405 protein-coding genes, 6 tRNA genes, 3 rRNA genes, 1 other RNA gene, 15 pseudogenes and 1 riboswitch (2 of these 431 cut by a window edge) are annotated in these 455573 nt (G+C 62.2%); of the genes and pseudogenes, 195 read left to right on the top strand and 235 right to left on the bottom strand.

Annotation, left to right across the window (positions count from 1 at the left end; genetic code table 11):
* Positions 1–912 carry the 5' portion of a methionine gamma-lyase gene (locus tag AB7M33_RS13505; protein ID WP_454242973.1) on the bottom strand. It extends 285 nt beyond the left edge of the window, so only the first 912 of its 1197 coding nucleotides appear in the window; its start codon is at positions 910–912; the stop codon falls past the left edge of the window.
* Between the two features lie 127 nt (positions 913–1039).
* On the opposite strand from AB7M33_RS13505, the gene AB7M33_RS13500 reads away from it, so the two are divergent.
* The 3 genes from AB7M33_RS13500 (at position 1040) to AB7M33_RS13490 (ending at position 3696) form a co-directional block, all read left to right on the top strand.
* Positions 1040–1519 (top strand): Lrp/AsnC family transcriptional regulator, encoded by a 480-nt coding sequence (locus AB7M33_RS13500; RefSeq protein WP_454242972.1) that lies wholly within the window; start codon positions 1040–1042, stop codon positions 1517–1519.
* A 390-nt stretch (positions 1520–1909) separates the two neighbouring features.
* Positions 1910–3436 (top strand): S-type pyocin domain-containing protein, encoded by a 1527-nt coding sequence (locus AB7M33_RS13495; RefSeq protein WP_454242971.1) that lies wholly within the window; start codon positions 1910–1912, stop codon positions 3434–3436.
* On the top strand, positions 3433–3696 hold the full coding sequence (locus AB7M33_RS13490; RefSeq protein WP_265968557.1) for a bacteriocin immunity protein: 264 nt from the start codon (positions 3433–3435) through the stop codon (positions 3694–3696). Before AB7M33_RS13495 ends, AB7M33_RS13490 begins: the two co-directional genes overlap by 4 nt.
* A gap of 128 nt (positions 3697–3824) precedes the next feature.
* On the opposite strand, the gene cysN is transcribed toward AB7M33_RS13490, so the two are convergent.
* The 3 genes from cysN to AB7M33_RS13475 all read right to left on the bottom strand — a co-directional run bounded on the left by cysN (position 3825) and on the right by AB7M33_RS13475 (position 7684).
* On the bottom strand, positions 3825–5726 hold the full coding sequence (gene cysN, locus AB7M33_RS13485; protein ID WP_027595325.1) for a sulfate adenylyltransferase subunit CysN: 1902 nt from the start codon (positions 5724–5726) through the stop codon (positions 3825–3827).
* A 15-nt stretch (positions 5727–5741) separates the two neighbouring features.
* Complete coding sequence (cysD, locus tag AB7M33_RS13480) at positions 5742–6659, bottom strand: sulfate adenylyltransferase subunit CysD (protein WP_003251799.1); 918 nt, start codon at positions 6657–6659, stop codon at positions 5742–5744.
* A 266-nt stretch (positions 6660–6925) separates the two neighbouring features.
* A complete protein-coding gene (locus AB7M33_RS13475) occupies positions 6926–7684 on the bottom strand; it encodes a Nif3-like dinuclear metal center hexameric protein (protein ID WP_027595324.1) in 759 nt (252 codons plus the stop codon).
* 214 nt (positions 7685–7898) lie between these two features.
* On the opposite strand from AB7M33_RS13475, the gene algW reads away from it, so the two are divergent.
* Positions 7899–9059, top strand: coding sequence for a Do family serine endopeptidase AlgW (algW, locus tag AB7M33_RS13470; protein ID WP_027595323.1), 1161 nt, complete (start codon positions 7899–7901; stop codon positions 9057–9059).
* A 116-nt stretch (positions 9060–9175) separates the two neighbouring features.
* Here the strand turns inward: algW and AB7M33_RS13465 are convergent, their stop codons facing one another.
* From AB7M33_RS13465 to AB7M33_RS13450, 4 genes are all read right to left on the bottom strand, one after another.
* Positions 9176–9940 (bottom strand): amino acid ABC transporter ATP-binding protein, encoded by a 765-nt coding sequence (locus AB7M33_RS13465; protein ID WP_003251792.1) that lies wholly within the window; start codon positions 9938–9940, stop codon positions 9176–9178.
* A gap of 10 nt (positions 9941–9950) precedes the next feature.
* Positions 9951–11048: an amino acid ABC transporter permease gene (locus AB7M33_RS13460; protein ID WP_265968556.1), complete on the bottom strand. Its 1098-nt coding sequence runs from the start codon at positions 11046–11048 to the stop codon at positions 9951–9953.
* A 10-nt stretch (positions 11049–11058) separates the two neighbouring features.
* Entirely contained in the window at positions 11059–12237 is a 1179-nt protein-coding gene (locus AB7M33_RS13455) for an amino acid ABC transporter permease (RefSeq protein WP_099430380.1), read from the bottom strand.
* A gap of 67 nt (positions 12238–12304) precedes the next feature.
* Positions 12305–13333, bottom strand: a complete 1029-nt coding sequence (locus AB7M33_RS13450) for an amino acid ABC transporter substrate-binding protein (protein WP_027595320.1) — start codon at positions 13331–13333, stop codon at positions 12305–12307.
* A gap of 331 nt (positions 13334–13664) precedes the next feature.
* Between AB7M33_RS13450 and AB7M33_RS13445 the strand changes: the two genes are divergently transcribed.
* Both AB7M33_RS13445 and rhlB read left to right on the top strand, forming a co-directional pair.
* On the top strand, positions 13665–14321 hold the full coding sequence (locus AB7M33_RS13445; protein ID WP_274888009.1) for an alpha/beta hydrolase: 657 nt from the start codon (positions 13665–13667) through the stop codon (positions 14319–14321).
* 101 nt (positions 14322–14422) lie between these two features.
* Positions 14423–15886 carry an ATP-dependent RNA helicase RhlB gene (rhlB, locus tag AB7M33_RS13440; protein ID WP_027595318.1) on the top strand — a complete coding sequence of 488 codons (1464 nt, stop codon included), beginning with the start codon at positions 14423–14425 and terminating at the stop codon, positions 15884–15886.
* Between the two features lie 160 nt (positions 15887–16046).
* Here rhlB and moaE read toward each other — a convergent pair whose 3' ends face one another.
* The 5 genes from moaE to AB7M33_RS13415 all read right to left on the bottom strand — a co-directional run bounded on the left by moaE (position 16047) and on the right by AB7M33_RS13415 (position 20209).
* Entirely contained in the window at positions 16047–16493 is a 447-nt protein-coding gene (gene moaE / locus AB7M33_RS13435; RefSeq protein WP_027595317.1) for a molybdopterin synthase catalytic subunit MoaE, read from the bottom strand.
* 2 nt (positions 16494–16495) lie between these two features.
* Positions 16496–16741: a molybdopterin converting factor subunit 1 gene (gene moaD / locus AB7M33_RS13430; protein ID WP_099430383.1), complete on the bottom strand. Its 246-nt coding sequence runs from the start codon at positions 16739–16741 to the stop codon at positions 16496–16498.
* Positions 16741–17211 (bottom strand): cyclic pyranopterin monophosphate synthase MoaC, encoded by a 471-nt coding sequence (gene moaC, locus AB7M33_RS13425; RefSeq protein ID WP_027595315.1) that lies wholly within the window; start codon positions 17209–17211, stop codon positions 16741–16743. The genes moaD and moaC overlap by 1 nt, the downstream gene beginning before the upstream one ends.
* Before the next feature lie 200 nt (positions 17212–17411).
* Positions 17412–18806 carry a PhoH family protein gene (locus AB7M33_RS13420; protein WP_027595314.1) on the bottom strand — a complete coding sequence of 465 codons (1395 nt, stop codon included), beginning with the start codon at positions 18804–18806 and terminating at the stop codon, positions 17412–17414.
* Positions 18807–19072: 266 nt separating this feature from the next.
* Positions 19073–20209, bottom strand: a complete 1137-nt coding sequence (locus AB7M33_RS13415; protein ID WP_454242970.1) for a polysaccharide deacetylase family protein — start codon at positions 20207–20209, stop codon at positions 19073–19075.
* A gap of 136 nt (positions 20210–20345) precedes the next feature.
* Between AB7M33_RS13415 and yaaA the strand changes: the two genes are divergently transcribed.
* The 3 genes and pseudogenes from yaaA to AB7M33_RS13400 form a co-directional block, all read left to right on the top strand.
* Positions 20346–21125, top strand: a complete 780-nt coding sequence (yaaA, locus tag AB7M33_RS13410) for a peroxide stress protein YaaA (protein ID WP_099430386.1) — start codon at positions 20346–20348, stop codon at positions 21123–21125.
* A 136-nt stretch (positions 21126–21261) separates the two neighbouring features.
* Positions 21262–21666, top strand: a complete 405-nt coding sequence (locus tag AB7M33_RS13405) for an NUDIX hydrolase (protein ID WP_454242969.1) — start codon at positions 21262–21264, stop codon at positions 21664–21666.
* A gap of 362 nt (positions 21667–22028) precedes the next feature.
* A pseudogene (locus tag AB7M33_RS13400) lies at positions 22029–22313 on the top strand (YaaA family protein); the annotation flags it as partial.
* Between the two features lie 122 nt (positions 22314–22435).
* Here the strand turns inward: AB7M33_RS13400 and AB7M33_RS13395 are convergent.
* Positions 22436–23254, bottom strand: a complete 819-nt coding sequence (locus AB7M33_RS13395) for an RHS repeat-associated core domain-containing protein (RefSeq protein WP_454242968.1) — start codon at positions 23252–23254, stop codon at positions 22436–22438.
* Between the two features lie 1179 nt (positions 23255–24433).
* Between AB7M33_RS13395 and AB7M33_RS13390 the strand changes: the two genes are divergently transcribed.
* From AB7M33_RS13390 to AB7M33_RS13335, 12 genes are all read left to right on the top strand, one after another.
* On the top strand, positions 24434–25750 hold the full coding sequence (locus tag AB7M33_RS13390) for a nucleotide sugar dehydrogenase (protein WP_027595311.1): 1317 nt from the start codon (positions 24434–24436) through the stop codon (positions 25748–25750).
* 81 nt (positions 25751–25831) lie between these two features.
* Positions 25832–27313, top strand: coding sequence for a glycosyltransferase family 2 protein (locus AB7M33_RS13385; protein WP_172960386.1), 1482 nt, complete (start codon positions 25832–25834; stop codon positions 27311–27313).
* A 36-nt stretch (positions 27314–27349) separates the two neighbouring features.
* On the top strand, positions 27350–28516 hold the full coding sequence (locus tag AB7M33_RS13380; protein ID WP_454242967.1) for a PilZ domain-containing protein: 1167 nt from the start codon (positions 27350–27352) through the stop codon (positions 28514–28516).
* Positions 28517–28549: 33 nt separating this feature from the next.
* Positions 28550–30109 carry an alginate biosynthesis TPR repeat lipoprotein AlgK gene (gene algK, locus AB7M33_RS13375; protein ID WP_225876735.1) on the top strand — a complete coding sequence of 520 codons (1560 nt, stop codon included), beginning with the start codon at positions 28550–28552 and terminating at the stop codon, positions 30107–30109.
* On the top strand, positions 30106–31584 hold the full coding sequence (locus AB7M33_RS13370; RefSeq protein ID WP_027595307.1) for an alginate export family protein: 1479 nt from the start codon (positions 30106–30108) through the stop codon (positions 31582–31584). Before algK ends, AB7M33_RS13370 begins: the two co-directional genes overlap by 4 nt.
* Before the next feature lie 22 nt (positions 31585–31606).
* Positions 31607–33166, top strand: coding sequence for a mannuronan 5-epimerase AlgG (algG, locus tag AB7M33_RS13365; protein ID WP_027595306.1), 1560 nt, complete (start codon positions 31607–31609; stop codon positions 33164–33166).
* A 13-nt stretch (positions 33167–33179) separates the two neighbouring features.
* A complete protein-coding gene (locus AB7M33_RS13360; protein WP_085273970.1) occupies positions 33180–34619 on the top strand; it encodes an alginate O-acetyltransferase in 1440 nt (479 codons plus the stop codon).
* A 7-nt stretch (positions 34620–34626) separates the two neighbouring features.
* Positions 34627–35730: a mannuronate-specific alginate lyase gene (locus AB7M33_RS13355; RefSeq protein ID WP_265968547.1), complete on the top strand. Its 1104-nt coding sequence runs from the start codon at positions 34627–34629 to the stop codon at positions 35728–35730.
* Between the two features lie 196 nt (positions 35731–35926).
* A complete protein-coding gene (locus AB7M33_RS13350; protein WP_454242966.1) occupies positions 35927–37384 on the top strand; it encodes an MBOAT family O-acyltransferase in 1458 nt (485 codons plus the stop codon).
* A gap of 11 nt (positions 37385–37395) precedes the next feature.
* On the top strand, positions 37396–38553 hold the full coding sequence (locus AB7M33_RS13345) for an alginate O-acetyltransferase (RefSeq protein ID WP_027595302.1): 1158 nt from the start codon (positions 37396–37398) through the stop codon (positions 38551–38553).
* A gap of 20 nt (positions 38554–38573) precedes the next feature.
* The gene (locus tag AB7M33_RS13340) at positions 38574–39221 is read left to right on the top strand and encodes an alginate O-acetyltransferase AlgF (RefSeq protein ID WP_027595301.1); all 648 of its coding nucleotides are present in this window, start codon (positions 38574–38576) and stop codon (positions 39219–39221) included.
* Between the two features lie 37 nt (positions 39222–39258).
* Positions 39259–40713, top strand: coding sequence for a mannose-1-phosphate guanylyltransferase/mannose-6-phosphate isomerase (locus AB7M33_RS13335; protein ID WP_027595300.1), 1455 nt, complete (start codon positions 39259–39261; stop codon positions 40711–40713).
* A 60-nt stretch (positions 40714–40773) separates the two neighbouring features.
* Here the strand turns inward: AB7M33_RS13335 and AB7M33_RS13330 are convergent, their stop codons facing one another.
* Complete coding sequence (locus AB7M33_RS13330) at positions 40774–41559, bottom strand: hypothetical protein (RefSeq protein WP_454242965.1); 786 nt, start codon at positions 41557–41559, stop codon at positions 40774–40776.
* A gap of 170 nt (positions 41560–41729) precedes the next feature.
* Between AB7M33_RS13330 and AB7M33_RS13325 the strand changes: the two genes are divergently transcribed.
* Positions 41730–42194, top strand: a complete 465-nt coding sequence (locus tag AB7M33_RS13325; protein ID WP_454242964.1) for a multidrug transporter — start codon at positions 41730–41732, stop codon at positions 42192–42194.
* A 185-nt stretch (positions 42195–42379) separates the two neighbouring features.
* On the opposite strand, the gene AB7M33_RS13320 is transcribed toward AB7M33_RS13325, so the two are convergent.
* On the bottom strand, positions 42380–42862 hold the full coding sequence (locus AB7M33_RS13320) for a hypothetical protein (protein WP_454242963.1): 483 nt from the start codon (positions 42860–42862) through the stop codon (positions 42380–42382).
* 343 nt (positions 42863–43205) lie between these two features.
* Between AB7M33_RS13320 and AB7M33_RS13315 the strand changes: the two genes are divergently transcribed.
* Together AB7M33_RS13315 and AB7M33_RS13310 are read left to right on the top strand one after the other, a co-directional pair.
* On the top strand, positions 43206–43676 hold the full coding sequence (locus tag AB7M33_RS13315; RefSeq protein ID WP_454242962.1) for a hypothetical protein: 471 nt from the start codon (positions 43206–43208) through the stop codon (positions 43674–43676).
* A 426-nt stretch (positions 43677–44102) separates the two neighbouring features.
* A complete protein-coding gene (locus AB7M33_RS13310) occupies positions 44103–44927 on the top strand; it encodes an SDR family oxidoreductase (RefSeq protein ID WP_186677809.1) in 825 nt (274 codons plus the stop codon).
* Between the two features lie 131 nt (positions 44928–45058).
* On the opposite strand, the gene AB7M33_RS13305 is transcribed toward AB7M33_RS13310, so the two are convergent.
* From AB7M33_RS13305 to AB7M33_RS13290, 4 genes are all read right to left on the bottom strand, one after another.
* A complete protein-coding gene (locus AB7M33_RS13305) occupies positions 45059–46510 on the bottom strand; it encodes an efflux transporter outer membrane subunit (protein WP_454242961.1) in 1452 nt (483 codons plus the stop codon).
* Complete coding sequence (locus AB7M33_RS13300) at positions 46507–47568, bottom strand: HlyD family secretion protein (RefSeq protein ID WP_099430396.1); 1062 nt, start codon at positions 47566–47568, stop codon at positions 46507–46509. The genes AB7M33_RS13305 and AB7M33_RS13300 overlap by 4 nt, the downstream gene beginning before the upstream one ends.
* A gap of 27 nt (positions 47569–47595) precedes the next feature.
* Positions 47596–49137 carry an MFS transporter gene (locus tag AB7M33_RS13295; protein WP_265968542.1) on the bottom strand — a complete coding sequence of 514 codons (1542 nt, stop codon included), beginning with the start codon at positions 49135–49137 and terminating at the stop codon, positions 47596–47598.
* A gap of 114 nt (positions 49138–49251) precedes the next feature.
* Entirely contained in the window at positions 49252–50157 is a 906-nt protein-coding gene (locus tag AB7M33_RS13290) for a LysR family transcriptional regulator (protein WP_099430398.1), read from the bottom strand.
* Positions 50158–50430: 273 nt separating this feature from the next.
* Between AB7M33_RS13290 and AB7M33_RS13285 the strand changes: the two genes are divergently transcribed.
* From AB7M33_RS13285 to AB7M33_RS13275, 3 genes are all read left to right on the top strand, one after another.
* Positions 50431–50877: a universal stress protein gene (locus AB7M33_RS13285; protein WP_454242960.1), complete on the top strand. Its 447-nt coding sequence runs from the start codon at positions 50431–50433 to the stop codon at positions 50875–50877.
* Positions 50878–50967: 90 nt separating this feature from the next.
* A complete protein-coding gene (locus tag AB7M33_RS13280) occupies positions 50968–51294 on the top strand; it encodes a type II toxin-antitoxin system PrlF family antitoxin (protein ID WP_027595289.1) in 327 nt (108 codons plus the stop codon).
* A complete protein-coding gene (locus AB7M33_RS13275) occupies positions 51291–51785 on the top strand; it encodes a type II toxin-antitoxin system YhaV family toxin (protein ID WP_186702492.1) in 495 nt (164 codons plus the stop codon). Before AB7M33_RS13280 ends, AB7M33_RS13275 begins: the two co-directional genes overlap by 4 nt.
* A gap of 42 nt (positions 51786–51827) precedes the next feature.
* On the opposite strand, the gene AB7M33_RS13270 is transcribed toward AB7M33_RS13275, so the two are convergent.
* The 4 genes from AB7M33_RS13270 to AB7M33_RS13255 are packed head-to-tail and all read right to left on the bottom strand — an operon-like array spanning position 51828 to position 56607.
* Entirely contained in the window at positions 51828–52688 is an 861-nt protein-coding gene (locus tag AB7M33_RS13270; RefSeq protein WP_027595287.1) for an efflux RND transporter periplasmic adaptor subunit, read from the bottom strand.
* 10 nt (positions 52689–52698) lie between these two features.
* Positions 52699–52899 (bottom strand): DUF1656 domain-containing protein, encoded by a 201-nt coding sequence (locus tag AB7M33_RS13265; protein WP_027595286.1) that lies wholly within the window; start codon positions 52897–52899, stop codon positions 52699–52701.
* A gap of 4 nt (positions 52900–52903) precedes the next feature.
* Positions 52904–55081, bottom strand: a complete 2178-nt coding sequence (locus AB7M33_RS13260; RefSeq protein ID WP_027595285.1) for an FUSC family protein — start codon at positions 55079–55081, stop codon at positions 52904–52906.
* Positions 55078–56607 (bottom strand): efflux transporter outer membrane subunit, encoded by a 1530-nt coding sequence (locus AB7M33_RS13255; RefSeq protein ID WP_454242959.1) that lies wholly within the window; start codon positions 56605–56607, stop codon positions 55078–55080. The genes AB7M33_RS13260 and AB7M33_RS13255 overlap by 4 nt, the downstream gene beginning before the upstream one ends.
* Before the next feature lie 191 nt (positions 56608–56798).
* On the opposite strand from AB7M33_RS13255, the gene AB7M33_RS13250 reads away from it, so the two are divergent.
* On the top strand, positions 56799–57746 hold the full coding sequence (locus tag AB7M33_RS13250; protein WP_027595283.1) for a LysR family transcriptional regulator: 948 nt from the start codon (positions 56799–56801) through the stop codon (positions 57744–57746).
* A gap of 202 nt (positions 57747–57948) precedes the next feature.
* Positions 57949–58923 (top strand): 2-hydroxyacid dehydrogenase, encoded by a 975-nt coding sequence (locus tag AB7M33_RS13245; RefSeq protein WP_099455277.1) that lies wholly within the window; start codon positions 57949–57951, stop codon positions 58921–58923.
* Between the two features lie 9 nt (positions 58924–58932).
* Here the strand turns inward: AB7M33_RS13245 and AB7M33_RS13240 are convergent, their stop codons facing one another.
* Complete coding sequence (locus tag AB7M33_RS13240) at positions 58933–59829, bottom strand: DMT family transporter (RefSeq protein ID WP_454242958.1); 897 nt, start codon at positions 59827–59829, stop codon at positions 58933–58935.
* Positions 59830–60086: 257 nt separating this feature from the next.
* On the opposite strand from AB7M33_RS13240, the gene AB7M33_RS13235 reads away from it, so the two are divergent.
* A complete protein-coding gene (locus tag AB7M33_RS13235) occupies positions 60087–60962 on the top strand; it encodes a helix-turn-helix domain-containing protein (protein WP_454242957.1) in 876 nt (291 codons plus the stop codon).
* Here AB7M33_RS13235 and AB7M33_RS13230 read toward each other — a convergent pair.
* The 6 genes from AB7M33_RS13230 to AB7M33_RS13205 form a co-directional block, all read right to left on the bottom strand.
* A complete protein-coding gene (locus AB7M33_RS13230) occupies positions 60959–63349 on the bottom strand; it encodes a TonB-dependent siderophore receptor (protein WP_454242956.1) in 2391 nt (796 codons plus the stop codon). The two genes, AB7M33_RS13235 and AB7M33_RS13230, sit on opposite strands and share 4 nt — an antisense overlap.
* Before the next feature lie 151 nt (positions 63350–63500).
* Positions 63501–64484, bottom strand: a complete 984-nt coding sequence (locus AB7M33_RS13225; RefSeq protein WP_454242955.1) for a FecR family protein — start codon at positions 64482–64484, stop codon at positions 63501–63503.
* Entirely contained in the window at positions 64481–65038 is a 558-nt protein-coding gene (locus AB7M33_RS13220; RefSeq protein WP_085273957.1) for an RNA polymerase sigma factor, read from the bottom strand. Before AB7M33_RS13220 ends, AB7M33_RS13225 begins: the two co-directional genes overlap by 4 nt.
* Before the next feature lie 22 nt (positions 65039–65060).
* On the bottom strand, positions 65061–65387 hold the full coding sequence (locus AB7M33_RS13215) for a DUF3325 domain-containing protein (protein WP_454242954.1): 327 nt from the start codon (positions 65385–65387) through the stop codon (positions 65061–65063).
* On the bottom strand, positions 65381–66964 hold the full coding sequence (locus tag AB7M33_RS13210; RefSeq protein WP_099430409.1) for a PepSY-associated TM helix domain-containing protein: 1584 nt from the start codon (positions 66962–66964) through the stop codon (positions 65381–65383). Before AB7M33_RS13210 ends, AB7M33_RS13215 begins: the two co-directional genes overlap by 7 nt.
* Complete coding sequence (locus AB7M33_RS13205) at positions 66961–67266, bottom strand: DUF3649 domain-containing protein (protein ID WP_027595273.1); 306 nt, start codon at positions 67264–67266, stop codon at positions 66961–66963. The genes AB7M33_RS13210 and AB7M33_RS13205 overlap by 4 nt, the downstream gene beginning before the upstream one ends.
* Before the next feature lie 196 nt (positions 67267–67462).
* Here AB7M33_RS13205 and AB7M33_RS13200 point away from each other — a divergent pair, with 196 nt between their 5' ends.
* The 5 genes from AB7M33_RS13200 (at position 67463) to AB7M33_RS13180 (ending at position 72479) form a co-directional block, all read left to right on the top strand.
* The gene (locus AB7M33_RS13200) at positions 67463–67957 is read left to right on the top strand and encodes a sigma-70 family RNA polymerase sigma factor (RefSeq protein WP_099430410.1); all 495 of its coding nucleotides are present in this window, start codon (positions 67463–67465) and stop codon (positions 67955–67957) included.
* Positions 67954–68880: a FecR domain-containing protein gene (locus AB7M33_RS13195; RefSeq protein ID WP_099430411.1), complete on the top strand. Its 927-nt coding sequence runs from the start codon at positions 67954–67956 to the stop codon at positions 68878–68880. The genes AB7M33_RS13200 and AB7M33_RS13195 overlap by 4 nt, the downstream gene beginning before the upstream one ends.
* Before the next feature lie 333 nt (positions 68881–69213).
* Positions 69214–71538 (top strand): TonB-dependent Fe(3+) dicitrate receptor FecA, encoded by a 2325-nt coding sequence (gene fecA, locus AB7M33_RS13190; RefSeq protein ID WP_454242953.1) that lies wholly within the window; start codon positions 69214–69216, stop codon positions 71536–71538.
* 180 nt (positions 71539–71718) lie between these two features.
* A complete protein-coding gene (locus AB7M33_RS13185) occupies positions 71719–72066 on the top strand; it encodes an HPF/RaiA family ribosome-associated protein (RefSeq protein ID WP_027595269.1) in 348 nt (115 codons plus the stop codon).
* A 122-nt stretch (positions 72067–72188) separates the two neighbouring features.
* The gene (locus AB7M33_RS13180; protein WP_027595268.1) at positions 72189–72479 is read left to right on the top strand and encodes a DUF3509 domain-containing protein; all 291 of its coding nucleotides are present in this window, start codon (positions 72189–72191) and stop codon (positions 72477–72479) included.
* 3 nt (positions 72480–72482) lie between these two features.
* Here the strand turns inward: AB7M33_RS13180 and AB7M33_RS13175 are convergent, their stop codons facing one another.
* Positions 72483–72953 carry a phosphate-starvation-inducible protein PsiE gene (locus AB7M33_RS13175; RefSeq protein WP_027595267.1) on the bottom strand — a complete coding sequence of 157 codons (471 nt, stop codon included), beginning with the start codon at positions 72951–72953 and terminating at the stop codon, positions 72483–72485.
* A 232-nt stretch (positions 72954–73185) separates the two neighbouring features.
* Here AB7M33_RS13175 and AB7M33_RS13170 point away from each other — a divergent pair, with 232 nt between their 5' ends.
* Entirely contained in the window at positions 73186–73446 is a 261-nt protein-coding gene (locus AB7M33_RS13170) for a YebG family protein (RefSeq protein ID WP_027595266.1), read from the top strand.
* 104 nt (positions 73447–73550) lie between these two features.
* On the opposite strand, the gene AB7M33_RS13165 is transcribed toward AB7M33_RS13170, so the two are convergent.
* A complete protein-coding gene (locus AB7M33_RS13165; RefSeq protein ID WP_027595265.1) occupies positions 73551–74570 on the bottom strand; it encodes a Glu/Leu/Phe/Val dehydrogenase family protein in 1020 nt (339 codons plus the stop codon).
* Between the two features lie 124 nt (positions 74571–74694).
* On the opposite strand from AB7M33_RS13165, the gene AB7M33_RS13160 reads away from it, so the two are divergent.
* Positions 74695–75501, top strand: a complete 807-nt coding sequence (locus AB7M33_RS13160; RefSeq protein ID WP_454242952.1) for a SirB1 family protein — start codon at positions 74695–74697, stop codon at positions 75499–75501.
* On the opposite strand, the gene maiA is transcribed toward AB7M33_RS13160, so the two are convergent.
* From maiA to hmgA, 3 genes are read right to left on the bottom strand one after another with little or no spacing between them, the layout of a single operon-like run.
* Positions 75495–76127, bottom strand: coding sequence for a maleylacetoacetate isomerase (maiA, locus tag AB7M33_RS13155; RefSeq protein ID WP_454242951.1), 633 nt, complete (start codon positions 76125–76127; stop codon positions 75495–75497). The genes AB7M33_RS13160 and maiA overlap by 7 nt on opposite strands.
* Positions 76128–76139: 12 nt before the next feature.
* Positions 76140–77432 (bottom strand): fumarylacetoacetase, encoded by a 1293-nt coding sequence (fahA, locus tag AB7M33_RS13150; RefSeq protein ID WP_454242950.1) that lies wholly within the window; start codon positions 77430–77432, stop codon positions 76140–76142.
* Between the two features lie 3 nt (positions 77433–77435).
* Positions 77436–78737 (bottom strand): homogentisate 1,2-dioxygenase, encoded by a 1302-nt coding sequence (gene hmgA / locus AB7M33_RS13145; RefSeq protein WP_454242949.1) that lies wholly within the window; start codon positions 78735–78737, stop codon positions 77436–77438.
* A 164-nt stretch (positions 78738–78901) separates the two neighbouring features.
* Between hmgA and AB7M33_RS13140 the strand changes: the two genes are divergently transcribed.
* Positions 78902–79684 carry an IclR family transcriptional regulator gene (locus tag AB7M33_RS13140; protein ID WP_027595260.1) on the top strand — a complete coding sequence of 261 codons (783 nt, stop codon included), beginning with the start codon at positions 78902–78904 and terminating at the stop codon, positions 79682–79684.
* Between the two features lie 444 nt (positions 79685–80128).
* Here the strand turns inward: AB7M33_RS13140 and AB7M33_RS13135 are convergent, their stop codons facing one another.
* From AB7M33_RS13135 to AB7M33_RS13125, 3 genes are all read right to left on the bottom strand, one after another.
* A complete protein-coding gene (locus tag AB7M33_RS13135) occupies positions 80129–81025 on the bottom strand; it encodes an alpha/beta fold hydrolase (RefSeq protein ID WP_085273947.1) in 897 nt (298 codons plus the stop codon).
* 176 nt (positions 81026–81201) lie between these two features.
* A complete protein-coding gene (locus AB7M33_RS13130; protein WP_027595258.1) occupies positions 81202–81888 on the bottom strand; it encodes an LrgB family protein in 687 nt (228 codons plus the stop codon).
* A complete protein-coding gene (locus AB7M33_RS13125; RefSeq protein ID WP_186702479.1) occupies positions 81878–82264 on the bottom strand; it encodes a CidA/LrgA family protein in 387 nt (128 codons plus the stop codon). Before AB7M33_RS13125 ends, AB7M33_RS13130 begins: the two co-directional genes overlap by 11 nt.
* Before the next feature lie 98 nt (positions 82265–82362).
* On the opposite strand from AB7M33_RS13125, the gene AB7M33_RS13120 reads away from it, so the two are divergent.
* The gene (locus AB7M33_RS13120; protein WP_238209652.1) at positions 82363–83250 is read left to right on the top strand and encodes a LysR family transcriptional regulator; all 888 of its coding nucleotides are present in this window, start codon (positions 82363–82365) and stop codon (positions 83248–83250) included.
* Positions 83251–83286: 36 nt separating this feature from the next.
* On the opposite strand, the gene AB7M33_RS13115 is transcribed toward AB7M33_RS13120, so the two are convergent.
* On the bottom strand, positions 83287–83742 hold the full coding sequence (locus AB7M33_RS13115; protein WP_454242948.1) for a flavodoxin: 456 nt from the start codon (positions 83740–83742) through the stop codon (positions 83287–83289).
* A gap of 115 nt (positions 83743–83857) precedes the next feature.
* On the opposite strand from AB7M33_RS13115, the gene AB7M33_RS13110 reads away from it, so the two are divergent.
* Positions 83858–84286 (top strand): PAS domain S-box protein, encoded by a 429-nt coding sequence (locus AB7M33_RS13110; RefSeq protein ID WP_027595254.1) that lies wholly within the window; start codon positions 83858–83860, stop codon positions 84284–84286.
* Between the two features lie 59 nt (positions 84287–84345).
* Positions 84346–84963 carry a hypothetical protein gene (locus AB7M33_RS13105; RefSeq protein WP_027595253.1) on the top strand — a complete coding sequence of 206 codons (618 nt, stop codon included), beginning with the start codon at positions 84346–84348 and terminating at the stop codon, positions 84961–84963.
* On the opposite strand, the gene AB7M33_RS13100 is transcribed toward AB7M33_RS13105, so the two are convergent.
* Entirely contained in the window at positions 84948–85898 is a 951-nt protein-coding gene (locus AB7M33_RS13100; protein ID WP_454242947.1) for a MerR family transcriptional regulator, read from the bottom strand. The genes AB7M33_RS13105 and AB7M33_RS13100 overlap by 16 nt on opposite strands.
* Positions 85899–86116: 218 nt before the next feature.
* On the opposite strand from AB7M33_RS13100, the gene AB7M33_RS13095 reads away from it, so the two are divergent.
* From AB7M33_RS13095 to AB7M33_RS13080, 4 genes are read left to right on the top strand one after another with little or no spacing between them, the layout of a single operon-like run.
* The gene (locus AB7M33_RS13095; protein ID WP_027595251.1) at positions 86117–86677 is read left to right on the top strand and encodes an antibiotic biosynthesis monooxygenase; all 561 of its coding nucleotides are present in this window, start codon (positions 86117–86119) and stop codon (positions 86675–86677) included.
* 32 nt (positions 86678–86709) lie between these two features.
* Positions 86710–87456, top strand: coding sequence for a dihydromonapterin reductase (gene folM, locus AB7M33_RS13090; protein ID WP_454242946.1), 747 nt, complete (start codon positions 86710–86712; stop codon positions 87454–87456).
* Between the two features lie 9 nt (positions 87457–87465).
* Positions 87466–87762, top strand: a complete 297-nt coding sequence (locus AB7M33_RS13085) for a DUF1244 domain-containing protein (protein WP_027595249.1) — start codon at positions 87466–87468, stop codon at positions 87760–87762.
* Positions 87755–88096, top strand: coding sequence for a HopJ type III effector protein (locus tag AB7M33_RS13080; RefSeq protein WP_027595248.1), 342 nt, complete (start codon positions 87755–87757; stop codon positions 88094–88096). The genes AB7M33_RS13085 and AB7M33_RS13080 overlap by 8 nt, the downstream gene beginning before the upstream one ends.
* Positions 88097–88192: 96 nt before the next feature.
* Here AB7M33_RS13080 and AB7M33_RS13075 read toward each other — a convergent pair whose 3' ends face one another.
* The 3 genes from AB7M33_RS13075 to AB7M33_RS13065 all read right to left on the bottom strand — a co-directional run bounded on the left by AB7M33_RS13075 (position 88193) and on the right by AB7M33_RS13065 (position 91476).
* Positions 88193–89101 carry an alpha/beta hydrolase family protein gene (locus AB7M33_RS13075; protein ID WP_027595247.1) on the bottom strand — a complete coding sequence of 303 codons (909 nt, stop codon included), beginning with the start codon at positions 89099–89101 and terminating at the stop codon, positions 88193–88195.
* 180 nt (positions 89102–89281) lie between these two features.
* Complete coding sequence (gene fabV / locus AB7M33_RS13070; protein ID WP_454242945.1) at positions 89282–90493, bottom strand: enoyl-ACP reductase FabV; 1212 nt, start codon at positions 90491–90493, stop codon at positions 89282–89284.
* A gap of 119 nt (positions 90494–90612) precedes the next feature.
* On the bottom strand, positions 90613–91476 hold the full coding sequence (locus AB7M33_RS13065; RefSeq protein WP_099430426.1) for a LysR family transcriptional regulator: 864 nt from the start codon (positions 91474–91476) through the stop codon (positions 90613–90615).
* Between the two features lie 135 nt (positions 91477–91611).
* On the opposite strand from AB7M33_RS13065, the gene AB7M33_RS13060 reads away from it, so the two are divergent.
* The 4 genes from AB7M33_RS13060 to AB7M33_RS13045 are packed head-to-tail and all read left to right on the top strand — an operon-like array spanning position 91612 to position 95761.
* Positions 91612–92652 (top strand): agmatine deiminase family protein, encoded by a 1041-nt coding sequence (locus AB7M33_RS13060; protein ID WP_099430427.1) that lies wholly within the window; start codon positions 91612–91614, stop codon positions 92650–92652.
* Entirely contained in the window at positions 92649–93545 is an 897-nt protein-coding gene (gene aguB, locus AB7M33_RS13055) for an N-carbamoylputrescine amidase (RefSeq protein ID WP_454242944.1), read from the top strand. Before AB7M33_RS13060 ends, aguB begins: the two co-directional genes overlap by 4 nt.
* 2 nt (positions 93546–93547) lie before the next feature.
* Positions 93548–94633 carry an extracellular solute-binding protein gene (locus tag AB7M33_RS13050; protein ID WP_454242943.1) on the top strand — a complete coding sequence of 362 codons (1086 nt, stop codon included), beginning with the start codon at positions 93548–93550 and terminating at the stop codon, positions 94631–94633.
* Positions 94634–94651: 18 nt separating this feature from the next.
* Complete coding sequence (locus tag AB7M33_RS13045; protein ID WP_454242942.1) at positions 94652–95761, top strand: agmatine deiminase family protein; 1110 nt, start codon at positions 94652–94654, stop codon at positions 95759–95761.
* A 22-nt stretch (positions 95762–95783) separates the two neighbouring features.
* On the opposite strand, the gene AB7M33_RS13040 is transcribed toward AB7M33_RS13045, so the two are convergent.
* Together AB7M33_RS13040 and AB7M33_RS13035 are read right to left on the bottom strand one after the other, a co-directional pair.
* A complete protein-coding gene (locus AB7M33_RS13040) occupies positions 95784–96323 on the bottom strand; it encodes a cytochrome b/b6 domain-containing protein (RefSeq protein ID WP_099430429.1) in 540 nt (179 codons plus the stop codon).
* The gene (locus AB7M33_RS13035) at positions 96320–96586 is read right to left on the bottom strand and encodes a PepSY domain-containing protein (RefSeq protein ID WP_099430430.1); all 267 of its coding nucleotides are present in this window, start codon (positions 96584–96586) and stop codon (positions 96320–96322) included. Before AB7M33_RS13035 ends, AB7M33_RS13040 begins: the two co-directional genes overlap by 4 nt.
* 210 nt (positions 96587–96796) lie before the next feature.
* Here AB7M33_RS13035 and AB7M33_RS13030 point away from each other — a divergent pair, with 210 nt between their 5' ends.
* Positions 96797–97975, top strand: a complete 1179-nt coding sequence (locus tag AB7M33_RS13030) for an acetyl-CoA C-acetyltransferase (RefSeq protein WP_186677912.1) — start codon at positions 96797–96799, stop codon at positions 97973–97975.
* Positions 97976–98154: 179 nt separating this feature from the next.
* On the opposite strand, the gene AB7M33_RS13025 is transcribed toward AB7M33_RS13030, so the two are convergent.
* The gene (locus AB7M33_RS13025) at positions 98155–98874 is read right to left on the bottom strand and encodes an SDR family oxidoreductase (RefSeq protein WP_454242941.1); all 720 of its coding nucleotides are present in this window, start codon (positions 98872–98874) and stop codon (positions 98155–98157) included.
* A 71-nt stretch (positions 98875–98945) separates the two neighbouring features.
* Positions 98946–99998: pseudogene (locus AB7M33_RS13020) on the bottom strand (5-methyltetrahydropteroyltriglutamate--homocysteine S-methyltransferase); the annotation flags it as partial.
* 521 nt (positions 99999–100519) lie between these two features.
* Here AB7M33_RS13020 and AB7M33_RS13015 point away from each other — a divergent pair.
* Positions 100520–102007, top strand: coding sequence for a methylenetetrahydrofolate reductase C-terminal domain-containing protein (locus AB7M33_RS13015; RefSeq protein WP_339551138.1), 1488 nt, complete (start codon positions 100520–100522; stop codon positions 102005–102007).
* On the opposite strand, the gene yjiA is transcribed toward AB7M33_RS13015, so the two are convergent.
* From yjiA to AB7M33_RS13000, 3 genes are all read right to left on the bottom strand, one after another.
* On the bottom strand, positions 101967–102944 hold the full coding sequence (gene yjiA, locus AB7M33_RS13010; protein ID WP_454242940.1) for a GTPase: 978 nt from the start codon (positions 102942–102944) through the stop codon (positions 101967–101969). The genes AB7M33_RS13015 and yjiA overlap by 41 nt on opposite strands.
* Before the next feature lie 78 nt (positions 102945–103022).
* The gene (locus AB7M33_RS13005) at positions 103023–103220 is read right to left on the bottom strand and encodes a YbdD/YjiX family protein (RefSeq protein WP_027595234.1); all 198 of its coding nucleotides are present in this window, start codon (positions 103218–103220) and stop codon (positions 103023–103025) included.
* 17 nt (positions 103221–103237) lie between these two features.
* The gene (locus AB7M33_RS13000) at positions 103238–105304 is read right to left on the bottom strand and encodes a carbon starvation CstA family protein (RefSeq protein WP_012274172.1); all 2067 of its coding nucleotides are present in this window, start codon (positions 105302–105304) and stop codon (positions 103238–103240) included.
* A gap of 164 nt (positions 105305–105468) precedes the next feature.
* On the opposite strand from AB7M33_RS13000, the gene AB7M33_RS12995 reads away from it, so the two are divergent.
* The gene (locus AB7M33_RS12995; RefSeq protein WP_099455305.1) at positions 105469–105831 is read left to right on the top strand and encodes a PilZ domain-containing protein; all 363 of its coding nucleotides are present in this window, start codon (positions 105469–105471) and stop codon (positions 105829–105831) included.
* A 265-nt stretch (positions 105832–106096) separates the two neighbouring features.
* Positions 106097–107614 (top strand): nucleobase:cation symporter-2 family protein, encoded by a 1518-nt coding sequence (locus AB7M33_RS12990; RefSeq protein ID WP_099430435.1) that lies wholly within the window; start codon positions 106097–106099, stop codon positions 107612–107614.
* A gap of 189 nt (positions 107615–107803) precedes the next feature.
* On the opposite strand, the gene radA is transcribed toward AB7M33_RS12990, so the two are convergent.
* Positions 107804–109174 (bottom strand): DNA repair protein RadA, encoded by a 1371-nt coding sequence (gene radA, locus AB7M33_RS12985; RefSeq protein ID WP_027595231.1) that lies wholly within the window; start codon positions 109172–109174, stop codon positions 107804–107806.
* Positions 109175–109350: 176 nt separating this feature from the next.
* Between radA and mscL the strand changes: the two genes are divergently transcribed.
* A complete protein-coding gene (gene mscL, locus AB7M33_RS12980) occupies positions 109351–109770 on the top strand; it encodes a large-conductance mechanosensitive channel protein MscL (protein ID WP_027595230.1) in 420 nt (139 codons plus the stop codon).
* Positions 109771–109802: 32 nt separating this feature from the next.
* On the opposite strand, the gene AB7M33_RS12975 is transcribed toward mscL, so the two are convergent.
* Positions 109803–110579, bottom strand: a complete 777-nt coding sequence (locus AB7M33_RS12975) for a ferredoxin--NADP reductase (protein ID WP_027595229.1) — start codon at positions 110577–110579, stop codon at positions 109803–109805.
* Between the two features lie 213 nt (positions 110580–110792).
* Here AB7M33_RS12975 and AB7M33_RS12970 point away from each other — a divergent pair, with 213 nt between their 5' ends.
* Positions 110793–111500 carry an autoinducer binding domain-containing protein gene (locus AB7M33_RS12970; RefSeq protein WP_454242939.1) on the top strand — a complete coding sequence of 236 codons (708 nt, stop codon included), beginning with the start codon at positions 110793–110795 and terminating at the stop codon, positions 111498–111500.
* 96 nt (positions 111501–111596) lie between these two features.
* Positions 111597–112721: a methyltransferase gene (locus tag AB7M33_RS12965; protein ID WP_454242938.1), complete on the top strand. Its 1125-nt coding sequence runs from the start codon at positions 111597–111599 to the stop codon at positions 112719–112721.
* A gap of 155 nt (positions 112722–112876) precedes the next feature.
* On the opposite strand, the gene AB7M33_RS12960 is transcribed toward AB7M33_RS12965, so the two are convergent.
* Genes AB7M33_RS12960 through AB7M33_RS12950 form a run of 3 tightly spaced genes read right to left on the bottom strand, consistent with a single transcriptional unit; the run spans position 112877 to position 115489 of the window.
* Positions 112877–113032, bottom strand: a complete 156-nt coding sequence (locus AB7M33_RS12960) for a DUF2474 domain-containing protein (protein ID WP_081717522.1) — start codon at positions 113030–113032, stop codon at positions 112877–112879.
* Between the two features lie 9 nt (positions 113033–113041).
* On the bottom strand, positions 113042–114049 hold the full coding sequence (gene cydB, locus AB7M33_RS12955) for a cytochrome d ubiquinol oxidase subunit II (protein WP_027595434.1): 1008 nt from the start codon (positions 114047–114049) through the stop codon (positions 113042–113044).
* A gap of 3 nt (positions 114050–114052) precedes the next feature.
* Positions 114053–115489 carry a cytochrome ubiquinol oxidase subunit I gene (locus AB7M33_RS12950; RefSeq protein ID WP_027595435.1) on the bottom strand — a complete coding sequence of 479 codons (1437 nt, stop codon included), beginning with the start codon at positions 115487–115489 and terminating at the stop codon, positions 114053–114055.
* Between the two features lie 354 nt (positions 115490–115843).
* On the opposite strand from AB7M33_RS12950, the gene AB7M33_RS12945 reads away from it, so the two are divergent.
* The 3 genes from AB7M33_RS12945 to trmA all read left to right on the top strand — a co-directional run bounded on the left by AB7M33_RS12945 (position 115844) and on the right by trmA (position 119763).
* Positions 115844–117064: an MFS transporter gene (locus AB7M33_RS12945; RefSeq protein WP_027595436.1), complete on the top strand. Its 1221-nt coding sequence runs from the start codon at positions 115844–115846 to the stop codon at positions 117062–117064.
* A 321-nt stretch (positions 117065–117385) separates the two neighbouring features.
* Positions 117386–118681, top strand: coding sequence for an NCS2 family permease (locus AB7M33_RS12940; protein ID WP_085273929.1), 1296 nt, complete (start codon positions 117386–117388; stop codon positions 118679–118681).
* A complete protein-coding gene (gene trmA / locus AB7M33_RS12935) occupies positions 118678–119763 on the top strand; it encodes a tRNA (uridine(54)-C5)-methyltransferase TrmA (RefSeq protein ID WP_099430439.1) in 1086 nt (361 codons plus the stop codon). Before AB7M33_RS12940 ends, trmA begins: the two co-directional genes overlap by 4 nt.
* Before the next feature lie 137 nt (positions 119764–119900).
* Here trmA and pcaG read toward each other — a convergent pair whose 3' ends face one another.
* Both pcaG and pcaH read right to left on the bottom strand, forming a co-directional pair.
* Positions 119901–120506 carry a protocatechuate 3,4-dioxygenase subunit alpha gene (gene pcaG, locus AB7M33_RS12930; RefSeq protein ID WP_099430440.1) on the bottom strand — a complete coding sequence of 202 codons (606 nt, stop codon included), beginning with the start codon at positions 120504–120506 and terminating at the stop codon, positions 119901–119903.
* Between the two features lie 10 nt (positions 120507–120516).
* A complete protein-coding gene (pcaH, locus tag AB7M33_RS12925; RefSeq protein ID WP_027595440.1) occupies positions 120517–121236 on the bottom strand; it encodes a protocatechuate 3,4-dioxygenase subunit beta in 720 nt (239 codons plus the stop codon).
* A gap of 199 nt (positions 121237–121435) precedes the next feature.
* Between pcaH and ypfJ the strand changes: the two genes are divergently transcribed.
* The 3 genes and pseudogenes from ypfJ to AB7M33_RS12910 all read left to right on the top strand — a co-directional run bounded on the left by ypfJ (position 121436) and on the right by AB7M33_RS12910 (position 124428).
* Positions 121436–122326, top strand: a complete 891-nt coding sequence (gene ypfJ, locus AB7M33_RS12920) for a KPN_02809 family neutral zinc metallopeptidase (protein WP_099430441.1) — start codon at positions 121436–121438, stop codon at positions 122324–122326.
* A gap of 182 nt (positions 122327–122508) precedes the next feature.
* A pseudogene (locus tag AB7M33_RS12915) lies at positions 122509–123306 on the top strand (methyl-accepting chemotaxis protein); the annotation flags it as partial.
* 84 nt (positions 123307–123390) lie between these two features.
* Positions 123391–124428, top strand: a complete 1038-nt coding sequence (locus AB7M33_RS12910) for a methyl-accepting chemotaxis protein (protein WP_454244220.1) — start codon at positions 123391–123393, stop codon at positions 124426–124428.
* A gap of 147 nt (positions 124429–124575) precedes the next feature.
* Here the strand turns inward: AB7M33_RS12910 and ggt are convergent, their stop codons facing one another.
* The 3 genes from ggt to AB7M33_RS12895 all read right to left on the bottom strand — a co-directional run bounded on the left by ggt (position 124576) and on the right by AB7M33_RS12895 (position 128032).
* Positions 124576–126243 carry a gamma-glutamyltransferase gene (gene ggt / locus AB7M33_RS12905; RefSeq protein WP_339551118.1) on the bottom strand — a complete coding sequence of 556 codons (1668 nt, stop codon included), beginning with the start codon at positions 126241–126243 and terminating at the stop codon, positions 124576–124578.
* 117 nt (positions 126244–126360) lie between these two features.
* The gene (locus AB7M33_RS12900; protein WP_027595444.1) at positions 126361–127257 is read right to left on the bottom strand and encodes a LysR family transcriptional regulator; all 897 of its coding nucleotides are present in this window, start codon (positions 127255–127257) and stop codon (positions 126361–126363) included.
* A gap of 184 nt (positions 127258–127441) precedes the next feature.
* Complete coding sequence (locus tag AB7M33_RS12895) at positions 127442–128032, bottom strand: NAD(P)H-dependent oxidoreductase (RefSeq protein WP_099455311.1); 591 nt, start codon at positions 128030–128032, stop codon at positions 127442–127444.
* Positions 128033–128227: 195 nt separating this feature from the next.
* On the opposite strand from AB7M33_RS12895, the gene AB7M33_RS12890 reads away from it, so the two are divergent.
* The gene (locus tag AB7M33_RS12890; protein WP_274888361.1) at positions 128228–128542 is read left to right on the top strand and encodes a putative quinol monooxygenase; all 315 of its coding nucleotides are present in this window, start codon (positions 128228–128230) and stop codon (positions 128540–128542) included.
* On the opposite strand, the gene AB7M33_RS12885 is transcribed toward AB7M33_RS12890, so the two are convergent.
* Positions 128532–129296, bottom strand: coding sequence for a sulfite exporter TauE/SafE family protein (locus AB7M33_RS12885; protein ID WP_099430446.1), 765 nt, complete (start codon positions 129294–129296; stop codon positions 128532–128534). The genes AB7M33_RS12890 and AB7M33_RS12885 overlap by 11 nt on opposite strands.
* Positions 129297–129373: 77 nt before the next feature.
* Here AB7M33_RS12885 and AB7M33_RS12880 point away from each other — a divergent pair, with 77 nt between their 5' ends.
* From AB7M33_RS12880 to AB7M33_RS12850, 7 genes are all read left to right on the top strand, one after another.
* Positions 129374–130255 (top strand): LysR substrate-binding domain-containing protein, encoded by an 882-nt coding sequence (locus tag AB7M33_RS12880; protein WP_454242937.1) that lies wholly within the window; start codon positions 129374–129376, stop codon positions 130253–130255.
* A gap of 228 nt (positions 130256–130483) precedes the next feature.
* Positions 130484–131089 carry a CDP-alcohol phosphatidyltransferase family protein gene (locus AB7M33_RS12875; RefSeq protein ID WP_027595449.1) on the top strand — a complete coding sequence of 202 codons (606 nt, stop codon included), beginning with the start codon at positions 130484–130486 and terminating at the stop codon, positions 131087–131089.
* A gap of 30 nt (positions 131090–131119) precedes the next feature.
* Positions 131120–132877: a bifunctional alpha/beta hydrolase/class I SAM-dependent methyltransferase gene (locus AB7M33_RS12870; protein ID WP_454242936.1), complete on the top strand. Its 1758-nt coding sequence runs from the start codon at positions 131120–131122 to the stop codon at positions 132875–132877.
* Entirely contained in the window at positions 132874–134196 is a 1323-nt protein-coding gene (locus tag AB7M33_RS12865) for a phosphatase PAP2/dual specificity phosphatase family protein (RefSeq protein WP_454242935.1), read from the top strand. Before AB7M33_RS12870 ends, AB7M33_RS12865 begins: the two co-directional genes overlap by 4 nt.
* Positions 134193–134624, top strand: coding sequence for a hypothetical protein (locus AB7M33_RS12860; RefSeq protein WP_454242934.1), 432 nt, complete (start codon positions 134193–134195; stop codon positions 134622–134624). The genes AB7M33_RS12865 and AB7M33_RS12860 overlap by 4 nt, the downstream gene beginning before the upstream one ends.
* A 10-nt stretch (positions 134625–134634) precedes the next feature.
* Positions 134635–135258: a lysophospholipid acyltransferase family protein gene (locus tag AB7M33_RS12855; RefSeq protein WP_027595452.1), complete on the top strand. Its 624-nt coding sequence runs from the start codon at positions 134635–134637 to the stop codon at positions 135256–135258.
* Between the two features lies 1 nt (position 135259).
* Entirely contained in the window at positions 135260–136192 is a 933-nt protein-coding gene (locus AB7M33_RS12850; RefSeq protein ID WP_027595453.1) for a phosphatidate cytidylyltransferase, read from the top strand.
* 104 nt (positions 136193–136296) lie between these two features.
* On the opposite strand, the gene AB7M33_RS12845 is transcribed toward AB7M33_RS12850, so the two are convergent.
* Positions 136297–136446, bottom strand: coding sequence for a DUF3077 domain-containing protein (locus AB7M33_RS12845; RefSeq protein ID WP_454244219.1), 150 nt, complete (start codon positions 136444–136446; stop codon positions 136297–136299).
* Between the two features lie 87 nt (positions 136447–136533).
* Here AB7M33_RS12845 and AB7M33_RS12840 point away from each other — a divergent pair, with 87 nt between their 5' ends.
* The gene (locus tag AB7M33_RS12840; RefSeq protein ID WP_003251579.1) at positions 136534–136878 is read left to right on the top strand and encodes a cupin domain-containing protein; all 345 of its coding nucleotides are present in this window, start codon (positions 136534–136536) and stop codon (positions 136876–136878) included.
* 234 nt (positions 136879–137112) lie between these two features.
* Here AB7M33_RS12840 and mmsB read toward each other — a convergent pair whose 3' ends face one another.
* The gene (gene mmsB / locus AB7M33_RS12835) at positions 137113–138000 is read right to left on the bottom strand and encodes a 3-hydroxyisobutyrate dehydrogenase (RefSeq protein WP_027595454.1); all 888 of its coding nucleotides are present in this window, start codon (positions 137998–138000) and stop codon (positions 137113–137115) included.
* A 10-nt stretch (positions 138001–138010) separates the two neighbouring features.
* On the bottom strand, positions 138011–139537 hold the full coding sequence (locus AB7M33_RS12830) for a CoA-acylating methylmalonate-semialdehyde dehydrogenase (protein WP_454242933.1): 1527 nt from the start codon (positions 139535–139537) through the stop codon (positions 138011–138013).
* 132 nt (positions 139538–139669) lie between these two features.
* Between AB7M33_RS12830 and AB7M33_RS12825 the strand changes: the two genes are divergently transcribed.
* Positions 139670–140620, top strand: a complete 951-nt coding sequence (locus AB7M33_RS12825; protein ID WP_099430457.1) for a LysR family transcriptional regulator — start codon at positions 139670–139672, stop codon at positions 140618–140620.
* 410 nt (positions 140621–141030) lie between these two features.
* Here the strand turns inward: AB7M33_RS12825 and AB7M33_RS12820 are convergent, their stop codons facing one another.
* From AB7M33_RS12820 to mrcB, 21 genes are all read right to left on the bottom strand, one after another.
* Positions 141031–141519: an OmpA family protein gene (locus AB7M33_RS12820; protein ID WP_027595459.1), complete on the bottom strand. Its 489-nt coding sequence runs from the start codon at positions 141517–141519 to the stop codon at positions 141031–141033.
* Between the two features lie 4 nt (positions 141520–141523).
* On the bottom strand, positions 141524–142792 hold the full coding sequence (locus tag AB7M33_RS12815) for a diguanylate cyclase domain-containing protein (RefSeq protein WP_454242932.1): 1269 nt from the start codon (positions 142790–142792) through the stop codon (positions 141524–141526).
* Entirely contained in the window at positions 142789–143355 is a 567-nt protein-coding gene (locus tag AB7M33_RS12810; protein ID WP_099430460.1) for a YfiR family protein, read from the bottom strand. Before AB7M33_RS12810 ends, AB7M33_RS12815 begins: the two co-directional genes overlap by 4 nt.
* A gap of 78 nt (positions 143356–143433) precedes the next feature.
* A complete protein-coding gene (gene recD / locus AB7M33_RS12805) occupies positions 143434–145509 on the bottom strand; it encodes an exodeoxyribonuclease V subunit alpha (protein ID WP_265970010.1) in 2076 nt (691 codons plus the stop codon).
* On the bottom strand, positions 145506–149183 hold the full coding sequence (gene recB / locus AB7M33_RS12800) for an exodeoxyribonuclease V subunit beta (protein ID WP_454242931.1): 3678 nt from the start codon (positions 149181–149183) through the stop codon (positions 145506–145508). Before recB ends, recD begins: the two co-directional genes overlap by 4 nt.
* Positions 149180–152662: an exodeoxyribonuclease V subunit gamma gene (gene recC / locus AB7M33_RS12795; protein WP_454242930.1), complete on the bottom strand. Its 3483-nt coding sequence runs from the start codon at positions 152660–152662 to the stop codon at positions 149180–149182. Before recC ends, recB begins: the two co-directional genes overlap by 4 nt.
* A 147-nt stretch (positions 152663–152809) precedes the next feature.
* Positions 152810–152925: ribosomal RNA gene (gene rrf, locus AB7M33_RS12790) — 5S ribosomal RNA — on the bottom strand.
* Positions 152926–153054: 129 nt separating this feature from the next.
* Positions 153055–155946 (bottom strand): 23S ribosomal RNA (locus AB7M33_RS12785).
* A gap of 228 nt (positions 155947–156174) precedes the next feature.
* Positions 156175–156250: transfer RNA gene (locus tag AB7M33_RS12780), tRNA-Ala, on the bottom strand.
* Between the two features lie 6 nt (positions 156251–156256).
* Positions 156257–156333: transfer RNA gene (locus AB7M33_RS12775), tRNA-Ile, on the bottom strand.
* A 77-nt stretch (positions 156334–156410) separates the two neighbouring features.
* A 16S ribosomal RNA gene (locus AB7M33_RS12770) occupies positions 156411–157947 on the bottom strand.
* Together the 16S, 23S and 5S rRNA genes with 2 tRNA genes alongside form the textbook arrangement of a ribosomal RNA operon.
* 46 nt (positions 157948–157993) lie before the next feature.
* Positions 157994–158362, bottom strand: a complete 369-nt coding sequence (locus AB7M33_RS12765) for a hypothetical protein (RefSeq protein ID WP_454242929.1) — start codon at positions 158360–158362, stop codon at positions 157994–157996.
* An 85-nt stretch (positions 158363–158447) separates the two neighbouring features.
* Positions 158448–159059 (bottom strand): protein-methionine-sulfoxide reductase heme-binding subunit MsrQ, encoded by a 612-nt coding sequence (gene msrQ, locus AB7M33_RS12760; protein WP_099430464.1) that lies wholly within the window; start codon positions 159057–159059, stop codon positions 158448–158450.
* Positions 159059–160072 carry a protein-methionine-sulfoxide reductase catalytic subunit MsrP gene (gene msrP / locus AB7M33_RS12755; RefSeq protein ID WP_265969256.1) on the bottom strand — a complete coding sequence of 338 codons (1014 nt, stop codon included), beginning with the start codon at positions 160070–160072 and terminating at the stop codon, positions 159059–159061. Before msrP ends, msrQ begins: the two co-directional genes overlap by 1 nt.
* A 79-nt stretch (positions 160073–160151) precedes the next feature.
* Positions 160152–161003, bottom strand: coding sequence for a CDP-diacylglycerol--serine O-phosphatidyltransferase (gene pssA, locus AB7M33_RS12750; protein ID WP_027594991.1), 852 nt, complete (start codon positions 161001–161003; stop codon positions 160152–160154).
* A gap of 149 nt (positions 161004–161152) precedes the next feature.
* Positions 161153–162169 (bottom strand): ketol-acid reductoisomerase, encoded by a 1017-nt coding sequence (gene ilvC / locus AB7M33_RS12745; protein ID WP_027594992.1) that lies wholly within the window; start codon positions 162167–162169, stop codon positions 161153–161155.
* Between the two features lie 55 nt (positions 162170–162224).
* Positions 162225–162716: an acetolactate synthase small subunit gene (ilvN, locus tag AB7M33_RS12740; RefSeq protein ID WP_003250040.1), complete on the bottom strand. Its 492-nt coding sequence runs from the start codon at positions 162714–162716 to the stop codon at positions 162225–162227.
* 1 nt (position 162717) lies between these two features.
* Entirely contained in the window at positions 162718–164442 is a 1725-nt protein-coding gene (locus tag AB7M33_RS12735) for an acetolactate synthase 3 large subunit (protein WP_027594993.1), read from the bottom strand.
* A gap of 408 nt (positions 164443–164850) precedes the next feature.
* On the bottom strand, positions 164851–165183 hold the full coding sequence (locus AB7M33_RS12730) for a YqcC family protein (protein WP_027594994.1): 333 nt from the start codon (positions 165181–165183) through the stop codon (positions 164851–164853).
* Entirely contained in the window at positions 165183–165971 is a 789-nt protein-coding gene (locus AB7M33_RS12725) for a tetratricopeptide repeat protein (protein ID WP_454242928.1), read from the bottom strand. The genes AB7M33_RS12730 and AB7M33_RS12725 overlap by 1 nt, the downstream gene beginning before the upstream one ends.
* A 15-nt stretch (positions 165972–165986) precedes the next feature.
* Positions 165987–168308, bottom strand: a complete 2322-nt coding sequence (gene mrcB / locus AB7M33_RS12720; RefSeq protein ID WP_027594996.1) for a penicillin-binding protein 1B — start codon at positions 168306–168308, stop codon at positions 165987–165989.
* 116 nt (positions 168309–168424) lie between these two features.
* Between mrcB and AB7M33_RS12715 the strand changes: the two genes are divergently transcribed.
* Entirely contained in the window at positions 168425–169987 is a 1563-nt protein-coding gene (locus AB7M33_RS12715) for a bifunctional aminoglycoside phosphotransferase/ATP-binding protein (protein WP_454242927.1), read from the top strand.
* Positions 169988–170228: 241 nt separating this feature from the next.
* Positions 170229–170507, top strand: coding sequence for a TfoX/Sxy family protein (locus AB7M33_RS12710; protein ID WP_099455331.1), 279 nt, complete (start codon positions 170229–170231; stop codon positions 170505–170507).
* Positions 170508–170720: 213 nt separating this feature from the next.
* On the opposite strand, the gene AB7M33_RS12705 is transcribed toward AB7M33_RS12710, so the two are convergent.
* From AB7M33_RS12705 to AB7M33_RS12690, 4 genes and pseudogenes are all read right to left on the bottom strand, one after another.
* Complete coding sequence (locus AB7M33_RS12705) at positions 170721–171608, bottom strand: ChaN family lipoprotein (protein ID WP_454242926.1); 888 nt, start codon at positions 171606–171608, stop codon at positions 170721–170723.
* Between the two features lie 12 nt (positions 171609–171620).
* A complete protein-coding gene (locus AB7M33_RS12700) occupies positions 171621–172388 on the bottom strand; it encodes a heme ABC transporter ATP-binding protein (protein ID WP_099430469.1) in 768 nt (255 codons plus the stop codon).
* A complete protein-coding gene (locus AB7M33_RS12695; RefSeq protein WP_454244218.1) occupies positions 172388–173371 on the bottom strand; it encodes a FecCD family ABC transporter permease in 984 nt (327 codons plus the stop codon). Before AB7M33_RS12695 ends, AB7M33_RS12700 begins: the two co-directional genes overlap by 1 nt.
* A gap of 61 nt (positions 173372–173432) precedes the next feature.
* A pseudogene (locus AB7M33_RS12690) lies at positions 173433–174305 on the bottom strand (heme/hemin ABC transporter substrate-binding protein); the annotation flags it as partial.
* A gap of 149 nt (positions 174306–174454) precedes the next feature.
* Between AB7M33_RS12690 and AB7M33_RS12685 the strand changes: the two are divergent.
* A complete protein-coding gene (locus tag AB7M33_RS12685; protein WP_186683304.1) occupies positions 174455–174772 on the top strand; it encodes a Rieske (2Fe-2S) protein in 318 nt (105 codons plus the stop codon).
* On the opposite strand, the gene sfsA is transcribed toward AB7M33_RS12685, so the two are convergent.
* Positions 174762–175475: a DNA/RNA nuclease SfsA gene (gene sfsA / locus AB7M33_RS12680; protein ID WP_454242925.1), complete on the bottom strand. Its 714-nt coding sequence runs from the start codon at positions 175473–175475 to the stop codon at positions 174762–174764. The two genes, AB7M33_RS12685 and sfsA, sit on opposite strands and share 11 nt — an antisense overlap.
* Complete coding sequence (locus AB7M33_RS12675; RefSeq protein WP_099430473.1) at positions 175475–176647, bottom strand: pyridoxal phosphate-dependent aminotransferase; 1173 nt, start codon at positions 176645–176647, stop codon at positions 175475–175477. Before AB7M33_RS12675 ends, sfsA begins: the two co-directional genes overlap by 1 nt.
* Before the next feature lie 210 nt (positions 176648–176857).
* Between AB7M33_RS12675 and dksA the strand changes: the two genes are divergently transcribed.
* The 13 genes from dksA to AB7M33_RS12610 all read left to right on the top strand — a co-directional run bounded on the left by dksA (position 176858) and on the right by AB7M33_RS12610 (position 195601).
* Positions 176858–177304, top strand: coding sequence for an RNA polymerase-binding protein DksA (gene dksA / locus AB7M33_RS12670; protein WP_027595006.1), 447 nt, complete (start codon positions 176858–176860; stop codon positions 177302–177304).
* A gap of 63 nt (positions 177305–177367) precedes the next feature.
* Positions 177368–178255, top strand: coding sequence for a tRNA glutamyl-Q(34) synthetase GluQRS (gene gluQRS / locus AB7M33_RS12665; RefSeq protein WP_454242924.1), 888 nt, complete (start codon positions 177368–177370; stop codon positions 178253–178255).
* A gap of 224 nt (positions 178256–178479) precedes the next feature.
* Positions 178480–178656, top strand: coding sequence for a hypothetical protein (locus tag AB7M33_RS12660; protein WP_003250005.1), 177 nt, complete (start codon positions 178480–178482; stop codon positions 178654–178656).
* On the top strand, positions 178640–181615 hold the full coding sequence (locus AB7M33_RS12655) for a sensor histidine kinase (RefSeq protein WP_027595008.1): 2976 nt from the start codon (positions 178640–178642) through the stop codon (positions 181613–181615). Before AB7M33_RS12660 ends, AB7M33_RS12655 begins: the two co-directional genes overlap by 17 nt.
* Before the next feature lie 4 nt (positions 181616–181619).
* The gene (locus AB7M33_RS12650; protein ID WP_027595009.1) at positions 181620–183059 is read left to right on the top strand and encodes a sigma-54-dependent transcriptional regulator; all 1440 of its coding nucleotides are present in this window, start codon (positions 181620–181622) and stop codon (positions 183057–183059) included.
* A gap of 846 nt (positions 183060–183905) precedes the next feature.
* Positions 183906–185294 (top strand): polynucleotide adenylyltransferase PcnB, encoded by a 1389-nt coding sequence (locus AB7M33_RS12645; protein ID WP_027595010.1) that lies wholly within the window; start codon positions 183906–183908, stop codon positions 185292–185294.
* Positions 185291–185770: a 2-amino-4-hydroxy-6-hydroxymethyldihydropteridine diphosphokinase gene (folK, locus tag AB7M33_RS12640; RefSeq protein WP_265969263.1), complete on the top strand. Its 480-nt coding sequence runs from the start codon at positions 185291–185293 to the stop codon at positions 185768–185770. The genes AB7M33_RS12645 and folK overlap by 4 nt, the downstream gene beginning before the upstream one ends.
* 250 nt (positions 185771–186020) lie before the next feature.
* Positions 186021–186821: a 3-methyl-2-oxobutanoate hydroxymethyltransferase gene (panB, locus tag AB7M33_RS12635; RefSeq protein WP_085274233.1), complete on the top strand. Its 801-nt coding sequence runs from the start codon at positions 186021–186023 to the stop codon at positions 186819–186821.
* The gene (gene panC, locus AB7M33_RS12630) at positions 186818–187681 is read left to right on the top strand and encodes a pantoate--beta-alanine ligase (protein WP_027595013.1); all 864 of its coding nucleotides are present in this window, start codon (positions 186818–186820) and stop codon (positions 187679–187681) included. Before panB ends, panC begins: the two co-directional genes overlap by 4 nt.
* 143 nt (positions 187682–187824) lie before the next feature.
* Positions 187825–189489 carry a glucose-6-phosphate isomerase gene (gene pgi, locus AB7M33_RS12625; RefSeq protein WP_027595014.1) on the top strand — a complete coding sequence of 555 codons (1665 nt, stop codon included), beginning with the start codon at positions 187825–187827 and terminating at the stop codon, positions 189487–189489.
* 257 nt (positions 189490–189746) lie between these two features.
* On the top strand, positions 189747–191681 hold the full coding sequence (gene acs, locus AB7M33_RS12620) for an acetate--CoA ligase (RefSeq protein ID WP_454242923.1): 1935 nt from the start codon (positions 189747–189749) through the stop codon (positions 191679–191681).
* Positions 191682–191722: 41 nt separating this feature from the next.
* On the top strand, positions 191723–192592 hold the full coding sequence (locus tag AB7M33_RS12615; RefSeq protein WP_099455344.1) for an oxygenase MpaB family protein: 870 nt from the start codon (positions 191723–191725) through the stop codon (positions 192590–192592).
* Between the two features lie 78 nt (positions 192593–192670).
* On the top strand, positions 192671–195601 hold the full coding sequence (locus AB7M33_RS12610; protein WP_454242922.1) for a DUF748 domain-containing protein: 2931 nt from the start codon (positions 192671–192673) through the stop codon (positions 195599–195601).
* Between the two features lie 129 nt (positions 195602–195730).
* Here AB7M33_RS12610 and AB7M33_RS12605 read toward each other — a convergent pair whose 3' ends face one another.
* Complete coding sequence (locus tag AB7M33_RS12605; RefSeq protein WP_186683020.1) at positions 195731–196144, bottom strand: VOC family protein; 414 nt, start codon at positions 196142–196144, stop codon at positions 195731–195733.
* Positions 196145–196204: 60 nt separating this feature from the next.
* Here AB7M33_RS12605 and AB7M33_RS12600 point away from each other — a divergent pair, with 60 nt between their 5' ends.
* Positions 196205–196507, top strand: coding sequence for a putative quinol monooxygenase (locus AB7M33_RS12600; protein WP_027595019.1), 303 nt, complete (start codon positions 196205–196207; stop codon positions 196505–196507).
* 80 nt (positions 196508–196587) lie between these two features.
* Here the strand turns inward: AB7M33_RS12600 and AB7M33_RS12595 are convergent, their stop codons facing one another.
* The 16 genes from AB7M33_RS12595 to rlmE form a co-directional block, all read right to left on the bottom strand.
* Positions 196588–196938 carry a BON domain-containing protein gene (locus AB7M33_RS12595; RefSeq protein WP_086977097.1) on the bottom strand — a complete coding sequence of 117 codons (351 nt, stop codon included), beginning with the start codon at positions 196936–196938 and terminating at the stop codon, positions 196588–196590.
* A gap of 263 nt (positions 196939–197201) precedes the next feature.
* Positions 197202–199307 carry a polyribonucleotide nucleotidyltransferase gene (gene pnp, locus AB7M33_RS12590; RefSeq protein ID WP_027595020.1) on the bottom strand — a complete coding sequence of 702 codons (2106 nt, stop codon included), beginning with the start codon at positions 199305–199307 and terminating at the stop codon, positions 197202–197204.
* 247 nt (positions 199308–199554) lie between these two features.
* A complete protein-coding gene (gene rpsO, locus AB7M33_RS12585) occupies positions 199555–199824 on the bottom strand; it encodes a 30S ribosomal protein S15 (RefSeq protein WP_012274241.1) in 270 nt (89 codons plus the stop codon).
* Between the two features lie 147 nt (positions 199825–199971).
* Positions 199972–200889 (bottom strand): tRNA pseudouridine(55) synthase TruB, encoded by a 918-nt coding sequence (truB, locus tag AB7M33_RS12580; protein WP_027595021.1) that lies wholly within the window; start codon positions 200887–200889, stop codon positions 199972–199974.
* 3 nt (positions 200890–200892) lie between these two features.
* Positions 200893–201291: a 30S ribosome-binding factor RbfA gene (rbfA, locus tag AB7M33_RS12575; RefSeq protein ID WP_027595022.1), complete on the bottom strand. Its 399-nt coding sequence runs from the start codon at positions 201289–201291 to the stop codon at positions 200893–200895.
* Positions 201292–201407: 116 nt separating this feature from the next.
* Positions 201408–203936: a translation initiation factor IF-2 gene (gene infB, locus AB7M33_RS12570; RefSeq protein WP_085274238.1), complete on the bottom strand. Its 2529-nt coding sequence runs from the start codon at positions 203934–203936 to the stop codon at positions 201408–201410.
* Positions 203937–203963: 27 nt separating this feature from the next.
* Complete coding sequence (gene nusA, locus AB7M33_RS12565) at positions 203964–205445, bottom strand: transcription termination factor NusA (protein WP_027595024.1); 1482 nt, start codon at positions 205443–205445, stop codon at positions 203964–203966.
* 59 nt (positions 205446–205504) lie between these two features.
* Positions 205505–205963, bottom strand: coding sequence for a ribosome maturation factor RimP (rimP, locus tag AB7M33_RS12560; RefSeq protein WP_033694237.1), 459 nt, complete (start codon positions 205961–205963; stop codon positions 205505–205507).
* A gap of 130 nt (positions 205964–206093) precedes the next feature.
* A tRNA-Met gene (locus AB7M33_RS12555) sits at positions 206094–206170 on the bottom strand.
* Positions 206171–206269: 99 nt separating this feature from the next.
* Positions 206270–206355: transfer RNA gene (locus AB7M33_RS12550), tRNA-Leu, on the bottom strand.
* A 20-nt stretch (positions 206356–206375) separates the two neighbouring features.
* On the bottom strand, positions 206376–206771 hold the full coding sequence (gene secG, locus AB7M33_RS12545) for a preprotein translocase subunit SecG (protein ID WP_238215306.1): 396 nt from the start codon (positions 206769–206771) through the stop codon (positions 206376–206378).
* 4 nt (positions 206772–206775) lie between these two features.
* A complete protein-coding gene (gene tpiA / locus AB7M33_RS12540; RefSeq protein ID WP_027595027.1) occupies positions 206776–207531 on the bottom strand; it encodes a triose-phosphate isomerase in 756 nt (251 codons plus the stop codon).
* 65 nt (positions 207532–207596) lie between these two features.
* Positions 207597–208937, bottom strand: coding sequence for a phosphoglucosamine mutase (gene glmM / locus AB7M33_RS12535; protein ID WP_027595028.1), 1341 nt, complete (start codon positions 208935–208937; stop codon positions 207597–207599).
* Positions 208938–208953: 16 nt separating this feature from the next.
* Positions 208954–209805 (bottom strand): dihydropteroate synthase, encoded by an 852-nt coding sequence (folP, locus tag AB7M33_RS12530; RefSeq protein ID WP_454242921.1) that lies wholly within the window; start codon positions 209803–209805, stop codon positions 208954–208956.
* Positions 209806–209813: 8 nt separating this feature from the next.
* The gene (ftsH, locus tag AB7M33_RS12525) at positions 209814–211718 is read right to left on the bottom strand and encodes an ATP-dependent zinc metalloprotease FtsH (protein WP_027595030.1); all 1905 of its coding nucleotides are present in this window, start codon (positions 211716–211718) and stop codon (positions 209814–209816) included.
* A gap of 203 nt (positions 211719–211921) precedes the next feature.
* The gene (gene rlmE / locus AB7M33_RS12520) at positions 211922–212548 is read right to left on the bottom strand and encodes a 23S rRNA (uridine(2552)-2'-O)-methyltransferase RlmE (RefSeq protein WP_027595031.1); all 627 of its coding nucleotides are present in this window, start codon (positions 212546–212548) and stop codon (positions 211922–211924) included.
* Between the two features lie 102 nt (positions 212549–212650).
* On the opposite strand from rlmE, the gene AB7M33_RS12515 reads away from it, so the two are divergent.
* A complete protein-coding gene (locus AB7M33_RS12515; protein ID WP_027595032.1) occupies positions 212651–212959 on the top strand; it encodes a YhbY family RNA-binding protein in 309 nt (102 codons plus the stop codon).
* A gap of 12 nt (positions 212960–212971) precedes the next feature.
* On the opposite strand, the gene AB7M33_RS12510 is transcribed toward AB7M33_RS12515, so the two are convergent.
* From AB7M33_RS12510 to grpE, 8 genes are all read right to left on the bottom strand, one after another.
* Positions 212972–213421 carry an MFS transporter gene (locus tag AB7M33_RS12510; RefSeq protein ID WP_081717511.1) on the bottom strand — a complete coding sequence of 150 codons (450 nt, stop codon included), beginning with the start codon at positions 213419–213421 and terminating at the stop codon, positions 212972–212974.
* The gene (gene greA / locus AB7M33_RS12505; RefSeq protein ID WP_008098898.1) at positions 213399–213881 is read right to left on the bottom strand and encodes a transcription elongation factor GreA; all 483 of its coding nucleotides are present in this window, start codon (positions 213879–213881) and stop codon (positions 213399–213401) included. Before greA ends, AB7M33_RS12510 begins: the two co-directional genes overlap by 23 nt.
* Positions 213878–217099, bottom strand: a complete 3222-nt coding sequence (carB, locus tag AB7M33_RS12500; protein ID WP_099430479.1) for a carbamoyl-phosphate synthase large subunit — start codon at positions 217097–217099, stop codon at positions 213878–213880. Before carB ends, greA begins: the two co-directional genes overlap by 4 nt.
* A 106-nt stretch (positions 217100–217205) precedes the next feature.
* On the bottom strand, positions 217206–218342 hold the full coding sequence (gene carA, locus AB7M33_RS12495) for a glutamine-hydrolyzing carbamoyl-phosphate synthase small subunit (protein WP_027595036.1): 1137 nt from the start codon (positions 218340–218342) through the stop codon (positions 217206–217208).
* Positions 218343–218692: 350 nt separating this feature from the next.
* A complete protein-coding gene (gene dapB, locus AB7M33_RS12490; protein WP_099430481.1) occupies positions 218693–219496 on the bottom strand; it encodes a 4-hydroxy-tetrahydrodipicolinate reductase in 804 nt (267 codons plus the stop codon).
* A gap of 13 nt (positions 219497–219509) precedes the next feature.
* Entirely contained in the window at positions 219510–220640 is a 1131-nt protein-coding gene (dnaJ, locus tag AB7M33_RS12485; protein WP_027595038.1) for a molecular chaperone DnaJ, read from the bottom strand.
* Positions 220641–220837: 197 nt separating this feature from the next.
* Positions 220838–222763, bottom strand: coding sequence for a molecular chaperone DnaK (gene dnaK / locus AB7M33_RS12480; protein ID WP_099430482.1), 1926 nt, complete (start codon positions 222761–222763; stop codon positions 220838–220840).
* A 101-nt stretch (positions 222764–222864) separates the two neighbouring features.
* Positions 222865–223419, bottom strand: coding sequence for a nucleotide exchange factor GrpE (gene grpE, locus AB7M33_RS12475; RefSeq protein ID WP_238215314.1), 555 nt, complete (start codon positions 223417–223419; stop codon positions 222865–222867).
* A 193-nt stretch (positions 223420–223612) separates the two neighbouring features.
* Between grpE and recN the strand changes: the two genes are divergently transcribed.
* Positions 223613–225286 (top strand): DNA repair protein RecN, encoded by a 1674-nt coding sequence (gene recN, locus AB7M33_RS12470; RefSeq protein WP_099455350.1) that lies wholly within the window; start codon positions 223613–223615, stop codon positions 225284–225286.
* Positions 225287–225541: 255 nt separating this feature from the next.
* Here the strand turns inward: recN and fur are convergent, their stop codons facing one another.
* Complete coding sequence (gene fur / locus AB7M33_RS12465; protein ID WP_015271870.1) at positions 225542–225946, bottom strand: ferric iron uptake transcriptional regulator; 405 nt, start codon at positions 225944–225946, stop codon at positions 225542–225544.
* 97 nt (positions 225947–226043) lie between these two features.
* Here fur and bamE point away from each other — a divergent pair, with 97 nt between their 5' ends.
* Entirely contained in the window at positions 226044–226577 is a 534-nt protein-coding gene (bamE, locus tag AB7M33_RS12460; protein WP_027595043.1) for an outer membrane protein assembly factor BamE domain-containing protein, read from the top strand.
* A 57-nt stretch (positions 226578–226634) separates the two neighbouring features.
* Here the strand turns inward: bamE and AB7M33_RS12455 are convergent, their stop codons facing one another.
* Entirely contained in the window at positions 226635–227069 is a 435-nt protein-coding gene (locus tag AB7M33_RS12455; RefSeq protein WP_027595044.1) for a type II toxin-antitoxin system RatA family toxin, read from the bottom strand.
* Between the two features lie 163 nt (positions 227070–227232).
* On the opposite strand from AB7M33_RS12455, the gene smpB reads away from it, so the two are divergent.
* Positions 227233–227715: an SsrA-binding protein SmpB gene (gene smpB / locus AB7M33_RS12450; RefSeq protein ID WP_012312633.1), complete on the top strand. Its 483-nt coding sequence runs from the start codon at positions 227233–227235 to the stop codon at positions 227713–227715.
* A gap of 133 nt (positions 227716–227848) precedes the next feature.
* Here smpB and AB7M33_RS12445 read toward each other — a convergent pair whose 3' ends face one another.
* A complete protein-coding gene (locus tag AB7M33_RS12445) occupies positions 227849–228616 on the bottom strand; it encodes an FCD domain-containing protein (protein ID WP_027595045.1) in 768 nt (255 codons plus the stop codon).
* A gap of 254 nt (positions 228617–228870) precedes the next feature.
* Between AB7M33_RS12445 and AB7M33_RS12440 the strand changes: the two genes are divergently transcribed.
* The 3 genes from AB7M33_RS12440 to AB7M33_RS12430 all read left to right on the top strand — a co-directional run bounded on the left by AB7M33_RS12440 (position 228871) and on the right by AB7M33_RS12430 (position 234638).
* On the top strand, positions 228871–230541 hold the full coding sequence (locus AB7M33_RS12440; protein WP_027595046.1) for a lactate permease LctP family transporter: 1671 nt from the start codon (positions 228871–228873) through the stop codon (positions 230539–230541).
* 63 nt (positions 230542–230604) lie between these two features.
* Complete coding sequence (gene lldD / locus AB7M33_RS12435; protein ID WP_027595047.1) at positions 230605–231750, top strand: FMN-dependent L-lactate dehydrogenase LldD; 1146 nt, start codon at positions 230605–230607, stop codon at positions 231748–231750.
* A 77-nt stretch (positions 231751–231827) separates the two neighbouring features.
* Positions 231828–234638, top strand: coding sequence for an FAD-binding and (Fe-S)-binding domain-containing protein (locus tag AB7M33_RS12430; RefSeq protein WP_454242920.1), 2811 nt, complete (start codon positions 231828–231830; stop codon positions 234636–234638).
* Positions 234639–235064: 426 nt separating this feature from the next.
* Here AB7M33_RS12430 and AB7M33_RS12425 read toward each other — a convergent pair whose 3' ends face one another.
* Positions 235065–235313 (bottom strand): hypothetical protein, encoded by a 249-nt coding sequence (locus AB7M33_RS12425; protein WP_099455354.1) that lies wholly within the window; start codon positions 235311–235313, stop codon positions 235065–235067.
* Between the two features lie 420 nt (positions 235314–235733).
* On the opposite strand from AB7M33_RS12425, the gene AB7M33_RS12420 reads away from it, so the two are divergent.
* The 4 genes from AB7M33_RS12420 (at position 235734) to AB7M33_RS12405 (ending at position 238247) form a co-directional block, all read left to right on the top strand.
* Positions 235734–236018: a hypothetical protein gene (locus AB7M33_RS12420; protein WP_099430487.1), complete on the top strand. Its 285-nt coding sequence runs from the start codon at positions 235734–235736 to the stop codon at positions 236016–236018.
* Between the two features lie 97 nt (positions 236019–236115).
* Positions 236116–236507: a transfer-messenger RNA gene (gene ssrA / locus AB7M33_RS12415) on the top strand.
* A 198-nt stretch (positions 236508–236705) separates the two neighbouring features.
* Positions 236706–237629 (top strand): hypothetical protein, encoded by a 924-nt coding sequence (locus AB7M33_RS12410; RefSeq protein WP_454242919.1) that lies wholly within the window; start codon positions 236706–236708, stop codon positions 237627–237629.
* 9 nt (positions 237630–237638) lie between these two features.
* Positions 237639–238247, top strand: coding sequence for a hypothetical protein (locus tag AB7M33_RS12405; RefSeq protein ID WP_454242918.1), 609 nt, complete (start codon positions 237639–237641; stop codon positions 238245–238247).
* A gap of 101 nt (positions 238248–238348) precedes the next feature.
* On the opposite strand, the pseudogene AB7M33_RS12400 reads toward AB7M33_RS12405, so the two are convergent.
* Both AB7M33_RS12400 and AB7M33_RS12395 read right to left on the bottom strand, forming a co-directional pair.
* Positions 238349–238471: pseudogene (locus AB7M33_RS12400) on the bottom strand (hypothetical protein); the annotation flags it as partial.
* A gap of 161 nt (positions 238472–238632) precedes the next feature.
* Positions 238633–239509: pseudogene (locus tag AB7M33_RS12395) on the bottom strand (IS3 family transposase).
* A 333-nt stretch (positions 239510–239842) separates the two neighbouring features.
* On the opposite strand from AB7M33_RS12395, the gene AB7M33_RS12390 reads away from it, so the two are divergent.
* Positions 239843–240799: a HamA C-terminal domain-containing protein gene (locus AB7M33_RS12390; RefSeq protein ID WP_454242917.1), complete on the top strand. Its 957-nt coding sequence runs from the start codon at positions 239843–239845 to the stop codon at positions 240797–240799.
* Positions 240792–243422, top strand: a complete 2631-nt coding sequence (locus AB7M33_RS12385; RefSeq protein WP_454242916.1) for a DEAD/DEAH box helicase — start codon at positions 240792–240794, stop codon at positions 243420–243422. Before AB7M33_RS12390 ends, AB7M33_RS12385 begins: the two co-directional genes overlap by 8 nt.
* 206 nt (positions 243423–243628) lie before the next feature.
* On the opposite strand, the gene AB7M33_RS12380 is transcribed toward AB7M33_RS12385, so the two are convergent.
* Positions 243629–243811 carry a hypothetical protein gene (locus tag AB7M33_RS12380; RefSeq protein ID WP_454242915.1) on the bottom strand — a complete coding sequence of 61 codons (183 nt, stop codon included), beginning with the start codon at positions 243809–243811 and terminating at the stop codon, positions 243629–243631.
* 54 nt (positions 243812–243865) lie between these two features.
* Between AB7M33_RS12380 and AB7M33_RS12375 the strand changes: the two genes are divergently transcribed.
* Positions 243866–244381 carry a hypothetical protein gene (locus AB7M33_RS12375; RefSeq protein WP_454242914.1) on the top strand — a complete coding sequence of 172 codons (516 nt, stop codon included), beginning with the start codon at positions 243866–243868 and terminating at the stop codon, positions 244379–244381.
* A gap of 204 nt (positions 244382–244585) precedes the next feature.
* Here AB7M33_RS12375 and AB7M33_RS12370 read toward each other — a convergent pair whose 3' ends face one another.
* Genes AB7M33_RS12370 through AB7M33_RS12360 form a run of 3 tightly spaced genes read right to left on the bottom strand, consistent with a single transcriptional unit; the run spans position 244586 to position 246365 of the window.
* Positions 244586–245125, bottom strand: coding sequence for a dCTP deaminase (locus tag AB7M33_RS12370; RefSeq protein ID WP_454242913.1), 540 nt, complete (start codon positions 245123–245125; stop codon positions 244586–244588).
* A complete protein-coding gene (locus AB7M33_RS12365; RefSeq protein ID WP_454242912.1) occupies positions 245122–245832 on the bottom strand; it encodes a dCTP deaminase domain-containing protein in 711 nt (236 codons plus the stop codon). Before AB7M33_RS12365 ends, AB7M33_RS12370 begins: the two co-directional genes overlap by 4 nt.
* Positions 245832–246365 carry a dCTP deaminase gene (locus tag AB7M33_RS12360; protein ID WP_454242911.1) on the bottom strand — a complete coding sequence of 178 codons (534 nt, stop codon included), beginning with the start codon at positions 246363–246365 and terminating at the stop codon, positions 245832–245834. The genes AB7M33_RS12365 and AB7M33_RS12360 overlap by 1 nt, the downstream gene beginning before the upstream one ends.
* 579 nt (positions 246366–246944) lie before the next feature.
* On the opposite strand from AB7M33_RS12360, the gene AB7M33_RS12355 reads away from it, so the two are divergent.
* On the top strand, positions 246945–247328 hold the full coding sequence (locus AB7M33_RS12355) for a nucleotide pyrophosphohydrolase (RefSeq protein ID WP_454242910.1): 384 nt from the start codon (positions 246945–246947) through the stop codon (positions 247326–247328).
* Positions 247329–247352: 24 nt separating this feature from the next.
* Positions 247353–249221: a DNA/RNA helicase domain-containing protein gene (locus tag AB7M33_RS12350; protein WP_454242909.1), complete on the top strand. Its 1869-nt coding sequence runs from the start codon at positions 247353–247355 to the stop codon at positions 249219–249221.
* Positions 249222–249569: 348 nt separating this feature from the next.
* On the opposite strand, the gene pdxR is transcribed toward AB7M33_RS12350, so the two are convergent.
* Entirely contained in the window at positions 249570–250976 is a 1407-nt protein-coding gene (gene pdxR / locus AB7M33_RS12345) for a MocR-like pyridoxine biosynthesis transcription factor PdxR (RefSeq protein WP_454242908.1), read from the bottom strand.
* Positions 250977–251063: 87 nt separating this feature from the next.
* Between pdxR and AB7M33_RS12340 the strand changes: the two genes are divergently transcribed.
* Both AB7M33_RS12340 and AB7M33_RS12335 read left to right on the top strand, forming a co-directional pair.
* The gene (locus tag AB7M33_RS12340) at positions 251064–251510 is read left to right on the top strand and encodes a GNAT family N-acetyltransferase (protein WP_454242907.1); all 447 of its coding nucleotides are present in this window, start codon (positions 251064–251066) and stop codon (positions 251508–251510) included.
* Positions 251507–252127, top strand: a complete 621-nt coding sequence (locus AB7M33_RS12335; protein ID WP_454242906.1) for an FMN-dependent NADH-azoreductase — start codon at positions 251507–251509, stop codon at positions 252125–252127. The genes AB7M33_RS12340 and AB7M33_RS12335 overlap by 4 nt, the downstream gene beginning before the upstream one ends.
* Here the strand turns inward: AB7M33_RS12335 and AB7M33_RS12330 are convergent.
* A complete protein-coding gene (locus AB7M33_RS12330; RefSeq protein WP_454242905.1) occupies positions 252105–253133 on the bottom strand; it encodes an alpha/beta hydrolase family protein in 1029 nt (342 codons plus the stop codon). The two genes, AB7M33_RS12335 and AB7M33_RS12330, sit on opposite strands and share 23 nt — an antisense overlap.
* 196 nt (positions 253134–253329) lie before the next feature.
* Here AB7M33_RS12330 and AB7M33_RS12325 point away from each other — a divergent pair, with 196 nt between their 5' ends.
* Together AB7M33_RS12325 and AB7M33_RS12320 are read left to right on the top strand one after the other, a co-directional pair.
* Positions 253330–255129 (top strand): ABC transporter ATP-binding protein, encoded by a 1800-nt coding sequence (locus AB7M33_RS12325; RefSeq protein ID WP_454242904.1) that lies wholly within the window; start codon positions 253330–253332, stop codon positions 255127–255129.
* Positions 255130–255263: 134 nt separating this feature from the next.
* A complete protein-coding gene (locus AB7M33_RS12320) occupies positions 255264–256727 on the top strand; it encodes an MFS transporter (RefSeq protein ID WP_454244217.1) in 1464 nt (487 codons plus the stop codon).
* A gap of 16 nt (positions 256728–256743) precedes the next feature.
* Here AB7M33_RS12320 and AB7M33_RS12315 read toward each other — a convergent pair whose 3' ends face one another.
* The 4 genes from AB7M33_RS12315 to AB7M33_RS12300 form a co-directional block, all read right to left on the bottom strand.
* Positions 256744–257334 carry a TetR/AcrR family transcriptional regulator gene (locus AB7M33_RS12315; RefSeq protein WP_454242903.1) on the bottom strand — a complete coding sequence of 197 codons (591 nt, stop codon included), beginning with the start codon at positions 257332–257334 and terminating at the stop codon, positions 256744–256746.
* Between the two features lie 340 nt (positions 257335–257674).
* Positions 257675–260068: a TonB-dependent siderophore receptor gene (locus AB7M33_RS12310; RefSeq protein ID WP_454242902.1), complete on the bottom strand. Its 2394-nt coding sequence runs from the start codon at positions 260066–260068 to the stop codon at positions 257675–257677.
* Positions 260069–260232: 164 nt separating this feature from the next.
* The gene (locus tag AB7M33_RS12305) at positions 260233–260700 is read right to left on the bottom strand and encodes a hypothetical protein (protein ID WP_454242901.1); all 468 of its coding nucleotides are present in this window, start codon (positions 260698–260700) and stop codon (positions 260233–260235) included.
* Between the two features lie 107 nt (positions 260701–260807).
* Complete coding sequence (locus tag AB7M33_RS12300) at positions 260808–262349, bottom strand: MFS transporter (RefSeq protein WP_454242900.1); 1542 nt, start codon at positions 262347–262349, stop codon at positions 260808–260810.
* 288 nt (positions 262350–262637) lie between these two features.
* Between AB7M33_RS12300 and AB7M33_RS12295 the strand changes: the two genes are divergently transcribed.
* A complete protein-coding gene (locus AB7M33_RS12295; RefSeq protein ID WP_265969640.1) occupies positions 262638–263498 on the top strand; it encodes a LysR family transcriptional regulator in 861 nt (286 codons plus the stop codon).
* 207 nt (positions 263499–263705) lie between these two features.
* Here AB7M33_RS12295 and gabP read toward each other — a convergent pair whose 3' ends face one another.
* From gabP to AB7M33_RS12280, 3 genes are all read right to left on the bottom strand, one after another.
* Complete coding sequence (gene gabP, locus AB7M33_RS12290) at positions 263706–265106, bottom strand: GABA permease (RefSeq protein ID WP_454242899.1); 1401 nt, start codon at positions 265104–265106, stop codon at positions 263706–263708.
* Between the two features lie 493 nt (positions 265107–265599).
* A complete protein-coding gene (gudD, locus tag AB7M33_RS12285; protein ID WP_454242898.1) occupies positions 265600–266955 on the bottom strand; it encodes a glucarate dehydratase in 1356 nt (451 codons plus the stop codon).
* An 18-nt stretch (positions 266956–266973) separates the two neighbouring features.
* Complete coding sequence (locus tag AB7M33_RS12280; RefSeq protein ID WP_454242897.1) at positions 266974–268326, bottom strand: MFS transporter; 1353 nt, start codon at positions 268324–268326, stop codon at positions 266974–266976.
* A 255-nt stretch (positions 268327–268581) separates the two neighbouring features.
* Between AB7M33_RS12280 and AB7M33_RS12275 the strand changes: the two genes are divergently transcribed.
* Entirely contained in the window at positions 268582–269283 is a 702-nt protein-coding gene (locus tag AB7M33_RS12275) for a FadR/GntR family transcriptional regulator (protein WP_027595071.1), read from the top strand.
* Positions 269284–269297: 14 nt separating this feature from the next.
* Here the strand turns inward: AB7M33_RS12275 and AB7M33_RS12270 are convergent, their stop codons facing one another.
* The 5 genes from AB7M33_RS12270 to AB7M33_RS12250 all read right to left on the bottom strand — a co-directional run bounded on the left by AB7M33_RS12270 (position 269298) and on the right by AB7M33_RS12250 (position 272724).
* Positions 269298–270308: a zinc-dependent alcohol dehydrogenase family protein gene (locus AB7M33_RS12270; protein WP_238216621.1), complete on the bottom strand. Its 1011-nt coding sequence runs from the start codon at positions 270306–270308 to the stop codon at positions 269298–269300.
* Between the two features lie 112 nt (positions 270309–270420).
* Positions 270421–271011 carry an HAD family hydrolase gene (locus tag AB7M33_RS12265; RefSeq protein ID WP_027595073.1) on the bottom strand — a complete coding sequence of 197 codons (591 nt, stop codon included), beginning with the start codon at positions 271009–271011 and terminating at the stop codon, positions 270421–270423.
* Positions 271008–271877 (bottom strand): acyl-CoA thioesterase II, encoded by an 870-nt coding sequence (tesB, locus tag AB7M33_RS12260; protein WP_027595074.1) that lies wholly within the window; start codon positions 271875–271877, stop codon positions 271008–271010. The genes AB7M33_RS12265 and tesB overlap by 4 nt, the downstream gene beginning before the upstream one ends.
* A gap of 95 nt (positions 271878–271972) precedes the next feature.
* Complete coding sequence (locus AB7M33_RS12255) at positions 271973–272542, bottom strand: GNAT family N-acetyltransferase (protein WP_085272361.1); 570 nt, start codon at positions 272540–272542, stop codon at positions 271973–271975.
* Positions 272539–272724: a hypothetical protein gene (locus AB7M33_RS12250; protein ID WP_454242896.1), complete on the bottom strand. Its 186-nt coding sequence runs from the start codon at positions 272722–272724 to the stop codon at positions 272539–272541. Before AB7M33_RS12250 ends, AB7M33_RS12255 begins: the two co-directional genes overlap by 4 nt.
* Between AB7M33_RS12250 and pmrG the strand changes: the two genes are divergently transcribed.
* From pmrG to AB7M33_RS12235, 3 genes are all read left to right on the top strand, one after another.
* Positions 272723–273409, top strand: coding sequence for a lipopolysaccharide core heptose(II)-phosphate phosphatase PmrG (gene pmrG / locus AB7M33_RS12245; protein WP_027595077.1), 687 nt, complete (start codon positions 272723–272725; stop codon positions 273407–273409). The genes AB7M33_RS12250 and pmrG overlap by 2 nt on opposite strands.
* A 77-nt stretch (positions 273410–273486) precedes the next feature.
* Positions 273487–274401: a histone deacetylase family protein gene (locus AB7M33_RS12240; protein WP_099455374.1), complete on the top strand. Its 915-nt coding sequence runs from the start codon at positions 273487–273489 to the stop codon at positions 274399–274401.
* A gap of 148 nt (positions 274402–274549) precedes the next feature.
* Positions 274550–275794 (top strand): TIGR03862 family flavoprotein, encoded by a 1245-nt coding sequence (locus AB7M33_RS12235; protein WP_454242895.1) that lies wholly within the window; start codon positions 274550–274552, stop codon positions 275792–275794.
* Positions 275795–275914: 120 nt separating this feature from the next.
* On the opposite strand, the gene AB7M33_RS12230 is transcribed toward AB7M33_RS12235, so the two are convergent.
* From AB7M33_RS12230 to AB7M33_RS12215, 4 genes are all read right to left on the bottom strand, one after another.
* Positions 275915–277246 (bottom strand): DEAD/DEAH box helicase, encoded by a 1332-nt coding sequence (locus AB7M33_RS12230; RefSeq protein WP_085272358.1) that lies wholly within the window; start codon positions 277244–277246, stop codon positions 275915–275917.
* A 55-nt stretch (positions 277247–277301) separates the two neighbouring features.
* Positions 277302–278222 (bottom strand): drug/metabolite exporter YedA, encoded by a 921-nt coding sequence (gene yedA, locus AB7M33_RS12225; RefSeq protein ID WP_085272357.1) that lies wholly within the window; start codon positions 278220–278222, stop codon positions 277302–277304.
* Between the two features lie 467 nt (positions 278223–278689).
* On the bottom strand, positions 278690–279169 hold the full coding sequence (locus AB7M33_RS12220) for a LabA-like NYN domain-containing protein (RefSeq protein WP_027595082.1): 480 nt from the start codon (positions 279167–279169) through the stop codon (positions 278690–278692).
* 70 nt (positions 279170–279239) lie between these two features.
* Complete coding sequence (locus tag AB7M33_RS12215; RefSeq protein WP_265969546.1) at positions 279240–280004, bottom strand: DUF2076 domain-containing protein; 765 nt, start codon at positions 280002–280004, stop codon at positions 279240–279242.
* Between the two features lie 166 nt (positions 280005–280170).
* Between AB7M33_RS12215 and AB7M33_RS12210 the strand changes: the two genes are divergently transcribed.
* From AB7M33_RS12210 to AB7M33_RS12200, 3 genes are all read left to right on the top strand, one after another.
* Positions 280171–280827, top strand: coding sequence for a YciC family protein (locus AB7M33_RS12210; RefSeq protein ID WP_027595084.1), 657 nt, complete (start codon positions 280171–280173; stop codon positions 280825–280827).
* A 107-nt stretch (positions 280828–280934) separates the two neighbouring features.
* Entirely contained in the window at positions 280935–281465 is a 531-nt protein-coding gene (locus tag AB7M33_RS12205; RefSeq protein ID WP_454242894.1) for a hypothetical protein, read from the top strand.
* A 663-nt stretch (positions 281466–282128) separates the two neighbouring features.
* Positions 282129–283760 carry an ATP-binding cassette domain-containing protein gene (locus AB7M33_RS12200; protein WP_454242893.1) on the top strand — a complete coding sequence of 544 codons (1632 nt, stop codon included), beginning with the start codon at positions 282129–282131 and terminating at the stop codon, positions 283758–283760.
* 249 nt (positions 283761–284009) lie between these two features.
* On the opposite strand, the gene AB7M33_RS12195 is transcribed toward AB7M33_RS12200, so the two are convergent.
* Together AB7M33_RS12195 and AB7M33_RS12190 are read right to left on the bottom strand one after the other, a co-directional pair.
* Positions 284010–284357, bottom strand: a complete 348-nt coding sequence (locus AB7M33_RS12195; protein WP_454244216.1) for a helix-turn-helix transcriptional regulator — start codon at positions 284355–284357, stop codon at positions 284010–284012.
* 1089 nt (positions 284358–285446) lie between these two features.
* A pseudogene (locus AB7M33_RS12190) lies at positions 285447–285533 on the bottom strand (ATP-dependent helicase C-terminal domain-containing protein); the annotation flags it as partial.
* On the opposite strand from AB7M33_RS12190, the pseudogene AB7M33_RS12185 reads away from it, so the two are divergent.
* A pseudogene (locus AB7M33_RS12185) lies at positions 285532–285900 on the top strand (hypothetical protein); the annotation flags it as partial. The pseudogenes AB7M33_RS12190 and AB7M33_RS12185 overlap by 2 nt on opposite strands.
* A gap of 88 nt (positions 285901–285988) precedes the next feature.
* Positions 285989–286477: a hypothetical protein gene (locus AB7M33_RS12180; RefSeq protein WP_085272353.1), complete on the top strand. Its 489-nt coding sequence runs from the start codon at positions 285989–285991 to the stop codon at positions 286475–286477.
* A 9-nt stretch (positions 286478–286486) separates the two neighbouring features.
* Here AB7M33_RS12180 and hrpB read toward each other — a convergent pair whose 3' ends face one another.
* The gene (gene hrpB / locus AB7M33_RS12175; RefSeq protein WP_454242892.1) at positions 286487–289015 is read right to left on the bottom strand and encodes an ATP-dependent helicase HrpB; all 2529 of its coding nucleotides are present in this window, start codon (positions 289013–289015) and stop codon (positions 286487–286489) included.
* Between the two features lie 116 nt (positions 289016–289131).
* Here hrpB and AB7M33_RS12170 point away from each other — a divergent pair, with 116 nt between their 5' ends.
* Positions 289132–289551 (top strand): hypothetical protein, encoded by a 420-nt coding sequence (locus tag AB7M33_RS12170; protein ID WP_027592641.1) that lies wholly within the window; start codon positions 289132–289134, stop codon positions 289549–289551.
* 24 nt (positions 289552–289575) lie between these two features.
* Positions 289576–290445, top strand: a complete 870-nt coding sequence (locus tag AB7M33_RS12165; protein WP_454242891.1) for a cation diffusion facilitator family transporter — start codon at positions 289576–289578, stop codon at positions 290443–290445.
* A gap of 215 nt (positions 290446–290660) precedes the next feature.
* On the opposite strand, the gene AB7M33_RS12160 is transcribed toward AB7M33_RS12165, so the two are convergent.
* A complete protein-coding gene (locus AB7M33_RS12160; RefSeq protein WP_454242890.1) occupies positions 290661–291506 on the bottom strand; it encodes a DUF6515 family protein in 846 nt (281 codons plus the stop codon).
* Positions 291507–291903: 397 nt separating this feature from the next.
* Here AB7M33_RS12160 and AB7M33_RS12155 point away from each other — a divergent pair, with 397 nt between their 5' ends.
* Both AB7M33_RS12155 and AB7M33_RS12150 read left to right on the top strand, forming a co-directional pair.
* Positions 291904–292380 (top strand): Lrp/AsnC family transcriptional regulator, encoded by a 477-nt coding sequence (locus AB7M33_RS12155; protein WP_003249795.1) that lies wholly within the window; start codon positions 291904–291906, stop codon positions 292378–292380.
* A 53-nt stretch (positions 292381–292433) separates the two neighbouring features.
* On the top strand, positions 292434–292637 hold the full coding sequence (locus tag AB7M33_RS12150; protein ID WP_027592638.1) for a DUF2788 domain-containing protein: 204 nt from the start codon (positions 292434–292436) through the stop codon (positions 292635–292637).
* Between the two features lie 87 nt (positions 292638–292724).
* Here the strand turns inward: AB7M33_RS12150 and AB7M33_RS12145 are convergent.
* The 3 genes and pseudogenes from AB7M33_RS12145 to AB7M33_RS12135 form a co-directional block, all read right to left on the bottom strand.
* Positions 292725–293361: pseudogene (locus tag AB7M33_RS12145) on the bottom strand (pseudouridine synthase).
* 6 nt (positions 293362–293367) lie between these two features.
* Positions 293368–294831, bottom strand: coding sequence for an AMP nucleosidase (gene amn / locus AB7M33_RS12140; RefSeq protein WP_027592636.1), 1464 nt, complete (start codon positions 294829–294831; stop codon positions 293368–293370).
* A gap of 71 nt (positions 294832–294902) precedes the next feature.
* Positions 294903–296555, bottom strand: a complete 1653-nt coding sequence (locus tag AB7M33_RS12135; protein ID WP_454242889.1) for an acyl-CoA dehydrogenase family protein — start codon at positions 296553–296555, stop codon at positions 294903–294905.
* A 232-nt stretch (positions 296556–296787) separates the two neighbouring features.
* On the opposite strand from AB7M33_RS12135, the gene AB7M33_RS12130 reads away from it, so the two are divergent.
* The 3 genes from AB7M33_RS12130 (at position 296788) to AB7M33_RS12120 (ending at position 299714) form a co-directional block, all read left to right on the top strand.
* On the top strand, positions 296788–298200 hold the full coding sequence (locus AB7M33_RS12130; protein WP_454242888.1) for a PAAR domain-containing protein: 1413 nt from the start codon (positions 296788–296790) through the stop codon (positions 298198–298200).
* 1 nt (position 298201) lies between these two features.
* The gene (locus tag AB7M33_RS12125; RefSeq protein ID WP_099430526.1) at positions 298202–298612 is read left to right on the top strand and encodes a hypothetical protein; all 411 of its coding nucleotides are present in this window, start codon (positions 298202–298204) and stop codon (positions 298610–298612) included.
* Positions 298613–299045: 433 nt separating this feature from the next.
* Entirely contained in the window at positions 299046–299714 is a 669-nt protein-coding gene (locus AB7M33_RS12120) for a hypothetical protein (protein WP_454242887.1), read from the top strand.
* 973 nt (positions 299715–300687) lie between these two features.
* On the opposite strand, the gene AB7M33_RS12115 is transcribed toward AB7M33_RS12120, so the two are convergent.
* Positions 300688–302676: a sensor histidine kinase gene (locus tag AB7M33_RS12115; RefSeq protein WP_454242886.1), complete on the bottom strand. Its 1989-nt coding sequence runs from the start codon at positions 302674–302676 to the stop codon at positions 300688–300690.
* A gap of 265 nt (positions 302677–302941) precedes the next feature.
* Here AB7M33_RS12115 and AB7M33_RS12110 point away from each other — a divergent pair, with 265 nt between their 5' ends.
* The 4 genes from AB7M33_RS12110 to AB7M33_RS12095 all read left to right on the top strand — a co-directional run bounded on the left by AB7M33_RS12110 (position 302942) and on the right by AB7M33_RS12095 (position 306412).
* Positions 302942–303739: a hydroxymethylpyrimidine/phosphomethylpyrimidine kinase gene (locus AB7M33_RS12110; protein WP_085272375.1), complete on the top strand. Its 798-nt coding sequence runs from the start codon at positions 302942–302944 to the stop codon at positions 303737–303739.
* 14 nt (positions 303740–303753) lie between these two features.
* Positions 303754–304377 carry a thiamine phosphate synthase gene (gene thiE / locus AB7M33_RS12105; protein ID WP_027592630.1) on the top strand — a complete coding sequence of 208 codons (624 nt, stop codon included), beginning with the start codon at positions 303754–303756 and terminating at the stop codon, positions 304375–304377.
* Positions 304378–304394: 17 nt separating this feature from the next.
* A complete protein-coding gene (gene hemL / locus AB7M33_RS12100) occupies positions 304395–305678 on the top strand; it encodes a glutamate-1-semialdehyde 2,1-aminomutase (protein ID WP_454242885.1) in 1284 nt (427 codons plus the stop codon).
* Between the two features lie 188 nt (positions 305679–305866).
* On the top strand, positions 305867–306412 hold the full coding sequence (locus AB7M33_RS12095; RefSeq protein WP_027592628.1) for a tetratricopeptide repeat protein: 546 nt from the start codon (positions 305867–305869) through the stop codon (positions 306410–306412).
* A gap of 6 nt (positions 306413–306418) precedes the next feature.
* Here AB7M33_RS12095 and AB7M33_RS12090 read toward each other — a convergent pair whose 3' ends face one another.
* Positions 306419–306745, bottom strand: coding sequence for a DUF1820 family protein (locus AB7M33_RS12090; protein ID WP_027592627.1), 327 nt, complete (start codon positions 306743–306745; stop codon positions 306419–306421).
* A 250-nt stretch (positions 306746–306995) separates the two neighbouring features.
* Between AB7M33_RS12090 and AB7M33_RS12085 the strand changes: the two genes are divergently transcribed.
* The 4 genes from AB7M33_RS12085 to lnt are packed head-to-tail and all read left to right on the top strand — an operon-like array spanning position 306996 to position 310851.
* A complete protein-coding gene (locus AB7M33_RS12085) occupies positions 306996–307994 on the top strand; it encodes a PhoH family protein (protein WP_027592626.1) in 999 nt (332 codons plus the stop codon).
* Positions 307987–308460 carry an rRNA maturation RNase YbeY gene (gene ybeY, locus AB7M33_RS12080; RefSeq protein ID WP_099455387.1) on the top strand — a complete coding sequence of 158 codons (474 nt, stop codon included), beginning with the start codon at positions 307987–307989 and terminating at the stop codon, positions 308458–308460. The genes AB7M33_RS12085 and ybeY overlap by 8 nt, the downstream gene beginning before the upstream one ends.
* Before the next feature lie 25 nt (positions 308461–308485).
* Complete coding sequence (locus tag AB7M33_RS12075; RefSeq protein ID WP_027592624.1) at positions 308486–309325, top strand: HlyC/CorC family transporter; 840 nt, start codon at positions 308486–308488, stop codon at positions 309323–309325.
* 8 nt (positions 309326–309333) lie between these two features.
* Positions 309334–310851 carry an apolipoprotein N-acyltransferase gene (gene lnt, locus AB7M33_RS12070; protein WP_099430532.1) on the top strand — a complete coding sequence of 506 codons (1518 nt, stop codon included), beginning with the start codon at positions 309334–309336 and terminating at the stop codon, positions 310849–310851.
* Positions 310852–310977: 126 nt separating this feature from the next.
* On the opposite strand, the gene AB7M33_RS12065 is transcribed toward lnt, so the two are convergent.
* Entirely contained in the window at positions 310978–311739 is a 762-nt protein-coding gene (locus tag AB7M33_RS12065; RefSeq protein WP_454242884.1) for a YdcF family protein, read from the bottom strand.
* Positions 311740–311871: 132 nt separating this feature from the next.
* Positions 311872–312186, bottom strand: coding sequence for a hypothetical protein (locus AB7M33_RS12060; RefSeq protein WP_027592621.1), 315 nt, complete (start codon positions 312184–312186; stop codon positions 311872–311874).
* Positions 312187–312413: 227 nt separating this feature from the next.
* Here AB7M33_RS12060 and leuS point away from each other — a divergent pair, with 227 nt between their 5' ends.
* From leuS to AB7M33_RS12035, 5 genes are all read left to right on the top strand, one after another.
* On the top strand, positions 312414–315020 hold the full coding sequence (gene leuS / locus AB7M33_RS12055; protein ID WP_454242883.1) for a leucine--tRNA ligase: 2607 nt from the start codon (positions 312414–312416) through the stop codon (positions 315018–315020).
* 60 nt (positions 315021–315080) lie between these two features.
* On the top strand, positions 315081–315686 hold the full coding sequence (locus AB7M33_RS12050) for an LPS-assembly lipoprotein LptE (RefSeq protein WP_186677453.1): 606 nt from the start codon (positions 315081–315083) through the stop codon (positions 315684–315686).
* A gap of 38 nt (positions 315687–315724) precedes the next feature.
* On the top strand, positions 315725–316762 hold the full coding sequence (gene holA, locus AB7M33_RS12045) for a DNA polymerase III subunit delta (RefSeq protein ID WP_027592618.1): 1038 nt from the start codon (positions 315725–315727) through the stop codon (positions 316760–316762).
* A gap of 193 nt (positions 316763–316955) precedes the next feature.
* Positions 316956–317120: an alternative ribosome rescue factor ArfA gene (arfA, locus tag AB7M33_RS12040; RefSeq protein WP_016501800.1), complete on the top strand. Its 165-nt coding sequence runs from the start codon at positions 316956–316958 to the stop codon at positions 317118–317120.
* A 60-nt stretch (positions 317121–317180) separates the two neighbouring features.
* On the top strand, positions 317181–318500 hold the full coding sequence (locus AB7M33_RS12035; RefSeq protein WP_265969533.1) for a lytic murein transglycosylase: 1320 nt from the start codon (positions 317181–317183) through the stop codon (positions 318498–318500).
* Positions 318501–318617: 117 nt separating this feature from the next.
* On the opposite strand, the gene AB7M33_RS12030 is transcribed toward AB7M33_RS12035, so the two are convergent.
* The 13 genes from AB7M33_RS12030 to AB7M33_RS11970 all read right to left on the bottom strand — a co-directional run bounded on the left by AB7M33_RS12030 (position 318618) and on the right by AB7M33_RS11970 (position 330966).
* Positions 318618–319556: a S66 peptidase family protein gene (locus AB7M33_RS12030; protein WP_454242882.1), complete on the bottom strand. Its 939-nt coding sequence runs from the start codon at positions 319554–319556 to the stop codon at positions 318618–318620.
* An 86-nt stretch (positions 319557–319642) separates the two neighbouring features.
* A complete protein-coding gene (gene lipA, locus AB7M33_RS12025; RefSeq protein ID WP_027592615.1) occupies positions 319643–320659 on the bottom strand; it encodes a lipoyl synthase in 1017 nt (338 codons plus the stop codon).
* A gap of 2 nt (positions 320660–320661) precedes the next feature.
* The gene (gene lipB, locus AB7M33_RS12020) at positions 320662–321309 is read right to left on the bottom strand and encodes a lipoyl(octanoyl) transferase LipB (protein ID WP_027592614.1); all 648 of its coding nucleotides are present in this window, start codon (positions 321307–321309) and stop codon (positions 320662–320664) included.
* Positions 321309–321584: a DUF493 domain-containing protein gene (locus AB7M33_RS12015; protein WP_012312556.1), complete on the bottom strand. Its 276-nt coding sequence runs from the start codon at positions 321582–321584 to the stop codon at positions 321309–321311. Before AB7M33_RS12015 ends, lipB begins: the two co-directional genes overlap by 1 nt.
* Positions 321585–321659: 75 nt before the next feature.
* Positions 321660–322820, bottom strand: a complete 1161-nt coding sequence (locus AB7M33_RS12010) for a D-alanyl-D-alanine carboxypeptidase family protein (protein ID WP_027592613.1) — start codon at positions 322818–322820, stop codon at positions 321660–321662.
* Positions 322821–323014: 194 nt separating this feature from the next.
* Positions 323015–324019, bottom strand: coding sequence for a septal ring lytic transglycosylase RlpA family protein (locus AB7M33_RS12005; protein ID WP_027592612.1), 1005 nt, complete (start codon positions 324017–324019; stop codon positions 323015–323017).
* Complete coding sequence (mltB, locus tag AB7M33_RS12000) at positions 324019–325029, bottom strand: lytic murein transglycosylase B (RefSeq protein WP_085272343.1); 1011 nt, start codon at positions 325027–325029, stop codon at positions 324019–324021. Before mltB ends, AB7M33_RS12005 begins: the two co-directional genes overlap by 1 nt.
* 17 nt (positions 325030–325046) lie before the next feature.
* Positions 325047–326150 (bottom strand): rod shape-determining protein RodA, encoded by a 1104-nt coding sequence (gene rodA / locus AB7M33_RS11995; protein WP_050580719.1) that lies wholly within the window; start codon positions 326148–326150, stop codon positions 325047–325049.
* A 38-nt stretch (positions 326151–326188) separates the two neighbouring features.
* A complete protein-coding gene (mrdA, locus tag AB7M33_RS11990) occupies positions 326189–328078 on the bottom strand; it encodes a penicillin-binding protein 2 (protein WP_027592609.1) in 1890 nt (629 codons plus the stop codon).
* 16 nt (positions 328079–328094) lie between these two features.
* The gene (rlmH, locus tag AB7M33_RS11985; protein WP_023382530.1) at positions 328095–328562 is read right to left on the bottom strand and encodes a 23S rRNA (pseudouridine(1915)-N(3))-methyltransferase RlmH; all 468 of its coding nucleotides are present in this window, start codon (positions 328560–328562) and stop codon (positions 328095–328097) included.
* A 9-nt stretch (positions 328563–328571) separates the two neighbouring features.
* Positions 328572–328991: a ribosome silencing factor gene (gene rsfS, locus AB7M33_RS11980; RefSeq protein WP_027592608.1), complete on the bottom strand. Its 420-nt coding sequence runs from the start codon at positions 328989–328991 to the stop codon at positions 328572–328574.
* A gap of 42 nt (positions 328992–329033) precedes the next feature.
* A complete protein-coding gene (gene nadD / locus AB7M33_RS11975; protein ID WP_027592607.1) occupies positions 329034–329693 on the bottom strand; it encodes a nicotinate-nucleotide adenylyltransferase in 660 nt (219 codons plus the stop codon).
* 1 nt (position 329694) lies between these two features.
* Positions 329695–330966, bottom strand: a complete 1272-nt coding sequence (locus tag AB7M33_RS11970; protein WP_454242881.1) for a glutamate-5-semialdehyde dehydrogenase — start codon at positions 330964–330966, stop codon at positions 329695–329697.
* Positions 330967–331367: 401 nt separating this feature from the next.
* Between AB7M33_RS11970 and AB7M33_RS11965 the strand changes: the two genes are divergently transcribed.
* Entirely contained in the window at positions 331368–332036 is a 669-nt protein-coding gene (locus AB7M33_RS11965) for a DNA-3-methyladenine glycosylase (protein ID WP_027592605.1), read from the top strand.
* Between the two features lie 3 nt (positions 332037–332039).
* Complete coding sequence (locus AB7M33_RS11960; RefSeq protein WP_454242880.1) at positions 332040–333356, top strand: bifunctional DedA family/phosphatase PAP2 family protein; 1317 nt, start codon at positions 332040–332042, stop codon at positions 333354–333356.
* A 119-nt stretch (positions 333357–333475) separates the two neighbouring features.
* On the opposite strand, the gene AB7M33_RS11955 is transcribed toward AB7M33_RS11960, so the two are convergent.
* The 3 genes from AB7M33_RS11955 to AB7M33_RS11945 are packed head-to-tail and all read right to left on the bottom strand — an operon-like array spanning position 333476 to position 335151.
* A complete protein-coding gene (locus AB7M33_RS11955; RefSeq protein ID WP_099430541.1) occupies positions 333476–334066 on the bottom strand; it encodes an LON peptidase substrate-binding domain-containing protein in 591 nt (196 codons plus the stop codon).
* Positions 334067–334075: 9 nt separating this feature from the next.
* A complete protein-coding gene (locus tag AB7M33_RS11950) occupies positions 334076–334792 on the bottom strand; it encodes an LrgB family protein (protein WP_027592602.1) in 717 nt (238 codons plus the stop codon).
* Positions 334789–335151 (bottom strand): CidA/LrgA family protein, encoded by a 363-nt coding sequence (locus tag AB7M33_RS11945; protein WP_454242879.1) that lies wholly within the window; start codon positions 335149–335151, stop codon positions 334789–334791. The genes AB7M33_RS11950 and AB7M33_RS11945 overlap by 4 nt, the downstream gene beginning before the upstream one ends.
* Before the next feature lie 143 nt (positions 335152–335294).
* On the opposite strand from AB7M33_RS11945, the gene AB7M33_RS11940 reads away from it, so the two are divergent.
* The 9 genes from AB7M33_RS11940 (at position 335295) to AB7M33_RS11900 (ending at position 346387) form a co-directional block, all read left to right on the top strand.
* On the top strand, positions 335295–335750 hold the full coding sequence (locus AB7M33_RS11940) for a MaoC family dehydratase (protein ID WP_027592600.1): 456 nt from the start codon (positions 335295–335297) through the stop codon (positions 335748–335750).
* 134 nt (positions 335751–335884) lie between these two features.
* Positions 335885–336763, top strand: coding sequence for a 50S ribosomal protein L11 methyltransferase (gene prmA / locus AB7M33_RS11935; protein WP_027592599.1), 879 nt, complete (start codon positions 335885–335887; stop codon positions 336761–336763).
* Between the two features lie 39 nt (positions 336764–336802).
* Entirely contained in the window at positions 336803–338206 is a 1404-nt protein-coding gene (locus tag AB7M33_RS11930; protein WP_265970206.1) for a DUF3426 domain-containing protein, read from the top strand.
* 174 nt (positions 338207–338380) lie between these two features.
* Positions 338381–339394, top strand: coding sequence for a tRNA dihydrouridine synthase DusB (gene dusB / locus AB7M33_RS11925; protein WP_027592597.1), 1014 nt, complete (start codon positions 338381–338383; stop codon positions 339392–339394).
* Positions 339391–339711 (top strand): DNA-binding transcriptional regulator Fis, encoded by a 321-nt coding sequence (gene fis, locus AB7M33_RS11920; RefSeq protein ID WP_012274390.1) that lies wholly within the window; start codon positions 339391–339393, stop codon positions 339709–339711. Before dusB ends, fis begins: the two co-directional genes overlap by 4 nt.
* Positions 339712–339791: 80 nt before the next feature.
* Positions 339792–341399, top strand: coding sequence for a bifunctional phosphoribosylaminoimidazolecarboxamide formyltransferase/IMP cyclohydrolase (purH, locus tag AB7M33_RS11915; RefSeq protein ID WP_085272339.1), 1608 nt, complete (start codon positions 339792–339794; stop codon positions 341397–341399).
* 135 nt (positions 341400–341534) lie between these two features.
* Positions 341535–342830 carry a phosphoribosylamine--glycine ligase gene (gene purD / locus AB7M33_RS11910; RefSeq protein WP_186677431.1) on the top strand — a complete coding sequence of 432 codons (1296 nt, stop codon included), beginning with the start codon at positions 341535–341537 and terminating at the stop codon, positions 342828–342830.
* Positions 342831–342965: 135 nt separating this feature from the next.
* The gene (locus AB7M33_RS11905; protein WP_454242878.1) at positions 342966–345737 is read left to right on the top strand and encodes a response regulator; all 2772 of its coding nucleotides are present in this window, start codon (positions 342966–342968) and stop codon (positions 345735–345737) included.
* A 53-nt stretch (positions 345738–345790) separates the two neighbouring features.
* Positions 345791–346387, top strand: a complete 597-nt coding sequence (locus AB7M33_RS11900) for a MarC family protein (protein WP_099455402.1) — start codon at positions 345791–345793, stop codon at positions 346385–346387.
* Here AB7M33_RS11900 and AB7M33_RS11895 read toward each other — a convergent pair.
* The 7 genes from AB7M33_RS11895 to cobG all read right to left on the bottom strand — a co-directional run bounded on the left by AB7M33_RS11895 (position 346384) and on the right by cobG (position 352884).
* Entirely contained in the window at positions 346384–347007 is a 624-nt protein-coding gene (locus AB7M33_RS11895) for a hypothetical protein (RefSeq protein WP_454242877.1), read from the bottom strand. The genes AB7M33_RS11900 and AB7M33_RS11895 overlap by 4 nt on opposite strands.
* The gene (locus AB7M33_RS11890) at positions 346994–347674 is read right to left on the bottom strand and encodes a hypothetical protein (RefSeq protein ID WP_454242876.1); all 681 of its coding nucleotides are present in this window, start codon (positions 347672–347674) and stop codon (positions 346994–346996) included. The genes AB7M33_RS11895 and AB7M33_RS11890 overlap by 14 nt, the downstream gene beginning before the upstream one ends.
* Before the next feature lie 62 nt (positions 347675–347736).
* Positions 347737–348417 (bottom strand): hypothetical protein, encoded by a 681-nt coding sequence (locus AB7M33_RS11885; RefSeq protein ID WP_265970203.1) that lies wholly within the window; start codon positions 348415–348417, stop codon positions 347737–347739.
* Between the two features lie 100 nt (positions 348418–348517).
* Positions 348518–350200 carry a precorrin-3B C(17)-methyltransferase gene (gene cobJ / locus AB7M33_RS11880; protein ID WP_454242875.1) on the bottom strand — a complete coding sequence of 561 codons (1683 nt, stop codon included), beginning with the start codon at positions 350198–350200 and terminating at the stop codon, positions 348518–348520.
* A gap of 2 nt (positions 350201–350202) precedes the next feature.
* Positions 350203–350937 carry a precorrin-2 C(20)-methyltransferase gene (locus AB7M33_RS11875; RefSeq protein ID WP_454242874.1) on the bottom strand — a complete coding sequence of 245 codons (735 nt, stop codon included), beginning with the start codon at positions 350935–350937 and terminating at the stop codon, positions 350203–350205.
* The gene (locus AB7M33_RS11870) at positions 350934–351560 is read right to left on the bottom strand and encodes a precorrin-8X methylmutase (protein ID WP_027592587.1); all 627 of its coding nucleotides are present in this window, start codon (positions 351558–351560) and stop codon (positions 350934–350936) included. The genes AB7M33_RS11875 and AB7M33_RS11870 overlap by 4 nt, the downstream gene beginning before the upstream one ends.
* Positions 351553–352884, bottom strand: a complete 1332-nt coding sequence (cobG, locus tag AB7M33_RS11865; RefSeq protein ID WP_454242873.1) for a precorrin-3B synthase — start codon at positions 352882–352884, stop codon at positions 351553–351555. Before cobG ends, AB7M33_RS11870 begins: the two co-directional genes overlap by 8 nt.
* Before the next feature lie 213 nt (positions 352885–353097).
* On the opposite strand from cobG, the gene cbiE reads away from it, so the two are divergent.
* The 19 genes from cbiE (at position 353098) to AB7M33_RS11770 (ending at position 371486) form a co-directional block, all read left to right on the top strand.
* Positions 353098–354309 carry a precorrin-6y C5,15-methyltransferase (decarboxylating) subunit CbiE gene (gene cbiE, locus AB7M33_RS11860; protein WP_454242872.1) on the top strand — a complete coding sequence of 404 codons (1212 nt, stop codon included), beginning with the start codon at positions 353098–353100 and terminating at the stop codon, positions 354307–354309.
* Complete coding sequence (locus AB7M33_RS11855) at positions 354302–355396, top strand: cobalt-precorrin-5B (C(1))-methyltransferase (protein ID WP_027592584.1); 1095 nt, start codon at positions 354302–354304, stop codon at positions 355394–355396. The genes cbiE and AB7M33_RS11855 overlap by 8 nt, the downstream gene beginning before the upstream one ends.
* Positions 355393–356112: a cobalt-precorrin-6A reductase gene (locus AB7M33_RS11850; protein ID WP_454242871.1), complete on the top strand. Its 720-nt coding sequence runs from the start codon at positions 355393–355395 to the stop codon at positions 356110–356112. Before AB7M33_RS11855 ends, AB7M33_RS11850 begins: the two co-directional genes overlap by 4 nt.
* Positions 356113–356204: 92 nt before the next feature.
* Positions 356205–356435 carry a type II toxin-antitoxin system VapB family antitoxin gene (gene vapB, locus AB7M33_RS11845; protein WP_085272331.1) on the top strand — a complete coding sequence of 77 codons (231 nt, stop codon included), beginning with the start codon at positions 356205–356207 and terminating at the stop codon, positions 356433–356435.
* Positions 356435–356842: a type II toxin-antitoxin system tRNA(fMet)-specific endonuclease VapC gene (vapC, locus tag AB7M33_RS11840; protein WP_027592581.1), complete on the top strand. Its 408-nt coding sequence runs from the start codon at positions 356435–356437 to the stop codon at positions 356840–356842. Before vapB ends, vapC begins: the two co-directional genes overlap by 1 nt.
* Before the next feature lie 134 nt (positions 356843–356976).
* Positions 356977–357414 carry an NfeD family protein gene (locus AB7M33_RS11835; RefSeq protein WP_454242870.1) on the top strand — a complete coding sequence of 146 codons (438 nt, stop codon included), beginning with the start codon at positions 356977–356979 and terminating at the stop codon, positions 357412–357414.
* A 26-nt stretch (positions 357415–357440) separates the two neighbouring features.
* A complete protein-coding gene (locus tag AB7M33_RS11830; RefSeq protein WP_027592579.1) occupies positions 357441–358295 on the top strand; it encodes an SPFH domain-containing protein in 855 nt (284 codons plus the stop codon).
* Positions 358296–358503: 208 nt separating this feature from the next.
* On the top strand, positions 358504–358893 hold the full coding sequence (locus tag AB7M33_RS11825) for a DUF2946 domain-containing protein (protein ID WP_099430555.1): 390 nt from the start codon (positions 358504–358506) through the stop codon (positions 358891–358893).
* 46 nt (positions 358894–358939) lie between these two features.
* Positions 358940–359425 carry a copper chaperone PCu(A)C gene (locus AB7M33_RS11820; RefSeq protein ID WP_454242869.1) on the top strand — a complete coding sequence of 162 codons (486 nt, stop codon included), beginning with the start codon at positions 358940–358942 and terminating at the stop codon, positions 359423–359425.
* A gap of 23 nt (positions 359426–359448) precedes the next feature.
* Positions 359449–359880 carry a DUF2946 domain-containing protein gene (locus tag AB7M33_RS11815; RefSeq protein WP_454242868.1) on the top strand — a complete coding sequence of 144 codons (432 nt, stop codon included), beginning with the start codon at positions 359449–359451 and terminating at the stop codon, positions 359878–359880.
* Positions 359881–359946: 66 nt separating this feature from the next.
* Positions 359947–362013, top strand: coding sequence for a TonB-dependent copper receptor (locus AB7M33_RS11810; RefSeq protein WP_027592575.1), 2067 nt, complete (start codon positions 359947–359949; stop codon positions 362011–362013).
* Positions 362014–362071: 58 nt separating this feature from the next.
* The gene (locus tag AB7M33_RS11805) at positions 362072–363439 is read left to right on the top strand and encodes a PepSY-associated TM helix domain-containing protein (protein WP_454242867.1); all 1368 of its coding nucleotides are present in this window, start codon (positions 362072–362074) and stop codon (positions 363437–363439) included.
* 232 nt (positions 363440–363671) lie between these two features.
* On the top strand, positions 363672–365078 hold the full coding sequence (gene cycA / locus AB7M33_RS11800) for a D-serine/D-alanine/glycine transporter (RefSeq protein WP_454242866.1): 1407 nt from the start codon (positions 363672–363674) through the stop codon (positions 365076–365078).
* A 188-nt stretch (positions 365079–365266) separates the two neighbouring features.
* Complete coding sequence (gene urtA, locus AB7M33_RS11795) at positions 365267–366532, top strand: urea ABC transporter substrate-binding protein (RefSeq protein ID WP_027592572.1); 1266 nt, start codon at positions 365267–365269, stop codon at positions 366530–366532.
* Positions 366533–366672: 140 nt separating this feature from the next.
* On the top strand, positions 366673–368160 hold the full coding sequence (urtB, locus tag AB7M33_RS11790) for an urea ABC transporter permease subunit UrtB (RefSeq protein WP_454242865.1): 1488 nt from the start codon (positions 366673–366675) through the stop codon (positions 368158–368160).
* Positions 368160–369239: an urea ABC transporter permease subunit UrtC gene (gene urtC / locus AB7M33_RS11785; protein ID WP_027592570.1), complete on the top strand. Its 1080-nt coding sequence runs from the start codon at positions 368160–368162 to the stop codon at positions 369237–369239. Before urtB ends, urtC begins: the two co-directional genes overlap by 1 nt.
* Positions 369236–370093, top strand: a complete 858-nt coding sequence (urtD, locus tag AB7M33_RS11780) for an urea ABC transporter ATP-binding protein UrtD (RefSeq protein ID WP_027592569.1) — start codon at positions 369236–369238, stop codon at positions 370091–370093. The genes urtC and urtD overlap by 4 nt, the downstream gene beginning before the upstream one ends.
* A gap of 147 nt (positions 370094–370240) precedes the next feature.
* Complete coding sequence (gene urtE / locus AB7M33_RS11775; RefSeq protein ID WP_027592568.1) at positions 370241–370939, top strand: urea ABC transporter ATP-binding subunit UrtE; 699 nt, start codon at positions 370241–370243, stop codon at positions 370937–370939.
* Between the two features lie 31 nt (positions 370940–370970).
* On the top strand, positions 370971–371486 hold the full coding sequence (locus tag AB7M33_RS11770; RefSeq protein WP_099430561.1) for a GNAT family N-acetyltransferase: 516 nt from the start codon (positions 370971–370973) through the stop codon (positions 371484–371486).
* A 126-nt stretch (positions 371487–371612) separates the two neighbouring features.
* Here AB7M33_RS11770 and AB7M33_RS11765 read toward each other — a convergent pair whose 3' ends face one another.
* Both AB7M33_RS11765 and cbpA read right to left on the bottom strand, forming a co-directional pair.
* Positions 371613–371918, bottom strand: coding sequence for a chaperone modulator CbpM (locus AB7M33_RS11765; protein ID WP_027592566.1), 306 nt, complete (start codon positions 371916–371918; stop codon positions 371613–371615).
* 2 nt (positions 371919–371920) lie between these two features.
* Positions 371921–372877, bottom strand: a complete 957-nt coding sequence (cbpA, locus tag AB7M33_RS11760) for a curved DNA-binding protein (protein ID WP_099430563.1) — start codon at positions 372875–372877, stop codon at positions 371921–371923.
* Between the two features lie 164 nt (positions 372878–373041).
* Between cbpA and AB7M33_RS11755 the strand changes: the two genes are divergently transcribed.
* Positions 373042–374313 (top strand): Hsp70 family protein, encoded by a 1272-nt coding sequence (locus AB7M33_RS11755; protein WP_085272321.1) that lies wholly within the window; start codon positions 373042–373044, stop codon positions 374311–374313.
* Positions 374314–374440: 127 nt separating this feature from the next.
* Here the strand turns inward: AB7M33_RS11755 and AB7M33_RS11750 are convergent, their stop codons facing one another.
* The 3 genes from AB7M33_RS11750 to AB7M33_RS11740 form a co-directional block, all read right to left on the bottom strand.
* Complete coding sequence (locus tag AB7M33_RS11750; protein WP_027592563.1) at positions 374441–375448, bottom strand: AI-2E family transporter; 1008 nt, start codon at positions 375446–375448, stop codon at positions 374441–374443.
* 71 nt (positions 375449–375519) lie between these two features.
* Positions 375520–375804 carry a PsiF family protein gene (locus AB7M33_RS11745; protein ID WP_027592562.1) on the bottom strand — a complete coding sequence of 95 codons (285 nt, stop codon included), beginning with the start codon at positions 375802–375804 and terminating at the stop codon, positions 375520–375522.
* A 63-nt stretch (positions 375805–375867) separates the two neighbouring features.
* Positions 375868–376656, bottom strand: a complete 789-nt coding sequence (locus tag AB7M33_RS11740; RefSeq protein WP_454242864.1) for an AraC family transcriptional regulator — start codon at positions 376654–376656, stop codon at positions 375868–375870.
* Between the two features lie 189 nt (positions 376657–376845).
* Between AB7M33_RS11740 and AB7M33_RS11735 the strand changes: the two genes are divergently transcribed.
* Positions 376846–377739 (top strand): DMT family transporter, encoded by an 894-nt coding sequence (locus AB7M33_RS11735; RefSeq protein WP_454242863.1) that lies wholly within the window; start codon positions 376846–376848, stop codon positions 377737–377739.
* Here AB7M33_RS11735 and AB7M33_RS11730 read toward each other — a convergent pair.
* On the bottom strand, positions 377720–378610 hold the full coding sequence (locus tag AB7M33_RS11730; protein WP_454242862.1) for an alpha/beta fold hydrolase: 891 nt from the start codon (positions 378608–378610) through the stop codon (positions 377720–377722). The genes AB7M33_RS11735 and AB7M33_RS11730 overlap by 20 nt on opposite strands.
* Positions 378611–378733: 123 nt before the next feature.
* On the opposite strand from AB7M33_RS11730, the gene osmE reads away from it, so the two are divergent.
* Positions 378734–379075, top strand: coding sequence for an osmotically-inducible lipoprotein OsmE (gene osmE / locus AB7M33_RS11725; protein WP_027592558.1), 342 nt, complete (start codon positions 378734–378736; stop codon positions 379073–379075).
* Between the two features lie 48 nt (positions 379076–379123).
* Entirely contained in the window at positions 379124–379654 is a 531-nt protein-coding gene (locus AB7M33_RS11720) for a ferritin-like domain-containing protein (RefSeq protein WP_027592557.1), read from the top strand.
* Positions 379655–379770: 116 nt separating this feature from the next.
* Here AB7M33_RS11720 and AB7M33_RS11715 read toward each other — a convergent pair whose 3' ends face one another.
* Positions 379771–381837, bottom strand: a complete 2067-nt coding sequence (locus tag AB7M33_RS11715; RefSeq protein WP_454242861.1) for an AsmA family protein — start codon at positions 381835–381837, stop codon at positions 379771–379773.
* A 339-nt stretch (positions 381838–382176) separates the two neighbouring features.
* Here AB7M33_RS11715 and AB7M33_RS11710 point away from each other — a divergent pair, with 339 nt between their 5' ends.
* From AB7M33_RS11710 to AB7M33_RS11695, 4 genes are all read left to right on the top strand, one after another.
* On the top strand, positions 382177–382584 hold the full coding sequence (locus AB7M33_RS11710) for a hypothetical protein (RefSeq protein ID WP_027592555.1): 408 nt from the start codon (positions 382177–382179) through the stop codon (positions 382582–382584).
* A 124-nt stretch (positions 382585–382708) separates the two neighbouring features.
* Positions 382709–383341 carry a TetR family transcriptional regulator gene (locus AB7M33_RS11705; RefSeq protein ID WP_027592554.1) on the top strand — a complete coding sequence of 211 codons (633 nt, stop codon included), beginning with the start codon at positions 382709–382711 and terminating at the stop codon, positions 383339–383341.
* Between the two features lie 176 nt (positions 383342–383517).
* Positions 383518–384615 (top strand): AGE family epimerase/isomerase, encoded by a 1098-nt coding sequence (locus tag AB7M33_RS11700; RefSeq protein WP_454242860.1) that lies wholly within the window; start codon positions 383518–383520, stop codon positions 384613–384615.
* 73 nt (positions 384616–384688) lie between these two features.
* Complete coding sequence (locus tag AB7M33_RS11695) at positions 384689–384934, top strand: hypothetical protein (protein ID WP_033693924.1); 246 nt, start codon at positions 384689–384691, stop codon at positions 384932–384934.
* A gap of 48 nt (positions 384935–384982) precedes the next feature.
* Here the strand turns inward: AB7M33_RS11695 and AB7M33_RS11690 are convergent, their stop codons facing one another.
* The 6 genes from AB7M33_RS11690 to AB7M33_RS11665 all read right to left on the bottom strand — a co-directional run bounded on the left by AB7M33_RS11690 (position 384983) and on the right by AB7M33_RS11665 (position 391452).
* Positions 384983–385750 carry an SDR family oxidoreductase gene (locus AB7M33_RS11690; protein ID WP_099430977.1) on the bottom strand — a complete coding sequence of 256 codons (768 nt, stop codon included), beginning with the start codon at positions 385748–385750 and terminating at the stop codon, positions 384983–384985.
* 604 nt (positions 385751–386354) lie between these two features.
* The gene (locus AB7M33_RS11685) at positions 386355–387071 is read right to left on the bottom strand and encodes an ABC transporter ATP-binding protein (protein WP_027592551.1); all 717 of its coding nucleotides are present in this window, start codon (positions 387069–387071) and stop codon (positions 386355–386357) included.
* Positions 387068–387943 carry an ABC transporter ATP-binding protein gene (locus AB7M33_RS11680; protein WP_027592550.1) on the bottom strand — a complete coding sequence of 292 codons (876 nt, stop codon included), beginning with the start codon at positions 387941–387943 and terminating at the stop codon, positions 387068–387070. The genes AB7M33_RS11685 and AB7M33_RS11680 overlap by 4 nt, the downstream gene beginning before the upstream one ends.
* Entirely contained in the window at positions 387940–389241 is a 1302-nt protein-coding gene (gene livM / locus AB7M33_RS11675) for a high-affinity branched-chain amino acid ABC transporter permease LivM (RefSeq protein WP_099430571.1), read from the bottom strand. The genes AB7M33_RS11680 and livM overlap by 4 nt, the downstream gene beginning before the upstream one ends.
* Positions 389242–389243: 2 nt before the next feature.
* Positions 389244–390158 (bottom strand): ABC transporter permease subunit, encoded by a 915-nt coding sequence (locus AB7M33_RS11670; protein ID WP_016489422.1) that lies wholly within the window; start codon positions 390156–390158, stop codon positions 389244–389246.
* A gap of 157 nt (positions 390159–390315) precedes the next feature.
* A complete protein-coding gene (locus AB7M33_RS11665; protein WP_027592548.1) occupies positions 390316–391452 on the bottom strand; it encodes a branched-chain amino acid ABC transporter substrate-binding protein in 1137 nt (378 codons plus the stop codon).
* A 472-nt stretch (positions 391453–391924) separates the two neighbouring features.
* Here AB7M33_RS11665 and pncB point away from each other — a divergent pair, with 472 nt between their 5' ends.
* Both pncB and nadE read left to right on the top strand, forming a co-directional pair.
* Entirely contained in the window at positions 391925–393130 is a 1206-nt protein-coding gene (gene pncB, locus AB7M33_RS11660; RefSeq protein ID WP_085272316.1) for a nicotinate phosphoribosyltransferase, read from the top strand.
* A gap of 3 nt (positions 393131–393133) precedes the next feature.
* Positions 393134–393962, top strand: a pseudogene (gene nadE / locus AB7M33_RS11655) (ammonia-dependent NAD(+) synthetase).
* A 111-nt stretch (positions 393963–394073) separates the two neighbouring features.
* On the opposite strand, the gene azu reads toward nadE, so the two are convergent.
* On the bottom strand, positions 394074–394523 hold the full coding sequence (gene azu / locus AB7M33_RS11650; RefSeq protein ID WP_043198099.1) for an azurin: 450 nt from the start codon (positions 394521–394523) through the stop codon (positions 394074–394076).
* Positions 394524–394872: 349 nt separating this feature from the next.
* Here azu and AB7M33_RS11645 point away from each other — a divergent pair, with 349 nt between their 5' ends.
* Complete coding sequence (locus AB7M33_RS11645) at positions 394873–395460, top strand: LOG family protein (RefSeq protein WP_454242859.1); 588 nt, start codon at positions 394873–394875, stop codon at positions 395458–395460.
* Between the two features lie 139 nt (positions 395461–395599).
* Here the strand turns inward: AB7M33_RS11645 and AB7M33_RS11640 are convergent, their stop codons facing one another.
* The 8 genes from AB7M33_RS11640 to rnr all read right to left on the bottom strand — a co-directional run bounded on the left by AB7M33_RS11640 (position 395600) and on the right by rnr (position 405183).
* Positions 395600–397900, bottom strand: a complete 2301-nt coding sequence (locus AB7M33_RS11640; RefSeq protein WP_099430576.1) for a YgiQ family radical SAM protein — start codon at positions 397898–397900, stop codon at positions 395600–395602.
* 112 nt (positions 397901–398012) lie between these two features.
* Positions 398013–399410, bottom strand: a complete 1398-nt coding sequence (gene dnaB / locus AB7M33_RS11635; RefSeq protein WP_027592542.1) for a replicative DNA helicase — start codon at positions 399408–399410, stop codon at positions 398013–398015.
* A gap of 113 nt (positions 399411–399523) precedes the next feature.
* Positions 399524–399970, bottom strand: coding sequence for a 50S ribosomal protein L9 (rplI, locus tag AB7M33_RS11630; RefSeq protein WP_012316464.1), 447 nt, complete (start codon positions 399968–399970; stop codon positions 399524–399526).
* A gap of 20 nt (positions 399971–399990) precedes the next feature.
* On the bottom strand, positions 399991–400854 hold the full coding sequence (locus AB7M33_RS11625; RefSeq protein ID WP_027592541.1) for a hypothetical protein: 864 nt from the start codon (positions 400852–400854) through the stop codon (positions 399991–399993).
* A gap of 33 nt (positions 400855–400887) precedes the next feature.
* Positions 400888–401118 carry a 30S ribosomal protein S18 gene (gene rpsR, locus AB7M33_RS11620; protein ID WP_003249563.1) on the bottom strand — a complete coding sequence of 77 codons (231 nt, stop codon included), beginning with the start codon at positions 401116–401118 and terminating at the stop codon, positions 400888–400890.
* A 28-nt stretch (positions 401119–401146) separates the two neighbouring features.
* A complete protein-coding gene (rpsF, locus tag AB7M33_RS11615; RefSeq protein ID WP_003249557.1) occupies positions 401147–401572 on the bottom strand; it encodes a 30S ribosomal protein S6 in 426 nt (141 codons plus the stop codon).
* A 288-nt stretch (positions 401573–401860) separates the two neighbouring features.
* Positions 401861–402607: a 23S rRNA (guanosine(2251)-2'-O)-methyltransferase RlmB gene (gene rlmB, locus AB7M33_RS11610; RefSeq protein WP_027592540.1), complete on the bottom strand. Its 747-nt coding sequence runs from the start codon at positions 402605–402607 to the stop codon at positions 401861–401863.
* Positions 402604–405183 carry a ribonuclease R gene (rnr, locus tag AB7M33_RS11605; protein WP_085272311.1) on the bottom strand — a complete coding sequence of 860 codons (2580 nt, stop codon included), beginning with the start codon at positions 405181–405183 and terminating at the stop codon, positions 402604–402606. The genes rlmB and rnr overlap by 4 nt, the downstream gene beginning before the upstream one ends.
* 275 nt (positions 405184–405458) lie before the next feature.
* Here rnr and AB7M33_RS11600 point away from each other — a divergent pair.
* From AB7M33_RS11600 to AB7M33_RS11585, 4 genes are all read left to right on the top strand, one after another.
* Positions 405459–405545, top strand: a tRNA-Leu gene (locus AB7M33_RS11600).
* Positions 405546–405633: 88 nt separating this feature from the next.
* Positions 405634–405720 (top strand) — tRNA-Leu (locus tag AB7M33_RS11595).
* 196 nt (positions 405721–405916) lie between these two features.
* Entirely contained in the window at positions 405917–406930 is a 1014-nt protein-coding gene (locus tag AB7M33_RS11590; protein ID WP_085272310.1) for an extracellular solute-binding protein, read from the top strand.
* Positions 406930–408495 carry an ABC transporter permease gene (locus AB7M33_RS11585; protein WP_027592537.1) on the top strand — a complete coding sequence of 522 codons (1566 nt, stop codon included), beginning with the start codon at positions 406930–406932 and terminating at the stop codon, positions 408493–408495. Before AB7M33_RS11590 ends, AB7M33_RS11585 begins: the two co-directional genes overlap by 1 nt.
* A 32-nt stretch (positions 408496–408527) precedes the next feature.
* On the opposite strand, the gene AB7M33_RS11580 is transcribed toward AB7M33_RS11585, so the two are convergent.
* From AB7M33_RS11580 to AB7M33_RS11520, 13 genes and pseudogenes are all read right to left on the bottom strand, one after another.
* Positions 408528–409232: a methyl-accepting chemotaxis protein gene (locus AB7M33_RS11580; RefSeq protein ID WP_371097102.1), complete on the bottom strand. Its 705-nt coding sequence runs from the start codon at positions 409230–409232 to the stop codon at positions 408528–408530.
* Between the two features lie 201 nt (positions 409233–409433).
* A pseudogene (locus tag AB7M33_RS11575) lies at positions 409434–409646 on the bottom strand (methyl-accepting chemotaxis protein); the annotation flags it as partial.
* Between the two features lie 1106 nt (positions 409647–410752).
* Positions 410753–412045 carry an adenylosuccinate synthase gene (locus tag AB7M33_RS11570; protein WP_027592535.1) on the bottom strand — a complete coding sequence of 431 codons (1293 nt, stop codon included), beginning with the start codon at positions 412043–412045 and terminating at the stop codon, positions 410753–410755.
* 56 nt (positions 412046–412101) lie between these two features.
* On the bottom strand, positions 412102–413289 hold the full coding sequence (locus AB7M33_RS11565) for an ATP phosphoribosyltransferase regulatory subunit (protein ID WP_027592534.1): 1188 nt from the start codon (positions 413287–413289) through the stop codon (positions 412102–412104).
* A gap of 300 nt (positions 413290–413589) precedes the next feature.
* Positions 413590–414459 (bottom strand): protease modulator HflC, encoded by an 870-nt coding sequence (gene hflC, locus AB7M33_RS11560; RefSeq protein WP_454242858.1) that lies wholly within the window; start codon positions 414457–414459, stop codon positions 413590–413592.
* The gene (gene hflK / locus AB7M33_RS11555; protein ID WP_027592532.1) at positions 414459–415640 is read right to left on the bottom strand and encodes an FtsH protease activity modulator HflK; all 1182 of its coding nucleotides are present in this window, start codon (positions 415638–415640) and stop codon (positions 414459–414461) included. The genes hflC and hflK overlap by 1 nt, the downstream gene beginning before the upstream one ends.
* Before the next feature lie 96 nt (positions 415641–415736).
* Entirely contained in the window at positions 415737–417038 is a 1302-nt protein-coding gene (gene hflX, locus AB7M33_RS11550; protein ID WP_454242857.1) for a ribosome rescue GTPase HflX, read from the bottom strand.
* Positions 417039–417050: 12 nt separating this feature from the next.
* Positions 417051–417311, bottom strand: a complete 261-nt coding sequence (gene hfq / locus AB7M33_RS11545) for an RNA chaperone Hfq (RefSeq protein WP_003258160.1) — start codon at positions 417309–417311, stop codon at positions 417051–417053.
* A 94-nt stretch (positions 417312–417405) separates the two neighbouring features.
* Positions 417406–418377, bottom strand: a complete 972-nt coding sequence (gene miaA, locus AB7M33_RS11540) for a tRNA (adenosine(37)-N6)-dimethylallyltransferase MiaA (RefSeq protein WP_238215759.1) — start codon at positions 418375–418377, stop codon at positions 417406–417408.
* Position 418378: 1 nt separating this feature from the next.
* Positions 418379–420277 carry a DNA mismatch repair endonuclease MutL gene (gene mutL / locus AB7M33_RS11535; protein ID WP_027592529.1) on the bottom strand — a complete coding sequence of 633 codons (1899 nt, stop codon included), beginning with the start codon at positions 420275–420277 and terminating at the stop codon, positions 418379–418381.
* On the bottom strand, positions 420274–421707 hold the full coding sequence (locus tag AB7M33_RS11530; protein WP_027592528.1) for an N-acetylmuramoyl-L-alanine amidase: 1434 nt from the start codon (positions 421705–421707) through the stop codon (positions 420274–420276). Before AB7M33_RS11530 ends, mutL begins: the two co-directional genes overlap by 4 nt.
* Positions 421708–421726: 19 nt before the next feature.
* Complete coding sequence (gene tsaE / locus AB7M33_RS11525; RefSeq protein ID WP_099430583.1) at positions 421727–422191, bottom strand: tRNA (adenosine(37)-N6)-threonylcarbamoyltransferase complex ATPase subunit type 1 TsaE; 465 nt, start codon at positions 422189–422191, stop codon at positions 421727–421729.
* Positions 422179–423039 (bottom strand): NAD(P)H-hydrate dehydratase, encoded by an 861-nt coding sequence (locus AB7M33_RS11520; RefSeq protein WP_027592526.1) that lies wholly within the window; start codon positions 423037–423039, stop codon positions 422179–422181. Before AB7M33_RS11520 ends, tsaE begins: the two co-directional genes overlap by 13 nt.
* A 64-nt stretch (positions 423040–423103) precedes the next feature.
* Here AB7M33_RS11520 and queG point away from each other — a divergent pair, with 64 nt between their 5' ends.
* Positions 423104–424168: a tRNA epoxyqueuosine(34) reductase QueG gene (gene queG, locus AB7M33_RS11515; RefSeq protein ID WP_265968231.1), complete on the top strand. Its 1065-nt coding sequence runs from the start codon at positions 423104–423106 to the stop codon at positions 424166–424168.
* Between the two features lie 124 nt (positions 424169–424292).
* Here the strand turns inward: queG and AB7M33_RS11510 are convergent, their stop codons facing one another.
* Together AB7M33_RS11510 and orn are read right to left on the bottom strand one after the other, a co-directional pair.
* The gene (locus AB7M33_RS11510) at positions 424293–424904 is read right to left on the bottom strand and encodes a trimeric intracellular cation channel family protein (RefSeq protein ID WP_027592524.1); all 612 of its coding nucleotides are present in this window, start codon (positions 424902–424904) and stop codon (positions 424293–424295) included.
* Positions 424905–424995: 91 nt separating this feature from the next.
* Positions 424996–425538, bottom strand: coding sequence for an oligoribonuclease (orn, locus tag AB7M33_RS11505; RefSeq protein ID WP_085272301.1), 543 nt, complete (start codon positions 425536–425538; stop codon positions 424996–424998).
* A 148-nt stretch (positions 425539–425686) separates the two neighbouring features.
* On the opposite strand from orn, the gene rsgA reads away from it, so the two are divergent.
* The gene (rsgA, locus tag AB7M33_RS11500) at positions 425687–426718 is read left to right on the top strand and encodes a small ribosomal subunit biogenesis GTPase RsgA (protein ID WP_099430585.1); all 1032 of its coding nucleotides are present in this window, start codon (positions 425687–425689) and stop codon (positions 426716–426718) included.
* Between the two features lie 122 nt (positions 426719–426840).
* Positions 426841–427320 (top strand): molecular chaperone Tir, encoded by a 480-nt coding sequence (locus AB7M33_RS11495; RefSeq protein WP_454242856.1) that lies wholly within the window; start codon positions 426841–426843, stop codon positions 427318–427320.
* 32 nt (positions 427321–427352) lie between these two features.
* On the opposite strand, the gene motB is transcribed toward AB7M33_RS11495, so the two are convergent.
* Both motB and motA read right to left on the bottom strand, forming a co-directional pair.
* On the bottom strand, positions 427353–428381 hold the full coding sequence (gene motB, locus AB7M33_RS11490) for a flagellar motor protein MotB (RefSeq protein ID WP_027592520.1): 1029 nt from the start codon (positions 428379–428381) through the stop codon (positions 427353–427355).
* A gap of 3 nt (positions 428382–428384) precedes the next feature.
* Positions 428385–429236 carry a flagellar motor stator protein MotA gene (motA, locus tag AB7M33_RS11485; RefSeq protein WP_027592519.1) on the bottom strand — a complete coding sequence of 284 codons (852 nt, stop codon included), beginning with the start codon at positions 429234–429236 and terminating at the stop codon, positions 428385–428387.
* Between the two features lie 131 nt (positions 429237–429367).
* Here motA and AB7M33_RS11480 point away from each other — a divergent pair, with 131 nt between their 5' ends.
* Genes AB7M33_RS11480 through asd form a run of 3 tightly spaced genes read left to right on the top strand, consistent with a single transcriptional unit; the run spans position 429368 to position 432630 of the window.
* Positions 429368–430903, top strand: a complete 1536-nt coding sequence (locus tag AB7M33_RS11480; RefSeq protein WP_027592518.1) for an HDOD domain-containing protein — start codon at positions 429368–429370, stop codon at positions 430901–430903.
* Between the two features lie 44 nt (positions 430904–430947).
* Entirely contained in the window at positions 430948–431757 is an 810-nt protein-coding gene (locus tag AB7M33_RS11475) for a rhodanese-like domain-containing protein (protein WP_027592517.1), read from the top strand.
* Positions 431758–431766: 9 nt separating this feature from the next.
* Positions 431767–432630 (top strand): archaetidylserine decarboxylase, encoded by an 864-nt coding sequence (gene asd / locus AB7M33_RS11470; RefSeq protein WP_099430587.1) that lies wholly within the window; start codon positions 431767–431769, stop codon positions 432628–432630.
* 152 nt (positions 432631–432782) lie between these two features.
* Here asd and serB read toward each other — a convergent pair whose 3' ends face one another.
* The gene (serB, locus tag AB7M33_RS11465; RefSeq protein WP_027592515.1) at positions 432783–433997 is read right to left on the bottom strand and encodes a phosphoserine phosphatase SerB; all 1215 of its coding nucleotides are present in this window, start codon (positions 433995–433997) and stop codon (positions 432783–432785) included.
* Positions 433998–434132: 135 nt separating this feature from the next.
* On the opposite strand from serB, the gene AB7M33_RS11460 reads away from it, so the two are divergent.
* Complete coding sequence (locus AB7M33_RS11460) at positions 434133–435602, top strand: AhpA/YtjB family protein (RefSeq protein WP_265968234.1); 1470 nt, start codon at positions 434133–434135, stop codon at positions 435600–435602.
* A gap of 330 nt (positions 435603–435932) precedes the next feature.
* On the opposite strand, the gene AB7M33_RS11455 is transcribed toward AB7M33_RS11460, so the two are convergent.
* The 12 genes and pseudogenes from AB7M33_RS11455 to AB7M33_RS11400 form a co-directional block, all read right to left on the bottom strand.
* The gene (locus tag AB7M33_RS11455; RefSeq protein WP_027592513.1) at positions 435933–436643 is read right to left on the bottom strand and encodes a PqiC family protein; all 711 of its coding nucleotides are present in this window, start codon (positions 436641–436643) and stop codon (positions 435933–435935) included.
* A 173-nt stretch (positions 436644–436816) separates the two neighbouring features.
* Positions 436817–439076: pseudogene (gene parC / locus AB7M33_RS11450) on the bottom strand (DNA topoisomerase IV subunit A).
* A 10-nt stretch (positions 439077–439086) separates the two neighbouring features.
* Positions 439087–439605, bottom strand: coding sequence for a retropepsin-like aspartic protease family protein (locus AB7M33_RS11445; RefSeq protein ID WP_027592511.1), 519 nt, complete (start codon positions 439603–439605; stop codon positions 439087–439089).
* Positions 439602–440588, bottom strand: coding sequence for an esterase-like activity of phytase family protein (locus AB7M33_RS11440; RefSeq protein WP_099430590.1), 987 nt, complete (start codon positions 440586–440588; stop codon positions 439602–439604). The genes AB7M33_RS11445 and AB7M33_RS11440 overlap by 4 nt, the downstream gene beginning before the upstream one ends.
* A complete protein-coding gene (gene parE / locus AB7M33_RS11435) occupies positions 440585–442489 on the bottom strand; it encodes a DNA topoisomerase IV subunit B (RefSeq protein ID WP_027592509.1) in 1905 nt (634 codons plus the stop codon). The genes AB7M33_RS11440 and parE overlap by 4 nt, the downstream gene beginning before the upstream one ends.
* Positions 442490–442537: 48 nt before the next feature.
* Positions 442538–443146: a YqiA/YcfP family alpha/beta fold hydrolase gene (locus AB7M33_RS11430; protein ID WP_027592508.1), complete on the bottom strand. Its 609-nt coding sequence runs from the start codon at positions 443144–443146 to the stop codon at positions 442538–442540.
* Between the two features lie 259 nt (positions 443147–443405).
* A pseudogene (locus AB7M33_RS11425) lies at positions 443406–443855 on the bottom strand (3',5'-cyclic-AMP phosphodiesterase); the annotation flags it as partial.
* Positions 443851–444045, bottom strand: a pseudogene (locus AB7M33_RS11420) (DNA topoisomerase IV subunit B); the annotation flags it as partial. The pseudogenes AB7M33_RS11420 and AB7M33_RS11425, both read right to left, overlap by 5 nt.
* Before the next feature lie 16 nt (positions 444046–444061).
* Positions 444062–444265, bottom strand: a pseudogene (locus AB7M33_RS11415) (YqiA/YcfP family alpha/beta fold hydrolase); the annotation flags it as partial.
* Positions 444266–444489: 224 nt separating this feature from the next.
* Complete coding sequence (cpdA, locus tag AB7M33_RS11410) at positions 444490–445290, bottom strand: 3',5'-cyclic-AMP phosphodiesterase (RefSeq protein WP_265970278.1); 801 nt, start codon at positions 445288–445290, stop codon at positions 444490–444492.
* Positions 445291–445375: 85 nt separating this feature from the next.
* Complete coding sequence (locus AB7M33_RS11405; RefSeq protein WP_027592506.1) at positions 445376–445828, bottom strand: DUF1249 domain-containing protein; 453 nt, start codon at positions 445826–445828, stop codon at positions 445376–445378.
* Positions 445819–446436: an NUDIX domain-containing protein gene (locus tag AB7M33_RS11400; RefSeq protein WP_099455506.1), complete on the bottom strand. Its 618-nt coding sequence runs from the start codon at positions 446434–446436 to the stop codon at positions 445819–445821. Before AB7M33_RS11400 ends, AB7M33_RS11405 begins: the two co-directional genes overlap by 10 nt.
* Positions 446437–446621: 185 nt before the next feature.
* Between AB7M33_RS11400 and AB7M33_RS11395 the strand changes: the two genes are divergently transcribed.
* Complete coding sequence (locus tag AB7M33_RS11395) at positions 446622–447368, top strand: RsiV family protein (RefSeq protein ID WP_099430592.1); 747 nt, start codon at positions 446622–446624, stop codon at positions 447366–447368.
* Here the strand turns inward: AB7M33_RS11395 and cytX are convergent.
* Entirely contained in the window at positions 447337–448620 is a 1284-nt protein-coding gene (gene cytX / locus AB7M33_RS11390) for a putative hydroxymethylpyrimidine transporter CytX (RefSeq protein ID WP_027592503.1), read from the bottom strand. The two genes, AB7M33_RS11395 and cytX, sit on opposite strands and share 32 nt — an antisense overlap.
* 147 nt (positions 448621–448767) lie before the next feature.
* Positions 448768–450648 (bottom strand): phosphomethylpyrimidine synthase ThiC, encoded by a 1881-nt coding sequence (thiC, locus tag AB7M33_RS11385; RefSeq protein WP_027592502.1) that lies wholly within the window; start codon positions 450646–450648, stop codon positions 448768–448770.
* Between the two features lie 160 nt (positions 450649–450808).
* Positions 450809–450915: riboswitch (TPP riboswitch) on the bottom strand.
* Positions 450916–451076: 161 nt separating this feature from the next.
* Here thiC and AB7M33_RS11380 point away from each other — a divergent pair.
* Positions 451077–452513, top strand: coding sequence for a TolC family outer membrane protein (locus AB7M33_RS11380; RefSeq protein WP_027592501.1), 1437 nt, complete (start codon positions 451077–451079; stop codon positions 452511–452513).
* 114 nt (positions 452514–452627) lie between these two features.
* Here AB7M33_RS11380 and waaA read toward each other — a convergent pair whose 3' ends face one another.
* Positions 452628–453899: a lipid IV(A) 3-deoxy-D-manno-octulosonic acid transferase gene (waaA, locus tag AB7M33_RS11375; RefSeq protein ID WP_454242855.1), complete on the bottom strand. Its 1272-nt coding sequence runs from the start codon at positions 453897–453899 to the stop codon at positions 452628–452630.
* An 11-nt stretch (positions 453900–453910) separates the two neighbouring features.
* Complete coding sequence (locus AB7M33_RS11370; RefSeq protein ID WP_085272295.1) at positions 453911–454801, bottom strand: LysR family transcriptional regulator; 891 nt, start codon at positions 454799–454801, stop codon at positions 453911–453913.
* Between the two features lie 85 nt (positions 454802–454886).
* Here AB7M33_RS11370 and AB7M33_RS11365 point away from each other — a divergent pair, with 85 nt between their 5' ends.
* Positions 454887–455219, top strand: a complete 333-nt coding sequence (locus AB7M33_RS11365; RefSeq protein WP_008095055.1) for a DMT family transporter — start codon at positions 454887–454889, stop codon at positions 455217–455219.
* Positions 455220–455265: 46 nt separating this feature from the next.
* Positions 455266–455573 carry the 5' end (the start) of an NAD(P)/FAD-dependent oxidoreductase gene (locus tag AB7M33_RS11360; RefSeq protein WP_027592498.1) on the top strand. It continues 868 nt past the right edge of the window, so the window shows 308 of its 1176 coding nt (coding positions 1–308); it begins with the start codon at positions 455266–455268; its stop codon lies off the right edge, out of view.

Here is a 455573-nt window from a genome sequence, read left to right as displayed (position 1 = left end):
TTGAGCGAGTGCGTACTGGGCAAACGAGGGCAGCCCTGGGTAGTGGATAAACTCGACCTGCGGCTGGCGCGCGATAAACTCCGCCACCTGCTGGGCGTTGGCGCAATGGCGGTCCATGCGCAGGGCCAGAGTCTTGATACCGCGCATCAACAGCGAAGCGTCATGCGGCGACAGCACCGCGCCCGTCATGTCTTTGAGGCCTTCCAGGCGTATCCGGTCGATCAGCGCCTTGCGCCCCACCACCAGCCCTGCGGTGAGATCACCATGGCCGCTCAAGTACTTGGTGGCCGAATGCACCACCAGGTCGGCTCCCATTTCCAGGGGCCGCTGCAAATAAGGCGTGCAGTAGGTGTTGTCGACCACGATATGCAAATCATGCCCACGCGCGGCATCCGCCACGGCCGCGATATCGACCAGTTGCATGTTGGGGTTGGCGGGTGTTTCGAAGTAGATCATCCGTGTTTTGCTGGTGATCGCCGCTTTGAGTGCCTTAGTGTCGTTAAGGTCGACGTGACGGATTTTCACCCCGAACTCGCCAATGCCATGGTGCAGGAAGGCGAAGGTGCAGCCATACAACGTGCGCCCGACAATTAGCTCATCACCCGGCCGTAGTAGGGTCCAGATCGTCGAGGTGATGGCCCCCATCCCAGAAGCCAGCGCCAGCCCGGCCTCGCCCCCTTCCAACGACGCCATGCGCTGTTCCAGCAAGGCCAGCGTCGGGTTGGAAATACGGCTGTAGAAGTGCCCCGCTTCCTCCCCTGCAAAGCAGGCAGCGCCATATTCAACGGTGGGGAAGGCATAGGTCGCTGTTTGATACACCGGCGGCACGAGGGCGCCCCCGTGGGAAAGCGGGTCATAACCATGGTGGATGGCCCGTGTGGAAAAACCGGTGTTGTTATGGGAGTCGCGCATGGCAACAGCCTCTGGTGGTTTGTTATAAGCTTATGCCACCGAGCTGCCTGAGTTTTTCCAAAATAGCCCACGCAATCGAGCACTTTTTGGAACAAAAACAACAATTATTCGATCAGGAGGGCAAAACATGCCTTCGACCCTCGACCGCACCGACCGCGCCCTGCTCGCCGCCCTGCAGGACAACGCCCGCCTTACCGTCTCCGAGCTTGCCGACCAGGTAGCGCTGACCACCTCGCCTTGCTGGCGGCGGGTCAAATTGCTGGAAGATAACGGCTATATCACCGGGTACCAGGCCATTCTTTCCCCTAAATCATTGGGGTTTGGCGTAACCGCTTTTGTCAGCATCATGATGGATTCGCATACCAAAGACATGGCCTTGGCCTTTGAGAAGCGGTTGATGGAAATACCCGAAATCGTTGCCTGCCATAATATTTCCGGGCGCTATGACTTCTTGCTGGAAATACTGGCGCGGGACCTTGAATCGTTTGGGGAATTCACCCGGGAAGTACTGCAGCGGTTGCCAGGAGTTAAAGAAATTTATTCGAGTTTTTCGTACAAGGCAGTGAAAGAGAGGCGCGTGATTCCTGTGTCGGAAAAGCATATCTGATTCAGACCTTTCCGAACGGCAGGAAGGGTCCTACCGATGGATAGGCCGCAACTGACATACTGCACATTCAATACACGAAAAGCTTTGCCATGTAGTGATCAGGAGAACCTACATGGCACAGGACAAAACGTATTATCTCACCGAAGGGCTTTGGATTAGCGCCGCTGCCCCCACGGGTGCTGAACTCAGGTTAATGGGTGGCGGTGGAGGCGGACCAGGCGGAGGGGGCTGGGGGCTGAGTGAAGGCTACCCTCGCGGTACCAGCCCAACCAAAAATGATATTGCGCGGGTCATTTCAACACGGAGAGTGTTGACAGAGGAATATCAGGTCATCGAGAAAGACCACGAAGAAAAATATACTCAAGAGATAAACCAGCTCCCAGAGCTCTGGTGCAGAGCAAACAATCGCAAATACCGCAGTACCCAGATCAAAATCCGCGGATCAGCAGCCCTCTGTCGAAACCCCAACTGGAAGGGCTGTTGCATCTTGTGGATGAGCAAAGATTGCGCCGAGCTGGTCAGCGCTGGAAGGAATATCACCAGGCCCTTGCATTGAGCGAATCGATCAGGTTCCTCGATACCTTCACAAGTGCTACGCAGAATCTTAACCAGCGCGCGGCCGAAGTTGAACACTTACAAGCTCAGTTTGCAGCGCAACAGGCGGCGGCTGAGGAAGCCGCTTGGCTACAGGCTGAGGCTGAGCGCCTGGCTGCCGAGGAAGTGGTGAGGCAGCAAGCCGAAGCTGAGCGATTGGCCGCAGAAGAAGCGGCACGCCAGCAAGCCGAAACTGAGCGTTTAGCTGCCGAGGCGGAACGGCAGCAGCTCGAGACGTTGCTCAAACGTATAAGTTACAACCACGAAGGCCGACTGGCGGCATCGGTCCCTGCAATCATCCCCATCGGTGCTGCAACGTTCGCAATCGCCGAGACCGCCTATACAGCGTTAGGGGCTGCAATATCTGCAGCTTTGACCAGGATTATTGCGGCTTCCACTCCCACCCTAGCGGTGGGCTCCCTGGCTATGGCCTGGCCGTCGACGTTGGCCAACAGCGAACGTCACTACCTCATCAGCACGCCCCTCGCTAACCTTTCACCTCCGAACGGTCCGGATCTAGTCGCCCTTGCCCTCTCATCAACCAGTATCGATTTACCTTACCTTCTTGCAGGGGCCGAAGACCAACATGGGCTGGATCTCTACGTGGTACCTGGCGCTAAGCCAGTACCCGTTCGCGCCGCGACTTTCGACAGCGAGCGCCAGCTTTACAGCCTGGCACTGGAGAACCCTCAGCGAATTCTGACCTGGACCCCAGCCAGCGCACCGGGGGATGAACAGGGAAGCTCTACCAGTCTTCCGCCGGCACCACCTGGGACTGTCGTTTACACCGGCAGCAGCCTTAATCCTGTAAGCACCGAGCAGGACGGTTATCCGGCTCTGGAGCTACTGGATCAAGAACGGCTGATAATCACCTTTCCGCTGGATTCGGGTTTGCCGCCTATTCTGGTGGTGTTCAAGAGCCCGCGATATGAGCCAGGGATTGCTACAGGGTTAGGCTCGCCAATCACTGGTATCTGGCTCGATGAAGCAGCCAGGCAGACCGGGGCAGAAATTCCAACGCAGATTGCGGATGTGCTGAGGGGACGGGAATTTCGAGATTTCGATGCTTTCCGAGCCGCATTCTGGAAGGCTGTAGCCGAACACCCCGAGCTGTCTAGTCAATTTAACACTGCAAATAGAAATCTCATGGCTAGAGGACACGCCCCCAAAGCACGTGACAAAGATCACTACAAGGGGCACGCTACTTTTATACTCCATCACGTGATTCCAATTTCCGAACATGGAGCTGTATACGATGCTGACAACTTGAAGATTGTCACGCCGGCAGCGCATCACAACATACATTACGGGGCATCAGAATGACTCCAAAAAACAGCATATCTGAATTCACAGAACTGGAATTCCTTGAATTTATAACCTCAATTACAAACCCACCCAACAATATAAGCGAACAGGATTTAGATTCACACATCATGAGATTTAAATCGCTAAGCGAACATCCGAATGGCTCGGACTTAATATACTGGCCTGAGGCAGACGGCCTTGATACGCCAGAGGAAATCGTACGCATCATAAAAGAGTGGCGCGCAGCTAACGGCAAGCCAGGATTTAAAGCAGAGTAAATCCAACACCCCGCTCATACGGGGTGTTACTCCTTAAAAAATAGTGCGTTCCAGACCTGTGAGATTTGCACGTCCGGACACAAACAAAAAACCCCGCCGAAGCGGGGTTTTTCATGCAGCCTCAGCGCTTAGATCGCGCCACGCTGGCGCAGCACATCCAGCACCTGCTTCACGCCTTCGTCGACACTGGTGTTCTGGGTATCGATCACCAGGTCAGCGTCCAGCGGCACATCGAACGGGAAGCTTTCACCCGGGATGTTGTCGCCACCGGCAGCATACAGGCCCTGCGGGTCGCGCTCGCGGCAGGCGATTGGCGAGGCCTGGACGTAAACGGTCACCAGACGCTCCTTGCCGATCAGCGCCTTGGCCTGTTCGCGGCCTTCGGCATCCGGGGCGACGAAGGCGGCCAGGGTCAGCATGCCGGCTTCGTTGAACTGGCGCGCCACATGGGCGGCGCGGCGCCAGTTCTCGGTGCGGCCGGCGCGGTCCTGTGGCAGGCCCTTGTTCAGGTCGTGGCGCAGGTTCTGGCCATCGAGCACGTACACCGCACGGCCCATGTCGAACAGCTTGCGCTCCACGGCGTAGGCCAGGGTGCTCTTGCCAGCACCGGACAGGCCGCTGAACAGCACGGTGGCCGGCTGCTGGCCGAAGCGCAGGGCGCGCTCTTCGGTGGACACGTGAGCCTGCTTGCCATGCTGGCCGGTGCTGCCGTGCGGCAGCACTGGCTGCGCGATGATCATGCCGGCGCCAACGGTGCCGTTGGTCAGGCGGTCGATGACGATGAACGCACCGGTGGTGCGGTTGCTGTCATAGCCGTCCAGTGCGATGGCGCTGTCCAGGGACACCTTGACGCGACCGATCTCGTTCAGCTGCAGCGCGCTGGCCGCATCCTTTTCGAGGGTGTTCACATCGACCTTGTGGGTGATGCTGGCGATCGAACCCGGCACATAGCTGGTGGCACGCTTGATGTCGTATTTCTTGCCGGGGAGCATGGGCTCTTCGGCCATCCACACCAGCATCGCGTCGAACTGGTCGGTCACCGGCGGGACGTTGTCGGCATGCACCAGCAGGTCGCCACGGGAGATGTCGATTTCGTCTTCCATGGTCAGGGTCACGGCCTGGCCTGGGCCGGCGTTTTCCAGCTCACCTTCGTAGGTGACGATGGACTTGACCCGGCTGCTCTTGCCCGAAGGCAGCACGACGATTTCGTCGCCCTTGTGCACCACACCACTGGCGAGGGTGCCGGCAAAGCCGCGGAAGTTCAGGTTCGGACGGTTGACGTACTGCACCGGGAAGCGCAGGTCGGTGAAGTTGCGGTCGGCCGCGACTTCCACGGTCTCGAGGATTTCCATCAGCGCAGGGCCGGTGTACCACGGCGAACGCTCGCTGCGGTTGACCACGTTGTCGCCCTTGAGCGCCGACATCGGCACGAAGTGCAGGCTGCTCGGCGTCAGGTTGATGGCATCGGCGAACTTCAGGTAGTCGGCCTTGATTTCTTCGAACACGCCTTCGTCGAACCCTTTGAGGTCCATCTTGTTGACGGCGACGACGATGTGCTTGATGCCCAGCAACGAGGCGATGTAGCTGTGACGACGGGTCTGGGTCTGCACGCCGTAGCGGGCATCGACCAGGATGATCGCCAGGTCACAGGTGGATGCACCGGTGGCCATGTTACGGGTGTACTGCTCGTGGCCCGGGGTGTCGGCAATGATGAACTTGCGCTTGGCGGTGGAGAAGTAGCGGTAGGCGACATCAATGGTGATGCCCTGCTCACGCTCGGCCTGCAGGCCGTCGACCAGCAGCGCCAGGTCGACTTCTTCGCCGGTGGTGCCGGACTTCTTCGAATCACGGGTGATGGCTTCGAGGTGGTCCTCGTAGATCATCTTCGAGTCGTGCAGCAGGCGCCCGATCAGGGTGCTCTTGCCGTCGTCGACGTTGCCGCAGGTCAGGAAACGCAGCAGTTCCTTGCGCTCGTGCTGGGCCAGGTAGGCGAGGATGTCCTCGCTGATCAGATCAGATTGGTGCGACATGGAGTAACCCTGAAATTAGAAGTAGCCTTGGCGTTTCTTGTCTTCCATGGAGCCGGCGCCATCGTGGTCGATGACACGGCCCTGGCGTTCGGACGTACGGGTCAGGAGCATTTCCTGAATGATGTCCGTCAGGGTCTCGGCTTCGGACTCGACAGCACCCGTCAACGGGTAGCAACCGAGGGTACGGAAACGCACCTTCTTCTTGACGATGCGGGCCTTTTCTTCCTCGGAGAGGTGCTCAAGGATGCGCTCGTCGTCGATCATGATCAGGGTGCCGTTCTTCTCGATGACTTCACGCTCGGCGGCGAAGTACAGCGGCACGATCGGGATGCCTTCGAGGTAGATGTACTGCCAGATGTCCAGCTCGGTCCAGTTCGACAGCGGGAAGACGCGGATCGACTCGCCCTTGTTGACCTTGCCGTTGTACACGTTCCACAGCTCGGGGCGCTGGTTCTTCGGGTCCCAACGGTGCTTGCTGTCGCGGAACGAGTAGACGCGTTCCTTGGCGCGCGACTTCTCTTCGTCACGGCGGGCACCACCGAAGGCGGCGTCGAAACCATGCTTGTCCAGCGCCTGCTTGAGGCCCTGAGTCTTCATGATGTCGGTGTGCTTGGAGCTGCCATGGGTGAAGGGGTTGATGCCCTGCGCCACACCCTCAGGGTTGACGTGGGTGATCAGCTCCAGGCCCATTTCCTCGACCATCTTGTCGCGGAAGCTGTACATCTCCTGGAATTTCCACTGGGTGTCGACGTGCATCACCGGGAACGGCAGCTTGCCCGGGAAGAAGGCCTTGCGCGCCAGGTGCAGCATCACGGCGGAATCCTTGCCGATCGAGTACAGCATCACCGGGTTGTCGAACTCGGCGGCCACCTCGCGGATGATGTGGATGCTCTCCGCCTCCAGCTGTTTCAAGTGCGTCAGTTTGTCGACCATGGCTACTCACGAAAAACGATCTTATGGACGGCCTGCGGGCCGTGTTCGAGCGAGCCACTTTATCACAGCGGCTGATTCTATTTAGGAGGCGGGCTAGATCGAAACAATCTAACGATATGACTGGGGGTTTGGGCTCTGGCTACTCACCACCAGCCGTTGTAGGAGCAGCCTTGGGCTGCGAAGAGGCCAGTGGTGGCACTTTACCTGTACCGGCCTCTTCGCAGCGCAAGGCTGCTCCTACAGGGGTTGTGGGAGATCCGGAAGGGTTAGATCGGGTTGGGGCAATCGATGAACAGATGTTCCACGGCGAAGCGCCGGGCCAGGTAGTCGCCCAGGGCCTGCACGCCATAGCGCTCGGTGGCATGGTGCCCGGCGGCGATGAAGCTGACGCCGTTTTCGCGAGCACTGTGGAAGGTCTGTTCCGACGCCTCGCCACTGATGAACAGGTCGACCCCTGCGGCAATCGCGGTATCGATATACCCCTGCCCGCCCCCGGTGCACCAGCCCACACGGCGGATCATCTGCTCGCCTTCAACCAGCAACGGCTCACGCCCCATCACCTCTTGCACCCGCCGGGCAAAATCCCGTGCAGTCATCGGCTCAGCCAGCGACCCGACCAAGCCAACCACTTTCGGGTTTTCCGGGTCCAGCGGCCCCTCGACGGTGATATCCAACTGGCGCGCCAGCTGCACGTTGTTGCCCACCTCCGGGTGTACATCCAGCGGCAGGTGGAACGCCAGCAGGCTGATGTCGTGCTTGAGCAGGGTTTTCAAACGGCGCTGTTTGATCCCCGTGATGCACGGGTTCTCGCCCTTCCAGAAGTAGCCATGGTGCACCAGCACCAGGTCGGCCTCAGCCTCGACCGCGGCATCCAGCAACGCTTGGCTGGCCGTGACACCGCTGACAATGCGGCTGACCTGCGGGCGGCCCTCGACCTGCAGCCCATTGGGGCAATAATCCTGGATCTTCGCACTGCCCAGGTAGCGCTCGGCTTCCTCGACCAAGGTGTTCAGAGCGACGGCCATGAAAATCTCCTCGAAATCTGCGTTTTTGCCGGGTTCAACACCCGTATACTGGCCGCCATTATGAGCCGTCGCCGGCCTTGGGGAAACCGGCGTCAGCCGCCTGGGTGCAGGCCAGACAAGCCTTCGCCGATCAGCGGTTTCAGGTGTATGATCGCGCGCGCTCGCGCCCCGTGGCGCTGCTATCTGGCTCCCGCCCTACTCCCAGGATTCGTTCATGTTCAAGGCTCTGCGTTACTTTGGCTGGCCCCTGCTCACCGGTGTGTTGATCGCCATGCTGATCATCCAGCGCTTCCCGCAATGGGTCGGCCTGCCCAGCCAGGACGTCAACCTGCAGCAGGCCCCGCAAACCACTCGGATCATGCAGGGCCCGGTGTCGTATGCCGACGCCGTGACCCTGGCCGCACCGGCGGTGGTCAACCTGTACACCACCAAGGTGGTCAACAAGAGCGCCCATCCGCTGTTCGAAGACCCGCAGTTCCGCCGCTTCTTTGGCGACAACCTGCCCAAGCAGAAGCGCTGGGAGTCGAGCCTGGGCTCGGCGGTAATCATGAGCCCCGAGGGCTACCTGCTGACCAACAACCACGTCACCAGTGGCGCCGACCAGATCGTGGTAGCGCTCAAGGATGGCCGCGAGACCTTGGCGCGGGTGATCGGCAGCGACCCGGAAACCGACCTGGCGGTGCTGAAGATCGACTTGAAGAGCCTGCCGGCCATCACCATCGGCCGCTCCGACAACATCCACATTGGTGATGTCTCGCTGGCCATCGGCAACCCCTTTGGCGTCGGCCAGACCGTGACCATGGGCATCATCAGTGCCACCGGCCGTAACCAGCTGGGCTTGAACAACTACGAAGACTTCATCCAGACCGACGCGGCGATCAACCCGGGCAACTCCGGCGGTGCACTGGTCGATGCCAACGGCAACCTGATCGGCATCAACACGGCCATTTTCTCCAAGTCCGGCGGCTCTCAGGGCATTGGTTTCGCCATCCCGGTGAAGCTGGCGCTGGAGGTGATGAAGTCGATCGTCGAACATGGCCAGGTGATCCGTGGCTGGCTGGGCATCGAAGTGCAGCCGCTGAGCCAGGAACTGGCTGAGTCGTTCGGTATGCAGAATCGCCCAGGCATCGTCGTGGCGGGGATCTTCCGCGAAGGGCCGGCGCAAAAAGCCGGGCTGCAGCTGGGTGACGTGATCATGAGCATCAACGGCGAGCCGGCGGGTGACGGGCGCAAGTCGATGAACCAGGTGGCGCGGATCAAACCCAACGAGAAGATCACCATCGAGGTGATGCGCAATGGGCAGCAGCTGAAGCTGGTTGCCGAGGTGGGGCTGCGGCCGCCGCCTGCTCCGGCGACGACGCAGGAAGAGAAGTAACACTGGGGCTGCTTTGCAGCCCATTCGCAGCACAAGGCTGCTCCTGCAGGGCAATGCGATCCCCCTGTAGGAGCAGCCTTGCGCTGCGAATGGGCCGCAAAGCGGCCCCAACAGCATCAATGCAGAATCTGGCTCAAGAACAACTTGGTCCGATCACTGCGCGGCCGGTCGAAGAAATCATCCGGCGCCGCCTGCTCCACAATCTCCCCCTTGTCCATGAAGATCACCCGGTTCGCCACGGTGCGGGCAAAGCCCATCTCGTGGGTGACACAGAGCATGGTCATGCCGTCCTCGGCCAGGCCCACCATGGTATCGAGCACTTCCTTGACCATCTCTGGGTCGAGCGCCGACGTCGGCTCGTCGAACAGCATGATCTTCGGTTTCATGCACAGCGCCCGGGCAATCGCCACACGCTGCTGTTGGCCGCCCGACAACTGCCCCGGGTACTTGTGCGCCTGCTCAGGGATACGCACCCGCTCCAGATAATGCATGGCGATTTCCTCGGCCTTGCGCCGCGGCATCTTGCGCACCCACATCGGCGCCAGTGTGCAGTTTTCCAGAATGCTCAGGTGCGGGAACAGGTTGAAGTGCTGGAACACCATGCCCACCTCACGGCGGATCGCCTCGATCTGCTTGAGGTCGTTGGTCAGCTCGACGCCATCGACGACGATGCGCCCCTGCTGGTGCTCTTCAAGCCGGTTAAGGCAGCGGATGGTAGTCGACTTGCCCGACCCGGATGGCCCGCACAGCACGATGCGTTCGCCCTGGCGCACATTCAGGTTGATGTCCTTGAGCACATGGAACTGGCCGTACCATTTGTTCACACCCTGCATCTGGATGATGCCTTCGGGGCCAGCAGGCTGCTTGATCGCTTCACTCATTTCGAAACTCCTAACGCTTGTGGCCAGTGTCCAGCTTGCGCTCCAGGTGCATGGAGTAGCGGGACATACCGAAACAGAAAATCCAGAAAACCAGCGCAGCGAACACGTAGCCCTCGGTGGCCATGCCCAGCCAGGCCGGGTCGGCCGCCGCTTGCTTGACGCTGTTGAGCAGGTCGAACAGGCCGATGATGATGACCAGGCTGGTGTCCTTGAACAGGGCAATGAAGGTGTTGACGATGCCGGGGATCACCAGCTTCAGCGCCTGGGGCAGGATCACCAGGCCCATCGACCGCCAGTAGCCCAGGCCCATGGCCGCAGCCGCTTCGTATTGCCCCTTGGGGATCGCCTGCAGGCCACCGCGCACCACCTCGGCGATGTACGCCGACTGGAACAGGATCACGCCGATCATCGCCCGCAGCAGCTTGTCGAAGCTCATGCCTTCGGGCAGGAACAGCGGCAGCATCACCGAGGACATGAACAGCACGGTGATCAACGGTACGCCGCGCCAGAACTCGATGAAGGTCACGCAGACCACCTTCACCGCCGGCATCCGCGAACGCCGCCCCAATGCCAGCAGGATGCCCAGCGGTAACGCACCGACGATACCCACGGTGGCGATCACCAGGGTCAGCATCAGCCCGCCCCACTGGCTAGTCGGCACGCTTTCCAGGCCCAGGTAGCCGCCATGCAGCAGCGTGTAGGCGAGGACCGGGTACAGCACCAGGAAGCCCAGGCCATACACGGCCTTGCGCGGGAAGCGCTTGATGAACAGCGGCGCGGCGCCGAGCACGGCCAGCCACACGGTCAGGTCCACGCGCCAGCGCAGTTCCGTCGGGTAGTAGCCGTACATGAACTGGCCAAAGCGCTGCTGCACGAACACCCAGCAGGCGCCCTCCTTGGTGCAGTCTGCGCGGGTGGTGCCGACCCAGTTGGCATCGATCAGCGCCCATTGCAGCAAAGGCGGTACGATCAGCCACACCAAATAAAGGGCGAACAGGGTCAGCAGGGTATTGAGCCAGCTGGAGAACAGGTTGGCACGCATCCATGCGAGCACGCCGACGGTCTTCACCGGTGGCGGCATGTCAGGTTTGAAAACGTGAGCATTCACGGGCGTATCCTCACCGCTCGATCAGCGCAATGCGCTTGTTGTACCAGTTCATCAGCAGCGAAATGCTGATGCTGATGGCGAGATAGACACTCATGGTGATGGCAATCACCTCGATGGCCTGGCCGGTCTGGTTGAGCACCGTACCGGCGAACAGCGAGACCATCTCTGGGTAGCCGATACCGGCCGCCAGCGACGAGTTCTTCGCCAGGTTCAGGTACTGGCTGGTCAGCGGCGGAATGATCACCCGCAGTGCCTGGGGGATGATCACCTTGCGCAGGGTCGGGCCCTCGCGCAGGCCCAGCGAACGCGCAGCTTCAGTTTGGCCATGGCTGACCGAACGGATGCCGGAGCGCACGATTTCGGCAATGAACGCCGCGGTATAGATCGTCAGCGCCAGGGTCAATGCCAGCAGTTCCGGGATCAGCACCCAGCCACCGACGAAGTTGAAGCCCTTCAACTGCGGCACTTCCCAGTGCACGGGGCTGCCGAACAGCAGCACGCAGAGGCCAGGGATGGCAATGAACAGCGCCAGCCCCACCCAAAACTTGTGAAACGGCTCACCGGTCTCGTTGAAGCGTTTGTTGGCAACACGCACCATCACCACGATGGCCGCGATCGCCAGCGCCAGGGCAATGACAAACGGCCAGAAGCCATCGGCCATCGAGGCGCCGGGCATGTTCAGGCCCCGGTTGCTGATGAAGAACAGGTCGTTGATGTTGATGCTGCCCCGCGGCCCTGGCAGGGTCAGGAACACCGCGAAATACCAGAACAGAATCTGCAGCAAAGGTGGAATGTTGCGGAAGGTCTCCACATACACGGTCGCCAGTTTGTTGATCATCCAGTTCGGTGACAGCCGTGCCACACCGATGATGAACCCCAAGACGGTCGCCAGGATGACGCCGATGATCGTCACCAGCAGCGTGTTGAGCAGGCCGATGACGAACACCCGCGCGTAGCTGTCGGATTCCACATAAGGGATCAAGTGCTGGGCGATGCCGAAGCCGGCACTGCGGTCGAGGAAGTCGAAGCCCGAGGTGATGCCCCGGTGTTGCAGGTTGGTTTGCGTGTTGTGGAACAGGTACCAGCCCAGGCCCACCACGAAGACGATCGTGAGAACCTGGAACAACCACGCGCGCACACGCGGATCGTTCAGGGATAGCCCCTTTTGTGCGCCGATTCGATTTTGCATGAAGTGCCCCGGACAGTAGGGATTCGAACAGCCTGCGGCGGCGGGATGCCGCCGCAGGGTGCAGCCATCAGCGCACAGGTGGCGCGTACTGGATGCCGCCGTTGTTCCACAGGGCGTTCATGCCACGGTCGATCTTCAAGTCAGTGCTCTGGCCCAGGTTCTTCTCGAACACTTCGCCATAGTTGCCCACTTGCTTGACGATCTGGACTACCCAGTCTTTGGGCAGCTTGAGGTCTTTGCCGTACTCGCCGTCAGCGCCAAGCAGGCGGGCGTTGTCCGGGTTCTTGGTGGATTTGGCCTCAGCCTCGACGTTCTTCGACGTGATGCCGGCCTCTTCGGCGTTGAGCATGGCGAACAGGGTCCACTTGACGATGCTGAACCATTCTTCGTCGCCCTTGCGCACCACGGGGCCCAGGGGTTCCTTGGAGATGGTTTCCGGCAGCACCACGTAGTCGGTCGGCGCGGCCAGCTTGGAACGCTGGGCGAACAGCTGCGACTTGTCCGAGGTCAGCACGTCGCAACGGCCGGATTCCAGCGACTTGGCGCTTTCGTCGGAGGTGTCGAAGGTGATCGGGGTGTACTTCAGGTTATTGGCGCGGAAGTAGTCGGAAACGTTCAGCTCGGTGGTGGTACCGGCCTGGATGCAGATGGTCGCGCCATCGAGCTCTTTGGCACTGGAAACCCCCAGCTTCTTGTTGACCAGGAAGCCGACGCCGTCATAGTAGGTGACACCGGCGAACACCAGGCCCATGCCGGCATCGCGCGAGCTGGTCCAGGTGGTGTTGCGCGACAGCACGTCGACTTCGCCAGACTGCAGCGCAGTGAAGCGTTCCTTGGCGTTGAGCTGGCTGAACTTGACCTTGGTCGCATCGCCGAACACGGCGGCAGCGACGGCGCGGCAGACATCGGCGTCGATACCGACGATCTTGCCTTGCGCATCAGGTACCGAGAAGCCTGGAAGACCGTCGCTCACGCCACACTGGACGAAGCCCTTCTTCTTTACCGCATCAAGCGTGGCGCCGGCCTGGGCGGTTGTCACAGCGCCCAGCGCAGCGGCAGCGGTCAGGACTGCCAGGGTGGTTTTCAACATCTTCATTCACAACCTCCAAATCGCTCTTGTTGTACCGAGCCGGAATTGCACCGCACCCTTTTGAGGCGTATCCGACCCGTGTTGGCTTGTTATTGGGTCAATGGCGCAATGGGCTGTTCTATGACAGCCTTCACGTGCAAAGGGTGTTACCGTCACGGCCTGACCCTTGCATCGAATGATTCATAGCAAAGGGCGTACCACAGTTGACGGCTAAAGCGTTTAAGCGCTCGTCAAGTAGGGAAAGTTGTATCGTTGCGACATTCTTTTTCCGACAATCATTTGCAGCGCCTTCTTTTTACGCACACGAAAACAAGACACGCACACTTTCGGAGCAGTCATGACCAACCCGCTGATTCTCGAACCGCAGAAAACCGCCGACGCCTGTGTGATCTGGTTGCACGGCCTGGGCGCCGACCGTTACGACTTCCTACCGGTTGCCGAATTCATGCAGGAACGACTGCTCAGTACCCGGTTCATCATGCCCCAGGCCCCTACCCGCCCAGTCACCATCAATGGCGGCTATGCCATGCCCAGCTGGTATGACATCAAGGCCATGACCCCGGCGCGCGCCATCGACGAGGCGCAACTGGAGGAATCGGCCGATCAGGTGATCGCCCTGATCAAGGCCGAACAGGCCAAGGGCATCAATCTGTCGCGGATTTTCCTGGCCGGGTTCTCCCAGGGAGGCGCGGTGGTGCTGCACACGGCGTATATAAAGTGGCAAGAAGCCCTGGGCGGGGTGATCGCGCTGTCCACCTACGCGCCAACCTTCAACGATGCCCACGAACTCAGCGCCTGCCAGCAACGCACCCCGGCCCTGTGCCTGCATGGCGTGCACGACCCGGTGGTGATCCCTTCGATGGGGCGCACGGCCTTCGAATACCTGAATACTTGGGGTGTTGCCGCCCAATGGCACGAGTACCCAATGGAGCATGAAGTGGCCATCGAGGAACTGAGCGATATCCACGACTGGTTGAGCCAGCAATTGCAATAAGCCAGGCTCGCCCGTCGTTGTAGGTGTATTCCGCTACGCCGTGTCCAGTTCTTGCTTTACACTGCCCGGCGTACATTCCTTAACCAGTTGATGAGACGATCGTGCTCAAGGCACTCAAAAAAATATTCGGCAAAGGAGACGCCGCGCCTCAGGCCGTCGATCCCGCTGCCAGCGTGAAAACGCCCGCGCCTGCTCCCGCTGCTGTGGCTCAGCCCCAGTCTCAGCCAGCGCCTCAGCCGGCCCCAACACTCGCCGACGCCAGCCCTGAGGCCCAAGCGCCTGCCGCCACCGACAAACCGGCCAAGGACAAACCGCGCCGCGAACGCAAGCCAAAGCCGCAGGCCAGCCTGTGGAAGCTGGAAGATTTCGTGGTAGAGCCGCAGGAAGGTAAAACCCGCTTCCACGACTTCAAGCTGTCCAGTGAAGTGATGCACGCGATCCACGACCTGGGCTTCCCCTACTGCACGCCGATCCAGGCGCAGGTATTGGGTTACACCCTGCGCGGCCAGGACGCGATCGGCCGAGCCCAGACCGGCACCGGCAAGACCGCCGCGTTCCTGATCTCGATCATTTCCCAGCTGCAGCAGACGCCGCCGCCCAAAGAACGCTTCATGGGCGAACCGCGCGCGCTGATCATCGCGCCAACCCGCGAACTGGTGGTGCAGATCGCCAAGGACGCCGCCGCCCTGACCAAGTACACCGGCCTGAACGTCATGAGCTTTGTCGGTGGCATGGACTTCGACAAGCAGCTCAAGGCCCTGGAAGCGCGTCATTGCGACATCCTGGTCGCCACGCCGGGCCGCCTGCTGGACTTCAACCAGCGCGGTGAAGTGCACCTGGACATGGTCGAAGTGATGGTGCTGGACGAAGCCGACCGCATGCTCGACATGGGCTTTATCCCACAGGTACGTCAGATCATTCGCCAGACCCCGCCGAAAAGCGAGCGCCAGACGCTGCTGTTCTCCGCCACCTTCACCGAAGACGTGATGAACCTGGCCAAGCAGTGGACCACCAACCCCGCCATCGTCGAGATCGAGCCAGAAAACGTCGCCAGCGAGACGGTCGAGCAGCACGTCTACGCGGTGGCCGGCAGCGACAAGTACAAGCTGCTGTACAACCTGGTGACCCAGAACAAGTGGGAACGGGTGATGGTGTTCGCCAACCGCAAGGATGAAGTGCGGCGTATCGAAGAGAAGCTGGTGCGCGACGGTATCAACGCCGCCCAACTGTCGGGTGACGTGCCGCAGCACAAGCGCATTCGTACGCTGGAGAGCTTCCGTGAAGGCCGGATTACCGTGCTGGTGGCCACTGACGTGGCGGGCCGCGGTATCCACATCGATGGTATCAGCCACGTGATCAACTTCACCCTGCCCGAAGATGCCGATGACTATGTTCACCGCATCGGCCGTACCGGCCGCGCGGGGACCAGTGGCGTGTCGATCAGCTTTGCCGGCGAGGACGATTCCTACCAGCTGCCGGCGATCGAAGAGCTGCTGGGGCGCAAGATCAAATGCGAGATGCCGCCGGATGAGCTGCTCAAGCCGGTGCCGCGCAAGCATCATTGAGGCACGCAGAGCCCAGGTAATTCGCGATCTCTGTAGGAGCAGCCTTGTGCTGCGAAGAGGCCGGTGACAACACAGTCATCGTTGGTGTTAGCACTGGCCCTTTCGCAGCACAAGGCTGCTCCTACAGAGGCCGTGCTGCTTCCGAAGTACACCGATCGGCTTACCAGCGCCCCGCCGCATCCTGGTCACTCTGCTTCCCTTCCACCCAGCGCGGCCCGTCCTGGGTGTTTTCCTTCTTCCAGAACGGCGCCCGGGTCTTCAGGTAATCCATGATGAAGTTGCAGGCATCGAACGCCGCCTGCCGATGGGCACTGGCCACACCGACGAAAACGATCGGTTCGCCCGGCTCCAACGCGCCAATCCGGTGCAACACCTCGACCTTGAGCAAGGGCCAGCGCTGCTCAGCCTCGACCACGATCTTGGCCAACGCCTTCTCGGTCATCCCCGGGTAGTGCTCAAGGAACATCCCGGCCACCTCGCGGCCATCATTGAAATCACGCACGTAGCCGACAAACCCGACCACCGCGCCCACGCCGACATTCGCGGCATGCATGGCATTGACCTCGACACCCGGGTCAAACGCCCCGTGCTGCACTCGCACCGTCATGCTTAGCCTCCGGTCACCGGCGGGAAGAACGCCACTTCGTCGCCCTCTTGCAGCGGCTCGTCGAGCCGGCAGAGCTCTTCGTTGCGCGCGCACATCAGGTTCTGCTCCGCCAGCAATTCATATTGCCCGCCCTTGGCCACCAGCGCCTTGCGCACATCGTCGATCACCGCGAAGTCACCTTCCACGCGTTCGGCATCGAGCCCGAGCAATTCCCGGTAACGGGCGAAATACATCACCTTGACCTTCATCACGCGTCCACCTTGTAGTGGCCGCTCTTGCCGCCGAGTTTTTCCAGCAGGCGCACCTGCTCGATCACCATGCCCTTGTCCACGGCCTTGCACATGTCGTAGATGGTCAGTGCGGCAACGCTGGCAGCGGTCAGTGCCTCCATCTCGACGCCGGTCTGGCCGGCCAGCTTGCAGCGGGCGACGATGCGCACTGCGTCCTGCCCTTCGGCGCTGAGTTCGACCTTGACGCTGGTCAGCATCAGCGGATGGCACAGCGGGATCAGGTCGCTGGTTTTTTTCGCCGCCTGGATACCGGCAATGCGCGCCACGGCGAACACATCGCCCTTGGGGTGCTCACCGTCGACGATCATCTGCAAGGTCTGCGGCAACATGCGCACCCGCGCCTCGGCAATCGCCTCGCGCTCGGTCACGGCCTTTTCAGTGACGTCGACCATGTTGGCCCGCCCCTGGGAATCAAGATGTGTCAGCACTGCTCTGCTCCTGTGAAGGGAACACAGAGTGTAAACCTGTGGGTCAGGTTTGAGCAGTGGCATGTACTGTCGGTGCTAGCCTCTTCGCGGGGCAAGCCCGCTCCCACAGGATCTCCACTGGCCTTGAATCGAGTGGATCTACTGTGGGAGCGGGCTTGCCCCGCGAAGAGGCCGGGCGGCGTACCGCCCGGCTGGGTGGGTTACAGATGCGACTCGGCGTACTCGGCCAGTACCGACCGTGGCACACCCTGCAGGGTGATGTGCACGCCATGGGGGAAGTCCTTGAAGCGCTCGGTCAGGTAGGTCAGGCCCGAGCTGGTCGCGGACAGGTAAGGGGTATCGATCTGCGCCAGGTTGCCCAGGCAGACCACCTTGGAACCGGAACCGGCACGGGTGATGATGGTTTTCATCTGGTGCGGCGTGAGGTTCTGGCACTCGTCGATCAGGATCAGGCTCTGCTGGAAGCTGCGACCGCGAATGTAGTTCAGCGACTTGAACTGCAGCGGCACCCGCTCAAGGATGTACTCGACGCTGCCGTGGGTGCTCTCGTCATCCATGTGCAAGGCTTCGAGGTTGTCGGTGATGGCACCCAGCCAGGGTTCCATCTTCTCCGCTTCGGTGCCCGGCAGGAAGCCGATCTCCTGGTCCAGCCCCTGCACGCTGCGGGTAGCGATGATGCGCCGGTAACGCTTGCTGACCATGGTCTGCTCGATGGCCGCGGCCAGGGCCAGGATGGTCTTGCCCGAGCCAGCGGCGCCGGTCAGGTTGACCAGGTGGATATCCGGGTCGAGCAAGGCGAACAGGGCCAGGCTCTGATGGATGTCTCGCGGTTTCAGGCCCCAGGCTTCCTGGTGCAACAGGGGTTCCTGGTGAAGGTCGAGCAGCAGCAGTTCATCATCGCGGATGCCCTTGATCCAGCCGACGAAGCCTTGTTCATCGATGATGAACTCGTTGATGTGCACTGCCGGCAAGTTGTCGATCATTTGCACACGATGCCAGGTGCGGCCCCGTTCCTGGCGGGTGTCGACCTTGCTGACCCGGTCCCAGAACGAGCCGGTGACCGAATGGTAGCCCTTGGACAACAGCGACACGTCATCGACCAACTGGTCGGTGCTGTAGTCCTCGGCCGCGATACCGCAAGCACGCGCCTTCAGGCGCATGTTGATGTCTTTGGTGACCAGCACCACGTCAAGGTCGGTGCGCCGGGCCCGTACTTCGAGCAACTGGTTGATGATGATGTTGTCGTTGAGGTTTTCCGGCAGCAGCTTGTTCGGCTCGTTGCGCGGGGTCATCAGGATGGACAGGAAGCCCTTGGGCCCACTCTTGTTGCGCTGGATCGGCACGCCCTGCTCGACATCGCTGGGCGAGGCGTTACCTAAGGTCTGGTCGATCAGGCGAATGGCCTGGCGGCATTCGGCGGCGATGCTTTGTTTACCGGTCTTGAGCTTGTCGAGTTCCTCCAGCACCGTCATCGGAATGGCGACGTGGTGCTCCTCGAAGTTGAGCAATGCGTTGGGGTCGTGAATCAGGACGTTGGTATCGAGCACATACAGGATTGGCTTGCTGGAGGAAGGGTTGCGTCCTTGGTCATCCATACTCGGTCACCTTATGTCGAAGCCACACGGCGCGGTCTGCTGCGCCGCAGAGTGACTGCCGGTCTTCCCGTATCCGCGTTGCTACGGGCGGGAAGCGAACCTGACACGGTGGATGACGCCACCTGTGCTGCAGGGCTCGGCTGTCTGGTTTCTTCATACCGCATAAACGATGACTAAAAAAAGCATTTTTACGCGCAGGTGAAGTTTATTTTTCCGATTGACGAACAGGGGTTGGCGAGGGGGCGAGTGAGGTCTACAGTCAGATATTAGTCCCCCTGCTCACGATGCCCATAAGCCTGGCAGCCCTCCCAGCCAATGCCGCTCTGCGCGGTGTTGCGCAACAACCATTCCACCGCCGGCTGTGCCTTGGGCAGGCTGTCGTGGAATTGGATCACCCCCTTGCGCCACAGCAGCATCAAGGTCAGCACCCGCTGCGCCGAGGCCTCTGCGCTCAACGGGCCCTCATCCTGGGCATCGATATCCCACAACGACACCTGCAACCGCTGGCTGGCCATGAACGCTTCGCCATCGGCCCGACGCTGGCCATAAGGCGGGCGGAACAGCGGCACGTACTGCGCCGGCAGGTCAGCCTGCACCCGCGCCTGGCTGCGCCGCAACGAATCCTGCCAGCCCTGCCACTGGGCATGTGAGCGGTACTCCCAGCCCTGAATACCCACGCATTGCCCGCGATAGACCTGTCGCAGAGCCTCCACGGTGGCAGCGTCACGGCGTTGCTGCAGGCGATTGCCCAGCACGAAGAACGTGCCTTCAAGCTTTTGCCGACGCAGGTAATGGGTGAGGGTATCGGTATAGCCCCCGTCTGGCCCTGGGCCCCCCACGAAGGTCAGCAGGAACATGCGATCGTTGAGCTCATCGCCATTGCGTTCCCGGTTGGAAAGGCGCTCGACCTCGCTGCTGGTGTTCGGCAACAGGGCTGCCTTGCGCAGTTGCTCATCCAGGTAACGGACATGGAACTGATGGCTCGGCTCGACCCAGCCGGTATAAAACGTGCCGACATCTGCAGCGAAAATCGCTGCCTGCGTACGCAATTCCGCCATCGACGTGACCGGGTAGCAGAACGAAGCATCCTGTTCGCAACTGCGCTGGGCCTGTTGATAACCCTGCCACAAACGCTGCCACAGGCGTGCCCGCACCAAGCGGACCTTTTGCAGGTTGATCTGCCGCAACCCTAGCCGGGCCGCCAGTGCGCCATCGTCCAGCAGTTCGCTCTCGTGCAGCACCTGGGCGAACGAGAGGATCTCGGCCCGCGAGGCCACGTCAAACAGTGCCGGGCTGTCCAACTGCTCGGGCCATAGGCTGCGGTCCAGGCTTGCCTGGGGTGATGGGGCGGCCTGCACGGCCAGGCTCAACAACGTGGCCAGCAAGGCCGATGCAATGCGCACGGTGGGAAGCTCCGCAACAGCAAAACGCGCACTATAGCGCCTGGCTTGGCGATGGTCTGTGACTATCGTCGGCATAGTTTGGACTTGCCAGGCCCAGCCCGTAGAATCCCCGGCAACGATTCCAGGAGCCGACCCGATGCTGACGGTGATTTCCCCCGCCAAGACCCTCGACTACGACACCCCGCCGGTGACCGAGCGTTTCACCCTGCCCCAGTACCTGGACGACTCCCAGGCACTGATCGTGCAACTGCGCGAGCTGTCGCCCGCCCAGATCAGTGAACTGATGCACCTGTCCGACAAACTCGCCGGCCTCAACGCCGCCCGTTTCGGCAGCTGGACCCCAGACTTCACCCCGGCCAACGCCAAGCAAGCGTTGCTGGCGTTCAAAGGTGACGTGTACACCGGCCTCGATGCCGAGAGCCTTGGCGAAGACGACTTCAGCTACGCCCAGGACCACCTGCGCATGCTCTCTGGCCTGTACGGCCTGCTGCGCCCGCTCGACCTGATGCAGCCGTACCGCCTGGAAATGGGCACCAAGCTGGCCAATGCCCGCGGCAAGGACCTGTATGCCTTCTGGGGCACGCGCATCAGCGAATGGCTGAACCAGGCCCTGGCCGACCAAGGTGACGACGTGTTGTTGAACCTGGCCAGCAATGAGTACTTCAGCGCGGTAAAACGCAGCGCCTTGAAGGCCCGCGTGATCAACGTCGACTTCAAGGACTTCAAGAACGGCCAGTACAAGATCATCAGCTTCTACGCCAAGAAAGCCCGCGGGATGATGAGCCGCTTCGTGATCGAGCAGCGCATCAGCGACCCAGAGCAGTTGAAGCAGTTCGACGTGCAGGGGTACTACTACAGTGCCGAGCAGTCGAAGGCGGATCATCTGGTTTTCCTGCGCGACCACCCTGGCGAGTGAGTTATTCACGAAGACGGGAGCTGTTCGTAAGAGAACATGCTCCCTTCGTTACAACTTCAAACATTTTCTCATTTGACTATACAGCGGTTATTACTAACCTACTCGCAACCATTTCAAAAAAATTAGAGATCAATGTATGGCATTTGACGATACTTTTCGCCTGAGTTCCCACGCAGTAATACTTAACGAAAAAAATGAAGTACTCCTATTAAAAGCAACCTATGGGAATTTTGCATGGGGTCTCCCCGGCGGGGCCCTAGAGGTTGGAGAAACAATTCATGAAGCACTCATCAGAGAATGCTTTGAAGAACTCAATCAGCCAATCACCGATGCAGCCCTGACTGGCGTTTATTATCATAAACAGTACAACTCACAGGCCTTCATATTCCGCTGCACGCTAAATGACATCTCTAAAATAACATTAAGCAACGAACACTCAGAATACAAATTCGCTCCTGTATCATCTTTAAGCGAAATTCAAGGTATTCGAGTAAGTGACTGCCTGAACTTTTCCGGAATCGTTACCAGTAGAAAATTCTGACCATCACCTCTAATCATTCTCACCTGCAATAATTTTCACGCGGTAAACCCTCCCCACTCAGATCTCCCTTATATCTCACTCGATAGATATCGGGGATAAGCGTTTGCATTTTTGACGCTACTGCCTCTACGACCTAAATTTGCGGGCCTGCCACACACGCCGAAAGTTCTGCTGCTTGACGCACATGGCGTGCAAGGATCCTCTCGCTCTTGTACACGCTTTATCTTCCCGTCTCTAACAAATACGTAAACCTTCCGAAACTACGACTTCTCACATGCCTCCCTGCGAACACGCTAGAAACAAATACCGCGGAAGCAACAACCTATTGATAACACTTCGAAAATACAGCCCATAGGATACTCGTACTGCTGAACCTGGCCAGCAATGAGTACTTCAGCGCGGTAAAACGCAGCGCCTTGAAGGCCCGCGTGATCAACGTCGATTTCAAGGACTTCAAGAACGGCCAGTACAAGATCATCAGCTTCTACGCCAAGAAAGCCCGCGGGATGATGAGCCGCTTCGTGATCGAGCAGCGCATCAGCGACCCAGAGCAGTTGAAGCAGTTCGATGTGCAGGGGTACTACTACAGTGCCGAGCAGTCGAAGGCGGACCATCTGGTGTTTTTGCGGGATCAGCCGGACGTCTAGAGACACATTTGATGCAAGGAGCAGAACCCCTAGCTGCTCCTTTCGTCACAATCTCGGACATTTCTGTTAATACGCCCACTCTGTTCCATTACCACGAAACCTACGCACACTCACCCCAACCTCTAATAACTACGTACCGCTGTAGCTATTCGCTGAAGCTCTGCAGCACCGATATTCCAGCCTCTCTTATCTAGCAGCTTCTTATGCAGTGCTTCTTCAGTGTGATCCGCGTATCGGGCCTTCGCCTTTTTATACCTATAGTGTTTTTCTTGCTCTTGATAGTAGTCCAGCTCTCCCTGAGCCTTATCACGCTTATCTTCTGTTTTCGTTAACCTTTTATGGTTTTCCGTAGTCGACTCTTTGTCGAAACGCTTCAATCGCTTGTCATAAGTTTCATTTTCAACATCCAGCCTCCGCCTTACCATTTTCAGATGACTACGTATACTCGCCAGCTTCTTCCTGTAAAGCAAAAATGCGACCCAATCTCTCATGCGCCCGCTAGGGTCACTATAATTAACAGGGTCGCCTGTACAGTAACCATAGGCATTCAGCCCGCCTGCGCCAAAAGGGCTTATTCGGTCAGGCGAAAGAAATCGCATTAACCGTGAATCGTATTTCCGATAGCCCTGGCCTAACCAATAGCGATGGGTGCTCTGCTCCAGCTGCTCGCCATTGAACCCCAGGGCCAGGTGCGTTCTGGGCAGCGGGGCGTCCCCATATACTGAATAGGCACAATGTTCCCCGTCGCTTCTCTGCATGTGTTGAATTACAGACCCTGCCCTATCAACCGCCAGCAAACCTACGAGGCTACCGCTGGAGCGACGCTCTGCTAACGGCTGGTTCACGACGCGGAAAATTGTACAATCCTGTGCAGCCTTTTTTACACCAACCAACTTATTCCCTTGATAGAAATACCGTGCCGTACGTTTATCACGCTCCATCGTTAACTCCTTTCTTATAGTGCATACCCCCGAATTGCCTGCCAGTGTTTATAAGTTTTACCCGTGAAACTACTAACAGATCTGCTAGCTTGTAAGAGCCTTTAGCAAACGGCCTCAAGCATTTGGTGCTTTGGCGAGCAAGTATCGCCTTCGCGTAAAATTGGGGCAGAGGCAGCCAGTTGCCCGACATGACATCTGCGGCTTCAAGACCGAGCGCCGCTTCGCAGCACAAGGCTGCTCCTACAGTTGTTTCGGACCAATTAACCTTGTGGGAGGCGGTCGCGCGCCGCCTTCACAGGCGTGACTGGCCCGAAACAAACGTAGTAGCGAGCGTTGCTCGCGATGCGCCGCGCGGGCGGCGCTCGATCTCGAAACCCCAGAAAATCCCCCGCCATGCACCAACCCCCACACAATCCATCACGGCAAATAGCCACCAAACGCCCCCACACCGGCCCCGAATCAAACCGCCACCACGCCACAATCCCGACGCCAAAAAACCACCAGCCCACCCTTTATCGCCAAACGCCATAAGACCGTTCGTACCTTTTTTGACGTTTTTTGAAAAATATTTTTCGATACTGGCATTAAAACATCCCCCCTCAATCTCGCCCTTTATATACCGGGACGAAACGCCCCAGTGCTATCAGATTGAAACTATTTATCACTGAAGAATTATTTAGAAATCTTTCATCCGGGCAAAACCCAGCCAGGAACTTCTGTCATACCGGATCGCTCATAGTGCCGTAACGATTTTCCTGCCCCTGGGCTGTGAGAGATGACTTACAGATGACAACGGCAGGTATCCACTGCCTGCCACAGCAACTTCGACAGGTATAACGGGCACCCCCCAAGAGCCCTGTCCACGCAGGAGAGACGCGCCCTTACAAATCGTCCTAGTGGTTGATTTCAAAGGATTTATCCACTTGAAAAAACAAGCACAGCAGCGCGCCACGTAGCGCATTGCAATAAAGACGGCTGCACGCCAAGGCACGTTTTTTAATAATGGCTTTTTACTGCCAAGTTTGAGCGCATAACTTTTCGCGCTCCGGAATAATTTTGCCTGCGCTCGGCGAAGTGTGCATTCGCCATGGACCCGTGCGCCCGAAAACTGTTGTTAATCAACCTGGCCCGGCTCTTTCCGAAGGAGCCGGCGTGATAAACACACATGAGGTGATAGCGATGCGTATCAGCATCTTTGGTTTGGGTTATGTAGGGGCGGTCTGTGCAGGCTGCCTGACGGCGCGAGGCCATGAAGTGATTGGTGTGGACGTGTCCAGCACCAAGATCGACCTGATCAACCAGGGCAAGTCGCCCATCGTCGAACCTGGCCTGGAAGCACTGCTGCAACAGGGCATCGCCAATGGCCGCCTGCGCGGCACCACCGACTTCGCCGAGGCCATCCGCGCCAGCGATGTGTCGATGATCTGCGTCGGTACGCCCAGCAAGAAGAACGGCGACCTGGGCCTTGAGTACATCGAGTCGGTGTGCCGCGAAATCGGCTACGTGCTGCGTGACACCACCCGCCGCCACACCATCGTGGTCCGCAGCACCGTGCTGCCGGGCACCGTGAAGAACGTGGTGATCCCGATCCTCGAAGACTGCTCGGGCAAAAAGGCCGGGGTCGACTTCGGTGTTGCAGTCAACCCTGAGTTCCTGCGCGAAAGCACCGCGATCAAAGACTACGACCAGCCGCCGATGACGGTAATCGGTGAACTGGACAGCGCCAGCGGCGACGTGCTGCAAAGCCTGTACGAAGAACTCGACGCACCGATCATCCGCAAGCCGATCGAAGTGGCCGAGATGATCAAGTACACCTGCAACGTGTGGCACGCCACCAAGGTCACCTTCGCCAACGAGATCGGCAACATCGCCAAGGCAGTGGGTGTCGATGGTCGCGACGTGATGGACGTGGTCTGCCAGGACAAGGTACTGAACCTGTCGCAGTACTACATGCGCCCAGGCTTCGCCTTCGGCGGCTCGTGCCTGCCGAAGGACGTGCGCGCCCTCACCTACCGCGCCGCCAGCCTCGACGTGCGAGCGCCACTGCTCGATTCGCTGATGGCCAGCAACGAGTCGCAGGTGCAGAACGCCTTCGAGCTGATCGAAGCCCACGACAAGCGCAAGGTCGCCCTGCTCGGCCTGAGCTTCAAGGCCGGCACCGACGACCTGCGTGAAAGCCCGCTGGTGGAACTGGCCGAGCGCCTGATCGGCAAGGGCTACCAGCTGGGCATCTACGACGAGAACGTCCAGTACGCCCGTGTTCACGGCGCCAACAAGGACTACATCGAATCGAAGATCCCACACGTTTCCTCGCTGCTCAACGCCGACTTCCAGCAGGTCATCGACAACGCCGACATCATCGTCCTGGGCAACCGTGACGAGCAGTTCCGCGCCCTTGCCCAGCAAGCGCCGGAAGGCAAACAGGTGATCGACCTGGTGGGCTTCATGAGCAAAGCCACCTGCGGCACCAGCCGTACCGAAGGCATCTGCTGGTAACACCCTTGGCCGGGCAGCGCAGGTGCTCCTCAGGGAACACGCGCTGCCCTTCCTTCCCTGATTTCGCGACGGATGCTGAACATGCAAAGGCTCCAGACAGTGCTGTTGCAGTGCGCCGGGTGGCTGCTCTACATGAGCCTGCTCATGTTGATCGCCCTGGCCCTGCCGGCCGATATCTTCGACTCGCAGTCGAAGCACTTCATCTTCCTGGTCGGCGCAGTCGGCATCTGGCGCTACTCGATGGGCGCCACCCATTTCATCCGCGGCATGATCTTCCTGTACGCCGTTTACCCGTACCTGCGCCGCAAGGTGCAGAAGCTGGGCAAGGCTGCGGACCCGTCCCACGTGTACCTGATGGTCACCAGCTTTCGTATCGATGCGCTGACCACCGCGCAGGTGTACAGCTCGGTGATCCGCGAAGCCATCAACTGCGGCTTCCCCACCACCGTGGTCTGCTCGCTGGTGGAGATGTCGGACGAGCTGCTGGTGAAAAGCCTGTGGGCCAAATACAACCCGCCGGCACACGTCAAGCTGGACATCGTGCGCATCGCCGGCACCGGCAAGCGTGACGGCCTGGCCTATGGTTTTCGCGCCATCTCGCGGATGCTGCCAGACGAAAACGCCGTGGTGGCCGTGATCGACGGCGACACCGTGCTGGCCGATGGCGTGGTCTGCAAGACCGTGCCGTGGTTCAAGCTCTACCCCAATGTCGGTGGCCTGACCACCAACGAATTCTGCGAAGTGCGCGGCGGCTACATCATGAGCGAGTGGCACAAGCTGCGCTTCGCCCAGCGCCACATCAACATGTGTTCGATGGCCCTGTCCAAGCGCGTGCTGACCATGACCGGGCGCATGTCGATGTTCCGCGCCAGTGTGGTGACCAACCCCGAGTTCATCGCCGACGTCGAAAGCGACTCGCTGATGCACTGGCGCCTGGGCCGCTTCAAGTTCCTCACCGGTGACGACAAGTCCAGCTGGTTCAGCCTGATGCGCCTGGGCTACGACACCTTCTACGTGCCGGATGCCGCCATCAACACCGTCGAGCACCCGCCCGAAAAAAGCTTCCTCAAGGCCAGCCGCAAACTGATGTACCGCTGGTACGGCAACAACCTGCGGCAGAACTCCCGCGCGCTGGGCCTGGGCCTGCGGCGCCTGGGGCTGTTCACCAGCATCGTCCTGTTCGACCAGCGCGTGTCGATGTGGACCAGCCTGCTGGGCCTGACCGTGGCGGTGATCGCCAGCCTCAAGTTTGGCCTGGGTTTCCTACTGGTGTACCTGCTGTGGATCGGCATCACTCGCCTGATCCTGACCGTGATGCTGCTGTGCTCCGGGCACAAGGTCGGGCCGGCCTATCCGCTGATCCTTTATTACAACCAGATCGTCGGCGCGATGATGAAGATCTACGTGTTCTTCCGCCTCGACAAGCAGTCCTGGACCCGCCAGCCCACTGCCCTCAAACGTGACCTCGCCAGCTTTCAACAATGGTTCAACACCTGGTCCTCGCGGACCATGACCTTCTCGGCGGCCAGCATCTTCGTTGCTGTGCTGTTCATGGTCGTGTGAGCCCAACCGGATCGGATCTAACAGGAACAAACCACCATGAATACCGCCGTGAACGTCAACGTCGTGCATGAGTCCGAAGCCCAGCGCCAACACGCCCGGGTGCGCATTCCAGCCAAGCTGCGCTTTCTGGATAACCAGCGCCAAACCCACGAAGTGAAGGTCGATGACCTGTCCGCCGGTGGCCTGAGCTTCCACACCAAACAGCAACTGTCGGTGGGCGATGTGCTGCGCGGGCGGCTGCAGTTCGTGGTCGACAACCTGGGCCTGTCGATCGACATCGAGTTCCAGATGCGCTCTTTCAACCCCAGCAATGGCCGTACCGGCGCGCAGTTCCAGAACCTGGAGCCGCGCGACATCGCCACCCTGCGGCACATCATCACCAGCCACCTGTCGGGTGAGCTGATCAGCATCGGTGATGTGCTCAGCACGTTGCAGCGCGACAACTTCACCAAGGCGCGCAAGCAGAAGGATGGCGGTGCCGGCCTGACCGCCTTCGGCCGCCTCAAGGCGGTCAGCGTGACCCTCGGCGTGTTCGTGATCGGCGTGGCCGCCTTCGGTTTCGTTGCCAAGTCGCTGTACGGCATGTACTTCGTCAGCCACGCCGAAGCTGGCGTGGTCGCAGTGCCCACCACCAGCGTCACCATGCCCCGCGACGGCACCGTGAACAGCCTGGTCGAAAGCGGCGGCCAAGTGGTCAAGGGCGCGCCCCTGGCGAGTTTCAGCACCAGCATGCTGGACATGCTCAAAGGCCACCTGGACGACTCGCAACTGGAGCCGGCCAAGGTTGAGGAACTGTTCGGCAAGCAGCTTTCCGGCACCCTCACCAGCCCCTGCGATTGCGTGGTCGCCCGCCAGCTGGTGGATGACGGCCAGTATGCCGCCAAGGGCCAACCGATCTTCCAGCTGATCCCACGCACCACCAACCCGATGGTCGAAGCGCGCTTCAGCTACCGCCAGTTCGACGAGGTCACGCCCGGCACCCGAGTCAACTTCCAGGTGGCCGGCGAAGACGAAGTGCGCACCGGCCAGATCGTCAGCAGCGCCAGCCTCAACAGCGAAGACCTGGCCTCCGACATCCGTGTGCAGATCAAGCCTGACAGCGGCCTGCCAGCAGAACTTGCCGGGCGCCCTGCTTCGGTCAGCAGCGACCGCGGGCCGTCGTTCAACTGGCTGATCGACAAAGCCGTGGCCCGTGGGCTGTAAGAGGACAAGCCGATGACTGAGCCCGATCGCGTCATGCCTATTGCATTAATGTTGCCTGTTTTGCGAGCGCTGCGCGCTCGTTCGCGGCACAAGGCCGCTCCTACAGGGCCCGAGTCGCTCCCCCATCTGTCGCCTGGCGCAAAACCTGTAGGAGCGGCCTTGTGCCGCGAACGGGCGCGCAGCGCTCGCCCATTCACATGGGGCACGCTTGCCTTGGCCATCACGCTCGCCGGCTGTGCCGGCCTGCCTGACCAGCGCCTGGCCAACGAAGCCCTCAAGCGCGGCGACACCGCTTTGGCCGAGCGCAACTACAAGGCCCTGGCCGACCTCGGCTACAGCGATGCGCAAGTCGGCCTGGCCGACATCAAGGTCGCCACCCGCGACCCCGCGCAGATCAAGCAAGCCGAAGCCACCTACCGCGCCGCCGCCTCCACGTCGCCACGGGCCCAGGCTCGGCTCGGCCGCCTGCTGGTGGCCAAGCCCGACAGCACCCAGGCTGAACGTGAAGAGGCCGAAACGCTGCTCAAGCGCGCCGCCCAGCAAGGCGAAAGCAACACCTTGATCCCGCTGGCGATGCTCTACCTGCAATACCCGCAGAGCTTCCCCAACGTCAATGCGCAGCAACAGATCGACCAGTGGCGCGCCGCCGGCAACCCGGAGGCGGGCCTGGCCCAGGTGCTGCTGTATCGCACCCAGGGCACCTACGACCAGCACCTGGGCGAGGTCGAGAGCATCTGCAAAGCCGCGCTCAATACCACCGACATCTGCTACGTCGAACTGGCCACCGTGTACCAGAAGCGCGGCGAGCCCGACCAGCAAGCCGCCCTGCTCGGCCAGCTCAAGGCGGCCTATGCCCGCGGCGCCGTACCGGCCACCCGGGTCGACAGCGTCGCCCGTGTGCTGGCTGACCGCAGCCTCGGCCAGACCGACGAAAAAACCGCCAAGGACCTGCTCGAACAGGTGGCGCCGGCCAACCCGGCGTCGTGGGTCAGCCTTGCGCAACTGGTCTACGACTTCCCCGAGCTGGGCGACACCGACCAGCTACTGGCCTACATCGACAAAGGCCGCGCCGCCGAACAGCCACGCGCCGAACTGCTGCTGGGCCGCCTCTACTACGAAGGCAAGACGCTGCCCGCCGATGCGGCAAAAGCCGAACAGCACCTGCAGGCCGCCGCCGACGCTGGCGAGGTCAGCGCCCATTACTACCTGGGCCAGCTGTACCGCCGCGGTTACCTGGGCAACGTCGAGCCACAGAAGGCCGTCGACCACCTGCTCGCTGCCGCCCGTGGCGGCCAGAACAGCGCCGACTATGCCTTGGCCCAGCTGTTCAGCGAAGGCCATGGCATCCGCCCGCAACCTGGCAACGCCTGGGTGTTCGCGCAACTGTCGCAGGCCAACCCGACGCCACAGTCGGCCGAACTGCTGCAGCAACTCGATCAGCAACTCACGCCAGACCAGCGCAGCCAGGCGCAAACCCTGCTGACGCAGGAAAAACAGGCGCGCGGCAGCATGGCCCAAGGCGCCAACAGCACCCTGGCCCTCGAAGCCCTGCAAGACGACGAACAAGAAGTAGACGGTGAGGACTCGCTATGACGCTCAATCCCTTCGTGAAAGCCGGCATCGGCCTGAGCTTCGCCCTGCTGTGGTCCTGCCCGACCCTGGCCGACATGACCGCGCAGAAAAACGTCGGCCTGGACGTGAAAATCACCGGCCAGTCGGAAGACGATCGCGACCTCGGCACCCGGCCCGGCGGTGACGTCAACGGCCTCGGTCTCGACCTGCGCCCCTGGGTGTACGGCGAGCGCGGCAACTGGAGCGCCTACGCCATGGGCCAGGCCGTCGCGGCCACCGACACCATCGAAACCGACACCCTGCGCCAGAACGACGACGGCACCACCACCGACACCGGTGACGACAGCCGCAAGCCGGACAAAAGCTACCTGGCCATGCGCGAGTTCTGGGTCGGCTACAGCGGCCTCACCCAGTACCCTGGCGAGCAACTGCGCTTAGGCCGCCAGCGCCTGCGCAGCGACGACGGCATGTGGCGCGACACCAACATCGAAGCCCTCAACTGGACCTTCGACACCACCCTGCTCAAGGCCGACTTAGGCGTGGCTCAGCGCTTCAGCGAGTACCGCACCGACCTCACCGAACTGGCCCCGGAAGACAAAGACCGCACGCACCTCTATGGTAACGTCGCCACGCAATGGACCCCCGGCCACTGGGTCGGCCTGCGTGCCCACCACACCCATGACAGCGGCAGCCTGAAAAGCCCCGGCGAGACGATCGACGCGCTTGACAAGACCCGCACCGGCGACCTCACCTGGCTGGGCCTGGAAGCCAACAGTGACGCCTACAACTGGCGCAACGACCACACCGTCAACTACTGGGGCAGCCTGACCTGGCTGACCGGTGACCGCGACAAGCTCAGCAGCCAACAGGTGGGCGACGATCAAGTGGCCACCGGCAAGCAGAGCGGCGACGTCAACGCCTGGGCCACCGACCTCGGCATCCGCCTGCGCCTTGACCCCAACTGGCAAGTCGGTGCGGCCTACGCCCGTGGCAGCGGCGGCGGTGGCGATGACGGCTCGAACAACTTCGAGCAGACCGGCCTTGAGAGCAACCGCTCCAACTTCACCGGTACCCGCTCGCGCGTGCACCGCTTCGGCGAGGCCTTCCGTGGCGAGTTGGGCAACCTGCAGGCGGCCACCCTGTTTGCCTCGTGGCAACTGCGCGACGACTACGACGCCAGCCTGATCTACCACAAGTTCTGGCGCGTCGATGGCGAGCAGAACATTGGCTCCAGCGGCATCAACGCTGCGGTCAACGACAACGGCGTGAACCGCCCGCTGATCAATGGCGAAAAAGACCTCGGCCAGGAGATGGACGTGGTCGTCACCAAGTACTTCAAGCAGGGCCTGTTGCCCGCTTCGATGAGCCAGGCAATCGACGAACCGTCCGCGCTGGTGCGCCTGCGCGCCGGTGTGTTCAAGCCAGGTGACGCCTATGGCAAGGAAGCGGACTCGTACATGCACCGTGCCTTTGTCGACGTGATCTGGCGCTTCTGAGGCCGGTAGAGGATTTCTTGTCATGCCCCTTCACCCGCACCTACGTCACAGCCTCCTGGCCAGCGCCTTGCTGCTGGCCTCAGGCCTTGCCGTCGCCGCAGAACCCACGGTGATCGCCAAGGAACTGCAGCAGGCCAAGACCTACACCGTGTCCAGCGCGCCCACCGAGCCGCTGCACATGGACCCACCGAAACTGCCCGACCTCAGCGGCTTCACTGCCGAGGCCGTGCAGAACAAGATCGACCGCCGCCACAAAGGCAAAGTCAGCGTGCGCCGCATGCTGCAGGAAGAGTCGCTGAAGGAGTTCATCGGTGGCGACAACAAGGCCGCCGAATGGGTGCAACGCCAGCACGGCATCCCCCAGGCGATCTTCGTCGATGACGGCCATGTCGACTTGGTCGAGCTGAGCAAAAAGGTACCCAAGCAGTACCTCAGCGAAGTCGAGCCGGGGGTGTACCTGGCGCGCCTGCCAATCGTGGTCGGGCAGAAGGGCATCCTCGAAATCAACGGCAAGGTCAAGCAACTGCGCCTGTCCCAGGAGGGCGGCGCGTTTCTGGTCAACGACGGCAAGCTGTTCGTCAGCGACACCCAGGTCACCGGCTGGCGCGAGAAGGACAACGGCCCGGCGACCTTCCGCTCGCCCAAGGAATTCCGCCCGTTCCTGCTGTCGTGGGGCGGCACCGAGACCTACATCGTCAACACCAAGATGGCCAGCTTCGGCTACGCCAAGTCCAAGTCGTACGGTGTGAGCATCTCGCAGTACACGCCGAACATGGCCAAGCGCATGGGCCGCCCGGAGCCGACCGGCTGGATCATCGGCTCGGAGTTCAGCGACATGTGGTACGGCTTCTACTGCTACGAGACGCAGGACTTCGTGGTCAAGGACAACACTTACCGCGACAACATCGTCTACGGCATCGACCCGCACGACCGCTCGCACCGCCTGATCATCGCCGGCAACACGGTGTACGGCACCAAGAAAAAGCACGGGATCATCGTCTCGCGTGAAGTCAACGACAGCTGGATCATCAACAACAAGAGCTACGACAACAAGCTCTCGGGCGTGGTGATCGACCGTAACAGCGTCAACAACCTGATCGCCTACAACGAGATCTACCGCAACCACACCGACGGCATCACCTTGTATGAAAGCGGCGACAACCTGATCTGGGGCAACAAGCTGATCAACAACCGCCGCCACGGCATCCGCGTGCGCAACAGCGTGAACATCCGCCTGTACGAAAACGTCGCCATGGCCAATGGCCTGGTGGGTGTCTACGGGCACATCAAGGACTTGTCCGACACCGACCGCGACATCGCCCTCGACCCGTTCGACACCAAAGTCTCGCTGATCGTGGTGGGCGGTGAGCTGGCGGCCAACGGCTCCGGGCCGCTGTCGATCGACTCGCCGCTGTCGGTCGAGTTGTACAAGGTGTCGATGCTCGCGCCGCGCAAGGCCAACGGCATCAGCCTCAACGGCATCCTCGGCGAGCGCCAGGACGAAATCCTCGACCTGCTGGTGCGCCAGCAAAAGGCTGTGCTGATCGACCCGGTCGAACGCCAGACCGAAATGATCGATTAAGGAAGCCCAGACCATGACTCCACACCTGATGAAACTGCTGGGCCTGTCCGCCGCCCTTCTGGCGATCAGCCAGGGCGTGCGCGCCGACGAGGTGAAAGCCCCGACGTTCAGCGCCGAACCCTGCTGCCAACTGTGCCCCGAGGCGCACGACGCCAGCCGCTACACCACCCGCTACCAGCAGAACTTCACCACGCTGGTACAGGCCCAGGGCGACTGGCTATTCCGTACCCGCGAGGACCTGCGCACCGAGTTCAACACCACCCCCGCCGGCTACAAGCGCCTGCAGCAGGTGCACGACGCGTTCAAGAAGCGCGGCGTGGAACTGGTCGTGGTCTACCAGCCGACCCGTGGCCTGGTGAACCGCAACATGCTCAAGCCGGAAGAAAAAGCCGCCTTCGACTACCAGAAGGCCCTGGGCAACTACCAGGCCATGCTCCAGCGCTTCAGCAAGATGGGCTACAACGTGCCCGACCTGTCGCCGCTGACCAACGAGCAACTGGCCGCCGCCGACCAGGGCAAAGACTTCTACTTCCGCGGTGACCAGCACTGGACGCCGTATGGCGCCGAGCGCGCCGCCAAGATCGTGGCCGACACCGTGCACCACATGCCGGCCTTCGAAGGCATCCCACGCAAGGAATTCGAAACCAAGAAGTCCGGGCGCATGGGCAAGACCGGCACCCTGCACAACGTCGCCGGCCAGCTCTGCGGCACCAGTTACGCCGTGCAGTACATGGACCAGTTCGCCACCGAGCCAAAAGGCGCGAGCGGCGGCGACGACCTGTTCGGCGATGGCGGCAACGCGCAGATCACCTTGGTCGGTACCAGCCACAGCGGCAAGAACTACAACTTCTCGGGCTTCCTCGAACAGTACATCGGCGCCGACGTGCTCAACGTCGCCTTCCCTGGCGGTGGCCTGGAAGGCTCGATGATCCAGTACCTGGGCAGCGAAGAGTTCCAGAAAAACCCGCCGAAGATTCTGATCTGGGAGTTCTCCCCGCTGTATCGCCTGGACCAGGAAACCATCTGGCGGCAGATCCTCGGCCTGCTCGACGATGGCTGTGACGCACGCCCGGCGCTGATGAGCGCCAGCACCACGCTCAAGCCCGGCAAGAACGAGCTGATGGTCAACGGCAAGGGCGGTGTGATCAAAGACCTGATCAACCGCAACCTGCAGATGGACGTCAAGTTCGAAGACCCTTCGGTGAAGGTGCTGCAGGCCACCCTCTGGTACCTCAACGGCCGCCACGAGGACATCAAGCTGGAGAAACCGGAAACCTCCGACACCGACGGCCGCTTCGTCTTCCAGATGCGCGAAGACGAAGACTGGGCCAGCCAGAACCTGTTGGCCTTCGAGGTCCAGGGGCCGGAGAAAGGCACCCAGAAGGTCGAGGCCAAACTCTGCAAACGCAACAACTTCGCCGTGCCTGCGCAAACCGCGCAAGCCGGCCAGTGAGGCGACCATGACCCCATTCAAGCGACTCATCAGCCCCGCCCTGCTCAGCCTGGCCCTGTTCGGCGGCGCCGCGCACGCCGCGCTGGTACCGCCCCTGGGTTACTACGAGGGGATCGAAAAGCTCAAGACCAGCGATGGCAAGTTCCGCTGCGAACCTGCCCCCAAGCCGTACACCGGCGCGCTGCAGTTTCGCAGCAAGTACGAAGGCTCCGACAAGGCCCGGGCGACCCTCAATGTGGCCTCGGAAAAAGCCTTCCGCGACTCCACGGCCGACATCACCACGCTGGAGAAAGGCGTCAGCAAGATGGTCGGCCAGTACATGCGTGACGGCCGCCCGGCGCAGCTCGACTGCACGCTTGCCTGGCTCGAAACCTGGGCGCGGGCCGACGCCCTGCTGTCCACCGACTACAACCACACCGGCAAGTCGATGCGCAAATGGGCACTGGGCAGCATGAGCGGATCGTGGCTGCGCCTGAAGTTCTCCAACGCGCAGCCCCTGGCCGCGCACCAGGCCGAGGCCGAACAGATCGAGCGTTGGTTTGCCCGCCTGGCCGAGCAGACCGTGCGCGACTGGAGCGACCTGCCGCTGGAGAAGATCAATAACCACAGCTACTGGGCGGCCTGGTCGGTGATGGCCACCGCCGTCGCCACCGACCGTCGCGACCTGTTCGACTGGGCCGTGAAGGAATACAAGGTCGGCGCCAACCAGATCGACGACCAAGGCTTCCTGCCCAACGAAATCAAACGCAAGCAGCGCGCCCTGGCTTACCACAACTATGCCCTGCCACCGCTGGCGATGATCGCCAGCTTCGCCAAGGTCAATGGCGTGGACCTGCGCAGCGAGAACAACTTCGCCCTGCAGCGCCTGGGTGAAGGCGTGCTGGCCGGCGCCCGTGACCCGCGCCATTTCGCTGAACGCGCCGGTACAAAACAGGACATGAAAGACCTCAAGGTCGACAGCAAGTACGCCTGGCTCGAGCCCTGGTGCGCGCTGTACCAGTGCGTCGGCGACACCCTTGATCGCAAGCACGGTATGCAGCCGTTCGACAGCTTCAGGCTCGGCGGCAACCTGACCCGGGTCTATGACCCGAGCGCACAGAGCAAGAAGTAACAGCCCACTGTGGGCTGATCTCTGTGGGAGCGGGCTTGTCCCGCGAATGGGCCCGAAAGGGAAAAAGCGTCGCCTGTGCTGACGCCTTCGCGGGGCAAGCCCGCTCCCACAGGAAATGAATTGCTCTTCAGTCATGGACTGGGGGGTTTGGGGGGCGTTTTGCCCTGGATGCTGTGAACAAATTAGGAGAACCGGGATGGTCTTCTCGTCCAACGTGTTCCTGTTCCTGTTCTTGCCGATCTTTCTCGGCCTGTACTACCTGAGCGGGCAACGCTATCGCAACCTGCTGCTGCTGATCGCCAGCTACATCTTCTATGCCTGGTGGCGGGTGGACTTCCTCGCCCTGTTCGCAGGCGTCACCCTGTGGAACTACTGGATCGGCCTGAAAGTCGGCGCCGCCGGCGTGCGTACCAAACCGGCCCAGCGCTGGCTGCTGCTGGGCGTGGGCGTCGACCTGGCCATCCTTGGCTACTTCAAATATGCCAACTTCGGCGTCGACAGCCTCAATGCGATCATCACCTCGTTCGGCCTGGAGCCGTTCATCCTCACCCACGTGCTGCTGCCGATCGGTATCTCGTTCTACATCTTCGAGTCGATCAGCTACATCATCGACGTGTACCGCGGCGACACCCCGGCCACCCGCAACCTGATCGACTTCGCGGCATTCGTGGCGATCTTCCCGCACCTGATCGCCGGCCCCGTGCTGCGCTTCAAAGACCTGGTCGACCAGTTCAACAACCGCACCCACACCCTGGACAAGTTCTCCGAAGGCTGCACCCGCTTCATGCAGGGCTTCATCAAGAAAGTGTTCATCGCCGACACCCTGGCGGTGGTGGCCGACCACTGTTTCGCCCTGCAGAACCCGACCACCGGCGATGCCTGGCTGGGCGCCCTGGCCTACACCGCGCAGCTGTACTTCGACTTCAGCGGCTACAGCGACATGGCCATCGGCCTGGGCCTGATGATGGGCTTCCGCTTCATGGAGAACTTCAAGCAGCCCTACATCAGCCAGTCGATCACCGAGTTCTGGCGCCGCTGGCACATCAGCCTGTCGACCTGGCTGCGTGACTACCTGTACATCACCCTGGGCGGCAACCGCAAAGGCACCTTCAACACCTACCGCAACCTGTTCCTGACCATGCTGCTGGGCGGGCTGTGGCACGGCGCCAACTTCACCTACATCCTCTGGGGCGCCTGGCACGGCATGTGGCTGGCGATCGAGCGGGCGCTGGGCATCGACACCAACCCGCAGCGTTTCAACCCGGTCAAGTGGGCCTTCACCTTCCTGCTGGTCGTGGTCGGCTGGGTGATTTTCCGCGCCGAGAACCTGCACGTGGCCGGGCGCATGTACGCCGCCATGTTCAGCTTTGGTGAATGGCAGCTGTCGGAGCTCAACCGCGCCCAGCTGACCGGCTTGCAAGTGGCCACCCTGGTCATCGCCTACCTCACCCTGGCGTTCTTCGGCCTGCGCGACTTCTACCGCAATGCCCAGCCGACACCCAAGGCAACCCCGGTGCAGGTCAACGCCGACGGCTCGATCGGCCTGGACTGGACCCGGGTGATGACCCGCGCCCTGGTCCTGCTGCTGTTCGTGGCCTCGATCCTCAAGCTTTCGGCGCAGAGCTATTCGCCGTTCCTTTACTTCCAGTTCTGAGGTTGATGACCATGACCCGGACATTACGCATTACCTATTCGCTGTCGTTCCTCGGCCTGCTGGTCGGCATGGGCGCCTGGTCCACCGGCGGCCTGGAAAGCTTCCAGCGCACCGCGCAGATGACCCTGCTCAACGGCAAGCTGGCCAAGGCTGCCGAGACCCACTACGACGAACAGTTCCCGATCAAGCGCCTGGGCACCAACCTCTGGGCGGCGCTGGACTTCAAGCTGTTCAACGAAGGCCGCCCGGGCGTGGTGCTGGGCCGCGACCAGTGGTTGTTCAGCGACGAAGAGTTCAAACCCACCGCCGGTGCCGAGCAACTGATGCAAGAAAACCTGGCGCTGATCCGTGGCGTCCGCGACACCCTGCAACAACACGGCAGCCAGCTGGTGCTGGCGATCGTGCCGGCCAAGGCGCGGGTCTATTCCGAATACGTCGGCAAGGAGCTGCCCGCCAGCCTGCACGACGACCTGTACAACCGCTTCCATGCCCAAGCCCGCCAGGCCAACGTGTTCGCCCCAGACCTGATGGCGCCCATGGAACAGGCCAAGGCCCGCGGCCAGGTGTTCCTGCGCACCGACACGCACTGGACGCCGATGGGCGCCGAAGTCGCCGCACAAGCCCTGGCCGAAGCGGTCAGCCGCCAGAGCCTGCTCAATGGCGACCCGCAAACCTTCATCACCGAAGCCGGCAACACGGCGCCCTACAAAGGCGACCTGACCAACTTCCTGCCACTGGACCCGCTGTTCAGCAACCTGCTGCCGAGCCCGGACAACCTGCAGCAACGCACCACGCGCCCAGCCCAAGCCGCTGGCGATGCGGGCGACGCGCTGTTCGCCGACAGCCAGATCCCGGTCGCACTGGTCGGCACCAGCTACAGCGCCAACCCGCACTGGAACTTCCTCGGCGCATTGCAGCAAGCCTTGCGCAGCGACGTCGCCAACTACGCCGAAGACGGCCACGGCCCACTGCTGCCGATGCTCAAGTACCTGCAAAGCGATGCCTTCAAAAATGCCGCCCCACAAGTCGTGGTGTGGGAATTCCCCGAACGTTATCTGCCCATGAAAAACGACCTCAGCAGCTTCGATCCGCAGTGGATCGCCCAGCTGAAGAACTCCCGTAAATCCGAAGAAAACCTGGCCCTGTCGTCCACCCGGACGAACCACTGATCGAAAGAGAGGAAATGCACATGACTACCAAGACTTCCATTGCCAAAGCCCTCACCCTCGCAGCAGGCCTGTCCCTTGCCTCGATGCAGGCCTTCGCCGGTGCCGACGCCGCGTTGTACGGCCCGACCGCACCGAAAGGTTCGACCTTCGTGCGCCTGTACAACGCCGCCAGCGCGCCTGCCGCCGCCTCGGTCGGCAACACCCAGATCAAGCAGGTCGGCGCCCAGGCCAGCAGCGATTTCAGCTTCCTCCCAGGCGGTGACTACACCGCCCAGGTGGGCGGCAAGAGCGTGCCGGTCAAGCTGGCCTCGGACAAGTACTACACCCTGGTCAACAGCGGCAGCGGCAACCCGCAACTGATCGAAGAACCGCCGTTCAAGAACAAGCAGAAAGCCCTGGTACGCGTACAGAACCTCAGCGACCAGTCGCTGACCCTGAAGACCGCCGACGGCAAGACCGAAGTGGTAACGCCGGTCGCCGCCAAAGGCCGTGGCGAGCGTGAGATCAACCCGGTCAAGGTCAACCTCGCCTTGTATGCCGGCGACAAGAAAGTCAGCGACGTCAAACCCGTCGCCCTGGAGCGCGGCGAAGCCGCCGTGCTGTACGTCACCGGTTCCGGCAGCAGCCTGTCGCCGGTCTGGGTTACCCGCCCAGTGTCCACTAACTGATCCCCTGCCTCATTAACGACCTTATTGGAGAAACATCATGATCCCGGTAATTCTTTCTGGTGGTAGCGGTTCGCGTCTGTGGCCTCTGTCGCGCAAGCAGTTCCCCAAGCAGTTCCTGGCCCTGACCGGTGAGCACACGCTGTTCCAACAAACTATCCAGCGCCTGGTGTTCGAAGGCATGGACGCGCCGATCGTGGTCTGCAACAAGGACCACACGTTCATCGTTCAGGAACAGCTCTCGGCACTGAAGCTGAAAACCCAGGGCATCCTGATGGAACCGTTCGGCCGCAACACCGCCCCAGCCGTGGCGATGACCGCGATGAAGCTGGTCAGCGAAGGCCGCGACGACCTGATGCTGGTGCTGCCCGCTGACCACGTGATCGACGATCAGAAAGCCCTGCAGCGCGCCCTGGCCCTGGCCACCGTGGCCGCCGAGCGTGGCGAGATGGTGCTGTTCGGCGTGCCGGCGACCAAACCCGAGACCGGCTATGGCTACATCCGCTCCAGCCAGGACGCACTGCTGCCTGAAGGTGTGGCGCGGGTGGCGCAGTTCGTTGAAAAGCCCGACGAGAAACGCGCCGCCGAGTTCGTCAAGGCCGGGGGCTACTTCTGGAACAGCGGCATGTTCCTGTTCCGCGCCAGCCGCTACCTCGAAGAGCTGAAAAAGCACGACGCCGACATCTACGACACCTGCGTACTGGCCCTGGAGCGCAGCCAGGCAGACGGCGATGTGCTGAACATCGACGAAGCCACCTTCGCCTGCTGCCCGGACAACTCCATCGACTACGCGGTGATGGAAAAGACCCAGCGCGCCTGCGTGGTGCCGATGTCGGCCGGCTGGAGCGACGTGGGCTGCTGGTCATCGCTGTGGGATGTGCACGAGAAGGACGACAACGGCAACGTCACCAAGGGCGATGTGGTGGTGCAAGACAGCCGCAACTGCATGATCCACGGCAACGGCAAGCTGGTGTCGGTGATCGGCCTTGAGAACATCGTCGTGGTCGAGACCAAGGACGCCATGATGATTGCCCACAAGGACAAGGTCCAAGGCGTCAAGCAGATGGTCAAGACCCTCGACGAGCAAGGCCGCAGCGAAACCCAGAACCACCTGGAAGTGTACCGCCCATGGGGCTCGTACGATTCGGTGGACATGGGCGGCCGCTTCCAGGTCAAGCACATCACCGTCAAGCCAGGCGCCAGCCTGTCGCTGCAGATGCACCACCACCGCGCCGAGCACTGGATCGTGGTGTCCGGCACCGCCGAGGTGACCTGCGACGAGAACGTGTTCCTGCTCACCGAGAACCAGTCGACCTACATCCCGATCGCTTCGGTGCACCGCCTGCGCAACCCGGGCAAGATCCCGCTGGAGATCATCGAAGTGCAGTCCGGTAGCTACCTGGGTGAAGATGACATCGAGCGCTTCGAAGATGTGTATGGGCGCACGTCGACGCCGGTCGAGCGTGGGGTTTCGGTGAAGACCATCGCGCAGTAATGCGAAGCCCGCCCCGCCTCCTGCAAAGAGGCGGGGCTTTTGGGTGACCGCTTTGCTGACTTACATCTTCAGGTCGACAAGGCCTGCCTGAAATGTGAAAGGCTGAGCGTTGTAGTGGAATGCAAGCGTGAAGGCGAAGGACAAGGCTTTACCTGGCTCCCACGCCAACTGGGTGATGGCGTAATTTTCAGCCGCGATCAAACCGTGATTGACGCTGGCAAAGGCGCGCTTGACCGAAGGTTGGTTGTTTTGATCGTACTCCAGAAGGAACACCGCCCCCAGGGCCAGCAGGCCACCCTCAAGGCCGATGGACTGCTTGACCGCGACAAACGTCGGGCGCTCACGGTCACCGTTATAACCCCGTTCATTAGCGTTGAACTCGGCATTATCTTTCAGTGCTGGAACGATCACCGCAGAGGCAGCACTTGCGGTGTTGCGCTGCAGTGCAGAGGCGGGCTTTTCATAGGCAATATCAAACACACCCTTTGAGACGTGAAAGTCACGCGCATATTCATCTTTGCCCTTGAATTCGAACTTACCCGCGACCCCACACTCCTCCCGGTTCCATACCAGGCTTTGAATTACGCCACTGTGCGCATGGCCTGATACGTCACTCCCCAAGTACGCCGATGTGCCACCCTCACCGAGGGTATGGTCGCCATCCGTGATGCCCAACGGGAAGCCAATGTAGATGAATTCTTCAACGTCCTGCGCGGGGTTGCGGATACCCAGCACACCGCCGAGCGGGTCGAACCAGACGTCTTGAGCAATGAATTGCTCGCCTGTTGGCAGGGTGGCCGTCATCGCACCAGATGCGCCGCCGGTCTTGGTATTAAGTACACTCATGATTGACTCCGAAAGCTGATGATTTTAATGGGTGGCAACAACCGGCCTGTCACACAGATGCCAACTAAAGCAGCCAGTATTAATGCGTTTCCAGATTAGGATGAGGGCGGCTACGGCGGTACTCGCAGAAGTGCTAGGATGGCCAAATCAATGCAATCAAGGCTCTCTCCATGATCATCGGCGCCCTGCTAATTCTCACTTGGCTGGTACTGCTGCTGCGTTACCCAGCGAAGGCGTTGCCGATATCACTGGCCGCCGTGTGTGGCATCGGCCTGGTCGCCCTGTTCGTGGCCTGGCAAGACAACCGCGAAGCCACACAACTGGCACGCCTGGACTTGCGCCTGAGCTATGCCCCGGACCAATGCCCCGCCGACCGCGCGCTGCAGGTTCACATGAAGAACGGCAACAAGGCCCCGCTGACCGAACTGCGTTGGCGGGTGGGTGCGTATGCGCCGGGCGATACCGTCAACCTGGCCGAGAACACCTACAGCGCGCCGCGTTACCGGGGGCCGGGTGAGCTGCAGCCGGGTGCCGAGTGGAAGGATTGCCTGCCTTTGCCGCCACTGCGCTCTGGCTATCGGCCGCAGACACTCGAGTTTCGCGCCGAGCACTTGCAGGGTACATTCGCCAATTGATCGACGTGCAATCCGGGAGCGCTAACTGGACGAGGACTATATCGGGCGCTGCGAGGGTGTGTATGCCTGCGTTTCGGCGCCGATTGAGCGTCAGGAAATCGGTGAAAGCTTCGCGCCGTCTAAGCCGGGGTTCGCTATTGCACGCCGCACATAGCGAACCTTCCATTCCTTATCCGGATATATTTTCAGAGGTCCGACTTGGCGAAATCAACCTCAAATTTATCCACCACCAACTTGTATTCAGTCTGGTTGATTTTAAAGTACACTGCAAAACTACAGGAAAAGCTATCCTTCCCCCCCGGCCCAATAACAGGGGGATCTATGAATCTACTGGGGTAGAACCCACTCCCCTTCAAAGCCAACACACTGAACCCTGCTAATTCTCCGCCTAGGTAATAGGGCAGGACGATAGCGCCCACTGTTCCGACACCCTCGACTCTGGCATCGCCCTTGAGGGAAGTAGGGGGTAGATAATTATTTCGCACCCCGATTTTGGGGCTACGGAACGGCCAAGGCCCTGCCGTGTTTTCATTTTCACCATTCACACTGAGTTCGCCCGCCACTGCGCCCGGATAATATTTATAGTTACTGTGTTCAACGGCACTGTCATCGGAATCTTCGACACCATTCACCAGCGCCCGCTTTTGGTAATCGTAAAAATTTAACATTTATCAGCTCTCATACAGATTTCCTAATAGCCAGGATTATTTAATAGACAAGCGCACGTTTAGCGTGTCGCCTGAAACTACGTTAACGCCACAGGAAGGATTGCGGTACTGGTACATATGCGAGGTATGCTCCGATCAACTTGCCGAGCATGTCGAACCCGACCAGTTTGCAAGCGTTGCATTGGGAAAAGGCGGACCTGACTGAAGATCTGCCCGATACTACGCAGCTCGAACCTACAGTCGCTCAGCATCGGCCAAGGTGCCCACCTAGTACTTATAAGAGTACCTACCTTTCAGCATCACGTTTAAATTGGCCACTCCAAACCCACAAAGAGGATATGTCATGAGCCATCCATCATTCAACCGAGCACTATTGCGCAGCAACCTTGTAGACGGCAAAGTCGAATTAACGATCACCAATACAAACACCCATAAAACCCGCGCCGTTGAAACCTATTCGCAATTCTCTTTGCACAGAGGACTTATTGGTGCAATTCTCATCGAATCGGGACACGTGACGCACGTGTTTTACATTTCGATGATTAATAATTTTAGGCTTGGCAAAACCGACCTTGTAGCGAATACAAGCGAGACTGTTGCTCACTACGACAACTGGACCGACGATTGGACTCCCATACCGACCACCGAGGGCACGGGCTGGCTGGATATAACAGAACTTAAATTCAATCCATTAGACCCTTTGGGAGCGCCGATCTACCTCAAAGGGAAAAGCGAGTTTAATTTCACCTCGAACGACTCACACTTTGAAGCCTCTGTAAATATTACAATGGGAAATCCCTCCCTCATCAAATAAACTTCGCTTTCTTTAGCGCCATTCCACTCAAACTAACTCGCTATTGCACAGCGTTTTGCTGCGCACTCCAGGGATGCTCCGATCAACTTGCCGGGCGGAGGCAGCGAGTTCAAATTTCCCCGTCATGCAGCGCTGTTTGCCGAACTGCGCCCGATGCGTAGTGTCTTCAGGCCTTATTCGCCCAGTTAAGAAATCCTGTTTGAAGACACGGTTGTCGACGTGCCCATCCTCACCTTATAAGCCCTGCTGCTGCGCTTCACGGCCAAGCCCTGCCCACCACCACCACTGCGCTTTGGGCCCAAGTCGCAGACGCTGATGTTTCGTGCAGCGCATCTGCAAGGTACATTCGCCCACTGATCTGCTGTTTTTACCGGCCCCTTCGCGCCGGTAAAGACGACAACTTTCCCCTGACCCAAGGCCTCCCTCATGCCCACCGTCCTGATCACCGGTTGTTCCAGCGGCATCGGCCGCGCCCTGGCCGACGCCTTCCGCGATGCTGGCCATGAAGTCTGGGCCACCGCCCGCAAACCTGAAGACGTCGCGCATTTAGCCGCCGCCGGTTTCACCGCCCGGCAACTGGACGTCAATGATGGCCAAGCCCTGACCCAACTGGCCGAGGAGCTGGAAGCAAGCCACGGCCGCCTCGACATGCTGATCAACAACGCTGGCTACGGTGCCATGGGCCCATTGCTCGACGGGGGTGTGGACGCCATGCGCCAGCAATTCGAAACCAACGTTTTCGCCGTGGTCGGCGTGACCCGCGCGTTGTTCCCGCTGCTGCGCCGCGCGCGTGGGCTGGTGGTGAATATCGGCAGCGTTTCTGGGGTGCTGGTCACGCCGTTCGCTGGGGCCTACTGCGCGTCGAAGGCTGCCGTCAACGCCCTGAGCGATGCCCTGCGCCTGGAGTTGGCGCCGTTTGGCATTCGGCTGATGGAAGTGCAGCCGGGGGCGATCGCTTCGCAGTTCGCCAGCAATGCCCAGCGCCAGGCCGATCAGGTGTTGGCTGCGGACTCGCCGTGGTGGCCACTGCGCGAATATGTACAGGCACGGGCGCGGGCATCGCAGGACCGGCCGACGCCTGCGGCGGTGTTTGCCCAAGGGGTGTTGGCGGCTACGCGCAAAACGGCGGTGCCTGCGGTGGTCAGGCTGGGTAATGGCAGCACGGCGTTGCCGCTGATTGCCAGGCTGTTGCCGCGGCGGTTGCTGGACTGGGTGTTGCGCAAGCGGTTTGGGTTGCTGCGGCCGCTTTGATTGATGCTTGGCAGTACTGGCCTCTTCGCGGGTAAACCCGCTCCTACAGGTACTGCACAGTGCTCAAAATCTGTACGGTACCTGTGGGAGCGGGTTTACCCGCGAAGAGGCCGGTACAGCCACAACACCTATCAAACCTTGTTCGCAGGCTGTGTATCAAACGCCTGCCAACCCCCACCCAGCGCCTTGTACAGCCCCACTAACGCCTGGGAAACCGCCGCCGAGCTGTCGATCCACTGCTCTTCGCTGGCCAGCAACGCCCCTTGCACGGTCAGCACATTGAGAAAGTCCACCGCCCCTTCCACATACTGGCGCTGGGCAGTCTCCAAGGCGATGCGGTTCTGCCGCACCGCCTCGGCCAAATGGTCGCGACGCAATTGGCTGGCGTTATACAGGCGCAGCACATCGTCGATTTCATGCCAGGCACCGAGCACCACCTTGCGGTAGTTGAGCGCGGCTTCCTGCTGCTGCGCCTCACGCAGTTCCAGCGTGCCTTTGAGCCGCCCACCTTCAAAAATCGGCAGTGACAGTTGCGGGCCAAAGGCGAAGCGGCGCGAGTCCCAGCCGCCGAAGTCAGACAGCTGCATGGCCTGGAAGCCCAGGCTGCCCGACAGCCGAATGCTCGGGTAGAAGTCGGCCTTGGCCACGCCGATACTGGCGGTGGCCGCATGCAGGCGCGCCTCGGCCAGGCGAATGTCCGGCCGGCGCTCGGCCAACTCCGACGGCAGGCCAATGGCGAACTGCTGCTGGGGCGCGGGCAGTTCACCCCCTTCGAGCAACTGTGCCTGAAGGCTGCGGGGCGGCTCGGCCGCGAGCAGGCTGAGGGCGTTGATCAGGTCGTCGCGCTTGGCCTCAAGGCTGGGCAGGCGGGCTTCGATGGAGGCAACCTGGGCACTGGCCTGGGCTACGTCGAGGCGGGTGGCGACCCCTTCGGCCTGGCGATTCTCGGACAACTTCAGGCTGTGCTGCGCCACCTTCAGGTTGTCACGGGTGACATCCAGGGTGTGCTGCACCGCACGCAGCTGAATGTAGTTGCCGGCGGTTTCCGACAACAGCGCCAACAACACGCCACGGCGGTCGTTCTCGGCCACTTCGACCGTCGCATCGGCAGCCTCCACTTGCCGGCGTACTCGGCCCCAGAGGTCCAGCTCCCACCCCGCGACCAGGTCACCCTGCCACAGGTTGAATGCCGATTTGCCCGCGTGGCCCGAGGGGTCACTCAGCCCTTCGGCGCTGTTGCGAGCGCGGCTGTAGCCAGCGTTCACATCGACCGACGGCGCTTCATCCGCTGCTACCGTACTGCGCAAGGCACGGCTTTGCAGCAGCCGCGCACTGGCCATCTGCAAGTCCAGGTTGCGTTCGGCGACCCGCTGGATCAGCGCGCTGAGCCGGGCATCGTGGAAGCTCTCCCACCAGCGCAGTTCCAGGGGTTCGGCCTGCGGCTGACTGGCCGCAGCCTCGCCTTGCAAGCCTGCCCACTGTTGTGGGGCCTGGCTGTCCGGGCGTTTGAAATCTGGCCCGAGGGTACAGCCGGCCATCAGCAACGCCAGCAACACCGGGCTCAAGCGAAAGGCCGGTTTCATCGCGCGCTCACCTCTTTGCCTTCGAGTTTGTCGCCGCGGGTATCGATGGTGGCTTCCACCGACATGCCCACGCGCAGCCGTGCAAGCAGCGGCTGGCCGTCATCGAACACGATCTTCACGGGGATGCGCTGCACCACCTTGGTGAAGTTACCGGTGGCATTGTCCGGCTTGACCGCCGCGAACGTCACACCGGTGGCCGGCGCGATGCTCTCGACATGGCCATGCAGTTGCTCGCCCGAGAAGGTATCGACACTGATGCTGACCGGTTGGCCGGGCTGCACATGGGTCAGCTGGGTTTCCTGGAAGTTGCCAACCACATACGCCTGCTGCAACGGCACCACCGACAACAGCCGAGCCCCCGGATTGACATAGGCGCCGACACGCAAGGCGCGCTCGCCGACCATGCCGTCCACCGGTGCGATGATGCGCGTGTAGGACAGGTCGAGCTGGGCTTTCTCCAGACCCGCTTCGGCCCGTTTGAGCTGGCCATCGGCGCTGGCCACCTGGGCGCTGAGGATGTCCACCTGCTTGCGTGCGGCCACCAACGCGGCCTGGGTATTGGCCAGGCGCGCACGGGCCTGGTCGACCCCGCTGCGCGCCTGCTGGGCGTTCTGCACGGTGCCGGCACCTTGCTCGGCCAGCCGGCTGTAGCGGTTGACTTCATGATCGGCAAACGCCGCTTCGGCCTGGGCGGCTTTCACGGCGGCTTCGGCCTGGGCAATCAAGGCGGCCTGTCGCTCCAGCGTGGCGCGGGCATCGGCGCTCTGCGCCTTGGCCACCAGCAATTGCGCCTGGGCTGCGTCGAGCGCGGCTTGGTAGTCGCGGGCATCGAGGGTCGCGAGCAACTGGCCTGCCGTGACTTGCTGGTTGTCCTCGACCAGCACCTCTTTGATAAAGCCTGCGACTTTGGGCGCGACCACGGTGTAATCGGCGATCACATAGGCGTCGTTGGTGCGCTGGCGGTGATCGCTGCCCAGCATCCAAGGCCCGACGATGCCGGCCAGCACGGCCACGGCGAGCACCGAGCCGATGAAAAGTGTTTTGCGGTTGTTGGTCATTTCTAAGTCTCGAATTCAGTCACGGGCTCAAGCCACCGCACGCGGCGGGAAGATCCGGGTAGGCACAAAGGGAATCAGGCAGATCAACGCGACGGCGATGCACGCCATCACCAAGTACTGGTCGGCCGAGGTCAGTACCTGGGCCTGTTCATGAATGCGCCGGGCAAGGCCGGCGGCGCTGTCATCGATCAGCGGCGCATTGCCCAGGCTGTCGACCAGGTGGTTGGAATGGAAATGCCGGCGCACGGTGCCCAAGACATCCAGCAAGCCGCCGGCAATCACCGCCGACAGCCCCTTGACCGTGTTGAACCAGGCCGAGGCGAACGGGCCCTCCTGCGGGGTCATGCCGTTGGTGGAGAGCATCAGCAGCGGCAGCACGGCCATCGGCTGGCCAAACACCTGCAACAGATAAAACGGGTAGAAATCGCCGCGTATCCACTCGGAGGTCAACAGGCTGCTGCCCACGCACGACAGCGCCAGCATGCCGAGCCCCATCGCCAGTACCCAGCGGCAGTCCACCGCGCGGATGTTGCACAGCGCTGCGGTCAGCGGCAGGGCGATGAGTTGCGGCATGGCCACCAGCATCATCAGCGGGCTGGTCTGCGCCGGCCGGTAGCCCTGGATCTGCGCCAAGTACGCCGACGGAATGCTGCTCACCCCGGAGAGCACGATCAGCACACCGGCCAAGGTCACCAGGGCGAAGCTCAGGTTGCGCCGCGAGAGCATGCGCAACTGGAAGAACGGCAGCGGTTCGGACCACTCGTTGTACAGGAACAGCACCAGCAACAGCAGGCCGCCGCCCAGCAGCCAGCAGATCAGCGGCGAGTCGAACCAGCCCCAGCGGTCACCCAGCGACAGGCCGAGGACGATGCAACTGATGGCCGGCAGGCCCAGCAGCACGCCACGCCAGTCGAACTGTTTGAAGCGCTCCAGGCGCAACGGGTCCTGGGGCAGGCCCCAGCCGACACAGAACATCGCAAGCAGCGACGGCAGGATGATCTGCCAGAAGGCCCACTGCCAGCCGACATACTCGGTCCACAGGCCCGCCAGCGGTGTGCCGAGGTTCGGCCCGAAGGTGGCGGTCAGGGCATAGCAGGCCAGGCCATAGACCTTGATGCCCGGTGGCAGAAAACGTAGCGCGACACTCATCAGCATCGGCGGCAAGGCGCCCGAGGCAAAGCCTTGCAGCACCCGCAGCAGCATCAGGCTGTGCAGGTTGGGGGCGAACGGTTGCAGCAGGCCCAGCACGGCGAACACGCCAATGGCAGACAACGTGAAGCGGCGCAGGGAAAAGGTCGTGGCAAGCCAGGGTGCGAAGGCCATCGCCGACACCGAAGCCGCGCTGTACGCAGCCAGCAGCCAGGCGCCTTCGTCGGCACCGATGCCCATGGCGCCGCGGATATCGGCCAGCGAGATCTTGGTCACCGCCTCGTTGAGGCCGGCACAGAGTACGGCCAGCAACACCCCAAACAACCCCACCACCACCTGCAGGCCGAATGCCGTCTGCACGGGGGCGGCCGGCGCGGGGGCGGCAGCCAGCGCAGCAGAAGGCGCGGTCAGGGAACTCATGGGAATACATCTCCAGCAACAATTTCAGGGCTGGAGCAAGTCTAAGAAGGTCGAATGCTTACGAAAACTGACTTGTTGGCAGGTTTATATTGCGCCAAACGCAATCGGCCTCTGTTACGGGTCGAAGCTGCCACACGCCTTCAACGTCTGGCGCAGCCAGCGGTGTGCCGGGTCATTGTCGAACCGCGGGTGCCAGGCCTGCTTGACGTTGACCTTCTCCAACGGCACCGGGATCTCGAACGAGCGCAGGGGCAGTTTCAAGCGCTGCACACTGTTGAGGATGTTGGCCGGGATCGGCAGGATCAGGTCCGAATCCGGCAGCGAAAACATCGCCGAGTGGAAGCTCGTGGTGATCAGCGCCACCCGCCGTTCGACCTTGTGGTTGGCCAATGCCACATCGATCGGCCCATTGGCCCGGCCACGGCGCGACACGCTGATCTGCGGGTAGGCGGCGAACCGCTCAGGGGTAATCTCGGCATCGAAGATTGGGTGGCCCTCGCGCGCCAGCCCTACGAAGTAGGTGTTGAACAGGCTCTGCACCTTGATTTCCGGGCCCAGCTCGACGGCCGAGCTGATGATCAGGTCGATATGCCCGTTGCGCAGCACCGCATCATCGTCGCCACTGCCCTCGGGCACGAAACGCAGCACCGTACGCGGTGCCTGGGCCAGCATCATGCGCAACAGCTGGGCGCCGTACAGGGCGATGAACAGGTCGTTGGTGCGGATATTGAAGGCCCGGTCCAGGTTGACCAGGTCGACATCGTCACGGCTGCGGAACACCTGCCCGGCCTGCTCCACCAGCCCATGCACCTGCTCGCGCAGCGCCAGCGCACGGGGTGTCGGCACCAGGCCACGGCCAGCGCGCACCAGGATCGGGTCGCCCAAGGCATCGCGAATGCGCCCCAGGGTCCGGCTCATGGCGGCCGGGCTCAGGTTCATGCGCTGCGCGGCGCCCACCACACTGCCTTCGTCAAGCAAGGCGTCGAGGGCGACGAGCAGGTTCATGTCCGGGAGTTGCATGGCCGTTTTCCGTGGCGATTGTGGGAAAGGCGATGGTAGCAGGTTGGTGGATTGCGTCAGACGCAATAAGGTCGTGCGTGGTGGGGCATTTATTCTGGGCTTTGGATGGGCCATAAGTGATGCAGTGGCTGTACCGGCCTCTTCGCGGGGCAAGCCCGCTCCCACAGGTACCCCGCAATGCCCGAGGTTTGTGCGGCCAACCTGTGGGAGCGGGCTTGCCCCGCGAAGAGGCCGGTACAGCCAGCACATCATTTAGCTTCGACAAGGATTCCCATGCCCACCCCGGTCCTCATCGCCATCGACGCCTCCCCCGCATCCTTCGCCCTGCTCACCCTCGCCCGCCGCTACTGCCGCCCCGGCGAACACGAGCTGCATGTGCTGCTGGCCATCGACAGCACCTTCGCCGTGCACGAGCAACCCGCGCCCTACACCACCGAAGAACTGGAGGAATACCCCGCCGCCTGCGAGGAGCAGCAGCATGCCGACCACGCCGTAGCCAAGGCCGTGCGCGAGTTGCAGGACGCCGGCTTCACCAGCCAGGGCTGCATGGTGGCCGGGCAGCCGGTCGAGGCCATCGTCAGCAAGGCGCAAGATCTGCGTTGCGGACTGATCATCATGGGTCATCGCCACCTGTCACGATTGGGGCGGTTGCTGGATCCTTCGATCAGCGCGAAGGTGATTGACCGGGTAGACGTGCCGGTATTGGTGGGCGCGGCCTGAACCATTCATCAGCTCCCCAATGCACTGCATTGACCGCGCAATGCAATCGCATTACCTTGCATTCATTGTTGCAATGCAAAGGATATGGCCATGGCCGCCACCTTCGAAGTTGAATCCACCCTGACCGATCGTTACCAGACAACCGTACCCGAAACAGTGCGTCGCGCGCTGGGTTTGAAAAAGCGTGACAAGATCCATTACTCGATTCAACCCGACGGGGAGGTGATACTCACCCGCGCAGAGGCAACCGAAGACGACCCTGTGCTAGGCCAGTTCCTGAATTTTCTGGCCCACGATATCGCCACCCATCCGCAACGTCTGCAAGTTGTCGATGCTGACCTCATCGCTCGCCTCGACAGCCTCGTGGGCGACGCCGAGATCGACCTGGATCAACCTCTATCGGCGGAAGATGAATGAGTGATGCGAGGAAGCCTTTAACTATTCATGGATGGACTGTATTTGCTCACCCGCTGTTCTTAGCCGAACTGGACGCGCTCAGTGAGCAAGTCGCGGCACAGCTGCAGAAAGACCCGATCGGCTACACGAAAAAGAACGCGTACAAGCGGCTGGCCGCGATCAAACGATTGGCGTTTGACGTCATCCCGCAAGACCCGACCAAGCCTGAGTACCGTCAAGGTTCAGCGCTAGGAGGCGACCACAAGCACTGGTTTCGAGCGAAGTTCTTTCAGCAATACCGGCTGTTCTTTCGCTACCACACCCCCAGCAGGATAATCGTCCTGGCATGGGTAAATGACGAGACGAGCAAGCGGGCCTACGAGCGCACTGACGATGCCTACAAAGTCTTCCAGAAGATGCTGCTCACCGGCCACCCTCCTGATGATTGGGACGCGTTACTGCGAGAGGCAGGCGCGGCAACACACAGATTTAAATCTTCACTGAACACCTAGTGCGGCTCTCACTGGCATGTGACTGAAAGCCGCTACCGGGATTCATTCCTCGCTAGGCTTCACCACCACCGTACACGTCGTCCCCGCCGCCAGCAAAAACCCTTCCGGCACTTCATCGATGTGGATCCGCACCGGCACACGCTGCGCCAACCGCACCCAGTTGAAGGTCGGGTTCACATCGGCGATCAGCTCGCGGCTCTGGGGGTTGTCGCGGTCATAAATACCGCGGGCGATGCTCTCTACGTGGCCTTTGATGCGCTCGCCGCTCATCATCTGCAACTCGGCCTGGTCACCCACTTTCACGTGCGGCAGCTTGGTCTCTTCGAAGAAGCCATAAACCCAGAACGAGTTCTCGTCGACCACCGCCATCACCGGCTCACCGGTGCGCGCATAGTCGCCCTTGTGGATGTTCAGGTTGGTCACATAACCGTCCACCGTGGCCACGATATGCGTGCGCTTGAGGTTCAGCTCGGCGGCCGCCAGTTCGGCCAGGGCCTGTTGATAATCCGCCTGGGCCGAGTTGGCGATGTTGCTGGCGTCGTCGCGGTTTTCCTTGGAGATCACCAGGTTGTCCATGTCGGCGCGGCGCTTGGCGTTGACCTTGCGCATTTCCCAGGTGGCCTTGCGCGAGGCAACCAGCGCCTTGGCCTGGTCGACGGCCATTTGGTAGTGCTCAGGGTCGATCTGGATCAACAGGTCGCCCTTCTTCACCCGCTGGTTGTCCTTGACCGGCACGCCCACCACGTAGCCGGGCACGTCGGCAGCGACGTTGATGATGTCGGCACGCACACGCCCGTCGCGGGTCCATGGCGTGGTCATGTAGTGCAGCCACAACTGGCGGCCGATCGCCACGGCGGCCACCAGCACCAGCAGGGTGGCGATCAGGCTGAAGAACTTTTTCATCGAAGGTTTCTCACCAGTAGACAGACAGCGCGAGGGCGCCGAAAAGGCAGACGAACAGGCTCAGGCGCAGCAGCGCCGGGTGCCAGAAAAAGCGGTAGCCGTCATGGCTGGCGATGAAGCGGTCCAGGCCCCAGGCCAGGCCCAGGGCGAACAGGAACATCAAGGTCATGGTGGGCATGTACACGCCATGGAAGGCGATTTCACGGGGCATGATTTCACGGGGCATGGTGCAGTCCTTTCGCCGGTGCCAGCGGCGACTGTGGGTCCAGCAGGGAAGAACGGATGAAGTGCAAGTAGCTTTGCGCGCGGCGCAGCACCGAGGTGTCGAAGTGGCGGGCGAAGGGTTCGTCGGTGGCCTGCACGCGGCTGATGGCATGGTCCACCGCCACCAGTGCGCGCTCGTGGTTGCTGGCGCTGGGCTGCAGGAACAAACGCGCCAGGGCGCGGCCCATGACGCGGATGGCCTGGCGCCATGGCTGCGACTCGGCGTAGGCCGGGTGGATCGGGGCGCGGGCCTGTTCCTTGCGCAGCTCGATGATGGCGTGGCCGATTTCCAGCACAGTGAACATCCAGCCCATCAGCTCGCTCTGCACCTTCGGCTTGCCGGCAGCCAGGCCATAGGCTTGGTGCAACAGGTCGCGGGTGCGGCTCTCGAAGGCTGAACCCAGGCCGCGCAAGCGGCCACTGATGGCGAACAGCACCTGCTCACGCAGTTCCTGCTCCAGCCGGCTCCACAGCCAGCGGCTGTTGGGCGGCAGGATGATCGCCCCGGCCGCCGCGCAGACGAACATACCGATGACCATGCCGATGTAGTCGTTGATGAAGGTGTAAGGGTCGTAGACGGTCAGGTTGTTGGGCACCGAACCGATGGCGAAAAACACCAGCAAACCGATGCCGTAACCGGCGTAAGCCGGCCGCGAAGACAGGAACGCCCCCAGCACGAAGACCGGTGCCAGGACCATGCACAGCAGCGGGAATCCGTCGATCCAGGGGAACACGAAGAAGGTTTCGAAGAACCCGACGAAGGCCCCGATCGCCGTGCCACAGGCCATCTGGAATGACATGCGCTTAGGGTTGGGCGAGGCCGCCGACAGGCCCACGGTGACCGTGGCGATCAGCGTCATCATGGCGCCGCTGGGCCAGTCGCTGAGCAACCAGTAACTGCCCAGCAGCAACAGCACCGCCGAGGCGCGCACGCCAGCAGCCAACGACACCAGCCAGCTGGTCTGCGCCACATAGGGCTCGTCCCACTGCTCGCGCTCGTGCTTGTGCACGGCCAGCGAGGCATGGGTCTCGGCATAGCTGAACATTTCGTCGACAAAGCGATACAGCAGCTCGAAGGCAGTGTGGAAGTCGAGCAGGTCGGACTCGCTGGGGTTGGTTTGCTGGTACTCGGCGCGCAAGCCACGCACCTGGGCTTGCAGGCCCTCCTTGTAGGCGGCCAGCTCAAGCGTCAGGCGCAGCGCGTCGGAGTCGGTCAAGGCGCGGCCCACGTAGGGCTGAAGCAGTTCAACCAAGGTGTCCAGGCCCGGCTCGATGGCGCTGACGATCTGCAGCGGGCCACGGGCGCGCAGGCGTTCGAGCAGCCGGTGCAGGGCATTGAAGCGCGTGGTGATGGCCATGAACTCGCTGTTCATGCGCACCAACCGGCCACTGCGCCTGCGCATGTGCGGGTCTTCGAAGGCGGTGACGTTACGTAGGCTTTCAAGGCCCACAGCCTCGGCGATGAAGCGCACGTTGCTGCTTTCAAAACGGTCGCGCTGGCTATCACCGCGCAGGGCTTCGACCACCACGCCGGCGAACACACCAAAGCGCTGATAGAGGGCGTTACGCATGGCGGCGCTGGCCGACTGCGGCAGGATCGCGGCGCTGACGAACGTTGAAACCAAAATCCCCAGGGCGATTTCCAGCACCCGCCACACGGCCGCCATAAAGGCTTGGTCGGGGTGCTCCAGCACCGGCAAGCCGATCATCGCCGCGGTGTAACCGGCCAGCACGAAGCCATAGGCGCGGAAGGTGCGGTAGCGCATCGCGCCTGCCGAACACAAGCCGACCCACAGGGCCAGGCTGGGCAGGAACAGCTCGGTGTTCTGCGGGAAAATGGCGATCAGCGCGACCATCATCGCCGAGCCTGCCAGGGTGCCGAGCACCCGGTAGAAACTCTTGGCGAACACGTGGCCGCTTTGCGGCTGCATGACGATGAACACGGTGATCATTGCCGTGCGCGGCTGCGGCAGTTCCAGGCGCATGGCCAGCCACAGGGTGATGAAGGCGGCGGCCAGCACCTTGAAGATGTAGACCCAGGTCACGCCATCGGTGCGCGCCCAGGCAAAGAAGCCCCGGCGCCACTCCAGGCTCTGCAGCCAGCGCACGGGCAGGCTTGAGGTACTCATTCGGCGTTATCCGGCTGCTTGTCGAAAATGGCCAGGGTGGCCGGGGTTTTCGGTGCGGCCTGGCGCTCTTGCTCCGGCACGTCCTTGCCCGCTTGCAGGCCACCCCCAAGGGCGGTGACCAGCTCGGCATGGGCGATCAGGCGGGCGGCCTGCACCTGCTGCTGTACCTGCTGCTGACGGAACAGCAAGGTCTGCGCGTTGAGCACGTTGAGGTAGTCGGTCAGGCCACGCTGGAAGGCGACCATGGCGATGTCGTAGGTCTTCTGCGCGGCGGCGACCGATTCGGCGGCAAAGTGCGATTGCTCTTTCATCGACTCGCGGCGGATCAACTGGTCAGAGATGTTCTTCAACGCACCGACCACGGCCTGGTTGTAGCGCGCGACGGCCATGTCATAGCCCGCTGAAGCGACGCCCAGTTGCGAGCGCAGGCGGCCGCCGTCGAAGACCGGCAGGCTGATTGCCGGGCCGACGTTGTAGTTGAACTTGCGCCCGGTGAGAAACTCTAGCGGGCCGCCGCCGGTGGCCATGAAACCGAGGCTGCCGACCAGGTCGACATTGGGGAAGAAGCCGGCATGCGCGACGTCGATGCCACGGGCTTGCGCGGCCACCTGCCAACGGCTGGCAACCACGTCCGGGCGCTGGCCGACCAGCTCGGCGGGCAGCGCCGATGGCAGCGTGAGCGGGGCGCCGAGGGTCAGGGTCGGGCGCTGGATCTGCGCGCCCTCCCCTGGCCCCTTGCCGGCCAGCGCAGCAAGCTGGTTGCGGGTCAGGGCGATCTCTTCGTCAAGGCTGTCGAGCTGGCGATGGGTTTCGGGCAGCGGCGCTTCGGCCTGGCTGACTTCGAAATGGGTGCCGATGCCTGCGTCCAGCCGACGCTTGGCCAGGGCCAGGATCTGCTCCTGTTGCTCCAGTTCAGCCTTGACGATATCGCGCTGGGCGAAGTGCAGGCTTAGCTGGATATAGGCACGCACCACGTTGTTCTGCAGTTCGAGCTGCGCCTGGCGAGCCTCGGCCACACTCATGTGCGCCTGGTCCACGGCCTGCTCGCTGGCATTGCGCTCGCGGCCCCACAGGTCGAGGGCATAGCTGAAACCGATGGCGGCGTTGTTGTCCCAGGTATTGGCGCCCGACAGCGCACCAGGCCCGTAGAACTGATCCTCGGGCCAGTTGTGGCGCTTGAGTGTGGCCTGGCCGTTGGCTTGCAGCTTTTCTGCCGACTCGACCACACCGGCCATGGCCTTGGCCTCACGCACCCGCGCCAGGGCCATGGCCAGGTTCGGGCTGCCCTCGACTGCCAGTGCGATCCAACGGTTCAGCTGGGGGTCGCGATAGGCCTGCCACCACTGCTGGTCGGGCCAGTGCGCGTCGGTGGCCGCTTCGCGTATCGCCGCGTCGGTGGTCAGGGTATTGGCGTGTAATGTCTTGCTTTGCGGGGCAATGCCCCAGGTTCCGATACAGCCGCTCAAGGTGAGGGTAAGGGCACAGGCACTGAACACTTGAAGCGTTCTGATGATGCGACGCGGCACAGCTGCGATTTCCCGAGGAAGAGGTGGAGGGGCCGGGCAATTCTAGGGGGCGGCAGGACTGGCGATAAGCGCATATTCCTGCGAATCTTTGTTACCAAACGCGCGATAATCAGCCTTTGGTCGAAGGCATCTTTTAATAACTTCGTCGTTACTTCGTGACACAATTTTGTCCTCTACCTTGAGAGTGACCCATGGACACCCTGCAAAATATGCGTGCTTTCAGTTGCGTAGCCCAGCTTGGCAGCTTCACGGCTGCCGCGGCGCAACTGGATACGACCACCGCGAACGTGTCGCGGGCGGTCTCCAATCTGGAAGCCCATCTGCAAACTCGGCTGCTCAACCGTACTACCCGCCGCATCGCGCTGACCGAGGCCGGCAAGCGCTACCTGATGCGCTGCGAACAGATTCTTACCTACGTTGAAGAAGCCGAGGCCGAGGCCAGCGACGCCCATGCCCGCCCGGCCGGGCAATTGAAGGTTCACTCCATGACCGGGGTGGGCCAACACTTCGTGGTCGATGCCATTGCCCGCTACCGCGAATCGCACCCGGACGTGACCTTCGACCTGACCATGGCCAACCGCGTGCCGGACCTGCTCGACGAGGGCTACGACGTGTCCATCGTGCTGGCCACCGAGCTGCCGGACTCGGGCTTCGTGTCGCAGCGCTTGGGGATCACCTACAGCATCGTCTGCGCCTCGCCCGACTACATCGTGCGCAACGGCATCGCACACAAGCCTGCCGACCTGCTCAAGCACGCCTGCCTGCGCATGGTCAGCCCGGTGATCCCGCTGGAGAAGTGGCTGTTCGACGGCCCGGAAGGCCAGGAAATGGTCAACATCACCAGCTCGCCGTTCCAGGTGAACACCGCCGACGCCATGAAAACCGCGATCCGCAGTGGCATGGGCGTGGGCGTGCTGCCGATCTATTCGGCCATCGACGGGCTGCGCGACGGCAGCCTGGTGCGGGTGCTGCCCGAGTATCGGCTGCAAGAGCTGAACCTGTACGCCATCTACCCGTCGCGCCAGTACCTGGATGCCAAGATCAAGACCTGGGTCGAGTACCTGCGCAACTCGCTGCCGGAAATTCTGGCAGCGCATGAGGCAGACCTGAAAACCCATCAGGTGCAGATCGCCAACTGAGAAACATGCTGCATTGAGGGGAGGAGCAATGGTAGGTTGCTAACCATTGCTTCCAGCGCCAGGACCATGGGAGGGCGATGCCCTCCATTCGCAGCACAAGGCTGCTCCTACACCGACTTTTGTAGGAGCAGCCTTGTGCTGCGAATGACCGCAACGCGGTCAACTGCCTGGCAGTCCACCCTAGCCTTGCAGAGAGTTGCCGATGAAAAAGACCGTCCTGGCCTTCAGCCGCATCACCCCGGCCATGGCCGAGCGCCTGCAACAAGACTTCAACGTAATCCTGCCGAACCCCAAGCTCGGCGACATCAACGCCCAGTTCAACGAAGCCCTGCCCGAGGCCCACGGCCTGATCGGCGTCGGCCGCAAGCTTGGCCGTGCGCAACTCGAAGGCGCGGCCAAGCTTGAAGTGGTCTCCAGCGTCTCGGTCGGCTACGACAACTATGACGTCGACTACTTCAATGAACGCGGCATCGCCCTGACCAACACCCCTGACGTACTCACCGAAAGCACCGCAGACCTGGGCTTCTCGCTGATCATGGGCTGCGCCCGGCGCACGGCCGAGCTGGATGCCTGGACCAAGGCCGGCCAGTGGCAAGCCACCGTCGGCCCGGCGCACTTCGGCAGCGATGTGCACGGCAAGACTTTGGGCATCGTCGGCATGGGCAACATCGGCGCCGCCGTTGCCCGCCGCGGCCGGTTCGGGTTCAACATGCCGGTCATCTATACCGGTAACAGCCGCAAGGCCGCACTGGAGCAAGAGCTGGGGGCGCAGTTCCGCAGCCTGGAGCAACTGCTGGCCGAAGCCGATTTCGTCTGCATCGTGGTGCCGTTGTCGGACGCCACCCGTAAGCTGATCGGTGCACGGGAGCTGAAGCTGATGAAGCCAAGCGCCTTCCTGATCAACATCGCCCGCGGCCCGGTGGTCGATGAAGCAGCGCTGATCGAAGCCTTGCAGGCCGGCACTATTCGCGGTGCCGGCCTGGATGTGTACGAGAAGGAACCGCTGAGCGATTCTCCACTGTTCAAACTGCCCAACGCCCTGACCCTGCCGCACATCGGCTCGGCCACCGCAGAAACCCGCGAGGCCATGGCCAACCGGGCGATGGACAACCTGCGTGCGGCGCTGCTGGGCGAACGGCCGCAGGATTTGGTGAACCCGCAGGTGTGGAAGGGCTGACCGTTCGCCTTAGCGTGCCAACACCATTGCAGGCTTGACCCTAGGCTTGCGAAACACCAGCACATTCCCCGCCATGACCGCGACGAGCCCTAGCAACGCTGGGGCCGTCCATTGGTACCCCTCGGCAAACGCCGACACATTCAACGCCACCAACGGGAACAGCACCGTGCAATAAGCCGCGCGCTCCGGCCCCATGCGCCCAACCAGGGTCAGGTAGGCGGTGAAGCCAATCACCGAACCCGGGATCACCAGGTACATCAGCGAGCCGATGTAACGCGTGTTCCATTCCATGGCGAAGGGAATGCCGCTGAACAGGCAATAAACCGTCAGCATCGCCGCGCCATAGACCATGCCCCAGGCATTGGTGGTCATGGGCTTGAGCCCTGCTTTCTGCTGCATGCTCGACAGCATGTTGCCGGCCGAGAAGCACAGCGTGCCGAACAAGGCCAAGCCGAGGCCGTACAGGGTTTCGCGGCTGGCGGCATGGTGGGACAGTTCGGGCCAGAACAGCAGGCCCAGGCCCAGCAGCCCCAGTGCTCCGCCACCCAGCACGTTGGCAGCGATCTTCTGGCCAAAGAACACCCGGGCGTTGAGTGCGTTCCACAGGGTCGCGGTGGAGAACACCACGGCGATCAGGCCGCTGGCGATCCACTGGCTGGCGGTGAGGAAGCACATGAAGTTGACGCAGAACAGGCACAGGCCTTGGGCCAGGCAGATCACGTGGCCGCGGCGGTTCATGGGTTGCAGGCGGCGGGTGAGCAACAGGATGGCGAACAGGATCAGGCCGGCCAAAGCGAAGCGGTAGACGATGGACACCGGGATGGCGACCACACCCAGTTGCAGTTTCAGGGCGATCCAGGTGGTGCCCCAGATCAGGACGGTGAGCAGGTACAGGGACAGGTTCACAGGTGGGGCCTCCTCAGGCGTTCGACCATACAACCTGGGGCCGCCTTGCGGCCCATCGCAGGCAAGCCAGCGCCTACAGGAAAACGGCGCCGTACCTGTAGGAGCTGGCTTGCCTGCGAACGAGGGCGCAGCCCTCGCCAGGGCCCCCAGTGTTCCCCCTGGCCACTGCCCTGCGCTTGCACAAACTTGCGCTTTTCCAACCCAGGTAGCTGTCAGCGCAACGCAAGCGCAGTACGATGGCCTCAGAGGAATCGCCCATGACCCCACTCTCCCAGCTGCAAGTCTTCAACGCCATGCACGCCTCGCCCCACGCACGCCTGGAGCTGAGCGCGCACCTGGGCGACGGCTTGGCTGCGGCGCTGTGGCGCAACCGCGACGATGCCCGCGATTACCAGGCGCCCAGCCATCACACGCTGTCGTGCTACATCGCCGATGGCACCGGCACCTTCCGTCGCCAGCGACCGGCCGACAAGGGCGCACCGAACAAGCTGTGCATCATGCCGGCCGGCCATGAGTCGAACTGGGTGGTCAACGGCGCGATTCGCCTGGCGCACCTGTACGTCAGCGAGGCGCAGTTCGCCCTGGGTTGCGTGCGCCTGCTGGACCGTGAGCCGCGGGAATTGCAGCTGCAGGAGGCGACGTTCCTCGATGACCCGCTACAGTCGGCGCGCTTTCGCCAGTTGATCAACCTGGCCTGGGACGAGCCCGGCGAGCGCCTGTTGGCCAGCAGCCTGGCGCATGAAATCGTCGACCACGCAGTGCTCAGCCAGGTTGGGCTACGTCAGGGGCTGCGCCTGAAAGGCGGCTTGGCGCCGAACCTGCGTCGGCAGTTGGTGGAGTACATCGAGGCGCACCTGGACCAGCCCATCACCCTCGGTGAACTGGCCCTGCGCTGCAACCTTTCCGAGTACCACTTCGCGCGCATGTTCCGCACCAGTTTCGGCTTGCCGCCACACCAGTACCTGCTGGCACGACGGCTGCACCGTGCTTGCCAGTTGCTGCGCTTGGGTCACCTGCCGCTGGGAGAGGTGGCGTTGCTGTGCGGGTTTGCCAGTGCCAGCCATTTCAGCAACCGCTTCCGCCAGGCATTCGGAGCGACGCCTGGCGACTATCGCACAGCCTTCAGCCCTTAGAACTCGAAGGTGCTGGACAGGCTCACCTGCCGCGCATCGCCAACTGCGACAAAGTACTGGTTCACTGCCGAGCTGTAGTAAACCTTGTCGAACAGGTTCTTCACGTTCAACTGCAGGCGCACGTTGTGTTCGTCGAGCTGGGTCTCGTACGTGGCAAACGCATCAGCAACGGTATAGCTGGGCAGGTCGAAAGTGTTGGTCGAGTTGCCCGAACGCTCGCCCACATAACGGGCCCCAGCACCAAAGCGCAGCCGGTCGCCACCGAACACACGGCCAAAGTCATACACCGCCGAAAGCGAGCCACTGTGCTTGGCCACGTTCTGCAGGCGGTTGCCTTCAAGGTCCGGGTCTTTGGTGACCTTGGCATCGGTAAAAGCATAACTGCCGATCAGGCTCCAGCGCTCGCTGAGTTGCCCAGTCAGGTCAAGCTCAACACCGCGTGAATTGACCTCGCCAGCATTGCTGTAGACCGTCTCGCCGGTACCCGTGTCGAAGTTGGCGACCAGCACATTGCGCTTGGTGATGTCGAACAGCGCCAAGGTGCCGGTCAGGCTGCCAGGCATGTCGAGTTTGGCCCCCAGCTCCCACGATTTGCCCTCTTCGGGCGCTACCGACGCATCCAGCACCACCCCGCCGGTCAACGGCGCAATGCTGGAGTTGGGCTTGAACGACTCGCTGTAGCTGCCATAGAACGACAGCTGGTCATCGACCTTGTAGACGATGCCGGCATGCGGCACCCAGGCCTGGCCGCTAGTGTCGGTATTGGCTTTGAACGGGCGACCGCGGCCGGCGTATTGGTCGAACTGCTGGAAGCGCGCACCGGCCACCAGGATCCAGTGCTCGTCCAGGTGCAGGGCGTCCTGCACGAACAGCGCGTCGGTGCGCAGTTTGTCGGTCTGGTCGCTGTCGCTGGCGCGCACGCTGCTGCCCTCCACTTCCTGGCCGTAGACCGGGTTTTCATAGCTGAAGGTAGACTGCGCCGTCTGGCGGATCAGGTCGCCACGAAATACCTTGCGGTCTTCGTGATCGAGTCCGAACAACAGGTCATGCTGCAGGCCGCCCAGCTCGACGTTGCCCGCAAGGCTCAGGGTGGCGAACTGGTCGCGGCTCATGGCGTTGTGCGTGCCGTCGATGCTGCGCGTCAGCGTGCCCTTGGCTTCGTTGACGCCCGTCACGCGGACCTGGCTGGCGTCGTAGGTCTCGCGGTTGAAGCTGTAGCCGAAATGCAGCTTCCAATCGTCGGCCAACTGATGGTCGACCTCTAGGCGATACAGGTCAGAGCGCCCTTCCATGTCGTTGAATGGCTCATCCAGGCGACGCGTGGCCGGAATGTCCAAGGGGTGGCCGTTGCTGCCAAAGGCCGTGCCGCGGTCGAACGGGTAAAGAAACTCACGGTGCTCGTACGCCACCACCACCTGGGTGTCCTCGCCCAGCCAGGCCAGCGACGGCGCTACCAGCGATTCGCGGTGCACACCGAAGTTGCGCCAGTAGTCCTCATCTTCGTGGTCGACGATCAGGCGGTAGGCGAAGTTGCTGTCGCCGAGTGCGCCGGTGCTGTCGAAACCACCACCGCTGCCATTTTTGCCGCTGCCGTAGGTCGAGCCACGCACCGTCAGGGCGTTGTACTGCTGCAGTTGTGGGCGCTTGCTGACCACGTTGATGACCCCGCCTGGGTCCTGGATGCCATACAGCAGCGAGGCCGGGCCCTTGAGCACTTCGACCCGCTCGGTGCTGGCATTAAGGCTGCGGCCCTGCACGATGGGCATGCCGTCACGCATGATCGAACCGTCGCGGTTGTCGCCAAAGCCGCGCTTCATCACGGTGTCGGAGGTGCCGCCAAAGTTGTTGCCTTGGGTAATGCCGCTGACGTTGGTCAAGGCATCATCGAGGTTGCGCGGGGCCTGGTCGCGAATGACCTGGGCCGGGACCACGTTGATGGCCTGGGGGATGTCCTGGTTCGGGCCCTGGCCACGCATGATCGAGGCCGTGGCCGGGGGCTGATAGCTGTAGGCGTCCAACTGCGAGGTCACGGTGGTGGCCTGCAGGTTGAGTGCACCGTCGCTGCTCACGGCTTCGAGGGTGAAGGTGCGGGCATCGACGCGGCGCCAGGCCAGGCCGGAAGTGCCCAGCAATTGCTGCAGCGCCTGCTCTGCGCTGAAGGTCCCGTTGAGGGCAGGTGCCTGCAGGCCAGGAAGCTCGAGGGTGTACACCACGCTCTGGCCGGTGGCTCGGCTGAAGGCATTGAGCGCCTGGGCCAAAGGTTGGCTCGGCTGGGCAAACGTGTACGCCTGTACCTGCTCGGCCGCCCCGGCCAGCGGTGCGATGGCGATGACCGGGCACACCGAAAGGCCGAGCCAGAGGGGGACGCAACGCGGGGTGAACTTCATGGACGCTGACCTGTAAGTGGGTGTTGATTGCGAATGAATCGCACTTCCACTCATTACACGGATGCCACGTCCTGTTACCTCATCCGTTAATTGAATTTTTTTCCTGGGCCTGCCTCTTCGCGGGCAAGCCCGCAGGTTCTGGTACAGGTGCCTAACGGATAATCGTCAACCGCCCCAATACGGTCTGCCGGGAAAAGCCCATCACATGGCCAAGTGAATCGAGCGCTGCCAAAGGCGCTTGCACCGGGAAACTGCCACTGACCTTGCGCTGCCCCAACTCACCCTCGAGCAGCAGGATGCGCCCCGGGTAGTAGCGCCCGAGGTCTTCGACCACCTGCGCCAGCGGCACTTGGTAGTAATTCAGCCAGCCCTGTCGCCAAGCCAGGCGGCTCTCGCTGTCTACGCTCACGGTGCTGGCCGCATGGCCGTCAACGTAAGCCAGCTGCTGATTGGCCGTCAGTTCACGGGCGACCGCGCCTTGCCCTGGCGTCACCGCGACCCGCCCACTGCGCACCGTCACCTGCGCGCCATCCCCCTGCTCACGCACCTCGAACTGGGTGCCCAGCACCCGCACCTCACCGCCTGCGGCAGCGACCAGAAACGGCTCGCCGGTGTGGGTGACCTGGAAGAACGCCGCCCCGCGCAGCAGCCGCACACGGCGCTCGCCCTGGGCGAAGTCGACCGTGATTGCGCTGCCTGCATCTAGTGTCACCTGCGATTGATCGGCCAGGGTCACCTGGCGGACGTTGCCGGCGCTGCTGTAGTCGGCCTGCAGGTCCTGCAGCCAGTAGCCAGGGTGCCAACCCCCCACGGTGCCAACCGCCAGCACCAGGCAGGCTGCAACCGCCAAGGCGGCGACGCGTTGGCGCCAACGGCCTCGGGCAGGCGCCTTGGCCATGGCATCCAGGTACTTTTGCAGGCCCTCACGCTCTTCATCGGCCAACCGCGCCGCTGGCGCCGCGCTCATCTGCCACAGCGCCTGAGCCTGTGCGTACGCCTCTCGATGCCCCGGGTCGGCCAGCAACCAACGCTTGAACGCCGCACCTTGAGCTTGCTCAGGCTGTTCGTTGATGCGGCTCAGCCACTGCAGCGCGGCCTGTGACTGCGCGGCAGTGATCGGATTCGGACGGCTCATCGACGGGCGCTCCCTGGCCTGCGTAGGGTGGAAACGGGCTCGGCGACACTCGCCTTGCACGCTTCGAGGGCGCGCATCATATGCTTTTCAACGGCGCTCTGGGACAGTTGCATGGCCGTGGCGATCTCGCTGTACGTGCAGCCGTGGATACGATTGAGCAGGAAGATCTGCCGCGTGCGATCGGGCAAGGCACGCAACGCAGCCTCGATGCGTTGCAGGTCGTGATCGACCTCCAGGGCTTGCTCAGGTTCTGCAGCACTGGACTGCTCATCCACGGCTTGCGTGGCTTCGGCCACACGCTCGCGGCTGCCTTCGCTGCGCAAGTGGTCGATGGCAAGGTTGCCGGCGCAGCGCAAAAGGTAGGTGTCCAGTGCTTCCACCTTGACCTCGGGGCGGCGCCAGAAGCGCAGGAACAACTCCTGGACCAGGTCCGATGCCGTGGCCCGGCAACCGACCCGGCGGCTGACCAATGCCTCCATGCGCGCACGCTGCGCCAGAAACACCTGAACAAAGCGCGCACGCCCGCCGGTGTTGTCAGCGTCTGGCTCGATCATGTCACCCGGCTCGCTCAAGGCGTCACACAGCAAGCACGGCCAACAGCGGGCCGAGCACCACGCTGACGGCGGCCAGGCCCAGCAACAGGCGGGGCTGGTACGGCAGGGCGAACACCCACAGGGTCACCCCCGCCATCAACACCGCTATCCATTCCACCAGGCCATGCGCCCAGCCCCGCATGTGCACGCTGAGTACCAGCGACAGCACCAGCAGCAGCCAGCCACCGACGCGCAGCACACGCAGCTGTTGCGTCTGTGGTTTGCGCCCAAGCAGCTCATTGAAGTGTTTTTCCATGGCCAGGCACAGGGCGACGAAGCCCGCGAAGCCGATCAGCGCACTACCTAGCATCCGCTCACCTCGCCGCCCTCGACCGTCGGTTTTTGGGCCGCGCGTGAGGCGCGCTTGGTAACAGGCTTTGCCGGGCGCAGCATTTTGCTGGCCGTCCAGGCCAGGAACACGCCGGTGGCCAGCGCCGTGAGGTCGAACCCGGCCATGGCCCAGTCGCCAGACCGCAATGACTGATCGAGGCCCTGGCCTGTGGTGAGGCCATTGAGCAGCGGCAGCAAGGCGAAGGCCAGCGCCCCCAGCGCCAGTTGCTCGCCCCAGGCGCGGCGCCCGGAACGCAGCACGGCATGCACCAGCGACAGTGCCCAGACCAGGAAGAACGTGTTGACCTCCCAATCGGCGCGGCCCTCGACAGCCACAGGGATCAGCCGATTGGCCCAGAAGAACCCTGCCACCGCCAGCAGCAGGCCACTCATGCTGGCAATGTTGAGCACCTCGACCAAGCGCAATTCGCCGGGCATGTGCGCGCTCTTGGCATGCTTGAGCTGACGCTTGCCCAGCCACATCACCAACCCTGTGCCGATGACTGCTGTGCCGGCCACGCCGAAGACAAAGTACAACCAACGCAGCCAGGGCCCGGCGAAATTGCCCATGTGCAGGCCGGCAAAACTGAAGGCCGTCATCATCGCCCCGCTCTCCGGTGCACCTTGGGTCAGCAGCGCGCCGCTGGCGCCATCGAAGGTCCAGTGGGTGCTGCGCCGGTAGGCGACGTTATCAGCAGAGGACTGGGTGAAGGTGACCCGGGCATTGCGGTCACCGGGGTTTTGCAGCTGGATGAAACCGATGCGTGCACCCGGCGCCAGTTCCTCGACTTTGGCGTACAGCGTCGGCAACGGCACCAGGGGCGTCGCGACGTTGGCAGCCTTGGGCGCATCGTCGCGGCCGAACAGCTCGTTGAAGTACTCGCCGGTATTGCCGCCATAGCTGGCCAGAATGCCGGCAGGCATCACCATGTACATGAACAGCACCAGGCTGCTGTAGCTGATCATCAGGTGGAACGGCAGCACCAGCACGCCGATTGCGTTGTGCCCGTCCAGCCAGGAGCGCTGGCCTTTGCCAGGGCGGAAGGTGAAAAACTCTTTGAAGATCTTCTTGTGGGTGATGATCCCGGTAACCAAGCCCAGCAGCATGATGAAGGCACAGAACGTCGACAGCCAACGGCCGAACGGGTACGGCATCTCCAGCTGGAAGTGGAAGCGGTAGAAGAATTCGCCGCCACGGCTATCGCGCGCCTCGACTGGCTGGCCAGTCTGCGCATCGAGGCTTTTGCTGACAAAGCCGCGGCGCCCCGCCTCGGGGTCGCGCCAGCCCACGTTCAGCGCCGCCTCGCGCGCGTTGGGCAAGCGGATCATCCAGTTGCTGGCGTGCGCGGCGTTGGCCTCCAGGTAGCGCTGGGCCAAGCCCAAGCTGTTTACCGGGTCGAGCGCATGGCTGCGCACCTCGGGCTGGGTCCAGTGGTTGATCTCGTCCTTGAAGTACGAAAGCGTGCCGGTGAGGAAGATGGCGAACAGCAACCAGCCGAAGATCAGGCCGGTCCAGGTGTGCAACCAGGCCATGGCCTGGCGAAAGCCTTCTTTCATGGGTTTTTCATCCAGTAGGCAAAACCGCTGACCACGCCCAGCAGCACGCTTGGCAACAGCACGCCCCACCAGGCACGCCAGGCGCTACGGCAAGCGAAGCACCAGATGAACGCCAGCACGTAGAAGACGAACGACAACAGCAAGCCTGTGAGGGTCGCGTCGACCCGTGGCAAGGGCGCCAGCAGGGCGATGCTGACACTGGCCATGGATGCCAGCAGATAACCGCCCAGCGTTGCAGCCAGGCAGCGTGAGGCCACGGCCAGGCGGTAGCTGAGCGGGAGACCGGCGGCGTTGCGCTTCATGGCGGAGGTCCGGGCATTTTCGGGGCTGCAATAATAATGATTTCAATTCGCATAAGCAAAATATTGCCGCTGCTTAGCCGCCCATCGCTGACGGGCTGGCGATGCGGCCCTGGAGGATTGCCGAGCACAGGGTCGCCCACTACAATGCGAACAATTATTACTTCCAATCGCGCATCTTGGCGCCGGAGTATCCACGGTGTCCAGCGCCCTTTCCTCCACGGTCGAAGGCCTCTATCACGCCCATCACAACTGGCTGACCGGCTGGTTGCGCCGCCGCCTTGGCTGCCCGCAGAGTGCCGCCGACCTGGCGCAGGACACTTACGTACGCCTGCTTCAAGCACGCGAGACACCGCAATTGATCGAACCCCGGGCGTTCCTGGCCACGGTCGCCAAGCGGGTGCTGTGCAATCACTTTCGGCGCCAGGAACTGGAACGCGCCTACCTCCTAGCCTTGGCCCAAGTGCCGGAAGACGTGGCACCGAGCGAAGAACAGAAAGCGATCATCTTCGAGACGCTGCTGGAGCTAGACCGCCTGCTGGATGGCCTGCCAGCGCTGGTCAAGCGTGCCTTCCTGCTGGCGCAGGTCGACGGCCTGGGCCAAGGCGAAATCGCGCGTGAGCTGAACGTGTCACTGGCCACGGTCAAACGCTACCTGAACAAGGCGGCCATGCGCTGTTACTTCGCCCTGTGAATACCCAGTTTTCTCCGCAGGTAGCCGAGCAGGCCGTGCATTGGTTGATCGAGTCCCAGGGTGATGATTTTGATCGGGCCCAGCAGTTGGCGCTGGAGCACTGGCTACAAGCCGACCACGAACACCAGCGCGCCTGGGCGCATATTCAGCAGGTCAATCAGCGGCTACGTGGGGTGGCTTCGCCCGTGGTGCATGCGACGCTGCAAGCGCCGCCATCGGCCGCTCGACGGCGTGCGCTCAAGGCCCTGTTGTTGCTCGGTGTGGCCAGTGCCACAGGGTTGGGGCTGCAGCAGCACAACCCGTTGCCAGGGCTAATGGCCGACTACCGCAGCCCGGTCGGCCAGCGTCGGCGGCTGAACCTGGAAGACGGCAGCCTGCTGCAACTCAATACCCGTAGCGCCGCCGATGTGCGCTTTGATGGGCACCAGCGGGTGGTGCGCCTGCTCGAAGGCGAACTGGCGCTGGAGGTGGCCAAGGATGCCCGGCCCTTGCTGCTGCGCACCGGCGAAGCTGCGCTGCAGTTGGACAGCGGCCGTTTCAACGTGCGCCAGTACGACGGGTTCAGCCTGGTGTCGGTGTTCAGTGGCGTCGCCACTGTGTCGGGTGAGGCCTTGCTGGCAGGGCAACAGGCCCGATTGGGGGGCAACGGCTGGCGGGCGGTCACAGCGCTGGACCGCAATGCCGGGGCCTGGGTCGACGGCATGCTGGTAGCGTCGCAGATGCGCCTGGGGGATTTCCTGGCCGAGCTCGGCCGCTACCGGCAGGGGCAACTGGGGTGCAGCGAGCGGGTCGCCGACTTGCGGATTTCCGGGTCTTACCCGCTGGATGACAGTGAGCGAATTCTGCAGATGCTGGAGGTGGCATTGCCGGTACGGGTGCGACGGTTTACCCGGTACTGGGTGACGGTCGATAGCCTGACGTGAGGTTGCCGGGCCCCCACCTACAGCGCCACCCTCGCAATAACTACAGCCCCTATGGGAGCAACTGTCTTGCGCAATTTCTAAAAATTGACGCGTGGGAGCGGGCTTGCCCCGCGAACACCGGCGAAGCCGGTGCCATGCACCGCGTATCCCCATTCGCGGGACAAGCCCGCTCCCACAGGGTCCTCACAAGGTCTGAGCCTGCGCAGTTACCTGTGGACGCTGGCTTGCCGGCCATAGGCTGCACAGCAGCCGCAGATTTTTTGCATTCACCTGAGCCATTTCCCAACGTTCGCGTGACAGACAAGGCAAACCCCTTCTCTCAGGACCTCACCCATGCCGTTGCGCCCCAGCCCCCTCGTCCACGCCCTGCTGCTCGCCACCACCCTCGGCCTCGCCACCCCCGCGGCCCACGCCGAAGCGCGCACTTACCACATCGCCGCCGGCTCCCTTGAAGACGCCCTCAACCAGTTCGGTCGCGAGAGCGGCGCATTGATCTCGTTCGGCTCGCAATTGACCCAAGGCATGAACACCCCAGGCCTGGACGGCCAGTACGATGTGCGCCAGGGCCTCGACGCGCTGCTGCGCGGCAGTGGCCTGCAAGCCCGGCAAGAAACCGACAACGCCTTCAGCCTGCAGCCGCTGAGTGCCGCCAGTACCAGCGCCGCCGTCGAGCTGGGCGCCTCAACGGTGGTCGGTGACTGGTTGGCCGAAGCCCAGCAAGACAACGTCTTCGAACACCCCGGCGCCCGCGACGTCGTGCGCCGTGAAGCCTTCGAACGCAGCGGCGCCACCACCGCGCGCGAAGTGCTCAACCGCATCCCTGGGGTGAATGCGCCAGACAACAACGGCACCGGCAGCCATGACCTGGCGCTGAACTTTGGTATCCGTGGCCTCAACCCACGCCTGGCGTCGCGCTCCACCGTGCTGATGGACGGCATCCCGGTGCCGTTCGCGCCGTACGGCCAGCCTCAGTTGTCACTGGCGCCGATCAGCATGGGCAACATGGATGCCGTGGACGTGGTGCGCGGCGGCGGCGCGGTGCGCTATGGCCCGCAGAACGTCGGCGGCATCGTCAACTTCGTGACCCGTGCAATCCCTGAAGAGGCCACCTTCAAGGCCGCCATGCAAAACCAGATCAGCCCGTCCTCGAGCCACGACGGTTTCAAGAACAGCGCCAATCTGCTGGTCGGCGGCACCAATGCCAACGGCCTGGGCGGCGCCCTGCTCTACTCTGGCACCCGTGGCGGCGACTGGCGCGAGCACAGCGACACGCAGATCGATGACCTGATCCTCAAGGGCAAGCTGCAACTGGATGAGGCCAACAGCCTGCACGCCATGGCCCAATACTACGAAGGCGAAGCCGACATGCCCGGCGGCCTGAGCACCGCCGATTTCGATGCCGACCCTTACCAGTCGACGCGCCTGAAGGACAAATTCTGGGGCCGTCGCACGCTGGTCAACGTCGGCTACGACTACAAGCAAGACGACCGCCAGTTCAGCGTCAACAGCTTCTTCACCAAAACCCTGCGCAGTGGCTACCTCGACCAGGGCAGCTTCGTTTCGCTGTCGCCGCGCGAATACTGGGTGCGCGGTATCGAAACCCGGTTCTCCCAAGGCGTTGCGCTGGGTGACAGCTGGCACGAACTGGGCATCGGCTACCGCTATGTCAACGAAGCCGGCCACGAATTGCGCTTCCGCGAACCGGTCAACGGCGACCTGCCGACCACTGCCAGCCGCAACGACCGCGATACCCGCGGCAGCACCGAAGCCCACGCCATCTACCTGGACGACCGTATCGACATCGGCCGCTGGACCATCACCCCGGGCGTACGCTACGAGATGATCGACTCCGAACAGAGCAACACGCTCAATGGCCAGCGTTACCAGGGCAGCTACAACACCGCGTTGCCGGCGTTGAACGTGATGTACCACCTCACCGACCGCTGGAACCTGTATGCCAACACCGAGGGTTCGTTCGGCAGCGTGCAGTACAGCCAGATGCCCAACCGCGTCAGCAGCGGTGAAGTAAAACCCGAAAAAGCACGCACCTGGGAAGTCGGCACCCGCTACGACAATGGCGACGTGCAAGCGGAGATCGGCGCGTTTCTGATCAACTTCGACAACCAGTATGAAAGCAACCAGACCAACGATTCGGTGATTGCACGCGGTGAGACCCGTCACCAAGGCATCGAGACCAGCATCCGCTATGCCCTCGACGGCCTGAGCCCGGCACTGGCCGGCTTCGACGTGCATGCCAGCTACGCGTTCGTCGATGCCACCATTCGCGAAGACGGCCCGAACAAGGGTAATCAGGTGCCGTTCTCTTCACGGCACAAGGGCACCTTGGGCGTCGGCTACACCGAAGGCCCGTGGCAGTTGGACCTGGATAGCAGTTTCCAGAGCAGCCAGTATGCCGACAACGCCAATACCGGCGAGGAAAGTGCCGATGGCAGTACCGGGCGTATCCCCGGCTACATGCTGGTCAGCACCCGCGCCGGGTATGACTTTGGCCCGCAGCTGTCGAACCTGAAGGTGGCGGTAGGCGTGAAGAACCTGTTCAACCGCGAGTACTACACGCGTTCGTTCGACGACAACAACAAGGGTAAGTATGTGGGTGAACCACGGACCCTCTACGTGCAGACCTCGGTAGCCTTCTGACGAAACCCGGGGGTCGCTGCGCGGCCCTCGCCTTGCAGTTGCAACAAGAAATTTATTTTCAAAAAGGGCTTGAAATCATTCCGCCGTTGCCTGACCTTAGAGTCAAGAGGCGCAGAAATTCCAAGGGTCTCAAGGGCCTAGGCACGCCTCCATGCGAGCAAGCTGAATAAGGATTGAATCATGCAAATCCAGGTCAACAGCAGCAACCATATCGAAGGTAACGCCCGGCTCGACGAGTGGGTCCGCAGTACGCTGGAAAGCTCACTGGAACGTTACGAGGACGACCTCACCCGCATCGAGGTGCACCTGCGCGACGAGAACGGCGCCAAACCCGGACCGCATGACAAACGTTGCCAAATGGAGGCTCGCCCGAAAGGCCACCAACCGATTTCCGTGACCCACACCGCCACCTCGCTGGACCAGGCGGTCGATGGCGCCGCCACCAAGCTCAACCACGCGCTTGAACACTTCTACGGCAAGTTGCGCAGCAAGCGCGGCGTGCTGGAGCTAAGTGACCCCGACGCCTGAGGGTGGTAACAAAACGCCCGGCCTATTGCCGGGCGTTTTCGTTTCTGTCGATCAACGGCGCTGAACCAACGCGCGCTCATGCCGGTCAACCCCTGCACTCAATCGCTGCAGAACGCATGACCATGAACAACCCCTTCGCACAGATCAGCGCCGCCTTCGCCCCCGAGTACCGGGTCAACCTGAGCATCGTCGACCTGGATGGCAGCATCATGCTCACCCTTGCCGACGACGCTGGCGTGGTCGCCAAGCGCCTGATCAGCCAGGCTCAGCGTAACGACCCGGTGCGCTTGCAGCGGGTCATCGACAGCATCCGCCTGGGCCTGGCCATCGAACTGAGCCAGAACCCGATGCAAGTGCTCGCCGCGCTCACCCGCGATGCGCAGCATGCACCGCGTCACTTCGTGGCCAACTGAGGGCTACTTGCCCTCGTCCACTTCCTTGCCATTGGCATCCAGCACCTTGGTCGAGGGGTAGCGGTACGACGCGTAGCGCACCACCAGGATCGAGAACGCCAGCAACAGGATGCCACCGCACAGGTACAACAGCCCCTCGTCCGGCGCCTTGTGGTGCGAGACATCGCCGATCAACAGGCGCGTCAACGCGGTGATCGCCACGTACAGCAAAAAGCGGATGGGCATGTGGTTGGTCTTGAAGTAGATCCCAACCATGGCCCCCAGCTCCAGGTAGATGAACAGCAGCAGGATGTCATCGACACTGACCCCGCCCTTGCCGAGCATGTCCAGGAAGGTCATCACCGCCGCGTAGGCGGTGATGGCGCCAATGCCGAATAGCGCCAGATAATGGAATGCCTCGACGCACAGGTTGCCCAGCGAGTCGGCCGAGCCGTGCAGGCCCTTGCGCAGCTTTTCAGCCCATTTGATGTTCACGATTGTCCCATTCCCCGATACGCCATGAAGGATGATGCGTCACCTGTGTGACGCTTGTGCCATGCAGTTAAAGGGCCAGGCCCTCGCCTTGGAAGGCGACCGATTGCCGCAAGGCACCTGTGGGCTACGCTTTTGCGGGAAGATTCTGGTTGCGCAACGATGCCCAATGCCATTACTGTATAAAGATACAGTAAAACGCAACCCAACCAGCAAAAAGGCATAGAGGTGATGAATGGCCGTCGAAGTGGTGTACCGCAGCAGCCGCGACCCGGAGCGCTTGTTCATGGATAAGGCCGAAGCAGATCGTCACGACAAGATGCTCGAACTGGCCGAGCGCCTGGCAGAAGTGCTGCACAAGGCGGTGCCATCGCTGACCGAGCAACAGGTCGAGGAAGCCGGTATCTACATGGCCAAGAACCGCGACGTGTTCGCCCGGGCGTTCAAGAGCCAGCCAGATGCGTTGGCAGAGTTGCTCGAAGGCCAAGCCCAGTAAGAGTAGCCTTGGGCTGCGAAGAGGCCCTTGAAGTCGAACAATTAATGCTAGCTATACCGGCCCTTTCGCAGCACAAGGCTGCTCCTACAGGGGGAGCGTCAGGCTTAGCCGTAGAGCAGCCGCTCTGCCAGCATCTGCGCCACCCGCGCCGGCGAGCGCTTCTCTGCCTGGGCATGGCCAAACACTTCGGTGAGCCGCGTAGGAATGCGCGCCAGGTGCGCGGTGATGGTCCCCAGGTCTTCGCCCCGATGGGTCAACGCTACGTAGATCAGCCCACCGGCATTGATCACATAGTCGGGCGCATACAGTATCCCGCGCGATTCCAACTGGTCGGCAACCTGCAGGGTGGTCAGCTGGTTGTTCGCCGCCCCCGCCACCGCCGCACAGCGCAGCTGCATCACGCTCTGCCCGTTCAGCACAGGCCCTACGCCACACGGGGCGAAGATGTCGCAGGGGGTGCTGATCAAGGCATCGTTGGTCACCGGGTGGGCATTGAACTGCTCGACCGCCAACCGCACCCGCCCGGGGTCCAGGTCGCTCACCAACAGCTCTGCACCCGCCGCGTGCAGTTGCTCGGCCAAGGCATAGCCAACGTTGCCCAGCCCTTGTACGGCCACCCGCAAGCCTTCCAGGTTGTTACTGCCCAGCCGTGCTTTCGACGTGGCGCGGATGCCGGCGAACACGCCCATGGCGGCATGGGGCGAAGGGTCCCCCGAGGCTGTTGTGCTGGTCACATGCGGCGTGCTCTGCGCGATGCAGTCCATATCCACCGTGGAGGTACCGCTGTCCACAGCCGTGATGAAGCGCCCCTGCAAGGTATCGACGAAACGGCCGAATGCCTCGAACAGCGCAGCGCGGTTTTCCACATGGGGGTTGCGCATGATCACTGCCTTGCCGCCGCCCAAGGCCAAACCGGCCAGCGCGGCCTTGTAGCTCATGCCCTGGGCCAAGCGGATCGCGTCGACCATGGCGCTCTCGTCATCGGCGTATGGCAGGTAGCGACAACCGCCCATGGCGGGGCCCAGCTGCTCGCTGTGGATCGCCACCACCGCTTTCAGCCCCGTTGGCGGGTCGATGAACAGGTGCAGCGATTGGGTACGGGTGCTTTGCATTAGCGCGAACATCGACGGGCTCCCCAGCGAGGTGCTCCTATCAGTATAGGCAGGCCCAAGTGCGGGAAGCCTCGGTCAGACCACTGGACGAAACGGCGCGCCACAGCTAATAGTTAAACGTGTGTGGAGAAGCCCCATGAAGCCACGTCAAGCCTGCCTGGCCTGCCTGGAACGCGAGCCTGTCGCCCTGCTGGAAGCCGCATTGTGGATGGCCGCCGAGCACGACCGAAGTGTCGAGCCCGCGAGCAGCCTTGCCCTGCTGCACGACCTGCACCGCGAGATCAGCGCCAACCTGCCGATGCTGCCCCTGTGCGAACTGGCCCAGCCGCTGCTGCGCCAACTCAATGCACTGGGCTTTCAACAAGATGAATACCACCCGTTGCGGCCGCACGCGGCGATGATGGACAAAGTGCTGCAGCGCCGCCGTGGCCAGCCATTGACCCTGGCCATCCTGGCCCTGGAGCTGGCTGGGCGGCTGTCGATCCCGCTGGAAGGCGTTGCATTTCCCGGCCACTTCCTGCTGCGCGTACCCGGTGCCGACCACCTGCTCGACCCTTGCGGCGGCAGGCGCTTGTACCCCAGCGATTGCCGCGACCTGCTCGCCCGCCAGTTCGGCCCACACGTGCCGCTGAGTGCAGAGCACATGCGCACGGCCAGCCCTCGGCAAATGCTGCAACGCCTGTCACGCAACCTGCGCCAATTGCACATCAGCAACGACAACCACCTGGCGGCGTTGATCGACGCCGAACGGGTAATGCAGCTGGGCCCGGTGCAAGTCAGCGACTACACCACCCGCGCATCGCTCTACCAGTTTCTGGATTGCCCGCAGGCCGAACGTTTCGACCTGGAGCATGCCCTGCTACTCACAGAAGACCCGGTCCAGCGCCTGAAGCTTTCCGAGCGGATCGGCAAACTCCCGACGGTGAACCGTTCGATTCACTGAGCCGGGGTATCCGGCTGCTGCGAAGGATGCGCCTGAATGAACGCCGGGTGCTGGGCCGCCAGGGCGGCGACCCGACGAATGCGCGGGTAACCGCCGAGGTCGATGTTGAACCGCTCGGCAGCGTACACCTGCGGCAGCAAGTAGACATCCGCCAAGCCCGGCGTGTCGCCAAAGCAGAAGCCCTGGTCGCCGATCAGTTGCTCGACCGCCGACAGCCCTTGGCCGATCCAGTGCGCGATCCACTGGTTGACCTGAGGCTCGTCCTGCCCTGCCTGGCGCAGCAGGTTGAGCACGCTGACGTTGTGCAACGGGTGGATGTCGCAGCCGATGATCGCCGCCACACCGCGCACCTTGGCCCGCGCCTCGGCCGTGTCCGGCAGCAGCGCAGGGTGTGGATAAACCTCTTCCAGGTACTCGATGATCGCCGGTGACTGCACCAACAGCGCACCGCTGTCGGTGCGCAGGGCCGGTACACGGCCCTGCGGGTTCACAGCGACATAGTCCGCACCGCGCTGCTCGCCCTTGAGCAGGTTGACCGGCAAGGACTGGTAACCCAGCCCCTTCAGCGCCAGCGCGATGCGCACCCGGTAGGACGAGGTGGAACGGTAGTAGGTGTACAGCTCCATACCCCTGCCCCCTCAGTTGGCTGCGATGACTTTGCCGCGGCATTCGCCGAAGCCGATGCTGGCCACACCATCACGCGTGCAACGGGCACGCAGGATGATTTCGTCGCCGTCTTCGAGGAACTTGCGCACCTCACCGCTGGCCAGTTCCACCGGCTGCTTGCCGCCCTCGGTGATCTCTAGCAGGCTGCCAAAAGAGCCCGGCGTTGCCCCCGACAGCGTGCCCGAACCGAACAGGTCGCCCGGTTGCAGCTGGCAACCGTTGACGCTGTGGTGGGCAACCATCTGCGCCACGGTCCAGTACATGCTGCGGGTGTTGCTCAGGGTCAGCCGGTGAGCCGCAATGCCTTGCTCGCGCATGCGCTCGGTCAGCAGCAGCACTTCCAGTTCGATATCGAACGCACCCTTGGCCTGGTCACGTGCATCCATCAGGTAGGACAGCGGCTGCGGATCGCCTTGCGGGCGCGCCGGCTGCGCAGCGCGGAACGGCTCCAGGGCCTCGGCGGTCACCACCCAGGGCGAAATGCTGGTAATGAAACTCTTGGACAAAAACGGCCCCAGTGGCTGGTATTCCCAGGCCTGGATATCACGCGCCGACCAGTCGTTGAGCAGGCAGAAGCCGGCGACGTGCTCGGCGGCATCACCCACCGGGATCGACTCGCCCATGTCGTTGCCCTGGCCAATCCAGATACCCAGCTCCAGCTCGTAGTCCAGGCGCGCGCAGGGCCCGAAGCTTGGCTCGGTGTGCCCGGCCGGCAGGGTTTGGCCTTTGGGGCGGCGCACATCGGTACCGGAGGGGCGAATGGTCGAAGCGCGACCGTGGTAACCGATCGGCACATGCTTGTAGTTGGGCAGCAGCGGGTTGTCCGGGCGGAACAGCTTGCCGACGTTCTTGGCGTGTTCGATGCCGACATAGAAGTCGGTGTAGTCCCCGATCTTCGCCGGCACATGCAGTTGGCAATCACTGGCTGGGTAAAGCGCGGTTTTCAGCGCCGACTGGTGTTCGCTGTGTTCGCCGAGCAGCGCCAGCAGGCGCTCACGCAGGGCGACACGGGCGCTACGGCCGAGGGCGAAGAAGGCGTTCAGCGCACCACCGCGGGTAGCCTCCACCGCAGCCTTGGCCTCGCCGTCGAACAAGCCCGCAGCGAGCACCGCTTCCAGGTCAAGGATGGCATCGCCGATGGCCACGCCGCAGCGCAGCGCTTCACCCGGCCGGCTGAAAATGCCCAACGGCAGGTTTTGCAGCGGGAAATCGCTGTGCCCGTTGGCATGCTCGACCCAGCTACGGGTAATGGCGGTCTGGTTCATGGGTTATCTCCGGTTCGGGTTGAAGGTGCTCGGCAAGGTGGCCCAGCAACTATCGTAGTCGGCCTGCAATTGCGGGCATTCGAGCGCATGGCGGCTCGGGCGCAGCACTTGGCTGGTCTCGAACATGAAGGCCATGGTGTTGTCGATCTTGTGCGGCGCGAGGTCGGCGGCGATGGCCTTGTCGCAAGTTTCGGCGTCCGGGCCATGGGCGCTCATCACCCCGTGCAGCGAAGCGCCGCCCGGCAGGAAACCCTCGGCCTTGGCATCGTAGGCACCCTGGATCAAGCCCATGAACTCGTTCATCAGGTTGCGGTGGAACCATGGCGGACGGAAGGTGTTCTCGGCCACCATCCAGCGCGGCGGGAAGATCACGAAGTCCATGTTGGCCAGCCCATGCACGCTGGTGGGCGACGTCAGCACGGTGAAGATGGACGGGTCTGGGTGGTCGAAGCTGACCGTGCCGATGGTGTTGAAGCGGCGCAGGTCGTATTTGTAGGGCACGTTGCTGCCATGCCAGGCGACCACGTCCAGCGGCGAATGCTGCAACTCGCAGGCCCAGTGTTCGCCGAGGAACTTCTGCACCAGTTGCACCGGGCCCTCGGCTTCTTCGTAATGCGCCACCGGCGTGAGGAAGTCACGCGGGTTGGCCAGGCCGTTGCTGCCGATGGGCCCGAGGTCCGGAATGCGCAGCGGCGCGCCGTGGTTTTCGGCCAGGTAGCCACGCGCCTGGCCATCGAGCAGCTCGACGCGAAACTTCATGCCCCGTGGGATCACTGCGATTTCCAGCGGCTCGACGTCCATGACCCCAAGCTCGGTAGCGATGCGCAGGCGGCCCTGTTCCGGCACCAGCAGCAGTTCACCGTCGGCATTGAAGAACACCCGCTCCATGGAGCGGTTGGCACTGTAGATGTAGATGCTCACGCCCGCCGGTTTATCTGCGGGCGCGTTGGCCACCATCGGCACCCAGCCTTCGATGAAATCGGTGGGCTCGGCAGGGATGGGTTGCGGGCTCCAGCGCAGGCGGTTTGGGGTGACGGCGCCCAGCGGCCCACTCAGCGGCTGACGTGCCAGGCGCTCGAAGCGTGGGTGCAGTGCAGACGGGCGGATGCGGTACAGCCAGGTGCGGCGCAACTCACTGCGGGTCATGGTGAACGCCGTGCCCGAAAGCAGTTCGGCATACAAGCCGTAGGGGGCTTTCTGCGGCGAATTCTGCCCGACCGGCAATGCACCTGGCAGTGCTTCGCTGGCGAACTCGTTGCCGAAGCCGCTCAGGTAGTGAAGGTCGGGGGACGTGTCGCGGTTCATCGATGCCTCCGGGCTCTGGCAGAGCCGTTGCTGGCAGCTGGCTGCTGGGGTGGCAGCACGTCTGCATTGTTTTTATCGTAATCAGATTACGAATAACGTAATTTGCTACGGGCAAGGCGTCAAGCTATAAAGGCGCGACTCGACGAATCCGGATACCTATGCCCATGGCCAAAGCCAGCTCACCCACCGATAACGGCAAGCAGAAGGTCCGCTCGGCGGAAGTCGGCACCGATATCCTCAAGGCACTCGCCGAACTCTCTCCTTCCACGTCCCTGTCACGCCTGGCGGAGCATGTGCAGATGCCGGCCAGCAAGGTGCACCGCTACCTGCAGGCGCTCATTGCCAGCGGCTTTGCCGAACAGGATGCGGCCACCAACCACTATGGCCTGGGGCGTGAGGCGTTGCGCGTGGGGTTGGCGGCATTGGGCAGCATCGATGTGCTGAAGATTGCGGCGCTGCCGTTGTCGCAGCTGCGCGATGAACTGAACGAGAGCTGCTTCATTGCCGTTTGGGGCAATCAGGGCGCGACCGTGGTCAGCATCGAGCCTGCGGTGCGTGCGGTTACGGTGGTGACCCAGATCGGGTCGGTGCTGCCGCTGCTCAGTTCGTCCACCGGCCTGGTGTTCGCCGCCTACCTGCCGGCGCGCGAAACTGACGAGTTGCGCGACCGGGAGCTGGCAGCGCTGCAGCACAGCGCCAGCGATTATGCGGCCGTGCTGGAGGGCATCCGTGAACGTGGCCTGCACCATGTGCATGGCCTGTTGATGCCGGGTGTGGATGCGCTGTCAGCACCGGTATTCAACGCCCTGGGGCAGATCGCTGCGGTGATGACTGTGGTCGGCCCGACGTCGATTTTCCATGCCGACGAGCACGGGCCTGCGGCGCAGCGGTTGCTGGCTGCAGCGCGCGATACAAGCTGGCGGATGGGGTACGCGGCTGAAGGTTGAGCGGGATGGGCACTGTTGCCCGAAACGTAAAGGTGAATGTCGTAAGCGGCTATTTTTCCTACAGGATCAAGCGCTTATTCTTAACTCACTGGCCGGCATGAAGGGCACTACCCCCCCCCGCCCTTCAGGCCTGCGAGGTTCACCGACGTAGATTTTGAAGCTCCTTGATCTAACGTCTCGATTGGCCGCTGCGATTGCAGCGGCCTTTTTTTTTGCCTGGTGTTTGTTAGGTGATAGCGTTAGGGCCGCCGGGGTATGGCGATAGATTTTTAGCGCCGATGAGATCGAGCGCCGCCCGCGCGGCGATTCGCAGCACAAGGCTGCTCCTACATCTGTTTCTGGCCAATTATTCCTGGGGTTTGGGCGCCGCCCATCTCCTGTAGGAGCAGCCTTGTGCTGCGAATCGCCGCGCAGGCGGCGCTCGATCTCACAGGCGCTGAAAACTCATGCCAGGCACTGCAAAAAACTCAGCGGCTGCTCACGAAAGGCCAGGTAATGCCGCAACACCTGCACCGGTGCTTCGGTATGCGGGTAATGGCCAATGCCCTGCAGTTGCACGGTATCGGGCTCCGGCACCAGTTGCCGGTAACGCTCGACCATGCGCGCACCGGAAACCGGGTCGACCACACCGTTGATGAAGCGCAAGGGCACCCCGTCACGTTGCAACGCCCCCACCCAACGCTCGCGGTGCAGGGTGCGCTCCGGCCAGTAGCCGGCCAGCTTGTGCAAAATGCGCGTGCCGCGGTTGGCGGCGATCAGGCTCCAGCAATCGTCCAGTGCGCTTTCACTGGGGTGGGTGCAGGGGCCATAAACCTGGGTCACGTTGCGCACCAGGTCGTCACGCCCGAACGAGCGCCCTACCAACCAGCCCAGGCGGCTGAGCAGCAGCTTCTGGATCAGCAGCATGCGGCAGCTCTCGGGGAACAGCCCACTGTTGAGAAACACGCAGCTGGCGATGTTCGCGCGCTGTTCGTGGTGCCGCGCCAGCAGCTCCTGGGCCACGCTGCCGCCATAGTCATGGGCCATCAGGTGCACAGGCTGGTTGACCTTGAGGTGGGCGAGCAACGCTTGCTGCAGGTCGGCCTGTTCCATCAGGCTGTATGCGTGATTGACCGGTTTGGCGGAGTCGCCAAAGCCCAGCATGTCGCAGGCGATCAGCCGAAAACGCTGGGCCAGCGGCGCCCACAGGTAGTGCCAGTCCCAACTGGCAGTGGGGAAGCCATGTAACAGAAGCAGGGGCTCTCCTTGCCCTGCGGTCCAGTAGCGGATGCTCTGGCCCCGGAAGGTAAAACTCTGTCCCCGGGTACGCCAGACGCACAATGGAATCTCGGCCAAAGGCATCAGATCGGTCCCGGTGGAGTTGTGTTGACGGAATAGGGCAAGGCTGCGCTCATTGCATGTCACCTCGGCACTTACATGTGCTCTCTATGTCGAGGCAGAGTCTAGCCAGCCGCCCATGGGCTGAAACTTGCGTTGCCAGCCAGCTTGATGACCTTGCGAGTCAGTGGCACGAACGGTCAGAGGAGCATGGCCAGCAGCGGTGCGGCGAACAGGTTCAACAGCCCGGTCAGGACCATGACCAAGCCGGCCACGGAGCCTTCTTCGCGGCCCACTTCCTGGGCCCTGCTGACCCCAGCACCATGCGCCCCGACCCCGAACAACGCACCCCGCGCCAAAGGTGTGCGCAAGGGCAACCAACGCAGCAGCACCCCGCCGAACATCGCGCCCAGTACCCCGGTGAACATCACGAATACCGCGGTCAGTTCCGGCACGCCGCCGAGGTCGTGGGCCAGCGGCATGGCGAAGGGCGTGGTGATCGAGCGCGGCACCAGCGACAGGCTGATCGCATTGTCCAGCGCCAACAGGTGAGCCAGCCCCCAGGAGCTGGCGATCGAGGCGGTGCTGCCGGCCAGCATGCCCATCAGCAATGCCGGCCAGTGGCGCGCCAGCATAGCCCGCTGCTGCCAGATGGGCACCGCGAATGCCACGGTCACCGGGCCCAGCACGCCCATCAGCCAATGCGTGTTGCGCGCGTACTCGGCATAAGCGGTGTGCAACGGCACGGCCACCGCCAGCAGCAGCGCAGGGACCAGGATCAGCGGCGACAGCAGGTAGCGCCCGCTGCGCCGGTACAGCCAGCGGCTGCCCAGATAGGCCAGCAGGGTCAGCGCCAACCAGAACAGCGGCATGGGTTCAAGGCTCATGGCGCAGCCTCCAGCGGCACACCAGTTCGACGGTGAGCGCAGTCACCACCATGACCATCAGCGTGCTCACGGCAATCACCAGCAGGATGCGCCAGCCTTCCTCGCGCACCAGGGTGCCGTAATCGAGCAGGCTCATCAGCGCAGGAATGAAGAACAGCAGCATTTCCGCCATCAGCCAGCCGGCGCCCAGCTGCAACGTGGCCGGCTTGACCACACCGCTGGCGAACAGCAGCAGAAGCAGCGCCAGCCCCATCACGCCACCGGGGATGGGCCAGCCGAGCCACACAGCCAGCTGGCCACCGAGCAGGAACAGGGCAAACAGGATCGCCAGCTCGACGAGCAGGCGCAGGGCTTTTTTCACTAACGCGGGTTTCATGGGGGTGCTTCCTCGACAGGCCCTCATTTTAAGATTTGCCTGCCTAGGCCAGAAGCGAATTGTTAGACTGATCAGCATTCCAAAACGGAATTGCGACCATGGAATTCAAACAACTGCGCAGCTTCATCGAAGTGGTGCACCGCGGGGGCTTCACCCAAGCGGCGCAAACCCTGCACATCAGCCAGTCGGCGGTGAGCAAGCAAGTGGCTCAGCTGGAGCAAGATGTAGGCCAGCCGCTGCTTGAGCGGCAGGCCTCGCAGCTGCACCTGACCGCCGCCGGGCGCATCGTGCTAGAGCGCGGCGAAGCGTTGTTGCGCCAGCGCCAGGCATTGCTCAGCGAACTGGATGACCTCGGCCAGATGGCACGCGGCGAATTGCGGCTGGGCTTGCCGATACTGGGCAGTGACGCCTTGTTCGCCGGCCTGTTCGCTGAATACCGGCGACGCTACCCCAACATCTCGATTCAATTGCTCGAAGGCGGCAGCCGCAGCGTCGAGCAGGCGGTGCGCAGCGGCGAGCTGGAGCTCGGTGGCAGCCTGACGCCCAGTGACGAAGCCTTCGCGTTCCAGCCATTTTGCAACGAGCCACTCGATGCCCTGCTGCCGGCCGGGCATGCGCTGGCTGGGGAGGCTGGCGTGCATTTGCGGCAACTGGCCGATACGCCTTTTCTGCTGTATCAGCGCAGCTTCGTGCTTAATGACCGGCTGCTCAAGGCCTGCCAACAGCAGGGTTTTACCCCGAAAGAAGGTGGGCGCAGTGGCCAGGCGGACTTCCTGGTGGCGTTGGTGGCAGCCGGCCAAGGCGTGGTGTTGCTGCCCCGTGTTGTGGCAAAGGCGCTGGAGCGCCCTGGGGTGGTGCGCTTGCCACTGCAGTCGCCGGAGGACCTGCGTTGGGATATCGCATTCATCTGGCGGCGGGGGGCGTACCTGTCACGGGCGGCGCAGGCTTGGCTGGCGTTGTTGCGTGAGCGTGAGGTGCAGCGCTGAAGCGGTAGGAGCGGCCTTGCGCCGCTCCTACAGGCGTCAGGCCTTCAGCGCCTGGGCAAATTCTGCCAACCACGGTTCGGCATCGGCTTCCGGGGTCACCGTTTCGCTGGCATCCAGGCGCAGCATCGGCTGCACTTCACGTACCCCCAACTCAGCGAACAACTCACGGATCTGCTCGCCGCCGCCGCAATAGGTATCGCCATAACTGGCGTCGCCCAACGCAATCACCGCGCCCGGCAGGCCACGCCAGGCGGCGGGCAAGGTATCGCGAAGGGTGCTGTACAGCGGCATGAGGTTGTCCGGCAGCTCGCCCATGCCGGTGGTCGACGTCACCGCCAGAAAAGCCTGCGGTGCAAAACCTTCAAGGTCCTGCAGGGTGGCACGTACAGCATGCCAGGCCTCAAAACCTGCGGCCTTGAGCAACGATTCGGCATGACGGGCGACTTCTTCGGCGGTGCCGTACACCGACCCGGAAATAATGGCGACTTTCATCGGGAAGAGGATTCCGAAACTGAGTGAAAACGTAGGATACTAGCATTCAACGCTGGCAAAAGGCCGCCTCTACCTAAGTACCAGCCCCCCTGCCTCTTCGCCCAATGGCCCGAACATGATCAACGCGCAACTGCTGCAATCCATGGTCGATGCGTCCAACGACGGGATCGTGGTCGCTGAACAGGAAGGCGAAGACACCATCCTGATCTACGTAAACGCTGCCTTCGAACGCCTGACCGGCTACACCCGTGACGACATTCTTTATCAAGATTGCCGCTTCCTGCAGGGCAGCGACCGCGACCAGCTCGGCCGTGCGCGCATTCGCAAAGCCTTGGCCGAAGGCCGGCCATGCCGAGAGGTGCTGCGCAACTACCGCAAAGACGGCAGCGCGTTCTGGAACGAGTTGTCGATCACACCGGTTAAGAGTGACGCCGACCAACGCACCTACTTCATCGGTATCCAGAAGGACGTCAGCCGCCAGGTCGAGCTGGAACGCGAACTGGCCGAAATGTGCGCACGTCCGAAAAACGACCTACGCTCCTGAACCAAACGCGCTACGCACGGTCAATCCCGTTGAAGAAATCGCCACCTCCGAGTTCGATCATGCAAGCAGATGCGCTCCTGACCCAGGACGAGCTGGATTTCATACAGAACATGCAGCATTCGCCACAGCTGAACCTGGCTGACTCGATGTCCAGCCTGCTGGTCAATGGCGACCGTCGGATCCAGACCTTGCTCACCCGGTTGGTGGCCAACGAGCAGGTCACCTTGCAGGCGCAGTTCAACAACCAGCAGATCAGCTTTCCGCTGCAACTGGTGGAAGACGAGTTCCATGCCCTGCACCTGCAGCTGGGCTCACCGGAAATCTACGAAGACGGCCCGATGCTGCGCCCATGGCGCTTGTCCATGGACCAGCCAAGCGCGTTACTGGATACACACGATCAACCGAGCGGCCTGTGGGTTCGCGAAATTTCGTTCAAGGGCGCGCTGGTCGAGATCCGCGACCTGGCGCAAGCACCTGCACGTTTCGAGTTGCATTTCGCACCGGCCGGCATTGCCCCCATCGAGCTGCACGGGGTGCTGCGCCGACGCATTGGCCCTGACCTTGCGGCCTACGATTTAAGCCGCAGCCCGGTCGAAGAAATCGAGCGCCTGCGCGGCTATATCCTGCAAGCCCATCGTCAGGCGCACCCAGAGCTGCACAGTCAGGTATCGAGCTGACCGGCCAGAAACTGCCGCAAACGCTGACGCATCACGCTGCTCTCTGCCCCCAGGCAGGCCACCGGGCTGCCTGCCAGGCTGTCCTGGGCCAGCTCGGCCACTTCACCGGCAAGCAATAACGGGCATTCCAGGCCAACCACCAAGCGCTCGAGGCGTTTGCTCAATTCCACGGTCGGCGCCTGGTTGGAGAACAACACCAAGGCATCAGGCTTGAGTCGCTCGCAGATCAGCGTCAGCTCCTGCAGGGGTTGCCCAGGCGCCAACACGCTCACCCCCACCTCGTCACTGCCCAGCAACAAGGCGGTTACCAGCAGCTCCAGTTCGTGACACGGCCCCGGCAATGGCGCCAGCAACACCATGCGGCTGCGGGCCATGCGCGCCAGTTGAATACGCACGAACACCCGTCCGCGCAAGAACTGGTCGAGAAACAGCCAGGCGCTGGCCTGCCCAAACGCCCGCGGACCGTAACCACCCTGGCCTGCTGCCAGGTCATGCCACACCGGCATGAAGATGTCGCTGAACACTTGATCCAGGGTATGGCCAGCGAACACCTGATCGAACAAACGGTGAAGGCTCGCGCTGTCGAAGCGCTGCACCGCCTCGAGAATCTGCTGCTGCCAGGCCAGGCGCACGTCCATCAGGTCGCTGCTCTGCTGCACCTGCGCCTGGCACCGCACCAGGATGCTGCCCACCTTGCTCACCGCCACGCCGCGCTCCAGCCAGCCCAGGATGCTGCGGATATCGTCGATATCAGCCTGAGAGTACAGACGATGGCCACTGTCGGTGCGGGTTGGCTGAATGAGGCCGTAGCGACGCTCCCAGGCGCGCAAGGTGACCGGGTTCACGCCTGTCAGTCGGGAGACTTCCCGAATCGGGAACAGCTCCTGGTGCTCCAGGCCCGCATCGACTGCCGAGCTACGTCCCTGTTTGTTCATCTGCACTTTGTACCCTGTGTGCCGAAGTTGAAGCTGCATGTTACTACGACAGCATAGGCCGCCGGTTAACAACCGTTTGCCAGCCAACACTTGCCGAACACTGCAATATCGCGATAATTCGCGCCCGATTCTTGCATGCACGCTGGCGTCGCCCACCACCCCGGGCGACGCAGCCAAGGGGCCAGCTACCCGCCAGCCCCGTCGCCAGGAGATACACGATGTCTACCCCACCCGTCACCTTGATGGTGTCGCGCCGCGCCGCCCATGGCCGCTACCAGGACCTGCTGACCTGGCTCCATGAAGGCGAGCAACTGGCCACCGACTTCCCCGGCTACCTCGGCTCCGGCATCCTGGCACCACCCCGTGACAGCGATGAATTCCAGATCATCTTCCGCTTCAGCGACGAACCTACCCTGCACGCCTGGGAGCATTCCGCTTCGCGCAAGGCCTGGCTGCAACGCGGCAACGGGCTGTTCGAGCGCCCCAAAGAGGCGCGTGTCAGTGGTATCGATGACTGGTTTGGCACCCATACAGTGCAAAAACCGCCGCGCTGGAAGCAGGCGGTGGCCATCTGGCTGGCCTTCTTCCCCGTGTCGTTGCTGTTCAACCTGTTGTTCGGCCATTGGCTGGCAGGCCTCGACCTGGTACCCCGCGTGATGCTCAGTACCTTGGCCCTGACGCCAGTGATGGTCTACCTGTTCATCCCCCTCTCCACCCGCTTGCTGGCCGGCTGGCTGAACCCTGCCGCGCCCACCCCTGCAGCGCTGCGCAGCCGCTGAGGGCTGGTCTACAAGAGGGAAACAGTTCGGGTATGCTGGGCGGCAACGAAAGGACAGACAAGTTGACCGCCCCGAACATGAACAGCCCAATTCTCGTTACCGGAGCCAGCCAGCGCGTCGGGCTGGCCCTTGCCTTCGACCTGGCCCAAGCCGGCCATACTGTGATCAGTGCCAGCCGCAGCCTCCAGCCGCAGCCCGCACACCCCAACATCGTGCAGTTCCAGGCTGACCTGTGCCTGGCCGCCGACCGCCAGGCGCTTATCGACTACCTGCAAGGCAACTATGACGGCTTGCGCGCGATCATTCACAACGCATCGCTGTGGCTCGACGATGGCCTGGCCAACCTCGACACCATGTTCCGCCTGCACGTCGAAGCGCCCTACCACCTCAACCTGGCCCTGGGCGAAATGCTCGGCAAGGCCGGCAGCGAGGGCAAAGCCGACATCATCCACATCTGCGACGAAACCTCTTCGCGGGGCAGCAAGAGCCACATCGGCTACGCCGCCACCAAAGCCGCGCTGCAGAACATGGTGCTGTCGTTCGCCGAAAAATATGCGCCCAAGGTTCACGTCAACGGTATCCTGCCTGGGCTGCTGATCCTCAAGGAAGGGGGCGATGAAGCCTACCGCCAGCAGACCTTGAAAAAGGCCCTGCTGGAATTCGAACCCGGCGCCGGCCCGCTGATCGAGACGGTCAAATACCTACTCGAAAGCCAGTACAGTACCGGTAGCCAGGTGGTCATCAACGGTGGCCGCCACCTGAAGAATCGCATGACCTGAGAGAAGCCCATGACCCCGCAACAACAGCTCGAACTCGAAGCCGCCGCGTTCCGGCGCCTGGTCGAACACCTGCAGAAACGCACCGACGTGCAGAACATCGACCTGATGAACCTGTCCGGCTTCTGCCGTAACTGCCTGTCCAAGTGGTACAAGGCCGCGGCCGACGAGCGTCAGGTCGACCTGAGCCTGGATGACGCCCGCGAAGCGGTGTACGGCATGCCCTACGCCGAGTGGAAAGCCCAACACCAGAAAGAAGCCAGCGCCGAACAACAAGCGGCGTTCGAAAAAGGAAAACCTCGTGACTGATCTGAACACCCTGCGCGCCAGCCTGGCCAGCGGCGAACACGTCTTTGCCGACACCTTGGCCTTTATCGCCGCCCACTACAGCTACCAGCCGCAGGCCTTCAACAACGGCGGTGTGGAAAACGCCGCAGGGCAGAACGAAGGCTCGTGCAAGACCCTGGGCCTGGCCCTGCTGGAAGGCTTGAGCGATGAAGAGGCCCTGCTGGCCTTTGGTGAGCATTATCGCGATGTCGTGGCCACGCCAGAGGGCAGTGACCATGGCAATATCCGGGCGCTGATCGAGCATGGTTTGGCGGGTGTGAAATTTACCGCGCAGCCGCTTTCGCGCAAGGCTTGAGATTGCTGGGGCCGCTGTGCGGCCCTTTCGCAGGCAAGCCAGCTCCTACAGGGGCAGCAAGGGCCTCAGGTATTGCGCAGGCCCTGTGAGGGCCAGTCAGCTGATGATCTGCCCCGGCCTGTTCGGCAGCAACTCACCACGCTGCAGCCACGCCAGCGCAATCGGCCACAAGCGCTCGCGGAAGCGGTCATGGAAAAACGCGAAATGGCCTATTTCCTCGACCGAGATATCCACAGGCGCAATGCGCAGGTGCTGACGCTCTGCCCCCTGCAAATACCCTAGCAACCGCTCTGTCGCCGCCACGGTGCCGAATGGGTCATCGGTGAGGCTGATCGCCAGCGTCGCCGCCCGGACGTGCGCAAACGGCACCCTCTCCAAGCTGCGCCCGCTTGGCCGGTGCTCGTAGCGTGGCGTACGGGTAGTCCAGTCGTGCACCACGCCCGCCGGGGTGTCTTCCATCCAGCCCAGGCGCTTGCCGGGGAAGTAGCCGAAGGCGTGGGTCAGCAAGGGCATCACCACATGCCATTTGCCGAACAGCCGCCAACGCTGATCGGCCGCATAATCGCGCCAGTAGGCGAACTGCGCGCCCACCATCACTACCCGCCTGACCCGGCCAGCAGACGGCGCCAACCCCACTGCACAACCGCCAAAGCTGTGCCCCACCACATCGATGGGCTGGCCGGGGAATGCCTGTTCGGCGTGCGTCAGCATGGCTTCGAAGTCCAACTGCCCCCAGTCGCTCCAGGACGCCTGAAAACCACGCAGTGTTGGCGGCCGAGATTCGCCGATGCCGCGGTAATCGTAGGTGAGCACATCGCAGCCCTGGGCGAACAGGTAGTCGGCAAAACGCGCGTAGTAGCGGCAACGCACCGAAGTGGCGGCGTTGATGATCACCAGCGGACGCTGGGGATTGGCCTGGGCGTGGCGCCAGCAGAAGCCGCCAAGGCTGTAGCCGTCGGCGGCGGTGTGGCGAAAGGCGGTGGCGGGTTGGGTGAGGCTGCTCATGGCGCACATCCTGTTGTTGTGCGCCAACGCTAGCAAAAAAATCGGGGGCTGTGCCGGCCTCTTCGCGGGGCAAGCCCGCTCCCACAGGTCTCCACGGCTCTTTGGCTCAGTGGATATCCTGTGGGAGCGGGCTTGCCCCGCGAAGAGGCCGGTACAGCCCCCGACTTTTTTCAGCCTTGCTTACAGCTCGATGCAGTCGAACTGTACGTCGGTCGCCACGTCTTCGTCGTAGTTGACGTCAGCGCGCTCGAAGCCGAACAGGTTGAGGAACTGCTTCTTGTAACCGGCATAGTCGGTCAGCTCGAACAGGTTCTCGGTGGTGACTTGCGGCCACAGCGCCTTGCAGGCGGTCTGTACGTCGTCACGCAGTTCCCAGTCGTCCAGGCGCAGGCGGCCTTTCTCGTCGACCTCAGCCGCAGCGCCATCGGCGCGGTACAGGCGATCACGGTACATGCGGTCCAGTTGGTCCTGGGTACCTTCGTGCACGCCCTTCTCCTGCATGATCTTGAAGACCATCGACAGGTACAGCGGCATCACCGGAATGGCCGAGCTGGCCTGGGTGACCACCGACTTCAGCACGGCCACGTTGGCGCCGCCTTTGACTTCGCCGGCCAGTTTCTGGTCCAGGCGCAGTGCGGTGTCGTCCAGGTCCTGCTTGGCCTGGCCCAGCGCGCCGTGCCAGTAGATCGGCCAGGTGATGTCGCTGCCGATGTAGCTGAAGGCCACGGTGCGGGCGCCTTCGGCCAGCACGTCGGCACCGGCGAGGGCATCGATCCACAGCTGCCAGTCCTGGCCACCCATGACGGTGACGGTGTCAACGATTTCCTGCTCGGTAGCGGGCTCGATGCTGGCCTCGATGATGGTGTCCTTGTTGGTGTCGATGGCGGTCGACTTGTACGGCTGGCCAATTGGCTTGAGCGCCGAACGGATCACTTCACCGGTCTGCGGCAGCTTGCGCACCGGGGACGCCAGGGAGTAGATGACCAGGTCGACCTTGCCGCCCATTTCGTTCTTGATCAGCTCGATGACCTTGGCACGGGCTTCATCGGAGAAGGCGTCACCGTTGATCGACTTGCTGTACAGGCCCTCGGCCTTGGCGAACTTGTCGAACGCGGCAGAGTTGTACCAGCCAGCGGTACCGGCCTTGGTCTCGGTACCTGGTTTTTCGAAGAACACGCCCAGGGTGTCGGCCTTGAAGCCGAACGCTGCGGTAATGCGCGCTGCCAGGCCGTAGCCGCTGGAAGCACCAATCACCAGGACCTTCTTCGGGCCATCCTCGCGCACGCCCAGCTTGCGGGTGGCTTCGATCTGGTCACGGACGTTGAGCTCGCAGCCCTTCGGGTGGGTCGTGGTGCAGATGAAACCGCGGACCTTAGGATGAATGATGGCCAATGTCTGTACCTCGTCAGGTTTATGCCAGGGAAGCGCCGCCACGGGCGATTCCGATTGATCAGAGGGTGAGACTACCCCCGCAGGTTATCGGACACATCTTACGGGGTGTTTGAGGGGATTCAAAACGGCGCTTGCTCCGTCAACTGGCCTTGCAACCACTGCAAAAACCGCTGCGCCAATGGATCATCCTGGCTGTCGCGGTGCACCAGGCAGGCCCACGCTGGCCCCCGCACCTGCTGTGGCGATAGCGCTTGCAAGCGCCCCTGTGCCACCGCCCGCCGGGCCAGCAGCTGGCTGACCAGCGCGATACCCAGCCCTTCACAGGCGGCATCCAACAGCAACCCCGGGTCGGAGAAGTTAAGCCCCTTGCCCTGCTGCCCCACGTCTTCACCGCCCTCCAGTTGCCAATGGCTCCAGTCCATTTCCCGCTCACCGTGCAAGGTAGTGCGTGCCGTCGAAGACACCAGAGAAGGGTGGCAGGCCGGGTACAACGTGTCCTGGTGCAACACGCTGAAACTGCATTCGGCCTGGGCGCTCAGGTCGTCGCGGATGGCAAGGTCGATGGTCTCGGTCGCCATGTCCGGCACCTCGAAACTGGTGAACAGCCACAGGTCGACCTCCGGGCAGCGCTGATGGAAGTCGGCCAGCCGCGGCAGCAGCCAATGCCGGGCAAAGGCCGGGCTGGTGTTGACCACCAACTGATTGGGCTTGCGGTACTGCTCGAGGCGACGGATGCCCACGGCCAGGTGCTGCAGCAGCGACTGGGTGGTACTGAGCAGATCGTGCCCGGCATCAGTCAGGCTCACGCTGCGCCCGCTGCGATGGAACAAGGGTTGTTCCAGGTAGGTTTCCAGGCTACGGATTTGTTGGCTGATCGCCGACTGAGTGAGGTTGAGGGCCTCGGCAGCCTTGTGGAAGCTGCCAAGCCGCGCAGCGGCCTCGAAGCCCCTGAGGGCATTGAGGGGTGGCCAGTGTTTGAGCATGATCGATAAGCCCCGCTAATCAGATGTGCGCTAAATCTATCGTTTGTCGCTGAACGTTCCTAGCCATAGCATGACAACCAACACCCGCGACGGCGGGCTTCGTTGATAAAAATCCTTAATAGATCGGAGTTCTCTATGGACCTGTCTCTCGACAGCGGCTGGCGCATGCCCGCCGAATGGGCCCGCCACGCAGCCACCTGGATGATCTGGCCGCACAACCAAGCGCTGTGGGAAAGCGGCTGGCACGTACGCCTGGCCGATGTGCAGCAGGATTACGCCCGTGTGGCCGCCGCCATCGCCCGCTTCGAACCGGTAAAAATGGTGGTCGACCCGTCTGCCGTTGAAAGCGCCCGTGCCCTGTGCGGCGCCAACATCGAGCTGATCGAGCTGACCGTCGACGACAGCTGGTGCCGTGACAGCGGCCCAAGCTTCATCTGCCATCCGCAGCACGGCCTGGCCGGCCTGAGCTGGCGCTTCAACGCCTGGGGCGGCAAGTCGCAACACGGCCGCGACCGCAGCCTGGGCCGGCGCATGCTCGATCACCTGGGGCTCGATGGCTTCAGCACTGCGCTGTGCAATGAGGGCGGTGCTATTCATGTGGACGGCGAAGGCACCCTGATCACCACCGAATCGGTGCTGCTCAACCCCAACCGCAACCCCGGCATCAGCAAGGCCGAATTCGAAGCCTGCTTTGCCCGCTACCTGGGCATTCGCAAAACCATCTGGCTGCCTGGCGACCCGCAGTACGTCACCGGTGACATGACCGACGGCCATGTCGACGGCGTGTGCGCCTTCGCTCGCCCCGGCGTGCTGCTGGTCGACGCCACCCATGAGCAAAGCTCGGTGTATGCCGAAGTGGCGCGGGAAAACCGCCGCGCCCTGGCGCTTGCCACCGACGCGCAAGGCCGGCCTTTCGAGCTGCTCGACCTTTACGAAGCCAGCGCTGCGGTCGACCAGGACGCTGAAGTGTTCTGCGCGTCCTACACCAATTTCTACATTGCCAACGGCGCAATCATCATGCCGGCCTACGGCATCCCTGCCGACCAGGAGGCTGCCGCGCAACTGGCCGTTGCCTTCCCCGGCCGCGAGATCGTACCGGTACGCATCGACCACATCGCCCACGGCGGCGGCGGCATCCACTGCATCACCCAGCAGCAACCCGAGGTGCGACCATGAGCCTGCTGCGCATCGCCACCACCCAGATGCCATGCACCTGGGACCTGCCCGCCAACCTCGACCGCGCCGAACAGCTGGTGCGCCAGGCCGCTGCCAAAGGCGCCCAGGTGATTCTGCTGCAAGAGCTGTTCGCCACCCCGTACTTCTGCATCGAGCAGGACCACCGGCACCTGGCATTGGCCCAGCCCTACCCCGACAGCCCGATCCTGCAGCGCTTCGCCGCGCTGGCCAGAGAGCTGGGCGTGGTGTTGCCATTGAGTTGGTACGAACGGGCCGGCAATGCCTTTTTCAACGCGCTGACCGTGGCCGATGCCGACGGCCACCTGCTCGGGGTTTACCGCAAGACGCATATTCCCAATGCCATCGGCTATCAGGAGAAAGAGTACTTCAGCCCTGGCGATACCGGTTTCAAGGTCTGGGATACGGCGTTCGGCCGGCTGGGCATCGGTATCTGCTGGGACCAGTGGTTCCCCGAAACGGCCCGCTGCCTGGCCCTGCTGGGCGCCGAAGTGCTGCTGTTCCCCACCGCCATCGGCTCCGAGCCCGGCGCCGCCGAGCTGGACTCGCGCGATCATTGGCAAATCGCCATGCGCGGGCATGCCGCCGCCAACCTGCTGCCGGTGGTCGCGGCCAACCGCGTGGGCCGCGAAGTGGCCGGCAGCGATGACACCCTGGCGATGCAGTTTTATGGCTCATCGTTCATCTGCGACCACAAGGGCGCATTGCTCGCCGAAGCCGACCGCGACAGCAGCGGTATCTGGCTGCACGACCTGGACCTTGGGCGCATGCGCGAAGACCGCCTGACCTGGGGCATCTACCGCGACCGCCGCCCGGACATGTACGCGCCGTTGCTGACCCTGGACGGCCACCACCCCCATGTTACGAGGGCCTGAACATGAAGCTGCTACCGCTGGCTGTACTTGCCCTGGCGCTTTGCGCCAACCACGCCCAGGCTGAACAACCGACCCTGCGCCTGTACAACTGGGCCGATTATTTTGCCGAGGACACCCTCAAGCAATTCACCGCCGAAACGGGCATCCAGGTGATCTACGACGTCATGGACGGCAGCGAGGTGCTCGAAGCCAAGCTGATGTCAGGGCGCAGCGGTTATGATCTGGTGTTCCCCGGCGACACCGTGGCCGAGCGGCTGATGCGCGCCGGCAGCCTGCAGCCGCTCGACCCCAGCCGCCTCGAGGCCCTGGATGACATCGAGCCCGGCCTGCGCACGCTGCATGCCCGCTACCCCAAGGCCAGCCAGGCGACAGTGCCCTACACCTGGGGCACCATCGGCCTGACGGTGAATGCCGACAAGGTCCGCCAACGCCTGCCGAACGCGCCGCTGGACGACCTCGACCTGTTGCTGAAACCGGAGCTGGCGGCCAAGTTCGCCGACTGCGGCATCTCGATCATCGACTCGCCAGACGAAGTGCTTGCCGTGGTCCTCAACTACCTGGGCCGGGAGCCGCGCAGCGCCAAACGCGAAGACCTGGCCGCCGCCAGCGAGCTGCTCAAGGCCATCCGCCCCTATGTGCGCAAGTTCCAGTCGCAACCGGTGACCGAGCTGGTCAACGAAAACCTGTGCCTGTCACTGGGCTACAGCGGCGATGTGATCCAGGCCCAGCGCACGGCCGAGGCTGCGGGCAAGGCGATCGACTTCCAATACCGCGTGCCGCGCCAAGGCACCACGGTGTGGATGGACACCATGGCCATCCCCGCCGATGCCAAACACCCGGAATACGCCTATCGTTTCATCAACTTCGTCATGCGCCCGGCGAACATGGCGGCCATCAGCAACTTCACCGGCTACCCCACGGCCAGTGCCAAGGCGCGCCAGGCCGTCGAGCCACGCATGCGCGACAACCCCGACATCTACCTCGACGAAGCCACCTATGCCCGGCTGATACCCGGCCGGGACATTCCCCAGGCCGACATGCGTGCGCGCATGCGGGTGTGGACACGCTTCAAGACTGCACAGGACTGAACCATGCCACGTGGTGCCATGCCAAACCGTAGAACCTTCCTGCAACTGTCGCTGGCCGCAGGGCTGGGGGCTAGCCTCGGCCTCCCGCTGGGCCTGGCCCGCGGCGAGGCGCCGGAGCGCTGGTTCATGCCTGATGAGGGCGAGCCGCAGCAACGCGCCTTTATCGCCTTCGGTGCCCAGCCGGCGATCTGGGAAGACTTCACCTCCGACGTCCAGGCCGCTCTGGGCCGCATCGCCCAGGCCATTACACGCTACCAGCCGCTGACAGTGTTTTGCCGCCCCAGCGAACTGGCGCTGGCCAAGCAACACTGCGCCAGCCCCCACACCCAATTCGTGACCTGCGAGCTGGATGACATCTGGATGCGCGACATCGGCGCCAACTTCGTTGTCGACGATGACGGTGCTTTGGCCGCGGTCGATTTCAACTTCAACGGCTGGGGCAGCAAGCAGCGCCACCGCAACGATGCCCTGCTGGCCAAACGCGTCGCCACGCTAGCCAAGGCCCACTACCAGCGCAGTGAACTGGTGGGTGAAGGTGGCGCCATCGAGGTCGATGGCCATGGCACCGGGATCATGACCAAAAGCAGCTGGGTAAACGCCAACCGCAACCCCGGCTGGAGCAAAGCCGAGGTGGAAGCCGAGCTCAAGGCGCGCCTGGGGTTGAGCACGATCATCTGGTTGCCAGGTATCGCCGGTGAGGACATCACCGATGGGCATGTGGATTTTTATGCGCGCTTCGTACGGCCAGGCGTGGTGATCGCCAACCTCGACAACGACCCTGAGTCTTACGACCATGTCGTGACCCGCAAGCACCTGGAGATTCTCAAACAGGCCACTGATGCCGAGGGCCGCCGACTGCAAGTCCACGTGGTCTCACCGCCGATGCGCGGCCGGCGCAACAGGTTCAGCAAGGGCAACCCGGACTTTGCGGCAGGCTATATCAACTACTTCGTCATCAACGGCGCGGTCATTGCGCCGCAGTTCGGTGATGCCCAGGCCGACGAGAAAGCGCGGGCGCTGCTGGCGTCGCTCTACCCGGACCGGGACATTGTGCAGTTGGACATCGATGCCATCGCGGCAGGGGGTGGCGGCATCCATTGCGTGACCCACCAGTGCCCGGCGGTGTAAGTGCTCGCGCAGCGCCAAGCACTCACTGGTCGTCCGGCAATCGACGCCTGCCGGTCAGCATCGACAAGGGCAGGTTCTCGCGCAGGCGCAGGCTTTCGACGATCGCCGCCAGCACGTGCACGCAGACTAATGCCAGCACCGCGTCGGCCAGGAAGCTGTGCAGGCTCATCGGCCAGTCGGCGCCCCACAGGGCGTCGACCTCCTGCGACGCCCACCCGGTCAGGCCCAAGCCCGCGATCCCGGTCAGCATCAACAGCATCACCAGGGCGCCAATCGGCGAATGCCCCAGGCGATGGTAAGGCTGCCCACGTACCAGCGCCCGGGTGTGGGCGGCCAGGCGCGCCGGGGTCGGCCAAAAGTCGGCCCAACGCGCGCTTTGCGGCCCGACAAAGCCCCAGACCAGGCGCAACAACACGCACGCCAGCCCGTAGTAGCCCAGCCACTGGTGCCAGTCGTCGCCCTCTTCATTGAAAAAATAATCCGCGAAAAACACCGTGGCCAACGACAGGTGGCACAGCCGCAGGAGGGGGTCCCACAGCTGCACCGTGGCATCAGCCTTCAATCTTCGTACTCGGTCTTGACTGCCTTGCCGCTGACCGGGTCATGGTAGATCTCGACCTTACGGCCATCCTTGTCGAAACCGTAGATTTCGTAGCAGTTGCCTTTGGTGACCTTGAACTTATTGATCTTGTAGCCCTGTTCCTTGAGCTGGGCCTGGAATTTTTCCGGGTCTTGCCACGTGCTTTTATCTGCTGTGGTGCATTGGGTGGCGGCGAATGCTGTGCTGCTGCCGATCAGGAGGGTGAGAGCGATCAGGATGCGCATGGACATGAGCTCCGTTACGTTGAGTGAAACAGCACGACATCCAGCTTAGACCCAGGGCCAGCGGCTTGCATAAGCGCAAGCGTGTCCGCGTCATTCATTTGTTTTCCAGATCAATCCAAAAGAAAAACAAACTTAACAAATCAACCAAACCCGCCGATGCTGACGGCATCCTGCCCTCGCGGCGCTCACCCTTGCACGGAGAACAACAACATGAACGACGTGGTCATCGTCGCCGCCACCCGTACCGCCATCGGCAGCTTCCAGGGCGCCTTGGCAACAGTGCCCGCCGTCGACCTCGGCGCCGCCGTAATCAAGCGCCTGCTGGAACAGACACAACTGGACCCAGCCCAGGTCGACGAGGTCATCCTCGGCCAGGTGCTTACCGCCGGCGCTGGCCAGAACCCGGCCCGCCAGGCCGCGATCAAGGCCGGCCTGCCCTTCAGCGTGCCCGCGCTGACGCTCAACAAGGTTTGCGGCTCGGGCCTCAAGGCCCTGCACTTGGCGGCCCAGGCCATCCGCTGCGGCGACGCCGAGGTGGTGATTGCCGGCGGCCAGGAAAACATGAGCCTGGCCCCCTACGTCATGCCTTCGGCGCGCACGGGCCAGCGGATGGGCCACGGCCAGCTGATCGACAGTATGATTACCGACGGCCTGTGGGATGCCTTCAACGACTACCACATGGGCATTACCGCCGAGAACCTTGTGGATAAGTACGGCCTCAGCCGTGAGCAGCAAGATGCCTTCGCCGCCGAGTCCCAGCGCAAGGCCGTGGCCGCGATTGAGGCGGGCCGTTTCAAGGACGAGATCACCCCCATCGTGATGCCGCAGAAAAAGGGTGAGCCCAAGGTCTTCGAACGCGACGAACAGCCCCGCCCGGACACCACCGCCGAATCGCTGGGCAAGTTGCGCGCAGCCTTCAAAAAGGACGGCAGCGTCACGGCTGGCAATGCTTCCAGCCTCAATGACGGCGCCGCCGCCGTGCTGCTGATGAGCGCCACCAAGGCCAAGGCCCTGGGCCTGCCGGTGCTGGCCAAGATCGCGGCCTATGCCAGTGCTGGCGTAGACCCGGCGATCATGGGCATTGGCCCGGTTTCAGCCACCCAGCGCTGCCTGGACAAAGCCGGCTGGCAGCTGGCGGACCTGGACCTGATCGAAGCCAACGAGGCCTTTGCCGCGCAGGCGCTGGCGGTGGGCAAGGCGCTGGAATGGGATGCGGCACGGGTGAACGTGAATGGTGGGGCGATTGCGCTTGGCCACCCGATTGGGGCATCGGGGTGCCGGGTGCTGGTGACCTTGCTGCACGAGATGATCAAGCGTGATGCGAAGAAAGGGCTGGCCACGTTGTGCATTGGCGGTGGCCAGGGTGTGGCGTTGGCGATCGAGCGCTGATCAGTCATTGATGCCAGCAGGCCCGGCCCCTTCGCGGGGCAAGCCCGCTCCCACAGGTTAAGCACAGCTCTCAAGGTTTGTGCTTTTCCTGTGGCTCCCAAAGGTTAACCACAGCTCTCAAGGTTTGTGCTTTTCCTGTGGGAGCGGGCTTGCCCCGCGAAGAGGCCGGGCCTGCTTACTCAGAACCGCTCATCGGCAATGGCCGGCAAGGTCAACTCGCGCACATAACTTGCCGCCGACAGCTCTAACATCGTCCGCACCATCAGCACCACATCGTGCAGCGGAATCAACCCGCCCTCCCCCCGCGCCGCAGCGTCGGCAACTGGCACATTCAGGCCATCCTCGGTGTTCAGGTAACCCAAGTTCAGGCACGTCACACCCAGGCGCTGTTCGCGATACCCCTCACGCAAAGCCTCGGCAATCCCGCGCAGGGCGAACTTGGACGCAGCAAACGTCACTTCAGGGCGCCCGCTCTGCGGCAGGCCTGAAGTGGAACCGGTAAGGATGATCCGTGGTTTCTCGCTTTCCAGCAGCATCGGCAGCAAGCGCTTGATCAGCAGGACAGTGGCCGTGATGTTGCAGTCGACCATGCGTTGCAGCTCTGGGTCGTGATCGTCCAGGAAGCTGTAGTGTTCTGAAAACGCCTCGGCCTCCCACAGCCCGAGGTTGTAGATGAGGGTATCCACGCCTCCCTCGGCCAGCGCCTGGGCAACGGCCTCGACGGCGGCAGCCGGCTGACCGAGGTCGGCCGCAATCCACTGCACCTTGACCCCCTTGCTGACCACCACCCCTTCGGGGCGCGAGCGGGACACACCTATCAGCGTATCGCCCGGCTTGCCCAGCCCTTCCATGAAGGCCTTGCCCAGCCCCTTGCTGGCGCCGACTACCAGAACTCTCATCGCATCACTCCCTGTCGAGTACGTTTCGAGCCGGCATTATAAGCACCTCATCACACGGCAAGGAGGCGTTAGGCAGCCGCCACGTCAAAAGCCTCTGGCGCTTTGACGGCGTTGGCCAGCACGGCCACTTGCTGGCACTTCTGCACGGCCAGGCCCACCGAGCTGTGCAGCAGCGAGCAAGACGGCGCGACCCACAGGCGGTCACCCAGGCGTTCGGCGGCGTGCTGCAGGACGGTAACGGCTTTTTCCAGGTCGCCGGCCGTGTCGTCATAGCCGTTGACCAAGCCCAGCGACAGGACCTTGTAGGCGGGCAGGCGGTCGAGGATGGTGGGGTATTGGTCTGGGGCACGCACCAGGTCGATGTGCAGGCCATCGACTGGCAGGTTGGCCGCCAGGCCGAGGTTTTCTTCCAGGCCACCGAAGTAGGTGGTGATCAGTTTCTTCAGCGGTGCGCGCTGCAGGATGTTGTAGACGCGCTCGTAGGCGTTTTTCCATTCCTGCGGCAGGTCGAGCACCAGGATCGGCTCGTCGATCTGTACCCACTCGACGCCCTGCGCGGCCAGGCGATTGAAGATTTCGTCGTACAGCGGCAGCAGCCGATCGACCAGTTCCAGCTTGTCGAAGTCGGCGCCTTGGGTGGTGCCCAGCCACAGGTAGGTCAGCGGGCCGATCACCACGGGCTTGACCGCGTGGCCCAGGGCCTTGGCTTCTGCAACCTCTTCGAACAGCTGCTCCCAGCTCAGGGCGAACTGCTGGTCGGCGCTGAACTCAGGTGCCTGATAGTGATAGTGAGTGTCGAAGCACTGGGTCATTTCCTGGCCACGTGCCATGGCGAACAGGGTTTGCAGGGTTGGCTTGGCACCGTCGTGGCTGCGCAAACGCTCGGGCACAACGCCGAAGGTCAACGAGTGGGTGAGCACCTGGTCGCACCAGGCGAAGTCGCCCACGGGCAGCAGGTCGATACCTGCGTCTTTCTGTTCCTGCCAGTGGGTGGCACGCAGATCACGGCCTACCGCGCGCAGCCCGGCTTCGTCGAGCTCACCGTTGCAGAAGGCTTCCTGGGCGTTTTTCAGTTCGCGATCGTGGCCGATGCGCGCCAAACCCAGGTTGTGTGCCAGTGCCATGTCTTGCCCCTCTGAACGCAAAAGTGAATGCGGGAATTTTCGGGGCAACCGAGCCTTGAGACAAACTCATTTAATTTAAGATGAAATCAAGATTTCCTCATGTTTATGTGAGGTCTGTAGGAGCAGCCTTGTGCTGCGAAGAGGCCCTTACGGCTAATACATCTCTACCCGGCACACGGGCCTCTTCGCAGCGCAAGGCTGCTCCTACACAGAAGTGCGCATGACTGGATTTGGCAGTCACTGAGTTTTACGTGCGCGCCTGGAGGATCACGAACTTCGCATTGAACATCGGGCCTTGTAGGAGCAGCCTTGTGCTGCGAAGAGGCACTTATGGCTAATACGTCGCTACCCGGCATACGGGCCTCTTCGCAGCGCAAGGCTGCTCCTACACAGAAGCGCGTGAAAACACCGGTGCAGAGCACGGGGATGTCTTGTTCAGAGCAGCGCCCTACGCATGTGGACATGACCCTCTCGGCCATTTGCCGCACAATGCCACCCTGCCCCAATTCGGTGCCCGATCCATGAGCCTGCTGAAAACGGCGCTGCACGAAAAAACCTTCGTCTGCGTCATGGAGTTCGTCCCCAAGCCGTCGGCGGAACGCTTCGCCGCCATGCAAGCGATCATGGCCCGCGGGCACCTGTGTGGCTGGCCGATGACGGTGGCCATCGGTGATCGCGTCGGCAGCCCGCTGGACATGTCGCCCCTCGACGCCCTGGCCAGCTTCAGCTCGCCGGTGCCGGCCTTGCCGCACTTCTCGGGCAAGGACCGCGAACGCCACCACTTGCTCGCGCAACTGCAACGCATGGACGCCGATGGGCTGGACCAGTTACTGCTGCTCACCGGCGACCGCCTGCCCGGCCACCAACCTGGGCAGCGCCCGGTGCGCTACCTGGAATCGGTGGCCGCCCTGCAGATCGCACGCCAAGCCTGCCCGCACTGGCTGCTGGGTGCCGCGCTCAACCCGTTCAAGTACTGCGAGGAAGAAGGGGGGGCGCAGTACTTCAAAGCCGAGAAAAAACTCGCCGCAGGGGCCGATTTCCTGACCCTGCAACTGGGCTTCGATGCCAGCAAGCATCAGGAAGCCCAGGCGTGGATGAACCGTCAGCCCAACCCGAAACCTTTGCTGGCGTGCCTGATGAGCCTTACCCACGGGCGCGCCGCCATGCTCGATCACGTGGCCGGGGTGACGGTCAGCCCGTCCATGCGCGACATGCTCGAAGCCGAGGCCGCCGTGTCCAAGGCGTACGCACAGGCGCGCAGCGTCGACCGCCTGGCCCTGCAGGTCATCGGTGTGAAGTTGATGGGTTACGCCGGTGTGCACCTGTCGGGCATTCACGAACTCAAGCAGTTGCTGGCCCTGGAAGAACGCCTCGAACATTGGCAAGCGCAGCTCCATTCGCTGGAACAGTGGGCGCCCGCCTGGGCTGCCAGCTGGCAGGTGCACGGCCTGCCCGCCGTGGTCTTCCACCCCCCAGCAGCCAGCTGGCGCCAGGGCGAGTCGAAGGTCAGCGCGTCGAGCACAGAAAAAGCGCGCTACCACCTGCTGCACGCCTTCCATGCCCTGCTGTTCAGCCGCAACAACTGGCTGAGCAAGGCATTCGGCTGGGCCGTTCGCCAACCGCTGTGGGCCTCGGCCCCAGGCGCCCGCGTGCTGCACGGGGTGGAACGTGCGGTGAAACGCCCGTTGCTGGGCTGCGACACCTGCGGCCGCTGCCGCCTCGAAGACACCCTCTACATCTGCCCGGAAACCTGCCCCAAAGGCCTGGCCAACGGCCCCTGCGGCGGTACCTCGCTGAACCGCTGCGAATTCGGCGACCGCGAGTGCATCCACAGTGTCAAATACCGCACCGCCAAGGCCGTGCGGCAGACTGCCGTGCTGACTGAGCGCCTGATCCCGTGCATCGAGGTGCAAACCCGCCACCGCAGTTCATGGCCGGCCTGGTTCGCGGCTCAGGCGCCCCAGCGGCTCAAGGCTTGCTCAAAGCCTCGAACCCAGCCCGAATCGTAGCCTCGGGCAGTTCGTCGGCAATGAACACCATCACGCTTTCGCGTGCCTCGCCTGCTGCCCACTCGGCATCCCAGTCGAAGCCGTACAGTTTCAGCACGCCCTGAAACACCAGGCGACGGTCTTCGCCGGCAATGTTCAGCACGCCCTTGTAACGCAGCAACTGCTTACCATGGGTTTCCAGCAGTTCGTTCATGAAGTCGCTGAGCCGGTCGATGTCCAGCGGCGTGTCGGTACGCAGCACCAGGGTGGAGATGCGGTCCGGGGTGGCCGGTTTGAGCACCGGGCGCAGGGTGGGTTTAAGGCTGGCGCCCAAGTCGATATTGAGGTTGAAACCGCGCACATCGAGCAGCTCGGCCAAATCGATGCGCCCGTGCTCGACCACACGCACAGCGGCACGGCCGTTGATGCGCGACAGCCGCTCACGCAGGGCCTCCACCGCCGCCGGCTCGACCAGGTCAGTCTTGCTCAGCAACAGCCGGTCGGCAAAACCGACCTGGGCCTGGGCGATGGCCTGGGTCAGGTGCAGCTCGGCATGGGCGGCATCGACCAAGGTGATGATGCCGTCGAGGATGTAGCGGTCACGCAGGTCCTCGTCGATGAAAAAGGTCTGCGCCACCGGTGCCGGGTCGGCAAGGCCGGTGCACTCGATCACCAGGCGGTCGAAGGCGATCTCGCCAGCGTCCAGGCGTTCCAGCAGCAGGTACAAGGCACGGGTCAGGTCGCCATGAATGCTGCAACACACGCAGCCGTTGGCCAGGGTCATGACTTGCACCGGCTCGTCACCCAGCAGTTGGCTGTCGATGCCGGCCTCGCTGAACTCGTTTTCGATCACGGCGATCTTCAGGCCGTGCTCGGCCTTGAGCATGTGCTTGAGCAAGGTGGTCTTGCCGGCACCCAGAAAGCCGGTCAGTACAGTGACGGGGATAGGCGTTTGCACGCGAAGTACTCCTGAAGCTGAAAATGACTGTGGGAGCCCGGTTGCCCGGGCTCCCACAGGTTCACAGGTGTTGCAGGCTCAACAGCACTTGGGCCCGGACTTGCCACCGTAGCGCGCTTCCTGGCGTTCGCGGAAGAACGCCTCGTAGCTCATCACCGGTTTGTCCGGGTGCTTGTTCTGCATGTGTTCGACATAGTTGTCGTAGTCGGGCATGCCGACCATCAGGCGGGCTGCCTGCCCCAGGTACTTACCCAGTCGACCCAGGTCGTTGAACATAGCTGCAGTCCTCTCGTTTACGCGTCAGGCAGCGCCTGGAACGGGGTTTCCTTGTCGGTGCGTTCCTTGCGGCCGAGGGCGGCGTAGCCGACCTTGATGGCGAAGAACAGGATGCTGAAGACCACCAGCAGGAACAGAATCGTCAGGCCCGCGTTGGTGTAGGCGTTGAAGATCACGTGCTGCATCTGGCCGATGTCCTTGGCCGGGGCCAGTACTTGGCCAGCGTCCAGGGCGGTGCTGTACTTCTTGGCCAGGGCCAGGAAGCCCACGGCCGGGTTCGGGTCGAACAGCTTGATCAGGCCCGCAGCGGTGGTGCAAATCAGCAGCCACACAGCCGGCAGCAGGGTCACCCAGATGTAGCGCTGGCGCTTCATCTTGATCAGCACCACGGTACCCAGCATCAAGGCGATACCGGCCAGCATCTGGTTGGAGATACCGAACAGCGGCCACAAGGTGTTGATGCCACCCAGCGGGTCGATCACGCCTTGGTACAGCAAGTAGCCCCAGAGTGCCACGCAACCGGCGGTGGCGAGCAGGTTGGCGCCCCACGATTCGGTGCGTTTCAGGGCCGGTACGAAGCTGCCCAGCAGGTCTTGCAGCATGAAGCGGCCGGCACGGGTACCGGCGTCCACGGCGGTCAGGATGAACAACGCTTCGAACAGGATCGCGAAGTGGTACCAGAAGGCCATGGTGTTTTCACCCGGCAGCACCTGGTGAAGGATCTGTGCGATACCCACCGCCAAGGTTGGCGCACCACCGGCACGGGCCAGGATGGTGTGCTCGCCGATGTCGCGGGCGACCGCTTCGAGCTGCTCAGGGGTGATCAGGAAGCCCCAACTGCTGACCGTCTGCGCCACCGACGCCACGTCGGCACCGACCACGGCGGCCGGGCTGTTCATGGCGAAGTACACGCCCGGCTCGATCACCGAGGCGGCAACCATGGCCATGATGGCAACGAACGATTCCATCAGCATGCCGCCGTAGCCGATGTAACGGGCGTTGGTTTCGTTGTCCAGCAGCTTGGGCGTGGTGCCCGAAGAGATCAGCGCATGGAAGCCCGATACCGCACCACACGCAATGGTGATGAACAGGAACGGGAACAGGGTGCCCTTCCAGACCGGGCCGGTACCGTCGGTGAACTGGGTCAGGGCCGGCATTTTCAGCTCAGGCGCGATGATCAGGATACCGATGGCCAGGCCCACGATGGTGCCGATCTTGAGGAAGGTCGACAGGTAGTCACGCGGTGCCAATACCAGCCAGACCGGCAGTACGGCAGCGACGAAGCCATAACCCACCAGCATCCAGGTGATCTGCACGCCGGTGAAGGTGAACGCCGGGCCCCAGACCGGGTCTGCAGCGATCACGCCGCCGAGCCAGATCGATGCCAGCAGCAGCACCACGCCGACCACCGAGATCTCGCCAATGCGGCCCGGGCGGATGTAGCGCATGTAGATGCCCATGAACATCGCGATCGGGATGGTCGCCATCACCGTGAACATGCCCCATGGGCTCTCGGCCAGGGCCTTGACCACGATCAGCGCCAGCACCGCGAGGATGATGATCATGATCAGGAAGCAGCCGAACAAGGCGATGGTGCCGGGGATGCGGCCCATTTCCTCGCGCACCATGTCGCCCAGCGAGCGGCCATTGCGGCGGGTGGACATGAACAGGACCATGAAGTCCTGCACCGCACCGGCCAGCACCACACCGGCGATCAGCCAGAGTGTGCCGGGCAGGTAGCCCATCTGCGCGGCGAGTACCGGGCCGACCAGCGGGCCGGCGCCAGCGATGGCGGCGAAGTGGTGGCCGAACAGGATGTGTTTGTTGGTCGGGACGTAGTCCAGGCCATCGTTGTTGAGCACCGCCGGCGTAGCGCGGCGAGGGTCGAGTTGCATCACCTTGGTGGCGATGAACAGGCTGTAGTAGCGATAGGCGACCAAGTAGATGGCCACTGCCGCGACCACGATCCACAAGGCGTTGATCGCCTCACCGCGACGCAGGGCAACCACACCCAGCGCGCAGGCCCCTATGACTGCCAGCGCCAGCCACGGAATATGGCGTAGCAGGCTATTATTGTTGTTCATGGTTTGCTTCCAGCTGGTGGATTGGAAAGACCGCCTATCGAGTCTAGGGCGAGTCATCGCGCATTGCCACACTTGCTTTGGTCTAGAGCCTCTGCGGCCAGATTGCGGTACCTGATGTACCTACCATACTCACTATAGTCAGGTTGTCACCCGGAGAGTCCCCCATGAGCGATCACGACGAACGCCGCCGTTTTCAACGCATCGAGTTCGATGCAACGACCGAATTGCGCCAAGGCCTGCAGCGCTGGCCGACGAAGTTGCTGGACGTTTCACTCAAAGGCCTGCTGGTGGAACGGCCGGCGAACTGGGAAGCGGACTTGACGCAGGACTTCGAGGCAATTATCCACCTCGACCCTTCCACCCGGGTAGAGATGCAAGTGGAACTGCGCCACGAAGAACCCTCCCGCCTGGGCTTCGTTTGCCTCTACATCGACATCGATTCGATGACCCATTTGCACCGTCTTGTGGAATTGAACGTGGCCGACAGCACCGAAATGATGCGTGAGCTGCGTGAACTCATCGAATAATGGGATCTTTTAGCTAGCTAACATCCTCCCCACCCCGTGTTTCCTGTCTACCCAGACAGCTTTAAGCCTGGGTAGCAGTGCTTTGTACACACCCCTCTAGTACAGCCTCTGTCGACTTGGTACGCGTTCTGCATTGGGCTCTAGCACACCTTGCGAGCCTGCTTGTTCGCGCTCCGATCAAAATATTGTATACAATTGTTGTGGCAATCATTTGTAGGAAGTGTCTACAGTAGCGGCACAACAATAAACGCAGAGAGCCTGCTCCATGACTACGTCCCCTAGCACGTCTCCCGCCAAGCGCCCCGAGGATGAAAACCTCGGCCTTGGGGCCAACTTGGCCTATGGTCTGCAGCATGTGTTGACCATGTATGGAGGGATTGTCGCGGTACCCCTGATTCTGGGGCAGGCCGCAGGCCTGAACGGTGCCGAGATCGGCATGCTGATCGCCGCCTCGTTGTTTGCCGGTGGCCTGGCCACCTTGCTGCAGACGCTGGGCCTGCCGTTCTTCGGTTGTCAGCTGCCGCTGGTGCAGGGCGTGTCGTTCGCTGGCGTGGCAACCATGGGCGCGATCCTCAGCAGCGAGGGCGGCGGTGGCCTGCCAGGTGTGCTGGGCGCGGTCATGGCGGCCTCGTTCATCGGCTTCCTGATTACCCCCGTGTTTTCGCGCATTACCAAGTTCTTCCCGCCGCTGGTGACCGGTATCGTCATCACCACCATCGGCCTGACCCTGATGCCGGTGGCCGCACGCTGGGTGATGGGCGGCAACAGCGCCTCGCCGGAGTTCGGCAGCATGGCCAACATCGGCCTGGCGGCGCTGACCTTCGCCATCGTCCTGCTGCTGAGCAAGCTGGGCAGCGCGACCATCTCTCGTCTGTCGATTCTGCTGGCCATGGTGGTGGGTACCCTGATCGCCTGGGCGCTGGGCATGACCGATTTCAGCAAGGTCACCCAAGGCCCGATGTTCGCCTTCCCCACGCCGTTCCATTTCGGCATGCCGGAATTCCACATCGCCGCGATCCTGTCGATGTGCATCGTGATCATGGTGACCCTGGTGGAAACCTCGGCCGACATCCTTGCGGTGGGCGACATCATTGAAACCAAGGTCGACTCCAAGCGCCTGGGCAATGGCCTGCGTGCCGACATGGCGTCGAGCATCCTGGCGCCGATCTTCGGCTCGTTCACCCAAAGTGCCTTCGCCCAGAACGTCGGCCTGGTGGCCGTGACCGGGGTCAAGAGCCGTTATGTGGTGGCCACTGGTGGCGTGATCCTGGTGGTGCTCGGCCTGCTGCCGATCATGGGCCGGGTGATTGCCGCGGTACCCACCCCGGTACTGGGTGGCGCGGGCATCGTGCTGTTCGGCACCGTGGCGGCCAGCGGCATCCGGACCCTGTCCAAGGTCAGCTACAAGAACAACGTCAACCTGATCATCGTCGCCGCGTCGCTGGGCTTCGGCATGATCCCGATTGCCGCACCGACCTTCTACCACCACTTCCCGAACTGGTTCGAGACCATCTTCCACTCCGGCATCAGCTCGGCGGCGATCATGGCCATCCTGCTGAACCTGATCTTCAACCACTTCACAGCCGGTAATTCGGACCAGCAGTCGGTGTTCGCTGCGGCCTACGAGCGCACCATCCAGTATTCCGACATCTCCGCACTGCGCGATGGCGACTACTTCAAGGATGGCAAGCTGTTCGATGCGGAGGGTAATGAAGTGCCGATGATGGAGCTGGACGAGCATGGCAACGAGGCGCCCAGGCGCAGTGCGGTTGCCGAGCATTGACCGCTGATTGAGCGGTTACGCGGGGGGAGCCGATGCGCATCGTCGGCTCCCTTTTTTGTTTGCCTGTGCCGGCCTCTTCGCGGGTAAACCCGCTCCCACAGAGACCCCGCTGCCTCTGTGGGCTGCGCAAGACCTGTGGGAGCGGCGGTGCGGCGGTCCGACTTGCCCCGCGAAGAGGCCGGTGCAGGGCTACTCGAACAGGGCGTCCAAAGCCTGCTCCAGCCGGGTCACGGCAATCACCTGCAACCCCGCAGGCGGCTCCTTCGGCGCATTGCCCTTGGGCACGATGGCCCGCTTGAAGCCGTGCTTGGCCGCCTCTTTCAACCGCTCCTGGCCGCTGGGCACCGGCCGCACCTCACCCGACAGGCCAATTTCGCCAAACACCAGCAGCCCATGGGCCAACGGCCGGTTGCGCAAGCTGGACATCACCGCAGCCAGCAACGCCAGGTCAGACGCGGTTTCGAGTACCTTCACCCCGCCCACCACGTTAAGGAACACGTCCTGGTCGTGGGTGGGAATGCCGCCGTGGCGGTGCAGCACCGCCAGCAACATGGCCAACCGGTTCTGATCCAGGCCCAGGGTCACCCGGCGCGGGTTGGCCAGGTGGCTGTCATCGACCAGCGCCTGCACCTCAACCAGCATCGGCCGCGTGCCCTCCCAGGTGGCCATCACCACACTGCCCGGCACTTCTTCCTGGGTGCGGTTGAGGAAGATCGCCGACGGGTTCGAGACCTCCTTGAGGCCGCGGTCGGTCATGCCGAACACGCCCAGTTCGTTGACCGCGCCAAAACGGTTCTTAACCGCCCGCAGAAGCCGCAGGCGGCCATCGGACTCACCTTCGAAATACAGCACCGTATCGACCATGTGCTCGAGCACGCGCGGCCCGGCCAGCGAGCCTTCCTTGGTGACGTGGCCGACCAGAAAAATCGCCGTGCCGCTCTGCTTGGCGTAGCGCACCAGCAATGCCGTGCTCTCGCGCACCTGGGCCACGCCGCCGGGCGCCGATTGCAGTTGTTCGGTGAAAATGGTCTGGATCGAGTCGATGACCATGACCCGGGGTTTTTCCACACGGGCCGTGGCGATGATGGTCTCGATGCAGGTTTCGGTCATCACCTTGAGCTGGTCCTGGGGCAGGCCCAGGCGGCGTGAGCGCATGGCCACCTGCTGTTGCGACTCTTCGCCGGTGACGTACAGCGCGGGCATCTGCACCGCGATGTTGCACAACGTCTGCAGCAGGATGGTCGACTTGCCGATGCCTGGGTCACCCCCGATCAGCACCACCGAGCCGTCGACCAAGCCGCCGCCCAGTACGCGGTCCAGTTCGGTGCTGCTGGTGGTAAAACGCGGGATTTCTTCCACACTGACTTCGGCCAGTGTCTTGATCTGCGCCTGCTGCCCGGTCCAGCCGGCGCGGCCGCTGCTGGGCGCGGCCGCGCCGCCGCTTTCGATCATGGTTTCGACCAGGGTGTTCCAGGCCCCGCATTCACCGCACTGGCCGGCCCATTTGGGAAAGGTCGCGCCGCACTCGGTGCAGCCATACAAGCGCTTGGCCTTGGCCATGGGCGGATTCTCCTGGAAAAACCGCCATGATAGCCGAGCGAGACGTGTCTCGAACGCTTCGAGATGCGACAAAACTATTCGTTCTAACCACAGTCATTAGGGCTGTACCTAACGCATGAAGCGTTTAAGTGGCTTACACTGCGTTTACCTCACCATTTGTTACAAAGGAATCGAACATGGGCATGATCAGTGAGTTCAAGGCCTTCGCGGTCAAAGGCAATGTCGTCGACATGGCGGTCGGTATCATCATCGGCGCGGCCTTCGGCAAGATCGTCTCGTCCTTCGTGGGTGACGTGGTCATGCCGCCACTGGGGTTGTTGATCGGTGGCGTGGACTTCAGTGACCTGGCGATTACCTTGAAGGCTGCAGAAGGTGACATTCCGGCGGTGGTGCTGGCCTACGGCAAGTTCATCCAGACCGTGATCGACTTCGTGATCGTTGCGTTTGCCATCTTCATGGGTGTGAAGGCGATCAACCGCCTGAAGCGCGAAGAAGCGGTGGCACCGAGCGCGCCGCCCGTGCCAAGCGCTGAAGAAACGCTGCTGACCGAGATTCGTGACCTGCTCAAGACGCAGAACCAGAACCGCTTGCCCTGAAACGTACTGGGGCCGCATTGCGGCCCCGTGCATTACCAGTAGTTTTCCACCGCCACCTGCCCCGGCCGCTTGCTCAGGCTCAACTGCAGGTCACGCGCCTTGAGCACCTTTCGGGTTTCATCGATCATCTCCGGGTTACCGCAGAGCATGATGCGCGAATGCTCGGGCGACAGTTCCAGCCCCGCCGCCTTCTCCAGCTCACCATTCTCGATCAGCGTGGTAATACGTGCATTCAACGCACCGGGGTGCTGCTCGCGCGTGACCACCGGAATGAACTGCAACTTGCCGGCAAACTCGGCCAGGTAATCACGTTGCTCCAACCCGGCAATGTCGTCCACGTAGGCCAGCTCCTTCGCCTCGCGTACCGAGTACACCAGTTTGATGCTGTCAAACCGCTCCCAGGCCTCGAAGTCCTGCAGGATGGACATGAACGGTGCGATGCCGGTGCCGGTGGCCAGCAGCCACAGGTCGCGGCCGCCGATGAAGCGGTCAAGGGTCAGAAAACCAAAGGCCTGCCGGTCGATCAGCAAGCTGTCACCTTCGCCCAACCGGCTCAGTTCACTTGTGAACTCCCCGCCGGGCACCACGATCGAGAAGAAGTCGAGGTACTCGTCATGGGGAGCGCTGACCATGGAATAGGCGCGCCAGACTACACTGCCATCGGCCTTGGTCACGCCAAGGCGAGCGAACTGGCCGGCACGGAAGCGAAAACCCGAATCGCGCGTGACCCGCAGGCTGAAGAGGTTCGGCGTCAATGGCTGAACATCGAGCAGTGTCTGGCGGGTGAACTTTTCGGCGCTGGCGGTCATATCGGGCTCCAAGGTTGACGTGCGCACAGTGTCGCGCAAAGCGGCCTGGATAAAAACCACCGGTTTGTAAGGCCTCACCACGCCGATGCTGCCGATGACGCAGATAATCCTGATCGCTATAACAAAAAATCCCAACGCTACACTAGGTCTTTTCCTACAATGATGCGGGTATGCAAACGGATTGGATCCTGTTGCCCCTTCGGAGTGTCACAGATGCATCACTGGAAGCCTGAGCATCTTCACCATTTTGTCAGCGAGCGATCCCCACGGAAGTTGTTCGATATCGCTGTGCACCTGGTGCAGGACCTGGGCATGCAACACCTCGGGCTGAACATCCGCATCCAAATCGCCACCCAGACGCCCCGGGTGTACCTCTACAGCAACTACCCCGCCGAGTGGATCGAGCGCTATCAGCGCGATGAGCTCTACATGCAGGACCCTGCCGCACGCGTAAGCCATTGCCAAACCATGCCCGTACTCTGGACCGACGAGCTGTACCGTGAAGCCCCGCACTTTCGCGAAGTAGCCTGCGAACATGGCCTGCGTCATGGCTGGACGCAGTCGCTGCACGACGTGCAACACAACGAGAGCCAGGTGAGCGTCGCCAGGCCGGCGGGCAGAATAGCGATCAACGAACTCTATGAAAAAGGCGGCAGCGTGCAGTGGCTGTGCCACACCCTGCACGCCGTGCTGTGCGAGCACCACCTGAACGCCCTCTGCCCACCCCAGCCGAAAATGAGCGAGCGGGAACTGGAAGTGCTGAAATGGTCGGCCGCCGGCAAGACTGCCGCCGACGTCGCCTGCATCCTGTCGCTGTCGCAAAGCACGGTAAACTTCCACATCCGCAGCGTGATCACCAAGACCAACGCCGCCAACAAGGCCGGCGCCATCGCCATTGCCGCCCTGCGTGGGTGGATCTGACAGCCATTTCTGCGACCATCGGCAAAGCCCTGTAGAATTGCGCGGCAAAGCCCGTGGCGATCCGCAACGGGCAGATTCGTACCCGAGCCAGACGCCATGCCCTTGTTGACCACCCCCTACGCCGAACTCGACCTGATCCGCCAGCCGGACCAGGCCAACGACCCGCTGCAGGCCTTCGATGCCGCCGACGAGTACCTGCTCGCGCAACTGCATGAGCAGGCGCCTGACGCGAACTGCCGGGTACTGGTGCTCAATGACAGCTTTGGCGCCTTGGCTGCCAGCTTGGCTGGGCAACTTGCGGTGGTCAGCAGCGGCGACTCGCACCTGGCGCACCTGGCCCTGGAAAAAAACCTCGCCCGCAACGGCAAGCCGTTCGACAGCGTGCCGTTCGTGCCGGCCAGTGAGCGGTGGCAGGGCCCGTTCGACCGCGTACTGGTGCGTGTGCCCAAGACCCTGGCCTTGCTCGAAGAGCAACTCATCCGCCTGCAGGGCCACCTGGCGCCCGGCGCGCAGGTGATCGCCGGGGCGATGATCAAGCACCTGCCACGCGCGGCGGGTGACCTGATGGAGAAGTACATCGGCCCGGTACAGGCCTCGCTGGCGCAAAAAAAGGCCCGCCTGCTGACGGCCACCGTTGCCGAGCGCCCGACTGCGCGCTCGCCCTACCCTAGCCGCTATCAGCTCGAATCGCCGGCGCTGGAACTGGTCAACCACGCCAATGTGTTCTGCCGCGATGGCCTGGATATCGGCACCCGCGCGTTTCTCCCCCACCTGCCGCGCAACCTGGGCGCCGCCCGTGTCGCGGACCTGGGCTGTGGCAACGGCGTGTTGGCGATCGCCAGTGCCCTGGATAACCCTGAGGCGCATTACACGCTGGTCGACGAGTCGTACATGGCGGTGCAATCGGCGCGCGAAAACTGGCAGGCAGCGCTGGGCGAGCGCCCGGCAGTGATGCTGGCGGCCGATGGCTTGGCAGGGGTGGAAAAACAATCGCTGGACGTGGTGCTGTGCAACCCGCCGTTCCACCAACAGCAAGTGGTCGGCGACTTCTTGGCCTGGCGCATGTTCCAGCAGGCCCGCGAGGCATTGGTGGTGGGGGGTGCGCTGTACATCGTCGGTAACCGCCACCTGGGTTACCACAGCAAACTGGCGCGGCTGTTCCGCGGGGTTGAACAAGTAGCGGCGACGCCGAAGTTCGTGATCCTCAAGGCCCGCAAGTAACAATCTGCGACTGCCAAACTCCAGCCATGCGCAACCCAGGTAGGAGCAGCCTTGCGCTGCGAAGAGGCCGGTGACAGCAGCGAAAATCTACGTGCTGCCACTGGCCTCTTCGCAGCACAAGGCTGCTCCTACAAGGAAGGGCTAAACCCTTTTGATCAATGGGTGGTGAGGCCAGCTGCCCCCATGAACAGGCGCATCACATAGGCCGCCACACCCAGGGCCGCCACACTCATTGCCCAGATCAGCACCAGCCAACCCAGGCGCTGCCACAGTGGCTTCTTCTCTTCCAAGCCATGCTTGCCGGTCATCATGCGCGCCTCCTAGTGATAGCCGTCTTCATGGGTCACCTTGCCGCGGAACACGTAGTAGCTCCAGAAGGTGTACCCCAGGATGAACGGCAGGATGAACAACGTACCCACCAGCATGAACCCTTGGCTCTGCGGCGGCGCCGCGGCATCCCAGATCGAGATCGACGGCGGGATGATGTTCGGCCATACGCTGATGCCCAGGCCGCTGTAACCGAGGAAGATCAGCACCAAGGTCAGCAGGAACGGCGTGTAGTTGGCATTGCGCGCGACCGCCTTGAGCAACCCGTAGAAGGTCACCAGCACCAGGATCGGCACCGGCATGAACCAGATCAGGTTAGGCATGCTGAACCAGCGGTCGGCGATTTGCGGGTAGGCGATCGGCGTCCACAGGCTGACGATACCGATCACCACCAGCAGCACCAGCGCCAGCGGCTTGGCCAGGTCATGCATCTGCAATTGCAGCGGCCCTTCGGTCTTCATGATCAGCCACGTGCAGCCCAGCAGGGTGTAGGCGACAATCAGGCCCAACCCGCTGAACACACTGAACGGGGTCAGCCAGTCGAGGGTGCCACCGGCATAGTGGCGGTCAACCACCTTGAAGCCCTCGATGAACGCGCCCAGCGCAACGCCCTGGAAGAAGGTCGCGATCAACGAACCCCAAATGAACGCCTTGTCCCAGATGTGCCGCTTGTCATCCTTGGCCTTGAAACGGAACTCGAAGGCCACGCCGCGGAAGATCAAGCCGATCAGCATGAGGATCAGCGGCAGGTACAAGGCTTCGAGCACCACCGAATAGGCCATCGGGAAGGCCCCGAACAGCCCGGCGCCGCCCAGCACCAGCCAGGTCTCGTTGCCGTCCCACACGGGGGCGACGGTGTTCATCATCACATCACGGTCACGCTCGCCCTTGACGAAGGGGAAGAGCATGCCGATGCCCAGGTCGAAACCATCCATCACCACGTACATCATGACGCCGAAGATGATGATCACGGCCCAGATCAGCGGAAGGTCGATACCCATGGCTCAGTTCCCCTTGCTCAGGCTGACGGTGTTGGCCTCATGGCCATCATCGGCGGCGGACAGCGGCCGCGCCGGCGTGCGTTTCTGGCCTGGGCCACCTGGGTTGGGTTCATCCCCCTCGCCCGTCTTCGGCCCTTTGCGCACCAGGCGCATCATGTAGCCGAGGCCGGTGCCGAACAGGGCGAAGTACACCACCACGAACGCCACCAGGGTAAAGCCGAGCTGAACGTAGCTGTGGTTGGAGACCCCTTCGGAGGTGCGCATCAGGCCATACACCACCCACGGCTGGCGGCCGATTTCGGTAGTGAACCAGCCGGCCAGGATGGCGATCAGGCCGGAAGGCCCCATCCACAGGGTCAGGTACAGGAACGGCCTGGAGCTGTAGAGCGTGCCGCGCTTGCGCAGCCACAGGCTCCACAGGCCCACGAAGATCATCAGGAAGCCAAGCCCGACCATGACCCGGAACGACCAGAACACGATGGTCGAGTTGGGCCGGTCCGCTGCCGGGAATTCCTTCATCGCGGGCACTTGCTTGTCCAGGCTGTGGGTCAGGATCAGGCTGCCGAGGGCTGGGATCTCGACCTTGAAGCGCGTGGTCTCGGCTTTCATGTCGGGGATGCCGAACAGGATCAACGGGGTCGGTTCGCCCGGCACGTTCTCCCAATGGCCCTCGATGGCGGCAATTTTGACCGGCTGGTGCTTGAGCGTGTTGAGCCCGTGGAAGTCACCGATCACCGCTTGGATCGGCGCAACGATCAGCGCCATCCACATGGCCATCGACAGCATCTTGCGCACGGCCGGGTTGTCACGCCCGCGCAGCAAGTGCCAGGCCGCCGAGGCGCCGACGAAGAAGGCTGTGGCAACGAACGCGGCCGTGGCCATGTGCATCAGCCGGTAGGGGAACGAGGGGTTGAAGATCACCGCCAGCCAGTCCACCGGTACCACGCGGCCATCGATGATCTCGTGGCCTTGCGGGGTCTGCATCCAGCTGTTGGAGGCCAGGATCCAGAAGGTCGAGACCAGCGTGCCGAGCGCCACCATGACTGTGGCGAAGAAGTGCAGGCCGCGGCCGACACGGTTCCAGCCAAACAGCATGACGCCCAGGAAGCCTGCCTCGAGGAAGAACGCCGTCAGCACCTCATAGGTGAGCAAGGGGCCAGTGACGGCGCCGGCGAAATCGGAGAAGCGGCTCCAGTTGGTGCCGAACTGATAGGCCATGACCAGGCCAGAAACCACGCCCATGCCGAAGTTGACGGCGAAGATTTTCGACCAGAAGTGGTAGAGGTCACGGTAGACCTGGTTGTGGGTCCGCAGCCAAAGGCCTTCGAGGACCGCCAGATAGCTCGCCAAGCCAATGGTGATGGCCGGGAACAAGATGTGAAAGGACACGGTAAATGCAAACTGGATTCGGGCGAGATCTAGGGCCTCTAAACCGAACATAGTGCTTCCTCTTCAGATAATCCGGCGTTCGGGCTCGTGGCCCTGGCGCCTACTGCCCCCACGGTATCGAGTGCGGCGAGTTGGAATTGTTCTGTGCAATCGCAGGGATTCCGGCCCAAAGGCCACATCGTCGGCTGATCGTTGCATTTACAACGATTGATCCAGGTCAACGACTGACTGGAAGCATAGTCCTGAATGGCCAGGCGGGCCGTGTGGTTGATTGCCGCGTGACCCGTTGCCCCACCCTCTTACATAAACCGTGAAAAAGTGCCGATTACGGCAAACAGTAACTGCTTGTTACAAACAGATGATAATCTGCCGCCCCCTCTACTGCGCCGAGGCCACAGGTTTCCGATGTCCGATTCCGCACCGCAGTTGTTGCGTCATCATCGCCCCTTCATCGCCTTCTGGCTGGCCCGTGTGTTTACCGCCAGCGGCTTCCAGATGCTCACCGTGGCCATCGGTTGGCACCTCTACCAGCTCACCGGCAATGTGCTCGACCTGGGCCTGGTCGGCCTGGTCGAATTCGCCCCGCGCGTGCTGTTCATGCTGCACACCGGGCATGTTGCCGACCGCTATGACCGGCGCAAGGTCGCCGCCCTGTGCCAGAGCCTGCAGGGGTTGATTGCCCTGGCGCTGGCGGTGGGCAGCGCCACCGACAACGTCAGCCGCGAGCTGATTTTCGCCCTGGCCTTCCTGCTGGGCGCGACACGTTCGTTCGAGATGCCGGCGACCCAGGCCCTGCTGCCCAACGTCGTGCCGCCGGGGTTGTTCCCCCGGGCAGTGGCAGCCTCGGCCTCGGCGACCCAGGCCGCCACCATCGTCGCCCCGGCGGTGGGCGGCTTGCTGTACGCCTTTGGCAGCATCTGGGTGTATGGGCCGACCGTAGGGCTGTACGCCATCGCTTGCGTGCTGACCTTGAGCCTGGACGCGCGCCAGCAAGTGGCCCAACGCGGCCGTGCCAGCCTGGAGTCGCTATTGGCCGGTATTCGCTTTATCCGCAGCCGGCCAGACATTCTCGGGGCCATTTCGCTCGACCTGTTCGCCGTGCTGCTGGGCGGCGCGACCGCGCTGTTGCCGGTGTTCGCCAAGGACATCCTGCTCACCGGCCCCTGGGGCCTGGGCCTGCTGCGCTCGGCACCGGCGGTGGGCGCGTTGCTGATGTCGCTGTGGCTGGCGCGCTTCCCGTTCGAGCGCAAGGTCGGGCGCACCATGTTCACAGCGGTGGGCGTATTTGGCGTGGCGACCATCGCGTTTGGCCTGTCGACGTCGTTCTGGTTCTCGCTGGCGGTGCTGGTGGTGCTAGGTGCGGCGGACATGATCAGCATGGTCATTCGCAGTTCATTCGTGCAGTTGGAGACGCCAGATGAAATGCGCGGGCGGGTGAGCGCCGTCAACGGCTTGTTCATCGGTGCCTCGAACCAGCTCGGCGAGTTCGAATCCGGGGTCACGGCGCACTGGTTTGGCACAGTGCCGGCGGTGGTGCTCGGTGGCGTGGGCACGCTGGTGGTGACCGGGGTGTGGATAAAACTGTTCCCAACGTTGGCCAAACGCGATCGGTTGCACAGCGGCTGATCACCGGCCTCAGGCCCTGCGCGGAGCCTTGTAGGAGCAGCCTTGTGCTGCGAAGAGGCCCTAACTGCCATAACGCATCGTCTGTCAGACCGGCCTCTTCGCAGCACAAGGCTGCTCCTACACGGTTTTCAGCACAGGCGTTGAGGGTGGCGTGGGTTTGCAAAATCCCATTCCCCAATGGCCATAGGCCCCCGCCATGCATGCTGGTATGATGCGCGGCTTTTTTCCGCCCCAGATAAAACCACGGCAACCGGTACGGTCTGTGCTTTGCTGATGGGGTCGATACAAATCACGGCGCCGGGGGCGCCTTGGGGAGCGGGCATGCTGGAAAGGCTGTTTCAACTAAAAGCACACAACACCAATGTGCGCACCGAGATTCTTGCGGGCGTCACCACCTTCCTGGCCATGGCCTACATCCTGTTCGTCAACCCGAGCATCCTCGGCGAGACCGGCATGGACAAAGGTGCGATCTTCGTCGCCACCTGCCTGGCCGCGGCCATCGGCTCGACGACCATGGGCCTGATCGCCAACTACCCGATCGCCCTGGCGCCGGGCATGGGCCTGAACGCCTTCTTCACCTACACCGTGGTCCTGCACATGGGCCACACCTGGCAGGTCGCGCTGGGCGCGGTGTTCCTGTCGGCGGTGATGTTCTTCCTGCTGTCGATCTTCCGCATTCGCGAATGGATCGTGAACAGCATCCCACTGCCGCTGCGCTCGGCCATTGCCGCCGGTATCGGCTTGTTCCTGGCGCTGATCGCCCTGCATAACGCAGGCATCGTCGTCGATAACCCGGCCACCCTGGTTGGCCTGGGCGACCTCAAGCAACCGGCGCCGATCCTCGCCACCCTGGGCTTCTTCCTGATCGTCGGCCTCGAATCGCTGAAGGTTCGCGGCGCGGTGCTGATCGGCATTCTGGCCGTGACCATCGCCGCGATCGCGATGGGCGTGACGCCGTTCGCCGGCGTCGTGTCCATGCCGCCATCGCTGGCACCGACCTTCCTCCAGCTGGACATCGCCGGTGCCTTGGATGTGGGCCTGGTCAGCGTCATCTTCGCCTTCCTGTTCGTCGACCTGTTCGACAACTCCGGCACCCTGATCGGCGTGGCCAAACGCGCCGGCCTGATGGGCAAGGACGGCCACATGCCGAAGATGGGCCGCGCCCTGATCGCCGACAGCACCGCCGCCATGGCCGGCTCGCTGCTGGGCACCTCGACCACCACCAGCTACATCGAATCGGCTGCCGGCGTGAGCGCGGGCGGGCGCACCGGCCTGACCGCCATCGTGGTGGCCGTGCTGTTCCTGCTGGCGCTGTTCTTCGCACCGCTGGCCGGTAGCGTACCGGCCTTCGCCACGGCGCCAGCGCTGCTGTTCGTCGCCGTGCTGATGGCCTCGGGCCTGGCGGAAATAAACTGGGACGACGTCACCGAAGCCGCACCTGTGGTGGTGACCGCCCTGGCCATGCCGCTGACCTACTCGATCGCTAACGGCATCGCCTTCGGCTTCATTTCCTGGACCGCCGTCAAGCTGATCTCCGGTCGCCACCGCGACCTGAACCCGGCCCTGGTGATCCTTTCCATCCTGTTCGTCATCAAGCTGGGCTGGTTCAACGCATGAGTGCTGCTTTCGACCCCTCCTCCTACGCCACCCAGCTGGACGCCAAGGTTGCCCGGCTGCGCGCGCTGCTGGCGCCGTTCGGCGCGCCGGAACCGGCTGTTTTCGATTCGCCGCGCGAGCACTATCGCCTGCGCGCCGAGTTCCGCCTGTGGCGCGAGGACGGCCAGCGCCACTACGCGATGTTCGCCCCGGGCGAGAAGCACAAGGCGATCCTGATTGACGACTTCCCCATCGCCAGCGAGCGCATCAATGACTTGATGCCGCGCCTGAAGGCGGCCTGGCAGGCCAGCGAGGCACTGAGCAATCGCCTGTTCCAGGTGGAGTTCCTCACCACACTGGCCGGCGATGCGATGGTCACGATGTGCTACCACCGCCCGCTGGACGAGGCCTGGGAAGTGGCGGCGCGGCAGTTGGCCGAAGAACTGGGGGTAAGCCTGATAGGCCGCTCCAAGGGCAAGCGCCTGGTGATTGGCCGTGATTACGCGGTAGAGAAACTGGACGTGGCGGGCCGTGTGTTCAGCTATCGCCAGCCGGAAGGCGCGTTCACCCAGCCTAACGGCGCGGTGAACCAGAAGATGCTGAGCTGGGCGTTCGACGCCATGGGCGAGCGCGAGGATGACCTGCTGGAGCTGTATTGCGGCAACGGCAACTTCACCCTGCCACTGGCCACCCGTGCGCGCCAAGTGCTGGCAACCGAGATCAGCAAGACCTCGGTCAATGCTGCGCTGAGCAACCTTGATGAGAACGGTGTGGATAACGTGCGCTTGGTGCGGCTGTCGGCTGAAGAGCTGACCCAGGCGCTGAATGACGTGCGCCCGTTCCGTCGGCTGGAAGGGATCGACCTGAAAAGTTACGCGTTCGGTACCGTGTTCGTCGACCCGCCGCGTGCGGGGATGGACCCGGATACCTGCGAGCTGACCCGGCGCTTCGAGCGGATTTTGTACATCTCGTGCAATCCGGAAACGCTGGCGGCGAACATTGAGCAGTTGCAGGACACACACCGCATCGAGCGTTGTGCGTTGTTTGACCAGTTCCCGTATACCCATCACATGGAAAGTGGGGTTTTGCTGGTTCGGCGTTGATTGGTAGAAATTGGGGCTGCTTTGCAGCCCATCGCAGGCAAGCCAGCTCCTACAGGTACAGCGTCAACCTCTTGACTGGCGCTGTACCTGTAGGAGCTGGCTTGCCTGCGATGGGCCGCGAAGCGGCCCCCAATAACTCAGAAGTCGAAGAACACCGTCTCCCCTTCCCCCTGAATACGGATATCGAAACGGTACGCCGTCTTCCCATCCACTTCGCAACGCTTGGCAATCAACGTCTCACGGCGCTGCGGCTGCTCGATCAGGTTGAGCACCGGGCACTTGGCGTTGGCTTCGGCTTCATCATCAAAATACAAGCGCGTGTGCAGGTGGATGTTGATGCCACGGGCAAACAGGCTGATGTTGATGTGCGGCGCCATCGGCACGCCGGCCGCGTTCTTCACCACACCCGGCTTCACCGTTTGCACGGTCCACTCACCGGCATCGAAAGTGGTAGCGGTGCGGCCGAAGCTGTTGAAGGCGTTTTCCAGGTTGTATGCATCCTGGTACTGGCCGGCGGCATCGGCCTGCCACAGCTCCAGGAACGAATCGCGCACCAGGTGCCCGTTACCGTCATAGACCTGGCCGATCAACAGGATGTGTTCACCCGGCGCCTCTGGCTTGGCCAGGCGGTTCCAGATTTCCTGGTCGCGGGTCGGGTTGCCGGCCGCTTCCAGGGCCAGGCCGATATGCACGTAGGGGCCGGCAGTCTGCGAAGGGGTTTCCGGCAGCAGTTCGATTGGCATGGCGGGGTCCTCAGCAGTTTTCGAAGTGGGTCTTGCGCTGGCCGCGCAGCACGATATCAAAGCGGTATGCCAGGCAGTCCATCGGGTTGGCGTTGCTCATGTCGAGCTTGGCGATCAACTGCTGCACGGCTTCTGGGTTGGCGATCGACTTGACGATCGGGCACATCGGGATCAGCGGGTCACCCTCGAAGTACAGCTGGGTGATCAGCTTGGTCGCAATCGATGGGCCGCTGATGCCGAAGTGGATGTGCGCCGGGCGCCAGTCGTTCGGGCCGTTGCGCCATGGGTATGGGCCCGGCTTGATGGTGCGGAAGCTGTAGTAGCCGTCGCGGTCGGTCAGGCAACGGCCGACGCCACCGAAGTTAGGGTCCAGCGGTGCCAGGTAGCGGTCGTTCTTGTGGCGGTAGCGGCCGCCAGCGTTGGCCTGCCACATTTCCACCAGGGTATTGGGCACAGGCTTGCCGTATTGATCGACCACGCGGCCGGCAACGATGATGCGCTCACCAATCGGCAGGCCACCGTTGTTGAAGTTCAGCAGCAGGTCATGGTCGTGGGCGCCGAAACCCAGGTGGGTGAAGTCCGGGCCGGTGGTTTCGCTGATCGACTGCGGGATGCTGACCAATGCCTGGCGCGGCGAGCGGGCAATGGAGGTCTTGTAGTCGGGGGTCAGGGCTTTAGGGTGCCAATTGCGATCACGGATCACGAAGCGGCTGGTGTCCTGGGCGGGCATGCCGTTTTCCTCTCTTGGAATTATCTGGACGCCTTGCAGGGCAGGCGGACTTACAGTTTCAGATAAGCCGCGCGGGATGAATACTGAAATCAGCCCTCACATACATAACCATATGGTTATGGGTTAACACCTTTGTCTGACACCCTCCCCGTTGGTGAACTAATCTTTGTCTTCTTGTTTCACGCTCCGGAGAGCATTCATGGAATGGCGAAAAGGCCGACGCAGCGACAACGTGGTCGATGCCCGAGGTGAAGGTGGCGGTGGTGGCGGCATGCGCTTCGGCGGCGGCAAGGGCCTCGGGCTGGGGGCCATCCTGCTGATCGTGGGCATTGGCTGGCTGACCGGGCAAGACCCGCTGCAGATACTCGGCCAGCTCACCGGGCAGATGACCCAGCAGCAGCAACAGGCGCCCAGTGGCGCAGGCGGCAAGGCGCCGCCAGCCAATGACCAGCAGGCCGACTTCGTCGCCTCGGTGCTGGGTGACACGGAAGACACCTGGAAAGCGCTGTTCTCCCAGGCGGGCAAGCAGTACCGCGACCCCAAACTGGTGCTGTTCAGCGGCCAGGTCAACTCGGCCTGCGGCTTCGCTTCGGCGGCCGTCGGCCCGTTCTATTGCCCGGCCGACCAGCGGGTGTACCTGGACATGTCGTTCTTCCGCGAGATGGAAACCCGTTTCGCGGCTGCGGGTGACTTTGCCCAGGCCTACGTCATCGCCCACGAGATCGGCCACCACGTGCAGACCCTGCTCGGCGTGTCGGCCAAGGTCGATGCCGCCCGCCGCAATGGCCAGCGCATGGAAGGCGACAACGGCTTGCTGGTGCGCCAGGAGCTGCAGGCCGACTGCCTGGCAGGGGTGTGGGCCTACCAAGCGCAAAAACGCCTGAACTGGCTGGAGCCGGGTGACGTCGAGGAAGCGCTGAACGCGGCCAATGCCATCGGTGATGACCGCCTGCAGCAAAAAGGCCAGGGCCGCGTGGTGCCCGACTCCTTTACCCACGGCACCTCGGCGCAGCGTGTGCGCTGGTTCAAGGCGGGGTTTGCCGAGGGCGAAGTGAACAGCTGCGATACCTTCAGTGCCCGTAACCTCTGACACGCCCGGGGCTGCCTGGCAGCCCCAGCCTCACCCTAACGACAAGTTACAAATCTGCTGAAAAAGCGTTTCAGCTTCCCTGATCATTGCCGATAACCCCTGCACGAATCAGCGGGCATCCAGAACAACAACGCCTTGCGATCGACGATCAAGAGAGCGAAAACAACTTCTGGAGTGCGTGCATGAACAGCTGGTTTGCCAACATCAGCGTCAACCTCAAACTCGGCCTGGGCTTCGGCCTGGTGCTGATCCTCACCGGCCTGCTGGCCCTGACCGGCTGGACCAGCCTGGGCAGCCTGATCGACCGCAGCAACTGGATGAGCGATATCAGCCAGCTCAACAAGGACCTGACTGACCTGCGCATCGCCCGCCTGCAGTACATGATTGCCAACGGCGATGATGCGGCGGCAGCCAACACGCTGAACAAGCTCGATGCCTTCAGCAACCAGCAACAACGCCTGGTCAGCACGTTCAAGAGCCCGGACAACGTCAAGCTGCTGCACGAACTGGGGCAGACCATCAGCCAGTACAAGGTCTCGCTGGCCACCATGCGCACGGGCTACAACGCCACCCGGGCCGCGCGTGATGCCATGAATGCGTCGGGCGCCAAGGCCGACCAGGCCATGGACGCCCTTAGCCAGGAAGTCATGGCACGCCCCGAAACCGACAGCGTGCGCCTGGCCCAGTACCAGCTGATCAGCAAGGCCCGCCAGCAACTGCTGCAGGTACGCATCGACGTGCGCGGCTACATGGCCGATAACAGCGCGACCAATGAACAGGCCGCCCTGCGCCAGCTCGAAGCGGCGCTGGCCGAGGCCGACAACCTCAAGCGCCGGCTGCCGGCCGCCGACGCGCGTCTGCAGCAGTTCGAACAGTCAGTGCTGGCCTACCGTGACGCCGTGCGCCAGTTCCGTGATGCGCTGGCCAGCATTACCAGCGCGCGCGCTGAAATGACTGTCCAAGGCGCCGACATCGTCAAGACCAGCGACGCGCTGTACAAAATCCAGCTGGAGCGCCGCGACATCGAGAGTGCGCAGGCCCGTAGCCTGCAGGCCATCGCGACCTTGCTGGCGTTGCTGGTCGGCGTACTGGCCGCGGTACTCATCACCCGGCAGATCACCCGCCCGCTGCAGGAAACCTTGCAAGCGGTGGAGCGCATCGCGGGCGGCGACCTGACGCACGACCTGCGCGTCACCCGCCGTGATGAACTGGGCGTATTGCAACAGGGCATCGCCCGCATGGGCACCACCCTGCGCGAGCTGATCAGCGGCATCCGCGACGGCGTCACCCAGATCGCCAGCGCTGCCGAAGAGCTGTCGGCGGTCACCGAGCAAACCAGCGCGGGGGCCAACAGCCAGAAAGTCGAGACCGACCAAGTCGCCACTGCAATGCACGAAATGGCGGCCACGGTTCAGGAAGTCGCGCGCAACGCCGAGCAGGCCTCGCATGCCGCCACCGGTGCCGATGACGAAGCCCGCGCGGGTGATCAGGTGGTCGGTGAGGCTATCAGCCAAATCGAACGCCTGGCCGAAGAAATGCACCGCTCCACCGAGGCCATGAACCTGCTGCAACAAGAAAGCCAGAAGATCGGCAGCGTGATGGACGTGATCAAGTCGGTAGCCGACCAGACCAACCTGCTGGCACTCAACGCCGCGATCGAAGCGGCCCGTGCCGGCGAGGCGGGCCGTGGCTTTGCCGTGGTCGCTGACGAGGTGCGTGGGTTGGCCCAGCGCACGCAGAAGTCCACCGAAGAGATCGAAGAGCTGATTGCCAGCCTGCAGCACGGCACCCAGCAAGTGGCGACGGCCATGCAGGGTAGCCGGACCCTGACCGACAGCAGTGTCGAACTGGCGCGCAAGGCCGGCGCCTCGCTGGAAAGCATCACCGGCACGGTGTCGAGCATTCAGTCGATGAACCAGCAGATTGCGGCGGCGGCGGAAGAGCAGAGCGCGGTGGCCGAAGAAATCAGCCGGAGCATTCTGAATGTGCGGGATGTGTCCGAGCAGACGGCAGCGGCCAATAACGAGACGGCGGCGTCCAGCGTTGAGCTGGCGCGGTTGGGCGGGCAGTTGCAGATGCTGGTGAGCCAGTTCCGCGTTTGATTCAACCACGGCGGGCGCACACTCCGTGCGCCAAACCCAGGTAGGAGCAGCCTTGTGCTGCGAAGAGGCCAGTGGCAGCACCGCAGATTTACTGGGCTGCCACTGGCCTCTTCGCAGCACAAGGCTGCTCCTACACAGGTGCGATCGTTATTTGACGATAATCCCCACCCCACGCCCACGCGGATCGGACGCCGTTTCCAGCTTGTCCCCGTTCACCCGGATCGCCTGGATATCGCCCATCTCCCAGCCCTGGTCCTCCAGCACATACCCCATTTTCTTCAAGTCATCCGCCACCGCGCCGGTCAGCGGTGCATAGCTGTCGAAGTAGATAGTGTCTTTAGGCAGCAACTGATGGTGCACACGCTGCGCCGCTACCGCCTTTTCCAGCGGCATGTCGTAGTCGTACAGGTTGTTCATCACCTGGAAGATCGAGGTGAAGATGCGCGAGCCACCTGGCGTACCGATCACCAGCTCAACCTTGCCATCGCGGGTCATCAGGCTCGGGCTCATGGATGACAGCATGCGCTTGCCCGGCTCGATGGCGTTGGCATCCCCGCCCACCACACCAAAGGCATTGGCCGCACCCGGCTTGGCGCTGAAGTCGTCCATCTCGTCGTTGAGCAGGAAGCCGGCGCCCTTGACCACCACGCCACTGCCGTAGTCGAGGTTGAGGGTGTAGGTGTTGCTGACCGCGTTGCCCTGTTTGTCGACGATGGAGAAGTGCGTGGTCTGGTGCGGCTCCAGCCCCGGCTTGACGTCATCGGTGACCGAAATGGCCTTGGGGTTGACCTGCGCGGCGCGCTTGGCCAGGTACTCCTTGGCAATCAACTGATCGACCGGCACCTTGGTGAAGGCCGGGTCGCCCAGGTAGTCGGCACGGTCGGCAAACACGCGCTTCTCGATCTCGGCAAGCAGGTGAATGTACTGCGCCGAGTTGTGCGCCACGCCCTTGAAGTCTGCCGCGCGGTCTTCCTTGATGCCCAGCAACTGGGCCAGGGCGACGCCGCCGGAGCTTGGCGGCGGCGCGGTGTAGACCACGTTACCGCGCCAGCTCAAGGCCATCGGCTCACGCCAGACCGCCTTGTAGTCCTTGAGGTCTTGCTTGGTGATCAGGCCTTTGTCAGCCTGCATCTGCGCCACCAGCAGGTCGGCGGTCTTGCCCTGGTAGAACTCGCTTACGCCCTTGTCGGCAATGCGCTCGAGGGTCTGGGCCATTTCTGGCTGTTTGAACAGTTCGCCGACCTTCATGTTGCCGAAGTAGTCGTTGAAGTTGGTCGCCGTCTTGAACAGGCCTTGGGCATCGTTGCGGTACTGGTACTGCTTTTCGGCAATCTTGAAACCGTTTTTGGCATAGCCGATGGCCGGCGTCAGCAGCTCGCTCCACGGCAACTTGCCGAACTTCTGGTGCGCCTCCCACAGGCCCATCACCGTGCCGGGTACACCTGCTGCCCGCACACCGACCAGGCTGAGGTTCTCGATCACCTCGCCTTTGTCGTCCAGGTACATGTTGCGGCTGGCTGCCTTGGGCGCCACTTCGCGGTAGTCGAGGAAGTAGGGCTTGCCGTCGACGAACAGGGTCATGAAGCCACCGCCGCCGATGTTGCCGGCTTCTGGGTAGGTCACCGCCAGGGTGAATGCCGTTGCCACGGCGGCGTCCACGGCGTTGCCGCCTTTTTTCAGGATATCGGCGGCAACCTGTGCACCATATTGATCGGGCGCAGCCACCGCGCCACCTTCCAGGGCAGCTGCATAGGCCGAGGAACAGGTCAGGATCGCGGCTCCGAGGGCCATGGTCGGGAACAGGACAATACGCATGACACTTCCTTGGTGTTGTTTTTGTTGATCACTCAGTAAGGCCGAAGCGTGTCGACTGTGCAATCCAACGTAGGAAGTTTCGCCGCCTTTGGGCAGGATGTGTCGCGTTCAGGCAACTCAGCAGGCGTACATCGCCAGCTTGCGCTGGATAAAATCGAGGAAGCACTGGATGCGCAGCGCCAACTGAGTGTTGCGGTAGTACACCGCATGGATTGGCTGGCGATAGCCGTTGTTGGCGTCGCCCAGCAGCACCTGCAGGCGGCCGCTGCGGATGTCTTCGTGGGTCATGAAATGCGACAGGCTGACGATGCCCTCCCCGGCCAGCGCCAGCTGGCGCAGGGTTTCGCCGCTGGAGGCGATCAGCGCGGGGCGGATCGCCCAGCGGTCGCCCTGGGCATGGCGCAAGGGCCAGTGGTTGAGCGACTCGGGCTGGCTGAAGCCGAGCAAGCAGTGGTTGGCCAAGTCTTCGACGCGCTGCGGGGTGCCGTGGCGCTCCAGGTAGGCGGGGCTGGCCAGCACCTGAACCGGGCTGCACCCCAGGTTGCGGGCGTGCAGGCTGGAGTCGGCCAGCTCGCCGATACGGATCGCCACATCGGTGCTCTGTTCGAGCAGGTCGATGATCAGGTCGTCGGTGTTGAGCTCCAGCTCGATGCCGGGGTACTGGCGGCGGAACTCGCCGATCCAGGGCAGGATGGCGTGCAGCATGAACGGCGCGGCGGCGTTGATGCGCAGGCGCCCGGTGGCGGTCTGGTGGTTCATCGACAGGCGCTCTTCCATCGCGTCCATCTGTTCCAGGATCAGCCGCGAGCGCTCAAGAAAGAAGCGGCCTTCTTCGGTCAGGTCCATGCGCCGGGTGGTGCGGTTGACCAGGGTGGTGCCAAGCTTGGCCTCCAGGCGCGACAAGGTGCGGCTGACGGCTGACGGGGTCTGGCCCACCTGCTCGGCAGCAGCAGAGATCGAACCGCAGTCGATCACAGCGACGAATACCTGGAGTTCTTCGGATCGGGTTTTCACGCGCTTGGCCTTGGCTGGAGTGTGCCGTGATTCATAGCGGGTCGGTGGGGTCTGTGCAAGGGGGGCCGCTGCGCGGCCCAATCGCTGGCAAGCCAGCTCCCACAGGGTTTGGGTTGTCGTCGAACGCACTGTGGGAGCCGGCTTGCCGGCGATTGGGCTGCGCAGCAGCCCCCGTCACAGGCACTTACACAGCTTTGCCAAATACCTTGTCCAGGTGCGCTTCATACGCTGCCAATGCCGCTGGCACATCCGGGCGCTTCATCACATCCACCGCCAGGAAGGTCGGCAAGCCGGTCATGCCAAGGAACTGGTTGGCCTTGTGGAACGGGAAATACACGGCGTCCACACCCTTGCCCTCGAAGAAATCGCTGGGGTCGTCAAACGCCTGCTGCGGGGCGTTCCAGGTCAGTGACAACATGTACTGCTTGCCTTGAATCAAGCCACCGCTGCCGTACTTCTGCGAGGCATCCGAACGGGTCCGGCCGTCGTTGGCGTACAGGCTGCCATGGCCTTCGGTGAAGACGTCATCGATGTACTTCTTCACCGTCCACGGTGCGCCCATCCACCAACCGGGCATCTGGTAGATCACCACGTCGGCCCAAAGAAATTTCTCGACCTCTTCCCGCACATCGTAACCGCCATCGATGAAGGTCTGGCGCACGTCGAAACCGGCACGGTCCAGGTGAGCGAGGGCCGCTTCGTGCAGGGTCGCGTTAAGGCGGCCATCGGAGTGAGCGAACTGTTTACCACCGTTGAGCAGAAGGATGTTTTTCATGCTGGCCTCGATTTGGCGATGTCGATCCGAGGGCGTGCTGCCTGGATCGAGTCAAATTGGATGACCGGCAGATTAGAGACTCAGCGGCAGGGGAAACAGCGGCCATCAGTCAAAATACAATTGCCTTCAAATCACGAATGGCCAGCTAATTATTGCCTTAGAATCCGTTCATCATTCACCAGCGAGTAGCGATCCATGAGCGAGCAGTACGCATTTATCCTCAAAGCCAAGACCCGCCCGGAAATGGCCGAAGCCTTCGAAACCCTGTTCCGCGCCTATGTCGAACCCAGCCGCCTGGAACCGGGGTGCATCGAGTACCACATGCTGCGCGACAAGGCTGACCCGAGCCTGTTCGTGTTCTACGAAGTGTGGGCGGACAAAGCTGCACTGGATGTGCACTCGGCCCTGCCGCACATGGTCGCGTTCTTCGAAAAGCGCATGGACTACCTGGAGCGCGAGTTCGATATCCAGTTGATCGACATGCTCAGCGCCTCGTCTGCTAACCGTTGATCAGCAGATGGCCGCCGAGCACGGCCAAGCCAATGAAGAAGCAGCGTTTGAACAGCGCGGCACTGATGCGCTGACGCAACCACTGCCCCGCCAGCATGCCCACCAGTGCTGGCGCCAGCATCAGCAATGAAGCACCTAGCGCCTGGCCGCCCAAGGCATCTTGCCCAGCCAGGCCCAAGGCCAGCGCCAGGGTCGAGACCGTAAACGACAGGCCCAAGGCCTGGATCATCTCGTCGCGGTTCAGGCCAAGGCTTTGCAGGTACGGCACTGCCGGCATCACGAATACCCCGGTAGCGGCCGTGACGACGCCCGTCACCAAGCCGCACAGCGGCCCCAGCCACCCTTCCCGCGCTTGCGCCACGCGCAACCCTGGGCCCATCAGCCCATACACCGCATACACCAGCAACGCGGCGCCCAGCGCATGCGCGGCCCACGCGCCACTGTTGATGCCCAGCCATGCACTGCCAACCAGGGTGCCGACAAAGATCATCACCAGCATCGGCCCCAGGCGACGCAGCAGCACCCGCAGATGACCACCGGCAGCCAGCTGCCAGAGGTTGGTGAGTGTCGACGGCACGATGAGTAAAGCGGCAGCCTGCGCAGGCGGCATAGCCAGGCCCAGCAGGCCCATGGCGATGGTCGGCAAGCCGAGGCCGATGACGCCTTTGACGGTGCCGGCCAGCAGAAAGGTGATGACCACCAGCAGTGTCAGTGCCGGGCCAATGTGTTGATAGAACGCGATCAAGGTATTCATAGGGCCATGATGGCGTGCGCCAGGCTGGCTGAAAATCTGCCATATACTCAGCCTGACTATTGCCAGGACAGAGGCACATGCATTTCGACCTGATCGACCTCGCGCTTTTCCGGCACACCCTGGAATGCGGCAATATCACTGCCGGCGCCCGGCGCAGCCATCTGTCGCTGCCGGCTGCCAGTGCGCGCATCCGCGCGATGGAAGCGTCCCTGGGCACGCAATTGCTAGCGCGCAATCGCCGCGGCGTACAAGCGACGCCTGCCGGGCAGGCGCTGTTGCAGCATGCCCGCCTGATCGCGCAGCAAGTGGAGCGCCTGCAATTCGACCTGAGCCAGTACGCCCAGGGGCTGCAGGGCCAGGTGCGGCTGTTGTGCAACACTGCGGCGCTGACCGAGTACCTGCCCGAATTGCTGGCCAGTTATCTGGCACAGAACCCCGGGGTCAGTGTCGATGTCCAAGAGCTGCCAAGCTTGCGCATCGTGCAGTCGATTACCCAAGGCATCGCCGACCTGGGGATCATTTCGACTGCGGCGCCCAGCGAGCATTTGCAGACCCTGCCCTTTCGCGATGACCCACTGGTGTTGGTGACCCCCCTTGCGCATCCGCTGGCGGCACACCCTGCGCCGAGCTTCATCGACAGCCTGGCCCATGGTCATGTCGGGCTGGGAGCAGACAGCGCATTGGCCTTGTACCTGGAGGAACAGGCCCTGCGTGAAGGCTTGCGGATGCGCGTACGGGTACGAGCCGATGGCTTCGATGGGGTGCTGCGCATGGTCGCGGGGGGCGCCGGGGTCGGCGTTGTGCCCTTGGCTTCGGTGCAACGCTGGCAAGGGCTGTTGCCGCTGCACTGGGTGGCGCTTCGCGAGGACTGGGCCAACCGCCAATTGATGGTGTGCGCGCGGGACTTTGCAGCGTTGCCCGGCTATGCGGCGGGCTTGGTCAAGCGCTTGGCAGGCTGAGGCTACCTTCGCCCAATGCACGTTTTTTGTAGGAGCGGCCTTGCGTCGCGAAAGGGCTGCGAAGCGGCCCCAGCAATATCTGCGAGGACCCTGAAATCTGGGGCCGCTGCGCGCCCCGTTCGCGACGCAAGGCCGCTCCTACACGAATAGGCGTAAATCTGCTCCGGCGCTTGCGGCCACTGGGGCTCTTTGCCCACAATCACGCTGCACCACGAAAAGGAGTTCCAAGTGCCCTCGATCTACCAGCTCAAACCCCGCTTCCAGGCCTTGCTCCGGCCCGGCGTCAAGCGCCTCTACGACCGTGGCGTCACCGCCAACCAGGTCACCGTCGCCGCCGCCTTGGTCTCGGTCCTGCTGGGCCTGCTGCTGGCCGGGTTCAGCCACATCACCTGGCTGTTCATCCTCATCCCGCTGTGGATGTTGCTGCGCATGGCGCTCAACGCCGTGGACGGCATGCTCGCGCGGGAATTCGGCCAGCAATCCAGGCTCGGTGCCTACCTCAACGAACTGTGCGACGTGATCGCCGACGCCGCGCTGTACTTGCCATTCGCCCTGCTGGCTGGCGTGTGGCCCAGCCTGGTGGTGCTGGTGGTGCTGAGTGCGACGTTTAGCGAATACGCCGGCGTCATGGGCCCGCTGGCAGGCGCCTCGCGCCGCTACGACGGGCCGATGGGCAAGAGCGACCGGGCATTCGCTTTTGGCGTACTGGGCACCGGCGTTGCGTTCGGCCTGCTCAACGCCACCTGGCTCAACGGCCTCTTGCTGGTCATCTTCGCGCTCTCGCTCTATACCCTCTACAACCGGGTTCGCCAAGGGCTGGTCGAAGCCCGCTGAGCCCATCGCCGCCGGACAAGGATTCTCGCCATGCGCCAAGCGCAATCGCTGCATTTCTCTACCCATGACGGTGTCGAGTTGCACTACCGTCATTGGCCCGCGACACGCAATGAACACCAGCCGCGCCGCGCCGTGGTGATGTTCCACCGTGGCCACGAACACGGCGGGCGCATGGCCCACCTGGCCGACGAACTGGACATGCCGGGCTACGATTTCTTCGCCTGGGATGCCCGCGGCCACGGCCAGTCGCCGGGCGCCCGCGGCGACAGCCCAGGGTTTGCCACCAGCGTGCGCGACGTGCAGACCTTCATCGAGCATCTGCAGACCGTGCACGGCATCGCCGAGCACGACATGGTGGTGCTGGCGCAAAGCGTCGGCGCCGTGCTGATCGCCACCTGGGCCCACGACTACGCGCCCAAGGTACGCTGCCTGGTGCTGGCCTCGCCGGCGTTCAAGGTCAAGCTGTATGTGCCCTTCGCGCGGCCCGGCCTGAAGCTGCTCAAGGCCGTGCGCGGCAACTTCTTCGTCAACAGTTACGTCAAGCCGCGCCTGCTTACCCATGACCCCGAGCGGGTCATGTCGTACGTGGCCGACCCGCTGATCAGCCGGCCGATTTCGGTGACCATGCTGCTGGGCCTGTACGAAGCCGCCGACCGTGTGGTGGCTGACGCCCAGGCTATTCAGGTACCGACGCAGTTGCTGGTCTCTGGCGCGGACCTTGTGGTCGAGCGCAAACCGCAGGAGCGCTTTTTCGAGCGCCTGGGCAGTGCACGTAAAGAAATGCACATCCTCCCGGGCTTTTTCCATGACACCCTCGGTGAACGCGACCGCGCCCATGCGCTGAAGCGCATCGAGCGCTTCGTCGCACATTGCTTCGACAGCCCTGTTACCGCGCCTTCGCTGCTCGATGCCGACAAGGTCGGCGCCAGCTGCGCCGAAGCCGAAAGCCTGGCCGCGCCCTTGCCACGCAACTCGCCCCGCGACCTCTACTGGCGCGCCACCCGTGCAAGCCTGCGCCTGGGCAAAGGGCTGGCCGAAGGCGTGAAGCTTGGGTTCGACACCGGCTTCGACTCTGGCAGCACCCTCGACTACGTCTACCGCAACCAGCCGACGGGCAAAGGCAATCTGGGCCGCGTGGTCGACCAGAACTACCTCAACGCCATCGGCTGGCGCGGCATTCGCCAGCGCAAACTGCACGTCGAAGAACTGCTGCGCGAGGCCATTGCCCGCCTGCGCGCCGAGCAGCGGCCGGTGCATATCGTCGACATCGCCGCCGGCCACGGCCGTTACATCCTCGAAGCCTTGGAGGAACTCGAACAACGGCCCGACTCCATCCTGCTGCGCGACTACAGCGAACTGAACGTGCAACAAGGCAGCGCATTGATCGCGGAAAAAGGCCTGGCCGAGGTTGCTCGCTTCGTCCAGGGCGATGCCTTCGACCGCGCCAGCCTCGCGGCGCTGCAACCTGGGCCTACGCTGGCCGTGGTGTCTGGCCTGTACGAACTCTTCCCTAGCAACGCGTTGGTAAGCAATTCCCTGGCCGGCCTTGCCGATGCCGTCGAAGCAGGCGGTTACCTGGTCTACACAGGCCAACCTTGGCACCCTCAACTGGAGATGATCGCGCGTGCCCTGACCAGCCATCGCGGCGGCGAGGCGTGGGTGATGCGCCGGCGCAGCCAGGCAGAGATGGACCAACTGGTAGAGGCGGCGGGCTTCCGCAAGCTGGCCCAGCGCATCGACGAATGGGGCATCTTCAGCGTCAGCCTGGCGCAACGGGTGCGTGAATGAACCCAACGCGTGAGCCCGGGCTGATTCGGCGTGGCGTGTTCTGGCTGTTGCTGCTGGGGCCGTTTTTCTTCCTCAGCTATGGGCTGGTGAACACCCACACCGCCAGCCGCAGTGATGTCGGCAGCCTGGTGTTCGGCTGGGAGCACGGCATGCCGCTGTGGCCCTGGACGATCATCCCGTACTGGTCGATCGACCTGCTGTACGGGTTGTCCTTCCTGCTGCCACGCACGCGCCAGGAGATGGACCGGCATGCCTTGGCGCTGCTCACGGCGCAGGTGATCAGCGTCAGTTGCTTCCTGCTCTGGCCGCTGCGGTTCACCTTCGAACGGCCAGAAATGGCTGGGCTGTTCGGCTGGCTGTTCGATGTGCTGATGGGCTTCGACAAGCCTTACAACCAGGCGCCTTCGCTGCACATCGCGTTGCTGGTGATCATCTGGACGATGTTCGCCCGGCACGTGCACCGCCAGCCCTGGCGCTGGGTGATGCATGGCTGGATGGCGTTGATCGGCGTGTCGGTGCTGACCACCTGGCAGCATCACTTCATCGACGTGCCCACCGGGGCATTGGCAGGGTTTGTGTGCTTATGGCTATGGCCGTGGCAAGGTCGCCTGCCATGGCAGCAGGCCCGCCTTGCGCACGATGGCAAATGCCAGCGGCTGGCGCTGTGTTATGGCGTTGGGGCCTTGCTGTGCGCGGGGCTGGCGTACGCGGTGGGCGGTGCCGGGTTGTGGCTGTCATGGCCAGCCGTGGCGCTGTTGTGGGTGGCACTGAACTACGGTTTGTTCGGCGCGGGTGGTTTTCAGAAGGGCGCGGATGGGCGCTTGTCCAGCGCCGCGACCTGGCTGCTGCTGCCCTATCTGATCGGGGCGTGGATCAATTCCAGGGTCTGGACACGGCGCCATCCGCAGGCGGATGAGGTGTGTGATGGGGTATTCCTGGGGCGGATTCCTGGCCGTGGTGAGGGCGCGCAGTTCGTTGCCATCGTCGACCTTTGCGCCGAGCTGCCGTGCCGCACTGGGGCCGCTCTCACCGCTCAGAACTACCGCTCGCTTCCCACCCTGGACTTGATCGTGCCAGACAGCAACCTGTTGCACGAAGCTGCAAACGCTATCGAGCAGTTGCGCCAGCAAGGCCCTCTGCTGGTCTGTTGCGCCCTGGGATATTCGCGCAGCGCCAGCGCCGTGGCGGCCTGGCTGGTACTCACGGGGCGCTGCACAAATGCCGACCAAGCTGAACAGCGGATACGCAGCGCACGCGCTGGCGTGGTCTTGCACGCGGCCCATCGACAGGCCCTGCAACAACTTGGCGCACAGCGATGAACCTGCAACTGACTGCCAGCCTACTGGCCCGGGGCCGCCAGCTGGAGCGCCTGTCGGACGGCATCACGCTGCTCGCCCTGGGCGTTGGCCTGGCGCCCTTGTTGGGCGCCTCGCTGCCGCCACTGGGCAGCCTGCTGTGCGCGCTGCTGCTGGCGCTCGGCGTGCTGCACAAGTATTGGGCCATCCGCGTGGCCCTGGACGCCGAACTGTTCGCCCACCTTGGCGCCAGCCAAGACCTGCCGGCAGACACGCAAGCGCTGGACCGTGCCTTGTTCGACCTCAACCTGAAACCGCATGCCAAGGATAGCCGCGACTGGCCCGCTCGCAGCCAAGCCGCACTGGCCCTGCTGCGCCGCCAAGCCATGTGCCTGGGCCTGCAACTGTTGCTGGCCTTGGCTACCCTGCTGACACTGCCCTTTACCGGATGACCACCGCCCCATGCTTGCGACCTTGACCGCCTTCGTCATCACCTCGGCCGCCCGGCTGATCACTGGCGCCCGTGCGTTATGGCTCGGCTGCACACCGCAGCCGGTGCAACGCCTGTACTTCGCCAACCACAGCAGCCACGGCGACTTCGTGCTGCTCTGGGCCTCGCTGCCAGAACCTTTGCGCAGGCGCACCCGCCCGGTGGCCGGGGCCGACTACTGGGCGAAGCCCGGTATTCGCGACTTTCTCATCCGCAAGGTGTTCAACGGCGTCTTGATCGACCGCCAGCGCGCAGAAGGCCAAGGCAGCCCCCTGCAGCCGATTCTTGAGGCCGTGGCCCAGGGCGATTCGTTGATCTTCTTCCCGGAAGGCACCCGCAACCTGGGCGACGAGCCGCTCATGCCATTCAGAAGCGGCCTGTACCATTTGGCTGCGGCCAACCCCGACGTCGAGCTGGTGCCGGTGTGGATCGCCAACCTCAACCGGGTCATGCCCAAGGGCCGCGCCCTGCCATTGCCGCTGCTATGCACGCTGAGCTTTGGCGAACCTCTCCACCTGCTGGCTGATGAAAACAAGCAGGCCTTTCTCGAGCGGGCCAGCCAGGCCCTGCTGAACCTGGCGCCGAAGGATGCCTGACATGGACGACAATACCCTTTCGCTGTTCGCCGGCATCGGCGCCCTGCTGCTGCTCGCCAGCGTGATCGGCCGCCTGCTCAAGTGGCGTGCCGGCCCCGCGCCGCATGCGGTGATCGACAACCTCAACGCCCGCATCAACGCCTGGTGGGTGATGGTGCTGGTGATCGGCATCGCCTTCCTGTTCGGCAAGTACGGCGTGATCGTGCTGTTCTACGGCGTGTCGTTCTATGCGCTGCGCGAGTTCATGACCCTCACCCCGACCCGGCGCAGCGACTACCCGGCGTTGGTGGCGGCGTTCTATGTGGCGCTGCCGGTGCAGTACGTGCTGATCGCCATGGACTGGTATGGCTTGTTCAGTATTTTCATCCCGGTGTATCTGTTTTTGCTGCTGCCGATCCTTGCCAGTTTCGGCGGCGACACCACGCGCTTTCTCGAGCGCGCGTCAAAGGTGCAATGGGGGCTGATGATCGCGGTGTATTGCGTGTCTTCGGTGCCCGCGCTGATGACCCTCGACATCCCCGGGTTCGAGGGCCGCAACCTGCTGCTGATCGCCTGGCTGATCCTCGTGGTGCAAATCAGCGACGTGCTGCAATACGTGTGCGGCAAGCTGTTCGGCAAACGCAAGGTGGCGCCCAACCTGTCGCCCTCGAAAACCCTCGAAGGCCTCGTCGGTGGCGTGGCACTGGCCACACTGATCGGCGCCCTGCTGTGCTGGATCACCCCGTTCAACTTCTGGCAGGCGGCACTGATGGCCCTGACCGTGAACGCCATGGGTTTCTTCGGCGGGCTGGTCATGTCGGCGATCAAGCGTGACCGCGGGGTGAAAGACTGGGGGCACATGATCGAAGGCCACGGCGGCATGCTCGACCGGATGGACTCGGTGTGCTTTGCGGCGCCGGTGTTTTTCCACTTTGTGCGGTATTGGTGGGCTTGAGAAAGATGCGCCTCTTCGCGGGTAAACCTGCCCCCACAGGTGCAACGCCAATCCCTGTAGGAGCGGGTTTACCCGCGAAGAGGCCGGCCCAGCCGACCCATAGCTCAGCCTTCTAACCCCTGCGCCGCATCATCCAGCAATGCTTTGGCCATACCACTCAGGTAGTGCGCCGCCCACATCAAGTTGCCCCCGCCCTGCTCCGCCAGGGCCGACTCCAGTGTCAGAGCTGCCGCTGATCCACATAGCGCAGTCAGGCACCTGGACGTCGAGCCCAGGCAACTGCGGCGCGGCCAATGGCCCTATGGTGTCGAGTCATTCAGCCAGTCACCAGGAGTTGTGCCATGTCCGATTTCATCACCGTCCTGCGCGAAACCTGCCCGACGCCGGTCGTGGACGCCACCAAGTGGAAGCGCATCGGCGGCGATCCGCACACCGTCAACCTGAACGCCTACCTGTCGGCCGACGGCAGCAAGATCATGGGTACCTGGATCTGCACCCCGGGCAAGTTCGAGGTCAACTATGACAAGTGGGAGTTCTGCCACTTCCTCGACGGCTACTGCATCATCACCCCGGAAGGCGAAGAGCCGAAGCACCTGAAAGCCGGTGATGTATTCGTGATCGAACCTGGTATGAAAGGCACCTGGGAAGTGGTCGAAACCGTGCGCAAGTACTTCGTGTTCGCCTGATTCCTTAGGCTGCAAATCCCCCTGTAGGAGCAGCCTTGCGCTGCGAAAGGGCCAAACCAGGCATAGCAATTGTGTTGCCTTGGTTGGCCTCTTCGCAGCACAAGGCTGCTCCTACAAGAGGCATTCAAGCCTGCACGTTCAGGGCAAAAAAAATCGCGGAGCAGGTGCCCCTCCCTCTGGTGCGCAGTTACAGAGGGAAGGCCGCCTGGCCCGCGATGAAATACACCTCGCTCGTCAATCCTGCTTGCGGTATCCCTCGACGATGGCCGAGAAGTCTTTACCACCCTCCCCGCGCAGGCTCATTGCCTGATACAGCTGCTGTGCCACGGCACCCAAAATCACCGGTTGGTGCGCCTGGCGTGCAGCTTCGGTAGCCAGCCCCAAGTCTTTGAGCATCAATTCGGCACCAAAGCCGCCGGTGTAACCGCGTGAAGCCGGTGCGGTCTCGATGATGCCAGGCCACGGGTTGTATGTGTCCGAACTCCAGCAACGCCCGGTCGAGCTGTTGATGATGCCGGCCAGCACCTTGGTGTCGATGCCCAGCGCGTTACCCAGGGCCATGGCCTCTGACACGCCGATCATCGAGATGCCCAGCAGCAGGTTGTTGCAGATCTTGGCGATCTGCCCTGTGCCGACCTCACCACAGTGCACGATGTTGCGGCCCATCTGCTCCAGCACCGGTTTGAGCGTGGCAAACAGCTCGGCACTGGCACCGACCATGAAGGTCAGGGTGCCGGCCGCCGCGCCGCCCGTACCTCCGGACACCGGAGCATCGCCCATGTCGACGCCCTTGGCCGCTGCGGCCTTGGACACCTCGCGGGCGGTCTGCGGGTCGATGGTGCTGCAGTCCACGGTCGGCGTGCCGGGGCGTATGCCCGCCAGCACGCCATCATCGTTCAGGTAGACGCTGCGCACATGGGCTGCGGCCGGCAGCATGGTGATCACCAGCTCACTGTTGGCCGCCGCTTCCTTGGGTGACGGGCTGACCTGCCCGCCCAGTTCGGCGAGCTCGGCCAGCACGGTCTTGTTCAGGTCAAACAGGTTCAGCTGATGCCCGGCCTTGATCAGGTTGCGGGCCATGGGCGCGCCCATGTTGCCCAGGCCGATGAATGCAATACGCATGGCGAACTCCTTAGCGCAGGCTGATGGTGGTGTTCACACCGTCATTGACGCTGTCATCATCGAACCAGCGGGCGGTGACGGTCTTGGTCTGAGTGTAGAACTGCACCACTTGCTTGCCGTAAGGGCCGAGATCACCCAGCTTGGAGCCGCGCGAGCCGGTGAAGCTGAAGAACGGTACCGGTACCGGGATCGGGATGTTGATGCCGACCTGGCCGATGTCGATCTCGCTCTGGAACTTGCGTGCAGCAGCACCGCTCTGGGTGAACAGGCCGGTGCCGTTGCCGAACGGGTTGCTGTTGACCAGGGCGATGGCTTCATCGAGGGTGTCGACTTCCAAGGTCACCAACATCGGGCCGAAGATTTCCTGGGTGTAGACCTGCATGTGGGTTTTCACCCCAGAGAACAGGGTCGGGCCAACGAAGTTGCCTTGCTCATAGCCCGGCACCGTGACGCCGCGGCCATCGAGTTCGAGCTTGGCGCCTTCCTTGATGCCGCTTTCGATCAAGCCCAGTACCCGCTCCTTGGCCCGCTTGGACACCACCGGCCCGACATCGGTGCCCGGCTCGGAGCCGGCATTGACCTTGAGCTTGCTCGCGGCCTCTTTGATGTCCGGCAGCCACTCGCGGGCCTTGCCCACCAGCACCGCCACGGAGGTTGCCATGCAGCGCTGGCCGGCAGCGCCAAAAGCCGCGCCGACCAGGGCGTTGACGGTTTGGGTGCGGTTAGCGTCAGGCAGCACCACGGCGTGGTTCTTCGCGCCCATCATCGACTGCACGCGCTTGCCGTGCTGGCTGCCCAGGTTGTAGACGTGGGTGCCGACTTCGGTAGAGCCGACGAACGAGATCGCCTTGATGTCTTGATGGGTGCAGATCGCATCCACTACCTGCTTGCCGCCGTGCACCACGTTGAGCACACCGGCCGGCACGCCGGCTTCCAGCGCCAGCTCAACCAGCATCATGGTCGACAGTGGGTCCTGCTCGGAAGGCTTGAGCACGAAGGTATTGCCGCAGACGATGGCCATGGGGAACATCCACAGCGGGATCATGGCCGGGAAGTTGAACGGGGTGATGCCCGCGCACACGCCGATCGGCTGGCGCAGGGTGTAGGTGTCGACGCCACCGGCAACGTTCTCGGCGAACTCGCCCATCTGCAGGGTGCCGATCGAAGCGGCGTGCTCGACCACTTCCAGGCCGCGGAAGATGTCGCCTTCGGCATCGGCGAGGGTTTTGCCCTGCTCGGCGCTGAGGGTTTGGGCGATGCGTTTGGTGTGTTCGCGGATCAGCGCCTGCAGCTTGAGCATGATGCGCATGCGCGCGCCGATTGGGGTGTCACGCCAGGTCTTGAAGGCGCGATGGGCAGCGGCCACGGCAGCGTCGACTTCCTCGACGGTGGCGAACGGCACCCGCGCCAACACTTCTTGGGTGGCCGGGTTGACGATGTCGCGCCATTCGGTGGTCTTGGATTCGACCCATTGGCCATCGATCAGCAGCTTGACCTGCGCGACCTTGGTCTGGTCGGGGGATTGAGGTGCGTTCATCTGGGTTCTCCTTGGAATTATTGTCGGGTCGAGATCGCCAGCGCCGTGCAAACGCGAGGTGGCGTCCTGGGGCTTTTTTCGAGTATAGATGTGCAAACATCCAACAAGAACGCACAAAAAAACCGGATCATCATGCAAAAAGACCTCACATCCCTGAGCGCGCTCAACTGGGACGACCTGAAGTTCTTCCTCGAAGTGGCCCGCACCCGCAAAGCCAGTAGCGCCGCCAAGCGCCTGAGCGTCGACTACACCACGGTGTCACGGCGCATCACCTCGCTGGAGGGTGCGCTGGGCACGTTGTTGTTCGAAAAATCCCGGACCAACGGCTTCGTCCTGACCGCCGAAGGTCAGCGCCTGCTGGGTTATGCCGAGTCGATCGAAAGCACTTTGCACATGGCGTGCGAGCAGGTTTCGGGGTCGGGCGTGGCGTTGTCGGGGCATGTGCGCATGGGCTGCACCGAAGGCTTTGGCAGCTTCTTCGTCACGCCGCAACTCAGCCACTTCGTCGATGCGTATCCGGCCATTTCGGTGGACATCTTGCCGTTGCCGCACTTCATCAGCCTGTCCAAGCGCGAGGCGGATATCGTCATCGCCCTGGAACGCCCTGAACACGGCCCCTATGTGTGCTGCAAGCTGTGCGACTACCGGCTGCGGCTGTACGCCACCCAGACATACCTGGATAACCACGCGCCGATTCGGCAGGTCGGGGACTTGGCGAAGCACCCGTTCATTAGTTATGTGGATGACCTGGCGTTCAGTTCGGAGCTGTTGTACCTGGCCAACCTGATTCCCAATGCCAACGCGCATTTGCGCAGTACCAGCGTGATTGCCCAGTACACCGCAGCATTGCAGGGGCGTGGGCTGGCAATCTTGCCGTGTTTTCTGGCGGCGCAGGACCCGCGGCTGGTAACGGTGTTACCGGAGGAGATCGAGGTGACGCGGCAGTTTTGGATGTATTGCCGGGAGGACTTGAGGAAGCTGAAGCGGATAACCCTGTTGTGGGATTACATTCGCGAGGTGACCGAGGCGAATGCGCCGTTGTTGATGGGCGAGACCCGCGAAATGCAGTTTGCTCAAGGGTAGATCGACAAGGAGTCAGGGAGCCCCATCCTAACCAGTATTAGGCTCTGTACGAAAGTTCTTGTGGGAGCGGGCTTGCCCCGCGATGGAGTGCGAAGCGCTCCTATACCCGATATCAAATAGTGCAAAGACGCCGAGAATTCAGGCTTTGCTGCCGCGTTGCGGCAGATCGCGGGGCAAGCCCGCTCCCACAACGACGGATGACCATACTTTTCGTACAAAGCCTAACAGGGGGGGTTGTAACTAAAGCCGATACACAACTTGGAACAATCGCCACCGGGGCCCACATCAAGGCCCCATGGTTTGCGACATTTCTCTCTTTGCCTAGTCGACAGTGGCGAATGCGCCGCGAAATGCGGTTTGCTCAGGGATGACGCCGCCCTCAGCCACAGCCCCGTACAGGGTGGGTCTGTTCAGTAGGACGCCACGATAATCGATACGCGTCGATTTTCGGTGCGTCCGGCGCTGCTGCGGTTGTCCGCCACCGGCTGGGTGCTGCCCAGGCCGCGGGTCTGGATGTTCTGCGCGGGCATGCCGACGCCGATCAGCGTTCTGGCCACGCTCTGTGCGCGGCGCTCGGACAATTGCTGGTTATAGGTGGCCCTGCCCGACGCATCCGCGTGGCCATCCACCCGCACGCGTTGGAGACCTACGCCCAGCAACGCTTTGCCAATTCGCTCGACGATCGCCTGGCTCTGGCCATTGAGGCTGTCCAGGTCACTGCCAAACAGTACCTTGCCGGACAGGTCAAACGCCCAACCTTCATCAGTCGGGGCAAAACCTTCACGCTTGAGCACAGCGATTTGCTCAGCAGTTAGCCCCTTGGGTGTGGTCTGGCAACCGGTAAGTGCCAGCATGGCGAGCAGCAACGCCCAAAGGGGAAAACGCAAACGATGAATCACGGGTTCAACTCCTGTTCTTGATTTCGGTGGCGGACCGTTCCGTCTGCGCCACTTGCCAATGGCCACGGTGCTTACGCTTGGCCTGGTACATTGCCGCATCGGCGGCGTCGAGAAGGCTGGCAGGGTCAGTGCCATCCTGGGGGTAAAAGGCAATTCCGACACTCAGCGAGGTGGCAATGCTGCTGCCACTGTCCAGCTGTACCGGCAGTTTCATGCTGGCGACGATTTTCTCGGCGATGAGTTCGGCGTCTGAGCGCGACTGCAGCGGTGTCAGCAACACCGCGAACTCGTCGCCGCCCAGGCGCGCCACCAGGTCATGCTCACGCAGTTGGGCGCGAATGCGGTCGGCCACGCTGATCAGCACTTCATCACCCACGGCATGGCCGAGGCTGTCGTTGATCTGCTTGAAGTGGTCACTGTCGAGGAACAGCAGCGCCAGATGATCCTGCTGCCGCGCAGCGTTGCGCAGGCTGCGGCTAAGGCGGCCTTCGAAAAAGGCGCGGTTGGGCAGGCCGGTCAGGCTGTCGTGGCTGGCCTGGTGAGCGAGGGTCTGGTTTTCGCTCTGCAGGTGGCTGTGCCACACCTCCAGTTCATCGAGCAAGGCGTTGAAGTCGTTACTCAGCTCGTTAAGCTCGGCAATCGGGGCTTCTGGCACGCGGCGGTCGAAACGACGTTCACGGCGGGCAGCATGGGCAACGCTGGCCAGGGCGCGCAATGGGCGAACGATGTCGCCGAGCAGGCGCCGCGACAAATACAGGGCGATGACGGCGCTGAGTACCATGCACAACAGGATCCCGCCCAACCCGCCGAGCAGGAACAACAACAGGCTACGGCCTTGGCCAATCAGTTCGATATGCCCGACCTTTTGCTGCTGGTGAATGATCGGCAGGTTGACCGGCTCGTCCAGCAGCGCGGTGGCGACCTGGGTTTCCAAGTGCGCGAGCATGCCGCTGTCGTTGCGTTGCCAGTGGGCCAGTTGCTCGCCTTCATTGTTGAAGACCTTGGCGTCGGCCACCTCTTCGGTACTGGCAATCAGTGCCAGCGCCTCACTGGCCGCAACGCTGTCGTCGAACACCACGGCGGCTTCGACGGTGTAGGTGATCGAGCGGGCGATAAGGTGCAGGTTGTGGTTGGCATAGACCTGCAGGGCAAGCACGCCCAGCACGGTCAGCGAAATACCGACCAGGCCCACGGCGAGCAGGGCGACGCTTAGGTGCCCACGGCCGAGCACTGAACGCAGGGTCGGGCGAATACGCCTGTTGGTCGTTTTCATGGCTGCGCACCTCGGCGCCGCGACAATTGCAGCACACTGGGGTGGATGCGTACGCCGGAACGGGCCACGGAATCGAGGTTCACTTCAAAGGCCACCTGCTGATCGCTGACCCGCAGGCAGAACAGGCTGCCGACCGTACACGGGTCGTCGGCCTCACTGATGCTCAGCACCGGGTGGCCGCTGACACGCTGGAACAAGCGGTCGCGCTGGCCCTGATCGAGTTTACCGATGTAGATGGCATCACAGGCCTGGGCAACCTGCGCATCGTCCGCCAGCAGCCGACGCACCTGCAGCGGCCGCCCGGACTCTTGCACATGGCCCTTGATCAAATCGTCTGCGTATTCGGTGGGGCCGATCAGGCACAGGCGCAGGGGCGTAGGCTCGACGGGCCAGCGGGCGTAACTGAAGATCCCCAACACCACCTGGGTGACAGCCTTGGCACGTTGCTGTGCCTGCACAGCGGTTGCTGAGGTTTCCGCCCAGGCAGGGCCTGCCAGTAGTAACAGGACCGCCAGCAACAGCGAAAGCGTACAGCGTGTCACTCGCCTTCCGGCCACGGTCATGTGGGAAATCTCTCGAAGTCCTTTCAGATGTTGGCGCAACGATAGCACATGGCCGCCAATCGTACCTGGCGGCCAGTGTCAGACCTGTTCGAGCATCAGGCCGGAAATGCGCCGCACCTTGCGCGACACCGCCTCCTCGAAGATGCCCTGCCGTGGTTCGATCAGGCTGAAGCAATGCTTGGCGCGGGTGATGCCGGTGTACACAAGCTCCTTGGTCAGCACCGGGTTAAGGGCGTCCGGCAGCACCAGGGCGGTATGGCTGAACTCCGAGCCCTGGGACTTGTGCACCGTCATGGCGAACACGGTTTCCACTTCGTTGAGCCGGCTTGGCAAGACGAAACGTACCCCACCGTTGCCGTCGTTACGCGGGAAGGCAACCCGTAGCAGGGGCTCGCCCCGCTCGTCGGGCAGGCGCAAGGCAATGCCGATGTCGCCGTTCATCAGGCCCAGGCCATAGTCGTTGCGGGTCACCAGCACCGGCCGGCCCTCGTACCAAGGCTGCTGAGCGTCGATCAGCCCGGCGTTGTGCAGCACCCGCGCCACCCGTTCGTTAAGGCCTTCGACACCCCATGCGCCCCTGCGTACCGCGCACAGCAGCTGGAAGTCCTCGAAACTGTGCAGCACCTTGCTTGCCCATTGTTCCCAGAGCGGGTCATCGAACGCGGTGGCCGGAGCCGGCCGATAGCGCCCCAAGGTCCGCAGGTAGCTGCGATAGCCTTGAGGCCCTTCTGCGCCGCGGTTGAGGCCGTCGAGCAGTAGACGGTCGAAGGCCCGATCGTGTTCGTTCTTCAGCGCCAGGCCGTTGACATCCGGCGGTGGCATCGCGAGCAGATTACGCGCGGCATGGGATTCCTGACGGTTGACCAGCCGCGCCAACTGCCCAATCCCGCTGCCTTCGCCGAAGCGCCGGGAGAAACGCAGCATCACTACCTGCTGGGCCAGCGGATTGCGCTGCGCATCACCGGCTTTGAGACCGCTGCCTTCCAGCGACTGGCCACCAATCTGCTCCAGCCACGCCTGGGTCGCGGGTGAGTAACAGCCCTCTTCGGCATCCCGGCACAGGTCGCCCAATACCGCCCCCGCCTCGACCGAGGCCAACTGGTCTTTGTCACCCAGCAGGATCAGCCGTGCGCGGGGTGGCAGGGCATCGAGGAGGTTGGCCATCATCTCCAGGTCGATCATCGAGGCTTCGTCGACCACCAGCACGTCCAATGGCAACGGGTTGCCCGCGTGATGACGGAAATGCCGCGACCCGGGGCGGCTGCCCAGCAGCCGGTGCACGGTGCTGACCTCGGTGGGGATCTGCCCGCGCACGGCTGCGCTGACTTGCAGGCGCTCGACCTGCTGGCCAATGGATTCGGTCAAGCGCGCAGCGGCCTTGCCGGTCGGCGCGGCCAGGCGAATACGCAGAGGCCTGCCCTGCTCCACCGCCGGGGCCTGCAGCAAGGCCAGCAGGCGCACCACCGTGGTGGTCTTGCCGGTGCCAGGGCCGCCGGTGATGATGCTGAAGCCGGCGCGGGTCGCCAGGGCGCACGCAAGCTTTTGCCAATCAACCTGACCGGCCAGGGCACCCGCGTCGAACAGCTGTGCCAGGCGCGCCGGCAAGTCAGCCGGTGCGGCTTCATCCTGGCTCAGGCGCTGGCGCAAGTTCTGGTCGATGCGCCGTTCGTAGTTCCAGTAGCGGCGCAGGTACAGGCGCTCGCCGCTGAGCACCAGCGGCCGTGCCTGCTGGCCTGGCGTGTCGCCAGCGGCCACCAGTGGGCTGGCAGCGATGCGCTGGCGCCAGGCCTGAAGGTCCAGGTCTGCAAGCAGTTGCGAAGGCAGCAGCAAGGGGCCGATCAAGGCGTCGCCTTCTGGCGGCAGCGACAGCGCAAAGTCCGGTTCGGCCAGGGTTTGCTGCAAGTCCAGGCAGACATGGCCGTGGCCCAGCTGATGGCTCGCCAGGGCAGCCGCCAGCAACAGCAAGGGGTCGCTGCCCGGGGCACGCTCTTCGAGAAACGACACGAACGCGCGGTCGAGGGCTCGCAGCCAGCCACGCTCGACCCAACGGTCCAGCAGTTGCAGCAGGTCAGCGCTGACACGCTGCGGCGCCAGGGCCAGCAGGTGTTCGGCGTGCAGCGGCGTGGGCAGCAGGTCGGTGAGGGTTCGGCTCATGGCGCGGCTCCGGCAAACAGGTCCTGCTGCGTGGGTGCATGCTCGCCACGGAACAGCGCATCGAGGGCTTCTATCAGTGCCCGCGGCGGCTTGACGAAGTACACGCCATGACCGCTGCTGTTGGCACCGCGCAGGAAGATGAACAGGGCGCCGCCGACATGGCGGTCGTAATCGTAGTCAGGCAAGCGGGCGCGCAGTTGGCGGTGCAGGGCCAGCAGGTAGAGCACGTACTGCAAGTCGTAACGATGCTCGAGGATGGCCTTTTCCATGGCCTGGCTGTCGTAGGACTGGATGTCCGGGCCCAGCCAGTTGGATTTGTAATCGGCCACGTAATAGCGCCCGTCCAGCTCGAAGGCCAGGTCGATGAAGCCCTTGAACATGCCGTTGAGCAGCGTCGGCTGTGCCGCCGGCCGCGCCTGGCCTGGGTGCGTATAACGCGCCACCAGTTGATCGAGCTGTTCGGCGTCGACCTGATGGCTGGCGAACCAGAATTCCATTTCGATCTGGTAGTGACGCAGGTGCGCCAGGGTGAGGCTTGCGTCGTGGGCCAGGACAGGCAGCGGTTCGTTCAGCAACTGGCGCAGCCACGGCGTCAGCGTCGGGATCCAGCCAGTCCAGTCACGGCGATTGCAGCGCTGCCCGACCGTGCGCTCGATCAGCTCGGGGTTGCCGCTGACTTCGGCGAAACCTTCTCGGCCGGCCCATTCCAGCAGGCCATGCAGGAAGGTGCCGGGGTTTGGCCCGCGTGGGAAGCGGTGGATATCCCCCCCTTCAGCCGGCACCTCGCGCAGCAGTTGCGCATCGAGGACTTCGTCATCCAGAAGTTGCTGGGCCTGTGAGCTGTCGGCACCGAGGGTCTGGTCCCCGACGCGCAAGGCACTATAGGACGCAATCCACCAGTGCTCGGCGGCCGCTCGCCGGGGCTTGCGCGCGGGCAGCAGCTCACGCTCGGCGTGCGGCGTGCGATACAGCTGAACGTCGGCCAGCGGCAGCGGCGGGCACTCAATGTACGGGCAGCTTGATGCCAACGCCTGCAGCCAGTCCGCCAATTGCCCGGACCCGGTCAACGCAAGGCCACCGCCAAGCAGGTAACCGAGGGCTGAGCGGTGCAGTTGCGAGCTCTTCTGGTTGCCGCGCTTGAGGTCGGCGACGCCAAGCCAGCAGGCATGCTGGGCGCGGGTCAGGGCCACGTAGAGCAGACGCAGGTCTTCGGCCAGGCGCTCGTCGTCGGCGCGGGCGATCTGTTCCTGGTCAGGGGTTAACGTCAGGTGCGCGTTGCCTTGGCTGTCATGCCAGGCCAAGGGCAGGCGGGTACCGTCCACGGGCTTGCTGGTGCAGATGAACGGCAAGTAGACCAAGGGGTATTCGAGGCCCTTGGACTTGTGGATGGTCACCACTTTGACCAGTTGCTCATCGCTCTCCAGCCGCAGGATCTGTTCTTCACCGGCCTGACCGGAGCTGGCCAGGTGTTCGGCCAGGTGACGAATCAACGCTTGCTCGCCATCAAGCTCGCCCGCCGCCTGTTGCAGCAGCTCGGCCAGGTGCAGCAGGTTGGTTAGCACACGCTCGCCGTCACTGCGGGCGATGAGCGTGCGCGGCAACTGGAAGTCGTGCAGCAGGTGGCGCAGCATCGGCAACACACCTTGGCGCTGCCAGGTATCGCGATAGCGCCGAAAACGCATGACCCAGTCTTCCCACACCCGTTCGTCCTGGTTCAGCTTGTCCAGCGCCGCCAGTGACAGGTCGAGCGTAAGGCTGGCCAGCGCGGCCTTGAGCAGGCGCTCCGAATCCGGCTCGGCGCAGGCCTTGAGCCAGGCCAGCAGGTCATGCGCCTCTTGGGCGGCGAACACCGAGTCCTTGTCGGACAGGTACACGCTGCGCACCTCACGCGCGGCCAGTTCGGCACGGATCATCTGTGCCTCGTGGCCGTCGCGCACGAGAATGGCGATATCCGAAGGCAGGCAGGGACGCAGTTCACCTTCGCCGTTGCGGAAACCCGCCGTACCCTGCTGCCCGCCGTTGAGCAAGGCGACGATATGGCTGGCGCAGCTGGCAGCCAGGTGCTGGCGGTAAACGCTGCTCGATATCGGCTCTTCGCTCTGCAGGTGCCAGCATTGCAGGGCTGCGCTTGGCTGGCCGTCCACCAGCAGGTGCTCGCTACGGCCTTTGGCGCGGACCTCGATGAAGGGCAACGGGTTGTCTTGCGCTTCACGGAACAGAAACGCCCCTCGCCCCTCGCCTCTGGCCTCGGCCTGGAGAAACACCTGGTTGACCGCCGCGACCATGGCCTGGCTCGAACGGTAGTTGGTGTCCAGGCTGTGCAGACGCCCGGTGGTGGCGCGCCGGGCGGCGAGGTAGGTATAGATGTCGGCACCGCGGAAGGCGTAGATCGCCTGCTTGGGGTCGCCAATCATGAACAGCCCGGTTTCAGAGCGGTTCTCGCTGATCTGGTAGATCCGCTCGAAAATCCCGTACTGGACCGGGTCGGTGTCCTGAAATTCGTCGATCAGCGCTACCGGGAACTGCTCACGAATCAACCCGGCCAGGCGCTCGCCGGCCTCACTGGCCAAGGCATGTTGCAGCCGCAGCAGCATGTCGTCGAAGCCCATCTCGGCGCGCCGGCGCTTTTCCACTTCGAAGCGCGCCGACACCCAGCCAGCAGCGTGTTCAAGCAACTGCGCATCCGGGCTGGCGAGGGCCTGCAACTGTTGCTGCAGCGTTTGCATGGCGTGCAGCCCGGGGTGATCGGGTGGCTCCCCAGACTTCCACGCCTCGGCCATGCCCGCTGGCGTCAGGCGGGTGAAGCCGGTGCCAAGATCGAGCTCGACGGCCTGCTCCTCGCCGGCCCAGGCGCACAGCTTGTCGAACCAAGGTTCAAAATAGCGTGCCTGCATCTTGCGCCCGTCGGCCTGCTTGGCGGCCACGGCATCGCGGCAGATCTGCCGCAGCTCATCGGCCCATTGTGCCCAGGGCGCCTTGAGCGCAACCAACTGCTCGGTGCGTTGCCCAAGCGCGGTTTGAATCAACGCTTCGGGCGCTTGCTCGTCCTGCTGTGCCCGTACCCGGCCGAACAGCGGGCGAATCCGCGGCAACAGCGCGTCGGGGCTGCCCCAATGCCCACGCACCCAAGCCAGGGCCTCACCTTGCATGCCATAGCAGAACCGGCGCCAGTAATCGCGCATGACCTGGCCCAGCAAATCGCTGTGATCGGTCTCGAGTGTTTGAGTGAACAGGCTGCCGCTGTCGAACGCGTGCTCGCGAAGCATGCGCTGGCACCAACCGTGGATGGTCGACACCGCGGCTTCGTCCATCCATTGCACGGCGATTTCCAGGCGGCTGGCACAACGTGGCCAAGCCTCCTGCGGGTAATCGTCGCGCAACTGGTGCAGCAGTGGGTCGGCAGCGTCAAGCTCGCCACGGAAGAACCGCGCCGCCTCGGCCAAGCGGGCGCGGATACGTTCGCGCAGCTCTTTGGTGGCGGCGTCGGTAAAGGTCACCACCAGAATCTGCGGGGGCAGCAGTTCACGGCCGAAGGCCTGTTCGCCCCCGTGCCCGAGGATAAGCCGCAGGTACAGCGCCGAAATGGTAAACGTCTTGCCGGTACCGGCACTTGCTTCAATCAGCTGGCTGCCGTGCAAGGGGAAACTCAGTGCCAGGGGACGGTCCTGGGTCATGCGCCACTCTCCGGGTTGCCCAGGGCCTGCCAGGGTGCGTTGAACAAGGGGCGGTACAGGGTTTCGCACCAACCTTCAAAGGTTTCGTCGGCGGTGAGCGCGGCGAAGTCACGGAACTGCCGCGCCAGGGCGATGCTCTCGCTGCGCTCGCCAAAACTGTTGCGCTCATCGCCTTCATAGGCGCGAGCAGCCGCGGCCAGCGCTTTGTCGGCATCGTCCTGGGCCAGCCAGGCGAAGGCCGTTTTGGCCGCCACCGGCAGCGGCGCATTCATGGCGGCCTGGCGGGCAACCAACAGGTCGCCGAGCAATTGCGCCGCCTGGTCTTGCGGTAAAGGTGCCAGGAGCAAGGTCAGGTCACTGGCCACCAGCGCACTGTTCAGCGGATAACCCGCAGCGCAGGCAGCCAGGTGCATGACCCAGGGTGCGATCAACCGGTGCCATTTATAGTTGTTGCGCCCGGCACTGATGGTGTTCGGGACGGTGGTGATGCTTAGCAGGCTTTGATCATCAGCCTGGTAAACCCGGCCTAGCCAGCCTTCCAGCCGGTGCGTGCCCTGTGCGTAATGCACAGGCAATGCGCCTTCGACCAGGTGTGGCCAACGCTGCAACAACTGACGATGGCGTTGCAGCAGGTCAGGCAGCGGCTGAATCAGATCGGCCTGCAACAGTGCGCCAAAACCGGCAAGCGGCAACACGCCACACGCTTGCAGGCGGCGTGCCTGCACCTGCAAGGCCTGCTCGGCATTCGCCGGGTCGGCCAGCGCGGCATTCAACAGGGTTTCACTGGCGCTGTAGCGTTGCAGCGTATCGAGGACGAACGGCTCTTCATCCGGGGTCGGCGCCTCCAGGGCCTCGAAGAACACCTTCAGGCGCTGGCTGAAGAAGTGCCGCACCGGGTGGCGAAGAAAATCGTTCAGCTGCGTCAGGCTCAGTGCTTCGTCGTCGACATAAGGAGGCAAAGCCGGCTCGACCTGCGTGGCGTCCTGCCCTTGCCGATGCAGCAGCTGCCATTCATGGGCGAAGCTGAACAACGGGCTGCCCTTCTGGAAGTAGCGCGGGCTGAACGGCTGCAGCGGGTGCTCCTGGGTCAAGGCGTGCAGCAAGCGTTCATCCGGCCCTTGGCCTGGCCCGTCCTCTGCACCGGCCAAACGCCAGCCGGCAGCCACATGATCACGCAACTGGCCGATCAGCACCGAGGCGGGGCGCTCGCTGTTGTCGCGGATGCTGCGCCCGACCCAACTGACATAAAGCTGATCCCGTGCCGACAGCAGCGCTTCGAGCAACAGGTAACGGTCATCTTCACGGCGCGAGCGATCACCGGGGCGGTAGTCGCTGGCCATCAGGTCGAAGTCCAGCGGCTGCTGGGCGCGTGGGTAGTCACCATCGTTCATGCCCAGCAGGCAGACCACGCGGAACGGGATGGCGCGCATGGGCATGAGGGTGCAGAAGTTCACCGACCCCGCCAAGAAGCGCTGGGACAGCTTGCCTTGGTCAAGACCCGACAACCACGCTTCGCGGACCACCGTCAGCGGTAGCGCGTCTTGCAGGCCGACGGTTTCGCACACTTCCAGCCAGGCGTCGCGCAGGTCCTGCAACTGCATCAGCAGAAACTCGTCGTGCTCACCTTCGGCCAGGAAAAACACCTGCAGCAAGGCATTCAAGCGCTCGCCCCACTCGGTGACGGTCGCCGGCTGTGCCAGTGCCTGGCAGGCCACCTCAAGGGCGTCCAGCAGGGCTACCAAGGGGCCGATCAGTGCCGCATCGAGGCCGCCGATTTCGTCATAGGGTTCAATGCCATCACACCCCTCACCCACACCTACGGCATAACCCAACAACATGCGCCGCAGGCCGAAACGCCAGCTGTTCTGTTCCAGGCCTTCAGGCAAGCCGAGGCTGGCCCGTTGCTCGGCGTTCAGGCCCCAGCGGATACCGGCACCTTCGATCCAGCGATGAAGCGTGGGCAAATCGCTTTCACGGATACCGAAGCGGGCCCGTACTGCCGGCACGTCCAGCAGGTCGAGCACTTCACTGACCGCAAAGCGGCTGTCTGGCAGCTTGAGCAGGTGCTCCAGGGCAATCAGCAAGGGCTCTCGACCGCGCTGGCCTTGGTCGGTGAGGGTGAACGGGATGTAGCGTGGGTCGTTGCGCTGCAATTGGCCGAACACGGCGCGGATATGGGGTGCATAAGTGTCGATTGCCGGCAGCATCACGATCACATCGCGCGGGCGCAGCGTAGGATCGGCGCTGAAGCGGGCCAGTAACTGGTCGTGGAGAATTTCCACCTCGCGTTGCGGGCTGTGCGCGACATGGAAGCGCATCGAACGGTCCTGCGCGAGGTCGACTTGCGGCCAGCGTTCGCGGGTTTCGGCAAGTGGACGCAGTTCGAGGATGTCATCCTGCAGTTGGTTAAGCAGCGTGGTCGGCGAAGCTTCGCTGAACAGGTCGATGCGCCCTTCGCTGAATACGCCGCGGTAGCTGCCGGGGTCGTCATAGCTGTCGAGCAGGTTGATGTAATCACGGCCCTGCTTGCCCCAGGCGGCCAGCAGCGGATGAGCATGCTGGTGTAGCGATTGGTCATCCAGCAGGAGCGGCATGCCTTGCTTGCGTTGTTGGCGTTTGTACTGATGCCGCAGCAGGTCTTTGTCGGCGACGATATCAGCCCAGTGATGGCGACACGGGTTGTGGACGCAAAGCAGTACCTGGCTGAACCGGGCAAGCCCCGCCAAAGCCTCCAATGCTTGCGCTGGCAGGGAGGAGATACCGAACACGATCACGCGCGATGGCAGGCCGACAGGTGCCTGCTCCAGGCTGTTGATACGCTCGATGAACCGTTGATGCACACCTGCACGGCTTTGCGCCATGCCCTGCTCGCCGACATCGTCCAGCAGCGCCCGCCACAATTCGGCCTGCCAGCGATTGCCAGGGGGCAAGGGTTTACGCTCGCCACGGGCGGTATTGAGGATGTGCTCGCCGGCAGCCCAGTCCTTGAGCCAGTCGGCTCGGTAGACTTGGTACTGGTCGAACAGGTCGGCCAGGCGCTCGGCAAGCTGGTAACGCTTGCGCAGGTCGCTATCGTCGGTGAGAAAACGGCGCAGGGGCTCGAAATGCGGGCGCTCGATCAACGCCGGAAGCAGGCGCATGAGGCGCCAGGTCAGCGGTGCTTTGTCGAGCAGGGAAACTTCGGGGATCTCATCGCGGCCCAGCACTCGTCGGTAAAGCTGCCACATGAAGCTACCGGGCAGTTGCACATCGATCGCGGCGGCAATACCACAGCCGCCTAGGTCACCTTCTTCAGGGTCTTCAGCCAGCGCCAGTTTTAGCCACTGGGCGATGCCGTTGCTCTGCACCAGGGCGATTTCATTTTCCAGTGGCGCTAACGGGTAACGCCGCATCCAGCTCACCACCAAGCTGCGCAAATCGTCGAGGCGGTTGCCATGTACGATCATGAAGCCGGGATGGAGGGCGGTGGTGTTGACCATTGAGCATTCCCTGGAAGCGGTGGGTTCTGATGCGGAACCATATCACGGGGCATGCCCGGGGTTATGGCGGGCATGGCGACAAATCTTTTCCAGCCCAAAAGACAAAACCCCTACCTGCTTGCGCAGATAGGGGTTTTGCGAAATGAATCTTGACGATGACCTACTCTCACATGGGGAAACCCCACACTACCATCGGCGATGCATCGTTTCACTACTGAGTTCGGGATGGGATCAGGTGGTTCCAATGCTCTATGGTCGTCAAGAAATTCTGTAGCCAGAATGTCCAGATGGACAGCCCAGCGAATTCGGATATGCGATATGTGTGGTTACGAACTTTCGGGTCTTTCGTCTTCACCACCGCAATCTGCGTTAGCAAATTGCTTGGGTGTTATATGGTCAAGCCTCACGGGCAATTAGTATTGGTTAGCTCAACGCCTCACAGCGCTTACACACCCAACCTATCAACGTCGTAGTCTTCGACGGCCCTTTAGGGGATTCAAGATCCCAGTGAGATCTCATCTTGAGGCAAGTTTCCCGCTTAGATGCTTTCAGCGGTTATCTCTTCCGAACATAGCTACCCGGCAATGCCACTGGCGTGACAACCGGAACACCAGAGGTTCGTCCACTCCGGTCCTCTCGTACTAGGAGCAGCCCCTCTCAAATCTCAAACGTCCACGGCAGATAGGGACCGAACTGTCTCACGACGTTCTAAACCCAGCTCGCGTACCACTTTAAATGGCGAACAGCCATACCCTTGGGACCGGCTTCAGCCCCAGGATGTGATGAGCCGACATCGAGGTGCCAAACACCGCCGTCGATATGAACTCTTGGGCGGTATCAGCCTGTTATCCCCGGAGTACCTTTTATCCGTTGAGCGATGGCCCTTCCATACAGAACCACCGGATCACTAAGACCTACTTTCGTACCTGCTCGACGTGTTTGTCTCGCAGTCAAGCGCGCTTTTGCCTTTATACTCTACGACCGATTTCCGACCGGTCTGAGCGCACCTTCGTACTCCTCCGTTACTCTTTGGGAGGAGACCGCCCCAGTCAAACTACCCACCATACACTGTCCTCGATCCGGATAACGGACCTGAGTTAGAACCTCAAAGTTGCCAGGGTGGTATTTCAAGGATGGCTCCATGAGAACTGGCGTCCCCACTTCAAAGCCTCCCACCTATCCTACACAAGCAAATTCAAAGTCCAGTGCAAAGCTATAGTAAAGGTTCACGGGGTCTTTCCGTCTAGCCGCGGATACACTGCATCTTCACAGCGATTTCAATTTCACTGAGTCTCGGGTGGAGACAGCGCCGCCATCGTTACGCCATTCGTGCAGGTCGGAACTTACCCGACAAGGAATTTCGCTACCTTAGGACCGTTATAGTTACGGCCGCCGTTTACCGGGGCTTCGATCAAGAGCTTCGCTTGCGCTAACCCCATCAATTAACCTTCCGGCACCGGGCAGGCGTCACACCCTATACGTCCACTTTCGTGTTTGCAGAGTGCTGTGTTTTTAATAAACAGTCGCAGCGGCCTGGTATCTTCGACCGGCATGGGCTTACGGAGCAAGTCCTTAACCCTCGCCGGCGCACCTTCTCCCGAAGTTACGGTGCCATTTTGCCTAGTTCCTTCACCCGAGTTCTCTCAAGCGCCTTGGTATTCTCTACCTAACCACCTGTGTCGGTTTGGGGTACGGTTCCCAGTTATCTGAAGCTTAGGAGCTTTTCTTGGAAGCATGGCATCAACCACTTCGTCGCCTAAAGGCAACTCGTCATCAGCTCTCGGCCTTGAGATCCCGGATTTGCCTAAGATCTCAGCCTACCACCTTAAACTTGGACAACCAACGCCAAGCTGGCCTAGCCTTCTCCGTCCCTCCATCGCAATAACTGGAAGTACAGGAATATTAACCTGTTTTCCATCGACTACGCTTTTCAGCCTCGCCTTAGGGACCGACTAACCCTGCGTCGATTAACGTTGCGCAGGAAACCTTGGTCTTTCGGCGTGGGAGTTTTTCACTCCCATTGTCGTTACTCATGTCAGCATTCGCACTTCTGATACCTCCAGCAAGCTTCTCAACTCACCTTCACAGGCTTACAGAACGCTCCTCTACCGCATCACCAAAAGGTGATACCCGTAGCTTCGGTGCATGGTTTGAGCCCCGTTACATCTTCCGCGCAGGCCGACTCGACTAGTGAGCTATTACGCTTTCTTTAAAGGGTGGCTGCTTCTAAGCCAACCTCCTAGCTGTCTAAGCCTTCCCACATCGTTTCCCACTTAACCATGACTTTGGGACCTTAGCTGACGGTCTGGGTTGTTTCCCTTTTCACGACGGACGTTAGCACCCGCCGTGTGTCTCCCATGCTCGGCACTTGTAGGTATTCGGAGTTTGCATCGGTTTGGTAAGTCGGGATGACCCCCTAGCCGAAACAGTGCTCTACCCCCTACAGTGATACATGAGGCGCTACCTAAATAGCTTTCGAGGAGAACCAGCTATCTCCGAGCTTGATTAGCCTTTCACTCCGATCCACAGGTCATCCGCTAACTTTTCAACGGTAGTCGGTTCGGTCCTCCAGTCAGTGTTACCTAACCTTCAACCTGCCCATGGATAGATCGCCCGGTTTCGGGTCTATACCCAGCGACTAAACGCCCTATTAAGACTCGCTTTCGCTACGCCTCCCCTATTCGGTTAAGCTCGCCACTGAATATAAGTCGCTGACCCATTATACAAAAGGTACGCAGTCACCTAACAAGTAGGCTCCCACTGCTTGTACGCATACGGTTTCAGGATCTATTTCACTCCCCTCTCCGGGGTTCTTTTCGCCTTTCCCTCACGGTACTAGTTCACTATCGGTCAGTCAGTAGTATTTAGCCTTGGAGGATGGTCCCCCCATATTCAGACAAAGTTTCTCGTGCTCCGTCCTACTCGATTTCATTGATAAGAGATTTTCGTGTACGGGGCTATCACCCACTATGGCCGCACTTTCCAGAGCGTTCCACTAATCTCAAACCAACTTAAGGGCTGGTCCCCGTTCGCTCGCCACTACTAAGGGAATCTCGGTTGATTTCTTTTCCTCAGGGTACTTAGATGTTTCAGTTCCCCTGGTTCGCCTCTTGCACCTATGTATTCAGTACAAGATACTCAGCTTATGCTGAGTGGGTTCCCCCATTCAGAGATCTCTGGATCACAGTCTGTTTGCCGACTCCCCAAAGCTTATCGCAGGCTACCACGTCTTTCATCGCCTCTGACTGCCAAGGCATCCACCGTATGCGCTTCTTCACTTGACCATATAACCCCAAGCAATCTGGTTATACTGTGAAGACGACATTCGCCGAAAATTCGTTTTGCTCTTTCGAGCCCACAAATTTTACCTTAGCCTGATCCACTACCAGTGAAAGTAGTGTTCAGTCTATTTCTATCACATATCCGAATTTTTAAAGAACGATCTGACAAAAGCCAGAAATCAACATTCGAAGCGAATGCTCATTTCTGAGTTTGATCAAGTACTGCAAGAGTGGTGGAGCCAAGCGGGATCGAACCGCTGACCTCCTGCGTGCAAGGCAGGCGCTCTCCCAGCTGAGCTATGGCCCCAAATACTGGTAGGTCTGGGCAGATTTGAACTGCCGACCTCACCCTTATCAGGGGTGCGCTCTAACCAACTGAGCTACAGACCTATATAGGGTCTTGATCGTCTTCGACAATGAATCAAGCAATTCGTGTGGGAGCTCATCAGCAGGCTGATGTCGTCGATTAAGGAGGTGATCCAGCCGCAGGTTCCCCTACGGCTACCTTGTTACGACTTCACCCCAGTCATGAATCACACCGTGGTAACCGTCCTCCCGAAGGTTAGACTAGCTACTTCTGGTGCAACCCACTCCCATGGTGTGACGGGCGGTGTGTACAAGGCCCGGGAACGTATTCACCGCGACATTCTGATTCGCGATTACTAGCGATTCCGACTTCACGCAGTCGAGTTGCAGACTGCGATCCGGACTACGATCGGTTTTGTGAGATTAGCTCCACCTCGCGGCTTGGCAACCCTCTGTACCGACCATTGTAGCACGTGTGTAGCCCAGGCCGTAAGGGCCATGATGACTTGACGTCATCCCCACCTTCCTCCGGTTTGTCACCGGCAGTCTCCTTAGAGTGCCCACCATAACGTGCTGGTAACTAAGGACAAGGGTTGCGCTCGTTACGGGACTTAACCCAACATCTCACGACACGAGCTGACGACAGCCATGCAGCACCTGTGTCAGAGTTCCCGAAGGCACCAATCCATCTCTGGAAAGTTCTCTGCATGTCAAGGCCTGGTAAGGTTCTTCGCGTTGCTTCGAATTAAACCACATGCTCCACCGCTTGTGCGGGCCCCCGTCAATTCATTTGAGTTTTAACCTTGCGGCCGTACTCCCCAGGCGGTCAACTTAATGCGTTAGCTGCGCCACTAAAATCTCAAGGATTCCAACGGCTAGTTGACATCGTTTACGGCGTGGACTACCAGGGTATCTAATCCTGTTTGCTCCCCACGCTTTCGCACCTCAGTGTCAGTATCAGTCCAGGTGGTCGCCTTCGCCACTGGTGTTCCTTCCTATATCTACGCATTTCACCGCTACACAGGAAATTCCACCACCCTCTACCGTACTCTAGCTTGCCAGTTTTGGATGCAGTTCCCAGGTTGAGCCCGGGGCTTTCACATTCAACTTAACAAACCACCTACGCGCGCTTTACGCCCAGTAATTCCGATTAACGCTTGCACCCTCTGTATTACCGCGGCTGCTGGCACAGAGTTAGCCGGTGCTTATTCTGTCGGTAACGTCAAAACAGCAAGGTATTCGCTTACTGCCCTTCCTCCCAACTTAAAGTGCTTTACAATCCGAAGACCTTCTTCACACACGCGGCATGGCTGGATCAGGCTTTCGCCCATTGTCCAATATTCCCCACTGCTGCCTCCCGTAGGAGTCTGGACCGTGTCTCAGTTCCAGTGTGACTGATCATCCTCTCAGACCAGTTACGGATCGTCGCCTTGGTGAGCCATTACCCCACCAACTAGCTAATCCGACCTAGGCTCATCTGATAGCGCAAGGCCCGAAGGTCCCCTGCTTTCTCCCGTAGGACGTATGCGGTATTAGCGTTCCTTTCGAAACGTTGTCCCCCACTACCAGGCAGATTCCTAGGCATTACTCACCCGTCCGCCGCTGAATCGAAGAGCAAGCTCTTCTCACCCGCTCGACTTGCATGTGTTAGGCCTGCCGCCAGCGTTCAATCTGAGCCATGATCAAACTCTTCAGTTCAATACTGCTTGGGTTTTTAAGAAACCCTAAACTTGGCTCAGCAATCTCAAATGACTATGTGATTTCTCGCATGGTCACTTGTGATGCTGATAATCTTTTTGACTATCAGTCCGTACTCACAAGCACCCACACGAATTGCTTGATTCAATTTGTTAAAGAGCGTTTGGTTAAGAACTTTTCGTCTCAACCGAGGCGCGCATTCTACGCTTTCCTCAGAGCCTGTCAAGCGTTTATTTTGAAGTTTTTCGCGAGAAACTCGTTTAGCTTCAAACACTTGGCTCGCTGCGATCTCTCGTAGCGGGAGGCGAATCATACAGCGTTTAGAAGCGCTGTCAACCACCATTTCAACCGCTGACGATCTTTCGATCGAAGCCCTTTCAACACTACCTGAATCGATTAACTCGTTGATACTCAAGGAGTTTCTCGTTCCAATCACGCTGGAAGTGGGGCGCATTATAAGGGGATTCGAAACCCCGTCAACCCTTTATTTCAAGAATGTTTCAAACCACCCTCCCCCGCCCGCTGATCACCCGAGGAACACGCCGTGCGACTGCAGGAATACGCAGCGCCATCAACACGGCACCAATGCCGGCATAGATCGCCCACTCACGCAGATCCGAACGCACGATCCACAGGAAATGCAGCAGCCCCAAGCCGAGAATCACATACACCAGCTTATGCAGCTTCTTCCACCGCGCACCCAGCCGGCGCTGACTATACCGATTGGAGGTTACCGCCAGCGCCAACAACCCGAGGAAGCCAAGCGCCCCCACAATAATGTAGGGCCGCTTACGCAGCTCGACAGCGAACTGCCCCCAGTCCAGCCCCAGAATAAAGAAGAGGTAACAAAGGATGTGCAGCACGATGTAGGCAAAACACCACAACCCCAGTTGGCGGCGCACGACGATCCAGCCCGACCACCCTGTCAGCCGCTGCAGCGGCGTCATGCTCAAGGTCACCAGCAGGTACGTCAGCGCGCCCAACCCCAGCCGGTCCATCAGGATCTTCCCTGGGTCCGGCCCCAGCAGGTTCATCGCAGCCTCATACAACCACCAGAGTGGCAGCACACACCCCACTATAAAGATGGCCAGGCGCAACCAGGGATAGCGCATCAATAGTTCTTCCGCAGGTCGAGGCCGGCATACAGCGAAGCCACCTCGTCGGCGTAGCCGTTGAACATTTGCGTTGGCCGTACGTTGGGGCTGAACAGGCCACTTGGCAGGCGCCGCTCACGCGCTTGGGTCCAGCGCGGGTGATCGACCTCGGGGTTCACGTTGGCATAGAAGCCATACTCATCTGGCGCCAGCCCCTCCCAGGTCGTTTGCGGGCGCTCGGCCACCAGGCTGATCCGCACGATCGACTTGATGCTCTTGAACCCGTACTTCCATGGCACCACCAAGCGCAACGGCGCGCCATTCTGGTTGGCCAGCTCGCGGCCATACATACCCACCGCCAGAATCGCCAACGGGTGCATGGCCTCATCCAGGCGCAGCCCTTCTCTATAGGGCCAGTCGATTAAGGCGAAGCCTGAGCGTTGCCCTGGCATATGCTGTGGGTCTTTCAATGTTTCGAAGCGCACGTAGCGCGCGTTGGATGTCGGTTCCACTTGCTTGAGTACTTGCGCCAGCGGGAAGCCAAGCCAGGGGATGACCATCGACCACGCCTCGACACAGCGCAACCGGTAGATGCGCTCTTCGAGCTGATAAGGTTTGACGAAGTCTTCCAGGGCATAGCGCCCGGGCTTGCCGACCTCACCATCGATCACCACAGACCAAGGCTCGGTCTGCAAGCTGCCGCCATTGGCAGCCGGGTCACCCTTGTCGGGCCCGAACTCATAGAAGTTGTTGTAGTGGGTCGCGTCCTTGAAGGGGGTAATCGCCTCATCCTTGACCGTTACCGCCTGCCACCGCGTCGCCGCAAGCTTGTCACTGAACCAGGCGGGTGCAGCGCCCGCCTCGACATCGGCGTAGCGACTGACCTCGGCGGCATGCCCCAGGCTCGGTAGCGCGCCCAGGGCAAGGCCCGCCAGCGAGCCACCGAGCACGGTGCGACGAGAAAGATAGAGACCTTCGGGCGTGATCTCCGACGCCTTGCACTCGGATGACCTGGGAAGCTTGATGAGCATGGACGGCTCCATAGCACTGGATAACGGATGTACCAGTAAGACTATGGAGCCGGAGGGTTATTCCATCATTAAATCATTGTCACGACTTGCGACGGCGAGACCGCAGCAAGAACTGGATCGGCCCCGAAGCCGCGTAGGCAAGGAAGATCAGCAGCAGGATGCGGGGCGGGTCGCTGAATACCACCGCGAACACCAGGACCACCGCCAGGATGGCCACGAACGGCACACGCCCTTTGAGGTCGAGTTCCTTGAAGCTGTTGTACTTGATGTTGCTGACCATCAACATGCCAGCCGCCGCTACCAGCAGCGCCACCAGGAACGACAGCTTGGAGCCCTGGATACCGTAGTCACTGAAGGCCCATACGGTGCCTGCGACCACACCTGCAGCCGCCGGGCTTGCCAGGCCGATGAAGTAACGCTTGTCGGCGGTGCCCACCTGGGTATTGAAACGCGCCAGGCGCAAAGCAGCGCCAGCCACATAGATGAAGGCAACCATCCAGCCGACCTTGCCCATGTCACCCAACGCCCAGCCAAAGGCCAGCAACGCCGGGGCAACACCAAAGGCGACCATGTCCGACAGCGAGTCGTACTCGGCCCCGAAGGCGCTTTGGGTATTGGTCATGCGAGCCACTCGGCCATCCAGGCCATCGAGCACCATGGCGACGAAGATGGCGATGGCGGCAAAGGCGAAGTACTTGCTTGCCTCGCGCGGGTCGCCAGCACTCAACGCGCTCTGCGCGCTCATCGAGTTGATGATGGAGTAGAAGCCGGCGAACAGGTTGGCGGTGGTGAACAGGTTAGGAAGCAGATAGATGCCGCGATGCCGGACCTTGCGCCCTTCGGCGTCATGGCCCTCTTCAATGTGCTCATCGACAGGTAGCAGGCTTTCGGCGTCGGAGGGCTTGTTCGGCTCTTCGGGACGTTCGCTCATGTAGGGTACCTTGCAACAGGGTGGAATATGTTCGACACGGGCCTGCGAAACAGGTTCTGACGGCAGGCCACTGGTCTGCTTTATACCAGATGCCGGCTGCCTAAACGAAAAAACGCGGCCGAAGCCGCGTTTTTCATGTTGCAAGAAACTTAGTTCTTGGCTTTGTCGACGATCTTGTTCGCCGAGATCCAAGGCATCATCGAACGCAGTTGCTCGCCGATGATTTCGATGCCGTGGGCAGCGTTGTTACGACGCTTGGCGGTCATCGATGGGTAGTTGGTAGCACCTTCGGAGATGAACATCTTCGCGTACTCGCCGTCCTGGATGCGCTTCAGAGCGTTGCGCATGGCCTTGCGGGATTCTTCGTTGATGACCTCTGGGCCGGTGACGTACTCACCGTACTCGGCGTTGTTGGAGATCGAGTAGTTCATGTTGGCGATACCGCCTTCGTACATGAGGTCAACGATCAACTTCAGCTCGTGCAGGCACTCGAAGTAGGCCATTTCTGGCGCGTAGCCCGCTTCAACCAGGGTTTCGAAACCGGCTTTGACCAGCTCGACGGTACCGCCGCACAGAACAGCCTGCTCGCCGAACAGGTCGGTTTCAGTCTCGTCCTTGAAGGTGGTTTCGATGATGCCGGTACGGCCGCCACCCACGCCTGCGGCGTAGGACAGCGCAACGTTCTTGGCGTTGCCCGAAGCATCCTGGTAGATAGCGATCAGGTCAGGGATGCCGCCGCCTTTGACGAACTCGGAGCGCACGGTGTGGCCCGGGGCTTTCGGCGCGATCATGATCACGTCGAGGTCGGCACGTGGCACGACTTGGTTGTAGTGGATCGAGAAGCCGTGGGAGAAGGCCAGGGTTGCGCCTTTCTTGATGTTCGGCTCGATCTCGTTCTTGTACAGAGCGCCTTGGAACTCGTCCGGAGTCAGGATCATGACCAGGTCGGCAGCAGCGACAGCGGTAGCCACGTCGGCCACTTTCAGGCCGTGGGCTTCTGCCTTGGCAACGGTGGCCGAGCCTTTACGCAGACCGACGGTAACGTCTACACCGGAGTCTTTCAGGTTGCACGCCTGGGCGTGGCCTTGGGAACCGTAACCGATGATGGCGACTTTCTTACCCTGGATGATGGAAAGGTCGCAGTCTTTATCGTAGAAAACTTTCATGAAAATACCCCTGGTTATATCTCGGCCCCTGCGGAGCCATCGCTAATTTTTGAATTTAGATGCTGAGCACTTTGTCGCCACGGGCAATGCCGGTGACGCCACTGCGCACGGTTTCGAGAATCGATGCGGTGCCGATGGCCTGGATGAAGCTGTCCAGTTTGTCGCTGGTGCCGCTCAGTTGCACGGTGTACACACTGGCGGTCACATCGACGATCTGGCCACGGAAAATGTCCGTGGTGCGCTTGATCTCGGCCCGCTGGGCTCCGGTGGCCTTGACCTTGACCAGCATCAGTTCACGCTCGATGTGAGCACTTTCCGACAGGTCGACAAGCTTTACCACTTCGACAAGCTTGTTCAGGTTCTTGGTGATCTGTTCGATCACTTCGTCATGGCCAACGGTGGTCAGCGTCAGACGCGACAAGGTCGGGTCTTCGGTCGGCGCCACGGTCAGGCTTTCAATGTTGTAGTTACGCTGGGAGAACAGGCCAACGACGCGAGACAAGGCACCGGGTTCGTTTTCCAGCAGCAAGGAAATGATGTGCCGCATATCAGGTACGCTCCGTCTTGCTCAGCCACATGTCACGCATCGAGCCATCCTTGATCTGCATCGGATAGACGTGCTCGGTACGGTCAACCGCGATGTCGATGAACACCAGACGGTCTTTCATCGCGAATGCCTCTTCCAGCTTCGGCTTGAGGTCTTTCAGGCTGGTGATGCGGATACCCACATGACCATAGGCCTCGGCCAGCTTGATGAAGTCAGGCAGCGACTCGACATAGGAGTGCGAGTGACGGCCGTTGTACGCCATGTCCTGCCACTGGCGGACCATGCCCAGCACGCCGTTGTTCAGGTTGACGATTTTCACCGGCAGGCCGTACTGCATGCAGGTGGACAGTTCCTGGATGTTCATCTGGATACTGCCTTCGCCGGTCACGCATGCCACGTCCTGGTCCGGGAAGTTGAGCTTGACGCCCATCGCCGCCGGGAAACCGAAGCCCATGGTGCCCAGGCCACCGGAGTTGATCCAGCGGTTCGGCTTGTTGAAGCGGTAGTACTGCGCCGCGAACATCTGGTGCTGGCCCACGTCGGAGGTAACAAAGGCATCGCCTTTGGTCACTTCGCACAGGGTTTCGATCACGGTCTGCGGCTTGATGACGCTGCCATCACCTTTGTTGTAAGGGAACAGGTCGCCGTCGCCACGCCATTCATCGATCTGCTTCCACCAGGCTTCTGCGGCGGCCTTGTCAGGCTGCTCGCCGATTTCCTTGAGGATGCCGAGCATCTCGGTCAAGACGCTGTCGACTGGGCCAACGATAGGCACGTCGGCCTTGATCATCTTGGAAATCGACGCAGGGTCGATGTCGATGTGGATGATCTTGGCATTCGGGCAGAACTTGGCCGGGCCGTTGACCACACGGTCATCGAAACGCGCACCGACGGCAAAGATGACGTCAGCATTGTGCATGGCCATGTTGGCCGTGAAGCTGCCGTGCATGCCGAGCATGCCGAGGAACTGACGGTCAGTACCCGGGAAGCCACCCAGACCCATGAGGGTATTGGTAACCGGCAGGTTCAGCGATTTGGCGATTTCGGTCAGGGCTTCGGAGCCGCCACCCAGAATCACGCCGCCGCCGGCGTAAACGATCGGGCGCTTGGCCGCCAGCAGCATCTCGGCGGCCTTGCGGATCTGGCCGGAGTGGCCACGGACCGCCGGGCTGTAGGAGCGCAGCTTGACCTTCTTCGGGTAGACGTATTCGAACTTCTCGGCCGGGTTGGTCATATCTTTTGGAATGTCGACCACGACCGGGCCAGGACGGCCGGATTGCGCCAGGTAGAAGGCTTTTTTCAGAACTTCTGGGATCTCGGTGGCGTTTTTGATCATGAAGCTGTGCTTCACGATCGGCCGCGAGATGCCAATCATGTCGGTTTCCTGGAAGGCATCGGTACCCACCATGGTGCTAGGCACCTGGCCGGACAGAATGACCATCGGAATCGAATCCATGTAGGCGGTGGCAATGCCGGTAATGGCATTGGTCGCACCCGGGCCGGAGGTTACCAGCACCACACCGGCCTTGCCGGTAGCACGGGCGTAGCCGTCCGCCATATGGGTTGCAGCCTGTTCGTGACGAACCAGGATGTGTTCGACTTCCGGTTCCTTGAACAGGGCATCGTAAACATGAAGGAGAGCACCGCCAGGGTACCCGTAGATGTGCTTAACGCCTTCGTCACGCAAGAAGCGGACGACCATCTCAGCGCCAGATAAAAGCTCCACGTTGTTCACCTCTAAAACGCCAGAATACCGTCCCTAGTGGACGGGTCTTAATAGGTTTACTGCCAAGCAGAGCATGAGCGAACGTCAGCACTGACTGAGCAAGTATTGGGAGCGCCCCAGAGTGTTGCGGGGTTTTCCCACCCAGCGCGAGGTAACGCGTTGCGGGGTGTAACAGGTCGGCGCGGGTGTGCGCCTCATGATCTGCTTAGCGGGTCTGCTTCTGGCAGTCCCTCTACAGCGGAAGTTGGATTCTTGTGATTTGGCGGCTACAAGTCAAGAAAAATTATTGCCAATTTTTCCTCAAGATGAATTCCTGCCACCACTAAAAAGGATAGCAGCAGCAGAATTAAGAAGATTTCCATAAAAAAGGGCCACAATCTGCGGCCCTTGAAGGAAAAAGAGAAGAAATCAGGCTCCAGAAGCGATCAATTGATCGAACTCTGCTAGCAGGCGCCGTAGCTCGCGACTCTGCTCCGGGCGATCGGTGAACACCGTTTCAGCCATCACCAGGATGCCCGAGGCACTGGGCAGCGGGTGGCCGAGCTCGATGATGATCTTCATGCGGGGCAGGAAGATCCATTGCAGCCACTGCTCCAGGGTCATCGTATCGACCGCAAAGGGCACGGTGCTCTCCAGCGCTTCATCGCTGGGCGGCTCATCGTCCCACCAGCCTTGCACCTTCAACTCGCGCTCGATCAGCAGCAGGTGGTCGGCGATGTCCAGAATGCGTTGCTCGATCATCAGGAATTCACTCGGGCCTTCTGCCGCGCCAGCGCCGCACCGGCACTGTCACCTTGTTTTTCACGGCACTGGGCAATGGTGTTCCACAGTTCGGCCTGCAGGTCGGGGCGGCCATTGGCGTAGGTCAGGGCGCGGCGAGCCAACTGCTCGGCCTGCGCTGCATCGCCCTGGGACAAACGCACCTGGGCCAGCCGGAACAGCACCTGCGGCTCGCGCGGGGCGATACGCTGGGCACGCTCCAGGCTAGACGAGGCACCGTTGAAATCACCACTGACCTGCTGTTGCTGGGCAGTGGTCAACAGCGCCAGTACAGGCCCATCAAGCTGCTCGTCGGCCGACAGGCCGCCAGATGCGCCACCGCTGCGCGGGATGCCGGTCGGCGCACTGCTGGCTTTTGGCGTGCTGTTCATCGAGGCGATATCGAACGGCTCGTCGGCGATCGGGTTCGGGTTGGTGGTCATCGGCCCGGTCGAGATCGGGCCCGGGGTAATCGGCGCGGAGCTGATCGGAGCCGCCCCATTACCGGCCGGGAACGTCTGGATGCTCGAGGCACCGGCGCCCTGCGGGATCATCACCGTCACGCCCGAATCCTCAGGCAGCGATTGCGCTTGTGAGGTGCCGCTGTTCATGCCAGCCGCCGAGCGGTTGGCCGTTACGCGTTCACTGTTGGACACGCGGGTGCTCGAGTCGACCACCGGGATATTGCCACGCTGGACGCTGGAGCAACCCTGGAGCACAACCAACGCCGTCAAGGCAGGAAACAGCCACTTATTCACTTCACACCTCATCAATGCAGCTCGTGCTTAATTCATCCAGCCTTTGACCCAGTCCATGACCGATTCTGCCGGATTCTGCTCACCGCCACAGGCTGCGCCGGCGGGCGGTTCGCTTCCGCGAATATACGGCATCTGCACGGCTCCCGGACAGCTACCGTCAGAGCCTTGGCCGCTGTACGGGTCGATCCAGGCTTGCACGACGTTGTCCGGTTGCGGCATGTCCAGCGGCAGCGGGTCGGCCTTCTTCATGAAGCTGGTCCACACCTGCAGGGCGCCGGTGGCACCGGTGAACGGCGTCTTGCCGTTATCGTCGCGGCCCATCCACACCACGGCCAGCAGGTCCTGGCTAAAGCCGGAGAACCAGCTGTCGCGCGAGTCGTTACTGGTACCGGTCTTGCCGGCCAGGGTCAGCGAACGCGGCAGCACGTTGTACACCGAACGGCCGGTACCTTCGCGCATCACTCGCTGCATGGCGTTCTGCACCAGGTAGATGGACCCTGGGTCGAAGGTCTGCTGGATCTGGAACGGGTAGCGCTTGAGCGGCTCACCCTCGGCCGTCAACACGCTGCGGATACCGCGCATCGGCGTGTTGAAGCCACCATTGGCAATGGTCTGGTACATGGTCGCGACCTGCATCGGCGACATGCCACCTGCCCCCAGCAGCATCGCTGGGAAGGCTGGCCAGTCGACATTCACCCCCAGCCGACCGATGGTCTTGATCACGTTGGGCACACCCACTTCCAGGCCGAGCTTGGCGGTCGACAGGTTGTAGGAGTTGGCCAGGCCTTGATACAGGTAAATGGTGCCATGCGGACGACGGTCGTAGTTCTGCGGGCGCCAGATCTGGCCGTTGGCGCCTTTGACCGAGAACGGCTCGTCCTGCACCCAGCTGGTCAGGGTGTACTTGCTCGGCTGTTCCAGCGCGGTCAGGTACACCGCCGGCTTGACCAGCGAGCCAATCGGCCGCACCGCGTCGATGGCGCGGTTGAAGCCGGCAAAGCCCGACTGGCGGCTGCCGATCAGCGCTTGCACCTCGCCGGTTTCCGGGTTGGTCACGACCATCGCCGACTCGACCTCGTCAGCGCCCTTGCGCCCGGCCAGGCGCTTGAACGTCTCGTTCATGGAGGTTTCGGCCTTCATCTGCAGGATCGGGTCGAAACTGGTGAAGATGCGCAGGCCTTCTTCGGTCAAGTCTTCGTCGCGGTAGTCTTGGCGCAACTGGCGTTTGACCAAGTCGAGGAAGGCTGGGAACGAGCTGTCCGCCAGGCTGCCGCGCTTGGTCACACCCAATGGCATCTTCTTAGCCGCCTCGATCACGTCCTTGCTCGCCACGCCCTGCTCGGCCAGCAGGTCGAGCACCAGGTTACGGCGGGCCAGGGCGCGGTCAGGATAACGCCGCGGGTTGTAGTAGGACGGCCCCTTGACCATGCCCACCAGCAAGGCGATCTGGTGCAGCTTGAGCTCCGACAGCGGCTGGCTGAAGAAGAACTGGCTGGCCAGGCCGAAGCCATGCACCGCGCGTTGGCCGTCCTGGCCGACGAACACCTCGTTGAGGTAGGCCTCGAGGATTTCACGCTTGTCGTAATGCAGCTCCAGCAGCACAGCCATCATGGCCTCGGTCAGCTTGCGGCTGAGGCTGCGTTCGCTGGTGAGGTAGAAGTTCTTCACCAACTGCTGGGTCAGGGTACTGCCGCCTTGGCGCATGGAGCCGGCCGAGGTGTTGACCCATACGGCACGGGCGATGGACTTGGGCGACACGCCAAAGTGGCTGTAGAAGTCGCGGTCTTCGGTCGCGACCAAGGTTTCGAGCAGGTACGGTGGCACCTGATCGATTTTGATCAGGATCCGGTCCTCGAGGTTTTTCGGGTAGATACCGCCGATCATCAGCGGCTCCAGGCGCACCACGTCGAGCTTGCCGCCATTGGCACCGGCCAGCCCCGCCACGTAATCGCCAGAGAAGCGCACGCGGACGAACTGCGCGGGTTCCATCCCCTCGTAGAACTGGAAGCCACGGGTGTTGAGGTCGACGGTATTACCGTTGACCGCGGCCGCACCTGGGCCGTTGGCCGCGCTTTCACGGCGATAGCCCAGGGCATCGAGTTCGGTGAGGAAGTCGTTCTTGCTCAGCTTCTGGCCGACGAACAGCTCCAGTGGCCGGGCGTATACCTTGGCCGGGATGGTCCAACGCTTGCCAGAGAACTTCTCTTGGACGACAGCATCGAGGTAAACCGCGAAGCCGGCGAGGATCACCAGGCCGACCAGGCTGAGCTTCAAAGCCCAGCCCAGCCAGGCGCGAGAGCGGCCGGTCGGGCGTTTCTGAGGGGTACGAGCGTTTCGAGTTCGAGTCATGGCGGCGGATTATACGCACTTTGTAAAGGCTGGGCAGGCGCCCTCGGCGGTATGCAGGGACGGCACCATTGACCATAATGGCGCATTCGAATTCCCTGCCCCCGGAAGGATTTCCCGTGAGCCAAGCTCTTATCACTGCGTTGCAGAACCCGGCCCTCTACCCTCACCCCGTGGATGGGTTCCAACTCATCGAGACGCATATCTCCTGGGTCCTGCTCACTGGCGAGTACGCCTACAAGGTCAAGAAACCGATGAACTTCGGCTTCCTCGACTTCACCCAGCTGGATCAGCGCGAGCATTTCTGTAACGAAGAATTGCGCCTGAACCAGCGCCTGACCGACGGCCTGTACCTCGACGTGTTGCCGATCACCGGTAGCGCCGAAGCGCCACAAATCGGCGGTGAGGGTGTAGCAATCGAATACGCCCTGAAAATGCGCCAGTTCCCCCAGGGGCAGATGCTCAGCACCCTGCAAGCCAACGGCGAGCTCAACGCCGAGCACATCGACCAGATGGCCCGGCAGATCGCCGAATTCCATCTGCAGACCCCCAAGGTCCCGGCAGCGCAACCTTATGGCTCGCCTGAAAGCGTGATGGCCCCGGTCGAGCAGAACTTCGAGCAGATCCGTCCGTTCCTCAGCGACAAGGCCGACCTGCTGCAACTGGATAACCTCCAGGCATGGGCGCGCAGCAGTTTCGAGCGCCTCAAAGGCCTGTTCGAAGCGCGCAAAGCCAACGGATTCACCCGCGAATGCCACGGTGACATTCACCTGGGTAACGCCACCCTGATCGACGGCAAAGTGGTGATCTTCGACTGCATCGAGTTCAACGAGCCGTTCCGCATGACCGATGTCTGGGCCGATACCGGCTTCCTGGCCATGGACCTGGAAGACCGCGGCCTCAAGTGCCTGGCGCACCGCTTCGTCAGCCAGTACTTGGAGCTGACCGGCGACTACGAGGGCCTGGAAGTGCTCAACTTCTACAAGGCCTACCGCGCCCTGGTGCGCGCCAAGGTCGCCCTGTTCAGCATGCCCGCCAATGCCGATGGCGTGCAGCGCGCCACCACCCTGCGCACCTACCGCAACTATGCCAACCTGGCGGAAAGCTACAGCGCCATCCCTTCGCGCCTGCTGGCCATCACCCACGGCGTCTCGGCGGTGGGCAAGAGCCACGTGGCGATGCGCCTGGTCGAAGCCCTGGGCGCCGTGCGTGTGCGTTCGGACGTAGAGCGCAAGCGCCTGTTCGGCGAGCAGCAGGCAACGCTATCTGGGCAGCAAGATGCCGGCATCTATGACCAGGATGCCAGCGCCGCGACCTATCAGCGCCTGCACGATCTGGCCGGCACCATCCTGCGCGCCGGTTTCCCGGTGGTGCTCGATGCCACCTACCTGAAACATGCTCAACGCCAAGCGGCGGCAGAGGTCGCCAGCGCGACCGGCGTGCCGTTCCTGGTCCTCGACTGCCAAGCCCCGGAGGCGGTGATCGCCAGTTGGCTGGCGCAGCGCCAGGCGGAAAAAACCGACCCATCGGACGCTACCCTAGAGGTGGTCAAGGCTCAGCAGGCCAGCCGTGAGCCGCTGGATGCCACAGAACTGCAGCACGCCACCCGTGTCGATACGCAGGAAAGCGCCAGCATGAACCAGGTGATCGACCAGATCCGCCAGCGCTTGCCGGGCCTGTAAGGTCAGCATTGCAGCTTATCGCCGGCAAGCCGGCTCCCACAGGAGTTCCACAGGCCTCAAGGGCAGTGGTGTCCCTGTGGGAGCTGGCTTGCCGGCGATAGGGCCGTAAAAGGCGGCTCCTCTCCCCAATCGTCGCACCCGATGGCAAAAGGCCGCGCATTTTCCAACCCCCGCTACACTCCTCTCTGACCTGCTCGCGATTTATCCCCCAACACCCGTTCAGCCATCGCAAGGAGGCTCGATGAACGATGAATTGCAGCATCTGAAGAATCTTGGCAAGACTTCTGCGCAGTGGTTGCATGCGGCCGGCATCCACAGCGCGTCGGATTTGCGCCGGCTCGGTGCGGTGGGTGCGTACCAAGCTGTGAAAACGCGAGGGTTCCGGGCCTCCAAAGTGCTGTTGTACGCCATTGAAGGCGCCTTGCTCGACATGCATTGGAACGATTTGCCGACCGAACGCAAGGAAGCGCTCAATCAACAGTTGGACGCGAAGAACCCTGTGCAAAAAAACGCGAAATAAACCGACGAAGGGGATTGACTCCGAAATGAGAATCGTTATGATTATCACAACTGGTCGCGAGACTGGTTGGATAAACTGAAAGCCCCTGGTTCGGACTCTCAGATTATCTCCTCATCAGGCTAATCACGGTTATTGACCCGGCTCTTTGCCGGGTCTTTTTTTGCCTGACGGTTTTGCACCGCGTGCGCGGTGACAACGCCGATACCCGTAACGTTACTTGCGCAGTTGAGCGCAGTAGTCCTGCTCCGGCATCGCCGCCGTGTACCACACATAATCGGCCATGCCCGCCTCGGCTTCCTCGCCGACCTCGGCCAACAACACGACCACGCTACGGCCCTGCGCGCCCAGGTCAGCCAAGTGCAACGGCACACCCAGGTCCTTGCGTACGTGGTATGCGCCAGCCAATAGCAGGGCTGGCTGCGGCGCCTTCAGCAACTGCTCTGCCATTTGCCGGTCGCGCTGCTGTTGAACGGCAAGCATGGCCGGCAATTGGCTTTCCGGCAGCAAGCCGCAGTGCCCGGCACGCACCTGTTCAAGCAACGCGGCCTTGACCCTAGGCGCATTGGACTGTGCGCCCGGTAACGAAGCCGGGTGCCGGTAGGCGTGGCGCATCTGCCCAGGTGAAAGGTTGGCGGCCAGCAGCGGGATGCCGTGCTGCAAGGCCTGCGTCACCAGCGGGCCGTACATCTGCCAGTCCCAGCCTTCTTCCCACGCTAACGCCTTGGGCAAGTCCGCGGGCAACGGTGGCTGTGCTTCAAGTTTGTCGACCAGCGGCTGCTGCTCAGGCTGCAGCATCTCCATCAACAGGCTGCCCTGAGCGCGCCGGCCCTGCAGGGCCTGCAACAACCACAACTGCAGTGCGTGGTGGTCAGGGTTGTCGTGCTTCTCCCCTACCAACACACGCGGGGCAGCGGCCAGCTGCGTGACCAGTTGTTCCGGGCTGATGAGCTGGCCGCTGGCCAGATCCTTGATGTGCCCCAACTGCGCATGCTCGCGCCCTTCAGTACTCTGCCAGCCAGGCAACGGTGGCAGGCTGGCCTGGCATCCGCCCAGCGCCAGCACCAGGCACAGCGATAAACCGGACAGCAGTGGATGGCGCATCGGCAATGCCTCCTAGCGGGTGATGATCAGCGGGTGGCCACGCTCCGGGTGAGCCTGTACCAGCACATCGATACCGAACACCGCCTTCAATGCCCCAGGCGTCAGCACTTCGTCGGGGGAGGCCAAGGCATGGCAGCGGCCCTGCTCAAGCAACAGGATACGGTCACAGTAGCGTGCCGCCAGGTTCAGGTCATGCAGGATCACCAGCACCGCAGCGCCTCGGTCGGCAAAGCGGCGCACCGCTTGCAGGGTCGTGTGCTGATGCAGTGGGTCGAGCATCGACGTCGGCTCATCAAGCAACAGCGTAGTCCCCTGCTCACCTGGCCACAGCTGGGCCAGCACGCGCGCCAGGTGCACCCGCTGCCGCTCACCGCCCGACAGCGCCAGGTAGCTGCGCCCCTGCAGGTGCCAGGCATCCGCGGCACGCAAGGCTGCTTCGACGATCTCGGCGTCGCGCACCTGGCCACTGCCATGCGGCATCCGCCCCATGCCCACCACTTCCTCGACCCTGAACGAGAAGCCCAGGCTGGACACTTGCGGCAACACCGCCAGGCGCCTGGCCCGCTCCTGACCAGCCCAATCGGCCAACGGCCGGCCCTGCAAGGTCACATGCCCCTGGCCGGGCGCCAGCTCGCCACACAGCACCCCCAGCAAGCTGCTCTTGCCCGCGCCGTTGGGGCCGAGCACGCCCACCACCTGCCCTGGGGCCAATTGCAGGTGGATGTCGTGGAGTACCTCGTTGCTTCCCCGCCGCAGGTGCAGGCCCTCGACTTGCAACATCAGCTGCGCCCTCGCATCAGCAGAAACAGGAAAAACGGCGCACCGATAAACGCAGTGACAATGCCGATCGGCAGTTCGGCTGGCGCCAGCACCAGCCGTGCCGCCAGGTCGGCAAACAGCATCAGTACGCCGCCCGCCAACAGCGAGGCCGGCAACACCACGCGGTGATCGGGCCCTGCCAGCAAGCGCACCAAGTGCGGCACCACCAGCCCGATGAAGCCGATCAGCCCCGCCGCCGCCACCGCCGCGCCGACACCCAGCGCGGTACAGAACACCAATTCGCGCTTGAGCCGCTCCACCTCGATACCCAGGTGCCGCGCCTCCGACTCCCCCAGCAGCAAGGCATTCAGCGCCCGGGCGCGCCGCGGCAACCACAGCGCCACGCCGGTAGCCACCATCAACAGCGGCCACAGCCGATCGTAACTGGCACCGTTGAGGCTGCCCAGGTTCCAGAACGTCAGGGTGCGCAAGGTGGCGTCATCGGCCAGGTAGGAGAACAGCCCCACCGCCGCGCCGCCCAGCGCGGTCATGGCCACGCCGGCCAGCAGCATCGTGGCGACATTGGTCTGGCCGTCGCGCCGCCCCAGGCGATAGACCAGCGCGGTCACCCCAAGCCCGCCAATGAAGGCGCACAGCGACAGCAGATAAGGCGCCAGCACCTCCGGCATTCCGCCAAACCAGCTGCCGCCGACAATGGCCACTGCAGCGCCCATTGCGGCCCCGGCGGCGACGCCTACCAGCCCTGGGTCGGCCAACGGGTTGCGGAACAGCCCCTGCATGGCCACGCCGGACAGCGCCAGCACCGCCCCCACCGCCAGCCCCAGCAAGGTGCGCGGCAGGCGAATCTGGCCGAGGATCATTTCCGCCTGCTGCAGGCCATCACCGGCGATCGGTAGCCCCAACAAGCGCAGCCCAGCGCGCAAGGTATCGAACAGCGGCAGGCTGACCGGCCCCAGGGCCAGGGACAGCCACACCGCCAACAGGCACAGCAAGCTCAGGCAGATGATCAATGTGCGTGGCTGAACGCGTTGTCTCATTGAGCGAACTGCCCTTGGCTGCCGGGTAGAAGGTGGCAGCCAACGAGCGCAGGGTCGCTGGCAGGCGTGGCCCAAGGCCGCCAACCAGCAGCGTCGGGTCAAGCGACACCAGGCGCTGTTCACGCACGGCGCGGGAGGCCGCCAGCGCTGGGTTTTCCTTCAGCAGCGCTTGCAGCGCCTGCTCGTCGGCCAACGCACGGTCGGAGAACACCACTACATCCGGGTCCAGCGCCGCCAGTGCCTCATTGGAGAAGTTCTTGTAACCCTGATGCTCGGCCAGGTTGTGCGCCCCGGCCTGGCGTAGCAGCCAATCGCCAGCAGTGCCTTGCCCAGCAATCAGCGGCTTGGCACCGGCATGGCCCACCAGCAGCAACACCCCGGGCGCCTTCTGGCCTGCCTGGGCGTGTTTGACCTGAACCTGCAACGCATCCAACTGCTGGCGATAGCCCGCCGCCAACGCGGTGGCTTGTGGCTCGGCACCCAGCAACTGGCCCAGGTGCTTGAGGTTCTGATCGACCGCATCCAGTTCGGCCTTGCTCGAGAACAACTCCACCCGCACACCCGCCTTGCGAATCTGCGCCAACACCGGCGGCGGGCCCATTTCTTCGGTGCCCACCAACACGTCTGGGCGCAGGCTGAGAATACCTTCGGCAGACAACTGGCGCTGATAGCCGACGCTCGGCAGCGCCTTCAGCGATGCGGGGTGCTGGCTGGTGGTATCGACGCCGACCAGGCGTGATTCGCCGCCCAGCGCAGTGACCCACTCGCTCAGCGCACCACCGGCACTGACCCATCGCTGCGGCAGTTCGGCAGCCAGGGCTTGGGTGGACAGCACAAGGCCTGCGCACAGGGCGATCAGGGCAGCGGGACGGCGCATCATCGGATTTCCTTCTGAAGGCGGGCCGCGCGCCTTGTGGCGGGCGGCGGAACTGCGCACCATAGACAGCCGGGCGCATCGAATGCGGGCAATTTGATAATTATTCGCATTGAAGCGTCAAGCCATCACGTGTTTCACGAGTCGTCCTTGCCATGCACTTCCTTTGTACCTCCAGCTCATTGGCCGAGGGCCACAGCCGCGCCTTCAGCGTAGACGGCGTCGACCTGTTCGGCGTGCGCCGCCAGGGCCAGGTGTACCTCTATCGCAACCGCTGCCCACACCGCAGCATCCCACTGAACTGGGCTGCAGATGCCTTTCTCGATGACAGCGCCAGCCTGATTCACTGCGCCCATCATGGCGCTTTGTTCCTGATAGAAAGCGGCGAATGCGTGGCCGGGCCGTGCGAGGGCGACAGCCTGCAGGCCCTGGGCTGCCATGAAGACAGCCAGGGCATCTGGCTCAAGGGTTGAGCAATACAGGCAAGGGGCGGTCGATGACGATACGCTCGGCATCCAGGTAGGTGCCGTACGCCAGCACCTCCACGCCTTCAGCCACGGCGGCGCGCAAGGCCTGGGCGTAGCCCGCGTCGATTTCCTCGGCCGGGCGCACGGCGTCAACGCCGGTCAGGTTCACGCAGTACAACTGCACCGCACGCACACCTTGGCGAGCCAGCGTCGCCAGTTCACGCAGGTGCTTGGCACCGCGCTGGGTAACAGCGTCGGGGAAGGCCGCGACGGCGGTGTCGGGGTAGCCCAGGGTCACGCTCTTGACTTCGACATAGGCCGGGCCGGCGTCGAACTCCAGGCGAAAGTCGATGCGGCTGCCCTCTTCGCCATACGCCACTTCACGCCTGAGTGCGGTGAAACCGGCCAGCTCACTGATAACCCCGGCACGCAGCGCCTCTTCAACCAACGCGTTGGCGCGCCCGGTGTTCACGCAGGCCAGGCGGCCCTGGGGCGTTTCACTGATCTCCCAGGTGCCTGGCAGCTTGCGCTTGGGGTCGTTGGAGCGGCTGAACCACACCTGCCCGCCTTCGCGCATGCAATTGAGCATGGACCCAGTGTTCGGGCAATGGATGGTCATGTGCTCGCCATTGGCCAGCTCGATGTCCGCCAAAAACCGTTTGTAGCGCCGCAGTAGGCGCCCCTGCTCGAGTGGAGGAAAAAACGCCATCAGCCTTGCCAGCTCCGTAGGCCGCGGGCAATACGCTGCACGGCTTGTTCTAGGCGCGGCAGGCTCTGGGTGTAGGCAAAACGCACATGATGCCCCGCCAGGTGGCGACCAAAATCCAGGCCGGGGGTAAAGGCCACGTGCTCGGTTTCGAGGAAGTGCCGGCAGAACGCAAAGGCATCGCCGCCGAAGGCGCTGATGTCGGCGTACAAGTAGAAAGCCCCCTCGGGCTCGACGGCGATGCCAAAGCCCAGCTCGCGCAGGGCTGGCAACAGGTAGTCGCGGCGACGGGCGAATTCGGCGCGGCGCTCTTCCAGAATCGCCAGGGTTTGCGGCTGGAAGCACGCCAGCGCAGCATGCTGGGCCATGCTGGGGGCGCTGATGTACAGGTTCTGTGCAAGCTTTTCCAGGTCTGCCACCGCGCCGGGCGGCGCCACCAGCCATCCCAGGCGCCAGCCGGTCATGCCGAAATACTTCGAAAAACTATTCAGGACAAACGCCCCATCGTCCACTTCCAGCACGCTGGGCGCGTCCATGCCGTAGGTCAGCCCGTGGTAAATCTCGTCCACCACCAGGTGGCCATGGCGTTCACGGGTAGCGCGCGACAGGCTGGCAAGCTCGTCACGGTTCAGCACCGTCCCGGTCGGGTTGGCTGGCGAGGCGACCAGGGCCCCGACCGTGTCTTTGTCCCAATAGCGGTCAACCAGGTCGGCGGTGAGTTGGTAGTTGACCTCCGGCCCCACCGGCACCAGCTGCGCGCCGCCTTCGACCAGGCGCAGGAAGTGGCGATTGCAGGGGTAGCCCGGGTCAGCCAGCAACCAGTGCTTGCCTGGGTCTACCAACAGGCTGCTGGCCAGCAACAGTGCGCCAGATCCGCCCGGCGTAATCAGAATGCGCTCAGGATCAACACTGACGCCATACTGCTGCCCATAGAAGCCGGCGATCGCCTCGCGCAGCGCCGGCAGGCCACGGGCGGCGGTATAGCGGGTGTGGCCCGCGGCCAATGCGGCCTGGCCGGCCTCGACGATCGGCGCGGCCGTGGTGAAGTCCGGTTCGCCGATTTCCAGGTGGATCACATCATGGCCGGCCGCCTGCAGCTCGTTGGCCCGCGCCAGCAACGCCATGACGTGAAAGGGTTCGATGGCGCGGCTGCGCGCACTGTAAGGGTGGGCCATGACCTTCTCTCAATTGGGTCTAAACTGGAGATTCTACCTCTGCACGCTAACGAACGTGTGGCTCGCGCCGCTGTCAATTAGCAGGATCGGGCGGGGTAGCGCACCCCCGATCTATCTGGTAAGTTCGGCGGCTCGCAGTCGCAGGGCCGGCGGGTGCCGGAGATGGAGCATCCTGCGCATTGGATCAGATGAGTGAGAGGCGGTCTATTCATGTCCACCGTAGAAAAGCAAAAAACCAGTCAGTCCATGTACGGTGTAGAGCCCTATAAAGAAAGCAAGGGCGAGGAGTACATGGGGGAGCCCATGCGCAAGCATTTCACCAAACTTCTGGGTGCCTGGAAGCTTGAGTTGATGACGAGCGTGGATCAGACCGTGACCCACATGAAGGACGAAGCGGCCAACTTCCCAGACCCGGCCGACCGTGCCAGCCAGGAAGAAGAGTTCGCCCTGGAGCTGCGTAACCGCGATCGCGAGCGCAAGCTGATCAAGAAGATCGACAAGACCCTGCAGAAGATCCAGGACGAAGAGTACGGCTGGTGTGAGTCCTGCGGCATCGAGATCGGCCTGCGTCGCCTTGAAGCCCGCCCAACCGCCGACCTGTGCTTCGACTGCAAGGAAATCGCGGAGAAAAAGGAAAAAACAGTCGGCAAAGGCTGATCCTTTTCCCACCCAAACGGGGCGCATCTTGCGCCCCGTTTCATTTTCAGACGCACGACCGCCATGAACGACTCGAGCTACATCGGGCGCTTCGCCCCTACCCCCAGCGGCTTTCTGCATTTCGGCTCGCTGGTCGCCGCACTCGCCTCCTGGCTCGACGCCCGCGCCGTCAACGGCCGCTGGCTGCTGCGCATGGAAGACACCGACCCGCCGCGGGAAATGCCCGGGGCCCGCGACGCTATCTTGCAGACCCTGGAGCGTTACGGCCTGGAGTGGGATGGCGAGGTGGTGTTCCAGAGCCAGCGCCATGAGGCTTATGCAGCAGTGGTCGACCGCCTGTTCAGCATGGGCCTGGCCTACGCCTGCACCTGCTCGCGCAAACAGCTGGAAGGGCACAACGGCATTTACCCAGGCTTGTGCCGCAACGCCGGGCATGCACGCGAGGGCGCGGCGATCCGTCTGCGGGTGCCAGAGTTGATCTACCGGTTCACCGACCGGGTCCAGGGTGAGTTCCAGCAACACCTGGGGCGCGAGGTGGGTGATTTCGTCATCCAGCGCCGTGACGGGCTGTATGCCTATCAACTGGCAGTGGTGCTGGATGATGCCTGGCAGGGTGTTACCGACATCGTGCGCGGGGCCGACCTGCTCGACAATACGCCGCGCCAGTTGTACCTGCAGGAACTGCTGGGCTTCTCGCAGCCGCGTTACCTGCATATTCCGCTGATCGTGCAGCCAGATGGGCACAAGCTGGGCAAGTCGTACCGCTCGCCGCCCTTACAGGCGGAGCATGCTACCCCCCTGCTGTTGCGGGCATTGCGGGCGCTGGGGCAAGAAGCAAACCCCGAGTTGCTGCTGGCAACGCCGGCTGAAGTGTTGGCGGTAGCCCGCAAGCAGTGGCGGCCAGAGGCGATTGCCCGGCAGGCCTCTGTTCCAGAGGCTGATTTGCACTGACGCAGGTCCGGCCTCTTCGCGGGCAAGCCCGCTCCCACAGGATCCGCACCGCTTCTGTGAGCGGGCTTGCCCGCGAAGAGGCCGGAACAGGCAACTTCCCTTCAAAAACAAAAGCCCAATAATTTCAAACCCTTGGCTAACCCTACCGATTCCCGCTAGCATCCGCCCACTCTTTTGCGCCAATAATAAGTCCAAGCCCGCAGCGCCCAACCATCGAGGCCAGCATGTACATCTATCGTTTGGTCCTGCTTCTGGTCGTGGGGATCTACCTGTTCTCCCCGGCCATCATGGACTGGTGGATCGAACCGACCGGAGCCTGGTACCGCCCCTACCTGCTCTGGCTGATCCTGATCGTCGTCACCTTCATCCTGCAGAGCCAACGAGATGCCGATGAGCTTTAGCCTGACCCAGATGATCCTGATCAGCGCCGCGTACCTCATGGTGCTGTTCGGCGTGGCCTGGATCAGCGAGCGTGGGCTGATACCCCGCTCAATTATTCGCCACCCGCTGACCTACACCCTGTCGCTGGGCGTCTATGCCAGTGCCTGGGCCTTCTATGGCTCGGTCGGCCTGGCCTACCAGTACGGCTATGGCTTCCTGGCCTGCTACCTGGGGGTCTCCGGGGCCTTCCTGCTGGCGCCGGTGCTGCTTTACCCGATCCTCAAGATCACCCGCACCTATCAGCTGTCGTCGCTGGCCGACCTGCTGGCGTTTCGTTTCCGCAGCACCTGGGCCGGCGCGCTGACCACCCTGATCATGCTGATCGGGGTACTGCCGTTGCTGGCCCTGCAGATCCAGGCGGTGGCCGACTCGATCAGCATCCTGACCGGCGAGCCGGTCAAGGCCAGGGTGGCATTCGCCTTCTGTGCACTGATCATTCTGTTCACCATCTTCTTCGGCTCGCGGCACATCGCCACGCGCGAGAAGCATGAAGGGCTGGTGTTCGCCATTGCCTTTGAATCGGTGATCAAGCTGCTGGCGCTGGGCGGCATCGGCCTGTACGCCTTGTACGGTGTGTTTGGCGGCCCGCATGGGCTGGAAGTGTGGCTGCTGCAGAACCAGACCGCCCTGGCCGCGCTGCACACACCGCTGCAGGAAGGGCCATGGCGCACCCTGCTGCTGGTGTTCTTCGCCTCGGCCATCGTCATGCCGCACATGTACCACATGGCCTTCACCGAAAACCTCAACCCACGCTCGCTGGTCAGCGCCAGCTGGGGCCTGCCGCTGTTCCTGCTGCTGATGAGCCTGGCCGTACCGCTGGTGCTGTGGGCCGGCCTGCGCCTGGGCGCCAGCACCAACCCCGAATACTTCACGCTGGGGCTGGGCATCGCCGCCAACAACAAAGCGCTGGCGCTGCTGGCCTATATCGGCGGGTTGTCTGCGGCCAGCGGGTTGATCATCGTCACCACCCTGGCGCTGTCGGGCATGGCCCTCAACCACCTGGTGCTGCCGCTGTACCAGCCGCCGGCCGAAGGCAACATCTACCGCTGGCTGAAATGGACCCGCCGCGCGCTGATCGTCGCCATCATCACCGCCGGCTTCATGTTCTACCTGACCCAGAACAACCACCAGAGCCTGGCCAACCTGGGCATCGTCGCCTTCGTCGCCACCTTGCAGTTCCTGCCGGGCGTGTTGTCGGTGCTGTACTGGCCTACCGCCAATCGCCGCGGCTTCATCGCGGGCCTGCTGGCCGGCACCCTGGTGTGGCTGGTGACCATGCTGCTGCCGCTGCTGGGCAACCTGCAGGGCTTCTACATTCCGCTGCTGGACATGATCTACGTCCTCGACGACACCAGCTGGCACATGGCGGCCATCGCCTCGCTGGCGGCAAACGTCTTGCTGTTCACCCTGATTTCGCTGTTCACCAATGCCAGCAGTGAAGAAGCCAGCGCCGCCGAAGCGTGCGCGGTGGACAACGTGCGCCGCCCGCAGCGCCGCGAGCTGCACGCGGCCTCGCCACAGGAATTTGCCACCCAGTTGGCCAAGCCGCTGGGCGCCAAGGCTGCGCAGAAAGAAGTCGAACAAGCCCTGCGTGACCTCTACCTGCCCTTCGACGAGCGCCGCCCCTATGCGTTGCGCCGCCTGCGCGACCGCATCGAGGCCAACCTGTCGGGCCTGATGGGGCCGAGCGTGGCCCAGGACATGGTCGAGACCTTCCTGCCCTACAAATCCGGCAACGAAAACTATGTCACTGAAGACATCCACTTCATTGAAAGCCGCCTGGAAGACTATCACTCGCGCCTGACCGGCCTTGCCGCCGAACTCGACGCCCTGCGCCGCTACCACCGCCAGACCCTGCAGGAACTGCCCATGGGCGTCTGCTCCCTGGCCAAGGACCAAGAGATCCTGATGTGGAACAAGGCCATGGAAGAGCTGACCGGCATCGCCGCCAAGCACGTGGTCGGCTCGCGCCTGGTGACCATCGGCGAACCTTGGCGCGGCCTGCTGCAGGGCTTCATCGACGTGCCCGACGAACACCTGCACAAACAACGCCTGGCCCTCGACGGGCAGCCTCGCTGGCTGAACCTGCACAAGGCCGCCATCGACGAGCCCTTGGCGCCGGGTAACAGTGGCCTGGTGCTGCTGGTCGAGGACCTGACCGAAACCCAGGCCCTGGAAGACAAGCTGGTGCACTCCGAGCGCCTGGCCAGCATTGGCCGCCTGGCGGCCGGCGTGGCCCACGAAATCGGCAACCCGATCACCGGCATCGCCTGCCTGGCGCAGAACCTGCGCGAGGAACGCGAGGGCGATGGCGAGATCACCGAGCTGTCGAGCCAGATTCTTGAACAGACCAAACGGGTGTCGCGCATCGTCCAGTCGTTGATGAGCTTCGCCCATGCCGGTGGCAGCCACCAGAACAGCGAAGAGCCGGTGTGCCTGGCCGAAGTGGCGCAGGATGCCATTGGGCTGCTGGCACTGAACCGGCGCAATTTCGAAGTCCAGTTCTTCAACCTCTGCGACCCGGAACACTGGGCCGAAGGGGACCCGCAGCGCCTGGCCCAGGTGCTGATCAACCTGCTCTCCAACGCCCGCGACGCCTCACCGCCCGGCAGTGCCGTGCGTGTGCGCAGCTCCGTCTTCGAGCACACCGTCGACTTGATTGTCGAAGACGAAGGCAGCGGGATCCCGAAGAGCATCATGGACCGCCTGTTCGAGCCCTTCTTCACCACCAAAGACCCGGGCGAAGGAACCGGACTGGGGCTCGCTCTGGTCTATTCCATCGTGGAAGAGCATTATGGGCAAATCACCATCGACAGCCCTGCCGACATCGAACGGCAACGTGGCACCCGGATCCGCGTGACCCTGCCCCGGCATGTCGTAGCGACGTCCCCTGAAATTCGAGACCGTCGAGAGAATTGAATCAATGCCGCATATTCTGATCGTCGAAGACGAAACCATCATCCGCTCGGCCCTGCGTCGCCTGCTCGAGCGGAACCAGTACCAGGTCAGCGAAGCCGGCTCGGTGCAGGAAGCCCAGGAACGCTTCAGCATTGCCACCTTCGACCTGATCGTCAGCGACCTGCGCCTGCCCGGCGCGCCTGGCACCGAGCTGATCAAGCTCGGCCAGGGCACCCCAGTGCTGATCATGACCAGCTACGCCAGCCTGCGCTCGGCGGTGGACTCGATGAAAATGGGCGCGGTGGACTACATCGCCAAGCCCTTCGACCACGACGAGATGCTCCAGGCCGTGGCGCGCATCCTGCGCGACCGGCAAAACGCGCCTGCTGCCGCACCGGCGGCAGAACCGCGGGGCAACGGCAAGGCGGCAGCGGCCGACAAAGGCAATAGCGCGTCTGCCAACGGCGAGATCGGCATCATCGGCTCGTGCCCGCCCATGCAGGACATGTACAGCAAGATCCGCAAGGTCGCACCGACCGATTCCAATGTCCTGATCCAGGGCGAATCGGGTACCGGTAAAGAGCTGGTCGCCCGTGCCCTGCACAACCTGTCACGCCGGGCCAAGGCACCGATGATCTCAGTGAACTGCGCGGCCATCCCGGAGACGCTGATCGAGTCCGAGCTGTTCGGCCACGAAAAAGGCGCCTTCACCGGCGCCAGCGCAGGGCGCGCCGGGCTGGTCGAAGCGGCGGACGGCGGCACCTTGTTCCTCGACGAAATCGGCGAATTGCCCCTCGAAGCCCAGGCGCGCCTGTTGCGCGTGTTGCAGGAAGGCGAAATCCGCCGGGTGGGCTCGGTGCAATCGCAGAAGGTCGATGTGCGCCTGATTGCGGCCACCCACCGCGACCTGAAGAACCTGGCCAAGGCCGGCCAGTTCCGTGAAGACCTTTATTACCGCCTGCACGTGATCGCCCTGAAGTTACCTGCCCTGCGCGAGCGCGGCAGCGACGTCAACGAGATCGCCAGTGCCTTCCTGGCCCGCCAGAGCGCACGGATTGGCCGGGATGACCTGCATTTTTCCGCCGATGCCGAGCAAGCGATTCGTCATTACAGCTGGCCGGGTAACGTGCGCGAGCTGGAAAACGCCGTGGAGCGTGCGGTGATTCTGAGCGAGAGCGCAGAAATTTCCGCCGACCTGCTGGGTATCGACATCGAGCTGAGCGACCTGGAAGACGACGACATCCTCGACAACGCCCTGGCCGTGGCCAGTGCGGGCAATGCCAGCCATGAGCCTACCGAGGACTTGTCGCTGGAGGATTACTTCCAGCACTTCGTGCTCGAACACCAGGACCACATGACCGAGACCGAGCTTGCCCGCAAGCTTGGCGTCAGCCGCAAATGCCTGTGGGAACGCCGCCAGCGCCTGGGTATCCCGCGGCGCAAGAGCAACGCCACCAGCGAGTAAAAGATCGCGTGGGCAGGCGGGCCTTTCCTGCCTTGATATTTCTTTTTCGGGCTGCCGGCCTCTTCGCGGGTGAACCCGCTCCCACAAGGATCTCACTGCCCGCAAGGGCAATGCGGTACCTGTGGGAGCGGGTTCACCCGCGAAAGGGCCGACAAAAACCACTACGCACACCCCAGGTAACACATCAGTACCCGCGAAAATCTGTTACCCAAGCTTTCAGGCGTAACAGTTCCCGAGGTGTACGGTAACGAAACCCCGCCATTTTCGGCCTGCCAAAAACCTGCGAAAACCTCCAAACCCTTGATTTCATTGGGTTTCGAAAAGTTGGCACGACACCTGCTATATGCTTAGTACAAAAACAATAACAAGCACTGCAACTCAGAATAAGAACAAGACGAAACGGCTCACGCACAATAAAAACAAGACGGCGGAGGCGCAGCTAACTGATTCTTTTGGAGAGGATGCGTGTTTGGGGCTTGCCCCACGACCAGGCAGAGAACAACAAAAACTGCACTAAAAAGCAGCGCCTGAACTGGTTGGATCGACAGATCAACGTGACATCAGCGGCCAAAGCAATCCGTTTGCTCTTTACCCCTGGATTAGGGGTCGTCCACAAGCTTTGCGATTTGTGGACAGGGCACTCAACAAAAACAAGAAGCCCAGCAAAAAAATAATAAGAGCACGCAACGACTTCTTGGGGAGCTTAGGCTCCCCTTGTCGTTTCTCCCTTCTGGCAGGCATCCTGCTACCCGCCTACACCATTCCTTGAGTAAATGCTAGAATCCCCGCCCATCATGCGGCCATTCTCCTATTCTTGGCCGAACATTCCTTCAAACAGTGCATCCCATGCTGAAGAAGCTGTTCCAGTCGTTCCGCCCTCCCGTACCGGGCCAGCACCACAGGCGCACCACGCCTGAGGTGATCAACAAGAGCCAACACTCGCTGCAACGCCACCAGTTCAGCCGCCACGCGGTGAACATCGTAGAGCGCCTGCAGAGTGCGGGCTACCAGGCTTACCTGGTCGGTGGCTGTGTCCGCGACCTGATGCTTGGCATCACCCCAAAAGACTTCGACGTCGCCACCAGCGCCACCCCTGAACAGGTCCGTGCCGAGTTCCGCAACGCGCGTATCATTGGTCGCCGCTTCAAGTTGGTCCACGTGCATTTCGGCCGTGAGATCATCGAAGTCGCCACCTTCCGCGCCCACCACTCGGAAGACGATCAAGGTGATACCCACCGTTCGTCGCACAATGCCAGTGGTCGCATCCTGCGTGACAACGTGTACGGCACCTTGGAAGAAGACGCGCAACGCCGCGACTTCACCATCAATGCCCTCTACTACGATCCGGTCAGCGAACGCATCCTCGATTACGCCAACGGCGTGCACGACGTGCGTAACCGCCTGCTGCGCCTGATCGGTGACCCGACCCATCGCTACCAGGAAGACCCGGTGCGCATGCTGCGGGCCGTGCGTTTCGCCGCCAAGCTCGACTTCGGCATCGAAAAGCACACGGTCCAGCCGATCCGCGAACTGGCCCCGATGCTGCGCGAAATCCCCCCGGCACGCCTGTTCGAGGAAAGCCTCAAGCTGTTCCTCTCCGGCCAAGGTGCGATGGCCTTCGAAATGCTGGTCGACCTGCAGCTGTTCGAGCCGTTGTTCCCGGCCAGCGCGCACGCCCTGGACGAGCGCCCTACCTACACTCACACCTTGATCAGCCAGGCGCTGAACAACACCGATCTGCGTGTGAAGCAGGGCAAACCGGTCACCCCGGCCTTCCTCTTCGCTGCGCTGCTCTGGCCCGCCCTGCCGGCCCGTGTGCTGCACCTGCAAAACCAAGGTGTGCCACCGATCCCGGCCATGAACGGCGCGGCTCACGACCTGATCGCCGAACAGTGTGCACGCATTGCCATCCCGAAGCGTTTCACCCTGCCGATCCGCGAAATCTGGGACATGCAGGAACGCCTGCCACGTCGCAGCGGCAAACGTGCCGACCAGTTGCTCGACAACCCGCGCTTCCGTGCCGGTTACGACTTCCTGCTGCTGCGTGAAAGCGCGGGTGAAGAAACCGACGACCTCGGCCAATGGTGGACTGACTACCAGGATGCCAATGACAGCGAGCGCCGCGAGATGATTCGCGAGCTGGGCAGCCGTGACGAAGGCACCGGCGCTGGCCCACGCAAGCGCAAACGTAGCGCCAGCAAGCGTAAGCGTGGTGGCGAAGAGGCGTTCGAGTGACCACGCGCGCTTACATCGGCCTGGGCAGCAACCTGGACGAGCCTGCAGAACAACTGCAGAACGCCTTCCAGGCGCTCGACCAGGCCACCGGCACCTGCCTGGTGGCCACTTCGAGCCTGTTCACCAGTGACTCGCTGCTGCCTGGCCAGCCGCGCTACACCAATGCCGTGGCTGCGCTCGACACCTCGCTCGAGCCGCTGGCGCTGCTGGATGCCCTGCAGGCCATCGAAAATGACCAGGGCCGTGTGCGCAAAGAGCGTTGGGGCCCGCGCACGCTCGACCTGGATATCCTGCTGTTCGGCGACCACCTGATCGACGTGCCGCGCCTGCAAGTGCCGCACTACCATATGCACGCCCGCGCCTTCGTGCTCTACCCATTGGCCGAACTGGTGCCCGCAGGCTTCTGCCTGCCCGATGGCCGCGACCTCGCCCAACTCATCAGCGCCTGCCCGTTCGTCGGCCTCGAGCGCCTGTAATTCGGGCGCTGCAGACGGCGGTAACGCCAGTAACACCCTGATCGTAACAATGCGGTAACAGGGTGATTGACTTCCCCCACCTCGCTCACGACTATAGGCGTCCCGTGTGGCACCCAAGTGCCGCATACCCGTATTTAGGCCCGGACGGACCTGTGCCCGAACATCACGCGCGATGATGTGCCGCTCCGGAAGATGACTACACGCGTTGTATGCAGTCGTTTTAACAGCGCCTGAACGAGGATTTTCCTACATGCCTGAAGTAACCCTGACCACCCTGCATGGCCTGAAGGCCAAGGGTGAAAAAATCACCATGCTGACCTGCTACGACGCGACCTTCGCCAAGGTTGCCAGCCAGGCCGGTGTCGAAGTGTTGCTGGTGGGCGACTCGCTGGGGATGGTCCTGCAGGGCCATGACAGCACGCTGCCTGTCACCACCCAGGAAATGGCCTACCACACTGCCTGCGTCAAACGTGGCAACGATGGCGCGCTGATTCTGGCCGACCTGCCGTTCATGGCCCACGCCACCCCCGAACTGGCCTTTGCCAACTGCGCCACGCTGATGCAGGCCGGTGCCCACATGATCAAGCTCGAAGGCGCTGCCTGGCTGGCCGAGACCATTCGCCTGCTGGCTGAACGTGGCGTGCCGGTGTGCGCGCACATGGGCCTGACCCCACAAACCGTCAATGTGCTGGGCGGTTACAAGGTGCAGGGCCGTCAGGAAGCCCAGGCGCGGCAGATGCGTGCCGACGCCATTGCCCTGGAACAGGCCGGCGCGGCCATGCTGCTGCTGGAGTGCGTACCGAGCGAACTGGCGGCAGAAATCACCCAGGCCGTGAACATTCCGGTCATCGGCATTGGCGCCGGTAGCGCCACCGACGGCCAGGTGCTGGTCCTGCACGACATGCTTGGCCTGTCGCTGAGCGGCCGGGTGCCGAAGTTCGTGAAAAACTTCATGGCCGGCCAGCCGGACATCGAAAGCGCCCTCGCCGCCTACGTGACGGCGGTCAAGGACGTAAGCTTCCCTGCCAGTGAACACGGGTTCAGCGCATGAACACAGTCAAGACTGTCCGTGAACTGCGCGCCGCCGTTGGCCGCGCGCGTGGCGAAGGCAAGCGCATCGCGTTCGTGCCGACCATGGGCAACCTGCACAGCGGCCATGCCGCGCTGGTGACCAAGGCCGCCCAGCGGGCCGACTTTGTCGTTGCCAGTATCTTCGTCAACCCGCTGCAGTTCGGCGCCAACGAAGACCTCGCCACCTACCCACGTACCCTTGCAGCCGACCAGGAGCGCTTGCTCCAGGCCGGCTGCAACCTGCTGTTCGCGCCAACCGTCGAAGAGATGTACCCCGACGGTATGAGCGTGCAAACCCGGGTCAGCGTCCCCCACCTCTCCGAAGGCCTGTGCGGCGCCAGCCGGCCAGGGCATTTCGAGGGTGTGGCGACAGTGGTCAGCAAGCTGTTCAACATGGTCCAGCCAGACTTGGCCGTGTTCGGCGAAAAAGACTTCCAGCAGCTGGCAGTGATCCGCGCCATGGTGCGCGACCTGAACATGCCCATCCAGATCATCGGTGAGCCGACCGTGCGCGCCGACGATGGCCTGGCGCTGTCGTCACGCAATGGTTACCTCACCCCCGAGCAGCGTGTTACCGCACCTGCGCTGTACCGCACCCTGCAGCACATCGGGGCGGCCATTGGCCGTGGCCAGCGTGATTTTGCCGCGCTGGTGGCCGACGGCCAGGCGCAACTGACCGCCGCCGGGTTCCGCCCGGACTACCTGGAAGTGCGCCATGCCGTGAGCCTGCGCCCGGCCATGATCGATGATCGCGACCTGGTGGTGATTGCCGCCGCTTACCTGGGTAACACCCGGTTGATCGACAACCTGTACCTGCACGTGGAAGACAAGACCGCGTAAACCTTCGGGGGCTGCCTCGCGGCCCCTTCATAACCCCTCACGCCCCCATTCCCCCCGCGCCGCCAATGCCTATAATGACTGCCTGCAACTGACAGCCGTGGCCAATGTCCAAGGCCTCACAACGCACCAAGGAACCCTGAGCAATGGCGTATTACCGTACTCCCCATGATGTGACGGCCCTGCCCGCCTGGCAGGCGCTTCAGCAACACCGCGACGCCATGCAAGACTTCAGCATGCGTGAAGCCTTCGCCGCCGATGCCAAGCGTTTTGATCAGTTCTCCCTGAGCAGCTGCGGCCTGTTCCTCGACTACTCGAAAAACCTGATCACCGAGCAAAGCCGTGACCTGCTGGTGAACCTGGCCAACGAAGTCGGCCTGCAGGATGCGATCAAGTCGATGTTCAGCGGCGAGATCATCAACGCCTCCGAAGGCCGCCCGGTGCTGCACACCGCCCTGCGCCGCCCAGTGGGCGACAAGCTCAGCGTCAACGGCGTTAACGTGATGCCGGAAGTGCACAAGGTGCTCAACCAGATCACCGAGCTGGTCGGGCGTATCCACGATGGCCTGTGGCGCGGTTACAGCGAAAAGCCGATCACCGACGTGGTCAACATCGGCATCGGCGGCTCGTTCCTCGGCCCGGAACTGGTCTCCGAAGCGCTGCTGCCCTACGCACAACGCGGCGTACGCTGCCATTACCTGGCGAACATCGACGGCAGTGAGTTCCACGAACTGTCGGCCAACCTGCGCGCCGAAACCACCCTGTTCATTGTTTCGTCGAAATCGTTCAACACCCTCGAAACACTGAAGAACGCCATGGCCGCGCGCACCTGGTACCTGGCCCAGGGCGGCTCGGAAGCAGAGCTGTATCGCCACTTCATCGCCGTTTCCAGCAACAAGGCCGCCGCCGTCGCCTTCGGTATCCGTGAAGAGAACATCTTCCCGATGTGGGACTGGGTGGGTGGGCGCTATTCGCTGTGGTCGGCCATCGGCCTGCCGATCGCCCTGGCCATCGGCACCGCCAACTTCAAGGAGCTGCTGTCGGGTGCCTACACCATGGACCAGCACTTCCAGACCGCGCCGTTCGACAAGAACATGCCGGTGCTGCTGGCCCTGCTGGGCGTCTGGTATGGCAACTTCTGGGGCGCCCGCAGCCACGCGATCCTGCCGTACGACCACTACCTGCGCAACATCACCAAGCACTTGCAACAGCTGGACATGGAGTCCAACGGCAAGAGCGTGCTGCAGGACGGCACGCCGGTGCATACCGAAACCGGCCCGGTGATCTGGGGTGGCGTGGGCTGTAACGGCCAGCACGCCTACCACCAGTTGCTGCACCAGGGTACCCACCTTATTCCTGCTGACTTCATCGTGCCGGTGGTGAGCTTCAACCCGGTGGCCGACCACCATCAGTGGCTGTACGCCAACTGCCTGTCGCAGAGCCAGGCGCTGATGCTCGGCAAAACCCGCGATGAAGCCGAGACCGAGCTGCGCGCCAAAGGCCTGAACGAAGCCGATATCGAAAAGCTGGCCCCGCACAAGGTGATCCCGGGCAACCGCCCGAGCAACACCCTGGTGGTCGAGCGCATCAGCCCACGCCGCTTGGGCGCACTGGTGGCGATGTATGAGCACAAGGTCTTCGTGCAGAGCGTGATCTGGGGCATCAACGCCTTTGACCAATGGGGCGTGGAGCTGGGCAAAGAGCTGGGCAAAGGTGTCTACCAGCGCCTTGTCGGCAGCCAGGAAGACAGCGCCGAAGATGGCTCTACCCAGGGCCTGATCAACTACTTCCGCGGCCGTCACCGCGGTTGACCCACCCGCCACACGGTCGCTCTTTGTAGGAGCGGCCTTGTGCCGCGATGGGCCGCAGAGCGGCCCCAAAAATGGATGCATCACCGCTGAATGATGCTTCATCGCTGAAATCCTGGGGCCGCTTTGCGGCCCATCGCGGCACAAGGCCGCTCCTACAAGGCCAGCGTCGACCTTAAGGAACACCACCTCTAGCTACACTGTCCAATCGAATAGCCGTTGCAGTCCATCGCCCCCGACAAGCGCAAGGACCACCCGCCATGTTCGATATCCGCGACTACCCCCAGGCCCTGGCCGTCAGCCAGTCCGCCGCCCTCACTGACGACGATTACCGCCGCCTCTACCGCCAATCGGTGGAAGACCCCGACACCTTCTGGGCCGAGCAGGCCAAACGCCTGGACTGGATCAAACCCTGGTCGAGCGTGCAACAGTGCGACCTGAAAACCGGCCAGGCACGCTGGTTCGACGGTGGCCAGTTGAACGTGAGCTACAACTGCATCGATCGCCATCTGGCCAAGCGTGGTGAACAGACTGCCCTGCTCTGGGAGGGCGACGACCCGCAAGACGCCAAAGCCATCACCTACCGCGAACTGCACCGCCAGGTCTGCCGCTTGGCCAACGCCCTGAAGGCACGCGGCGTGAAAAAAGGCGACCGGGTGTGTATCTACATGCCGATGATTCCCGAGGCCGCCTTCGCCATGCTCGCCTGCACCCGGCTGGGCGCCGTGCACTCGGTGGTGTTCGGCGGCTTCTCGCCCGATGCCCTGCGTGACCGCATCCTCGATGCCGACTGCCGTACCGTGATCACCGCCGATGAAGGCATCCGCGGTGGCAAGCGCATTCCACTGAAGCTGAACGTCGACAAGGCCCTGGCCAGTTGCCCGAATGTCAGCAGCGTATTCGTTGTCCGGCGGACGGGGGGTGATGTGGCCTGGAGCGAGGGCCGCGACCTTTGGTATCACCAGGTAACGGAACACGCTGGCGACGACTGCCCACCTGAACCGATGGCAGCCGAAGACCCACTGTTCATCCTCTACACCTCCGGCAGCACCGGCAAACCCAAGGGCGTCCTGCACACCACTGCCGGCTACCTGCTGCAGGCCACCATGACCTTCAAGGTGGTGTTCGATTACCGCGAGGGCGAAGTGTTCTGGTGCACCGCCGATGTAGGCTGGGTCACCGGCCACAGCTACATCGTCTATGGCCCGCTGGCCAATGGCGCGATTTCGCTGATGTTCGAAGGGGTGCCCAACTACCCCGACACCTCGCGCTTCTGGCAGGTGGTCGACAAGCATCAGGTCAACATCTTCTACACCGCGCCAACGGCCTTGCGCGCCCTGATGCGCGAAGGCTCCGGTCCACTCCAGAGCACCTCACGCAAAAGCCTGCGCCTGCTCGGCAGCGTCGGCGAGCCGATCAACCCGGAAGCGTGGGAATGGTACTTCGAAGAAGTCGGCCAGAAGCGCTGCCCGATCGTCGACACCTGGTGGCAGACCGAAACCGGCGGCATCATGCTCACGCCCCTGCCCAGCACGCAACGGCTCAAACCGGGCTGCGCGACCCAACCGATGTTCGGCGTACAGCCGGTGCTGCTGGATGAAAAAGGCACCCCCATTGAAGGCCCTGGCGCTGGCGTGCTGGCCATCAAGGCCAGCTGGCCCGGGCAGATTCGCAGCGTCTATGGTGACCATCAGCGCATGGTCGAAACCTATTTCAAACCCATGCCCGGCTACTACTTCACCGGCGACGGCGCACGCCGCGATGCCGACGGCGACTACTGGATCACCGGGCGCATCGACGACGTGATCAACGTCTCCGGCCACCGCATCGGCACCGCCGAAGTGGAAAGTGCACTGGTGTTGCACGACAGCGTCGCCGAGGCCGCAGTGGTCGGCTACCCCCATGACCTCAAGGGCCAGGGTGTGTATGCCTTTGTCACCCCCATGAACGGCGTCGACCCCAGCGACGCGCTCAAGGCCGAACTGCTGGCCTTGGTCAGCAAGGAAATCGGCAGCTTCGCCAAACCGGAACTGATCCAGTGGGCACCGGCGCTGCCCAAAACCCGCTCGGGCAAGATCATGCGGCGTATACTGCGCAAAATCGCCTGCAACGAACTGGAAAACCTGGGCGATACCTCGACCCTGGCCGACCCGAGTGTGGTTCAGGGCTTGATCGACACACGTCTCAACCACTAGCTGGCGGCCCCTTGCATGGCCGCCCTGAACGACAGGTCGCCATGGAAGCCCTTCGCCGCCGCATCGAAACCCAGGTCATGAGCCTTACCGGGCTGGCCCTCGGCCAGCTCGACCTGGAATCGCCCAAGGGCGACCCTGGGCTGTTTGGCCCGCAGAGCATCAGCTGGCAAGTGCACGGCGATTTCCCAAGCATGCTGGTCGGCGGTATCAGTGCCCTCATGCTGCAACTGCTGCACCCGCTGGCGTTGGCCGGCGTGTGGGACCATTCGAACTTTCGCCAAGACCTGCTCGGCCGCTTGCGTCGCACCAGCCAGTTCATCTCCGGCACCACCTTTGGCTCGACCCGCGACGCCGAGTGGCTGATCGAAAAAGTCCGCACCATCCACTTGCAAGTCACCGGCACTGCCGCCGATGGCCGCCCCTATGCCGCCAGCGACCCGGGGTTGCTGACCTGGGTGCATGTGGCCGAAGTCAGCAGCTTCCTCGCGGCCCACCTGCGTTACCGCAACCCGCACCTGCCCCGCGCCGAGCAGGATGCCTACTACAACGAGATTGCCCTGATCGCCGAACGCCTGGGCGCGCGCGATGTGCCGCGCTCCTGTCAGCAGGTCGAGGACTACCTCAGGCACATGCGCCCGCAGTTGCAGTGCGATGCCCGTAGCCATGAGGTGGTCGACATCCTGCTTGCCGCCCCGGCGCCCAGCCGCCTGGCACAACCTGTCGGCAAGCTCATGCTGAACGCCGGCATCGACCTGCTGCCCGACTGGGCCCAAGCCATGCTCGGGCTGCAGCACGGGCCATTGCAGCGGCGCCTGATCCGCCTCGGCCTGCAACGCACTGCACCGGTTTTGCGCTGGGCCATGCGCGATGGTTCGGCGCACCGAGCGAAACGGCGCATGGGTATCGAATGAGGCGAATCGGTCGCCTCAGCGGAACTGATTTAACCTGCCATACTCCAAGCACTCCTGCTTAGACAGACGAAGCGACACATGTACAAAGGATTGATTCGCGCCCTCGGCGCCATGGTGGCTCTCGTAGCCCTCTACAGCCTGCTCGGCTTCCTTATTCTCCCCGGTGTCGCACTGCGCATTGCCAATCAGCAATTGACGCAATATGCCACCGTGCCTGCTCACCTGCAGCGCATCGAGCTCAACCCCTTCAGCCTCGAACTGACGCTGTGGGGCCTGCAAATTGGCGAACCTGGCAAGGAACAGGTCGGCTTCGAGCGGCTCTATGCCAACCTTGCGCTCGACAGCGTGTGGAATGGCGCCTTGCACCTGACGGCGGTAGAGCTCGACAAACCGCGCAGCGAAGTGCTGTTCGCCAAGGGCGGGCAGCTCAACCTGACCCAGTTGTTCAAGCTGCCGCCCAGCGAGGCCAAGCCCGAGCAGCCGCCCAGCGACCCATTCCCGCTGCGCATCGGCAGCATCAAGCTCAAGGAAGGTTACCTGCACTTCCAGGACGAGCGCCCGAGCGAGCCGATCGAGTTTCTGTACGACAACATGAACCTAGAGCTGAAAAACCTCAGCACGCTCCCGGACGACAATGCCGACATGACCCTGGTAGCGAAGGGCCCGTACGGCGGGCAGATCGACTGGAGTGGCACCCTCAGCCTGTCGCCCATTGCTTTCGAAGGCACCCTGAAGGTCACCGACGGCAAGATGAAGGCGTTCTGGCCGTATGTGCGTGACGCCGTGCCTCTGGTGCTGGAAGAAGGCGTCATCAGCCTCGACACTCATTACACCTTCAACCTGTCCAAAGAGACCGAGCTGCTGCTGGACAACACCTCGGTAAAAGTGGCGCCGTTCGCCATCAAGGCTCCGGATGGCCGCCAACTGGTACGCCTGGCCAACCTGGAGGTCAGTGACACCTCTATCGACCTGGCCAAGCAAAAAGTCATCGTCGGCAAGATTCGCAGCGACAAGCTCGAAACCTGGGCCGCGTTGGAAAAAGACGGCCAGCTCGACTGGCAGAAGCTGTTCGCCAGCCAACCGGCCAAGGCCACGCCGAAACAAAAGGCCGAGCCCGCCGCCGCCGAACCTACGCCTGCAGAAAAAGCCGCCCAAGCGCCGAGCAAGCCGTGGCAAGTGCTGCTCAAGGACGTCCAGCTGCGCAACTACAACGTGCACCTGGCAGACCGTAGCCAGAAAGAACCGGTGGCACTGGATGTCGGCCCGCTCAATGTCGACCTGCAAGGCTTCGACAGCCTCAACCAGTCGCCTTTCACGCTCAAACTCGACACCGGTGTGGGCAAACAAGGCAAATTGCAGGCTGCCGGCCAAGTGAATCTGGCGCCTGTCTGGGCCAAGCTGGATGTCAGCACACGCGACATCGACCTGCGTGTGGCCCAGGCCTACATCAGCCCGTTCATTCTGCTGGAGCTGCGCAGCGGCATGCTTGCCAGCGACCTCAAGGTCGACCTGAAAAGCACCGAGCCACTGGCCTTCAACGTCACCGGCAAGGCCCAGGTCAACCAGTTGCATACCCTCGACACGATCAAGAGCCGCGACTTCGTGAAATGGCAGCAGGTAAACGTCGATGGCCTGTCCTATGTGCACGGTGATGCCCTGTCGATCGACAAGGTGACCTTGCTGCAGCCCTATGCCCGCTTCATCATCAACGAAGACCGCACCACCAACGTCAACGACCTGCTAATCCCGCAGCCGGCCGATGCGCCGGCAGCCAAGGCTGCGAAACCGGCCAGCAGCGACAAGCCGTTGGGCATCCATATTGGCCAGATCGACATCAATGACGGCTCGGCCAACTTCGCCGACCTGTCCCTTACGCCCAACTTCGCCACCGCCGTGCAGCAGCTCAACGGCCAGATCGGCACCATCGACAACCGCAAGCCGAACCCGGCCAAGGTGGACATCAAGGGCAAGGTCGACCGCTATGCGCCGGTCACCATCAAAGGCGCGCTCAACCCGTTCAACCCGCTGGCCAGCCTGGATATCGCCACCAGCTTCAAGCGGGTCGAACTGACCACGCTGACGCCCTACTCCGGCAAGTTCGCGGGCTTCCGTATCCGCAAGGGGCGGCTCAACCTCGACCTGCATTACTTGATCACCAACGGCCAGCTCAAGGCCGAGAACAAAGTGGTGGTTGAGCAACTGCAGTTGGGCGAGAAGGTCGACAGCCCAGATGCCGTGGACCTGCCGATCCGCCTGGCGGTCGCGCTGCTCAAGGACACCGAGGGCAAGATTTCCATCGAGTTGCCGGTGACCGGTGACCTCAACAACCCGCAGTTCAGCGTCATGCCGATCGTCTGGCAAACCCTGCGCAACCTGGTGCTGCGCGCGGCCCAGGCGCCGTTCAAGTTTATCGGCGGGCTGATTGCTGGCGGGGGTTCCGAAGACCTTGGCACTGTCGCGTTCGCCCCGGGCTCGAGTGAGCTCACGGGCGATGCCCAGTCCTCCCTGGACAAACTGGCCTCGGCGCTCAAAGAGCGCCCGGAACTGCGTCTGGAAATCGAAGGCACCAGTGCGCAGACCAGCGACGGCCCGCTGATCGCCCAGCAGCGCCTGGACCGCGAATACCAGGCCACCTGGTACAAGATCCTGCAACGTCGTGGCGACAAGGTGCCTGCCAATGCTTCGATGCTGGTGGTCGACGACAGCGACAAGCCGGCGATGCTCGAAGGCATCTACCGCACCCGCCTGAAGCAGCAACCACCGGCCGAGTGGGAACAGCTTGGCCGCGACGAGCGCACTGCCAAGTTGCGCGAGGCGGTGATCAAGTCCTGGGCCGAAAGTGCCGCGTTGCTACGCACGCTGGGCCAGGAGCGGGCCAGCAGCATCAAGGACTACCTGGTGGACAAAGGCAAGCTGGAAGATGACCGGGTGTACTTCATCGACACGACCTTGGGCAAGGCCGAGAGTGATGGCCGGGTAATTACACCGATGCACCTGGATGCCGAATGAGCCAGTGCTCGCCCCTTCGCGGGTAAACCCGCTCCCACAGGATCTGCGCTAGATTTGGAGGCTACACAGTTCGGGTGGGAGCGGGTTCACCCGCGAAGAGGCCAGTACAGTCACCGCAAGGCCATGCATTCAAACCAGCCGCTGCCCCGACACTGCCGGGTGATACAGCGGTTGCACCTTGTTCCCCGCCGGGTCCAGCAAATGGAAGCTGCGCGCCCCGTCACCGTGGTTGAACGGGCGGTCCAGCAGGGTCACCCCGTGCGCCTTGAAGTACTGGTACCAAGCCTCCAGCTCCTCCACGCTGTCGACGATGAAGCCGTAGTGATCGAGCGTCTGCAAGCCATTAGCGGCCCCGGCGCCGCGCCCCAATGACAGGTTGTCGTTACCGCAGGTCAGGTAGACCAGGTCTTCATTGGCGCGGTTGAGCACCTCCATGCCCAGCACGTCGACGTAAAAGCGCTCGCACTCCTCAAGGTTGGGTACCAATAAGGCAATGTGGCGCAAGCCGTTAAAGCGACCAGGGCGTTCAGGCAATTCAGACATTGGCGCGACTCCATTTTTGTATACAATTCACAGATGAATGTAAAACAAAAGGAGCGCCATGTGTATAGCCTGTTTATCAAGACACGCGTGAAGCCCGGTTGCGCCGAGGCTTTTCTGACGGCCATCAAGGTCAATGCCGCTGCATCAGTGGCCAACGAGCCAGGGTGCCTGGTGTTCGACGTCTCCCAGGACCGCCTAGACCCCGAGGTCATCTACCTCTACGAGATCTACCAGGACGACGCCGCCTATGAAGCACACACCCAGACGGCACACTTTCGCGACAGCCGCCCACTGGTTGAGCCGCTGATCGCCGAGCAGGACTGCTTCGAAAGCGATGTAATCGCCCGCAACCCAGGCTTTTGAAGCAGCCAAAGAAAAGCCCCGGCAGGTTGCCGGGGCTTTTTGTGTTGGTGGCCAAATCCTTTTGGCCGACGGGACGTCCCTTATTCGGACTTCAGGCCATCAGCCGAAACGGCCTGAACACCTTTGATCTTCTTGGCGATGGCAACTGCCATCTCTTTCTGCGAATCAGTCACTGCCACATCGGAAGACAGCGAAACGACACCCTTGTTGGTTTCAACCTTGATGTCGCTGCCAGGTACACCTTTCTCGGTCATCAGGTCAGCCTTCACCTTGGTGGTGATCCAAGTATCGGAAGTAGCTTCCTTGGCTTTGGTCACCTCACCGGCCGCCAGCGTCATAGGGGCCTGGGTGGACTGTTGGGCAAATGCCGCATTAGCCATGGTCAGGGTCAGAGCGGTAGCAGTAGCGGCAGCAATGGCGAACTTCTTCATGTGAGTCACTCCTGTTTTTCGAAAGGTCTGCGCCGTTGTTCCTGGCTGCAGGTATGAAGGTAGTTGCATGTGCTGTGCCAGCTTTTCCGCTTCGCTTAAACGCTTATAAATCAATGACTTAGCATTTTCATCCAGTTGCATGAGTCGTGCATTTTGCAACCTGCGAGGTAAACCTGCGTGCAAGATGCAACTGTACAAAAGGTTCCCGTCAGGCGAAAAAAAAGAGCCCCGAAGGGCTCTTTTTTCTATTGCGCGTCAGTCGCTTAGACGCCGGAGGCCTTGGCCGCGGCAACGTCTTTGATCGACAGCTTGATACGGCCGCGGTTGTCCACGTCCAGTACCAGCACTTCGACTTCCTGACCTTCTTTCAGAATGTCGGTGACTTTCTCGACGCGAGCATCGCTCAGCATGGAGATGTGCACCAGGCCATCTTTGCCAGGCAGGATGTTGACGAAGGCACCGAAGTCAACGATGCGCTCGACCTTACCCACATAGATCTTGCCGATTTCGGCCTCGGCAGTGATGCCCAGGATGCGCTGACGGGCTGCTTCAGCTGCTTCCTTGGTTTCGCCGAAGATCTTGATCGAGCCGTCGTCTTCGATGTCGATCGAAGCCTTGGTCTCTTCGCAGATGGCGCGAATGGTGGCGCCGCCTTTGCCGATGACGTCACGGATCTTGTCGGTGTCGATCTTCATCGCGATCATGGTCGGAGCGTTAGCCGACAGCTCGGTACGCGACTGGCCGATGATCTGGTTCATCTGACCGAGGATGTTCAGGCGCGCTTCCAGGGCTTGGCCCAGGGCGATTTCCATGATCTCTTCGGTGATGCCGTTGATCTTGATGTCCATCTGCAGTGCAGTAACGCCTTTGGCGGTACCGGCAACCTTGAAGTCCATGTCGCCCAGGTGGTCTTCGTCACCCAGGATGTCGGTCAGGACCGCGAATTTCTCGCCTTCCTTGACCAGGCCCATGGCGATACCGGCAACCGGCGCCTTCATCGGCACACCTGCGTCCATCAGTGCCAGGGAAGCACCGCAGACCGAAGCCATCGAGCTCGAACCGTTGGACTCGGTGATTTCCGAAACCACACGGATGGTGTACGGGAACACATCAGCGGCAGGCAGCATGGCCTGGACCGAGCGACGGGCCAGACGGCCGTGGCCGATTTCGCGACGGCCAGCACCGCCCATACGACCACACTCGCCAACCGAGAACGGCGGGAAGTTGTAGTGCAGCATGAAGGGGTCTTTCTTCTCGCCTTCGAGGGTGTCCAGCAGCTGGGCGTCACGGGCAGTACCCAGGGTCGCAACGACCAGGGCCTGGGTTTCGCCACGGGTGAACAGCGCCGAACCGTGAGTCTTCGGCAGGACGCCGACTTCGATGTTCAGCGGGCGAACGGTCTTGGTGTCACGGCCATCGATACGCGGCTTGCCGTTGACGATGTTTTCGCGAACGGTGCGGTACTCGATTTCGCCGAAGATTTCTTTGACTTCGGAAGCCGATGGCTGGCCTTCTTCACCGGAGAACTTGGCGATCGCCTGATCGCGCAGCTCGCCCAGGCGCGCGTAGCGGTCGGCCTTGACGGTGATGGTGTAGCCCTGCGAAACAGCCTCGCCGAATTCAGCGCGGATGGCGTTGAACAGCTCGGTGTTGGCAACGGCAGGTTTCCAGTCCCAGGTCGGCTTGGCAGCTTCGGCGGCCAGCTCTTTGACAGCCTGGATAACAGCCTGGAATTCGTCGTGGGCGAACAGAACAGCGCCCAACATCTGGTCTTCGGTCAGCTCTTGGGCTTCCGATTCAACCATCAGAACGGCGTCGGAGGTACCGGCAACGACCATGTCCAGGCTCGAGGCAGCCAGTTGCTCGTAGGTCGGGTTCAGCAGGTAGCCGGTGCTTTCGTGGAAAGCAACGCGGGCGGCGCCGATCGGGCCTTCGAACGGAATGCCGGAGATTGCCAGGGCAGCCGAGGTACCGATCATCGCAGCGATGTCCGGATCGGTCTTCTTGCTGGTGGAAACCACGGTGCAGACGACCTGGACTTCGTTCATGAAGCCTTCAGGGAACAGCGGACGGATCGGACGGTCGATCAGGCGCGAGGTCAGGGTCTCTTTCTCGGAAGGACGGCCTTCACGCTTGAAGAAACCACCTGGGATCTTGCCGGCGGCGTAGGTCTTTTCCTGGTAGTGGACCGACAGAGGGAAGAAACCCTTGCCTGGATCGGCTTGCTTGGCACCGACCACGGTCACCAGCACGGTGACGTCGTTGTCTACAGTGACCAGCACTGCGCCGGTGGCCTGACGGGCAATACGGCCCGTTTCGAGAGTAACGGTCGATTGACCGAACTGGAATGTCTTGATTACCGGGTTCACGGTTTCCTACCTTTTCAGTGGCTCTTGGGGGAACTGGTTTCTTGCGAATTCTTGGGCAGAACGGGGAATCGGCCCCATTGACCGTCCAGATACAACACGAGGCTGGGAGCCTGGCCGAAGCGCGGAAAACCGCACAACGTAACCAGGCTGCCAGCCTCGGAGATACGCATGGCGCGCCCAAAGACAACGCTGCCAGGCAGCGTTGCCAATGCATGAGACGCCATGCACACCACTGACCAGGCCGCTATTAGCGACGCAGGCCCAGGCGACCGATCAGGGCGCTGTAACGAGTGGTGTCTTTGCCCTTCAGGTAGTCCAGCAGCTTACGACGCTGGTTAACCATACGGATCAGGCCACGACGCGAGTGGTGGTCTTTACCGTTGGCCTTGAAGTGGCCTTGCAGCTTGTTGATGTTCGCGGTCAGCAGAGCAACCTGAACTTCCGGGCTACCAGTGTCGCCAGCTGCTTGCTGGAAGTCGGTAACGATTTGAGCTTTTTCTTCAACGCTGAGGGCCATTTGGCTTCTCCTGATAACGGATCCCGCGAACGGGGTCCAATAGGCCAGGGACAAATCCCTGTATTAATAAGAAAGGTGTGACCGTGCCTACTGACAGCCACCCTTGATTCCGTAGGGTTCAGCCGAAGCCTCGCCCTGCGGTTTCGGTCATTCCGACCGAATCAACCGACGTGGCGCAATGCGCCCGTCTTCACTCACTTCACCGATACCGATGAAGCGCGCGTTGTGATCTTGTACCCGGACCATGCCAAACTGCGGCGCATCCGGCGCGCGTACTGCCTGCCCATGCAGCCAGTAGAACGCACTGTGTTCAGACAGGCTGACCATTGGCCAGTCCTGCAACCCGCTGTCGGAAGGCATCAGGAAGCGATCAAGCGCTTCGTTGCCGCCTTCGGCATGGGCCTGTTCGAGTGCTTCGAGGGTCACCGTCTGTGCCAGTGCGAAGGGCCCGGCCTGGGTCCTGCGCAACTCTGCGACATAGGCGCCACAGCCAAGGGCTTCGCCGATATCCTCCACCAGGGTGCGGATATAGGTGCCTTTGCTGCATCCTACACTGAGCCGTGCACGGGTGCCTTCGCACTCGAGCAACTCCAAGCGGTTAATAGTAACAGAACGCGCCTCGCGCTCCACTACCTCTCCAGCACGTGCCAGTTTGTACAGCGGCTGGCCATCGCGCTTGAGTGCCGAGTACATCGGCGGTATCTGGCTGATCGGGCCGCGAAAACGTGGCAGCAGGGCCTCGATGTCGGCACGACCAACGGTCACCTCACGGGTCTGCAAAACCTCGCCTTCAGCATCGGCAGTATTGGTAGTCTGCCCCATCTGCATGACGGTTTCGTAGCCCTTGTCGGAATCGAGCAAGTACTGCGAAAACTTGGTCGCTTCGCCGAAGCACAGTGGCAGCACGCCGGTGGCCAACGGATCGAGGCTGCCAGTGTGGCCAGCCTTCTCCGCATTGAGCAACCAGCGGACCTTCTGCAGTGCCGCGTTGGAGGTAAAGCCGAGCGGCTTGTCGAGCAGGATGATGCCGCTGACGTTGCGGCGAATACGTTTGACCTGGGCCACCGCTTACTCCTTGGTGTCCAGCTCGTCGGTATCCTTGTGCAGGCGGTCTTCGGCCACTGCACGCTCGATCAGCGCCGACAGGTGTACACCGCGGCTGACGCTTTCATCGAAGTGGAAATGCAGCTGGGGCACGCTGCGCAGTTGCATCGAACGCCCCAGGTGCAGACGCAGGAAGCTGGCAGCGCTGTTCAGCGCCTTCAGCGACTGCTTCACGGCGTCTGGCGTTTCCTCGCCCATGACGGTGATGTACACCTTGGCATGGCCCAGGTCGCGGCTGACGTCCACGGCAGTGATGGTCACCAGACCCACACGTGGGTCCTTGACTTCGCGGCGGATCAGTTCAGCCAGCTCGCGCTGCATCTGATCGCCGATACGTTGGGTACGGCTATATTCTTTGGCCATTCTTGCTACCTGTAACTTAAAGCGGCAAACGCCCGGTCAGGCTGATGCCTGACCGGGCGCTACCTATAAAGGCGCCGCCAACCGCCCTGTAGCGGGGGCTTGCGGCAAGCTCGCCCTTAGAGGGTACGAGCCACCTGGACTTTCTCGAAGACTTCGATCTTGTCGCCGACCTTGACGTCGTTGTAGCTCTTGACGCCAATACCGCACTCCATTCCCGAACGTACTTCGGCAGCGTCGTCCTTGAAGCGACGCAGCGATTCCAGCTCGCCTTCGAAGATCACAACGTCTTCGCGCAGTACGCGGATCGGACGGTTGCGGTACACGGTACCTTCGATGACCATACAGCCAGCGATGGCGCCGAACTTCGGCGAACGGAACACGTCACGTACTTCGGCGACACCCAGGATGTTCTCGCGAACATCGCTGCCGAGCATGCCGGTCAGGGCTTTCTTGACGTCTTCGATGATGTCGTAGATCACGTTGTAGTAACGCATATCCAGACCTTCCTGCTCGACGATCTTGCGCGCACCGGCATCGGCACGCACGTTGAAGCCGAACAGCACCGCGTTGGACGCCAGCGCCAGGTTGGCGTCGCTCTCGGTGATACCACCTACGCCGCCACCGATCACGCGAACCTGAACTTCGTCGTTGCCCAGGCCGCCGAGCGAACCCTGCAGTGCTTCCAGGGAACCACGTACGTCGGTCTTGAGGACGATGTTGAGGGTCTTCTTCTCTTCTTGACCCATGGTCTCGAAGATGTTTTCCAGCTTGCCAGCGTGAGCACGGGCCAGCTTGACCTCGCGGTACTTGCCTTGACGGAACAGGGCAACTTCGCGGGCTTTCTTCTCGTCAGCCACCACCGACAGCTCGTCACCGGCTTCCGGGGTACCGTCCAGGCCAAGGATCTCGACCGGGATCGACGGGCCAGCTTCCTTCACAGGCTTGCCGTTCTCGTCGAGCATGGCACGTACGCGGCCATAGTTGGAGCCGCACAGGACCATGTCGCCCTGACGCAGCGTACCGTCCTGAACCAGGATGGTCGCCACTGGGCCGCGGCCCTTGTCCAGGCGCGATTCGACGACGACACCACGACCTGGAGCGGTCGGGGTAGCGGTCAGTTCGAGGATCTCGGCCTGCAGCAGAACGGCTTCGAGCAGTTCGTCAACGCCGGTACCCATCTTGGCCGAAACCTTGACGAACGGCGTGTCACCACCCCAGTCCTCGGAGGTCACGCCTTCGACGGACAGCTCGTTGCGGATACGATCGAGGTCCGCACCTGGCTTGTCGATCTTGTTCACTGCGACAACCAGTGGGACGCCAGCAGCCTTGGCATGCTGAACGGCTTCACGGGTTTGCGGCATCACGCCGTCGTCCGCCGCCACCACCAGGATGACGATGTCGGTCGCCTTGGCACCACGAGCACGCATCTGAGTGAACGCAGCGTGGCCCGGGGTATCGAGGAAGGTGACCATGCCGCGGTCGGTTTCCACGTGGTAGGCGCCGATGTGCTGGGTGATACCGCCGGCTTCGCCAGCAGCAACCTTGGCACGACGGATATAGTCGAGCAGCGAGGTCTTACCGTGGTCAACGTGGCCCATGACGGTAACGACCGGGGCACGCGATTCGGTTTGGCCTTCGAACTTCAGCGATTCGGCCAGGGAGTCTTCCAGGGCAGTATCGCTGACCAGGGTCACCTTGTGGCCCAGCTCTTCTGCGATCAGCTGAGCGGTTTCCTGGTCGAGCACCTGGTTGATGGTAACCGGGGTGCCCATCTTGAACATGAACTTGACCACTTCAGCGCCCTTGACGGACATCTGGTTGGCCAGTTCCGAGACCGTGATGGTCTCGCCGATGGTCACGTCACGGATGACGGGGCCGGTCGGGTTCTGGAAGCCGTGAGCATTACGCTTCTTCAGCTTGCCCTTGCCACCACGACCACGACGAGCGCCATCGCTCTCTTCGTCGGTGGTACGCGGAGCAGCACGCGGAGTCGGCGCCTTTTCCTTTTCCTTGACCTTGACCTTGATCGACACACGAGGCGCTTCGCCACGACGACGGTCGTCATCGCGAGTGCGGCTTTCGTTGCGACGGGTCTCGTCTTTTTTGCGTTCGGCGGCACGTGCGGCGGCATCTTCCGATGCAGGCGCGTCAGCGACTACAGGTGCCGGGGCAGGTGCAGCAGCGCTAGCAGCGGCAGCCGGTTTGGCAGCTGGGGCCGCAGGGGCGGCATCAGCGTGACGACGGGCCTGCTCTTCGTTGCGCTGGCGAACTTCGGCGTCAACCTTGTCGCGCGCAGCGTTTTCGGCCGCACGGCGCTCGTCCTGCTCGCGTTTTTGCTCAGCCTGGATTTCTTCCGGGCTGCGCTGAACGAATACTTTCTTCTTGCGTACTTCTACGCTGATGCTTTTGCTACCGGCGACACGCAGCGTGCTGGTGGTCTTGCGCTGCAAGGTAATCTTGCGCGGCTCTTCCGCCTTGCTCTTGTGGCTGCTTTTCAAATGAGTCAGCAGGGTCTGCTTCTCATTGTCGGTCACTACCTGACCGGCGTCGGTGTGCGGCAGACCTGCCTCACGCATCTGCTGCAGCAGGCGCTCTACCGGTGCCTCGACCTCTTGGGCCAGTTCTTTCACCGTGACTTGCGTCATGCACTTCTCTCCTCAGGCCGCGCCTAATTACTCGAACCAGTGGGCTCGGGCGGCCATGATCAACTTGCCGGCACGCTCTTCGTCGATGCCGTCGATGTCGAGCAGGTCGTCAATCGACTGCTCGGCCAGGTCTTCGCGGTTAACCACGCCGCGCACCGCCAGTTCCGCCGCCAGGTCCTTGTCCATGCCCTCAAGGGAGAGCAGGTCTTCGGCCGGATGGGCGTCTGCCAGTTTTTCTTCGGTAGCGATGGCCTTGGTCAACAAACGGTCCTTGGCTCGAGCGCGGAGCTCATTGACGATATCTTCGTCAAAGCCATCGATGTTGAGCATTTCTTCCAACGGTACGTAGGCAATTTCTTCGAGGCTGGTAAAGCCTTCGTCGACCAGCACTTGGGCCAGCTCCTCGTCGACTTCCAGTTCATCGATGAAATTGCGCAGGATGTCACCGGTTTCTGCTTGCTGCTTGGCCTGGATGTCCTTTTCGGTCATCACGTTCAAGGTCCAGCCGGTCAACTGACTGGCCAAACGAACGTTCTGACCGCCACGACCAATGGCCTGGGCAAGGTTGTCTTCGGCGACGGCGATGTCCATGGCATGGGCATCCTCGTCAACGATAATCGCCGCGACTTCAGCCGGCGACATAGCGTTGATGACGAACTGCGCCGGGTTATCGTCCCAGAGGACGATATCCACACGCTCACCACCCAACTCTCCGGATACGGCTTGGACGCGCGAACCGCGCATGCCGATACAGGCACCTTGCGGGTCGATACGCTTGTCCTTGGAGCGGACGGCGATCTTGGCTCGCGACCCCGGATCACGGGATGCAGCCATGACTTCAATGAGACCCTCGGCAATTTCCGGCACTTCGATGCGGAACAGCTCGATCAGCATCTGTGGCGCAGTGCGCGACAGGATCAACTGAGGGCCACGGTTTTCAGTGCGGATTTCCTTGAGCAGTGCACGCAGGCGCACACCCACACGGAAAGTCTCGCGGGGAATGATGTCTTCGCGAGCCAACAAGGCCTCGGCGTTGTTACCCAGGTCAACGATGACGTTGTCGCGGGTAACTTTTTTGACGGTACCGGAGATGATCTCACCCACGCGTTCGCGGTAGGCATCGACCACCTGGGCGCGCTCGGCCTCACGGACCTTCTGCACGATGACCTGCTTGGCGGTCTGGGCGGCGATACGACCGAACTCGATAGACTCGATCTTCTCCTCGATCACGTCACCGACCTTGGCTTCAGGGTGGGTCTCGTGGATCTTGCTCAACCAGGTCTCGATCGCCGGATCATCAAGATCGGCTTCATCGACCACGGTCCAGCGACGGAAGGTCTCGTAGCTACCGGTGTGGCGGTTGATTTCCACACGCAGGTCGACTTCGTCCTCAAAACGTTTTTTGGTTGCAGTGGCCAGGGCCACTTCCAGCGCTTCGAAAATGACGCCGGGCGGTACACCTTTTTCGTTGGATACCGATTCAACAACCAGCAGTACTTCTTTGCTCATCGTACGCCTCGCCTTGCGCAAGCCATTGGGCCCGGATAGTCCGCCGGGCCCGGCACGTCTCAGTCAAAACTGGGAATAATATTGGCCTTGTCGATCGAGTCGATCGGCAACAGGAACTCTTGATTGTCCACCTGGACCACCACATCCTGCTCCTCCACACCGCGGAGAAGGCCCTGGAAGTTACGACGACCCTCGAAGGGTGAGCGCAGCTTGATCTTCACTTGTTCGCCGGCATGCGAGGCAAACTGTTCCAGAGTGAACAGCGGGCGATCCATGCCTGGAGACGACACTTCAAGGGTATATTCACTGCTGATCGGATCTTCCACATCAAGAATGGCGCTGGCCTGACGGCTGACCGCTTCGCAGTCGTCAACCAGGATCCCGTCTTCCTTATCGATGTAGATGCGCAGTACCGAATGCTTACCCTGGGAAACGTACTCGATCCCCCAGCACTGATAGCCCAGACCCTCGACAACCGGGGCCAACAAGGCCTGCAACTGTTCTAGCTTGCTCGACACCTGAACCCCCTCGTGCATGCTGTGCAAATAAAAAATGGGCGAAGCGCCCATCCCTGAAAGCGCCGTTGGACAACGACGCCGAAAACTGTTCGGCTAGCAAAAAGCCCCTGAAAAGGGGCTCCGCTGAAGCTGGTTGCGGGGGCTGGATTTGAACCAACGACCTTCGGGTTATGAGCCCGACGAGCTACCAAGCTGCTCCACCCCGCGACAAAGCTGGGGCGAAAGTATAAGACTGAACCCAGTGCTGGGTCAATCCGACCTCCACCTACAAGAAAGCCCGCATAAAGCGGGCTCTCTTGCTTCAATTGGTACCGAGAAGGGGACTCGAACCCCTACACCCTATGGGCACAACCACCTCAAGGTTGCGTGTCTACCAATTCCACCACCTCGGCAATACTACATTTGAAACCCGTTACTTCTGCTCTTCTGCCGGAGGAGGTACATCACCCGTTGTAGGGGCGGTTTCGCTCTTCTGCTGTTGGAGCACCGGTACATCATCATTTACTGCCGGCTTCTGCTCTTTCACTTCCAATACTGCTGGATCTGGAAGGCCCGCCTGGTTCAGCTTGTGAGCTTGTTCCTTGGCGAAGTATCCTAACCCAAGTGCTGTCAAAAAGAAAGTGGCAGCGAGTATTGCAGTGAATTTACTTAGGAAGGTTGCAGAACCTTGGCTTCCGAACACAGTGTTTGAGGCCCCTGCGCCGAAAGATGCACCTGCTTCCGCACCTTTACCCTGTTGTAACAGTACCAGCACTACTAGCGACAGCGCTGCCAACAGATGAAAAACAACGATGACTGTTTCCAGCATTTGTTCAGTTTCCTGCGGCGCGACAAATTGCACCGAATTCGTCTGCGTTCAGGGACGCTCCACCAATGAGCCCCCCATCGATATCCGGCATGCCGAACAGTTCGGCCGCATTGGCCGCCTTCACGCTGCCGCCGTAGAGCAGCTGCACCTTCGCAGCCACTTCAGCATCTTCTGCCGCCAGCTGACTACGGATGGCGGCGTGCACATCCTGAGCCTGCTGTGGCGTGGCCGTTAAGCCAGTGCCGATGGCCCATACAGGCTCATAAGCAATTACTGCATTGGCAAAAGCCTTAACACCGAACGCTTCGATGATACTGCTTAGTTGACGCCCGACAACTTCGAGTGTCTTGCCAGCCTCGCGCTCTTCAAGGGTTTCCCCTATGCACAGCACCGGCTTCAAACCTTTAGCCTGTGCGGCTGCAAACTTGCGGTTAAGCACTTCGTCGGTTTCACCAATGATCTGGCGACGCTCCGAATGCCCAACCAACACCAACTTGCAGCCCACTTCGGCCAGCTGTTCCGGACAAACTTCGCCGGTCAGCGCACCCTGTTCGGGTTGTACAGCAGAATTCTGTGCGCCGACAGTTATTTCTTTACCTGCCAGGCCATCAATCACTTGATTGATGAACAAGGCCGGCGGAAACACCGCGACTTCCACTCCGCTCGGCAGGGCGAGATTGCTCAAGCCCTCGGTCAGCTCAGCGACGCTGGCGCGGGTACCGTGCATCTTCCAGTTACCAGCTACCATAGGGCGACGCATGCTTTACCTCGTCGGTCAAAGTGGGCGCAGATCTTACCCAACCAGATCTGCGCTGGCAAGCGCCTTCAGACACAAACTTCGCCGACCAGTTTCGCCAGCGCTTCGGCATGGGCGCGAACCTGACTTTCGTCATCGCCTTCGACCATGACGCGCACCAACGGCTCGGTACCGGACTTGCGCAGCAACACACGCCCGCGACCGGCCATCGCCTCGGTCACCTTGGCACTGGCTTCCTTGACTGCAGGGTGCTCCAGCGGGTCGACCTTGCTTGCCCCGTAGCGCACGTTGATCAGCACCTGTGGGCACTTGCGCAGGGCCTGACGGGCCTGGGCCAGGGTCTCGCCGCGACGCTTGAGCGCCATCAGCACCTGCAGCGCGGCAATGATCGCATCACCGGTGGTGGTGTGGTTGCAGCACACGACATGCCCGGAGTTTTCGCCACCGATCAGCCACTCGCGCTCGAGCAGCTCGGCCATGACGTAACGGTCGCCGACCTTGGCCCGCACAAACGGGATATCCAGATCCTTGAGCGCGAGCTCAAGGCCCAGGTTGCTCATCAGCGTACCCACTACCCCGCCCTGCAGCTTGCCGCGGTCGTGCAGATCACGCGCGATGATGAACAGCAGTTCGTCACCGTCGATGATGGCACCGGTGTGGTCGACCATCAGCACCCGATCGCCGTCGCCGTCAAAGGCGATGCCCAGGTCAGCATGACCGACCAGCACGGCCGCCTGCAGCGACTCGATATGGGTCGAACCGCACCCTTCGTTGATGTTCAGGCCATCTGGCTGAGCATGTAGAATGGTGACGTCAGCACCCAACTCGCGGAACACGCTCGGCGCGACCTTGTAGGTGGCACCATGGGCACAATCGACCACCAGCTTGAGGCCTTCGAAGCTGGTGCTCGAGGGCACGCTGCTCTTGCAGAACTCGATGTAGCGGCCGGCGGCGTCGTTGATGCGCGAAACCTTGCCCAGCTTGCTCGACTCGACCACCGTCATGGGCTGATCGAGCAATTCCTCGATCATCAACTCGACTTCGTCAGGCAGCTTGGTGCCTTGCCCGGAGAAGAACTTGATGCCGTTGTCGTCGTGCGGGTTGTGCGAGGCACTGATGACGATACCGGCTTCGGCGTGGAACGTACGCGTGAGGTAGGCGATGGCCGGCGTCGGCATCGGCCCGAGCAGCATCACGTCGGCACCGGCTGCAGACAGCCCCGCCTCAAGTGCGGACTCGAACATGTAACCGGAAATACGCGTGTCCTTGCCCACCAGCACACGGCAATGACCCTGCTTGCGGAAGGCCATGCCGGCGGCCCAGCCGAGTTTCAGCATGAAGTCCGGCGTGATCGGGTATTCGCCGACGCGGCCACGAATGCCGTCGGTACCAAAGTATTTTCTGCTCATAGCGGCTCCAATGTTCTTATTCGGCGTTTTGTACCGCAGCGATCATGCGCACTACATCGACAGTTTCGGCCACATCATGGACGCGAAGGATGCTCGCGCCCTTGGTCATGGCCAACGCTGCCAGCGCCAGGCTGCCGTACAGACGCTCGCCGACCGGACGATCCAGCGTCAGGCCGATCATGCTCTTTCGTGAAACGCCCACCAGCAGTGGGCGCCCAAGGCGATAGAGCGCTTCCATGTGTTTGAACAGGCTTAGGTTATGCGCCAATGTCTTGGCGAAACCGAAGCCCGGGTCAAGAATGATTTTGTCTGCAGGGATGCCCGCCGCAGCACAGGCGGCCATCCGCTGTTCAAGATATCGCGTTACGTCGGCCGTCACATCATCGTAATGCGGGTCGTCCTGCATAGTGCCCGGCTCACCGCGCATATGCATCAGGCACACCGGCAGGCCGGTGTCCGCCGCCGCATCCAGGGCGCCATCGCGCTCCAGGGCACGAACGTCGTTGATCAGGCCAGCCCCCAGCCGTGCGGATTCACGAATGACCGCAGGCGTGGAGGTATCGACCGAAATGACCACGTCCAGACGACTGTTGATCGCCTCGACCATCGGTGCCACGCGTTCGATTTCTTCGATCACGGACACCGCACGCGCGCCAGGGCGCGTCGATTCGCCACCGATGTCGATCAGCGTGGCGCCCGCGGCAACCATGGCTTCGGCATGACGCAGCGCAGCATCGCGCTGGCTGAAGCGCCCGCCATCGGAGAATGAGTCGGGGGTGATATTGAGAATACCCATGACATGGGTACGCGACAAATCAAGAACCCGGTTGCCGCAAGGCAACCGGGTTGGGTACTGCACTGAACTCATAGATGCCCTTAGTGTTGAGCCGCTGGGCCGCCGATTGGCGATTCCGGGCGGTCACCCTGAGCTGCAGGGTTGCCCGAAGCCGAGTCACCATCCCAGTCCCGCGGTTCGCGAGGGGTGCGACCCGACATGATGTCGTCGATCTGGTCGGCGTCAATGGTCTCGTACTTCATCAGCGCTTCGGCCATGGCATCGAGCTTGTCGCGGTTGTCGGTGAGCAGTTGCTTGGCCGTGGCGTAGCACTGGTCGATGATGCTGCGCACTTCCGAGTCGATCAGCTTGGCGGTTTCACCCGAGACGCTGGCGTGCTGGCTGCCGGCGCTACGGCCGAGGAATACCTCGCCCTCTTCTTCGGCATACATCAGCGGGCCGAGTTTCTCGGAAAGGCCCCACTTGGTGACCATGTTCCGGGCAATCTGGCTGGCGCGCATGATGTCGTTGGAGGCACCGGTGGTGACGCCATCGAAGCCCAGGGTCATTTCTTCGGCGATACGGCCGCCGTACAACGAGCAGATCTGGCTGATCAGCGCGCGCTTGGACAGGCTGTAACGGTCTTCCTCAGGCAGGAACATGGTGACACCCAGGGCACGACCACGCGGGATGATCGACACCTTGTAGACCGGGTCATGCTCAGGCACCAGACGACCGACGATGGCGTGACCGGCTTCGTGGTAGGCGGTGTTCTGTTTTTCTTTCTCGGACATGACCATGGTCTTGCGCTCGGCGCCCATCATGATCTTGTCTTTGGCCAGCTCGAACTCTTTCATTTCGACCAGGCGCTTGTTGGAGCGCGCGGCAAACAGCGAAGCTTCGTTGACCAGGTTGGCCAGGTCTGCACCGGAGAAGCCTGGGGTACCACGGGCAATGACCGCCGGGTTGACGTTCTCGCCAATCGGCACCTTGCGCATGTGCACTTTAAGAATCTGCTCACGGCCACGGATGTCCGGCAGGCCCACAACGACCTGACGGTCGAAGCGACCAGGACGCAGCAGCGCAGGGTCCAGCACGTCCGGACGGTTGGTGGCGGCAATGACGATGATGCCATCGTTCATTTCGAAGCCGTCCATCTCTACCAGCAACTGGTTGAGGGTTTGCTCACGCTCATCGTGACCACCGCCCATGCCGGCGCCACGGTGGCGACCAACGGCGTCGATTTCGTCGATGAAGATGATGCACGGGGCGTGCTTCTTGGCCTGCTCGAACATGTCACGCACACGGCTGGCACCGACACCGACGAACATTTCGACGAAGTCCGAACCGGAAATGGTGAAGAACGGCACTTTCGCCTCACCTGCAATGGCCTTGGCCAACAGGGTCTTACCGGTACCGGGTGGGCCAACCATCAGCACGCCGCGCGGAATACGACCGCCGAGGCGCTGGAACTTGCCAGGGTCGCGCAGGAACTCGACCAGTTCACCGACTTCTTCCTTGGCTTCGTCGCAACCGGCGACGTCAGCGAGGGTGGTCTTGACTTGGTCTTCGGACAGCAGGCGCGCCTTGCTCTTGCCGAAACTCATCGGCCCGCCCTTGCCGCCCGCGCCACCTTGCATCTGGCGCATGAAGAACATGAACACGGCAATGATCACCAGGATCGGGAAGCTGGCGACCAGCAACTGCGTCCAGATGCTCTGCTGCTCAGGCTGCTTGCCTTCGACGACCACGTGGTTGTCGACCAGGTCGCCGATCAGGCCGTTGTCGGTAATGGCCGGGCGCACGGTCTTGAAGTTGTCGCCGTCGGCACGCTTGCCGGTAATGATGTAGCCGTCGACGGTCACGCGCTCGACTTTCCCGTCTTTAACCTGCTGGATGAAGTCGGAGTAGTTGAGGGTCTGCGGCTCGTTAGGGCTGGAGAAGTTGTTCATCACTGTCACCAGGACAGCTGCGATGATCAACCACAGGATCAGATTCTTTGCCATGTCGTTCAATTCGCTACCCTCTGAGGCCGGCGCACGACGCAGCCGTGCCTCGCATGATATTCATCGCCCTAACTTACTACATTACCTACGCATCCGCAGGCACCGTCTGTAACCCTTTGTGAAACCTAGACTACACGAAGTTCGGACGATACAGACGGGGCGGCCGATTGGAATTAACTATCGACCACCCCGTGGCACGCCTTTCACACGCCTTTGAAACCTTTACCCAGCAGGTACTGCTCACGCGAACGATCCCGCGAAGACGACGGCTTACGCATCTGTACCTTGTCGAACTTGGTGCGCACGTCCTTCAGGTACATGTCGAAGCCTTCGCCCTGGAAAATCTTGATGAGGAAGTCACCACCAGGCTTGAGCACGCGGGTTGCCAGGTCCAGTGCCAATTCGCACAGGAACATGGCGCGCGGCATATCCACTTCAGGCGTACCACTCATATTGGGGGCCATGTCGGAAATCACAAGGTCTACGTGAGAATCACCGACTGCGTCGAGGATCTGCTGCAGGACTGCATCCTGGGTGAAGTCGCCTTGAATGAAGGTAACGTCAGGGATCGAGTCCATTTCCAGGATGTCGGAGGCGATCAGGCGCCCTTGGCCACCAATCAGACGACTGGTCACCTGCGACCAGCCACCTGGGGCTGCGCCGAGGTCGATCACACTCATGCCAGGACGGATCAAACGGTCCTTTTCCTGGATCTCAAGCAGTTTGTAGCTCGCACGCGAGCGGTAGCCATCCTTCTGCGCTTGCTTCACAAAAGGGTCGTTAAAATGCTCTCGCAGCCAGTTAGCGCTGCTTTTGGAACGTTGTACCACGGGGCACCTCGATGATATGCGTCGTGATTGACTGGGCGGAGCCAGGGGCCCTCGGGTAAAATGCCTGTCAATTTTACAGAATCAGACGGAAAGGGTCAGATTATGCCGCTCAATAACGAGCAGAAGAAGCAATACAAGTCCATTGGTCATGACCTGAAGCCGGTCCTGATCGTTGCTGGCAACGGTGTTAACGAAGGCGTTGCCGCCGAACTGGAACGCGCACTCGCCGATCATGAACTGATCAAAGTCGAGATTCGCTCCGAAGATCGTGAAGAACGTGCCGCCGCCATTGCCGAATTGTGCAAGGTTGGCCGCGCCGAACTGGTGCAGACCATCGGCAAGAAAGCGCTGATCTACCGGAAGAACCCACAGCCGAACAAACAGCTGTCCAACATCCACCGCTTCAAATAATAGCGGCTCCGATCAGTGGCGCGCCTGGCGCGCCCTGACCGGTACGGGTTGGGCCACCAGCACGATGCCGGAAAAGCCCAGTACCAGGAAACAAAACATCTGCCAGCGCTCGCCCACTGAAATGCCGTAGCGCAAGGTGTAATACCCCACGCAAGCACCGAAGCCGAGCAACAGCATCTGGCCACGGAACTGCCGCCACCAGGCAGACAGCCCCTCTACCCTCGCCAATACCGCCAGCTGGGTCAACAAGCCTAGCAAGGCCACGCCAATCAACCAGCGGTCGATCTGCCCAGCGACATCCTGCACCAGCAGGGGCGCCAGGCCAGTGACCTTGAGCGCGGGCACCAGCCCCACATGAAACACCCACAAGCCGCCGACCCAGAACACCTGGGCCAGCTGCCAGAGGATCCCTTCAAGGGATGGCGCCCGCAGGCGCCGATCAGATGTGTTTGACTTCGACAATCTCGTACTCGACCGTGCCACTTGGCGTCTTGACGACGACGGTATCACCTTCTTCCTTGCCGATGATGGCACGGGCAATGGGTGCGCCGCTCGAAAGCTTGCCCTGTTTCACGTCGGCTTCATCCTCGCCGACGATCTGGTAGGTCACTTCATCATCGGTTTCGGTGTTGGCCAGCACCACGGTGGTGCCGAAAATCACCTTGCCGGTGTGAGGGATCGTGGTCACATCGATCACGACCGAGTTCTGCAGGCGGCCTTCGATGTCGCGGATACGCGCCTCGACCATGCCCTGCTCCTCACGGGCGGCATGGTATTCGGCGTTTTCCTTGAGATCGCCCAGCTCGCGTGCCTCACCAATCGCCTGGCTCAGGCGCGGGCGCTCGGTCTTGCTCAGGAACAGGTGCTCTTCTTCCAGGGCGCGAGCGCCCTGGACGGTCATCGGGTACTTGGTAATGCTCATGCTTTAAGTCCTGCATGCAGATCCTGCAAGCGACGAACGGTCTTCTCAGGACCAAACTTCAACGCTTCGCAGATGGCTTCACCGGCCGCAATGGTGGTGGTGCAGTAAATCTTGTGCTGCAGCGCATTGCGACGAATCGAGTAGGAATCAGCGATCGACTGACGGCCTTCGGTGGTGTTGATGATCAGCGACACTTCGTCGTTCTTGATCATGTCGACCACGTGCGGGCGACCTTCGGTCACTTTGTTCACACGGCGCACTTTCAGGCCAGCCGCCTCGATAACCTTGGCGGTGCCGGCAGTGGCAACCACTTCGAAGCCCAGGGCGATCAGGTCGCGGGCAACGCCAGCCACTTGTGGCTTGTCGTCGTCACGCACGCTGATGAACGCAGTACCGCCGGTCGGCAGCACTTCGCTGGCACCCATCTGGGCCTTGGCGAAGGCTTCACCGAAGCTGTCACCGACGCCCATGACTTCACCGGTCGATTTCATCTCAGGGCCGAGGATCGGGTCAACCCCTGGGAACTTGGCGAACGGGAAGACGGCTTCCTTGACGCTGTAGAAGTTCGGGATGATTTCTTTGGTGAAACCGATCTCTTTCAGGGTTTTGCCAGCCATGACGCGGGCCGCGATCATCGCCAGCGAAGTGCCGATGCACTTGGAGACGAACGGTACGGTACGCGAGGCGCGCGGGTTGACTTCGATCACGTAGATCTTGTCGCCCTGCAGGGCCAGCTGCACGTTCATCAGGCCGACCACGCCCAGCTCCAGGGCCATTTTCTTGACCTGTTCGCGGACTTCGTCCTGCACGTGAGCCGGCAGCGAGTACGGTGGCAGCGAGCACGCCGAGTCACCGGAGTGAACACCCGCCTGCTCAATGTGCTGCATGATCGCGCCGATCACCACGTCGGTGCCGTCGCAGACCGCATCCACGTCCATCTCGATGGCGCAGTTGAGGAAGTGGTCGAGCAGCACCGGGCTGTCGTTGGACACTTGTACCGCTTCACGCAGGTAGCGCTTGAGTTCGTCCAGTTCGTAGACGATTTCCATGGCGCGACCACCCAGTACGTACGACGGGCGCACGACCAGTGGGTAACCGATACCGCCCGCAGCGCGGATCGCTTCTTCTTCGCTGCGCACGGTAGCGTTTGGCGGCTGCAGCAGGTTCAGGCGCTGAACCATCTGCTGGAAACGCTCACGGTCTTCGGCACGGTCGATGGCGTCCGGGCTGGTACCGATGATCGGTACGCCGGCTTCTTCCAGGGCACGGGCCAGTTTCAGCGGGGTTTGGCCGCCGTAGTGCACGATGACGCCTTTCGGCTTCTCGACGCGGCAGACTTCCAGCACGTCTTCCAGGGTCAGCGGCTCGAAGTACAGGCGGTCGGAGGTATCGTAGTCGGTGGAGACGGTTTCTGGGTTGCAGTTGACCATGATGGTCTCGTAACCGTCTTCACGCAGGGCCAGCGCCGCGTGTACGCAGCAGTAGTCGAACTCGATACCTTGGCCGATACGGTTAGGGCCGCCACCCAGGATCATGATCTTGTCGCGGGTCGACGGGTTGGCCTCGCACTCTTCCTCGTAGGTCGAATACAGGTAGGCGGTGTCGGTGGCGAACTCGGCGGCGCAGGTGTCGACGCGCTTGTAGACCGGGAACACTTCCAGCTTGTGACGGTGGCGACGCAGGTTCTTGTCGGTGATACCGAGCAGTACGGCCAGGCGCTGGTCCGAGAAACCTTTGCGCTTGAGGCGCAGCATCAGGTTCTTGTCGATGGCCGACAGGGCCAGGGTCTTGACCTTCTCTTCTTCCTTGATCAGGTCTTCCATCTGAACCAGGAACCACATGTCGATGCCGGTCAGGGCAAAGATTTCTTCGCAGGTCATGCCCGAACGCATGGCGTCAGCGACATACCAGATACGCTCGGCACCCGGCACGGTCAGTTCGCGCTTGAGGATGCTGGCAGCTTCTGGGCTGGCCAGGTCGACTTTCGGGTCCAGGCCGCAGGCACCGACTTCCAGGCCACGCAGGGCTTTCTGCAGGGATTCCTGGAAGGTACGGCCGATGGCCATGACTTCACCCACAGATTTCATCTGGGTGGTCAGGCGGGCGTCGGCTTTCGGGAATTTCTCGAAGGCGAAGCGTGGCAGCTTGGTGACGACGTAGTCGATCGACGGCTCGAACGACGCCGGGGTGCGGCCGCCGGTGATGTCGTTTTGCAGCTCGTCGAGGGTGTAGCCGACGGCCAGCTTGGCGGCGATCTTGGCGATCGGGAAGCCGGTAGCCTTGGAAGCCAGGGCCGACGAACGCGATACGCGCGGGTTCATCTCGATCACGACCATGCGGCCGGTGTCCGGGCAGATACCGAACTGCACGTTGGAACCGCCGGTTTCGACACCGATTTCACGCAGCACCGCCAGCGAGGCGTTGCGCATGATCTGGTATTCCTTGTCGGTCAGGGTCTGCGCTGGGGCAACGGTGATCGAGTCACCGGTGTGCACGCCCATCGGGTCGAAGTTTTCGATCGAGCAGACGATGATGCAGTTGTCCTTCTTGTCACGGACCACCTCCATCTCGTATTCCTTCCAGCCGATCAGCGATTCGTCGATCAGCAGCTCTTTGGTCGGCGACAGGTCCAGACCACGGGCGCAGATTTCTTCGAATTCTTCACGGTTGTAGGCGATACCACCACCGGTGCCGCCCATGGTGAACGACGGGCGGATGATGCACGGGAAGCCGAGCTTCTCGAGGACCGCATTGGCCTCTTCCATGCTGTGGGCGATACCGGAGCGCGGGCACTCCAGGCCGATGTCCTTCATCGCCTTGTCAAAGCGCGAGCGGTCTTCTGCCTTGTCGATGGTGTCGGCGTTGGCACCGATCATCTCTACGCCGAACTTTTCCAGAACGCCATGGCGCTCCAGGTCCAGGGCGCAGTTCAGCGCGGTCTGGCCACCCATGGTCGGCAGCACCGCGTCTGGGCGCTCTTTTTCGATGATCTTGGCCACCGACTGCCATTTGATCGGCTCGATGTAGGTGGCATCGGCCATGTCCGGGTCGGTCATGATGGTGGCCGGGTTGGAGTTCACCAGGATGACGCGGAAACCTTCCTCGCGCAGGGCTTTGCAAGCCTGGGCGCCGGAGTAGTCGAATTCGCAGGCCTGGCCGATCACGATCGGGCCAGCGCCGAGAATCAGGATGCTTTTGATGTCTGTACGTTTTGGCATGGTTGTCACTCAAATCCGCGGGTCAGTCGGCAAGCCGTCTTGAACAATCTGGGTCAGGCGCTTCCGGGCGCGGCACAAGCCGGCCCGGGGCCTTGATGCAGGATGCTCAGCGGCGCTTGGCCATGGCATCGGTGAAACGATCGAACAGTGGCGCGACGTCAGTCGGGCCTGGGCTCGCTTCAGGGTGGCCCTGGAAGCTGAACGCGCTCTTGTCGGTGCGCTCGATGCCCTGCAGGGTACCGTCGAACAGCGACTTGTGGATGGCGCGGACGTTGCCCGGCAGGGTGGCTTCGTCGACGGCGAAACCGTGGTTCTGGCTGGTGATCATGACTACGCCGGTGTCCAGGTCCTGGACCGGGTGGTTGGCACCGTGGTGGCCGTGGCCCATCTTGACGGTCTTGGCGCCGGAGGCCAGGGCCAGCAGCTGGTGGCCGAGGCAGATGCCGAACACCGGGATCTCGGTTTCAAGGATTTCCTTGATTGCCTGGATCGCGTAGTCGCAAGGCTCCGGATCGCCAGGGCCGTTGGACAGGAACACGCCATCGGGGTTGAGCGCGAGCACTTCGCTGGCCGGGGTCTGGGCAGGCACCACGGTCACGCGGCAGCCACGGGCCACCAGCATGCGCAGGATGTTCAGCTTGACGCCGTAGTCGAAGGCGACCACGTGGTACGGCAGCTCGGAGGCTTCGATGGTTGGGTGGCTGTCGGTTTTCAGTTCCCACACGCTGGAGCGCCACTCGTAGCGCTCTTTGGTGGAGACGACCTTGGCCAAGTCCATGCCCTTGAGGCCTGGGAAGCCGCGGGCGGCGGCGATGGCGGCTTCTTCGCTGATGTTGTCACCGGCGAGGATGCAGCCGTTCTGAGCGCCCTTTTCACGCAGGATACGGGTCAGGCGACGGGTGTCGATGCCAGCGATGGCGACGACGTTGTTGGCCTTGAGGTAGTCCGGCAGCGACTGGGTGTTACGCCAGTTGCTGGCCAGCAGCGGCAGGTCACGGATGACCAGGCCGGCAGACCAGACACGGTTCGACTCGGCGTCTTCCGGGGTAGTGCCGGTGTTGCCGATGTGCGGATAGGTCAGGGTAACGATTTGCTGGGCGTAGGAAGGGTCTGTAAGGATTTCCTGGTAGCCGGTCATAGCGGTGTTGAACACCACCTCACCAACGGTCTGACCGTCGGCACCGATGGCTTCACCGCGAAAAATACTGCCGTCGGCAAGGGCGAGTATGGCTGGCTTTGTCAAGAAGACCTCCCGTAAATCAAGCATGAAAGGGCGATCGCAGGTTGCAAAAAAGCGGAGTGACGTATGGACACGTCACCCCGCTTTCATGTGCTGAATTCAATTCGCTGCGCGCTTTTAGTGGACACACTAAAGCTGTAGCTTACAGAAAAGTGCTTTTTGGGTCTACCGTATATGTGCCTCTAAAACACATGATTGCGACAGACTGACCTCGCTTGCACCGGAAATCCTGTAGGAGCGGCCTTGCGTCGCGAAAGGACTGCGCAGCAGTCCCCGGGTTTTCGCGGCGCCGCTAACAGCCCCGGGGCCGCTTTGCGGCCCTTTCGCGACACAAGGCCGCTCCCACACACGGATCAGTGCAGCTCCAGCACGTCCTGCATGTCGTACAGGCCCGGCTCGCGCCCGTCCAGCCACAGCGCGGCACGTACCGCACCCTTGGCGAACGTCATGCGGCTCGACGCTTTGTGGGTGATCTCCAGGCGCTCGCCTTCAGCGGCGAACAGCACGGTGTGGTCACCCACCACATCACCGGCACGCACGGTGGCGAAGCCGATGGTCTTGCGATCACGCGCGCCGGTCTGGCCTTCACGGCCATACACCGCCACTTCCTGCAGGTTACGGCCCAACGCATTGGCAACCACTTCGCCCATGCGCAGCGCAGTACCCGACGGCGCATCGACCTTGTGACGGTGGTGCGCTTCGATGATCTCGATGTCGACATCATCACCCAGCACCCGCGCCGCCATGTCCAGCAGCTTGAGGCTGAGGTTGACGCCCACACTGAAGTTGGCAGCGAACACGATCGGGATTTCCTTGCCCGCGTCAGCCAGCAATTGCTTCTCTTCGACGCTGAAACCGGTGGTGCCGATAATCATCGCCTTGCCATGCTTGCGGCAGAAGGCCAGGTTCTTCAGGGTTACCGAAGGGTGGGTGAAGTCGATCAGCACATCGAATTCGTCGGCAACCTTGGCCAGGTCATCGGACAGCAGCACGCCGATCCGACCGAGGGCCGCCAGCTCACCTGCATCAGCCCCGACCAGCGAGCTGTCAGGGCGATCGATCGCCGCCGTCAACCCGGCTCCTGGCGTTTGCTGCACGGCCTCGATGAGGGTTTTGCCCATCCGCCCTGCTGCACCCATCACTGCAATACGTCGCATCGCTATTTCCTTGTCAGAGATCGCCGAAGAAGCGCTTTACACCGTCGAACCAGCCACTGGCCTTGGGCGAATGGGAGCTGTCGCCTTCCAGCGAATCACGCAGCTCTTCGAGCAGCTCGCGCTGACGACGGCTGAGGTTGACCGGGGTTTCCACCGCCACACGGCACAGCAGGTCACCGGCACCACCACCGCGCACCGGCGCAACCCCCTTGCCACGCAAGCGGAACTGCTTGCCGGTCTGGGTACCTTCCGGAATCTTCAGCTTCACGCGGCCATCGAGGGTTGGCACTTCCAGCTCGCCACCCAGCGCTGCATCGGTATAGCTGATCGGCACTTCGCAGTACAGGTGCTTGCCATCACGCTGGAAGATCTCGTGCTCACGCACATTGATCACCACGTACAGGTCGCCAGTCGGGCCACCGTGGGTACCGGCCTCGCCTTCGCCCGACAGGCGAATGCGGTCGCCGGTGTCGACACCTGCCGGCACCTTGACCGACAGCGTCTTGTATTCCTCGACACGGCCTTCGCCATGGCACGAATTGCAAGGGTCGGTAATGATCTTGCCCTGACCATGGCAACGCGGGCAGGTCTGCTGCACCGAGAAGAAGCCTTGCTGCATACGCACTTGGCCAATACCGCCGCACGTCGGGCAGGTCGACGGGGTCGAGCCCTTCTTCGCGCCAGAACCGTCACAAGGCGTGCAATTGACCAGCGTCGGCACGCGGATACTGACCGTGGTGCCACGCACCGCTTCTTCCAGGTTCAGCTCCAGGGTGTAGCGCAGGTCGCTGCCACGCTGGGCACCACCACGACCACCGCCACGGCCGCCGCCGCCACCGAAGAAGTCACTGAACACATCACCAAAGATGTCGGAGAAGTTGGCGCCGCCGAAGCCTGCACCACCGCCGCCCATGCTTGGGTCGACGCCGGCGTGGCCGTACTGGTCGAACGCCGCGCGCTTGCTGGCGTCAGACAGCACTTCGTAGGCCTCGTTGGCCTCCTTGAACTTGTCTTCCGACTCTTTGTCGCCTGGGTTGCGGTCCGGGTGGAACTTCATCGCCAGGCGGCGATAGGCCTTTTTCAGGTCAGCTTCACTGGCGCCGCGCTCGACACCCAGGACCTCATAATAATCACGCTTGGACATAGGTCATTTGCACCTTGTTGGGCGTTCGGCATCTGCGCCGCGCCATCAGCACCCGCCCAAACACCACGAATGGCCCTGACAGATGCTGTAAAAATTCTCGAATTCCAGATACGCCAACGCGGGAGCAAGCCCCCGCGCGGCGACATCCTACCAGCTCACCGACAACCGCCGGTGAGCTGGCCGACAACATGCAACGATTACTTCTTGTCGTCGCCTTTTACTTCTTCGAACTCGGCGTCAACCACGTCATCGTGCTTGGCTTCCGGCTCGGCCTGCTGCGCGCCACCCTGAGGCTGTTCGGCCGACTGCTCGGCGTACATCTTCTGGGCAACCGGTGCCGACACCTTGGACAGCTCTTCGACCTTGGCGTCGATCGCGGCCTTGTCGTCGCCTTTTACAGCGGCTTCCAGGGCAACGACGGCAGCTTCGATGGCAGTTTTTTCTTCAGCGGTGACCTTGTCACCTGCATCTGCAACCATCTTGCGGGTCGAGTGAACCAGCGCGTCACCCTGGTTACGGGCACCGGCCAGCTCTTCGAACTTGCGGTCTTCCTCGGCGTTGGCCTCGGCGTCACGCACCATTTTCTCGATTTCTTCGTCGGACAGGCCGGAGTTGGCCTTGATCACGATCGACTGGGTCTTGCCGGTGGCCTTGTCTTTCGCGCCGACGTGCAGGATGCCGTTGGCGTCGATGTCGAAGGTCACTTCGATCTGCGGAACACCACGCGGTGCTGGCGGGATGTCAGCCAGGTCGAACTTGCCCAGCGACTTGTTCTGCGAAGCTTGCTTACGCTCGCCCTGCAGCACGTGAATGGTCACTGCGCCCTGGTTGTCGTCGGCAGTCGAGAACACCTGCGACTTCTTGGTCGGGATGGTGGTGTTTTTCTCGATCAGCGCGGTCATCACGCCACCCATGGTTTCGATACCCAGGGTCAGCGGGCTGACGTCCAGCAGCAGAACGTCTTTGACGTCACCGGCCAGAACGGCACCCTGGATAGCGGCGCCCATGGCGACGGCTTCGTCCGGGTTGACGTCCTTGCGTGCTTCCTTGCCGAAGAAATCAGCAACGGTTTTCTGTACCAGCGGCATACGGGTCTGGCCGCCGACCAGGATCACGTCGTCGATCTTGCTGGCGTCGATGCCAGCGTCTTTCAGCGCGATGCGGCAAGGCTCGATGGTGCGCTGCACCAGCTCTTCTACCAGCGACTCCAGCTTGGCGCGGGAGATCTTCACGTTCAGGTGCTTAGGACCGGTGGCGTCTGCAGTGATGTACGGCAGGTTGACGTCGGTCGACTGAGCGGAAGACAGCTCGATCTTAGCTTTTTCTGCGGCTTCTTTCAGACGCTGCATGGCCAGAGGGTCGCCCTTCAGGTTCATGCCGGACTCTTTCTTGAACTCTTCGACCAGGTAGTCGATCAGCAGCATGTCGAAGTCTTCGCCACCCAGGAAGGTGTCACCGTTGGTCGCCAGTACTTCGAACTGGTGCTCACCGTCGACTTCGGCGATTTCGATGACCGAAACGTCGAAGGTACCGCCACCCAGGTCATAAACGATGACAGTGTGGTCGCCCTTGGCCTTGTCCATGCCGTACGCCAGTGCAGCAGCGGTCGGCTCGTTGATGATGCGCTTGACGTCCAGACCGGCGATGCGGCCGGCGTCTTTGGTAGCCTGGCGCTGGCTGTCGTTGAAGTAGGCCGGAACGGTGATGACCGCTTCGGTGACAGGCTCGCCGAGGTAGTCTTCGGCGGTCTTCTTCATTTTCTTCAGCACTTCGGCGCTGATTTGCGGCGGTGCCATTTTCTGGCCGTTGACTTCAACCCAGGCGTCACCGTTGTCGGCCTTGGCGATCTTGTACGGAACCAGCTGAATGTCTTTTTGCACGACTTGCTCTTCGAAGCGGCGGCCAATCAGGCGCTTCACTGCGAACAGGGTGTTGTGCGGGTTGGTCACAGCCTGGCGCTTGGCCGACTGACCCACCAGGATTTCGCCATCGTTGGCGTATGCCACGATCGAAGGGGTAGTACGCGCACCCTCGGCGTTTTCGATGACTTTGACGTTACCGTTTTCCAGGATGGAGACGCACGAGTTGGTGGTCCCCAGGTCGATACCGATGATTTTACCCATGTTAACTCTCCCGAAACTTGAATTTGGTAGCAGCGACTACTTTGGCCAACTGCGGTAATACTTGAAGGCTTGACACCTAGATGGGGTTGCCCCGGCGGATTTCAAGCCTTTTCGTTGATCGAAGGCTGAGCTGCGCTCGGCGCCTTGCTGACCACCACCATGGCGGGGCGCAACAGGCGGCCGTTGAGCAGGTAGCCTTTCTGGAACACGTTCAACACGCTATTCGGCTCTACTTCGCCGTTTTCCTGCATGGCCATGGCCTGATGGTGCTCAGGGTTGAACGGCTGGCCGTGCGGGTCGACAGCTTCGAGGTTGTAGCGCTTGAGGGTGTCCTGGAACATCTTCAAGGTCAGCTCGACGCCTTCGCGGATCTGCTTGACGTGTTCGTCGTCGGCGCTGGAGTGGGCCAGTGCCAGTTCCAGGCTGTCGATCACCGGCAGCAGGTCGCTGGAGAACTTCTCCAGGGCGAACTTGTGGGCCTTCTCGACATCCTGCTCGGCGCGACGGCGCACGTTCTGCAAATCGGCAACAGCGCGCAGCGACTGATCCTTGGCGGCGGCCAGCTGTTCCTCGAGCTCCAGAACACGGGCGCCGACAGCATCTGCACCGGTTTCTTCGACGTTAAGGTCTTTCTCATTCAGCTGTTCGTCAGCCATTGGGTCTCTCCTGCGCAAATTTCTGGATTACGAGCCAGGCTCGCCTTTGTTGTCGGCTATATGGGGCCGGAAAAACCAGCTTCAAGGGGCAGCGTGGTTTTCCGGGCCACATGAGAATCTCTGAGCGGGCATTGTCAGGGTGGAAAAAAGTACTGTATAAATAACCAGACCTGAACCTTCGGGAGCCGCCCCCATGCTGGTGCACCTGTCCATTCACAACTACGCCATCGTCGAACACCTCGACCTTGAGCTTGCCCGCGGCATGTCCGTCATCACCGGCGAGACCGGCGCAGGCAAATCGATCATGCTCGACGCCCTCGGCCTGGCCCTCGGCGACCGCGCAGACAGCGGCGTGGTGCGCCCCGGTGCAGACAAGGCGGACATCCTCGCCACCTTCGACCTGGCAGACATCCCCGAAGCCCGCACCTGGCTGGCCGAGCGTGACCTGGACAACGACGGCCCGTGCATCCTGCGCCGGGTGATCACCGCCGAAGGCCGCAGCCGTGGCTACATCAACGGCACGCCTTGCCCGCTCAGCGACCTCAAATCGCTTGGCGAACTGCTGATCGACATCCACAGCCAGCACGAGCACCAGTCGCTGCTCAAAACCGACACCCATCGGCGCCTGCTGGACGAATACGCCGGCGCCATCGACCTGGCCCGCCAGGTGCAACTGGCCGCCAAGCGCTGGAACCAGACCCGCCTGGAGCTGGAGCGCCTGTCCAATTCCGGTGACGAGCAACGCGCCCGCCACCAGCTGTTGAGCTATCAGCTCGAGGAGCTGGACAACCTCGGCCTGGGCGAAAACGAGCTGGTACAGCTGGAGCAGGAACATAAGAACCTGACCAACGCCGAAGCCCTGTTCGGCATCTGCCGCCAGGTCATCGACCAGTGCAGCGAGAGCGACTCGGGCAACGTGCTCAGCGCCCTCACCTCCAGCCTCAATCGGCTGGGCGCCGCCACCAACTCACCCAAGGCGCTGGGCGAAGCCGCCAACCTGATTGCCAGCGCGCAGATTCAGGTCGAAGAAGCCGTGGGCGAGCTCAACCGCTTCCTCGATCACTTCGACGCCGACCCCATGCGCCTGCAGGCCCTGGAAGAGCGCCTCGACACTATCTACACCCTGGCCCGCAAACACCGCGTGCACCCCACCGAACTGCCGCATCTGCAGCAGCGCTTGATGGAAGAGCTGGAAGGCTTGAACGCCAGCGACGAATCGATCGAGCGCCTGGGCGAAGAGCTGGCCGCCTATGCCCAGCACTATAAAGAGCGGGCTCGCGAGCTGAGCGCCTTGCGCCAGCAGGCCGCGCAACAGTTGGCGGTCGCCGTCGAGCAAGAAGTCCAACGCCTGGGTATGCCGGGTGGTCGCTTCTGCATAGAGCTTACCCCAAACGAAGGCAACGACCTGTCGCCCCACGGCCTTGAGCAGATCGAACTGCTGGTGAGCGCCAACCCCGGCCAGCCACTCAAAGGCCTGGCCAAGGTCGCGTCGGGTGGCGAGCTGTCACGCATCAGCCTGGCGATCCAGGTGATCACTGCACAGACCTCGCGCATCCCCACCCTGGTGTTTGACGAGGTCGACGTCGGCATCGGCGGCCCTACGGCGGAGATCGTCGGCCAACTGCTGCGCCGGCTGGGTGACCGCGGCCAGGTACTGACCGTAACCCACCTGCCGCAGGTCGCGGCACAAGGGCATCACCACCTGTTCGTGCACAAGGTGCGCCACAGCGACACCACCCACACGGCGGTGGCCAGCCTGGGTAAACGCGAACGGGTCGAGGAAGTAGCGCGCATGCTGGGCGGCATCGACCTGACCAAGGAATCCCTGGCACATGCACGCAAGATGGTAGTCAGCGGCAAGGCTTAGTGACTGGCCTATGCATTAACTGCTTAATGGACTGGCCTACGCCTCACCTGCTTAATGACTGACCTACGCATTACCTGCTTAATGACCGGCCTACGCATTACCTGTAGGAGCAGCCTTGTGCTGCGAAGAGGCCGGTGGCAGCGGCACAGCCCTACTGTGTTTTCACCGGCCTCTTCGCAGCACAAGGCTGCTCCTACACAAAAAGCACAAAGGCGACCCGAAGGTCGCCTTTGCTATTTATAACGATCGAAATCGTTACTTTTTCTTACGCACATAGAGGACCAGGTTGTGGTCCACCAGCTCGTAGCCATGCTCGGCCACGATCTCGCGCTGACGCTTCTCGATTTCTGCGTCCATGAACTCGATGACTTCACTGGTCTCCACGTTGACCATGTGGTCGTGGTGACCGCCATCCGCCAGTTCGAAGACCGCATGACCGCCGTCGAAGTTGTGGCGAACCACCAGACCCGCCGCTTCGAACTGGGTCAGCACGCGGTAGACGGTGGCCAGGCCGACGTCCTCACCAGCTTCCATCAAGGCCTTGTAGACATCCTCGGCACTCATGTGACGCTGCTCGGTAGAATCGAGCATCTGAAGGATCTTTACTCGAGGCAGGGTAACCTTGAGACCGGCTTTGCGTAATTCGCTATTTTCAACCATGGTCAGCTTTCTCGCCGATGCTGCTTCGCAGCTTCTCTTAATACGGGTATGATCGGGGTTTACGTTGTCCAGCCAAGATAGTGGAAGTCGCCCACCGATGCAAAACACCAAGCTCTTGCTAACCAGCCTCACCCTAGTGGGACTGCTCGCACTCGCCGGTTGCTCGTTTCCCGGGGTTTACAAAATCGACATCCAGCAGGGCAATGTCGTCACGCAGGACATGATAGACCAATTACGCCCGGGAATGACCCGACGGCAAGTAAGGTTTATCATGGGCAACCCCCTGATTCAGGACACGTTCAACACCAACCGTTGGGACTACCTGTACAGCCTGCAGCCTGGTGGCGGAAAACGCCAGCAAGAGCGCATGAGCATTTTCTTCAACGAAAGCGACCAGTTGGTCAGCCTGTCTGGCGACTTCATGCCAGGTGTGAGCCGCGACCAGGAAATCCTCGGTGGCAGCAGCGACACCACGGTCAGCCCGGCGACCCAGCCAGAGCAGGCCACGCCGCAGCCTGAAGAGAAACCGGCCAAACCCGGTTCGGTGGAAGAATCCATCCAGCGCGAGATCGACACCATCGAGACCACCCCGGTCCCGACGCCGGCACCGCTGGAAACCTCCCCGCAGTAAGCGCGGCGGTCATAAAAAAGCCCAGGCCTTGGCCCGGGCTTTTTTGTGCGCCACTGCTCAGCTATTGAGCTGCTTGGCGCGCTGGCAGAAGGCATCTACCAAGGTGTTGGCGGCCTGATTGAACAGCGGCCCCAACGTGGCCCGCACCAGCGGCCCGGCATAATCGAAGGACAAGTCCAGGCTGATCTTGCAGGCCTTCTCGCCCAGTGGCTTGAACACCCACACACCGTGCAGCTGGGAGAACGGCCCCTCTTCCAGGTTCATTTCGATGGACTGCCCAGGCACCAGCACATTGCGCGTGACGAAATGCTGGCTCATGCCGCCTTTGGCAACCTCCAGCTTGGCGCGCATGTGCGTGTCACTGGCCTCGATGACCGTCGATGCCGAGCACCACGGCAGAAATTGCGGGTAGCTGGCCACGTCATTGACCAGATCGTAAAGCGCCTGGGCGGGATACGGCAGCAGGGCGGAGCGTTGAATATGGGTAGTCATCCAGGCGTCACTTCCAAGGCTGGGTGGCGGCGCTTCGCAGCGTGCCAAAAGCAGGTTCTGTACCTACGACAGGGCCTGTATTGTCCGGTATTCATTGCGGTGGCTCAAGCACACCGAAATCCCATAGCCGACCACGCATCGAGTTGCCTATAATGCCGCCCCTATGGCTAAACAAAAGAAACATCCGACCGGGACCATCGCGCAAAACAAGAAAGCGCGACACGATTACTTCATCGAACACAAGTTCGAGGCCGGGCTGGTCCTGTCCGGTTGGGAAGTAAAGAGCCTGCGGGCCGGCAAGGCGCACCTGACCGACAGCTACGTGCTGCTCAAGGATGGCGAAGCCTGGCTGTTCGGCAGCCACATCACCCCGCTGACCACGGCCAGCACCCACGTCATCGCCGACCCTATCCGCTCACGCAAGCTGCTGCTGAACAAGCGCGAGCTCGAGCGGGTGGAAGCGGCCGTGGCGCAGAAAGGCTACACCTGTGTGGCCTTGGCGCTGTACTGGAGCAAGCACCTGATCAAGTGCGAGATCGCGCTTGGCAAGGGCAAGAAGGAATTCGACAAGCGCGACACCGTGCGCGAACGCGATTCCAACCGCGAGCTGCAGCGTGCCGTGCGTAACAAGGGCAAGGAAGACTAGATCTTCTTTAGCCAGTGAGGGCCTCTTCGCGGGGCAAGCCCGCTCCCACAGTTAACCCACTGCCTTCAAATTCGGTGGGTTACCTGTGGGAGCGGGCTTGCCCCGCGAAGAGGCCCGTGCAGCAAACGCAACCTCAGCGCCCGCTGCGCCGCTCCGCCCGCGCCACGCGCTGGGCTTCTTCGTGCGCCTCCTCCAGCACCTCCTGCACATACAAAATATGCCGGCTGGAAACCTCCCGCGCCTCCTCCGCCCTGCCCTCGACAATCGCCAGGTACAGCTCCCGGTGCTGACTGATCAGCATGTCCCGCGTTTCAGTCCGCTGCTGGTACATGCCACCGATATTGGTCACCACGTTCCGCTTTAGCAGGTCGAACAAACCGCGGATGGTATGCAGCAAGACCGCGTTATGGCTGGCCTCGGCTATCGCCAGGTGGAAGCGCGCGTCAGCGGCGCCCTCCTCTGCCCGGGTCACTTCGTCAACGCGGGTGTAGCAGTCCTGCAGCGTGTCAAAAGCCTCTTTCAGCCGTGCACGGTCAGGCTCGGTGGCGCGCTGGGCCGCGTAATACGCGCAGGACGCCTCAAGGGTATGGCGAAATTCGAGCAGGTCGCGCTGCGCTTCAGGGCTGTGCTCAAGCAGCTGCAACAGCGGATCGCTGAACGTCGACCCCAGCGATTCGGCAACAAAGTTGCCACCGCCCTGGCGGCTGATCAGCAGCCCCTTGGCCACCAGCTTCTGAATCGCCTCACGCAGTGACGGGCGCGACACACCGAACTGTTCGGCCAGAACGCGCTCAGCCGGCAAGCGCTGGCCCGAGGTCAGCGTGCCTTCGAGAATCATCCCTTCCAACCGATCGACGATGTCGTCGGACAGGCGCCGTTGGCGGACCTGATCAAAAACCATCACATGCTCTCCACAAACCCCCGGCAAATTTCAGGGGGCCCTATTCTCGCCGATCCGCGCCGCGCACACACCCATCACCCTGGGTTTTTCCAAGGCCATCAGACGCCCACTCATCGGCACGCGACCAAAGTTTTGTGTCGGACAAATTGACACACCCACGACAGCGCTTTTAACCTAGCGCCCAGACATTGTAAATTGGTCTTACCAATTATCCAATGCCAGTGCTGACCAACAACAATTAGGGGTCACCCCATATGCAAACCTGGCAACAACTCTATAGCCCGCTTGGTAGTCTTGGCCTGTCCGCACTGGCGGCGGTCATCCCTATCGTGTTCTTCTTCCTCGCCCTCGCCGTGTTCCGCCTCAAAGGCCACGTCGCCGGCAGCATCACCCTCGCGCTGTCGATCCTGGTGGCGATCTTCGCCTTCCAGATGCCTGTCGACATGGCCTTCGCCGCCGCGGGTTATGGCTTCCTCTACGGCCTCTGGCCGATTGCCTGGATCATCGTTGCCGCGGTGTTCCTGTACAAACTCACGGTCAAGAGCGGCCAGTTCGAAGTGATCCGCAGCTCGGTGCTGTCGATCACCGACGACCAGCGCCTGCAAGTGCTGCTGATCGGCTTCTGCTTCGGTGCCTTCCTCGAAGGCGCGGCCGGCTTCGGCGCCCCGGTGGCCATCACTGCCGCACTGCTGGTGGGCCTGGGCTTCAACCCGCTGTACGCCGCCGGCCTGTGCCTGATCGCCAACACCGCGCCGGTCGCCTTCGGCGCGCTGGGCATCCCGATCATCGTGGCCGGCCAGGTCACCGGCATCGACGCCTTCCACATTGGCGCCATGACCGGCCGCCAACTGCCGCTGCTGTCGCTGTTCGTGCCGTTCTGGCTGGTGTTCATGATGGACGGCCTGCGCGGCGTGAAAGAAACCTGGCCCGCCGCCCTGGTCGCCGGCCTGAGCTTCGCCGTTACCCAGTACTTCACCTCGAACTTCATCGGCCCAGAGCTGCCGGACATCACCTCGGCCCTGGCCAGCCTGATCTGCCTGACCCTGTTCCTCAAAGTCTGGCAGCCCAAGCGCTCGTTCGCACAAGCCAAGGGCAGCGTCGGCGCCGCCGTCGTGCAGTCCGGCGGCAGCCAGCCAAGCCCTTACAGCTTCGGCGAGATCTTCAAAGCCTGGTCGCCGTTCCTGATCCTCACCGTGCTGGTCACCATCTGGACCTTGAAGCCATTCAAGGCCGCATTCGCGCCAGGCGGTGCGATGTACAACTTCGTGTTCAACTTCGCCATCCCGCACCTTGACCAACTGGTGATCAAGACCGCGCCGATCGTGGCCGCGCCGACCGCCATGCCAGCGGTGTTCAAGCTCGACCCGATCTCCGCCACCGGCACCGCGATCTTCCTCTCGGCGCTGATCTCCATGGCGGTGCTCAAGATCAACTTTAAAACTGGTCTGACCACTTTCAAAGAGACGTTCTGGGAACTGCGCTGGCCAATCCTGTCGATCGGCATGGTGCTGGCCTTCGCCTTCGTCACCAACTACTCGGGCATGTCCTCGACCATGGCCCTGGTCCTGGCCGGCACCGGCGCCGCGTTCCCGTTCTTCTCGCCGTTCCTCGGCTGGCTGGGCGTATTCCTGACAGGCTCGGACACCTCGTCCAACGCCCTGTTCAGCTCGCTGCAAGCCACCACCGCACACCAGATCGGGGTCAACGACACCCTGCTGGTGGCCGCCAACACCAGCGGCGGCGTGACCGGCAAGATGATCTCGCCACAATCCATCGCCGTGGCCTGCGCCGCCACCGGCCTGGTGGGCAAGGAATCCGACCTGTTCCGCTTCACCGTCAAGCACAGCCTGTTCTTCGCCACCATCGTGGGCCTGATCACCCTGATCCAGGCTTACTGGCTGACCGGCATGCTGGTTCATCACTAAAGTGAAAGGGGCCGGGCGCCACGCTGCGCCCGGCAATCCCCTCAAGCAACGCTGCGAGAATCCATGATCATTTCCGCCTCTACCGACTATCGCGCCGCGGCCCAACGCAAGCTGCCCCCCTTCCTCTTCCACTACGCCGACGGCGGCGCCTACGCCGAGCACACGTTGCGCCACAACGTCTCGGACCTGGCCAGCATCGCCCTGCGCCAGCGCGTGTTGAAGAACATGTCCGAGCTCAGCCTGGAAACCCAGCTGTTCGACGAAACCCTGAGCATGCCCGTGGCCCTGGCCCCGGTCGGCCTGACCGGCATGTACGCCCGCCGTGGCGAAGTCCAGGCCGCGCGCGCCGCCGCGGCCCACGGCATTCCGTTCACCATGTCGACGGTGTCGGTGTGCCCGATCGAGGAAGTCGCACCGGCCATCAACCGGCCGATGTGGTTCCAGCTGTACGTGCTCAAGGACCGCGGCTTCATGCGCAATGCGCTGGAGCGGGCCAAGGCGGCCGGGGTCAAGACCCTGGTGTTCACCGTCGACATGCCCGTACCCGGCGCCCGCTACCGCGACGCCCACTCCGGCATGAGCGGTAAAAACGGGCCGATGCGCCGTGTGCTGCAAGCCATGACCCACCCTGAATGGGCGTGGGACGTCGGCGTGATGGGCCGCCCGCACGACCTCGGCAACATCTCCAAATACCGTGGCAACCCCACGGGCCTGGCCGACTACATCGGCTGGCTGGGCAACAACTTCGACCCGTCGATCTCCTGGAAAGACCTGGAGTGGATCCGCGACTTCTGGGAAGGCCCGATGATCATCAAGGGCATCCTGGATGCCGACGATGCCCGCGACGCGGTCAAGTTCGGTGCCGACGGCATCGTCGTGTCCAACCACGGCGGCCGCCAGCTCGACGGCGTGTTGTCCAGCGCCCGCGCCCTGCCGGCGATTGCCGACGCGGTGAAAGGCGACCTGAAGATCCTCGCCGACTCCGGCATCCGCAGCGGCCTCGACGTGGTGCGCATGATCGCCATGGGCGCCGACACCGTGCTGATCGGCCGCGCCTTCCTCTGGGCCCTCGCCGTGCATGGCGAAGCCGGGGTGAAGAACCTGCTCGAACTGTTCGAGAAAGAAATGCGCGTGGCCATGGTGCTGACCGGTGCCAAGTCGATCAGCGAAATCACCCGCGACTCGCTGGTCCGCGAACTGGGCGCCTGAACGCGCCCCCACGAAACACCGCCTGATTGACCGGGGCACGCGGCGCACCAGACGCCGTGGCCCCGCGAGGAGATTGCATGAGCCTGCCCGCTGCGTTCCTGCGTGATGTCGAGCGCCTGATACCTGCCGAACGCCGTTTCGATGACCCGACCTCCACCCTGGCCTTTGGCACCGATGCCAGCTTCTATCGGCTGATCCCCAAGCTGGTGGTACGCGTCGAGTCTGAAGACGAAGTGGTCGGCCTGCTGCAGCTGGCCCAGCGCGAGCGCGTGCCGGTGACCTTCCGCGCCGCCGGCACCAGCCTGTCTGGGCAGGCCATCAGCGACTCGGTACTGATTGTGCTCGGCGACAATTGGAACGGCCGCGAGATCCGCGGCCAGGGTGAGCAGATCCGCCTGCAGCCCGGCGTCATCGGCGCCCAGGCCAACGCCTGGCTGGCCCCCTATGGCCGTAAGATCGGCCCAGACCCCGCCTCGATCAACGCCTGCAAAATCGGCGGCATCGTCGCCAACAACGCCAGCGGCATGTGCTGCGGCACTGCGCAAAACACCTACCACACCCTCGCAGGCCTGCGCTTGGTACTGGCCGACGGCACCCGCCTGGACAGCGAAGACCCGGCCAGCGTCGCGGCCTTCGAGCACAGCCATGCCGACCTGCTGGAAGCCCTGGCCCGCCTGGGCCGCGAAACCCGCGCCAACACCGAGCTGGCAGACCGCATCCGCCACAAGTACCGGCTGAAGAACACCACCGGCCTTTCGCTCAATGCGCTGGTGGACTACGACCAGCCACTCGATATCCTGCAGCACTTGCTGGTTGGATCGGAAGGCACGCTGGGCTTCATCAGCGCCGTCACCTACGACACCGTGCCCGACCACCCACACAAGGCCAGCGCCTTGCTGGTATTCCCCAGCGTCGAGAGCTGCTGCCGCGCGGTACCCGTGCTCAAGCGCCAGCCCGTTTCCGCCGTCGAACTGCTCGACCGCCGCAGCCTGCGCTCGGTGCAAAACATGCCCGGCATGCCCCTGTGGGTAAAAGGCCTGTCAGACAATGCCTGCGCGCTGCTGATCGAATCCCGCGCCGCCAGCCAGACGCTGCTGCACGAACAACTGCACCACGTGATGGCGTCGATTGCCGACTACCCCCTGGAGCAGAAGGTCGAGTTCAGCGAAGACCCAGCGGTGTACAACCAGCTGTGGAAAATCCGCAAAGACACCTTCCCCGCCGTCGGTGCCGTGCGCCAGACCGGCACCACAGTGATCATCGAAGACGTCACCTTCCCCGTCGAGCAACTGGCCGAGGGCGTCAACCGCCTGATCCAGCTGTTCGACAAGCACCACTACGACGAGGCGATCATTTTCGGCCATGCCCTGGAGGGCAACCTGCACTTCGTCTTCACCCAGGGCTTCAACAGCGCCGAAGAAGTCGCGCGTTACCAAGCCTTCATGGACGACGTGGCACAGCTGGTGGCCGTGGAGTTCGGTGGCTCGCTGAAGGCCGAGCACGGCACCGGGCGTAACATGGCGCCGTTCGTGGAACTGGAGTGGGGCCATGACGCCTACCAGTTGATGTGGGCACTCAAACGCCTGCTCGACCCCAACGGCATCCTCAACCCCGACGTAGTGTTGAGCACCGATCCAGACATCCACCTGAAAAACCTCAAGCCGCTGCCGGCTGCCGACGAAATCGTCGACAAGTGCATCGAGTGCGGCTTCTGCGAACCCGTGTGCCCCTCCAAAGGCCTGACCCTCAGCCCACGCCAGCGCATCGTCATGTGGCGTGATATCCAGGCCAAGAAACGCGCCGGCCTCGATACCCGCGAACTGCTCAAGACTTACCAATACCAAGGCCTCGACACCTGCGCAGCCACCGGCCTGTGCGCCCAGCGCTGCCCGGTCGGCATCAACACCGGCGAGCTGGTGAAGAAGTTGCGCAGCCAGGCCGCCGAGCACGAAAAAACCGCCAACTGGCTGGCCGACCATTTCCACACGGCCCTGAGTGGCGCCCGCCTCACCCTCACCGCCGCCAACACCGCCCGCAAGCTGCTCGGCGCCCCACGCCTAAGCCGCCTGACCGCATCGCTAAGCAACGCCAGCAACGGCCGGCTGCCCCAATGGACGCCCGCCATGCCCCAGCCGCTGCGCGCCATCCACTTCGGCCCAGCGAGCAACGATGCCCGCCCCCGCGTCGTGTACCTGGCCGCCTGCGTCTCGCGCGTGATGGGCCCCGCCTATGCCGACCGCGAACAAAGCTCGCTGCTGGACAAGACCCGCGCCCTGCTGGAAAAAGCCGGTTACCAAGTCGTGTTCCCCGACAACGCCGACAGCCTCTGCTGCGGCCAACCGTTCGCCTCCAAAGGTTACCCAGAGCAGGCCGAGCACAAGCGCCAGGAACTGATCAACGCCCTGCTGCACGCCAGCCGCGGCGGCCTCGACCCGATCTACTGCGACACCAGCCCGTGCACCCTGCGCCTCGTGCAAGACTTGGGCGACACTCGCCTGGACTTGTACGACCCCGTGCGCTTCATCCGCACCCACCTGCTAGACAAACTGGAGTTCACCCCCCAGGACGAGCCGGTGGCCGTGCACGTGACCTGCAGCACCCAGCACCTGGGCGAAAGCCAAGCGCTGATCGACCTGGCGCGGCGTTGCAGCAACCAGGTGGTGATCCCGGAAGGTATTCACTGCTGCGGGTTTGCCGGTGATAAAGGCTTCACCACGCCGGAGCTCAATGCCCACGCGCTGCGCAGCCTGAAGGATGCGGTGCAGTATTGCAGCGAAGGCATTTCCACCAGCCGCACCTGCGAAATCGGGTTGTCGAGCCACAGCGGCATCGACTACCACGGCCTGGTGTACCTGGTAGACCGCGTCACCCGCCCGCGTGTTATCTGAGGCCTAGCATCGGCTAGGGGGGGTGTGTGGTGTGTTCGCCAAGGCGTTTTCAGCGCCTGTGAGATCGAGCGCCGCCCGCGCGGCGCATCGCGAGCAACGCTCGCTCCTACGTTTGTTTCGGGTCAATTATTCCTGGGGCATACGCGCGCGACCGCCTTTGGCGCATGGCGCGATATCGCGTCGAACAAACAAGGCGCTCGCGCGCAGCTTCCACAGGCGTGACTGGCCCGAAACAGACGTAGGAGCGAGCGTTGCTCGCGATGCGCCGCGCGGGCGGCGCTCGATCGCACAGGCGCCAAAAATGCCCTGCTCATCTACTCCTACCTCAGGGCTAACACTGCCCTCGAAAGCTGCACGCCCCCCTGTAGGAGCTGGCTTGCCTGCGATGGGTCGCACAGCGACCCCACTGGCCCCAACTAACTAACATCATGGCTCGCGCGCCAACACCAGCTCAGCCAACGCCCTACTCATCTGCACGTTATGCACCGAATTGACCAGCATGCCGATACCCGGCTCACCGGCATTCCCACAAATGTATTCGTCCAACGTGTCTTCAATCCCGCGCATCAGCTGAATGGCGTACAGCAACGCCTCCGGTGAAGGGACCTTGTTGTCGATGGTATAGAACGGACGTGGCGACGTTTGGCTGGGTGGATCTGGAACGAGTTTCTTCATGGTGATTTCTCCGAGCTCATAAACGGAGCCGTCACCCTCTTTCCTCTCACAGACAGAAGGCGGCAGCCGAACGCGGGGTGAGAGACCGGCGAACATCGGGATTCCGGCCAGGCCGAAGCCTGCCCACGAACGGCTGCCATAACAAAGGCACGATGTAATCGCCGGGCTCTCACACCCGGTCGCCAAACCTCAGCGACCCAGGGAAACTAGCCCCAACGCCCATCATCGACAACAGAGAAACCGCTGCAGCGCCAGTAGGATAATTCCCAAACCCATCCACCACGAAGCATTTAGTTTCAAGTTCAGAATCCCCCTACAGCCGCATCATATCGCCCTGCCAGCATCCCGATTGAACCCACGCCAAATCTGCGCAGTCCACTTAACAGGCCCACCTTCCAGAGGCCTTAGAAGGAGACACCCATGAAAGGTACCGCGCTATCGGCCCTGTTCGCGGCCGCCACCTTGTTGGCATCGCCGGTGTTTGCCGCCGACGACCTCTGCACCACCAACCTGCAAAAGATCGATGACAGCATGGTCACCGCCGGCGCCACCTCCGAAGGCCTGGACAAAGCCCTGACCGAGCACGTTGACAAAGCCAAGGCCGCGCAGGCCTCGGGCGACACCAAAGAATGCATCGCCATCACCAGCAAAGTGCTGGAGCGCCTGGAAAAAACCGAAAAAGGCAGCGGCGGCAGCGGTTCGTGACCCCTGGTGCGGGCGACCGGACCAGTTGTCGACGTCGCCCGCGCAATGGCGTATACTCGCCTCACGTGCCGTAAGGTGCGTTAGCTAGAGCTAGTGTGGGGCCGATTAGGATTCGACGCCGGTAGCGAAACTCTAGGTGCATGCCGAGTTGGTAACAGAACTCGTAAATCCACTGTTGCAACTTTCTATAGTTGCCAATGACGAAAACTACGAGGGTTACGCTCTCGCTGCGTAAGCAGCTGAGCCCGCTCTCCTGGTAGCTTCGGCTCCAGCAATCATCAGGGGATGCCTGTAAACCCGAAATGATTGTCATACAGAACAGGATCGTCGTGTAGCACGTTGGGGGCAAAGCGACTAAAACTTACCCAACTCATCCAAAGCACCCTGCCCGTCGGGCGGCTGCGGATTAAATCAGTAGACACGGCTAAGCATGTAGTACCGACAGCGGAGTACTGGCGGACGGGGGTTCAAATCCCCCCGGCTCCACCAAATAATCCTTACAAATCAGGCACTTAACGCATCGCGTTGGTGCCTTTTTTGTGCCTGAAAGGGCTGTTTTGGCTGGTTATGCCAGCTTAATGACAGCTTCGAGCCCTAAGAGGGGCGATGCATGGAAGAGCCAATACGTTCACGGAAAGCCTACCCAGCAGCGCCGAATGATACGCAAATGGAGTGGTAGGTTGCGCAATGCTTGAACTGAACAGCCGGTACGTCATTTTCTATGGTTTGTCACTGGCTCCGGTCCCGCTTACCGGGCCTAAGCCGGACATCGAGCAATGCGTTTTGGCGTTGAGGCGAAAATTCCAAAAGGGTGAGCTCTTCCTTATGCTTGACGGGGATACCGCGTGCATCCGTGTGGCCGACATGCGGGTAAACATTGAGAAAAAGCTCGCATCCATTTTGTTCCAGTACGCAGACAAAAACGTCGCAGATCCGGTTTTCAGCGACTTGTCCTCAGGAAAGCTCCGTCAGGAAACCAAGCTAAATGGGGAAGGCATAGCGATTTCGGCCCATTCATTGCTATCGCTCGAACCTACAAAACCAGGTGGTAGCGAGTTCAAGTTTTTGCTAGAGGACGTGCCTGGAATCGGTAAAACGAAAATCGACAGATTCTTGAAACACTTCCTCAAAAAACTTATTTCAGGCACATACAAAGAAGCTGGAACCAACAAAGTTATAAAGACACACCCCACTGCATCGCTCGAGGCATTTGCAAGCAAAAGCCTGAGAGACGATCTTGAATCCGGAACCCTTAACCATATAGAGCTGACAAGGGAAATCCCAATCAAAGCTCTTGACGAACTAACAGAGACTGGAAAGATCGTAAACACGGTAAAGGTAAAAACCAAAGACAAACCTCACGGAGAACAGGCTGTAAGCTTTATCAACAAGGTAAAAAACTATGGTAAAATTCATCGTTTCGATGATGTGAAAGTTGTTTTCAAAAGAGCTAATGGCAAGCAGAAAACAGTAAACTTTTCCTGTCTTCGCGAGGACGCAGGCGATCTGTGTTTTGGGAAAGTAGAGCAAGTACATGTGGGGCACAACCTGAGTCAGTGCACCAGCTCAATTGATGCTACTCTTTTGAATGAAATCAAAAAACTTCTATGAGGTTTGAAGATGAGTCACACATTTAAGCGAATCTTTGTACCGCTCTCATATCTGTGGGTGCGACGCCAAGGCAAGCTATTCGAGGAGTGTGGCCTCCCCCTCCTGATGACGCTGCTCACATTGACAGCAGTGGTGTTGGCTGGCGACAAATTTTCAGTATATGGAACGCCAGGCCTAATCGCCTCTATCGCCAGCTATCTACAGCTGTTGAGTGGATTCTTCATAACCGCTCTTGCTGCCATTGCGACATTCAACCGCGAAGGTATGGACGATGAGATGCTCGGTGATCCACCAACGCTTGAACGCGGCGAGCCAGAAAGATTATCTCGCCGTCGCTTCTTATGCTTCCTGTTTGGATACCTAGCGTTTGGATCGATAGTCCTCTACATAGCCGGCACGATCATAACTTTGTCTGCTCCTGCTCTGCTTGGACATTTATCGCAGAATGTTATCTTGGCTTTGCGCTGGTCGATTCTAGCTGTCTACATGTTCTGCACCTTTAACATTCTAATTACTAGCTTACTCGGGATGTACTACTTAACGGATAAACTTCACCGCCCGCTCCCAGCAAAATCCAGCGCTGAAATTTATCAGGAACAGCCCGAAGATGATATCTAACCAAACAAGCGGCGCAAGTTTGTCTGCACCGCTCCAATCTGGATCAGCAATTTCTTTTAATTGCTGACGTCTCGTTTAATGTTCTATGTTGCGGAAAGTAGTCAGCGGCACGCCTCCAACGCTGCTTGCCTCTGTTTCTCGTAATCTATCCGCTGCCGCCGCTCAGCCAGCAGCGCTCACATTTTCACCTCCAAGCTGTCGGTCTTGCTCAGGTCGGCGGCTGCCATACCTACAACCGCACTACTAATGACGGACATCCCAAGCGAACAATTACAGTAGACTGGCTCTCGCGCTAAAATAAATATCATACCTGCTCAGCCGCCATGCCAAGGAGGTTCAGGCTATGGAGCCTGAAATTTATTCACATTGAATCGTCCCTGGTTTCCTAGACACTCTCCAGGCTCAGAAAATAGCGTTTCTCATACTCTACTGGAGATAGCTGCATAGCACTGCTGTGTCGACGTTGAGGGTTATATAACATCTCGATGTAATCGAAAATATTACATCGGGCTTTGTCACGCGTTCCGTAGATCTTTCGTCGGATTCGCTCCCGTTTCAAAAGCTGGAAAAGCTGGAAAAGCTTTCGGCTACGGCGTTGTCGTGGCGGTTTCCTCCTCAATGACCTTGTACTGCCGGGCAAGGTGGTTGAGATGCCACTGTTGGCTTTCTGCCAAAAAAACCCAGGACGACGGCGATATCCCGTTTGCGAACGCAGCACCTCTGCCTGCATCAAGCGACCGACTCGATTTCTCCCGCAGGTCTCTCCCAGTTCACGCAGGTCATCGTGCATCATGCGATAGCCATACACACCTCCGCTTTCTAACCAGGCATGCTTGATCAAGCCAAGCAGGCGCTGATCTTCCTTGGCTCGGGCAGATTGAGGCTCGGCCAACCATGTGTAGTAGCTGCTGGGATGCACCTTGAGGGTTTGGCAAAGGCGACGCACTGGGTAATCTGTCGAGTGCATCTTGATGAAGGCGTACTTCAGCCGCACTCCTTGGCAAAGTACGCGGCGGCCTTCTTTAAGATATCTCGCTCTTCCGTCACCCGCTTGAGTTCAGCGCGCAGCTTGCGCAGTTCGGCCTGCTGATCATCGTCTTGCTGACGCTGCTCTAGGGGCATGCTGTAGACCTTGTCCACGCGTAAAGGCTATACACGGACATGCCCAGGCGCTGGGCGATATCAGTTACAGGCCTGCCTTTGTCGGTCACTTGCTTGACCGCTCCGATTTTGAATTCTTCGGGGTAACGCTGACGACTCATGGCACCTCTAAGCCTCATTATGAGGCTTGGAGGTGTCCAGGAAACCAGGGGCGATTCAATGCGAGCCTGCCGAGGAAGCATCAGGTGAGCCGGAAGCAACACGTATCACTTTAAGGACTCTCCAGGGAAGGCGTGATGGCAATCTGAATCCATTCGCGTCATTATCGCCATATTGCAGAGAGCTAGAGCTCGCGTGTGCCTATCCACCGGATCTGTCTCGCGCTCCACCCAGGGAATGGATAAGTGTCCTCATCTTCAGTCTCGCCATCGCTCAGTGACGTCATAGAGAAACTGTTGAATCAGTCGCCCCTAGACGAATTCGTGAAATGCGTCATGGACGCTGCTGTCCCGCTATCAGGCTCAGCTCCGAAACTTGGGCTATTGCATGTCCGGTTCCAAGAGGACATTCCTAATACTAGTTCTTTAGCCGACTTCCTTAGCAGTCAGGCGGTGAACTATGCTCTTAGCCGCCGACGTCGTGATGCTTACATCGCTCAGCTTAATGCGGGGAAAAACGGCGACTTATCAATTACTACCCAGATCCAAAGAGCGGTTAGGAGCGCATTTATAGAATTTCGGAAGGAATTTCCGTCCAGAGCAAGTGAAGTCGGTGAGATTCTCGCCTACTGCGTTGCCGTGCATAACTTGGGAGCAGCCCAACTGGTAGCAAAAATGTCATTGAAGACTTCTACCAATATGCCTGTTCATGGATTAGATGGTATTCATGCCTCTGTCACAGACGGCGTACTAAATGTGTTCTTTCTCGAATCAAAATTGGCCGGAAGTGCGGCAAGTGGTACCGCTGATTACGCGGAATCAATCGCCGGCTTTGGAGGCAATAAAAAGCAATACCTGCAAGAGTATGGCTTGGTACGGGATCTCGGCAACCTTGATGCCTTGGGCTCGGACGAGAAAGAAAAAATCATGGCTTACCTCGACGTTTTTAATAAGCCAAATGCCCCAAAAAGAGAAAGATCTGTTGGCGTGGTCTGTTATTCAGAAACCAAGCATTTTGGTAACAAGATTCCGGTTGACGATGGTGCGTGGGATAAACACGAGCTCCACTTTAGTGAGCTGTATGTAAAGGATCATATACGCCACCATAAAAATGTGAGCAATCAATTGGCGCAGCACGGCGTCGATCCTAATAAATGTATGATTTATTTGGTGGCAGTGCCTGATGTCGACGATTTGAGAGAGCAATTCTACGAATCACTGGGGATTGCACCGGCCCCCTCAGACACCGCACTAACCCAGCCCGTGCTGGATACAGGAGATGGCGATGAGTAGCTTTGCCTCAGAGTTATCGGCACGTATGATCGGAAGCCTGGAATTCAAAAAGTGCCTGGCGCACCTTCAATCGGCTGGCGCTGCAAATACTTTGCCTAAAAAAATAGTGCGAGCGCAAATAGATCCAGATATCGAGGCGCTAGGAAAGCTACTTTACTGCGCATCCGTGTTCGCACAGTCGAATATTGAGGCGCATGTGGGCATGGCTCAGGCCATCGCATTCAACGCAATGTTGATAAGCCGGGAACCAAGTATTCTGGAGCGGTGCTCAGCGATTCTGACCGAACTTGGGAATTTTCCAGGCCTCAAATATAGCGAGCTGAATTTCAAATCCAAGCTGACTAGCTTGCCTCGCATGATTCAGCGTCGAGTGGTAGAGTATCTCAACACCATTCACGTCCATGGGGAGAAAATCGCTCTTACTGACTATCAGAAGGGCGTCTGGGACTCTTTAGAGGGTGGGGCTTCACTCGCAATATCAGCACCAACTTCGGCTGGTAAGTCGTTCCTTGTGATCGAGCACCTTTGCCGCCGAGCTGTTTCATCTAGAAACTTTACTTTCGTCTACATCGCGCCTACACGTGCACTTCTCGCCGAAGTGCACATGAAAGTTAAAGCTAGGCTTGCGAGTGAATCCGAAATCCGGGTGACGGATATTCCTACTTTTGAGACTGCACCTAGGCAGATCTTTGTTCTTACCCAAGAGCGATTTCAAGTACTCCTATCTACTACATCTGCAAAAATCGATCTAGTAGTAGTCGACGAGGCTCAAAACCTCTCTGACGGTACTCGAGGGATGATTCTCCAGGACTGTATTGAGCAGTGTTTTGGACGCTACTCACGTACTCATGTCGTGATGCTGGCGCCCGGTGCCGAAGGTTTTAAAGAGGCTCTCGAAAGCATCGGGCTGCCAGAAATTGCGGAGGTCACCACAACTGTATCGCCCGTTCTTCAAAACCGAATTGTAGTGACGAAAGCCTCGGGGCTTAATCAACTGGACTTCAAGCTACTTTCTTCCCATCAAGCCACGTCCGTTGGCTCGATGACATGTGAGAGGGGGCTTTCTTCCCCAGAAAGCCTGCTGGCGGCAGTTGCTCTCGAACTAGGTAGTAGTGGAGGATCGTTGGTATACGCGAAGACTCCAACTGAAGCAGCGAAGCTAGCCGGCTCAATTACTCTCGGAGTCACAGATCCAGATGCACTGGGCAAGAATGATGACTTGGTTACGTTTATTAAAGAGCATATCCACCCCGAATATCATTTGATCGCCATGGTGGAAAGAGGCGTTGCCTTTCATTACGGACAGATGCCATCATTGCTTCGTGACGCTATTGAGACAGCGTTTAGAAATGGCAATATTAGGTTCTTGGTTTGCACTACGACCTTATTTCAAGGAATCAATTTACCGGCGAGGAACGTCTTTATCGATACGCCCGCTCGTGGTAAAGGTGATAAACAAATTCTCGACCCTGCGCTCCTTTGGAACTTTGCAGGCCGAGCAGGTCGTATGGGCAAGGATATCGTAGGGAATGTGTTCTTGGTTGATTACGACTCATGGAGCGACCAGCCCATGGATAAATTCACTAAATTCACTATAAAGTCAGCTCTTAGTGATGTCATCGCTCATAACACCCGAGAAATACTCAAGGTGCTGCGTGGTGAGGCACCTCAAGGAAAGCCCCGTGACGACGCGCATAGAAATGCAGTCGCTTCTGCCGGTATGCTGATAAGCAAGGCTCGACAAGGAAACGTGCAGAGTTTCCTTGACCGTGTTGCCCCTGACCTCGACTTTCTGGATTCACGATTGCTCTGCAGTGCTTCGCAAGAGGCTTCGGATGAATTAAGCCTCCCTGCGAACGTACTAAGCGCTAATTGGACACTTGACCTGTTTGCCCTTAATGGCTTGATGTCTTTCTTGGTGTCAGCCTTAGAAAATGAACAACTTGAAAAATTGATTCCGAAAAACCCCTCGGACCTTGGAAAGCACTCCATCGCCCATTACCGCGACATCTTTAACTTACTATTCAGACACATCAAAGGCTTCGGTGGTAATTATGGCGGCTACGTAGCTAAGATTGCCGTCAGATGGATGGAAGGGAAGCCATACCCGGTCATCCTTAAATACGAAATTAAATCAAAAAATGATGAAATTCAAAAAAAACGTGACATTGAGAACATGCATGCTCTTACTGTAAAAGGCTACAAGGCCAAGAGAATCGGAGATCTGAATCCAAGCAAGGTTATCAAGGACACTTTCGACACCATTGAAGACGTGATACGCTTCCAGCTAGTTCAAATGGGTAAGGCGTATATAGATATCCTTACTCATGTAATGGTGGAAAACCGATTGAGCCACAGAGTGCAGGAGATTTTTGACTTTTCTCTTGCGCTTGAGCTAGGCGTCAGCACTACCGCAGGGCGGGCATTTTTGGAACTTGGCTTGTCTCGAATCGCTGCTGCAGAGCTACAACGTATCGTGCCTGATAGTGACCTGGACGTGGCGGCGGCCCGGAGGCTGATCATTGGTTTTGATCACACTCCTTACTCGTTGAGCCAAGTCATTGTCGATGAAATCGCTAGAGTTCGGGACGCTATTACTACCGAGATGATCATTGTCAGCTAACGAAATCTACTCATCAAGGCCAGAGCTTCGAAATCGCCCATGAGTCTGCCCTGCTCCGTGGCCCACCGGCTATTCTTGGCCGTTTCTGCTTAAGCTGACCGGGTGCAATGGGTCGATAGCGTTCGGTCGCGAATCGCTGCTGACGACCCATTGCTACCCTTCCTAAGGGCGGCTAAGCACCGGGCGCGCTGCGGGATCGGCTGAAGCTAAAGAATCGCACAACAGCTTTGTAAAACAAGATCTCGGTCGATAACATCCATGAACGGCCTGGGGTGGCAATCAGTATTGGCTGCCAGTTCTTGTGACGATGCATCCTTTAAATCGACTCGTTGAGGAAATGCGTGGGAAACCTGGAAAAGTGCTGTTTCGCCTGCAAAGAAATTATTCATGTTCATGCGATTCGTTGTCGGCAGTGCGGCCAGTCCCAAGGCTGGCGAAGGTTCGTGAGCTCTCCAACCTCAGTAGTTGCTTTGGTCCTTAGCCTTTTATCAATCGCTGCCACAAAACCTGTGGAGCGATTGTTCGATGCCCAGCGAGCAGAGCTACAAATCTCCATCACAGGTGGTGATTACAAAACTGCCCAGCTTATGTTGACCAATAACGGGTCAAAGCCTGCAACTTTAGTTTCCTTCGAAATCACATCGAAAGCCACGACCAATACGAAAACTTGGTTTTTGGTAAGTAATACGGATGGCGAAATTCTGGAGCCAGGCAAAACTTACAAAATCAGAGCCTCAACCGATGAGTCTATCCCAAAAATTGTCGAAGCTGAGCGCCGGACGATTTTGAAGTCTCAGTACGCACTTGCAGATAATTGCGAGTTAACCGCTAAATATATAGAGGCCACGGGGCAGAAGGTTGTACGTGTGCAACCGTTCATGTGCGATACACCTCCTGAAAAGGGTGGTCTGCACCCTGGTAAACCTGGCATACCGATCTGGTACCTTGGTCAAGAATGATATTTTTATGGCGCCCTGGGCCTTGACGCCGATTAAGCAAAGCAGTGTTCGCTTATCCAATACGTCCCTCGCCCAGTTAAAGGACTGTTATGTATATGGGCGCTGCCGCTACGTAATACCTTGGCCCTACGCATACGAGGTTAATTCTGGAAGCGTTCAATGAGCAATATTCCTCCTATGCGTCGACTGCAGCGGTAAGGCGGTCTACTTTCGAAACACTGCGAGGGTAGGTCCTTTTTTGGCAGCGTCCATATACCGACCGTGGTATGGCTCAGATGCGCTGGTGCTGCATTTCATTAAATAAAGCTGTGCTATATCGCTCACGGCCGGTATTTCTATCGTCCAAGGCGACATATTGACGATTTCAAGGGTTACGTACCCGTCGAACCCCGGCTCTACCTGACCGTCATTACAGGTTACCTGAACGAACAATCGCGCAAGGGTTCCTTTGGTTTGCACCAGACCAAAATAATCTAACGGTATTTTGTATCGATGCTTGCTGCAGGTGATGACTTGCTCACCGGGCTTCAGCACCAAATTTTGCTGAATTTCTTTTGGTTCCGAAAAAAACGTCGATGGAGCTGGATGCGACCCATATACAATGCTTGCAGTGGCGGGCAAAGATTTTGGCTCGTAATACGTGTGACCCAATTGTATCTTGAGAGAAAACTCGTCAAATAAGGTTTTTTCACATATAGAGCATTGTGCAACAAGGTGTTCTAGATTTTTGTCAATGACAATCATTTTGGCTTAACTTCGTTCGGCGATGGCTGAGCGTTTTGTTGTGACTGAGGAGGCTGCGACAGGTGTTCCAGCACCACCTTGTAATAGACGGCGTACATTATAAGAGAAGATACTAAGGAACTTCCGATTAAATTGAGCGTCCACCCGACCCATATGGTGGGATTGAGCGAAAACCACTTCTTCAATCGCGCGCGCCGCGTGATGGGAAGCGTCGATATTTCACTGCCACGCTTGATGGGGTTTTGGGTGTGCGTCGATTCTGTGGAGAAAAAAATCACAGAGCCAAGCTTCTCGCCTTTGGTAAGGTAGACATTCTTGTTGGTGGTGTTGAATATCCTGAGCTTGAGCTTGCCATCAAATGCAGGTTCGACCTTCGCCGAAGCAACCAGCACGCCGCGTGAAAGAAAAAGACTCCCCGTAGGCAGGACGATGCCGTACCGATTGTGCGGCACCTTGATTTCTTCAGCGGCCTCCACCACAACAGAATCGTGACCCCTGATCGTCATACCATCGACGATGCGCCACAGGTTTTTGTCGTTGCCAGAATAGTTATCGCTCCACCCTTCACCCACGGACAATTCGAGGGAAAACTCTTCAATTCTCTCGTCCCCTGCATCAGTGAGTATAAGGCTGTTGCTGGAGTACGATGCCGCGTCAAAATCCGTGTGGGATTTCGTTGTACGTCCTTTGATCTGTAACACACTCATCAGATTTGTCCTTCGTCCTTGGGCTGGGAGACGCGGCCACCCTGCCACTGTCCTTTATACCGGCCGATATCCCCGGATACCGCCTGAAAGATGACGTGCGCAAAGCGTGCACCAATCTGAATTTCAAACGCCTCGCTGTGATGGTTGGTGAGCGCGAACGTCATCGGCCCTACATAACCTGGAGGCAGCACACTAGAACTGAACGTTATCCCGCTTCTGAACAGCGTGCTTCTCGGAAAAAAAAGCGCCGCCAGATCTTCCGGCAGATCGAATTCTTCCATGGTGCTCGCCAGATAAGTCTTGCCCGGTTCCATGACGAAGCAGTCATCTGGATCTGCGATCACGACCTCGCTGGCAGGGGTGCGTCGCGTAGATTCTCGCAAGCTTCCCCCCCCTACTGTCAGGCGAGAGAGGCCTGCGAGTCTGAGGTCAAATCCAACGCCTTCCGGGGTGGTCAACTCACGGTGGGCAAGGTGCTTGATTAGTTTTCCATCCCGGACCAGTTTCAGGAGCGAGTGCGGTGAGTAAATCATCTGTTTTGCCTCGGGAAGGGCTCAGTCTATAGCACTGAGCAACCGCCTACGTTTGCAGGCAAAAAGTCGGACTCAGTCGTTGTGGCCGCATTTTGCGTGTCCTGCGGGCTTAGTAGCAAGGACAAAACCGTGCGACATGCTCAGCGCAGCGCACTTTCACTGCACAGACATTTCCATCGGCATAACAAGCCTTCAACACTACTCTGATTGGGCTCACGTCCGACAAGAGTCGGGCGGCTTTGCAGGATTTTCCACATCACCAAGAGCTAAAGAATCTTGCCAATGGCAGCTAATAGCCGTTAGCGGCCCTTCGCCAAGGGCTGCGGAGGGTCGATAGTATCCCTCTACCAACCAAGGTTCGGGGCGTTTCCTGCCGGTCAGCTTGATTGGCTCGTCCACCTGTATTACGAGCACGAATGGCCGCCTCGCCCGATGCGGATAGCGAACAATGGCTAGCGATCGGCTGACAGCCAACAGGCGAGAAAAAACACAAAAAACCTGCGAAAGCATCAAAAACTCTTACAATCTAAGGCCGGATTTCCTACACATTTCCCCAACGATACCCAAGAGATAGCCCCCGTGAGTGACTCAGACAGCTCATCCGCGCCCATGGTTGACGTAGTTGAGCTAGCCGCATCCCTTCAACGGTTCGCAGAAGATCGCGACTGGCAGCAGTTCCACTCCCCAAAAAATCTCATCCTGGCGCTCACTGGCGAGGTAGGCGAGCTGTGCGAGATTTTCCAATGGATGAGCGATGCCGATTCGCTGTCAGCCGCAACAGATCCCGAAACCGGCCAAGCCGTTAAGGACGAACTGGCGGACGTACTGATGTACCTGGTTCGCCTGAGCAGCGTACTCGGCATTGACCTCAACGAGGCGGTGACACAGAAACTCGCCTCAAATGGCCAGAAGTACCCCGTAGATAAAGCCAGAAGCAACAGCAAAAAGTACGACCGACTCTGACCAACACCCACCTAAGGACAACCCGTGATCGTTTACGCTGCGACCAAACAGCAATTTCTTAAAGACAACGATAACGATGACATCGAGGAGGTGATCCTCAGGCATTACAAGGAAGCTACCGGCAAGAACGTTGGCTCCTCGGAAATCAGGTCGTGGCAAGGGTCCCTGACGTACATGGCCAAGGTCCTTAGAGATGAGGGCCTCCCGAGCGATGCAGGCCTGGCCATTGAATTGCACATTCCGCAGTCGTCGAAGCGAATCGATTTTCTACTCACCGGTCGCGACGAAAACCAGGCAAAAAAGGCCGTACTGATCGAGCTGAAGCAATGGAGTAAGGCCAACGCAACAACCAAGGATGCCATCGTCAAAACGGCATTGGGTGGCGGCCTCATTGAGACCATTCACCCGTCCTATCAGGTATGGTCATATGCAGCGCTGTTGGAAGGCTTCAACGAGGCGGTGTATGACAAAAGCATTGAGATCCGTCCGTGCGCCTACCTCCATAACTACGTCAGTGACGGCGTCATAGATTCAGCTCACTACGAGCCCCACATCAGCAAGGCTCCGCTGTTTCTGAAAGGCCCGGAAGAGCTCAGTAAACTCAGAACCTTTCTGAAAAAGCATATAAGTCATGGCGACAACAAAGAGGTTCTTTACGAGCTGTCCGAAGGAAAAATTCGCCCGTCCAAGGCGCTAGCCGAAGCCGTCGGGGGGTTGATGAAAGGCAAACCCGAGTTCGTATTGATTGACGATCAGAAAGCAATTTTTGAGTCGGCTCTGGCGGCGGCAAGCGAGGCCTCGGACCAAGCACCCAAGGTGATGATCATCGAAGGTGGACCGGGCACCGGAAAAACTGTTCTGGCTATCAATCTGCTGGTGAAGCTCACCGAATTGAAGCTAATGAGCAAATACGTCTCCAAGAATGCTGCCCCACGCAAGGTCTACGAAAGCAAACTGGTTGGCACCATCAAGCGCAGCCATTTCTCGAATTTCTTTTCAGGCTCTGGGGCATTCATCGACACTGAGCCCAACACATTCGATGCGCTTATCGTGGACGAAGCTCACCGGCTGAATGAGAAAAGCGGGCTTTATGGAAACCTTGGGGAAAACCAGATCAAGGAGCTGATTGACTCAGCAAAATGCTCCATTTTCTTTATTGATGAGGACCAGCGTGTAACCTTGAGCGATATCGGCAGCAAGCAAGCGATACGCGCCTTTGCAAAAGCCAAGGGTGCTGTGGTTGAAGAGCACGTGCTGTCTTCGCAGTTTCGCTGCAGTGGTTCTGACGGTTACCTGGCATGGCTGGATGACACGCTAGGCATTCGCTCGACGGCAAATCCGACGCTTGAGACTGAGGAGTACGAATTTAAGGTATTCGACTCACCTCAGGCGATGCATGAAGCGATCAACGAGAAAAACCACGGAAACAAAGCTCGTGTGGTCGCGGGCTATTGCTGGCCTTGGTTGAGCAAGAAAGACCCCGCCGCTGCTGATATCGTAATTGGCGACTACAAACGCCAATGGAACCTGGATCAGGATGGCAGCCTATGGATCATCGCTGAGAACTCTATCGAGCAGGTTGGCTGCATTCATACCTGCCAAGGTTTGGAAGTCGACTACATCGGGGTGATCATCGGGCCAGACTTAGTCGTGCGTGACGGTAAGGTAATGACATCCCCGGATGAGCGCGACAAGCACGATAAATCGATTCGCGGCTGGAAAAAGATGATGAAAGAGCAACCTACCCACGCGAAAAGTCAAACAGACCTGATCATCAAAAATACGTACCGAACCCTGATGACACGCGGGATGAAGGGTTGCTATCTGTACTGCACCGACAAAGAGACGGCGCAATACTTCGAGACTCGGCTTAGCCAACACAGCAATCATTGACGGTATCGTTTGCTAGGAGCCCCTGAACCGGCGAGCGCAGCGGCTACGATCAACAGTGCGACCATTTGCTTGATAGATCCGGCCCCGATTCGTTTTTGGGGGTGATTCTCAAAAAGCACCGTCCATCGGAATCCAGGCCATACAGCATTCCAACTAATAGGGCCAATGGGGCCGCTGCGCGGCCCATCGCAGGCAAGCCAGCTCCTACAGGGGTAGCGTATTTCATGTGAATCTCGCTCACCTCTAGGAGCTGGCTTGCCTGCGATGGGCTGCACAGCAGCCCCAATTACAGCCGATGACGCCTAACCGACTGGCATTACGCCCTCGGGCGTCTTTTTTGCGCCTGGATCACCCCCGAACAATCCGTTCCAACCGAACCGCCACCCCCAACGCCTCCTCCGCACTAACAATATTAGTAAACCCAAGCACCAACCCCTGCCTACGCCCCCCCTCCATATACCACTGCGACAACGGCTCAACCGCAACCCCAACCGCCCGAGCACGTCGCGAAATTTCCCTATCGTCCCCTTCACAAAGCCCCGCGACCAAATGCATGCCCCCCGCCTGAGTGTCAATCAACAGCCGCTCCCCAAACTGCTCCTGCAGCGCCTCAACCAACCACCGCCGCCGAACCCCATAAAGCCCGCGCATCTTCTTCAAATGCCGCGCAAAGTGCCCCTCCTGCAAAAACGTGCTAACAGTCGCCTGCAACACCTGCGGGCAGTGGTTATGCAACCGGTCCGCCTGGCGGGCAAACGCTTCGCTCTGCTCCGCCGGCACCACCAGATAAGCCAAGCGCAACCCCGGAAACAGCACCTTGCTAAAGGTGCCGGTATAAAGCACGCGCCCCTGCTGGTCGAGGCTCTTGAGCGCGGGCAAGGGCTTGCCTTGGTAGCGGTACTCACTGTCGTAATCATCTTCGATCACCCAGCTACCGCGCTGGTTAGCCCAGTCCAACAGCGCCAACCGGCGCGGCAGTGACAGGGATACGCCCAGTGGGCTCTGGTGGGTCGGCGTAACCACGGCGAAGCGTGCGTCGGGGGCTCGGGCAATGCCTTGCGCGACGTCGAGCCCGTCTTCATCCACGGGAACCGGCACCAACTGTGCGCCGGCGTCCAGCAGGGCATTCCTGGCCATGAAATACCCTGGCTCTTCCATCCAGCACCCATCGCCTTGGCGCATTAACGTGTGGCTGATGAGGTCGAGGCACGCACGATAGCCTGCACACACGAACACCTGCTGCGGGTGGCAGGTAATGCCCCGTGAAATGCCCAGGTAGGTGGCGATGGCCGCGCGCAACGGGGCATGCCCTCGTGGGTCCGGGTAGACCAGCCCTTCAAGGCCAGCCTGGCGCAGCTGGCGGCCTGCCAGTCTTGTCCAGAGTTTGCGGGGGAAGGCGTCCAGCGCCGGTAGGCCCATCTGCAGGGCTAACGGCTGCGCCCCTGAATGGGTGGGCTGATACGCCGTCGAGGCCACCGGGGGGTGGTGCGTGGGTGAGGACATGGGTGGCAGTTGCGGTGTGACCACCGTGCCGGCGGCGCCGCGCGCGGTCAGGTAGCCCTCCCCCATCAGCAACTGATAAGCCGCTTCGACCGTACCGCGGGCCAGATTGAGCTCTGCCGCCAACGCGCGTACCGCCGGTACTCGGTCACCGGGGCGCAAGCGGCCATCGGCAATGGACTCACGAAAGCGCAGATACAGCTGACGGTAGATCGGCACTGACTGGCCGCGATCCAGCTTGATAGGAAGCATCATGGCCCAGTCATTTATGTATTTTATGGCCCTGCAGCTTAAGCCATTGCCGCATTAAGGTCAGCTATCACTCTACAGCGGACAATGGTCATGAATTACACACTGCAACACCTCGAAGACCTGGAAGCCTTTCAGGCCAGTTTTGACCTGATGCGGGTACTGCGGCCGCACCTCACTCACCTGGATGCCTATGTCGATCAATTGGCTCGGCAGACTGGGCAGGGTTACCGTTTGCTGGCCGCCTGGGACGGTGAACAGGTCGTCGGCTTGGCCGGTTATCGCGAGCTGGAAAACCTGCTCTACGGGCGCTTCCTCTACGTGGACGATTTGGTGGTACGGCCTGATGTTCAGCGCAGTAGCCTGGGTACCTGGCTGTTGAGCGCTGTTCGGGAAGAGGCCGTACGGCGCGGTTGCGCCCACTTTGTGCTGGACACTGGGCTGCATATGCCGTTGGCCCAACGCTTCTATTTCCGTCAGGGGCTGCTGGCTCACGGCATGCACTTCACGCAGAACCTTCAAACAGAGAACCCAGCATGAACAATGTGCTCTTGATCAATGCCAGCCCGCATGGCCACGTGTCCCATGCCAATCAGTTGGCAGTCGAGTTAGTGGCAACGCTACGCCATCGGTATCCGCGGCTTGAACTGGTCGAGCGCGACCTGGGCCGGTACCCGTTGCCGCCGCTCGACATGGACTATGCCCATGCCCTGGCGACCCCCACGCCGTTCGACTCTCCGGTGTTCGAGCACTCAGAAGCGCTGATCGGCGAGTTGGAGCGCTGCGATATCCTGTTCATTGCCACCCCGATGCACAACTTCACGCTGCCTGCCGCGCTCAAGCTCTGGGTCGATTACGTCCTACGTATTCACCGGACATTCCGCTCAACCCCTGAAGGCAAAATCGGCCTTCTGAAACAGCGTCCGGTGTACGTGTTGGTGGGCTCAGGTGGTTTTCACCAGGGTGAGTCAGCGCGGCAACCGGACTTTCTGACGCCTTACCTGCACCAGGTACTGAATACCCTCGGGCTGCTCAATCCGCACTTCACCTACCTGCAGGGCTTGGTATTCGGTGATGAAGCCGTGCGCTCAACGCTTGAAGCTAGCCGTGCTCGGCTGGCACAGGAGCCTCTGTTCAAAGAGCTGCTGGGTGCTTGATCCAGTCACTGATGAACGCCAGCGTGCCGGGCGCATAGGCGTGACGCCCAAGCGCCACGAACAGATACTGCTTCCATAAGGGCCATTGCGAGACCAACTGATAATTGAATAGCTCAGCCCTTAACAAGCTATGCGTGGCGTTGGGGACTAGGACAACTTGCCTTCCACTGGCACCAGAAAATAACGCCTTGTAGACGTTCGAGTCTTCGGCCGCATTGACATTCACATCCTGCGCGCCCCAAACGGCCAGCACCGGCCCTTTCATGGTTTTCAATGCTGGCGTCACGTCTTCGTTGTAATTTTTGAGGACGAAATTGAAGCGGTCACGGTCCATCTCGGCAAAACCATCAGGGGCGTTATGTTCATTGGGATGGCCGAATACTTTGTCGTTCTTTTCGTACTCCTCGCGCACCTTCACTTCAACTTCAGCTGGCGTGCGTCCCTCGCCCGCCAATCGCAACCCGGTGTAGTACATGCCTTGGCGTCGCCAGTTTACCGCCCCGCCGATAATTACCGAGAAGTCAGGGTCCCCTTCACTGGCGGCCCGCGGTATTACCCAGCCACCTTGGGAGAACCCGAGAAAACCAACACTACGCCCAGCTACACGAGGCTCTTTACGCACACGTGCAAGTGCGGCCAGCGCCTCAGCAGCGCGGTCTGACATCGACTGGTTGAGCCAATTGCCGCCGCTCTCCCCTATGCCCTGTTTGTCCCAGGTAAACACACCCACCCCCGCGTCGAGCAGGCTATTGATTAGCGGTAAATACCCACGGGATGCAAAGCGGTCCATAGGGCCGTCACCGTGAACGAGCAGCACGACAGATTGCACATCCATCGGCAGTACCAACGTTCCGACCACGTCCACTTCACCCGAGCGAAACTTCAACGTAGAGACTTGTGCATCGTTGAGTTCAAAGTCAGCTACGTTCTGAACAACAAAGACGGCCAGCCCCAGCAGCATCGACAGGCCACCTGCCAAAGCCAGCATCCCTAATTTTCTTCGCACGCCAATCTCTCCTTGTACCGGCGCAAGCAGCCCGGCTCATCCCATTGCGATTTATAGACTAAGCACTTAGTCTAGAATACGCTCGCACAGAGTGAAGCGTCCAGGGCGCCGCAGCGGCCTCGGCACAGGGAAATCGATACAAGGAACGCTCACCGAGGGTGAGCAACCATTCAGCGCCTACAGGGCCGGAACAAAAATGACTGAACATGGCACAGCAAAAGCCGACAGCTACCATGACCTTGCCGCCAAGCATGTCTCGGCAAGCCGGATCATCGCGCTGTTCGTTCCCTATAAGATGCAAATCGCGCGGGTCATCTGCCTGATCCTGGTGTGTTCCGCGATCGGCATGGCGTCCCCTTTCCTGCTGCGGGCGATCATTGACGAGGCGTTACCTAACGCCAACATGCGCCTGCTGGTGTACCTCGCGGGTGGGCTGATTGGCGTTGCCGCGCTAACGGCAGGGCTGAATACGTTGCAGATTGTCATGTCGACGAAAATCGGCCAGTCGATCATGCATGACCTGCGCGTGAGGCTTTACTCACACCTGCAATCGCTCTCGCTGTCGTTCTTCACAGCAACACGCTCTGGCGAAATCCAGTCACGCATCGCCAGCGATATCGGTGGCCTGCAAACGCTCGTTACCCACACAGCCAACGAGTTGGCGCGTAACTTCAGCATCGTGGTGATGACCACCATCGCCATGTTTCTACTGGACTGGCGGCTTGCGCTGTTTTCGATGATTGCGGTGCCGATCTCCATCCTGCTGAGCGACCGCGTCGGCAAGCTGCGGGAAAGCATTACCCACGAACAACAGGTCCGCCTTGGCGATATGTCTGCAGCGGTTCAAGAGTCGCTGTCGATTTCGGGTGTGATCCTGGCGCGTACCCTTGGGCGCGCAGCACATTTGACTCAACGCTTCACGCGTACCTCGAAAGAAGTCGCAAGCCTGGAGGTCCGCTCCCACACTGCAGGCGAGTGGCAATGGCAATTGATCCTGTTGATGTTGTCGATGTTCCCGGCCCTCACGCTGTTGCTGGGCGGCCTGCTGCTGAACGCCGGGGTTCCGGCAACTATCGGCACGCTGGTGGCGATGATCGCTTTGCAGGAGCAGTTGCTCTGGCCACTGGAAGGGCTGCTGGAGATAGGCCGCGAAATGCGGACTACCCGCGCCTTGTTCACCCGTGTTTTCCAGTACCTCGACCAGCCCGTGGAGATCACCGAAAAACCCGATGCCATCACGTTGGACCGGCTGCACATGCAAGGCGCAGTGCAACTGAAAAACGTCAGCTTCTCTTACCCTGCCAACCTGCAACCGACGCTGACTGATGTCTCAATCGATATTCCTGCCGGCTCCAGCGTCGCCATCGTAGGTTCGACAGGCTCGGGCAAGACCACGCTGGGTTATCTGCTGGCGCGTCTTTACGATGTCTCGGCCGGTGAAATCCGCTATGACGGCGTGGATGTGCGGACGCTGAGTTTTGAAACGGTGACCGATCTGCTGGGTGTCGTTACACAAGAACCGTATCTGCTGTACGCCTCCGTGGCGGAAAACCTTCGCTTCGCAAAACCAGGCGCCACTGATGAAGAGTTGATCGCCGCTGCCAAGATTGCGCAGATCCACGACAGCCTGTCGGCCTTGCCCCAAGGGTATGACACGCTGGTTGGCGATCGCGGATACCGGTTCTCAGGGGGTGAAAAACAGCGCCTTGCGCTCGCGCGCACCATCTTGCGCAACCCCCCGATCCTGCTGCTCGATGAAGCGACCAGTGCGTTGGACACAAAAACCGAACGCGCCATGGAAGTTGCCCTGGCGGCCCTGTCAAAAGGCCGAACCACCATCACCATTGCGCATCGCCTGTCCACCATTCGCCATGCTGACCAGATCGTCGTTCTGCAGCATGGCCGCGTTGTTGAATGCGGCACGCACACCGAGCTGGAGAGCCTCAACGGTGTTTATGCGGGGCTCATCGCCAACATGAATTCAAATGCCGCTTGACCTCAGCTTAACCTGAGGTTTTATAAGGGTGGTCGGTTTGCCTTCGCAAACCCTACTCGCAATGGCGGGTGAACTTACGAAGTGGAGCCGACATGAACAAGCATCACGCCTCACCTGATTCAGGTTCGCAACCCATGCCAGAACAGCGCACGCCTGTGGATAACCGCCCGGCCAGTGCAGGCTGGGCTGCCCTGCTGTCAGGCACCAATGGCGTGCGCTCGCTGGCGTTGGCTGGGGGCGTCGTGCTGCATGCGATCAACGTCTACATTGCCACCACGATCCTGCCTTCAGTGGTCAGGGACATCGGCGGCATCGACTATTACGCGTGGAATACCACGCTGTTCGTCGCTGCCTCAATCCTCGGTTCGGCATTGTCGGCGCGGTTGCTTGGCGGTGCGGGGCCGCGAGGCGCCTACATCATCGCCACACTGGTGTTTGCCAGCGGCGCGCTGCTGTGTGCGTTTGCCCCATCGATGCCGATCATGTTGGCCGGCCGCCTGGTTCAGGGGCTCGGCGGAGGGTTTTTGTTCGCCCTCTCCTACGCCATGATCCGGCTGGTTTTCGATGAAGCGTTATGGCCGCGGGCAATGGCGCTGGTTTCGGGCATGTGGGGGGTGGCGACGTTGGTTGGCCCGGCAGTCGGCGGTATTTTCGCCGAGCTCGGCGCCTGGCGCGCCGCGTTCTGGTCACTCATCCCCGTCGCCGTGTTGTTCGCACTGCTGGCGGCCGTTGTGCTGCCCAAGCGCACCGATGAACGCGTTGGCCGCGCGCCGCTGCCACTGGCCCAATTGCTGTTTTTGACGTTGGCAGTGTTGGCCGTTTCGGCTGGCAGTGTCTTGCCTGGCCTGCTCTGGAACATCGCCGGGCTGGGCGCCGCCGTTATCTTCACAGCGTTGCTGATGGGCACGGAAAGCCGCTCACGCCATAAGCTGCTGCCGACAGGTGCTTTCAACGTCACGTCTGCGCTTGGCGCACTGTATGCGACGATGTCGCTGCTGGCCGTCGCCGTGACCAGTGGCGAGATTTTCGTGCCGCTGTTCCTTCAGGTGCTTCACCATCAGTCCCCCCTCGCCGCCGGCTATCTTGCCGCGCTCATGGCCGCCGGGTGGACGCTCGGCTCCCTTGCCAGTGCTGGGGCGAGTGACAACGGCGTCAGGCGCGCCATCCTCGCCGGCCCGCTCCTTGGGTTGGCCGGCATGGTGACGCTTGCCGTGCTGATTCGAGCCGAGAGTGCAGGTGGCTGGCTGACGATCACGCCCATCTGCCTGGCCCTGGTTGCCATCGGGTTGGGGGTGGGCCTGGCTTGGCCGCATCTGCTGACCCGCGTGTTTCAGGTCGCGTCGGCTGGCGAGCAGGGCTTGGCTGCAGCGTCCATCACAACCGTGCAACTGTTTGCCACAGCACTCGGTGCGGCGCTGGCCGGCATGGTGGCAAACCTTGCCGGGCTGACGGACCCAGGCGGTATCGTGGGTACGGCCAGCGCTGCAGCTTGGCTGTTTGGTGTGTTCGCGTTGGCGCCCCTGTTGGCCTTGTTTGCGGCCCAACGCGTGGTCCGGCTGCACGCCCAATCCATGGGGCAACCGGCCTGCAATCGCTAGAACGGCGCGCGACGGTTTATTCGAGAAAGCGCCGGATCATGCGCATCAACGTTGGCGTATAGGCTTTGGGCTTGAAGTCCCGGTCCAGCACGGAGCGGGAGACTGCACCGTCAATGAGCGCAATGAGCCAGGTGGCAGCGATCTTCGGATCCAGGGATGCATCGATCTGACCTTGGGCGATCCCCCGCCGCAGAAGCGTTACCAGGTCGCCTTTGATCGAAGCCTCGCTGGCAGCGACCAAGGTGGCCATCTCGGGGTTGCGCATGCTCTCGGCAACGACCTCGACCCCGATCTTGGCGTAGACAGGGTCGGCGCACTGTTTGAGGAGGTCTTTGGCCAATCGCTCGATTGCCAGAATGGCATCGGGCTCTTCGGCAAGTTGGGCGAAGCGTTCGCTCATTTCGCGCCGGTCTTCCTCCACAATGGCCTCGATCACGGCCTGTTTGTTGGGGAAGTAGTGGAACAGGTTGCCTGGGCTCATGCCCGCAGCTGCACAGATTTCGTTGGTCGAAGTGCCGCGAAAACCTTTCTCGGCAAAGCACGCCACAGCGGCTTCGAGGATGTGCTGCAGCTTGGCCTGGTGTTTCTGAGGATCGACTTTTCTCATGCTTTCTCCGTGGATGCAGGTGCCGACCTGCAATCCCACTCGTTAGATCGACTACTTAGTCTCTCATTGGAAAAAGCGTCTACACAAGGATGTTGGCAATGCCCGCCATACGGCGTAATGCTGTTCACTTAAGAATGCCGGGGCCGCTCTGCGGCCCATCGCGGCACAAGGCCGCTCCTACACCGACCGCGTTATACCCCTATTTACAAGGCATGCGCGAACATTGTGGGAGCGGCCTTGTGCCGCGATGGGCCGCAAAGCGGCCCCAATACAGGCGATGGATAACTTAAGTGAACAGCATTACGCCATACGGCGGGCACTTCACAATCCAGAAATCGCCTTACCAGCTGTAACTCAACTTAGCCGTAACCTCCCGCCCCGGGTTGTAATAGTTCGCAGTCCCCGACCCCACCACATGCTGCTCATCAAACAGATTGCTCACATTCAGTGCAAGGTCGGTCCCCTTGGCAATCTTGTAATTCAAAGCCGCATCAAACAGCGTGGTCCCATCGCTTTTCTTGGTATTGGCCGCATCCATGTAATACCCGCCCACATACCGCGCCCCCAGCCCAACGCTCACGTCAGTATCAGGAATGCTGTAGTAGCTCCAAAGCGAAGCAGAATGCTTCGGCGCCGTGGTGAACTCTTTACCCTTCAGCGACGAGCCGTCATACAACGACCCACGCAGCACTTCAGACTCCATATACGAGTAAGCCCCGATCACGCTGATGTCTTGCGTCACCTGCGCCTTGGCTTCCAGGTCCAGGCCGCGCACGCGAGACTCACCCACCGTCTGCTGCTCGATAATGCCGCTCGGCAACACCACGGCAATGGTGACGTTCTCCTGCGTCAGGTCATAAATGGCTGCAGAGAACAACGCATCCATCCCCATGGGCGAATACTTCACGCCCACTTCGTACTGCCGGCCCGTTTGCGGGGTAACGCCAACCTGTGGCGGCGAAACGGATTCCACCATGCTCACATAGGTCGACACTTCATCGTTGACGATATAGGTCAACGCACCGCGGTAAGAGGTTTCGGAGAAGCTGTCGTTTTCACTCGAGGCGCCGCCGATGTACTCCTTGCTGGACAGGTCCATGGAGTCGTTACGCACACCTGCGGTAGCAATGACGCGGTCGTAGAACGACAAGTTCTGCTGCAGGAAAACAGCCTTGGTCGTGGCGTCGTTCTTTTTGCGAGTATACGGCGAGATATCGCCCGGCACGCCGGTGAAGATTGGGTTGGCGATATCGATGGAAGGTGCCAGGCCGTAGACGGAGCTTTGCTTGGTGGTGGAGTCGAGGTACTCCACACCCACCAGGGTGCTGCTGTCGATGTGCTCGAACTGGGCATCGTATTGCAGCATCAGGTTGCCGTTGAGTTGGTCGGCATCGCTGTCGGTACCAAACACGTAGCGTGGGATCGTGGTGCCAACACGCGTAGGGCTGTCGCTCAGGTAGGCGTAGCCGAAGTCATCGCTCAGCTCGCTGTAACGCAGGTTGCTGCGCAGCACGAAGCCGTTGTCGAAGTCGTGGGTGATGTTGCCGCTGAGGCTGGTGCGCTCGACGTTGTGGAAGTTGTAGCTGGGCTCACCGTAAAAATCGCTGCGGTCGTATTCCTTGTCCAGCGGGTAGCCACCGCTGTTGGGCGAGCTGTCGGTTTTCAGGTAGTCCAGGATCACGGTGGCCGAGGTGTAGTCGGTCGGCGCCCAGGTCAGGCCACCCATCACGAAGCGGTTGTCGTCTTGCGAGTGGTCGTACTCGCGGTCGCTGTTCTGCATCTTGGCGGTGAAGCGGCCGGCGACGGTTTTTTCGTCGTTCAGCGCATCGCCAACATCGATGCCGGTCTCGGCATGGTCGTAGGAGCCGTAAGTGACGTAGCCCTGGCCGAACTGCTCGAAGCGGGGCTGTTTGGTCACGAAGTTGACCGAACCACCGGGGTCGGCCGGGCCGAACAGGGTGGAGTTGGCACCGCGCAGAATCTCGATGCGCTCGTAGGCGTAGGGGTCTTCGCGCACACCGCGCATCGAGCTTAAGGTCAGGCCGTCGCGGTAGGTGGTGGCCTGGAAGCCGCGGATCTGGAAGTAGTCGTTGCGGTCGTCCGAGCCGTAGAAGTCGCTGATGACGCCTGGGGTGTAGAGCAGGGCCTCTTCGGTGGTGCTGACGCTGCGCTGCTCCATTTCCTTGCGGGTAACCACCGACACCGACGCGGGCGTGTTGAGGATGCTGGTCGCGACTTTGCCACCCACCCACAGCTCTTTGGCGACCACCGAATCGGCGTCGTCGTCAGCATTGGCTTTGACCTTGGCATTGATGATGACGGGCGCCAGGCGATAGTCCTCGGTCGCGCCAAGTTCGAGCGGGCCGGCAGGCTTGGTTTGCGGAATGATCAGGTAGGCATTCGGGCCTTGCTGCTCTGGCTGCAACTCGGTCCCCTGCAACAATGACGACAGTGCTGCCGGCGTCTCGAGCGTGCCTTGGACGCCTTGGGTCGTGCGGTTGCCGATGCTCTGCGCATCGTAAGACAGGCTGATGCCCGCCTGGCGCGCAAAGCGGTCGAGCGCCGGCGCCAGCGGGCCCCCCGGGATGTTCCACTGCTGCAGTTGGTTGTTGTGATCAGTGGCCAAGGGTTGCGCAAGCGACGGCAAGGCATAGCTGCTGACAACCAACCCCAAGAAGGCGCCGTGCAGGGCACGATTGAAGGGGTGGCGCTGTGGAACCGGGGTCGAACTCATTTTCTCGCTCCGTGGAGTGCTGGCAGACTGGCCTGTATTCCGGCCTTCTCTACAGGCCGAACGAGAATGAGAAAACACCTCATTTATTTTCAGGTTTCTGCGCAACACACGTCACACGCGCGCTATTGAGCCTCCCACACCGCCGTCCAGGCTTACCGTGCGCCCTATTCCTGCGTTGACTGTGCCCCGTCGTCGCGGTCATTCAACTTCAGAATGTGCGCTTTGATGGAAGTACCCGCCAAGCTGACGAACGTCATATAAAAGTCCTTACCCAGATGCAGCAATGGCGAGCCTTTCAAGGATTCGGCGGCAGCCTTTATTGCAAATACCCCGAACTGTTCCGAGATGATTTCGACGCTGCGCGCACGCTTGGAGGGCTCGTCATAGGGCTTCTGATACCAAGTGGCGATTTGGTAGTCGACATCTTCTCGTTCAAACACCGCATAGACATGGCTGACCAGGGCTATGCTGGTTTCGCGAATCAAGCCAGGGTCGACATTGTGTTGTTCAAGCAGCGCTTCGATGGGCTGGTTCATGACAAACAGCAGGTCTGCATTCGTATAACCGGGCATCGGAGGGAACACGCCGGGAGGCAGTTCGAGGGTTGGGGCAGTTACGTCGTCATTGTGCATGTGAAGCTCCTTCTTCAGCCTGAATTGGCGCGCAGTCAATGACATTTGCCAATTGAATTAGTTGCGCGTCAAGAAGAAACAATCGCATTGCGCCCGCGGCCTCATCACTAGCCTTCGGTTAAACGTGCATCCTGCAGGGCCGGCAGGGGTCGGCTCAGTAACACGCCGACCAGCACCGCGAACAGCAGCGCCGCCACGCCTGCCACGTGCAACACGGCTTCAAACCCTCCGATGAAGGCCTGGCGGGCCAAAGGCGCCACTGCCTCACGCAGGCCAGGGTCCAGCACGGCTAAAGCCGCCTGCAGGTCGCCCGCGGCAACGCGCGTGGCCATCGTGGCAACCTCGCCCAAATGCGCGGGGGCCACGGCAGCCATGGCCTCGTGCAGCAATTGGCCGCTGCGGGCCGCCAGCACGCCGCCGAGCACACCGATGGCCAACACGATCGCGCCGAAGCGCGTGGTGGTGCTCAGCCCCGAGGCCATGCCGGTACGCTCACGGGGCACGCAGGCCATGATGTTTTTCTGCGTGTCGCCATTGAGCAGCCCTGCCCCCGCGCCCAGCACCACGCTGGCCAGGGCAAAAGCGCTGTAGCCGCCGTAGCCAGCGGCCCAGGCACACAGCAAGTTGCCCGCGCCCACCAGCAGCAGGCCAAGGGCGAACACCTGGGCCGGGCTCAGGTAAGTGGCCAGGCGCATGCCCAGGCGGGGTGTCAGCAGCATGGCCACGGCGAACGGCAGCATCCCCGCCCCTGCCGCCAGGGCCGACAGTTGCAGGCCGTTTTGCAGGTAGAGCGGCAGCAGGGTCATCATCACCTGGGCACAGGCCGCGTAGCCAAACATACCCAACAGGGCACCCACGAAACGCCCGCTGCGCATCAGCCGCAGGTCGATCATCGGCCGTGTCTGGCTGCGTTCGACCATGATGAACAGGCCGAACAGGAATGCGCTAATCAGCAGCCGCGCCAGGGTCTGGGCGCTGCCCCAACCGACTTGGTTGGCGTCGATCATTGCCCAGATCAGGTAGCCCAGGCTGCCTGCGAAGGTCAGGCCACCCCAAGGGTCGAGGCGTGCTGCAGCGCTGTCGCGGGACGGCTCGACGCTGCGCAGTACCATCACGGCCAGCACCGCCACCAATGGCAGGTTGATGTAGAAGATCCAGCGCCAGCCCAGCGTGCTGGCGATCACCCCGCCGAGCAGCGGCGCGAAGGTGATGGTGGCGCCCATGCAGGCGCCCCAGAAGGCCCAGGCGCGCAGGCGTTCCTGGGGTTCGTGGAAGCGGTGGCCTATGGCGGCGAGTGCTGAGGTCAGCAGCATGGCGGCGCCGATGCCCTTGGCCGCTCTGGCCAGGTTGAGGAACATTAAGCTGGGGGCTGCGCCGCAGGCCAGCGAGGCGATGCCGAACACCGCAAGGCCGATCAGCAGCAGGCGACGTCGGCCAAAGCGGTCGGCCAGGCTGCCGGCTGGCAGCAGGCAGGCGGCGAAGGCCAGCAGGTAGGCGCTGACCACCCATTCGATATCGGCGAACGCGCCGGACAGGTCACGCGCGATGCTGGGCAGGCTGACGGCGACGATGTTGGTGTCGAGAATGATCAGGGCGCAGACCAGTGAGGCGGTGAGCAGGGTGAAGCGCGGGGAAGCGGGCGTGGGCATGGCAAGGCTCCGAAGGCGGGCTGGTTGTCATGGGGCCTGGTGTCATTCAGTGGCATTGCACGGACCTGTGGGAGCCGGTTTACCCGCGAACACCGGCAAAGCCGGTGCCATACACCGCGTCACCTTCTTCGCGGGTAAACCCGCTCCCACAGGGTCTATATCACGGGCACCAACGATACCTTTGCCGCCATGGCACCAGCCTTGTAGTGTTGTCTTCACCCTAACGCCATCAGCCCCACGGCTTGTTAGCCGCAGTGGCCCGCGTCATTAGCTTGCAGGTAACACCGCATGGAAATCCGCCATTTCCGCTACTTCCTCTGCGTCGCCCAGCACGGCCATTTCACCCGTGCCGCAGAACAGTTGGGCATCGCTCCGCCTACCCTCAGCCGGCAGATCCAGGACATGGAACGCGAGCTGGGCGTGCGCCTGTTCGAGCGCAGCCAACGCGAGGTGAACCTCACCGCTGCAGGCCAGGCATTGCTGATCGAAGCCGAACAGGCCGTACGCCAGTTCGATGCCGCACAACTGGGCGCGCAGCGTGCAGGGCGCGGCGAAAGCGGGCGTATCGAAATGGGCTATGTGGCCTCTGCCGCGTATTCGGGCATGCTGCAGCGGCAGGTGACCGGCTTTAGCGAAAGCCACCCAGACGTACGCCTGAACATCCGCGAGCTGCCAATGCTGGAGTTGCCTGGACAGGTGCGCGATGGCCTGCTCGACCTCGCCTACGTGCGCTCGCCGATGGAGCTGCCGGAAGAACTGGAAGCCATCGCCCTGCACCAGGAAGGTTTCGTTCTCGCCCTGCCGGCCAACTCGCGGATCAATGAGTTGCCACAGATCCCGGCATCCCGCCTGGCCAATGAGACCTTCATCCTCCCCGAGCAGATTTCCGGCACGCTCGAAGTCTCGGCACAAGGTGGTTTCGTGCCACGGCTCGGCCCGCAACCCGGCAGCCTGGTCGCAGTAATCACTTTGGTTTCGTTGGGCCAGGGCATCGCCGTGGTGCCGGAGTCGGTCGTGCAGCGCATCAGCCTGGCGCAGGTGAATTACCGACGTATCGCCGATTGCCAGGCCAGCTCATGGCTGAGCCTGATTCATCGGCGTTTCGAAAAGGCACCTGCGGTGATCAGGTACATCGAGATGATGCGCTGATCCCCCGCAGTAAACGTCTCACCCCATCGCCTGTATTGGGGCCGCTTTGCGGCCCATCGCGGCACAAGGCCGCTCCCACAATGTTCGCGCATGCCCTGTAAATAGGGCATAACGCGGTCGGTGTGGGAGCGGCCTTGTGCCGCGATGGGCCGCAGAGCGGCCCCGGCATTCTTAAGTGAACAGGGGTGAGACTTTTGGCGTGGACGATTAAGCCGATCCCCCCACCGACCGCGCCGCCACTGCCTGCGTATGCCCCCGCGATGTGACTATCCCCAGGAAGGAAATCACGATCGCCAAGCCCAGTGTCGAGCTCACTTCCACCCGGTGCTCAGGCGTATACATCATCACCGCCAGCGCCGCGGCGATGAAGATGATCACCGCCCAGGTCAGCCATGGGAACAGCCACATGCGGAACTTCAGTTCGGCGTTCTCGCGCTCCAGGCGGCGGCGCATGCGCAGCTGGGAGATGGCGATGACCATGTACACCAGCAGGGCGATGGCGCCAGAGCTGGCCAGCAGGAACTCGAACACGCCTTTGGGCGCGAAGTAGTTCAGGATGGCGATGGCCGCGCCGATCAGGGTGCTGCCAAATACCGCCGAACGCGGCACGCCGACCTTGGAGGTCTTGTTGAGGAAGGCCGGTGCGTCACCGCGCTTGGCCAGCGAATACATCATCCGCGAGGCGATGTAGATCGACGAGTTCATGCAACTGGTCACGGCCACCAGCACCACCAGGTCGACCATGAAGGCGGCGTTGGGAATGTTCATGATCTCCAGCGCACGCTGGTAAGAGCCCACCACTGCCAATTGCGGATCGTTCCACGGCACCACCGAGATGATCACGAAGATCGACAGGATGTAGAAGGTGCTGATCCGCCAGATCACCGAACGCGTGGCCTTGGCGATGTTGCGGGACGGGTCGCTGGACTCGGAGGCGGCGATGGTCACCGCCTCGGTACCGATGAAGCTGAACATCACGGTGATGAAGGCACCGATAACGGCAGACCAGCCCTTGGGCGCGAAACCGCCGTGCTCGGCGACCAACGCGCTCAAACCGCTGACTTCACGGTTTGGCAGCCAACCCATCAAGGCCGCGAAGCCCAGGCCGATGAAGCCAAGGATGGCGGTGACCTTGAGAATCGCGAACCAGAACTCGAACTCACCGTACTTGGCCACGCTGAACAGGTTGGTACCTGCCAACAGCAGCACCGAGGCCAGTGCGAAGATCCAGCTGTCCACCTGCGGGAACCAGGCGTTCAGTACATGCCCCGCCGCCAGTGCCTCGATGGGGATGACCAACACCCAGAACCACCAGTACAACCAGCCAATGGTGTAGCCAGCCCAGCGGCCAATGGCCTGGTCGGCGTAGGTGGAGAAGGACCCGGTATCAGGGTGCGCGACGGCCATTTCGCCGAGCATGCGCATGACCAGCACCACCAGGGTGCCGGCCACGAAGTAAGAAATTAGGGTGGCTGGCCCGGCCGCGGCAATCGCGTGCCCGGAGCCTACGAATAGTCCTGCACCGATGATGCCCGCGATGGACAGCATCGTTACATGACGTGGCTTGAAACCTTGTGCAAGGTTGCCATCAGATCCCACGGTGTTCATTGATCTTGTTCTCTTTTTGCTGACACAAGGAAGGACGGGGGCAGGCGTAGGCGAACATTATCTCCTAGAGAGTTCATCGGAATGACACATCACTCACGCGCTGTTGTTGGCCTTTTGCACGCATTCAGAGCAACGCACCAGCAGAATTCGAGGTCCATTTAAGCCCCGTAAGGCGTAGGAAAATTACACGAGAACGTCCCGCAGGTGTGCGATCACGACAACGCTTTTCCATTCCCGCCAGATGTCGCGATTGGCATGTCCAAACGCGCCATCGGGCCGTCTGAAGCTATCGTTTTTCATTTGGGTGTGCATCGCCCTGCAACGCTAGCTGCATCGTCAGGGCTCGGATTCTTGCACTGTAGGAGCAGCCTTGTGCTGCGAAGAGGCCGGTGAACACAGCAAAGATTCACTGTGTGTTCACCGGCCTCTTCGCAGCACAAGGCTGCTCCTACAGAGAGGGTGTGTTGGGCGCTTGGGCAGCGCTAGAAAGGGCTCAGCGCACCAGGCAAGGGCGCTTGTTGTCGAACTGCCAGCCCGGTATCAGAAACTGCATCGCCACGCTGTCATCCCGCGCCCCGAGGCCCATGTTGCGGTAGCACTCGTGCGCCTTGGCCAGCTGGTCTTCATCGATCTCCACACCCAACCCTGGGCGCGCCGGCACGCGCACATGGCCGTCGACGATACGCAGCGGCTCACGTGTCAGGCGCTGGCCGTCCTGCCAGATCCAGTGGGTGTCGATGGCGGTGATTTCACCCGGCGCGGCGGCAGCCACCTGGGTGAACATGGCCAGGGAGATGTCGAAGTGGTTGTTGGAATGCGAGCCCCAGGTCAGCCCCCAGTCATTGCACATCTGCGCCACCCGCACCGAGCCCTGCAAGGTCCAGAAGTGCGGGTCGGCCAAGGGGATGTCCACCGATTGCGACTGGATGGCATGGCCCATCTGCCGCCAGTCGGTGGCGATCATGTTGGTGGCAGTAGGCAGCCCCGTGGCCCGACGGAACTCGGCCATCACCTCGCGGCCCGAGTAGCCGTTTTCGGCACCGCAGGGGTCTTCGGCATAGGCCAGCACGTCGTGCTTGTCACGGCACAGGGCGATGGCCTCTTTAAGCGACCAGGCGCCGTTCGGGTCGAGGGTGATGCGCGCATCGGGGAAGCGTTCGGCCAGGGCGGTCACTGCCTCCATCTCTTCCTCACCGCGCAGTACGCCACCCTTGAGCTTGAAGTCACTGAAGCCATAGCGCTGCCTGGCGGCTTCGGCCAGGCGCACGACTGCGTCCGGGGTCAGGGCCTTCTCGTGGCGCAGGCGGAACCAGTCATCGTCCGCCTCCGCTTCGCTGCGATAAGCCAGGTCGGTCTGCTGGCGGTCGCCGATGTAGAACAGGTAACCGAGCATCTTTACCGCCTCGCGCTGCTGCCCTTCGCCGAGCAGTGCGGCCATGGGCACATTCAGGTGCTGGCCAAGCAGGTCGAGCAATGCAGATTCGATGGCTGTCACGGCGTGCACGGTGATGCGCAGGTCAAAAGTCTGCAGGCCGCGGCCGCCGGCATCGCGGTTGGCGAAGGCCTGGCGCATGGCGTTGAGCACGCGCTGGTAATGGCCGATAGGCTGGCCTACGACCAGGCTGCGGGCATCTTCCAAGGTCTGGCGAATGTTCTCGCCACCCGGCACCTCGCCCAGGCCGGTGTTGCCAGCGCTGTCGCGCAGCACTACCACGTTGCGGGTGAAGTACGGGCCATGCGCGCCACTGAGGTTGAGCAGCATGCTGTCGTGGCCAGCTACCGGGATCACGCGCAAATCGGTGACCACGGGGGTGGTGGTGTGAACGGCGGGAGTCGTCTGCATGTTCATGGTTTTATCTCGCAGTCATCAGTGGGTCTGGCCCAGGGCCGAAGGCGCCTTGAGCTCATCGGAAGGAGCGCCCTTTGGGCGAGTGCGTACGAAGAACACGGCGATGGCTGCCAGCACCGACGTCACCGCCAGGCCATACAAGCCGCCTTGGATCGAGCCGGTCTGCTGCTCGAGCAGGCCGAAGGTGGTGGGGGCCACGAAACCGCCGAGGTTGCCGACCGAGTTGATCAGGGCAATCACTGCCGCCGCGATGCGGGCGTCCAGGTAGCCCTGAGGGATCGGCCAGAACAGCGACGAGGCCGACTTGAAACCGATGGCGGCAAAACAGATGGCGACAAAGGCGAACACCGGCCCACCGGTGGTGGACATGAACATGCCGATGGCGGCGACCACCAGCGCGGCGGCTACCCAGGCCTGCTGGAACTTCCAGCGTGCCGAGCCGGACGCGAAGGCGTACATCGCCAGGATCGAGATCAGCCAGGGGATCGAGTTGAAGAAGCCAACCTGCAGGTCGCTTAGGTCGCCCATGCGCTTGATGATGCTCGGCAGCCAGAAGGTCGCGGCATAAATGGTCAGCTGGATGCAGAAGTAGATCAGGCAGAACAGCACGATCTGGCGGTCTTTGAGCAGGCTCCAGGCCGAGGTCTTGACGCTACCGACAGCCTCCCGCTCACGCTGCTCGCGGTCGATGGTGTGCACAAGTGCATCCTGCTCGGCCTGGCTCAGCCACTTGGCATCCTGCGGCTTGGAGTCGAGCCAGAAGAACACGAAGAAGCACAGCGTTACCGAGGCCATGCCTTCGATGAACAGCATCCACTGCCAGCCATGCAGGCCAAGGCCTTGGATGTGCATCAAGGCCCCGGCCAGCGGGCCGGAGATCAGCGACGCCAGTGCCGAACCGCTGATAAAAATCGCAATCGCCTTGCCGCGCTCGGCGCCGGGTAGCCAACGGGTGAAGTAGTAGATCACCCCAGGGAAGAACCCGGCCTCGGCGACGCCCAACAAAAACCGCAGCACATAGAACTGGGTTTCAGTCTGGACAAAGGCCATGGCCGTGGCTACCAGCCCCCAGGTGAACATGATGCGGGTCAGCCACAGCCGAGCGCCGACACGCTGTAGGAGCATGTTCGAGGGCACTTCGAACAATGCGTAGCCGATGAAGAACAGCCCGGCGCCAAACCCATAGGCAGCGGCGCTGATGCCCAGGTCGCTTTCCAGGTGCGGGCGGACGAAGCCGATGTTGACGCGGTCGAGGTAGTTGACGATGAACATGATGACGAACAGCGGCAGGACGTGGCGCTTGACCTTGGCCACGGCACTGGCCAGAGCGTCGCCATCCTTCCCGGCAGACGGAGCGAGGGTGTCGTTCACTTGCGGATCTCCCACTAGTTGTTTTTATGCGGGTTGTCTGACATGACAGTGGGGTGGAGCATATGCCTCGCGCAGTTGTACGACAAGATCGATAACGTCGACAAAAGTACAAAATACAAGCTGTAAAAATGAGTATTTGCTGTGAACGTTCAAAAACAACCGCGCACGAGGCAGCCTTCTCTATCAGAAAAATCAGCGGAAAATATTTTTATGTTTTAACTTGTCGTACAAGCTATCGATACCACGGAGCACACCATGGACTCAGCACACCCCCGCGTGCGCGGCCACAGCCGCGCCCACGACCTGGTCTCCAGCCTGACGCAGCAGATTTTGCTGGGCACCTTCAAGCCAGGCGACAAGTTGCCCTCGGAAAACACCCTGGTGCGTGAACATGGGGTCAGCCGCACCGTGGTGCGCGAAGCCTTGTCGAAGCTGCAGGCCTCAGGGCTGGTAGAGCCCCGCCACGGGATCGGTACCTTCGTGATAGAGCGCCAGCCCCAGGCGGGGCTGCGCGTTGGCGCCGAAAACGCCGCCAGCGTGCGCGACCTGCTGGAACTGCGCATCGGCCTGGAAGGCCAGGCCGCCGCCCTCGCCGCAGTGCGCCGCGACGACGGGCACGTGGCACGCATGCGCCAGGCGCTGGACGACTATCAAGACTTGGCGGCGGCTGGCGACAGCTGCATAGAGGCCGACCGGCGCTTTCACCTGCTGATCGCCGAGGCCACCGGCAACCTGTATTTCAGCGAAATGATGGCCCAGCTCGGCAGCGGCCTGATCCCCCGCAACCGCATGGCCCTGGCCGAACGCACCGGCGCCAAGCTGGCCAGGCATGCGTACCTGGCCAACCTGGAACATGAGGCGATACTCAATGCCATCCGCCGCCAGGACCCGGATGCGGCACGGGCGGCGATGTGCCTGCACCTGTCCAATAGCCGCGACAGATTACTGCCTGAGTGAGCCTGTAACGGCGATTACCAGGTCAGGCAGATCTTGCCGAAATGCCGATTGCTCTCCTGATAGCGGAACGCGTCGACGATCTGCTCCAGTTCGAAGTGCTTGTCCACCACCGGCCGCAGGCCATTGGCATCGATCGCCCGCACCATCGCCTGCTGCTGCGCACGGCTGCCGACCAGCACGCCCTGCAGGCGGATCTGCCGCACCAGGGCCTGGACCAACGGCAACTGCCCCGCTACCCCGGTGAGAATGCCGATCAACGACACATGCCCGCCGATGCGCGTGGCAATCATCGACTGCTCCAGCGTCGCCGGCCCGCCCACTTCGATCACATGGTCGACCCCGCGGTTGTGGGTCAGCTCACGCACCTTCTCACCCCAGGCCGGGGTGCTTTTGTAGTTGATCAGGTGGTCGGCGCCGAGGGCCTTGAGGCGCTCGAGTTTGGCATCGCTGGACGAGGTCGCGATCACCGTGGCACCCGCCAGCTTGGCGAACTGCAAGGCGAAGATCGACACCCCGCCCGTGCCCTGCACCAGCACGGTATCGCCGGGCTTGAGGTGGTCATCGCTCATCAAGGCACGCCAGGCCGTCAGCCCTGCGGTGGTCAGCGTGGCCGCCTCGGCGTGGCTGTAGCCCTTGGGCGCCAGGGTGAAGGCGGTGGCGCGGGCGGTGACCTGTTCACGGGCGTAGCCGTCGAGGCCATCACCGGGCACCCGGGCAAACCCTTCGACATTGGCCTGGCCGTCGAGCCAGTCCGGGAAGAAGGTACTGACGACGTTGTCGCCCACCTGGAACTCGCTGACACCCGGCCCCACTGCCGTGACTTCGCCGGCGCCGTCGGCCATGGGGATGCGCCGCTCGCTCGGCCCCCACATGCCGCTGACCACGGCGAAGTCGTGGTAGTTGAGGGAGCTGGCGTGCAGACGCACAGTGATTTCGCCGGCCTGTGGCGCAGGCGCCTCGCAGGTGCCGACCTGGACTTTGTCGTAGCCGCCGCCAGGTTGGACGTAGATGGCCTTGCTGCTCATGGCTGGGTCTCCATTCAGGGAAAAACTGCGGTTCAGCATAGCCACTGCAGGCTGCCTCCTCCCGTGTGGGAGCGGGTTTACCCGCGAAGAGGCCCGCGCGGCCAACAAAAAATCAGCCAAGCATCGCGCGCAACGCTCGGCAATCCGCCGCATGCCAATCCACCAGATGCGGCCACGGGTTATCCGGCAAGTTGACCAATACGGTACGCGCCCCGGCCGCACGCCCACAATCCAGGTCAAAGCGATAGTCACCCACCATCACCAGTTCGCTGGGCGCCACACCCCACGCCTCTGCAATCTTCAGCAGGCCATCCGGGCTAGGCTTGGGTTCGGCCTCATCACGGCCAAGCACATGCTCCACCGGGAAGCAGTCGGCCAGGCCGATGGCCTCCAGGGTGACATGCGCCAACTCCCGGGCATTGCGGGTCAGGATCGCCAGGCGGCAGCCACGCCCGGCCAGTTCGCGCACCAGCTCCACCGCCCCCGTCGCGGCCGTCGAAGCCAGCGCCAGGTCGCGCTCATGCTCCAGCAGCCAGGCGTGCTTGGCCGCCGCTTGCGCCGCCGGCAAGGCCGCCAGGTGGGTCAGGATGTCGTCTTCAGGCGGTATCTCCAGCGCTTCGCGAATCGCCGCAAAGTCATGCACCGCCACGGTCAGGGTGCCGTCCATGTCGAACACCCAGTTACGTACCTCGCCCAGGCTCATGCCCAGTCCTTGCGATGGCGAATCAGGCCTTCCTGGCTCGACGACGCCACCAGTTGCCCGGCCTGGTTGAAGATGCTGCCACGACAGAAGCCGCGGGCATTGCCGGCCCACGGGCTGTCGGTGGCGTACAGCAACCACTCGTCGGCGCGCAGGTTGCCATGGAACCACAGCGAATGATCGAGGCTGGCGATCTGCATGTCGCGCTGCCACACCGATTTGCCATGGGGCAGCAAGGCGGTGGTCAGCAGGCCGAAGTCCGAGGCGTAAGCCAGCAGGTACTTGTGCAGCGCAGGCACGTCCGGCAGGTTGCCGTCGGCACGGAACCAGGCGTACTTCACCGGGTCGCCGGGCTTGGGGTTGAACGGGTCACGCTCGGTCACCGGGCGGATCTCGATCGGCTTGGCGCACAGCACTTTGTCGCGGATGCGCTCTGGCAGGTGCTCGGCCATGGCACTGGCCAGTTCGACTTCGCTGGGCAGGTTTTCCGGGCCGACCACATCAGGCATCTGCGCCTGGTGCTCGAAGCCCTCTTCGTCGTACTGGAACGACGCGCTGCAGGTGAAGATGGTGTGGCCCTTCTGGATCGCCGTCACCCGCCGGGTGCTGAAGCTGCCGCCGTCACGCACGCGGTCCACCGAATAGACCACCGGCAAACTGGCGTCGCCAGGGCGCAGAAAGTAACCGTGCAGCGAATGCACATGGCGCGCATCTTCGACCGTCTGGCTCGCCGCCGACAATGACTGGCCCAGCACTTGCCCGCCGTACAACTGGCGGAAGCCCAGGTCCTGGCTGCGTCCACGGAACAGGTTCTCCTCGATGGACTCGAGGCTCAACAGGTCGACCAGGTCGTCCAACACATGACTCATCGGGGGTTCTCCTAGCAAGGCAACACGGCTCTACAGCGCTTTCATGAAGGCGAATGATACAGGGTTTGTCATTCGCACCGCGCATGCCCATCCATTCAGCCGCGCAGGGTCTGCTCCCAGTGTGCGCGGTCGATGCGGTACAGCACATGAGGGCGCAACGGGTGGCCGGCAGGCAGGCGCGGGTGTTCGAAACTGCCGCTCGGGTCCTGCTGCATGCCGATGGCCTGCATCACTTTCTGCGAGGGCAAGTTGCTCTCACTAGTGAACGACACCACCTCGTCCAGGCGCAATTGGGCGAAGGCACAACGCAGGCAGGTCCAGGCCGCTTCACTGGCAAACCCCAAGCCCCAGTGGCGACGCGCCAGGCGCCAGCCGATTTCTACCGCGGGCGCAAAATCGGCATCGAAGCTGACGTTCAGCAGCCCGGTCATGCCGATGAAGGCGCCGCTGTCTTTGCGCTCCAGCGCCCACAGGCCAAACCCATGCTCATTGAAATGGCCACGGATTCGACCAATCAGCGCAGCCGCCTCCAGGCGCGTCAGGGGTGCCGGAAAATACTGCATCACGTGCGGGTCGGCGCACAGCGCGGCGAACTCGCGCAGGTCGTCGTCGTGCCATTGCCGCAGCACCAGCCGTGCGCTTTCCAGGTGAAGAATCGGGGTCATCGGGCGTGCTCCGGTTTTGCTGTCTTGCAGTTTACAGCGTAGGCGCGGGCGACGGTTTCACTCAAGCGGCGGTGCCTGAATGCAATTTTCACAACGCCTTCACCGCCACCCGACAGGCCGCTCACCAGAATGTCGCCAGCCACGACCACACCCGGCGCGGCCATGCCATCGGAGTCACGCATGCTATCGAGCAATACCCTGGGCCACCCTGCCATCCACGCCCGGCGCAAGCGACGTTTGTCACGCAAGGCCCTCGGTGCCGCTCTGGGCCTGTGCATGGTCGTGGCGGCGTTGACCACCTGGCTGGCAACGAGGACGCACATCGTGGACCTTGGCAACGAGCAACAGTTGAGTGACAGCGGCCTGCTGCAGGATTGGGCCGAAGGCGCAGTGATCGTGATGATCCGCCATGCCGAACGCTGCGACAGCGCGCCCGGGCCGTGCCTGGATGACCCCACCGGCATCACCGTGGCCGGCACCCAGGCGGCCACCCGCGTCGGCCAGGGTTTGCACACGCTGGGCTTAAGCAATGCCGATGTGCTGAGCAGCCCCAAAGTACGTACTCGCCAGACCGCGCACTTCATTCTGGGCCAGGCCGTGCCGAGCGCTGCCTGGCTGGAGAGCTGCGACAACCAGTTCGCCGATGAAGCCCTGGCGCGAAAACGCCCGGGTCACAATCTGGTCTTGGTCACCCACAATGGTTGCATCGATCACTTCCAGCGCCAGCAGCGTGTAGTCGGCGGGGAACGGGAAAGCGGCTATGCCAGTGCGCTGTTCGTGTCGGTCGACGGCAACGGCAAGGCGCGGATTCTCGGGCGCTTGAACGAGCCGGATTGGCAGCGGGTACTGGCCAGCACCGGCAAATGACACGCTAATGCCACAAGCCGGTTGCGCGGCGCCCCACAACTGGCAAGATCAGCACTGGCCCCGATTGCGAACCGACCATGCCGTTGCCGCTGATCTACCACGATGACTACAGCCCGGAGTTCCCCGCCGAGCACCGCTTCCCGATGGACAAGTTTCGCTTGCTGCGCGACCACCTGGTCGACAGCGGCCTGACCCGTGACCAGGACCTGTTGCGCCCGCAAATCTGTCCCAACGACATCCTTGCCCTGGCCCACGACCGAAGCTACATAGAACGCTACATGAGCGGCGACCTGTCCCGCGAGGACCAGCGTCGCCTCGGCCTGCCCTGGAGCGAGGCCCTGGCCCGGCGCACCGTGCGCGCCGTGGGCGGTTCGCTGCTGAGCGCCGAGCTGGCCTTGCAGCATGGCATCGCCTGCCACTTGGCCGGCGGCACCCACCACGCCCATTACGACCACCCTGCAGGCTTTTGCATCTTCAACGACCTGGCCGTGATCAGCCGCTACCTGCTGGAAGCCGGGCGGGTGCACCGGGTGCTGATCTTCGACTGCGACGTGCACCAGGGCGACGGCACCGCGCGAATTCTGCACGACACCCCCGACGCAATCACCGTGTCCCTGCACTGTGAACAGAACTTCCCGGCCCGCAAGGCCCAGAGCGACTGGGACATCCCCCTGCCCCGTGGCATGGGCGACGCGGCCTACCTCAAGGTGGTGGATGACGCCCTCAACTACCTGTTGCCGCTCTACCAGCCAGACCTGGTGCTGTACGACGCCGGCGTCGATGTGCACAAGGACGATGCCCTGGGCTACCTGCAGCTGACCGATGAGGGCCTGGCGGCACGCGATGAGTTGGTGATGCGCCAGTGCCTGGGCCGCGACATCCCGGTGGTGGGCGTGATCGGTGGCGGTTACAGCAAGGACCGCGTAGCCCTGGCACGGCGCCACGGCATCCTGCACCACAGTGCGGCGCGAGTCATAGGTTGTTCACAATGACTGTGGAACCGCCTGTGGATAAGCTGCTGGAAAGCGGCTGCAGCCCTTTAGCTGCGCCACCCGCAGAGTATTGATCATTTTTTGATCAGTGCTTCCGCCTACCGGCCTGCGCTAGAATGTGCGCTCTTTTCCACAGCCTGCCGCCCCCATGCCCGATCTTCACCACTGCACCCCTCCCCTTGTCGCCGTCATCGGTGGCGGCCCGGCCGGCCTGATGGCTGCCGAAGCGCTGGCCCAGGCGGGCTTGGCGGTCGAGGTGTTCGATGCCATGCCCTCGGTTGGCCGCAAGTTCCTGCTGGCAGGTGTCGGCGGCATGAACATCACCCATTCTGAGCCCTACCCGGCCTTTGTCGCACGCTACGCCGAACGCCAAGGCGAGATTGACGGCCTGCTGCGCGGCTTCGATGCCGACGCGCTGCGCCAGTGGATTCACGGCCTGGGCATCGAAACCTTCGTCGGTACCTCGGGCCGGGTCTTCCCGCGCGACATGAAGGCCGCGCCCTTGCTGCGCGCCTGGCTCAAGCGCCTGCGCGACAGCGGTGTAGTTATCCACACCCGCCATCGCTGGCTGGGTTGGCATGACGATGGCAGCCTGCGGATCGCTTATCCACAGGGTGAACGCCAGGTACACGCGGCCGCCGTGGTGCTCGCACTGGGTGGGGGTAGCTGGGCGCGCTTGGGGTCTGACGGTGCGTGGCAGCCGCTGCTGGCTGAGCGGGCTGTGGATATCTCGCCCTTGCAGCCGAGCAACTGTGGGTTTGAAGTCGAAGGCTGGAGCACCTTGCTCAAAGACAAGTTTGCCGGCGCACCGCTGAAGAACATTGCCCTGAGCGTACCCGGCAGCCTGCCGCGCAAAGGTGAGTTCATCCTCACTGCGCAAGGTGTCGAAGGCAGCCTGGTGTATGCCTGGTCGGCGCCGGTGCGTGAGGCCATCAAGCGTGACGGCCGGGGTGTGCTGCTGCTCGACCTGCTGCCGGACAAGGCTGTGGATAACATCGCCCAGGCATTGGCCAAGCCACGCGGCTCGCGCTCCATGGCCAAGCACCTGCACAGCCAGTTGGGCATCGATGGGGTCAAGGCGGCGTTGTTACGGGAGCTGACCGATCAGGCCACGTTCGCCGATCCACAGGCGTTGGCGCGGGCCATCAAGGCGTTGCCGATCACCGTGGTGCGTACCCGGCCGCTGGATGAGGCCATCAGCAGTGCTGGCGGGGTGCGTTTCGAGGGGCTGAGCGAGGGGTTGATGGTCAAGGCATTGCCGGGGGTGTTCTGTGCCGGCGAGATGCTGGACTGGGAGGCGCCGACCGGGGGGTATTTGCTGACGGCGTGTTTTGCCAGCGGGCTGCGCGCCGGGCGGGCGGCGGCGCAATGGGTGGCGGCGGGGGCGGCCTGATAGATCGCCGGGACCGCTTTGCGGTCCTTTCGCGACGCAAGGCCGCTCCTACAAAGGCAACGCGATCTCCTGTAGGAGCGGCCTTGTGTCGCGAAAGGGCCGCAACGCGGCCCCAAAATCTCAAGGCTTACGCTTACGCGGCCCACCATTGAAGCTCGGCACCTTACGCACCGCTTTCACAGACGGCGCCGGGCTCGCCGCCTCGGCACTGTCCATCCAGCGCCCCAAACCGCGCTTCGCGCTGTTCTCTTTCGGCTTTTTAGGCTTTTTCGGTTTCTTGATCACCTGGCCACTGGCATCGGTCATCGGCACGCGGTGCTCTGGGATAAAGTCCGGCTCTTCATGCCGCGGCAAGGTCTGGCGGATCAATGTCTCGATCGACGCCAGCATCTGCACTTCGTCAGCACACACCAGCGAAATCGCCTCCCCTTTGTTGCCGGCGCGGCCAGTGCGGCCAATGCGGTGCACATAGTCTTCAGCAACGATCGGCAGGTCGAGGTTGACCACCAGCGGCAGGTCGTCGATATCCAGCCCGCGCGCGGCAACATCGGTCGCCACCAACACCTGGATCTCACGGGCCTTGAAGGTATCCAGCGCACGTTGGCGCGTGGCCTGTGGGCGATCGCCATGGATGCCGTCGGCGTTGATACCCTCGCTCAACAAGCGCTCCACCAACTGGTCGACACCGTTGCGGGTCTTGGCAAACACCAGCACCTGGCTCCAGCGCTGCTTGCGCAGCAAATGGCAGAACAGGTCGGCCTTGCGCTTTTTGTCCACAGGCACCAGCCACTGTTTGACCGTGTTGGCGGCGGCATTGCGGGGGCTCACTTCAATGCTAAGCGGGTCGTTCAGGGCCAGGCCGGCGAGGACCCGGATCTGGTCCGAGAAGGTCGCGGAAAACAGCAAGGTCTGGCGCTTGCGCGGCAGCGCGGCGTACACCGACTGCAGCTCTTCGGCAAAGCCCAGGTCGAGCATGCGGTCGGCTTCGTCGAGCACCAGGGTCTGCACCTGGTTGAACTTCACCGCGTTCTGCCGGAACAGGTCGAGCAAGCGGCCCGGGGTGGCCACCAGCAGGTCGACGCCACGGCGCAGGCGCATCATCTGTGGGTTGATGCTCACCCCGCCGTACACCGCATAGGTGCTCAGCGGCAGGTTCTCGGCATACTCGCGCACATTGTTGTGCACCTGCTCGGCCAGCTCGCGGGTCGGTACCAGCACCAGCGCGCGGATCGAGTTGCTGGCAACCTTCTCACCTTCCAGCGCCAGGCGCTGCAGCACCGGCAGGGCAAAGCCTGCGGTCTTGCCGGTGCCGGTCTGGGCCGCAGCCATCAGGTCGCGGCCGGCCAGCACGGCGGGGATGGCCTGGGCCTGGACCGGGGTCGGGGTGGTGTAGTCCAGCTGCTGCAGGGTACGCAGCAAGGGTTCGATCAGGCCGAGTTTGGCGAAATTCATGGCAATACCGTCAGGGGGTTCAGCGAAGGCGGCAAGTTTACCGCAACACCCCCGTCTACTTGCAGATTTCGCCCTTCAACGGTTGCGCAGGCGCTGGTGCCTTGCGCCACTGAGGCAGGCCGATCAGCACCACTGCGCCAATGATCACCGCCATGGCCACGCATTCTTCGGCGCCGATCTGTTCGCCGGCGAAGACGATCCCCAACAGCACCGCCACCGCCGGGTTGACGTAGGCATAGCTGGTCGCAGCCGCCGGGCGCACATGCTTGAGCAGGTACATGTAGGCACTGAACGCCAGGATCGAGCCGAAGAACACCAGGTAGGCCAGCGCGCCCCAACCGGCAGCGGTGGGCATCTGGGTCATGCGCTCGCCCGACAGCACACTGCCCAGCAGCAACACGGCACCGCCCACCAGCATTTCGGCGGCACTGGCCATCGGCCCCTGCGGCAGCGGCAAGCTTTTGCTCCATACCGAACCAAATGCCCACGACGCCGCCGCGAACAGAATCAGTGCCGCGCCAATCGGGCTTGCCTGCAAGTTGGAGCCGAGGTTGAGCAGTGCGATACCGGCCAGCCCGAGGCCGATCCCCGCCCATTCGAGCCGCGAGTTGCGGTGGCCGAACAGCAGGCCGAAGACCAGGGTGAACAGCGGCACCGTTGCTACCGCCAAGGCCGCCACGCCGGACGCCACACCGGCGTGTTCGGCCACGGTCACGCCGCCGTTACCGCAACTGAGCAACAGAAAGCCGATTGCCCCTGCGGCCCGCCATTGCGGCCAGGTCGGCGCCGGCACACCGCGCCAGCGCAGAAAGCCATACAACAAGCCCCCGGCGATCAGAAAGCGCACGCCTGCCATGAGCATCGGTGGCCACGATTCGACGCCGATGCGAATGAACAGGTAGGTGGACCCCCAGACCAGGTACAGGGCCATGAAGGCACCGATGAGCAGGAGTGGGAAGCGGCGGGAGGCAGGCATGGCTAAGTACTCGAAATCCGTTTACGGGTGACTTAGTTTAGAAAGGTCACTGCGTAAACTTAAGTTACAAAACCGGAATAAATGAGCGACACACTTGGTGGGGGGGCGTTGAGGTTGTGTGTTGGCCCGGGTGGTTGGTTTGAGATTTTTGGGGCGTTTGAGATCGAGCGCCGCCCGCGCGGCGCTTCGCAGCACAAGGCTGCTCCCACATCTGTTTCGGGCGAGTTACTCCTGGGGCATTGGCGCTCGGGCACTCGGGGCATGGCGCGATATCGAGTCGGGCAAACAAGGCGGTCGCGCGCAGATACCACAGGCCTGACTGGCCCGAAACAGATGTGGGAGCAGCCTTGTGCTGCGAAGCGCCGCGCGGGCGGCGCTCGATCTCCCAGGCGCTGAAAACCTAATGCCATGCCCCTCTTCGCCCTGACGCCATCAACACCCCTCCACCACGCGCCCCAACCCCGCGCTCAATGCCGCAACAACAACCGCCCCTCAATAGGCACATAACGGCTCGCGGCACGGATCAGTGACATCGCCGTAAGCCCAGGCACGCCATACACCACCGCTTCGGCACCATGGCGCTGGATAACCCGCTCCAGCAACAAATCGAAGTCGCCATCACCGGAGGCCAACACCACCTGGTCCACGCGGCTGGCGGCGTCGATCACATCCAGGGTAATGCCCACATCCCAGTCACCTTTGGCCGAGCCGTCGCTGCGCTGGATGTACGGTTTAAGCCGTACCTCGAACCCGAGGTTACGCAAGATCTGCTGGAACTGCTGTTGCTTGCTGTCACCGCGGTCGATGGCATAGGCCACGGCTTCGACGATCTGCCCTTCACGGCTGACCTCGGCCCACAACGCGGCGTAATTGAAATGGCAGCCATGCGCCTGGCGCACGGTGTAGTAGAGGTTCTGCACGTCGGCGAACAACGCGATCTTTTTCACGGGAACCTCATGGTCTGATGGAATCCGGGGCTGCCGTGCAGCCCCAAATGCCAGCAGTATGCCAGACCCGTCAGACGTAGGAGTCGTCGTCGGAGAAGAACCCGCCGTCACCACCGCCGTAATCGGTATCAGCGTAACCGCCCTGGTCATTGCCCCAACCGCCGTTGTCGGCCACCTGCTGCTGCCCGCCCTGGTCGTTCCAGCCGCCGCTGTCGCTGGCCGGTGTCGGCTCTTCCTTGATCACTTCCACCACTTCCTCTGGCTGCGAGTTGTGGTTGAACAGGCTGCTGATCCCTTGGGCCAGCAACACCCCGCCGGCCACGCCGGCAGCGGTCTGCATCGCACCGCCGAGGAAGCTGCTGGCGCCACCTCGCGCTGGCGCTGCGCCAAAGCCAGCTTGCTGCTGTTGCTGCGGTTGCTGCGGGCTGAAGCCCGGCGCCGACGGTTCACGCCAGCCACCCCCGCCAGCAACGGGCGCCGAGGGGCGCTGCGGTTGCACGGCCGGTGGCGTGTTACGCCCACCCGAACCAAAGATGCTCGACAGAAAACCACCGCCACCGTTGCTCGGGGTGCTGCTACCGGCGCGGCTGGCTTCTACCTGTGCGCGAGCTTGCTGGAGCTCCGCCTCCAGTTGCTTGTTCTGCTCGTCAAGGCGCTTGATCGCGGCTTCTTGCACGAGGATCGCCTGGGCCATGTAGTAAGGCGCTGCCGGCTGCTGGCGCACATGTGCCTCGATGCACGCCTGGGCCTGCGCGTCACGCGGCTGGCTCGGGTCTTCCGCTTGCTTGATGCGGCCGAACAGGCTATCGATCAGGGTTTGTTCTTCAGTGTTCATGAAGCTACCTCATGGGGAAGCGGGACAACGGACAGCGTCAAAGATGGGGCGTTCAGGCACTGGATTCAATCACCTCGGCGGTGAAACTTTTTTCAGCAAGTGACAGCTACACGCCTGCTTTGGGCTAAAGTACACCCCTGCTTTTACTGCCATGCGATGTTGACCGATGAATCCGCTGAGCGTTCTGCGCGACTCCCTGTACTTCTTCCGCCGCCACCTGCCGAACATCCTCCCGCTGTGCCTGCCGCTGGTGGTGCTCGAAGCCTTGCTCACCCAGCTGCTGTACCGGCAAATGGGCGACCAGGCGTCGCCGGCCTACGGCATGCTGGTCAGCTTGCTGTTGTACCCGCTGTACAGTGCGGCGCTGATCCTTTACCTCGACACCCGCAGCAATGGCCAGGAGATCGCCAAACGCGACCTGTTTGCCCGGGCCGTGCAACTGTGGCCGCAGCTGGCCCTGCTGATTCTCATCAGCTCCCTGCTGATCATGGCCGGCCTGGCGTTGTTCATCTTCCCGGGCGTGTGGATCATGATCAACCTGGTGTTCGCCGAGTACCTGCTGGTACTGCGGGGCCTGCCGGTGGTGCAGTCGATGCGCGAAAGTGCGCGGATGACCACCGGCAACTTCCTGCGCATCATGATTTGCGTGCTGGCGGTGCTGGCGCCGATCTGGCTGATCGACGGGCTGCTGCTGATGGCTTTCCCAGAGCCGTCCCCCGGCATGGAACTGGCCATGGACAGCCTCAGCGGCTTCTTGCAGCTGTTCAGCACCGTGGTGCTGTACCGCCTGTTCACGCTGCTGGAGGCTGATGCCGGCGCCTGATGCCAGGCCCCTCGCACAAAGCGGGCTCCGTGGAAAACCTGCAGGCTGCCAGCATTGTCGAACATCAGTGACCGTGGTGGCTCCCGACCTTCCAACACGGAGCCTCCATGTCCACTACCACGGCTAACACCCACTGGGCAGAACAGGCCGAGATTTTCCTCGGCACGTTCCAGGTACTCGACTCGGCAACCCCGCTCGAAAACGTTGCGCAAGAGACGTTAAAATCTGTCTACCTCAGCCTGTTCAAAGACGCCGACCAGAAGGTGATAAGCGGCCAAAGTGATTGGGTAATTGCTGGCCATCAGCAGCCTGCCAGCGTCTTTCGTTTTCTGCTTCACTCGAAAACGTCGAATCGCCTGCACTTCATGATCACCGGCAGTGGAGCGGACCACGACAAGACGATGGGGATCAGCCGCAACGGTTATCTGGGGCTGTACCAATACGCCAGCGTGTCCGACCCCTTCAAGCTTGAACCGCTGCATTGGAGCGACGACAGCTTGATATGCCGTTGGCGCGACCATCAAGGCCATTCGGTTAGGCTCCACCACAACCCCAAAGTGACCGCACCTAACTTTTCTTACCTGAGAGTGCTTGAAGGTAAAGAATCCATTTTCCGCCTCACGCGGGTTCGCACCTAAGCGACAGGCAGAACCTTTTCCGTCTCCATTTGCCGTCTGCAGTCCTTCGGAGGATTTCCACTTCCCTGTCGGAAAGGGCACAGCGTTCGACTGCCGACAGGTTACACCGCACCAATGCCTGGGCACTGGCATCGCTCAGGCAACACAGCGTCCCCCCAGCTTCAGCGACTCGATCTGCCTGACCCGGCCACGGCCTCGTGCAACAGAGATGCCGTGCGTATCACGGTTGGCCCTGCTACTCAAGCGGGTAGGCGTCGCGTTTACGAAGTAACGCCGCGATGGATCACCTACCAATTTTTGTAGTTTCTTGCATCTGGCCACTGCCCTAGCATTCCAGTTCCCGCCCGCTGCCAGAAGGCAATGCCATGCAATCCGCCGAGCGCTCGACTTGCCACACCGCGAAAATCGTATGGTCCGCCGAATCTTGCGGTCGTGGCTCGACCGGTAGAACGTGGCTTGCAATAGCCAATGGCCAACACTGCGATGCCCCCGACGGCTGCATCTCGATCGATGCGGACCAGATCGCAGGCAGCGCCCTTGCAGCGGGCGACACTGTGCTGGTGCCTGTAGCCGATGGCAGCTGGGGCAACCTGCTGCTGGACTCGTTGAGCGTGGGTGCGCTCCTCCTGAGCTGGGTAATCCTGGGTTCGGGAAGAGATCGAGATGAGTAGCGACGACGCCACCTTGATCATCAAGGACCTGACCTTGCGCCTACCAGACGGCAGGCCGCTGTTCTCGGGACTTAACGCAACGTTCTCCAGGCAGTTCACCGGTATCGTCGGGCCCAACGGCAGCGGCAAATCGATATTGGCGCAGATCATGGCGGGTCGCTTGGCCGCGAGCGAAGGCAGCGTCCAATGTGCTGGCAGTGTCGGTTATTTGCCGCAATGGCTCGGGCCAATCAGCGGCACCGTTGCCGATCTGCTGGGGGTACATAGCGCTTTGCAGGCCCTGGCCGAGGTCGAGGCGGGCGCCTACGACCCGGCGCTGTTCGACCTGATCGACGACCGCTGGAACCTGCCGGGCGATATCCACGCATGCCTGACGCGCCTGGGCCTGGCCCACCTTCCACTCGATCGCGCAAGCGAGGCCTTGAGCGGAGGCGAGACTGTACGCCTGATGCTCGCCGGTCTGCGCCTTGGCGGCGCACGGGTATTGATACTCGACGAACCCACCAACCATCTGGATCGCCAGGCACGCGAGCAGTTGAGCAAAGAACTGCGCCAGGGCAAGGAAACCCGCATTGTCATCTCCCACGACCGGGCGCTGCTGGAACATGCCGATCGTATCCTCGAGCTTCGCAGCGACGCTCTGGTTCAATACAGCGGCGGCTACATCAGCTATCGCGAGCAGCGCCAAGCCGAGCAGGACAACGCCCAGGCTGCCCTGGTCAGGGCACGCGCGGCACGCGACAGCGTCGAACAGCAGATCGCCATGGCCCGCCAGCGCGAGGTGCAAAGTGCCAGTCATGGCCGCAAGGTGGCGCGTGCCACCGGTACCCCAGCCATCGTCGCCAATGCGCAGGCAGAGCGCGCCGAACAGCACAGTGGCCATCAGCGCATCCAACAGGCGCGCCTAAGCCAGATTGCACGCGAGCGAGTCGACCAAGCCAATGCGAACGTCGAGCCGGTACGCCCAAGCCAACTGCTTGCACCGACCGGCTTGGTTGCCAATGCAACCCAGGTGGTCACCCTCGAACACTGCGAGCTCCCCTACGGTCCCCCCGAGAGCCGCTTCATCGACCTCACCTTGCACGGCCCGATGCGAGTCGCAGTGATCGGGCCGAACGGCTGCGGAAAATCAACCCTGTTGAAGGTAATAGCCGGACAGCAGGTACCCGCCAGCGGCATCGCCCGGCGTGTATTACGCACTCACCTGATCGACCAGCACGCTCAAACCTTCGACCCCGAGCATAGTATCGAGCAGGTGCTGCGTAATAAACTGGGCACTATCGAGGAGGGCCGCTTTCGCCAGGTCTTCGCCAACGCCGGGCTCGACGCTCGGCAGATGGCTACACCATTCGACCGGCTCAGTGGTGGCGAACGCCTGCGCGCAGCGCTTGCCTGGCTGGCAGGCGGCCCCGAACAGACGCAACTATTGCTGCTCGACGAAGTGAACAATCATCTCGACATCGCGGCCTTGGAAGCAGTCGAGCAGTTACTCGGACAATTCAAGGGCGCGCTTATCGTGAGTGCTCACGACCCTGATTTTCTGCACGCCTTGGAATTGACGCACCAGTTGATCTGGCAACCAACGGGTTGGCGCTACGAGCCGTGGGATGATAACGGGCGGTGAAGGCTTAATTACAATTCCCGAATTTGTAACCCGGAACTTCAAGGCATCGTGAGCAGGGAATTATCCTACACCCGTTCCAGACAGCTTCGCTGTTGCTGAATTTTGCAAGCAAGGCTAATTCCCCCGGATGACAGACTTGGGGCTAGGCCACGACACAAGATTCTGCAACTACTGATACTGGTAGTAGGACGATTACCTCCAGCATAAGTCGCCCAACAGAGGAACCGAACTTAGGAATCGCACTTATCCCTATATGGCATTGATAGCTGCCGCATAAGTAGCCGCCTGTAGCTTTGTATTACAATTCATCTTTTTTGATATCTGCTTCAAGTGATAATTTACGGTATTACCAGATATCCCCAAGATCACAGCCACATCATTTGTGCACTTCCCATCTGCCGTCCACCGGAGTATTTCAATCTCTCGTTCCGTCAACGCAGACGTACCACACTCAAAGAGATTTAGAGCCACGCAATATCGCCGGACCAAGTCATTTAAATATCTAAGCTTCCATGCGGCTGCCCCCTTCTCGCCCTCTGTCACCGCCGATCCATTCCGCGTGTAAGAGATGGAGTACAATGTACTATCAGCACCCATGGCCGCGTAAGTGATACCGTGCGCTTCTAGCTCGCTTTCCGGGCACCCCCAACGCAAGCTATCGTGAGGGTCTAAGGCTTGAGACCATATCATTACATTAGCTGAAGCAACGCTTCTACTCGCCACCCGCTCAAGCACAGAAAATCGTCCGGCGCCACCTTGATGGAGCGCTGGCTGACCTTCCCCTGTCATTAGGTAGAAACTGGGACGCGTAAACGGTACCGGTGACTTTATGAATAGAATGGCCTGCTGGAAGAGACTTCCAGCCGCTTCTAACACAAGGATACGCCCAATATCATTTAGCCCTTGAACTTTATGAAACGCAGCATCGATCTGAGCACACCATTTCACACACTCACATGTCATACGCACCTCGGAAATTCGCGCTGCTCTTCTAATCTTATTGTAAAAATATATGTCTTACGCTTCAGAACCAGCAGACTCACAGTATAGGTGCAAAAGTCCGAAAGTGCTCTTAATCTGATTCCTCCAAGCCCTGCGGTACGACTACCACCAATCAGCATGCTTCACAACTACCAAAATTAGTAGCTGGTCACCTAGAGTGATATTTAATGGCCACTGCCGCAACCCATGAAACATAAAGTATCATTTGGCATTTTCGACCCCAACTAAAATAAAATAGCGTAACAGACCAAAAGCCTACCTCCTGAATACCGAGCACAAATAAGCCACAAGAGCCATGGGGAAGCGCCGGATAAATTTAGAACATAGATGAAGGACTGAAGTATGGATAACGACAGCGATGTCCACTATGAGTTCATGGTCCGGGGGGGGGGGGGGGGGGGGGGGGGGGGGGGGGCTGTGTCGAAATGGCCAACCACGTGATTAAAAAAACGGAAAGGTGGAATTCAAAAAATTATTAATCAAGTTTAATAACTCACCAACACATGTGCTTCCCTGTTAGATCTTATTTGTCACATCCGAAACAAGATATTCGTACGAACATTGATTCGTGGATGACGGCTCAATCACTGCGAAGACAGATCCGCTACGCCCCCCCGCGACATCCTCATCCCCACATCAGGATTTTTGGGCTTCACTGGAGCTGTCGCCTCGGCCACTAGCGGGCAGGTGCAGCTTGACCTGCTGTCGCCCTTGGGCGATGCGTGGCGTGCCTGCCAGGCCAAACAGCTCCTGCAGGCGCACGGCGTGGATGCAACTGTGGCCGCAACTGGTCCTGCCGATCATAGCGGGCCTGGCGTTGTTCATCTTCCCGGGCGCGTAGGTCACGATCAACCTGGTGTTCGCCGAATACCTGCTGGTACTGCGGGGCCTGCCGGTAGTGCAGGCGATGCGCGAAAGTGCGCGGGTGACCACCAGCAACTTCCTGCGCATCATGATCTGCGTGCTGGCGGTGCTGGCGCCGATCTGGCTGATCGCCGGGTTTCTGCTGATGGCCTTCCCGGTACCGTCCCCCGGCATGGAACTGGCCATGGACAGCCTCAGCGGCTTTTTGCAGCTGTTCAGCACCGTAATGCTGTACCGCCTGTTCATGCTGCTAGAGTCTCCAGCCAGCAGCTGAGAGCAGTGCCGTGAAAAGGTTCACGCTGCCCCTGCCTGCCATGCCTGTCTAACGTGCGTGCTTCCTCAATTGAACACGAGAAAGCACCATGGACGAAGACATTCAAGCGAGCCACGCCAAGTCGTTCCGCGGCAAATTGTACATGCGGTCTGGCGGTCGCAATATTGCGCTGCGGTTGAGCCGCAACAGCGACAATCCCACCTGGGGCACGCCCGAAGAGGACTGGCTGCAAGTTGGAGGACGAGAAGATTCGCCAACTGTGGACTTCCATTTCGACTCCCAGACCGAGGATCGACTGCATTATCACCTCTGCATTCCATGGTATCCGCGCACCAAGAAACTGGGTGTTAGCCGCAACGGCTACCTCGGCTTCTACTGGAACGCCGAGGTGACCGACTTCTGGAAAATCGAACCCTTGCACATGACCGAGGAAGGCCTCGTTTGCTATCTACGTGACCACAGGGGCCACCGGGTTGGCGCCATGCACAATGATCAGCATTACAACGGGGACGGGATTGCATTTCTCAACGTAGATCAGGGCGTGGTCGCCCCTTTCCTGCTCAAGCAGATCGGTTGAGGCAGTAGCTCAGGTACCCCGCGGTTTGGCCCGCGCCGTGGCCTCGGCCACCAGCGGGTCATCCGGCCAATAGTGCTTGGGATAGCGGCCCTTGAGGTCCTTCTTCACCTCGGCATAGGTCGTGCGCCAGAAGTTGGCCAGGTCCTGGGTCACTTGAACGGGCCGGCGTGCTGGCGATAGCAGGTGCAACTTGACCTGCTGTCGCCCTTGGGCGATGCGTGGCGTGTCTGCCAGGCCAAACAGCTCCTGCAGGCGCACGGCGAGGATGGGCGGGTTTTCACTGTAGTCCAGCCGTATGTGCGAGCCGGACGGCACGGCCAGGTGCGCCGGCGCCCATTCGTCGAGGCGCTGTGGCAAGGGCCATGGCAACAGGTTGCGCAGCATCGACGACAGGTCCAACGCGGCAAAATGGCTCAAGCGGGAGACTTTGCCCAGGTAGGGTTGCAGCCAGCCTTCCAGGGTCGCCAGCAGGGCTTCGTCGCTTAAATCTGGCCATTCACTTTGCCCGGTCTTGTCCAGGTCCAGCTGACGTAACAACGCCACCCGCGCCTGCCACTGGCGCAACTCGGGTGTCCAGGTCAGCAGGTTCAAGCCTTTACGCCGTACCAGGCCGAGCAGGGCTCTGGCGCGGGCGTCGTCGTCCAGGCCAGGCAACGGCTCGCGGCTGAGCACCAGTTCGCCGACCTTGGTCTGGCGCTCGGCGCGCAGCACCTGCTCGCGGTCGTCCCAGTCGAGGATATCAATACGCTCGACCTGCTCGGCCAGCACGTCGTCCAGCAGTGCGGGGTCGAACTCGGCCGCCAGGTAAATGCGTTCTTCCCGCTGGCCTTGGCGGCTGCCCAGGTCGGCAATCACCAGCCAGGGGCATTTCATCAAGGCATCGACCTCGGCGAACAGGGCCGCGCGGCCATTGGCCAGGCGATACTCGGCACCGCCCTCGCGGCGCTGCTGGGCAACCCGGTCTGGGTAGGCCAGCGCCAACAGTGCGCCCAACCAGCGTGGATGATCAGGGTCGGCAACCCCGGCACCCGCCTTGCCACGCAGCAGCCCCCGGTACTGGCGGGCCAGCTGCCGCGCACGCTGCACGCCGCCCTGCCCGCCTCGGGCTGTTTTGCTTTCACCGCTGATCAGCGCCAGCCGGCTGTGCAGGTCGGCGCCACCCCCGCGCTGGATATCACGCTCACCCAACAAGGCCGCGACATCACAGGCCATGGCCGCCAAGCCCAGACCCTGCCCGCGCAGCAGCAAATGGGCGATACGTGGGTGGGCCGGCAGTTCGGCCATGGCCTGGCCGTGCTCGCTGAGGTTGTCGCGGCTGCCCGCCTTGAAGGCACTGAGCCGTGCCAGCAGGTCCTGGGCCTGGGAGAACGCCGCCGCGGGCGGCTGGTCCAGCCAGCGCAGTTGATCAGGCGTGACGCCCCACCGGGCCAGTTGCAAGGCCAGGCCGGCGAGGTCGGCCTGGAGGATTTCTGCGCTGCCATGCGCCGCCAACTGGTCATGCTGGGCCTCGGACCACAGCCGGTAGCACACCCCCGGCTCCAGGCGGCCAGCCCGGCCGGCGCGCTGGGTGGCGCTGGCGCGAGAGATACGCTGGGTGTCGAGCCGCGTCATGCCGCTGCCGGGGTCGAAGCGCGGCACCCGTGCCAAGCCGGCATCAACCACCACGCGCACGCCGTCGATGGTCAGGCTGGTTTCGGCGATGTTGGTGGCCAGCACCACTTTGCGCTTGCCGGCAGGGGCTGGGTCGATCGCCGCACGCTGGGCATTGAGGTCGAGCTCGCCGTGCAATGGGCAAAGCAGGATGTCGGAACGTTCGCCCAGCATGTCCTGAAGGCTCTGATGAACGCGGCGGATTTCGGCCTGGCCGGGCAGGAATACCAGCACACTGCCGGCCTGGTCCGCCAGCGCATGGAGCACGCACTCGACGACCCGCGGCTCGATGAACTCGCCCGGCTGGAACGGCCGACCCCAGCGGATATCCACCGGGTACATGCGGCCTTCGCTGCTGACCACCGGCGCATCGTCGAGCAGCCGCGACAGCCGCTCGCCCTCCAGCGTCGCCGACATCAGCAAGATTTTCAGGGGCGGCTCGTCACGTAGCAGTTCACGCCCATTGAGGCTCAAGGCCAGGGCCAGGTCAGCGTCCAGGCTGCGTTCGTGGAACTCGTCGAAGATCAACAGCCCCACGCCATCCAGCGCAGGGTCTGCCTGCAAGCGGCGGGTGAGAATACCCTCGGTGACCACCTCGATACGGGTCTTCGGCCCGACCTTACTGTCCAGGCGAATGCGGTAGCCCACGGTCTCCCCGACCTTTTCACCCAGCTCGCTGGCCAGCCTTTCGGCCGCCGCGCGGGCGGCCAAGCGGCGTGGTTCGAGCATCACGATGGTTTGCCCGGCCAGCCACGGCGCGTCCAGCAATGCCAAGGGCACACGGGTGGTCTTGCCGGCGCCGGGCGGTGCTTCGAGCACGGCTTCGTCGCGGTTTTCCAGGGCCTGGCGCAAGGCGGGCAAAACAGTATCGATCGGTAATGAAATCATGGTGGTCCTCGAACAGTCGGGCGAGTATAACGGCGAACCCAGCCTGCTCTATCATGGTCTTAGCATCAGGTGCTGGCGCTTCGCTTGCCCTGCTGAATACCTTTTCGGAGATTTACATGCGTATCCCATCCCGTGTCATCGGCGGCGCCCTCATCGTCACCTTGCTGACCCAGCTGACGGCCTGCGGCACGCTGTTCTACCCAGACCGCCGCGGCCAGATCGACGGCAAGATCGACCCCGTGGTCGCCGCCATGGATGCCATCGGCATTCTCTTCTACGTGATCCCCGGGCTGATCGCCTTCGGCATCGATTTTGCCACCGGCGCCATCTACTACCCAGGTGGCCGCACAGCCCAGGTCGCCCCAGAGAAACTGCGCGAAGCGGTAAGCCCGGACGGTAAGGTCGACAACCTCAAGCTGCAGGCCATTCTTGAAAGCGAACTGGGCCAGCGCCTGCCGCTGAACGACCCACGGCTGATCCAGCACCGTGGCAGCGTCGAGCAACTGGCCGCCTACCAGCTGGTACCGGCTGCCTGACCCAGACAAGGACATCGCCCCGGCATGATCACCCCGGCTGAACACCAGCGCCTGCTGCGCCTGGCCACCCGCGCGTCACTGGCGGTGGCCAGCATCCTGGTCGTGAGCAAGGCGCTGGCCTGGTGGCTGAGCGGCTCGGTCAGCCTGTTGGCCGGGTTGACCGATTCGGCACTGGACGCCGTCGCCTCGTTTCTCAACTTGCTCGCCGTGCATTACGCCCTGCGCCCGGCCGATGACGACCATCGGTTTGGCCACGGCAAGGCCGAGGCCTTGGCGGGTATGGCCCAGGCGCTGTTCATCGCAGTCAGCGCGGTGCTGATCGGGGTACAGGCGGTCGAACGCCTGCAAACCCCGCTACCCTTGGGTGACACGGGCGTCGGCATCGCGGTCATGCTGCTTTCACTGGCCTTGACCGTTGCCTTGCTGGCGTTGCAGCACAAGGTCATACGCCTGACCGGCTCCACTGCGGTGCGGGCTGACTCCCTGCACTACCGCTCAGACCTGCTGCTGAACGGCAGCATCTTGCTGGCTTTGCTGCTGACCCAGTTTGGCTGGTCGCAACTGGATGCCCTGTTCGGCTTGGGCATTGCCTTCTACATTCTCTGGAGTGCGCTGCAGATCGCGCGGGAGAGCACCGCCATCCTGATGGACAAGGAGCTGCCGGGCGATGTGGGCGAGGCGATGTCCGCCCTGGTGCTGGCCATCCCTGGCGTGAAGGGGGTGCATGATGTGCGTACTCGGGTTTCGGGCAACCAGTGGTTCGTGCAGTTGCACCTGGAGTTGCCGGGCGAGCTGGCGCTGCATGAAGCGCACAGTCTGTGCGTGGCGGCATCGGAGGTGATTCGCCAGCGTTATCCACAGGCGGATGTGATGGTGCACGCCGACCCGGTGTAATCCTGTCCGGCCCTATCGCCGGCAAGCCGGCTCCCACCCGAACTGTGTAGCCTCAAAGCCTAGCGCCGCACCTGTGGGAGCTGGCTTGCCAGCGATAAGGCCGGCACAAGCCCCACAAGACAGTTGCTCCCACAGGAAAACGCAGGCCTTGAGCACTGCACAGTTCTGTGGGAGCCGGCTTGCCGGCGATAGGGCCGGATCATTCAGCGACAATTTCAGTTGATGCTGTAACCCCGCCCGCTGAAACAAGCGCCCAGCGCACGCCGGTAGGTATCGGTCACATTCAAAGGGGGTGCATAGGCCGCCGTCGCCGGGTCAAAGCCTGACTGGCTCACCGCCCAACGGTGGCACTGGTAGCGGTCCTGTTCCTGCTGCTCCTGCCCCTGGCCATACATTGGATAAGCCACCACGTCGTAGCCGCCAACTGCGGGTGGAACAGGCGCGGGTGCAGCCATCGGCGGGTTCACCACCACATACTCGCGGCTGTCCGCCAAGTACTGGTAATAGGTATCGGCTACCAGGAAGAACAGCGCCCCACCCAGCCACACCTCACGGGCATACGCCGGCAGGTACTCCACCCGCGCACCATAAGGCGGTGCCACGACGATGTAACTGCCGCCGTGCGGTCGATACCAATAGCCGCCCGAATAGAAGTAGTCGTGCCCGCGGTAAGGCACCTTCCAGTGGCGATCCGGGAAGCGGTCGATGGTCTGCCCTGGGCGATACTGCGGCCCTGGCCCCCAGCCATTGCCATGGCCGTCCGGGCGCCCCTGCCAGTCACCGCCCGGCCGCTGCCCCGGCCCACCGGCTTGCCAATAGCGGTTATCGCCATTGTGCCGGGGGATGTCCTGGTAATAACCCTGGCGCGGGGGCTGGGTCTGGCGTACTTCGTCGCGCGAGTTGAGCGGGGAGCGGCCCGCGGCGGCGCCGTTCGGGTCCTGTGGCCCGTTGCCGCCATGGCCCCCGCCATGCCCCTCATCAGGCCCCTGCGCCACAGCGCCAAGGCTGATGCTCAACGTAACCAAACCAACACCTGCCCACTGCCAGATGCGCGACTTCATGGTGCCCCTCTCGATCAAAATGACTGCAGCCGCTGCCAGTCTACCGCGCCGGCCACACCGGCAACTTAAAATCGCGGACATGAAAAAAGGGAGGCCGTTGGGCCTCCCTTTGGGAATTGTCGTCCGTGCTCGGCACTTGTGGCGCCGGCTCACCTCACGCCGTCTTCTGGACGGTGTGTAGCCCGGGGGCCTGGCGGATCCTGTTGGATGGCTGGGCCGCGACCGCTCGCCTAGAGCGCGTCGCCGTGGACTGATGTCCGGGCAGTGATTCTGTGGATAAAGATACCGGGCAGAGGGCGACAGAGGATTGCGAAGATTGCTCAGATAAATAGCACTTGCGCAATTTTTCACCTTAGATTGATAATTCATCGCAATCTGAACAGAAAAGGCATATTCCATGAGCAAACTTGACCGCTACGACCTGAGCATCCTCGCCGAACTGCAGCGCGATGCGCGCATTTCCAACCAGGAGCTGGCCGAACGCATCGGCTTGTCGCCTTCGCCGTGCTCGCGTCGGGTCAAACAACTCGAGGACGACGGCTACATCTCGCGCCAGGTTGCCCTGCTCGATCGCAAGAAGCTGGGGTTGAGCCTGACCGCCTATGTACTGATCGGCATGGACCGCCACACCCCAGAGCGCTTCGAGACCTTCGAGGCCGCCATTCGCAACTTGCCCCAGGTGCTTGAATGCAGCCTGGTCACCGGTATGGACGCCGACTACCAGCTCAAGGTGGTGGTACCGGACATGGACCACTATCAAAAATTGCTACTCGGCAGCCTGACCCGCATCGAAGGCGTCACCAGCGTGCGTTCGAGCTTCGTGCTGAACCAGGTACTGGCCAGTACCGAGCTTCCATTGACCCACCTGCGTTGAATACTTCATCGCCCGGCGTATGATCGAGCGCTCAGCCTGCCTGGAGAACACTGATGGATCCCGCCGTATTCGAAGAATGGATGATGATCATCCTCGTCACCGTGTTGATCGGTTTCATGGGCTTTATCGTCTGGGACCTGGCGAAAAAGTCCAAGGCCGGGCGGTTCGGCACCCTGATCCTGTTCTTCGTGCTGGGGCTTGGGGTACTGGCCTTTATCATCAAGAGCGTGGTGGTGGCTTTTCTGGAGGGTGTGTAGGCGCAGCCTTGTGCTGCGAAGGGGCCCCTGGCCGCTCGCCAAGATCTAGGTCGAACATACCGGCCCTTTCGCAGCACAAGGCTGCTCCTACCGAGTTAGTTTGGCTGGCACTTCGCGCCAACAGCCTTGGTCCAACCCGTCCAGCGTCCAGTCGCCAATCCGCACCCGCACCAGGCGCAAGGTAGGCAACCCCACCGCCGCCGTCATCCGCCGCACCTGGCGGTTGCGCCCTTCGCGAATCACCAACTCCAGCCAATGGGTCGGCACGCTCTTGCGAAAACGTACCGGCGGGTTGCGCGGCCACAGTTCAGGTTCATCCAGGCGGCGGGCCTCGGCCGGCAAGGTCGGGCCGTCATTGAGCATCACTCCATCGCGCAGGCGTTGCAACTGCTCGTCGCTCGGCTCACCCTCCACTTGTACCCAGTAAGTCTTGGCCAGCTTGTGCTTGGGGTCGGCGATGCGCGCCTGCAGGCCGCCATGGTTGGTCAGCAGCAGCAGGCCTTCACTGTCGCGGTCCAGGCGCCCGGCCGGGTAGACGCCCGGGATGTCGATGAAGTCCTTGAGGGTCGCGCGCCCCTTCACCATCGCTGAACTGGGTCAGCACGTCGAACGGCTTGTTGAACAGGATCAAACGCGGCTCGGCCGGCGGCGCCTTGGGCTGGCGACGCGGGTCGGCAGGCCGCGCCTGAGGGCGGCGCGGCTTGGAACGGGGTGGCAGGGGCATGGATCCTCAGCGGAACGGCGGCTCATCGAAGCTGCGCAGTTTACGCGAGTGCAACGAATTGAGCTCGGTACGTAGCAGGTCGAGGGCGGCAATGCCGATCTTCAAATGCTGGCTGACCGCCCGGTTGTAGAACGCGTTGGCCGAGCCTGGCAGCTTGATCTCGCTGTGCAGCGGCTTGTCGGAGACACACAGCAACGTGCCGTACGGCACCCGCAAGCGGTAGCCTTGGGCGGCTATGGTGCCACTCTCCATGTCCACCGCCACCGCACGTGACAGGTTGATCAATGGCCGCTCCTGGGCCCAGCGCAGTTCCCAGTTACGGTCGTCATAGGTCAACACGGTGCCGGTGCGCAGACGCTTTTTCAGCTGTTCGCCGCGCTCGCCGGTCACCTGTGCTGCCGCCTCCTGCAAGGCCATCTGCACCTCGGCCAGAGCCGGGATCGGAATGTTTGGCGGCACCACACGGTCAAGAATGCCGTCGCGCCGCATGTACGCATGCGCCAGCACATAGTCACCGATGGTCTGCGACTGACGCAGGCCGCCGCAGTGGCCGATCATCAGCCAGCAGTGCGGGCGAAGCACGGCCAGGTGGTCGGTGATGTTCTTGGCATTGGAAGGGCCGACGCCGATGTTGACCAAGGTCACGCCGTCGCCATCGGCGGCGATCAGGTGGTAGGCCGGCATCTGGTAACGGTGCCAGACCACGCTGGCCACCAGGGCCTGGGTTTCGCCATGGTCCATGCCTTTTTCGATCACCACGTTGCCCGGCAGCACCATGCGCACGAAACGCGGGTCGTCACGTAGTTGCTCAAGGCCATGGCTGATGAACTGGTCGACATAGCGGTGGTAGTTGGTCAGCAAAATCCACGGCTGTACATGCCGCCAGTCGCTGCCGGTGTAGTGCACCAGGCGACGCAGAGAGAAGTCGACACGCGCGGCATCGAACAGCGCCAGCGGCAGGGTTTCGGTGCTGTCCCAGTCGTACAGGCCATCGGCGATATTGTCGGTGGCTGCCGACAGGTCAGTGCTGGGGAACACCCGCGCCAGCTGGGCGGCGGTGATGCCGCTGCCGGCCAGCTCGTCGCCCTGGTCGACCACGTACGGGTACGGGATGTTCTGCTCGCTCACTCCCACTTCCACCGTCACGGTGTAGTCGTGCATGAGCGGGCGCAGTTGCTCGAGCAGATAGCCACGGAACGCGGCTGGCTGGGTGACGGTGACGCTGTAGGTGCCGGCGACCTGGACTTTGGCGTAGGCACGCGTGGTGGCCGCGACCTCACCCTGGCTGTAATAGGTCAGGCGCAGCGCGGGATAACGGAACAGCCCGCGCTCGTCGGCATCGGGCTCGGTTCGGTCCTTGAGGTAGCGCTTGAGGGCTTGGCTGAGGGCACCGGTGGCCTGTTCATGCAGGGCCGCCAGACGGTCGACGGCCTGTTCTGGGGTATCAACGACTACAAAAGCGTGGCTCACACTGTGCTTCCTGTCTGGACATGCATGTGGACCATCTTGCCTGCCTTCGTGGGTAAATACACCCCCATTGATCAGTCTTGCCAGACCGGCGTGGCCCTTGCCACCAGCGCCTGCACATCCACACCCCGCGGCAGCGCGCCATAGGCCCGACCACCACCGGCCAGGCGGCTGCCGATGAACGCATCGCTGACCACCGCATTACCCGCCTCCAGCAGCAGCTTGGCCTGCAGCGCCAGTGCAATGTCCTCGGTCAGCTGACGGGCGCGGTACTGGATGTCAGTGGTGTCGGCGAACGCCCCCTTGAGGTTGCCAATGTGCGCAGCCAGCCGTGGGTCGCCATGGCCATCACCCAGCTCGGTGAACAGCGCGTCCAGCACCCCCGGCTCCTTGGACAACGCCCGCAACACGTCCAGGCACTGCACATTGCCCGAGCCTTCCCAGGTCGAGTTGACCGGTGCTTCGCGGTACAACCGCGGCAGGATACTGTCTTCGACGTACCCGGCCCCGCCCAGGCATTCGGCGGCCTCGTTGATCATTGCCGGGGCACGCTTGCAGATCCAGTACTTGCCCACCGCTGTGACCAGCCGGGCAAAATGCGCCTGCTGCGGGTCATCGAGCTCCTCCAGGGCCTGCCCCATGCGCAGGCTCAGGGCCAGCGCCGCCTCGCTCTCCAGCGCCAGGTCGGCCAGCACGTTCTGCATCAGCGGCTGCTCGTTCAATACCCGGCCGCCGACCTTACGGAACGCGCAATGATGGGCGGCCTGGGTGAGGGCCTGGCGCATCAGGGCACTGGAGCCGACCATGCAGTCGAAACGGGTCATGGCGACCATCTCGATAATGGTCGGCACACCCCGCCCTTCTTCACCCACCATCCACGCCAGGGCGCCCCGAAACTCGACTTCACTGGACGCATTGGAGCTGTTGCCCAGCTTGTTTTTCAAGCGCTGGATATAGAACTGGTTGCGGTTGTCATCCGGGCGATGGCGGGGCAACAAGAAGCAGCTCAGGCCTCTTTCGGTCTGGGCCAGGGTAAGAAAGGCATCGCACATCGGCGCCGAGCAAAACCACTTGTGCCCGACCAGTTCATACGCCTGGCCAGGGCCCGGCGCACCGACCGGGTAGGCGCGCGTGGTATTGGCACGCACGTCGGTGCCGCCCTGCTTCTCGGTCATGGCCATGCCCAGGGTAACCCCGGCCTTGTGCCGGTCCCCGACGTTGCGCGGGTCATATTCGCAGGCCAGGATTTTCGGCAGCCAGTACTCGGCCAGTTCGGGCTGAAGGCGCAGCGCCGGCACGGCGGCGAAAGTCATGGTCAGCGGGCAGCCAGTGCCAGCTTCGGCCTGGCTGTGCAGGTAGGTCATCGACGCGCGCGCCACATGCGCACCGGCACGGGGTTCTGCCCATGGCAGAGAAGGCAGACCGTGCTCGACGGCAGTGCGCATCAGCTCGTGGTAGGCCGGGTGGAACTCGACCAAGTCAATACGATGGCCATAACGGTCGTGGCTGCTGAATTCGGGCTTGTGCGCGTTGGCCAAGAAGCCCGCAGCCATCAGCGGCCCACCGGCCAAGGCACCGTACGCATCGATCCGCGACTCGGCCCAGCCAGCGCCAAAACGCCGCGACCACTCCTGTAAGGGTTGGTCAAGGCGATACAGGTTGGCGCCGTCGAGGGACGGCGGCTGGTTGGTGACTTCGTGGGTTTCAGCGTACTGGTGCAGGTTCATTGGCAGCTCCTGGATCCGTGCAGGCCTGAAAGTCCCAGTGAAGCACTCCCTGGGGGTCAGTCAAAGTGACAAAAATGACTAATCGGAATGGCATTTGGCTGCGGCGGTGATTATCGGACGACATCCAAATCTGCATTTCGTGTAGGAGGTTTCCTAAACCATTCTTCCAGTGAAATGTGCCGTTTCCAGAGTGCTAGGTTCGGGCTTCCACCCTTTCAGGAAGCGTCGAACCATGAGCCAGCGTATGAACATCCTTGGCAAAGGCCAGGGACTCGACGGCGACCAGACCACCACAGGTGCCATCTGCATCGCCGGCCAGGCACGTGGGCGTGTACACGGGAGCGGCTGGCTGCTGGTGGGCGACAAAACAACACCCTGCCCACTCTGCGGTAACGAAGGGACCATCGTTGAAGGCGAACGTCGATGGAAGCAGGACGGGATACCGACCGCCGTGGATGGCGCACTGGTCCAGTGCGGTTGCCCCATAGGCAGCAATCGGGTAGTCGCGCCCATGCACCAGCGACCTCATCCCCGAAGTACATCAGTCACATTGCCCACACCTCAGGCTGCCTCTCAAACAAACAGCAGCACACCCACCCGTCATGCTAACCAGCCCGCAGCTGCCAGGCTGCCAGAGCTAGAGCCAGGCTTTTACATCATTCCACGCAGCATGTCGTACGACCAGGTGCTAACTAGGCTGAGTGATACACAATCGGTACTGCCGGATGCCATGTTGAAAAGGCTCAACCCGACTTATCAACAAGGCTTCAAAGCCGGCGAAATTTTCATTATCGGCGACCCACGGAACGGCCACGCCTGCACTCGCCAGGAAATGCACGCGATGAGTGCGGCGGAACTTGCACGTGAAGCCTTGGCAGAGCTGACACCCGAAGAAGCCAACTTCATGATGCGTCACCAGGCCGAGATTGCCGGTTTGCTTAGCGATGTAAGCCTGGCGATGGGGGTGAGCGAGGCGATGATGGCCAAATCGCTAGATGAACTAGGCACCACACTGCGCAATATCGAAAAGCTGCATCAGCAGCAGTTCTCGAAGCATGGACACCTGCGCAGCGCGGAGTTCTTCGCCGAGCGTAAAGAACTGTTCCGGCAACTGAATGCCAAGCTGAGGGTAAGTTATCTTAACAAGCGTATGGAGCTTGGTAGTTACGACACCCTGCGTCGAGGATTGGGGATATCCAGCCGGAGCCTTGTTCATCATTGGAGCAAAGCTGGAGCACCGGGGCAAATTCCGGGGTATTCAACCCACCTGGATAAGTTGGCAAGCATGTCGAAATACCTGAAAGCTGGGGGACATATAGGCATGGCGCTCGGCGGTGGTAGTTCACTGTTAAAAATCAAGGAGGCTTGCCGAGCAGGTGATACTGAGAGCTGCAAAAAAATCAGATTAAAAGAAACTGGAAATTTTTTGGGTGGGGTAGCAGGTGGCGTCATAACCGGAGCAATAGCCAGTAGGCTGGCTATCGTAGCTTGCGTGGGCTTTGGCCCCATTGGAGCAGCCGTTTGCAGTATTGCTATAACAGGTGCGGGATCAATGGCTGGTAGTGTGGGTGGAATGGCCGCCGGCGAAGAAGTCGGCGAGGTAGTCTTTGAAATCACAGAGCCAATGAGGCCTCGGGACGAGTAGAATGGATATAATTTTAAAAATAGTAAACCACCCCTTCGCCTGGAAAATAGTAGCGCTACTGGCTCCTTGGTTCATGATATTCCTAGGGATATTCATGATTGCTAGGCTGGCCTGGACCAAAAACCTTGAAACCATGCTCACTTCACTGTCGAGCAGCTATTATCTGAATTCCATTACCACTCCCTTCAAATCTCTTGGATTGAAAGGACGATTCTGGCTCGCCTGCGCAATTGGCTGCCTGCTGAGCTGGCCAACCTATGCCATTCACATCCGCTTGAACAAATTGGACAAGCGCGAGGTAGAAAACTTCCCTAAAAAACTAAAACGCCAACTAAAATCAGCCGAACTGTTGATGTTCGCTGGAGCAGCACTAGCATTTGCGAGCTATTTATACTTCAAGAAAGCGATGTAGCCCGATCAATGACGCTTTCGCATGCGGAATAGTGATTTCGTGCGCAGGAGCTTTGGCTAGTAGCGTTGCCGGCATGAAACATGGAGAATTAATCTTCGAGGACTCTGAAAATGATTGACCACCTTGACGTAAAACTAAGGCTATTGTTGTTAGGCACTCCTTTCTTCCTCGCCTTGGCCGGGCTTGTATCTGACCTTCACATCGCTTGCTCTAGTCAATATGCAAAAATGGCCAAAGCGCTCTCCCGGAGCAAATGCCTCTCCTATGCCGTCGCGCTTTGGGGTGAAAAAAATATACGTTCGAGGCTTTTGGTGATTTTTATGATCACTGGCGCCATTACATCCCCCAAGTCCAGCATCCGCAGAGGCATACTGGATGCACGAGACTACGATCAACTACCCAGCAATTTGAGAACAAAATTAGTTGTCGCTTCATGGACGAGCACCATCGGATTTATATGGCTTACTATCAACTACTTTTTAATATAGCCACTGCAGAGAAAATACAATGCAGACTCCCGATAAACGTCAAGCCGTACTGCCAACTTCCTCGCCTTCAACGCCAAAACACATTTAGCGCCTGTGAGATCGAGCGCCGTCCGCGCGGCGCTTCGCAGCACAATGCTGCACCTATACACGGAACTTTCAGCGAAAACAATGAAACTACTTATGGCGACAACATCATGCTTCATGATCATGACCGGACTGGCACTTCATATCCGCTTGGCGCAACCCAAAACGCTGGAGACAATGATTTCTGCATTACCAAGCAGTTACTGGCTGAAATTGAATGTTGCCATATGGGGCAAACAAAGCCTTCGCTCACGACTACAGCTAACAGGAGTCGTATCAGCCGTATTATTCTGGCCAATAAAAAATCTGCATACCCGCCACAACAAACTAGACCCAAAAGATATCGACAAATTCCCGAAAAACTTAAAAAAACAGCTACTGCTCTGCAATTATCTACTTTACCTAGGCGCAGCCTGCTTTGGTATAACTTACTTCATATACAGCTAGCACCACATAGGCAAAACTGCTTTGACTGGAAGCGTTGGCGGCATGAAACATGGCGAATCAATCTTCGAAGGCTCTGGGAATGATTGATCACCTTGACGTGAAACTAAGGCTATTTTTGTTAGGCACTCCTATCTGCCTCGCCTTGATCGGGCTTGCATCTGACCTTCACATCGCTTGCTCTCGCCAATATAAAGAAATGACCTCAGCACTCCAACGGAGCGCGTGTCTTCCATTTGCGACCGGCATGTGGGGAGAGAAAAAAATAGGTTCCAGAATTCTAGTTATTTCTGTAATCGCTGGCGCCATTGGATCCCCCGCTTCGAGCATTCGCAGCGGACTACTGAATGAGCAAGACCACTTACAATTCCCTAGGTATTTAAGAAGAAAAATACTCATTGCATCTTCGTTAAACACTATTGGAGTTGTCTGGGTAGCGGCATATTACCTAATGAAACTGATAAAATGAGAGACAAAACATATGATTTCAGTAAAAGGCACAATACCAAACCACAAACAAGCTTACGCGCCCAAAGACGCTAGTTGCGGATAAACCCACTCCCACACGGAGCGCGCATCTTTCAGTCTAAACATAACGCCTGTGGGAGCGGGTTCACCCGCGAAAGGGCCGGTACAGCCAGTACAAGAGTCAATGCATCAAGCCCAACTCGGCATCATCCAGCAACGCCTTGGCCATGGCTCCCGTGCAGATATCGCAGGGGCAAGTCTTGAGAATGCATCAGGGCTGACAGGTGCTCGCCACAACACATTTAGCGCCTATGAGACCGAGCGCCGCCCGCGCGGCGCTTCGCAGCACAAGGCTGCTCATCTGTTTCGGGCCAGTCACGCCTGTGAGGGCGGCGCGCGACCGCCTTGTTGGTCCGACACGATATCGCGCCATGCACCAAGGGATCGCGCGGAATAACTGGCCCGGAAGAAATGTAGGAGCAGCCTTGTGCTGCGAAGCGCCGCGCGGGCGGCGCTCGATTTCCCAGGCGCTATACCTCCCGTGGCGGGCGCCTGTCAGCCCCAAACGCGTCGTGCCCGCTATCGATACACCTAGAAGGAGCGACGCGTCTGCTGCGAGTGCGGAGGCAACTGCACCTGCGATATCGCGACTTTCATCGTCAACTCGAACCGGCTCCCCAACCCGCGCGTAGATTCATGCGACAGCGTGGCCCCCAGCAACTCGCCCATCTGCCTGCAAATCGACAAGCCGATCCCCAGCCCGCCATAACGCCGGGTCATAGAACCATCAACCTGGAAAAAACGCTGATAAAGCGTGGCCTGGTCGAGATCATCGAAGCCGATGCCACTGTCACTGACCGTAAAGGTAAGCGCCAGGTTGTCCGGCCCCAGGCGCTGGCCACGCACCTGCAGCATGACCCCGCCCTGATCGGTGAACTTCAGGCCGTTGTCCAGCAGGCAACCCAGGCAACGGGCCAGTTTTTGCGCATCGGACAGCAGCGCGTCTGGCAGATCGGCAGGTATGTCCAGGCTCAGGTACAACCCTTTACCCAGCGCCTGGCCAGCGTGCGCGGCTCGCAAGCCTTGCAGCATGTTACGCAGGCTGAAGGGCGCGGCCTGCACACGCAAGCGGCCGCCCTGTAGCTCGGAGAGGGTGAGGATGTCGTCGACCATGTCCATCATGCTCTGCGCCGACGTGACCGCTGTGCGATGGTACTGGGCCATTTCGGCCTCCATCGGCAGGGTGTGCATCAGCTCAAGCGAGCCGATCACACCATTCATCGGGGTGCGCAGTTCATGGGTGACCGTGGCCAGGAACTCATCCTTCATGCGGTTGCTCCTGGCCAGTTGCAGGTTCAACTGCTCGAGGGTTCGACCGGTTTCACGCAGGGTCTGCGCCTGTTGCTCGCGCAGGCTGTTGATACGGTCGGCCAGCGCCAGCGACAGCAGCGCCACCTCCAGCGCCGAGCCCAACTGGCTGGCATACATCGTGATAAACACGTTCGGCAGGTAACCCAGCACCATCAAGGTGTTGACCAGCCCGCCCAGCAAAAACGCCGACCAGGCGATGATGAACCAGCGCGCCACCCGCAAACCGCGCGACCAGGCATACACGCCAGCGGCAAAGATGCTGACGGTGAACAGCAACGCCAGCACCGTGGCCATGCGCAGGGCGATGCCATACGGCATGCTCACGGCCAGTACCATCACCAGCCCGCCGCCCAGCATCAACAGTTGCAACAACCGGTCGAAGCCACGGCTGATCCTGCCCAATTGCAGAAAATGCCGGGCGAACTGGCAGCCGAACAAACCGGCAGCGCCAATGAACAAGGGCGTCGAGGCATTCGCCCACCAGGGGCTGTCCGGCCAGAAGTAGGCGACCCCCGCACCGTTCACCGAAACCTGATAAAGACCGAACGAGGCAATGTAGAGGATGTAGTAGAGGTAGCTGACATCCCGCACGCTGAGGTAGATGAACAGGTTGTACACCAGCATCACCAGCAACACGCCGTAGATCATGCCCAATACGTACAGGCGCGTGGGCTGGTCCTCCATGTAGGCCTCGGCCGACCATAGCGCCAGCGGCGCCTGCACCGACCCCTGGCTGTGCAAGCGCAAGTAGACGGTGGTCGCCTGGCCTGGGGGCAGCGGCAACTCGAACAGGTAGTTGTTCTGCCGGATCTGCCGGCTGGCGTAAGGCAAGGCGTCGCCCGTGCGCTGGGCCAGGCGGTAAGTACCGGTGCTGTCGGGCAGGTACAACTCGAGGTGATCCAGAGGTGGGTAGGCCAGTTCCAGCAGCCATTGGCGGGGGGTGGCAGTGGCCGACGGCAGGTAACGCAGGTCGATCTTCAACCAGAACACCGACGTGGAATAACCAGCGTTCAACACCGGCTCGTGATGGGCCCGAAAGTGGTTGGCGAACGTGGGCTCACTGACTTGGGCAATGCTGGTATTGCCATCAGGGTCTTCGAAGACCTGAAGGGTTTCGCCCAGCGGAAGATGGCGGGTAGCGTCGTCGAAGTCGACCGCAACGGCCAGCACGGGCAACAAGCCCAGAAGCACAATCAGCAAATAGCGCATACAGCCCCAGCATGGCCTGTCCGGTCGCGTCGCGGTTGCCTCCCATCCGTTTGAGACGACGTAATCCGGCAGAACCCGTTTGTCGAGTTATCCGAGCACTCTAGCATAGCTTTCCTACCTGGCAATCGGCCATCTCGAATTGCGACCAAAAGGCTCTAAATCAATACTTTCAGCAGAACATCACACCTGAATCTGACCAGTCGATCAGCAAAACTCGTTTGTAGGACGATCCCCACAAATGGGTTTGGTGGTAAGCTCGCCGCCCATGAATACCTACAGCTCCCGCCCCGTTGTCCTCTGTCTCTCCGGCCACGACCCCAGTGGCGGCGCCGGCTTGCAGGCAGATATCGAAGCCCTGATCGCCCAAGGCTGTCACGCCGCACCCGCGGTGACCGCCCTGACCGTCCAGGATACCGTCAATGTTTCCGACTTCCGCGTGCTCGACCGCGAGTGGGTGCTGGCCCAGGCCAACGCTGTGCTGGCTGACTCCACGGTAGCGGCCGTCAAGCTGGGCATGCTCGGTTCGATCGACATGGTCGACACCGTCGCCGAGCTGCTTGCCGCCCACCCGCACCTGCCGCTGGTCTGCGACCCGGTCCTGCGTGCTGGTGGCGGTGGCCGCCTGGGCAAGGACGAAGTGGGTTACGCCGTGCGCGAACGCCTGCTGCCGCTGGCGACCATCGCCACGCCGAACCTGCCGGAAGCGCGCATTCTCGCCGAGCTGCCTGAAGGCACTGCCGACGAGTGTGCCGAGAAACTGTTGCCGTTCTGTAGACACCTGTTGATTACCGGGGGTCACGGCGACGAAGACGAAATACACAACCGCCTGTACAGCCGCGATGGCCAACGCCTGACCTGGACCTGCCAACGCCTGCCAGGCAGCTACCACGGTTCCGGTTGCACCCTGGCCAGCGCCCTGGCCGGTCGACTGGCCCTGGGCGAAGCACTGCAAAGCGCTGTGCGCAGTGCCCTGGATTACACCTGGCGCACCCTGCGTGACGCCGAGCAACTGGGCAAGGGCCAGTACGTGCCGCGCCGCCTGCCCCTGGATTTCTGCTCCTGATACGAGGCTTTCAGATGAAGCTACGCGGTCTGTACGCAATCACCGACAGCCAGCTGCTCGCCGGCCGTTTTCTGTCCCATGTCGAAGCGGCCCTGGACGGCGGGGTGCGACTGTTGCAGTACCGCGACAAGAGTGACGACGCCGCGCGTCGCCTGCGCGAAGCCGAAGCCTTGAAGCAACTGTGCGAGCGCTACGACACCCAGCTGATCATCAACGACGACGCCGAACTGGCCGCACGCCTGGGTGTCGGCGTGCACCTGGGCCAGACCGACGGCCCGCTGACCCCGGCCCGGGCGTTGCTGGGCCGCGAGGCCATCATCGGCTCGACCTGCCACGCGCAGCTCGACCTGGCCCGCCAGGCCGCCAGCGAAGGCGCCAGCTACGTGGCCTTCGGTCGCTTTTTCAACTCCGTGACCAAGCCGGGCGCACCGGCCGCCAGCCTCGACCTGCTGGAACAGGCCCGCGCCCAGGTCAAGCTGCCGATCGCCGTGATCGGCGGCGTCACCCTCGACAACGCTGCCCCGTTGGTCGCCCATGGCGCCGACCTGCTGGCGGTGATCCACGGCCTGTTTGGTACCGATAGCGCGCAGGAAGTCACCCGCCGCGCCCGTGCCTTCAACGCCCTGTTCGCTTCCTGATTTCGAGAGAAGATCCCATGTCCCGTTCCGAAACCCTGTTCGCCCAAGCCCAGAAGCACATCCCGGGCGGCGTCAACTCGCCCGTCCGCGCGTTCAAGAGCGTTGGCGGCACGCCGCTGTTCTTCAAGCACGCCGAAGGCGCCTATGTCGTTGACGAAGACGACAAGCGCTACGTCGACTACGTGGGTTCCTGGGGCCCGATGATCCTCGGCCACGGCCACCCTGAAGTGCTCGATGCGGTGCGCAACCAGCTGCAACACGGCCTGTCCTACGGCGCCCCGACCGCCATGGAAACCGAGATGGCCGACCTGGTCTGCTCGCTCGTGCCGTCGATGGAAATGGTCCGCATGGTCAGCTCGGGCACCGAAGCCACCATGAGCGCCATCCGCCTGGCCCGTGGCTACACCGGCCGCGACGCCATCATCAAGTTCGAAGGCTGCTACCACGGCCACTCCGACAGCCTGCTGGTGAAAGCCGGCTCGGGACTGCTGACCCAGGGCGTGCCAAGCTCGGCGGGCGTGCCGGCGGACTTCGCCAAACACACCCTGACCCTGCCGTTCAACGACATTGCCGCGGTCGAAAAAACCCTGGCTGACGTCGGCCAGACCGTGGCGTGCATCATTGTCGAGCCGGTGGCCGGCAACATGAACTGCGTACCGCCAGCCCCGGGCTTCCTCGAAGGCCTGCGCGAGCAGTGCGACAAGCACGGCGTGGTGTTGATCTTCGACGAAGTGATGACCGGCTTCCGCGTCTCGCTGGGCGGCGCCCAAGGCTACTATGGCATCAACCCCGACCTGTCGACCTTCGGCAAGATCGTCGGCGGCGGCATGCCGGTCGGCTGCTTCGGCGGCAAGCGCGAAATCATGGGCTGCATCGCCCCGCTGGGCCCGGTCTACCAGGCCGGTACCCTGTCGGGCAACCCGCTGGCCATGGCAGCCGGCCTGACCACGCTGAAACTGATCAGCCGCCCAGACTTCCACGCCGAACTGACCGATTTCACCAGCCGCATGCTCGACGGCCTGCAACAGCGTGCCGATGCCGCTGGCGTACCGTTCGTCACCACGCAGGCGGGTGCCATGTTCGGCCTGTACTTCAGCGGCGCCGATGACATCGTCACCTTCGACGACGTGATGGCCAGCGATGCGGATCGCTTCAAGCGCTTCTTCCACCTGATGCTCGACGGTGGCGTGTACCTGGCGCCAAGCGCGTTCGAGGCGGGCTTCACCTCCATCGCCCATGGCGACAAGGAGCTGCAGATCACCCTGGATGCGGCTGAAAAGGCCTTTGCTGCACTGAAGTAAACCGCCACATTTGCCCCTGTAGGAGCGCCCTTACAGCCCTTTCGCGACGTAAGGCCGCTCCTACACAATCAGCTGACTTCCCCAACCCGACAGAATTTCGCGTAAAACTTTGTAAGGTTGGCGCTGCTTATCCCATAATGTGCCACCAGAGACATTGGCCGCAGCTTTGCAGAGGTAAGTCGATCCCCATGAACCGCACCGGCCGCGCCCTGACCCTGGGCTGCCTGTTGCTTCTACAGCCCCTGCTGGCCCTGGCGGAGGGTGGTAACTCATTGCTGATTCCAGCGACGAGCCGCTGCACCCTGAATGTTCAGCCAGAAGACCTCGCCAATGCCCTCAAGGCCTGCGAGCAGACGGCGACGACGGGGGATGCCCAGGCGCAGTTCGAACTGGGCGAGTACTACTACACCCAGACGCCCAAAGACCTGAACAAGGCCCTGAACTGGTTTCAGCAGGCCTCGTTGCAAGGCCACGCCCAGGCCCAATACCGGCTTGGCGCCATGTTCTTCCGCGGCGAAGGGGTCAAGGCCAATAACGTGCAGGCCTACATTCTGCTGAAGATGGCCGCGGTCAACGGCGCTGAAGATGCGCTGGACATGGCCGACGAAGTGACCGAGCAGATGCCCCGCGACGAGCTAGAACACGCGACCCAGGTGCTCGGCCAGATCTTCCGCAAGTACCTGCTTGAACTGCAGAACGCCGAAGGGCGCTCGCCGTTCTCGCCACTTCCTTGAAACGCCCTACTTCTCTGGCATCGGCATGGGGAACGGCATCACATTGCCGCCGCCCTTGGCCTCGCTGATCTTCGCCGTGCCCAAGCGCTCGACCTCGTCGATGCGCACGATCGAATGCATCGGCACGAAGCTGCGGATCACGCCCTCGAACTGGCTCTTGAGCTTCTCTTCGCTGGGGTCGACCACCACCTGGGTGCGCTCGCCGAAGACGAACTCCTCGATTTCCAGGAAGCCCCACAGGTCGCTCTGGTAGATCTGCTTGGCATACATCTCGAAGACCTGCCCCTGGTTGAGGAAGATCACTTTATAGATGGCGGGTTCGCGTTTGCTCATGGTTGGCGGGATAACACATGCGTAAGAAAAGGTGCGCATCATAGCAGTGCCGGCCTCTTCGCGGGTAAACCCGCTCCCACAGGCTCTCCACCGGCCTTGAAACCTGTGCAGTACCTGTGGGAGCGGGTTCACCCGCGAATAGGCCAGAACAGGCCCTACATACCGTTGAACGTTTCAGTGCTTTCGCCACTGCCATTCAAGGGTTATTCTTGAGCTCACACCCATTGCCGTCGGGCGGCTAAAAACGACCTTGAACGCACCCATAGAACCTCATCGTTTCATCCTCGAACCTTTCGAGGCCCACCGTTTCGCCAACTTGTGCGGCCAGTTCGACGAGCACCTGCGCCTCATCGAGCAACGCCTGGCCATCGAGATCCGCAACCGCGGCAATCAGTTCGAACTGATCGGCGAACCCAAGACCACCTCCGCTGCCGAGCAACTGCTGCGCCGCCTCTACCGCGAGGCCAAGGCCACCGACTTGTCGCCAGAAACGGTCCACCTGTACCTGCAGGAATCGACCGTCGAGAACATCGACAACCCGGCGGTCAACGAGGTCAGCGTCTCGTTGCGCACGCGCAAGGGCAACATTCGCCCGCGCGGTGTCAACCAGCAGCGGTACGTCAAGGAAATCCTGGCCAACGACATCAACTTCGGCATCGGCCCGGCCGGTACCGGCAAGACGTACCTGGCCGTGGCCTGTGCCGTAGATGCCCTGGAGCGCGAGCAAGTGCGCCGCATCCTGCTGGTACGCCCGGCAGTCGAAGCGGGCGAAAAGCTCGGCTTCCTGCCCGGTGACCTGGCACAGAAGATCGACCCGTACCTGCGCCCGCTGTACGACGCCCTGTACGAAATGCTGGGCTTCGAACACGTGGCCAAGCTGATCGAGCGCCAGGTGATCGAGATCGCCCCGCTGGCCTACATGCGTGGCCGTACCCTGAACAACAGCTTCATCATCCTCGACGAAAGCCAGAACACCACGCTCGAGCAGATGAAGATGTTCCTCACCCGCATCGGCTTCGGCTCGACGGCGGTGATCACCGGTGACATCACCCAGGTCGACCTGCCGCGTGGCACGAAGTCGGGCCTGGCGCACGTGATCGAGGTGCTCCGGGACGTTCCGGGTATCAGCTTTACCCATTTCCAACCCAAAGATGTGGTTCGTCACCCACTGGTGCAACGCATCGTCGAGGCCTACGACCGCTTCGAAGGCCGTCAGGCCAAGCCAGAGGCACCCGGCAAAGATGCTTGAACTTGACTTGCAACGGGCCACGGACGCCGCCGCCCCTGACGATGCTGCCTTCCGCCGCTGGTGCGAGCTGGCCCTGCGCCAGCGCAGCGCCGACTCGGAGATGACCATCCGCCTGGTCGACGAAGCCGAAGGCCGCGAGCTGAACCACACCTACCGGCACAAGGACTACGCGACCAATGTGCTGTCGTTCCCGGCCGACGTGCCTGATGACCTGCTCGATATTCCCCTGCTGGGCGACCTGGTGATCTGCGTGGCGGTGGTCGAGCGCGAGGCCGCCGAACAGGGCAAAACCCTGGAAGCCCACTGGGCGCACCTGGTCATCCACGGCTGCCTGCACTTGCTCGGCTACGACCACATCGACGATGAAGAAGCCGAGGAAATGGAAGCCCTGGAACGAGAATTGCTGGCAGAACTGGGTCACCCTGACCCGTATGCCGACGATGAAGACGAAACCATCACACACTGATACTGCAAGGATCACGAGAACCGCCATGAGCGAAGATCGATCGAGCAACGGGCAAAAGTCCTGGCTGGGTAAACTGACCCAGGCTTTTGCCCATGAGCCGAAAAACCGCCAGGAGCTCCTTGAGCTGCTGCGCGAAGCCCATCAGAACAAGCTGCTCGACAGCGAAGCGCTGACCATTGTCGAAGGCGCTATCCAGGTTGCTGACCTGCAGGTGCGCGACATCATGGTGCCGCGCTCGCAAATGATCAGCATCAAGGCCAGCCAATCGCCTCGCGAGTTCCTGCCGGCGGTGATCGACGCCGCGCACTCGCGCTACCCGGTGATCGGCGAAAGCCACGATGATGTGCTGGGCATCCTGCTCGCCAAGGACCTGCTGCCGCTGATCCTCAAAGAGAACGGCGACAGCTTCAACATCAAGGACCTGCTGCGCCCGGCCACCTTCGTGCCGGAGTCCAAGCGCCTGAACGTGCTGCTGCGCGAGTTCCGCGCCAACCATAACCACATGGCCGTCGTCATCGACGAATACGGCGGTGTGGCAGGCCTGGTGACCATCGAGGACGTGCTTGAACAGATCGTCGGTGACATCGAGGACGAACACGACGTCGAGGAAGACAGCTACATCAAGCCGCTGCCCAGCGGCGACTTCCTGGTCAAGGCGCTGACCCCGATCGAGAACTTCAACGAGTTCTTCGACAGCACCTTCTCCGATGACGAATTCGACACCGTGGGCGGCCTGGTGATGAGCGCGTTCGGGCACCTGCCCAAGCGCAACGAAACCACCGAGATCGGTGCCTACAAGTTCCGCATTCTCAATGCCGACAGCCGGCGGATTCACCTGCTGCGCCTGACACCGATCACCCGCTAAGGACAATCATGCGTTGGATCACCCGCCCCGGCTGGCCCGGTAACCTGCTGGCCATGGCGGCCGGCGCTTCCACCCTCCTGGCCCTGGCGCCGTTCGACATCTGGCCGCTGGCCCTGTTGTCCATCGCCCTGCTTTACCTTGGCCTGCGCGAGCTCAGCCCGCGCCAGGCCATGGGCCGCGGCTGGTGTTTCGGCTTTGGCCTGTACGGCGCCGGCACCTGGTGGATCTACGTCAGCATGAACACCTACGGCGGCGCTTCGCCGCTGCTGGCGATCCTGCTGCTGCTGGCGTTCTTCGCCGCCCTTGCCTGGTTCTTCGCCCTGCCCACGTGGCTGTGGGCGCGCTGGCTGCGGCGCAACGAGGCGCCGCTGGCCGATGCCTTGTGCTTCGCTGCCCTGTGGCTGTTGCAAGAGGCCTTCCGAGGCTGGTTCCTGACCGGCTTCCCCTGGCTTTATGCGGGCTACAGCCAGCTCGATGGCCCCTTGGCGGGCTTGGCGCCGCTAGGCGGCGTGTGGCTGATTTCCTTCACCCTGGCGCTTAGCGCTGCCTTGCTGTGCAACCTGCATCGGCTACGCGCCCGGCCCTCGTTCCTGGCCGTCGCCGGCGTGCTGCTGCTCGCCCCCTGGGTTCTGGGCATGGCCCTCAAGGGGCACGCCTGGACCAAGCCTGCGGGTGATCCGCTCAAGGTGGCCGCCATCCAAGGCAACGTCGAGCAGGAGGTGAAATGGGACCCCGCGCACATCGACGCACAGCTGGCGCTGTACCGCGACATGACCTTCACCTCGAAGCCCGTAGACCTGCTGATCTGGCCCGAAACCGCGGTGCCGGTGCTCAAGGACCAGGCCCAGGGCTACATCGACGTGATGGGCCGCTTTGCCGCCGAGCGGCATTCGGCGCTGATCACCGGCGTCCCCGTACGTGAGGTGGTGCACCACCAACGCCGCTATTACAACGGCATTACCGTGACCGGCGAAGGCGACGGCACCTACCTCAAGCAGAAACTGGTGCCGTTTGGCGAGTATGTGCCGCTGCAAGACATGCTGCGTGGCGCGATCGAGTTCTTCAACCTGCCCATGTCGGACTTTGCCCGGGGCCCCGAAGACCAGCCGCTGTTGCAGGCCAAGGGTTACCAGATCGCGCCGTACATCTGCTACGAAGTGGTGTACCCCGAGTTCGCGGCGAGCCTGGCGGCGCGCAGCGACCTGCTGCTGACCATCAGCAACGACACCTGGTTCGGCACCTCCATCGGCCCCCTGCAACACCTGCAGATGGCGCAGATGCGGGCACTGGAAGCCGGCCGCTGGATGATCCGCGCCACCAACAACGGCATAACCGCGCTGATCGACCCGTTCGGGCGCATTACCACGCAAATTCCGCAGTTCCAGCAGGCGGTGCTGTATGGCGAGGTGGTGCCGATGCAGCAATTGACGCCTTACCTGCAGTGGCGCTCATGGCCGCTGGCGATCCTCTGTGTGCTGTTGCTGGGCTGGGCGTTGCTGGCCGGGCGCATCGCCAAGACCGTTTGAGTTCTCCTGCACCGGCCTCTTCGCGGGTAAACCCGCTCCCACAGGATCTCCACTGGCCTCGACGACAGTGGAGACCCTGTGGGAGCGGGTTTACCCGCGAAGAGGCCAGCACAAGCAATACAAGGCTCAATAGAACAACCGATACCCCAGCAACCCAACGGCTTCATTGAGCAACTGCCCGCTTTGCCACATGGCCCGGCTCTCCGGCAGCAACCCACCGAACGGCCGTGCATGATCACGCCCGAGGAATCCCACCGGCGCCGGCACCACCTCGAACCCGGCCTGCTCGAAGCTCCAGCGCGAGCGCTGCATGTGCCACGCCTGGGTCACCACCACCACCCGGCGGATACCCAACGGCTGCAACACCTTGGCGCTCATCTGGGCATTTTCCCAGGTCGTGCGGCTGTCCTCTTCCTTCCACTTCACCTGCACCGCGAAATCCTCATGCAGGCGGTCCGCCATCAACCGCGCCTCGCTCGGCGGCGTACCGTAGTGCAAGCCACCGCTGGTCAGCACCGGCAACCCCGACGCCTTGGCCAGCCGCGCAGCAAAGCGCATGCGCTCAAGGGCCGTTGCCGTAGGCTGGTCATCCCCACCCCAGGCCGGGTCACCGCGCTCACGCCCGGCACCTAGCACAACGATGGCATCCGCCCTACCGGCAAGGCCCGCCCACTCGCTGACCTGCAAAGGCGGTTCGGTTTCCAGCAACCGTGCCGCCTCCTGCACCACCAGGGGCAAACTCATCAGCCACAGGCCACCCAGCCCCACTGCAAAGCACAGCGCCGCCAGCCGCGGGCGGCGGGTACGCAGCCACCAGGCGGCCAGCAGCAGCAGGAACAGGACGCCCGGCGGCATCAGCCATTGCTTGATGAAGAATCGAATGGGCATCGGCTACACCTCCATGGAAGGCGTGCAGCCTAAGAGGATCGACGCCGGGCAACAAGTGTGCGGCCGGCGACGATCGTGAGAAGTGTATTGAAGAACCGGCGCGCGATGGCCTGCGCCTGGCGTCCTGAACGGCTAACGATGCGGCAGCGTCCTGGATCTCGCCGTGCTGGCGGGGCGTTTCTTGTCCTTGAGCCAGATGATCTTGGCCGATGTCGGCTCCGCTTGCGGGTAACTGCCGGCACAGGCATTTTGGCGCTCCGGAAGGGATTCCAGGTAGGCCTTGATCACTTCGAACTCTGCGTGGCTAAGGCCGCGCAACTCCAGCTCGGCTGGACTCTCGTCGCGCAATCGTACCGACGTCCGGGCAACTTCCAATGCCAGGCCAAGGCGGTCGATCAGGCGTTCGTAAAGCTCCGGTTTGATTGCGGGTAGCTGCGTCTCTCCCATCCGTTCACCTCATTGAAGATAAAAATATCTCCCCCCACACCTGAGCTTAGCGTCACTCTAAAAAGCAGCCGTTTGCCGCGACCAGCGGGCATTCGCAATCAAGGTTTCCCACGATGCGCAGCGCTGCTGTATGCTACGGCGTTCACTCTAAACGACACCGGAGTACCGGTTGCAGCGAGGTTCCGCTGCCTGGAACAAGGTCTCTTCTCTCTCAGCCAAAAGTAGCCATGCACGAACAATACACGCCCCGTGATATCGAAGCCGCCGCCCAGAACTTCTGGGACGAGCAACAATCGTTCGCTGTTACCGAACAGCCAGGCAAAGACACCTACTATTGCCTATCGATGTTCCCGTACCCGAGCGGCAAGCTACACATGGGCCACGTGCGCAACTACACCATCGGTGACGTGATTGCCCGCTACCAGCGCATGCTGGGCAAAAACGTCCTGCAGCCGATGGGCTGGGACGCTTTCGGCATGCCCGCGGAAAACGCGGCGATGAAAAACAACGTCGCCCCGGCCAAGTGGACGTACGAAAACATCGACTACATGAAGACCCAGCTCAAGAGCCTGGGCCTGGCCATCGATTGGGCACGTGAAGTCACCACCTGCAAGCCGGACTACTACCGCTGGGAACAGTGGCTGTTCACCCGCCTGTTCGAAAAGGGCGTCATCTACCGCAAGAACGGTACCGTGAACTGGGACCCGGCCGACCAGACCGTGCTCGCCAACGAGCAGGTCATCGACGGCCGCGGCTGGCGTTCGGGCGCGCTGATTGAGAAGCGCGAAATCCCGATGTACTACTTCCGCATCACCGACTACGCCGACGAGTTGCTCGAGAGCCTCGACGAGCTGCCGGGCTGGCCTGAACAGGTCAAGACCATGCAGCGCAACTGGATCGGCAAGTCGCGCGGCATGGAAGTCCAGTTCCCGTTCGACCAGGCCAGCATCGGCCACGAAGGCGCCCTCAAGGTCTTCACCACCCGTCCTGACACGCTGATGGGCGCCACCTACGTCGCCGTCGCCGCCGAACACCCGCTGGCCACCCAGGCTGCCCAAGGCAACCCGGCGCTGCAGGCGTTCATCGACGAGTGCAAGAGCGGCAGCGTCGCCGAGGCCGACATGGCCACCCAGGAGAAGAAGGGCATGCCCACTTCCCTGCTGGTCGAACACCCGCTGACCGGCGAGAAGCTGCCGGTCTGGGTCGCCAACTACGTGCTGATGCACTACGGCGATGGCGCCGTGATGGCCGTGCCGGCCCACGACGAGCGCGACTTCGAGTTCGCCCACAAGTACAACCTGCCGGTCAAGGCCGTGGTGCGCACCAGCGCTGGCGATGAAGTCGGCAACGAGTGGCAGGCTGCCTACGGCGAGCATGGCCAACTGATCAATTCCGGCGAGTTCGACGGCCTGGACTTCGCCGGCGGCTTCGACGCCATCGAAGCCGCCCTGATCCGCAAGGAACTCGGCAAGTCGCGCACCCAGTTCCGCCTGCGCGACTGGGGCATCAGCCGTCAGCGTTACTGGGGCTGCCCGATCCCGATCATCCACTGCCCGTCCTGCGGCGACGTGCCGGTGCCGGAAGACCAACTGCCGGTCACCCTGCCAGAAAACGTGGTACCGGACGGTGCCGGCTCGCCGCTGGCGCGCATGCCCGAGTTCTACGAATGCACCTGCCCGAAATGCGGCACGGCGGCCAAGCGCGAAACCGACACCATGGACACCTTCGTCGAGTCGTCCTGGTACTTCGCCCGCTACGCCTCGCCAAACTACGACCAAGGCCTGGTCGACCCTAAAGCCGCCAACCACTGGCTGCCGGTCGACCAGTACATCGGCGGTATTGAGCACGCGATCCTGCACCTGCTGTACGCGCGCTTCTTCCACAAGCTGATGCGTGACGAAGGCCTGGTCACCTCGAACGAGCCGTTCAAGAACCTGCTGACCCAGGGCATGGTGGTCGCCGAGACCTACTACCGCGTTGCCAGCAACGGCGGCAAGGACTGGTTCAACCCGGCCGACGTCGAGATCGAACGTGACGCCAAGGCCAAGATCATTGGCGCCCGCCTGAAGACCGACGGCCTGCCGGTGGAAATCGGCGGCACCGAGAAGATGTCGAAGTCGAAGAACAACGGCGTCGACCCGCAATCGATGATCGAAGCCTACGGCGCCGATACCTGCCGCCTGTTCATGATGTTCGCTTCGCCGCCCGACATGAGCCTGGAGTGGTCCGATTCCGGCGTCGAAGGTGCCAGCCGCTTCCTGCGCCGTGTCTGGCGTCTGGCCCAAGGCCACGTCAGCCAGGGCCTGCCGGGCAAGCTGGATGTCGCCACGCTGGACGACGCGCAAAAGGTCATCCGCCGCGCCATCCACGCCGCGATCAAGCAGGCCAGCACCGACGTGGGCCAGTACCACAAGTTCAACACCGCCATCGCCCAGGTGATGACCGTGATGAACGTCCTGGAAAAGGCCCCGCAAGCCACCGAACAGGACCGTGCCCTGCTGCAGGAAGGCCTTGAAGCCGTCACCCTGCTGCTGGCGCCGATCACCCCGCACATCTCCCACGAACTGTGGAAGGCGCTGGGCCACGACCAGGCGGTCATCGACGCTGGCTGGCCAGCCGTCGACGAGAGCGCACTGGTACAGGACAGCATCGTCCTGGTGGTGCAGGTCAACGGCAAGCTGCGTGGCCAGGTCGAAATGCCGGCCGCCGCCAGCCGCGAGGAAATCGAAGCCGCCGCCCGCAGCAACGAGAATGTCCTGCGCTTCATCGATGGCCTGACCATCCGCAAGGTCATCGTGGTACCGGGCAAGCTGGTCAACATCGTCGCCAATTGATGGCACGCCCGCCCGCAGGTTCTGCGGGCGGGCGGTACAGGCCCAAGAGGGAGCAACAACATGATCAAACGCAATCTGCTGGTAATCGGCCTGGCCGTCGTGCTCAGCGCCTGCGGTTTCCAGCTGCGTGGCACCGGCACCACCGAGCTGAGCGTCAAAGAGATGGACGTCAGCGCGCGCAATGCCTATGGCGAAACCGTGACCCAGCTGCGTCAGGTTCTGGAGCGTAACGGCGTCAACCTGCACGCGGGCGCACCTTACCGCCTGGTGCTGACCAACGAGCAGGAAAACGAACGCGCCGCGACCTACACCGGTGGCAGCCGCTCGGCAGAGTACGAGCTGACCACGGTACTGAACTACAGCATCCAGGGCCTGAACAACCTGGAACTGCTCAGCGACAAACTGGAAATGCGCAAGGTCTACGTGCGTGACGGTTCCAACATCACCGGTTCCGAGCAGGAAGCCAAACGGGCACGTGACGAAATGCGCCGCGACCTGGTCAACGCCATGGTCGTACGCCTGCAGATGCTGACCCCGACGCAACTCGACGAGCTGCAGCGTAAAGCCGACGAACGCGCCCAGGCTGAAGCCGCCGCGCTGGAAGCGGCACGCCGTCAGCAGGCGGAAACGCCTCAGCAGTCGCCACTGGAAGTTCCGGGCAACTGAGCCCGTGCGGGGCACCTTAGGTGCCCCGCCTGTTTCCGATGAAACTCGCCCCCGCCCAACTCAACAAGCACCTGCAAGGCGCCCTGGCACCGGTTTACGTGGTCAGCGGCGACGACCCATTGCTGTGCCAGGAAGCCGCTGATGCCATACGCGGCGCCGCACGCCAGCAAGGTTTCGACGAACGCCAGGTGTTCAGCGCCGACGCCAATTTCGACTGGGGCACCTTGCTCCAGGCGGGCGCCAGCCTGTCGCTGTTCGCCCAGCGCCGCCTGCTGGAACTGCGCTTGCCCTCCGGCAAGCCCGGTGACAAGGGTGCTGCCGCCTTGATGGAATACTGCGCCAGGCCGGCCGAAGACACGCTGCTGCTGATCAGCCTGCCCAAGCTCGACGGCAGCGCGCAGAAGACCAAGTGGGGCAAGGCCCTGATCGAAGGCGCCCATTGCCAGTTCATCCAGATCTGGCCGGTGGATGCGCACCAGCTGCCGCAGTGGATCAACCAGCGGCTGTCGCAGGCAGGCCTTTCGGCTCAACGCGATGCCGTGGACCTGATCGCCGCCCGGGTCGAAGGCAACCTGCTGGCTGCCGCCCAGGAAATCGAAAAACTCAAGCTGCTGGCCGACGGTAACCAGATCACCGTCGAGACCGTACAGGCGGCGGTCGCCGACAGCGCCCGCTTCGATGTCTTCGGCCTGGTCGATGCCATTCTCAATGGCGAAGCCGCGCACGCCCTGCGCATGCTTGAAGGCCTGCGCGGCGAAGGCGTGGAGCCGCCGGTGATTCTGTGGGCACTGGCGCGCGAACTGCGCCAACTGGCCGGGCTGGCCCAACAGTTCAGCCAGGGCGTGCCGCTGGACAAGGCCTTCAGCCAGGCGCGGCCACCGGTGTGGGATAAACGCCGCCCGCTGGTCAGCAAAGCCCTGCAGCGCCTCTCGGCGCAACGCTGGGCCCAGCTGTTGCAGGATGCCCAGCGGATCGATGCGCAGATCAAGGGGCAGGCCGAGGGCTCGCCCTGGACCGGGCTGGCACGGCTGTCGCTGCTGATGGCCGGGCAGCGGCTAGCGCTGCCTTCCGAATAGCCGGGGCCGCTTCGCGCCCCATCGCGACACAAGGCCGCTCCTACAGCAATCGCGTACCCCTGTAGGAGCGGCCTTGTGTCGCGATGGGCTGCATAGCAGCCCTAAGTCCCCAACCATATACACAATCAATTGGCCCTCCCCCACCCAGCGGCCTACAGTGCGCCCCGAAAGCCACCCATCGGGAATCCGCACCATGAGCAAAAAACCGAAGAAGCACGGCCCCAACAAGGCCAAGTCGATCGTCGCCCAGCCACTGTTCCGCTGCCGCCAGGAACAACCGGACAAGGGCAAAGGCAGCTACCGCCGCGAAGCCTTCCAATCGAGAGATTGGGAGGCTTCTTACTTTTTGGCGGCATGAAAGCATCGAAAGCGCAGGCATGGTATGGTCGTCACCTGACCTGAAATTCTGGATCTGTGCATGCTCCTCAGCCTTCTCCCCCGTTGGAAATCCCGCCAGCTGATCGCGGCCTCCAGCTTCATCCTGCTCGTCGCCTGCGCGGAAAAACCCACCGCCGCCGATGCCTTGCCGCTGGCACCTGCCCAGCCCGCCCCGGTGGTGAATGTGCCTGGTGCAACGCCCGACGCCAGCGCTACTGAGATCCAGCCCCTGCAAACCTTCGCGCAATGGCAGGCTGGCTTCCGCCAACAAGCCTTGCAGGCTGGCATTTCGCCAAACACCTTCGACCGTGCGTTCCTCGGTGTCACCCCCGACATGGACGTGATCAAGGCCGACCGCAGCCAGCCAGAATTCACCCGCCCGGTGTGGGAATACCTGGAAGGCGCACTGTCGCCACTGCGCGTGCGCAACGGCAAGAAGCTGATGGAGCAGAATGCAGAACTGTTGAACCGCATCGAGCAACGCTATGGCGTGGACCGCCAAGTGCTGGTTTCGGTCTGGGGCATGGAGAGCAACTTCGGCCAGTTCCAGGGCAGCAAGTCGGTCATTCGCTCACTGGCGACCCTGGCCTACGAAGGCCGCCGCCCCCAATTCGCCCAAGACCAGCTGATTGCCGCCCTGCAAATCCTGCAGAACGGTGATATCCAGCCAGAGGCCATGCGTGGCTCGTGGGCTGGCGCCATGGGCCAGACCCAGTTCATCCCGACCACTTACAACACCCATGCAGTGGATTTCGACGGTGATGGCCGCCGGGATATCTGGAACAGCACCCCCGATGCCCTGGCCTCCACAGCGCACTACCTGCAGAGCTCTGGCTGGAAACGCGGCCAGCCTTGGGGCTTTGAAGTGCAAGTACCGGCCGGGTTCGACTTCTGGCTGGCCGACGGGTCGCTGCGCAAGCCGGTGAGCGAGTGGCTGCAACTGGGCGTGAAGCTGCCAGCCGGTACTCAGCTGCCCGCCAACAGCAATCAGCTGTCTGCCGCCCTGCTGCTGCCTGCAGGTGCGCGCGGCCCGGCGTTCCTGGTACTGGACAACTTCCGCGCCATCCTCAAGTACAACAACTCGTCGTCCTACGCACTGGCCGTAAGCCTGCTGGGTGACCGGTTCTCGGGCTGGGGCTTCATTGCCGGCAGCTGGCCGAAAGAAGACCTGCCTTTGAGCCGCAGCGAGCGCATGGAGCTGCAACACCTGCTCAACGCCAGCGGGCATGACGCGGGCAATGCCGATGGCATCATTGGCGCCAACACCCGCAAGGCCATTCGCAATGCCCAGCAGGGGTTGGGATGGCCGGCGGATGGGTATCCAACCCATAAGCTGCTCGAGAGCCTGCGCCAGCAGTAAGAACGCTGGGGGCGCGTTGCGCCCCTTTCGCGACACAAGGCCGCTCCTACAAAAGTACGCGGTCCCCTGTAGGAGCGGCCTTGCGTCGCGAAAGGGGCGCAACGCGGCCCCACGATCTCAAGCCCTAAACAAATCCTGCTGCAACACCAGCCTCATCTCCCCACTGTCCAGCACCACCTCAGCCCCCAGCGGCAAGCACACGTTCGGATCACAATGCCCACTGCGCCACCCGGCCAGCACCGGTACGCCCAGGGGCCCGAAAATGTCCTGCAGCAGCGGCGTCAACGCCGCCACGGTGATCCCGGCAAAATCCCCCACCAGCACCCCCTTCACCCCCGCAAGTTTGCCCGCCAGGCGCAACTGGGTCAGCAAACGATCCACCCTGAACAACGGCTCGTTGACGTCTTCGATAAACAGAATGCAGCCCTGCGTATCGATCTCTGCCACCGTCCCCAGGGTCGCCCCCAGCATCGACAGGTTGCCCCCCAGCAAACGCCCGCGGGCAACCCCCGGCACCACGCAGCTCAACGCAAAGTCGGCCGGGTGCGCGATCGTATCCCCTGCACCCACCTGCCCGATCAATTGCGCCAGCAGCGACGACTCGGTCGGCTCTAGTTTGGCGCCCAACAGGTCGGCATTCAGCATCGCCCCATGGAAGGTCAGTAACCCGGCTTTGCGCTGGATAGCCGTGTGCAGCGCCGTGATGTCGCTGTAGCCGATCAGCGGCTTGGGGTTGCAACGGATCAGGTCAAAGTCGAGGCTGTCGAGCAGGCGCATGCTGCCATAGCCGCCGCGCATGCACAGGATGGCGTCGATGGCCGGGTCAGCAAAAGCATCGTGCAGGTCCTGCAGCCGCTGCTGATCGGACCCCGCCAGGTAGCCCTGCGCCTGTTCAACGCCCGGGTAGATACGGCAGCGGTAGCCACGCTCGGTGAACCACTGGCTGGCCTTTTGCGCATCCAGCCGCGCCGGCCCGGCCGGGGCGACGATGGCAAAGCAGGCGTTCTCCCCCAGGGCAGCGGGCAGTAGGGATTCAAAGGTTTCGGCGCAATTCATCGCAACTCCTTGCAGTGCAGGGCACACAAACAAAAATGCCGATGCCGCCTTTCGGCGCGCATCGGCACGGGTGCTTCAGACCAGGCTCAGAGCTTGATCTTGGCTTCGTGAGCCTGCTGGTCAGCATGGTACGAAGAACGCACCAGCGGGCCGGAAGCCACGTTCTTGAAGCCCATCTTGTAGCCTTCTTCGGCGAACCAGGCGAAGGTGTCGGGGTGCACGAAACGCTGTACCGGCAAGTGGCTGCGCGACGGCTGCAGGTACTGGCCGAGGGTCAGCATGTCGATGTCGTGCTCGCGCATGCGGTGCATCACTTCGATGACTTCTTCGTCGGTCTCGCCCAGGCCGAGCATCAGGCCCGATTTGGTCGGTACGTGCGGGACCATCTGCTTGAACTTCTGCAGCAGGTCCAGCGACCAGTCGTAGTCCGACCCGGGACGCGCGGCCTTGTACAGGCGCGGTACGGTTTCCAGGTTGTGGTTGAAGACATCCGGCGGCTCTTGCGCGGTGATCTCCAGGGCCACGTCCATACGGCCACGGTAGTCCGGGACCAGGGTTTCCAACTGCACGCCCGGCGACAAGGCGCGGATCTCGCGGATGCAGTCGGCAAAGTGCTGGGCACCGCCATCACGCAGGTCGTCGCGGTCCACCGAGGTGATCACCACGTACTTCAGGCGCAGGTCGGCGATGGCGACGGCGAGGTTCTTCGGCTCATCGAGGTCCAGTGGCTTCGGTCGGCCGTGGCCAACGTCGCAGAATGGGCAACGACGGGTGCAGATGTCACCCATGATCATGAAGGTCGCGGTACCGCCCGAGAAGCACTCGCCCAGGTTCGGGCAGGAAGCCTCTTCGCAGACGCTGTGCAGCTTGTGCTTGCGCAGCAGTTGCTTGATGCGGTCTACCTCGGGCGAGACCGGGATGCGCACGCGGATCCAGTCAGGCTTTTTCGGCAGTTCATCGGTAGGGATGATCTTTACCGGGATGCGCGCGACCTTGTCGGCACCACGCAGTTTGACCCCAGCTTCCACCTTCTTCGGCGCTGGGCGCGGGGTGGCATCCTGGGTAGGTATCAGGTTCGGCACGGCTTCTTGCACAGTTGTCATATTCAGTCGATTCCGCCCGTGAGGGTCGTCTGCTCAGCGTAGTCGAGGTGCTTGACCAGCTGTCCGCGCAGCCTTGTCCTGACCTCGTTGAGTTCGATCGGGCCTGCCAGATCGCGTAGCTGGGTCATGGCCAGCCCCGCATAACCGCAGGGGTTGATTCGGCGGAATGGCGCAAGGTCCATGTCCACGTTCAGGGCAAGGCCGTGGAACGAACGGCCGTTGCGGATTCGCAGGCCGAGGGAGGCGATTTTCGCTCCATCGACATAGACACCCGGGGCGTCGGGCTTGGCCGCCGCCTGGACATCGTAACTGGCAAGCAGGTCGATCAGGGTCTGCTCGATGCGGCTGACCAGCTCACGTACCCCAAACCCCAGCCGCCGCACATCCAGCAGCAGGTAGGCCACCAGTTGCCCGGGGCCATGGTAGGTCACCTGGCCACCGCGGTCGGTCTGCACCACCGGGATATCACCCGGAATCAGCAGGTGCTCGGCCTTGCCGGCCTGGCCCTGGGTAAAGACCGAAGGGTGTTCGACCAGCCAGATTTCATCCTGGCTGTCGGGCCCTCGCTGCTCGGTAAAGCGACGCATGGCTTCCAGCACCGGTTCATAGGGCTGCAGGCCAAGATCGCGAAAACCGAGACAGGCGGACATCAGAGCACCATTTTCACGATGCCGGTAGCGCGCAGGGCGCTGTTGATATCGTGCAGCTGGTTCTCGCTCTCGGCAACGATGTGCAGTTGCACCGTGGTGTACTTGCCTTCCTTGCTCTGGCGCTCGGCCAGCGTAGCGAGGTCGACCTTGGCGTGTTTGCTGAGGACTTCGATGACCATGTCCTTGAAACCGACAACGGTATCGCCGATGACCTTGATCGGGTAGTCGGCGCAGGGGAATTCGATTTTGTGCGACTTGACGTCAGGTTCGCTCATAGCGGAAACGGCCTCGTAAGCCGTGGCAACAACAACGCTCCCGCCTGAACAGCGGGAGCGTGGCAGGTCACGTTATCAGTTGAACAACCCGTAGAAGAATAGACGGATGCTATCCCACATACGGCGGAAGAAACCACCTTCCTCGACGCCATCGAGGGCGATCAGGTCGGCGCTGTGAACCACGTTCTCGTCCAGTTTGACTTCCACTTTGCCGATCACGTCACCTTTGGCGATCGGTGCGGTGAGCTGCGGGTTCATGGTCATCGAAGCCTGAAGGCGCTTCAATTGGCCTTTAGGCATAGTCATGGTCAGGTCGTTGGCCAGGCCAGCTTTAACCTGGCTGGTGGCGCCCTTCCAGACTGGAGCCTGGGTCAGCTCGGTGCCTTTCTGATAGAAGGTCTGAGTTTCGAAGAAGCGGAAGCCGTAGGTCAGCAGCTTCTGGGTCTCGGCAGCACGGGACTGCTCGCTGTTGGTGCCGAACACCACGGCGATCAGGCGCTGGCCGTCACGTACGGCCGAAGCCACCATGCAGTAACCGGCTTCGTCGGTGTGGCCAGTTTTCAGGCCGTCGACGGTCTTGTCACGCCACAGCAGCAGGTTGCGGTTCGGCTGCTTGATGTTGTTCCAGAAGAACTCTTTCTGCGAGTAAATCGCATAGTGGGCCGGGTCGACGTCGATGATCGCGCGCGCCAGCAGGGCCATGTCGTGCGCCGAGGAGTAGTGCTCGGGGTTCGGCAGGCCGGTCGGGTTCATGAAGTGGCTGTTGGACATGCCCAGGTCAGCGGCCGTCTTGTTCATCATGTCGGCGAAGGCGTCTTCGCTGCCGGCAATGTGCTCGGCCAGCGCAACAGACGCATCGTTACCCGACTGGATGATGATGCCGTGCAGCAGGTCGCTGACAGTCACCTGGCTGCCAACCTTGATGAACATGCGCGAACCACCGGTACGCCAGGCGTTTTCGCTGACGGTGACCGGGTCGTTTTCACCGATCTGGCCGCGGCGAATGTCCAGGGTGGCGATGTAGGCGGTCATCAGCTTGGTCAAGCTGGCTGGCGGCAGGCGCTCGTCACCGTTGTTCTCGACCAGCACGTTGCCGCTGGACGCGTCCATGAGTACGTAGGACTTGGCTGCCAGTTGCGGTGGTGCCGGCATCATCTGCTCTGCCGCGAAAGCAGCAGGCGTGATCATCAGCAGTACGGGCAGGCAAAGTCGTTTGGCAAGGTTGGTGATGTTCATCCGTCTCTCGAAAATCGCTAATGGTCTGAGATGTTGCCTGGGCCACATCGTGTGCCCAGCGCCAGTCAGTCTAGTTTTTAAGGCCTTGGGCCGAGCCCGCACACTGCGGCTTTATGTCGCTGCGGGCAAAAGCCGACATTGTACATGCCCGCGCCCGTCAATTCATGACAAAACCGACAGTTTGGCCGGTGCGGTCAGTCAGCTGTGACCAGCTTGGCCTGCCCCAAGTTCGCCAGGCGAATGCTGTTCTGCGCCTGCTGGATCTCGCCCTGGCTGCTGATCGGCCCCAAACGCACGCGGTGCAAGGTTTGCTGGTTACGCACGATGGAGCTGATGAACACCGGCGCGCTGACCATGGTGCTCAGTTTCGAACGCAGCAGTTCGGCGGCGTCCGGGTTGGCGAAGGCGCCCACCTGCAAGAAGCTCCCGCCGTTGCCTGCCGGCACATTGTTGCCGCCGACTTGAACGGGCACTACGGGTGCAGCGTGCTGCTGGGGTGGCGGGGTCCACTGCTCGACTCGGCCGGTGCTGGCCGGGATCGACTGGGTCTGGGCAACCTGAGGCTCCTTCAGCACCAACGGGGGCTGCTGGCCACGCTGGGCCCACCATTGTTGCGGGTCGATACCTTCGACGCGCACATGCGCGGTGCCGATTTCGGCGTAGCCGAGCTTCTTCGCCGCCGCATAGGACAGGTCGATGATACGGTCGGAGTAGAACGGCCCACGGTCGTTGACCCGCAGGACCACGCTGCGGCCGTTGGCCAGGTTGGTCACCCGCACATAGGCCGGCAGCGGCAAGGTCTTGTGCGCCGCGCTCATGCCGTACAGGTCATAAAGCTCGCCGTTGGCCGTGTTCTGCCCGTGAAACTTGGTGCCATACCACGACGCGGTACCCTCGGCGCGGTAGTTGCGCGAGTCCTGCATCGGGTAGTAGGTCTTGCCCAGTACCGTGTAAGGGTTGGCCTTGTAGTTGCCGGTGTGCACGGTTGGCGTGGCGTCGGGGATCTTGTTCACATCCACGTCCCACCACGGCGCACCGTCCTTGTGGGCACGGTTGATGTCCAGGCCGGGCTGGGCGCGGACTGTATTACCGCTTTTCTGGGTGGTGGTCGGGCGGCTGGAAGAGCAGCTGACCAACAGCATGCCGACAGTCATGCAGGTCAGCAGCTTGAAGGTAGTGGCAGAGATGATTGCGCGCATTACTTGACGCCCCGTGCTTGGACCAGCTGTTCCGAAAGCTGATGCACCGCCATGGCGTACATCACGCTGCGGTTGTAGCGAGTGATCGCGTAGAAGTTCTTCAGGCCCATCCAGTACTCGGGGCCGTTTTCGCCCTCCAGGCGGAAGGCGGTGACCGGCAGATCATCGCGCAGCGCATCATGACTCGACCAGCCCAGCGCCCGCAACTCCCCGACAGTCTTCACCGGCTCGATACCCGTGGTCAGGCCTTCATCAACCCGCTCGCCCTGCACCCTGGCGCGGCTGACCACGCCTTCGCCGGCCACCCAGCCATGGCGCTTGAAGTAGCTGGCTACGCTGCCGATGGCATCGTCCGGGTTGTTCCAGATATTGATGTGGCCATCGCCGTCGAAGTCCACGGCATAGTTGCGGAAGCTGCTCGGCATGAACTGCGGCAAGCCCATGGCGCCTGCATAGGAGCCCTTGAGCGTAAGCGGGTCAAGCTGCTCGGCACGGGCCAGCAGCAGGAACTCGCGCAACTCCTTGCGGAAGAATTCGGCCCGCGGCGGGTAGTCGAAGCCCAGCGTCGAGAGGGCGTCGATGACCCGGTAATTGCCGGTATTGCGGCCGAAAAAGGTCTCTACGCCGATGATCGCGACGATAACTTGCGCCGGCACACCGTATTCCTGCTCGGCCCGCGCCAACACCGCTTCGTGCTGGCGCCAGAAGTCCACACCGCGGGCGATGCGCGCGTCGGTGATGAACATCGGACGGTAGTCCTTCCACGGCTTGACCCGTTCGGCCGGCCGCGAGATGGCATCGAGAATTGACTGTTTACGCTGGACCTCACGGAACACGCCCATCAGCTGCTCGCTGGCAAAGCCGTAGTCGCGGGTCATTTCGCCAACGAACTCGGCCACTTGGGGCGAGCCTTCGTAGTCGCCGGCATGGGCCAGCTGGACAGCGCCGAACAGGCCCACCGCGCCGATCCACGGCGCACAACGGGCAGCCCAGTTACGCACTGCTTGCATGAAATTCTTCACCTTATTCAAACCTGTGCGATCCATTTGCGGTGCGTATGGATCGACATCAGAACGCCAAACGCTGACAGCAGCGTCACCAACGAAGTTCCGCCATAGCTGATGAAGGGCAGCGGCACGCCCACCACGGGCAGAAGGCCGCTGACCATACCGATATTGACGAACACGTATACAAAGAAGGTCATCGTCAAGCTGCCCGCCAGCAGCTTGCCGAACAGGGTCTGCGCCTGGGCCGTGATCATCAGGCCGCGACCAATCAGCAGCAGGTAGACGATCAGCAGCAGGCAGATGCCGACCAGGCCGAACTCCTCACCGAGCACGGCGATGATGAAGTCGGTGTGGCTCTCGGGCAAAAAGTCCAGGTGCGACTGGGTGCCCAGCAGCCAGCCCTTACCGAATACCCCGCCCGAACCGATCGCAGCCTTGGACTGGATGATGTTCCAGCCGGTGCCCAAGGGGTCGCTTTCCGGGTCGAGGAAGGTCAGCACGCGCTGCTTCTGGTAGTCGTGCATGACGAAGAACCACATGGCCACTGCCACCGGCACCGCCGCCGCTACCACACTGACAATCCAGCGCCAGCGCAGCCCGCCCATGAACAGCACGAACGCACCGGAGGCCAGAATCAACAGCGCCGTGCCCAGGTCGGGCTGACGAACGATGAGGATGAACGGCACGCCGATCAACACCAGGCTGATCGCCACATGCTTGAGGTGTGGCGGCAAGGTGCGCTTGGACAGGTACCAGGCGATGGTCGCCGGCATGATGATCTTGAGAAATTCCGAGGGCTGGAAGCGAATCACCCCGGGGATGTTGATCCACCGGGTGGCGCCCATGGCGTTGTGGCCCATCACGTCCACCACCACCAGCAACAGCACCCCGGTGACGTAGGCCAATGGCACCCAGCGCGCCATGAACCGCGGCTCCAGCTGGGCGATGACGAACATCGACACCAGGCCGATGCCGAACGAAGTCGCCTGCTTGAGCAGCAGGTCCCAGTTCTTGCCACTGGCCGAATACAGCACGAACAGGCTGCCGGCCGCGAGGGTCAGGAGGATGACCAGCAACGGGCCATCGATATGGATGCGCTGCAGGAAGCTGGCGCGCCGACGCATCACATCCTCGCTGGAGAGCATGCGATCGAAATTGTTCATCACAGGGCCGATTCCTGGGTAACGGTGGCGGGAGCGAACTCGGACTTGAGCCGGCCGTGCTCGTCGAGCAACCAGGCGTCCATGATTTGGCGCACCACGGGTGCGGCGACGCCAGAGCCGGATTCGCCGTTCTCGACCATCACCGACACCACGATCTTCGGGTCGTCGGCCGGGGCGAAGGCGACGAACAGGGCGTGGTCGCGGTGGCGTTCCTGAAGTTTGTTGCGGTCGTATTTCTCGCCTTGCTTGATCGCCACCACCTGGGCAGTACCGCTCTTGCCGGCGATGCGGTACTGGGCGCCGGCAGCAGCCTTGCGCGCGGTACCACGGGCGTTGTGCATCACCTGCTCCATGCCGTGGGTCACCTTGGCCCAGTCCGACTTGTCACGCAGGATGATGTTTTCCATCGGGTTCTCGTCCACCGGCGGTTGGCCTTCGATGGTCTTGGCCAGGTGCGGGCGGTTCCACACGCCTTTGTTGGCGATCAATGCGGTGGCCTGGGCCAGCTGCAGCGGCGTGGCTTGCATGTAGCCCTGGCCGATCCCGAGAATCAGGGTTTCGCCGGGGAACCAGGCCTGGCGGCGGGTGGCACGCTTCCATTCGCGAGACGGCATCAGGCCGGCGGACTCTTCGAACATGTCGAGCGAAACCCGCTGGCCGATGCCGAACTTGTTCATGTAGCTGGACAAACGATCGATGCCCATCTTGTGGGCAAGGTCGTAAAAGTAGGTGTCGTTGGAGCGCATGATCGCGGTATCCAGGTCGACCCAGCCATCGCCAGAGCGGTTCCAGTTACGGTATTTGTGATCGTAGTTGGGCAGTTGGTAATAGCCTGGGTCGAACACCCGGCTGCCGGCATTGACCACGCCACTGTCCAAACCGGCGATGGCCACCGCAGGCTTGATGGTCGAGCCAGGGGGGTACAGCCCGCGCAGTACGCGGTTGAACAACGGCCGGTCGATCGAATCCCGCAGCTCGGCATAGGCCTTGAAGCTGATGCCGGTGACGAACAGGTTAGGGTCGAAGCTTGGCTGGCTGACCATTGCCAGCACTTCGCCGGTACGCGGGTCGAGCGCCACCACCGCGCCACGACGGCCACCCAAGGCGGCCTCGGCGGCTTCCTGCAGCTTGATGTCGAGGCTCAGGACGATGTCCTTGCCAGGCTTGGGGTCGGTACGCTTGAGCACCCGCAGCACGCGGCCGCGGGCGTTGGTCTCGACTTCCTCGTAACCGACCTGGCCGTGCAACGCATCTTCGTAGAAACGCTCGATACCGGTCTTGCCGATATGGTGCGTACCGCTGTAGTTCACAGGGTCGAGGGTTTTCAGCTCTTTCTCGTTGATACGCCCGACATACCCCACCGAGTGCGCAAAATGCGCACCTTGCGGGTAATGCCGCACCAACTGCGCGACCACTTCCACGCCGGGCAGGCGGAACTGGTTCACCGCCACCCGGGCGATCTGCTCTTCGCTCAGTTCGAACAGGATGGGCACCGGCTCGAACGGCCGACGGCCCTGGCGCATGCGCTTCTCGAAGAGGGCGCGGTCGTCGTCAGTCAGCTCCAGCACTTCGACGATATTGTCCAGCACTTCCTGCCAGTTACCCGCACGTTCACGGGTCATGGACAGGCTGAAGCTGGGCCGGTTATCGGCGATGATCACCCCATTGCGGTCGAAGATCAGCCCACGGGTCGGCGGAATCGGCTGCACATGCACCCGGTTGTTCTCCGACAGCGTCGAGTGATAGTCGTACTGGATGATCTGCAGGTAATACAGCCGCGCGATCAAAACGCAGATAAGCAGCATGATCGCCACCGCGCCGACCACGACGCGGTTACGCACCAGGCGGGCGTCTTTCTCGTGGTCCTTGAGACGGATCGGCTGCGACATCGGACTGCTTACAGGCTCATTTGTGGTAAGGGTGCCCGGACAACACGGTCCAGGCGCGATAGATCTGCTCGCCGATGAGTATCCTTACCAACGGGTGCGGCAACGTCAGCGGCGACAGCGACCAGCGTTGCTCAGCGCGTGCGCAAACCTCAGGCGCCAGCCCTTCCGGGCCGCCCACCATCAAATTCACCGTGCGCGCATCCAGGCGCCAGCGGTCCAGCTCGGTAGCAAGCTGCTCGGTACTCCAGGGCTTGCCATGGACCTCGAGGGTGACGATGCGTTCCCCAGGCTGAACCTTGCTCAGCATGGCTTCGCCCTCCTGACGGATCAGGCGAGCGACGTCGGCATTCTTGCCACGGGTATTCAGCGGGATTTCCACCAGCTCAAGCGACAGCTCCGGGGGCAGGCGCTTGGCATATTCATGCCAACCGTCCTCGACCCACTTGGGCATGCGCGAGCCGACCGCGATCAGGCGCAGACGCACGACGCTTCCTTATTCCCGGTCTTTGAGCTTGTCGGAGTACTCGTGGGCATGGTCCGGGCTGTGGTGCTTGCCATCGGCGGCACGGCTTTGCTCGGCACCCTGCCACAGACGCTCCAGGTCGTAGAACTGGCGGGCAGCGGCGGTCATCATGTGCACGATGACATCGTTCAGGTCCAGCAGCACCCAGTCGCTGTCGCCCTTGCCTTCTTCACCCAGGGGTTGAGCACCCTTGGCCTTGACGGCTTCACGGACCTTTTCGGCCATCGCGTTGATCTGGCGGTTGGACGTACCGGTGGCAATGATCATGTAGTCGGTCAGGCTGTGCTTTTCACGCACGTCGATGACCTGGATATCCTGGGCCTTGACGTCTTCCAGCGCTGCCTTGGTCACTTGGACCAGTTCTTCGCCGTAAATTTTCTGCTTGGTCATATAAAACTCGTTCAACTTGTTGGATGAGGTGCCGGAGCACCGTCAGTTAGGCACACGATACAGTTCGTGTGCCTCGATGTAGGCCAGTACGGCGTCCGGCACCAGGAACCTCACCGATTTGCCGCTGGCCAGCAGCTGTCGGATCTGTGTAGCCGACACCGCAAGCGGTGTCTGCCAGACGAACGAAATATTTCCCGCCGGGCCGGACATGGCGGTGGGATCGCTCTCGGAGCGCGCAGCCAACAGGTTGCGCAGCTCGTCAGGGGGTTCAACGTCGGCATCCGGGCGTTGCAGCACCAGGATGTGACAGTGTTGCAGCAGCTCTTCCCAGCGGTGCCAGGCGGGCAGGCCACAAAAGGCATCCCAACCCAACACCAGGAACAGCTGGTCGTCAGCGCCCAGTTCGGCGCGGATCGACTCCAGGGTGTCGATGGTGTACGACGGCTTGTCGCGGGCAAGCTCACGGGCATCCACGCTCAGGCAGGCGACGCCCTGCACGGCGCTGCGCACCATGGCCAGGCGATCTTGCGCGGCCACTTGCGGGGTGTCGCGGTGCGGCGGCCGGGCATTGGGCAACAGGCGCAACTCGTCCAACGCCATCAACTCGGCCACTTCCAGCGCGCTGCGCAGGTGGCCGATGTGAACGGGGTCGAAGGTGCCGCCTAGAATGCCGATGCGCCGGACTGCCTGGGCCTTGCTCAACTCAGCAGGACTCCTGGCCGCGTAGCTGGCCGTCGCCGATCACCACGTACTTCTCGCAGGTCAGGCCTTCCAGGCCAACCGGGCCGCGGGCATGCAACTTATCGGTGGAGATACCGATCTCCGCGCCCAAGCCGTACTCGAAACCGTCGGCGAAGCAGGTTGGGGTATTGAGCATCACCGACGCCGAGTCGACCTCTGCCATGAACTGGCGGGCCTGGCCCTGGTGCTCGGTGATGATCGAATCGGTGTGGTGCGAGCCATAGTGGTTGATGTGTTCGATGGCCTGGTCCAGGTCATCGACTACACGAATCGACAGGATCGCATCCAGGTATTCGGTGTGCCAGTCGTCTTCGCTGGCCGGCTTGGCCTCGATGAGCGCACGCGTGCGCTCGCAGCCACGCAGCTCGACGCCCTTTTCCTGGAAACGGTGGGCCATTTCCGGCAGGAAGCGCTCGGCTACACGCTGGTCGACCAGCAGGGTTTCCATGGCGCCACAGATGCCGTAGCGGTAGGTCTTGGCGTTGAAAGCGACGCGCCAGGCCTTGTCCAGGTCGGCATGTTCGCTGACGTAGACATGGCAGATGCCGTCCAGGTGCTTGATGACCGGCACCCGCGCATCGCGGCTGATACGTTCGATCAGGCCACGGCCACCGCGCGGCACGATCACATCGACGAACTCGGGCATGCTGATCAGCGCGCCCACGGCTTCGCGATCGGTGGTCTCGACCACTTGCACTACCGCCGCCGGCAGGCCGGCCTCGGCCAGGCCACGCTGGATGCAGGTGGCGATGGCACGGTTGGAGTGGATGGCCTCGGAGCCGCCACGCAAGATGGTCGCATTGCCGGACTTCAGGCACAGGCTGGCGGCATCGATGGTCACGTTCGGGCGCGATTCGTAGATGATCCCGATCACCCCCAGGGGTGCACGCATCTTGCCGACCTGAATACCCGATGGGCGGTAGCTCATGTCGCGGATGGCGCCGACCGGGTCCGGCAGGCTGGCCACCTGGCGCAAGCCTGTGATCATGCCGTCGATACGCGCCGGGGTCAGCGCCAGGCGGTCGAGCAGCGCGGGCTCCAGGCCATTGGCACGGCCTGCGGCGAGGTCCAGCGCGTTGGCGGCGGTCAACTCGGCGCGGGCAGCGTCCAGTGCATCGGCAGCCGCTTGCAGGGCGCGGTTCTTCTGCGCGGTGCTGGCACGGCCGATCACCCGGGAAGCCTGGCGAGCAGCGCGACCCAAACGGGTCATGTAGTCAAGAACGGACTCAGTCATGGGTTCGGTGTCTTGGCGAAGGGGAAATCGGCTGATTATAACTGTCGCGCAGGTATACGCCCAGCGGCGGGTGGCGGATGGTAGAAAATGGTGGGCTTGGGTTGGTTTTTAGCACCCGGCAGGTCGGGCGCCGCATGCGCGGCGCTTCGCAGCACAAGGCTGCTCCTACAGGAGATGGGCGGCCCCAGGAATAATTGGCCCGAAACAGATGTAGGAGCAGCCTTGTGCTGCGAAACGCCGCGCGGGCGGCGCTCGATCTCCCAGACACCAAATCCCCCAAGACGATCACCTCTCAGCCCGCCCAAGAAACATGCAGATACCATTCAACCACCCACCCGGTTCAGCCTCGATTAAGCCATTCATTGCTATCATCCAGGCCTTTGAAGCCACGAACTGCCAGCATGCCAGCCCTGCCCGACCGCTTTTTCGACCGTGACGCCCAGACCCTGGCCAAGGAGTTGCTGGGCAAGGTCATCCGCCATCGCCAGGGCGACCTGTGGCTGGCCGCGCGCATCATCGAGACCGAGGCCTACTACCTGACCGACAAAGGCAGCCATGCCTCGCTCGGGTATACGGAAAAGCGCAAGGCCCTGTTCCTCGACGGCGGGCACATCTACATGTATTACGCCCGCGGAGGCGACTCGTTGAACTTCAGCGCCCATGGCCCGGGCAATGCGGTGCTGATCAAGTCCGCCTACCCTTGGCAGGATGACCTCTCGAACGCCAACAGCCTGGCGCAGATGCAACTGAACAACCCCGACGCCAGCGGCAACCTGCGCCCCGCCGAGCGGCTGTGCGCAGGCCAGACCCTGCTATGCCGTGCACTGGGCCTGAAAGTGCCGCGCTGGGACGCGCAGCGGTTCGACCCTGAGCACTTGTACGTCGACGACTGCGGCATCGCCGTGCCGCGGGTGATCCAGGCTGCGCGCCTGGGCATCCCGCAGGGCCGCGACGAGCACCTGCCGTACCGCTTCGTCGACGCCGAATACGCCCGCTTCTGTACACGGAACCCGCTGCGACGCGGCCAAGTCGAAGGCCGAGACTTCTTCATTCATCAACAAGGAAACTGACACATGGGCCAATGGCTCGACAGCCTGACCGGCTGGCTTAGCGCCAACCCCCAGTGGCTTGGCCTGGCGATTTTCCTGGTGGCCTGCATCGAATGCCTGGCCATTGCCGGCATCATCGTGCCTGGCACCGTGCTGCTGTTCGCGGTCGCCGTGCTGGCCGGCAGCGGCACCTTCAGCCTGGGCGAAACGCTGTTGCTGGGCTTTCTCGGCGGCTTGCTGGGTGATGCACTGTCGTACACGGTCGGCAAGTATTTCCACCAGAACATCCGCCGCCTGCCACTGCTGCGCAATCACCCGGAATGGATCGGCAGCGCCGAATCCTACTTCCAACGTTATGGCATCGCCAGCCTGCTGGTCGGGCGCTTCATCGGGCCGCTGCGGCCCATGCTGCCGATGGTCGCCGGCATGTTCGACATGCCACTGCCACGCTTCATCGCCGTCAGCCTGGTGGCAGGCGCCGGCTGGTCGGTTGCCTACCTGCTGCCTGGCTGGGCCACGGGCGCCGCCATGCGCCTGCCTTTACCGGAAGGCTTCTGGCTGGATGCGGGCATCCTTGCCGGTGCGTTGGCGGTGCTCATCGGCCTGAGCCTGAACAGCAGCATCCGCGATCAACGCCACGGCACTCGGCTGATCGCCGGCTTGAGCTTCGCGGCCTTGGCCGGGGTATTCCTGGGCTGGCCGTACCTGCACGAATTCGATCAGGGCGTGATGACACTGGTGCAGGAACACCGCAGCCAAGTCATCGACGGTACCGTGGTACTCGTGACACGGCTGGGTGATTTTCGCACGCAGTTTTTCCTCGGTGGGCTGCTGACCGGCCTGCTGCTGCTCGCCCAACAATGGCGCCATGCACTGTTTGCGGGCGGCGCATTGATGGGTACGGCGATTGCCAATGGCACGCTCAAGTGGCTGTTCGCCCGCGCGCGGCCCGAGGTGCTGACCGACCCACTGACCAGCTACAGCATGCCCAGCGGCCACAGCTCGGCGTCGTTTGCGTTCTTCTTGGTAATGGCGGTGTTGGCAGGGCGTGGTCAGCCGCCGCGGATGCGCCTGACCTGGGTGTTGCTGGGGTGCATTCCTGCCTTGGCGATTGCGTTGTCGCGGGTTTACCTGGGGGCGCACTGGCCGACCGATATTCTGGCCGGGGCCTTGCTGGCGTGCTGCGTCTGCGCGGTTAGCCTGACCTTGGTGCAGCATCGCCAGCCGCTTCCAGCGCTGCCGCTACGGGTGTGGTGGTTGGTGCTGCCGGCGTGTGTCGCGCTGCTGGCGTTCTTTGCCATGCACGCGCTGCCGCAGGCTTTGGAACGGTATCAGTATTGATGTTGCCTGATGTGGCCTCTTCGCGGGGCAAGCCCGCTCCCACAGGCAGCCTGCAATGCACCACACCTGTGGGAGCGGGCTTGCCCCGCGAAGAGGCCACAACAAGCCACAGTGATCAGTCAGGCAAACAGCTCACCCTGAATCCGCTCCAACAGCCTTTGAATCTCCTCCAGCCGCAACTGCGGCGAGTCGATGCTCAGCAGGTCCAGCTTGTCCTCTTCCATGAACGGCAGCAGATACGCCAGCTGATTGGCCAACGCCTGCCGCCCATCCACCGGCCGCGGCATGTCCAGCGCCTCGACCATCGGGTGCTCACCCAGGGCAACCAGCAACGCCAGCAGGTCGTCGTCCGCCTCGCCCAGCTGGCTATCAGGAAGCTCCGGCAACCACTGCACCTGCCCGACCAGTAACTGGTCCTTCTGCACCTCGGTCTGCTCCAGGTTGAAACGCCGCACCCCTTCGACACGGATACCCAGCAAGCCGTTCTCCTGCTGCACGAAGTCGCGGATCATCGCCTCGCAACCGATCGAAGCAACCGTCGGTGGCGCTTTGCCAACCTGCTCCCCTTCCAGGATGCACACCACCCCAAAGCCCTCGCCCTGCTTCATGCAGCGGCCAATCATGTCCAGGTAGCGCGCCTCGAAAATCTGCAAATCGAGGAAGCACCCCGGAAACAGCACGGTATTGAGGGGAAACAGCGGTAGCGTCATCACAACTCCTCAAGCCACCAGGCTGACCGCCAGCGGTAGGAACACCGCCGTGGCCACCCCCATCAGGCTCATCGCCAGCGCGGCGAAAGCGCCGCATTCATCACTTTCCTGCAGGGCCACCGAAGTGCCCACCGCATGCGCGGTCACGCCCAGCGACATGCCGCGCGCCTCAGGGCTGTGCACACCGAGACGGGTCAGCAGTGCCGGGCCGAAGATCGCGCCGATGACCCCAGTGATCAGCACGAACACCGCAGCCAATGCCGCCACACCACCAATCTGCTCGGCCACCAGCATGGCGATCGGCGACGTCACCGACTTCGGCGCCATGGTCATCAGGATCATGTGTTCGGCGCCGAACCACCAGCCCAGCAGCAGGCAGCAGACCGTAGCGAACAGGCCTCCGATTACCAGCGTAGTAAATGTCGGCCAGAACAGTTGGCGAATACGCCGCAGGTTGAGGTAGAGCGGCACGGCCAGGGCCACGGTGGCGGGCCCCAGGAGCGTGTTCATGATCTCGGTGCGCTGGCGGTACTCGCTGTAGTCGATGCCGCACACCAGCAGCACGCCGATCACCAGTAGCATCGACACCAGTACCGGCTGCAGGAAGATCCAGCGGGTCTTCTCATAGCCCGCAAGCACAACCTGATAGGCCCCCAGGGTAATGCCGATGCCAAACAAGGGATGGTGGATGACCGCGTCGAGCGCGCCTTGCCAGTCGAGCATCATGGCTGCTCCTCGCGCTTGCCTTGGCGGTGGATGAGCTTCTGCATCAACACGCCGACGAACACCAGGGTCAGCAGGCACGAAATGAACAGTGCACCGGCAATCGCCCAGAAGTCGGCGGCGATGTCCTTGGCATACACCATTACCCCCACCGCCGGCGGCACCAGCAGCAGTGGCAGGTAGCGCAGCAAGCTGCTGGCGGCTTCATTGAGCGGCTTGCCGACCTCCCCCCTGGCCATCAGGAAGCACAGCAGCAGCAACAGGCCGATGATCGGCCCCGGCAAAAACGACACAAACAGGTGATTGATCGCCGTACCCAGCAGTTGAAACAACACCAGCCAGGTCAAACCACGCAACAGCATAAGCACCTCCCTTGGGCATGGCGGCCATTATAAGCACGCTAAGGGTATAAGCCGATAATCGCCGAAAAACGCGCAACTTGACTGAAACGGTGGGGCGTGCTGATCTTGCACCTTCGTACCAACTCACAACCTGGAGAGTCGCGATGCCCTATGTACCGGTTACAGAGCTTTCGCAGTACGTTGGCAAGGAACTGGGCCGTTCTGCCTGGCTGAAAATCGACCAGCAGCGCATCAACCTGTTTGCCGAAGCCACTGGCGATTTTCAGTTCATCCATGTCGACCCGGAGAAGGCGGCGAAAACACCGTTTGGCTGCACGATCGCCCATGGTTTCCTGACGTTGTCGCTGATCCCCACGCTGATGGAGGACATCCTGGTCCTGCCGCAAGGGTTGAAGATGGTCGTGAACTACGGGCTGGACAGCGTACGGTTCATTCAACCGGTCAAGGTCGACAGCCAGGTGCGGCTGAAGATCGATCTCGCCGAAGTGCTTGAGAAAAAACCCGGTCAGTGGCTGCTCAAGGCAATCGCCACGCTGGAAATTGAAGGGGAAGAGAAGCCTGCTTATATAGCGGAGTCCCTGTCGCTCTGTTTTGTCTGAGTGATCGCCGGGGCGCTGTGCGCCCCATTCGCGGCAGGCCCCCGATACAATCCACAAACCCCGCGCACTCGCGTAAACTGCGAGCCTTCGCGCAGCCTCGGGCTGCCCCTGTCGATTTACCAAAGGTGCCCGCCATGCCCTGGCTGCAAGTACGCCTGGCCATCAGCCCGGAACAAGCCGAAACCTACGAAGACGCCCTGCTTGAAGTCGGCGCCGTCTCGGTCACGTTCGTGGACGCAGAAGATCAGCCGATCTTCGAACCCGACCTCAACACCACCCCACTGTGGTCGCACACTCACCTGCTGGCCCTGTTCGAGGCCGATGCCGAGCCCGAGCAGGTGTTCGCCCACGTCCGCCTGCTGACCGGCGCCGAACTGCCCGAGCACCAGGCTGAAGTGATCGAAGACCAGGACTGGGAGCGCAGCTGGATGGACAACTTCCAGCCCATGCGCTTCGGCCGTCGCCTGTGGATCGTGCCAAGCTGGCACGAAGCGCCGGACAAGGACGCAGTAAACCTGCTGCTCGACCCAGGCTTGGCGTTCGGCACCGGTACCCACCCGACCACCGCCCTGTGCCTGGAATGGCTCGACGGCCAGCAACTCGAAGGCACCCAGGTGCTGGACTTTGGCTGCGGCTCGGGGATTCTGGCCATTGCCGCCCTGCTGCTGGGCGCGCGCGAAGCGGTCGGTACCGACATCGACGTGCAGGCCATTGAAGCCTCGCGCGACAATGCCCAGCGCAACGGCATCGCCGACGAGAAGCTGGCGCTGTACCTGCCCGAGCACATGCCGGCCATGCAGGCCGACGTACTGGTCGCCAACATCCTGGCCGGCCCGCTGGTCTCGCTGGCGCCACAGCTGTCTGGCCTGGTCCGCCCTGGTGGCCTGCTGGCACTGTCGGGCATCCTTGCCGAACAAGGCGATGAAGTGGCTGCTGCCTACGCCGCCGACTTCGAGCTGGACCCGATCGCCGTACGCGATGGTTGGGTGCGCATCAGTGGTCGCCGCCGTTAAGCGCGCTAGAATAACTTTTGTACAACCCCGGATCGCCGCATGACCGACAGTTTCGTCACCCAGTGCCCGCATTGCCAGACCAGCTTTCGCGTCACCCATCACCAGTTGAGTGTGGCGCGCGGCGTGGTGCGGTGCGGCCATTGCCTGCAGGTGTTCAACGCCGCAAAGCAACTGCTGGAGCAGAACCGCGCCGGTGATGCCAGCGTGCCTGTGGAACCTAGGGTGCCCGTGGCGCCAGTGGTATCCGCAGCACCTGCCGAGCCGATTGCCGAGCCTGCGGTCACGCCCGATCCCCCCGCCAGCGAACGCCCAGCGCCCCCTGAGGACGACTGGGCGCTCACGGCCCAGGCCCTGGATGAACTGGACCTGGACCAAGAGCTGGCCCGCCTTGAACGTCGTGGCGAGCCTGCCGCCGCTCGCCCGCCCAGCGCGGACAACGGTTTGCAGGCCCGCCGCGAAGAACATCAGCCAGACGCCCATACCGATGAGCTGTTTGGCAACGCCACCGACGACCGCTTCGAGCCTGAACAGGCGCCTGAACCTGCACCCACGCTACTGACACAGCACGCGCTGGAACAGGAAGCGTTCGAGCAAGAGTCACTGGACCTGGAGCCCGCCCCGGGCGATCGCACCGAGCCGACCCTGGGCGGCCACCTGGACCTGGACATCGACGACGAGCCCCCCGTACGGCGCGACATCGAGGCCGACGAGCACCATGCGTTCGTCAGCGAGCACTTCGCTGCCAGCCACGATCCAGCCCCGGAAAAGGGCCTCAGCGCGCGCGACGATGACGAACTGGACCTGCACTTGTCGGCCCACGACGACGACCCTGTAGAGCCGTTGCCCGGTGAACGCCTGGAGCCTGGCCTGTCCAGCAAACCCGAGCGTGCGCCGCGCAAGGAACCGCTGGTCGACGTGGTCGACGACCCGCTGCAACTGGGCTGGGAAAAGCCCCAGCCCAACTGGGGCAAGCGCTTGCTGTGGGGCTTCCTGACGCTGCTGGCTGCAGGCCTGCTGGCGTTCCAGTACGTGTGGTTCCATTTCGATGAAATGGCCCGCCAGGACCAGTACCGGCCGATCTTCCAGCAGGTATGCCCGCTGTTCGGCTGCGAAGTGCCGACCCGCGTCGACATCGCCCGCATCAAGAGCAGCAACCTGGTGGTGCGCAGCCACCCTGACTTCAAGGGTGCGCTGATCGTCGATGCGATCATCTACAACCGCGCCCCCTTCGCCCAGCCGTTCCCGCTGCTCGAGCTGCGTTTCGCCGACCTCAATGGCCAACTGATCGCCAGCCGGCGCTTCAAGCCCAGCGAGTACCTCTCTGGCGAACTGGCCGGGCGCGGCGAGATGCCCAGCCAGACCCCGATCCACATCGCCCTGGACATCCTCGACCCAGGCCCCAAGGCCGTGAACTACAGCCTGAGCTTCCGCTCGCCGGAGTAATCGGCTGATCCTGGGGGCACTTTGTGCCCCCAGCCTCGCCTACCCACACCAAAAGTCATAAGCCGACAACTGTTCAGATTTTATCCAAATCCATCTTTATCCGGTCACCGAGAGCGGGTATCATGCCCACCCTTTTTCGAACTCCAAGATTCGGCCCCACAACAGGGATCACCTATGTCGGCGGTACGCATCGGCCCATACACACTGCGAAACAACCTGATCCTCGCCCCCATGGCCGGGGTCACGGACCAGCCTTTCCGAACACTTTGCAAGCGCCTGGGCGCAGGCATGGTGGTGTCGGAGATGGTGTCCAGCGACATGAGCCTGTGGAACAGCCGCAAGTCGAGCCTGCGCCGCATTCACGAAGGCGATCCCGAGCCGCGCTCGGTGCAGATCGCCGGCGGGGATGCCCAGATGATGGCAGCGGCGGCAAAGGCCAACGTCGAAGCGGGTGCCCAGATCATCGACATCAACATGGGCTGCCCGGCAAAAAAAGTCTGCAACAAAGCTGCAGGCTCTGCTTTATTGAGAGATGAAGCCTTGGTCAGCGAGATTCTCCACGCCGTGGTAGGCGCCGTGGACGTCCCGGTGACGCTGAAGATCCGCACGGGGTGGGATCGGGCGAACAAGAACGGCCTGAATGTGGCGAAGATCGCTGAACAGGCCGGCATCCAGGCGCTAGCGGTGCATGGCCGCACACGCGCCGACCTGTACACAGGCGAAGCCGAATACGACACCATCGCTGCCATCAAGCAGGCGGTGTCTATCCCGGTATTTGCCAACGGCGATATCACCTCGCCAGAAAAGGCCCGGGCGGTACTGGACGCCACCGGGGTCGATGGCCTGTTGATCGGCCGCGCTGCCCAAGGGCGGCCCTGGATCTTTCGCGAGATCGAGCATTACCTGCGGACCGGCGAACAGTTGCCGGCCCCGCAGCTGGACGAAGTGGAACGCATCCTGCTAGAGCACCTGGCCGCGCTGCATGCCTTCTATGGCGATGTGATGGGCGTACGTATCGCCCGCAAGCACGTTGGCTGGTACCTGGCAACACGACCCGGCGGCAAGGAGTTTCGCTCCCGGTTCAATGCTTTGGAAGACACACAAGCGCAGTGCGCCAACGTTCGCGCGTTTTTCAGTGAACGTCGACAGAGCCTTGAGACAGAGGACGGACAAGGGGTGGCCGCATGACGATGATGACCGAGACATTTGTGAGTGGAACAACGCCCGTGAGCGACAACGCCAACCTGAAACAGCACCTCAACACGCCGAGCGAAGAGGGCCAGACCCTTCGCGACAGCGTCGAGAAGGCGCTGCACAACTACTTCGCCCACCTGGAAGGCGCGACCGTCACGGACGTGTACAACCTGGTGCTCTCCGAAGTCGAGGCGCCCCTGCTTGAAAGCGTGATGAATTACGTGAAGGGCAACCAGACCAAGGCCAGCGAGATGCTCGGGCTCAACCGAGGCACCCTGCGCAAGAAGCTCAAGCAGTACGACTTGTTGTAAGCCAGAATCCCAATCAGAAAAGGCGGCTCCCTGAACAGAGGCGCCTTTTTTGCTGACTCCACCGCGTTATGGAATCCGAAATGACCGACCAGACTACCCGCCTGCCGATCCGCCGCGCCCTGATCAGCGTCTCCGACAAGACCGGTATCCTCGAATTCGCCCGTGAGCTGCAGCAGCTCGGTGTCGAGATCCTGTCCACCGGCGGCACCTACAAGCTGCTCAAGGATAACGGCGTGAACGCGGTGGAAGTGGCCGACTACACCGGCTTCGCCGAAATGATGGATGGCCGGGTCAAGACCCTGCACCCGAAAATCCACGGTGGCATTCTGGGCCGTCGCGGCATCGACGACGCCATCATGAACGAGCACGGCATCAAGCCGATCGACCTGGTCGCCGTCAACCTGTACCCCTTCGAAGCCACCATCTCCAAGCCAGGCTGTGACCTGCCGACCGCCATCGAGAACATCGACATCGGTGGCCCGACCATGGTCCGCTCCGCTGCCAAAAACCACAAAGACGTTGCCATCGTGGTCAATGCCAGCGACTACGCCAGCGTCCTCGACGGCCTGAAAGCCGGCGGCCTGACCTACGCCCAGCGCTTCGACCTGATGCTCAAGGCGTTCGAACACACTGCCGCCTACGACGGCATGATCGCCAACTACATGGGCACCATCGACCAGGCCAAGGACACCCTGAGCACTGAAGCACGCAGCGAATTCCCGCGCACCTTCAACAGCCAGTTCGTCAAAGCCCAGGAAATGCGCTACGGCGAGAACCCGCACCAGAGCGCGGCGTTCTATGTCGAAGCCAAGAAGGGTGAAGCCAGCATCTCCACCGCCATCCAGCTGCAAGGCAAGGAGCTGTCGTTCAACAACGTGGCCGACACCGACGCTGCGCTGGAGTGCGTGAAGAGCTTCGTCAAACCTGCCTGCGTCATCGTCAAGCACGCCAACCCGTGCGGCGTGGCCGTGGTACCGGAAGACGAAGGCGGCATCCGCAAGGCCTACGACCTGGCCTACGCCACTGACACCGAGTCGGCCTTCGGCGGCATCATCGCCTTCAACCGCGAGCTCGATGGCGAAACCGCCAAGGCCATCGTCGAGCGCCAGTTCGTCGAAGTGATCATCGCCCCGAAAATCTCCCAGGCCGCACGCGACGTGGTCGCCGCCAAGCAGAACGTTCGCTTGCTGGAATGCGGCGAATGGCCAGCTGAGCGTGCTGCCGGCTGGGACTTCAAGCGCGTCAACGGTGGTTTGCTGGTGCAGAGCCGCGATATCGGCATGATCACCGCCGATGACCTGAAAATCGTCACCAAGCGTGCCCCGACCGAGCAAGAAATCCACGACCTGGTGTTTGCCTGGAAAGTGGCCAAGTTCGTCAAGTCCAACGCCATCGTCTACGCCAAGCAGCGCCAGACCATCGGCGTCGGCGCCGGCCAGATGAGCCGCGTCAACTCCGCTCGCATTGCTGCAATCAAGGCCGAGCATGCTGGCCTGCAGGTTCAAGGTGCGGTCATGGCGTCGGATGCGTTCTTCCCGTTCCGTGACGGCATCGACAATGCGGCTAAAGTGGGTATCAGCGCCGTAATTCAGCCAGGTGGTTCGATGCGTGATGCCGAAGTCATCGCCGCAGCCGACGAAGCCGGCATCGCGATGGTGTTCACCGGTATGCGCCACTTCCGCCACTAATCAAGATGGCCGGCCGTACCTCGGCCCCTGTGGGAGCGGGTTCACCCGCGAATGCGATGCTGGGCTTACCGCCGCATTCGCGGGTGAACCCGCTCCCACAGCGGGCGAAGTACGCCGCCAAACAGAGGTTTTGACATGAAAGTTTTGATCATCGGCAGCGGCGGCCGTGAGCACGCCCTGGCCTGGAAAGTCGCCCAGGACCCACGCGTCGAGAAAGTTTTCGTTGCCCCGGGCAACGCCGGCACCGCCACTGAAGCCAAGTGCGAAAACGTCGCCATCGACGTCAACGCCCTGGAGCAACTGGCCGACTTCGCCGAACAGAACGTGCAACTGACCATCGTCGGCCCTGAAGCGCCACTGGTCGCAGGTGTCGTCGACCTGTTCCGCAGCCGCAACCTGGACTGCTTCGGCCCCACCAAAGGCGCCGCACAGCTTGAAGGCTCCAAGGCCTTCACCAAGGATTTCCTGGCGCGTCACAAGATCCCGACCGCCGACTACCAGAACTTCACCGAAATCGAGCCAGCCCTGGCCTACCTGCAGGAAAAGGGTGCGCCGATCGTGATCAAGGCCGACGGCCTGGCGGCGGGCAAAGGCGTGATCGTCGCCATGACCCTGCAAGAAGCCGAAGACGCCGTGCGTGACATGCTGGCCGGCAACGCCTTTGGCGATGCGGGTTCGCGTGTGGTCATCGAAGAGTTCCTGGACGGCGAAGAAGCCAGCTTCATCGTCATGGTCGACGGCCACAACGTGCTGCCAATGGCCACCAGCCAGGACCACAAGCGCGTCGGCGACGCCGACACCGGCCCGAACACCGGTGGCATGGGCGCCTACTCGCCTGCCCCAGTCGTGACCGCCGACGTGCACCAGCGCGTGATGGACCAAGTCATCTGGCCGACCGTGCGCGGCATGGCCGAGGAAGGCAACGTCTACACCGGCTTCCTTTATGCCGGCCTGATGATCGACAAGGCGGGCAACCCCAAGGTCATCGAGTTCAACTGCCGCTTCGGCGACCCGGAAACCCAACCGGTCATGCTGCGCCTGGAGTCGAGCCTGGTGCTGCTGATCGAAGCCGCCTTCGCCAAGGCCCTGGACAAGGTTGAAGCCCAGTGGGACCCACGGCCGAGCCTGGGCGTCGTGCTGGCTGCCGGTGGCTACCCGGGCGACTACGCCAAAGGTGACGCGATCAGCGGCCTGGACGCTGCCGCCAAGCTCGAAGGCAAGGTGTTCCATGCCGGTACCACCCTGAAAGACGGCCAAGTGGTTACCGCCGGCGGCCGTGTGCTCTGCGCCACTGCCCTGGGCCAAACCGTCGAAGCCGCTCAGCAGCAGGCCTACCGCCTGGCAGAGCAGGTCAAGTGGGACGGCAGCTTCTACCGTACCGACATCGGCTACCGGGCCATTGCCCGCGAGCGCGGTGAACACCAGCAGTAACCTTTACCGAAGCGCCGTGACGCCTTGCGCCCACGGCCTTCGGCTCGTCGACAGGGCCCTTTCTGGGCCTTGCCTTCGACTTGGCGCGCCGCGCATAGTTAGTATCCGGCACATCGGCTAAGAAGGGATTTCGTAGTGCGTCGGCTTCGGATTGCCACAGCTCTGATCGTCAGCTTGCTGACCCTGCTCTGCCTGCTCCCGGCCTCGGCCGAAGAAGGCGGAGGCTGGTCTGTTCTGCTCGACGAACAGGCCAACCTGCAATTAAGCGACGTGCGCTCCGATCGCTACCGCAACCAGTTCAGCCCGCTGCTGCTCAGCGACCTGGATGCCGCCCCTGCCGAACAAGCCCTGTGGCTGCACTATCGCCTGGAACCTGGCGATCAGGAGCAACTGCTACGGGTGTTTGCCCCAGACCTTTCAGGCCTGGACCTCTACGCCCTCGAGGGCGACAAATTACTCCGTCAGCTGCACCACGGGCGCCAGGCCGGCAATGCCAGCCCGACCCTGCGCGGCAGCGACCATGTGCTGCCTTTGCCCAACAGCCGGCAGCCGCTGGACATCTACTTGCGTCTGGTGTCCGAGCACCAACTGCGCCCGGCCATCAGCCTTGAGCCCGCGGCCGTGGCCGCTTCCGACCAGACCCAACCGCTGCTGTTCGGCATGCTGTTCGGCGGCCTGGTGATGCTGATCCTGCACAACCTGATCCGCTTCCTCTATGGCCGCTCCACCACCACGTTGATTTTGGCGCTCTACCACGGCCTGATGCTGCTCAGCGGGTTGATCCTGCTCAACCTCAGCGGCCCCTGGTGGCACGTGTGGCACAGTGCGCAAACGCCAGCGGCCTACCTCACCCTGGTCCTCGCAGGCCTGGCTGGCCTGTATTTCACCCTGCATTTCTTCTCACCGTGCCATTCGCCGCGGCTCAACCGCCTGTTGCAGGGCGAGATGCTGGTGGCTGCGGTCAGCGGCCTGGTGCTGCTGTTCGTCGACACCTTGCCACTCAACCTGATGACCTATGCCCTGCTGGCCCTGGGCAGCGTCAGCATGCTGCTGGTCAGCGCCTATCACTGGTACAAGGGCTACGCACCCGCACGCCTGTTCACCCTCGCCATGGGGGTCTACAACCTTGGCGGCCTGGTGCTGTTGCCGGCGCTTCTGGGCCTGACCCGCACGTCGACGCCGTGGCTGCTGTGCGTGCTCATGGGCTTGACCGTCATTTGCGGCCTTTTGCTTAACCTGGCGGTCAGCGAACGCCTGCGACGCATGAGCGAAGAGCGCTTCAGCGCCAGCCGCGCCCTGGCCGCCAGCGATGCCGAAATCAACGCCAAGGCCGAGTTCCTGGCCAAGATCAGCCACGAAATCCGCACGCCCATGAACGGCGTGCTGGGCATGACCGAGCTGCTGCTCGGCACGCCGCTGTCGGTCAAGCAGCGCGACTACGTGCAGACCATCCACAGCGCCGGCAACGAGCTGCTGACGCTGATCAACGAGATTCTCGACATCTCGAAGCTTGAGTCCCGGCAGATCGAACTGGACGATGTGCAGTTCGACCTCAATGCATTGATCGAGGACTGCCTGAACATCTTCCGGGCCAAGGCCGAACAGCAGAACATTGAGCTGATCAGCTTCACCCAGCCTCAAGTGCCTCGCGTGATCAGTGGCGACCCAACGCGCCTGCGCCAGGCACTGTCGAGCCTGCTGGAAAATGCCCTGAAAAACACCGACCAGGGGGAGATCCTGCTGGTGGTGGCACTCGACCAACGTGGCGAAGCGCCGCGTTTGCGCATTGCCGTGCAGGACAGCGGCGAACCGTTGCCCGCCGCCGAGCGCGAAGCCTTGTTGCAAGCCGAGCTGCACAGCCATCACTTCCTCTCCAGCAACAAGCTCGGCGGCCACCTCGGGCTGGTCATCGCCAAGCAGTTGATCGGCCTGATGCAGGGCGAATTCGGCATCAAGAGCAGCAGCGGCATGGGCAACACCCTGTGGCTGACCCTGCCGCTGGACCCTTCGCGCCTGGAACAACCGCCCGCCGACCTCGATGGCCCGTTGCGCGACGCGCGGGTACTGGTAGTGGACGACAACGACACCTGCCGCAAGGTGCTGGTGCAGCAGTGCAGCGCCTGGGGCATGAATGTCAGCGCGGTGCCTTCCGGCAAGGAAGCGCTGGCATTGCTGCGCACCAAGGCGCACCTGCGCGACTACTTCGATGCCGTGCTGTTGGACCAGAACATGCCCGGCATGACCGGCATGCAACTGGCGGCCAAGATCAAGGAAGACCCTAGCCTTAACCACGACATCCTGGTGGTAATGCTCACGGGCATCAGCAACGCGCCGAGCAAGGTCATCGCACGCAATGCCGGGGTCAAGCGGATACTCGCCAAACCGGTGGCAGGCTATACGCTGAAGACCACACTGGCCGAAGAGCTGGCCCAACGTGGCCGTGAGCAAGCGGTGCCGGCCACCCCTCCCGGTGTGCCGCAAGCACTGGACCTGCCCCGCGACTTCCGCGTGCTGGTCGCCGAGGACAACAGCATCTCGACCAAAGTGATCCGCGGCATGCTGGGCAAGCTCAACCTCGAGCCAGACACGGCATGCAATGGTGAAGAAGCGTTGCAAGCCATGAAGGCGCAGCGCTATGACCTGGTACTGATGGATTGCGAAATGCCAGTGCTGGATGGCTTCTCGGCCACCCAGCAACTGCGCGCATGGGAAGCCGCGCACCAGCGCCCACGTACGCCCGTGGTGGCGCTGACCGCGCACATCCTTGCCGAGCACAAGGAGCGCGCCAAGTTGGCGGGCATGGATGGGCACATGGCCAAGCCGGTGGAGCTGTCGCAATTGCGCGAGCTGATCCAATATTGGGCGAATCACCGGGAAGCTAAGACGGATCCGGCGTCTATCCCGTAAGCAATGCCGACGATGCATCGACAGGCACCCACCGCAGCCGAGGATCCCAACCCATGCTCCATGAGTTGTTCAGTGTCTACCTGAAGATGCTCGTGCTCTACAGCCCGTTCTTCGTGCTGTCGTGCTTCATCAGCCTGACCCGCGGCCATTCCAGCAAGGAGCGCAAGCAACTGGCCTGGAAGGTTGCCTTCGCCGCCCTGGTCGCCAGCGTGCTGTTGTACTTGTTCGGCCGGGCGATCTTCGGCATTTTCGGCATCACCGCCGACGCCTTCCGCATCGGTGCCGGCAGCGTGCTTTTCATCTCGGCGTTGGGCATGGCGCAGGGCAAACCGGCGGTGCAGGCCGACAACGTTCAGCAGGACGTGACCATCGTGCCATTGACCATCCCCCTGACCGTCGGCCCCGGCACCATCGGTGCCCTGTTGGTGATGGGCGTGGGCCAGCCGCATTGGGATGACAAGTTGCTGGCCATCGCCAGTATCGCGCTGGCCAGCTTCACCGTGGGCCTGGTGCTGTACCTCTCGCACGGCATCGAGCGGATTCTCGGCGACCAAGGCCTGCAGATCGTCAGCCGTTTGATGGGATTGTTCGTCTGTGCCCTGGCGGCGCAGATCATCTTTACCGGGATCAAGGGTTACCTGGTGCCCTAGATCGCCATCTCATGGATCTCCTTCAGCGCGATTTTCACCAGGGCACGCTCCACTGCACTACGGCGCTCCTGGTCGAACAGGCGCGTATTGAATCGCACCAACTCTGCGGTCACGCGCGTGTCGCGGCGTTCACGAAATAGAAACCCACTGGTGAACGCCACGCTGTTGCCGGCCTCGTGATAGACAACGATGTCCACGTAATTGCCACTGACTGGCGCACAGGACAACAGTTGAAACTGCGCCCGGTCCTTGCTGCGCGATTCAAAATGCAGCAGGGGCTTGCCGTTCTTCTTCAGTACTTCAAAAGCCAGCGCCATGTTGCTGGAATGATGAACACCCGCTACGGCATCGATCCTTCTCAACGCCTGGTCGACGATCTTCGGCCGTTGGGGATCCGGCCAGTGCACTTCTTCGGCCGACTTCGCGTCCCACCCCAAGTACATCAACTTTTTGCGGTAGTACTGATACTGGTCCTGGGCACTTTCTCCGGCCATGTCTTGCAAGGTCGTGCTTTCAGCCCACAGCGAAGCAAGCTTCACGGCTTTGCGCTGTTCAAGGCTGACACCAGGAATGAAGGCAACCAGGCTGGCGCCGACAACGGTGGCTTCATGTGTTTGCATGGCTATCCTCCAGCCTGAGCACGCCCAAATGTCTGATTCGTCCTGCGTACTGCTTGCGTTCGAGCAGCGCGTGCAGGCCTTGGCGATCAGCTTCCGTCAGCTGTTCGCCCAAGGTTGCAAGGGTGGTACGCAGGTCGGCTTTATCGCTGGGTGGCGGTGATAACACGGTACAAGGGCGGATTTGTGCTGCGGGCAGCGTGCTCTTGAACGCCATCGCGCACAGGTCCAGGGAAGCGTCGGGCAGCATCACCCCCAACTCATAAACCGTGTGGGTTGCCTGGTCCTGTTCGAGCAAGGTGAAAGGCCGAAGGTATTGCTGCACGTCATCCCGCGAGAGTGTGGCAATCGCCGCCTGCACGTAACCGGACAGGCTGGGATGACGGGCCTGCAAATCATCTGTGAGTCGTTGAGCCAGCAAGGTATTGCCTTTCAAGGGCTGATAATCACTGCGACTGCTAGGGATGATCCACCCACGTGCCTCAAGGGCTGTGCGGTAGCCGCTGTACCAGCGCGTGAAATTGGCGAAGCGTGATCCATTCAATTTGTCCGAGCGCAACTGTGCGAACAGCAGCGAGTCCAGCGCATATTGCCACGACGGAGATGCCGTTTCGGCCATCAACAAGGCCGTGCCGCCAACGAGCCACAAGGAATAACCTTCCTTACTCATCGAAATACCTCGACTTGCAAACATTGAAAGAAGAGCGGGGCCTGAAAAGCCCCGCTCCCGTGTCAGATGTCGAATTCGCTGGCGGCTTGGACGGCCTTGTCGATCAACTTCTGCTCGATCGATGCACGAACCGCGTCGGTGTACACCACTTCGTTGAGGCTGAGCACGGCCGAACCGCAATACCGGTCCTTGCTCGAACTTTTCCATTCGAACACCGTGGTATTCAGATCGTTTTCGCCCGGCGAGGCACTGAATGCGTTGACCAACATGAACAGTTCGCCTTCCGGCGTTTCGATGCAGGCCCCAAGGCCCGTTGTCGCCACCGGATGCCCTTTGACATTCAGCTGGTAGATCTTCTGCGCTTCCTCGATATTGCCCAGCGCGCTGATGGCATCACCCGCCAGCTTGGCCATGGCCTCACCGACTGGCCCACCAAGCAATGCTTTACCAGCGGCGCTAGCGACTTTGAAGGCAATCGGTCCCAGGGTCAGCGACTGGCTTTGGTCATAGTCGCGTTCGTAGGAACGTTTACCGACCACCCAACCCAAAGTACGCATCACTTCCAGGAACTTGTTGAACCAGGCCTCGGATTCGCCATCGCGATCATGCAGCTTGGACGCCACGCGAGAGGCAAACTGGAAGGTGGTCTTGGCATCACGCCGGCTTTGCGCCGACATGCCAGCGCTGAGCGCCAGAAGCGATTGTTCGACAACGGCAATGCTGTTAGTGCTTACATCGGTCATGTGCAGAATCCTTGAAGGCCCCCGACGGGTATCGTCGAGGGGCCTTCACCCTAAGCTGCAAACAACCGGGGTACAGGCATGAACGGGTTCCCTCGGCGCCTCACCCGGCGGTCGGGTACCAACGCGGCGTGTACACCCACTGGGTGCCATCGGCCTTGGCAAACTGACAGGTCGTGGAAGAACCCAGCAAGACCATGGTGCGCATGTCGACCATTTCTGGCACCAGTTCGGCCAGGGAGACCACCTTCAGTGTCTGCCCTGGCCTACCGATGTCGCGGCCAAGGACTACAGGTGTGTTCCCATCGCGGTGCTGTCGCACGATCTCCAGCGCACGCCCCAATTGCCAAGGCCGCGAGCGTGAAATCGGGTTGTAGAACGCCAGGACCAGATCGGCCTGGGCCGCCAGGTCCAGGCGATGCTCGATGACCGACCACGGTTTGAGGTTGTCCGACAGCGACATCACGCAGAAGTCGTGCCCCAGTGGTGCACCCGCCTGGGCTGCGGTGGCCAGCGAAGCCGAAACACCCGGCAGGATCTCCAGATCAACCCGCTGCCAGGCCGGGTCGCTGGAGGCGTGCAGTGCTTCGAGCACGGCGGCGGCCATGGCGAAGACACCCGGATCACCCGACGACACCACCACCACCGAGCGCCCTTGTGCAGCAAGCTCGAAGGCATGGCGAGCACGCTGCATCTCTTCACGGTTGTCGGTGCAATGCTGCACTTGGTCTGCACGGAACGGCCCGGCCATGCGCACGTAGGTTTCGTAGCCGAGGATGTCCTGGGCGCGTGCCAGCTCTGCCTTGACCGCCGGCACCATCAACTCGGCAGCGCCAGGGCCGAGGCCGATCACCGCCAGGCGGCCACGGCGGCGGCCGATCCGCTCAGCATCCACCGGTGCCGAAGCCACTGCGATGACGGCATTGGCCTGCTCGATCAACTGCGCGTCAGGCAGCGCCTGGGCCACCATGCCACGCAGGTCGCCAGGCTTGGCCGCGAAACGCAGCGCCACACCCAGCGCCTGCGCCGCCTCGTGCAAGGCGGCATCAGCCATGGCGTGCTCGCTCGCCAGCAGGCCGGCCAACGACTGCTCGGCAATGCCCGCGTCATTTAGCGCTGCACGAATGCCCTGCAGGTCAGCAGTATCGACGCCTACCACCACCGAACGCGGGTGGATCAGCAACTCGTCCCGGCTGCTCGCACGTGCCTGATGGCCGACATGAATCGTGCGCCGGGCCGATTCGCTGGCAGGCAATTGCGCCTGGTCCAGCCACGGCGCATCCCCTTCGACGCGTACCGTCTCGCCGGCCAACAGGTCGGAAACAAAGCGCTTGCCTTGCTCGATATCCGCCAGGGCATAGCCCTGTGGCGGGTTCAGCAGGCAGGTGCCGAAACGCAGCTCGCCACTGGTGGTGATCGCAGCCGCCACACCCAGTGACTCGCCAATTTCGCGCGCCATCACGTTCACACCGCTCAGGCCACCGAGCAGCGGCACCACCGCGCTGCCATCCTCGGCCACCGCCAGTACGGGCGGCTCGACGCCTTTCTCGCTGAGCACGCAGGCCAAGCTGCGGATGACGATACCGGCGGCGCACAGGGCGATGATCGGGGTGTCCTGCTGATACAGCGCGCGCAGGGTGTCGCCAAACGAGGCGTACGTTTGATCGACGCCCTCGACACGGCCACTCAGGCCATGAATCACCGCCTGTGGATAACGCTGCTGGATACGCTGCGCCGTGGCCAGGCTGCCGGGCCCCAGGATGATGATTGCCGGTGCCTTGTGCATGCTCATCCCTGCCATTTTTCACCCGGCACGATGATCAGCGAGAAGTACGGCGACGACAGGGGGTCGACGTCCGCCAGCGGCACGATCTTCTGGTTGGCCATGGTCGCCCGCTCGACATACAGCGCACGCTCGTCCAGGCCCAGTTCGGCCAGCACCTCACGCACCTTGGGGAAGTTGCGGCCCAGCTTCATGATCACCGCCGCATCGGCATCAGCCAGGCGCCGCTTGAGCTCCTCGGCCGGCAGCACGCCCGACAGCACTGACAGGCTCTGGTTGCGGTACACCAACGGCGCGCCGAGCACCGAGGCGCCCCCGAGCATCGAGCAGACGCCAGGAATCACCTCAGCCTCATAGCGCTGCGCCAGGCGGTCATGCAGGTACATGTAGGAGCCGTAGAAGAACGGGTCGCCCTCGCAGATCACCGCCACATCGCGGCCGGCGTCCAGGTGCTCGGCAATCTGCACGCTGGCTTCATCGTAGAAGTCGCTGATGACCTGTTCATAGGACAGCGGTGCCGGCAGGGCTTCGGTGGTGACCGGGTAGACCAGCGGCAGCAAGGTCTGCTCTGGCTGCAGGTGCGCCTCGATGATGCCGAACGCATTGCCGCGCTTGCCCTTGGCCACGAAGTAGCCAACCACCGGCGCCTCGCGCAACAGGCGCAGCGCCTTGACGGTGATCAGTTCAGGGTCGCCGGGGCCTACGCCCAGGCCAAGCAGACGTCCACGTGGCGCCATCATTCCACCTCCGTGGCAAGGGCGTTGACTGCCGCGGCGGCCATCGCGCTACCGCCCAGGCGGCCTTGCATGATCACGAACGGCACGCCACGGCTGTCGGCGGCGAGCATCGCCTTGGATTCGGCCGCACCGACGAAGCCGACCGGGAAGCCGAGGATCAGCGCAGGCTTGGGTGCGCCGGCGTCGATCATCTCCAGCAGGTAGAACAGCGCGGTCGGGGCGTTGCCGATCACCACCACGCTGCCTTCCAGGTACGGCCGCCACAGCTCCAGGGCCACGGCGGAACGGGTATTGCCGGCGTCTTTGGCCAGACCAGGCACGCTCGGGTCGCGCAAGGTGCAGACCACTTTGTTGTCGGCGGGCAGGCGCGCGCGGGTGATGCCTTCGGCGACCATGTGCGCATCGCAGAGGATAGGTGCGCCCTTGGCCAGGGCTTCACGGCCGGCGCGGCCGGCCCCTTCAGAGAACTGCAGGCCGTCGATGGCTTCGACCATGCCGCAGGCATGGATCACGCGCACGGCGAGCTTTTCGAGGTCTGCGGGTATCCGCTCGAGTCGGGCTTCCTCACGGATGATCCGGAAGGAATTGCGATAGATCTCCTGACCATCGCGGATGTAGTCAATCATCAAGGTGCTCCGTCGGCAGGTCGAGCATGGCGCCTGCTTCGTTCAAGGTGAGGTCGATGGCACGCAGGGCGCCGAAGCCCGGCAGGCGCGCATCGCGCACATACAGGTCGTAACGGCCCGGTGAACGGGCCAGCAAGGTGGCCGGGGCAACATGGGCCACGGCGCAGGATCGGGGGCACCCGGACAGGTGCACGCTGCCCGGCACGCCAGGGCCCAGCAGCGCGGCCAAGGCCACGGCATCGGCCTTGGTTTCGCCCTGTGCCTTGGCGCAGCCACTGCTGCCGGTGCAGGCGCTGATGCGGGCCAGTGGCTCGTGGCTGTGGCACAGCAGGCCCAGCGTGGACAACTCGCCCTGGGCTTGCGTGATCTGGTCCGGGTCGAGATTGGTCAGCACCAGGCTTTGCCAAGGGCTCAGGCGCAGGCTGCCGTCGCCCAGGTGCCGGGCGATGCGCGCGGCCCCCCGCAGCATCTCGGGGGTCAAGCGGCCCTGCGGCGGAGCAACGCCCAGGGCGAGACCGTGAGCTTGTGGCAACACACCCAGCCACTCGGGTTGGCGTGTCGGGCGACGCCATTCAAGCACGGCGGCATCGCGGCGGATGTCCAGGCCGAGCCCTTCGACGAACGCCGCGGGCGAACAGCATTCGAGCAACTGGCGCATGCGCGACTGGTCCACAGCGGCCAGGTCAAGAAAGCGCTCCAGCACCGCACGCACCAGGGCCAGGCCCTGCTCCAGCGGCACCGCCCCGAGCACCTGGCCATCGGCGGGGCAGCCCGCCAGGCCAAACGCCAGCCACGTGCGCTGCTCGATAAGCAGCGCCGAGAGCCACAGGTCATGCGGGTGCTCAAGCATCGCCAGGCCTTCGCCGGCGTCCAGGAGCACAGCGAACTTCGCCGACAACTGGTGAAACCGCGGTGTGCCTTCCAGCAGGTCGAGGATCTGCCCCGCCAGCGGCCGGGCATCCAGCAACATGGCTGGGTCATGCCCGGCCAGCGGGCTGAGCATCAGGTTGCGCACATCGTCACCGGCGGCTTCGCGCGGGCCCAGGCCTGCCGCGAGCAGCCTGGCGATCAGGCCTTGGTGGTCGCTGCCAATACCGCGAATCTGCAGGTTGCCGCGGTTGGTTGCCTCGATCACGCCACCGGCAAAGCGCTCGGCGGCCTCGGCCACGGCATCGGCCTGGTCGGCCAGCAGCAGGCCACCCGGCAGCTTGATGCGGCAAATGCCGCCATCACGGGCACTGACGATGCGCCACAACCCCGGGCAGGCCGAGGGGCGAGGTGAAACGTCGGGGGCATGGGCCTGCTTCAAAGGGGTGTCCGGCAATCTGTGAAAGTGCGCTTGAGTGTAGAAGGCGCGGTATTATGCCTGCTTTGTCCGGCGGCATGAAAAGCCGGTGGTCGAGCTTATCGTTTACCCGGGGCCGCTTCGCGCCCCTTCGCGGGCAAGCCCGCTCCTACAGGGATCATGCTGTGCCTGTAGGAGCGGGCTTGCTGGCGAAGGGCGCGAAGCGGCCCCAGAAATGGCGGATTGAAACACATGGCACCCTGGCTGACAGTAGTAGGCATCGGCGAAGACGGCTTCAATGGCCTTGGCAAGCAGGCCCGGCGTGCCCTGCTGGGCGCTTCGCGGATCTTCGGCAGCCCGCGCCAACTGGCTTTACTGCCACGCTGCGTGGTCGGCGAGCGGCTGCTTTGGCCAACCCCTTTCTCCTTGGCGCCCGTGCTCGCCCAGCGCGGCGAACCGGTCTGCGTGCTGGCCAGCGGCGACCCGATGTTCTTCGGCGTCGGTGCCAGCCTGGCGCGCCAGGTGCCCGCCAGCGAGATGCGGGTGCTGTCGATGCCGTCCTCCTGTGCACTGGCCGCCGCCCGCCTCGGCTGGCCGCTGCAGGACGTGCAGGTGGTGTCGTTGGTCGCCCGCCCGCTGGCAGCGCTCAATGCGCACCTGCACAGCGGCGCTCGCCTGCTGGTGCTGAGCAACGACGGCGACAGCCCTGCGGCAATCGCCGCACAACTGTGCGAGCGTGGCTTCGGGCCAAGCCGCCTGCGCGTGTTCGAACACCTGGGTGGCACCGATGAACGCGAAGTGGCGGGCACCGCGCAGGACTGGCCTCACACCCCGGTTGCAGCGCTCAACTTGGTGGCCATCGAATGCCTCGCCGCGCCCGATGCCCCGCGCCTGCCGCGGGTCGCCGGGCTGCCGGACAGCGCCTTCCTGCACGACGGCCAACTCACTAAGCGCGATGTCCGCGCCATCACCCTGGCCCGCCTCGCCCCCCTGCCCGGCGAACTGCTGTGGGACGTGGGCGCGGGCTGCGGCTCGATCGGCATCGAGTGGATGCGCGCCCACCCCGCCTGCCGAGCGCTGGCCATCGAGGCCGACGCAGGGCGCCAGGGGTTTATCGAGCACAATCGCGATGCGCTGGGCGTGCCCGGCCTGCAACTGGTCCGTGGCAAGGCGCCTGAAGCCTTGGCAGGGCTCGAGCAGCCCGACGCGGTCTTCATTGGCGGCGGGGTAACGCGTGAAGGCGTGCTCGACCTGTGCTGGCAGCTGCTGCGCCCCGGCGGGCGACTGGTGGCCAACGCGGTCACCCTGCAAAGCGAACTGGCCCTGGCGCACTTTCGCGAGCGACACGGGGGTGAACTGACCCGTATTCATGTTGCCCATGCGCAGCCGCTGGGCACGTTCGACACCTGGCGCCAGGTACTGCCAATCACCTTGCTCGATGTGGTGAAGCCCCTCGATGCGTGAAGAAACCCACGAGCAGCCCGCGCCCCTGCGCAGCGGCCTGACCACCGGCAGCTGCGCCACCGCCACCAGCCTCGCGGCGGCGCGCCTGCTGCTGACCGGGGTCTGCAGCGACGCCGTGAGCATCACCCTGCCCAAGGGCAAGGTCGTGCAGATGCGCCTGGAGTTCTGCCGCCGCGATGGCGAATGCGCCGAAGCCGGCACGCTGAAGGACGCCGGCGACGACCCGGACGTGACCCATGGTGCCCTGCTGTTCAGCCAGGTCCGCCTGCTGGCAGAGCCCGGCATCCGCTTCGTCGCAGGCCAAGGCGTCGGCACCGTGACACGCCCGGGGCTGGTGCTGGCAGTGGGTGAACCGGCGATCAACCCAGTGCCCCGGCGCATGATGGGCGAACACCTGCAACGCCTGGCTGACGAGTGCGCCTACCGCGGCGGTTTCGAAGTCACGGTCAATGTTCAGGGCGGTGAACAGCTGGCACTGAAGACCATGAACCCGCGCCTGGGCATCCTTGGCGGGCTGTCGATTCTGGGTACCAGCGGCATCGTTCGGCCGTTTTCCTGCGCGGCCTACATCGCCTCGATCCATCAGGGCATCGACGTGGCCCACACCAACGGCTACACGCACATCGCCGCCTGCACCGGCAACGCCAGCGAAGACACCATGCGCCGGGTCTACGGCCTGCCGGAAATCGCCCTGATCGAGATGGGCGACTTCGTCGGCGCCGTGCTCAAGCACCTGCGCAAGGTGCCGGTACCACGCCTGAGCCTGTGCGGGGGGTTCGGCAAGATCAGCAAGCTGGCGGCCGGGCACATGGACTTGCACAGCCGCCACTCAAGCATCGACCTGCCGCAGCTGGCCGGCTGGGCGGCGGATATCGGCGCCGACGCAAACCTTCAGGCCGCAATCATCGCCGCCAACACCAGCCAGCAAGCCCTGGCGCTGGCGCATGCTGCAGGCATCGCCCTGGGCGACGCCGTCTGCGCGCACGCGCTGGCCTTCGCCCGCAGCGTGGTGCCGCCGCAGGTGCAGGTAGAGGTGTTCGCCATCGACCGCCAAGGCGGCATCGTCGGCCAGGCAGGTGTTCAATGAGCGCGCGCATCCTGCTGCTGGGCGGCGTCACCGAGGCCCTGGCCATCGCCCGCCAGTTGGGCCCGCAGCACGTTTACAGCCTGGCGGGCATCGGCCGCGTACCGCAGGACCTGACCTGCCAGGTGCGCGTCGGCGGCTTTGGCGGTGCTGAAGGCCTTGCCCAATACCTGCGCGAGGCGGGCATTACCCTGCTGATCGATGCCACCCACCCCTATGCCGCGCAGATCAGCCGCAACGCCGCCATCGCTTCACGTCGTGCAGGTATCCCCTGCTGGGCGCTGCGCCGCCCCGCCTGGCAGGCACAGCCGGGTGACGATTGGCGCGAAGTGGACGACTGGGCGGGGTTGATCGAGGCGCTCGCGCCGTTCCGGCGGCCGCTGTTTACGCTGGGGCGCGAACCGCTGCAACACCTGGCAGAGATCCCGCCGGATCAGTTCTGGACCTTGCGCGCACTGGAGGCCTGCCCCGGTAACGAACGTTGCGAGGTGATCGGCGCACGCGGGCCATTCCGAATCGAAGACGAACGTGTGTTGTTCGCGCGCCGCAAGATCGACGTACTGATCAGCAAGAACAGCGGCAGCGTGGCGACCGAGCCCAAGCTGGACGTGGCGCGGGAGCTAGGGGTGCCAGTATTGATCCTGCGGCGCCCGGAACTGCCGGTGGTCGATGAGACATTCATTCACTCAGACGCATTGCTTGCCAGGCTGACGCTTTGACTGCTCGCCAGTCATGACGTATATCCCATTGACATATACGCCATGCAACCTAAACTTCTGTCACACATTGTCGCTACCCTAGGAGGCCCATCATGGAGCAAGGTGCTGTCTTCAAAAGCAACCGCAGCCAGGCCATCCGCTTGCCAAAATCCGTCGCACTTCCCGATGGCATCACCCGAGTGGATATTGTTGCAGTTGGGCGTACGCGCATCATCACACCTGCTGGTGAATCATGGGACAGCTGGTTCGAAAGTGAGCCTGCAAGCGCGGATTACATGGCCAGCCGTGACCAACCTGCAGACCAGGAACGTGAAGGTTTTTAATGCTCAGGTACCTGCTCGACACCAATATCTGCATTTTCACGATCAAGAATAAACCGCAACGCGTCCGCGAAGCGTTCAATCGCCATCACGGCCAATTGGCGATCAGCACAATTACTTTGATGGAACTGATCTACGGCGCTGAGAAGTCGGATCATCCTGAGCGCAATCTTTCGGTGGTCGAGGGCTTTGCCGCGCGCCTTGAAGTACTCGATTACGATAGCCATGCGGCTGAGCACAGTGGCCAGCTTCGTGCGGAATTGGCCAGATCAGGGACCCCCATTGGTCCTTACGACCAACTGATTGCCGGGCATGCCCGAGCGCTTGGCTTAATTTTGGTAACTAACAATGTGCGCGAGTTTCAACGAGTACCCGGTCTAAGGGTTGAAGACTGGCTCGTTTCGCCCTGACAGCGTAACGGTTAGTTCTGCTTTCCTACAGGTCCTATCGACTTTGCCACCGCTTCACGCGGTCGCACCCGAATGGCCTTTGTTCGCTCCGTTGCCTTAGACTTCAGCCCTCTCCCCCAGAAGGCTTCATTCATATGGACATGCAATGGTGGATCTGGCTGGTCTTCGGTATCGCGCTGATCCTGCTCGAACTGGTCCTGCCCACGTTCTTCATTCTCTGGTTCGGCATCGGCGCCGTGCTGGTTTCGCTCATCTCGCTCGCCGCGCCCAGCCTGCAACTGGATATGCAGATGCTGTTGTGGGTGCTGCTTTCTTCAATCACCACTGGGCTGTGGTTCAAGGTGTTTCGGAACAAGAAGCCGGATGTGCGCTGGACAGCCGACAGCGTGATTGGCGAAGTCGGCCTGCTGACCGCCAGTGTTTCCGAGTTCCAGAAAGGCCGCGTGCGTTTCCAGAAGCCAATCCTCGGCAACGAGGAATGGACCTGCGTCGCCGACACTGACATCCCATCCGGCGAGCGTGTGCGCCTTACCGCCATCGAAGGGAACACCGCCCGCGTCATCCGGGCCTGAATCCGTACTAAAAGGAAGTTCGTATCATGACCAGCCTTATCGTCGTGGGCGCCCTCGCCCTGTTCGTCCTGATCACCGTGTTCAAGGGGGTGCGTATCGTGCCTCAGGGCGAAGAGTGGATCGTCGAGCGCCTGGGCCGCTACAACAACACCCTCAAGCCCGGCCTGAACATCGTCATTCCTTACGTGGACGTGGTCGCCTATCGCCTGCCTACCAAAGACATCATCCTCGATGTGCAAGAGCAGGAAATCATCACCAAAGACAACGCGGTGATCGTCGCCAATGCCCTGTGCTTCGCCAAAGTGGTCGACCCACAGAAGGCCTCCTACGGCGTGCAGAACTTCTCCTTCGCCGTCACCAGCCTGACCATGACCTCGCTGCGCGCCATCGTCGGGGCCATGGACCTGGACGAGGCCCTGTCCAGCCGTGAGCAGATCAAGGCACGCCTGCGCGAAGCGATGTCCGAGCAGACCGAAGACTGGGGCGTGACTGTGCGCTCGGTAGAAATCCAGGACATCAAGCCGTCACAGAACATGCAACTGGCCATGGAGCGCCAGGCCGCCGCCGAGCGTGAACGTAAAGCCGACGTGACCCGTGCCGAAGGTGCCAAACAGGCCGCGATCCTCGAGGCAGAAGCGCGCCTGCAATCGGCCAAGCTGGACGCCGAGGCACAAATCAACCTGGCCGAGGCTTCGGCGCGGGCGATTTCGCTGGTCAAGGACGCGGTGGGTAACGAGACCGTGCCGGCCATGTACTTGCTGGGCGAACGGTACATCGGCGCGATGGAGAACCTGGCCAGCAGCGACAATGCCAAAGTCGTGGTGCTGCCGGCCGACCTGCAAGAAACCGTGCGCGGCTTGATGGGCCGCAACAAGGTTTGAGAATGCCGGGGCCGCTCTGCGGCCATTCGCGGGGCAAGCCCGCTCCCACAGGGCTGTACGCTGCACTTGTGGGAGCGGGCTTGCCCCGCGAATGGGCTGCAGAGCAGCCACAAAAACCCCCGCCAACTGCGTCACTTCACCGCACCCCACCTTTTTTACCTATACTGCGCCTTACAATAGCCACCACGATTCCTGACCGGATCTCTCCATGCCCCCACGTCGGCACATTGCCTGGATAGCCTGCCTAGCAGTGCTGTTCAACCTGCTGGCCATGCCGCTGTCCTCTGCCGCGCCCAAGGGCCCGGCCGAGCAGTTGCTGTGGGGGGCGTTCTGTTCCAGCATGGCCAACAAGGCCAAGGTCGACGTCCAGGCCCTGGCCAAGATCGACCTCGGCCCGCAGAGCGATGACAGCGCCAGCATGATGAACTGCTGGTGTTGCTCCGGTGCCGCCCCGCTGCTGGCCTTGCCGGGCTACCCGCCGCAGTTGCATAACCCGCCGACCCTGCACGCAGGGCACTCGCCGCAGCTTGCCGATTACCAACCCACGCCACGCCAGCTATGGCCCGCGCTCAACCCCCGCGCCTCCCCTTTGGTCTGAGTTGCTCACGCTGTCTGCCTGAACCTGAACAGATCGGAGACTCACCATGCTCAAGCACGCTCTCGTCGTGGCTGCCCTGCTGCTGCCCAGCGCCTTCGCCACTGCCCATGAATACACCGTGGGCGACCTGCACATCGCACACCCCTGGTCGCTGCAACTGCCACCGAATGCACCCAACGTCGCCGCCTATTTCGTCGTGCACAACAATGGCCAGGCGGATGATCGTCTGCTCAGTGTCGACAGCCCCATCAGCGACGACGCCCAATTGCACGAGCACGCCATGACGGCCGGCGGCACCATGAAGATGCAGCAGGTGCCCAACGTGGTAGTGCCCGCGGGCAAGGAGGTGACCTTCGCCCCCAGCGCCTACCACGTAATGCTGATGCAGCCTAAAGACCGCAGCCTGCTCACCGACGGCAAGCGTTTCCCGCTGACCCTGCACTTCGAAAAAGCCGGTGACGTCACCGTCGAAGTCGCCGTGCAAAAAGAGGCGCCCTCGGGAACGCCCCAAGCCCACGAACACGCGCACTGACCATTAGCTGACAGGCACTCGCCATGAGCCTGCCGCGCAACAGCCTCAGCCGTACCACCCGCCCTGAACGCAGGCGCGTCGGTGGCGGCTGGCTGAGCCTGTTCGCCATGTGGATGATCTTCATCGGCCCGCTGATTTCCCAGTCGATGCCGATGGATCACCACGCCGGCATGAACATGCCGATGCAGATGTCGATGCCCACCGGGCATCAGCATGGCGCCGACTCGCATCACGGCCACGGTGACGATGGCCAATTGCATGTGATGTGGGAAAAGTGCGGGTACTGCAGCCTGCTGTTCAACTGCCCCGCACTGCCACAAACCCTCAGCCCGCTCAGTGCCAGCATCGTAGTACCCACCACCCACCTTACTGCCGCCACGCACCAGGGGCATGCCCGGCAGGCTGTATTCCCTGGCGCGCGCAGCCGCGCACCGCCTTCCTTGATCAGCGTCTGAACACCCATTGTTCGCACGGAGCCAGGAGGCTTCGCGCCCACTCATGACTGATCGACTGGAATCATTATGTCCGGCTGCACCCCTGTTTTTGCCCTGTCCCTGCGTGGGGCCATCGCCGCCGTGTGCGGTTCGCTGCTCGCGCCCGTAGCCCTGGCCAGCGACCTCGGCCACGCTGACCACGCGCACGACGCACCCGAGTTGAGCCCGACGGTGATCACTGCCGTGGCGCCCAGCTCGCCGCTGACCGTGGTCACCAACCCGAAAGACCCTCGCCAGCCGGTACCGGCCAGCGACGGGGCCGACTACCTCAAAACCATCCCCGGCTTCTCGGCCATCCGCTCCGGCGGCACCAACGGCGACCCGGTATTGCGCGGCATGTTCGGTTCACGCCTGAACATCCTCACCAATGGCGGCGTCATGCTGGGCGCCTGCCCCAACCGCATGGATGCCCCCACCTCGTACATCTCGCCAGAAACCTACGACCGCCTGACCGTGATCAAAGGCCCGCAAAGCGTGATCTGGGGGCCTGGCGGTTCGGCCGGCACCATCCTCTTCGAGCGTGAGCCCGAAAAGTTCGGCACCCTCGGCAGCCGCGTCAACGCAAGCCTCCTGGCCGGCTCCAATGGCCGCTTCGACAAGGTGCTGGACGCCGCCGCAGGCAACAGCCAGGCCTACGCCCGCTTCGTCGGCAACCAGTCGCGCTCCGACGACTACCACGACGGCAACGATGACACCGTGCCCTCGCGCTGGGACAAGTGGAACGGCGATGTGACCCTCGGCTGGACCCCCGACCAGGACACCCTGCTCGAACTCACCGCCGGCAAGGGCGATGGCGAAGCACGCTATGCCGGGCGTGGCATGGACGGCTCGCAGTTCAAGCGTGAAAGCCTTGGGCTGCGCTTCGAGAAGTCCAACCTCGGCGAGGTGCTCGACAAGGTCGAGGCACAGGTCTACTACAACTACGCCGACCACGTGATGGACAACTACAGCCTGCGCACGCCCTCGGGCAGCGGCATGATGGGCATGCCGATGGTCAGCAACGTCGACCGCCGCACGATGGGCGCCAGGGTCAAGGCGACCTGGCGCTGGGCCGACGTGCAACTGGTCAGCGGTATCGATGCGCAGACCAACGAACACCGCCAGCGCGGCGGCATGGGCGTCGATGCGCACAAAGGCCAGGCCTGGACCAAGGATGCCGATTTCCACAACTACGGTGCCTTCAGTGAGCTGACCTGGTACGTCAGTGGCGAGGACCGGCTGATTACCGGCGCCCGCCTGGACCGCGCCTCGGCCCGCGACTTCCGCAAAGGCAGCGCCACCGAAGGCGACACCCGCGCAGACACCCTGCCCAGCGGTTTCGTCCGTTACGAACATGACCTGGCGGCCATCCCCGCCACCACCTACGTCGGCCTCGGCCACGCCCAGCGCTTCCCCGACTACTGGGAGCTGTTCTCGCCCAAGTTGGCGCCAGCCGGCGCAGCCAACGCCTTCGACGGCATCAAGCCAGAAAAGACCACCCAGCTCGACTTCGGCATCCAGTACCGCGACGCCCGCCTCGAAGCCTGGGCATCGGGTTATGTCGGGCAGATCCGTGACTACATCCTGTTCGACTACCGCACCGGCATGATGGGCATGAGCACGTCCCAGGCCCAGAACATCGACGCCCGCATCATGGGCGGCGAAGTGGGCGCGGCCTACAAGCTCAGCGAAAACTGGAAGGCCGACGCTACCCTGGCCTACGCTTGGGGCAAGAACAGCAGTGATGGCAAAGCGCTACCGCAAATGCCGCCCCTGGAAAGCCGCCTGGGCCTGACCTACAGCCGCGACGTCTGGAGTGTGGGTGCGCTGTGGCGGCTGGTGGCCGCGCAAAACCGCATCGCCGAGAACCAAGGCAACGTGGTCGGCAAGGACTACGAAAAGAGCGCGGGCTTTGGTGTGTTCTCGCTCAATGGTGCCTACAAGGTGAACAACAACCTCAAGCTCAGCGCAGGGGTCGACAACCTGTTCGACAACACCTACGCCGAGCACTTGAACCTGGCCGGGAACGCCGGGTTCGGCTACCCGGCCACAGATCCACAGCCGGTGAACGAGCCAGGCAGGACCTTCTGGACCAAGGTCGATTTCAGCTTCTGACAACAACAACGGGCGCGGCCACGGTCGCGCCCCTCACCTGGTCAAACAGGAGGTTCCCATGCGCGGAACACGCATCTCTTTCTACAACCTGGCCTGGCGTTGGCACTTTTACGCGGGGCTGTTCGTCGCCCCGTTCATGATCCTGCTGGCGCTCACTGGGATCATCTACCTGTTCAAGCCGCAACTCGACCCGCTGCTGTACCGCGACCTGATGGTGGTCGAAGCCGGCCATCACCGACAGGCCGCGGATGTGATGCTGGCCGAGGTACGCCAGGCGTATCCGCAAGGCCATGTGGGGCAGTACCTGCCGCCCCTGAATGCCGAACGCAGCGCGCAGTTCGTGGTGCATGACGGCGGCCGTGAACTGAACGTGTTCGTCGACCCCTACAGCGGCAAGCTGCTCGGTGCGCAGGACGGCAAGCAGAACCTGCAAGCGATTGCCCGTGCCCTGCACGGCGAGTTGATGGTCGGCACGGTCGGTGACCGCCTGGTGGAGCTGGCAGCAGGCTGGGGCATCGTGCTGGTGGTGTCCGGCCTGTACCTCTGGTGGCCACGTGGGCGCAACAGCGCGGGCGTGCTGTGGCCGCGTTTTTCCGCACGCGGTCGGCTGCTGTGGCGTGACCTGCATGCGGTGACGGGGTTTTGGGGCTCGGCCCTGCTGCTGCTGATGCTGCTCAGTGGCATGACCTGGACGGGCCTGTGGGGCAAGCAATACGCCGATCTGTGGAACCGCTTCCCGGCCGCGATGTGGAACGACGTACCCAAGTCCGATCAGCAGGCAGGTGAGCTCAACAGCGCCCATCGCCAGACCGTGCCCTGGGCAATGGAAAACACCCCCATGCCGCAGTCTGGCGCCCATGCCGAACATGCCGGGCATCACATGATGTCGAATGCCCCGGCTGCGCCGCAGGTGAGCCTGCAGCAGGTCGAGGACATCGCCACTGCGCGCCAGGTCGAACCGGGCTACAGCATTACCTTGCCGACCACGGCCGACGGCGTGTTCACCGTTGCGGTATTCGCCGACGACCCGCGCAACGATGCCACCCTGCATGTCGACCAGTACACCGGCAAGGTGCTGGCCGATGTGCGCTGGCAGGATTACAGCCCGGTTGCGCGTGCCACCGAGCTGGGCGTGATGCTGCATGAGGGCAAGATGTTCGGGGCGTTCAACCAGGTCATCATTCTGCTGGTGTGTCTGATGATCTTGCTGGGTTCGGTCAGTGGCCTGGTGATGTGGTGGAAACGCCGGCCGGCTGGCGGGCTGGGAGTGCCGCCGCTGCGCCATGACCTGCCGCGCTGGAAGACGGCGGTTGGGGTGATGGTGGTGTTGGGGGTGATGTTCCCGCTGGTGGGGGTGTCGATGGTGGTGATGTGGCTGGTCGATAGCCTGGTGGTGCGCAGGCGCCGAGTGCTGGCCAGCGCCTGAGATTTGCTGCGCTGTTGCCGGCCTCTTCGCGGGCAAGCCCGCTCCCACAGGGTGACGTGCTTCTCAAGCGCAACACAATACCTGTGGGAGCGGGCTTGCCCGCGAAGAGGCCGGCAACAGGTACAACGCTGCACCGCAAAGGTCGTGTCGATCTGTCGCGCCCCGAATTGGGACGCCCGTGTTAGCCTACTCGGCTTTCACAAAAAGACTGACCCTCAATGGAATGCAGCCAATGACCCGGACCTCTTCCCCGCCCGCTGAAGAGCAGCATCTGCAGCGCAACCTGACCAACCGTCACATTCAGCTCATCGCCATCGGTGGCGCGATCGGCACCGGCCTGTTCATGGGCTCGGGCAAGACCATCAGCCTCGCCGGCCCGTCGATCATCTTCGTCTACATGATCATCGGCTTCATGCTGTTCTTCGTCATGCGCGCCATGGGCGAATTGCTGCTGTCGAACCTCAACTACAAGTCGTTCATCGACTTCTCGGCCGACCTGCTCGGCCCCTGGGCCGGCTACTTCACTGGCTGGACCTACTGGTTCTGCTGGGTAGTCACCGGTATCGCCGATGTGGTCGCGATTGCCGCCTACACGCAATTCTGGTTCCCCGACCTGCCGCAGTGGATACCCGCGCTGACCTGCGTGGCGGTGCTGCTGTCGCTGAACCTGGTTACCGTGAAGATGTTCGGCGAGCTCGAGTTCTGGTTCGCGCTGATCAAGATCGTCGCCATCCTCGGCCTGGTCGCCACCGGCCTGTACATGGTCATCAGCGGCTTCGAATCGCCGAGCGGGCGCACCGCGCAACTGGCCAACCTGTGGAATGACGGCGGTATGTTCCCTAATGGCCTGATGGGCTTCTTCGCCGGGTTCCAGATTGCCGTGTTCGCCTTCGTCGGTATCGAGCTGGTCGGCACCACGGCCGCGGAAGCGAAGAACCCCGAGCGCACCTTGCCACGGGCCATCAACTCGATCCCGATCCGTATCATCGTGTTCTACGTGCTGGCGCTGATCGCGATCATGGCCGTGACCCCGTGGCGCGATGTGGTGCCAGGCAAGAGCCCATTCGTCGAACTGTTCGTGCTGGCCGGCCTGCCAGCGGCAGCCAGCATCATCAACTTCGTGGTGCTGACCTCGGCCGCCTCGTCGGCCAACAGTGGCGTGTTCTCTACCAGCCGCATGCTGTTCGGCCTCGCCCAGGAAGGCGATGCACCCCGCGCGTTCGAGAAGCTGTCGCGGCGCGCCGTGCCGGCCAACGGCCTGTACTTCTCGTGCACCTGCCTGCTGTTGGGCGCGGTGCTGATCTACCTGGTGCCCGATGTGGTCGAGGCGTTCACCCTGGTCACCACGGTGTCGGCGGTGCTGTTCATGTTCGTCTGGACGCTGATCCTGCTGTCGTACCTCAGCTACCGCAAACGCCGCGCCGCGCTGCACCTGGCGTCGAAGTACAAAATGCCCGGCGGGCGCTTCATGTGCTACGTGTGCCTGGTGTTCTTTGCCGGCATTCTGGTGCTGCTGAGCCTGGAAGACGACACCCGCGCAGCGCTGCTGGTGACGCCGATCTGGTTCGTGCTGCTGGCAGTGACCTACCAGGGTGTGCGCAGCAAACGCCATCCGCGCACGGCGGTGCGTAACGGCTGATGCCGCATGGGGCTGCTTTGCAGCCCCAATCCTGTGCACACACATCTGCAAGGCACCAACCTGGACCTTGCAAACGCCCCAACACCTCGCACACCCCCTCTATTACGCACCTTCCGCCACTCGGCACACCCCTTGCAACGCCCCTCCCGCTTGGCCAACACCCTAAAAAATCTCAGCGGAGAGAGCACATGAAGCGTCGCAGTCTGATCAAGGCCTTTACCCTCAGCGCATCGATTGCGGCGATGGGTCTTAGCTGGAGCATCCAGGCCGCCGAGACCATCAAGGTCGGCATCCTGCATTCGCTGTCCGGGACCATGGCCATTTCCGAAACGTCGCTCAAGGACATGGCGCTGATGACCATCGACCAGATCAACGCCAAGGGCGGTGTGAACGGCAAGATGCTCGAAGCGGTGGTGGTCGACCCAGCGTCCAACTGGCCACTGTTCGCCGAAAAGAGCCGCCAGCTGCTGACCCAGGACAAGGTCGCCGTGGTGTTCGGCTGCTGGACCTCGGTGTCGCGCAAATCGGTGCTGCCGGTATTCGAGGAGCTCAACGGCCTGCTGTTCTACCCGGTGCAGTACGAAGGCGAAGAGATGTCGCCGAACGTGTTCTACACCGGCGCTGCGCCTAACCAGCAGGCCATCCCCGCCGTGGAATACGTGATGAGCGAAGAAGGCGGCAGCGCCAAGCGCTTCTTCCTGCTGGGCACCGACTACGTCTACCCGCGCACCACCAACAAGATCCTGCGCGCCTTCCTGCACAGCAAGGGCGTGGCCGACAAGGACATCGAAGAGGTCTACACCCCGTTCGGCCACGCCGATTACCAAACCATCGTCGCCAACATCAAGAAGTTCTCCGCGGGCGGCAAGACGGCGGTCATCTCCACCGTCAACGGCGACTCCAACGTTCCGTTCTACAAAGAGCTGGCCAACCAAGGCCTGAAAGCCACCGACGTGCCCGTGGTGGCGTTCTCGGTGGGTGAGGAAGAACTGCGCGGCATCGACACCAAGCCGCTGGTGGGCCACCTGGCCGCGTGGAACTACTTCGAGTCGGTGGATAACCCGGTCAACCAGAAGTTCGTCGCCGACTGGAAGGCCTACGCCAAGGCCAAGAACCTGCCGGGCGCCGACAAGGCGGTGACCAACGACCCGATGGAAGCCACTTATGTGGGCATTCACATGTGGGCGCAGGCGGCTGAAAAAGCCAAGTCCACCGATGTCGACAAGGTGCGCGAGGCACTGGCTGGCCAGAGCTTCCAGGCACCGTCCGGCTTCACCCTGACCATGGACAAGACCAACCACCACCTGCACAAGCCGGTGATGATCGGCGAGATCCAGGATGACGGGCAGTTCAGTGTGGTTTGGGAAACCGAGCAGCCGCTGCGGGCGCAGCCTTGGAGCCCGTTCATTCCGGGCAACGACAAGCGGCCCGATTACGCGGTGAAAGGTAACTGAATGCCATTGGGGCCGCCTTGCGGCCCATTCGCGGGTGAACCCGCTCCCACAGGGACCGCGCACGATCCAGCCCTTGCGCCGTACCTGTGGGAGCGGGTTTACCCGCGAAGAATCCACCGCTGTAATCCAGGATTGCTCGCATGCTTAGACTCCTGCTCACCCTTCTCCTGTTAATGCCCCTGGCCACCCAGGCCAGCGAGGGCGAATTCTTCCTCACCGCCAAGCCCGCCGAGCAAGCACGCCTGCTCGAAGGCTGGGCAGCCCAACCCGATGCCGCGCGCCTGCCGCTGCTGGAAAACCTGCGCCAAGGCCGCATCGCCGAGGGCGACACCCGCAAGGTGCGCCTGAACAACCGCCTGCGCAGCCTGATCGACAACGCCCTGGCCAGCCACCAGTTGCTCAGCGACAACAGCGACACTCGCCTGGCCGCTGCCCAGCAACTGCAAAAGAGCGCGCAACCCGCACAGATGGCCTTCCTCGACCGGCGCTTTGCCAGCGAACCGGACGCAGCCGTACACGCAGCCCTGGGCTTGGCCCTGGCCAACCTGCAACTGGGTGCCAGCGAACCTGCCGTACGCCTGGCCGCCGTGCGTTTGCTGGGCGAGACCGGCGACCCGGTCGCCCGTACGCGCCTGGAAGCGCTGCTGCAGCCCGGCGTCGAAAGCGACGCCGCCGTGCGCACGGCGGCTGAAACCAGCCTGGCCCAGGTCAAACGCAAACTCATGGTCGGCGAACTGCTCGGCCAAGCCTTCAGCGGCCTGTCGCTGGGTTCTATCCTGCTGCTGGCAGCCCTGGGCCTGGCGATTACCTTCGGCCTGCTCGGGGTGATCAACATGGCCCATGGCGAGATGCTCATGCTCGGGGCCTACAGCACCTACATGGTCCAGGTGCTGCTGCAGCGTTACGCCCCCGGCGCGATCGAGTTCTACCCGCTGATCGCCCTGCCCGTGGCCTTCGCCGTCAGCGCCGGGGTCGGCATGGCGCTGGAGCGCACGGTGATCCGTCACCTTTACGGCCGCCCACTGGAAACCCTGCTGGCGACCTGGGGGATCAGCCTGATCCTGATCCAGGCCATCCGCCTGCTGTTCGGCGCGCAGAACGTCGAAGTCAGCAACCCGGCGTGGTTGTCCGGCGGTATCCAACTGCTGCCCAACCTGGTGCTGCCGTACAACCGGCTGGTGATCATCGGCTTCGCCCTCGCCGTGGTACTGCTCACCTGGCTGCTGCTCAACCGCACGCGGCTTGGCCTTAACGTGCGCGCAGTGACCCAGAACCGCAACATGGCCGCCTGCTGTGGCGTGTCCACCGGGCGCGTCGACATGCTCGCCTTTGGCCTGGGCTCGGGCATCGCCGGGCTGGGTGGCGTGGCCTTGAGCCAGGTCGGCAACGTCGGCCCGGACCTTGGCCAAAGCTACATCATCGACTCGTTCCTGGTGGTGGTGCTCGGCGGCGTCGGGCAACTGGCCGGCAGCCTCTGGGCCGCCTTCGGTCTCGGCATCGCCAACAAGCTGCTGGAGCCGCAGATCGGCGCGGTGCTTGGCAAGATCCTCATCCTTGCGTTGATCATTCTGTTCATCCAGAAGCGCCCGCAAGGCCTGTTCGCCCTCAAGGGACGGGTAATCGACTGATGAACCAGCCACTGCTTGTCACCGCTTCGCAAAAAGCCGGGCCGCGCCTGTCGCTGGCCATCGGCGCTGTCGTCGTCCTGCTGTTGCTGGCCCTGCCGCTGCTGTCGTTATTGCCGGCGGACCATGCCCTGCAGGTTTCGGCCTACACCCTGACACTGGTCGGCAAGATCCTCTGCTATGCCATCGTCGCCCTGGCCCTGGACCTGGTCTGGGGCTATGCCGGGCTGCTGTCGCTGGGCCACGGCCTGTTCTTCGCCCTCGGCGGCTACGCCATGGGCATGTACCTGATGCGCCAGGCCGCCGGGGACGGGCTGCCGGGTTTCATGACCTTCCTGTCGTGGACCGAACTGCCTTGGTACTGGGCCGGTACTCAGCATTTTGCCTGGGCGCTGTGCCTGGTGGTGCTGGCGCCGGGCCTGCTGGCGCTGGTGTTCGGCTTTTTCGCCTTCCGTTCGCGGATCAAGGGCGTGTACTTCTCGATCATGACCCAGGCCCTGACCTTTGCCGGCATGCTGCTGTTCTTCCGCAACGAAACCGGGTTTGGCGGCAACAACGGCTTCACCAGCTTCCGCACCATCCTGGGCTTCGACATCGCCGCGCAAGGCACCCGTGCGGTGCTGTTCCTGCTCACTGTCGGCCTGCTGCTGGCCAGCCTGTACCTGTGTTGGCGCCTGACCCAAAGCAAATTCGGCCGCCTGCTCACCGCCGTGCGCGACGCTGAAAACCGCCTGATGTTCTGCGGCTACGACCCACGCGGTTTCAAGCTGCTGGTGTGGGTGCTGAGCGCCGTGCTGTGCGGCCTTGCCGGTGCGCTGTACGTGCCTCAGGTGGGCATCATCAACCCCAGCGAGATGTCGCCGACCAACTCCATCGAAGCCGCCGTGTGGGTCGCCCTTGGCGGGCGTGGCACGTTGATTGGCCCGCTGCTCGGCGCTGGCCTGGTCAACGGCATGAAGAGCTGGTTCACCGTGGCCTTCCCGGAGTTCTGGCTGTTCTTCCTCGGTGCGCTGTTCATTCTCGTCACCCTGTACCTGCCCAAGGGCGTGGTCGGTCTGTTGAAGAAAAGGAGCCAACCATGAGAGGCGTGCCCCCTGTGCATCCAGAATTCATGCTTGAACCGGTGTTCGACAACCTCGGCGCCGGCCGCGACGCCATCGGTCTGGGCAGCCGCCGTACAGCGGGCCTGGACACCCGCCATGGCACGGTGCTGAGCCTGGAAGACATCAGCGTCAGCTTCGATGGTTTCAAGGCCCTCAACGCGCTCAACCTGTACATCGGCGTCGGTGAACTGCGCTGCATCATTGGCCCCAACGGCGCTGGCAAGACCACGATGATGGACGTAATCACCGGCAAGACCCGCCCCGACACCGGCAGCGCCTTCTTTGGCGACACCCTCGACCTGACCCGCATGAGCGAATACCAGATCGCCCAGGCCGGCATCGGCCGCAAGTTCCAGAAGCCGACGGTGTTCGAAGCACTGACCGTGTTCGAGAACCTGGAGCTGGCCCTGAAGACCGACAAATCGGTGTGGGCCAGCCTGGCCGCGCGGTTGAGTGGTGAGCAACAGCAGCGCATCGACGAGGTGCTCGCCACCTTGCGCCTGCAATCCCTGGCGCAGCGCCAGGCGGGGCTGCTGTCTCACGGCCAGAAGCAGTTCCTGGAGATCGGCATGTTGCTGGTGCAAGAACCACAACTGCTGCTGCTCGATGAACCGGTGGCCGGCATGACCGACGCCGAGACCGAGTTCACCGCCGAACTGTTCAAGGGCCTGGCCGGCAAGCATTCGCTGATGGTGGTGGAGCACGACATGGGGTTTGTCGGGAGCATTGCCGACCATGTGACCGTGCTGCACCAAGGTAGCGTGCTGGCGGAGGGGTCGCTGGAGCAGGTGCAGGCGGATGAGCGCGTGGTCGAGGTGTACCTGGGCCGATGATTCAAACAGCCTGCACTGGCCTCTTCGCGGGGCAAGCCCGCTCCCACAGGGGAATCACTCCATCCGAAAACTGTGGTGAACCTGTGGGAGCGGGCTTGCCCCGCGAAGGGGCCGGTGCAGCCACAACAAAAAACTCAGGGACATGACATGCTCAAGATTGACACCCTGCACCAATACTACGGCGGCAGCCACATCCTGCGCGGCCTGTCCTTCGAGGCCAAGGTCGGCGAAGTCACCTGCCTGCTGGGCCGCAACGGCGTGGGCAAGACCACCCTGCTGCGCTGCCTGATGGGCTTGGTCGCCGCCCGCGAAGGCAGCGTCGAATGGGAAGGCAAGCCGATCACCACGCTCAAGCCCCAGCAACGGGTCCACGCCGGCATCGCCTACGTGCCCCAAGGCCGGGAGATTTTCCCGCGGCTGACCGTGGAAGAGAACCTGCTGATGGGCCTGTCGCGCTTTCCCGCCCGCGAGGCCCGCGAAGTGCCCGCCTTCATCTACGAGCTGTTCCCGGTACTGGAACAGATGAAACAACGCCGCGGCGGCGACTTGTCCGGGGGCCAGCAGCAACAACTGGCCATTGGCCGTGCCCTGGCCAGCCGCCCGCGCCTGCTGATCCTCGACGAGCCCACCGAAGGCATCCAGCCCTCGGTGATCAAGGAAATCGGCGCGGTCATCCGGCGCCTGGCCGAGCGTGGCGACATGGCCATCCTGCTGGTCGAGCAGTTCTACGACTTTGCCGAGGAACTGGCCGACCAGTACCTGGTGATGGCGCGTGGTGAGATCATCCAGCGTGGGCGTGGTGAAAACATGCAAGCCGAGGGTGTACGCGGGCTGGTAACCATTTAATCTGCGCCCATCGACCTTGTGAGACGCTGCAATGAGCCACGAAATCCGCGACGCCTTGCCCGCCGACGTGCCGGGCATCCTCGACATCTACAACGACGCCGTGCGCAACACCACGGCGATTTGGAACGAAACCCCGGTGGACCTGGCCAACCGCCAGGCCTGGTTCGAGGCCAGGGCACAACAGGGCTACCCGATCCTGGTGGCGGTGGATGAGACCGGCGTGCTGGGGTATGCATCGTTCGGCGACTGGCGGCCGTTCGAGGGTTTTCGCCATACCGTCGAGCACTCGGTGTATATCCGAGGCGACCAGCGCGGCAAGGGTTTGGGGCCGGTGTTGATGGCCGCGTTGATCGAGCGTGCGCGGGGCTGTGGCAAGCACGTGATGGTGGCAGCGATCGAAAGTGGCAATGCGGCGTCGGTACGCCTGCATGAGCGGCTGGGGTTTGTGGTGACCGGGCAGATGCCGCAGGTGGGGGTGAAGTTTGGCCGCTGGCTGGACCTGACCTTCATGCAACTGGTGCTGAACCTGGGTGCCGATCCAACCTGAGATTGATGTTGGCTGTACTGGCCTTTTCGCGGGTGAACCCGCTCCCACAGGGACCATGCAGGGCCTGAGGCCAGTACCGTACTTGTGGGAGCGGGTTCACCCGCGAAGAGGCCGGGCCTGCAACCTTCACATCTGGATAAACCTGCCCAACCGCTGCTTCAGCATGCTGTTCTCACTGCGCAACTGCTGCACTTCCTGCAGCAGCTCCAGCGCCAGCGCCACGCCTTCCCACTCCAGCTCCAACTCTTGGTGCAGCTTCGCCGCACGCTTGGCCAACAGCGGCGCCTGATCGTCGAACAACCAATCCTCGGGCGTTCGCCCAGAGGGTTCGACGATGCCGTGTTCGACAATTTCGATCACGTAGTCGGCCGTAATATCGGCCTCCTGACAGAGGGTGCGCATGTCCAGTTGAACGATCAAGGTGCTGCTCATGATCACTTACTCCATTGTGCCCTCGGGTTGAACGCGGCCTTCTCGGAAAGCTTGGCCCACAGTTCACGGGTAGACTCGTCGGATGCCGTCGGCATAACCACTTTGAGCTGCGCGTAGAGGTTGCCGCGCTCGCCGTGCTTGTTGGCCAGGCCCTTGCCCGGTACCCGCAGGCGTTGGCCGCTCTGGCTGTCGGGGCGGATGGTCAGGTTGATCTTGCCATCCAGGGTCGGCACCGCCACCTTGGTGCCCAGCGCAGCCTCCCACGGTGCCAACGGCACGGTGATGATCAGGTCATGACCTTCGACATCGAACAGCGGATGCGGTGCCATGCGGATGGTCAGGAACAGGTCGCCATTGGGCCCGCCGCCACTGCCCGGCGCACCCTGGCCCTTGAGGCGAATGCGCTCGCCGTCGGTCACCCCGGCAGGGATCTTGACGTTCAGGGTCTTGGTGGTGAACCCGGTGCGCTGCCCGGCGGCATTGGTTTGCGGCACCTGGAAGCTGATCTGCTTGGATTCCTTGCTCAGGGTCTCCTCAAGGAAAACCGCCAGTTCCAGCTCCACGTCCTGCCCTCGCCTGCCTGCACTGCGCTGTTGCCGGGCGCCACCAAAGGGGTTGCCCCCGCGCGCGCCAAAAATCGAGCTGAAGAAGTCGGAGAAGTCGCCGCCTTCAAAACCACCGCCCGCACCACCGCCCCGGTTTTCCCAGCCCGGCGGCGCCTGGAACGGCCGGCCATGCTGGCCGCCGTACTTGCGGATTTCGTCGAATTCGGCACGTTTCTGCGCGTCGCCCAGCACTTCGTAGGCCTCGTTGGCCTCTTTGAACTTGTCCTCGGCGTCGCGCTCCTTGCTGACATCGGGGTGATACTTGCGCGCCAGCTTGCGGTACGCGGCCTTGATCGCCTTGTCATCCGCCGTGGGCTCTACGCCGAGTATCTTGTAATAGTCTTTGAAGTCCATCTGTGGATCACCAATGTGAAATTGCGTGTTGCAACTGAAGATAGGGGTCAAGCATAGCCTTTCAAGGCCCACTTGGGATTGCAGCATGGCAGACGACTGGTCTTGATTCTCTTGCCAACTGGCATAAACTGCGCGGCCGTTTTGCCTCCGGAAGCCCTTTTCCCATGTCTGACGTATCCCCGGCCCGCGCCCTGGGCATCGACTTTGGCACCTCTAACTCCACGGTCGGCTGGCACCGCCCTGGCACTGAGTCGCTGATCGCCCTGGAAGACGGCAAGATCACCCTGCCTTCGGTGGTCTTCTTCAACATCGAGGAGCGTCGCCCGGTGTATGGTCGCCTGGCGTTGCACGAGTACCTGGAAGGCTACGAAGGCCGCCTGATGCGCTCGCTCAAGAGCCTGCTCGGCTCCAAGCTGATCAAGCACGACACCAGCGTGCTGGGCAGCGCCCTGCCGTTCAAGGACCTGCTGGGCATGTTTATCGGCGAGCTGAAAAAGCGCGCTGAAACCGCCGCCGAGCGCAGCTTCGACCAGGTGGTGCTGGGCCGTCCGGTGTTTTTCGTCGATGAAGACCCGGCCGCCGACCAGGAGGCCGAGGACACCTTGGCCGACGTGGCACGCAAGATCGGCTTCAAGGACGTGTCGTTCCAGTACGAACCGATTGCCGCAGCCTTCGACTACGAGTCGAGCATCAGCCGTGAAGAGCTGGTACTGATCGTCGATATCGGCGGTGGTACCTCCGACTTTACCCTGATCCGCCTGTCGCCCGAGCGCCACCTGGTGGCCGAACGCCAAAGCGACATTCTCGCCACCGGCGGCGTGCACATTGGCGGTACCGACTTCGACAAGCAACTGAGCCTGCAGGGCGTGATGCCGCTGTTCGGCTATGGCAGCCGGATGAAGAGCGGCGCGCTGATGCCGACCAGCTATCACCTCAACCTGGCCACCTGGCACACCATCAACGCCCTGTATTCGCAGAAGTCCCAGCTGGCCTTGGGCAACATGCGCTACGACATCGAAGACACCCTGGGCATCGACCGCCTGTTCAAGCTGATCGAACAGCGCGCCGGCCACTGGCTGGCGATGGAAGTGGAAGCCAGCAAGATCGAGCTGACCGAGCACGACAGCCGCCATATCGACCTGCGCCGGGTAGAGCCGGAGCTGACAGCGGAACTGACCCGTGCCGTGTTCGAAGCGGCGATCGAAGGCCTGCTGGAGCGCGTGCGCGGCAGCGTCAGCGAGCTGCTGAACAAGGCGGGCGTCAGCGAAGGGCAGGTGGATACCGTGTTCTTCACCGGGGGTTCGAGCGGGATTCCGGCGCTGCGTAACAGCGTGGCGGCGATGCTGCCCAATGCCCGGCATGTGGAAGGCAACATCTTCGGCAGCATTGGTAGCGGGTTGGCGATTGAGGCGCGTAAGCGCTACGGTTCGATCTAATAAACCTCTATAGCCTGCGCTGGCCTCTTCGCGGGGCAAGCCCGCTCCCACAGGATCACCATTGCCGCTATGCTGTAGGTAATCCTGTGGGAGCGGGCTTGCCCCGCGAAGAAGCCGGCACAGGAGATCAGACCAGCTCCACCCGCCGCAACTCACTCTTCAGGTAGGCATAGTAGATCGGCCCCGCCACCACCCCCGGCAAGCCGAAGGCCGCCTCGAACACCAGCATTGCCAGCAACAGTTCCCACGACTTGGCACTGATCTGCCCGCCGACGATCCGCGCGTTGAGGAAATACTCGACCTTGTGGATGACGATCAGATAGCCCAACGCCGCCAGCGCCACCCAGATCGACAACGACAACCCGACAATGGTGATCAGGGTGTTGGACATCAGGTTGCCGATCACCGGCAGCAGCCCGAGCAGGAAGGTCAGCACGATCAGCGTCTTGGTCAGCGGCAGGTGCACACCGAACAGCGGCAGCACCACGGCCAGGAAGATGCCGGTGAAGGTGGTGTTGAGCAGCGAAATCTTGATCTGCGCGAAGACAATGTTACGAAACGCCTGCACCAGCAGGTTCAGGCGTTCGAACAGCGCTGCCGCCAACGGCTTGCGCCGCGAGATGTCAGGGATGCGCTGCAGGGCAACGATGGCGCCGAGGATCATGCCGATCAGCAAGGTGACGAACATGTGCGCCATGCCCTTGCCCACCAGCTGCAGCTCACCCAGGTGGCTTTTGAGCCAGTCACCGATGGCCACTTTGAACTCGGCGGCACTGGCCGGCAGGTAGCCTTCGATGAACGGCGGCAACTGCCCACGGGCCCGCTCGACCAGGGCCATGAACTTGTCCAGCGAAGCCCCGGGGTTTTCTGCCTCGTGCAGCAGGAAGCTGAACGCGCCGGCGATCAGCAGGGTCAGGGTGGTGACCACCAACGTGCCGAGCAGGGCCACGGCCAGCCAACGCGCACGTTGCCCGGCGATCAGCGGCTGCAGCCGTGGCGTCAGCATGTTGACCAGTTCGAACACCAGCAAACCGGCTAACAGGCTCGGCAGCAACTTCAGGGGCAACGCCAGCAACAGGCCGGCAAACACGATGATCCAGCTGGCCAGGGTGACCTGGCGGGGGGTGAAAGTCATACAGCCTCAGGGGCAGACAACGGAAAAGACCCGCAGTCTGCCAGCCTTCGTCCTACAGGCATAGGCGCAGGTCATTTCTTCTTCAGGCAGTCGCTCATGAACGCTTTGCGCTCATCACCCTTGAGTGCCTTGGTGCTGGCGTCGGCGTTGCAGGTCTTCATCTTTTCCTGCTGGGTGGCAGGCACGCTCTTCTTCAGGCAGTTGCTCATGAACGCCTTGCGTTCGTCGCCCTTGAGCGCCTTGGCGGTGGCGTCGGCGTTACACGAGGTCATCTTTTCCTGTTGCGCGGTGGCGGCGAACCCTTGCGCGCTGAACAACACAGCCAACACCAGCAGTGGCATTTGCAACAGCTTCATGGAGTGGTCTCCCTGTTTCCGCGCCCGATGCGCGGTGGTGCCACTGAGTGTAGACAAGAATTTTTACAGCTCAGCCCGCGACTGGCGCCGGTATTGCTCCGGTGTGCAGTGGGCCTGGCGCTGGAACATGGCGATGAAGGCCGAGCCGCTGCTGTAGCCAAGGTCGAAGGCAATGGCCTGAATCGGCAAGCCCGCTTCCAGCGCCTCGATGGCGCGTAAAAAGCGCAGGCGCAGGCGCCATTCACCGAAACTGATGCCCAGTTCGCGAAGAAACTGGCGGGCCAGGGTGCGTTCGCTGACATGCACCTGCGCGGCCCAGTCGGCCAGCGGGCGGTTGTCACCCGGGGCGTGGCTCAAAGCGTCGAGCACCTGGCCCAGGCCCTCGCTGCGGGCGAAGGGCAGGTAGCAGGTTTGGGTCGGGGCCAGCAGCAACTGGTCGAGAAGCACCTGCACCAGGCGCTGGTCGCGTTCATCTTGCGCCACCTTCAGGTCACGCCGGGCGAAGTCGCCAAGGATGGCCTTGAGGATGTCGCTGATGACCAGGCTGCACGGTTGTTGCGGCAGGTTGGCGCACAGGCTGCGCGCCAGGTAGACCGAGCGGTAGACGATGGCCTGGGGGTTGTAACAGCCATGCTCGGTGCCCGGCGGCACCCAGACGGCGTAGTGCGGCGGCGAGAGAAAGCGCTGGCCTTCGACGTCCAGGTGCATGACACCGTGGGCCGCGTAGTTCAGTTGGCCCCAGGCGTGGCGGTGTGGCGCGCTGTGGGTGTCGGCGCCAAATTCGTCATGGCGGAAGTACACCGGCGCCGGGAGTTGGTCGAAACCGGGGATGTCGAGGTATTTGCGCGGCATGCTGTCTGCTTCAAAGGGTGGGTTGTCTGGATACAAGTATAGGCTTGCGAACAGACAGCGGATAATACCGGGCTATCGGGGCCTGTTGTGCAGGCCTTCGCGGGCAAGCCCGCTCCTACAGGTACAGCGCTGCCTGCAAACTGCGCGCTGCAAAGCAGGCCCAACCTTGCCAAACCGAGTAACCGCGACATGAACTACACCTTCCCCCTGCTCGCCATCCTCATCTGGGCTGGCAACACCGTCGTCACCAAGCTGTCGGCCGGTGCCATCCACCCTGCCGAGATCGGCTTCTATCGCTGGCTGCTGGCCGGCCTGCTGTTCACCCCCTTCCTGCTACCGGCCGTGTGGCGCAACCGCGCCGCAATCCGCCCGCACCTGGGCAAAGTCTTCGTCCTCGGCGTGCTGGGCATGGCCCTGTACCAGAGCCTGGCGTACTTCGCCGCAAGCATCACCAGCGCCACCAACATGGGCATCATTCTCTCGCTGATGCCGTTGATGTCGCTGGCCCTGTCCATCGCCTGGCTCGGCCAGCGCCTGACCTTCGGCGCCTTGATCGGCGCCCTGGTGTCGTTTTTCGGCGTGCTCGAGGTGGTCTCCGCCGGCCACCCCGGGGCGCTGCTGGAACAGGGCCTGAACAGCGGCGACCTGCTGATGCTGGTGGCCACCCTGGCCTACGCGCTGTACAGCTTCCTGCTGAAGAAATGGCAATTGCGCCTGCCGCCCTTGCAGCTGCTGTACCTGCAGGTGCTGGTGGCTATCATCGTGCTGCTGCCGTTGTTCCTGGTGTCGGACAAGACCGGCCTGAACGCCCACAACGTCGGCCTGGTGCTGTACGCCTGCGTGCTGGCTTCGATGATCGCGCCGCTGGTATGGATGCAGGCCGTGCACCGCCTGGGGCCAAGCCGCACCACGCTGTTCTTCAACCTGCTGCCGCTGGTCACCGCGCTGATCGCCGCCGTGGTGCTGGATGAACAACTGGCCCGCTATCACCTGCTCGGCGGCCTGCTGACCCTGGCCGGGGTGATCCTTGCCGAACGCTGGACCACACCGGTGCGCCGCCGCATCACAGCCCCGCAGCTTTGAGCCGGGCGGCGTGTTCGGTGAACAGCCGCACCGGTTCGGCGCCCTTGCCGACTGCCCCCAGCGACTGGTTGACGATGTCCAGGTGATCGAGCGGGTAGTCATCGCCGATCACCTGCCCCAGGTGCGAGCTGAACCGCCCGACCATGCCGTCGCAATGGCCCTTTTCCTTGACGAAGCTGCGGGCGAACAAGCGGCAGAAGCGGTTGCTGCCGTCAAAGCGGTTTCGCCCTTGGTCAGTCAGGCCAGGCTGCAAGGTGCCTGACCAGGAGTAGTAGCGCACGCCGTTGACCTGCGCGGGCCCTTCACCGCCCCAGGTGTCGGGCAGGCCCTGTGGATAAGCCCGGTTGAACAGCGCCACCCCGGCGCTGGTCAGCGACTGGTGCGAGGCGTGTACATCGATGGGCAGCGGGTCGCGCCGCCAACCGGTTTCCAGCCACACCAGCAGCACGGCCACGCCATGCAGCACCGCCTTGAGCATGCGCCCTTGGGGTGAATCGCCAGGCGCTGTGCGTTCCAGGTGGTCAGCCAGTTCGGAGCCATGGTTGGGCCCCGCCACCGACGTCACCGAAGCTACCCGGTCGGGCCTTTTGGCGGCCGCATAGCGCGCATCCAAGGCGCCTTGGCTGTGGCCGATAAGGTTGACCTTGGCCGCGCCGCTGCGCTGGCAGATGCCTTCGATGATCGCCAGCAACTGCTCGCCGCGCACTTCGCTGGAATGCAACGGCGACACTTGTACGGCATGCACCTGCGCGCCGCCCTTGCGCAAGGCCGGCACGATCCCGAACCAGTAGGGATAAAGCAGTACCCGCACGAAGCCGAGCATGCCCGGCACCAGCACCACAGGGTATCGCGTAGCCAGTTCCTGCCCCATTGCCCTGCCCCTCTCCGTGGACGACGGCCCACACTACAGCGGCTTCGATGACCATCGCAATCGAACTCCTGGCGCGCCGTGCGGTTCCAAACCAGAACAGACCCTTGAGCAAGGAGCGGGACCATGTACAAGCAGACCCTGGCAATCCTTCTGGCCAGTGCAACCCTGGCCGCCTGCGGCAGCCGCCCGGAAAACCCGGTGGATTACGTCACCTACCGTGACGAACCGTTGGTCAAGCAGGTCGAGCACGGCATGACCATGCAGAAGGTCATTGCCATCGGCGGCAGCCCGTCGAACGTGATCGACCTGCCGCACGGGGGCACCTGCAACGACTACATCCTCAACCGCGACGGCAAGCAGCAGCCCTACTACGTGCGTTTCGACGCCACCGGGCATGTCGACGCCAAGGGCTTCAAGACGTGCAAACAACGACAAGAGGACAGCGACGCCGTCCACGGCGCGTGAGCCTTCGTTACCACTTGACCCCCCGTCCTGATTCGTTTGGAGATAACCATGAGCAACGTTGAACTGACCGATGTGAAAACCCTGCGCGAACGTGCCCGTCAGCACGTGGAGCAAGGCGCGGTGACCGAGGGTTACCACGCCGACCGTACCGAGATCCTGCGCCTGCTCAATGAGTCGCTGGCCACTGAACTGGTCTGCGTGCTGCGTTACAAGCGTCACTACTTCATGGCCAGCGGTATCAAGGCCAGCGTGGCAGCCGAAGAGTTTCTGGAGCATGCCAACCAGGAAGCCGAGCATGCCGACAAGTTGGCCGAGCGGATTGTCCAGCTGGGTGGCGAGCCGGACTTCAACCCGGACAACCTGACCAAGAACTCCCATGCCCAGTACGTGGCAGGTAGCAACTTGAAAGAAATGGTGCTGGAAGACCTGGTGGCCGAGCGCATTGCGATCGACAGCTACCGCGAGATCATTCAGTACATTGGTGATAGCGACCCGACCACGCGCCGTATTTTTGAAGACATCCTGGCGCAGGAAGAAGAGCACGCGGACGATATGTCTGATCTGTTGCAAGGGTTGTAATCGTACGGGGCTGCGTTGCAGCCCATTCGCGGCACAAGGCCGCTCCCACAGGGGAATGCGATCTCCTGTAGGAGCGGCCTTGCGTCGCGAAAGGGCCGCAAAGCGGCCCCCTTCACTCATTTCTTGCCTTTCACCTCAGTCGGCGCCTTGCCCGCCCTCATCTGCTGCAACAACGGCGTGCACTGATTAGGCTCATCCCCACTGCTCGGCGCGATCAATGCCAGCAACCCCGCCGCCGGCCCCGCGACTACCCCTAACGCCACCATCCCCGCGCCACGCAACGCCAATGGCACTGCCTGCACCCCGGCACTGGGCTTGGCAAACGGCCCGCGCACGTACAAAGGCGAACGCAGCGAGAACAGCCGCAGCCCTTTCGACTCTGGGGTGATTTTCAGGTCAAGCTGCTCGCTGGCAAAGTTCGCCGTGCCGTTGATGTAGATGATCGCGTTCTCGGTATCGAAGATGAACAGGCGTGTCGTCGCCAGCCCGTCTTTGATGCCGACATCGGCCGCCGCGCAGTTGATCTGCACGTCCTCGTCACCGAACAACTTGCCAATCACGTAGTTGCCCACGTTCAGCCCGGCGATTTCCATCAGGCTGCGGCTCACCGCACCATCGTTGATCAACATGCGCAGGTCGCCATTGGCCGTGCCCAGCAGTGCCGCCACCGAGTTACCGCGTCCGGTGATGTCGGCATCGCCGTTCAGCTCGCCAAAACTGGTCTGCATCGGTGCGAAGGTGGGGAACAGTTGCTTGAGCTTGAAGCCCCGCGCAGTCAGCTGTGCCCGGCCTTGCAAGGGTACGCTGCGGCCATCCAGGCGGATCCTGGAAGCCAGGTTGCCGCCGGCCACGCCAAAGCGCAGCGGTGCCATGCGCAGCAGGCCGTCTTCGAGAATCACGTGGGCAGACAGGTCGTTGAACGGCAATTGCTCACTGTGGACGATGCGCTTGCCGGCAAATTCGACATCGGCGTCCATGGCGCGCCAACGGTCGGTGCGAAATTCCTCCACCGGCAGCACTTTGCCCGTCGGCTGCTTGCTGGCCCCGCCGCGGGCTTTCTGCTCCGCGTTGGAATCGGCACCGATCAGCGGCGCCAGGTCCTTGAACAACAGCTGGTTGGAAACCAGCTTGCCAGAGAGTTTGGGCCGTGGCTGGCTGGCCACGAAGGCCAAGTCGCCGTGGATGTCGCTGTCGCCGATCTTGCCATTGAACCCTTGGTAATTGAACGTGGCGCCTTGCTCGGCATGCAGGTTGGCGCTGAGGTGGCCGTCGGTGGCATAAGCTGGGGTGTCCGGCAGGGTCACGCCGGTCAACGGGTAAAGGTTGCCCAGGCTATTGCCGGACAGGCGCAGGCGCAGGTCGAGCGCGCCGAGGTTGCGCGGGTCGGTCAGGGTACCGGCGAGCACCACGTGGGTATCCGCAATGCGCACATCGGCCTGCAACGGGAACGGTTGGCTGGCGTCCTGCAGCGCCAGCAGGCCACCGATCTTGCCGGTGCCGGACACTGGCTGGCCCTTGTAGCGGCCTTGGGCCTTGAAGCCGAACGCGTAGTCCTGGGCGCCGCCGGTTTTTTCGGCACGCGCCTTGCCGACGATGTCGCTGAACGGGATCGGCTTGCCCAGCGGGTCGACCTGCACCTTCATGCTGGTCTTCAGGGTCTGGTCATCGAGGCTGACGTTGCCTTGGTCAAAACCGATTGCCCCGATGTCCAACTGCCATTTCGAGGGTTCCGCGTTTTCGTCTTTGGGGCCGAAGTCAAAGGTCCAGTTAGCGCGGCCGTCGGCCAGGCGAGTGAGGCTGGCCGACGGTTTGGTCAGGTTGATGCGGGGGATGACAATCTGCTGGAACACCAGCGGCAGCGGCGCCAGGCGGAATTCCACCCGCTCGAGGCCAACCATTTTCGGCTCCTTGAGCCAATCGGGGTTGCCCAAGGTCAGGTCCTCGGCAATGAAGTGCGGCCAGGGCACCCAGGCGCGCCAACCACCTTCTTCAGGTTCGGTCCGCCACTGCACGGCAAGGTTGCCATTGATCGCGAACGGCCGGTGCAGGGCTTCGGATACCTTCTCGTTGAGCAACGGCTTGACGCGGTTCCAGTCGAAGGTGGCGATTACCACCACCAGTATCGCCACGAGGGTCAACAGGGTGGCAAGGGTCCAGACGAGGATTCTGGCGGGTCGCGTCATTGCGTGATTCTCCTGACGGCATGGCACAAAGCGGGCGCCGATGGCACTCATTAACTCGGACTGATGAAAACCCGCTGGGTTTTATCCGTGGCGCCATGATAGCGAAGTTTTTCCTGGCTTCTTGTTCAGCATTTGCGTTGAGCAAGGGCGTTACCCTGGCCCTATAGCGTGAAGTCAAAAAGCCATCAGCCACCTCAAGACACCTGCACTAGAGCCGTCAGCAGCCTCTATCAATGCTGTCGATTGTTACCATTATCCTTATGAACTTTTCTCTGGCGTTCCCGGGCGTAGCATTGGCTCCGTACCCACTTTCCAGCCCCCCAGAGGAGCACCGAAATCATGAAACGCCACCTGCTGACCCTGACCCTGTCCCTGCTTGCTGCCAACGCGTTCGCCCTGCCGGCCGCTGAACAGCACCTGACCGCCGAATCGCGTTCCAGCGCCGCAGAAATCGCCCAGCCTCTGAAAACCGTTGCCGAAGGCGGTTCGGATCGCTTGATCGAACGCACTGGCCGTGTAGCCGAAGGTGGCTCCGATCGCCTGATCGAACGCACTGGCCGCGTAGCCGAAGGTGGCTCCGACCGCCTGATCGAACGCACTGGCCGGGTTGCCGAAGGTGGTTCCGATCGCCTGATCGAGCGTGCTGGCCAAGTCGCCGAAGGCGGTGCCGACCGTTTGATCGAACGCTCTGGCCGCGTAGCTGAAGGTGGCTCGGATCGCCTGGTTGAACTCAGCCGTGTGAGCTGATCGCCATGGCCGAAAAGAACAACCTGCAGCACATTGCCTGCTCACCTCCAAGCCCGGTCCATTGACCGGGCTTCGTTTTTTTAACTAGAGTGCCCAGCCTCGACCGACACAGAATCCTGCCCCCATGCTGCCGCGCGCCGAACAGAAGCTACAGACCCGCCAGGCCCTGCTTGATGCCGCCTGCCAGCTCATGGAGAGTGGCCGTGGTTTCGGCAGCATCAGCCTGCGCGAAGTGGCGAAAACGGCGGGTATCGTACCGACCGGTTTCTACCGGCACTTCCCCGACATGGACGCACTGGGCCTGGCCTTGGTGGCCGAGGTCGATACCACCTTCCGCCAGACCATCCGCCTGGTGCGCCAGAACGAATTCGAGTTTGGTGGCATTACCGACGCCTCGGTACGCATCTTCCTCGACGTGGTCGCCGCCCACCGCGCCCAGTTCCTGTTCCTGGCCCGTGAGCAATACGGGGGCTCGCAGGCGGTCCGCCAGGCGATTGCCCGCCTGCGCCAGGACATCAGCGACGACCTGGCCACCGACCTGGCGCGCATGAAGCGCTGGCAGCACCTGGACGCTGCGGCACTGGCGGTGATGGCCGACCTGGTGGTGAAGACCGTGTTTGCCACCCTGCCGGAGCTGATCGACAGCCCCGACGCAGGTTATCCACAGGCCCTGACCGCGCAGGAAAAGATCACCCAGCAGCTGCGCTTCATCTTCGTCGGCGCACGCCATTGGCAAGGCTTGGGTAACCCGAGCTGATCTGTTGGCTACACGGGCCTCTTCGCGGGCAAGCCCGCTCCCACACGAACTGTGTAGCCTCAAAGGCTAGCGCCGCACCTGTGGGAGCGGGCTTGCCCGCGAAGAGGCCCGTGTAAACAACCCAAAACCCCAGTTCTGCTACCATGGCGCACTGCCCGATTGTGACGAGCGCTTTCATGTCCGACCCCCGCCCCACTCCGCCCGAACTGGCCCGTTTCAACCAGCACTTCGCCGAGCGTATCGTGCCGCTGTGGCAAGGCCCGGGCTGGAACGACGAAATGGCCCTGCCCTTCGAAGCCCTGGACGCCCAGCACCGGCCATTGCCCGTGCAACGCTACCGGGCGATGGCCTGCGCTCGCCAACTGTACCTGTTCAGCAGCCGCATCGAGCAACCCGGCGCGGCAGCGCGAGCGGCGGCGTTGTTCCGTTCGTTGCAGCGGCATTTTCACGATGCCGAGCACGGTGGCTGGTTCTACAGCATCGATGCCGAAGGCAAGCCGCTGGACCGCCGCAAGGACCTCTACACCCATGCGTTCATCGTGTTTGCCTGCGCCCATTACTGGGGCAAGGTTCGCGAGAGCTTGGTGGAGTCTGCACTGAACGCTGCGCTGGAAATCGTAAGCGAGCAGTTCGCCCGCGACGACGGCTTGTACGAGGCGAGCCTCGGTGAAGACTGGTCCGACCTGGGCAGCGGCCCGCTGCAGAATCCGCAGATGCACCTGGCCGAAGCGTTCCTGCAGGTGCTTGCCGTGCGTGAGGATGAAGGCGTGCAGCAGGCCCTGCTGCACCTGTGCGAGGCCCTGCAGGCGCAGTTCATCGAACCGCAGCATGGCCTGATGCTGGAAAAGCCAAACGGCGCTGTGGATAACTGGTTCGAACCGGGTCATCAGTTCGAGTGGTTCTACCTGCTGGATACCTCGCCCCTGCTACGTGGCACGCCACTGCATGGCTCCATTGCCCGCGCCTTCGAATACGCCGAGCAGTACGGGGTTAAAGATTCGGCCGTGCTGGCGATGCTCGCGGTGGACGGCAAGGTGCTCGACGCCACCCAACGGATCTGGGCCCAGGCGGAGTACCTGCGGGCGCTGGCGTTGCGGTCAGGGAATGAGGCGAAACTGGCTGCGCAGTTGCAGGCGATGGAGCAGCGATTCCTGCATGACGGCGGCTGGTATGAGTGCCGAGATGGCGAGGGTGAGGTTAGCCGGCATGACATGCCTTCGACTACGCCTTATCACTTGGCGACTTGCCTGGAAGGGCTTCAGCGCTTGCAATGACCTGACATTTTTACCAGTTTCCGTTCTCGTGACGCGTTGATAACGTAAGGACTCCATTGATAGGAGTTCGGCCATGAGCAATGAAACGCTGAAGGCTCACTTTGAAAAGCAAATTGCTGCTACCGAAAAGGATGTCACGACCTCGAAGCTTGAGAAGAACAAGCTGCTCCACGAGCAAAAGCTGCGCCTGCTTTCAAGCCTGCTGAGGTATGCCGAGGGGCACCCAACCAGAGAAGATGCCATGCTCGCTGATGTCGTCAACGATATGCTGCAAGCCTTGCACCTTCTCGATTCAGACAAAACCTTCCGCGACCACTGAAAGCCGTGAAGCAGCATGGGCAGGCTATTTACCCGCCCATGCTGCTGATCAGCCCTTGACCGACCGATCGATCGAGAACCCTGCCCAGTCCTGGCTCACCGGCATCAGCTCCAGGCTGTTGATGTTGATGTGCGCCGGCTGGTTGAGAATCCAGAAGATGGTCTCGGCAATATCCTGCGGCTGGATCGGCTCGGCACCTGCGTAGGTGGCGTCGTACTTGGCCTGGTCGCCACCGAAACGCACCAGCGAGAACTCGCTCTCGCACAGCCCCGGCTCGATGTTACTGACGCGCACGCCCGTGCCGCGCAGGTCGCAACGCAGGCTCAGCGAGAACTGCCCGACGAACGCCTTGGTACCGCCATACACGTTGCTGCCCGGGTACGGGTAATTGCCCGCCACCGAGCCGACGTTGAGGATCGACGCGCCACGCCCGTGGGCGATCAACCGGGGCAGCAGCAGGCGCGTGGTGTACATCAGGCCCTTGATGTTGGTGTCGACCATGGTTTCCCAGTCGTCCAGGCTGCAGTTCTGCGCCGCATCCACGCCAAGGGCCAGGCCAGCGTTGTTGACCAGGCCACGTAGTTTATCGAACCCAGGCGGCAGGTTACCGATGGCCGCCTCCATGGCTTTGCGGTCGCGCACATCGAGCACCAGCCCGTGCACCTCGGTCTGGGCTGACAGTTCTGCGCACAGCGCATCCAGGCGCTCCTTGCGGCGACCGGTGAGGATCAGCTTCCAGCCGGCCTGTGCAAAACGTCGGGCGGTGGCCTCGCCGAAACCGGAAGTCGCGCCAGTGATGAATACGGTGGACGTCATGCTGTGTTCCTCGCTGTGGATTATTTTCGGCAGGGTTTGCAGCATGCCTTCGTACCACGCAGGCAGCAAGCCATTGAAGCCATTGATCAAAAAATGATCATACCTGCCAAAGCCGCGTAGCAGAGGGCTTCGCGCCAGCTATGCGCACGTTATCCACAAGGCTTTCCCCACGGATTGGGGGCAACTTATCGAGTTCGCGGAACCCTTTCAGCGATCCACGGTCGGTGGATATCTCTGAGGTGATGGCGCAAGGCTTTCAACCATGCCGCTTGCAGCGGTCTGTCCAAGGTTTTTGCACAGACTTACCCACAGGTTTTACAAGGCCTCGAATGCAGCAGCCTGTGAGTAAAAAACCGTGAAAAATCATCCACAAGGGCAAAGCGATCAAAAAATGATCAACACCCTGCAAGGCATGAATACAAAGGGCTATAGCGAGGTGCACCCATGTTTTCCACAGGCGGCTCCACATTATCCGTGGGTAAAACAAGGCTGTGGAAACAATGGCTTGCGAAGGGTTTTTGGAGAGGCTGAAGAAGGGTGTGCGACAAGTTGTCCACATTCGGCTTGAAGCACTGGGGCCACTATGCGGCCCCAGTGTTACCACTCAGTGCCCGCCCAAATAGGCGCTGCGCACTTCCTCGTTCACCAACAACTCCTGGCCGGTGCCCGTCATGCGGATCTGCCCGTTGACCATCACATACGCCCGGTCCGACAACTTCAGCGCATGGTTGGCGTTCTGCTCAACGAGGAAGATGGTCATCCCCGTCTTGGCCAACTCACGCAAGGTGGCGAAGATCTGCTTGACAACGATCGGCGCCAGCCCCAGCGAGGGCTCATCGAGCAGCAACAGCTTCGGCCGGCTCATCAACGCGCGGGCGATGGCGAGCATCTGCTGCTCGCCCCCCGACATGGTCATGGCCCGCTGGGTGCGCCGCTCCTTCAACCGCGGGAACAGCTCGTACATCCGCTCCATGTCCTCCTTGGCGTATTTGTCGCCAATCGGGATGGTGCCCATCATCAGGTTTTCCTCGACGGTCATGTCGGGGAACACCCGCCTCCCCTCAGGTGACTGCGCAATACCGTTGGAAGCGATGTAGTGCGACGACTTGCGGGTGATGTCTGTCCCCCGGTAAACGATGTGCCCCGAAGACGCGCGCGGCTGGCCGAAAATCGACATCAGCAAGGTCGACTTGCCGGCACCGTTGGCACCGATCAGGCTCACCGTCTCGCCTTCGTTGATGTGCATCGACACCTTCTTCAGGGCCTGGATCGGCCCGTAGAACACATCCAGCTCCTTCAGTTCGAGAATGGGTGCACTCATACCAGTTCCTCTTCGTCTGCACCCAGGTAGGCGGCAATCACCGTCGGGTTGTTGCGGATTTCCTGTGGCGCGCCTTCGGCGATCACGTTGCCATGGTCAAGCACGACGATATGGTCGGAAATGCTCATGACCATGCCCATGTCGTGTTCGATCAGCACCACGGTGATGTCGTGCTCGTCACGCAGCACGCGGATCATGCCACTGAGCGCCTCGGTTTCCTGCGGGTTGAGGCCGGCAGCCGGTTCGTCCAGGCAGATGATCTTCGGCCGTGTGCACATGGCCCGGGCGATTTCCAGGCGACGCTGCTGGCCATAAGACAACTCACCGGCCAAGCGGTTGGCGCAATCGACCAGGTCGACCACCTCCAGCCAATAGAACGCATGGTCGAGGGCATCGCTCTCGGCCTTGCGGTAGGCCTTGGTGTTGAGCACCCCGGCCAGCAGGTTGCGGTTGACCCACATGTGCTGGGCCACCAACAGGTTCTCCACCACCGACATTTCCTTGAACAGGCGAATGTTCTGGAAGGTCCGGGCGAGGCCGGCGCGGTTCACCAGGTGGGTGCCGCCGAACATCTTGTAGTACAGGCGGTTGGCAAAGCGCGCGGGCGAAACGAAGTCCGTCGCCTGGAAGCGCTCGCCGAGCAACTGGATGACGTTGGTCTGGCTGCCGCGCACGTTCAGTTCGATACGCCCGCCGCTGGCTTTGTAGAAGCCGGTCAGGCAGTTGAACACCGTGGTCTTGCCCGCACCGTTGGGGCCGATCAGCGCGAAGATCTGGTTGCGCCGGACCTTGAGGCTTACGTCACTCAGCGCCTTGATGCCGCCAAACTGCATCATCAGGTTGTCGACCGACAGAATGATATCGTCGTTCATGGCGCCACTCCTTTACGCGGGACCACACCGGTACGGCTGATGCGGATCAGCCCACGCGGTCGCCAGATCATCATCAACACCATCAATACGCCAAACAGCAGCACGCGGTACTCGGAGAAGCTGCGCAGCAGCTCTGGCGCAACGGTCAGCACGAACGCTGCGATCACCACACCGACGGTCGAGCCCATGCCACCCAACACGACGATGGCGAGGATCAGCGCCGACTCGAAGAAGGTGAACGACGACGGGTTGACGAAGCCCTGGTACGTGGCGAAGAACACGCCCGCCAGGCCCGCGGTGGAAGCCCCCAGGGTGAACGCCGAAAGCTTGACCAGCACGTGGTTCAGGCCCATCGAGCGGCAGGCGATCTCGTCTTCACGCAGGGCTTCCCAGGCGCGGCCGACCGGCATGCGGGTCAGCCGGTGCTTGATGTACAGCACTGCCAGCACCACCAGGAACAGCACGGCGTAGATGAACACGAACTTCAGGTTGGCGTTGTAATCGATGCCAAGAAACTCATGGATCGGCACCCCACCGTCCTTGGCCCGGCGGCCGAATTCCAGGCCAAAGAAGGTCGGCGACGGTGCCGGCATGCCGTTCGGGCCGCCCGTGAACGACAGCCAGTTGTTCAGCACCAGGCGGATGATCTCGCCAAAGCCCAGGGTCACGATCGCCAGGTAGTCACCGTGCATGCGTAACACCGGGAAGCCGAGTATGCACCCCGCCAGCGCCGCCGCGATGGCCGCCAGCGGCAGCACGCTCCAGAAGCCCAGGCCCAGGTACTGGTAGCCCAACGCCAGGCCGTAGGCGCCGATGGCGTAGAACGCCACGTAACCCAGGTCGAGCAGGCCCGCCAGGCCGACCACGATGTTCAGGCCAAGGCCCAGCAACACATAGATCAGGCCGAGGATGACCACGGTCAGCAGGTACTTGTTGGCAAAGATTGGGAAGACGATGGCAATCACCACCAGCGCCGGGATGATGTAGCGCAGCCGCGACTTGTAGTCCGGCGCGTTCACATGCACGCCCGAGCCACCGTTGTCGAAGCCTTGGAGCATGCGCCGCCCGGCGCCCGTCTGCAGGTACAGGCTGAGCAGGAAGCGCCCGACCATCACCCCGCCAACCAGCCACGCCACGCGGCGGGGTTCGGCATTGAAGCTGTAGCCGTCGAGCACCACGCCGACGACCGGGCCAAAGACAATGAGCGCCAGCAGGCCGGCGACGAAGGTCTCCAGCAGGCTGCGTTTGAGGTCGAAACCATTGGTTTCGGAAACAGGGGCAGTTTTGGCAGTGGACATGTTCACACCTTAGCCACGAGCGGGCGACCCAGCAGGCCTTGGGGACGGAAGATGAGGATCATCACCAGCAGCGAGAAGCTGAATACGTCCTTGTAGTCGGAGTTGATCAGGCCAGAGAACAGCGACTCGGAGATGCCGAGGATGATGCCGCCGAGCATGGCCCCCGGTAGCGAGCCGATGCCGCCCAATACCGCCGCCGTGAAGGCCTTGATGCCGATGATGAAGCCGGCATAGAAGTCGAAGGTGCCGTAGTTCATGGTGATCAGCACACCCGCCAGTGCGGCCATGACTGCACCGATGACGAATACGTAGGAAATCACCCGATCGGTGTTGATGCCCAGGATCGAGGCCATCTTGCGATCTTGCTGCGTGGCGCGGCACATGCGGCCGAGCTTGGTGTACTTGATCACATAGGTAAGCAGGCCCATGCCGACGAATGCGGCAATCAGGATGAAGATCTTGGTGTAGGTCAATTGCACGAAGCCGGTGCCGACTTCTACCCGCAAGGCGCCTTCAAGCAGGGTTGGCACGCCTTGCTGGCGGGCGCCCTGGCTGATCTGTGCATAGTTTTGCAGGATCAGCGAGATGCCGATGGCACTGATCAGCGGTGCCAGACGGGTGGAGTTGCGCAGGGGTTTGTAGGCGATGCGTTCGATGGTGAAGCCATAGACGCCCGTGACGACGACGGTGAACAACAGCGTGCCCAGCATCAGAAGCGGGAACGATTCGACGCCGAAATAGGCCAGCAATGCCAGGCTGATTGCCGCGAGGTACGCGGAAATCATATACACCTCGCCGTGCGCGAAGTTGATCATGCCGATGATGCCATAGACCATTGTGTAGCCGATGGCGATCAGGCCATAGACCGACCCGAGGGTCAGGCCGTTGACCAGTTGCTGCAGAAAAATACCATCCATAACGCAATCTCACCTGATTGAGATTGCACGAGCGCCTACCACGGCGGGCCCTGAATGCAGCGGCCCTCGCAGCGCAGAACTGTGCAGATCTACGGATAAAGACAGGTACCGCGGGGCTGCAGCCCGGGGCAGTAAGCACCCGGGCCGGTAGCCGTTATTATTTTTGTTTTTCCAGCTGGTGGTATTTACCGTCTTTGTCCCACTGGTAGACCACGTAGTCGGAGACGGTCAGGTCGCCCTTGCTGTCCCACTTCTTCTCGCCCATGACGGTCTTGACCGGGTTGGCCTTGAGCCATTTGGCGGCGTCTTCGCCTTTGTTCGACTTGGCACCGTTGAACGCGGCGGCAAGCGCCTGCAACGAGGCATAGGCGTACAGGGTGTAGCCTTCAGGCTCGGTACCGTTCTTGCGGAACTCTTCCACCACGGCCTTGCTGTCCGGCAGCAGGCGCGGGTCGGCGCCGAAGGTCATGTACACGCCATCGACGTATTGTGCGCCACCCGCCGTGGACACCAGTTCGTCGGTGACGATGCCATCATCGGACATGAACTTGACGTCCTTCAGGCCTTGCTCACGCAGCTGGCGTACCAGTGGGCCGGCCTCTGGGTGCAGGCCACCGAAATAGACCACGTCGGCGCCGGTGGAGCGGATCTTGGTGACCACGGCGCTGAAGTCTTTCTCGCCGCGGGTCAGGCCTTCGTACAGCACAGGTTTCACGCCACGCTTCTCGAGCTGCGCCTTGGTGGCATCGGCCAGGCCTTGGCCGTAGGTGTCCTTGTCGTGCAGCACGGCCACCTTCTTGCCTTTGAGCACATCGACGATGTAGTCACCGGCAACGATGCCCTGCTGGTCGTCACGGCCACACATGCGGAACATGGCGGAAAGGCCGCGCTCGGTCACCTGCGGGTTGGTCGAGCCTGGGGTGATGGCGATCACACCGGCTTCGTCGTACACCTCGGAAGCAGGGATGGTGTTGGAGGAGCAGAAGTGGCCGACCACGCCTGCCACTTTGTCCTGGTCGACCAGGCGGTTGGCCACGGCCACGGCTTGCTTCGGTTCGCAGGCATCATCGCCTTTCACCAAGACGATCTTCTCGCCGTTGACCCCGCCTTCGGCGTTGATCTTGTCGGCTGCCGCCTGGGCACCTTTCATGTACTGCTCGCCAAACGCTGCGTTGGCACCGGTCATCGGGCCTGCGACGCCGATCTTGATGTCGGCCTGAACATACGAAGAAATACCCAGTGCCGTAGCGACGGCCAGAGCCAGGAAACCTTTCTTGTAAAACGTCTGCGACATGAGGTGGTGCTCCTAGAGTTTTTTTTTGGTTGGCACTACAACTTCTCAACCCTGTGCTCAGAGCAAGGGCCGTGCCATTGGTTTTGTATTCCGGGAAATCACACAGCAAGGGTGGCTGGCAGGCGACCGACGGCCTTTTCTTTATTGAGCGTGCAACCGTCTGCCACGCGGCAGGCGCCACCACACGTACAGACAAGGAGCAACCGTGGAGTGCCATCATTGCAACCCTGGCAAGTGTTTACGTGCAACCGCCCTGTAACAGCCGACGTCACCGAAGTGCACACCGCTGGTGCGCGACTGCTACAGGCAGCACTGTTTCAAGGCTAGCGGGTGCACGGAAAAACACCTCTGTTTTGGCCGTTATGCCGGCTAGATGGGAGCGGGCTTGCCCGCGAATGGGCCGCAGCAGAAACATGAAAATGCAAAAGGCTGGCACAATGGCCGCCATTCGCCGCTTCCGGAGCCACCCTTGATGAGCGAGAGCGCATTCGCCGAGCGCATCGTGCACAACCTGCTCGACACCGACTTCTACAAACTCACCATGATGCAGGGTGTGCTGCACAACTACCCGGACGCCGACGTGGAATGGGAGTTTCGCTGCCGCAACGGCGAAGACCTGCGCCCTTACCTCGGCGAGATCCGCAACCAGCTCGAACTGCTCAGCGACCTGACCCTGGATGAAGGCCAACTGGGCTTTCTGGAACGTATCAGCTTTCTCAAGCCAGACTTCCTGCGGTTTCTGCGCCTGTTCCGCTTCAACCTGCGCTACGTGCGCATCGGCATCGAAAACGATCAACTGTTCCTACGCCTGCGTGGTCCCTGGCTGCACGTGATCCTGTTTGAAGTGCCCTTGCTGGCCATCATCAGCGAAGTGCGCAACCGCCACCTGCACCCGCACATGCGCCTGGCCGAAGCCCGCGACCAGCTGTACCGCAAGTTCGACTGGCTGCGCGCGCATGCCAGTGACGATGAGCTGGCCGACCTGCAAGTGGCCGATTTCGGCACCCGCCGGCGGTTTTCCAGCCGTGTTCAGGAAGAGGTGGTACGGGTACTGCGTGATGACTTCCCGGCCCGTTTCGTGGGCACCAGCAACGTCGACCTGGCATGGAAACTGGATATCAAGCCGCTGGGCACCATGGCCCACGAATGGATCATGGCGCACCAACAGCTCGGCCCGCGCTTGATCGACAGCCAGAGCGCCGCGCTGGACTGCTGGGTACGCGAGTACCGCGGCCTGCTGGGCATCGCCCTGACCGACTGCATCACCATGGACGCCTTCCTCGGCGATTTCGATTTGTACTTCGCCAAGCTGTTCGACGGCCTGCGCCACGATTCGGGCGAGCCAGTTGCCTGGGCGGAGAAGGCCATCGTCCATTACCAGAAGCTGGGTATCGACCCGATGACCAAGACCCTGGTGTTTTCCGACGGCCTCAACCTGACCCGTTCGCTGGAAATCTTCCGTGCCCTGCGCGGCCGCATCAACGTCAGTTTCGGCATCGGCACCAACCTGACCTGCGACATACCGGGTGTGGCGCCGATGAACATCGTGCTTAAAATGACCGACTGCAATGGCTCGCCGGTGGCGAAAATCTCTGACGAGGCGGCCAAGACCCAGTGCCGCGACGAGAACTTCGTTGCCTACATGCGCCACGTTTTCAAAATCCCCAGCAAGGAGTAACCCATGCAAGCCGTTCAGCGAGAGATTGCCCAAGCGCTCAAGGTGCAGCCACCGTTCGCCGATGCCGCCGCGCTCGACAACGAAGTGGCTCGGCGCGTGGCGTTCATCAAGGATTGCCTGGCCAATGCCCGGCTCAAGACGCTGGTATTGGGCATCAGTGGCGGTGTCGACTCACTGACCGCAGCCCTGCTTGCCCAGCGCGCGATCAACGAGCTGCGTGCCGAAACCGGCGATAAGGCCTACACCTTCATTGCCGTGCGCTTGCCCTATCAGGTGCAGCATGACGAGCATGACGCCCAAGCGTGCCTTGACGTGATCAAGGCCGATGAAGTGCACACCGTCGACATTGCCCCGGCAGTGAAAGCGTTGGCAGCTGAGGTGGTGGAACTGAAAAACGGCTCGCCGACGCTGGTGGACTTCGTTGTCGGCAACGTCAAGGCGCGTACCCGCATGGTCGCCCAATACACCATCGCCGGCGCCCGTGCAGGCCTGGTAATCGGCACTGACCATGCCGCCGAAGCGGTGATGGGCTTCTTTACCAAGTTTGGTGATGGTGCCTGCGACCTGGCCCCGCTGAGCGCGGCTGGTGAAGAACCAGGTACGGGCCATTGCGCGCCGCTTTGGTGCGCCGGAATCGCTGGTGGAGAAGGTACCGACAGCCGACCTGGAAGACCTTGAGCCGGGCAAGCCGGACGAGGCGTCACATGGCGTGACGTATGAGCAGATTGATGCGTTCCTGCAGGGGCAGCCGGTTGATCAGGCAGCGTTCGACATCATCGTCGCGACCTACCGCAAGACCCAGCACAAGCGCGAACTGCCGTTCGCGCCTTGATCAGACTGTAGAAGGACCTGTGGGAGCGGGTTTACCCGCGAATGCGATGGTGGAGTCACCGACGCATTCGCGGGTAAACCCGCTCCCACAGGTTACCGCGTCAGCTTTTGATTACTTGACGACAACCTTGCCCTTCATCATCGAGATGTGGCCCGGGAAGGTGCAGAAGAAGCTGTAGTCGCCACCGGCTTCAAGCTTGGACGTGTCGAACTTCACTTCGGTTTCTTTCTCCGGCGCACCGATCATCGCGGTGTGGGCGATGATGTTGGCGTTGTCTTCTTTCAGGTAGCCCTTTTCGATGCCCTGGCTCATGCCTTCAGTGGCAATACCCTGCATGTCAGCCGTCTTGCTGATCACCAGGTTATGGCCCATGACGTTCTTCGGCAGGTTGCCGGAGTGGGTCAGTTTGACGGTGAACTCCTTGCAGCTCTTGTCGACGGTGAATTCCTTGGTGGTATAGGACATCTGGTCCGTCGATTCGACAGTCACCGAGCATTCGGCTGCGAAGACAGAGGCGCTGGCGAGGGTCAGCAGGGATACCGCTACAGCTTTCGCAAACATCATGAATCTCCTTGGCAGGGTTTTATCAATTGCGAGACTGCCTGAAACCGTTCAGCCCCTTTCTGATATGGGTCAAGGGGGTGTCAAGTGGCCAGCCAGTAGAATTGTTCAATGGATTGTATACAACCAATCTAAGGGCACATCATGCCCTTTTATTGGAGGATGGGACAACCTCTCATTTAGGAGCAATACCAAATGCGCATTTCCAGCTTCATGAACAGCCTGCTTGCCGCCTATGCCCAGGGTGCCACGGGTGCTGTCTGCGAATTCTCCCGGCCGGAATGACACCGGCCTTGGAACGGCCAGGCATGCGCCGTACCCTGTCATCCTGAGTGATTGGAGATAAGCAATGCTTGTACGTTCCGTGTGTGTCTTCTGCGGCGCCAGCATCGGCGCCAACCCTGCTTACCGTGAAGCGGCCGTCGCCCTGGGCCAGGCCATTGCCCGGCGCGGCCTGACCCTGGTTTATGGTGGCGGCGCTGTCGGCTTGATGGGCATCGTGGCCGATGCTGCCATGGCTGCGGGCGGCGAAGTGGTCGGGATCATCCCGCAAAGCCTGCTGGACGCCGAGGTGGGCCACAAGGGCCTGAGCCGCCTGGAGGTGGTCGATGGCATGCACGCGCGCAAGGCGCGCATGGCCGAACTCAGCGATGCCTTCATCGCGCTGCCGGGTGGGCTGGGTACGCTGGAGGAGTTGTTCGAGGTGTGGACCTGGGGGCAACTGGGCTATCACGCCAAGCCGCTGGGCCTGCTCGATGTGAATGGCTTTTATGAAAAGCTGGGCGGGTTCCTTGACCATATCGTCGAGGAAGGTTTCGTGCGGCCGCAGCATCGGGCGATGTTGCTGCTGGGGCAGCAGGCGGATGCATTGCTGGATGGGATGAGTGAATTCGTCGCGCCGGTAGCGCCGAAGTGGGTCGACAAGCAGCCGGATTGAAATTGAGATTTTGGGGCTGCTTTGCAGCCCATCGCAGGCAAGCCAGCTCCTACAGATACCATGCAGCATTCAAGGCCTGCGCTGTACCTGTAGGCGCTGGCTTGCCTGCGATGGGCCGCAAAGCGGCCCCCTTCAAGCCTCAGCGCGGAATAACGGGCTGACGCGGCTTCTTACCCTTGCCGCCACCCTTGGCCGCTTCCTTGCGCTCTTTGGCCGCCTGCTGGTTGCGGGCAAATGCTTCGGCCTTGGCCTTCTCCCGCTTGTCCCACGGCTTGCTGCCATCGCTGCCACGCGGTGGCAGGCCGGTGTGCTGGGTCAGGATCTTCTGCTCCTTGGCCACCTTGTGGCTGCCAGCCGGCGTCGAGTTCTTGCGGCGGGCGCTCTGGTAGCTGTCGGACTGCGGCTGGTGCAGCGGAATCAGCTGGTGCTTGCCTGGCCCGATCAAATCGGCACGGCCCATGCGCTCCAGCGCCTCACGCAGCATCGGCCAGCCCTTCGGATCGTGATAACGCAAAAACGCCTTGTGCAGACGGCGCTGCTCCTCGCTCTTGACGATCTCTACGCCTTCGCTCTTGTAGGTCACCTTGCGCAGCGGGTTCTTGCCCGAGTGGTACATGGCCGTGGCCGACGCCATGGGCGACGGGTAGAAGGCCTGCACCTGGTCGGCGCGGAAGCCGTTGCCCTTGAGCCACAGGGCCAGGTTCATCATGTCTTCGTCGGTGGTGCCTGGGTGGGCGGCGATGAAGTACGGGATCAGGTACTGCTCCTTGCCCGCCTCTTTCGAGAACTTCTCGAACATGCGCTTGAAGCGGTCATAAGTGCCGATGCCCGGCTTCATCATCTTGTCCAGCGGGCCACGCTCGGTGTGCTCCGGGGCAATCTTCAGGTAGCCGCCAACGTGGTGGGTGACCAGCTCCTTGACGTACTCCGGCGACTCGACCGCCAGGTCATAACGCAGGCCCGAGGCGATCAGGATCTTCTTCACACCCGGCAAGGCACGCGCCTTGCGGTACAGCTCAATCAACGAGCTGTGGTCGGTGTTGAGGTTTTCACAGATACCCGGGAACACGCACGACGGCTTGCGGCAGTGCTTCTCGATCTCGTGGCTCTTGCAGGCGATGCGGTACATGTTGGCGGTCGGGCCGCCAAGGTCGGAAACCACGCCGGTGAAGCCCGGCACCTTGTCACGCATCTCCTCGATCTCGTGCAGGATCGATTCGTGGGAGCGGTTCTGGATGATCCGCCCTTCGTGCTCGGTGATCGAGCAGAAGGTGCAGCCACCGAAGCAGCCACGCATGATGTTCACCGAGAAGCGGATCATCTCGTACGCCGGGATGCGCTCTTTGCCATAGGCCGGGTGCGGAATACGCGCGTAAGGCATGCCGAACACGTAGTCCATTTCTTCGGTGGTCATGGGGATGGGTGGCGGGTTGAACCACACGTCCACTTCACCATGCTTCTGCACCAGGGCACGGGCGTTGCCTGGGTTGGTTTCCAGGTGCAGCACGCGGTTGGCGTGGGCATACAGCACCGGGTCGTTACGCACCTTCTCGAACGACGGCAGGCGGATCACCGACTTGTCGCGGGTCATGCCCGGGCTGTCGAGAATCTGCACCACTTTGGCTTCGTTCGGGTCTTCCACGTCACCTTTGGCTTGCTCGATGGCACACGCCTGGGTGTCTTGGGTGTTGACGTAGGGGTTGATGATCTTGTCGACGCGGCCAGGGCGGTCGATGCGGGTGGAGTCGATCTCGAACCAGCCCTGCGGCGTGTCACGGCGCACGAACGCGGTGCCGCGCACGTCGGTGATGTGTTCGATGCTCTCACCCTGGGACAGGCGCTGGGCGACTTCGACAATGGCCCGCTCGGCGTTGCCGTACAGCAGGATGTCGGCGCTGGCGTCGATCAGGATCGAATGGCGGACCTTGTCCTGCCAGTAGTCATAATGGGCGATGCGGCGCAGCGAGGCCTCGATGCCACCGAGCACGATCGGCACGTGCTTGTAGGCTTCCTTGCAACGCTGGCTGTACACCAGGCTGGCGCGGTCAGGGCGCTTGCCGGCCATGCCGCCTGGGGTGTAGGCGTCGTCGGAACGGATCTTCTTGTCCGCGGTGTAGCGGTTGATCATCGAATCCATGTTGCCGGCCGCGACGCCGAAGAACAGGTTCGGCTCGCCCAGCTTCATGAAGTCGTCTTTGGACTGCCAGTTTGGCTGGGCGATGATGCCCACGCGGAAGCCCTGGGCCTCCAGCAGACGGCCGATGATGGCCATGCCGAACGACGCGTGGTCGACGTAGGCGTCCCCGGTCACGATGATGATGTCGCAGGAATCCCAGCCGAGCTGATCCATCTCCTCCCTGCTCATGGGCAGGAACGGTGCTGGCCCGAAGCATTCGGCCCAGTACTTGGGATAGTCGTAGAGTGGTTTGGCTGCTTGCATGTCAGTGACCGGTTCTGGTGTTCAGGGAAATCGCGGGCGCGGAATATAGCACAAATTTTGATCAAATCCGACGGCAGAGGTCGGATTCATCTGCAATACGCAAACCCTGCGCTTATTCGTCGTCGTCGAAGTTGTACATACCCGGCGCGAGGTTCTCGAAGCGGGTGTACTTGCCGATGAAGGCCAGGCGGATGAAGCCGATGGGGCCGTTACGCTGTTTACCGATGATGATCTCGGCAATGCCCTTGTGCTCGGTTTCCGGGTGATACACCTCGTCGCGGTAGACGAACATGATCACGTCGGCGTCCTGCTCGATTGCACCCGATTCCCGCAAGTCGGAGTTCACCGGGCGCTTGTTCGGCCGCTGTTCCAGGGAGCGGTTCAGCTGCGACAGGGCGATGACCGGGCAGTTGAATTCCTTGGCCAGGGCCTTGAGCGAGCGGGAGATCTCGGAAATCTCGTTGGTCCGGTTGTCACCGGCAGAACCCGGGATCTGCATCAGCTGCAGGTAGTCGACCATGATCATGCCAATTTCACCGTGCTCACGCGCCAGGCGACGGGTGCGCGCACGCATTTCCGACGGGCTGATGCCGGCGGTATCGTCGATGAACAGCTTGCGGTCGTTGAGCAGGTTGACCGCCGAGGTCAGGCGCGGCCAGTCGTCGTCGTCCAGCTGGCCGGAACGGACCTTGGTCTGGTCGATGCGGCCGAGGGACGAGAGCATACGCATGATCAGCGATTCGCCTGGCATCTCGAGGGAGAACACCAGCACCGCCTTGTCGCTGCGCAGCACGGCGTTTTCCACCAGGTTCATGGCGAAGGTGGTCTTACCCATCGATGGACGGCCGGCGACGATGATCAGGTCGGCTGCCTGCAAGCCACTGGTCTTCTCGTCCAGGTCGGTGTACCCGGTGGAGATACCGGTGATATCGCTGTCGGAGTTGAACAGCGTGTCGATCCGGTCGATGGCCTTGGTCAACAGCTCGTTGACCCCTACCGGGCCACCGGTCTTCGGCCGGGCCTCGGCGATCTGGAAGATCTGCCGTTCGGCGTCGTCGAGGATTTCTTCGGCGTTGCGCCCTTGCGGGTTGAACGCGTTGTCGGCGATGTCGGTGCTGATGCTGATCAGCTGACGCAACGTGGCCCGCTCGCGAATGATCGCGGCGTAGGCCTTGATGTTGGCCACCGACGGGGTGTTCTTGGCCAACTCCGCCAGGTAGGCCAGGCCGCCGACTTGCGACGACACGCCCTCCTTGTCCAACTGCTCGTGCAACGTGACCACATCGAACGGATGGTTCAGGTCGACCAGCTTGTGGATGGCGCGGAAGATCAGGCGGTGGTCATGCCGATAGAAATCGCCATCCGACACCTGATCCAGTACCCGCTCCCAGGCGTTGTTGTCCAGCATCAGGCCACCGAGCACAGCCTGTTCGGCCTCGATGGAATGCGGCGGCACCTTCAGGGATGCGGTTTGCAGGTCAAGCTGTTCGGAGGTGGTGATCTCGTTCATGGCCACGAATAAATTCTGGGGGACGAAAAAGACAAAGGGCACGGCCTGTGAAAGACAGGACCGTGCCCGATGTTAACCGGCTGGGCCGCGTGCGGCCAGCCAGTCAGCGCAGCTTAGGCAGCTACGACGACCACACGTACGGTGGCTTCAACGTCGCTGTGCAGGTGCACGGCTACGTCGTATTCGCCAACTTGACGGATGGTGCCGTTCGGCAGACGAACTTCAGCTTTGGCCACTTCAACGCCGGAGGCGGTCAGGGCGTCAGCGATGTCGTGGGTGCCGATCGAACCGAACAGCTTGCCTTCGTCGCCAGCGGTGGCAGTGATGGTCACTTCCAGCTCAGCCAGTTGGGCAGCGCGGCTTTCAGCCGACGATTTACGGTCAGCAGCTGCTTTTTCCAGCTCGGCGCGACGCTCTTCGAACGCAGCCAGGTTGGCGGCGTTGGCAACGGTGGCCTTGCCGAATGGCAGCAGGAAGTTACGGCCGTAACCAGCCTTAACTTTTACTTTGTCGCCCAGGTTGCCCAGGTTAGCGACTTTTTCCAGCAGGATCAGTTCCATTTGGTAAAACCTCTTAACTTTTAACCTTCACCGTTCGCGGAGTCATTCCCCTCAGGGGACTTGCGACCGCGAAAATCAATCAGGCTGTCGACAATGGCCAAAACCACGAGCAACGGATAAATCAGCTGCATGATCAGCGGCAGCGTCACGTACATGCCTACCAGCCAGAAACCGGCCAATCGGCCCTGTGCCACCAGCCCATGCATCAAGGCGATGCCGGCCAGGACGAGCACCAAGCTGGACGCAGAGGCCAGAACGATGAACTGCGGCCCAATGAACGGACCCAGCACCATCATGGCCACCAAAGCCAGCATGGCTACCCGCGGCAACTTCAGGGCGCGAAACTCGCGACCGAAGCCTCCAGGGTTGTACAACGCAGCCTGCCAATAACGCGCCAGCATCAAAGCCAGCACGCTGAACAGCTGCAGCATCACCGCCGTTGAAGCGACCAGCACAGGGCCGATCAGCTCACCGGGGATCACCGGCTTGCCTTCGATTTGTGGCAGGGCTTGTACAAGCGCCTTGGCCAACACCTCGAAGGTTTCACGCAGTACCGTGTCCAGGATGAGGCTGTAAACCAGCCCCAACACAACACTGAACATCAACACCCGGCTCCAGGAATGCCCGGCACGCAACAAGGCGGCCAGCCCCAGCGTCCCCAACAGCACCAGCAAGGTACTGGGGTCGCCAAAGGCCCAGATGGCCACCGCGGGCAAAAGCCCAAACGCGATGACCGTTGAAGCATCCTTGAACCCGCGCCGCAGAAGCACGAGGCTTCCGGCAGCGGCACTCAACCAGAACAACAGCGGTAACACTGCACTGATGACCACCACCAGGGTGGCCTGCACACGACCGCGCATGATGAAATCAGCTAACGCTCGCATGCTTATCCCTTACTGCTTGTCGACGACCCGGTCTCAGCGGCCGTGGCTGTCGGTGTAGGGCAGCAGGGCCAGGAAGCGGGCGCGCTTGATAGCGGTAGCCAGCTGACGCTGATAACGAGCTTTGGTACCGGTGATACGGCTTGGAACGATCTTGCCGGTTTCGGATACGTAAGCTTTCAGGGTGTTGAGATCTTTGAAGTCGATCTCTTTCACGTCTTCAGCAGTGAAGCGGCAGAATTTACGACGACGGAAGAAACGTGCCATGTAATAGGCTCCTCAAAAGGTCCGTGGATTACTCGTCAGCGTTATCGCTGGAGTCGCTGTCATTGCTGTCATCGCCTTCGGCGGAGTCAGCATGCTCAGGACGCTCACGACGCTCACGGCGCTCGCTGCGGTTCTCTTCTGCCTTCAGCATCTCGGACTGACCGGTTACGGCTTCGTCGCGACGGATGACCAGGTTACGGATCACGGCATCGTTGTAGCGGAAGTTGTCTTCCAGCTCGGCCAGGGCCTTGCCGGTGCACTCAACGTTCAGCATCACGTAGTGAGCCTTGTGAACATTGTTGATTGCGTAGGCCAGTTGACGACGGCCCCAGTCTTCCAGGCGGTGGATTTTGCCACCATCTTCTTCGATCAGCTTGGTGTAACGCTCAACCATGCCGCCGACTTGCTCGCTCTGGTCCGGGTGAACCAGAAAGATGATTTCGTAATGACGCATGAATGCTCCTTACGGGTTAGTAGTCTGCCAGAACGCTGGTCAGACAAGGAGTGAATGACACTGTATGTCTTGCCATGGAGGGGAGGCACATGAGCGCCTGCCAGCTCGGCAAGGGGCGCAATTGTAGAGAAGGCGGGGCGGACAAGCAAGGTAATTGGCGATTATTTGAACAGCCCGAAACACTTTAGCTTGCACTGGCCGCTTCGCGGGTAAACCCGCTCCTACAGGGATCTCAGCGAACCCGGTGGGAGCGGGCTTGCCCCGCGAAGAGGCCCGCGCAGGTATGAATCAGCGCTTGGCTTGACGCTGGCGCACGGCCTCGAACAAGCAAACGCCGGTCGCCACCGAAACGTTCAGGCTGCTGACGCTACCGCCCATCGGCAACTTGACCAGGAAATCGCAATGCTCACGGGTCAGACGGCGCATGCCTTTGCCTTCTGCCCCCATGATCATCACCAGCGGCCCGGTCAGGTCCTGTTGGTAGATTTCCTGCTCGGCCTCACCGGCCGTGCCGACCACCCACAGGCCACGCTGTTGAAGCTTTTCAAGCGTGCGCGCCAGGTTGGTCACGGCCACCAACGGAATCACTTCCGCAGCGCCGCAGGCCACCTTGCGCACCACCGGCGTCAGGGTCGCCGACTTGTCCTTGGGCACCACCACCGCCGTGGCACCGGCGGCATCGGCGGTGCGCAGGCAGGCGCCGAGGTTGTGCGGGTCGGTGACGCCGTCCAGGACCAGAATCAGCGGTGGCGTTTCGGTGCGCTCGAGCAACTCCTCGAGCATCAATTCACCCCACACCTGGCTCGGGCTGACCTCGGCGACCACACCCTGGTGCACACCTTCGACCCAGGCATCCAGCTCGCGGCGTTCGGCCTGGCCGACCGCTACGCGGTTTTCTGCGGCCAGCTCCAGCAGCTTCTGCAGGCGCGGCTCACTGCGCCCTTCCGACAGCCAGACCTGCTTGACCCGCTTGGGGTGGTGCTGCAACAACGCCTGCACGGCGTGTACGCCGTAGATCTTTTCCAGCTGACTCATGACTTGCTCTTGCTCTTGCGGGGCGCACCGGACTTCGGCGGGCCTTTGCGATGCTTGGTCGGCTTGCCGGATGGCTTGCCACCCTTCTCCGACTTGCTGCCGGCACTGCTGCGAGCGTCGGTCATCAACGCCTTCTTCATCTCGCGGCTCTTGCGCACTTCAGCGTTGCGCTGCACGGCATCTTTAGGGAAGTAGGCCTCGGACGCCTCGCTTTTGCGGCTGCGCGGCTTGGGCGTGGCTTTCGCCTCGGTGGCCGGTTGCGGCTGCTCGGGCTTGCCGTCTGCGGACGCCGCGGCGCCGCGCTGCTTGCGACCGATCGGCCCGCTGAGGGTCTTCTCGGAGACTTCGAAGTCGATCTTGCGCTCGTCCAGGTCAACGCGCATGACCTTGACTTCGATCGTGTCGCCCAAGCGGAAGCTGCGCCCGGTACGCTCGCCGGACAGGCGATGATGAACCGGGTCGAAGTGGTAGTAGTCGCCCGGCAGCGCACTGACGTGCACCAGGCCTTCTACGTAGATGTCCGTCAGCTCGACGAACAAGCCGAAACCGGTCACCGCGGTAATCACACCCGGGAAGGTCTCGCCCACACGGTCCTTCATGAACTCGCACTTGAGCCAGTTGACCACATCGCGCGTCGCCTCGTCGGCACGGCGTTCGGTCATCGAGCACTGCTCGCCGAGCTGCTCGAGGGTGTTCTCGTCGTACGGGTAGATGCGCGCCTTGGGAATGCTCATGGCGCCAGCACGCTTGACGTGCGGGGTATCCACCTTCGAGCGGATGATGCTGCGGATGGCACGGTGCACCAGCAGGTCCGGGTAACGACGGATCGGCGAGGTGAAGTGGGTGTAAGCCTCGTAATTCAGGCCGAAGTGGCCGTTGTTGTCGGTGCTGTACACCGCCTGGCTCAGCGAGCGCAGCATCACGGTCTGGATCAGGTGGAAGTCTGGGCGCTCGGAAATGCTCGCCAGCAGGGCCTGGTAATCCTTCGGCGACGGGTCCTTGCCTTTGTGCAGCGACAAGCCCAGTTCACCGAGGAAGGCGCGCAGTTTTTCCAGGCGCTCCGGCGGCGGGCCATCGTGCACGCGGTACAGGGCCGGCACGCCGTGCTTTTGCAGGAACTCGGCGGTGGCCACGTTGGCCGCCAGCATGCATTCCTCGATCAGCTTGTGGGCATCGTTGCGCACGGTCGGGCGGATTTCGGCGATCTTGCGTTGATCGCCAAAGATGATGCGGGTTTCTTGGGTCTCGAAGTCGATCGCGCCGCGGGTGTGGCGCGCGTCCAGCAGCACCTTGTAGAGCGCGTAGAGGCTCTTCAGGTCCGGCAGGACTTCCTTGTACTCCTCGCGCAGCGCCTTCCCTTCACGGGTGCGGGCATGCTCGAGCATGCTGCTGACCTTGTTGTAGGTCAGGCGGGCATGGGAGTGGATCACGCCTTCGTAGAACTGGTAGTCGACCATCTGGCCGGCTTTGTTGATGGTCATTTCGCAGACCATGGCCAAGCGATCGACGTGCGGGTTCAGCGAGCACAGGCCGTTGGACAGCTCTTCGGGGAGCATCGGCACCACGCGCTCGGGGAAGTACACCGAGTTGCCACGCTGCTGGGCTTCGACGTCCAAGGCAGAACCCAGGCGCACGTAGCTGGAAACGTCGGCAATCGCCACGTACAGGCGCCAGCCACCGGAGAACAGGCGCAGCTTGCCCAGCGGCTCGCAATACACCGCATCGTCGAAGTCGCGGGCATCTTCGCCGTCGATGGTGACGAAAGGCAGGTGGCGCAGGTCGATGCGCTTTTCCTTGTCCTTCTCTTCCACTTCGGAGCGGAACTTGCGCGCTTCCTTGACCACGTCATCGGGCCAGACGTGCGGAATGTCGTAGCTACGCAGGGCAACGTCGATTTCCATGCCCGGCGCCATGTAGTTGCCGATCACTTCGATCACATCGCCTTGCGGCTGGAAGCGCGGGGTTGGCCAGTGCGTGATCTTGATCTCGACGAACTGGCCAATCTTGGCGCCGCCATTGCGACCGGCGGTCACCAGCACTTCTTGCTGGATCTTCGGGTTGTCCGGCGTCACGTAGCCGATACCGCCCTCTTCGAAGTAACGCCCGACCACGCTTTCATGCGCGCGGGAGATGACCTCTACCAGTACACCTTCACGGCGGCCACGACGGTCGGTGCCGGACACACGCGCCAGGGCGCGGTCGCCATCGAATACCAGGCGCATCTGCGAAGGGCTGAGGAACAGGTCGTCGCTCTTGTCATCAGGGATGAGGAAGCCAAAACCGTCGCGGTGGCCGGAAATGCGGCCACAGATAAGGTCCAGCTTATCTACCGGGGCATAGGTGCCACGCCGGGTATAGATAAGCTGGCCGTCGCGCTCCATGGCACGCAGGCGGCGGCGCAGAGCTTCAATCTGGTCTTCCTCGTACAGACCGAATTCTGCCGCCAGCTCCTCGCGGGCGGCCGGCTCGCCACGATCGGCAAGACGCTGGAGGATCAGCTCACGGCTGGGGATAGGGTTGTCGTATTTTTCCGCTTCGCGAGCGGCCTCGGGATCGAGGGATTGCCAATCGGCCATCAGAAGGGGTTCACCTTGGGGTATATAGATAGGAATTCTGGCATAGGCGTATTGAAACCGGAAATGACAGCCTTGGACAGCCCCCCGGCGATGAGCCGAGGAAGGTGTAATAGGGCTGAAGAATCAACAAGTTGAAAATTTTGAAATTTTTTTTGATCAGGGGGTTTACAGCCCTCAGGACCGTCCGTATAGTGCGCACCACAACGACGGACAGACGACGTTGTAGTTGAGATGAAACGCGATGTAAAGCATCATGTGACCTCGACGAAATGTGTGCCCAGGTGGCGGAATTGGTAGACGCGCTGGTTTCAGGTATCAGTGACTTAACGGTCGTGGAAGTTCGAGTCTTCTCCTGGGCACCAAGTATTATCAAGTAATAGATGACCAAGGATCTATTACTACTGTGTGAAAGCGAACGATAGTCGCCTTCATCAGCTGATGTAAAGCTTTGCCCAGGTGGCGGAATTGGTAGACGCGCTGGTTTCAGGTATCAGTGACTTAACGGTCGTGGAAGTTCGAGTCTTCTCCTGGGCACCATATAAAAACCCACTAGCTTGCTAGTGGGTTTTTTCTTGCCTGCGTTTTTTGCCCCCGTTGCGCCCTCCCCTCCGGCTAAAAAATTCAGCTGCCCGACGATGGTCTGCCCATGAATTTCTTGTCACACGGCCACTTGAGAAACGATTTCGTTTACCATTGTTTCCAAATATGTAGCCGTAAGCGAGGAAGTACCCGCATGACGATCCGTCCGCAACCGCTGATGCGCACCCTGGCCGCCGCTGTATTGAGCCTGGTGATCGGCGCCCCGGCCGCCATGGCAGACGCCCCGGTCACACTGACCATGTACAACGGCCAGCACAAGGAAATCGGCGAGGCCATCGCCAAGGCCTACGAGGCCAAGACCGGCATTCACATCAATATCCGCAAAGGCAGCAGCAACCAGCTGGCCAGCCAGATCATCGAAGAAGGCGAGCGCTCGCCGGCCGACATCATCTATACCGAAGAGTCGCCACCCCTGAACAACCTGGGTGAGCTGGGCCTACTGGCGAAAATCGACGACGCCACCTTGAACATGCTGCCCAAAGAATACGTAGCCGCCAACGGCACGTGGATGGGCGTCACCGCGCGCACCCGCGTGGTAGTGTTCAACCCGAAGAAAATCGACGAGAAAGACCTGCCGCAATCGGTCATGGACTTCGCCGACCCTGAATGGGATGGCCGTGTCGGTTTCGTGCCGACCAGCGGTGCCTTCCAGGAACAGGCTGTAGCCATCCTCAAGATGCACGGGCGTGATGCGGCCGAAGAGTGGCTGACCGGCCTGAAGGCTTTCGGCAAGACCTACACCAACAACATGGTCGCCCTGAAGGCTGTGGAAAAAGGCGAAGTCGCCGCCGTGCTGGTGAACAACTACTACTGGTATGCCCTGGAGCGTGAGCGCGGCAAGCTGGACTCCAAGCTGTATTACCTGGCCGACGGCGATGCCGGTGGCCTGGTGACCATCTCCGGCGCCGCCGCTGTCAAAGCCAGCAAGCACCCGAAAGAAGCCCAGGCCCTGCTCAACTGGATGGCCAGCGAAGAAGGCCAGCGTGTGATCACCCAGACCACCGCCGAGTATCCGCTGCACAAGGGCATGGTTTCTGACCGTGGCCTAAAACCTTTTGAAGACCTGCGCCCACCGAAGATCTCCCCGGCCGACCTTGGCAATGCCGAAGAAGCCCTGGAACTTGAACGTGAGGTCGGTCTGCTCTGATGACTGCCGCCCTGTCCGAGCCGGCGCCGGTACGTTTCGTGCCGCGCCGCAAGCGCCCCTCGATCTGGGTGGTGCTGCCTGTGCTGTTCCTGGTGGCAATGAGTTTGCTGCCACTGGCGTATGTCGCCCTCAAAGCCTGGGAAGCAGGCTGGCGAGAAGCCCTGCACCTGCTGTGGCGCCCATTCGTCTGGGGCCTGATGCGCAACACCCTGATGCTGATGTTCGGGGTGACGCTGGTGTGCATGGTGGTCGGCCTGGCCCTGGCCTGGCTGCTCGAACGCAGCAACCTGGCGGGGCGTCGCCTGTGGGGCGTGGTGCTGTGCCTGCCATTTGCGGTGCCGTCATTCGTCAGCAGCTTCACCTGGGTGTCGCTGAGCTCGGACTTCGAAGGCCTCGGCGGGGCCATTCTGGTCATGGCCTTGTCCAAGTATCCGCTGGTGTTCCTGCCGGTGGCAGCTACCCTGCGCAACGTCGACACCTCGCTTGAAGAGTCGGCGCGTACGCTGGGGTGCAGCCGTTGGGGCGTGTTCATCAAGGTGACCTTGCCGTTGCTGTGGCCCTCGATGCTGGGCGGCGCCCTGCTGATTGCCCTGCACATGCTGGTGGAATTTGGCGCACTGTCGATCCTCGGCCTGCAGACCTTCACCACGGCGATCTACCAGCAGTTCGAACTGGAATTCAGCAACGCCAACGCGGCCATGCTCTCGGCCGTGCTGCTGGCGCTGTGCATGATCATGTTGTGGCTGGAACTGCGCGTGCGTGGCAAGGCCCGCCACGTTCGTATCGGCCAAGGCGTGGCACGCCGCGCCCAGCCTGTGCGCTTGCGCGGCTGGGCGCCCTTGGCGCAGCTGTTCTGCGTGGGCCTGGCGGTGCTGGGCAGCGGCATTCCGCTGGCCATGCTCGGTTACTGGCTGAGTGTGGGCTCGTCGGCGGCGTTCCCGGTCGCCGAAATCTCCAAGGCGCTGCTCACGTCGTTGTCGGTGTCGCTTGGCGGCGCAGGGTTCTGTGTGTTGCTGGCATTGCCGATCAGCTTCCTGGTGGTGCGCTACAAGGGCCGCCTGGCGATCTGGGCTGAACGCCTGCCGTACCTGCTGCATGCCCTGCCGGGCCTGGTGATCGCGCTGACGCTGGTGTTCTTCGCGCTGCACTACGTGCCTGCGATGTACCAGACCACTGCCCTGTTGCTGCTGGCCTACGCACTGCTGTTCCTGCCGCTGGCCCAGGCGCCGGTACGCACCGCCTTGAACAAGGCTTCGCCGACGCTCGAAGAGGCTGCCCGCACCCTGGGCGCGAGCAGCTTCACAGCGTTCTGCCGGGTGACCTTGCCGATCATCTTCCCGGCCCTGGCCGCGGCCTTTGCCCTGGTGTTCCTCGATGCCATGAAAGAGCTGACCGCCACACTGCTGCTGAGCCCGACCGGCATGACCACCCTGGCCACTGAGGTCTGGGCGCACACCGCCAACGTCGAGTTCGCGGCAGCGGCGCCATATGCGGCACTGCTGATCGTGGTATCGGGGTTGCCGGTGTACCTGCTGACCACACGGATGTACCTCAACAAGGCGTAAGTTTTGTAGGAGCGCCCCCTCAAAGGGGGGCGTTACGCCCTGAACTGCCCCAGGCTGGCCCGTAGTTGCGCTGCCAGGTCATCCAGTACCTTACTGCTGGCCGTGGTCTGCATCACCACTTCAGCCGAGCGTTCGGCCTGGGCGTGAATGGTCTCCACCCGGCCGCGCACCGCTTGCGCACCGTGCGCTTGCTGCTCGGCCGCGCGGGTAGCCAGCCCAATCGCTGCATGCACTTGCTCGACCGCCGCCTGCACCGACTGCTGGCGGCGCTCGTTCTCGCGCAACACCAACAACCCTTCGCTGGCCTTGAGCCCTGCCTGGCTGATGGTGGCCACAGCTTCTTTGGCGCCTTTCTGCAGCGCAGCAATATGCGCCTGGATATCCCCGGTCGAGCTTTGCGTCTTGCTCGCCAACGCGCGCACTTCATCAGCTACCACGGCAAAGCCGCGCCCCGTCTCGCCAGCACGCGCCGCCTCGATGGCCGCATTCAATGCCAGCAGGTTGGTCTGCTCGGCAATGCCGTGGATCACTGTCAGCACCACCTCGATCTGTTCACTCTGCTTGGCCAGCCGTTCGATCACATGCGAGCCGGTCTCGACCTGCCCTGCCAAGCTTTCGATCAGGCCAGCGAGCTGGGTCGAAGTCCGGCTGTTCTCATCCGTGGCCTGGCGAATATCAACCACCTGCTGCAAGGCGGACTGCATGGCATGGCTCTCGGCTTGGGCTTCGTCGGCCATGCTCGACAGGTCACGCAGGCTGGCGGCCACTTCATCGCGCTGCAGCGCAGCAGCGGCGTCAGCACCGGCATTGCGCTGGGCCATGGCGCCAATCTCGACACCCGTACGCTGCGCCACCTCACCGGCCTCGCGGACGATGGGCTGCAACTTGTCGACGAAACGGTTAACCGCCGAGGCCATGTCACCGATCTCGTCGCGACTGTCGAGGGTCACGCGTTTGGTCAGGTCGCCCTCACCGGCAGCCAGGTCGTTCAGGGCGGTGATCAACAGGCGCAGCTTGCTGAGCACCCGTCGACCAAGCACCACCGCGACTACCAGCAACACGCCAAGGCCGACCAACACCAGGCCTAGACCAATACGCCAGCGCAGCTCGGCAGCAGCTTCACGCACCGTCTGCGCGGTATTGGCCTGCATCGCGGTAGCACTGCTCTGGGCAGTCTCCAGGCGTTCGCGCAGGGTCTTGCCGCTGTCGGCGGCGGCGGCCCCGAGGCTGTCACCCACCAGCTGCTCACCACTGGCGATCAAGGCGGCGAAGCGCTGGTCAAGGGCCGCGAGCTCCTGATCGACGCCAGCCGTGGAAACGCCCATCAACACCTTGCCGATCTCCGCACCATTGGGGTTGATCGACGCTTCGACAAAATACACCGCCGGGTCGCGGCGAGCCGCATCGATCACCTTGTCCAGCGCCCGCTCGCCCTGCCCCTTTTCCATCAACGCCTGGTTGATCGGGTTTTGCCGGTTGAGGTAGCGGGTCAGGTGCTGACCCTGGGCGTCGTCGTAGACCACGAACAGCACATTGGGGTTGCGCTGGGCGCGACGGGCGAAGTCGGAGAGCACCGGCACATCGTTGTCCCAGATAGCCCGCGGGGCGACCGAGGCCAGCAGTTCGGCCATGTCGTTGGCAGAATCCTTGAGGTTCTTTTCCAGCGTGGTGCGCAGTTGCTGCTGCTCGTTTTGCAAGCGTGTCGACAACCCTGCGCTCAAACGTTGACGGGTGCTGCTGGACAGGCTATCGAGCCCCGAACGCACGTCCTGCCCAGCTTGCTCCAGCTCGCTGGCCAGCTTGCGGCTGTCATTGCCCAAGCGCTCGCCCAGGTCGGCCTCCAGGGCGGTGACCGTGCTTCGGGTCAGCGCAACGGCAACCAGCACCTGCACCAAAAGAGCGATACCAAGGGCAACAAACACAGGCCGCAAAAGGCGGCTTCGTAACAGTGAGAGGATGGCAGACACGGTGTAACCCTCGTGTTTTCTGGCGCCACTATTTTGATGGCATCTACAGAAACTTCTTACAGCAAGGGTTATGCCGGGAACAGCAGGGATATGTGCCAAGGTCTAGCAGAGTGTTTGCTTGTGCCGGCCTCTTCGCGGGTAAACCCGCTCCCACAGGGCGGCACTGAACCTGAAGGCAGTAGAGATCCGGTGGGAGCGGGTTTACCCGCGAAGAGGCCGGTGCAGGCCTACAAATGAAAACGCCGCGGCCCCTTTCAGGGCCGCGGCGTCAGATCAGCCGTAAAAGCGGATCAGGCGAACGGATGACGCAGCACGATGGTCTCGTTGCGGTCCGGGCCGGTGGAGATGATGTCGATCGGCGCGCCGACCAGCTCCTCGATGCGCTTGATGTAAGCGCGAGCAGCTTCTGGCAGCGCTTCCAGGGTCTTGGCACCCAAGGTCGACTCGCTCCAGCCTGGCATCTCTTCGTACACCGGCTCCAGGCCGATGTAGCTGTCGGCGTCGGAAGGGGCGTCGATGACAGCACCGTTCTCGTTCTTGTAGCCAACGCAGATGTTGATGGTTTCCAGGCCGTCCAGTACGTCCAGCTTGGTCAGGCAGATGCCCGAGATGCTGTTGACGTCGATGGCGCGACGCAGGATGACGGCATCGAACCAGCCGCAACGACGGGCACGGCCGGTGGTCGAACCGAACTCGTGGCCACGCTTGGCCAGGGTAGCGCCGGTTTCATCGAACAGTTCGGTCGGGAACGGGCCGGAACCTACGCGCGTGGTGTAGGCCTTGGTGATACCCAGGATGTAGTCCAGGTACATCGGGCCAACGCCGGAACCGGTGGAGATACCGCCGGCAGTGGTGTTGGAGCTGGTGACGTACGGGTAGGTACCGTGGTCGATGTCCAGCAGCGAGCCCTGGGCACCTTCGAACATGATGTCCTTGCCGGCGCGACGCAGGTTATGCAGCTCGGCGGTGACGTCGAGCATCATCGGCTTGAGCTGCTCGGCGTAGGCCATGCACTCGTCCAGGGTCTGCTGGAAGTCGATGGCCGGCTCTTTGTAATAATTCACCAGCTGGAAGTTGTGGTAGTCCAGCAGCTCACCGAGCTTGGCAGCGAAACGCTCACGGTGGAACAGGTCGCCAACGCGCAGGCCGCGGCGTGCGACTTTGTCTTCGTACGCTGGGCCGATACCACGGCCGGTGGTGCCGATCTTGGCTTCGCCACGGGCTTTCTCGCGGGCCTGGTCCAGGGCCACGTGGTACGACAGGATCAGCGGAGCAGCCGGGCTGATGCGCAGGCGCTCACGCACCGGTACGCCCTTCTCTTCCAGCTTGGTGATTTCACGCATCAGGGCATCTGGAGCAACGACCACGCCGTTGCCGATCAGGCACTGAACGCCTTCACGCAGGATGCCGGACGGAATCAGGTGCAGAACGGTTTTTTCACCGTTGATCACCAGGGTGTGGCCCGCGTTGTGGCCACCCTGGTAGCGCACTACGGCGGCAGCATGTTCGGTCAGCAGATCGACGATCTTGCCTTTGCCCTCATCACCCCATTGGGTGCCCAGGACGACGACATTCTTACCCATTACATTGGTCCTCATTCACGCAAACTTGGTTGCCGGCCTTTTGCCGACGCAGAAACTCAATGGGTCAGCGGCAGTACCTGCCAGCGCCCGTCTTGCTGAATCAATTGCCGATCACAATCCGCCTCGAGAGCAGCACTCAACGGCTGGCCAGGCAAAGCCTGAACCACACGCTGGCCCTCGCTGCGCAACTGGCAGACCTGCTGCCAGAGGGCCGCGTCACCACTGTCGGGCATCCAGATGCCGCCAGTTGGCAATACGACCTCCGCTCGCCCCAGTGTGACCAGGGTCTTCAAATCCGTGGAGAAACCAGTGGCCGGGCGTGCCCGGCCGAAATCAGCGCCGATATCGTCATAACGGCCGCCCTGGGCGATCGATTGACCTTCGCCCGGCACGAACACGGCGAACACCACACCGGTGTGGTAGTGGTAGCCACGCAGCTCGCCGAGGTCGAAGTACAACGGCAGGTCTGGGTAGCGCGACGCCAGGCGATCAGCGATCGCCAAAAGGTCGTCCAGCGCCGCCAGCACGCTGGCCGGGGCACGGCCCAGGCGCACGCGGGCTTCGGCCAGCACTTCACGGCCACCGCATAGCTCGACCAGGGCGCGCAGCATGTTGCCCAGGTCTTTCGGCAGGTCGGCGGTCAGTGCCTGCACTTCGTCGACCGACTTGCGCTGCAGGGCGTCGAACAGCTGCTGCTCGACCGCGCCCGACAGGCCCGCGGCACGCGCCAGGCCACGGTAGATGCCGACATGGCCGAGGTCCATGTGCACGTCCGCGACATCCGTCAGTTGCAGCGTGGCGAGCATCAGGCTGATGACTTCGACATCGCTGGTGGGGCTGGCATCGCCGTACAACTCGGCACCGAGCTGGATCGGGCTGCGCGAGGTGGACAGAGCACGCGGCTGGGCATGCAGCACGCTGCCGGCATAGCACAGGCGGCTCGGGCCTTCACGGCGCAAGGTGTGGGCGTCGATACGCGCCACCTGCGGGGTGAAGTCGGCGCGGAAGCCCATCAGGCGACCGGACTGCGGGTCGACCACCTTGAAGGTGCGCTGATCCAGGTCCTGGCCGGCGCCGGTCAACAGCGACTCCAGGTACTCGATATGCGGGGTGACGACCAGTTCGTAGCCCCAACTCTGGAACAGGTCCAACACCTGGCGACGCGCGATCTCGATGCGCGCAGCCTCAGGTGGCAGTACTTCCTCGATGCCATCTGGCAGCAGCCAGCGGTCTACCGTTGCCATTACGCCATTTCCCCTCTGGTCCGGGCGGCCTGCCTGTGGCGAGCCGTCAGTAAAGCAGGTATCGCGCACAGCAGCGGGCAGCACTGATCCCAGCGCAGCCACCGTACCCAATACCCTCGAATTGCCTTGCGCGCTGACCAAACCGTCAACTGGCGGCTTGCCAATCAACCTTGCAGACGCAAAAAAGCCGGGAAATTTCCCGGCTGCCTCATCATACACCCCTTTTCATTCAGGATGCACCCCGCCTGGTGTTTTAGCTGCCAGGCGGGGCGTAGCCCCAATGAAAACGGGCTCAGAGCATCAAGGCTTGCTCTTGTCCAGGAAGCGGAAGAACTCGTTCTTCGGGTCCAGGACCAGCACGTCGCTCTTGCTCGAGAAGCTCTCGCGGTACGCTTGTAGGCTACGGTTGAACGCATAGAAATCAGCGTCCTGGCTGTAAGCCTTGGCGTAGATGGCAGCCGCCTGGGCGTCGCCGTCACCGCGGGTTTCTTCAGCTTCACGATAGGCTTCGGCCAGCAGTACACGGCGCTGACGATCGGCATCCGCACGGATACCTTCGGCCAGCTCGTTACCTTTGGCGCGATGCTCGCGGGCTTCACGCTCACGCTCGGTGCTCATACGATCGAACACGCTGCGGTTGACTTCCTTCGGCAAGTCGATGGCCTTGACGCGCACATCGATGACCTCGATACCCAGCTCTTTGTTAGCCATGCGGTTCAGCGAAGCGGTGATGTCAGCCATCAGCGCGTCACGTTCACCGGAAACCACCTCGTGCAGGGTACGCTTACCGAACTGGTCACGCAGGCCGCTTTCCAGACGACGCGACAGACGCTCATCGGCGATCTGCTTGAGGCCCGAAGTGGCGGTGTAGAAGCGCTCGGCATCCTTGACGCGCCACTTGGCGTAGGCGTCGACCATGACCGCTTTCTTCTCCAGGGTCAGGAACCGCTGGGTCGGCGCATCAAGGGTCATCAGGCGGGCGTCGAACTTGCGCACCTGGTTCACGTAAGGAACCTTCACATGCAGGCCTGGCTGAACATCAGCCTGAACCACACGGCCGAATTGCAGCAGTACGGCACGTTCGGTCTGCGATACGATGTAGAAGCAGTTCCAGGCCACGACGGCCAGCACCACAGCGGCGATCAGGGCGATCAGCGATCTATTGCTCATCAGCGGCTCTCCCTAGTGCGCGGCGGCTGTTGTTGCTGTTGCAGGTCCTGCGCCGCACGCGCGGCCGCATCGTTGGCCGACGCAGATACACCGCTGGCCGGTGCGGACGTGTTGCGGCTGCCTTCGACCATCTTGTCCAGTGGCAGGTAGAGCAGGTTGTTCTGCCCGTCCTTGGTAGCCACCATGACCTTGCTCGAGTTGCTGTAGACCTCTTGCATGGTTTCCAGGTACAGACGCTGACGGGTGATGTCCGGCGCCTTGTGATACTCGGTCACCAACTTGCTGAAGCGGTCGGCCTCACCCTTGGCGCGAGCGATCACTTCATCGCGGTAACCGTTGGCGTCCTCGATGATGCGCTGGGCCTGACCACGGGCTTCTGGCACCACGCCATTGGCGTAGGACTCGGCCTGGTTGCGGGCACGCTGTTCATCTTCGCGAGCACGGATCACGTCGTCGAAGGCTTCCTGCACTTCACGCGGGGCTGCCGCGCTCTGTACGTTGACCTGGGTGACGGTGATACCGGTACGGTAGTTGTCGAGGAAGCGCTGCAGGCGTTCGCGGATATCCACGGCCATCTGCTCACGGCCTTCGGTCAGCACTTGGTCCATGGAGGTGGAACCCACCACATGGCGCAGGGCACTGTCGGTCGCATGCTGCAGGCTCACCTCTGGCTGGTCGACGTTGAGCACGAAGTCCTGCAGGTTGGTGATCTTGTACTGGACGGTCAGCGGGACCTCGACGATGTTCTCGTCTTCGGTCAGCATCTGCCCCTGCTTGGTGTAGGCACGCTCACGCGTGACGTTTTCCATGTACTTGCGATCGATGGGCGGGAAGTAGATGTTCAGGCCGGGACCGACCGTCTCATAGTACTTGCCGAAGCGCAGCACTACGGCCTGCTCCTGCTCGTCGACCACGTACACGGCGCTGTACAGCCAGATGGCAGCCAACACCGCCAGGCCGATGCCCAGCAGGCCGTAGCCGCCACCCTTGCCGACATTGCGGTCACCGCCGCCACGTTTCTTGCCGCTGCCGAACATGCCGTTCAGGCTGTCCTGCAGTTTGCGGAAGGCCTCGTCCAGATCCGGCGGGCCTTTTTTATCGCCACCACCGCCGCCGCCACCACGGCGACCGCCCCAGGGATCCTGATTGTTCGAGTTGCCACCCGGCTCGTTCCAAGCCATAGCGCTCTCCATCTGATAAAGCAAAGACGCGCCCACGGCGCGCCGTCCAATGCTACAGAATGCCTGTCACTGCTGCCCGGCGACCTCGTCGAGCATTTATTGCAAAGTGTGTTGCTCGACAAACATTTGCGGCTCCATGCCTTCGCGGCTGACCAGACGATTCAACTCGACCATGGGCAGTCGCACGCTCAGCAGGCTGCGCCCTTCTTCATCATGCTCTTCACTCTGCACGGCACCCAGGGCAAAGAATTGCGCGCGCAAGCGGGCAAAACGCTGCTCCAGGCACAGGGTACCGACAAACAGATCATCCCCCAGCAACTCGGCAATCGCCTGGCCAACCAGCTCCAGGCCACGCCCATCGCGTGCCGATACCCAGACCCGCTCCGGCTTGCCATCGGCATCGCGCTGGATCTGCGGCTCGACATCTTCGAGCAGGTCGAGTTTGTTATAGACCTCAAGGATCGGCAAGCCTTCGGCACCGATCTCGCCCAATACCGCCAACACCTGCTCAATCTGCTCCATGCGGTCGGGCTCATGCGCGTCGATCACATGCAGCAGCAGGTCAGAGTTGCTCGACTCTTCGAGCGTAGCCCGAAAAGCCTCGACCAGCTTGTGCGGCAGGTGACGAATGAAGCCGACGGTGTCAGCCAGCACGATCGGCCCAAGGTCGTTCAACTCGAGCCGGCGCAAGGTCGGGTCGAGGGTGGCGAAGAGCTGGTCGGCGGCGTAGACCTCTGATTGGGTCAGGGCGTTGAACAGGGTGGACTTGCCGGCGTTGGTGTAACCCACCAGCGAAACCGACGGGATATCGGCGCGGCGCCGGCCGCGACGGGCCTGCTCGCGCTGGCTGCGCACCTTCTCAAGGCGTGCCTTGATCTGACGCAGGCGTACCCGCAGCAGGCGGCGGTCGGTTTCAAGCTGGGTTTCACCCGGGCCACGCAGGCCGATACCGCCTTTTTGCCGCTCAAGGTGAGTCCAGCCGCGTACCAGTCGCGTACTCATGTGCTCGAGCTGGGCCAGTTCGACCTGCAGCTTGCCTTCATGGGTACGCGCCCGCTGGGCGAAGATATCGAGAATCAGCCCGGTGCGATCAAGCACGCGACACTCGAAGACACGTTCGAGGTTGCGTTCCTGGCTGGGCGTGAGGGTGTGATTGAAAATCACCAGATCGACCTCATCGGCTTTGACTTGGTCGCGTAGTTCTTCGACCTTGCCGCTGCCAATCAGGTATTTGGCCGTAGGCTGATGCCGTGTAATGGTCACCAGCGAGACGATGTCCGCCCCGGCCGACAATGCCAACTCCTGAAACTCCTGCGGGTCTTCGCGCGCCTCAGGGTTCTGACCTTCCAAGTGAACGAGCAACGCCCGTTCACCACCACCGTGGCGCTCAAAGAACAATGCAGGCTCCTATCAGGCGTTGCCTGGCTCGCTGTCACCGTGTTCGGAATCGGACGGGCTTGGCAGGCGAACCGGACGCGCAGGAACCACGGTCGAAATAGCGTGCTTGTAGACCATCTGGCTGACAGTGTTCTTCAGCAGCACAACGAACTGGTCGAAAGATTCGATCGAGCCCTGCAGCTTGATCCCGTTGACCAGGTAGATGGAAACCGGAACCTTTTCTTTTCTCAAAGTGTTCAAGTAAGGGTCTTGTAGCGAATGCCCTTTTGACATATGCCGCACTCCTGTAAGGATAAATAATAGAAAATCAAGAAAATCGATAAATTAGGCCGCCCCTTCGCAAGAATAGACGGCAATTAGCAGGGACTCAGCTCAATATGGAGACGCTTCCCAGGTATTTCAAGGTGCGGGACAGATTGTCGCAGGCGAGGCTGTCAAGCCAGTGCACGTCAGACCAACCGCGCAACCAGGTGAACTGCCGCTTGGCCAGCTGGCGAGTGGCAATGATACCGCGTTCTCGCATCTCATTCTCACTTAGCCTGCCGTCGAGGTAGTCCCAGACTTGCCTGTACCCCACTGCCCGTATAGACGGCAACCCGGCGTGCAAGTCACTTCTGGCTCGCAGCGATCGGACCTCGTCGATGAAGCCCTGTTCCAACATCTGCGAAAATCGTAACGCAATTCGCTGATGCAAAATGTGACGATCTGTAGGAGCGATCGCCAAACTCGCGACAGTATAGGGCAAATGTCCGCCAGCGCCTGCGTCTGCGCCGCGACTTTCCGCGAATTGACGCTGGCGATGAGCCGTCATGCTCTCGCCGCTCACCCGGTAAACCTCAAGCGCACGGATCAGCCGCTGGGGGTCATTCGGATGGATGCGCGCCGCCGACTCAGGGTCCACTTCGGCCAACTGGCGGTGCAGCTCGACCAAGCCTAGCTCCCGGGCCTGCGCTTCGAGTTCGGCACGCACGCTGGCGTCGGCCGGCGGCATGTCAGCCAAGCCATCGATCAAGGCCTTGTAATACAGCATGGTGCCACCCACCAGCAGCGGGATCTTGCCCCGTGCGGTGATTTCCGCCATGGCTTGCAAGGCATCGGTGCAAAAGTGCGCGGCAGAGTAGCTTTCGGCCGGGTCGAGAATGTCGATCAGCCGGTGCGGGTGCGCTGCCAGCAGTTCCTTGGAAGGCTTGGCGGTACCGATGTCCATGCCACGGTAGACCAGCGCCGAGTCGACACTGATCAACTCGCAGGGCAGGACCTTGGTCAGCTCGATGGCAAGGTCAGTCTTGCCGGCCGCCGTCGGGCCCATGAGAAATATTGCTGGGGGCTTGCCGCTCATGTCATCGACCGCGCAGGAAAAGTTTGTCCAGGTCGTCCAGGCCCATTTGGGTCCAGGTCGGTCGGCCGTGGTTGCACTGGCCGCTGCGCTCGGTGTTTTCCATGTCGCGCAGCAGTGCGTTCATTTCGGGGATGGCCAGGCGCCGGTTGGCGCGCACGGCGCCGTGGCAGGCCATGGTGCCGAGCAGTTCGTTGAGGTGCGCCTGTATGCGGTCGCTGGTGCCATATTCCATCAGGTCGGCGAGCACATCCTGCACCAGGCGGTTGGCCTCGGCTTGCTTGAGCAACGCCGGGATCTGCCGGATCGCCAGGGTCTCGGGGCCCAGCCGCTGCAACTCGAAGCCCAGGCGCTGGAACCATTGGGCGTGCTCTTCGGCGCAGTCGGCTTCGCGCTGGCTCAAGGCCAACGACTCAGGCACCAGCAGCGGCTGACCGCTCAGGCCTTCGCTGGCCATGGCCACCTTGAGCCGCTCGTACATGATCCGCTCATGCGCGGCGTGCATGTCCACCAACACCAGGCCGACAGCATTCTCGGCCAAGATGTAGATGCCCTTGAGCTGAGCCAGGGCATAACCCAGCGGTGGAATGTCACCCTGGCTTTCCGGCAGCGACGAAGGTGCAGCCGCGCCATCGCTCAGCGGCTTGTAGAACTCGCGATACACCGCCTGCGACTCAGCCGCCGGCAACGGCTGCGACGGACGCGGGCTGTACTGGGACTGATAGCCCGAGCCACTGCCACCATTGGAAATCGAAAACTGCGGCGCACGAGGCTGCTCAAGCACCGGCGAGGCCAGGCGCATCTCGCCTTGAGGGCCAAACTCACCGGCCTGCTGGCCACTGGGGCGGACGATGTCGGCAGCCGCAGCGGGCGCAGCCAGTTGGTCCTCGGGGCGCACGTCGGCCAGGGCGCGGTGCAAGGTGCCATACAGGAAGTCATGCACCGAACGCCCTTCACGGAAGCGCACTTCGTGCTTGGTCGGGTGCACGTTGACGTCCACGCCGTTGGGCTCGAGTTCGAGGAACAGCACAAAGGTCGGGTGCCGGCCATTGAACAGCACATCTCGGTACGCCTGGCGCACAGCGTGGGCGACCAGCTTGTCGCGCACTGCCCGGCCATTGACGAAGAAGTACTGCAGGTCGGCCTGGCTCCGTGAGAAGGTCGGCAGCCCCACCCAGCCCCACAAACGCAGGCCGTTGCGCTCGACATCGATGGGCAGCGCCTGCTCCATGAAGCCCGGCCCGCAGATGGCGCCTACGCGCCGCGCACGGGCGGTTTCATCATGGGCCTCATGCAGGCTGAGGATGCTCTTGCCGTTATGGCGCAGGTGGAAGCCGACATCGAAGCGGGCCAGGGCCAGGCGACGGATGACTTCCTGCAGGTGATCGAATTCGGTTTTCTCGGCCTTGAGGAACTTGCGCCGGGCCGGGGTATTGAAGAACAGGTCACGCACTTCGACCGAGGTACCCACCGGGTGCGCTGCCGGTTGCACGCGCGGGGTCATGTCGCGGCCTTCGGTCTCGACCTGCCAGGCTTCGCTGGCGTTGGCCGTGCGCGACGTCAGGGTCAGGCGCGCCACCGAGCTGATCGAGGCCAGGGCCTCGCCGCGGAAACCCAGGCTCAGTACGCCTTCGAGGTCTTCAAGTTCACGGATCTTGCTGGTGGCGTGACGGGCCAGCGCCAGCGGCAGGTCATCGGCAGAAATCCCGCCGCCATCGTCGCGTACCCGCAGCAGCTTGACGCCACCTTGCTCGACTTCAACATCGATGCGCCGGGCACCGGAGTCGAGGCTGTTTTCCAGCAACTCCTTGGCCACGGAGGCCGGGCGCTCGACCACCTCCCCCGCGGCAATCTGGTTAGCCAGCCGCGGGCTGAGCAGCTGGATGCGTGAACCACCACTCATTGCTGCGAAGCCAGGGTAGTGGCCGGCACGTCCAGACGCTGGCCGACTTTCAGCTCATCGGTCTTGAGGCTGTTAGTGCTGCGCAGGCTGGCCACGCTGACCTGATAGCGCACCGCGAGCATGGCCAGGGTTTCACCCGGGCGCACGGTGTGTTCACGTGGGCCGGCTGCGATCTTGCCGGTGTCGCGCAGCCAGGCAATGTAAGTGCCCGGCGGTGGGTTTTGCTGGAAGAACTGGCGCACGCCGGTATGGATCGAGCGGGCCAGGGCCTGCTGATGGCTGCGGGTAGCCAGCTTGGCAGCTTCGTTGGCGTTGGAGATAAACCCGGTTTCAACGAGGATCGACGGGATATCCGGCGACTTGAGCACCATGAAGCCTGCCTGCTCCACACGCTGCTTGTGCAGCGAGGTGATGCGGCCCATGTTGCCCAGCACCTTCTGGCCCACATTGAGGCTGGAGCTGAGCGTGGCGGTCATCGACAGGTCGAGCAACACGCCCGCGAGCATGCGGTCCTTGTCGTCGAGGCTGACGTTGCCGGCACCGCCGATCAGGTCGGAGCGGTTTTCCGTGTCGGCCAGCCAGCGTGCGGTCTCGGACGTGGCGCCACGGTCGGACAATGCAAAGACCGAGGCACCGAAGGCGGCCTTGGACGGCGCGGCGTCGGCGTGGATCGAGACGAACAGGTCGGCACCCTTCTTACGGGCGATTTCGGTGCGTTTGCGCAGAGGAATGAAGTAGTCACCGGTGCGGGTCAGCTCGGCGCGGAAGCCCTTCTCGCTGTTGATCTGGCGCTGCAGCTCCTGAGCGATCTGCAGGACGATGTCTTTTTCATGCTGGCCGCGCGAGCCGGAAGCGCCCGGGTCTTCGCCGCCGTGGCCGGCGTCGATGGCGACCACGATGTCACGTTTGCCGCTGGGCACGGGTGGCAGCTTGATGGCCGGCTGGGCCGGGCTCACCGGCACCGCAGGCGTGGTCACCGGCGTTTGCACGGGCGTCGGCGGCGGGGGCGGTGTACTGGCAGCGACGGCGTCGGCTTCCTGGTCGTACAGGTCGACCACCAGGCGGTTGCCGTACTGGGCATTGGGCGCCAAGGTGAAGCTCTTGGGCGTGACCGACTTTTTCAGGTCGACCACCACGCGCAGGTCGGTAGGCGTACGCTGGGCCGAACGCACGCTGCTGATCGGCGTGTTGGACGTCGCTACGTTCAACGGCGCGGCCAGGGTCGCACCATTGATGTCGATGACCAGGCGGTCTGGCGCGCTGAGGGTGAAGACGCTGTGCTGCACGGGGCCAGACAGGTCGAAGACCAGCCGCGTGTTGTCCGGCGCGCGCCACAGGCGCATGCTCTTGACTTGAGTGACGGCCAGAGCGTCAACGGTCACCGTTGTCAGCAGCAGCCCAACGATGGCGACCAGTGCGCGTATGCGCATACCTACCCCACTTACAGTTTTAGTGTTTGCCCAGTGCAACGCACCAAGCCTCACCGCGAGCCCCCTGCGGCGAAAGGTTCAGCGAGCGTCCGCTCGCTTGGGGGCTTATGGTAATGGTCAGGTCAGGCTTTGGCAAAACGCCCGCACCCTTTTGTGGCCACTCGAACAGGCACAGCGCATCGCCCTCGAAGTAGTCACGTATGCCCATGTACTCCAGCTCCTCCGGATCGACCAGGCGATACAGGTCGAAATGGAACGCACGCACCTCACCAATCTCGTACGGTTCGACCACGGTAAAGGTCGGGCTCTTGACTGCACCAGTATGGCCCAAGCCACGGATCAGGCCACGCGAGAGCGTGGTCTTGCCCGCCCCCAGGTCACCTTCGAGAAAAATCACGCCATGACCGCCGGTCACTTCGGCAAGCCGCGCACCAAACGCGACCATGGCCGCTTCATCGGCCAGAAACAGGTTTAAGCCAGACACGCAGAATGCTCCTCCAACAACTCACGAATGACCGGCGCCAGATCACTGGCTGCCAGGCCTCTACCTTTGACGCCCAGGCGCTCGCCCGCACAGGCATGCAGCCACGCCCCCAAGCAGGCGGCCTCCCAGGCCCCCAAGCCTTGAGCCAGCAGCGCCGCCAGCACGCCGGTCAACACATCGCCCAGGCCGGCGCCGGCCATGGCCGGGTGCCCACGGTCACACCGCGCCAACTGCCCGCTCGGGTCGGCCACCAGGGTACCGGCGCCCTTCAGCACGCAGACGCTGGCATAGCGGCGGGCAAGCTTGCGCGCAGCCCCTGGGCGGTCAGCTTGCACGGCCTCGGTGGAAATCCCCAGCAACCGCGCCGCCTCCCCCGGGTGCGGGGTGAGGATGCTGCCGCTGGGCAGGGCCAGGGGCGTGCGCGCCAGCAGGTTCAAGGCATCGGCATCCCAGACCTGCGGTTGCTCAGCGTTGGCCACTGCCGACAACAGGCTACGGCCCCACGCCGCCTGCCCCAACCCTGGGCCGACCACCAGCACCGAGGCACGCTCCAGCACGCCCATCAGCTGATTGGCCGAACTCACGCCCAGGCACATGGCTTCCGGCAGGCGGGCCAGGCATGCGCCGACATGTTCAGGACGCGTCGCCACGCTGACCAACCCGGCACCACAGCGCAGCGCGGCTTCGGCACTCAGTAGCACCGCACCGCCCGTACCGAGGTCGCCGCCAACCACCAGCACATGGCCGAAGTCACTTTTATGGGCATGCGCAGGCCTCGCCGGCAGGTGCGCGACGGTCACGCTGCTGAGCAGTTGCGGGGCATGCGCGGGTTGTTTGGTCTGGGGCATGGGGTCAAAGGCTCCAATGTCTGGCAGAATTATACGCACCTGAGCCCGTATTGCCTGCCCATCCATGTCCGCTTGCACACTTGACCTCCCCGCCCTGGCCCAATCCATCAAAATCTGGGGCCAAGAACTCGGTTTTGCCCATGTCGGCATCGCCGGGGTGGACCTTGGCGAGCACGAAAAGCACCTGCAGCGCTGGCTAGAAGCCGGCTATCAGGGCGAGATGGAATACCTGGCCGCTCACGATGGCAAACGCGCACACCCCGACCAGTTGATCCCCGGCACGGTAAGGGTGGTCTCGCTGCGCATGGATTACTTGCCCGGCGACACGCAGATGGCGCAACGCCTGGCCCAGCCGGAAAAGGCCTACGTATCGCGCTACGCCCTTGGCCGCGACTACCACAAGCTGGTGCGCAAGCGCGTGCAGCACCTGGCCGATCGCATCCAGGAAGCCATCGGCCCGTTCGGCTACCGGGCCTTCGTCGACAGCGCCCCGGTGCTGGAAAAGGCGATTGCCGAGCAAGCCGGGCTGGGCTGGATCGGCAAGAACACCCTGCTGCTCAACCGCAAGGCCGGCAGCTACTTCTTTTTGGCCGAGCTGTTCGTCGACCTGCCGTTGCCGGTGGACGACGCGCACACCAGCGAGCACTGCGGGCGTTGCGAGGCGTGCCTGGACATCTGCCCGACCAAAGCCTTTGTCGGGCCTTATGTGCTGGATGCCCGGCGCTGCATTTCCTACCTGACCATCGAGCTCAAGGGGGCGATCCCCGTCGAGTTGCGCTCGATGATGGGCAACCGGGTGTTTGGTTGCGACGACTGCCAGATCGTCTGCCCATGGAACCGCTTTGCCCGGCCCACGCAGGAGCATGACTTCCAGCCGCGCCACGGGTTGGAAAATGCCGAGCTGGCCGAGATGTTCTTGTGGGACGAGAAGACCTTCCTGCGCAAGACCGAAGGCGGGCCATTGCGGCGCGCGGGTTATGAGCGCTGGTTGCGTAACCTGGCCGTGGGGTTGGGCAATGCGCCTTCGACGATCCCGGTGATCGAGGCCCTGAAGGCACGGCGCGAGGATGCCTCGGCACTGGTGCGCGAGCATGTGGAGTGGGCGCTGGAACGGCACGGTATCCAGTAACCACGCCATCCCTGTGGGAGCGGGTTCACCCGCGAACACCGGCGGAGCCGGTGCCCTACACCGCGGTGCCTGCTTCGCGGGTAAACCCGCTCCCACAGTGACCGCGTTCCACCTGAAGGCGGCTCTATTGCTGGTCGTTGTAGTGGAACTTGGGCATTTCCCAGTGGAACCGGATCGCCAGCAAGCGCAGCAGAAACCCGCCGAACAAGGTCAGCAACATGGCCTGCTCCGCTGGCAACTGGAAGTGCACACACCCCAGATAGAACCACGCCGCCGCGAACGACACACTGGCATACAGCTCGCGACGGAACACCAGCGGGATGTCGTTACAGAAGATATCGCGCAAGATCCCCCCAAACACCCCGGTGATCACGCCGCTGATCGACGCCACCAGCATGCCCTGCCCCATCTCCAGCGCCGTCATGCAACCGATCAAGGTAAAGGCCACCAACCCCAGGGCGTCTAGCACCAGGAACATCGAGCGCAAGCGGCGCATCATGGGGGCGATGAAAATCGTCAGCAGTGCCGCGCAACTGGTCAGCACCAGGTACTCAGGGTGCTTGACCCAGGTCAGCGGGTAATGCCCGAGCAGCACGTCGCGCACCGAGCCGCCACCCAGGGCCGTGACACAGGCAATCAGCACCACGCCGAACCAGTCCATGCCGCGGCGGCCGGCAGACAACGCGCCGGTCATGGCTTCAGCGGTGATGGCAATGAGGTAGAGCATCAACAACATGGTGCGAGTCCGTGCGAGAAAGGCGCGCAGTCTAACCAGTTGCCCAGGGCACCAAAAGAGGGCACAGACACAATATCTGCGCCCTCACGCTTCACACCTTGATGAAGTGCTCGCGGTAATGGCGCAGTTCGGCAATCGACTCGCGGATATCGTCCAGCGCCAGGTGGGTGCCGCCCTTCTTGAAACTGTCGCGCACATTCGGCGCCCAGCGTGCGGCCAGCTCTTTAAGGGTCGAGACGTCGAGGTTGCGGTAGTGGAAGTAGTTTTCCAGGTTGCGCATGTGGCGATACAGGAACCGGCGGTCCTGGCAGATGCTGTTGCCGCAGATCGGCGACTTGCCCTTGGGCACCCATTGCTCGAGGAAGGCGATGGTCTGGGCCTCGGCCTCGGCCATGCTGACCTTGCTCTCGCGCACGCGCTGGGTCAGGCCCGAGCCGCCGTGGGTACGGGTATTCCATTCGTCCATGCGCGCCAGCACTTCGTCACTGTGGTGAATGGCGATCACCGGGCCTTCGGCCAGGGTGTTCAGATCGCTGTCGGTGACAATCGTGGCCATCTCGATGATGACGTCGCTGTCCGGATCCAGGCCGGTCATTTCCAGGTCGATCCAGATCAGGTTCTGTGGGTTTTGCATGCAGGGGCTCCTCGTATAGGCCGTCATAGTAGCCTAGCGAGTGCGGCGGGCGCATGTGCGGCGCGTGGTGCAAAGGTAAGCAGAATGGTCGAGCGCCCGGCGTGCTAAACTGCCTGCCGTTTTCAATCTGTCCCAGCACGGAATCTTCATGGCCAAACGCCAGCTCAATCGTCGCCAAAACTGGCGTATCGAAAAAATCCAGAACGAGCGCGCCGCTCGCGCCGCCAAACGCGAGCAGCACACGCTGCAAGAGCTGGAAGGCGGCGACCTGGGGCCAGAGCAACTGGGCCTGGTGATCGCGCACTTTGGCGTGCAGGTCGAGGTCGAAGCCCAGGACGGCGACGTAGCTGGGCAGATCTTCCGCTGCCACCTGCGGGCCAACCTGCCTGCGCTGGTCACCGGCGACCGCGTGGTCTGGCGGGCGGGCAACCAGGGCATCGGCGTTATCGTCGCGCAGATGCCGCGCAGCACCGAGCTGTGCCGGCCAAACAACCACGGCCAGCTCAAGCCGGTGGCGGCCAACGTCGACCTGATCGTGATCGTCTTCGCGCCAGCCCCCGAGCCCCACCCGAACCTGATCGACCGCTACTTGGTAGCCGCCGAACACGCCGGCATCCGCCCGTTGCTGCTGCTGAACAAGGCCGACCTGATCAACGACGAGAACGCCCCGGCGTTGCAGGCGCTACTCGAGGTCTACCGCGACCTCGGCTACCCGCTGCTGGAGGTTTCGGCCCACCAGGGTGACGGCATGCAACGCCTGCAGCAGATGCTGGACGGGCACATCAGCGTGTTCGTCGGCCAATCGGGCGTGGGCAAGTCGTCGCTGGTCAACAGCCTGCTGCCGGCTGCCGACACCCGCGTCGGCGACCTGTCCGAATGGTCGGGCCAAGGCACGCACACCACCACCACCGCGCGCCTGTACCACTTCCCCAACGGCGGCGACCTGATCGACTCGCCGGGTATTCGCGAATTCGGCCTGGGCCATGTCAGCCGCGATGACGTGGAAGGGGGCTTCATCGAGTTCCGCGACCTGTTCGGCACCTGCCGCTTCCGCGACTGCAAGCATGACCGCGAGCCGGGCTGTGCGCTGCTCAAGGCACTGGAAGAAGGCCGGATCAAGCAGCAACGCATGAACAGCTACCGCTCGATCATCGCCAGCCTGCCGGAAGACAGCTACTAACCCGCCTGATTTGTAGGAAATATTACCGGAGCGCGTAAGACCGCTCCGGTTTTAGCGTCATCTATTGCCCCTTCTCCTGCTTTCGCTGATGGTCATGGCTTCTATCAGGGAGGGCAACCGCCATGCCGGTTCTTATCAGCTACCGCCACGAAGAGCGGCTCGACGCGTTCATCCTCAATGAGCGCCTGCTGCTCGAAGGCATCCCCACCCAGCTGGTGCAATACGACAGCGATGGTCAGACCCGCGATGACCTCTATGGCAGTTTCTGCCAGCAGATGAGCGATGCCACCCATTGGGTCGGCGTGTTGCCGGCCAGCGTCGGTGAACAATGGTGGACTGCCTGGCTGCTGGGGGCCGCGGCAATGGGCTGCCGCCGGGTGAGTTTCTATTGCAAAGAGCCAGGCACACTGCCTGAGTGCCTAGGCAGATGGCCGATCATGCGCGAGCGCCCGCACATCGACCTGTTCGTGCGTGCGTATCACGATGAACGCACGTTCGAGCGGGCCATGTCATTGCCGCCAGGGCGAGGGTTAGGGGCTGACCGGGATAATGCCGACTACTTTCATGCCGACCTCAAGGCCAAGATCCGCCGGGGGTTCTGAATGCATTGGGGCCGCATAGCGGCCCCAGTCACTTACTGCTCCTTGGCTTCGTCCATCTTCAACGTGCCATCCTCGAAGATGTTCAGCTTCTGGCGCAACTCCCGTGGCTGCATCGGTGCTTGCTCAGCACCCGGTACAGCAGGGGCCGAAGAAGCCCCCGGCGCGGCGCCGGCAGGCGGTGCTGGCTGGGCCGGCGGCGTTTCGGGCGCGGCCTGCTCACCTTCGATATCACGCTGGGCCTTCTTGGTCAGCACGATGATGTCGATACGCCGGTTGACCGGGTTGAACGGGTTCTTGCGGTCGAACAACGACGACGACGCATAACCCACCACCCGGGCCACTTGCCCATCCGGATAGCCACCGGCAACCAACGCACGCCGCGCCGCGTTTGCACGGTTGGCCGACAACTCCCAGTTGCCGAACTCACCCGTGCCGGCGAACGGCTTGGCATCGGTGTGGCCGCTGACGCTGATCTTGTTCGGCACCGCCTTGATGGTGTCAGCCATGGCCAGCAGGATGTCTTCGAAATACGGCTGCAAACGCGCACTGCCGAGGTCGAACATCGGCCGGTTCTCGGCATCCATGATCTGGATACGCAAACCGTCCTGGGTGATCTCGAACAGGATCTGGTCCTTGAACTTCTGCAGTTGCGGGTTTTCTTCGACCTTGTTCTGCAGTTCCTGCAACAACAGCTCAAGGCGCTCGCGCTCGACCTGTTCGGCCATGGTCTCGACCTGGTCCTTGTTCAGCTGAACCGTGGACTCCTGTGTCGGCTCGGTCTTCACCTCAGGGTTGATGGTCTTTTCCGGCGCCATCTCGGGCGAGCCGCCCAGGTCGATCACGTAGGGCGTGCCACTCTCGGAGAAGCCGATCGGGTCCTGGAAGTAACCGGCAATGGCGATTTTCTGCTCGGGGGTGGCTGTGGATAACAGCCACAGCACCAGGAAAAACGCCATCATCGCCGTGGCGAAGTCGGCAAAGGCGATTTTCCAGGCGCCGCCATGATGGCCGCCGCCGAAGCGCTTGACGCGCTTGATGATGATCGGCTGATTGTTTTCCATGACTCAGCGACCGCGAACCGCTTGTTCCAGCTCGGCAAAACTTGGGCGGTGTTTCGGGTAGAGCACCTTGCGCCCGAATTCCACAGCCAGGGACGGCGGCATGCCCGAGGCCGACGCGACCAGCGAGGCCTTGATCGACTCATAAAGGTTGAGCTCTTCCTTGGCATCGTGCTCCAGGCACTTGGCCAAGGGGCCGAAGAAGCCATAGGCCGCCAAGATACCGAAGAACGTACCGACCAACGCTGCACCGACGTGCATGCCGATAGCCGCCTGGTCGCCGTCGCCGAGCGAAGCCATGGTCACCACGATACCCAGTACCGCCGCAACGATACCGAAGCCGGGCATGCCGTCGGCAATGCCGGTCACCGCATGGGAGGGGTGTTCGAGCTCTTCCTTCATGCTCAGCAGCTCCATGTCGAACAAGCCTTCGAGCTCGTGCGGGGCCATGTTGCCGGTGGACATGATGCGCAAGTAGTCGCAGACGAACGCCGTCATGCGCTCATCCGCCAGCACGGTGGGGTACTTGGCGAAGATCGGGCTGGCTGCGGCGTCCTCGATATCACTCTCGATGGCCATCATGCCTTCACGACGGCTCTTGTTGAGGATCTCGTACACCAGGCCCAGCACTTCCAGGTAGAAGGCATGGGAGAAGCGCGAGCCGAACATCTTCATCGACTTCTTGATGACGTGCATGGTCATGTGGCCAGGGTTGGCCTGCAAGAATGCACCGAAGGCCGCACCGCCGATGATCAGTACTTCGAACGGCTGGATCAGCGCCGCAATCTTGCCGTGGGAGAGCACGTATCCGCCGAGCACGCTCGCGAATACGACGATGATGCCGATAATTTTAGCCATAGGTTCAAAGCACTTGCTGTCGTGGTCGGGGTATGAGACTGGGAGCTTTAAAACTCTTCTTCTACTTATCGGCAGAACTGCGCCAGACTATAGCCACTCAAAGCGAAAAGCCAGTTCGGACTGATGTCAAAATGCCAATTGAAACCAAGGTGCCCGCTCAGCCGCCGCGTACGTTAGAGGCTTGGGTAAAGCTGCTGGAGAGTGTCCGCATCCCCGTGCCGAAGCACAGTCACGACCGGGTAATCGCTGCCATCAATGACAGCCGCCGCTCGCTGCGCGACATCGCCGAACTGATGCAGGACAGCCCGGCATTGGTGCTTTCCGTGCTGCGTGAGGCCAATCACCCGACCAACGCCAGCCAGGCCGAGCCTGCCGAGAGCCTGGAAATCGCCCTTAACCGGCTGGGCCTTGCCCGCACCGAGCAGTTGCTCAAGCGCCTGCCCTCCGTGCCCGTCGAAGACATCCCGCCAGTGCTCAGCCAGTTCCAGCTGATCAGCCAGCACGCTTCGCAGCAGGCCAGCGGCCTGTTCGCCAGCCGCCTGGCACGGCTGTGGCAGGAAATTCACTGGGGCAGCCTGCTGTTCCTGTCACCCCTGTGGCCGCTGGCACTGGCCTACCCCAAGCTGCTCGACACCTGGGAGCTGCGGGTTATCCACAAGGGCGAGGACGCCGCCCAGGTAGAAGAAGAGCTGTTTGGCGTGCGCATCATGGCGCTGTGCCGGACCATGGCGGAGTACTGGCGCCTGCCGCAGTGGGTAACCCAGGGTTACCGCTTACTGCTGGAAGAACGCGAACAACTGGCCCAGGTGCTGAGCATCGCCCGCGACGAAGACCTGCTCAGCCAGCAACACCGCCTGGATGCCGAGCCGGGCCTGCGCCGCTGGTTCAACCAGCCGGCCAACACCGTGCTGCTGGCCAACAACCTTGCGCTGGCGGCGCAGGTGGGCTGGGACAACCCGCACTTGCTGCGCTGGCAGCTGCTGACTGCGCTCTACCTGCAAACCTCGCTGGAAGACGTGCAGCAGCAAGTGCACCAGCAGGCCGCGGCCAGCGCCCGCCGCCACGCCAGGCATGCCCTGTTCCACCCGGCTGAAGCACTGATCTGGCCCTGGCACCAGCGCCGCCCGCACCCGGACATGCTGGCCCCACCACCGCCCAATAGCGACGACCTGGCGCGCTGGCGCAAGCTGTGCCAGGACCTGTTGGCCCAGCCCAGCCCGTTCACCAATACCGTGCACCTGGCCACCCAGGCCCGCGAAGCCCTGCTGGCCTGCGGCATGCAACGCATCCTGCTGCTGAGCCTGGACAAGGCCAGCGACTACCTGCGCGTGCAGCAGGCCGCCGGCTTGCCCAAAGAGGCCGGAGCCCTGGCCCTGCAGGTGTCGCAAAACAAACTGCTGCAAAAGCTGATGGCCCAGGCCGGACAGTTGCGCATCACCCCGGAAAACCACAGCCAGTTCTCGGCCCTGCTGCCCGCCCCGCTGCGCGCCCTGTTCCGCAGCGAGCACGTGCTGCTGCGCTCGCTGGCGGTAAACGATCAGGTGCTGATGCTGATGGTGGCCGACCAGGGCTGCCGGCCATTGGCCGATATCAGCGTGCAAGCCTTTGGTAAAACCGCGCAATGCATCGAGCGCGCGCTGTCGGTGTTTGCCAACCGCAAGGGCTGAGCCTTGCGCTACAATCGCCCCTCTTTCCACACTGGAGACCGTGGATGACTGACTTTTCCGGCCTGCCCCTGGTGATCGAAGCCGCAGACCTGCTGCCGCGCCTGGATTCGCCACAGCTGATCCTGGTCGACCTGAGCAGCGCCAACCGCTATGTCAGCGGCCATATCCCCGGCGCACGCTTCGTCGAGGGCAAGCGCACCCAGCTGGGCCAGCCTCCTGCGCCCGGCCTGCTGCCGGCCTTGGGCGATCTGGAAAAACTGTTCAGCGAACTCGGCCACCGCGACGACGCCGTCTATGTGGTGTATGACGATGAAGGCGGCGGCTGGGCCGGGCGCTTCATCTGGTTGCTCGACGTGATCGGCCACAAGGCTTACCACTACCTCAATGGTGGTATCCAGGCCTGGCCGGCAGACACGCTGGTGACCGACGTACCGGCGCCGGCCAACACGCCCGTACGCTTGCACGTGCATGGCGAGCCAACCGCCACCCGCGAATACCTGCAAAGCCGCCTGGGCGCCGATGACCTGGTCATCTGGGACGCCCGCGGCCCGCAGGAATACAGCGGCGAAAAGGTTCTGGCGGCCAAAGGCGGTCATATCCCCGGCGCGATCAACTTCGAGTGGACCGCCGGCATGGACCTCAATGACCACCTGCGCATCCGCCAGGACATCGCCGACGTCCTCGAAAAGCTGGGCATCACCCCCGACAAGGAAGTGATCACCCACTGCCAGACCCACCGCCGCTCCGGTTTCACCTACCTGGTGGCCAAATCCCTCGGCTACCCACGCGTCAAGGCCTACGCCGGCTCGTGGAGCGAATGGGGCAACCACCCGGACACGCCTGTAGAAGTCTAAGGAACCTGCATGAAATCCCGTTTGTTCATCATCAGCCAGTACCTGCTGCCGCACCACCTGCTGTCGCGGCTGGCCGGCTGCATTGCCGAGTGCCGTGCACGCTGGTTCAAAAACGCCTTCACCGCCTGGTTTGCCAAGCGCTACCAGGTGAACATGTCCGAGGCCCTGGTCGAAGACCTGAGCGCTTACGAACACTTCAACGCCTTCTTCACCCGTGCCCTGAAGCCCGGCGCCCGTCCGCTGGACGAAACGCCGGGTGCCATCCTGTGCCCGGCCGACGGCGCGGTCAGCCAGCTTGGCCCGATCGAACACGGCCGTATCTTCCAGGCAAAGGGCCACGGTTTCAGCGCGCAAGAGCTGTTGGGCGGCGATCCGGCAATGGCTGCGCCATTCATGGGCGGTGAGTTTGCCACCATCTACCTGTCGCCGAAGGACTACCACCGTGTGCACATGCCGCTGGCCGGCACCCTGCGCGAGATGGTGTATGTGCCGGGCCGCCTGTTCTCGGTGAACCAGACCACTGCAGAAAACGTCCCCGAGCTGTTTGCCCGTAACGAGCGTGTGGTGTGCCTGTTCGACACCGAGCGTGGGCCGATGGCCGTGGTGCTGGTGGGTGCGATGATTGTCGCTTCGATCGAGACGGTCTGGGCCGGCTTGGTAACCCCGCCCAAGCGTGAGCTGAAGACCTTCCGTTACGACGAGGGCAGCCGCGCGCCGATCCACTTGGAGAAAGGCGCCGAACTGGGCCGCTTCAAACTGGGTTCGACCGCCATCGTGCTGTTCGGGCCAGAGCAGGTGAAATGGGCAGAAAGCCTGGGTGCCGGTTCGGCGGTGCGCATGGGGCAGCTACTGGCAGCGCCTGCCGAAGCCTGAGGCCAGCAAGTACACATGCCCCTGTAGGCGCAGCCTTGTGCTGCGAAGAGGCCAGCGAAGACAGCTAAATCTTCGCCGCTTCACCGGCCTCTTCGCAGCGCAAGGCTGCTCCTACAGAGATCAGGGCTGCAAACCAGCCCCAACATCTCGAATCAGCCGCGCGCGTCGCGATCTCGCAGCCCCAGCAGGTACAGCACACCGTCCAGCCCCAGGGTCGAAATCGCCTGCTTGGCCGATTGACGTACCAGCGGCTTGGCACGGAACGCCACGCCCAGGCCCGCCAGCGACAGCATCGGCAGGTCATTGGCGCCATCACCCACGGCGATCGTCTGGTCCAGTTGCAAGCCCTCTTCGCGGGCCAACTGCTGCAGCAGCTCAGCTTTGCGCTGCGCATCGACGATAGGCTCAACGGCCACGCCAGTCACCTTGCCGTCGACCACTTCCAGCTCGTTGGCGAACACGTAATCAATGCCCAGGCGCGCCTGCACCTGACGGGCGAAATACGTAAAGCCACCCGACAGGATCGCAGTCTTGTAGCCCAGGCGCTTGAGCTCGGCGAACAGGTTCTCGGCACCTTCGGTCAGGCGCAGCGAGGCACCGATCTCATCCAGCACGCCCACGTCCAGGCCCTTGAGCAACGCCATGCGCTCTTTGAAGCTGGCGCGGAAGTCCAGCTCGCCGCGCATGGCCCGCTCGGTGATTGCAGCCACTTGCTCGCCGACGCCGGCAGCCTTGGCCAGTTCGTCGATGACCTCGGCCTCGATCAGCGTCGAGTCCATGTCGAACACCGCCAGGCGGCGGTTGCGACGGAACAGGTCGTCCTTCTGGAAGGCGATGTCGATGCTCAGCGCTTCGGCCAGGGCAAAGAAGTCTGCACGCAAGGCCTGGGCATCGCTCGGCTCGCCGCGCACGGAAATCTCGACGGCCGCCTTGCCCTTCTCGGTGTCGGCGTCCAGGCCCACCCGGGCAGACAGGCGCTCGATGCGCTCGATGGTCAGGCCGTACTGGCTGATGACCGCGCTGACCCGTTGCAACTGCTCTGGGGTGATCTTGCGGCTGAGCAGGGTGACGATATGACGCGCCTCACCGTGGCCATCGGCCCAATGCTGGTAATCGGCCTCGGAAATCGGCGTGTAGCGTGCCTGCAGATTGAGCTCATGGGCCTTGGCCTGCACGCTTTGCAGCAGGTTGGTGGCCACTTCGTTGTCCGGGATATCGACCAAAATGCCGAACGACAAGGTGCCGTGCATGACCGCCAGGCCGATGTCGAGGATGTTCACACCACCCTGCAGCAGGACGCCGGTGATGGCCGCGGTGAGACCGGGACGGTCTTCACCTGTGATGTTGATCAGGACGATTTCGCGCAAGACCGGACTCCGACTTCGATGAAAAATGCGCATTCTACCGATTTTCCGTGACCATCGGGCACGAACGATACTTTGCCGAAAAAACCGGGGTCGCTATACTGCCCCTCACTTTTATGCCATTAAGAGCCGAGCTCTGTGAACCGGCCCACCCCCGTCAAGCCAGACAACTTCTTCCTGATGATCTATCGTGCCCTGAGTCAACGTCGCGTCCCTCTGGCGCTGCGCATCGCCTTCACCAACATTTTCCTGGTGGCGCTGGCGCTGGTCATCTATGCCTGCGTGATGGGCCTGCAGTTCAAGCAGGCCATGCACGAGCAGGCGGATGCGCTCGGCCAGAGCCTGACCACGCAGACGGCCACGTCGGCCACGGAGCTGCTGGTGTCCAACGACATCCTCAGCCTCAACGTGCTGCTGGGTAACCTGGTGAAAAACCCCTTGGTGGCCCATGCGGCGATCTACAGCGTGGACAACCGCATCCTCGCCGAAGCTGGCCAGCGCCCGCGCAACAGCCTGCTGGGCGAGGCCGAAGGCCTGTACCAGACCAAGATCACCTTCCAGGACGTCACCGCCGGGCAGCTGCGCATCAGCCTGGACATGGGCCAGTTCCAGCAGCCGATGCTGATCAGCCTGCAAAGCATGGGCATTCTCGCCGCCATCCTGCTGGCCCTGGCACTGAGCTTGAGCCTGCGCCAGGCCCGCCATATCACCCTGCCGCTGCTGCAACTGCGTGTCTGGCTGCGCGACCCGCACCCCTACACCCCGGCCACCGACCGTCAGGACGAGATCGGTGACATCGCCCGCCAGTTGCACACTCGCCTGGCCCCGCCGCCACCGCCTGAACCCGAGCCAGAGCCGGAAGACGAGGACGACGAAGACACCTTCGAGCACCTGCACGAAGCCCCACCGGCCCCCAAGGCTGCACCGCGCGCCAAGGTTGTCGCCCAGGCAGACGACGAGGACGATGAAGCCTTCGCCGGGTTGCTCGACAACGAGGACAGCGCCCCGAAGGCGGTGCCGTTCGAGTCTGACGAGCCGCAAAACAGTGCTGTGCTGGCCGTGCAGCTCGGCTCGCAAGAGCAACTGCGCCGCCTGCCGCGCACGCGCCTGACCGAGTTGCTGGAGCGCTACCGCGACTGCCTGGAGCATGCCGCCTCGCTGTATGAGGGCGAAACCCACACGCTCAACGACGGCAGTACTCTGGTGCTGTTCCACAGCCGCGACTGTGGCGAGGACTACCTGACCAATGCGATCTGCTGTGGCGAGCTGCTGCGCGCACTGGGCCATGCCTTGCAGATCGAAGTCGCGGACAGTGGCATTACCCTGCAACTGCAGCTGGGCCTGGCCCTGGGTAACGACCTGCACGGACTGGAGCTGGTCGACCTGCTGATGGCTGAAAAAGCCCAGGATGCCCTGGCGCTGTCGCAGCACAGCCGCAACCTGTTGCTGGTAGAGCGCCAGATCAGCGACGACGCACTGATTCGTCAGCGCGCGCGAATCCGCCCGATTGCCAGCCCAGAAGGCGCGTGCTGCGTGGAGCGGCTGATGGAGCCTTACCCGTCGATGCTGGAACGGCAACTGGCGCGGATGCACGAGCGCCGAGCCTGATTGTACGACCAGCCTTGTGCTGCGAAGAGGCCGGTTGTAGGAGCAGCCTTGTGCTGCGAAGAGGCCAGTTGTAGGAGCAGCCTTGTGCTGCGAAGAGGCCAGTTGTAGGAGCAGCCTTGTGCTGCGAAGAGGCCAGTTGTAGGAGCAGCCTTGTGCTGCGAAGAGGCCAGTTGTAGGAGCAGCCTTGTGCTGCGAAGAGGCCGGCCCTAGCAACAGAGATGCATTGCCAGCCCTGGCCTCTTCGCAGCGCAAGGCTGCTCCTACAGCGATCACGTAGCAGATACGAAAAAGCCCGCACATGTGCGGGCTTTTTCGTATCTGGCGGAACCGTCAGAACCGATAGACTTCCATATCGGTACGGATTGGCGAAGCCATCGGGATCTTGGATTTCTCCGGCGCCTTCTTCACCTGTACCGGTGCAGCTGGCTTTTTCGGCGCCTCTTCGGCAATGGCAGGCTGATTGGCCAACGGTTTGACCGCCGTGCTCAATTGTTCAGCCAGCTTTTGCAGCAATTGCCCTTGCGCCTGCACCTGCGACGCCTCGCTACCCTCGTGCTGCTGCTCGAGGTGAACGATGCGGTTGTCACGCACATGGCCACGACGGTCGAGCAGACGCCATTGGGCATCGAGAATCGCCGGCTGGTCCTTGCCAGAATCCAGGCGGGTAATCGACAGCAAGACTTGCACGTCCGGGCTGAAGCCAGCGGTTGCCGGTGCCAGGACCACGCGCTGGCTGTCCAGGCGCCAGGCCAGTTGGCGAACCAGCAACTGGTCAATGTCCGACGAGAGGCTGCCCGCCCAACGACCGTCGGTCGCCGAACTCAGGCTGCCATCGGCCTGACGCTGCAGGAACGTCTCGCGTTGCAGGTAATCGGCAACCGACACCGGGCCGAGCACCACGGCCATGCCCGCGCTTTGCGACGGCTGGCCAGGATCACCGCTGTCGAGCTGGTACAAGGCAACCGGCTGATGCATGCTGCATCCGCCCAGCCCCAAAAGGCCCGTCATCAACAGCGCAAATGGAAGGCGCAGAAGTTTCATCATCCCATCCAGGCGGTCGCCACAGGCAGACCGCAGTGATACTCATGTAGATTCAATCGGGCACACGGCTACGCCGGCACCGCAGGGGCCATATCATCCGCGAAATAGCTGTCCGACTCCAGCATTTCTGCCTGGAACGGCGCTGAAATTGCCGTTCCAGACATTTCACCGGGTTACGCCGGACCTTCCACCTGCAACCCATCGACACGCTGGAAGCCGCGTGGCAGCTTGCTGCCGCGCCGGCCCCGTTCGCCCTTGTAGTGCTCCAGGTCGTCCGCTTTCAGAGATAGCGTACGCTTGCCGGCTTGCAATACAAGGGTCGCCCCTTCGGCCATCACCGCCAGATCGGTGACAAATTCTTCACGGCTGGCCACCCGATCACCGGGCACGCCGATGATCTTGTTGCCCTTGCCTTTACCAAGTTGCGGCAAGTCGCTGACCTTGAACACCAGCAGCCGGCCCTCGGTGGTCACCGCCGCCAGCCAATCCTGCTCGCGGTTGGCCACCGGGCGTGGCGTCATCACTTTTGCCCCGTTGGGCAGGCTGAGCAGGCCCTTGCCGGCCTTGTTCTTGGCCTGCAGGTCTTCGCCCTTGACCACGAACCCGTAGCCCGCGTCCGACGCCACCACATACAGGGCGTCATCGTCAGGCAACAGCACACACTCGAAGGTTGCCCCAGGTGGCGGTGTCAGGCGGCCGGTCAGCGGCTCGCCCTGCCCCCGCGCCGACGGCAGGGTATGCGCGGCCACCGAATAGCTGCGGCCCGTAGAGTCGATCAGCACGGCAAACTGGTTGGAGCGCCCGGCAGCGGCGGCCTTGAAGCCATCGCCCGCCTTGTACGAGAGGCCGGTGGCATCGATGTCGTGGCCCTTGGCGCAACGCACCCAGCCCTTTTCCGACAGTACGACGGTGACCGGTTCGGTCGGCATCAGCTCGTTTTCCGACAGCGCCTTGGCCTCGGCACGCTCGACGATTGGCGAACGGCGGTCATCGCCATAGGTTTCCGCGTCCTTGATCAGCTCGGTGCGCACCAGCTTGCGCAGCTTGGCGTCGCTGCCGAGCAAGGCCCAGCAGCTTGGCCTGCTCTTTGAGTAGTTCGTCCTGCTCGCCGCGAATCTTCATTTCTTCAAGGCGCGCCAGCTGCCGCAGGCGGGTCTCGAGGATGTAGTCGGCCTGGATTTCAGTCAGTTGGAAGCGGTCGATCAACGCCTGCTTGGGATGCTCCTCGGTGCGGATGATGTGAATCACTTCATCCAGGTTAAGGAAGGCCGTCAACAAGCCCTCAAGCAGGTGCAGGCGACGCTCAACCTTGTCCAGACGGTGTTGCAGCCGGCGACGGACGGTAGTGGTACGGAACTCCAGCCACTCCAGCAACAGGGCGCGCAGGTTCTTCAGCTGCGGCCGGCCGTCGAGGCCGATGATGTTGACGTTGACCCGGTAGCTGCTTTCCAGGTCGGTGGTGGCGAACAAATGCTGCATCAGTTCGTCGGCATCCACCCGGTTGGAGCGCGGGATGATGACGATGCGGCACGGGTTCTCGTGGTCCGACTCGTCACGCAGGTCGGCCACCATCGGCAGCTTCTTGGCCTGCATCTGGGCGGCGATCTGCTCCAGTACCTTGGCCCCGGAGACCTGGTGCGGCAGTGCGGTGACCACCACATCGCCATCTTCGACACGATAAACGGCGCGCATGCGGATCGAGCCGCGGCCGGTTTCGTAGATCTTCAGGATCTCGGCGCGGGGCGTGATGATCTCAGCTTCGGTCGGGTAGTCCGGGCCCTGGATGTGCTCGCACAGCTGCTCGATCGTGGCCTTGGGCTCGTCGAGCAAACGGACGCAGGCACTGGCCACTTCACGCAGGTTGTGCGGCGGCACGTCGGTGGCCATGCCCACGGCGATACCGGTGGTGCCGTTGAGCAGGATGTTGGGCAGGCGCGCTGGCAATACCGCGGGTTCCTGCAGGGTACCGTCGAAGTTCGGCACCCAATCCACGGTGCCTTGGCCCACTTCGTTGAGCAGCACTTCGGCGTAGCGCGACAGCCTTGCTTCGGTGTAACGCATGGCGGCGAACGACTTCGGATCGTCGGGCGCACCCCAGTTGCCCTGGCCATCGACCAAGGTGTAGCGGTAGCTGAACGGCTGCGCCATCAACACCATGGCTTCGTAGCAGGCCGAGTCGCCGTGGGGGTGGAACTTGCCGAGCACGTCGCCGACGGTACGCGCCGACTTCTTGTGCTTGGCATCGGCATCGAGCCCCAACTCGCTCATGGCGTAGACGATGCGTCGCTGCACCGGCTTCAGGCCGTCGCCGATGTGCGGCAGGGCCCGGTCCATGATCACGTACATGGAGTAGTTGAGGTAGGCCTGTTCGGTGAAGTCCGCCAGCGAGCGGCGTTCGACGCCGTCGAGGCTGAGTTCCAGTGAGTCGCTCATGCGGGCCTCGTCATTTCAGGTTCTGGCGCAGCAGCATGGTGCCGCCGCGCTGGGTAAATTCAAGTTGTTTCAGGGCGCTCATGCCGAGCAGCACGGTCTGCCCGTCCAGGCCTGGCACCACGGTGGCACGCACGTCCTGCAGGCGGATATCACCCAGCTGCAGGGTATTCAGGCGCGTGCGGTAGCCTTCGGTGCGGCCGTTTGCGGTACTGAGCAGCACCGGGCTGCCGCGCGCAAGCGCCAGCGTGTGGGCCAAGGCCTCGGGTATCGCCACGTCGGTCGCCCCGGTGTCGAGCATGAAATGCACGGCCTGGCCATTGATCGCGCCATCCACCACGAAGTGCCCCTGGCCATTGCTCAGCAGGCGCACCTCGATAAAGCCTTCGCCACGTGAAGACTGCACCTGGGCATTAGGGTTGCGCTGGCTGTCTTCCCATTGGCCGAAGAAACGCGTGGCAAGGAACAACGCCGCCGCCCAGGCGACGATCATCAGTAGCTTGCCGGCACGCTTGCCCGGAGCCTGGCTCATGGCTTGGCGCTCCAGCCGCCGGCGGGCGCGTCGAAGCGCCAGACGATCGGGCGTGCCTCGCCATCGGCGCGCACGCCATTGTTGTTGTCCAGGCCAATCCAGGCGCCTTTGGCATCGATGACCAGGGCTTCTGCCAGGCCGTACGGCTGATCGTACCGGCGCGACTCCACCAACGCATCGGCGGCGAATGACCAGCAACGCTCGACCACGCCGCTGTCTGCGTCGCGGCGACAAATGCGGTAGGCGTTACGCTCAAGGGTGTACAGCTTGCCCTCGAACCAGGCCAGGTCGGCAAAATCACGCGACAGCGCCCGGGGGTTGGGCATCTGCGGCGGCTGCATCTCGACGCCAGCCTCGCTCAGCAGCACGCAACTGCGCCCGCAGGTCCACACCGACTGCTGACGTTCGATCGCCACCAACCCCCGGCGCTCGCGCTCGGCGGCCAGCCAGATGCGGTCACCCGCCGGGTTGATCGCCAGGCCTTCGAACAAGGCATTGAAGTTAAGCAGCATGCCACTGGCCCGCGCCTGCCGAACCATGGCCGGGTCGATCTTCAACCAGTCCGGCTCACCCTTGAGCGGGATGCGCAACACGCCGGCATGCGCCTCGCTGACCAGGTAGAGGCTACCGGCCTGGTCACAGGTGATGCCTTCAAAATCCAGCTCGCCACCGCGCACATAGGACGCCGCCCAGTTGCGCGACTTCAGCCCCCACGGCAAGCCGCTCTCGGGTACGGGCGGCGGGGTGAAGGTCAGCGGTTGCGCACGCCACACCGCGTTTTGCTGATCGAAGCGATAGACCCGGTCATCGTCACGGTCGGATACACCCCACAACGCCCCCCGGCACTGCACCAACCCAGACAAGTTGCCGCCGCGCATACCCTCGACGGGGTATTCGGCAGTCATCTTCAACTGCGGCCAGTCGCCCGCCACACTCGGCAAGGCAACCAGGGCAAGGCAAGCGGCGAGAAACAGCCGAATCAAACCATGACCTCGGCAAGGTTACCTTTGGTTTCCAGCCAGCTCTTGCGGTCGCCAGCGCGCTTCTTGGCCAGCAGTTTGTCCATCAACTCGCAGGTGGCTTGCACATCGTCCAGCGTCAGCTGCACCAGGCGCCGGGTGTTCGGGTCCATGGTGGTTTCGCGCAGCTGTGGCGGGTTCATTTCACCCAGCCCCTTGAATCGCGTGACTTGCGGCTTGCCGCGCTTCTTCTCGGCTACGAGGCGATCGAGGATGCCGTCGCGCTCGGCTTCGTCCAGGGCGTAGTAAATTTCCTTGCCGAGGTCGATGCGGTACAGCGGCGGCATTGCCACGTAGACATGGCCGGCCTCCACCAGTGGGCGGAAATGCTGCACGAACAGTGCGCACAGCAGCGTGGCAATGTGCAAGCCGTCGGAGTCGGCGTCGGCGAGAATGCAGATTTTGCCGTAGCGCAGCTGCGACAGGTCGGCAGCCCCCGGGTCGACGCCGATGGCCACAGCAATGTTGTGCACTTCCTGGCTGGCCAGGACTTCGCCACCGTCCACTTCCCAGGTGTTGAGGATTTTCCCGCGTAGCGGCAGGATCGCCTGGAACTCTTTGTCCCGCGCCTGCTTGGCCGAACCACCGGCAGAGTCACCCTCGACCAGAAACAGCTCGGCGCGCATCGGGTCCTGGCCTGCGCAATCCGCCAGTTTGCCCGGCAGCGCCGGGCCTTGGGTGATGCGCTTGCGTTCGACCTTCTTGCTGGCCTTGAGACGACGGCCGGCGTTGCTGATGGCCAGCTCAGCCAGTTGCATGCCCAGCTCGGGGTGGGCGTTGAGCCACAGGCTGAATGCATCCTTGACCACGCCGGAAACGAAGGCGGCCGCCTCACGGGACGACAGGCGCTCTTTGGTCTGCCCGGAGAACTGCGGCTCCTGCATCTTCATCGACAGCACGAAGGTGATGCGTTCCCAGACGTCTTCAGGCGCCAGCTTGACACCGCGGGGCAGCAAGTTGCGGAACTCGCAGAACTCGCGCATGGCATCCAGCAGGCCTTGGCGCAGGCCGTTGACATGGGTGCCGCCCTGGGCGGTGGGGATCAGGTTGACGTAGCTTTCCTGAACGCTGTCGCCGCCTTCAGGCAGCCACAGCAAGGCCCAGTCCACGGCCTCCTTGTTACCGGCCAGGCTGCCGCAGAACGGCTCGTCGGGCAGGCGCAGGTACTCGCTGACCGAGTCGACCAGGTAGGAACGCAGGCCATCCTCGTAGTGCCACTCGACCTTCTCGCCGCTGCCTTTGTCCTCGAAGCTGACCAGCAGGCCCGGGCACAGCACGGCCTTGGCCTTGAGCACGTGCTTGAGGCGGCTGATGGAGAATTTTGGCGAATCGAAGTACTTCGGGTCGGGGCTGAAGTACACGCTGGTGCCGGTGTTGCGCTTGCCGACCGAGCCCACCACTTCCAGCTCGCTGGCCTTGAAGCCATCGGCGAAAGTCATCTGGTACTCGTTGCCGTCACGCTTGACGCGCACGCGCACCTGGGTCGACAGGGCGTTGACCACCGAAATACCCACGCCGTGCAGGCCACCGGAGAACTGGTAGTTCTTGTTGGAGAACTTGCCGCCGGCGTGCAGCTTGGTCAGGATCAGCTCGACCCCGGACACGCCTTCTTCAGGGTGGATGTCCACCGGCATGCCGCGGCCATCGTCGCTGACTTCCAGCGAGTGGTCGGCGTGAAGGATGACCTGCACCGAACGGGCGTGACCGGCCAGGGCTTCGTCGACACTGTTGTCGATGACTTCCTGGGCCAAGTGGTTCGGTCGGCTGGTGTCGGTGTACATGCCCGGTCGCTTGCGGACCGGATCAAGGCCCGAGAGGACTTCGATGGCGTCTGCGTTATAGGCGCTAGCGCTGGGATTGGCCATGGGGTCTCGTCGTCAGTCAGGTGAATGCAAAAGTGCTGGGTACAAAGCTCAGAGCACGGAAAAGTCGAGCGCCGCATACGCGCCCGGGGCAATCCCGGCAAAGGCCAGCAGTGCCGGCAGGCGCTCGACAAAGCCCTGGAAGCTGTGGTCGCCGCCGGCCTGGATGCGCAATGCACACGCTCGGTAATAGCGCTCGGCGTGGCGATAATCCAGGGTTTCGTCAGCGGTCTGCAACCACACTTGGTAGCGGTTGGCATCCTCGGGGGCTGGCACTTCCAGCTCGGCCAGGGCCTGCACGTGATCGTGGGTCAGCTCCCAGGCCTCATCGGTGTAGAGGTTGCGCTGGGTGCCCAGGTAGCCATCGAACAACCGGTGGGGTGCCACCGCTGGGTTGATCAGCAAGGCCTTGAGGCCGTGGCGCTCTGCCAGATAGGTGGCATAGTAGCCGCCGAGCGAACTGCCGACCAGCAAGGGCGCACCCAGTTCGGCGATGGCGCCCTGCAATTGGGCGATGGCCTGGCGTGGGTGATGGTGCAACGCCGGCACACGCAATTGGTCGGACAAGCCCAACTGCTGCATGACTGCCTCGAGCTGGCGCGCCTTCTTGGACAGCGGCGAGCTGTTGAAGCCATGGATATAGAGGATGGAACCCGACATGCTGCCCCCGGAATCTGCGGCTTCGCGCCCTTGTTGCGGGCGCAGGGACGCGCAGTGTAGCGCGTTCGCCGGGTTTTGACGCAGTGAGGGGGATTTCGCAACACTTTCTTCAGGCACTTGCGGGCATTCAAGGGGCGCTTTCCGTGTAGGAGCAGCCTTGTGCTGCGAAGAGGCCGGTGGCAAGACCCAAGATCGGTGTTTTTGCAACTGGCCTCTTCGCAGCACAAGGCTGCTCCAAGGAAGATGTATTGCCTGAACCTCAATACCCCGGGCTGTCGAAGTCCAGTTTCACCTCGAAGTCCCGTGCCCGCTCCACGCCGCTCTCCAGCCGCCCGTCGGCATGCAAGCGCAACCAGCGATAGCCAGGCTGCTCTTCGCTCACCTTGAAGTCCTCGCTTTGCGCCGCGAACTGAATGCAGGTCGACGGCGTGGCCATCAAGCGCAACCCCTCGCGCAGTTCATCCCACCTCTGGTGGATATGCCCCCAGAGCAACGCCCGCACCTGTGGATAACGTTCAACGATGGCGAACAATGCCTGGGCATTGCGCAGCCCGATGGGCGCGATCCAGGCGCAGCCGATGTCCACCGGCTGATCGTGGAAGCACACCAGGCAATGGCGCTAACCGGCCTGTTTCAAGTCAGATTCCAGCGCGGCCAGTTGGTCGTCTTCCAGGAAACCGTGGGTAGCTCCGTGCACGGCCGTGTTGATGGAGGATGACCTGCCTCGAGCGGACGTGACCGGCCAGGGCTTCGTCGACACTGTTGTCGACGACTTCATAGGCCAAGTGGTTCAGTCCGCTGGTGTCGGTGTACATGCTCGGTCGCTTGCGTACCGGATCAAGGCCCGAGAGGACTTCGTTGGAGTCTGAGTTATAGGCGCTAGTGCTGGGATTGGCCATGGGGTCTTGTCGTCAGTCAGGTGAATGCAAAAGTGCTAGGTACAAAGCTCAGAGCACGGAAAAGTCGAGCATACGCGCCCGGGGCAATCCCGGCACAGGCCAGCAGTGTAGGCAGGCGCTCGACAAAGCCCTGGAAGCTGTGGTCGCCACCGGCTTGGATGCGCAATGCACACGCTCGGTAATAGCGCTCGGCGTGGCGATAATCCAGGGTTTCGCTGGCGCAGGGACGCGCAGAGTAGCGCGTTCGCCGGGTTTTGACGCAGTGAGGGGGATTTCGCAACACTTTCTTCAGGCACTTCCGGGCATTCAAGGGGCGCTTTCCGTGTAGGAGCAGCCTTGTGCTGCGAAGAGACCGGTGGCAAGAATCAAGATCGGCGTTTTTGCAGCTGGCCTGTTCGCAGCACAAGGCTGCTCCTACAAGGAAGATGTATTGCCTGAACCTCCTCAATACCCCGGGCTGTCGAAGTCCAGTTTCACCTCGAAGTCCCGTGCCCGCTCCACCCCGGTTTCCAACCGCCCGTCGGCATGCAAGCGCAACCAGCGATAGCCAGGCTGCTCTTCGCTCACCTTGAAATCCTCACTTTGCGCCGCGAACTGAATGCAGGTCGACGGCGTGGCCATCAAGCGCAGCCCATCGCGCAGTTCATCCCACGTCTGGTGGATATGCCCCCAGAGCAACGCCCGCACCTGTGGATAACGTTCGACGATGGCGAACAGTGCCTGGGCATTGCGCAGCCCGATGGGCGCGATCCAGGCGCAGCCAATGTCCACCGGCTGATGGTGGAAGCACACCAAGCAATGGCGCTCACCGGCCTGTTTCAAGGCTGATTCCAGCGCGGCCAGTTGGTCGTCTTCCAGAAAACCGTGGGTAGCACCGTGCACGGCCGTGTTGAGCATGACGACGCGCCATGCGCCAATGTCGGTTACCGCCTGCACCAGCTCCGGCGCCACCTGCGCCATTACCTGCGCCTCGTCATGGTTACCCGGCAACCAGCGGGTGGGCACGGCAAACGGTGCGGTCAGCTCACGGAACGCCTCATAGGAAGCCACGCTGGCATCCTGGGACAGATCGCCGGTGCACAGCAGCAAATCGATGGGCGGCTGCTCGCGGCGCACTTGGGCGACCACATGGCGCAGGCTGTCACGGGTGTTCAGGCCAAGCAGGGTACCGGCCGGGTCGGCGAACAGGTGGGCATCGGTGAGTTGCACCACATGCACGGGGCGGGTTGGGTCTAGGTGCGGCAACGGCCGTCTCCTCGAACGGATTCAGCACGAATTATGGCTGCGCAACGGTTGCGAGCAAACACCCGAAACCGACGCACATCACATTTCAGCGAACACTTGCCAGTTCATGACCGCAGGCCAGGCAGTGGCTCAGCCATTCACCGAGGAACAGGTTGAGCTGCGCTTTTTCGTCCGGCTGGTGCATACCCGCATTCGGATAAGGGTAAATGCTGCGCAAGCGCCGGGCATGCTCGGCGCTGACCACCTCGGCCATGCGTGCATCGTGGTACACCTGCACCTCAAGGTGCGGCACCGGCAGCCACGGCAAGCTGTGCTCCTGGCGCACGTGCAGGGTGGTGGTATAAGGGCAGGCCAGCACGACATCGAGCACCAGCACACCGAGCATCTGGTCGCCCTGGGTCATGCCGATGCGACGCGAGCTCTGGGTAGTGCGCATGTCTGGTAACAAACGCATCAGCCGGGCGTAATTGGCCTCGCAGGCTGCTTGCAGCCCGACCAGGTCAACCCGATATCGCTCGCGCAGCAGGTTCACTTCCACATACCTCGAACTTCGTCTCTGTTAAGCGCCAGCCATTGCAGGCCGATGATCGTCGCGGCGTTGCAGATACGGCCATCACGCACGGCCTGCAAGGCATCCTCGAACGACCACACGCGCACGCGAATGTCTTCGCCCTCTTCTTCCAGGCCATGCAGGCCGCCCGCGCCCTCGCTGGTGCAGCGCCCCAGGAACAAGTGGACGAATTCGTCACTGCCACCGGGCGATGGGAAGTAGCGGGTCATTGGCCACAAAGCGCTGAACGTAAGCCCAGCCTCTTCTTCAGCCTCGCGGTGTGCGACCTCTTCAGGTTGCTCGTCCTTGTCGATCAGCCCGGCGACCATCTCGATCAGCCAAGGGTTGGCGACCTTGTCGAGGGCACCGACACGAAACTGCTCGATCAGCACCACCTCGTCACGCTGTGGATCGTAGGGCAATACACAAACCGCATCGTGGCGCACGAACAGTTCGCGGCTGATCTCGCGGCCCATGCCCCCGGCGAACAGTTCATGGCGCAGGCGAAGCTTGTCGAGCTTATAAAAGCCCTGGAAGCAATTGGCCCGCTCGATGATCTCGAAGCCCTTGGGCACTGAATTCAACGCGTCTGACATGGAAATCCTCATGGCCTCAAATACTGCATCGCGCCATCCTACTCCGCACTTTGGCGCGTTTCACCCCTTTCCGGCAACCGTTCGCGCAGTCGGGACAGCGCGCCTTCTGTCTGTTAGCTTAGTGGCGAACTGACGGTCGCGCCGACGGTCAAAGGCCGACTTTTCCCTGTTCTGCAAGGATCATCATGACACTTGTCAAACTGACTTCCGTGGCTGTGCTGGCACTGGCCCTGGGTGCCTGCCAGAGCCTGTTCACGCCCAATTACCGGGCCCCGCTCGAGGTCAAGCGTGACGCCTGGGAGCACGTCAAACCCGGCTGCAGCGAAAGCGACTGCCCGCTGGTAAACATCGACACCATTCACTTCCCGGCCCAGCCCAAGCTCGACGCCATCGTCGAACAGCGCCTGCTGCAGCTGACCGAAGACAACCAGCACGGCGCCGCGCCGACCACCCTGCAGGCGTATGAGCAGCAGTACCTGGCCAGCGCCGACAAGCGCAACAGCAGCTATTTGCAAGCCAAGGTACGCGAACAGCATGACGGGCTGGTGATCATCGAACTGTCCAGCTACCTGGACAGCGGTGGCGCCCATGGCATGCCAGGGCGCGGCTTCATCAACTATTCGCGCAAGCTGGACAAGGTACTGACCCTGCAGGACATGCTGGTGCCCGGCCAGGAAGAGACCTTCTGGAAAACCGTCGAAGAGTCGCACCGCGCGTGGATGATCAGCGTCGGCATGGACAAGGACGCCGACTTCGTCAAGACCTGGCCCTTCAAGCGGTCGCCGCACATCGCCCTGACGTACGGCGCGGTGGTGGTCAAGTATGAGGTCTATGCCATCGCGCCCTACTCCATGGGCCACGTCGAGCTGAAGATCCCCTACCCGCGCCTGAACGGCGTGATCAAGCCCGAGCTGTTTCCCGGCCGCGGCTGAAGCTCAGTAGCGCATGCAGCACACCTGCCAGCACCAGTGCCGGTAGGGTTGCGCCCAGGTCCGGTGCTTGCGCGGCAATCAGGTGATAAGCCGCCACACCCACGGCCCAGGCCAGCAACGCCTGCCAGTGCAAGCCATCGACCTGTGACGGCAGGCGGCGGTGACGGATCACGTAGTGGTCCATCAGCACCACGCCGAACAGCGGCGCAAATACCGAACCGATCAGCAGCAAGAAGTTTTCGTACTGGGCCAGTGGCGCGAACAGCGCGATCAGGGTGCACAGCACACCAATGGCCAGCGCCAGGTGCTCGACTTTCAGGCGTACCAGCACGCCGGTGGAAACGGCGGCCGAATGGATGTCGGCAAAGGCTTTTTCCGACTCGTCCAGCAGAATCAACAGCAACGGGATACCCAGCCCAGCACCTGCCAGGGCCAGCAGCAAGGCATTGGCTTCGCCGCTGGGGGCAAAGGCCAGGGTGTAGGCGACGCCCAGGCTCATCAGCCAGGTATTGCCGATGAAGTAGCCCAGCACGGTACCGCCGAACACACGCTTGCCGCTGCGGGCGAACCGCGAGTAGTCGGCGATCAGCGGCAACCACGACAGCGGCATGGCGATAACGATGTCGAAGCCGACGGCCAGCGACATCGAGCCGTCACCGGCGCGTTGCCACAGGTCGGCCAGGTCGGCTTTGGCGAACAGGTTCCAGGTCAGCCACAGGCACGCGCCCAACAGCACCCAGATGCCCCACGTGCGCAACACCTTGCGCACGAACGCCAGCGGCCCGCTGACTGCAAGCAGGGTCGCCAGGGCGCCGAAGCACAGGGTCCAGAGCATAGGGCTGTTCCACGCACTGCCTTCACCAAAAGTACGCGCGCCGAGCAGGCTGGCCGCGTCGCGCATGACAATGATCTCGAACGCCCCCCAACCCACCAGCTGCAGCAGGTTGAGCACTGCTGGCAAGCGGGCACCATGGCTGCCCAGGCTGAGCCGCAGGGTGCCCATGGCCGACAGGCCGGTGTCGCTGCCGATGACACCCGCCGCCCCGAGTAACAGCACGCCCACACCGGTGCCAAGGGCGATGGCCAGCACCGCGCTGGCAAGGCCCATGCCTGGGGCGAGCATGGCGCCGACCTGCAGCACCATCAAGCCGATGCCGAGGGAGAACCACAGTGAGAACAGGTCGCCGAAGCCGAAGATGCGTTGGCTGGTGGGGACCGGGTGGTCCGGGGAAAAATGGCTGGGGGTGGTCATTGTTGTGATCGCCGCAAAGATTGGGATGAACAGGCATCCAACGGTGGGAGCGGGCTTGCCCCGCGAAGGCGTCTGGCCTGCCAATCGCGCTGGCCCAGCTGACGCTTTCGCGGGGCAAGCCCGCTCCCACGGTGGTGACGGATTGCCTTACACTTTTTTGTACAACTGGCTGCCTTCCTGGCGGAACCGCTCGGCCTGCTCACGCATGCCTTCTTCAACCGTCACGTCCACGGCTTCGATCTTGGCGGCGTACTCACGCACTTCCTGGGTGATTTTCATCGAGCAGAACTTCGGCCCACACATCGAGCAGAAGTGCGCGACCTTGGCCGATTCCTTAGGCAAGGTTTCGTCGTGGTACGCGCGGGCGGTGTCCGGGTCGAGGCCAAGGTTGAACTGGTCTTCCCAGCGAAACTCGAAACGCGCCTTGGACAAGGCGTTGTCACGAATCTGCGCGCCCGGGTGGCCTTTGGCAAGGTCGGCGGCATGGGCGGCGATCTTGTAGGTGATGATGCCGGTCTTGACGTCATCCTTGTTCGGCAGGCCCAGGTGTTCCTTGGGCGTCACGTAGCACAGCATGGCGCAACCGAACCAGCCGATCATCGCCGCGCCGATACCGGAGGTGATGTGGTCGTAACCCGGCGCAATGTCGGTGGTCAGCGGGCCAAGGGTGTAGAACGGCGCCTCGTCGCAGCATTCGAGCTGCTTGTCCATGTTCTCCTTGATCAACTGCATCGGCACATGGCCCGGGCCTTCGATCATGCACTGCACGTCGTGCTTCCAGGCGATCTTGGTCAGCTCGCCGAGGGTTTCCAGCTCACCGAACTGCGCAGCATCGTTGGCGTCGGCAATCGAGCCCGGACGCAGGCCGTCGCCCAGCGAGAAGCTGACGTCGTAGGCCTTCATGATTTCGCAGATTTCGTCGAAGTGGGTGTACAGGAAGTTTTCCTGGTGATGCGCCAGACACCACTTGGCCATGATCGAGCCGCCCCGGCTGACGATGCCGGTAACGCGCTTGGCGGTCAGCGGCACATAGCGCAGCAGCACACCGGCGTGGATGGTGAAGTAGTCCACGCCCTGTTCGGCCTGCTCGATCAGGGTGTCGCGGAACAGCTCCCAGGTCAGGTCTTCAGCGACACCGCCGACTTTTTCCAGGGCCTGGTAGATCGGCACGGTACCGATCGGCACGGGCGAGTTACGGATGATCCACTCGCGGGTTTCGTGAATGTGCTTGCCGGTGGACAGGTCCATGACCGTGTCCGAACCCCAGCGAATCCCCCAGGTCAGCTTGGCCACTTCTTCCTCGATCGAGGAGCCCAGGGCGCTGTTGCCGATGTTGCCGTTGATCTTCACCAGGAAGTTGCGGCCGATGATCATCGGCTCCAACTCGGTGTGGTTGATGTTGGCCGGGATGATCGCGCGGCCGCGGGCGATTTCTTCGCGGACGAACTCGGGGGTGATTTCTTTCGGGATGTTGGCGCCGAAGCTGTGGCCCGCGTGCTGCTGGTCAAGCAGGCCGGCGGCGCGGGCTTCCTGCAGCTTCATGTTCTCGCGGATGGCAACGTATTCCATCTCGGCGGTGATGATGCCCTGGCGGGCATAGTGCATCTGCGAGACGTTGACGCCCGCCTTGGCGCGGCGCGGGTTGCGCACGTGGTTGAAGCGCAGCTTGGCCAGCTCTGCATCGTTCAGGCGCTGTTGGCCGAAGTCGGAACTCAAGCCGCCCAGGCGCTCGGTGTCGCCACGCGCGTCGATCCAGGCCGAACGCACGTCGGCCAGGCCTTTGCGCACGTCGATGATGACGTTAGGGTCGGTGTAGGGGCCGGAAGTGTCGTAGACCAGCACCGGGGCGTTGGTCTCGCCGCCGAAATCGGTAGGGGTGTCGTGCAGGCTGATTTCGCGCATGGGCACGCGGATGTCCGGGCGGGAGCCTTCGACATAGACCTTGCGCGAACGGGGGAACGGTTGCACGGACTGCTGATCGACTTGTGCCGATTCGCTGAGGTTGATCGTTTTTTCTTGTTTGCTCATCACGGGCTCTCCAGACAGCTTCCTAGCGGATGGAATGTCGGGGAGAACCTGAAAGACGCGGACGCACCCCTTTACGGGTGTGCAGTGCCGGATACATGGGGGTGCCGTAAGCTGCTTGCAGCTGAGACATTCCCGGACCTGGCACAAGAGGCTCCCCGGGAAGGCGAGCAATCTTGTTCCCTACGCAGGCGCTAACCTGATCAGGTTCAACGGGATCCGCAACTTTGCGATCTCAGCCTTTGCTTCAAGGCACCCCGACAAGAACATGCGCAGTCTAGACTGGAGTGGTCGGCAAAGCCAAGCGGGTAAATACGGGTGATGATGAAAGGCGCACTGGGCGATTGTTGCCGGGGGCGCATGGCACTACACTGGCCCATCGCTCGATACTCAACAGTTCAGTAATTATATTTCGTACAAGGATTGCCTCTATGCTGCGCAAACTCTCACTGGCGATAGCCGTGTCTTGTGCGTCCAACGGAATGGCCTGGGCAGCAGAAATGCCCATGACGGTTAAAACCGACCTGGTCAGCGTCTACCAGGAAGCGGTCGACAACAACGCCGATCTTGCGGCAGCCCGCGCCGATTATGGCGCCCGCCGCGAAGTCGTCCCACAGGCCCGCGCCGGCCTGCTGCCGAACCTGTCGGCGGGTGCCGAGATGATGAACACCCGCACCAAGCTCGACGAGCCGTCCCTCACCGCCAACCGCAGCGGCAACTCCTGGAGCGCCACCCTGGCGCAGCCGGTGTTCCGTGCCGACCGCTGGTTCCAGTTGCAGGCGGCCGAGGCGGTCAACGAACAGGCGGCGCTGGAATTGTCTGCCACTGAGCAGAACCTGATTCTGCAAACCGCGCAAAACTACTTTGCGGTGCTCCGGGCCCAGGACAACCTGGCCGCGACCAAGGCCGAGGAATCCGCCTTCAAGCGCCAGCTCGATCAGTCCAACGAACGTTTCGACGTGGGCCTTTCCGACAAGACCGACGTCTTGCAGTCCCAGGCCAGCTACGACACGGCCCGGGCCAACCGGATCATCGCCGAACGCCAGGTGCAGGATGCCTTCGAGGCGCTGGTGACGTTGACCAACCGCGAGTACTCGTCGATCCAGGGTGTGGTCCACACCTTGCCGATCCAGGTGCCTACGCCCAATGACGCCAAGTCCTGGGTAGAAACCGCCGCCCGCCAGAACCTCAACCTGCTGGCGACCAACTATGCCGTCGATGCCGCCGAAGAAACCCTGCGCCAGCGCAAGGCCGGCCATGCCCCAACCGTGGATGCGGTCGCCAAATACCAGAAAGGCGATAACGACAGCTTGGGCTTTACCAACTCGCCCGCGCAGCCAAACGTGCGTTACGGCAGTGATGTGGAACAGACCAGCATCGGCCTGCAACTGAACATCCCGATCTACAGCGGCGGCCTGACCAGCTCGCAAGTGCGCGAGGCTTACCAGCGCCTGAGCCAGAGCGAGCAACAGCGCGAAAGCCTGCGCCGCCAGGTGGTGGAAAACACCCGCAACCTGCACCGCGCGGTGAACACCGATGTGGAACAGGTGCAGGCACGCAAACAGTCGATCATTTCCAACCAGAGCGCGCTCGAAGCCACCGAAATCGGCTACCAGGTCGGTACCCGCAACATCGTCGACGTGCTCGACGCCCAGCGCCAGCTGTACACCTCGGTGCGTGATTACAACAACAGCCGCTATGACTACATTCTCGACAACCTGAGCCTGAAGCAGGCGGCGGGAACCCTGAGCCCGCAAGACCTGCAAGACCTGGGGCGCTACCTGAAGCCGGACTACAACCCGGACAAGGACTTCCTGCCACCGGACCTGGCGGCGGCGGCAGCGAAGAACTTCGAGCGCAGGCCCTGAGATAGATGTCGCGCCATTCGCGGGTAAACCCGCTCCCACAGGTTTCGTGCAGCTCGCAAGGAAAGCACCAACCCTGTGGGAGCGGGTTTACCCGCGAAAAAGCAATCGCCTATCTCAGCGGATAATCGCAGCAAGACCATCCAGCAACCGCTGCAAGGCGCCCTGGTTTGCCCGCATCACCGCCCTGCCCGCCTCGCCCATGCGCTGGCGATCCTGCGGCAACTCGATCAACCGCCGCACCGCCTCGGCCAGCCCGTCGGCATCTTCAATCTGCTGCAACGCCCCAGCGTCCTTCAGCATCGCGCTGATCTCCAGGAAGTTGAACACATGCGGCCCCATGATCACCGGCAAAGCCAGTGCTGCGGGCTCGAGCGGGTTGTGGCCGCCAGTGGCGACCAGGCTGCCGCCGACGAAGGCGATGTCGGCCAGGGCGTAGAGGAACAGCAACTCGCCCATGGTATCGCCAAGCAGCACGCGGGCCTGGTCATCGACCGGGGTGCCGGCAGAGCGGCGCACGGTGGTGAACTGTTCGCTGCACTGGGCATGCACTGCATCGAACCGCTCCGGGTGGCGTGGCACCAGGATCAGCAGCGCATCGCCGTGCACCTGCAGCAGCTTCTGATGTGCCTGCAGGATCAGCGCGTCTTCACCTTCATGGGTGCTGGCGGCAATCCATACCGGGCGCTGGCTGGCGCCCCATTGCTCGCGCAGCGCCTTGGCGCGCGGCAGCAACTGGTCATCGAGCTTCAGGTCGAACTTGATCGAACCGGTCACCTGCACGCATTCAGGGCGCGCGCCCAAGTCGCGAAAGCGCTGCGCTTCGGTTTCGGTCTGTACCGCGATCAGGTTCATCTCGGCGAGCATCGGCCGGGTCAACGTGGCAAAACGCCCATAACCACGGGCCGAGCGCTCGGACAACCGCGCATTGGCCAGCGCCACCGGGATGCCACGCTTGGCACACTGGTGAATGTGGTTAGGCCACAGTTCGGTTTCCATGATGATGCCCAGCTTCGGCTGCACATGGTCGAGAAAGCGCCCGGCCGCCCACGGCAGGTCGTAGGGCAGGTAGCAATGCTGCACACGCGGTTCATCGGCGAACATCGCACGAATGCGCTCCGACCCGGTCGGGGTCATGCAGGTAAGCGTGATCGGCAGGCCTGGGTAGGCCTTCAGCAGCGCCCGTACCATGGGCGCGGCGGCAATGCTTTCGCCCACCGACACCGCATGCACCCAGATGCCGCCCTGGCGCATGGGCGGCAGGCCGAAGGCAAAGCGCTCGCCGATGCGCTGGCCGTAGGCCGGTGCCTTGCGCGCCCGCAGGAACAGGCGCAGCGCAACCAGCGGCAGGCCCAGGTGAAACAGCAAGGTATAAAGAGTTCTGTTCATGGCGGCGAAGTTTACCCGATCGCGCGCAGGTGCACCGCAAAGCGCTCGGCCAGCCATTGCGCGGCAGGCCCCAATGGCTCGTCACGGCGCCAAGCCAGTTCTACGACCAGTGCCGGAGGCCGCCACTCGCTGGCGAGCTCGACCATGTGCGCCTGGTAAGTGGGGTACTGCACCACGTGCCGGGGCAACCACGCCCAGCCCAGGCCACGCATCAGCAGCTCGGCCATGGCGTAGAAGCTGTCGGCACGCCAGATCTGCGGGCTGATCGCCTCGCCCCCGGGGTAGCCACTCTGTTGCGGGGTGATCAATAGCTGGCGATGGCGCGCCAACTGCTGGCGGTTGACCTTGGCCTGCTGCGCCAGTGGATGGCCGACCGCGCACACCGTGACCATTTCCACACTGCCCAAGGCACGACGTTCCAGCGATGCCGGCATGCTTTCGTGATGAAAGAACAGGCCCAGGTCAGCACGCCGCTCCACCAACTTGCGCGCCACATCGCCCTGGGCGCCGCTGGCCAGTTGCACTTCCAGGTACGGGTAGCGGCTGGCCAGTTCATCGAGGCTGTCGATCACCGGTTGATAGGGCATGGCCTCGTCCTGGGCGACACGCAGCAGGGCTTCCTGCCCACGCATCAGGGCCAGGGCACGGCCGTCGAGGCGCTCGCATTGTCGCAGCAGCTCACGGGCGTCCTCCAACAGCGCGGTACCGTTTTCGGTCAACTTAGGTTGGCGGCCGCTGCTGCGGTCGAACAGGGTCACGCCCAGGTCGGCTTCAAGCATGGCGATTGCAGTGCTGATTGCCGACTGCGCCTTGCGCTGCTCACGGGCAACGGCGGAGAACGAGCGCAGCTCGACGACGCGGACGAAGGTGCGCAGTTGGTCGAGGTTCCAGTGTTCCGCCATCAACCTATCTCCCACGGTGATAGGTAATGACTTTACCGCATCCAGGCGGCGTCTAGAATGCCCGACCAGTCACCGGAGAATTGCCATGAACGCCTACACCTACCTCGCTATTGCCATCTGCGCCGAAGTCATCGCCACTGCCTCCATGAAAGCAGTGAAGGGCCTGAGCACGCCGTTGCCATTGCTGTTGATGGTGGTCGGTTATGGCATTGCCTTCTGGATGCTGACCCTGGTGGTGCGCAGCATTCCGGTGGGTATCGCTTATGCCATCTGGTCGGGGCTGGGGATTGTGCTGATCAGTGTGGCAGCGCTGGTGATCTACGGGCAGAAGCTGGATGTGCCCGCAATGCTGGGCATGGCGATGATCGTTGGCGGGGTGGTTGTGATTCAGCTGTTTTCGAAAACTGCCGGGCATTGATGCGGGCTGTATACTTGCCAGCTGTCCCAGTCTTCGAGGTACCGCCATGCCAACCGCCATTTCCACTGACGTGCTGATCGTCGGCGCCGGGGTCGCAGGCCTCTGGCTCAATGCCCGGTTGCGCCGCCAGGGCTATTCGACCGTGCTGGTGGAACGCGCCAGCCTGGGTGGCGAGCAGACCATCAAGTCCCAGGGCATCATCCACGGCGGCACCAAGTACGCCCTGCACGGCGCCCTGACCGGCGCCTCGGAAGCGATCGCCGACATGCCGCGACGCTGGCGCGAGGCCTTGGCGGGCGACGGTGAGCTGCCGCTAGGCAAGACCCGCCTGCTGTCCGACGCGCACTACCTCTG

This window comes from Pseudomonas sp. Y3 TE3536 (assembly GCF_053629175.1).
The sequence above is the reverse complement of the archived record's forward strand: the minus strand, read 5'-3'. Positions and strand labels throughout refer to the sequence as shown.

Excerpts from the sequence above, each read along its gene's own strand:
- dnaB (WP_027592542.1), bottom strand. The coding sequence starts at position 399,410 with ATGAACGAGATCACCACCTCCGAACAGCTTGACCTGCAAACCGCATCC.
- algK (WP_225876735.1), top strand. The coding sequence starts at position 28,550 with ATGCCTATTGCATTAATGTTGCCTGTTTTGCGAGCGCTGCGCGCTCGT.
- AB7M33_RS13105 (WP_027595253.1), top strand. The coding sequence starts at position 84,346 with ATGCAAGCAGATGCGCTCCTGACCCAGGACGAGCTGGATTTCATACAG.
- dapB (WP_099430481.1), bottom strand. The coding sequence starts at position 219,496 with ATGCGACGTATTGCAGTGATGGGTGCAGCAGGGCGGATGGGCAAAACC.
- recC (WP_454242930.1), bottom strand. The coding sequence starts at position 152,662 with ATGGTCAACACCACCGCCCTCCATCCCGGCTTCATGATCGTACATGGC.
- AB7M33_RS12365 (WP_454242912.1), bottom strand. The coding sequence starts at position 245,832 with ATGAGTGTGTTACAGATCAAAGGACGTACAACGAAATCCCACACGGAT.
- AB7M33_RS11740 (WP_454242864.1), bottom strand. The coding sequence starts at position 376,656 with ATGCCGCGCAAATACCTCGACATCCCCGGTTTCGACCAACTCCCGGCG.
- AB7M33_RS11730 (WP_454242862.1), bottom strand. The coding sequence starts at position 378,610 with ATGGGGCAGGAACTGGCTACGCGATACCCTGTGGTGCTGGTGCCGGGC.
- rbfA (WP_027595022.1), bottom strand. The coding sequence starts at position 201,291 with ATGGCCAAAGAATATAGCCGTACCCAACGTATCGGCGATCAGATGCAG.
- AB7M33_RS13135 (WP_085273947.1), bottom strand. The coding sequence starts at position 81,025 with ATGCCTTTGGCCGAGATTCCATTGTGCGTCTGGCGTACCCGGGGACAG.
- AB7M33_RS13245 (WP_099455277.1), top strand. The coding sequence starts at position 57,949 with ATGAAAAAGACCGTCCTGGCCTTCAGCCGCATCACCCCGGCCATGGCC.
- AB7M33_RS12685 (WP_186683304.1), top strand. The coding sequence starts at position 174,455 with ATGCACTTCCTTTGTACCTCCAGCTCATTGGCCGAGGGCCACAGCCGC.
- AB7M33_RS11680 (WP_027592550.1), bottom strand. The coding sequence starts at position 387,943 with ATGAACGACGATATCATTCTGTCGGTCGACAACCTGATGATGCAGTTT.
- hrpB (WP_454242892.1), bottom strand. The coding sequence starts at position 289,015 with ATGATTTCATTACCGATCGATACTGTTTTGCCCGCCTTGCGCCAGGCC.
- AB7M33_RS11895 (WP_454242877.1), bottom strand. The coding sequence starts at position 347,007 with ATGCAAACACATGAAGCCACCGTTGTCGGCGCCAGCCTGGTTGCCTTC.
- AB7M33_RS13360 (WP_085273970.1), top strand. The coding sequence starts at position 33,180 with ATGACTCCACACCTGATGAAACTGCTGGGCCTGTCCGCCGCCCTTCTG.
- AB7M33_RS11900 (WP_099455402.1), top strand. The coding sequence starts at position 345,791 with ATGCTCCATGAGTTGTTCAGTGTCTACCTGAAGATGCTCGTGCTCTAC.
- recN (WP_099455350.1), top strand. The coding sequence starts at position 223,613 with ATGCTGGTGCACCTGTCCATTCACAACTACGCCATCGTCGAACACCTC.
- smpB (WP_012312633.1), top strand. The coding sequence starts at position 227,233 with ATGGCTAAACAAAAGAAACATCCGACCGGGACCATCGCGCAAAACAAG.
- AB7M33_RS12705 (WP_454242926.1), bottom strand. The coding sequence starts at position 171,608 with ATGCGCCATCCACTGCTGTCCGGTTTATCGCTGTGCCTGGTGCTGGCG.
- AB7M33_RS11945 (WP_454242879.1), bottom strand. The coding sequence starts at position 335,151 with ATGCTGTTGCGTGGTTTGACCTGGCTGGTGTTGTTTCAACTGCTGGGT.
- dnaK (WP_099430482.1), bottom strand. The coding sequence starts at position 222,763 with ATGGGTAAAATCATCGGTATCGACCTGGGGACCACCAACTCGTGCGTC.
- nusA (WP_027595024.1), bottom strand. The coding sequence starts at position 205,445 with ATGAGCAAAGAAGTACTGCTGGTTGTTGAATCGGTATCCAACGAAAAA.
- folM (WP_454242946.1), top strand. The coding sequence starts at position 86,710 with ATGCTGGGCGGCAACGAAAGGACAGACAAGTTGACCGCCCCGAACATG.
- AB7M33_RS12655 (WP_027595008.1), top strand. The coding sequence starts at position 178,640 with ATGCCGATGAGCTTTAGCCTGACCCAGATGATCCTGATCAGCGCCGCG.
- AB7M33_RS12455 (WP_027595044.1), bottom strand. The coding sequence starts at position 227,069 with ATGACTACCCATATTCAACGCTCCGCCCTGCTGCCGTATCCCGCCCAG.
- AB7M33_RS12235 (WP_454242895.1), top strand. The coding sequence starts at position 274,550 with ATGCCCGATCTTCACCACTGCACCCCTCCCCTTGTCGCCGTCATCGGT.
- AB7M33_RS11755 (WP_085272321.1), top strand. The coding sequence starts at position 373,042 with ATGTCTGACGTATCCCCGGCCCGCGCCCTGGGCATCGACTTTGGCACC.
- AB7M33_RS12075 (WP_027592624.1), top strand. The coding sequence starts at position 308,486 with ATGAGCGAAGATCGATCGAGCAACGGGCAAAAGTCCTGGCTGGGTAAA.
- urtD (WP_027592569.1), top strand. The coding sequence starts at position 369,236 with ATGAGAGGCGTGCCCCCTGTGCATCCAGAATTCATGCTTGAACCGGTG.
- cbpA (WP_099430563.1), bottom strand. The coding sequence starts at position 372,877 with ATGGACTTCAAAGACTATTACAAGATACTCGGCGTAGAGCCCACGGCG.
- AB7M33_RS11770 (WP_099430561.1), top strand. The coding sequence starts at position 370,971 with ATGAGCCACGAAATCCGCGACGCCTTGCCCGCCGACGTGCCGGGCATC.
- AB7M33_RS11745 (WP_027592562.1), bottom strand. The coding sequence starts at position 375,804 with ATGAAGCTGTTGCAAATGCCACTGCTGGTGTTGGCTGTGTTGTTCAGC.
- AB7M33_RS12725 (WP_454242928.1), bottom strand. The coding sequence starts at position 165,971 with ATGAGGTGTGAAGTGAATAAGTGGCTGTTTCCTGCCTTGACGGCGTTG.
- AB7M33_RS12410 (WP_454242919.1), top strand. The coding sequence starts at position 236,706 with ATGCTTGAACTGAACAGCCGGTACGTCATTTTCTATGGTTTGTCACTG.
- AB7M33_RS12815 (WP_454242932.1), bottom strand. The coding sequence starts at position 142,792 with ATGAAAACGACCAACAGGCGTATTCGCCCGACCCTGCGTTCAGTGCTC.
- AB7M33_RS12840 (WP_003251579.1), top strand. The coding sequence starts at position 136,534 with ATGTCCGATTTCATCACCGTCCTGCGCGAAACCTGCCCGACGCCGGTC.
- cysN (WP_027595325.1), bottom strand. The coding sequence starts at position 5,726 with ATGTCGCACCAATCTGATCTGATCAGCGAGGACATCCTCGCCTACCTG.
- AB7M33_RS13500 (WP_454242972.1), top strand. The coding sequence starts at position 1,040 with ATGCCTTCGACCCTCGACCGCACCGACCGCGCCCTGCTCGCCGCCCTG.
- AB7M33_RS13225 (WP_454242955.1), bottom strand. The coding sequence starts at position 64,484 with ATGAGCCGTCCGAATCCGATCACTGCCGCGCAGTCACAGGCCGCGCTG.
- AB7M33_RS13075 (WP_027595247.1), bottom strand. The coding sequence starts at position 89,101 with ATGAGCAGCCTCACCCAACCCGCCACCGCCTTTCGCCACACCGCCGCC.
- maiA (WP_454242951.1), bottom strand. The coding sequence starts at position 76,127 with ATGGAGCTGTACACCTACTACCGTTCCACCTCGTCCTACCGGGTGCGC.
- hemL (WP_454242885.1), top strand. The coding sequence starts at position 304,395 with ATGTCCCGTTCCGAAACCCTGTTCGCCCAAGCCCAGAAGCACATCCCG.
- AB7M33_RS13220 (WP_085273957.1), bottom strand. The coding sequence starts at position 65,038 with ATGATCGAGCCAGACGCTGACAACACCGGCGGGCGTGCGCGCTTTGTT.
- AB7M33_RS13030 (WP_186677912.1), top strand. The coding sequence starts at position 96,797 with ATGAACGACGTGGTCATCGTCGCCGCCACCCGTACCGCCATCGGCAGC.
- AB7M33_RS12995 (WP_099455305.1), top strand. The coding sequence starts at position 105,469 with ATGAGCGATCACGACGAACGCCGCCGTTTTCAACGCATCGAGTTCGAT.
- urtC (WP_027592570.1), top strand. The coding sequence starts at position 368,160 with ATGAACCAGCCACTGCTTGTCACCGCTTCGCAAAAAGCCGGGCCGCGC.
- AB7M33_RS12340 (WP_454242907.1), top strand. The coding sequence starts at position 251,064 with ATGAATTACACACTGCAACACCTCGAAGACCTGGAAGCCTTTCAGGCC.
- AB7M33_RS12150 (WP_027592638.1), top strand. The coding sequence starts at position 292,434 with ATGGATCCCGCCGTATTCGAAGAATGGATGATGATCATCCTCGTCACC.
- AB7M33_RS13000 (WP_012274172.1), bottom strand. The coding sequence starts at position 105,304 with ATGAACAACAATAATAGCCTGCTACGCCATATTCCGTGGCTGGCGCTG.
- AB7M33_RS13355 (WP_265968547.1), top strand. The coding sequence starts at position 34,627 with ATGACCCCATTCAAGCGACTCATCAGCCCCGCCCTGCTCAGCCTGGCC.
- AB7M33_RS13060 (WP_099430427.1), top strand. The coding sequence starts at position 91,612 with ATGGACCTGTCTCTCGACAGCGGCTGGCGCATGCCCGCCGAATGGGCC.
- ilvC (WP_027594992.1), bottom strand. The coding sequence starts at position 162,169 with ATGAAAGTTTTCTACGATAAAGACTGCGACCTTTCCATCATCCAGGGT.
- AB7M33_RS12095 (WP_027592628.1), top strand. The coding sequence starts at position 305,867 with ATGAACCGCACCGGCCGCGCCCTGACCCTGGGCTGCCTGTTGCTTCTA.
- AB7M33_RS13185 (WP_027595269.1), top strand. The coding sequence starts at position 71,719 with ATGCAAATCCAGGTCAACAGCAGCAACCATATCGAAGGTAACGCCCGG.
- fahA (WP_454242950.1), bottom strand. The coding sequence starts at position 77,432 with ATGAACCAGACCGCCATTACCCGTAGCTGGGTCGAGCATGCCAACGGG.
- AB7M33_RS13445 (WP_274888009.1), top strand. The coding sequence starts at position 13,665 with ATGACCAACCCGCTGATTCTCGAACCGCAGAAAACCGCCGACGCCTGT.
- AB7M33_RS11720 (WP_027592557.1), top strand. The coding sequence starts at position 379,124 with ATGAGCAACGTTGAACTGACCGATGTGAAAACCCTGCGCGAACGTGCC.
- waaA (WP_454242855.1), bottom strand. The coding sequence starts at position 453,899 with ATGAACAGAACTCTTTATACCTTGCTGTTTCACCTGGGCCTGCCGCTG.
- azu (WP_043198099.1), bottom strand. The coding sequence starts at position 394,523 with ATGTTTGCGAAAGCTGTAGCGGTATCCCTGCTGACCCTCGCCAGCGCC.
- hflC (WP_454242858.1), bottom strand. The coding sequence starts at position 414,459 with ATGAGCAATAGATCGCTGATCGCCCTGATCGCCGCTGTGGTGCTGGCC.
- mrcB (WP_027594996.1), bottom strand. The coding sequence starts at position 168,308 with ATGACTCGAACTCGAAACGCTCGTACCCCTCAGAAACGCCCGACCGGC.
- thiE (WP_027592630.1), top strand. The coding sequence starts at position 303,754 with ATGAAGCTACGCGGTCTGTACGCAATCACCGACAGCCAGCTGCTCGCC.
- secG (WP_238215306.1), bottom strand. The coding sequence starts at position 206,771 with ATGCTGGAAACAGTCATCGTTGTTTTTCATCTGTTGGCAGCGCTGTCG.
- moaD (WP_099430383.1), bottom strand. The coding sequence starts at position 16,741 with ATGAAGGTCAAGGTGATGTATTTCGCCCGTTACCGGGAATTGCTCGGG.
- AB7M33_RS13275 (WP_186702492.1), top strand. The coding sequence starts at position 51,291 with ATGAGTGATGCGAGGAAGCCTTTAACTATTCATGGATGGACTGTATTT.
- AB7M33_RS12645 (WP_027595010.1), top strand. The coding sequence starts at position 183,906 with ATGCTGAAGAAGCTGTTCCAGTCGTTCCGCCCTCCCGTACCGGGCCAG.
- AB7M33_RS12335 (WP_454242906.1), top strand. The coding sequence starts at position 251,507 with ATGAACAATGTGCTCTTGATCAATGCCAGCCCGCATGGCCACGTGTCC.
- AB7M33_RS11580 (WP_371097102.1), bottom strand. The coding sequence starts at position 409,232 with ATGGCCGACGAAGCCCAAGCCGAGAGCCATGCCATGCAGTCCGCCTTG.
- purH (WP_085272339.1), top strand. The coding sequence starts at position 339,792 with ATGACCGACCAGACTACCCGCCTGCCGATCCGCCGCGCCCTGATCAGC.
- AB7M33_RS12945 (WP_027595436.1), top strand. The coding sequence starts at position 115,844 with ATGTCCGATTCCGCACCGCAGTTGTTGCGTCATCATCGCCCCTTCATC.
- AB7M33_RS11955 (WP_099430541.1), bottom strand. The coding sequence starts at position 334,066 with ATGACGCTACCGCTGTTTCCCCTCAATACCGTGCTGTTTCCGGGGTGC.
- AB7M33_RS12015 (WP_012312556.1), bottom strand. The coding sequence starts at position 321,584 with ATGAGCGAACCTGACGTCAAGTCGCACAAAATCGAATTCCCCTGCGCC.
- vapB (WP_085272331.1), top strand. The coding sequence starts at position 356,205 with ATGGAGCAAGGTGCTGTCTTCAAAAGCAACCGCAGCCAGGCCATCCGC.
- AB7M33_RS11965 (WP_027592605.1), top strand. The coding sequence starts at position 331,368 with ATGCCAGCCCTGCCCGACCGCTTTTTCGACCGTGACGCCCAGACCCTG.
- AB7M33_RS13465 (WP_003251792.1), bottom strand. The coding sequence starts at position 9,940 with ATGAGTGAAGCGATCAAGCAGCCTGCTGGCCCCGAAGGCATCATCCAG.
- AB7M33_RS11885 (WP_265970203.1), bottom strand. The coding sequence starts at position 348,417 with ATGACCGATGTAAGCACTAACAGCATTGCCGTTGTCGAACAATCGCTT.
- AB7M33_RS11960 (WP_454242880.1), top strand. The coding sequence starts at position 332,040 with ATGGGCCAATGGCTCGACAGCCTGACCGGCTGGCTTAGCGCCAACCCC.
- AB7M33_RS12880 (WP_454242937.1), top strand. The coding sequence starts at position 129,374 with ATGCATTTCGACCTGATCGACCTCGCGCTTTTCCGGCACACCCTGGAA.
- AB7M33_RS12515 (WP_027595032.1), top strand. The coding sequence starts at position 212,651 with ATGCCGCTCAATAACGAGCAGAAGAAGCAATACAAGTCCATTGGTCAT.
- AB7M33_RS12255 (WP_085272361.1), bottom strand. The coding sequence starts at position 272,542 with ATGACCCCGATTCTTCACCTGGAAAGCGCACGGCTGGTGCTGCGGCAA.
- AB7M33_RS12360 (WP_454242911.1), bottom strand. The coding sequence starts at position 246,365 with ATGATTTACTCACCGCACTCGCTCCTGAAACTGGTCCGGGATGGAAAA.
- pssA (WP_027594991.1), bottom strand. The coding sequence starts at position 161,003 with ATGAGCGAACGTCCCGAAGAGCCGAACAAGCCCTCCGACGCCGAAAGC.
- rodA (WP_050580719.1), bottom strand. The coding sequence starts at position 326,150 with ATGCGTCGGCGCGCCAGCTTCCTGCAGCGCATCCATATCGATGGCCCG.
- AB7M33_RS12675 (WP_099430473.1), bottom strand. The coding sequence starts at position 176,647 with ATGGCCCACCCTTACAGTGCGCGCAGCCGCGCCATCGAACCCTTTCAC.
- AB7M33_RS11640 (WP_099430576.1), bottom strand. The coding sequence starts at position 397,900 with ATGCAAGCAGCCAAACCACTCTACGACTATCCCAAGTACTGGGCCGAA.
- acs (WP_454242923.1), top strand. The coding sequence starts at position 189,747 with ATGTTCGATATCCGCGACTACCCCCAGGCCCTGGCCGTCAGCCAGTCC.
- AB7M33_RS12390 (WP_454242917.1), top strand. The coding sequence starts at position 239,843 with ATGGACGCTGCTGTCCCGCTATCAGGCTCAGCTCCGAAACTTGGGCTA.
- dnaJ (WP_027595038.1), bottom strand. The coding sequence starts at position 220,640 with ATGTCCAAGCGTGATTATTATGAGGTCCTGGGTGTCGAGCGCGGCGCC.
- AB7M33_RS11710 (WP_027592555.1), top strand. The coding sequence starts at position 382,177 with ATGAAACGCCACCTGCTGACCCTGACCCTGTCCCTGCTTGCTGCCAAC.
- rpsR (WP_003249563.1), bottom strand. The coding sequence starts at position 401,118 with ATGGCACGTTTCTTCCGTCGTCGTAAATTCTGCCGCTTCACTGCTGAA.
- AB7M33_RS13265 (WP_027595286.1), bottom strand. The coding sequence starts at position 52,899 with ATGCCCCGTGAAATCGCCTTCCATGGCGTGTACATGCCCACCATGACC.
- AB7M33_RS12305 (WP_454242901.1), bottom strand. The coding sequence starts at position 260,700 with ATGCACAATGACGACGTAACTGCCCCAACCCTCGAACTGCCTCCCGGC.
- tesB (WP_027595074.1), bottom strand. The coding sequence starts at position 271,877 with ATGAGTCATGTGTTGGACGACCTGGTCGACCTGTTGAGCCTCGAGTCC.
- AB7M33_RS13215 (WP_454242954.1), bottom strand. The coding sequence starts at position 65,387 with ATGCTAGGTAGTGCGCTGATCGGCTTCGCGGGCTTCGTCGCCCTGTGC.
- AB7M33_RS13455 (WP_099430380.1), bottom strand. The coding sequence starts at position 12,237 with ATGCAAAATCGAATCGGCGCACAAAAGGGGCTATCCCTGAACGATCCG.
- radA (WP_027595231.1), bottom strand. The coding sequence starts at position 109,174 with ATGGCCAAGGCCAAGCGCTTGTATGGCTGCACCGAGTGCGGCGCGACC.
- carB (WP_099430479.1), bottom strand. The coding sequence starts at position 217,099 with ATGCCAAAACGTACAGACATCAAAAGCATCCTGATTCTCGGCGCTGGC.
- AB7M33_RS12205 (WP_454242894.1), top strand. The coding sequence starts at position 280,935 with ATGTCCACTACCACGGCTAACACCCACTGGGCAGAACAGGCCGAGATT.
- mutL (WP_027592529.1), bottom strand. The coding sequence starts at position 420,277 with ATGAGTGGTGGTTCACGCATCCAGCTGCTCAGCCCGCGGCTGGCTAAC.
- pdxR (WP_454242908.1), bottom strand. The coding sequence starts at position 250,976 with ATGATGCTTCCTATCAAGCTGGATCGCGGCCAGTCAGTGCCGATCTAC.
- AB7M33_RS12090 (WP_027592627.1), bottom strand. The coding sequence starts at position 306,745 with ATGAGCAAACGCGAACCCGCCATCTATAAAGTGATCTTCCTCAACCAG.
- fecA (WP_454242953.1), top strand. The coding sequence starts at position 69,214 with ATGCCGTTGCGCCCCAGCCCCCTCGTCCACGCCCTGCTGCTCGCCACC.
- moaE (WP_027595317.1), bottom strand. The coding sequence starts at position 16,493 with ATGACGGTGCGAGTGCAGCACGGGGCGTTTGACCCGGGTGTCGAGGTC.
- cydB (WP_027595434.1), bottom strand. The coding sequence starts at position 114,049 with ATGGGTATCGACCTTCCGCTGATCTGGGCCGTGATCATCATCTTCGGC.
- AB7M33_RS12210 (WP_027595084.1), top strand. The coding sequence starts at position 280,171 with ATGAATCCGCTGAGCGTTCTGCGCGACTCCCTGTACTTCTTCCGCCGC.
- AB7M33_RS12215 (WP_265969546.1), bottom strand. The coding sequence starts at position 280,004 with ATGAACACTGAAGAACAAACCCTGATCGATAGCCTGTTCGGCCGCATC.
- leuS (WP_454242883.1), top strand. The coding sequence starts at position 312,414 with ATGCACGAACAATACACGCCCCGTGATATCGAAGCCGCCGCCCAGAAC.
- AB7M33_RS13320 (WP_454242963.1), bottom strand. The coding sequence starts at position 42,862 with ATGTTAAATTTTTACGATTACCAAAAGCGGGCGCTGGTGAATGGTGTC.
- ftsH (WP_027595030.1), bottom strand. The coding sequence starts at position 211,718 with ATGGCAAAGAATCTGATCCTGTGGTTGATCATCGCAGCTGTCCTGGTG.
- AB7M33_RS11835 (WP_454242870.1), top strand. The coding sequence starts at position 356,977 with ATGGACATGCAATGGTGGATCTGGCTGGTCTTCGGTATCGCGCTGATC.
- rpsF (WP_003249557.1), bottom strand. The coding sequence starts at position 401,572 with ATGCGTCATTACGAAATCATCTTTCTGGTTCACCCGGACCAGAGCGAG.
- AB7M33_RS13250 (WP_027595283.1), top strand. The coding sequence starts at position 56,799 with ATGGACACCCTGCAAAATATGCGTGCTTTCAGTTGCGTAGCCCAGCTT.
- hflK (WP_027592532.1), bottom strand. The coding sequence starts at position 415,640 with ATGGCTTGGAACGAGCCGGGTGGCAACTCGAACAATCAGGATCCCTGG.
- AB7M33_RS13345 (WP_027595302.1), top strand. The coding sequence starts at position 37,396 with ATGACCCGGACATTACGCATTACCTATTCGCTGTCGTTCCTCGGCCTG.
- urtB (WP_454242865.1), top strand. The coding sequence starts at position 366,673 with ATGCTTAGACTCCTGCTCACCCTTCTCCTGTTAATGCCCCTGGCCACC.
- AB7M33_RS11480 (WP_027592518.1), top strand. The coding sequence starts at position 429,368 with ATGCCAATTGAAACCAAGGTGCCCGCTCAGCCGCCGCGTACGTTAGAG.
- AB7M33_RS12660 (WP_003250005.1), top strand. The coding sequence starts at position 178,480 with ATGTACATCTATCGTTTGGTCCTGCTTCTGGTCGTGGGGATCTACCTG.
- motA (WP_027592519.1), bottom strand. The coding sequence starts at position 429,236 with ATGGCTAAAATTATCGGCATCATCGTCGTATTCGCGAGCGTGCTCGGC.
- AB7M33_RS12810 (WP_099430460.1), bottom strand. The coding sequence starts at position 143,355 with ATGACCGTGGCCGGAAGGCGAGTGACACGCTGTACGCTTTCGCTGTTG.
- AB7M33_RS13130 (WP_027595258.1), bottom strand. The coding sequence starts at position 81,888 with ATGAGCCTTGAACCCATGCCGCTGTTCTGGTTGGCGCTGACCCTGCTG.
- AB7M33_RS12240 (WP_099455374.1), top strand. The coding sequence starts at position 273,487 with ATGCCGTTGCCGCTGATCTACCACGATGACTACAGCCCGGAGTTCCCC.
- AB7M33_RS12165 (WP_454242891.1), top strand. The coding sequence starts at position 289,576 with ATGATCACCCCGGCTGAACACCAGCGCCTGCTGCGCCTGGCCACCCGC.
- AB7M33_RS12865 (WP_454242935.1), top strand. The coding sequence starts at position 132,874 with ATGAACCCAACGCGTGAGCCCGGGCTGATTCGGCGTGGCGTGTTCTGG.
- AB7M33_RS11705 (WP_027592554.1), top strand. The coding sequence starts at position 382,709 with ATGCTGCCGCGCGCCGAACAGAAGCTACAGACCCGCCAGGCCCTGCTT.
- AB7M33_RS13035 (WP_099430430.1), bottom strand. The coding sequence starts at position 96,586 with ATGCGCATCCTGATCGCTCTCACCCTCCTGATCGGCAGCAGCACAGCA.
- dksA (WP_027595006.1), top strand. The coding sequence starts at position 176,858 with ATGTCCACCGTAGAAAAGCAAAAAACCAGTCAGTCCATGTACGGTGTA.
- AB7M33_RS11820 (WP_454242869.1), top strand. The coding sequence starts at position 358,940 with ATGCTCAAGCACGCTCTCGTCGTGGCTGCCCTGCTGCTGCCCAGCGCC.
- rplI (WP_012316464.1), bottom strand. The coding sequence starts at position 399,970 with ATGGAACTGATCCTGCTGGAAAAAGTCGCTAACCTGGGCAACCTGGGC.
- AB7M33_RS11455 (WP_027592513.1), bottom strand. The coding sequence starts at position 436,643 with ATGAAACTTCTGCGCCTTCCATTTGCGCTGTTGATGACGGGCCTTTTG.
- cobJ (WP_454242875.1), bottom strand. The coding sequence starts at position 350,200 with ATGCACAAGGCACCGGCAATCATCATCCTGGGGCCCGGCAGCCTGGCC.
- AB7M33_RS12420 (WP_099430487.1), top strand. The coding sequence starts at position 235,734 with ATGAAAGGTACCGCGCTATCGGCCCTGTTCGCGGCCGCCACCTTGTTG.
- dusB (WP_027592597.1), top strand. The coding sequence starts at position 338,381 with ATGTCGGCGGTACGCATCGGCCCATACACACTGCGAAACAACCTGATC.
- AB7M33_RS12125 (WP_099430526.1), top strand. The coding sequence starts at position 298,202 with ATGGATATAATTTTAAAAATAGTAAACCACCCCTTCGCCTGGAAAATA.
- algW (WP_027595323.1), top strand. The coding sequence starts at position 7,899 with ATGTTCAAGGCTCTGCGTTACTTTGGCTGGCCCCTGCTCACCGGTGTG.
- AB7M33_RS12970 (WP_454242939.1), top strand. The coding sequence starts at position 110,793 with ATGCATCACTGGAAGCCTGAGCATCTTCACCATTTTGTCAGCGAGCGA.
- AB7M33_RS11370 (WP_085272295.1), bottom strand. The coding sequence starts at position 454,801 with ATGGCGGAACACTGGAACCTCGACCAACTGCGCACCTTCGTCCGCGTC.
- AB7M33_RS13450 (WP_027595320.1), bottom strand. The coding sequence starts at position 13,333 with ATGAAGATGTTGAAAACCACCCTGGCAGTCCTGACCGCTGCCGCTGCG.
- trmA (WP_099430439.1), top strand. The coding sequence starts at position 118,678 with ATGAGTGCTGCTTTCGACCCCTCCTCCTACGCCACCCAGCTGGACGCC.
- vapC (WP_027592581.1), top strand. The coding sequence starts at position 356,435 with ATGCTCAGGTACCTGCTCGACACCAATATCTGCATTTTCACGATCAAG.
- urtA (WP_027592572.1), top strand. The coding sequence starts at position 365,267 with ATGAAGCGTCGCAGTCTGATCAAGGCCTTTACCCTCAGCGCATCGATT.
- AB7M33_RS11430 (WP_027592508.1), bottom strand. The coding sequence starts at position 443,146 with ATGTCGGGTTCCATCCTCTATATCCATGGCTTCAACAGCTCGCCGCTG.
- arfA (WP_016501800.1), top strand. The coding sequence starts at position 316,956 with ATGAGCAAAAAACCGAAGAAGCACGGCCCCAACAAGGCCAAGTCGATC.
- AB7M33_RS11870 (WP_027592587.1), bottom strand. The coding sequence starts at position 351,560 with ATGATTGACTACATCCGCGATGGTCAGGAGATCTATCGCAATTCCTTC.
- AB7M33_RS12155 (WP_003249795.1), top strand. The coding sequence starts at position 291,904 with ATGAGCAAACTTGACCGCTACGACCTGAGCATCCTCGCCGAACTGCAG.
- AB7M33_RS13370 (WP_027595307.1), top strand. The coding sequence starts at position 30,106 with ATGACGCTCAATCCCTTCGTGAAAGCCGGCATCGGCCTGAGCTTCGCC.
- mmsB (WP_027595454.1), bottom strand. The coding sequence starts at position 138,000 with ATGCGTATTGCATTCATCGGCCTGGGCAACATGGGCGCGCCCATGGCC.
- AB7M33_RS11445 (WP_027592511.1), bottom strand. The coding sequence starts at position 439,605 with ATGAGCCAGGCTCCGGGCAAGCGTGCCGGCAAGCTACTGATGATCGTC.
- AB7M33_RS11570 (WP_027592535.1), bottom strand. The coding sequence starts at position 412,045 with ATGGGTAAGAATGTCGTCGTCCTGGGCACCCAATGGGGTGATGAGGGC.
- AB7M33_RS12230 (WP_085272358.1), bottom strand. The coding sequence starts at position 277,246 with ATGAATTTCGCCAAACTCGGCCTGATCGAACCCTTGCTGCGTACCCTG.
- rlmB (WP_027592540.1), bottom strand. The coding sequence starts at position 402,607 with ATGAGTCAGCTGGAAAAGATCTACGGCGTACACGCCGTGCAGGCGTTG.
- rpsO (WP_012274241.1), bottom strand. The coding sequence starts at position 199,824 with ATGGCCCTCAGCGTTGAAGAAAAAGCTCAAATCGTTACCGACTTCCAG.
- pcaH (WP_027595440.1), bottom strand. The coding sequence starts at position 121,236 with ATGCCCGCCCAGGACACCAGCCGCTTCGTGATCCGTGATCGCAATTGG.
- AB7M33_RS12065 (WP_454242884.1), bottom strand. The coding sequence starts at position 311,739 with ATGCCCATTCGATTCTTCATCAAGCAATGGCTGATGCCGCCGGGCGTC.
- AB7M33_RS13110 (WP_027595254.1), top strand. The coding sequence starts at position 83,858 with ATGATCAACGCGCAACTGCTGCAATCCATGGTCGATGCGTCCAACGAC.
- AB7M33_RS12975 (WP_027595229.1), bottom strand. The coding sequence starts at position 110,579 with ATGACCGCCAGCGCCGAAAAGTTCACCCGCCAGACACTGCTCGATGTT.
- AB7M33_RS12710 (WP_099455331.1), top strand. The coding sequence starts at position 170,229 with ATGAACGATGAATTGCAGCATCTGAAGAATCTTGGCAAGACTTCTGCG.
- AB7M33_RS11685 (WP_027592551.1), bottom strand. The coding sequence starts at position 387,071 with ATGAGTGCACCCATTCTCGAACTGAAGGAGCTGGATGTGTTCTACGGG.
- AB7M33_RS11805 (WP_454242867.1), top strand. The coding sequence starts at position 362,072 with ATGCGCGGAACACGCATCTCTTTCTACAACCTGGCCTGGCGTTGGCAC.
- AB7M33_RS13315 (WP_454242962.1), top strand. The coding sequence starts at position 43,206 with ATGAGCCATCCATCATTCAACCGAGCACTATTGCGCAGCAACCTTGTA.
- AB7M33_RS12610 (WP_454242922.1), top strand. The coding sequence starts at position 192,671 with ATGTACAAAGGATTGATTCGCGCCCTCGGCGCCATGGTGGCTCTCGTA.
- AB7M33_RS11735 (WP_454242863.1), top strand. The coding sequence starts at position 376,846 with ATGAACTACACCTTCCCCCTGCTCGCCATCCTCATCTGGGCTGGCAAC.
- AB7M33_RS11700 (WP_454242860.1), top strand. The coding sequence starts at position 383,518 with ATGTCCGACCCCCGCCCCACTCCGCCCGAACTGGCCCGTTTCAACCAG.
- AB7M33_RS12115 (WP_454242886.1), bottom strand. The coding sequence starts at position 302,676 with ATGCGCTATTTGCTGATTGTGCTTCTGGGCTTGTTGCCCGTGCTGGCC.
- AB7M33_RS12990 (WP_099430435.1), top strand. The coding sequence starts at position 106,097 with ATGACTACGTCCCCTAGCACGTCTCCCGCCAAGCGCCCCGAGGATGAA.
- AB7M33_RS12850 (WP_027595453.1), top strand. The coding sequence starts at position 135,260 with ATGGACGACAATACCCTTTCGCTGTTCGCCGGCATCGGCGCCCTGCTG.
- AB7M33_RS13385 (WP_172960386.1), top strand. The coding sequence starts at position 25,832 with ATGCAAAGGCTCCAGACAGTGCTGTTGCAGTGCGCCGGGTGGCTGCTC.
- ybeY (WP_099455387.1), top strand. The coding sequence starts at position 307,987 with ATGCTTGAACTTGACTTGCAACGGGCCACGGACGCCGCCGCCCCTGAC.
- AB7M33_RS13235 (WP_454242957.1), top strand. The coding sequence starts at position 60,087 with ATGACCCCACTCTCCCAGCTGCAAGTCTTCAACGCCATGCACGCCTCG.
- AB7M33_RS12160 (WP_454242890.1), bottom strand. The coding sequence starts at position 291,506 with ATGAAGTCGCGCATCTGGCAGTGGGCAGGTGTTGGTTTGGTTACGTTG.
- AB7M33_RS12200 (WP_454242893.1), top strand. The coding sequence starts at position 282,129 with ATGAGTAGCGACGACGCCACCTTGATCATCAAGGACCTGACCTTGCGC.
- recB (WP_454242931.1), bottom strand. The coding sequence starts at position 149,183 with ATGACCCAGGACCGTCCCCTGGCACTGAGTTTCCCCTTGCACGGCAGC.
- rsgA (WP_099430585.1), top strand. The coding sequence starts at position 425,687 with ATGGCCAAACGCCAGCTCAATCGTCGCCAAAACTGGCGTATCGAAAAA.
- AB7M33_RS12130 (WP_454242888.1), top strand. The coding sequence starts at position 296,788 with ATGAGCCAGCGTATGAACATCCTTGGCAAAGGCCAGGGACTCGACGGC.
- queG (WP_265968231.1), top strand. The coding sequence starts at position 423,104 with ATGTCCGCTTGCACACTTGACCTCCCCGCCCTGGCCCAATCCATCAAA.
- prmA (WP_027592599.1), top strand. The coding sequence starts at position 335,885 with ATGCCCTGGCTGCAAGTACGCCTGGCCATCAGCCCGGAACAAGCCGAA.
- AB7M33_RS13295 (WP_265968542.1), bottom strand. The coding sequence starts at position 49,137 with ATGAGTTCCCTGACCGCGCCTTCTGCTGCGCTGGCTGCCGCCCCCGCG.
- AB7M33_RS12370 (WP_454242913.1), bottom strand. The coding sequence starts at position 245,125 with ATGATTGTCATTGACAAAAATCTAGAACACCTTGTTGCACAATGCTCT.
- AB7M33_RS11670 (WP_016489422.1), bottom strand. The coding sequence starts at position 390,158 with ATGGATGGTATTTTTCTGCAGCAACTGGTCAACGGCCTGACCCTCGGG.
- greA (WP_008098898.1), bottom strand. The coding sequence starts at position 213,881 with ATGAGCATTACCAAGTACCCGATGACCGTCCAGGGCGCTCGCGCCCTG.
- AB7M33_RS11815 (WP_454242868.1), top strand. The coding sequence starts at position 359,449 with ATGAGCCTGCCGCGCAACAGCCTCAGCCGTACCACCCGCCCTGAACGC.
- AB7M33_RS11750 (WP_027592563.1), bottom strand. The coding sequence starts at position 375,448 with ATGACTTTCACCCCCCGCCAGGTCACCCTGGCCAGCTGGATCATCGTG.
- AB7M33_RS13325 (WP_454242964.1), top strand. The coding sequence starts at position 41,730 with ATGATCATCGGCGCCCTGCTAATTCTCACTTGGCTGGTACTGCTGCTG.
- AB7M33_RS13380 (WP_454242967.1), top strand. The coding sequence starts at position 27,350 with ATGAATACCGCCGTGAACGTCAACGTCGTGCATGAGTCCGAAGCCCAG.
- AB7M33_RS11855 (WP_027592584.1), top strand. The coding sequence starts at position 354,302 with ATGCGTGAAGAAACCCACGAGCAGCCCGCGCCCCTGCGCAGCGGCCTG.
- AB7M33_RS11690 (WP_099430977.1), bottom strand. The coding sequence starts at position 385,750 with ATGACGTCCACCGTATTCATCACTGGCGCGACTTCCGGTTTCGGCGAG.
- AB7M33_RS13140 (WP_027595260.1), top strand. The coding sequence starts at position 78,902 with ATGGCCAAAGCCAGCTCACCCACCGATAACGGCAAGCAGAAGGTCCGC.
- cytX (WP_027592503.1), bottom strand. The coding sequence starts at position 448,620 with ATGACCACCCCCAGCCATTTTTCCCCGGACCACCCGGTCCCCACCAGC.
- urtE (WP_027592568.1), top strand. The coding sequence starts at position 370,241 with ATGCTCAAGATTGACACCCTGCACCAATACTACGGCGGCAGCCACATC.
- AB7M33_RS12300 (WP_454242900.1), bottom strand. The coding sequence starts at position 262,349 with ATGCCCACGCCCGCTTCCCCGCGCTTCACCCTGCTCACCGCCTCACTG.
- AB7M33_RS11810 (WP_027592575.1), top strand. The coding sequence starts at position 359,947 with ATGTCCGGCTGCACCCCTGTTTTTGCCCTGTCCCTGCGTGGGGCCATC.
- livM (WP_099430571.1), bottom strand. The coding sequence starts at position 389,241 with ATGTCCACTGCCAAAACTGCCCCTGTTTCCGAAACCAATGGTTTCGAC.
- AB7M33_RS12650 (WP_027595009.1), top strand. The coding sequence starts at position 181,620 with ATGCCGCATATTCTGATCGTCGAAGACGAAACCATCATCCGCTCGGCC.
- lipA (WP_027592615.1), bottom strand. The coding sequence starts at position 320,659 with ATGACAACTGTGCAAGAAGCCGTGCCGAACCTGATACCTACCCAGGAT.
- AB7M33_RS12885 (WP_099430446.1), bottom strand. The coding sequence starts at position 129,296 with ATGAATACCTTGATCGCGTTCTATCAACACATTGGCCCGGCACTGACA.
- AB7M33_RS11530 (WP_027592528.1), bottom strand. The coding sequence starts at position 421,707 with ATGCGCATACGCGCACTGGTCGCCATCGTTGGGCTGCTGCTGACAACG.
- AB7M33_RS12860 (WP_454242934.1), top strand. The coding sequence starts at position 134,193 with ATGAACCTGCAACTGACTGCCAGCCTACTGGCCCGGGGCCGCCAGCTG.
- hfq (WP_003258160.1), bottom strand. The coding sequence starts at position 417,311 with ATGTCAAAAGGGCATTCGCTACAAGACCCTTACTTGAACACTTTGAGA.
- AB7M33_RS12010 (WP_027592613.1), bottom strand. The coding sequence starts at position 322,820 with ATGAACATCACCAACCTTGCCAAACGACTTTGCCTGCCCGTACTGCTG.
- AB7M33_RS11400 (WP_099455506.1), bottom strand. The coding sequence starts at position 446,436 with ATGTCAGACGCGTTGAATTCAGTGCCCAAGGGCTTCGAGATCATCGAG.
- AB7M33_RS12890 (WP_274888361.1), top strand. The coding sequence starts at position 128,228 with ATGAGCGAGCAGTACGCATTTATCCTCAAAGCCAAGACCCGCCCGGAA.
- AB7M33_RS12325 (WP_454242904.1), top strand. The coding sequence starts at position 253,330 with ATGACTGAACATGGCACAGCAAAAGCCGACAGCTACCATGACCTTGCC.
- cycA (WP_454242866.1), top strand. The coding sequence starts at position 363,672 with ATGACCCGGACCTCTTCCCCGCCCGCTGAAGAGCAGCATCTGCAGCGC.
- AB7M33_RS12730 (WP_027594994.1), bottom strand. The coding sequence starts at position 165,183 with ATGATCGAGCAACGCATTCTGGACATCGCCGACCACCTGCTGCTGATC.
- AB7M33_RS13015 (WP_339551138.1), top strand. The coding sequence starts at position 100,520 with ATGAGCCTGCTGAAAACGGCGCTGCACGAAAAAACCTTCGTCTGCGTC.
- AB7M33_RS12195 (WP_454244216.1), bottom strand. The coding sequence starts at position 284,357 with ATGGGTGCTGATAGTACATTGTACTCCATCTCTTACACGCGGAATGGA.
- AB7M33_RS13420 (WP_027595314.1), bottom strand. The coding sequence starts at position 18,806 with ATGGATGACCAAGGACGCAACCCTTCCTCCAGCAAGCCAATCCTGTAT.
- AB7M33_RS11625 (WP_027592541.1), bottom strand. The coding sequence starts at position 400,854 with ATGCGAGCGTTAGCTGATTTCATCATGCGCGGTCGTGTGCAGGCCACC.
- AB7M33_RS13300 (WP_099430396.1), bottom strand. The coding sequence starts at position 47,568 with ATGACCAACAACCGCAAAACACTTTTCATCGGCTCGGTGCTCGCCGTG.
- AB7M33_RS12005 (WP_027592612.1), bottom strand. The coding sequence starts at position 324,019 with ATGCGCGCAATCATCTCTGCCACTACCTTCAAGCTGCTGACCTGCATG.
- yedA (WP_085272357.1), bottom strand. The coding sequence starts at position 278,222 with ATGCCTGCCTCCCGCCGCTTCCCACTCCTGCTCATCGGTGCCTTCATG.
- AB7M33_RS12385 (WP_454242916.1), top strand. The coding sequence starts at position 240,792 with ATGAGTAGCTTTGCCTCAGAGTTATCGGCACGTATGATCGGAAGCCTG.
- AB7M33_RS13025 (WP_454242941.1), bottom strand. The coding sequence starts at position 98,874 with ATGAGAGTTCTGGTAGTCGGCGCCAGCAAGGGGCTGGGCAAGGCCTTC.
- AB7M33_RS12170 (WP_027592641.1), top strand. The coding sequence starts at position 289,132 with ATGCGTATCCCATCCCGTGTCATCGGCGGCGCCCTCATCGTCACCTTG.
- AB7M33_RS13170 (WP_027595266.1), top strand. The coding sequence starts at position 73,186 with ATGGCCGTCGAAGTGGTGTACCGCAGCAGCCGCGACCCGGAGCGCTTG.
- fur (WP_015271870.1), bottom strand. The coding sequence starts at position 225,946 with ATGGTTGAAAATAGCGAATTACGCAAAGCCGGTCTCAAGGTTACCCTG.
- AB7M33_RS11950 (WP_027592602.1), bottom strand. The coding sequence starts at position 334,792 with ATGATGCTCGACTGGCAAGGCGCGCTCGACGCGGTCATCCACCATCCC.
- AB7M33_RS13350 (WP_454242966.1), top strand. The coding sequence starts at position 35,927 with ATGGTCTTCTCGTCCAACGTGTTCCTGTTCCTGTTCTTGCCGATCTTT.
- AB7M33_RS12950 (WP_027595435.1), bottom strand. The coding sequence starts at position 115,489 with ATGTTCGGTTTAGAGGCCCTAGATCTCGCCCGAATCCAGTTTGCATTT.
- AB7M33_RS12320 (WP_454244217.1), top strand. The coding sequence starts at position 255,264 with ATGCCAGAACAGCGCACGCCTGTGGATAACCGCCCGGCCAGTGCAGGC.
- aguB (WP_454242944.1), top strand. The coding sequence starts at position 92,649 with ATGAGCCTGCTGCGCATCGCCACCACCCAGATGCCATGCACCTGGGAC.
- AB7M33_RS12965 (WP_454242938.1), top strand. The coding sequence starts at position 111,597 with ATGCCCTTGTTGACCACCCCCTACGCCGAACTCGACCTGATCCGCCAG.
- mltB (WP_085272343.1), bottom strand. The coding sequence starts at position 325,029 with ATGCAAGCAGTGCGTAACTGGGCTGCCCGTTGTGCGCCGTGGATCGGC.
- lipB (WP_027592614.1), bottom strand. The coding sequence starts at position 321,309 with ATGTCCGCCTGTCTCGGTTTTCGCGATCTTGGCCTGCAGCCCTATGAA.
- AB7M33_RS11875 (WP_454242874.1), bottom strand. The coding sequence starts at position 350,937 with ATGATGGCGCCACGTGGACGTCTGCTTGGCCTGGGCGTAGGCCCCGGC.
- infB (WP_085274238.1), bottom strand. The coding sequence starts at position 203,936 with ATGACGCAAGTCACGGTGAAAGAACTGGCCCAAGAGGTCGAGGCACCG.
- AB7M33_RS13065 (WP_099430426.1), bottom strand. The coding sequence starts at position 91,476 with ATGCTCAAACACTGGCCACCCCTCAATGCCCTCAGGGGCTTCGAGGCC.
- AB7M33_RS11765 (WP_027592566.1), bottom strand. The coding sequence starts at position 371,918 with ATGAGCAGCACCTTGATCGTTCAACTGGACATGCGCACCCTCTGTCAG.
- AB7M33_RS12940 (WP_085273929.1), top strand. The coding sequence starts at position 117,386 with ATGCTGGAAAGGCTGTTTCAACTAAAAGCACACAACACCAATGTGCGC.
- AB7M33_RS12830 (WP_454242933.1), bottom strand. The coding sequence starts at position 139,537 with ATGAACGCACCTCAATCCCCCGACCAGACCAAGGTCGCGCAGGTCAAG.
- AB7M33_RS12445 (WP_027595045.1), bottom strand. The coding sequence starts at position 228,616 with ATGGTTTTTGATCAGGTCCGCCAACGGCGCCTGTCCGACGACATCGTC.
- AB7M33_RS11930 (WP_265970206.1), top strand. The coding sequence starts at position 336,803 with ATGACCGACAGTTTCGTCACCCAGTGCCCGCATTGCCAGACCAGCTTT.
- AB7M33_RS13340 (WP_027595301.1), top strand. The coding sequence starts at position 38,574 with ATGACTACCAAGACTTCCATTGCCAAAGCCCTCACCCTCGCAGCAGGC.
- ilvN (WP_003250040.1), bottom strand. The coding sequence starts at position 162,716 with ATGCGGCACATCATTTCCTTGCTGCTGGAAAACGAACCCGGTGCCTTG.
- AB7M33_RS13490 (WP_265968557.1), top strand. The coding sequence starts at position 3,433 with ATGACTCCAAAAAACAGCATATCTGAATTCACAGAACTGGAATTCCTT.
- grpE (WP_238215314.1), bottom strand. The coding sequence starts at position 223,419 with ATGGCTGACGAACAGCTGAATGAGAAAGACCTTAACGTCGAAGAAACC.
- AB7M33_RS13120 (WP_238209652.1), top strand. The coding sequence starts at position 82,363 with ATGGAATTCAAACAACTGCGCAGCTTCATCGAAGTGGTGCACCGCGGG.
- AB7M33_RS13095 (WP_027595251.1), top strand. The coding sequence starts at position 86,117 with ATGTCTACCCCACCCGTCACCTTGATGGTGTCGCGCCGCGCCGCCCAT.
- panB (WP_085274233.1), top strand. The coding sequence starts at position 186,021 with ATGCCTGAAGTAACCCTGACCACCCTGCATGGCCTGAAGGCCAAGGGT.
- AB7M33_RS13335 (WP_027595300.1), top strand. The coding sequence starts at position 39,259 with ATGATCCCGGTAATTCTTTCTGGTGGTAGCGGTTCGCGTCTGTGGCCT.
- motB (WP_027592520.1), bottom strand. The coding sequence starts at position 428,381 with ATGGAAAACAATCAGCCGATCATCATCAAGCGCGTCAAGCGCTTCGGC.
- AB7M33_RS12120 (WP_454242887.1), top strand. The coding sequence starts at position 299,046 with ATGGACGAGCACCATCGGATTTATATGGCTTACTATCAACTACTTTTT.
- AB7M33_RS12275 (WP_027595071.1), top strand. The coding sequence starts at position 268,582 with ATGGACTCAGCACACCCCCGCGTGCGCGGCCACAGCCGCGCCCACGAC.
- gudD (WP_454242898.1), bottom strand. The coding sequence starts at position 266,955 with ATGAACATGCAGACGACTCCCGCCGTTCACACCACCACCCCCGTGGTC.
- panC (WP_027595013.1), top strand. The coding sequence starts at position 186,818 with ATGAACACAGTCAAGACTGTCCGTGAACTGCGCGCCGCCGTTGGCCGC.
- AB7M33_RS12615 (WP_099455344.1), top strand. The coding sequence starts at position 191,723 with ATGGAAGCCCTTCGCCGCCGCATCGAAACCCAGGTCATGAGCCTTACC.
- AB7M33_RS12595 (WP_086977097.1), bottom strand. The coding sequence starts at position 196,938 with ATGAAGAAGTTCGCCATTGCTGCCGCTACTGCTACCGCTCTGACCCTG.
- mrdA (WP_027592609.1), bottom strand. The coding sequence starts at position 328,078 with ATGTCGCAGCCGATCCGTCTCAAGGACCACGAGAAAGACGCCCGCCTG.
- AB7M33_RS13085 (WP_027595249.1), top strand. The coding sequence starts at position 87,466 with ATGACCCCGCAACAACAGCTCGAACTCGAAGCCGCCGCGTTCCGGCGC.
- AB7M33_RS12135 (WP_454242889.1), bottom strand. The coding sequence starts at position 296,555 with ATGAACCTGCACCAGTACGCTGAAACCCACGAAGTCACCAACCAGCCG.
- orn (WP_085272301.1), bottom strand. The coding sequence starts at position 425,538 with ATGCAAAACCCACAGAACCTGATCTGGATCGACCTGGAAATGACCGGC.
- AB7M33_RS13310 (WP_186677809.1), top strand. The coding sequence starts at position 44,103 with ATGCCCACCGTCCTGATCACCGGTTGTTCCAGCGGCATCGGCCGCGCC.
- AB7M33_RS12870 (WP_454242936.1), top strand. The coding sequence starts at position 131,120 with ATGCGCCAAGCGCAATCGCTGCATTTCTCTACCCATGACGGTGTCGAG.
- tpiA (WP_027595027.1), bottom strand. The coding sequence starts at position 207,531 with ATGCGTCGCCCTATGGTAGCTGGTAACTGGAAGATGCACGGTACCCGC.
- AB7M33_RS12960 (WP_081717522.1), bottom strand. The coding sequence starts at position 113,032 with ATGATGACCGGCAAGCATGGCTTGGAAGAGAAGAAGCCACTGTGGCAG.
- AB7M33_RS11395 (WP_099430592.1), top strand. The coding sequence starts at position 446,622 with ATGACACTTGTCAAACTGACTTCCGTGGCTGTGCTGGCACTGGCCCTG.
- AB7M33_RS11520 (WP_027592526.1), bottom strand. The coding sequence starts at position 423,039 with ATGCCCCAGACCAAACAACCCGCGCATGCCCCGCAACTGCTCAGCAGC.
- miaA (WP_238215759.1), bottom strand. The coding sequence starts at position 418,377 with ATGAGCGGCAAGCCCCCAGCAATATTTCTCATGGGCCCGACGGCGGCC.
- AB7M33_RS11590 (WP_085272310.1), top strand. The coding sequence starts at position 405,917 with ATGACGATCCGTCCGCAACCGCTGATGCGCACCCTGGCCGCCGCTGTA.
- AB7M33_RS11715 (WP_454242861.1), bottom strand. The coding sequence starts at position 381,837 with ATGACGCGACCCGCCAGAATCCTCGTCTGGACCCTTGCCACCCTGTTG.
- pgi (WP_027595014.1), top strand. The coding sequence starts at position 187,825 with ATGGCGTATTACCGTACTCCCCATGATGTGACGGCCCTGCCCGCCTGG.
- AB7M33_RS11510 (WP_027592524.1), bottom strand. The coding sequence starts at position 424,904 with ATGTTGTTGATGCTCTACCTCATTGCCATCACCGCTGAAGCCATGACC.
- AB7M33_RS12050 (WP_186677453.1), top strand. The coding sequence starts at position 315,081 with ATGATCAAACGCAATCTGCTGGTAATCGGCCTGGCCGTCGTGCTCAGC.
- AB7M33_RS12425 (WP_099455354.1), bottom strand. The coding sequence starts at position 235,313 with ATGAAGAAACTCGTTCCAGATCCACCCAGCCAAACGTCGCCACGTCCG.
- cbiE (WP_454242872.1), top strand. The coding sequence starts at position 353,098 with ATGGCACCCTGGCTGACAGTAGTAGGCATCGGCGAAGACGGCTTCAAT.
- AB7M33_RS12700 (WP_099430469.1), bottom strand. The coding sequence starts at position 172,388 with ATGTTGCAAGTCGAGGGCCTGCACCTGCGGCGGGGAAGCAACGAGGTA.
- AB7M33_RS12270 (WP_238216621.1), bottom strand. The coding sequence starts at position 270,308 with ATGAGCAGCAAGGCCATCTACGTCCAACCTGGCGGCGGCTACGACAAA.
- AB7M33_RS13045 (WP_454242942.1), top strand. The coding sequence starts at position 94,652 with ATGCCAAACCGTAGAACCTTCCTGCAACTGTCGCTGGCCGCAGGGCTG.
- AB7M33_RS12605 (WP_186683020.1), bottom strand. The coding sequence starts at position 196,144 with ATGTCTGAATTGCCTGAACGCCCTGGTCGCTTTAACGGCTTGCGCCAC.
- lnt (WP_099430532.1), top strand. The coding sequence starts at position 309,334 with ATGCGTTGGATCACCCGCCCCGGCTGGCCCGGTAACCTGCTGGCCATG.
- pmrG (WP_027595077.1), top strand. The coding sequence starts at position 272,723 with ATGCTATCGAGCAATACCCTGGGCCACCCTGCCATCCACGCCCGGCGC.
- AB7M33_RS13205 (WP_027595273.1), bottom strand. The coding sequence starts at position 67,266 with ATGAAGCGCAACGCCGCCGGTCTCCCGCTCAGCTACCGCCTGGCCGTG.
- AB7M33_RS11365 (WP_008095055.1), top strand. The coding sequence starts at position 454,887 with ATGAACGCCTACACCTACCTCGCTATTGCCATCTGCGCCGAAGTCATC.
- AB7M33_RS12440 (WP_027595046.1), top strand. The coding sequence starts at position 228,871 with ATGCAAACCTGGCAACAACTCTATAGCCCGCTTGGTAGTCTTGGCCTG.
- lldD (WP_027595047.1), top strand. The coding sequence starts at position 230,605 with ATGATCATTTCCGCCTCTACCGACTATCGCGCCGCGGCCCAACGCAAG.
- AB7M33_RS13165 (WP_027595265.1), bottom strand. The coding sequence starts at position 74,570 with ATGTTCGCGCTAATGCAAAGCACCCGTACCCAATCGCTGCACCTGTTC.
- AB7M33_RS12030 (WP_454242882.1), bottom strand. The coding sequence starts at position 319,556 with ATGAATTGCGCCGAAACCTTTGAATCCCTACTGCCCGCTGCCCTGGGG.
- AB7M33_RS13280 (WP_027595289.1), top strand. The coding sequence starts at position 50,968 with ATGGCCGCCACCTTCGAAGTTGAATCCACCCTGACCGATCGTTACCAG.
- AB7M33_RS13260 (WP_027595285.1), bottom strand. The coding sequence starts at position 55,081 with ATGAGTACCTCAAGCCTGCCCGTGCGCTGGCTGCAGAGCCTGGAGTGG.
- AB7M33_RS12180 (WP_085272353.1), top strand. The coding sequence starts at position 285,989 with ATGGACGAAGACATTCAAGCGAGCCACGCCAAGTCGTTCCGCGGCAAA.
- parE (WP_027592509.1), bottom strand. The coding sequence starts at position 442,489 with ATGGCCAATCCCAGCGCTAGCGCCTATAACGCAGACGCCATCGAAGTC.
- ypfJ (WP_099430441.1), top strand. The coding sequence starts at position 121,436 with ATGGAATGGCGAAAAGGCCGACGCAGCGACAACGTGGTCGATGCCCGA.
- glmM (WP_027595028.1), bottom strand. The coding sequence starts at position 208,937 with ATGAGCAGAAAATACTTTGGTACCGACGGCATTCGTGGCCGCGTCGGC.
- pcaG (WP_099430440.1), bottom strand. The coding sequence starts at position 120,506 with ATGCCAATCGAACTGCTGCCGGAAACCCCTTCGCAGACTGCCGGCCCC.
- AB7M33_RS13160 (WP_454242952.1), top strand. The coding sequence starts at position 74,695 with ATGAAGCCACGTCAAGCCTGCCTGGCCTGCCTGGAACGCGAGCCTGTC.
- purD (WP_186677431.1), top strand. The coding sequence starts at position 341,535 with ATGAAAGTTTTGATCATCGGCAGCGGCGGCCGTGAGCACGCCCTGGCC.
- AB7M33_RS11970 (WP_454242881.1), bottom strand. The coding sequence starts at position 330,966 with ATGACTGAGTCCGTTCTTGACTACATGACCCGTTTGGGTCGCGCTGCT.
- AB7M33_RS13290 (WP_099430398.1), bottom strand. The coding sequence starts at position 50,157 with ATGCAACTCCCGGACATGAACCTGCTCGTCGCCCTCGACGCCTTGCTT.
- AB7M33_RS13180 (WP_027595268.1), top strand. The coding sequence starts at position 72,189 with ATGAACAACCCCTTCGCACAGATCAGCGCCGCCTTCGCCCCCGAGTAC.
- AB7M33_RS13475 (WP_027595324.1), bottom strand. The coding sequence starts at position 7,684 with ATGGCCGTCGCTCTGAACACCTTGGTCGAGGAAGCCGAGCGCTACCTG.
- AB7M33_RS13210 (WP_099430409.1), bottom strand. The coding sequence starts at position 66,964 with ATGAAAGAAGGCTTTCGCCAGGCCATGGCCTGGTTGCACACCTGGACC.
- AB7M33_RS11475 (WP_027592517.1), top strand. The coding sequence starts at position 430,948 with ATGACTGACTTTTCCGGCCTGCCCCTGGTGATCGAAGCCGCAGACCTG.
- AB7M33_RS13100 (WP_454242947.1), bottom strand. The coding sequence starts at position 85,898 with ATGAACAAACAGGGACGTAGCTCGGCAGTCGATGCGGGCCTGGAGCAC.
- rnr (WP_085272311.1), bottom strand. The coding sequence starts at position 405,183 with ATGGCCGATTGGCAATCCCTCGATCCCGAGGCCGCTCGCGAAGCGGAA.
- AB7M33_RS12430 (WP_454242920.1), top strand. The coding sequence starts at position 231,828 with ATGAGCCTGCCCGCTGCGTTCCTGCGTGATGTCGAGCGCCTGATACCT.
- bamE (WP_027595043.1), top strand. The coding sequence starts at position 226,044 with ATGCAAAACACCAAGCTCTTGCTAACCAGCCTCACCCTAGTGGGACTG.
- AB7M33_RS13390 (WP_027595311.1), top strand. The coding sequence starts at position 24,434 with ATGCGTATCAGCATCTTTGGTTTGGGTTATGTAGGGGCGGTCTGTGCA.
- AB7M33_RS12295 (WP_265969640.1), top strand. The coding sequence starts at position 262,638 with ATGGAAATCCGCCATTTCCGCTACTTCCTCTGCGTCGCCCAGCACGGC.
- AB7M33_RS12855 (WP_027595452.1), top strand. The coding sequence starts at position 134,635 with ATGCTTGCGACCTTGACCGCCTTCGTCATCACCTCGGCCGCCCGGCTG.
- algG (WP_027595306.1), top strand. The coding sequence starts at position 31,607 with ATGCCCCTTCACCCGCACCTACGTCACAGCCTCCTGGCCAGCGCCTTG.
- AB7M33_RS13305 (WP_454242961.1), bottom strand. The coding sequence starts at position 46,510 with ATGAAACCGGCCTTTCGCTTGAGCCCGGTGTTGCTGGCGTTGCTGATG.
- yaaA (WP_099430386.1), top strand. The coding sequence starts at position 20,346 with ATGCTGACGGTGATTTCCCCCGCCAAGACCCTCGACTACGACACCCCG.
- holA (WP_027592618.1), top strand. The coding sequence starts at position 315,725 with ATGAAACTCGCCCCCGCCCAACTCAACAAGCACCTGCAAGGCGCCCTG.
- thiC (WP_027592502.1), bottom strand. The coding sequence starts at position 450,648 with ATGAGCAAACAAGAAAAAACGATCAACCTCAGCGAATCGGCACAAGTC.
- AB7M33_RS11380 (WP_027592501.1), top strand. The coding sequence starts at position 451,077 with ATGCTGCGCAAACTCTCACTGGCGATAGCCGTGTCTTGTGCGTCCAAC.
- gluQRS (WP_454242924.1), top strand. The coding sequence starts at position 177,368 with ATGAACGACTCGAGCTACATCGGGCGCTTCGCCCCTACCCCCAGCGGC.
- AB7M33_RS11585 (WP_027592537.1), top strand. The coding sequence starts at position 406,930 with ATGACTGCCGCCCTGTCCGAGCCGGCGCCGGTACGTTTCGTGCCGCGC.
- AB7M33_RS11890 (WP_454242876.1), bottom strand. The coding sequence starts at position 347,674 with ATGAGTAAGGAAGGTTATTCCTTGTGGCTCGTTGGCGGCACGGCCTTG.
- AB7M33_RS12250 (WP_454242896.1), bottom strand. The coding sequence starts at position 272,724 with ATGCGTGACTCCGATGGCATGGCCGCGCCGGGTGTGGTCGTGGCTGGC.
- AB7M33_RS11565 (WP_027592534.1), bottom strand. The coding sequence starts at position 413,289 with ATGGCAACGGTAGACCGCTGGCTGCTGCCAGATGGCATCGAGGAAGTA.
- msrQ (WP_099430464.1), bottom strand. The coding sequence starts at position 159,059 with ATGCGCTATCCCTGGTTGCGCCTGGCCATCTTTATAGTGGGGTGTGTG.
- AB7M33_RS11645 (WP_454242859.1), top strand. The coding sequence starts at position 394,873 with ATGCTTGTACGTTCCGTGTGTGTCTTCTGCGGCGCCAGCATCGGCGCC.
- AB7M33_RS12060 (WP_027592621.1), bottom strand. The coding sequence starts at position 312,186 with ATGGGAGAGACGCAGCTACCCGCAATCAAACCGGAGCTTTACGAACGC.
- AB7M33_RS11695 (WP_033693924.1), top strand. The coding sequence starts at position 384,689 with ATGAGCAATGAAACGCTGAAGGCTCACTTTGAAAAGCAAATTGCTGCT.
- cysD (WP_003251799.1), bottom strand. The coding sequence starts at position 6,659 with ATGGTCGACAAACTGACGCACTTGAAACAGCTGGAGGCGGAGAGCATC.
- hmgA (WP_454242949.1), bottom strand. The coding sequence starts at position 78,737 with ATGAACCGCGACACGTCCCCCGACCTTCACTACCTGAGCGGCTTCGGC.
- AB7M33_RS11665 (WP_027592548.1), bottom strand. The coding sequence starts at position 391,452 with ATGTCGCAGACGTTTTACAAGAAAGGTTTCCTGGCTCTGGCCGTCGCT.
- mscL (WP_027595230.1), top strand. The coding sequence starts at position 109,351 with ATGGGCATGATCAGTGAGTTCAAGGCCTTCGCGGTCAAAGGCAATGTC.
- asd (WP_099430587.1), top strand. The coding sequence starts at position 431,767 with ATGAAATCCCGTTTGTTCATCATCAGCCAGTACCTGCTGCCGCACCAC.
- AB7M33_RS13395 (WP_454242968.1), bottom strand. The coding sequence starts at position 23,254 with ATGGAGCGTGATAAACGTACGGCACGGTATTTCTATCAAGGGAATAAG.
- AB7M33_RS12110 (WP_085272375.1), top strand. The coding sequence starts at position 302,942 with ATGAATACCTACAGCTCCCGCCCCGTTGTCCTCTGTCTCTCCGGCCAC.
- folP (WP_454242921.1), bottom strand. The coding sequence starts at position 209,805 with ATGAGTTCAGTGCAGTACCCAACCCGGTTGCCTTGCGGCAACCGGGTT.
- AB7M33_RS11825 (WP_099430555.1), top strand. The coding sequence starts at position 358,504 with ATGCCCCCACGTCGGCACATTGCCTGGATAGCCTGCCTAGCAGTGCTG.
- AB7M33_RS13330 (WP_454242965.1), bottom strand. The coding sequence starts at position 41,559 with ATGAGTGTACTTAATACCAAGACCGGCGGCGCATCTGGTGCGATGACG.
- AB7M33_RS12895 (WP_099455311.1), bottom strand. The coding sequence starts at position 128,032 with ATGAAAAACATCCTTCTGCTCAACGGTGGTAAACAGTTCGCTCACTCC.
- AB7M33_RS13050 (WP_454242943.1), top strand. The coding sequence starts at position 93,548 with ATGAAGCTGCTACCGCTGGCTGTACTTGCCCTGGCGCTTTGCGCCAAC.
- osmE (WP_027592558.1), top strand. The coding sequence starts at position 378,734 with ATGTACAAGCAGACCCTGGCAATCCTTCTGGCCAGTGCAACCCTGGCC.
- AB7M33_RS11940 (WP_027592600.1), top strand. The coding sequence starts at position 335,295 with ATGCCCTATGTACCGGTTACAGAGCTTTCGCAGTACGTTGGCAAGGAA.
- recD (WP_265970010.1), bottom strand. The coding sequence starts at position 145,509 with ATGAGCCGAACCCTCACCGACCTGCTGCCCACGCCGCTGCACGCCGAA.
- fis (WP_012274390.1), top strand. The coding sequence starts at position 339,391 with ATGACGATGATGACCGAGACATTTGTGAGTGGAACAACGCCCGTGAGC.
- AB7M33_RS12825 (WP_099430457.1), top strand. The coding sequence starts at position 139,670 with ATGCAAAAAGACCTCACATCCCTGAGCGCGCTCAACTGGGACGACCTG.
- AB7M33_RS12310 (WP_454242902.1), bottom strand. The coding sequence starts at position 260,068 with ATGAGTTCGACCCCGGTTCCACAGCGCCACCCCTTCAATCGTGCCCTG.
- AB7M33_RS13005 (WP_027595234.1), bottom strand. The coding sequence starts at position 103,220 with ATGTTCAACGACCTGGGTCGACTGGGTAAGTACCTGGGGCAGGCAGCC.
- sfsA (WP_454242925.1), bottom strand. The coding sequence starts at position 175,475 with ATGGCGTTTTTTCCTCCACTCGAGCAGGGGCGCCTACTGCGGCGCTAC.
- AB7M33_RS11850 (WP_454242871.1), top strand. The coding sequence starts at position 355,393 with ATGAGCGCGCGCATCCTGCTGCTGGGCGGCGTCACCGAGGCCCTGGCC.
- AB7M33_RS12315 (WP_454242903.1), bottom strand. The coding sequence starts at position 257,334 with ATGAGAAAAGTCGATCCTCAGAAACACCAGGCCAAGCTGCAGCACATC.
- ggt (WP_339551118.1), bottom strand. The coding sequence starts at position 126,243 with ATGCGTATTGTCCTGTTCCCGACCATGGCCCTCGGAGCCGCGATCCTG.
- pncB (WP_085272316.1), top strand. The coding sequence starts at position 391,925 with ATGAGCGAGAGCGCATTCGCCGAGCGCATCGTGCACAACCTGCTCGAC.
- gabP (WP_454242899.1), bottom strand. The coding sequence starts at position 265,106 with ATGAACACCGTGGGATCTGATGGCAACCTTGCACAAGGTTTCAAGCCA.
- AB7M33_RS11495 (WP_454242856.1), top strand. The coding sequence starts at position 426,841 with ATGCCGGTTCTTATCAGCTACCGCCACGAAGAGCGGCTCGACGCGTTC.
- AB7M33_RS13230 (WP_454242956.1), bottom strand. The coding sequence starts at position 63,349 with ATGAAGTTCACCCCGCGTTGCGTCCCCCTCTGGCTCGGCCTTTCGGTG.
- AB7M33_RS13270 (WP_027595287.1), bottom strand. The coding sequence starts at position 52,688 with ATGAAAAAGTTCTTCAGCCTGATCGCCACCCTGCTGGTGCTGGTGGCC.
- AB7M33_RS12405 (WP_454242918.1), top strand. The coding sequence starts at position 237,639 with ATGAGTCACACATTTAAGCGAATCTTTGTACCGCTCTCATATCTGTGG.
- AB7M33_RS13405 (WP_454242969.1), top strand. The coding sequence starts at position 21,262 with ATGGCATTTGACGATACTTTTCGCCTGAGTTCCCACGCAGTAATACTT.
- AB7M33_RS12035 (WP_265969533.1), top strand. The coding sequence starts at position 317,181 with ATGCTCCTCAGCCTTCTCCCCCGTTGGAAATCCCGCCAGCTGATCGCG.
- AB7M33_RS13125 (WP_186702479.1), bottom strand. The coding sequence starts at position 82,264 with ATGAAACCCGCGTTAGTGAAAAAAGCCCTGCGCCTGCTCGTCGAGCTG.
- msrP (WP_265969256.1), bottom strand. The coding sequence starts at position 160,072 with ATGCTCATCAAGCTTCCCAGGTCATCCGAGTGCAAGGCGTCGGAGATC.
- AB7M33_RS13285 (WP_454242960.1), top strand. The coding sequence starts at position 50,431 with ATGCCCACCCCGGTCCTCATCGCCATCGACGCCTCCCCCGCATCCTTC.
- AB7M33_RS12265 (WP_027595073.1), bottom strand. The coding sequence starts at position 271,011 with ATGAGCCTGGGCGAGGTACGTAACTGGGTGTTCGACATGGACGGCACC.
- AB7M33_RS11830 (WP_027592579.1), top strand. The coding sequence starts at position 357,441 with ATGACCAGCCTTATCGTCGTGGGCGCCCTCGCCCTGTTCGTCCTGATC.
- AB7M33_RS12380 (WP_454242915.1), bottom strand. The coding sequence starts at position 243,811 with ATGAATAATTTCTTTGCAGGCGAAACAGCACTTTTCCAGGTTTCCCAC.
- rsfS (WP_027592608.1), bottom strand. The coding sequence starts at position 328,991 with ATGACCAAGCAGAAAATTTACGGCGAAGAACTGGTCCAAGTGACCAAG.
- AB7M33_RS13115 (WP_454242948.1), bottom strand. The coding sequence starts at position 83,742 with ATGAAAGTCGCCATTATTTCCGGGTCGGTGTACGGCACCGCCGAAGAA.